Consider the following 437,355-nt stretch of genomic DNA (forward strand, 5'->3'; position numbering starts at 1 on the left):
CGAACCCCGCCACCGCCGGCACCGGGGAGAACGCGAAGCTGCCGTCACCGTTGCTCAGCGCGGTGTAGACACCCGCGTCGCCGAACGCCACGATGTCGGCCCGCCCGTCACCGGTCAGATCCGCGAGCACCCGTACGTGCCGGTCCACCCGCCACCCGGAGTCGTAGCCCAGGTCGGCCAGCACGAACCGGGGGTCGGCGAACGAGCCGCCGGACGTGCTCAACGCCGTCCACACGCCCGCGTCGCCGAACCCGACGATGTCGGTGTGGCCGTCCGCCGTCAGGTCCGCGAGCAGGCGGGGATGCCGGTCCACCCGCCAGCCGCCGGGCGTGTCCCAGTCCGTGCGCTTCCGCACGTCGCGGAGGTTCCGGACGCGCAGCAGCACGGCCAGGTTGTTGGGGAAGCTGGGCTGACCCGGGGAGGAGAAGTTGCCGAAGAAGCGGATGAAGACGTGGTCGTCGGGCTGCGGGGCGTCGCCGGGCAGGTCGAGCACGATCGGGCGGTAGCCGCGGATGACGAACCCGCTGACCGCGTTCCAGAGCGTCGAACCCGGGCGCAGCGGCGGACCCGGGATGATCTGCCGCCGCGCGGTGCCGGTAACGTCCGGAAGCTCACCGTCGGCGGCCCCGTACACGGCCAGGGTGTTCCCCGTGCCGCCGACCGCGACGCCGCCGTCGGTGTTCCACCGTGGCGTGAAGACCAGCATCTGCGACGGCCGCAGCGGGTCGGCGAACGAGCAGTCGTTGTCGCCGCCGCCGTAGTCCTGCGGTCGCCACGTCCGCCCGCCGTCGGGGGACGCGAAGCCGTCGTTGTCGCCGGTGTTCAGCGAGATGACCGGGCCCCGGCCGGGCAGCGCCAGGCCGGCGATGTTCACCACGGAGAGCGTGCTGATGCTGCCGGCGACGTCGACGTGCCGGCCGCCGTCGGTGCTGCGGAAGATGCCGCCGTCACTCGCCATCCAGACGGTGCCGGCGGTCGGCGCGTACGCACCGTCGGAGAAGGTGGCCGCGAAGTCGCCGGAGAGGAAGACGCCGTGCAGGTCGACGTGGGCGTGCTGCCCGTCGTCGAGTTCCTGCCAGTCGGCGGCGGAGGCCGGGTCGAGCGGCGCCGCGAACACCTTCGCGCGTTGCGGCCCGTAGAACAGCACCTCGCCGTGGCCGGGCCGGGTGGCGGCGACGAACACGTTGCCGCTGTACTGCTGGCCCAGCGTCGGCAGCGGCACCGGCGTCCACTGTGCCGCGCCGGTCTGCGCGAACCGGGCGTAGTCGCCGCGCCAGAGCTGGGGCGGCACCAGGTTGGCGTTGCCGGTGGCGAACACCTCAAGCGGTGAGCGCGGGGACACCACCATGACGCGCTCGTTGGGGGCGTTCGCCAGGCCCGTCGCGCCGCCGATGGTCGCGGGGACCGGGCCGGCGTCGCGGACCCAGGTCGTGCCGGCGTCGACGGAGACGAAGACCTGCCCGTTGGCCAGCGCGTACACCGTCGGGGGTTGGAGGCCGCCGACGGGCGTCTCGGCGACCGCCACGTGGTTCACCGGTTGGCGGCGGCCGCCGGGCTGGCGCAGCACGTCGGTGAACGTGGCGCCGCCGTCGGTGCTGACCGCCAGCGAGCTGCCGCCGGCGGCGTACACCAGGTTGGCGGTGCCGGGCGCCCAGACGAGCTGGCCGGCCCCGGGCAGCCGCGCCTCGCCGGCGGCCCGGGGGAACGTGTGCACGCGGGCCCAGGTCGCCCCCCGGTCGCTGGACCGCCAGACGCCGGCGTCCTGTGTCTCCCGGTCGCTCTGCGTCAGGGCGAGCACGGTCGCCTCCGCGCCGAAGGTGGGCAGCACGAAGCGCGGCGGATCGAACCCGGTCCCGTTGGCGAGGCTGACGTAGACACCGGCGTCGCCGAACCCGACCACGTCGGCGCGGCCGTCGCCGGTCACGTCGACCAGGAACCGGGGATGCTTCTCCACCCGCCAGCCCTGGTCGTGGCCGAAGTCGGCGACCGCCAGTCGGCGTGGCGCGAAGGTGCCGTCGCCGTTGTTGCGGGCGAGGTGGACGCCGGCGTTGCCGAAGCCGACCAGGTCGGCGTGCCCGGCGCTGGTCACGTCCGCGACCAGGCGGGGATGCCGCTCGACCCGCCAGCCGCCGGCGGCGTAGCCGAAGTCGGCAAGCGTGGGCGTGGGGATGAACGCGAAGCTGCCGTCGCCGTTGCTGCGGGCGGTGTAGACCCCGGCGTCGCCGAAGGCGACGATGTCGGCCCGCCCGTCACCGGTCAGGTCCGCCAGGAACCGGGGGTGCTTCTCCACCCGCCAGCCGGCCTGATAGCCGAGGTCGGCGAGGACGAACCGCGGCGGCGCGAACGTGCCGTCGCCGTGGTTCAACGCCACCCACACGCCGTCGTCGCCGAACCCGACGATGTCCGCCTTCCCGTCCCCGGTCACGTCCACCGCGAAGCGGGGATGCCGGTCGACGCGCCAACCACCGGCCTGCGCCCCGAAGGCCGCCACCGCCGGCACCGGCGTGAACGCGAACGAGCCGTCCCCCTGGCTGAGCGCCACGTACACCCCGGCATCGCCGAACGCCACGATGTCGGCCGTCCCGTCCCCGGTCAGGTCCGCCAGCACCCGGACGTGCTTCTCCACCCGCCAACCGGAGTGGTAGCCCAGGTCGGCCAGCACGAACCGCGGCGGCGCGAACGTGCCGTCGCCGTGGTTCAACGCCACCCACACCCCGTCGTCGCCGAACCCCACGATGTCGGCCCGACCGTCACCTGTCACGTCCGCCAGGAACCGGGGGTGCCGGTCCACCCGCCAGCCCCCGGCCTGCGTGCCGAAGTCCGCCGACAACAGCCGGGGCGCGGCGAACGTGCCGTCGGATCCGCTCGTCGCCGTCCACACGCCGGTGTCGCCGAAGCCGACGATGCCCGCGCCGGAGGCCGCGGAGATGACCCCTGGCAGGCGGGGGGTGCGCTCCACCGACCAGCGCGCCGCGTCCGGCGCGACGGCGATCGAGGTGACGCAGTAGCCGCCGATCGCGCCCGGCACGCCGAACTGGTCGGCGGCCGGCTCCGGTCGGGCGATCTGCGCCCACGACTCGCCGCCGTCCTCGGATCGCCAGAGGCCGCTGGAGAAGGACCCGGCGAAGACCAGCCGGCCGTCGTCGGAGCTGTCGAGCGAGAGCATCCGCCCGGTGGTGAACTGCCCCGACTTGCGGTGCGGCATGGTGGCGCGGGTGGGGCTGACGTCGTCGATCGTGGTCATGACGGCCTCACCGGGCCGGAGCCGTCCGACGCCACTCCAGCCGGGCCGAGACGGCGCACCCGACGGAGAGCACGAACAGGCCGGCGACCAGCAGCCACTCGACGGTGCCGTCGTGGTTGTCGGGCTCGATGCCGAACGCCTCCAGCCAGTCCCGCCAGAACAGCGTCAGCAGGAAGAGCGCGCCGAAGAGCGACGCCGAGACGACCTCGGCCCAGAACCGGGCCCGGAACCTGCGGTGCGGAGTCTTCATGGGGTGCTCCTCGACGTCGTCCGGCCAGGTCAACCGGGGGTGACGGCGCTCAGCGTAGGCCCGTGCCGGGCCCGGTGCCGTCGCCTGAGCGACAGCGCCGCGGAACGCGGTCGTCGGGTCGGGGTCGTCGGGTTCGTCCCCGTCCGCTTCGGCCCGTCCGTGCCCGGTGATCCTCGACCGGCTCAGCGCATCGGCGCGAGGAGCCGACCGGCCGCCAGGGCCACCTCGGCGCCGGTCCAGCGACGGGGCGTGCCGCCACCGCGGGCGTTCTGCGCCATCCGCGTACGCGGGCACCTCCAGACCCTGGGCGATGTCACACCCGTCGATTAGAATGTATGTACTAAACGAGCTTTTGACCTGGGAGGATGCTCGTGACTGCGCCCACCTCAGCCGCCCCTCTCACCCCCTACGCCACCCTTCTCGGCTTCACCCGCTACGTCGACCGGACCGGCCCCACCAAGGCGACGTTCGTCGGCGGCCTGCGCCGGCAGCGGGCGAGCCGGCACGGCTTCAACCCGCACGGGCAGTTCGTCAAGGCGCTCAAGGCCGACGTCGCGTTCCACACCGGCGGCACCCACCTGGCCCAGGTCGCCGACGTGGTCAAGCCACGCTGGCGCCCGCTCTACGAGGCGCTCGTGCCGGGCGCGACGCGCTGGCTGCACTCGCTCGGCGAGCCGACCGGCGTCGACCTGGCCCAGACCCGGGATGCGCTGGCGATGCTGGGCGACCTCCCCGTGAAGATCAACCCGCAGTTCGGCGTGCGTTTCGCCGACGGCCGGGCCGAGGCGATCCGGCTGCACTTCGACGAGGCGCCGCCGAGCGAGGAGGCGACGCTTGCCACGCTGCACCTGATGGCCCGGCACATGGACGCGGTGCTGCCGCACGCCGAGCCGGTGCTGGTCGACGTGCGGCGAGGCGAGGCGCACCGCATGCCGGCCGACGCCAAGCCCGAGCGGATCGAGCAGTGGCTGGCCGGCGAGGCCGCCGCGTTCCGCGCCATCTGGTCCACCGCCGCCTGACCCTCCCCCCTCCCCTCCCCTCCCCCCTCCCCCGCCCCGCGCCCTCCCCCGCCCCGCCAGCGCGCTGATTCACGGAAAGAGTGGCTATTCGACGTCGAATAGCCACTCTTTCCGTGAAAGCGCAAGGCGGCGGGGAGGGTTGTCCACAGGGGGTTTTGGAAGGGGTGGGAAGGCGGGAGGGTTGGGGGGTGGCTCGTCCTCCTCGTCGGCCGGCCGAACTCGTCGGCAAGATGTTCTTCGCGCGGGAAGCGGTTCATCTCGGACTGCTCACCAGGAACGACCTACGCAGCAGCGCCTGGCGGCAGTTGTTCCACAACGTCTACGCCGATGCGCGACTGGAGATCTCGCACGTCATGCGCGCCCGGGCGGCCGCGTCGTGGCTGTTCCCTCCGGGCTGCGCCATCGCCGGCCGTTCGGCTGTCGCTCTGCTCGGCGGACCCCAGCCCCGTCCCGACGAACCCGTCGAGGTGCTGGTGGAGCCGTCGGCCCGCTTCGGACCGGTGGCCGGCCTGCGCATCCACGTGGCGAACTGGCGGGAGGGTGAGGTGTTCCGGGTCGACCGGGCGCCGGTCACCACACCGGTCCGCACCTGCTGGGACCTCGCCTGCTGGCTGGACGTCGTGGAGGCGGTGGCGCACATCGACGCGCTGCTCCGTCGGGGCGTCACCGATCACGCCGAGCTGGCGGCGTACCAGCGACGACGCGGTGCGGAACGCGGCGTCCGCCGGTTCGCCGAGGCGTTGCCGCTCGTCGACGGCGGCGCGGAGTCGTTACCCGAGTCCCGGCTGCGAGTTCGACTGATCCGTGCCGGCCTCCCCCGACCGGTGACCCAGCACGTCATCTCGCGGCAGGGACGGTTCGTGGCGAGGGTCGATCTGGCGTGGCCCGACCGCAAGGTGGCCGTCGAGTACGACGGGCTCTGGCACCACGACGCCGAACAGTTCCACCGGGACCGCCGTCGCCTGAATCAGATCCTGGGCGACGACTGGCTCGTCCTGCACGTCACCGCGAAACGCATGGCCGAGGACTTCGACGGCGTGCTCACCGAAATCCGTACCGCCCTGGCCACCCGCCGCCCCCGGTGACCGCACCGCCGCTGCGCTTTCCCGGAAAGAGTGGCTGTCCGGCGTCGAACAGCCACTCTTTCCGTGAATCAGCGCCCCCGAAAGGGGGTGGGGGTCAGGCGGGGAGGTGCTTTTCGAGGTCGTCGAGGATCTTGTTGGCGGCGGTGACGCCGATGCCGGTCATCCACGTCTCGTCGGAGACCACGTGCGCCTTGCCCGCCTTGACCGCGGACAGGCCCTGCCAGAGGCTCCCGGCGGTGACCTTCGCCTGCTCGGCGGCGGCCTTCTCGCCGTACGCGGTCACGAACACCACGTCGCCGTCGACCTCGTTCACCCGCTCGGCGCTGACCAGGTCGAACCGCTTGTCCTCCTTGCCGTCCAGGCGCTGCCGCTCGGGGCGGCCCAGGCCGGTGTCACCGACCACGATGCCGGAGAACGAGTCCGGCCCGTACACCCGGATGTTGCCCGGGATGAAGCGCACGATGGAGACCTTCCGCGCGCCCGGGTCGCCGAGCTTCGCGCCGACGTCCTTCGCCCGCTTCTCGTACGTGGCCAGCAGGTCCTTGGCCTCCTGCTCCTTGCCGAGCGCCCGGCCGTCGAGGAGGAAGTTCTCCTTCCAGGTCACGCCCACCTTCTCGGTGAACACGGTGGGCGCGATGGCGGACAGCTCGTCGTAGAACTTCTCCTGGCGGAACTTGCTGCCCAGGATCAGGTCCGGCTTGAGCGCGTTGATCGCCTCCAGGTCCGGCTCGGTGAGCACGCCGACCTCGGTGATGCCGGTGAGCTTCTCCGCGCCGAAGTAGGTGGGCCAGCTCTTCGCCTCGCCCGCGGTGGCCGCGCCGACCGGCGTGACGCCCAGCGACAGCGCAGTGTCGATCTTGTCGGTGTCGAGCACCACCACGCGCTTCGGCGCGGCCGGCACCTTGGTGGCGCCCATCGCGTGGGTGATCTCCCGGGTCTCCCCGGTGCCGGCGTCGGCGACGGGGTCGCTCTCCCCGCAGGCGGTGAGGCCGACGCCGAGGGCGAGAGCGGTGGTGAGTACGGCGGCGAGGCGACGCATCAGGTTCCTTTCCGTGGTGCGGGTGCGGTCGGCACGCTCAGGCGTCGCCGACGGGGGCGCCGGCCGGGGCCGACGTGCCGGCCGGAGCGGCCGAGGTCTGGGTGCGGGCGGCGGGAACGTCCGGGGTCCGGGCAGGGGCGGCCGACGTGCCGGCCGGAGCGGCCGGGGGCCGGGTGCCGGCGGCCGGGGTCTGGGTGCGGGCGGCCGGGGTCTGGGTACGGGCGGGCACCACCAGCGGGGCGCCGGTGACCGGGCAGGGCACGACCACGCAGTCGAGCCCGAACACGTCGCGGACCAGGTCGGCGGTGAGGATCTCGCGCGGCGGGCCGACCGCGACCACCGCGCCGTCGCGCATGGCGACCAGGTGGTCGGCGTACCGGGCGGCCTGGTTGAGGTCGTGCAGCACGGCCACCACGGTCCGGCCCCGTTCGGCGCGCAGCCGGTGCAGCAGGTCCAGCACCTCCACCTGGTGGGCCAGGTCCAGGAACGTGGTGGGCTCGTCCAGCAGCAGCGCGTCGGTGTCCTGGGCGAGCGTCATGGCGATCCACACCCGTTGGCGCTGCCCGCCGGAGAGCGTGTCCACCGGGCGGTCGGCGAGCGCGGTCACGTCGGCCAGCCGCATCGCCTCGTCGACGGCCCGCCCGTCCTCGGTCGACCACTGCCGCCACCAACGCTGGTAGGGCTGCCGGCCGCGCCCGACCAGGTCGGCCACGGTGATCCCCTCGGGCACCAGCGGGCTCTGCGGCAGCACGCCGAGCCGCCGCGCCACGTCCCGGGTGGGCAGGTCGCGGATCTGCGTACCGTCGAGCAGCACCGCGCCGCTTCGCGGGGTGAGCAGCCGGGCCATGGTGCGCAGCAGCGTCGACTTGCCGCAGGCGTTCGGGCCGACGATCACGGTGAACGCGTCGGCCGGCAGGTCGAGTTCCAGCCCGTCCAGCACGGTCCGGCCCTCGTAGCCGACGACCAGGTCGCGGGTGGACAGCAGCGCGGTCACGACCGCCTCCCTCGGGTACGCAGCAGCACGAAGATGAGGTACGGGCCGCCGATGGCCGCGGTCAGCACACCGGCCGGCAACTGGGTGGGCGCGAACAGGCGCCGGCCGGCCAGGTCGGCGAGTACCAGCAACAGCGCGCCCAGCAGCGCGGCGCAGAGCATCGGCGGGCGTTCCGCGCGGACCAGCCGGCGGGCCACCTGCGGCGCGACGAGCGCCACGAAGTCCACGGCGCCGACCTGGGCGGTGACCGCGGCGGCGGCCAGCACGCCGGTGCCGGCCAGGCCGATCCGCCGGGCCACCGGGCGCAGCCCGATCCCCCGCGCGGTGTCGTCGTCCAGGGCGGAGCCGCGCAGCGCCCAGCCGGCCCAGAGCAGCACCGGCAGCAGCACGGCGAGCGTGCCGGCGATCCAGGCCGCCTCGGTCCATCCCTTGCCGGCCAGCGTGCCGATCAGCCAGAGCTGGGCGCGCAGGCCGTCGATCGGGTCGGCGGTGAGCATCACCACCTCGATGAGCGCCCGGAACGCGAACGCCACCGCCACGCCGGCCAGCACGAACCGCTGGGCGGCCAGGGCGTGCCGCGCGCCGAGCGCGAACACCAGCACCGCCGCGGCCAGGCCGCCGAGCAGCGCCGCCGGGGCCACCAGGACGGCCGCCGCCCCGCTGGTCAGCGCCACCGTGGCGGCCAGCCCGGCGCCCTGCGTGACGCCGATGACGTCGGGGCTGGCCAGCGGGTTGCGGGCGACGCTCTGGATCAGCGTGCCGGCCACCCCGAAGGCCGCCCCGGCCAGCGCCGCGAGCACCGCGCGGGGCAGTCGCAGGTCACGCACCACGAGGTCGTACGGCGTGCCCGCCCCGGACAGCGACCGCAGCACGTCACCCGGTGCCACGTACGGCGTCCCGAGCGAGAGGCTGACCACCATCGCCCCGAGAAGCAGCCCCAGAAGCACCGCCGCCACGACCACCGCCCGCCACCGGAACGGCACCGCCACCGGCCCCACGCGCAGCAGCGCCTTTCCGGCCAGCGCCCCACCCCGCCCTCGGCGATCTTGCGGTTGCGGCCCGTCCGGCGCGGCACTTGTCCGCTTTGCCGGGGCAGCAACTGCAAGATCGCGGGCGGGAGGAGGGGGAAGGGTGGGGGTGGGGGTGGGGGTGGGGGTGGGGGTGGGGGTGGGGGTGGGGGTGGGGGTGGGGGTGGGGGTGGGGGTGGTCATGAGGTGACGACCTTGGCGCGGCGGACCAGGATGGCCAGCAAGGGGGCGCCCAGGAGGGCGGTGATGATGCCGGCGGGGATCTCGCCGGGCGGGGCGACCAGTCGGCCGGCCACGTCGGCGGCCAGCACCAGCGCGGGGCCGAGCAGCGCGGCGACCAGCAGCGTCCAGCGGTGGTCGGCGCCGACCAGGGCCCGGGCCAGGTGCGGCACGGCCAGCCCGACGAACGCGATCGGGCCGGCGGCGGCCACCGCGGCGCCGGTGAGCAGCACCCCGCCGCCGCCGGCGGCCAGCCGGACCAGGGCCACCCGGTGCCCCAGCCCGCGGGCGACGTCGTCGCCGAGGGCGAGCGCGTCCAGGCCCCGGGCGGCCAGCGCGGCCAGCAGCACGCCGGCCAGCACGAACGGGAGCACCTGCCCGGCGACGCCCACGTCCCGGCCGGTGAGCCCGCCGACCACCCAGAAGCGGTACTCCTCGAACGTGCGGGCGTCGATGCTGAGCAGCGCGTACACGATGGCGCCGAGACCGGCGTCGAGCGCGGCGCCGACCAGCGCGAGCGTGACCGGGCTGGCGCCGTCGCGGGTGCGGTTGGCGATGGCGAACACCAGCAGCCCGGCGAGCAGCGCGCCGGCGATGCCGAACCAGACGTAGCCGGCCAGCGTGCCGACCCCGAACACGGCGATGGCCAGCACCACGCCGAAGGACGCGCCGGCGCTGACGCCGAGGATGCGCGGCTCGGCGAGCGGGTTGCGGGTGACGGCCTGGAACAGCACCCCGGCCAGCGCGAGCGCGAGCCCGACGACCAGCCCGAGTGCGGTACGCGGCACCCGCAGCTCGCGGACCACGGTGGTGGCGTCGCCGTCGTCCGGCGCCACCAGCGCGTGCCACACCTGGTCGACCGGCAGGTGGCGGCTGCCGAGCGCCAGGCTGGCCAGCAGCGCGGCGACGAGCAGGAGCGCCGCTGCGAACGTGACCGCGACGCGGCGGGACGCGCCGGGGCGGGCGGGGGCGTCGGCCCGGGCGGGCCGGACGGCGACGGTGGTCACGGGGGGTGTTCGCCTTCCGATTAGGTACGCCTTACCTTAACTGACCAGGTAAGGCACGCCTAACTCGGCGTTGTCGATGGGCTTGCGCCTCCACCGGGGGGAGGCGGCAGGGTGGGCGACATGGACGGTGGAGAGCGCTACTCGATCGGCGACCGGCCGAGAGCCTGGCGCCGGTGCTGGACTGGACGATCCGGGCACTACGCGCCCGAGCGGGCGACGGCTGACGCGGCGGGCCTACTCCGCGCCCATCACCAGTCCTTCGATGGTGTGCTTCTGGCGGATCGGGACGAGCGTGTCCACCACCGGGCAGCGCAGGTGGTCACGGACCAGGTCGGGCAGCGCGTCCCGGTAGGGGCGGGTGACGGCCAGGTCGTGGTAAGCCGCGTTGCCCGCGCCCGGGGCGTCGACACCGAGCACCAGCACCGGGCGGGCCCGGTCGCTGACGTTCGGCGTGCCCCGGTGGAGGGTGAGCGCGGAGCGCGCCGAGAGGTCGCCGCGCTTCGGGTACTTGCGCACCGCGCGGGCCTCGTAGCGCGGGTACCGGTCCTTCGACGGGAACATCTCGTGGTCGAACGCGCGGCCGTCGTCCCACTGGGTGCCCGGGGCGATCTCGAACGGGCCCACCTCCTCGACCGTGTCGACGGTGGTGAGGTTGAACGCCAGCGAGGTGAGCCGGCGGCGCAGCCGCAAGCGCGGAACTCAGTCCTCCGCGGACTGGCGACTCACCGGCACCACCGGCTGCGGCCACACCCCGGTACGCGGAGCGGCCGGCACCTCGACCTGGTGGTCCGACCAGACGTACGTCTCGGGCAGCAGCTCGGCCACCGGCACCGCGCGCAGCCCGTCCAGCGGCCCGACGATCACCCGGATCGACGGGAAGTAGTCGAGCAGCACCTGCCGGCAACGCCCGCACGGCGGAATGACGCCCCGTCCCCGGTCCCCCACCGCGACGATCGTCTCCAACTCGCCGGCCCCCTGGGTGGCCGCCGCGCCGAGCGCCACCACCTCGGCGCACGGGCCACCGGTGAAGTGGTAGACGTTCACGCCGCTGAACACCCGCCCGTCGGCGCTGCGCACGGCCGCCGCGACGGTGTGGTTCTCGCTGCGGCAACGGAGCTTCGCGACGGCGGTGGCGGCCTGCACGAGCGCCCGGTCGGTGTCCCGCATGATCATCCCCGCCCCCTCGTCGACCTCGTCGGCGGCAACCCTATCCGGGCCGGGGCGTCGCGCCCGGACGGCACGCCCACGCGCGGGTAACCCGGGAGCGGTCCGCCGCGCGGCTGCCTATCCTTGGCGACGACATGCAGAATCCAGCCGTACCCGCCGCTCCCGAGACCACCCGCGACCTGCACCGCCGCCTCGGCCCCCTGATGTTCCGCGACCAGCGCCGGCTCCAGCGGCGGCTCGACGGCGCGCGGAAGCTGCGGGACCCGCAGCGGCGGGAGGCGGCGCTGGCCGAGATCGGGGCCGAGGTGGCCCGCGCCGAGACGCGCCTGGCGGCCCGGCGGGCCGCGGTGCCGACCGTCACCTACCCGGCGCAGCTTCCGGTCAGCGAGCGCAAGGACGACATCGCCGCCGCCATCCGGGACCACCAGGTGGTGATCGTGGCCGGCGAGACCGGGTCCGGCAAGACCACCCAGCTCCCGAAGATCTGTCTGGAGCTGGGACGCGGTGTCACCGGCCTGATCGGGCACACCCAGCCGCGGCGGCTGGCCGCCCGGACGGTCGCCGACCGGATCGCCGAGGAACTCGGCACCGAGCTGGGCGGCGTGGTCGGCTACAAGGTCCGCTTCTCCGACCAGGTGGGCGAGAACAGCCTGGTCAAGCTCATGACCGACGGCATCCTGCTGGCCGAGTTGCAGACCGACCGGATGCTCCGGCAGTACGACACGTTGATCATCGACGAGGCGCACGAGCGCAGCCTCAACATCGACTTCATCCTGGGCTACCTGCGCCAGCTCCTTCCCCGCCGGCCCGACCTCAAGGTGGTCATCACCTCGGCGACCATCGAGACCGACCGGTTCGCCAGGCACTTCGCCGACGCCGACGGCAACCCGGCGCCGGTGGTGGAGGTCTCCGGTCGCACCTACCCGGTGGAGGTGCGGTACCGGCCGCTGGTCGAGGTCACCGAGGCCGACGGCGAGGACGAGGCCGACGAGGAGAACGTCCGGGACCAGATCCAGGCCATCGGCGACGCGGTCGAGGAACTGGCCGCCGAGGGGCCGGGCGACATCCTGGTCTTCCTCAGCGGCGAGCGGGAGATCCGGGACACCGCCGACGCGCTCGGCAAACTGGTGCAGTCCCGACGCTCGTTGCTCGGCACCGAGATCCTGCCGCTGTTCGCCCGGCTCTCCACCGCCGAGCAGCACCGGGTCTTCGCCGCGCACAGCAACCGCCGGGTGGTGCTGGCCACCAACGTCGCGGAGACCTCGCTGACCGTCCCCGGCATCAAGTACGTGGTGGACCCGGGCACCGCCCGGATCTCCCGCTACTCCAGCCGGCTCAAGGTGCAGCGGCTGCCGATCGAGCCGGTCTCCCAGGCCAGCGCCAACCAGCGCAAGGGGCGCTGCGGGCGCACCTCCGACGGCATCTGCGTCCGCCTCTACGACGAGTCGGACTTCGACTCCCGCCCGGAGTTCACCGACCCGGAGATCCTGCGCACCAACCTCGCCTCGGTCATCCTCCAGATGACCGCGATCGGGCTCGGCGACGTCGCCGCGTTCCCGTTCATCGACCCGCCGGACCGGCGCAACGTGACCGACGGCGTCAACCTGCTGCACGAGCTGGGCGCGCTCGACCCGACCGAGGCCGACCCGGCGAAGCGGCTGACCGCGCTGGGCCGGCGGCTGGCCCAGCTCCCGGTCGACCCGCGGCTGGCCCGGATGGTGATCGAGGGCGAACGCAACGGCTGCGCCACCGAGGTGGTGGTGATCGCCGCCGCGCTCTCCATCCAGGACCCGCGCGAACGCCCGGCCGACAGGCAGGCCCAGGCCGACCAGGCGCACGCCCGGTTCGCCGACAAGGAGTCGGACTTCGTCGCGTACCTCAACCTGTGGCGGCACCTGCGGGAGAAGCAGCGGGAGCTGTCCTCCAGCGCGTTCCGCCGGATGTGCAAGGCGGAATACCTCAACTACCTGCGGGTGCGCGAGTGGCAGGACATCGTCAGCCAGGTGCGCCAGGTGCTGCGTACCTCGGAGAAGGGTGAGGGTCGGCGCGGCGCCGGCGCGGACCTGCCGGAGGAGATCGACACCCCGAAGGTGCACCAGTCGCTGCTGCCCGGCCTGCTGTCCCACCTCGGGCTCAAGGACGCGCAGAAGCACGAGTACCTCGGCGCGCGCGGGGCGAAGTTCGTGATCTTCCCCGGCTCGGCGCTGTTCCGGAAGCCGCCGCGGTGGGTGATGGCCGCCGAGCTGGTCGAGACGTCCCGGCTGTTCGGCCGGGTCGCCGGGCGGGTCGAGCCGGAGTGGGTCGAACCGCTGGCCCAGCACCTGGTGAAGCGCAGCTACAGCGAGCCGCACTGGGAGAAGAAGCAGGCCGCGGTGGTGGCCTACGAGAAGGTCACGCTCTACGGCATCCCGCTGGTCACCTCCCGCAAGGTCACCTTCGGCCGGATCGACCCGGCGCTGAGCCGGGAGCTGTTCATCCGGCACGCGCTGGTGGAGGGCGACTGGCAGACCCACCACCAGTTCTGGCGGGACAACCAGAAGCTCCTGACCGAGGTCGAGGAGCTGGAGAACCGGGCCCGACGACGCGACATCCTGGTCGACGACGAGACCATCTTCGCCTTCTACGACCAGCGGATCCCCGCCGAGGTGGTCTCCGGCCGGCACTTCGACACCTGGTGGAAGAAGACCCGCCGGGAGCAGCCGGACCTGCTCACGTTCACCCGCGAGCTGCTGGTCAACGCCGGCCGCGGCGGCGTCGACGAGGAGGACTACCCGGACGAGTGGCGGGCCGACGGCGTCACGCTGCCGCTGACGTACACGTTCGACCCGACCGCGCCCACCGACGGCGTCACCGTGGACATCCCGCTGCCGCTGCTCAACCAGGTGCCGGCGGAGAGCTTCGACTGGCAGGTGCCGGGGTTACGCGAGGAACTGGTCATCGCGTTGATCCGCTCGCTGCCCAAGCCGGTCCGGCGCAACTTCGTGCCGGTGCCCGACTACGCGCGGGCGGCGCTGGCCGCCATCACGCCCGGCGAGGAGCCGCTGCTCGCCGCGCTGACCCGGCAACTGCGCCGGATGACCGGGGTGACCGTGCCGCCGGACGCGTGGGACGTGGGCAAGCTGCCGTCGCACCTGCGGGTCACGTTCCGGGTGCTCGGCGACGACGACAAGCCGGTCGCCGAGGGCAAGGACCTGCCGGCGCTGCAACGCCGGCTCCGCCAGGAGGTACGCCAGGTCGTCGCCGCCGCCGCGCCGGACGTGGCCCGCAGCGGGCTCACCGAGTGGTCGATCGGCAGCCTGCCCCGCACCATCGAGCAGGTGCGCGCCGGTTTCGCGGTGACCGCGTACCCGGCGCTTGTGGACGAGGGCACGACCGTCGGGGTGAAGGTGTTCGACTCCGCCGGCGAGCAGGAGGCCGCGCACTGGGCCGGCACCCGTCGACTGCTGCGGCTGACGCTGCCGTCGCCGGCGCGGTTCCTCCAGGGTCGGCTGAGCAACGAGGCGAAGCTGGCGCTGTCCCGCAACCCGCACGGCGGGGTGCCGGCGCTGATCGAGGACGCCACCGGCGCCGCCATCGACAAGCTGATGGCGGACGCGGGCGGCCCGGCCTGGGACGCCGACGGCTTCGCCGCGCTGCGTGAGCGGGTCCGCGCCGACCTGGTCGACACCGTGGTCGAGGTGATGGCCCGGGCCCGGCAGGTGCTGGCCGCCTCGTACGCGGTGGAGCAGCGGCTCGGCGCCACCCGCAACCTGGCCGTGGTGGCCGCGCTCGCCGACATCCGCGTCCAGCTCACCGGCCTGGTGCACGCCGGCTTCCTCACCGAGGCCGGCTACGCCCGCCTGCCCGACCTGCTGCGCTACCTGACCGCGATCGAACGCCGGCTGGACCGGTTGCCCGGCAACCCGCAGCGCGACAAGCAGCAGCAGGACCGCATCGCGGTGGTGCGGAAGGAGTACCAGGACATGCTGGCCGCGTTGCCGCCGGCCCGGCGCGGCTCGACGGCGGCCCGCCAGATCCGCTGGATGATCGAGGAGTTGCGGGTGAACGTGTTCGCCCAGGCGCTCGGCACCCCGTACCCGGTCTCCGAGCAGCGCATCTACCGCGCCATGGACGACGCCGAAGCCCGCTGACCCGCCCGTCCGGCCGGGAGGGGCGGGGGTCAGGTGGTGACGCGGGTGATGAAGGCGGTGAGGTGCGACACGGTGCGGTCGATCTTCTCCGCCAGGGTCAGTGACTCGGGCAGGCGGGCGCCGGGGCCGGCGTCCTTGCGACCGCGCAGGTAGAGCGAGCAGGCGAGGTCGTCGCAGAGGTAGATGCCCACCGAGTTGCCCTGCTGCCCGGCCTTGCCCGCCTTACGCGCGACCATCAGGCTGACGCCGCCGACCGGGTTGGTCAGGCACACCGAGCACATGTTGCGGCGCTGCTGGCGAGGGCCGGGGCTGGGGCGGCGCAGCGCGAGGCCGGTCGGTCGGCCGTCCACGGTGGCGACCAGGTAGGCCCGGTCGGGCGCCTGGGGATCGCGCCAGCCGAGGTAGTCGAGGTCGGCCCAGGGGCGGGCGTCGAGGTCGCGGGGCACGTGCATGCGCTTCGCCTCACCCTTGGTGCAGTTCACGAACGCGGCCCGGATCTCGGGTTCGGTCAGCGGGGTCATACACCCGAGGGTAATTTTCCTAAGGGTATTAGGCAAAGGCATAATGGGCCGTGGTGAGGGGAGGCACATGGGCCGCGTGGGACTCAGTCAGGAGCGTCTGATCCGGGCCGGGGCGGAGCTGGCCGACGAGGTGGGCTTCGACCAGGTGACCGTGTCGGCGCTGGCCAGACGGTTCGGCGTCACGGTCGCCAGCCTCTACTCGCACGTCCGCAACTCCCAGGACCTGCGGACCGGGATCGCGCTGCTCGCGCTCGGCGAACTCGCCGACCGGGCCGCCGACGCGCTCGCCGGGCGGGCCGGCAAGGACGCGTTGACCGCCTTCGCGAACGCCTACCGCGACTACGCCCACGAGCACCCGGGCCGCTGGGCGGCGGCCCAGTTGCGGCTCGACCCGGCGACCGCCGCCGGCAGCGCCGGCGTCCGGCACGCCCAGATGATGCGGGCGATCCTGCGCGGCTACCACCTGCCCGAGCCGGACCAGACGCACGCCGTCCGCCTGCTCGGCAGCGTCTTCCAAGGCTTCGTCGGGCTGGAGATGGGGGGCGGCTTCGACCACAGCCCGCCGGCTCCGCCGGAGAGCTGGGCGCGGGTCCTGGACGCCGTCGACGCCCTGCTGCGCACCTGGCCCACGGCTGCCGCCAGCTAGGCCAGCGGCTCCACCCCGGCCGGGAGCCGGTCGGTGGCGGTCGCGTCGTGCACGTACTCCAGGAGGATGCGGCGCAGCTCGCGGCCGGCGTGGGTGGGCACCACGTCCCGGCGGCGGGCCACCGCGATGGTGCGGCGTACGCCGGGCGGCGCGAGCCGGGTGACCCGGATGCCGGGCCGGCGGGCCACCACGATGCCGGGCACCAGCGCGACGCCGAGCCCGGCCTCGACGAAGCTGAGCACGGCGTCCATCTCCCCGCCGTCCACCGACAGGGCCGGTTCGAAGCCGGCCGCCCGGCACGCCTGGAGCGTGGCGTCGCGCAGGTCGTAGCCCTCGCGGAACATGACGAGCGGCTGGTCCCGCAGGTCGGTGATGCGCAGCTCGCCGCCGGCCGAGACGCCCGGCAACGGGTCGACCGAGGCGACCACCAGGCTCTCCCGCAGGATCGGGTCGACGCGCAACCCCGGATCGGCGCCGCCGGACGGCATGATGATCAGCGCGAGGTCGAGGTCGCCGCGGAGCATGTCGCGGACGAGATCCTGCGAGCCGCCCTCCTCGACGCGCAGGTCGACGGTGGGGTGGGCGTCGCGGAACCGGCGGAGCACCGGCGGCGCCAGCGAGGTGGCCAGGCTGGGCGTGGCCCCGAGCCGGACCCGCCCCCGGCGCAGCCCGACCAGCTCCTGCACCTCACGGGTCGCGGTGTCCACGTCGGCGAGGATCCGCTTGGCCAGCGGCAGCAGCACCTCGCCGGCCGTGGTGAGCGAGATGTTGCCCCTTACCCGCTCGAAGAGGGGCGCCCCGAGGTCGGCCTCCAGGGCGTGAATTTGCTTACTCAACGAGGGCTGCGTTATGCCGACGACATCGGCCGCCTGGGTGAAATGTCGTACTTCTGCGACCGCAACGAAGTACCGGAGCTGATGGAGCTGCATCTCTATAGCTTACGGCTATCAAGACTGTGATTTCGATGCATTGGACGCCTGATCGAAGTGCTCCTAGCGTCGGTCGTGTGGTAATCACGAAAACTCGGTCGCCCATCCGTTCCAACGTCGGCCTGAAGGCCGTCATGGCGGTGACGGGCATCCTCCTGGTGCTGTTCCTGATCGTGCACATGCTCGGGAACCTGAAGATCTTCACAGGCGAGACGTCGTTCGACCACTACGCGCACTGGCTGCGGGACCTCGGCACGCCGCTGCTGCCCACCACCTGGTACCTGTGGATCCAGCGCACGATCCTCACCGTGGCGGTGCTGGCCCACATCGGCGCGGCCACCGTGCTCGCGATGCGCGCCCGGGCCGCCCGCCCGGTGGCGTACGCGCACCGGCGGAAGATCCACGTGAACTACGCGGCCCGCACCATGCGCTGGGGTGGTGTGATCATCCTGCTCTTCGTGATCTACCACATCCTGGACCTGACCACCGGTCACCTGAACCCGCAGGGCGACCCGGCCAACCCGTACGGCAACGTGGTCGCCGACTTCGCCCCGGAGCGCTGGTACGTCACCCTCTTCTACACGCTCGCCATCGTGACCCTCGGCTTCCACCTGCGGCACGGCGCGTTCAGCGCGTTCCGCAGCCTCGGCCAGCAGACGCCGCGGGTCGAGCGCCGGGCCCGCGCCGCCGCGCTCGTGTTCGCCGTCGTGCTCTGCGCCGGCTACCTGGTGGTCCCGTTCGCCGTACTCACCGGATTGGTGGCCTGACATGGATCTGTACACCGAGGGCGACCCGATCGCCGACACCCGGGCCCCGGACGGCCCGGTCGAGACCCGGTGGGACCGGCACCGCTTCGAGATGAAGCTGGTGAACCCGGCCAACCGCCGGAAGCTGACCGTGATCGTGGTCGGCACCGGCCTGGCCGGCGGCTCCGCCGCGGCGACGCTGGCCGAGCAGGGCTACCACGTCAAGTCCTACTGCTACCAGGACAGCCCGCGCCGGGCCCACTCGATCGCCGCCCAGGGCGGCATCAACGCCGCCAAGAACTACCGCAACGACGGCGACTCGGTGCACCGCCTCTTCTACGACACCGTCAAGGGCGGCGACTTCCGCTCCCGGGAGTCGAACGTGCACCGGCTGGCCGAGGTCTCGGTCAACATCATCGACCAGTGCGTCGCCCAGGGCGTCCCGTTCGCCCGCGAGTACGGCGGCCTGCTCGACACCCGCTCGTTCGGCGGCGCCCAGGTGCAGCGCACCTTCTACGCCCGGGGCCAGACCGGCCAGCAGCTCCTGCTCGGCGCGTACCAGGCCCTCGAACGGCAGATCGGCCTGGGCAACGTGGAGATGAACGCCCGCCACGAGATGCTCGAACTGGTGGTCGTCGACGGCCGGGCGCGCGGCATCGTGGTCCGCGACATGGTCACCGGCGAGATCAGCACCGAGATGGCCGACGCGGTGGTGCTGGCCTCCGGCGGCTACGGCAACGTCTTCTACCTCTCCACCAACGCCAAGGGCTGCAACGTCACCGCCTCCTGGCGGGCGCACCGCAAGGGCGCGTACTTCGCCAACCCCTGCTACACCCAGATCCACCCGACCTGCATCCCGGTCTCCGGCGACCACCAGTCGAAGCTGACCCTGATGAGCGAGTCGCTGCGCAACGACGGCCGGGTGTGGGTGCCGAAGGCCAAGGGCGACGACCGCGGCCCGCGGGACATCCCCGAGGACGAGCGGGACTACTACCTGGAGCGGATCTACCCGTCCTTCGGCAACCTGGTCCCCCGCGACATCGCCTCCCGCGCCGCGAAGAACGTGTGCGACGAGGGACGCGGCGTCGGCCCCACCGGCCTCGGCGTCTACCTCGACTTCGCCGACGCCATCGACCGGCTCGGCCGCAAGGCCATCGAGGCCAAGTACGGCAACCTCTTCGAGATGTACGAGCGGATCACCGGCGAGGACCCGTACGAGGTGCCGATGCGGATCTACCCCGCCGTGCACTACACGATGGGCGGCCTCTGGGTCGACTACGACCTCCAGTCGACCATCCCCGGCCTGTTCGTGATCGGCGAGGCGAACTTCTCCGACCACGGCGCGAACCGGCTCGGCGCCTCGGCGCTGATGCAGGGCCTGGCCGACGGCTACTTCGTGCTGCCGAGCACCCTCGCGAACTACCTGGCCGCCAACCCGATGGAGAAGGTCGACGCCAGCCACCCGGAGGCGGTCGCGGCGCGTACCGACGTCGAGGACCGGATCACGCGGCTGCTCGCGGTCAACGGCGACCGCACGGTGGACTCGTTCCACCGCGAGCTGGGCCAGATCATGTGGGAGCACTGCGGCATGGAGCGCTCCGACGCCGGGCTGCGCAAGGCGATCGCCGAGATCCGGGCGCTGCGCGAGCAGTTCTGGCAGCGGGTCCGCGTCCCGGGCGACGGTGAGGGCCTCAACCAGTCGCTGGAGAAGGCCGGCCGGGTGGCCGACTTCTTCGAGCTGGCCGAGCTGATGTGCATCGACGCCCTGCACCGCGAGGAGTCCTGCGGCGGCCACTTCCGGGCCGAGTACCAGACGCCGGACGGCGAGGCGCAGCGCGACGACGACCGGTTCGCGTACGTGGCCGCCTGGGAGTACACCGGCACCGGCGAGCCCGTGCTGCACAAGGAAGACCTGACCTTCGAATACGTCCACCCCTCGCAGCGGAGCTACAAGTGAACCTGACCCTGCGCATCTGGCGCCAGACCGGCCCCGAGGACAAGGGTCGGATGGTGACCTACCCGGTGCCGGACGTGTCCCCGGACATGTCCTTCCTGGAGATGCTCGACGTGCTCAACGAGCGGCTGATCCTCGACGGCGAGGAGCCGGTCGCGTTCGACCACGACTGCCGTGAGGGCATCTGCGGCATGTGCAGCCTCATGATCAACGGTGAGGCGCACGGCCCGCAGCGCGGCACCACCGCCTGCCAGCTGCACATGCGGCAGTTCTCCGACGGCGACACGATCGACATCGAGCCCTGGCGGGCCCGGGCCTTCCCGGTCATCAAGGACCTGGTGGTGGACCGGAACGCGTTCGACAAGATCATCGCCGCCGGTGGCTACGTCACCGCGCCGACCGGCAGCGCCCCGGAGGCGCACTCCACCCCGGTGGCGAAGGACAACGCGGACGCCGCGTTCTCCTCGGCCGCCTGCATCGGCTGCGGCGCCTGCGTCGCGGCCTGCCCGAACGGCTCCGGCATGCTGTTCACCGCCGCCAAGGTCACCCAGCTCTCGCTGCTGCCCCAGGGGCAGCCCGAGCGCTACACCCGGGTGATCGGCATGGTGGACGCACACGACGAGGCCGGCTTCGGCGGCTGCACCAACATCGGCGAGTGCGCCTCGGCCTGCCCGAAGGGCATCCCGCTGAACACCATCGGCCGCCTCAACCGGGACTACCTCAAGGCGACCACGAAGCGGGCCGGCACCCCCGGCTCCTGACCCTTCGCCACCGCACCACCCGACCGCCGCACCCCGCAGCCAGGGGCGCGGCGGTCGGCCCGTTTCCGGGGCACGCAGCCCCCCGGCCCCGGAGATCTTGGTACGGAATGGCCCCCGGAGGGGCACTTTCCTACCAAGATCTGCGCGCTTCCCACGCCCGCGCGGGGCACCCGTCGGGCTGGCCCGCACCAGCACGCCGGGCCCGAGCGGGACGGCCGCGAGGCAGGGCGGTGGACAGCGACGGGACGCCGCCGGTTCAAGCCACTCCGCGCGGGTAGCAGTCCCATGGACGGCACCGAGGAGGGACATTCAGGCATGAAGGCACTGACCTGGCAAGGCAAGCGTGACGTCCGGGTCGAGGACGTCCCGGACCCCCGGATCGAGGAGCCGACCGACGCGATCGTCCGGATCACCTCGACCGCCATCTGCGGTTCCGACCTGCACCTGTACGAGGTGCTCGGGCCGTACCTGAAGCCCGGCGACATCCTCGGCCACGAGCCGATGGGCATCGTCGAGGAGGTCGGCTCCGGGGTGACCCGGCTGAAGAAGGGCGACCGGGTGGTCGTCCCGTTCAACATCTCCTGCGGGCACTGCTGGATGTGTGAGCGGCAGCTCTACGCCCAGTGCGAGACCACCCAGGTGACGGCCGAGGGCAAGGGCGCGTCGCTGTTCGGCTACACCTCGCTCTACGGCTCGGTCCCGGGCGGCCAGGCCGAGTACCTGCGCGTCCCGCAGGCCCAGTTCGGCCCGATCAAGATCCCCGACACCGGGCCGGACGAGCGTTGGCTCTACCTCTCCGACATCCTGCCCACCGCCTGGCAGGCGGTGAAGTACGCGGACACCCCGCCCGGCGGCACGCTCGCCGTGTTCGGCCTCGGCCCGGTCGGGCAGTTCTCCGCCCGGATCGGCCGGCACCTCGGCGCCGGCCGGGTGATCGGCCTGGACCTGGTGCCGGAGCGGCTGGAGATGGCCCGCCGGCACGGCATCGAGGTGCTCGACGTCAGCCAGCTCGACGACGTGCCGGGCGCGCTCATCGACCTGGTCGACGGGCGCGGCCCGGACGCGGTGATCGACGCGGTCGGCATGGAGGCGCACGGCGCGCCGGTCGGCAAGATCGCGCAGGCCGCCGCCGGCCTGCTCCCGGACAAGCTGGCCCGGCCGATGATCGACGCGGCCGGGGTGGACCGGCTGGTGGTGCTGCACGCCGCGCTCAAGGCGGTCCGGCGCGGCGGCACCGTCTCGATCTCCGGGGTGTACGGCGGCGAGCAGGACCCGATGCCGCTGATGGAGATGTTCGACCGGGGCATCCAGTTGCGGATGGGCCAGTGTCACGTGCGCCGCTGGGTGGACGAGATCATTCCGCTGCTGGCGGGCGACGACGACCCGCTGGGCGTCGAGGACCTGCGGACCCACCGGCTGCCGCTGGCGCAGGCGCCGCAGGCGTACGAGATGTTCCAGAAGAAGGAGGACGGCTGCGTCAAGGTCGTGCTCGCGCCGTGACCCGGACGGTGGTCGTCACCGGCGCGACCAGCGGGATCGGCCGGGCGGCGGCCCGGGAGTTCGCGGGCCGCGGGGACCGGTTGGTCCTCGCGGCCCGCGCGCCCGAAACCCTGGAGCAGGTACGCCGGGAGTGCGCCGACGCCGGCGCGGCGGACGTGCGCGTCGTGCCCACCGACGTCACCGAACCGGGGGCGCTCGACGCGCTGACGGCGACCGCGGTCGCCGGGTTCGGCCGGATCGACGTCTGGGTGCACACCGCCGCCGTGATGGCGTACGGACGCTTCGAGGAGATCCCGGCGGAGGTCTTCGAGCAGGTGGTCCGCACCGACCTGCTGGGCTCCGCCGGGGTGGCGCGGGTGGCGCTGCGGCACTTCAAGGAGGCCGGTGCGGGCACGCTGATCCTCACCGGTTCCGTGCTCGGTCACATCACCGCGCCCTACATGAGCGGGTACGTCACCAGCAAGTGGGGCCTGCACGGGCTGGCCCGGGCGTTGCAGCAGGAGTCCCGGGACCTGCCCGGCGTCAACGTCTGCCTGGTCACCCCCGGCAGCGTGGACACCCCGGTCTACCAGCAGGCGGCGAACTACGTGGGACGGATCGGGCGGCCACCGCTGCCGATCACCACCCCGGAGCGGGTGGCCCGGGCCATCGCGCACTGCGCCGACAAGCCCCGCCGGGAGATCTCGGTGGGCCGGGTCAACCTGGTCATGCGGGTCGGTTTCACCGCGCTGCCGGCCGTCTACGACGTGCTGGTCGGCCCGCTGATGCGGCTCGGCGGGCTCACCGGCCGGCCGGTGCCGCCGACCGAGGGCGTGGTGTTCACGCCCAACCCGGCCGGCGAGGCGGTCCGGGGCGGCTGGCTGCCCGACCTGTCGCGGGTGGTCCGGACCGTGGGCGGGGCGACCGCGACGGTCGGGTCGGCGGTACGGCGGCGGTTGAGCTGAGTCAGCGTCTCCCCAGACCCGTCGTTCCACGGATGGGGACGGTGGTGGCTACCGTGTACTGCGGGACACGGCGGAGGGGACGAGCATGCGGGCACCGACGGAACGCGAACCGGGCACGGCAGGCGGCGGGCGGGGGTGGCGGCTCGCCGGGCTGGCCGCCGTGGCCGGGCTGGCCTGGGCGGCGCGTGACGTGCCGGCCCAGCTCGGCGGCCGGCTCACCGGCGCCCGGGCGGAACGCGCCGCCCGGTCACCGCGGTTCCGCGACGGCACGTTCCACAACCCGACCGGCACGAACGCCACCATGGTCGCCGACCCGGGCCGCAACCTGGTCCGGGAGCTGATCTTCGGTAAGCAGAAGCGGCGGCCGGGCAGCGCCGTGCCGCTGCTGCGCCCGACCGACGCCGCGCCCGCCGACCCGGCCGACGAGCTGAACGTGATCTGGTACGGCCACGCCTCCACGCTGGTGGAGATCGAGGGCCACCGGGTGCTGCTCGACCCGGTGTGGAGCGACAGGTGCTCACCGTCGGCGCTGGTCGGCCCGCGACGCATCCACGAGCCGCCGGTCCGCCTCGACGAGCTGCCCCGGCTCGACGCCGTCCTGATCTCGCACGACCACTACGACCACCTGGACATGGCGACGGTCCGGGGGCTGCTGACCCACCAGTCCGCGCCGTTCCTGGTGCCGCTCGGCGTCGGCGCCCACCTGGAACGCTGGGGCGTGCCGGCGGACCGCATCGTCGAGCTGGACTGGTCGGAGCGCCACCGGGTCGGCGGCCTGACGCTCACCGCCACCGCCGCGCAGCACTTCTCCGGGCGCGGGCTGCGCCGCGACGGCACGCTCTGGAGTTCCTGGGTGGTGGCCGGCGCGCGGCGGAAGCTGTTCTACACCGGCGACTCCGGCTACTTCGACGGCTACGCCGCGATCGGCGCCGAGCACGGCCCGTTCGACGTCACGCTCATGCAGATCGGCGCGTACGACCGGGCGTGGCCGAACATCCACATGTTCCCGGAGGAGGCGGTCGCCGCCCACCTCGACGTCCGGGGCGAACTGCTGGTGCCGGTGCACTGGGGCACGTTCAACCTGGCCCTGCACGACTGGTCGGAGCCGGTGGACCGGCTCTGGGCCGAGGCGAAGGCGCGGGGCGTCCGGCTGGCGGTGCCGCGCCCCGGCGAGCGGGTCGTGGTGGACGAGCCGCCGGCGGTGGACGGCTGGTGGCAGGCGATCGCCTGACTTGGCGGAAAAAGACAGACAAGGCACTCTTCGGCCTATTTTTGCGTACTCTGTTCGCTGACGAGTCAGCGGCCGGAGGACAGCATGCAGGTTCGCCTCTCCCCAGGCGTGGTAGATCCCGCGACACCCACCTCGTCCCGGGGCGGCGTCGCGGCCGTCAAGCGGGTCGTCGACGTCGTCGTCGCCTCGACCGCCCTGCTGGTCATGGCCCCGGTGCTGGCCGCGGTGGCGGTCGCCGTGCTGCTCGGCCTGGGCCGCCCGGTGCTCTTCCGGCAACGGCGGATCGGCTGGCGGGGCCGCGAGTTCACCATCGTGAAGTTTCGTTCCATGGCCGGCGGCGGCCACGCCTTCTCGCCCGGCGACGACCAGCTCCGGCTGACCCCGTTGGGGCGGTGGCTGCGGTCCACCAGCCTGGACGAACTGCCCAGCCTCTGGAACATCCTGCGCGGGGACATGAGCCTCGTGGGTCCTCGCCCGTTCCCGACCAGCTACCGCGATCGCTACACACCGGAGCAGTTCCGGCGCCACGCCGTCCGACCGGGGCTGACCGGCTTGGCGCAGGTCAATGGCCGCAACGAGCTCGACTGGGAGAAGCGGTTCGCCTACGACCTGCGGTATGTGGACCACTGGAGCCTCAGCCTCGATGCCCGCATCCTGGCCCGGACGGCGGTGGCCGTGCTCCGCCGGCGAGGAATCAACGCACCCGGCACCGCCACCGCGCACGAGTTCCGCGGCACCGCGCCGGAGCGGCCCGAACCGGCGACGGCGGGACGGTAGCGGCGGTGGGTCTCGACCTCGTCATCGTCGGATGCGGCGGCCACGGTCGGGAGATCGCGCAGGTCGTGGCCGCGGTCAACGCCGCGTCGAACCGGCCGCCCTGGCGGCTGGTCGGCTTCGTCGACGACGACCCGTCGGAGCGGAACCGTAAGCGCGTCGAGTCGACAGGCGTCCCCTACCTCGGGACCGTGGCCACGCTCGGGCACCTGTCGCCGGCGACCCACGTCGTCCTCGGCCTCGGCGACCCACGGATCCGGCGGGTCGTCGGCACGCGGGTCGAACTGTTCGGCCTGCCCGCGGCCAGTCTCGTACACCCGGACGCGACCGTCGGCCCGGACCTGGTGTCGGCCGAGGGTCTGGTGGTTTTCGCCGGCGGCCGGATCACCACCGGAGTCACCGTCGGACGGCACCTGCACGTCAACCAGAACGCCACCCTCGCCCACGACTGCGTGGTCGGTGACTACGTCTCCCTGCACCCGCTCGCGGCCGTCTCGGGCGACTGTCGCCTCGACACCGCAGCGCTGGTCGGAGCGGGTGCCGTGGTGCTGCCGGGCCTTCGGGTGGGGGCCGGCGCGACAGTCGGCGCCGGCGCCTGCGTGGTGCGCGACGTGGCGCCGGGCCTCGTGGTCAAGGGAGTGCCGGCGCGCTGAGCGAGCCTCAGAGCACGAACGCGTCGGTCCACAACGCGCCGGAACGCCCGGAGAGCGCGTCCAGCATCGCCACCGCCTGACCGTCGGTGAGCTGCGCGACGAAGTCGACGATGGCCCGGCCCCGGGCCCGACCGATCCGGTCCGGGGTACGCGGATGCAGCTCGGCCTCGGCCAGCTCCACCAGGTCGTGCAGCCGGCGGGGTAGTCGGGACTCCTCCTCCGGGTCCAGCAGCCACTCCCAGAGCGCCTCCACCAGCGTGTCCAGCAGCCGCGCCTGGCCGCGCTGGTGCAGCGCCAGGTCGGGGCGGGCCAGCACGAACCGGTGGTGGACGAACTTGAGCACCTGCACCTCGTGCCACTGCGCCTTGCCCAGCAGCACGTACCCGGAGCGGACGTCCGGCTCCGGGGTCACCGTGATGGCCTCCACGAAGCGGGTGGACCAGCGGGCGGAGAAGCGGGCGACGTACTGCTCCGCCTCGATCGAGCCGTCGAACGGCAACGCCAGCAGCCCCTCCACCAGCTCCTCGCGGACGTGCTCGACGGCCGCGGCGAACGCCTCGTCGTCGGCGATCCAGCCGTCCTTGCGGTGCAGTTGGCGGCGCAGCCGCTCGATCGCCGCGCCGGGTCGCCGGCCCGCGGTGTCCAGCGCCGAGGCGGTGATCGACCGCAGGTGCCCGCACTCGCGTTGCCAGGCCATCAGCTCGGCGGCCACCGCGCCCTGCTGGAGCACCCCGACGCGGTAGAAGTCCTCCACGTCGTGGATGGCGTACGCGATGTCGTCGGCGGTGTCCATCACGGACGCCTCCGGCGTCTGCTGCCAGTCCGGGATCCGCCCGGCGAACGGCTCCCGGGCCGCCCGCAGGTCGTCCAGCTCGGTGCGGTACGCGCCGAACTTCAACGACCCGCTCTCCGGGTCGTCCGGCGGCGGCGCGGCGCCCCGGGGCGCCGGGTCGAGGTGTCGCGGATGCGGGTCGGGGTGGTCCAGCCGGGTCCATGGATACTTCAGCATCGCCGCCCGGACCGCGGCGGTCAGGTCCAGCCCGGTGGTCGCCGCGCCGCGGATCTCGGTGCTGGTGACGATCCGGTACGACTGGGCGTTGCCCTCGAAGCCGTCCGGCAGCCCCAGCCGCTGCCGGGCCAGCCGGTCGAGAACCCGCTCCCCCAGGTGCCCGAACGGCGGATGTCCGAGGTCGTGGGCGAGCGCGGCGGCCTCGACCACGTCCGGGTCGCAGCCGCCCAGCTTCTCCAGCAGGTCCCGGTGCGCCGGGTCGGCGGTCAGCCGTTCGGCGATCGCGCGGGCCACCTGGGCCACCTTCAGGCTGTGCGTGAGCCGGTTGTGCACCAGCAGCCCGGAGCCGCCCGGACTGATCACCTGGGTGACGCCGTTCAGCCGGGCGAAGAACGGCGAGCCGACGATCCGGTCCCGGTCGGCCCGGAACGGCCCGGCGGCCAGGTCGCCGAGCGCCCGGGCGCTGCCCCCGAAGAGTCGCCGGGCCCGTGGATCCGCAGGTGCCTCCATGATCGCCACGCTAGCGCAGCCGTCGACGGTCGGGGCGGGGTGCTCCTAGAGCCGCTCCACTGTCGGTCCCGAACACCGGTTCCGCGCGTCGAAGACGTAACGGGCCCGGCCGGCCACCATCTCGTAGTCGAAGACGTCGTGGTCGGTCGCGACGATCACCGCGTCGGCGGCGTCGACCTCGTGTTCGGTAAGCGGCACGACCAGCACGCCGGCGGGGATCTGGTGCGGCTCGGCGTACGGCTCGGCGGCCCGCACGTCCGCGCCGAGGTCGCACAGCCGGCGCGCGACGTCGACCGCCGGCGAGTCACGCATGTCGCCGGTGTTCTTCTTGTACGCCAGGCCGAGCATCAGCAGCCGGGCGCCGCTGACCGCCCGGCCGGCCCGGTTGAGGCCGGCCATGATCCGCTGGGTGACGTGCTCGGGCATCTCGTGGTTGACGTCGTTGGCCAGCTCGATGAACCGGAACTGCCGGCCCAGCCGCCGCTTGACCTGCCAGGACAGGTAGCAGGGGTCGATCGGGAGGCAGTGGCCGCCGACGCCGGGCCCGGGCCGGAACGGCATGAAGCCGAACGGCTTCGTCTCGGCGGCGTCGATCGCCTGCCAGACGTCGATGCCGAGGTGGTGGGAGAGGATCGTGAGCTCGTTGATCAACCCGAGGTTCACCTGGCGGAACGTGTTCTCGATCAGCTTGGTCAGCTCCGCGACCCGGGTGGACGGCACCGGCACCGTCCGGGCCACGATCCGACGGTAGAAGCCGTCCACCCGCTCCAGCGCGGCGGCGTCCACGCCGGAGACCACCTTGGGGGTGTTCTCCAGCCGCCAGGTCGGGTTGCCCGGGTCGATGCGTTCCGGGCTGTAGCCGAGGTGGAAGTCCCCGGGCGCCTGCAGTCCGCTGGCCGTCTCCAGGAGCGGGCGCAGCAGCTCCTCGGTGGTGCCCGGGTACGTCGTCGACTCCAGCACCACCGTGGCGCCGGGCCGCACGTACGGGCCGACGTGGTGGCCGGCCTGTTCGACGAAGCTCAGGTCCGGGGTGCCGTCCCGGAGCGGGGTCGGCACCGTGATCACGCAGACGTCGAAGCCCTCGGCGTCGGCGTACTCGGCGCTCGGGCGGTAACGGCCGCTGCCGAGGGCCCGGCCGAGGCGCTCGGCCGGGATGTCCTCCACGTAGGACTCCCCCGAGGCGAGCCGCTTGACCCGGTCGGCGTCCACATCCAGGCCCACCACGTCGAAGCCGGCCTCGACGGCGCGTACGGCCAGGGGAAGACCGACGTAGCCCTGACCGATGACGACCACTTTCTCCGTGCTCACCCGGTTCTCCAGACAGGAGTAGAAATTCCTGGTTGGAGGCTAGAGGCGCGGTTGGCAGCCCAGGGGCGCTTTCATATTATTCGTCGGCTTTGCCATCGGGCGGCTGCGCGGCTGTCGGCGCCGGCGGGCAGAATGCACGACGAACTCACCGGGAAGAGGCGGAGCAAGATCGTGACTCAGTCTGTGCACCAGCGGATCGCCGAGGAACTCGGCGTCGCCGAGCGTCAGGTGCGGGCGGCCGTGGAGCTGCTCGACGGCGGCGCCACCGTGCCGTTCATCGCCCGCTACCGCAAGGAGGCCACCGGCACCCTCGACGACGCGCAGCTGCGCACGCTCGAGGAGCGGCTGCGCTACCTGCGGGAGCTGGACGAGCGGCGCGCCGCGGTGCTGGAGTCGATCCGCGGTCAGGGCAAGCTCGACGACGCGCTGGAAGCCCAGATCCTGGCGGCGGACTCGAAGTCCCGGCTGGAGGACATCTACCTGCCGTACAAGCCGAAGCGGCGGACCCGCGCGCAGATCGCCCGCGAGGCCGGGCTGGAGCCCCTGGCCGACACGCTCCTCACCGACCCGGCGCAGGACCCGCGCGCCACCGCGGCCGGCTTCGTCGACGCGGAGAAGGGCGTGGCCGACGCCGCCGCCGCGTTGGACGGGGCGCGGGCCATCCTGATCGAGCGCTTCGCCGAGGACGCCGACCTGATCGGCACGCTGCGCGAGCAGATGTGGTCGCGGGGCCGGCTGGTCTCCCTGGTACGCGAGGGCCAGGAGGCGGCCGGCGCCAAGTTCGCCGACTACTTCGACTTCGCCGAGCCGTACCCGAAACTGCCGTCGCACCGGATCCTCGCCATGTTCCGCGGCGAGAAGGAGGGCGTGCTGGAGCTGACCATGGCCCCGGACGCCGAGGACGACACCGACACCGTCACCGGGCCCAGCCGCTACGAGGCCGCCGTGGCCGGCCGGTTCGGCGTCAGCGACCGGGGCCGGCCGGCCGACCGGTGGCTGGCCGACACGGTGCGCTGGGCCTGGCGTACCCGGATCCTCATCCACCTCGCCGCCGACCTGCGGACCCGGCTCTGGCAGGTGGCCGAGGAAGAGGCCGTCCGGGTCTTCGCCACCAACCTGCGTGACCTGCTGCTCGCCGCGCCCGCCGGCGCGCGGCCCACCATGGGTCTCGACCCGGGCCTGCGCACCGGCGTCAAGGTGGCGGTGGTCGACGCGACCGGCAAGGTGGTCGCCACCGACACGATCTACCCGCACGAGCCGCGCCGGCAGTGGGACGCGTCGCTGCACACGCTCGCCACGCTGGCCGCGACGCACGGCGTCGAGCTGGTGGCGATCGGCAACGGCACCGCCAGCCGGGAGACCGACAAGCTGGCCGGTGACCTGATCAAGCAACACCCCGAGCTGACGCTGACCAAGGTGGTGGTCTCCGAGGCGGGCGCGTCGGTCTACTCCGCCTCCGCGTACGCCTCGCAGGAGCTGCCGGGGCTCGACGTGTCGCTGCGCGGGGCGGTCTCCATCGCCCGGCGTCTCCAGGACCCGCTCGCCGAACTCGTGAAGATCGACCCGCGTTCGATCGGCGTCGGGCAGTACCAGCACGACCTGTCCGAGGTGAAACTGTCCCGCTCCCTCGACGCCGTCGTCGAGGACTGCGTCAACGCGGTCGGCGTGGACGTCAACACCGCCTCCGCGCCGCTGCTCACCCGGGTCTCCGGCATCGGTGCCGGGCTGGCGGAGAACATCGTGCTGCACCGGGACGCGAACGGGCCGTTCCGCACCCGGACCGAGCTGAAGAAGGTGGCCCGGCTCGGCCCGAAGGCGTTCGAGCAGTGCGCCGGCTTCCTGCGCATCCCGGGCGGCGACGACCCGCTCGACTCGTCAAGCGTGCACCCCGAGTCGTACCCGGTGGTGCGCCGCATCCTCGCCTCCACCGGGCAGGACCTGCGCGCGCTGATCGGCAGGTCCGCGATCCTGCGCGGCCTGCGGGCGACCGACTTCGTGGACGACACGTTCGGCCTGCCCACCGTCACCGACATCCTGGCCGAGCTGGAGAAGCCCGGTCGCGACCCGCGGCCGGAGTTCCGCACCGCGACGTTCGTCGAGGGCGTCGAGAAGATCGGCGACCTGACGCCCGGGATGGTGCTGGAGGGTGTGGTCACCAACGTGGCCGCGTTCGGCGCGTTCGTCGACGTGGGCGTGCACCAGGATGGTCTGGTGCACGTCTCCGCCATGTCGCACACGTTCGTCAAGGACCCGCGCGACGTGGTGAAGTCCGGCGACGTGGTCCGGGTGCGGGTGCTCGACGTGGACGTGCCGCGCAAGCGGATCTCGTTGACGCTGCGCCTGGACGACGAGGCGCCGACCGGCGGCGGACGCCCGGCCGGCGGCGAGGGCCGGCGGGACCGCGACGGCCGAGGCGGTGCGGACGGCAGCCGAGGTGGTGCGGGCGGTGGCCGTCCGGGCCGCGGGCAGGCCGGCGGCCAGCGGGGCGGACAGGCCGGCGGGCAGGACCGTGGGCAGGGCGGCGGCGGCCAGCGCGGCGGGCAGGGCGGCCAGGACCGTGGGCAGGGCGGCGGGCAAGGCGGAGGCGGCGGCCGTCAGCGTGCGGACCGGGGCGGCTCGCAGCCGCGTCAGGGGCGCGGCGGTGGCGCCTCCGCGCCGGTCAACGACGCCATGGCGGAGGCGTTGCGCCGCGCCGGACTGGCCTGACCGTCGCCGGTCGCGGCGCTGTCGAGCTGAGGTCACGAACGACTCAGCTCGACAGCGCCGCGAGACGGGTGGCGCCGCCCATCCCCGCGGGCAGGCGGCGCGGGCGTACCCTCGCGGGCGTGGGTGTGGACGACGACGCGCAGTGGCGGGAGCGGCAGCGCCGGGCGATGGTGGCCCACGCGGCGGCCGACGCCCGGGAACGCGCCGCGGAGCAGGCGGAGGCCGCGAAGCTGGTGGCCGCGTTCGCCGCCGAGGCGCGGCGGCGCGGCCTGGCGACCGACCGGCTGGTCGCGACCGCCCACGACGGCCGCGGTCGCTACCGCACCCGGATCACCGGCTGGTACGTGGACCGGGCGCGCAGCCGGGCCGTGGACACCGACGGGCGTTTCTACCTGCTCAGCGTGCCGCCGAGCCTGGGGTCGCGGCTGTTCGGGGCCGAGCCGCCGCCGAGCGCGCCCCCGCTGGTCGTCGGGCGGGGCGGCCGGGACGGCGAGTCCGTTCCGCTGGCGACGCTGCTCAGCCGGCGTCTCGAGGCGGGCGACGACTGGCGGTGACCGGCGTCGGCCGGTCGGCCCGCTGCCGCGGCACCCCCCGCCCGGCCCGCCGTGCCACCCGCCGCCACCAGCACAACTGCACGACCAGCGTGAGCAGCCCGGCCAGCACGATGGCGGCCAGGTTGATCACCAGTTGGAGGGCGGAACCGGCCGCCTCGTGCCACACCCCGTAGCCGGCCGCGACCGCCACGTTCGCGGCCGCCGGGACGGTGGTCACCGAGATCAGCACGCCGACGAGCGAGCCGGACTTCTTCGAGGTCAGGGACAGCATGCCGGCGACCCCGGCGAGCAGCCCGACCACCCAGGAGAGCGCGTCCGGCCGCCAGATGAAGTCGGTGAGCGGGCGCTCGTCGAGCAGCATGTCCCGGCTGACCAGACCGGCCGCGGTGAGCGCCCAGGTGCTCAACACGGTGGCCACCATGGCGACGAGGAAGCCGACGGTCAGGGCCTGCACCGAGCGGCCGACGACGCCGGGCTGACGGCGCAGCAGCGCCACGCAGAGCGCGGCGAGCGGGCCGAACTCGGGGCCGACCACCATCGCGCCGACGATCAGGATGGGCTGGTCGAGCAGCACGCCGATGCCGGCGATCATGGTGGCCACGGTGATCAGGGCGAGGAAGGTGCCGGTGAGCACCGTCTGCTCGCCGGTCTTCGCCGCGATCTCGTCCCAGACCACCGCGTCCTCGCCGTGCCCCGGCGCCTCGTCGGCGGCCCGGTCGGCCGCCGCGGAGAGCGTCAGCTCCACGTCCTCGGCGGCGATCGCCCCGTGCGCCTCGACGCCGAGTTCCCGCAGCTTGTGCAGCACCCCGTCCGCGCTCTCCCGGACCACGTCGCAGGTGACGTAGTCGCCGGCCGGTTCGCGGGCGGCGCCGGGGAGCACCACGAGGTGCGTCACGCCGGGGTCGGCGGCCAACAGGTCGACGACGGCCGACGACCGGTCGCCGGGCGCGATCACCCTCAGGTGCAGCACGGGCAAACTCCAGGACGGCCGGTCGGGATACAGGTCGTCGCACCTTACACCGGGCCGCCGGACATCACCCGACCCCGAGTTCCCGCAGGATCAGCCGGACGTGGAAGTCGACCACGGACTGCCGTTCCCAGTTCCGCAGCACCTGGGCCGGAACCACCACCCGCTTGGCCCGTAGCTGGTCCAGCAGCGCAACCGCCACCGCCTCGGCGCGGGCCGGCACCAACGTGAACCCCGCCTCCACCTGCTCGGCCAGCGCGCGGCTGCCCCGGTTCCGCACGGCCACCACCGGGGTGCCGAGGCTGAGCGCCTCCACCTGGGTCATCGGCAGACCCTCCCGGCCACTGGTGGAGAGCAGCACGTCGGCCCGGGCGAGCTCCGTACCCGGCCGGGAGGTCCACGGACCGACGCTCACCCCCGGCTCGGCCGGTGGTGTCCACGCCCTCTCGCCGGGCGGCGACGACCCCACGATGCGCAGTTCGAGACCGGGCAGGTGGGACCGGGCCCGGCGCCACGCCGCGACCGCCAGGTCGAGGTTCTTGTCCGGGGTGAGGCGGCCGAGCACCAGCACCCGGGGTGGGCGGTCCCTCGGCGCCGCGTCCCCGGCGTCATCGAGGCGCAGTTGCGTCGGGTCCACACCGGCCGCGCCGCACGGCGCCCGGTGGACCCGGCTCCAGGGCGCGAGACGACGGTAGCTGCGCTCGTCCTCCGGGTTCAGCGTGACGTAGGTGGGCGTGCACCACGCGGACGCCGCCTCGGCCACGGTGAAGACGCGGCCGGACAACCCCGGGACGCCGAAGAGGGTACCGCTCACCACCGCCAGGTGGCGGGTCCGGCTGCTGCGGGCGACGAGCCGGCCCACCGCGATGCCGAACGGCGAGTGCAGGTGCAGCAGGGCCGCCCGTTCCTCGCGGACGATGCGACGCAGGTCCCCGGCCGCCCGTACGATCTCCGACGGTCGCCCCCGGCGGAACGGCGTCACCTCGCGGACGTCGTCGAAGGAAGCCAGCAGTTCGGGGCCGACGGAACCACGCCCGGCCACCGCCACCCGCCGGATGCCACGGTCGGCGAGCGACCGCGCGACGGGCGCGACGATGTTGGTGAGCGTCATGCCGACGCCCGCCACGAAGACGACCGTGGGAGTGGCGGGTCGGCCGGCGGTCGGGGGCGTCGCCGCCGCGGCCCCGGTCGGGATGACGGTGGCCATCTCGGCCCTCCCTGCTGATCGTCACGTACGACTCGATCTGGCTGGAGGGTAGAGGGAGAGGTGCGGGCACAAGGCCCTTTTCACGATTTCAGTTCGTCGCAGATTCCCTCACAACTTTCCACGCCTGGTTCCGTTAGCCATACGGCAGGCCGCGTCTGCGATCACGGTCGTCGGTGCGGGAAGGCGGCAGGACGCATACGGGGATGGCGCTGATGATCGGCAACAACGGCATGGAGAGGACCACCAGGGGCGGTGACCCGTGGCTCTTCGCCGTCATCCTGCCCACCCTGATCAGCCTGGTCCTCATGGCATTCGATGCACGACTCCTGCACTGGTACATGATTCCGGTCACCATCTGCGGCATGCTGATCGCGCCGGACGTGGTGGACTGGGCGGCGCGGCGCCTGGACACGTTCGACCCTCGGGCGCTGGTCGGCCTGTTCGGATTCCACTTCTTCTATCTGGCGCCGATCCTGCACGTCATGCTCGATTACTGGCCCAGGTTCCTGGAACCGCTTACCGACTGGAAGGCCGGGCTCGGCGCGATGGCGACGCTGAACGTGTTGGGCCTGTGTGTCTACCGCGTGGTCCTGAACCTCCGGGTGCCGTCGACACGGAGCCCGCGCATCGCACGGAAGCTGAACGATCGGGTGTTCGTCCAGCTCGGGTGGCTGGCGTTCGCGGTCGGCCTGGCCGGCTTCATCGCCGTCATCATCCATTTCGGCGGCCTGAGCGGCTACGTGTCGGCAGCAGCCGACGATCGCGATTCCTTCATCGGCTACGGGTGGTTGCTCCTCATCGGCGAGTCGTTCCCGCTTGTCGGATTCGTCGTGGCGGTGGTGCGCTTCCGGGTGGCACTGACCGGGCGGCCGGCCACCTTGTCCGCACTGTTCCTGGTGTTCGCGATCACGCAGTTCGCCGTCGGCGGCCTGCGGGGCTCACGCAGTAACACGATCTGGCCCCTGCTCATCGGACTGATCGTCGTACACCTGGCGGTGCGGCCGGTCACTCGACGCGCACTTGCCGCGATGGGCATCTCGTTCCTGGTCTTCATGTACGCCTATGGCGTCTACAAGAGCGCCGGTAGCGAGATCCTGTTCGCCACCAGAGGAACCACCTCGGTCACCGAACTCGGCGACGAGACGGGGCGGACCATGCCGACCATGCTGCTCGGCGACCTCGGCCGGTCCGATATCCAAGCGGTACTTCTGCACCATGAACGGGCCGGATACGCGCCGCTGAGCTACGGCGTCACCTACGTCGGCGCCGCGGCGTTCATGATTCCCGATGCCTCGCGTCCGGAGTGGATGCGCGACAAGGTGCAGGCCGGGACCGACATGCTGATGGGCACAGGCGCCTTCGACTCCGGCTGGCGATCGTCCCGCATCTACGGCCTTGCCGGGGAGGCGCTGCTGAACTTCGGTCCGGCCGGCTCGGTAGCTTCGTTCGCCGTGCTGGCCGCCGTGGTCCGGACAGCCCGCCGCCGTTACCTCGGCGCCCGGTTGAGCAGGGAATCCGGGGTGGCGGTCATGAGTGGGATCGCCGGGGTGATCGTGATCCTTGCCCTCGGCAGCGACCTCGACAATCTGCTCTGGTACCTCGTGAAGACCGCGCTGCCGTTGGTCACCGTCGTCTTCTTCTCCCGCCGAACCCACCACACCTCTCCCCACGATCTCGCTCACCTCTCGCCATCTCTACCGGGTCCTGTTCGCGACGAACTGGCGGGCCGGCACCGGCGAGCACCGGTCACGTCGGTCGTCTAGCCGCAGGGCCTGATGCCGTCGCGAGTGTCGGGCCACCACGGGAAGTGAGCCGATTCTTTTCGGTTACCCGTTGAGGGCATTATGAACCTTTTCAAGGTATATGTCGGATAAGATCTGTTCATCCTTCCCATGAACCCCCCGAGGGTGTCCACCACTGTGACGGGAGACTGCATGAGCGGCCGGGTCCATCTGTCCCCGCCCGACGTGGGGCAGCTCGAGGAGTCCTATCTCATCAACGCCCTGCGGTCCGGCTGGATCGCGCCGGTAGGTCCCGAGGTGACCGCTTTCGAGCGGGACATCGCGGAGCGAGCCGGGTGCGCCCACGCCGTGGCCGTCAGCTCGGGCACCGCGGCGCTGCATCTCGCGCTGCTCGCCCTGGGCGTCCGCCCGGGCCAGGTCGTCGTCGTACCCACCATGACGTTCGTGGCCAGCGCGAACGCGGTGGTCTACACAGGCGCCGAGCCCGTCTTCGTCGACAGTGAGCCCAACACCGGCAACATCGATCCCGCGCTTCTCGCCGCGCTGCTGGAGACGCTGCGGGCTGAGGGCCGAAGCGTCGCGGCGGTCATGGCGGTCGATCTCTTCGGCGCCTGCGCCGACTACACCCGCCTGCTCCCGGTGTGCGATGCGGCCGGCGTTCCGTTGCTGGAGGATGCCGCCGAGTCGTTGGGTGCGGCCCACGGCGGGCGCCCGGCCGGTTCGTTCGGACGTGCCGGAGTCTTCTCCTTCAACGGCAACAAGATAATCACCACCTCCGGTGGCGGGATGCTGGTCTCCGACGACGGCGAGTTGGTGGAGCGGTGCCGGCATCTGGCCACCCAGTCCCGGCAGCCGGTCGTGCACTACGAGCACCACGAGGTCGGTTACAACTACCGGCTGAGCAACCTGCTGGCCGCTCTCGGCCGGGCCCAACTGACCCGGCTCGACGAGATGAGGTCACGCCGCCGGCAACTGCGCGAGCGGTACGCCAAGTTCTTCGCGGCCATACCCGGAGTGCGACTGCTCGGCGAAGGCGACGTCGAGAGCAACTGTTGGCTGACCTGTGTCGTGGTCGATCCCGAACGGTCGAGTTGGCCCGCCGCCGACCTCGCGGCGGCGCTCTCCCGCGCCGACATCGAGACTCGCCCGCTGTGGAAGCCGATGCACCGCCAGCCGGTCTACGCAGGCGCCCGAGCAGCGTTGAACGGGGTGTCGGACCGACTCTTCGCCCACGGTCTCGCGCTACCGAGCGGCTCGGCCATGGACGACTCACAGGAGGCACACGTCTTCCGGACCATCGAGCGGTTCCTGGAGCGCGGGTGAACTACGCCATGAGCGGTCTGCGCATCGCCATCATCGTCAAGACCAATGTGGGCGGCGCCTGGGTCGCCACGCAGGCAGCGACCCTGCGCGACCGTGGGCACGAGCCCATCGTCGTCCTTCCGGCCGGCCCCGGTCGACTCACCGAACGCCTGCACGAGATCGGCGTACGGACCGTGCCGTCCCCCTTCAGCTTCCGCTTCCGTCCGACCCCCGCCACGGTGCGCCAACTGTGGCAGCTCCGCCGGCTCCTGCGTGAGCTGCGGCCCGACGTGGTGAACCATCACCTGTACGCCGCCGCCCTCGCCGCCCGGATCGCCTCCCTGGGGCTCGGGTTCTGCCGGGTGCACACGGTGGTCGGCCCGCTGTTCCTCGAGTCGCCCGTGATCCGCGCGGTGGAACGGGTGCTCTGCCGCCTGGACCATCTCGTGATCTGCGGCACCGCCTACACCTCCCGACTGTACGGAGAACTCGGCCTGTCGAGCGAGCGCCGCCCCGCGGTGACGGTGGGGGTCGACATCTCCCGCTACCGGCCCCCGTCACACCGGGACCGGGAGCGGGCAAAGGCCCGGGCCGACCTCGGCCTGCCGCTGTCGGGCTTCGTGGTCATCATGGTCGCCTTCGTCTATCCACCACGGTGGTTGGGCACGAGTCGGCGCGGCATCAAGGGCCACGACGTGCTGCTGGCGGCATGGCGGTCGTTCCGGGCCCGCCGGCCCGACGCGCACCTCCTGCTGGTCGGCGGCGGCACCAACCGGATCGGGGTGGCGCATCGGGACGAGCTGATCCGGCGGTTCGACGTCATCGCCGATCCGAGCGTGACGTGGCTGAACTCGGTCGAGGACGTGCGCCCGGCCTACCGAGCGGCGAACCTCAGCGTCAGCCCGTCCCTGTCCGAGGGGCACGGGGCCCCGGTGGAGGCCAGCGCCATGTCGGTGCCGAGTGTGGTCAGCGATGCGGGTGGACTGCCGGAGACCGTGGACGGGCGGTCCGGCTGGGTGGTGCCACGAGACGACGTCGACGCACTGGCCGAAGGCCTGGAGGTGGCGTACCGCGAGTACGCGGCCGGGCGGCTGGACACCCGTGGCGACCATGCCCGCCGATACGCCGAGCAGCATTTCGACAGGCAGCGGGCGGAACACCGGATGGTCGACCTCATCGAGGAGGCCGTCGAGCGACATGCGCCCGATCGCCCGCGACGCCCGGTAGCCGGCACTCGACGTTCTTCCTTGGAGACCGCCGAGTGAGGGTCGTGGTCACCACGGAGAGCAGGCTCATCCGGACCCCGGACGGCCGTGTGTGGACGTCCACCACAGCCGACCACCGCTTCTGGCGACGCTACCTCAGCGCCTTCGACCAGGTCCGTGTCGTGGCCCGGGTCCTGGACCAGCGGGAGCCTCCGGCCGACCTACGACGGGTCGACGGCGAGGGCGTCGAGGTCCACGCGGTGCCCTACTACCTCGGTCCCTGGCAGTATCTCCGTCAACGTCACCTGGTACGCCGCGCCGTCGGTGCCGCCGCCACCGCGGACGACGCCGTGATCCTCCGGGTCCCGTCCGTCCTCGGAACGCTGCTGTGCGCGGCCCGCGTCCGGCAGGGACTGCCGTTCGCCGTGGAGGTCGTGGGTGATCCCTGGGACGTCTTCGCCAAGGGCGTCATCCGGCATCCTCTCCGCCCGCTGTTGCGGAGCCGGGCAACAAGGCGGCTGCGGCGGGAGTGCCGCGCCGCGGCAGCCGTGTCGTACGTGACGGAGTCGCACCTCCAGGCCCGGTATCCCGGCGCGCCGGGCGTGCCGACCGTCGCCGTGTCCAGCATCGATCTGCCGGCCGAGGCATTCGTGGCTCGTCCTCGACGGTTCGCCAGGCAGGTCGGTGTCGTACCCACCATCGTCGCGGTGGGCACGCTCGAGCAGATGTACAAGGGGGTCGACACGCTCGTCCTCGCGGTGGCGCAGCTCGCCGCCCGGGGGGTGCGGGTGCGACTCGTGCACCTCGGTGACGGTCAGTACCGGAACCGGCTGCATCGGCTGATCACCGAGCACGGCGTGGCCGACCGGGTGACGCTCGCCGGATGGGTCGCCCCCGGCACCCCGCTGCGGGAACAGCTCGACCGCGCGGACCTGTTCGTGATGCCGTCGCGGACGGAAGGGTTGCCGCGCGCGCTGATCGAGGCCATGGCACGCGCCCTGCCGGCCATCGGCACGCGGGTCGGTGGCATCCCCGAACTCCTGCCCGCGGCTGACACGGTGCTTCCGGGGGACCCTTCGGCCCTGGCCACGGCCATTGCCCTGATGCTCGACGATCCCGCTCGCATGGATGCGGCCTCAGCACGGAACCTGGCCCGGGCCCGTCAGTTCTCCCGGGAGACCCTGGAGCCTCGACGCAACGGCTTCTACCAGATGGTGCGGGACGCGATGGCCCGGCCGTCCTCAGGCGCGGATCCGTCCCCGCCGATGCTGCGGGCCGACGTGCCGGGTCCCACCAGGATTCAGACCTGACCGTCGGCCGGCACCCGGAGCCCTCTCCCCGGGGCGGATCGAGAGCGACCGGATCAGCATCACGACCTTGATCAGGGTCTCGACGCCGAGGGCGACCACCACCGTCCACGCGGCGCCGACGAGGCCGTACGCCGGAACCAGCAGGACGCTGACGGCCATGTTGAGCCCCAGCATCGCGACACTCGCCGTCAGTTGGTTGCCGAATCGTCGGGCGGCGAGCAACGCGGTGTTGATGAAGAACAGCGTCCCGCTGAACGCGACCGCGACGGTGAGGACGACGAGGACGCCGGTGTAGCCGGCATACTCGGCTCCGTACAGCAACCTCAGCGCCGGCCCACCGACCACCGCGGCGACGAGACAGGCGCAGGCGCCGAGAACCAGGCAGGCGAGAACCAGCCGCCCGGTCAGCGCCGCCAGCCGGCGGTGGTGACCGCCCTGGTGGAGCTGAGCCATCCGGGGCAACACCGTCTGCGAGACCGCCGAGAAGAACGTGTTGGCGGCCAGCACCACGTAGCTGAGCGCGGCGAAGATGCCGAGCGCGGCGGTACCCTGCTGCCGCTCCAGAATATATCGAGGAATGTTTGTGGTGAACGAGTTGAGCCCCACGGACAGCCCCACCGGAAAGGCGATCACCAGGAGCAGCCGAGAGTGTCGCCATGCCTTTCCGCCGGTGCCCGGCACCGAGGGTCCGGTCAGTCGACGGGCCGCCCGGCGGGAGTAGGCGATCGACCCGATGGTCGACCCGATGACCGAGCCGAGCGTCGCCCACGCCGCATTGCCGGTGAGTAGCAGCAGGCCTCCCATCAACAGCAGCGTAAGAACGCTGTTGACCATCATCGCGACACTGATCGTTCGAATGAGCAGCCGCCGCTGGAAGAACCCGAAATAGATCTCACCGATCCCGTCGATCGCCTTGGCGAGCCCGACGAGCATGATGATCACGCCGTCGGCGGACCCTCGCACACCGGCGATGAGGGTCAGCGGCACGAGCCCGACCAGCGCCGCGACGACACCCAGCCGCAGGTAGTCGTCGAAGTCGAAGCGCCCCTGCGTCTCGGTGACCAGGACGGTACGCAGGCCGAGGCCGGCCACCAGCATCACCGGCGCGCTGACCGCGAGGCCGAACGCGTACTGCCCCACCATGTGCGGGGTGCCGAAGCGGGCGAGCAACGTGATGACCGCCCACTGGGCCACCGACGCCACGGCCAGGCCGAGCATGGCCCAGAGCACCTTGCCCGGGTCAGCTATCCGGGCTCCGTCGGCCCGCCGAGCGGCGCGGTCCCGCCGCGTGGCCGCCTCCGCGGCGGCGTGCGCGCCGACATAGCCCCGGTTCACGGCCTTCCTGGCAGTCCGACGAACGAGAACACCGATTCCCCCTTGAGCCCCCGAATTGGAATGTCGGCCACGCCCAGCCTGCCGCACCGTCCGGTGCAACGATCTTGTCGCGTGGAAAGTGACGGGCAGAACCGCAGGAATCGTCGAGGTGCACGGATATCTGTCCTGTTTCGAGGACGCGACAGCAAGCGTCTGACTATTCTGATGGAACGCTGATGCACCCGGGGTAAGCCTGTCCGACTCTCGACGGGAGAACTGATGTCCAAAGTCGTCGTCACGTCGGAGCACCGGCTGCTGCGAACGCCCGACGGCCGCACCTGGATCGAGGCCGGACCCGACCATTCGATCTGGTCCCGTTATCTGGCCGCCTTCGACGAGGTCCGGCTGGTGTCCCGGGTACGCCATGTCGACGCCGCGCCGTCCGACGCCGGCCGGGTGGACGGACCTGGCGTCGAGGTGTGGGCGGTTCCGTACTACGAGGGTCCGGCACAGTTCACCCGGCACAACGTGGCGATCCGGCAGTCGATCGCCCGGGCGGTGGTGGACGCCGACTCGGTCATCCTCCGGGTGCCCTCACCGATCGCCACGATCGCCAGCGGTCGGTTGCGACGGCGGGGTCGGCCATACGCCGTCGAGGTCATCGGGGATCCGTACGACCTGTTCGCCCCCGGCGGGGTGCAGCACCCGGCGCGGCCCGCCCTGCGCTACTGGGCCACCACCACCATGCAGCAGCAGTGCCGCTCCGCCGCCGCCGTCTCCTACGAGACCGAGCACACGCTCCAACGGCGGTATCCGGCCGCCGCCGGCGCGCCCTCGGTCAGCATCTCGTCGGTGGACCTGCCCGCGGAGGCGTACGTCGACGAACCGCGGGCGCACACCGCGGCCCTGCCGGCGGCCCGGCTGCTCTGCGTCGGCTCGCTCGACCAGATGTACAAGGGCGTCGACACGCTGATCGACGCGCTCGTCGAACTGAACCGCACCGGCGAACGGCACGAACTGACCCATGTCGGCGTGGGGCGGTTCGCCGACCGGCTGCGCCGGTACGCCGACGAACGAGGAGTGGCCGGGCAGGTCACGTTCGCCGGTTGGGTGTCCTCCCCCACGGCCCTGCGCGAGGTGCTGGACCGGGCGGACGTGTTCGTGATGCCGTCGCGCACCGAGGGGCTGCCCCGGGCGTTGATCGAGGCGATGGCGCGGGGCCTGCCGGCGATCGGCTCGACCGCCGGGGGCATCCCGGAGCTGCTGGCCGAGGACGTCCTGGTCCGGCCGGACGACCCGGCGGCGCTGGCGGAGCGCATCCGGGCGCTGGTGGCCGATCCGGCGCGGCTGACCGAGGCGTCGCGGCGGAACCTGCGGCGCGCCCAGGACTACCGCGCCGACGTGCTCGACACCCGCCGGTCCGACTTCTACCGCACGGTACGCGCGCTGAGCGAGCCGCTGGGGGCCACCTCGCCGTGAACCCGGGCGGTGAGCGGGCCGAGCCGGGACCGCAGCCAGTCCACCGTGTGGCGCAGGCCGTCGGCGAAGGGCGCCGGGCGGATGCCGGGGAACAGCTCTCGCAGCAGCAGGTTGTCGGCCTGGGAGTGCCGCACGTCCCCGGGCCGGGGCGGCTCGTGCCGGACGGTGAGCGGCCGGTCCACGAGCAGGCGGAGCTCGTCCAGCACGGTGCGCAGGTCGGTGCGGGTGCCGAAGGCGAGGTTCACCGGCTGCGGGTGCGCGACGCGACGGAGCACCGCGTCGATCAGCACCTGGCAGACGGTCTCCACGTAGGTGAAGTCCCGGGACTGGCCGCCGTCACCGTGCACGGTGAGCGGCTCACCGACGAGTGCCGCGTACGCGAACCGGGGGATCACCGCGGCGTAGGCGTGGTCGTGACGTTGGCCGGGGCCGTAGATGTTGAAGAAGCGGAAGGCCAGGGCCGGCAGGCCGAAGCTGGACTGGAACGCCAACGCGTACGCCTCGGTGGCGAGCTTGCTGGCGCTGTACGGGCTCAGCGGTCGGGTCCAGTCCGTCTCGCTCTTGGGCAGCGCCGGATTGCTGCCGTACACCGACGACGAGGAGGCGACGATCACGTGGCCCACCTCGGCGTGCCGGGCGGCGTCGAGGACCGCCAACGTGCCGGTGGCGTTGGCGGCGTGCGAGGCCATCGGGTCGCGCAGCGAGCGCGGCACGCTCGGCAGGGCGGCCAGGTGCACGACGGCGTCCCGGTCGGCCATCGCCAGGTGCAGCGCCGACGGGTCGAGGATCGAGCCGCGGATGACCTCCACGTCGCAACCGTCCAGGTTGCTCTCCAGGCCGACGGAGAAGTCGTCGATCACCCGGATGTCGGCGAACGCGCCCCGGGCCAGGGCGGCCCGGACGAGGTTGCTGCCGACGAAGCCACCGCCGCCGGTGACCAGTACGCGGGTCGTACTCAACAATGTCCTCCTTCGTCGAGGTGGAAGTCGGTGTCAGGAGGTGACCGACTCGAACGCGAGGGTGTCGTTCGGCGCGGCCGGGGCACCCAGCCGGCCGGCCCACAGTCCGGCCAGGGAGTCGGCCAGCGAGTGCCGGGGAGACCACCCCAGCGCGTCGGCGGCCCGGCTGATGTCGGCGCGGGTCCAGGGCACCGCCGCGGACCGCTCGGCGGCCGGTGATCGCAGCCCGTCGACGATGTGCCCGGTGAACCCGGCCTGGCGGGCGAGCATCTCGACGGCCTCCCGGACGGCGACCGCCCGGCCGCTGCCCACGTTGAAGACGGGCGCCGGCAGACGATCGGCCCGCAGCGCCGCCAGCACCGCGCCCGCCACGTCGCGGACGTCGACGAAATCGCGGTGTGCGTCGCTGAGCCCCAGCTCGATCTGTCCGGCTCCGCTGGCCGACGCGGCTTTCAGCAGGTCGGCGGCGCGCCCCAGCACCGTGCCGTGGGGCGAACCCGGTCCGACGGGGTTGAAGACCCGCAGCACCACGGCGTCGACCTGGGGACGACCGGCGGCCAGCCGCACCAGGTCGGTCGCGGCGAGCTGACTGATCCCGTACTCGCTCACCGGGTGGGCCGGATCCGTCTCGGCCGCGTCACCGCCGTACGGGATGGTCCCGTACTCCGCCGCCGAGCCGATCCGGACCAGCCGGGTCCGCGGCGAGACCGCCTCGACCCCCTCGATCAGCTTGGCGGTGACCAGCGTGTGCGCCTCGATGAACTGGGCGGCGGTACCGACGATCCGCCCGGCGCAGTTGACCACCGCGTCGGGTCGCACCCGTCGCAGGAACGCGATCAGGTCCGCCCGGTCCAGCGCGACGAGGTCGCATTCCCGCCGGCTCGGCGCGACGACCGTGAAGTGCTCCGCGAGGACGACCCGGACCGCACGGCCGATGAAGCCGGACGCGCCGAAGAGCAGGATCCTGACCATGGGGCTCCCGTCGTGTCGAGATCAGCCGGACGAACGTGCCGATGTCGCCGCCGGGGACGAGCGACGGTCACTGGCGTCACGCTCGCTCGGGGTGCCCATGAACTCGTGCCAGGTGACGGTGCCGGGTGCCGAGATGCCCTCCCGACGCAGCACCACCTTGACGGTCTCGGCGAGGATCCGCAGGTCCAGGGCGAGGGACCGCCGGTCGACGTACTCCAGGTCGTACTCGAACTTCTTCTCCCAGCTCAACGCGTTGCGCCCGCGCACCTGCGCGAGACCGGTCAGACCGGGGCGGACCTCGTGGCGGCGGGCCTGTTCCGGGGTGTAACGCTCCAGGTAGCTGACCAGGTGCGGGCGGGGGCCCACCAGGCTCATCTCGCCGCGGAGCACGTTCCACAGCTCCGGCAGCTCGTCCAGGCTGCTGGCGCGGAGCCAGGCCCCGAGCCGGGTCAGCCGGTCGGCGTCGGTGACCAGGCCACGGCGGGGATCCAACGGCAGCATGGTGCGGAACTTGACGACGTCGAACAACGCACCGTCCAAGCCCGGCCGGGTGTGCCGGAACAGCACCGGACGCCCGTGCGTCGCCAGGATCACGCCCGCCACCAGCAGCATGAGCGGGGCCGCCAGGACGAGCAGGACGACGGCCAGCACGACGTCCATCACCCGCTTGACCGTGTCGTACGGGCGGGACCGCCGCTCCGGGGGGCGAGCGTGCGCAGTCATCGGCCGCGTCGGCGGCTGATCCCGCAGCGACCCACCGTCACCTGGCACGTGGACTCTCCTTGTCGTCTCCGGCGATGCACACCGTGGGCATTCTGCGTGATTGAACGCCACCAAGTGGGGCAAAGCGGGAGTTTTGGTCCCCAGCACGCTCATCCGCTCCCACCCGACCCACCACCTAACGACCACCGCGGCAGGAGGTCACGTCCGTCGGCGCGAGCGGCCGAGGCGACGCAACCGCGCTAAAGGGACAAATCCTCCGGTCGCCCATCACCGGACCGGACGACGACCGTTGATACGACGACAGGAGCGGGTCGAACGCCACCCGCAGGTCGGACGGTGATCCACGCTCCGCATCGCGATCACCCGGAAGGAGCACGATGAGCGCGCGCACCCTCGCCAGGACCGTCACCAAGGCCGTCCGGCGCCCCGTGCGTACCACCCGGGTCCTGCTGGACCGCCGGGCCTGGGCCGGCCTGGCCTGGTTCGTCCGCGACGCGCGGTCCTGGCAACCAGCGGACGCCGACCAGCTCGTGACCAGTCGCCGCTACCGCTCGTACAAGTCGTACGTGGCCCACCAACGCAGCAAGCTCGCGCTGCTGGACCTGTCGGAGTACGACCGGAGGTTCCGCGCCGCGTTGGCCGCCAGGCTGGCCGGGGAGGACTGGACGGGCCGATCGGTGCTCTGCCTCGCCGCCCGGCTCGGCACCGAGGTCAAGGCGTTCCACGACGTGGGCGCCTTCGCCGTCGGCATCGACCTGAACCCCGGCGCGGAGAACCCGTGGGTGCTGCACGGCGACTTCCACCATCTGGTCTTCCCCAACCGGTGCGTGGACGCCGTCTATTGCAACGCCCTCGACCACGCGCTCGACCTGGACCGCACGGTCGACGAGATTCGGCGGGTGCTCCGGCCCGACGGTCGGTTGATCGTGGACGCGCAGCAGGGCGTCGCCGACGCGGCCTTCGACGCGTGGGCCGCCACCGCCTGGAAAGAGACCGACGACCTGGTGAAGGCGATCGAGGCCCGCGGCATGACGCTCCTGGACCGCCACGGCATCACCGAGCCCTGGCCCGGTGAGCAGCTCGTCTTCGTCACCTCCCGCTGAGCCGCGCGGTCGCGGCCGTACACCCGGCGGGCCGCCCTCCGATGTGGTGAGCTGTATCGGTGGCGGGGTATGTGTTCGGGCTGGTGCTGCACCCGACTCGGGACGTCTCCGAGGTGGTGGAGATGATCGTGGGCTGGGCCACCCGGCACGGCAAGACGCTTGCCGTACGCGTCGAGGACCGGCACCGCGTGCCACCCTCGGTGACGGCGGTGCCCGCCCACGCGCTGGCCGCGCAGAGCGACGCGCTGATCAGCATCGGCGGGGACGGCACCATGCTCGGCGCGTTGCGGCTGGCCGTGCGGGACCCGAAGCCGGTGCTCGGGGTGCACCTGGGCCGGGTCGGTTTCCTGGTCGAGGTGCAGCCACCCGATCTGCCCCGGGCGCTGGAACGGCTGGTGGCGCACGACTTCACCATCGAGTCGCACGCCTGCCTGGCCTGTGACGTGTGCGGCGACGACGTGGTGGCGTTCAACGACATCGCGCTGGTCCGGCAGCCGGGGGCCGGCTTCGTCACCGCCACGCTCGCGGTGGACGGTCAGCGGTACGGCTACTACCGGTGCGACGCGATCGTGGTGAGCACGCCGACCGGATCGACCGCGTACAGCTACGCCGCCGGCGGCCCGCTGGTCTCGCCGGCCACGGAGGCGCTGGTGGTGACGCCGTCGGCGCCGATGGCCGGGATCTCCCGGTCGGTGCTGCTCTCCCCGCACGAGAGCGTCCACCTGGAGCTGCGCCCGGACTCGGCGCCGGTGGCGGTGGAGATGGACGGGCTGCTGATCCGCGAGGCGGCGACCGGCGGGTCGGTGCACGTCCGGTACGTCCGCGACGCCGGCCGGGTGGTCCGCCTCGACCCGCGCCGCTACCAGGAACGCAACCAGCTCAAGCTGAGCCTGCTGGACCTGCCGCTGCTGCCCGACCAGCTCCGCGAGCTGCTGCCGGACGGGCTGCGGGAGCAGCTCAACCGCCGTGAGCTGCCCCCGGACCGCTGACCGTCAGGCCGTGCCGAGCACGCCGTCGACCAGTGACTTCGCCTCGTCCTGGATGCGGGCCAGGTGCTCCGGCCCCTGGAACGACTCGGCATAGATCTTGTAGACGTCCTCGGTGCCCGACGGCCGGGCCGCGAACCAGCCCGACCCGGTGGTCACCTTCAGCCCGCCGATCGACGCGCCGTTGCCCGGGGCGCTGGTGAGCGTGGCGGTGATCGGCTCGCCGGCCAGTTCGGTGGCGGTCACCTGCTCCGGCGAGAGCTTGCCGAGGACGGCCTTCTGCTCCCGGCTGGCCGGGGCGTCGATCCGGGCGTAGGCGGGCGCGCCGAACCGCTCGGCCAGCTCGGCCCAGTGTTCGCTGGGCGTGCGCCCGGTCACCGCGATGATCTCGGCGGCCAGCAGGCAGAGCAGGATGCCGTCCTTGTCGGTGGTCCAGGTGCTGCCGTCGCGGCGCAGGAAGGACGCGCCGGCGCTCTCCTCGCCGCCGAAGCCGACCGTGCCGTCGAGCAGGCCGGGCACGAACCACTTGAAGCCGACCGGCACCTCCAGCAGCGGCCGGCCCAGGTCGGCCGCGACCCGGTCGATCATCGAGGAGGAGACAAGCGTCTTGCCCACCGCCGCGGCCGGGCTCCACCGCTCCCGGGTACGGAACAGGTGGCCGATCGCCACCGCCAGGTAGTGGTTGGGGTTCATCAGCCCGCCGTCGGGCGTGACGATGCCGTGGCGGTCGGCGTCGGCGTCGTTGCCGGTGGAGACCGCGAAGCGGTCCCGGGCGGCGATCAGCGAGGCCATCGCGTTCGGCGAGGAGCAGTCCATCCGGATCTTGCCGTCGCCGTCGAGCGTCATGAACCGCCAGGTCGGGTCCACCTCCGGGTTGATCACCGTGAGGTCGAGGCGGTGCCGCTCGGCGATCTCCCCCCAGTACGCCACGCTCGCCCCGCCCATCGGGTCGGCCCCGACGCGCACCCCGGCGTCCCGGATCGCGTCGATGTCCAGCACGGCGGGCAGGTCGTCGACGTACCGGGCGAGGAAGTCGTACTCCCCGGTGGTGTCGGCGGCGCGGGCCCGCGCGTACGGGATGCGCTTCACCTCCTTGAGCCCGGTGGCGAGGATGGCGTTCGCGCGGTCCTGGATCCACTTCGTGACGTCGGTGTCGGCCGGCCCGCCGTTGGTGGGGTTGTACTTGAACCCGCCGTCGGACGGCGGGTTGTGCGACGGCGTGATCACGATGCCGTCGGCGAGCCCGCCGGTGCGGCCCCGGTTGTGGGTGAGGATGGCGTGCGACGCCGCCGGGGTCGGGGTGTAGCCGTCCCGGCTGTCGCGCAGCACGGTGACGTCGTTCGCGGCCAGCACCTCCAGCGCGTCCGCCTCGGCCGGGGCGGAGAGCGCGTGGGTGTCCCGGGCCAGGAACAGCGGCCCGTCCACGCCGTGCTCCCGCCGGTAGTCGCAGAGCGCCTGGGTCACGGCGAGGATGTGGTCGGAGTTGAACGCGTTGCGCAGGCTCGACCCGCGGTGCCCGGAGGTGCCGAAGGAGACCTGCTGCGCCGGGTCGTCCGGGTCCGGGTGCTCGGCGTAGTAGGCGGTGACCAGCCGGGGCACGTCGACCAGGTCGGCGGGCTCGGCGGGCTGCCCGGCACGGGGGTGGGCCACTGCGGGATCCTCCTCGGGTTGGATGGGGCCGGTCAGGGCTCGACGCGCTGGCCCTTGCCGATGACGACGATGCCGTTGTCGGAGACGGTGTAGCGCTGGCGGTCCTTCTCCAGGTCGACACCGATCTCGGCGCCCTCCGGAACGTAGACGTTCTTGTCCAGGATCGCGCGGCGGACGACCGCGTGCCGGCCGATCTCCACGCCCTCCATCAGCACCGCGCCGTCGACGTGCGCCCAGGAGTGCACCTTGACCTTCGGCGAGACGACCGAGTTCTCCACCAGCGAGCCGGAGATCACCGCGCCGGGCGAGACCATCGAGCCGACCGCCCGGCCGACCCGCTCGCCCCACTGGTGGACGAACTTGGCCGGCGGGTACGGCGGCTGGTCGGTGTAGATCGGCCAGTCGAAGTTGTAGAGGTTGAACACCGGGTGCACGTTGATCAGATCCATGTGCGCGTCGTAGAACGAGTCGAGCGTCCCCACGTCGCGCCAGTAGCCGCGGTCCCGGTCGGTGCTGCCCGGCACCTCGTTGTCCTTGAAGTCGTAGACGTTGGCCTCGCCGCGCTCGACAAGCATCGGGATGATGCTGCCGCCCATGTCGTGCTTGCTCGTCTTGTCCTCCGCGTCGCGCTCGACCGCCTCGCAGAGCGCGCCCGTGGAGAACACGTAGTTGCCCATCGAGGCGTAGATCTGGTCGGGCGCGTCGGGCAGCCCCACCGCGTCGGTGGGCTTCTCCCGGAACGCCCGGATCCGCTTGCCGTCCTCGCCGACCTCGATCACGCCGAACTGGTCGGCCATGCTCAGCGGCTGGCGGATGCCGGCCACGGTCACCCCGGCGCCGGAGGCGATGTGGTCCTCCACCATCTGCCGGGGGTCCATCCGGTAGATGTGGTCGGCGCCGAAGACGATCACGTAGTCGGGCTGCTCGTCGTTGATCAGGTTGAAGCTCTGGTAGATCGCGTCGGCCGAGCCGGCGAACCACCACGGGCCGCGGCGCTGCTGCGCCGGCACCGGCGTGACGTAGTTGCCGAGCAGCGTCGACATCCGCCAGGTCTTGGTGATGTGACGGTCCAGGGAGTGGGACTTGTACTGGGTCAGCACGACGATCTTGAGAAAGCCGGCGTTCGCCAGGTTGGAGAGGACGAAGTCGACCATGCGGTACATCCCGCCGAAGGGGACGGCCGGCTTCGCCCGGTCGGTGGTCAGGGGCATCAGGCGCTTGCCCTCCCCGCCGGCCAGGACGATCGCGAGCACCTTGGCAGCCATGGTCAGACGCTATCCACCCGGACGCGACTTCACCACTCGGACGGCCACACTTGCGTACCCGGTGCGATCCGGCGGTCTGCACTAGGGTGCGGGCATGGCACCGATGCGCGTCGACCTGCTCACCCGTGAATACCCGCCGGAGGTCTACGGCGGGGCCGGGGTGCACGTGGAGTACCTGGCCCGCGAGCTGCGCCGCCTCGCCGACGTGCGGGTGCACTGCTTCGGCGCGCCGCGCGACGAGCCGGGCGTCACCGCGTACGCCGAGCCGGCCGGGCTGGCCGGCGCGAACGCCGCGCTGCGCGTCATGGGCGTCGACCTGGAGATGGCCGCCGGCACCGCCGGCACCGACGTGGTGCACAGCCACACCTGGTACGCCAACCTGGCCGGGCACACCGCGAAGCTGCTGCACGGGGTGCCGCACGTGGTGAGCGCGCACAGCCTGGAGCCGCTGCGCCCGTGGAAGGCCGAACAGCTCGGCGGCGGGTACGCGCTCTCCTCCTGGTGCGAGCGGACCGCGTACGAGAGCGCCGACGCGATCATCGCGGTGAGCGAGGGCATGCGGCGCGACGTGCTCACCGCGTACCCGGCGGTGGACCCGGACCGGGTACGGGTGGTCTACAACGGCATCGACACCGCGCAGTACGCCCCGGACCGGAACACCGACGTGCTCGACCGGCTCGGCATCGACCCGGCCCGACCCAGCGTGGTCTACGTCGGGCGGATCACCCGGCAGAAGGGCCTGCCGTACCTGCTACGCGCGGCCCGGGAGCTGCCCGCCGACACCCAGCTCGTGCTGCTGGCCGGCGCGCCGGACACCCCCGAGATCGGCGCCGAGGTCCAGGAGCTGGCCGCCGAGCTGCGGGCGAAGCGCTCGGGCGTGGTCTGGGTGGCGGCGATGCTGCCCAAGCACGAGGTGATCCAGGTGCTCACGCACGCCACGATCTTCGTCTGCCCGTCCGTCTACGAGCCGATGGGCATCGTCAACCTGGAGGCGATGGCCTGCGAGACGGCCGTGGTGGCCACCGCCACCGGCGGCATCCCGGAGGTCGTCGCCGACGGCGAGACCGGGCTGCTGGTGCCGATCGAGCAGGCCACCGACGGCTCCGGCACGCCACGTGACCCGGAACGCTTCGTGGCCGACCTGGCCGCCCGGATGAACGAACTGCTGGCCGACCCGGCGCGGATCGCGGCATTCGGCGCGGCCGGCCGACAGCGCGCCGTCGACCACTTCTCCTGGCCCGCAATCGCCACCCAAACCCTCGCCCTCTATCACTCCGTGAAAGGCGGGGCCCCTTCCTAACGCCTCCGGTAGAGGCGGGGCCCCTTGTTGACAGGTGTCGACCGGCCGGCAAACTCCGGCGACATCGGCGGCCGTCCCCGCCAGGATGGCCGACATGGCAGAGCCCGCCGGGACGTCCGGCACGCAGGACGTCGAGGTCGTCGTCGCCCACCGCCAGCGCGTGACGCTGCGCGTCGGCGACGTGTTCCTGAAGATCGACGGTGACCCGTCGCACGCCGACATCGAGGTGCGGGCGATGGCCCTGGCCCCGATACCGACCCCGGCGGTCCGCTGGCACGAGCCGCCCGTACTCGCGATCGCCGCCGTGCCCGGCACGGCGCTCGGCCTCCTCGGCGAACCGTCGGCCGCGTCGCCAGCGGCGTGGGCCGCCACGGGCGCCGCCGTCCGGCGGCTGCACGACGCGCCGTTACCGCCGTGGCCGGGCCGCCGGCTCGACGACGTGGCGGCGGAACTCGACCGCGAGTGCGCGTGGCTGCTCGCCAACGCCGTCCTGCCCGCCGAGGTGATCCGGCGTAACCGGGAGATCGCCGGGGCCGCGCTCCGGCCGCGGAAACCGGTGTTCGTCCACGGCGACCTCCAGATCACCCACGTGTTCGTCGACGGCGACGAGGTCACCGGCGTCATCGACTGGTCCGAGGCCGCTCCCGGGGACGCCATGGCCGACCTCGCGACGCTGACGCTCGGGCACGAGGAACGCCTGGATGACCTGCTCGCGGGCTACGGCGCCGACGCGGACCGGGAGGCGATCCGCGCCTGGTGGTCGCTGCGCAGCCTGCTGGCGTCGCGCTGGCTGATCGAGCACGGCTTCGACCCGGACGCGCCGGGGTGCGAGTTCGACGTGCTCCGGGCCCGGATGCGGGAACCCTAGGCGGGCCGGGCGGTGGCGAGACGGGGCAGGCCGGGCGGGGCGGCCGGCGACCGCGCCACCACGGCGATCAGATCCCGCGCGGCCGGCCGGTCGTGGACCTCGCCGCGCGCGGTGCGTTCGGCCTCCAGCAGCGCCCGACCGGCGCGGAGCCCGTCGCCCACCGAGGCGTGCAGCCGCGCCACGTCGAGCAGGTACGCGGCCCGGTGCTCGGCCGGCAGCCACCGCCACTCGTCGCCGGCGGTCAGCCGCTCGTGGCGTACCGTCGCCGCCGTGACCTCGCCGAGCGCCGCCTAGGCGACCACCCGCGCAGCCTCGATCGCCGCCCGGCTGATTTCCTTGTCGCCGGCCCGCTCCGCGCGGTCGAGCAGTTCGCGGGCGGCGGGCCCGTCCCCCTGAGCGGCGGCGGCGAGCGCGGCCTGCGACAGCAGCGCGCCGCGTAGGCCGGGGTCGTCGGCGCGGCGGGCGGCGACGAGTGCGGCGTCCCGCGCGGACCGTCGCCGGCCGACCGCCCGCAGTGCCTGGACCAGCGGCACGGTCGCAATGGCGGTGAGTCGCACGTCGGTGGCGGACCGGGCGACGGCGATCGCCCGGTCGGCGGCCAGCCAGGCAAGCTCCGCCCGGTCGAGCTTCACCAGTGTCAGGGCGACCAGCCCGTACGCCGGCACCAGCAGCGCGTCGGCCGTCGGGCCCGCGGGGACGGCGCGGGCGTCGTCCATCAGGTCGGGCAGCAGGGCGAGCAGCGCCGGATAGCGGGCATGCCGGTAGCTCTGCTCCGCGTGTTCCAGCCGGGCACGCAGCCGCGTCGGGTCGGGCGGTGGAGTGGCGGTCGGGAGGTGGTAGCGGGCGAGCGCGGCACGCAGGCGCTCCACGTCGACGACGGGGGCAGGCGACCGGTCCGGCGACTCGACGAGCAGGACCTCCAGGTCGATCCGGAGCGCGTCGGCGATCTCGCGGAGGTTGGACACCCGTTCCAGCCGGCGTACCCCGCGTTCGACCTTGTCCACCCAGCTTTTCGACTTGCCGAGGCGGTCGGCGAACTGCTGCTGCGTCAGGTTGCGCCGCACCCGCCACTGGGCGACGCGGCGACCCACCGGCAGCTCGTTCACCGCCGGCCCGTCCCGCTCACCGGAGCAACCCCAACAGCAACAGAGCGAGTACGAGCAACGCGACCGTCCCGCCGTAGGCGTACTGCCGCCGGGTCAGCGCCGCGCGTTCGGGTCGGGGTGGGCCGGGCACCCGGTCACCGTCCGGCACCCGCCCCTCATGCGGTAGCTCACGCATCCACGCCTCCTGAACGGTCGACCGGGAACTGAAGAATCGGGAGGATCCGTTGCTGACGAGAACACCCGACCACTCCAACCTAGAAGGCATAGCCTGCACAGTCGACAGAGCATGCACGGCGCGTCACTCCGAGTGCGAAGATCGGATCGCTGACGAGAGGTGGTGCCCCCATGCCGCAGACCCCGCTGTATGAGCAGATCATCGCCGATGTCACGGCCTCGATCCGTGCGGGCACCCTGCATCCCGGCGACAAGTTGCCGTCCATCGCCGAACTGCGTGAGCAGTACCAGTCGAGTGCCTGGCCGGTCCGATACGCACTGCGCATCCTGGACGAGCGGGGCTGGATCATCACGCACCAGGGCAAGGGCTCGTTCGTGGCCCCGAAACCACCCGCCTGAGCCGGGCGCGAGACGCCGTAGCGGCGCAGTGGGTGTGCGCGCAGCGCTACGAACTTGATGGCGTGGACGAGTCACGAGGCGAACCGTTTACGCCATCAAGTTGGTAGGGCCGGCACGCGACAGGTGCCTGCGCACGCCGGAGACGCCCTTCGCGCGGCAGTAGGGCACCGACGGGGGCATCGGGGACGCTGCCGAGCGCGAGACGATCTCGCGCAGTAGGTTGGGCGGGTGACTGGACGGTTCCCGATCGAAGACGTCTCCCCCGTCGTCGCCTGCGGTCGCTACCCGGCCAAGGCGGTGGTCGGCGAGGTCGTGCCGGTGTCCGCCCGCGCCTACCGCGAGGGCCACGACGCGCTCGGCTGCAACGTGGTCTGGCTCGGCCCGGACGGCGCGGCCCGCCCGTTCACCCGGATGCGTCCCGGCGAGCCGGGACAGGACCGCTGGCACGCCACCATCTGCCCGGACGCGGTCGGCGAGTGGCGGTTCGCCGTCGAGGCGTTCGGAGATCCATACCTCACCTGGCAGAACGCGGTGACCAAGAAACTGGCCGCCGGGCAGGGGCCGGCCGAGCTGGCCAACGACCTGGCCGAGGGCGCGCGGGTGCTGACCGCCGCGCTCGACCTGGTGCCGAAGACCGACCGCGATCGGGTACGCGAAGCCGCAGAGGCGCTGACCGACGACGCCAGAAGCCTGCCCCACCGGGTGAGCGCGGCGCTGGACCTCGCGCCGCTGCTCTGGGCGTACCCGGTCCGTGAGCTGGTCACCACCGGCGACGAGCGGACGCTGTGGGTGGACCGGCCGCGCGCGTTGTTCTCCGCCTGGTACGAGTTCTTCCCCCGTTCCGAGGGCGCGATCCCGGCCACCGTGGACGCGCCGGCCCGCTCCGGCACGTTCGTCACCGCGCTCGACCGGCTGCCCGGCGTGGCCGCGATGGGCTTCGACGTGCTCTACCTGCCGCCGATCCACCCGATCGGCCGGGTCAACCGCAAGGGCCGCAACAACGCGCTCACCGCCGGGCCGGACGACGTGGGCTCGCCGTGGGCGATCGGCGCGGCCGAGGGCGGCCACGACGCCATCCACCCCGACCTGGGTACGCCGGAGGACTTCCGCGACTTCGTCGCCGCCGCCGCCGAGCAGGGCCTGGAGGTGGCGATGGACCTGGCGTTGCAGTGCGCGCCGGACCACCCGTGGGTCACCGAGCACCCGGAGTGGTTCACCACCCGCGCCGACGGCAGCATCGCGTACGCGGAGAACCCGCCGAAGAAGTACCAGGACATCTACCCGGTGAACTTCGACAACGACCCGGAGGGCATCCGGGCCGAGGTGCTGCGGGTGGTCCGGCACTGGGTCGGCGAGGGCGTGAAGATCTTCCGGGTCGACAACCCGCACACCAAGCCGTTCGACTTCTGGCACTGGCTGATCGCCGAGGTGAAGCGCGTCGACCCGGACGTGTTGTTCCTGGCCGAGGCGTTCACCCGCCCGGCGATCATGCACGGGCTGGGCAAGATCGGCTTCACCCAGTCGTACACCTATTTCACCTGGCGCACGACGGCGGCCGAGATGCGGGAGTACTGCGAGGAGCTGGTCGCCTCGGCGGACTGGATGCGGCCGAACTTCTGGCCCAACACGCCCGACATCCTGCACGAGTCGTTGCAGCACGGCGGGCCGCCGATGTTCAAGATCCGGGCGGTGCTGGCCGCGCTGCTCAGCCCCTCCTGGGGCATGTACGCCGGCTTCGAGCTGTTCGAGCACGTCGCGCGTCCGGGCGCCGAGGAGTACCTGGACAACGAGAAGTACGAGCTGCGGCCCCGCGACTGGGCCGGCGCGCTGGCGCGCGGGCGGTCGCTGGCGCCGTTCATCACCACGCTCAACCGGGTCCGGCGCGACAACCCGGCCCTGCACCAGCTCCGCAACCTGCGTTTCCACGACATCGACAACCCGGCGCTGCTGTGCTGGTCGAAGCACGACCCGGCGACCGGCAACACGGTGATCGTGGTCTGCTCGTTCGACTCCCGCACGGTGCAGTGGGGCAACACCACGCTCGACATGCCGGCGCTCGGGTTCGACTGGCACGAGCGGTTCACCGTGCGCGACGAGCTGACCGGCGCGGAGTACGACTGGGGGCAGCGCAACGCGGTGCGCCTCGACCCGTACCTGCAACCGGCGCACGTGTTGACCGTGCGTCAGCCCGCGCCACCGGCCGACGCCGAGCCGGCGCACCAGGCGACGCCCGACCTGACCGTCGAAGACGTACCCGCCGACCTCTCCGGCGGCACCGCACCGACCGCACCGGCCGAGAAGGACGACGCACGATGGACCAGCTGATCGCCGGCGAGGCGCACGACCCGCACGCCGTGCTCGGCGCGCACCCGGCCGACGGGAGCACCACGATCCGCACGCTGCGCCGGGGCGCGGGTGAGGTGACGCTGCTCGTCGACGGGGAACGGCACCCGATGAAGCGGGTGCACGACGTCGGCGTCTTCGAGTCGGTGGTGCCCGGCGAGGTGCTCGACTACCGGGTCGAGGTGGACGGCGCGACACTCGACGACCCGTACCGTTACCCGCCCACGCTCGGCGACCTGGACCTGCACCTGATCGGCGAGGGGCGGCACGAGCGGCTCTGGTCGGCGCTCGGCGCCCGGGCCTTCGACGAGGGCGTGGCGTTCACGGTCTGGGCGCCCAACGCGCGCGGCGTGCGGGTGGTCGGCGACTTCACCGGCTGGGGGCCGGACGACGGCTGGCCGATGCGCTCGCTCGGGTCCAGCGGCGTGTGGGAGGTCTTCCTGCCCGGCGTGCCGGCCGGCAGCCGCTACAAGTACCGCATTCTCGGCGCCGACGGCCGGTGGCGGGACAAGGCCGACCCGATGGCCACCCGCACCGAGGTGCCGCCGGCCACCGCGTCGGTGGTGCACCATTCGGCGTACGCGTGGGGCGACGCGGAGTGGCTGGAGCGCCGGGCGACGCGGCGACCGCACGAGGAGCCGATGAGCGTGTACGAGGTGCACCTGGGCTCGTGGCGGCCCGGCCTCGGCTACCGCGAGCTGGCCGAGCAGTTGACCGCGTACGTCACCGAGATGGGCTTCACGCACGTGGAGCTGCTGCCGGTGATGGAGCACCCGTACGGCGGCTCGTGGGGTTACCAGGTCACCGGCTTCTACGCGCCCACCGCCCGCTTCGGCGACCCGGACGACTTCCGCCACCTGGTCGACCGGCTGCACGCCGCCGGCATCGGGGTCATCCTCGACTGGGTGCCGGGGCACTTCGCCACCGACGAGTGGGCCCTCGCGCGCTTCGACGGCGCCCCGCTCTACGAGCACCCCGACCCGCGCCGCGGCGAGCAGCCCGACTGGGGCACGTACGTCTTCGACTTCGGGCGCAACGAGGTGCGCAACTTCCTGGTCGCCAACGCGCTCTACTGGCTGGACGAGTTCCACGTCGACGGGCTGCGGGTCGACGCGGTCGCCTCGATGCTGTACCTCGACTACTCCCGGCCGGAGGGGCAGTGGGCCCCGAACGTGCACGGCGGCCGGGAGAACCTGGAGGCCATCGCGCTGCTCCAGGAGGTCAACGCGACCGCCTACCGGCACCATCCGGGCGTGCTGATGGTCGCCGAGGAGTCCACCGCCTGGCCGGGCGTGACGCGGCCGACCTCGGACGGCGGGCTCGGCTTCGGGTTCAAGTGGAACATGGGCTGGATGCACGACACCCTGCTCTACACCTCGAAGGACCCGATCTACCGCCAGCACCACCACCACCAGCTCACGTTCTCCCTGGCGTACGCGTGGAGCGAGAACTACGTGCTGCCGATCAGCCACGACGAGGTGGTGCACGGCAAGGGCTCGCTCGCGGGCAAGATGCCGGGCGACACCTGGCAGCGGCTGGCGAACGTGCGGGCGCTGCTGGCGTACATGTGGGCGCACCCGGGCAAGCAGTTGCTCTTCATGGGCTGCGAGCTGGCCGACGACCGGGAGTGGAGCGAGGAACGCGGCCTCGACTGGTACCTGACCCACGACCCGGCCCGCGCCGGCGTGCAGCGCCTGGTCGCCGACCTGAACCGCGCCTACCGGGCCACGCCGGCGCTCTGGGCGCAGGACACCGACCCGGCCGGGTTCCGCTGGATCGCCGGGGACGACGTCGCCAACAACGCGGTCTCGTTCATCCGGATCGCCCCGGACGGCGGGACGCTGGTGTGCGTGGCGAACTTCTCCGCGACGCCGCTGGCGGACTACCGGATCGGCCTGCCGGCGGGCGGCACCTGGACCGAGGCGCTGAACACCGACGCCCACCACTACGGCGGGTCGGGGGTGGGCAACCTGGGCGAGGTGCACGCGGAGAACGTCCCGTGGCACGGCCTGCCCGCCTCGGCGGCCCTCCAGGTCCCCCCGCTCGGCGTCCTCTGGCTCCGCCAGAACTGACCCCGGAGCCCGGCGGTCAGACCAGGTCGGCTTCGCGGAGGAGTTTCCACAGGCCGGCGCCGTCGGGGGCGCTGAGCCACTTCTGGCCGATCGGGCCGGAGGAGGACCGTCCCTGCGGCGCGGGGAGGCTGCCGGCGAGCACGGACTGCGTCGGCGAGAGTCGCCGGATCGCCACGCCGGCCACATTGTCCGGATGGGCGGCCGCGAACTCCCGGTAGATCTCCGGGTCGTGCTGCCCGTCGTCGCCGATCAGCAGCCAGCGCACCTCGGGGAACTCCCGGGACAGCCGGGCCAGCGTGGCCCGCTTGTGCTCCCGCCCGCTGCGGAACCAGCGGTCGGCGGTCGGCCCCCAGTCGGTGAGCAGCAGCGGCCCGGCCGGGTACAGGTGCCGGGACAGGAACCGGGTCAGCGTCGGCGCGACGTTCCAGGCGCCGGTGGAGAGGTAGAAGACCGGCGCGCCCGGGTGGGCGGTGGCCAGGCGCTCGTAGAGCACCGCCATGCCGGGCACGGCGTTGCGGGCGTGCTCGTCGAGCACGAACGTGTTCCACGCGGCGAGCATCGGCCGGGGCAGCGCGGTCACCATGACCGTGTCGTCGATGTCGGAGAGGATGCCGAACCGGACGTTCGGGTCGAGGACGCGCACCAGCGCCTCCACCGGCTCGGCGTCCGCCACGCTCAGGCGTACGCAGCCCCAGCCGGGCGTGAAGTCACCCTCGACGACGGTGTCGACGAAACCGCTGCGGTCCGCGGTGACCTCGTGGCGCACGCCGTTGACCTCGATGGTCACCCGGGCGTGCTTGGCCGGCAGCGTGGCGAAGCTGCGCCAGCCGCGCACCTTGTCCAGCCGGCCCCGGCGGCGGGTGTCCGGTCGGCCCAGCAGCACGCGGCAGAGCACCCGCGCCCAGCCCGGCGCGCCGTAGCCGGCGTACGCGATGATGTTGGGCTGCCACCCGGTGCGCCGCAACCGGCGCTCCACCAGGCCGTGCAGCGCGTCCTCGATGCGCGCGGCGCGGTGCAGTTGGGGCACGGCGAGCTGGTCCGGTGGTGTGGGCGGCACGTGCCAACCCTGCCACAACCGGCCGGGCCCGGCCACGCGAGTGATCTCCGCCGATCCGCCCCGGCACCGGGTGAGCAGCGTGTCAGACTGCGGTCGAGGGCGACGACGGGGGCCTGGGTCGTGTCGACAGCGAAGCGCAACCCGGACGCGCCGGCGCTGGTGGCGTTGCTGCTCGGCGCGGCCGGGGTCGGCTACCGACTGGTGCTGACCCTGTTCACGGTGCCCGCCTCGAACAGCGACGAGGCCACGTTCGGCCTGGCCGCGCTGCACATCGCCGACGGCCACGAACGGCCGGTCTTCCTCTACGGCCAGCGCTACATGGGGATGCTGGAGTCGTACCTGGCCGCGCCGCTGGTGGGCTGGGCCGGGGCGAGCTGGCCGGTGCTGCGGCTGCCACTGCTCGCGCTCTACGCGGTCTTCCTGTGGCTGGCGTACCGGTTGACACGCCGGCTCTTCTCCCCCGGGCTGGCGGTGGCCGTGGTGGGCCTGCTGGCGCTCGGCTCGGAGCGGGTGGTCCGGGACCAGCTCACCGTGGTCGGCGGCCGGCCCGAGGTCAAACCGGCGGTCCTGGCGTTGCTGCTGCTCGCGGTCGCGCTCGGCGAGCGGCGGGTCCGGCACCGCTGGCTCGCCACCGGCGCGTTCGGCCTGCTCACCGGGCTGGCGCTCTGGTCGGACTGGCTGATCACGCCCTACCTGCTGGCGGCCGGCGTGGTGCTGGTGCTGGCCGCGCCCCGGGACCTGATCGGCTGGCCGGGCGTGCTGCTGGTCGTCGGTTTCCTGGCCGGCGTCGCACCGATGATCAAGGACAACGTGGTGGCGCCGCCCGGGCAGGACTCCCTGTCGGTGTTCCGGGAGATCAGCACGAAGGAGGGCGTCGCCCCGTCGCTCACGGCGCGGCTGCACGGCGGGCTGCTGGAGGGGGTGCCGCTGGCGTCCGGGCTCTGCCCGATGGACGGCTGCGCGCGCTGGGCGCAGTGGTTCGGCGTGCTCTACCCGGTGCTGCTGGTGACCGCCGCCGGGCTCGGCGTGGTCGCGTACCGCCGGGCCGGGGACCCGGCCGCGCGGGTCCGGGCCACGACGATCCTCGCGCTGGTCGCCGGCGCCGCGTTGACGCTGCTGGCGTACGTGCGCAGCCCGCTCGCCGCCACCGACCCGCTGGGCGACGCGCGTTACCTGTCGGTGCTCCAGGTGTCGCTGCCGGCGGTGCTCTGGCCGCTCTGGCGGGCCGCCGCGCCCGCGCTGCGGGCCACCGCCGGTCGGGCGGACCGGCTGCGCGGCGGGCCGGCCGCCGTGCTGCTGGCCGGGCTGACCGCCGCCACGCTGGCCGGCACCGCGACGTTCCTGGTCGGCCTGCCCGGGATCCGCGCCGACGAGCGGGACGCCCGCCGGCTGGCCGGCGCGGTGCGGCGCGCCGGGCTGCACGAGGTGTACGGCGACTACTGGACCTGCAACCGGCTGATCTTCAACACCGGCGAGGCGGTGGCCTGCGGCGTGCTGGACGGCAACCTGACCCCGGGGCAGAACCGCTACCCGGCGTACTGGCAGCGGGTGGCCCGGGCGGCCCGCCCCGGGTACGTGGTGGCGGTCGGGTCGCCGGCCGAACGCGCCCTGCGGCGGCTGCTGGGCGGGCGGGCCGACGCGGCGGTGGTGGCCGAGGTGGGGCGCAGTCGCGTGTACCACCCGGAGCGTGCCGTGCGACCGTGGCGCTGACGCCCGCCCGTACGCTGTGCCGATGCTCATCCTGCTGCCCCCGTCCGAGGGCAAGGCCGACGCCGGCACCGGCCGCCGGCTGGACCTGTCCCGGCTCTCCCTGCCCGAGCTGAACCCGGCCCGGGACGCGGTGCTGGACGCGCTCGTCGCGCTGTGCGCCGGGCCGGACGAGACCGCCGCCCGGGACGCGCTGGGGCTGAGCGAGGGACAGCGCGGCGAGCTGCGCCGCAACGCGCGCCTGCGGGTGGCGGCGACCGCACCGGCCGGGCGGCTCTACACCGGGGTGCTCTACGAGGCGCTCGACCTGGCCACGCTTGCCCCGGCGGCGCAGCGGGCCGCCCGCCGGTCGGTGCTGATCAGCTCCGGCCTGTGGGGCGCGGTGCGGCTCACCGACCGGGTGCCGCCGTACCGCTGCCCGGTCGGGGCACGGCTGCCGGGGATCGGGGCGCTGTCGGCGTACTGGCGGGCCGCGCTGGACCCGGCCGTGACGGCGGCGGCGGGTCGCGGCCCGGTGCTGGACCTGCGCTCCGGCGCGTACGCGGCCACCTGGACGCCGTCGGGCCCGCTCGCCGACCGGACGGTGACGGTGCGGGTGCTGCACGAACGGCTGGTGGACGGCACCCCGTCCCGGTCCGTGGTGAGCCACTTCAACAAGGCCACCAAGGGCCGGCTGGTCCGGGACCTGCTCGTCGCCGACGCCCGCCCGCGCAGCGCCGCCGCGCTGGTGGGGGCGTTGCGCGAGCTGGGGCACACGGTCGAGGAGGGCCCCCGCACGCCCGGCCGGCCCCGGTTGCTCGACGTGGTCGTCACCGAACTCTGAGCGCGGCTTCGCGCAAGTTTTGCTCAAGGCTCGGGCGCAGCGGTTCCCCGGCCCGGCGGTGCGGGCCACGGTAGAGGGGCCACGACGCCGACCAAGGAGCTGTGCCGATGCTCTCCGAGCCCACCACGCTGCTCGACCGGCCGCGCCCGTCGTCGCCCCCACCGCTGGACTGGCCGACCCTGACCGACGCCTTCGAACTCGCCTGCCTGGTGCGCTGCACGACGCCGCCGGCCGCGCACGTCCGCCGGCTCGACGTCGACCCGTACCGGGGCGGGATCGCCGAGTTCAACCGGGAGGACGCGGCGCACCGGATGCGGCACCTGCTGCGCCGGCTCGACGTGCCGGTCGCGCACGAGCTGACCACCGGTGGGCTGCGCCGCCGGTACGAGCTGCACCGGCTGTCGGTGCTCCCGGAGCACCGGTCGACATACGCGAACCTGCTGGCGGCAGGCTGGCGGCAGGGCCGTCGCGAGCTGCTCGGCGGGCCGTTCCCGGGCGCGTCGACGGCCCGCCGCGTCTGGCGTCCCCGGCTGGCCACCGCGGTCTGGCGGGCCGCGCTGCTCGCCGGCGGCCGGCACGTACGCCGGCACTGCCTCGGCATCCGGCTCACCGACCGGGACCTGGCGGCGGTGCTGGTGCGCGGCGCGGCGCTGCTGGAGGTGCCGGCGGCGTTGCGACCGGGTTCGGGCTGTTTCCTGGTGAGCGTCGCCAACGGCGAGCACCGGGCCCGGATCACCGAGAGCGCCGCCCTGGGCTGACCGGTCCCGGCGGCGGGCTTGCGCGGCGGCGGGTGCACGGCGCAGAGTGCAGCGCGTGAACCGACACTGGTCTGCGCGCGGCCGGCGCCGGATCGCGGCCCCGCTGGCGTTGCTGCTGCTCGTCGCCGGGGTGGCCGGTTGCCGGGACGAGCCCACCGAACCGGTGCGGATCCGGATCGCCACCGGCAGCCCGACCGCCGTCTACCATGCCTTCGGCCAGTCGCTCGCCGCGCTGCTCAACCGGGAGCTGCCCGGGGTGCGGGCGGACGTGGTGGTGACCGCCGCCTCCGCGCAGAACGTCCGGCTGGTCGGCGCCGGTGACGCGGAGCTGGGCTTCACCCAGGCCGACGTGCTGCCGCCCCGGGAGCCGGCCCACCCGGCCGTGCTCGCCGTGGCCCGCGTCTACGACGACCTGCTGCACCTGGTGACCACCGCCGGCGGCCCGGTTCGCACGCTGGCCGACCTGCGGGGCCGGCGGGTCTCGGTGGGCGCCGACGGCTCCGGCACCGAGGTGACCGCCACCCGGCTGCTGGAGGTGGCGCAGCTCGGCGGCGCCCGGATCCGCCAGGAGCACCTGGGGCTGGACGACTCGGTGGCCGCGCTGCGCGAGGGGCGGATCGACGCGTTCTTCTTCTCCGGCGGCCTGCCGGTGCGGGGCGTCGCCGAGCTGGCCCACCGCACCGCACTGCGGATGGTGGACCTGGGCGACTGGACCGAGCCGCTGCGGCGCGCGTACGGGCAGGTCTACGTCACCCGGGACATTCCCCGCTCGGTCTACCAGGCGGAGCCGGTCAGCACGGTGGCCAACCCGAACTACCTGATCGTCCGCGCCAGCCTCCCCGCCGACCTGGTGCGCGAGGTGACCCGGCTGCTGATGGAACGCCGGGAGGAGCTGGCCGCGGCGCATCCGGCGGCCGGCCGGATGAGCCCCCGGTCGGCGATCGTGACCACCCCGCTGCCGCTGCACCCGGGCGCGGCCCGGTGGTACCGCGACGCCAAGCCCTGACCGGGGTCAGCGGCCGACCGGCTCGTCGTGGCGCTGCGGCGCGGCCGGCCCGTCGGCCGGGTCGAGGGCGCCGGCGTCGGCGGGCGGCGCCGGGAACCACAGCTCGGCGACCAGTCCCAGGGGCTCGCCCTGGCGCATGGTCAGCCGGCCGTCGGACGCGTCGACGAGCACCGCGGCGATGGTCAGCCCCAGCCCCGCGCCGTCCACGTTCTGCGCGTCCGGCGCCCGCCAGAACCGCTCGGTGGCCTGGTCGAGCTGGCTGGCCGTCATGCCGGGACCGGTGTCGGCCACGGTCAGCGCCGTCCCGCCGTCGGCCGGGCGGACGGTCACCGTCACCTCTCCCCCGGCGCCGCTGAACTTGACCGCGTTGTCGATCAACGCGTCGAGCGCCTGGTCGATCGCGGTCGGCACGGTCCGGGCGTACGCCGGCGTGTCGACCGGGTCGAGCCGGAGCGTGACCGCCCGGTGCCGGGCCAGCGGCAGCCACGCCGCGACCCGGGACGCGGCGGCCGCGCCCGCGTCCACGGTGACCCGCTGGTTCTCCTCCCGCTCGGCCCGGGCCAGCGTCAGCAGCGCGTCGAGCACGGTGGCCAGCCGGTCGGTCTCCTCCAGCGCCAGCCGGTGCTCGGCCCGGCCGTCCGGGTCGGTGAGGCTGGGGCCCAGCTCCTCCACCCGCAGCCGCAGCGCGGTCAACGGGTTGCGGAGCTGGTGGCTGGCGTGCGCGACGAAGGCCCGCTGCCGGTCCATCACGTCGGAGACCGCGTCGACCATGTGGTTGAAGCTGGTCGCCAACCGGCGCAGCTCCGGCGGGCCGAGGCGGGGCCGGACCCGGGCGGTGCGGCGCCCCTCGGCGATCTCGTGGGTCGCCGCGTCCAGCTCGGTGACCGGGCGCAGCACCCAGCCGGCCAGCCCGAACGCGGTGGAGACACAGGCCAGCACCGCGAGCAGGCCGATGCCGGCCAGCATCAGCCACCACACCGTGACGGTGCGGCGCACCCCGTCGGCCGGGGTGGTGGTGACCACCGCGCCGAGCACCTCACCGCCGTCGTTGATCGGCACGGCCGTCACCAGCGGCCCGTCCACCCAGGGCCAGACCGACTCCGGGCCGCTGAACTGCTGCCCGGACAGCGCGGTGTCGACCGCCGGGCCGGTGCCCGCGCCCGGCTCCCACCGGGACGACGCGGCGACGGTCCGGCGGTCCCGGTCCAGCACCGCCGCGCCGATGCGGTAGAGGTCGTCGTAGGCGGCCAGTTCCCCGTCCAGCGGGCCGGGGCTGCCGCCGCGCAACGCCGGACCGGCCAGCGACGCGAAGCGGGTGGCGTCGGCGAGCCGGTCGGCCCGGACCCGGTCGGTCTCCCGGGAGGCCAGCGTCACCGCCAGCGGGGTCTCCAGCGCGAGCAGCACCAGCACCATCAGCAGCAGGTAGCTGATCACCAACCGGCGGCGCACCGCGGCCTCCTCACGTGGTGCGGAGCCGGTAGCCGACCCCGCGTACGGTCTCCACCAGCGTCGGGTCGCCGAGCTTGCCGCGCAACGAACCGACGTGCACCTCGACGGTGTGCCGGTCGGCCCAGGTGGTGCCCCACACGTCGAGCAGGATGCGGTCCCGGGGCACCGCCACCCCCGGCTGGCGGGCCAGCGACAGCAGGATGTCGAACTCCTTACGGGTCAGCGTCACCGCCCGCCCGGCCACGCTGACCGTCCGGCCGCCCACGTCGATGCGGACCTCGCCCGCCTCGATCAGGTGGCGTTCCGGCACGGTGTGCGCGGCGCGGCGCAGCACCGCCTCGATCCGGGCCTGCAACTCCACCATCGAGAACGGCTTGACCACGTAGTCGTCGGCGCCCAGCCGCAGGCCCAGCACCCGGTCGCGTTCCTCGCCCCGGGCGGTCACCGCGATGATGCCGAGCTGGCTGCTGCGCCGGCGCAGCTCGCGACACAGGTCGGTGCCGTCGCCGTCGGGCAGCGTCAGGTCGAGCAGCACCAGGTCGCAGGGGGCGGCGGAGAGCGCGGCGGCCACCGTGGCGGCGTGCTCCACCTGGTACCCCCGGCGGGTCAGCGCGGACGACAGCGCCGCGGCGACCCGTCGGTCGTCCTCGACCAGGAGGATCCGCACCCGTGTCTCTCCGTCCGCTCGACCTGTTGCCCCCGGAATGGTGGCAGACGCGTCGCCCGGACGCGAGGGCCGTTCTAGGCTGCGGTGGTGATCTACAAGATTCTCGCCGACGACGAGTGGCGGGCGGCGCGGGCGGCCGGGAGCTTCGCCGGCACCGCCCTGGACCGGCAGGACGGCTACCTCCACCTCTCCGCCGCCGGGCAGGTGGTGGAGACCGCGCGCCGGCACTTCGCCGGCGTCACCGGCCTCACGCTGCTCGCGGTGGACGAGGCGCGGCTCGGCGACGCGTTGCGCTGGGAGGAGTCCCGCGACGGCGCGCTCTTCCCGCACCTGTACGCCGCGCTGCCGGTCGACGCGGTGGTCGCCGCGCACGCGCTGCCGGCGGACCGGCCGGCCGCCGACGCGGTGGCCGAACTGATCACCTGAGGCGCTCGTTATGCTGCGTCGAGCCCCGCCCGACGGCGCGACGCGCCCCGCAACGATGCGAGTGGAAATGACTGACAGCAACGACCGGTCCGCCTCCGTCTTCGTCCACCCGACGGCCGACGTCGAGGACGGCGCCCAGGTCGGCGACGGCACCAAGGTCTGGCACCTGGCCCACATCCGGTCGAGCGCCCAGGTCGGTGCCGGCTGCGTGATCGGCCGCAACGTGTACGTCGACGCGAGCGTCACGGTCGGTGACCGGGTGAAGATCCAGAACAACGTCTCCGTCTACCAGGGCGTGACCATCGAGGACGAGGTCTTCGTCGGGCCGTGCGCGGTGTTCACCAACGACTTCCGGCCGCGTGCCCAGAATCCGGACTGGACGATCACCCCGACGCTGGTCCGCCGCGGCGCGTCGATCGGCGCCAACGCCACGCTGGTGTGCGGCATCGAGGTCGGCGAGTACGCGATGATCGCGGCCGGTTCGGTGGTCACCCGGGACGTCCAGCCGTACCAGCTCGTCGCCGGCAACCCGGCCCGCCCCAAGGGCTGGGTCGACGCGAAGGGCGAGGTGGTCTCCCGGGACGTCGACAACCCGCCGCGGCAGGGCTGAACGCGCGACGGGGGCGGCGACGAGATCCGGTCGTCGCCCCCGCGCGTCGGTGCGCCGGTCAGCCGCAGAGCCGGCCGATCTCGTCCCGGAAGCGGTCCATCGGATTGGACCCGGCCGGGCCGAGCAGGTATTCCTTCAGCTCCCGCCGCGCCTCGGTCATCGGGTCGTCGCCGACCCGGGTCACGTCCAGGATCTTGGTCAGCTCGCCGCAGTCCGCCGAGAGCAGGTACGCCGCCCGCGCGGTGGGGAACTGCCGGCGGAACTCGTCCTCGGACAGCCCGGCCGGGTTCGCCACCACGTACGGCCGCTCGCTCTGCACGAAGTCGGAGACCACGCTGGACACGTCGCTGACCAGCAGGTCGGTGACGTTGAAGCAGTCGAACAGCGCCGGCGTGCGGCCGGTGACCACCAGGTGCGCGGCGCCGTCGAGCGAGGTCGGGTCGGTGTCGCCGCCGGCGGCCCGGATCCGGGCCACGATCCGCTCGTGCGCCGCCCTGGCCTTCGGCGAGCGGGTGCCGGTCAACGGGTGCGGCTTGTAGACCACCCGCAGGTTCCCGGCGGCCAGCAGCCCGGCCACGATCCGCTCCCCCATCAGCACCAGCGAGGTGTGGTAGGGGTCGTCGTCCAGCCAGCCCTCCCAGGTCGGCGCGTAGAGCACGGTGAACGCGTGGTCGGTGGCGCCGGAGCCGAACGTGTGCACGCCGGCGAGCTGCGGGCGGCCCACCTCCACGATGTCGCGGTCCAGCACGCCGACGCCGGCCCGGGCGTACCGCTCCCGGCCGGCGGGACCGGCCACCCACACCTCGTCGTACACCTTGCTGTACGGGTTGACGCTGGCCGCCTTGTCGCTGTCGCCGTGGCCGACGAAGACGTGCTTCACGCCCGGCTCGCGCAGCAGGTGGATGTTGGCGCCGACGTTCGCCGCGTACAGCGCGACCCGCAGCGAGCCCAGGTCGAGGTTCATGAAGTCGACGCCGGCCGGCACGCAGATCACCGGCAGCCGGGTGTCGGCGAGCTGGCCGAACGCGTCCGCGGCGCGCAGCAGCACCACCGCGCGGCGACCGGTCGCCTCCAGCGGCGCGAGCCACATGTTGGCCTGGTAGACGTCCTTGGCCGGGCCGGCGAAGTAGAGCGCCACCTCGGGCTGTTCCCGGGCCAGCCAGTCGTGCACGGCGGGCAGCACGCCCGGCGTCCCGCCCCGGCCGCGCAGCGCGGTCAGCGCCAGCACCACGGCGGTGACCAGACCGGCGACCAGCGTGACCAGGCCGGTGAGCACCACGGGGGCGACCCGGTCCAGCGCGGCGGCCACCACCGCCGCCGGCACCAGCAGCACGTTGAGCAGCGGCATCCGCAGCCCGGCCAGCCCGCGCGCCCAGGCCGGCGGCACCGGGACGCGGCGCAGCGCGCCGAGGTCGATGTTGCGGGTGTACGCCGGCGGGTCGACCCGCCCGTCGATCGTCTTCGTCACGGCGGTGGTGAGCACGGCGAGGGTCCACAGCGCGGCGGGCAGCAGCACCGCGACCGTGCCGGCCACGCCCGGACGCACGGCGGCGAGCACCAGCAGGACCACCGACAGGTCCCGCAGCAGCCGCCGGAACGTGGCGCCCACACCGGCCTTGGCGAGCAGCTCGGCCGTTTCGGCGTACCGGGTGGCGAGCGCCAGTTCACCGGCGAGGGCGACCACCGCGGCCACCGCGTACGGGATAACCAGGCCGAGCGACCCGGCGAGGATCATGACGCCGTACCCGAGGAGCGTCGCGCCCACCGCGGCGAGGCCCTGCTGGCTGCGTACTCTGCTGAACAACGACACGCTCCCTGTCTGCCCGCCGAATGTCGGCAAGGCCCGATACCGGACGGCTGCGACCCTAAACGGGTCAAGTGACGCAAGTATTACCGGGGTGTCCGAGAGGTGAACATCGGACGACGACTTTCCCGCCCGGTACCCGACCGGGCACAGCACGAAGCGGGCCCCGGCCGGCCCGGCCGGGGCCCGCCGCGCAGCCTGATCAACCGCCGATGACCACCCGGCGCACGCCCGCCCAGCGGGCCGGGTCGGTGACCCGACGGCCGTCCACCAGCACCGTCACGCCCGGCAGGTCGGCCGGGGTGAGGTTGCGGTACTCCGCGTGGTCGGCCTGGATCACCGCCGCGCCGACCGGCTCACCGTCGTAGCCGGGCAGGCCGTGCGCGGCCAGCTCCTCGTTCGAGTACATCGGGTCGGCGACGTACGGGGTCGCGCCCCGGCGGCGCAGCGCCTCCACGGTCGGGAAGACACCCGAGAAGGCGGTTTCCTTCACGCCGCCCCGGTAGGCGGCGCCCAGCACCAGCACGCCCACCCCGGTCAGGTCGCCGTACGCGGCGGCGAGCAGGTCGACCGCGTAGTCCGGCATCGCGGCGTTGGCCTCGCGCGCCGAGCGGACCACGGTGGCCGCCGGGTCGTTCCACAGGTACATCCGCGGGTAGATCGGGATGCAGTGGCCGCCGACCGCGATGCCCGGCGAGTGGATGTGGCTGTACGGCTGGGTGTTGCACGCCTCGATCACCTTGGTGACGTCCACGCCGACCGTGTCCGCGAAGCGGGCGAACTGGTTCGCCAGGCCGATGTTCACGTCCCGGTAGGTCGTCTCGGCGAGCTTGGCCAGCTCGGACGCCTCCGCCGAACCGAGGTCCCACACGCCGTTGGGCTTGTCCAGGTCGGCCCGCTCGTCGAAGTCGAGCACCGCCTCGTAGAACCGCACGCCGTGCGCGGCGGACGCCTCGTCGATGCCGCCGACCAGCTTCGGGTAGCGGCGCAGGTCGGCGAAGACCCGGCCGGTGAGCACCCGCTCGGGGCTGAACACCAGGTGGAAGTCGGTGCCCGCGGTGAGGCCGGAGCCCTCGGACAGCATCGGCGCCCAGCGGCTGCGGGTGGTGCCGACCGGCAGCGTGGTCTCGTAGCTGACCAGCGTGCCCGGCTTGAGGCCACGGGCGATGGCCCGGGTGGCGTCGTCCATCCAGCCGAAGTCCGGCACGCCCTCGGCGTCCACGAACAGCGGCACGACCACGACGACCGCCTCCGACTCGGCGACCGCGGCGGCGGTGTCGGTGGTGGCCGACAGCAGCCCGGCGGCGACCGCCTCCTTCAGCTTGACGTCCAGGTCGGCCTCACCCGGGAAGGGCACGGCACCGTCGTTGACCAGCTGGACGACCCGCTCGGAGACGTCGGCACCGAGCACCCGGTGCCCCTTCGAGGCGAACTGCACGGCGAGCGGCAGGCCGATCTTTCCGAGCGCGACGACGCAGATGTTCATGAACTACTTTCCTCCAGAGGGCCAGATGCGGCGCAGGCGGGCAAGGAACCGACCGGGGGTCACCGGCGTGATCGCGACGATCACGTGGCCCTTGTGGTTCGTGGTGGGTGTGACGAGGTGCAACCGGGCGCCGTGGCGGGCCAGCAGCTTGGGCGCGGCGACGGGTCGGTCGGTGCGCATCGGCGCCGAGCCGGCCCCGCCCAGCGCGGACACCTCGGCGCGTACCGTCCGCCGTTCCCCGTTCGGCGCGACGACCGCCAACAGCCGGTCCACCGCGAAGTCGGTCCGTACGACGGTACCGGGCCCGTCCGGCGTCACCGACGTGGCACCCGTGAGATCGCCCACGCTGACCCGCAGCGCCTCGGCGCTCAGCTCGGCCAGCTCCGCCCACCGGCTCCGGGCGGTGACCACCAGGGCCCGCGCGCCGGCCGCGTCCCGCCCCCAGGCCAGCTCGGTCGCGGTCAGCTTCGCGAGCTGCGCGGCGGCCCGGTCGGTGACGTCGTACCAGTCGTCCGGGTAGCCGAACGCGGGGTCGCGGAACCCGACGTGGTGCGCGTACCAGCGACCGTCGTCCACGGTGACCTCGGGCAGCGTCTTGTCGGCCTGCTGCCCGATCAGCTCGCGCAGCGCGTCGAGCCCGCCGTCGCGCGCCACCGCCAGCCGCACCCGCAGGGCCGGCTCCATCCGGGCGAGCACCCCGTCGGTGAGGTACGCCCCGGCCAGCTTCCGGACCCGGTCGTGGACGTGCTGCTGCACGTCCGGGGAGAGGGTGAGGAACTCCTCGCGGAGCAGCTTCGCCACCTCCCAGCTGAAGTGGCGCACCAGCACCGCGTCCCGCTTCGGGCCGGGCCCGATCAGGCCGGCCACGAACGCGACCAGCTCCTCGGCGCAGCGCAGTCGCTCCTCGAAGCGGCTGGCGTAGGTGATGTTCTGGGCGTTGTCCCGCTTGACGGCGAAGTAGTAGTCGTAGTCGCCGAGGACCGAGACCTTCTTCGCCCGGAAGCACGCCTCCAGCGTGAACGGCTGGTCGCTGCCCATCGGCATGTCGGTGCGGAAGCGCAGCCCGTGCTGCTCGACGAGGTCCCGCCGGAACAGCTTGGTGTTCGACAGCGACCAGGGCAGCGCGCTGTCGAACAGGTCGAGCCGCTCCGCGGTGCAGGCGTACGCCGCCTGGTGCACGTAGCGCTTGTTGGTGCCGACCATCCGGCCGAGCACCACGTCGGAGTCCCACCGGTCGGCGGCGGCGACCAGGCGCTCCAGGGCCTCCGGCCCGAGGTGGTCGTCGGAGCCGACGAAGAAGACGTATCGGCCCCGGGCGTGGTCCAGCGCCAGGTTGCTCGGCGCCGCCGGGCCACCGGAGTTGGCCTGGTGCAGCACCCGGACCGTCCCCGGGTAGCGGGTGGCGTAACGGTCCAGCTCCGCGCCGCTGCCGTCGGTGGAACCGTCGTCGACCGCGACGACCTCCAGCCGGTCCCGGCCGATGGTCTGGCCGACAAGCGAGTCCAGGCAGGCGGTGAGGTACGGCATGGTGTTGTAGACGGCCACCACCACCGTCACGTCCGGCTGGCTCACGCGCCCACCTCCACCGAAGCCGGAACCGCCGCCGGAGCCGGCGCGGACGCCGACGTGGCCGGGCGGGGCGGCGCGTCGGGCAGCAGCCGGGCGTAGACGTCGTCGAGCACCCGCGCCTGCGCCTCCCAGGTCCAGTCGGCCAGCAGGCCCGGCCGGTCGTACGCGGCGCGGTACCGCGCCGGATCGGCGAGCACCGCGGTGACCGCCCGGACGAAGTCGGCCACGTCCTCGGCGCGGAACACCTCGCCCTGGCCGGTCTCCCGGACAGTGTCGGCCATGGTCCGCACGTCGGAGACGACGAGCGGCAGGCGGGCGTGTGAATACTCGAAGAACTTGGTGATCAGCGCGATCTCGTGGTTCGGCCAGTGCTGGATCGGGATGACGCCGACCTGCGCGCCGGCCAGGAAGCGGACCACCTGGTGGTGCGGCACGTACGGCAGCACGTGCAGCCGGTCCGCCACGTCCAGCTCGCCGGCCCGGGTGACCAGACCCCTGACGTACGCCGAGGTGGGCTTGTTGACCACCAGGGCGACGTGCGCGCCGGGCAGTCGGGGCAGCGCCTCGACCAGCACGCCCAGCCCGCGCTTGGCGGCGGCCACCCCGCTGTAGACCAGCAGCGGGGCGTCCGGCCCGAGCCCGCACAGCGCGCGGATGTCCGGCACCGGCCCGGTCGGGTCGGCCGGCAACTCGTCGACGGCGGGGGCGTTGAGCACGACGGCCGGGCGCTCGGCCAGCCGGTGCTCCTCGCGCAGCAGGTCGGCCAGGCCGCCGGAGACGGTGGTGGTGGCGTCCGCGTACGGCACGTACTCCCGCTCGTGCGCCACGTTGCCGGGCAGCCAGCGGGCGTTGTCCCGCCACGGCTGCACACCGGGCAGGTACTCGTGGGCGTCCCACACCAGCGCGATCCGCCGGCCCCGGGCGGCGGCCCGGATCTTCGCGCGCGCGCCGACGCCGAGCATCCGGAAGTCGTTGGCGTGGATCAGGTCCGGCGCCAACTCGTCGACGACCGGGCCGTAGGCCAGCTCGTAGTCCCACAGGCCGGGCTCCAGCCGGCGCCACGCGCCGTCGCCGCGCAGCCCGCGCCAGAACGCCGTGTACGCGCGGTCCCAGGGGCCGTCCAGCTTGCGGCCCTTGCGGGCGCGGGTGAGCTGGCGGTTGCGGAAGCCGACCCACCGGCGGGTCAGGCCGGCCAGCTTCTCCTCGGCGCGCAGCGTGGCCCAGGGCAGCCCGCCGGGGCGGCCGGCGCCGGAGTCGCGGGCCGCGGTGGTCAGCGCCGCCCGGCGGACGGCCAGGTCCGCGCGCCACGCCCGGACCGTCTGGGTGCGGTGCGCGGCGACGCCGCTCGGCGGGTACGCCAGCGGATGCCGCAGCCAGGCGCGGCGGAACTCGTGCCGGCGACGGGACAGCGGCTCGGCCATCGGGATCAGGCGCACCTCGGCGGCGCCGAGCCGCCAGCTCTGCGGCTGACCCACCGGCGCGCGCCCGAGCAGGACGACGTCCCAGCCGGCGTCGGCGGCGGACCGCGCCGCCTTCTGCACCCGGGAGTCCCCGATGACCCCGTTGTCCACCAGCATGACCACCCGTCCCCGGGGGCCCGCCGCTGCGGTCGTGCCGTCAGATCCCATCCCTGCCCGTTTCGTCGTCGCCAGCACCGCGCCCGCGGACCCGAGCGAGTCTACGACAACGGTTCCGGCCGCCACGCCCGCCGCCGTCGGCGATCCGTGACCTGTCGCGCCGATTGCTACCCTCCATGCTGTTCAACGACCGGCGCTCGCCCCGGGTCGTCGCCGGGCCGGCGGTAGGCCGCCCGCCCGCGGCCCGCGTGCCGCCGGATCACTCCAGGTCAGCGCGGATGGATCAGACAATGGACGTGGTGACGACCGAGGAACCGAGCCGCCCGGCGTCGGCAGCGCCCGACCCGCCCCGGCCCATGCCCGCCGGGCGGCTGCGCCACGCCGCCCGCGCCGCGCTGCCTGCGCTGGCGGTCTACGCCGTGATCCGCCTCATCGGGCTGCTGACCGTCTGGATCTGGGCCGGCAACGTGGGGAGCAACCCGGTCGAGCAGCTCACCCGGGCCGACGGTGGCTGGTACCTCGCGATCGCGCGGCACGGGTACGACGGGTACGAGAAGACGCAGAGCAACATGGCGTTCTTCCCGCTCTACCCGGGCCTGACCGGGGCCCTGGACCGGATCTCCCCGCTCAGCCCACGCGAGTCGGCGCTGCTGGTGGCGTGGCTGGCCGGGCTGGCCGCCGCGTGGGGGCTGTTCGCGATCGGCGCGTACCTGCACGACCGGCGCACCGGCGTCCTGCTCGCCGCGCTCTGGGCGGCGATGCCGCACGCGGTGGTGGAGTCGATGGGCTACAGCGAGAGCCTGTTCACCGCGCTCGCCGCGTGGACGCTGTACGCGCTGCTGCGCCGGCACTGGGTCACCGCCGGGGTGGTCTGCCTGTTCGCCGGCCTGACCCGGCCCACCGCCTCGTCCCTGATCCCGGTGGTCGGGCTGGCCGCGCTGCTGGCGGTGGTCCGGCGGCGGGACGGCTGGCGGCCGTACGCGGCGCTGCTGCTCGCGCCCGCCGGCTGGCTGGCGTACCTGGCCTGGGTGGGGGCGCGGACCGGACGGCCGGACGGCTGGTTCCACATCCAGTCGGCCGGTTGGGGCACCTCGTTCGACTTCGGCGTCTACACCGTCGACCGGGGGCAGCAGGCGCTGGTGCAGGTGGCCGCGCTGCCGCTGCTGGTGGTCACCGTGGTGGCGCTGGTGTCGCTGATGTTCTTCGTGTTGAGCGTGCTCGACCGGCAGCCCTGGCAACTGCTGCTCTACAGCGGCCTGCTGCTGGTGACCACGCTCGGCGCGGCCGGCTACTACCACTCCAAGGCGCGGTTCCTGCTGCCGGCGTTCCCGCTGCTGCTGCCGGCGGCCGTGGGCCTGGCCCGGGCCGGTCGGGCCCGGGCCGGCACGGTGCTGGTGACGCTCGTCGTGTTCTCCAGCTACTTCGGCGGGTACCTGCTGCTGATCTGGACGAAGTCGCCCTGACCGGCCCGCCGCCGGACGGTCAGCGGGTGACCGGCCGGACGTCCCAGAGCCACACGTCGTCGACCCGCCGGCCGGGCCCGTACAGCGCGTCGAGCACGACCTTCAGGTCGTCGTGCCGGCGCGCCCCCCGGTCCGGCAGCACCACCGCGTCGGCCTTCCAGTACCGCACGTCGGTGCGGGCCTGGGCGATGTCGGCCGGTCCGACCGCGGTGTCCCGTTCGCCCCGGGACACGGCGGTGAGCAGCTTGGCGGTGGGCTGCGGGTCGACGCCCCACCGCCCGGTCGCGTCGGTGGCCGAGACCGGCCCGAGGAAGTAGCCCTCGGGCACCGCGAAGCCGGCCACCGCGGCCGAACTCCAGTACAGCGACGTCATGCCGTTGACCGGCACCGGCACCAGGGTGCGACCGGGCGCCACGTGGTCGCGCCAGGCCCCACCGGTGACGAACTCCGGCACCGGCGTCCGGCCCCGCGCCTCCAGCGGCACCGGCAGCACCGGCAGCAGCGCGGCGGCCACCGCGACGGCGCCGACCCGGGCGGCCAGTCGCCCGGACGGCTCGTCCCGCCGGGCGGCGAGCCGGTCGCCGGCCACGGCCAGCAGGACGCCGAGCGCCACGGTGGTGATCAGCGCGAACCGGGCCACCACCACGGAGTCGAACACGGGCAGGTCCTGCACCAGCGCGAACGGCGCCGGGATGTCGGTGCGGCGGGTGCCGGACGTCCAGGTGGTGCCGATCGAGAACAGCGCCGAGACCAGGCCGACGACGCCGAGCACCCGGGCCGTCACGTCCCGCCGCAGCCACCACAGCACGCCGGCCGCGAGCACCAGCAGCGACCAGCCGTAGAAGCTGGCCTGCTCGGTGGTGTTCGGCGCCCAGCCGACCGCGCTGGTCGGGCCGCCGGCCACCGACTGGGTGGCGTATTTGACGTACGAGCCGAGCTTCAGGGCGTAGATGTCCGGGGTGCCCGGGTGGCCCACCCGGTGCTGCGGCCCGGCGAACTGCATCCAGAGCGGGTACGCCGCCGCGGCCCCCACCAGCACGGCGGTGATCGCCAGCCCGGGCAGCATCGGGCGGGCCCGGCGCAGCGCGTCGCGGGGTCGCACCGCCAGGTGGGCCAGGACCAGCATCAGGCAGCCGAGCGCGGTGAGGAAGAGGATCTCCAGGCTCACGAAGAACTGGGCCACCACCAGCCCGCCCAGCACCAGGCCGTCGCGGACCACGTGCCCGCCCCGGGACAGCGCGACCACCCGCCAGACGATGAACGGCACCAGCCACTGCGCGGTGATGTGCGGGTGGCCGTTGCTGTGCGAGACCAGCGCCGGGGCGAAGGCGCAGAACAGCCCGCCGACGAACGCGGCGGCCCGGGAGTCGACCAGGTGCCGGGAGAGCACGTGGTACCAGGCGTATCCGGTGCCGGCCAGGTTCAGCGTGATGAACAGCAGATAGGAGAAGGACGCGCCGAACAGCAGGGTGACCGGGGCGAGCACCAGCCCGGGGAGCTGGAGCCCGACGTTGGTCATCAGGTTCACCCCGGCCGGGGCGTTCTGGAGCGTGGTGAAGAACGGGTTCTCCAGGTGGCTGACCGCGTGCGCCGCGTACGCCAGCATCCACTCGTTGAAGCCCTGGTCGTTGGGGCGGCTGCCGAGCAGTCGCCCGCCCGGGTCCCGCCAGCCCCGAGCGGTGACCCAGACCGCGCCGAGCAGGAACACCAGCGCGACCACCGCGTCGACCCGGGACCACCGCCGGCGAGCCGGACGACCCTCGGCCGCCGGTGCCGGACCGGGGGTGTCGCCACCGGCCACCTCGGCGTCCCCGGCGGGGACGGGCTCACGATCGCGGGTGTCGGGCGCGGGCGAGGTCATGGCGTAGCAGTCTACGAAAGCGGTGACCCCCACCCCTCGGTGGCACGTCCGGCGCGCGGGACGGCGTTATTGTAGGGTCCGCAGGCTGTCCGAGGGCCGTTCCGCTCTCCCCCACCCTCCCAGGATCGGAATCGATGAACAACGGGCGAAATCTCTGGGACTCGTTGAAGCTCCCCCGGCCGCGACGGTCCGGGTCCCGACCGCACATGATCTATCTGGCCATCGGCTTTCCGCCGGCCGCCAAGAGCTGCGCCTACCGGATGCGGGAGACCGCGAACCAGTTCGCCGCGGCGGGCTGGGACGTGACCGCGGTCACCATCGCGGACGAGGCGTGGGAGCGCGAGTACGGGCTGGACCACACGTTGTCCCAGGGGGTGGACCCGCACGTCCGGGTGGTGAAGCTGCCGCTGTTCCGGGACGACCTGGAGACCGACATCCGCGCGTTCACCGAGCAGCGCGCGCTGGCTCACCTGGACTACCTGGCCGACCTGCGCAAGCAGAACCTGAAGATCTTCCCGGAGCCGGTCTTCGGCGGCTGGCGTCCCGCGCTGGAGAAGGCGCTGCTCCAGATCCACCGGGAGCGGCCGGTCGACCTGCTGGTCACCACCTGCGCCCCGTACGTGAACCTGTCCGCCACCTGGAAGCTGTGGGAGACCCACCAGGTCCCCTACGTGGTGGACTTCCGCGACGGCTGGTCGGTCGACGTGATCAACAACGGCGAGGCGTTCACCCGGGAGTCGGTCTCCGGGCAGTGGGAGATCAAGCTGCTCACCAACGCCATCGCCATCTGGAACGTCAACGAGCCGATCTCCCGCTGGTACCGCGAACGTTATCCGGAGCTGGCGCACAAGATGCGGGTCGTGCGCAACGGCTACGACGCGGCCAGCATCCCGGCCGAGACGCTCCCCGCCCCCGCCGACCGGCCGCTCACCTTCGGCTACCTCGGCGCGCTCAACCTGCCGGTGCCGCTGCTGAGCGCCGTGCTGGAGGGCTGGCGGACGGCGCGCGCGGAGGACCCGGCGCTGGCCGACGCCCGCTTCGAGGTCCGTGGCCACATCGGCGCGGCCTGGGCGCGCGGCGACAACGCCCACGCCGAGCTGCTCCGGGCCGCCGCCGTCGACGGGGTGGTGGTCGGCGGTTCGGTGCCCAAGGCCGAGGTGGTGGACCTCTACTCCCGGTGGGACGCGGTGGTGCTGATGGTGACCGGTGGCCGGTTCATGACCTCCGGCAAGGTCTACGAGTACATGGCCACCGGGATGCCGGTGGTCTCCGCCCACGAGGCGGACCACGACGCCTCCACCGTGCTGTCGACGTACCCGCTCTGGACCGGCGCGGTCGGGTTGGACCCGGCCGAGCTGGCCGGCGCGTTCCGGCGGGCCGCCGCGATGGCCCGCGAGGCCGGCCCCCAGGAGCGGGCGAAGGCCCGCGCCGAGGCGCGGCAGTACGCCCGCGAGGAGCAGCTCATTCCCGCCGTCCGCGAGGTCACCGAGCTGGTCCTCGGCACCGGCGCCCCGCGGACGTCCCCGGCCGGCGCGCGCGTCCTGGCCCGAGAAGGTAGGTCATGATCGAGGTCCTGATGGTGATGGGCACCGTCCCCGGGCGGGTGGCGGTCCTCACCGACGCGTTGACGCAGTTCCGCGCCCTGGGCGTCACCGTACGGGTGGCCACCACGTTCGACCCGGCGGAGCGGATCCCGGCAGCCACCGAGCTGGCCGAGCTGCACCTGCTGCCGACCGCCAAGGAGCTGGGCCCGCGGTTCGGCCGGATGGTCAAGCGGGCCAGCCCGGCCCGGCGGCCCTGGCTGCGCGCCCAGCGCGACCCGTGGGTCCGCCGGCACGCCAAGCGCGCCGACGTCCTGGTCGCGCTGGACGCGCAGGCGCTGCACACGGTCTGGCAGTTGGCCCAGCGGTACCGGCGCGCGGACGCGGTCTACGGCATCGCCCCGGCGCTGCGCGCGGTGGAGAAGCGGTCGGCCGACCCGGCGCGCTACCGCCGTCCCCGGCTGCACACCGTCGGCCCCGCCCCGTCCGTGCTGACGAGCGCGACCCGCACCCAGACCGTCGACCTGGCGAAGCGGATGTTCGAGCTGAGCACCGGCAAGCGGGCCATGAAGCTCAGCCCGGTGCGCTGGTTCTGGCAGGGGGCGGTCACCGCGCCCGGCCTGCCGGAACGGCACCGCGGCAAGATCGCCCAGCGGGTCACCGGCACCATGCTCAAGTCCGGGCACGGCGCCAGCGCGAAGCGGGTGGCGTTGGCGGCGCAGGGCCGCCTGAAGAGCCCGACGACCCGGGGGCAGCTCCTCGGCCCGATCGTCGACGCGGAGCTGAGCCAGGGCCGGGTGCCCGAGCATCTGATGACCGTGGTGCGGGGCCAGCTCAAACTGGCCGACGGCTTCCTCCGGAAGCGCAACCCGGGCAAGGCCGCGCCGCACGTGCTGCGCGCGTTCAACCTGCTGTTCCACCGGATCGTGCAGTTCGACGGCACCACCTCGCCGCTGGCCGAGGACCCGGAGAAGTTCCTCGCGCCGCTGCACGACAGCGACGCCGGCCGGGCGCTGGCGACCCCGCGCGGCCGGCAGCAGCCGGCGGCGTTCCCGCCGGCCGACCGGCCGCACCGGATGCTCTTCTTCACCGGCCTGAACGACAACTTCCTCGGGCCGATCCTGGACCGCTACGAGGCGATGCCCGGGGTGGAGGTCCGCCGGCTGAACCTGATGGAGGAGTCGATCCTCCCGGTGCTCAGCAACGGCCGCACGAACGTGACGCTCCACATGCTCGCCGGCGCCTCCAAGCGGGCCGGCGAGGTCCAGGAGGCGTGGGGTCCGCACCTCGACTGGGCCGACACGGTCTTCGTGGACTGGTGCAACCTGGGCGCCGCGATGCTGTCGATGATCGACCCGGGCACCACCCGGGTGGTCGTCCGGCTGCACAGCTTCGAGGCGTTCAGCTGGTGGCCGCACGTGACCGACTGGTCCCGGGTGGACGACGTGGTCTTCGTCTCCGAGCACCTCCGCGACCTGGCGCTGGCCGCGGTGCCGCGGCTGCGTGCCCCGCAGGGGCCCCGGACGCACATGATCTTCAACGCCATGGACCTGCACCGGTACGTGGCGCCGAAGGTCTCCGCCGACAGCCGGTTCACGCTCGGGCTGGTCGGGTTGAGTTCGCTGGCGAAGGATCCGCGCTGGGCCCTCGCCGTGCTGCGGGAGCTGCGCCGCCGCGACGACAGGTACCGCCTCAAGCTGGTCGGCGACCCGCTCAACCCGGAGCTCAGCCCGGCGGTCGCGGCGTACGTCCGGGACCTCGACGCCGAGCTGGCCGAGCTGGAGGCGGCCGGCGCGGTGGTGCGGGCCGGCCGCACCGACGACGTGCCCGGCGCGCTCACCGACGTCGGCGTCATCCTCAGCACCTCGCTGCGGGAGAGCTTCCACTGCGCGCTCGTCGAGGGCGCGGCCAGCGGCGCCGTGCCGGTGGTCCGCGACTGGCCGTTCTTCGCCGGCCGCCAGCACAGCGCCCGCTCGCTCTTCCCGAGCGACTGGGTGGTGGGCACGCCGGAGGAGGCCGCCGATCGGATCCTGGCGCTCACCGCGTCGGAGGAGGTCTGGCGCGAGGCGGGCCGGGCGGCGGCGTCGCACGTGTTGAGCACCTGGGACTGGTCGGTCACCCAGAAGGACTTCGACCGGCTGCTGCTGGAGCCGCCGAGCAGCGCGGACTGACCGGCGGAAACAGATTCGGCCGGCTCCCCCTCGGGGGAGCCGGCCGAACTCGTTCGTCGGGTCAGCGCGAGGTGCCCGCGAGCTGCTGCTCGTCCTCGGCGGACCGGGACGCCGGCGGGCGGGCCCCGCCGGCGCGGGACACGCCCCGCAGCGAGGTGTAGACCTCGTCGAGGATGCGGGCCTGCGCCTCCCACGTCCAGCCGTCCAGCAGGCCCGGCTTGTCGTAGGCGGCCCGGTAGCGCTGCGGGTCGGCGAGCACGGCCCGCACGGCGCGCGCGTAGTCGGCCAGGTCCTCGGCGGTGAACACCTCACCCTGACCGGTGGCCCGCGCGGTCTGCGCCATCGTCTTCACGTCGCTCACCACGATGGGCAGGCGGGCGTGCGAGTATTCCAGGAACTTCGTGATCAGCGCCAGCTCGTGGTTGGGCTTGTGGTGGATCGGGATGACCCCGGCGTCCGCGGCGGACAGGAACGGCACCACCTGCCAGTGCGCCACGTACGGCAGCAGGTGCACCCGGTCCGCGACGCCCAGCTCGACGGCCCGCTCCCGCAGCCGCTCGGAGAACGTGTTGTCGCCGTTCGGGTTCATGGTCACGAACGCGACGTGCACGTCGGGCAGTTCCGGCAGCGCCTCCACCATGATCTGGCAGCCCCGGCTCGGGTTCACCGCGCCGGAGTAGACGAGCACCGGCGTGCGGTCGTCCACGCCGCACAGCGCCCGCAGGTCCGGCACCTCGCCCTCGGCCTCGGCCGGCGGGGCCATCGGCGCGTTGAGCACCACGGCCGGCCGCTCGGGCAGGGCGTGGGTCTCCTGGAGCAGGTCGGCGAGCGTGTCGGAGACCGTCACCACCGCGTCCGGGTAGGCCGCGTACTCGGCCGTGTAGGCGATCTGGGCCGGCAGCCAGCGCGGGTTGTCGGCCCGGCCGGTGATGCCGCCCACGAACTCGTGGGCGTCCCAGACCAGCTTGGTGTGCCGGCCGGCGGCCCGGGCCCGCAGCGTCGCCCGCGCCCCGATGCCGAGCATCCGGAAGTCGTTGGCGTGGATGATGTCCGGCTTCAGCTCGTCGAGCGCGGTCCGGAACGCCAGCTCGAAGTCCCACAGCCCGGGGTCCAGCCGACGCCAGGCGCGGTTGCCCAGCACGCTCTGCCAGAGCCGGATGGGCAGCCGGGTGAGCGGCGCCTCCGGGTCGAGCTGGGCCTTGCGCAGCCGGTGGGTCTCCCCGTTGCGGAACCGCACCCAGCGGGCCAGCGCCGTGGCGGCGGCACGGGACGGCAACTGGGCCGCCTGCCGCACGGCGGCGGGTGGCCCGCCGTCGAGCGCCCGGGCGCGGATCCGGCGCTCGTAGAGGTCGGCCTGCCAGGCCTTGATCTCCTGGACCCGGTAGGCGGCCCGGCTGGTCGACGCGTACGCCAGCGGCCGGCGCAGCGAGCGACGGTACTCCCGGGGCAGCCGGTGCAGCGGCTTGGGCACGCGCAGCAGACGCACCTCCGCGCCGCCGATCCGCCAGGTGTCCACCTCGGAGCGGGCGTTGCGGATGCCGAGCAGGACGACCTCCCAGCCGGCGTCCGCCGCGGACCGGGCGGCCTTCTGCACCCGGGAGTCGCCGTGGACCCCGTTGTCGACCAGCATCACCACCCGTCCCCGGGTCGGTCGGGCATCGGTGTTCGAGCCAGCTTGCATCGGGTGCTTCTCCTCGTTGACGGGGGCGGGCACGGGCGGGGCTATCGGAGGAAGGCGTCGAAGACCTCGGCGGTCCGTCGCCCGTCGTGGTGGTCACGGACGTAACGCGTGCCCTCCGCGGCGAGGGCGACCGCGGCGGGCCGGTCGTCGAGCAGCGACTCGATGGCCTTGACGAGGGTGTCGGGCGTGGCGTTGGCGATCGGCGGGCGGACGCCGGCGGCCCGGTGCGGGCCCTCGCTGACGTACGCCACGACGACCCTGCCGGCGGCCATCCCCTCGCAGGAGAAGGTGCCGTAGCTGCCCATCACGAGCTGGTCGACCACGATGTCGCAGTCCTGCACCTGGCGGCGCATCTCGTGGTGCGGCAGCCCCTCCACCAGGCGCAGTTCGATGACGTGGCGGTCGTGCAGCTCCTGCAACCGGGGCAGGAGCCGGTCGGTGCCCTTGGTCCACCGCTTCGACGGCGCGTGCAGCACCACCGGCCGGGCGCGTTCCAGCACCGGACGGTCGCAGGCCCAGTCGTCCACGTCGACGATCAGCGGCGCCCAGGTGGCGAACGGCACGTCGTCCAGCAGGTCGGGAGTGGTCACGAAGAACGGCAGGCCGCTCTCCTCGGCGGTGCGCCGGTTGCGTTCGGCCACCGTGGTGAGCCGCTCGCGCAGCTCGGGGTCGGCGTCCCGGAACGCGGACTCGGCGTGCCGTTCCAGGTGCGCGCCCGGATGGCGGATCTCGCTGCCGTGCGCCAGCAGCGCGACCTTGAGCCGGGCCCGGCGCAGCGCGGGCAGGTCGGCGGCGATGTCGTCGCCGTTGGCCCGGCCGAGCACCGGGCGGAACGCGTCCACGATCAGGTGCGTGTACCAGCCGAGCACCCGGCGTGCCTGCTCCGTCTGCACGTCGAGCCGGTGCTCGCCCGGGTAGTTGAGGTAACGGTCGGCCGGGTAGCGGTAGGTCTCCGGCGGCTTGGCCATCACCAGCTCGACGCCGACGTCCGTCCGGGCGGTGGTGAGCGCCACGGCCAGGGCGGAGAGCTGCCCGGCGTAGTTGGCGGTGCCCAGCCCCAACCGGACCGGACCGGTGCCGAGCGCCCGCCAGGGGCCCGGGGTGCCGGCCTCGATCGGCGCGACCGTGGGCCCGTCCGGCGCGGGTGGCCCGTCGTCGTGCTGCCGGGCCCGCTGCACCGCCTTCGCGAAGGAGGGCAGCGAGCCGGGTGCGAAGAGTTCGCCGGTCCCGTGTCGGGCCAGGTGCTCGCGGACCACCCGGCTGTCCGCCGCGACGATCCGCAGCCCGGCGGCGAGGTAGGTGTCCAGCAGCGCCAGGCCGGCGTCCGGGTCGAAGCCGAACACGGCCACGTCCGCCGAGGCGAGGAACGCGGCGGTCACCGCGCGTGGGCGTGGCACCTGGTGGATCCGGCGACGGGCCTTGCCGGCGCGGTCGACCAGGGCCCGGGCCGCCGTCCGCTCCGCCTCGTCGCAGACCAGCGCGAGGTGGAACTCGGGCAACCGGTCGAGCGTACGGAGCACCCCGTCCAGCGCCCGGTCCGCCGTGATCCCGCCGGCGTGCACCAGGAGCGGCGTGCCGGCGGGCAGCTCACACAGCTCGCGTACCGACGGGGTCTGGAAGGGCCGCGTGCCGGCGGCGGCCCGGCGGAGCGCGATGCGCCACCGCCGGGGGATCCGCCGCCGTACCGCCGAGACCGTCCGCCGCACCGGCGCGGGGCTCATCGCAGCGCCGGCTCCGCGTCGCTGCCGCTCGACACGACCGACACGACCTTGCCGTCGGACGCGGACTCCAGCAGCGCCGCCGCCACCTGCACGGTACGCAGACCCTGCCGCAGCGTGACGATGTCGCTCTGCTTGCCCTCGACCGCGTCGCGGAAGCGCTCGTGCTCGACCAGCAGCGGTTCCCGCTTCGGGATGGCGTAGCGGACCATGTCGCCCTCGGCCACGCCGCGGAACGCGCGCAGCGCCTCCCACTCGGTGTCGATGGCGGCGTTGGCGTAGAAGGTGAGGTCCGCGGTGAGCGTGTCGGCGACGAAGCAGCCCTTGTCGCCGGTGACCACGGTGGACCGCTCCTTGAGCGGGCTCAGCCAGTTGACCAGGTGGTTGACCATGGTGCCGTCGGCGAGCGTGCCGACCACGGCGACCATGTCCTCGTGCAGCCGGCCGCTGCGGGAGACCGTGCGGGCGGCGACCGAGGTGTATTCCTGGCCGGTCACCCAGGCGGTCAGGTCGATGTCGTGGGTGGCCAGGTCCATCACCACGCCGACGTCGGCGATGCGGTGCGGGAACGGGCCCTGCCGGCGGGTGACCACCTGGAAGACCTCGCCCAGCTCACCGGCCTCCAGCCGGGTACGCAGGCTCTGCAACGCCGGGTTGTAGCGCTCGATGTGGCCGACGCCGGCGACCAGCCCGGCCGTCTCGAACGCGTCGACCAGCTTGGTGGCCGCCTCGACGGACTGCGCGAGCGGCTTCTCGATCAGCGCGCAGACGCCGTTGGCGGCCAACTCCAGGCCGATCGACTCGTGCAGCGCGGTCGGGCAGGCGACCACCGCGTAGTCGACGCCCAGCGCCAGCAGGTCGCTCAGCTCGGCCACGACGGGCGCGCGCAGCGTGCCGGTCGTGTCACCGGCCGGGTCGACGATGCCGACCAGCTCGACGCCGTCCAGGTTGGACAGCACCCGGGCGTGGTTGCGGCCCATGGCGCCGAGGCCGATCAGCCCGGCGCGCAGCTTGCGTCCCCCGCTCATCGGGCACCGCCCGCGACGTTCGCGGCGTCGGCGATCCGCTCCAGCTCGGCCTGGCTCAGCGACGGGTGCACCGGCAGCGAGACCACCTCGGCGGCGGCCCGCTCGGTCTCCGGCAGCTCCCACGGGCCGGGCTGGCCGTCGGCGTTCAGGTAGGGCTTGAGCCGGTGGATCGGGGTCGGGTAGTAGACCGCGTTGCCGATGCCCAGCTCGGTGAGGCGGGCCTGGGCGGCGTCGCGGTCGCCGGTCACCCGCACCGTGTACTGGTGGTAGACGTGCTTCGCACCGTCGGCGACCGGCGGGGTGACCATGCCGGTGATCGCGGAGTCGAGGAACTTGGCGTTCGCGCGACGCTGCTCGGTCCACCCGGCGAGCTGGCCGAGCTGCACCCGGCCGATGGCGGCGGCCACGTCGGTCATCCGCATGTTGGCGCCGACGATCTCGTTGGCGTACCGCTGCTCCATGCCCTGGTTGCGCAGCAGCCGCAGCGTGCGGGCGAGCCCGGCGTCGGCGGTGGTGATCATGCCGCCCTCGAGGGAGTGCATGTTCTTGGTCGGGTAGAAGCTGAAACAGCCGGCGGTGCCGAACGCGCCGACCGGGGTGCCGTTCAGCTCGGCGCCGTGCGCCTGGGCGGCGTCCTCGACGACGGCCAGGCCGTGCTGCTGCGCGATCGCCATGATCCGGTCCATCGCGGCGGGGTGGCCGTAGAGGTGCACCGGCATGATGGCGACCGTCTTCGGGGTGATCGCGGCGGCGACCGCCTCCGGGTCGACGCAGAAGCTGCCCGGCTCGATGTCCACGAAGACCGGCTCGGCGCCGACCAGCCGGACCGCGTTGCCGCTGGCGGCGAACGAGAACGAGGGCACGATGATCTCGTCGCCCGGGCCGAAGCCGAGCGCCATCAGGGTGAGCTGGAGCGCGGACGTGCCGGAGTTGACGGCGACGCAGTGCCGGCCGGCGACCAGGTCGCCGAACTCCTCCTCGAACGCGGCGACCTCGGGGCCCTGCACCACCCGGCCGCTCCGCAGCACCCGGACAGCCGCCTCGATCTCGGCCTCGCCGATGATCGGTCGTGCTGGGGGAATGAACTCTGGATGCGGCCCGGCCATGGGGCTTCCTCCTGTCGACGCGTGACTGTGGGGGACGTTCGGGGGGATGGTAGCGGTCTGGACGGAAAACGCTGCGTTCGCGCTCAGTGTCCGACCGGATGTTCCGCGCTGTTCATGATCGACGGGTGACTCACACTTCCACCTCGTCGCGGGCAGGCCCCAAGCATGCTACCCGCAGCGCCGCGACGATCGCGGCGGCCATCCGGGGCACCTCGGCCGCTTCCAGCGGGGCCCGGGAGATGGCCATCCGCCAGTAGACCGGCCCGACGATCAGGTCGACCGCGGCCCGCCGGTCGGTGTCCGGGGACAGTTCGCCGCGCTCCACCGCCCGGCCGATCAGGATCCGGCCGACGGCCTGCTGGTAGTCGTCCAGCGCGGTCTGCAGCTTCTCGGCGATCTGGGGGTTGCGCGCCGCCTCGGCCAGCAGGTCCGGGATGATCTGCGCGGCCAGTCGGTGACGCAACGCACGCGCCATCACGTGCAGCAGGATCTCCAGGTCGCCCAGCAGGCTCCCGGTGTCCAGCAGCGGGATGTTCCGCCCGGCCACCGCGGAGACCATGTCCAGCACCAGGTCGAGCTTGGAACGCCACCGTCGGTAGATCGCGGTCTTGCTCACGCCGGCCCGGCGGGCCACCGCCTCGATCGAGAGGCGACCGTAGCCGACCTGGGCCAACTCCTGCATCACGGCGGTGCGGATGGCGCTGGTGATCTCGCCGCGCAGCACCGCCGCGCCGGCCGGGGCACGCCTCTTCTCGGTCGTCACGTGGGACAATGTAGCGCAACGACGGTACGGTTGCGTCCCGACGTTCGGTGGACTACCTTCCATGCAGCAGCGAGGCGGCTCCTCCCCGCCCGGCCACGCTGGATGTCTTCACCGCACTGCTCCCCATCGGCACGAAAAGATCGGAGCGCCTGACCATGGCCAACACCGCGGTGGCCGACCCCGAATCCGGACTGACCCGGGCCCAACTGGCCGGGCGGTACGGACTGCGGGTCGCCGGGGAACGACCGCCCCTGGGCGAGTACGCCCGCCGGCTCTGGGCGTACCGGCACTTCATGACCGCGTACTCGCGGGCGAAGGTCGCGTCCTCGCTGAGCAACACCCAGCTCGGCCAGCTCTGGCAGGTGCTGACCCCGCTGACCAACGCGGCGGTCTACTTCCTGATCTTCGGGCTGATCCTGGCCCAGCACCGGAACGTGAACAACTTCATCGCGTACCTGTGCACCGGTGTGTTCATCTTCATCTTCACCCAGACCGCGGCCACGAACGGCACCAGCGCCATCACCGGCAACCTGGGGCTGATCCGGGCGTTGCAGTTCCCGCGCGCCGCGCTGCCGATCACGGTCACCCTGGTGCAGCTCCAGCAGCTCCTCATGTCGATGGTGGTGCTGGCCGCGATCGTGCTGCTCACCGGCGAGCCGGTCACGTTCCGCTGGCTGCTGCTGCCCCCGATGCTGCTGCTCCAGACGATCTTCAACGTCGGGCTGAGCATGGTGATGGCCCGCCTCGGCTCCAAGGTCGCCGACCTCAAGCAGATCATGCCGTTCGTGATGCGCACCTGGCTGTACGCCTCCGGCGTGCTCTACCCGGTGGCGCTGCTGCGCGAGCACCTGCCGTCCTGGGCGGCCAGCATCCTGGAGTGGAACCCGCCGCTGGTCTTCATCGAGCTGGCCCGCTACGCGCTGCTCGACTCGCACCAGCCCAACATGGTGAGCTCCCCGCCGAAGCTCTGGGCGCTCGGCGTGTTCTGGGCGGTCGTCATGGGCGTCGGCGGGTTCGTCTACTTCTGGCGCGGAGAGAAGGAGTACGGCCGTGGCTGAGCAGACCCTGCCGGTGAACGCCGGCACCGTGACCGACTCGGGCCGCGTCCCCACCGTGGTGGTGGACGACGTGCACGTGATCTACCGGATCCACAAGGGCGCGGCCGGCGGCACCACCCCGGTCTCCGCGCTCAAGCGGATCGTCTCCCGCACCAAGGCGCCGAATATCCGCGAGGTGCACGCCGTCAAGGGGGTGAGCTTCACCGCGTACGAGGGTGAGGCCATCGGCCTGATCGGCAGCAACGGCTCCGGCAAGTCGACCCTGCTGCGGGCCATCGCCGGCCTGCTCCCGCCGGCCCGGGGCGCGGTCTACACGCAGGGCCAGCCGTCCCTGCTCGGCGTGAACGCCGCGCTGCTCAACGACCTCTCCGGCGAGCGGAACGTGGTGCTCGGCTGCCTGGCCATGGGCATGCCGCCGGAGGAGGTCAAGCGCATCGCCCCGGAGATCATCGAGTTCTCCGGGATCAACGAGCGCGGCGACTTCGCCTCGCTGCCGATGCGCACCTACTCCTCCGGCATGGGCGCCCGGCTGCGCTTCGCGATCTCGTCGGCGAAGAAGCACGACGTGCTGCTCATCGACGAGGCGCTGGCCACCGGCGACCGCAAGTTCCGGGTCCGCAGCGAGCAGCGGGTCCGGGAGCTGCGCGACAGTGCCGGCACCGTGTTCCTGGTCAGCCACTCGATCGGCTCGATCCGGGACACCTGCGAGCGGACCATCTGGCTGGAGAGCGGCGTCCTGCGGATGGACGGCCCCACCCAGGAGGTCTGCGACGCCTACGAGAACCAGAAGTAACCCGCCGGAGCGCACCGACCCGGGATCGGTCCGGGCGGTGCGCTCCGTCGTACGCGTTAAGGTTTCCGGACCCATCCCCTTCACCCAGAGTGAGGTACGGCAATGACGCAGGACCACACCACCGCACCGGACGCCGCGCCGGCGAGCCCGGCACCCTGGCGCCCCACGCGTACGGTGGCCGTGATCCTCGCCGGGGGCACCGGGACCCGCCTCGGTCTGGGCATCCCGAAGCAGCTCCTGAAGATCGCCGGCAAGCCGATCATCGAGCACACGCTTGCCGTCTTCGAGGCCGCGCCGGAGATCGACGAGATCATCGTGCTGATGGCCACCGGCCACGTGCCGGACGCCGAACGGATCGTCGCCGGCGCCGGCTTCCGCAAGGTCACCAAGGTGATCGAGGGCGGCGAGACGCGCAACGACACCACCCGGATCGCGCTCGACGCGGTCGGCGAGGGCGACGTCAACATCCTCTTCCATGACGCGGTCCGCCCGCTGGTCAGCGCGCGGATCGTGCGCGAGTGTGTGAACGCGCTCTGGAGCTACTCGGCGGTCGACGTGGCCATCCCGTCCGCCGACACGATCGTCCAGGTCGACGCGGACGACTGCATCACCGACATCCCGGTCCGGTCCCGGCTGCGCCGCGGCCAGACCCCGCAGGCGTTCCGCTCCGGCACCATCCGGGAGGCGTACCGGCGGGCCGAGGGCGACCCCGACTTCGCCGCCACCGACGACTGCGGTGTGGTGCTGCGCTACCTGCCCGGCACGCCGATCAAGGTGATCGACGGCTCGGACGAGAACATCAAGGTCACCCACCCGGTGGACGTGCACCTGGCCGACAAGCTGTTCCAACTCGCCGCCGCCCAGGCGCCCCGGCTCAGCCACCGCGGCTACGCCGAGGAGCTGACCGGCCGGACCATCGTGGTCTTCGGCGGCAGCTACGGCATCGGGCACGACCTCACCGAGCTGGCCCGCCGCTACGGCGCCCAGGTCTTCCCGTTCAGCCGGTCCAGCACCGGCACGCACGTGGAGCGCGCCGAGGACGTGGCCGCCGCGCTGAAGACCGCGTTCGAGGCGACCGGCCGGATCGACCACGTGGTGGTCACCGCCGGCATCCTGGAGAAGGGCGCGCTCGCCGAGATGGACGACGAGACGATGGACCGGCTCCTGCACGTCAACTTCGTCGGCCCGGTCACCATCGCCCGCCAGTCGCTGCCGTACCTCCAGCAGACCAAGGGGCAGTTGCTGCTCTACACGTCCAGCTCCTACACCCGGGGCCGGGCCCGGTACGCGCTCTACTCGGCCACCAAGGCCGCGCTGGTCAACCTCACCCAGGCGCTCGCCGACGAGTGGGCGGAGTTCGGCGTACGGGTCAACTGCGTCAACCCGGAACGCACCGCCACCCCGATGCGGACCAAGGCGTTCGGCGAGGAGCCGGAGCACACGCTGCTCGCCTCCGAGGCGGTCGCCCAGGCCTCCCTGGACGTGCTGATCTCCGAACTGACCGGTCAGGTGGTCGACGTCCGCCGGGCACCCGGCGAGCCGGTGGCCGACGTGCCGGCGCAGCCCGGCGCGCAGCGGTCCGAACTGTCCACCCGCGCCTGACCCGAGGGACGTGCAGATGCGTGGTGACCTGGTCCGGAAGCTGCTCGCCCGGGTACTGACCAGCGGGCTGGCGGTGCTGGCGTTCCTCGTCGTGGCGCTCACCGGCGCCACCGGCGCCGGCCTGGCGCTGGCGGTCGCCGCGCTGGCCGCCGCCGCCTGGGAGCGCCGGGTCCGGCCCAGCGCCGACGGGCTCGTCGAGACGGTGCTGGTGGCCGCCGGGATCCTGGTCGGCTACGCCCGCCGGGCCGACGACGGGTTCGATCCGGCGCTGGCCGCCACCGCGCTGGTCCTGCTCGGCCTGGTGCTGCTGGTCGGCCCGCTGCGGCAGGCCGGCGCGCTGGAGATCCGGGCGGCGAACCTGCCGGTCCGCTCCTGGACGCCGCTGGTCGCCGCTCGGCTCGGCGACGCCCTGCTGGTGCTGCTCGCCCTTGTGGCGCTCGCCGCCGCGTGGCCGCTGCCGGCCTGGCTGCCGCTGGCCGCCACGCTGCTGGTCGGCGCCGGCTGCGCCGCGATCGCGTTCGACCTCGCCCGGCGCCGGTTCCGGCCGCCGGCCGGGGGCGGTCCGGTCGGCCGGGCGCTGCGTCGGCAGCAGCCGGAGTTCGTGCTGCACTTCTCCGCCCCGCCCGGGTCGGAGTACCAGGTCACCATGTGGCTGCCCTACCTGGAGCGGATCGGCCGGCCGTTCCTGGTGGTGGTGCGCGAGCCGGAGTTCCTGTCCACCGTGGCCGCCGCCACCCGCGCGCCGGTGGTCCTCTGCCCCACCCTGAAGGCGCTCGACGAGGCGCTGGTGCCCAGCCTGCGGGCGGCGTTCTACGTCAACCACGGCGCGAAGAACGCCCACGTGATCCGGTTCCACCAGCTCACCCACGTGCAGTTGCACCACGGCGACAGCGACAAGGCGCCCAGCGCCAACCCGGTGTCGGCGATCTTCGACAAGATCTTCGTGGCCGGCCAGGCCGCGATCGACAGGTACGCCCGCGCCGGCGTGGAGATCCCCGCCGAGAAGTTCGTCGTGGTCGGCCGCCCCCAGGTCGAGGCCATCGAGGTACGCGGGGAGCCGAGGCCGGCGTCGGCGCACCCGACCGTCCTCTACACCCCGACCTGGACCGGGCACCACGCCGACGCCAACTACTGTTCGCTGCCGGTGGCCGAGACGCTGATCCGCCGGCTGATCGACCGCGGCGCGGCGGTGATCCTGCGCGCCCACCCGTACACCGACCGGAACCCGGCCTCGGCGCGACAGCTCGCCCGGCTCACCGAACTGCTCGCCGCCGACAAGGCGAAGACCGGCCGGCCGCACCTGTGGGGCGCGGCGGCGGCCCGGGAGCTGACGCTCACCGAGTGCGTCAACCGCGCCGACGCGCTGGTCTCCGACGTCTCCGGGGTCATCTCCGACTGGCTCTACTCCGGCAAGCCGTACGCGGTCACCGACACCGGCGCCGACGGTGCGCACTTCGTCGAGCGGTTCCCGCTCGCGGCCTCCGGCTACGTGCTGCGCCGCGACATGTCCAACGTGGACGACGTGCTCACCGCGCTGCTCGACACCGACCCGAAGGCCCCCGAGCGCTGGACGGCCCGGACCCGCTACCTGGGCGACTTCCCCGCCGACGGCTACGCCGAGGCGTTCCTCACCGCCGCCCGCCGCGAGCTGGAACCGGACTGGGCCGTCCCGGCGCCGCGTCCGGCCTAGAGATAGGGGTCGAGCAGGGCGAGCACCGCAGCCGGGTCCTCGACGTGGGCATGGTGGCCCAACCCGGGCAGGGTGGCCACCGGCACGCCGCACGCCGTGAGCTGCGCGTCCGTCACCATCGGATCCGTCTCGCCGCGCGCCAGCAGCACCGGCGCGTCGGCGGCGGCCAGCAGGGCGGGCATGTCGGGCTCACCCACCGCGAACGCGGCCGGATCCATGGCCAGCCGCCACCGTCCACCGCCCCGCTCGTCGCCGCCGGGGTGGCTCCGGTGCCCGCGGCCGTCCTCCCGCCGCAGCCCCGCGTCGACCACCGGGTGGCCGGGGGCGAACAGGCCGGCCAGCCCGGAGACCCGCAGGTAGCGGCGGGCCGCCTCGTCCCGGGTGGCGAACCAGGTCACCGGCCGGGCCGCCAACTCGTCCGCCTTGGCCAGTTCGGCCGGTGACCAGACCACCTTGATGCCCAGCCCGACCACCGCGTCGACCGGCAGGCCCCGCTGCCGCGCGGCGAGCGACAGCGCCACCACGCCACCGAGCGAGTGCCCGAGCAGCACCAGCCGGTCGTGCGGGCCGAGCCGGAGCGCGTCGAGCCCGTCCGCCACGCGCTGCGCCAGGGCCGCGAACGAGTACCCGGCCCCCGGCAACGGCGGTGACCAGCCGTGGCCGGCCAGGTCGGGGGCGAGCCAACGCCCCTGCCAGCGACGCTCCAGCAGCGGCGCCCAGGGCAACCACACCTCGCCGGTGGCGCCCATGCCGTGCAGGAGCACCAGGTGGCGGGTCCCCGTCGTATCGCCCATACGCCGCAGTCTGCCACCGCACAGACACCCCGCGCGAGACCACGCATGCCGGCACCGCCCGGGCGAATGGAACGCGGTGATTGCCCTCGGCGGTGTCGACGCGTCGGGCAGCCGGACGTTGCCTGCGCTCGCAGCGCTACAAACTTGATGGCGTGGACGGGTCGCCGTCCTGACCCGTCCACGCCATCAAGTTCGCAGGCTCTGGAGCACTGACTGTCCGCACCGACATGCACAGCGTTCCAGGGCCTCACTGGGTGGGTTGTCCGGTTCGGCGGTGATGGGCGGCATGCTGGCGGCGGAATCGTCGACGGGGTCGCGGCGTTGTAGACGGGTGCACGGCCGAGGAAGGCAAGCGCCCGCCAGCCCCTGGGAATGACGGTGGGACCCCGGTCGTTACACACACTCCCGGCGCCGCGACGAGGCCCCCGCCCCGCGAGCAGCCATTCTTCTTGAGCGCCTGACGGTGCCCGCACCCCCCGGTGCGTTGACCCCCGAATGGAGCCCCCTCATGAACACGATGCTGCGTAAGAGCGTTCTGGGTATTGCTGGTCTGGCTTTCACCGGTGGTGTGTTCGCCGGTCCGATCGCCGGTCACGTCGAGTCCGCGCACGCCGCCACGGCCGCGAAGCCGGTTGCGGTCGCCAGCGTGCAGGGTGAGCAGTCCACGATCAGCCTGAACGACGAGCAGACCGCCAACGTCAAGGCGATCATCGCCGCGACGAAGAAGGCCGGCCTGCCGGAGCGGGCTGCGGTGGTTTCGATCGCGACGGCGTTGCAGGAGTCGAAGCTGGAGAACCTGGGCCACCTCGGCGACCGCAATGACCACGACTCGCTGGGCCTGTTCCAGCAGCGCCCGTCCTCGGGCTGGGGCACCCCGGAGCAGATCACCGACCCCGAGTACTCGACCCTCGCCTTCCTGAAGGGGTTGAAGCAGGTTGACGGCTGGCAGGACATGCCGGTGACCAAGGCCGCGCAGACCGTGCAGGTGTCCGCCTACCCGGACGCGTACGCGCAGTGGGAGAAGCAGGCCACCGACCTCGTCGGCAAGCACTGGAACAGCTGAGACAGCGCGAAGGCCGGCACCCCGCACGGGGTGCCGGCCTTCGACGCGTACTCCTCAGGCGGAGTAGCCGCGCGTGGCCATCCAGTTCGCCAGGTCGATGGTGCTGATCCAGTACGACGGCAGCGACGGGTCGGCCGAGTCGGCGATCCGTACGGTCCGGCCGTCGTTCTGGTAGCCGACCACGGCGATGTAGTGGCCGCCCGGGAACGAGTGCCAGCCGCCGTTGGTGTCGGTGGCGTCCCCGACGATGTTCGAGACCACCGCCCGGCCGTTGCGGACCGCGTTGACCACGTCGGCCTGGAGCCGGTCGATCTGCGCCTTGGTGGCCGTGCCGGGGATCGTGCGGGTCCGGTACGGGTCGCCCTTGACCTGCTGGTTGAGCACCCGGGTGGTGTCCTCGGCCGAGTTGGTGCCCATCTCGGTGGTACCGAGCGCGACGGCGAGCGTGTCCTGGCTGCGCTCGATGCCGGCGGCGCTGAGCGCGTTCCGCACCGCGGCCGGGCCACAGTAGTAGTAGGTGGTCTGCGCCTGGTAGTCGTAGTCGAGCACCTTGCTCGACGGCGGCTTCGGCGTGGCCTTGCGGGTGGTGTCCGGGTCGGCGACCTTCGCCGACGGCGAGGCCGTGGGCGAGGTGCTGGGCGAGCGGCGGGGCGACGCGCTGGACGACGCGCTCGGCGAGGCGCTCGGCGACGGGACGGCGAGGCGCGCCTCGCTGCGGCTGGCGGTGTCGCCGAGGCGGGAGCCGAGTTCCGCCACCGCGGCGGTGTTCTCCTGCCGGGTCGGCGCGTCGTCGGTGGCGGTCAGCGCGGCGCCGGTGCCGCCGGCCAGCACGAGGGCCGCCGCCGAACCGGCGATGATCTGGTACGGACGCTCGGTCGCGAGGCGACGCAGGTGGCGCTTCAGGTGGTACTTCACGGGTTTCCTCCACGGGGTGGGCGGCACGAGCCGACCCCGCGCGTGGAGGAACTCACACGCGCTGGCGGGCGGGACGGCCGCGGGAAGTCGCCCGGATGCCGGGCGGGACGGGGTCGGAAGCGCGTCGCGTCAGGCGAGCGCCGGCACCCCGGGGCCGTGGAGGCGGGGAGACGTTCGGGGGGTGGTGGGCACGGGAATGGAACTCCTTCCGTGGCCGCCGACCGGGTTAGCTGACGGATTCGGGCGGGAAGTACGCCCTACCGCGGCCGTGGGCTCGCGGATTCACCCCGGTGTTGCGTTGGGTCCCCGGTTCGTATGCACGATTAGGCGGGTCGGCGCGGCGTCGCCATCTGCGATCGGGAACCGCACCGGACGCGCCGACACTACCGGCGGGTACACGCCCTGCCAAGCGCTCTCACCTGCTTAAACGTCCTCGACGACTACGGATTCGGAACAGCCGGTCACCGACCTCCCTCAATGGGACAAGCGGCCACGTCGGCGCCGTGCGGCAGGAAGCGGACATCCGACCGACGGAGAATCGGGCAGCGGGCGCAGCAGGGGCCATCGATCCGGCCGGTCGCCGGCGGTCGGCACCGGTGACCGGCCTCACCGGTTTCGGGTAACGATTCGGTCGACGTGCTTCCCGGGGCCGCTCAGCCGACGCGGGCCGGACGCCACCGGGCCCCCCGCACCGCCGACGGGACCGGGACGCGGCTCACCGTCGAGACGCGGGACGTGGGCACCGGCCGCAGCGCCGTGGCCGCCGCGTACGCCTCGGCGGCGAGCGTCCGGGCCGCCTCGGCGGCCAGTTCGGCGTCCCGCCACGCCAGGCGTTCCCGCTCGGCGGCCGTCTCCCAGCCGGCCCGCCGCCCGTCGCGGACGGTCCGGGCCAGCACGATCTCCTGCTCGGCCGGGTGCCGGCGCGGGTCCCACCCGTTGCGGCGGGCCAGCACGTCGGCGAGCTGGCGGGCGGTCAACTCCCCCCGCCAGTGCGCCGTCATGGCGGCGTGGTGCAGCCAGCGTTCGCGCGCCGCGTACTCGGCGGGGGTGCGGGGGGTGTGCGGGGCGGGCAGCGCGCCGGCGCCGGCCAGGCGGCGGGCGGCGGCGTCCGCCTCGTCGTAGGCGGTCCAGGCCCGGTCGGCCTCGCTCTGGGCGGCCAGCCACTGCTCGCGACGGCGACGGGCGGTCTGCGCGGCCCCGGCGGCGGCCACCGCCACCTCGTCGGCGTACCGGGCCAGGTCGGCGCGGTGGAGCACCTCCGCGTCGACCGGTTCGGGTGCCGGCTCACCCGCGCCGTCGCGTTCCGGTCGGGCGACCAGCACGGCGAGCAGGACGAGGGCGAGCACGGTCAGCGCCGACCAGATGGCGGCGGCCTCGGGGACGGCGGTGAGGAAATTGAGGAGAACGGTCTGCGACATGGTCGGCACCTCACGGGAGACAGTGGCGGGTAACTCCGCACGGCCGGTCGGAGGCGGGGCGCGGCCGGAGTTCGGGCGCCGCCGGGCCGCCGAGGGGCGGTGCGGGTGAGGTTCGGTGGGCGCGGTCACGGGCCGGGCCCGTGGCGGGTCAGCGGGCGGGCGGGGCCCGCGGACCGGCCGGGGCCGGCGGCTGGCCGACCGGGAACGGGTGCCGCCCGGTCGGGGGCGGGACATCGCCCACCGGCTGCGGCTCGGGAACGCCGACGCGGCTCCGCTGCCGATCGACGACGGGGACGCCCTGCCGCTCGACGACAGTGTCGCCCTGCCGCTCGACGACAGTGTCGCCCTGCCGCTCGGTGACACGGCCGTTCGGCCGTTCGGCGGCGGCGTCGGCCCGCAACCCGGCGACCGGGCCGGCCGCCGCGGGTGCGATCGGGGACACGCCGGTCGGCAGCGTGGCGGCGCCCAGCGAACAGGCGACGACCACGGCCAGGCTGGCCAGCATCCGTGCGACCCAGCGCGCCACCCACCACACGGGACAGGTGAGCGCGATCGGAGCCACGGGAACAAATTACCGCCGATCCGGGCACGGCGCATCGCCGCCCGGCGTGTCGCGACGCCGTTGACCAGGGTGGACCGCTCAGTCCGGCCGGCGCCGCCCGGCGTACTCGATCGACGGGTCCGGCTCACCGGCGGACGCCGCGCCGGTGTCGTCGGCGGCCGCGCGCGGCGCGGGCACGCCCGGTGCCGGCGCGGCGGCGGCCGGACCGCCGCGGGCCCGGCGCGACGGGCCGAGGCGGCGCATCATCGGCTCCTCCACCCAGCGGTGCAGCACGGCGGCGAGCGCCAGGGTGAGCAGCAGGAAGCCGAGCACCGCGAGCGGGCCCCGCCACCCGGGCAGCCCGGTCCCCCAGTCCCCGGTGAGCCGCAGCACGGTCACCATGACCAGCACGTGGACCAGGTAGAACGCGAACGAGACCTCACCGAGCCAGAGCATCGGCCGGGACCGCCACGGGGTCCGCCGGCCCCGCACGTCGGCGTCCGCCGCCGCGGTGATGACCAGCAGGTACGCGACGGCGAGCAACGCCGCCCAGAACTCGGCCCGGATCCACAGCGCGGCGGCCACCCAGGTGGCGACGAAGGCCAGGCTGGCCGTGGTCAGCCCGGGGCCACGCCAGCGGTGGCGGCGCATCAGCTCGGCCGCCGCCGCCCCCATCCAGAACTCGAACGAGCGGGTGACCGGGAAGATCTGCGTGAACCACCACCGCTGCTCCTCGGGCACCAGGTGCTGCCCCGGCCAGAGCGCCAGGATGAGCAGCGGCGCGGCGACCAGCACGGCCCGGAGCACGCCGGTACGCGCCCGGCGCAGCCACGGCACCACCAGCGGCAGGCACAGGTAGAAGGCCAGCTCGCAGGAGAGCGACCAGCTCACGTTGTTGATGCTGTAGAAGTAGCCGTTGAGCGGGATCCACGCCTGGACCAGGAACAGGTTCCCGATCGCGGCCCACGGCAGCACCGGGTCGGCGAACCAGGCCGCCACGGCCAGCGCCGCCAGGAACGTCACCACGTGGTTCGGGTAGATCTTGGCCGCCCGGCGGCGCAGGAACGTCCACCCCGACTCGCCGTCCCGGTACGACCAGACGAGCACGAAGCCACTGAGGATGAAGAAGAACTCGACGCCGGAGAGCCCGAGGCTGAAGACCTTGCCCATCACCGCCTGCCACTGCGGCTCGGCGATGATCCGCATGGTGCCCGCGTGGAAGCCGAAGACCAGCAGGGCCCCGATCCACCGCAGCCCGGTCAGCGACGGCAGACGCGGAGCACGGGTGGTGGTCGGGGCGCTGGTCATCCCGGGCACCTTACCGGGTGGCCGGGGGCGCGTTCCGGCACGGCGACGTCCGGGCCGGTCCCGGCGGGCGGCGGATAGGATTTCCGTTCCCGCGCGGCGGGGCCCACCGGGCCCGCCGGGCCCGTACGGAAGGTGAGCAACCGGATGCACCAGCGGATCCTCCTCCGCGCCCGCAAGGGCCCGTTCGACGTCCTGACGCCCGAGGAGACCTTCGCCGGCAACTGGATCAGCGACAACACCGGCAACCTGGTCTTCAGCCACGCCGCGAACAAGCTGCTGGCCACCTCCACGGCGGAGGTCACGTCGACCCGGAAGCTCGCCGACCCGCGCGACGCCGACGAGATCAACGAACGGTACGACGTCTTCGTCGTACCGCTGGCCAACGCGTTCCGGCGCAGCTTCATCAACCGCCTCGAACCGATGACCCGGCTGATCGAGCGGCTGAAGATCCCGGTGGTGGTCCTCGGCGTCGGCGTGCAGACGAACGTCGACGGCGACCGGGAGTACCTCCGCCAGATCGACGAGCCGGTGAGCGCGTTCTGCCGGGCCGTGCTCGACCGGTCGCACAGCATCGGGGTGCGCGGCGAGATCACCGAGAGCTACCTGCGTACGCTCGGTTTCTCCGCGGTGGAGCAGATCGGCTGCCCGTCGATGTTCCTGCACGGGGACACGTTCACGCTGGAGAAGACCCGGCCGGAGCTGACCACCGACGACCGGATCGCGCTGACCATCTCCCCGTACGTCTCGTCGATGGCCCCGGTCGTCCGCCGCCACCGGGAGCGCTACCCGAACCTGTGCTACGTGCCGCAGGACCTGCGCACGCTCGGCACGCTGCTCTACGGCGACGCGCCCGAGCACCGGGGCAAGCACAGCGAGATGCCACTGCACACCTCGCACCCGCTCTTCGTCGAGGACAAGGTGCGGATGTTCGTCGACCCGTGGACCTGGATGGCGCACCTGTCCGGCTTCGACTTCAACTTCGGCACCCGCATCCACGGCACCATCACGGCGCTGATCGCCGGCACGCCCGGCTACCTGTTCGCGCACGACTCGCGCACCCTGGAGCTGGCCCGGTACTTCGGCATCCCGCACCGGATCATGCGGGACGTGCCGGCCGACGTCGACGCCGCCGACCTCTACGCCGAGGCCGACTACACCGCGCTGACCGAGGGCCACAAGGCCCGCTTCGACACCATCACCGCGTTCCTGGCCAAGCACGACCTCGGCACCTCGTTCGCCGACGGCGACAGCGCCGCGGCGTTCGACAGGCGGGTCGCGGAGACCGAGTTCCCGCCGGCGGTCCGCCCGGCCGCCGCCACGCCGCCGGCCGAGCTGCTGACCCGCATCCAGCGGCTCCACGACGAGAACCGCCGGCTCGCCGACACCGTGCGCACGCTGCGCGCGCAGGGGCTGCGCGAGCGGATCAAGCAGGCCGTCCCGGACCCGGTCCGCCGGATGCTGCGACGCTGATCCGTCGTACGCCTGTTCGACCGCCGGGGTACGATCGCCTGCGTGTCCGACGTCGCGTACCAGCCCTCGATGCTCGACCTGGCCGAGCACGGGCCGACTCTCGGTCCGCTCGCCCGGCCGGCTCGGCACGAGCTGAGCCGGGGCGCCTGGGTCGACCACCTGCCCGGCTGGGTGCGGGGCTCCGACGCGGTGCTCGACACGCTCCGGCACGACGTGCCGTGGCGGGCCGAGCGTCGCACCATGTACGACACCGAGGTCGACGTGCCGCGCCTGCTCTGCTGGTACGCCGGCGGCCGACCGCTGCCGCACCCGGTGCTCACCGCCGCCCGCGACGCGCTCAGCCGGCACTACGCGCCCGAGCTGGGGGAACCGTTCGTCACCGCCGGCCTGTGCCTCTACCGCGACGGCCGGGACAGCGTCGCCTGGCACGGCGACACCAAGGGCCGCTCCGCGCACACCGACACCATGGTGGCGATCGTCTCGTTCGGCTCGCCCCGCCCGCTGCTGCTGCGCCCGCGCGGCGGGGGCGGCCCCGGCGTGCGCTTCTCGCTCGGCCACGGCGACCTGGTGGTGATGGGCGGCTCCTGCCAACGCACCTGGGAACACGCCGTGCCGAAGACCACCCGCCCGGTCGGCCCCCGGGTCAGCGTCCAGTTCCGCCCCGCCGGGGTGGCCTGACCCGGCCCCGTGCTAGAAACAACTCCCAGGGTCGATCACGCCCCCGTCACCCGAGACAAAGGGCGAGGCGATGATCCAGTTCCCCACGTGGGCCGTGCACGGCGACGGCCGGTCGGTACGCCCCGGCGACGTGGTCCATCCCGACGAACGGCTCTCCTGGCCGCGCACCGTCGGGGTGGGCGTGCAGCACGTGGTCGCCATGTTCGGCGCCACCTTCACCGTGCCGCTGATCACCGGCTTCCCGCCGGCCACCACGCTGTTCTTCTCCGGCCTGGGCACGCTGCTGTTCCTGCTGATCACCGGTAACCGGCTGCCGTCGTACCTCGGTTCGTCGTTCGCGTTCATCGCCCCGGTGATCGCCGCCAAGACCGACGGCGGCATCGGCGCGGCTCTCGGCGGCATCGTGGTCGCGGGCGCCGCGCTGGCGCTGGTCGGCGTCGTGGTGCACGTGGCCGGCGCCCGGTGGATCGACGCCCTGATGCCGCCGGTGGTCACCGGCGCGATCGTCGCGCTGATCGGGCTCAACCTCGCGCCGGTCGCCTGGGACGGCGGCGGCGCCGGCACCGGCGTCAAGGCGCAACCGCTGATCGCCGTGGTCACGCTGCTGGCGATCCTGGTCGCCACCGTGCTGTTCCGCGGTTTCCTGGCCCGGCTGTCGATCCTGCTCGGTGTGGTGGTCGGCTGGCTGGTCGCGGCGCTGACCGGCCAGCTCGACCAGCAGGCGGTCACCGGGCTGCGGCAGGCCGCCTGGGTGGGGCTGCCGGAGTTCCACACGCCCAGCTTCAGCCTGCGCGCCGTCGTGCTGGTCATCCCGGTCATCCTGGTGCTGATCGCGGAGAACGCCGGGCACGTCAAGGCGGTCGCGGCGATGACCGGCCGCAACCTCGACCGGCAGATGGGCCGCGCGTTCCTCGGCGACGGCCTCGCCACCGTGCTGGCCGGCTCCGGCGGCGGTTCCGGCACCACCACGTACGCGGAGAACATCGGCGTCATGGCCGCGACCCGCGTCTACTCCACCGCCGCGTACTGGGTGGCCGGCGGCACGGCGATCCTGCTCGGGCTATGCCCGAAGTTCGGCGCGCTGATCCTCACCGTGCCGGCCGGTGTGCTCGGCGGCGTCACCACCGCGTTGTACGGCCTGATCGCGGTGCTCGGCGCCCGCATCTGGATCGAGAACCGGGTCGACTTCCACGACCCGGTCAACCTGTTCACCGCCGCGGTCGCGGTGATCGTCGGCGCCGCCAACTACACGCTGACCGCCGGTGACCTCTCCTTCAACGGCATCGCGCTGGGCACCGCCGCCGCCCTGGCGATCTACCACGGCATGCGCCTGATCGCCCGCCTGCGCGGCACCACCCCCTGACACCCCCACCCCCGGGCCCTCTTTCACGGAAAGAGTGGCTGTCCGGGGCGGAATAGCCACTCTTTCCGTGAATCAGCGCGCGCCGGGCGGGGTGGGGGGTGGGCGTGGGGTGGGGGTGGGGTCAGTCGCGGTCGATGTGGTGGCCGATGACGGTGGGGCCGAGCATCACGGCGAAGCCGGAACCGTCGCGGCGCGGGTCGGCCGGGGGCAGGTCCACCGGGTCACCGTTGGCCGTCGCGCCCACCGGCCGCGGGCCGATCCAGGCCACCGACAGCTCCACCTCGCCCTTGAGGAGCCGCTGCGCGCGCACGCCGCCGGTCGCCCGGCCCTTCGCCGGGTACGCCGTCATCGGCGTCACCTTGACCGTGGCGCCCGTCGAGGTGACCACCATCGGCTCGCCGTGCCGCGGGTCGTCGGTGCGGACCGCGCCGAAGAAGACCACCCGCGCCCCCGCCGGGAGGTTGATGCCGGCCATCCCGCCGCCCTTGACGCCCTGCGGACGGACCAGGGACGCCGGGAAGCGCAGCAACGACGCCTCCGAGGAGACGAACGCCAGCGCCTCGGTGCCGTCGGTCAGCCAGGACGCGCCGACCACCTCGTCGCCCTCCCGCAACGAGATCACCTCGAACTCGTCCGAGCGGACCGGCCAGTCGGGCGCGCACACCTTCACCACGCCCTGCCGGGTGCCCAGCGCCAGACCGGGCGACCCCTCGGCGGACGGGCCCAGCGGCGCCAACCCGACCACGGTCTCCCCCGGCGCCAACGGGGCCAGCTCGGCGGCCGACATGCCGCCGCGCAGCGACACCGTGCCGGACTGCTCCGGCAGCACCGGCAACGGCAGGACGTCGATCTTGAACGCCCGGCCGGCGCTGGTGACCAGCAGCACCCGCCCCCGGGCGGTGGAGTGCACCACCGCGCGTACCGCGTCGTGCTTGACCCGGCCGCTGCGGCGACGCGCCTCGGCCGCCTCCTCCGACTCGGCCGCGGTGCGGGCGACCAGCCCGGTCGCGGAGAGGATCACCTGGCACGGGTCGTCGGCGACCTCCAGCGGGCCGGCCGGCACCGAGGCGGCGAGGACCTCCTTGAGGTCGCCGTCGACGAGCGTGGTGCGCCGCTGCACGCCGAACTGCTTCACCACCGCGGCCAGCTCGTCGGAGACCAGCTTCCGCAGCACCTTCTCATCGTCCAGGATCGTCGACAGCTCGGCGATCTCCCCGCGCAGCGTCTCCTGCTCGGCCTCCAGCTCCAGCCGGTCGTACCTCGTCAGCCGACGCAGCGGGGTGTCCAGGATGTAGCTGGCCTGGATCTCGGAGAGCGTGAACTTCTGCATCAGGCCGTCCTTGGCGGCCTGGGCGTCCTCGCTGGCCCGGATCAGCTTCACGACCTTGTCGATGTCGAGCAGCGCGATCAGCAGCCCGTCGACCAGGTGCAGCCGCTCCTCCCGCTTGCGCTTGCGGTACGCGGTGCGCCGGGTCACCACCTCGTAGCGGTGGGACAGGAACACCTCCAGCAGCTCCTTGAGCCCGAGCGTGCGCGGCTGACCGTCCACCAGCACCAGGTTGTTCACGCCGAAGGACTGCTCCAGCGGGGTCAGCCGGTAGAGGTCGGCCAGCAGCGCCTGCGGGTTGACGCCGACCTTGCACTCGACCACCAGGCGGGTGCCGTTCTCCCGGTCGGTGAGGTCCTTGACGTCGGCGATGCCGGTCAGCCGCTTGGTCTTGTTGACCTCGTTGGTGATGGCCGCGATGACCTTCTCGGCGCCGACGCCGTACGGCAGCTCGGTGACGGTGATGGCCTGCCGGCCCCGGCTGCCCTCCAGCGGGCCGATCTCCACCCGGCCACGCATCCGCACCACGCCGCGCCCGGTCTCGTACGCCCGGCGCACCTCGTCCAGGCCGAGCAGCAGCCCGCCGGTGGGCAGGTCGGGGCCGGGCACGAACTCCATGAGCTTGTCGAGCGTGGCGTCCGGGTGGTTGATCAGCCAGCGGGCGGCCTGGACCACCTCGCCGAGGTTGTGCGGGATCATGTTGGTCGCCATCCCGACCGCGATCCCGGACGCGCCGTTGACCAGCAGGTTCGGGAAGGCGGCCGGCAGCACGGTGGGCTGGGTCAGCGAGCCGTCGTAGTTGGGCTCGACGTCGACGGTGTCCTCACCCAGCTCGCCGACGAGCAGCATGGCCTCCCGCGACATCCGGGCCTCGGTGTAGCGCGCCGCGGCCGGGCCGTCGTCCGGGCTGCCGAAGTTGCCGTGCCCGTCGATGAGCGGGACGTTGAGCGAGAAGTCCTGCGCGAGTCGGACCATCGCGTCGTAGATCGCGGTGTCGCCGTGCGGGTGGTAGCGACCCATCACGTCACCGACCACGCGGGCCGACTTGACGTGTGACCGGTCCGGCCGGAACCCCGACTCGTGCATCGACCACAGGATGCGCCGGTGCACGGGCTTGAGCCCGTCCCGGGCGTCCGGCAGGGCGCGGGAGTGGATGACCGAGAACGCGTACTCCAGGTAGGAGTCGGAAACCTCGGTGACCAGCGGGTTGTCGAAGACCCGGGCGCCGGCCTGGTCGAAGGCGGAGAGATCGGCCTTCGCGCGGTCGTCCTTGCGGCGTGCCATGGTGCAGCTTCCTTCCGAAACGAACGCGGTGGTCAGGCGTCGATGGCGTCGCGGTCGACGCGGTCGGCGGAGTCGATGAGCCAGTTGCGGCGGGGCTCGACCTTCTCCCCCATGAGCAGTTCGAGGATCCGCTCGGCGGCGTCGACGTCGTCGAGCGTGATCCGGCGAACCGCCCTGGTGGCCGGGTTCATGGTGGTCTCCCACAGCTCGTCGGCGTCCATCTCACCGAGGCCCTTGAAGCGCGGGATCGGGGTGACGATCTGCTTGCCGGCCTTCTCCAGCTTGCGGACCGTCGCCTCCATCTCGGCCTGGGTGTAGGTGTAGACGGTCTGCGGGTTGCGCCCCCTGGTGGTGATCTTGTGCAGGGGCGGCATCGCGGCGTAGAGCCGGCCGGCCTCGATCAGCGGTCGCATGTAGCGGGCGAAGAGCGTGATCAGCAGCGTCCGGATGTGCGCGCCGTCGACGTCCGCGTCCGCCATGATCAGGACGCGGCCGTAGCGCAGCGTGGACAGGTCGAACGTCCGCCCGGAGCCGGCGCCCAGCACCTGCACGATCGCCGCGCACTCGGCATTGTCCAGCACCTGCTGGAGGTTGGCCTTCTGCACGTTGAGGATCTTGCCGCGGATGGGCAGCAGGGCCTGGTATTCGGAGGATCGGGCGAGGCGCCCTGTCCCGAGGGCGCTGTCCCCCTCGACGATGAACAATTCGCTTCTGTCGATGCCTGACGCGCGGCAGTCGACCAGCTTGGCCGGCATGGCCGCGCCCTCCAGCGCGGTCTTGCGGCGGGCGGCGTCCTTCTGCTGCTTCTGGGTGAGCCGGACCCGGGCCGCGTCGACGATCTTCTGGAGCACCGTGCGGGCCTCGGCCTTGGTGCGGCGGTCGTCCAGCCAGCTCTTGAGGTGCGCCTCGACCAGACCCTGGAGCACCTTGGTGATGCCGGCGGTGGAGAGCTCGTCCTTGGTCTGCGAGGTGAACTGCGGCTCCGGGATCCGCACGTGCACCACCGCGGTCATGCCCTCCAGGACGTCGTCCAGGGTGGGCGCGTCCTCCTTGGGCTTGAGCAGGCCCCGGGTGGTGCGGGCGGCCTCGGCGAGGGTGCGGGCCAGCGCGCGCTCGAAGCCCTTGCGGTGGGTGCCGCCGTGGGCGTTGCGGATGGTGTTGGTGAAGCACTCGACGGTGCGGTCGTAGCCGGTGCCCCAGCGGAACGCGATCTCGACCTCGGCGCGACGCTGCACGTTGGACTGCATGACGCCGTTGGCGTCGGCGGCGTTCTCGCGGTAGGTGCCCTCGCCGGTGACCAGCAGCGTGCCGGAGACCGGGCGGTCACCGGCCGGGGCGAGGAACTCCACCATGTCGGTCAGGCCGTCGGGGTAGTGGAAGCGCTCCTCGACCGCCTGCTCGCCGGTCTCGTCGCGCAGCCGGTAGGCCACCCCGGGGACCAGGAAGGCGGTGTTGCGCAGCTTGAGCCGGACCGCCTCGGTGTCCAGCGCGGCGCCGGTCTCGAAGTAGCGCGGGTCGTGCCACCAGCGGATCGAGGTTCCGGTGCGCTGGCCGCGCTTCACCGCGCCGACGACCTGGAGACCGGGACCGGGGGTGAACGGCGCGTCCGGGCCGTCGCCGTCGAAGATCCCCGGTACGCCGTGGCGGAACGACATGGCGTGCACCTTGCCGGCGCGGCGGACCGTGACGTCGAAGCGGCGGGAGAGCGCGTTGACGGCGGAGGCGCCGACGCCGTGCAGGCCGCCGGAGGTCTTGTAGCCGGAGCCGCCGAACTTGCCTCCGGCGTGCAGCCGGGTGAGCACCAGCTCGACGCCGGAGATGCCGGACTTGGCGTGCACGTCGGTGGGGATGCCGCGGCCGTCGTCGTCGACCTGGACCGAACCGTCGGCGTGCAGGATCACGTCGACGGCGGTGGCGTGACCCGCGACACCCTCGTCGGTGGAGTTGTCGAGGATCTCGTTGACGAGGTGACCCACGCCACGGCTGTCGGTGGAGCCGATGTACATGCCGGGGCGCTTGCGGACGGCGTCGAGGCCCTCCAGGTGGGTCAGGTCGTCGGCCCCGTAGAGCATCTCAGGCTGTGCGGTCAACTGGTCGTACTCCCAGGTCTCGGCGGTGTGGTGCCGTTCACCGTGAGCGGTCCCCACGGCGATCGCCGGGCGCGGCGCGCCGCAGCGAGCCTAGCCCGGCGCTCCGACAGGTCCGATGCACCCGGGTGCGGTGTTGCCCGGTCGACCTGCGGGCCACCCCCGGCGGCGGTGTCCGACGACGACGGAAAGGCGTCCGTGCCCGACAACGACCGGGCCGCCGCTCGTCTTCCCGGTCGCTCGCGGGCGGATTGTGAACACCGGTCGTGACCACGTGTCCGGGCATTGACGCCCGTCACACGCCCGTGATGTGATCGCCACCTCAGAGGATCTTTCACGTTTCTATGTGTGAGGGTGAGGTGGGGCATGTCCGTGTTCCGTCGTTCCGTGCTCGTGGCGGCGCTGGCGCTCGCCACGGCAGCGCTGCCGGCCGCCGTGGCGCCCGCCGCGCCCGCCGCCGCGGCGCTGCCCACCGCCGCGGTGGCGTTGGGTGACAGCTTCATCAGTGGCGAGGGCGCCGGCGGGTACTCCCCGGTGGTCGACGTCAACGGCGTCGCGCAGGGCTTCCCCGGATGGTCGGCGGCGAACGCCAACGCCTACTTCTGCCACCGTTCACCGAACGCCTCGCTGTTCCGGGCCGAGCTGCCGGGCATCTCCGCGCGGTTCAACCTGGCCTGCTCGGGCGGGCAGCCGTACGACATCGCCAACGCCTCGGCCAGCCGGACCAAGGGCCGGCAGGTGGCCGCCCAGCTCGACCAGCTCCGCTCGGTGGCCCGGACCCACGACATCGACCTGGTGCTCGTCGGGCTCGGCTCGAACAACAGCTCCTTCACGTTCGGCAGCGTGGCGGAGAAGTGCGCCAACCGGTTCATCGCGGACGCGTGGACGGGCTGGTGGGAGTTCTGGGCGTACCTGGGCGGGCCGGTGGAGCAGAAGCCGTGCACCGACGCCGACCTGGGCACCGCCGCGCAGTTCTCGGCCGCCACCGCGGAGACCACGGCGGCGCTGCGGCAACTGCTCACCACGCTCGACGAGGTCGACGCGGACGGCCAGCACCGGGTGGTGTTCCAGGACTACACCAACCCGCTGCCGTACGAGCTGGACCAGAGCTACTGGAGCGAGGACAGCCGGGACGACACCCGGGACAAGTTCCGCGCGCTGGGCGCGGAGCGGTACGCGGCCGGCTGCCCCATCCACCGCGCCAGCCTGGCCCCGGGCCAGCGCTTCTCCCAGGGCCTCGGCACGCTGGTCAGCTCCGTTCGCGGCACGCTGGCCGCCGAGTTCCCGGCCGACGACCTGGTCTACCTGAACGTGCAGCGGGCGTTCGACGGCGCCCGGCTCTGCGAGTCGGCGGGCAGCCCGGCCAACGCGCTGGCCACCCCGATCCGGCTGATGGACGGCCCGAGCGGCACCTTCGTGACCAGCCTCTCCGGCTACGACAAGCTGGACATCCAGCGGATCGCGAACGCCTGCGGCACCTACTTCCAGACCTGCCAGGAGTCGTGGCACCCGAGCGCCGCCGGCCACCAGGTGCTCGGCCGCTGCCTGAGCGGAGCGGCGGTGACCGGCGCCCGCGCCGTGTCCTGCGTCCGCGCCCCGGACGGCACGATCAGCGTGAGCTGACGCCACCCGACCCGCGGGCGCTGGGGACGCCGGCCGGCAGTCAACGGCCGGCGTCCCCGCGCGTGGGCACCCGGACGCTCAGGCGCGGGTCGCGGTGCCGAGCACGTGCGGCGAGGCGGGCGCCGGGATCCCGGAGGCGGGGAAACGGAACCGGTCCAGCGCGGTCACGGTGAAGCCGGCGGCCCGGATCGCGCCCACGGTGTCGCGGGCGGTGTGGCAGCCGGCGCAGAGCAGCGGCCAGAGCGTCGCGTCGGCGAGACGCTGGGCCCGGCGCAGGCCCGGTGTCGACGCGACCACGTGCTCGTAGAAGCGCAGCTCGCCGCCGGGCCGGAGCACCCGGCGCGCCTCGCGCAGCGCCACCGCCTGGTCGGGCACCGAGCAGAGCACCAGCGACAGCACCACCGCGTCGGCGGCGCCGTCGGCGACCGGGAGCGCCTCGGCCACGCCGGCGGTGACCGTCACCGGGACCGGGGCGGTGGCCGCGGCGGCCCGGGCGAGGGCGCGCAGCCGGGGTTCCGGCTCCACGGCGAGCACCCGGGTCACGGTCGGCGGGTAGTGCGGCAGGTTGCGTCCGTTGCCGGCGCCGACCTCGACCACCCGGCCGTACAGCCCGGTGACCAGGCGGCCCCGGTGCGTGGCCGCGCCGGCGGCGTCCATCGCGACGCTGGCCCGGGCGAAGAGCCGGGCGAAGACCGGGTGCGAGACGCCCATCAGGGGATGGCCGGCCGGGCGCCGAGGCTGAGCAGGAGCGGGCCGGCCGGGCCGTCGACCAGGTCGCCGAGGCGTACGCCGTCGAGCACGGCGAGGAACGCGGCCTGGGCCCGGCGCAGCTCGCCGCGCAGCCGGCAGCCGGTGACCAGCGGGCAGGCCGGTTCGGCGCAGTTGACCACCTCGTCGTCGCCCTCGAAGGCGCGCACCACCGCCGCGACGGTCACGTCGCCGGCGTGCTCGGCGAAGGCCACCCCGCCGGAGCGGCCCCGGATGGTGACCAGGACGCCGAGCCGCTGGAGCCGTTGCACCACCTTGGCCACGTGGCTGCGGGGCAGGGCGAGCCGGGTGGCCAACTCGTCCACCGTGGCCCGGACCGGGGATGCCGCGGTCAGCATGGCGATCCGTAGCGCCATGTCGGTCGACCGGTTGAGCCTCACACCACGACAGTAGTCACTGGACGCCGTACGTGACACGGGCCGATCGACGGTGATCCGCGCCACGCCCGTTCCGGGACCTTGGACCCTGAAGAGGAATCTCCGATGCCTGTTTCGTGGTGGTCGACCCGTCCGACGCCAGAAGGAGACACGCCGTGCTCTCGGAATCCTCCGCCGCCGTGGTGACCGCGACCCTGCCCGCCGTCCGGGCCCACGGCGAGGCGATCACCGGCCGGTTCTACCGGCGGATGTTCGACGCCCACCCGGAGCTGCTCGACCTGTTCAACCGGGGCAACCAGGCGACCGGCCAGCAGCAGGCCGCGCTCGCCGCGGCGGTGGTCGCGTACGCCGGGCACCTGACCGGGGACGCCGCCGGCCTGCCGTGGGGGCCGGTCCTGGACCGGATCGCGCACAAACACGCCTCGCTCGGCATCACCGCCACCCAGTACCCGATCGTCGGCCGGCATCTGCTCGCCGCGGTCGCCGAGGTGCTCGGCGACGCCGTCACGCCGGCGGTCGCCGCCGCCTGGGACGAGGTCTACTGGCTGCTCGCCTGCGAACTGATCGCCCGGGAGGCGCGACTGTACGCCGGCGCGGGCGTGCCGGAGGGCGGCCCGGTGTGGCGGGACTGGCGGGTGACCGGCCGGGCCCGGGAGACCGCCGACGTCGTCTCGTTCACGCTCGTGCCGGCCGACGGCGGCGCGGCCCCCGACTTCACGCCCGGCCGGTACGTCTCGGTCGCGGTCGACCTGGACGACGGTCGGGGACGGCAGATCCGGCAGTACAGCCTCTCCGGCCGACCGGGCGCCGCCGAGTGGCGGATCACCGTGAAACGGGTCCGTGGTCAGGCCGGCGCGCCGGACGGCCTGGTCTCCGGTTATCTGCACGACCGGGTGTCGGTGGGCGACACGCTCCGGCTGAGCCCGGCGTTCGGCGAGGTCGACGCGACCGGTGACGGCGGGCCGCTGCTGCTGGTCAGCGCCGGCATCGGGCTCACCCCGGCGATGGCGGCGCTGGCGCACCTGGCCGAGCGGGACCCGCACCGCGAGGTGACGGTGGTGCACGCCGATCGCACCGCCGCCGCCCACGCGCTGCGGCACGAGCTGCCCGCGATGCAGGAGCGGCTGCCGAACCTGGCGGTCCACCTCTGGTACGAGGACATCGCCGACGCCGAGCTGCCCCCGCTGAAGGCGGAGGTACGCGCCGGCCTGGTCGAGCCGGACCGGATCCCGGTCGCCGCCGGGGCGACGGCCCACCTGTGCGGCCCGATCGCGTTCATGAACCTGGTCCGGGGTGACCTGCTGCGCCGGGGCGTGCCGGCCCGGCGGATCGCCTACGAGGTGTTCGGCCCCGGGATGCTGCCCGGCTGACCGGCCGGGGTCGGCGCGACGGGTCCACCCGCCGCTTGCTACCCGCCGGTAGCTAGGCTGGGCCGGTGAGTGGCGAGTACGCGCAGGAGTACGTGGACGTCGACGGTGCCCGGCTCGGCGTCCAGGTCTATCCGGAGCCGGCCGGGCCACCCGGCGCGCCGGTGGTGGTGATCTGGCCGGCGATGGGCGTCCGGGCGCGCTACTACCGTCCGTTCGCCGCCGCGCTGCGCGACGCCGGGCTCGCGGTGATCGTGGCGGACCTGCGCGGCACCGGGGAGAGCACCCCCGCGCCGGCGCGTACCTGCCGGTACGGCTACGCCGAGCTGGCCACCGACGTCGGCGCGGTGCTGGACGCGCTCAAGCCCCGGCTGGACGGCCGCGTCCGGGTGCTGCTCGGGCACTCCCTCGGCGGGCAGGTGGCCGTGCTGCACCAGGCGCTGCACGACGCCGGCCGGGTGGACGGGCTGGCGCTGGTGGCGGTGGGCCTGCCGTGGTGGCGCCGCTACCCGGGCCGGCGCGGCTGGGGCGTGCTGCCGTACACCCAGGGCATCGCGGCGGTGGCCCGGCTGCTGGGGGTCTGGCCCGGCTGGGGGTTCGGCGGCCGGCAGGCGAGCGGCGTGATCCGCGACTGGGCGCACACCGCCCGTACCGGCCGGTTCCCGGCGCTCGACGGCGTCGACGCGGAGGCCGCCGTGCGGCGGATCCGCACGCCGGTGCTCGCGGTCAGCGTCGACGACGACCAGTACACGCCGCACGAGACGCTGGACCACCTCTGCGCCAAGCTGACCGGCGCGCCGGTGACCCGGCACCGCTACACCGTGGCCGAGGCGGGCGCCGCGCTGGACCATTTCACCTGGGTCCGCGCGGCGGCGCCGCTGGCCGCCCGGGTGGCCGCGTTCGCCGGCGCGCTGCCGGGACGAATCCCGGGGGCGTGAGCCGGCCGAGGACGGGTATGCCGCACCGCCCGAACACGGCGGAGGGGGATCAGATGTCCGAACGGCACACCGCGTTGCGCTCGATGCACGACCTGGGCCTGGCGGCCTGGTTCGGCGGCTCACTGATGGGGGCGCTCGGCGTCAACGGCGCGGCGGCACGAATCGACGACACGACTCAGCGACTCCCGGTGGCTTCGGCCGGCTGGGCGCGGTGGACCCCGGTGAACGCGGCGGCGATCGGCGCCCACCTGGCCGGCGCGGTCGGTGAACTGGTCACCGAGACCCCGCGGATGGCCCGGCAGTCCGGGGTGGGGAAGGCCAGCGCGGTGAAGACCGTGCTGACCGTCGGCGCGCTGGCGGTGACCGGCTACAGCCGGCTGGTCGGCATGCGACTGGAGAAGGCGGGCGGGCCGCCCGTCGAAGGGATCACCGAACCGAACCACCACACGCCGGCCACCGTCGCCGCCAGCCAGCGGCAGATGAAGCTGCTCCAGTGGGCGGTGCCGGCGCTGACCGGCGCGCTCGTCGTGATGACCGCCTACATGAGCGAGCAGCAGAAGCCCGGTCAGGTGTTCCGCGGCATGCTGGACCGCGCCGGCGGGCTGATGTCCGCGCCGAAGAACCTCGGCAAGATGGCCGCCGTGGGCGCGGCCGGCCGCCAGTTGGTCGCGTCCGGCCGCTGAGCCCACCGCGCGGCCGGCGACCCACATCGGGGTGGGTCGCCGGCCGCGCGGTGCCCGGTCAGGAGCCGGTGCCGTCCTCCCCCGGCGCGCCGGGCGCGGACGGTTCGTTGTCCGGCACCGGCGACCCGGTCACCGGTCGCCCGGTGTCGTCCACCAGGTCCGGGGCCATGCTGCCGCCGTGCGCCTCCTCGGCCTCCCGGGTCGCCCGGGGATCCCGGCCGTCCGGGGTCGTCTCGTCCCGCCGTTCGTGCATCTGTTCGCCCCCCCTCGCTGTCGTCCCTGGCCGGTACCCGTGCGGCAGCCGGAAAAACCCGGGGTGGGCCGGTGGGCGCGGTGGGCCGGTCGGGGCGCTAGGCGCGCACGGCGGCGGGCACCACCCCGAGCAGCTCGGCGAGGCGGGCGGCGTCCCGTTGGGCCTGGTCGCCGCAGCAGTTGTTGGTCAGCACGTGCAGCTCGGCGCACTGGTCGGCCAGCTCGCGCAGCAGCACGGACCAGTGCCGCAGCTCCGACTCGCCGTAGGCGTAACGGAACCGCTCCTGCTTGTCGCCGCTGGACCAGGCGTCGCTGTGCCCGTGGAACCGGACCACCGCCAGGTCGGTGGTGGCGACCAGGATCGGCGGCACCGAGGAGACGTGCCCCTGCGGCATGTCCACACAGCCGTAGCCGAGGCCGTGCTCGCGCAGGAACGTCACGGTGTCGACCACGGCGTCCTCGGTGAACCAGGAGGAGTGGCGCAGCTCGACGGTGACCGGAAAGGGCCGGCACCGCCCGGCGGCGGCCAGGATCCGCCGCCGGGCCACGTCGCCGCGGGCCAGCCACGGCGGGAACTGCAACAGCACCGCGCCGAGCCGGTCGGCCGCCGCGAGCGGCGCCAGCGCCGCGTGGAACCGGTCCCAGAGCTGGTCGTACGCCCCGGCGGACAGGTCGCGCCACCGGATCCGGCTCGGGCCCCCGGTCGGCCGCAGGTCCTTCGGCAGCGCGTCGACAGGCGTGTGGTGGCCGGTGAAGAGCCGGAACGCCTTGACGTCGAAGGTGAAGCCGGGCGGGGTGGCGTCCGCCCACGCCGTCGTGGTCTCCGGCGCCGGCACGGCGTAGTACGAGGTGTCCACCTCGACCAGACCGAAGTGCTCGGCGTACCAGCGCAGCCGGCCGGCGGGGGTGTTGGCCCCGCGCGGATACCAACCGGAACGGACCAGCATCTGATCGGCCCACGAGGACGTGCCCACCTTGATGACACCCATGTCGTTCAGTTCACCGCGAACCGGACGGACCGGCAACCGGAGGCTCCGGTGTGGATCGCCGGAGTTGTCGGTGCCGGGTCGTACCGTGACCCGGGAACGATCGAAGGGACGAACCGCATGGCTGTCACGAACGGCATGGCTGTCACCGACCGGGTGCCCACCGGCGAGCGGGCCGATCTGCTCGCCGCCCTGGGCCGGCACCGCGGCTTCCTGCGCCAGACCGTGGCCGGGCTCGACGACGCGCAGGCCGCGCGCCGCAGCACAGCCAGCGAGCTGTGCCTCGGGGGGATCGTCAAGCACGTGGCGATCACGGAGCGGAGCTGGGCGCGCTTCGCGGAGGGCGGCGCCGAGGCGATGCGCAGCGAGCCGGTCGACTGGGCCGGCCAGTTCCGGATGGACGAGGGCGACACCCTGGTCGCGCTGCTCGCCGAGTTCGACCGGGTGGCCGCCGCGACGGACGCGCTGGTCACCACGCTCGACCTGGACGCCGCGCATCCGCTGCCCGACGAGCCGTGGTTCGAGCCGGGCGCCGCCTGGACGGTCCGTCGGGTGCTGCTGCACCTGATCGCCGAGATCGCCCAGCACGCCGGCCACGCCGACATCATCCGCGAGTCGATCGACGGCGCGAAGACCATGGGCTGACCCCCCAGCCGTCCCCGAGGCGGGGCGGCGGCGCAGGTGAGGGTGACCGGTCTCACGCCGCCCGCCGGGTCCGGCGTGTGACGCCCCCACAGGTGGCGGCGCTGAGGGTCACGAGATGGACGCATCCCGCCTGGACCAGGAAACCGTCGAGCGACTGCTCGCCGGCTCCGCCGACGGTGCGCGGACCGCTCCCCCCGCGCTGGTCAGGTTCCTCGACGCCGTCCGGGCGGGGCCCGACGCCGGGGAGCTCGACGGCGAGGCCGCCGCCGTCGCGGCGTTCCGGGCGAACGTCCCGGCCATCGGTCGGGCGGCCGGCATCCCGGAGCTGCGGCCGGCGGCCGGCGCCCCCGGTCGACGGCCGGCGGCGGGACGCCCCGCCACGGGCGGCCGTCCGGCCCGCCGGTTCGCCGGGCTGCTGGGTGTCAAGCTCGCCGTCGCCACGCTTGCCGCGTCGCTCACCGGTGGCGTCGCGCTGGCCGCGGTTACCGGCAACCTGCCCGGCACCACCCGCGACGAGGCGCCACCGGTCGGCACCAGCACCGGCACCCGACCCACGGCCGCGTCCAGGCCCCCGGGCCGCCCGAGCCGTCCGGTCCCCGGTCCCACCGTCGGCGCCCCCGATGCGTCCGCCCCGGCCGGGCTCTGCGCCGCGTACCGGGCCGTCGCCGGGACCGAGCGACGGCGTGCGCTGGGCACCCCGGCCTTCGCCGGGCTGGTCGCCGCCGCCGGCGGCCCGGACCGGGTGGCCCGCTACTGCGCCGCCCTGCTCGACGGCACCGGTGCGCCGAGCGGCTCCGGCTCCCCGGCACCGGGTGACCCGAGCGGGCCGGCGGAGCATCCGACGGGCGGGCCACCGACCGGTGTCGTTCCCACCTCGGTGCCGTCCGGCCCTCCGGCCGGCACCGTACGGCCACCGACCGCCCCCGCCACCGCCGAACCGCCGGTCAGCCCCACCGCCGACACCGCGCGGACGCCGGGCGGTCCCGGCTCCGACACCGCGCGGACACCGGGCGGCCCCGGCTCCGGCGCCGACCGGACACCTGACGACGCCGCACCCGACCCGACCGGCCGGCGCGCCGGTTGACGACCGGCTGGTAACTTGCCCCGGTGACCCCGCGGCGTCGCCGACCGGCGATCCTCCTCCGCCTGGCCGTGGTCCTCGGCGTGGTGGCCGGCATCGTGCTCACCGCGCTCGGCCCGGCCACGGTGACCGGCCTGCTGCCGTACTTCACCATCCAGAGCAACGTGGCGGTCGGCGTCCTCGCCGGCTACGCCGCCTGGTGCGCGGCGCGCGACCGGCCGGAGCCGCCGAGCGTGCTCAAGGGCGCGGTGACGCTCTACATCACCATCACCGGCACGGTCTACCACCTGGTGCTGGCCAATCCGGCGAGCCCGTTCGCGATGGCCCAGCCGCACCGCGAGCCGGGCGAGTGGTGGGGCAACCAACTCCTGCACACCGTGGTGCCGCTGCTCGCGATCGCCGACTGGGCGCTGTTCGACAGGCGCGGCCGGCTGCGCCCCCGGTACGCGGCCTGGTGGCTGGTGTTCCCGCTGGCGTACCTGGGGTTCGCGCTGGTGCGCGGGCTCGTCGTGCACCGCTACCCGTACCCGTTCCTCGACGCCGGGCAGCTCGGCTACGACGGTGTCGGGCTCAGCGCGCTCGGGTTCGCCGCGATGTTCTGGCTGCTGGGCCTCCTGTTCGTGGGCGTCGACCGGCTGCTCGCCCGGGCGGGTGCGGCACCGGCGGCGCCGGTGAGCGGGCCGCCGCCCCCGGCCACCGAGCCGACGACACCGGCGGGCCGCGGCGCCGGCTGACGCTGGCGGCTGACAGCGGCGTCAGGCCGCCTGCCGGGTGCCGGTCCGCAGCCGGCGGCGGCTGTCCCGTTCCCGGCCGTACGAGTCGGCCCGCCCCCACCGGCCCGGCACGTCGAGCAGCTCGATCCGGCCGTAGCCGGCCGGGATGGCGGGGTCCACCAGCAGGTTGTCCCCGCACGGCCGCAATCCCAGCATGACCGCGACCAGCATCAGCAGGCCGCCGGAGGCCCACGACTGCGGCCGGCCGGCGGCCGGGAGCTGCACCGGGTACTTGGTGACCCGGCGCGGGTAGCCGGCGATCACCTCCGGCACCGACCCGCCGAGCGTCTCCGCCACCTCGAGCACGCCGGCGGCGATCCGGGCCGCCTCCGCGTCGTACCCGTAGCGGCGCAGACCGGCCGCGACGAGCGCGTTGTCCGACGGCCAGACCGCGCCGAGGTGCGCGCCGACCGGGTTGTACGGCCGCTGCCCCTCGGCGTACGTGCGCACGCCCCAGCCGGAGAAGAGGTCCGGCCCGCACAGGTGGGCGGCGAGCGAGCCGGCCCGTTCGGGTTCCACGATGCCGCTCCAGAGCAGGTGCCCGAGGGCGGAGGTGAGCGCGTCGACCGGCTCCCCGTCGGGGGTGAGGGCCAGCGCGTAGTAGCCCCGCTGCGGGAGCCAGAAGTCCCGGTTGAACCGTTCCCGCAGCCGCGCCGCGTCGGCCTCCAGCCGCTCGGCGTACTCCGGGTCGTGCCAGCACTCCCGGGCCAACCGGGCGCCCCGGATCCGCGCGTCGTACGCGTACCCCTGGAGTTCGGCGGTGGCGCGCGGGAACGGCGGCTCGACGCCGTGCCGGTCGACGATCGCCTCCGGCGAGTTGCGCCAGGTCTGGTTGGCCAGCCCGTTGACCGTGTTGCGCGGCTGGTAGCGCAGGTAGCCGTCGCCGTACGGGTCGCCGTACTCGGTCAGCCAGTCCAGCGCCATCCGGGCCGGGTGACGCAGTTGCCGGACCAGGTCCGCGTCGCCGCTCCAGCGCTCGTACTCGTCGAGCAGGACGACGAAGAGCGGCGTGGTGTCGGCCGCCCCGTAGTAGAGCGCGGTCGGCTCCTCGTCGAACGCGGCCGCCTCGCCGTACCGCAGCTCGCCGAGGATCTTGCCGGGTTCCTCGTCGTGGTAGTCGTCGAGCTGGCCGCCCTGCAACAGCGCGAGCATCCGCAGCGTCGGCGGCGTCAGTTCGGGCGTGAACGGCAGCGTCTCCAGGCAGGTGATCAGCGCATCGCGGCCGTACAGCGTCATCGCCCAGGGCAGCCCGCCGACCGGCACCCGCTCGGCGTACGCCAGGGGGGTGTACCGCAGCGCGGCCAGGTCGGTCAGCGCCTGCCGGTACGCGGCGGCCAGGGGTTGGCGTTCGGCGACGAGTTGCGGCGCCTGGTCGCGCCAACGGGCCAGGTCGTCGTGCATGCCCTGCCGGACCCGCTTGCGGTGCGCCTCGATGTCGGCCCGCAGGTCCCGTTCCCCGGCGCCCTGGATGATCATTCGGACGTGCAGGTCGGTGTGCCACGCGCCGTTCGGGTCGACCCGGATGCGGAACGTCATCCCCCGCTGGTCGACCTCGACCGGGGCGGTGCTGGAGACGCGGGTCTCCCGGGTGAACCGTCCGCGCTGGTAGCGGATCCGCAGCTCCCGGTGCTCCGGGTCGGCGGTGGCCGCCGGCCGGCGCGGGGCGGGATGGCGGATCTCGGCGGTGTCGGCGAAGTCGCTGGCGATCTCCATCCGTACGACGAAGTCGACCGGCTCGGCGGCGTGGTTCAGCACCATGATCCGCTCGTGGAACGTCTCCCCGAGCGAGCGGTAACGGATCACCGAGACGTCCGCGTCCACGTAGTGGCTGGCGGCGCCGGGCACCAGCACGAAGCGGGTCTCGAAGTAGGTCAGGTCGTCACGGGACAACGACTGCAACCGCTCGCCGTCGACCGTCAGCACCCAGCGGGACAGGAACCGGGTGTCGAAGGAGAACAGGCCGATCGGCGCGCACGGGTGGGCCTCCATGTCGCCCTGCGCGTCGCCCATGGCGAACGTGTTGCCGGTGAGGACGGAGACCAGTTCCTGCTTCATCGGGCCACCGGCCGGTGGAGGGAGCCGGCCACGTCCCGGGGATGCCGGGCGTCCGGCGGGCCGGGGAAGATCCGGCGCAACGTCATCAGCAGTCTCAGGTTGCCCTGCACGGTGATGGCGTTGCTCAGGAGCGCCGCGGCGATGTGCAGGCGGCCCGCGGCGATCCGGTCGAACACCTCCCGGTCGGCGTGGACGATCAGCTCCGCCTCCTCGGCCGAGCGGGCCACCCGGACGTCCTGCCGGTCGATGCTCAGGTACCAGTGTTCGGTCCGGCCGCCCTCCCGCAGGTCCAGGCGGACCGTGCCGGACGTGGTCTCCGGCAGCTCGGGGTGCCGGCCGGCCGCCCCCCGGGCCAGGTGCTCCGCGGCGGAGGTGCTCATCGGTCCTCCCTCGTGCGTCGTCGCGGCGGCCCGACGTGCGGCTCCGCCCGTGGGCGCAGCGTTCCCGCCGCCCGGGTGAGTCCAACTCACCCGCTCCGGGTGAGACCGGTCGCCGGACCGGGTACCGGACGGCCATGTCGACGACCACTGACGCCACCGACCGGGTGCTGCTCGCGCTGCTGACCATGCAGCGGGAGTCCTGGGAGCAGGGGATCACCGGGCAGGCGTTGCTCGACCTGGGCCGTCTCGACGCGGCGACGCTCGTCGCGGACGCCGCGGTGACCCGGCAACGGCCCGACGGCCGGCTCGGTGAGCTGGCCGGGTCGGTGGGCGCGGTGAACGGTGCCGCCTGCGGCGAGGTGGTCCGGCACGCCGCGGTCACCACCGGCGATCCGAGGTACGCCGCCGCGCTGGACGCCCAGCTCGACTGGCTGACGCGCCGGGCCCCCCGGGACGCCGACGGCACGCTGTTCCACCTGCTCGACGGCCGCCAGGTGTGGGCCGACACGGTCTACATGGTGGTGCCGCTGCTCGCGCTGTGCGGCCGGACGGAGCTGGCCGCCGCCCAGGTGACGGGGCACCGGCGCCGGCTGCACGACGCGCGTACCGGCCTCTACGCGGCCCGCTGGGACGCCGACCGGGGCGAGCTGGACCGCCCGCAGCCGTGGGGCACCGGCAACGGCTGGGTGGTGGCCGGGATCGCCCGGGCGCTGCGCCTGGCGTCGGGCTGGCCGGCGGGGACGCGCGCCGAGCTGGCCGGGCACGCCGCGGAGGTGCTGACCGCCTGCCTGCGGTACCGCACCGACGACGGCCTCTTCCCCGACGTGCTGGACGACCCGGGCACGTTCCGCGAGGCGAACACCGCCCAACTGCTCGGCTACGCGGCGTTGACCGGGGTGGCCGACGGCTGGCTGCCGCCGTCGTGGTTCGACACCGGCGCGGAACTGCTGGCCGCCGCCGCCCGGCGGGTGGACCGGTACGGGCGGGTGACCGGCGTCAGCGGCGCGCCGGACTTCGCCGGCCCGGGCACCTCACCCGAGGCGCAGGCGTGCTTCCTGCTCGGGCAGGCCGCGCTGGGTCGCGCGCGGGCGGTGGTCAGCGCCGCCGGATGAGCCCGCGCACGTAGGCGGCCTGCCCGGCGTGCTGGAGGTCGTCGTCGAGCACGCTCACCAGCCGGACGCCGAGCGTGACCGGCGGGTCCCAGTTCTCGTCCACGACCCGGTCCAGGTCGGCCGGACGCAGCCCGCGCAGGTACGCCACGCTCCGCTGCACCACCGCCCGGTGGTAGTCGAGCAGCACGTCGCCGTTCTCCGGCTGCACGGCGGCGATCTGCTCGGGTCCGTGGCCGTAGCCGGTGTCGTCCGGATCGGGCCGCAGGCCGCACCGGCCCGCCCAGCCGCCGGTGACCCAGAGCTGCCGCTCGCCGAGCAGGTCGGCGACGTGGTGGTCCTGGATCCGGGTCAGGTGCCAGACGAGCCAGCCCACCGGGTTCGCCCCGTCCGCCGGGGCCTGCCGTAGCTGATCCGGGTCGAGCCCGTCGAGGGCCCCGGCGACCAGGTCCGGCAGTCGCCCGTACGCCTCGGTCAGCAGGTCGTTCACGTCCACGTGTGCCTCACTCCCCCACCGTCTCGTGCCGTCCCCGGGGCAGTACCGCCCAGCGGGGGCGGCAAACCTCGCCGCCTAGGGTGGTCGGGTGGTCGCGGCGCTGAAGCTGTATCTGGACACCGACGCCTCCCGGCGGATCCGGGTGTTGTGGGACCTGCTGGAGTCCGAGGGGGTGCCGAGCATGCGGTCGCTGCTGGCGCAGCGGCACCGCCCGCACGTCTCGCTGGCCGTCGCGCCCCGCCTCGACCCGGAACGGGTGGCCGCGGCGCTCGCCGGGACGGTGGTGGGCCTGCGACATCGCCCGACCCCTTCCCTGATCCCGCGCTCCCCCGGCTCCCGCGGGCGGTGGACGGCCGGCCCGGAGGCCCGGTTTCGCGCCATCTGCGCCCACCCGTGGCGATTCGCGCCGAACCGGGGCAAGCTGAAGAAAGCGCAGGTCAGAGCCATTCTGGCCACCCGAGGACGTGCGGCCGGAGCGCAGACGAGCCCACCGAAGGAGACCGCGATGGCCGCACCCGTGATCCGTTCCGTCACCGCCACCCGGACCGTTCTGCTGCCCGGGCAGTCGACCACCGTACGGGTCGACGCCTACCACCCCGACTCGCGGCTGCTCACCGTCGCCGGCCGGGTCAGCGACCCCACCGGCGCCGCCTGGGACGCTCCGGTCCGGGTGGACCTGAGCGTCCCGCTGACCATCCAGCTCACCAGCACGTCGCCCGGCGTGACGGTCACCCCGAGCGGGACCGAGCCGACCAGCTTCACGGTCACCGTCCTGGCCGGCCGGGGCCCGGTCACGGTGACCGCGACGGCGCGGGACGCCGCCGGCCGCACCGGCGCCGGCACCCTCACGCTGACGGTGCCGCTGCTGGTCGGGATGAGCGCCGAGAAGGGGGCCCGGACCCGGCAGGTGGTCGCCGACTATCCGGACATCCGCTACATGCGCGACTACGGCACCGACGGCCCGGACGCGGACGCGTTGCCGGAGCTGCCCGCGTTGGACGCCGGCAAGTTCGTCGACGCGCCGTCGGCCGTCATGCACGTCTCCTGGAAGGACGACGTCGAGCAGCTGGCGGGCTGGCTCGACGGCCTGCGCCGGCCGATCTACCTGACCTGGTACCACGAACCGATGGGCGACGTGACGCCGGCGACTTACCGGGCCACCGCGGGCCGGGTGACCCAGCTCGTGGCCGGGCACCCCAACCGGCGCTGGGTGCTCGGGCACGGCCCGATCGTCACCCGCTACTGGCTGGACGAGGGCGGCGGCAACCCGGCCGACTGGGCCTATCCGGGCATGACGCACTACGGCGTGGACTGCTTCTCGCGGGACACCGCCGCGTACTGGCCCGCCTCCCGGATGTTCGGGGTGGCCTTCGGCAAGGTGCGCGCCGCCTGTCCCGGCGTCCGGCTGCTGGTGCCCGAGTACGGGCTGAGCCGGACCACCGCCGACACCACCGGCGCCGGCCGGGCGCAGGCGGTCCGGGACCACGTGGGCTGGCTGCGTCAGCAGACCGACGTGGACGCGATCGCGTACTGGAACAACTGGGCCGACTTCGCGCTGGGTGACCCGCCGCTCGACGCCACCGCCTGGCGCGATCTCCAGTTCGTCGCGGCATAGAATGGGTCGATGAGGTGGAGCCGGTGACCGACGGGGGCCTGACGGACCCGGGTCACGGCCATGCCTGCCTCGCCTACGACGACCCGGCGGTGTTCCACGCCTGGGCGGTCGAGCAGGTCACCACCGGTCTCGCCGCGGGCGAGCAGGTCTGGCTCGTCGGCCCGGAGGAGGCCGACACCGTGGCCCGGCGACTGGGGTCGGTGCCCGGCTTCGAGGCCGCGCGGCGACGCGGCGCGGTGCGGCTGTTCCCGATCGGCCACGCCTACCGACACGACGAGGTCGTCGACCCGGAGCGGCAGGTGCAGGCGTACGTGCGGGCCACCACCGAGGCCCTGGCCGCCGGCCACACCGGCCTGCGGGTGCTGGCCGAGGCGACCAGCCTGGTCCGCACCGTCGCGCAGCGCGACGCCTTCGCCCGCTACGAGCACCGCATCGACCACTGGCTGCGGCACCGGCCGATGTCGGCGGTCTGCGCCTACGACCGGCGGGTGCTCGGCGACGCGGCGATCGCGGAGCTGGCCTGCATGCATCCGGAGACCAACACCGACGTGCCGTTCCGGTTGTACGCCGGCGGCGGTGACGCGGTGGTGGCGCTCGGCGGCGAGCTGGACCCGACCGCCCACCGGCTCTTCGCCGCCGCGCTGGAGCGGGCCGATCCGCGTCCGACAGCCGGGCGGCTGGTGTTCGACGCGACCCGGCTGCGCTTCGTCGACCACCGCAGCCTGCTGCACCTGCGCGACCACGCCCGTCGGCACGACGCGGTCGCGGTGCTGCGCACCCGCCGGCCGGCCGCGGCCCGGCTGGTCGAGCTGCTGGGCCTGGCCGAGGTACGGGTGGAGGTGGTCCGGTGAGGACCGGCGCGGCGGCCGGCCACGTGGGCTACTTCCACGAGGCGCTCCTCTACGACTCCGACGAGGAGTTGCTGGCCGTGGCGCTGCCGTTCCTGTTGGGCGGCATCGAGGCCGGCGAACGCGTCGCGGTGAGCCTGGACGCGCCGCACGCCGAGCTGGTGCGCCGGGCGTTGCCCGTCGGCGCGGACGTCACCTTCCTGCCCGGCGGGGGCGTCTACGCCCGGCCCGCCGCGGCGATCCGGGCCTACCGGGAGTGGCTCGGTTCGGCCACGCTGGGCCGGGCGCAGCTCCGGATGGTCGGCGAGCTGCCGCCGGCGCTGCTCGGCGCCACCTGGGAGGCGTGGGCCCGCTACGAGTCGGCGATCAACCACGCCTACGACGGTTTCCCGCTCTGGGGCATCTGCGCCTACGACCGGCGGGTGGCGTCGCCGCGCGTGCTGGCCGACGTGATGCGCACCCATCCGCGGATCGCCCGGCCGGACGGCGGTCACGAGGCGACCGGCGCCTACACCGAGCCGTCGACCTATCTGGCCGAGTGCCCGCCGGCCCCGCTGGACCCGGTTCAGCACACCACGCCGCTGGTCGAGCTGACCGACCCGACGCCGGCTGACGCCCGCGAGGCGGTACGCGCCGCCGACCCCGGGCACCTTCCGCCCGACGGCGTCGAGGACCTGGTGATGGCCGTCAGCGAGGTGGTGTGCAACGCGACGCGGCACGGGACGCCGCCGGTGCGCCTGCGGTTGTGGTGCGCGGCGGACCGGCTGGTGGTGAGCGTCCACGACCGGGGCGCCGGCCCCAAGGACCCGTACGCCGGGCTGCTGCCGGCCGGTGACGGCACCGAGGGCGGCCTGGGGTTGTGGATCAGCCACCAGAGTTGCGACCACGTGACGCACCACCGGGACGCCGACGGTTTCACCATCCGCCTGACGGCGGGGAATCCGCACTTCCCGGTCTGACCGTCGGACCGACCGGCGGGCGCGGGGCGGGGCGGGGCGAGCGCCGCGCGCGCACACGGTACCGTTGCGCCTCATCGTGCCCCGCGGCCTGGCGCTGGCGAACCGACGGAGGATGGCGCATGTCCAACGGTGAGGAACCGTTCGCACCCCACGACGACGTGTCCGCGCGACCGCGGTTCGACCCGGCGCTGCGCGGCTACGACAAACGGCAGGTCGACCGGTACGTCGAGCAGATGGATGGCGAGATCGGCGCGTTGACCGCCGCCCGGGACCGGGCGTACGCCCAGATCCGTGACCTGACCACGCAGGTGCAGCGGGCGCAGGCCGAGACGGTCGAGCTGCGGGACCGTCCGACGGCGGTGGACCGGGCGTCGTTCCGCGACCTCGGTCCGATGGTCGACCAGATCCTCGACCTGGCCGAGAAGCAGGCCGGCCAGATCACCGAGATGGCCACCAAGCGCGCCGACGACTTCCAGGCCCAGGCCGAGCGGGTGCTGACCGCGGCCCAGGAGCAGGCCGCCCGGGACCGGCGCGAGCTGGAGGAGGAGCTGTCCGGCCGCCGGGCCGAGCAGGAGCGGGCCGACGAGGAGCGCCGCGTCGCCGCGCAGGCGGAGCTGGCCGCGGTCCGGGAGCTGGCGGAGAAGCTGCGCGCCGAGGGTCAGGCCGTGCACGACCGGGCCCAGCAGGAGGCGAAGCGGATCAGCGAGCAGACCACGCAGCAGGTCGAGCAGGCCCGGTCCGCGTCCGAGGCGCTGGTGAAGGCCGCCCGCACCCAGATCCAGCAGGAGGTGCAGGCCAACCGGAGCAAGGCCCAGCAGGAGCTGGCCCAGTGGCAGGCGACCATGGCCCGCGAGCTGGACGAGCGGCGGGCCGCGGCCGAGCAGGAGTTGGCCGACCGGGCGACGGCCGCCGAGCGGGACATCGCCGCGCTGGTCGCCGAGGCCCAGCAGTACGCCACCGAGGTGCGTGAGCGGGCCGACGAGGAGACCGCGGCGCACCAGGTGCAGCTCACCGCCGTGCAGCGGGAGATCCAGCAGCGGCAGGAGGCGTTGACCCAGCTCAAGAGCGAGCTGGAGACCGTCGGCAAGCAGTTGGAGCAGGCCCGTGGGGAGATCACCACGATCGAGCGCGCCGGCGCCGAGCTGGAGGAACGGCTGGTCGGCGTACGCCGGGACCTGACCGCCGAGACCAGGCGGCTGGACGAGGCGCGGCGCGCGGCGGAGCTGGCCGAGCAGCACGCCAAGGAGACGCGGGCCCGGGTGCAGCGGGAGGCCAAGCGGGTGGCGGACCTGGCCGCGGCGGCGGTGATGGCGGCTGCCGCGGGTGGTGGCGAGACCGCCGAGTATCCGCAGGTGGCGGCGCGACTGATGGGGACCGTCGCGGCGGCGACCGAGTCGGTGCCGGTCGAGCGGACCGACACCGACCGGGCGGACGTCGACCGGGCGGAGGTCGAGCGGGACGAGAACGACCGGCCCCGGGCCGGGCGCGCGGAGGCCGAGCGGGACGACGTCGACCGGCCGCGCGCCGAGCCGTTCATCGAGCGGCTGGACGGGCCGAGCTTCGACGCGTTCGCGGTGCGGGCGTCGGCGCCCCGCGCGGTGCCCGAGGCGGAGACCACCGGGCCGGACACCGGCGTCCGCGCCCCGGCCTGACGGTCGGGGCCACCGGCCGGCGCCCTTGCCACCCGCGTTTGCGATATGCAAATATGTGGATCAATTTGCCGCCTCGACTTCGGGGGTTCGACATGCGGAAGGCATCCTCGATCGGCGCGGCGGCGCTCCTGACCGTCGCCGCGGCGGGGGTCGCGGTGGTGGGCGCGGCAGCGCCGGCCAGCGCGACCTGCAGCCACTCCCACTCCAACGTGGACACCAAGTTCGGCCAGCTCTTCAACGCCACCAACGTCAACATCCGCAGCGGCCCGCACACCACCTGCGGTTCCCTGGGCTACGGCCAGCTCAGCCACAACGTGGACTTCCACTGCTTCGCCAGCGGCGACCGGGTCAGCGCGAACGGGCACACCACCTACACCTGGACCTACCTGCGGGACACCACCACCGGTGTCTCGGGCTGGGTCGCCGACGCGCTGCTCGACAACCTCGGCGGCAACGTCGCCTGCTGAGCGGGCCCACGCGACGCGGGTCGGGCGGGCAGAATCACCGGGCATGACCGGAGTCGCCCTCCACCCGCCCGTCGAGCCGTACGCCACCCACCGGGTCCCGGTCGGTGACGGCCACGTCCTGCACGTGGAGGAGGTCGGCCGGACGGACGGCGTACCCGTGGTGTTCCTGCACGGTGGGCCCGGCGGTGGTCTGGTGCCGGCGGCGCGGCGGTTCTTCGATCCCGGGCGCTACCGCGCGGTGCTGTTCGACCAGCGCGGCGCGGGCCGCAGCACCCCGTTCGGCGAGTTGCGGGCCAACACCACCGGGCACCTGGTGGCCGACCTGGAGACCATCCGGCAGCGGCTCGGCATCGACAGGTGGCTGGTGTTCGGCGGCTCGTGGGGTGTCACGCTCGGCCTGGCGTACGCGCAGGCGCACCCGGACCGGGTGACCGGCCTGGTGCTGCGCGGCGTGCTGCTGCTGCGGCGCAGCGAGCGGGACTGGTTCTACCAGGGCGGCCTGCGGCACCTCCAGCCCGAGGAGTGGGCGCGGTTCGTCGCCCCGATCCCGCCGACCGAACGCGACGACGTGCTGGCCGCCTACCACCGGCGGTTGCACGGCCCGGACGCCGACGTGGCGCGGGCCTGCGCGCGCTCCTGGGGGCGGTGGGAGGCGGTGAACTCCTCGCTGCGACCCGACCCGGCGGTGCTCGAACACTTCACCGCCGACGAGCAGGCGTTGCCGATCGCCCGGATCCTGTCGCACTACGCGCTGCACGGCGGTTTCCTCGCCGAGGGGCAACTGCTCGACGGCGTGGACCGCATCCGCCACCTGCCGGCCGTGATCGTCAACGGCCGCTACGACCTGTGCTGCCCGCCGGTGTCCGCGTACGACCTGGCCCGCCGCTGGCCGGAGGCGGAGCTGCGGATCGTGCCGGACGCGGGCCACTCGGCGGCCGAGCCGGGCATCGCGCGGGAGCTGCTGCGCGCCGTCGACCGGGTCGCCGACCTGATCGGCTGAACACCGCCGTCCCGCGCCTGGCCATTCGGGACCGTCGCTGGCAAGATCGGCCGAATGACGGGTGCGCTGTACGCGGTCAGTGATCTCCACGTGTCGTACCCGGAGAACCGGGCGGTGGTGGACGGCCTGCGACCGGAGTCGGCGGACGACTGGCTGATCGTGGCCGGCGACGTCGGTGAGCTGTTCGCCGACATCGAGCGGACGTTGGCGCAGCTCCGCGACCGGTTCGCCCGGGTGGTCTGGGTGCCCGGCAACCACGAGCTGTGGACCCATCCCACCGACCCGGTGACGCTGCGCGGGGTGGCGCGCTACGAGGCGCTCGTCGCCATGTGCCGGGGGCTGGGCGTGCTCACCCCGGAGGACGACTATCCGGTGTGGCGGGGCGCGGGCGGGCCGGTCACCGTGGCCCCGCTGTTCCTGCTCTACGACTACTCGTTCCGCGCCCCGGGCACGTCCACCAAGGAGGAGTCGCTGCGGGTGGCGTACGAGTCCGGGGTGGTGTGCACCGACGAGATGCTGCTGCATCCCGACCCGTACCCGGACCGGGAGTCGTGGTGCTGGGCGCGGCTGGCGGCGACCGAGCGGCGGCTGGCGGCGACCGACCCGGCGCTGCCGACCGTGTTGATCAACCACTGGCCGCTGGTCCGCCAGCCCACCGACGTGCTCTGGTTCCCGGAGTTCGCGCAGTGGTGCGGCACCGTGCGCAGCGCCGACTGGCACGTGCGGCACCGGGCCGCCGTCGCGGTCTACGGTCACCTGCACATCCCCCGCACCACCCACTACGACGGGGTGCGGTTCGAGGAGGTGTCGCTGGGCTACCCGCGGGAGTGGGGCCGCCGGGGCGACGAGCCGCGCCCGATGCGGCGGATCCTCGGCGGCACCCCGTGATCGAGGCGTTGCTGCCGCCGGCGGCGGTGGCCGTCGAGGCGTTCGCCGACCGGGCCGGCGACGAGCCGTACCCCGGGGAGGAGGACCTGGTGGCCCGCGCGGTGGCCAGCCGCCGTCAGGAGTTCGTCACCGCCCGGCGCTGCGCGCGGGAGGCGCTGGCCCGGCTCGGGTACCCGCCGGCCCCGATCCGCCCCGGCCCCCGGCGGGAGCCGCTCTGGCCGGCCGGCGTGGTGGGCAGCATCACCCACTGCGCCGGGTACCGGGCGGCGGTGGTGGCCCCGGCCGCCGCGCTGGCCGGGCTGGGCATCGACGCCGAGCCGCACGGGCCGCTGCCCGAGGGGGTGGCCGACGCGGTCACCGTCGCCGGCGAGCCGGCGCACCTGGCCGGGCTACGCGCCGCCGACGCCGGCGTGCACTGGGACCGGCTGCTGTTCAGCGCGAAGGAGTCCGTCTACAAGGCGTGGTACCCGTTGACCAGCCGGTGGCTCGGCTTCGAGGAGGCGGAGCTGACGCTGGACCCGGCCGGCCGGTTCACCGCCCGGGTGCTGGTCGACGGCGCGCGGACCGACGGCGGGCCGCCGTTGGAGGTGCTCGACGGCCGTTGGCTGGTGGAGCGCGGGCTGGTGGTGACCGCGGTGGTCGTGCCGCACCGCTGACCACTCCGTCCGGGTGATCCTTGTTTGTCCTCCCCTGCCCAGGGTAGGGCCCTGAGGGCTAGGTCAACACGCCGCAGGGAGGACAGAGCCTGATGGAATCCAGCAAGCCCGCCCAGGTCGTCAAGGGTGTCGTCGAGGCCGCTGTCGAGAAGGTCGGCGAGGCGCTGACGCCGGACGTACCGGGTGCGCCGGGCAGCGCCCCACCATCGCTCGATGAGCCGACCGCGCCGCACGGCCCGCTGCCGCCCAAGGACGAGCAGGGCGCGCCGGACACGCGTACCCCGACCGGCGCGGAGACCGGCGTGCCGAAGATCGCCAAGGGGCAGCAGGGGGCGTACCTCACCACCGCCAACGGCGCCCGGCTGCGCGACACCGACCACTCGCTCAAGGCCGGCCCGCGCGGCCCGGTGCTGCTCCAGGACCATCACCTGCGCGAGAAGATCATGCACTTCGACCACGAGCGGATCCCGGAGCGGGTGGTGCACGCCCGCGGCGCCGGCGCGCACGGTGTCTTCGTCGCCAACGGCGCGGCCGAGCAGGTCACCCGCGCCGGCTTCCTGAAGAAGGGGCGCGAGACGCCGGTCTTCGTCCGCTTCTCGACCGTGCTGGGCTCGCGCGGGTCGGCGGACACGGTCCGCGACACCCGGGGCTTCGCCACCAAGTTCTACACCGACGAGGGCACGTTCGACCTGGTCGGCAACAACATGCCGGTCTTCTTCATCCAGGACGCGATCAAGTTCCCGGACATCATCCACGCCGCCAAGCCGCACCCGGACCGGGAGATCCCGCAGGCACAGAGCGCGCACGACACGTTCTGGGACTTCGTCTCGCTGCACACCGAGGCGCAGCACCACACCATCTGGAACATGTCCGACCGGGGCATCCCGAGGTCCTACCGGACCATGGAGGGCTTCGGCGTGCACACGTTCCGCCTGGTCGACGACGCCGGCGCGACGGTGCTTGTCAAGTTCCACTGGAAGCCGAAGCTCGGGGTGCACTCGTTGGAGTGGGAGGAGGCGCAGCTGATCAACGGCATCGACCCGGACTTCCACCGCCGCGACCTGTACGACGCCATCGAGGCCGGCGCGTACCCGCAGTGGGAGCTGGGCATCCAGGTCTTCCCGGACACGCCGGAGGAGACGTTCGCCGGGATCGACCTGCTCGACCCGACGAAGATCGTGCCGGAGGAGCTGGCGCCGGTGCAGGCGATCGGCACGCTGACCCTCAACCGGACGCCGCGCAACTTCTTCGCCGAGACCGAGCAGGTGGCGTTCCACCTGGGGCACCTGCCGCCGGGCATCGACGTCACCAACGACCCGCTGTTGCAGGGTCGGCTCTTCTCGTACCTGGACACCCAGCTCACCCGGCTGGCCGGGCCGAACTTCACCCAGATCCCGATCAACCGGCCGCACGCCGACGTCAACGACATGCTCCGGGACGGCTTCCACCAGCAGGCGGTGCACGCCGGGGTGGCGCCCTACCGGCCGAACTCGCTCGACGGCGGCAACCCGTTCCCGGCCGGTGACCGGGAGCACGCGTTCGTCGACGTGCCGGTGACGGTGGCGGAGGCGCCGAAGGTCCGGGCCGCGCCGGCCTCCTTCGACGACCACTACAGCCAGGCCCGGCTCTTCTGGGCGAGCATGTCGCCGGTGGAGAAGGAGCACATCGTCCGGGCGTACACGTTCGAGCTGGGCAAGTGCTACCACCAGGCGATCAAGGAGCGGCAGCTCCAGTGCCTGGCCAACATCGACCCGGTGCTCTGCGAGCAGGTCGCCACCGGCCTGGGGCTGCCCGCGCCGCAGCCGACCGTGCCGCTGGCCGAGGTGCAGCCCAGCCCGGCGCTGTCCCAGGTCGGCCGGGAGTGGCCGGCCGACGGCCGGATGGTGGGCATCGTGGTCGACGCCGACGGTGACCTCGACGACGTCGCGCAGGTCCAGCGCGCGGTGTTCTCGGCCGGCATGGTGCCGCTGCTGATCGCCGCGCACGGCGGCACGGTGGGCGGGCTGCCGGTGCAGCGTACGTTCGCCACCGCCCGTTCCGTCGAGTTCGACGCGGTCCTGCTGGCCGGCGCCCCGGCGCCGGCGCCGGACGCGTTGCCGGCGCGGGACGCCAAGGCCGGCGCGCCGGGTGCGACCGCCGTCGACCCGCGGGTGTCGCTGCTGGTCGAGGAGGCGTGGCGGCACGCCAAGGCGATCGGCGCGTGGGGCGCCGGCGCCGAGGTGCTGCGACTGACCGGGGTGGCCGGTTCGCCGGGCGTGGTGACCGGGGGCTCCGGTGCCGAGGCGCTGGAGTCGGTGCGGCGACTGATGGCGGCGCACCGGGTCTGGGAGCGGTTCCCGGCCTCGGTCGCCTGACCGACGCACGATCGAGGGGCGGTCCGCCACCGGCGGGCCGCCCTTCACGCTGTTTGTTTCATCGATCTGTCTGAGTATTGCAGTTCCATGTCGTGCGCTGCCATGATGACCGTCAATTTCTTCCTACCCTCGAAGGAGCGGTCCACATGGCGCCCACCCGCCGTACCCTGATCCGGTCCGTGGTGGCCGGGTCCGCGCTCGCCGCGCTGCCCGACCTCGCGCTCTCCCCCACCCCCGCGGCCGCCGCCAGTCCCCCCGGCGACGTGGTCGGCAAGGTCTCCGTCGGCTACCAGGGCTGGTTCAGTTGCCCCGGCGACGGCGCCCCGATCGGCGGCTGGTGGCACTGGAGTCGGGACCGGTTCCAGTCCCCCTCGCCGGCGAACACCACGATCGTGTCCTGGCCGGACATGCGGGAGTACGACCGCGGCTACCCCACCGCCTACCCGAACCTCGGGGACGGCCGGCCGGCCACGCTCTTCTCCTCCTACGACCAGCAGACCGTGGACACCCACTTCCGCTGGATGCGGGAGTACGGCTGCGACACCGCGGCGCTACAACGGTTCAACCCGTTCGGTGACGAGGGGCCGACCCGCGACGCGATGGCGGTGAAGGTCCGCTCGGCGGCGGAGCGGTTCGGCCGCAAGTTCTACGTGATGTACGACGTGACCGGCTGGACGGCGATGCAGTCGCAGATCAAGGAGGACTGGGCGACGAAGATGTCGGCGCACACCGCCTCACCGGCGTACGCCCGGCAGAACGGCAAGCCGGTGGTCTGCGTGTGGGGGTTCGGCTTCGCCGACGACGGCCGGCCGTTCGCGCCCGCCGCCTGCCTGGACGTGGTGCGGTGGCTCAAGGCCCAGGGCTGCTACGTCATCGGCGGCGTGCCGACGTACTGGCGGCAGGGGATCAACGACTCCCGCCCCGGTTTCGCCGACGTCTACCACGCGTTCGACATGCTGTCGCCGTGGATGGTCGGGCGCACCGGCACGCTCGACGGGCTGGACTGGTTCCACGCCAACGTCAACGTGCCCGACCTGGCCGACTGCGCCGCGCACGGCATCGACTACCAGCCCTGCGTGATGCCGGGCGACCTGTCCGCCGGCCACCGGCGGCACGGCGACTTCTACTGGCGGCACCTCTACAACATGGTGCGACTCGGCGCGCAGGGCCTCTACGTGTCCATGTTCGACGAGTTCAACGAGGGCAACCAGATCGCCAAGACCAGCGAGACGGCGGCGGCCACCCCGGCCGGGACCGGGATCCGGGCGCTCGACGAGGACGGCACCGCCTGCTCGGCGGACTACTACCTGCGGATCACCGCCGACGGTGGCCGGATGCTCAAGGGCCAGTTGGCGCTCACCGCGGTGCGGCCCACGCCGCCGGTGACCGGGGGCGGGCAGCCGCCCGGCGGCGACCTGGCGGCCGGTCGGCCGGCGTCGGCGAGCAGCCAGCAGAACGGGCCGTTCGGCGCCGGCAACGCGGTCGACGGCGACCGGGGCACGTACTGGGAGTCGGCCAACGGCGCGTTTCCGCAGTGGTGGCAGGTCGACCTCGGCGCGACCGGGTCGGTGGCCCGCCTGGTGCTCGCGCTGCCGGCCGGCTGGGAGGCGCGGACCCAGACGCTCTCGGTGCAGGGCGGCACGGACGGCACGACGTTCACCACGCTGACCGGGCCGGTCGGCGTCCGGTTCGACCCGGCCACCGGCAACCAGGCGACGCTGACGTTCACCGCCACCCCGGTCCGGTACCTGCGGGTGCGGTTCACCGGCAACACCGGCTGGCCGGCCGGACAGCTCGCGCAACTCTCCGCGTACGCCGCCTGACTCATCGAAGTCCATCGTTGACGGCTTAGTTAATAGTCTTTAATATTTGGTCCACCTCGAGGAACACCCCCCTGTCCGCCCCCGTCCCCCGGGAAGGCCCTCGATGCCCACACCCCACCTCCGGCGCCGCCTCGCCGCCGGTGCGCTCGCGCTGGCCACCGCCGCCGCGACGCTCGTTCTCACCCCGTCCGCCGCCGAGGCGGTGGTGCTGCCCAACGGCTTCAAGAGCGTCGGCTACCTGCCGTCGTGGAGCGGCAGCGTCACCAGCATCCAGTACGGCAAACTCACCCACGTCAACTACGCCTTCGTGCTGCCCAACGGCGACGGCAGCCTGCGCGCGGTGGAGAACCCGAGCAAACTCTCCTCGCTGGTCTCGCTCGGGCACGCCAACAACGTCAAGGTCTCCATCGCCATCGGCGGCTGGAACGACGGCGACGACTCCGCGTTCGAGGCGCTCGCCGCCAACTCCGGCGCCCGCGGCGCGTTCGTGAACAACGTGGTCGCCTTCGTCAACCAGTACAACCTCGACGGGGTCGACATCGACTGGGAATACCCCGACCCGGGCGCGTCCGCCAGCAACTACACGCTGCTGATGCAGCAGCTCGGCAGCGCCCTGCACAGCCGCGGCAAGCTGCTCACCGCCGCCGTCGTCGCCGAGGGGTACTACGTCAACGGCGTACCCACCGCGGTCTTCGGCTCGGTCGACTGGCTCAACATCATGGCGTACGACGGCGGCAGCCCGCACGCCAACTACGACTGGTCGATCGCCGCCGTGAACGGGTGGAAGGCGCGCGGCCTGCCCGCCGCCAAGGCGGTGCTCGGCGTGCCGTTCTACAGCCGGCCCGGCTACTACACGTACGCCGCGCTGGTCGGCATGGACCCGGCCAACGCCAACCGGGACTGCACCACGGCCGGCGGCGCGCAGCAGTGCTACAACGGCATCCCGACGGTCAAGCGCAAGACGCAGTGGGCCCTGGCGAACGCCGGCGGCATGATGAACTGGGAGCTGTCCCAGGACACCACCGGCGCGACGTCGCTGGTCAGCGCCATCTACGACACGGTCACCGGCGGCACCACCCCACCGCCGTCCGGGCGGACCGGGCCGATCACCGGCATCGGCGGCAAGTGCGTCGACGTCGCCGCCGCCGGCACCGCCAACGGCACCGCGATCCAGCTCTACACCTGCAACGGCACCGCCGCGCAGAGCTGGACCGTGGGCGGCGACGGCACGCTGCGGTCACTGGGCAAGTGCCTCGACGTGACCAGCGCCGGCACCGCGAACGGCACGAAGATCCAGCTCTGGGACTGCAACGGCACCGGCGCGCAGGTCTGGCAGGCGCAGAGCAACGGCACGCTGCGCAACCCGGTGTCGAACCGGTGCCTGGACGCCACCGACAACAGCTCCGCCGACGGCACCCGGTTGCAGATCTGGGACTGCTTCGCCGGCGCCAACCAGGTCTGGCGGCTGCCGGCCTGACCGCCCGGACACGCGTCCCCGCCGGCCCCGGTGGGGACGCGTGTCACCAGCGGTTACGTGCCTCCTCGGCCCAGCCGACCAGGCCGTCGAGGTCCACCCGCGCACCGTCGTCGGTGGCGGCCCAGCCGGTGAAGTGCCCGAAGCACTGGTGGGTCTCGCCGGCCAGCACCAGCAGGTTGGTGCGCCCCACCCGCTCGTGGAACGGGTGGAAGGTGACGTCCACCCGGTCGCCGGTGATCCGCCACGGCCGCAGCCAGTCGGCCCGGTCGTACCGCCAGGCGAGGTCCGCGCCGATCTTGTGCAGCCGCCCGTCGACGAAGACCGCGTTCTCGGTCGAGCCGGTCCCGTCGGTCCACTTCCCGCCGAGCTGGATCGCCCGGCCGGGCGCGCTGCCCGCCGCCCAGTTCCACCGCACCGCGTACCGCCACTTGCCGCGACCGTGGTCCAGCGCCGCGAACGACTCCGCGCCCACCGGGTACGTGGTGCCGTCCACCCGCAGCGTGCCGTGCACCGGGCGGCCCACGTCCTTGACCGTGTACTGGAACCGGCGGGTGCTCCACGGCACCACCACGCCGAGCGACTCGTGCCCCGGTGGCAGCGGCACCGTGAGGTCGACCTCGACGCCGGGCGCGGTGGCCCGGATGGCGCTGCCGTCGGGTCCCTGGTCCACCTCGATGACCAGTCCGCCACCGCGGGCCCGGACCGCCCCCGCGCCGCTGACCGGCGGCAACACCGCACCCCGGGCGAACGGGACCACCGCCTCGGTGACGGTCTCCCGGCCGGTCCGCCGGTCGAGCAGGTAGAGGCTCTGCACGCCGGCATAGTCCAGGGAGGACGCGACCAGGCCGAGGATGTGCGTCGGAGTGACCACGCCCCAGTGCTCCCACCGCTTGGCCCGACCCCAGCCGCGCAGGTTCGACCGGTGCAGTGGACGGCGGCTCCACCCGACCGCCGCCGGGTTCAGCCGCCCGTCCGGCCGGCACAGGTCGACCGGCTCGGTGATCTCCCGCTCGTGCGTCATCGCCGCAGGCTACCGGGCGACCCGGCGGGACGACGACAGCCGCCCGGCGGCCCGGCGGGACGTCCGCCGTCCCGCCGGGACGGCGTCGTCAGCGGCCCCGGGTGGCCCGGCAGATCTCCACCGGCTGGGCCGGCGCGCCGTCCACCGGCGCCGGGTCCTCCGGCGTGGCGGCGATGCCGCCGGCCGCGATCCGGTCCAGCGTGGCCAGCCCGGCCGCGTCGACCCGCCCGAAGACGGTGTAGTTCGGGCGCAGCGCCGAGTCGGCCTGGACCAGGAAGAACTGGCTGCCGTTGGTGTCCGGGCCGGCGTTCGCCATGGCCAGCGTGCCGCGGGCGTAGAGGCGGCGTACGCCGGTCGGGTCGGTCGGCGCGGGCGGCAGGTCGGTGGGCAGCTCGTCGCGGTACCGGTAACCCGGGCCGCCCTCGCCGGTGCCGGACGGGTCACCGCACTGGAGCACCGTCAGCGTCGGGTACGCGGTGAGCCGGTGGCAGGGCGTCCGGTCGTAGAACCGGTGCCGGGCCAGGTGCAGGAAGCTCTGCACGGTGCACGGCGCCTGCTCGCGGTCGAGGGTCAGCCCGATCGGCCCCTGGTTGGTGTGCAGCGTGACCCGAACCGTGCCCCGGTCCGGCGTACGGCGCGGGTCCGGCGGCAGCGGCACCGGCCGGGCCGCCGGCTCGTCCGGCGTCGGCGTGTACGCGCACGGCCCCTTGGTCGGTGCGGGGTCGGCGGCCGGGGCCGCGGTCGCGGCGACGGCGGAGCCGGCGACCAGTGCGACGGCGGCCACCGTCACCCCGGCGAGGCGGGCCAGCAGCGGGGCGGCGTGCGGTCGGGTTTCGCTCGACACGTGGGTCCTCCCTGGACTCGTGGTACCAGAACGACCGGAGTCTATGGAGCCGGTGACCCGATGTCGACGAAAGTCGGTTGCCGGGCGCGGCGGGGTCCGGGAGGGTGACGGTCCGTGCCTGCCTCCGTCTCCGTCTTCTCCTCCCCCGGCAGTTGGATCGAGTCCGCCGCACTCGACCAGTGCCACCAGGTCGCCGCGCTGGACGGCATGACGCACGTCGCCGCCATGCCCGACCTGCACCCCGGCAAGGGCGCCCCGATCGGCGCCGCCATGGCCTCGACGGTGCTCTACCCGTTCCTGGTCGGCTCCGACATCGGCTGCGGCATCGCGGTGTTCCCGATCGCGCTGCGCCGGGCCGTACCGGAACGGCTCGCCGCCCGCTTCCCCGACCTGGACCGTGCGCTGCACCCCGAACGGGACGCCGACGACCCGGCCTGGTCGGTGCTGACCGGCGACGTGCCCGCCGGCCACCTCGACGGCCTCGGCACGGTCGGCCGGGGCAACCACTTCGTCGAGCTGGCCCGCGTCGGCGCGCTCGACGCGCCGGAGCACGCCGAGCGGCTCGGGCTGGCCACCGGCGACCTGGTGCTGGTGGTGCACTCCGGGTCGCGTGGGCTGGGCGAACGCATCCTGCGCGAGCACACCGAGGCGCACGGCGCCGGCCCCGCGCCCGATCCGGACGCCTACCTGGCCCGGCACGACGACGCCGTCCGGTGGGGCTCGCTCAACCGGCGGCTGCTGGCCGCCCGGGTCGCGTACGCGCTGGGCGCCGAGCCCACCGAGCCGGTCGTCGACCAGTGCCACAACCTGGTGGAGATCCGTGACGGGCACTACCTGCACCGCAAGGGCGCGGCCCCCGGCGACGGCCGGGACGTGCTGGTCGCCGGCACCCGGGGCACCCCGTCCCACCTGGTGGCCGCGCATGCCGGCGCGGACGCCAACCACTCGGTGGCGCACGGCGCCGGCCGGAAGATGTCCCGCGCCGACGCGCTGCGCCGGGGCAAGGCCAAGCACACCGTCGAGGAGCTGCGCCGCACGCCGGTCGGCTCGATCGTGGTGTGCGGCGACCGGCAACTGCTGTTCGAGGAGGCGCCCACCGCGTACAAGCGGATCGAGCAGGTGATCGGCGACCTGGTGGCCCACCGTCTGGCCACGCCGGTCACCACCACGGTCCCGCTGGTCACCTACAAGACGCCTGATGTCGCGCCGGGTCGCCGCCGGGGGCGGCGGTGACGGAGCTGCTCCTGTCCGCCGGGCGCGGGCCGGCGGAGTGCGCGTGGGCGCTGGCCCGGCTGCTGTCCCGTCTGGAGGCCGACGCCGCCCGGCACGGCCTGGGCACGACCCGGGTGGAGAGCGTGCCGGGTGACCGGCCGGGCACCTGGCGGTCGGTGCGGCTGCGGATCACCGGCGCCGGCGCGGAGGCGTTCGCCGCCGGCTGGACCGGCACGCTCTGCTGGCAGGGGCCCAGCCCCTACCGGCCGGGTCACGGGCGCAAGAACTGGTACGTCACCGCCCGCCCGTACCGGGCCGACGCCGAGGCCACGCCGTTCCACGAGCGCGATGTCGCGTTCGTGCCCTGCCGCACCGGCGGGCCCGGCGGGCAGCACCGGAACAAGGCCAGCACCGCCGTCCGGGCCACGCACCTCCCGTCCGGCCACGCGGTGGTGGTGGACACCGAACGGCACCTGCACCTCAACCGCCGGATCGCGGTCGAGCTGCTGCGCCGGCGGGTCGCCGCGGACGACGAGGCCGCCCGGCGCGACGGCGCGACGGCCCGCTGGCGGACCCACGACGAGCTGGTCCGGGGCGACCCGACGCGGGTGGAACGGCCGTGACGCGCGCCGGTCCGGGCCCGGCGCGAACCACTGGACCGCTCCCGGCGGGTCGGGGCCGGCGGCATCGCAGAGCGTGAAGCGTTATACCTGAGAGTCATAAATATGACGCTCAGGTATAACGGCTCGGACCCGATTGTTTCTCCGCCGAGGTCACGCACGGTGACCGGTGCCGAGATACGGCCCGATGTCCCAGCCGGATACGGTGGGCACCGGCTCGGGCGGTCCCCGTCCGACGCGGCGCGGGAGGAGGCCGGATGCGGCTGCACGTCGGGTGTGCCATGTGGACGCACCGGTCCTGGGCAGGCCGGTTCCTGCCGCACCCGCTGCCGGCCGGTGAGCGGCTGCGCGCGTACGCCGGCTGGTGCGACGCGGTCGAGGGCAACACCACGTTCTACGCCACCCCGGCCCGGGAGACGGTGGCGTCCTGGGCGGAACAGACCGACCCGGAGTTCCGCTTCCTGGCGAAGCTGCCGAAGGTGGTCACGCACGAGCGCCGGCTCACCGGCGGCGAGGCCGAGCTGCGGGCGTTCCTGGACGCGATGGAACCGCTCGGCCCGCGGGCACACCTGCTCTGGGTGCAACTGCCCGGCTCGTTCGGCCCGACCGACGTGCCCGACCTCGACCGGTTCCTGCGCACCCTGCCCGCCACCCACCGCTACGCGGTCGAGGTCCGACACCCCGCCTTCTTCACCGACCCCGACGCGGTCCGGCTGCTGGAGCGGATGCTCGGCCGGGCCGACGCGGAGTGGGTCCCGTTCGACACCACCGCGTTCTTCCGGACGCCGCCGACCAGCGACGCGGAGCGGGAAGCGTGGACGCGCAAGCCGCGCCTGCCGCTGCGCACCGGGGCGCTGACCGACCGGCCGGTGGTGCGCTATCTCGGCCGGGACGACCCGGCCGAGACGGTCGAGGGCTGGCAGCCGTGGCTGGACGTGGTCGTCGGCTGGCTGCGCGAGGGCCGCTCGCCGACCGTGTTCGTGCACACGCCGGACAACGCGGACGCCCCCGAGCTGGCCCGGCGCTTCCACGACCAGGTCCGCGCCCGCCTGCCCGAGCTGGCGTCGCCGCCCGAGCCGGCCCCGGTCGGCCCGGCCACGCTGTTCTGACCCTCGCCGCCCGGCCGACGTCGGCCGGACACCCGCGCCCGGTCAGGCCGGCGTGAGCGGCAGCAGCACCGTGAACCGGGTGTCGCCGGGCTCCGACCGGACCCGGATGTCGCCGTGGTGCTTGTTGACCACGATCCGGTACGAGATGTCCAGCCCGAGACCGGTGCCCTCGCCGACCGCCTTGGTGGTGAAGAACGGCTCGAAGATGCGCGGCCGGACCGCCGGTGGGATACCCGGACCGGTGTCGGCGATCTCCACCGTCAGCCGCTCGTCGGTGCGGCCGGTGCGCACCGTCAACGTGCCCTCGCCGGCCATCGCGCCCAGCGCGTTGTCGATGAGGTTCGTCCAGACCTGGTTGAGTTCGGCCGCGTACGCCGACACCGTGGGCAGACTCCGGTCGTACTCCCGGACCACCCGCACGCCCGCCGGGATCTTCGCCTGGAGCATCACCAGCGTGGCGTCCAGCAGCTCGTGCACGTCCACCGTCTGGAAGGGCGCGCGGTCGAGCTGGGAGTACTGCTTCGCGGCGCCGACCAGCCCGGAGACCCGGGTGACCGCGTCGTCGATCTCGCCCATCAGCAGCTCGGTGTCGATGGTGTAGGTGATCCAGTGCACCGCCGACTCCAGGTCGTCGCCGCCGACCGCGGCGTCGACCTGGGCCAGCCAGCCGGTGTCGAGCCCGCCGGCCACCAGCGTCGGGGCCAGCTCCCAGGCCCCGCGTACGCCGTGCTCGTCGAGCCAGTCGGCCAGCTCGTCCTCGGCGTCGCTGGCCGCCAGCGGCGACAGCGCGGGCGCGGCGGCGGCCCGCTTCACCGCCTCCTCCTGCAACGCGACCAGGTCGTGCAGGCGCCGCCCGTCGAGCCGACCGTCGGCGATCATGGCGAGCTTGTGCCGCATCTTCGCCACCCGGCCGCGCAGCGCCGACGTGGCCCGGACCGCCGCCGCCGCCGGGTTGTTCAGCTCGTGGGTGAGCCCGGCGGAGAGCGCGCCCAGCGCCAGCAGCCGTTCCCGCTCGCCGACGATGGTCTGCGTGTTGCGCATCCCGATGAACAGCCCCTCCAGCAGGTGGGTGGCCATCGGGAACCAGCCGCGCATGGCGTCCGCGATGATCGCCGCGGGCAGCGCGAACACCGCGCAGTCGGTGACCGCGCGCAGGCTGTTGCGGTAGCGCTGCTCGGCCGGGTCGCCGACGTACGCCTGCATGGCGCCGCCGTAGACGCCGCGCTGGCTGGTGCGGTTCACCTCCACCTCGTCGCCCTGGACCCGCTGGTGCATCGCCACGGTGCCGTCCAGCAGCACGTAGAAGCAGCTCGCCGGCTCGCCCTCGACGTAGACCGCCTCGCCGGCGCGGCGCCGTTCCACCCGGCCGTGCTCGGCCAGGTGGGCGAGCTGCTCCGGGGTCAGCGACTCGAACAGGAACAGCCCGCGCAGCTCGTCGGTGGTGAGTCGATCAGCACTCATTGCGCCTCCAGATACCGGTGCACCAGCGAGACCGCCATCGCGCCCTCCCCCACCGCCGACGCGACCCGCTTCACCGAGTCGGCCCGCACGTCCCCGGCGGCGAACACGCCCGGCATGCTGGACTCCAGGTGGTAGGGGTCGCGCGGCAGGGACCAACCGGCCGGCCGGTGGCCGCCCCGGGTGAGGTCCGGCCCGGTCAGCACGAAGCCCCGACGGTCCCGGACCACCGCGCCGTCGAGCCAGTCGGTGTGCGGCTCCGCGCCGATGAAGACGAACAGCCACGAGGTGTCGACCTCGCGCGTCTCCCCGGTGCGCATGTCCCGCAGCGTCACCCGCTCCAGGTGCTCCTGCCCGGCGCCGCCGACCACCTCGGTGCACGGGTGCACCTCGATGGCGTCGATCCGGGCGATCTGGTCGATCAGGTAGCTGGACATCGACCGGGACAGGTCGTCGCCGCGGATGAGCAGGTGCACCCGGCGGGCGTACCGGGAGAAGTGCACCGCGGCCTGGCCGGCCGAGTTCGCCCCGCCGACGATGTAGACGTCCTCCCCGGAGCAGCTCGGCGCCTCGCTCGCCACCGAGCCGTAGAAGCAGCCGCGCCCGGTCAGCTCGGCCAGCCCGGGCGCCGGCAGCATCCGGTAGGAGACGCCGGTGGCCAGCACCACGGTGTGCGCGGCGACGCTGCTGCCGTCGCTGAACCGCAGCACCCGCGCGCCGCCCGCGTTCTCCAACGACACCACCTCGCGCGCGCTCAGCAGCTCCGCGCCGAACCGCAGCGCCTGCCGGCGGGCCCGGTCGGTGAGCTGGGCGCCGGAGACGCCGTCCGGGAAGCCGAGGTAGTTCTCGATCCGACTGCTCTGCCCGGCCTGCCCGCCGGTCGCCCGCCGCTCGATCAGCACGGTCCGCAACCCCTCCGAGGCGCCGTAGACCGCCGCGCCCAGCCCGGCCGGGCCGGCGCCGACCACCACCAGGTCGTAGAACTCGGCGGCCGGCGTGGTGGCGAGGCCGACCCGCGCGGCCAGGTCGGCCGTCGTCGGCCGCACCAGCGACGTGCCGTCCGCGGTCACCACCAGGGGTACGTCGTCAGCGGTCACGCCCGCGGCGCTGAGCAGCCCGGCGCCCTCCGGCTCGTCGGCGAGCACCCAGCGGAACGGCACCAGGTTGCGGGCCAGGAAGTCGCGCGCCGTGAACGACGGCGCCGACCAGCGGTGCCCGACCACCCGCAGCTCGGGCGTGGTCGTGGCGCCCTCCGCGGTCCACGCCGCCAGGAGCTGGTCCAGCACCGGGTAGAGCTTCTCCTCCGGCGGGTGCCACGGCTTGAGCAGGTAGTGGTCGAGGTCCACCACGTTGATCGCGTTGATCGCGGCGTCGGTGTCGGCGTACGCGGTGAGCAGGACCCGGCGCGCGGCGGGGAACAGGTCCATCGCCGCCTCGAGGAACTCGATGCCGTTCATCTGCGGCATCCGGTAGTCGGCGAGCAGCACCGCCACCTGCTCGCCGCGCAGCTTCAACTCGCGCAGCGCGTCCAGCGCCGCCTCGGCGGAGTCGGCCCGGACCACCCGGTAACGGTCGCCGTAGCGACGCCGGATGTCGCGGGCGACCGCCCGGGAGACGGCCGGGTCGTCGTCGACGGTGAGGATCGCGGGGTTGGGCATGCCGTCCATCCAAGCACCCGCCGAGGCCGACCCGCACCACCAGACCGGGTGGCGCCGGCCTCGGCGGGGAGCCCGCTGCGCCGAGGCCCGCGCGTCACCGCCGTACCGGACCCGGACGCCGGCCCCGGCTGGACACGAACTGGTACGACATCGCCGCGAACCCGGGGTCGCGCAGCAGCCGGCGGAACGCGTCGAGCTGGCCCGGCGACAGCCCGGCGTCGAGCAGTTCCGGTTCGAGCTGACGGGAGTTCGTGCCGTAGAGCGAGATGCCGAGCGAGCCGCCCGCCCAGCTCTGCGCGTGGCTGACGGTGTCGACGTCGACCAGGCCGGCGGCGGCCAGTTCGGCGTGCACGTCCTGCGCCCAGGCCAGGTCCGCGCCGTGGCTCTGGAGGATGCTCAGCATCGCGTCCGTGACCTGGGCGAAGAGTTTCGCCGCGTCGTCGCTCGGCGCGGTGAGCACCCGCAGTGGCGCGGTGCAGTCGAACTCCTCGACCACCAGCCACCCGCCCGGGGCGAGCGCGCCGGCCAGCGTGCGCAGGACCCGGCGCCGCTCCGGCAGGTGCAGCAGCACCAGCCGGGCGTGGATCACGTCGAACCCGTCCCCCGGCGGCGGCTCCCGGCGCACGTCGTGCCGGCGGACGTCGAGGTTGCCGGCCGGCCGCAGGTGCGTCAGGTCGAGGTCGGTGGCGAGCACCCGGCCGGTCGGGCCGACGGCGGCGGCCATGGCGCGGGCCATCGAGCCGCCGCCGGCGCCGACCTCCCAGCACCGGACGCCGGGGGCGAGCAGCGGCGCGGCGAGCCGGCCGGTGGTGATCGGGTCGAGGAAGGCTTCGAGCGCGTGCAGCTGGGGCACCGCGTCGGCGGCGCCGGTGTCGAAGGCGTAGTCGGTCCCGGGGGCGGACGCGGTCTCGGGGACGTCGGTCGGCATCGTTCCTCATTCCTGTGTTCGCGGTCGGTCGGTTCACGGGCCCGAGGGCGTGGGCAGCCCGGGCCGGGGCCGGGGAGCCGGTGGCTCCGCGACCGCGGCGACGCTGAGCAGCGCCGCCACCGCGCCCGGGTCGGCCCGGGCCTCGTCGGCCGGCCGGTCGTAGACCACCCGGCCGTACTCCAGCACCGCGACCCGGTCGGCGACCTCGACCGCGTGCCGGATCTGCTGCTCCACCAGGAGCACGGTCAGCCCGGCCCCGGCCAGCGACCGGACCAGGTCGCGGACCCGCAGCGCCAGGTCCGGTGCGAGCCCTTCGCACGGCTCGTCGAGCAGCAGCACGCGGGGCTGGCCGAGCAGCGCCCGGGCGATCGCCAGCATCTGCTGTTCGCCGCCGGAGAGCTGGTCGCCGCGGTGTCGCAGCCGGTCGGCGAGCCGGGGCAGCAGCTCCAGCACCCGGGCGACCGTCCAGCCCTCGCCGCCCGGCGTCGCCGCCCGCCACGGCGCGGCGGCCAGGACCAGGTGCTCGGCCACGGTCAGCCGGGAGAAGACCCGCCGGCCCTGCGGCACCAGCCCCACCCCGGCGCGGGCGATCCGGTGCGGCTGCCGGCCGGTGACCGGTACGCCGCCCAGCTCGATCCGCCCGGCGTGCGGCCGGACCAGGCCGGCCACGCAGTGCACGAGCGTGCTCTTGCCGGCGCCGTTGCGGCCCACCACCACCTGCACCGTGCCGGGCCGCACGTCGAGGCTCACCTCGTGCAGCACGGTGCCACCGGCGTAGCCGGCGCAGAGCCGGTCGATGCGCAGCATCACGTCACTCCCTCCGCGTACGCCTCCCGGACCGGGCCGGACGCGCGGATCTCGGCGGGCGACCCGGTGGCGAGCGTCCGGCCGTCGCGCAGCACGGTCACCGTGTCGCAGAGCGCGTAGACCAGGTCCAGCCGGTGCTCGACCAGCAGCACCGCGACCGCGCGGGGCAGCCCGCGCAGGAACTCCACCAGCCAGCCGACCTCCGCCGCGGACAGCCCGGCGGCCGGCTCGTCGAGCAGCAGCAGCCGGGGCCGCCCGGCCAGCGCCACCGCGATCTCCAGTTGCCGGCGCTGCCCGTGGGCGAACTGCCCGGCCGGCGTCGCGGCGAGGTCGCCGAGGCCGACCCGGTCCAGCAGCGCGTCCGCGGTACGCCCGGCCGCCCGCCGCCGCGCCGCCGGCTGCCACCGGCCGGCCCGCCGGGGCAGCGCGGCGACCAGCACGTTCTCCCGGGCGGTCAGCGAACCCCAGACGGCGGGACGCTGGTGGATCCGGCCGAGGCCGCGCCGGGCCCGGGCGGCCGGCCCGAGCCCTGTGACGTCGTGCCCGCCCAGCCTGATCCGGCCGGCGGCCGGCCGGGTGGCGCCGGCCACCACGTCGAGCAGCGTGGTCTTGCCCGCGCCGTTCGGCCCGATCAGCGCGTGCCGCTGCCCCAGCGGCAGCCGCAGGTCGACGCCGTCCAGCGCGGTCAACGACCCGTACCGCACGGTGACCGCCTCGGCGGTGAGCAGCGGCGTCATGCGCGTACCCCGGTCACGGCGGGTGGCCGGCGGGCGTCGCCGGGACGCGCGTCGTCCGGGGCGGACGGCGGCCGTGCACGCCCGGCCCGCCGGGTGCGACGGGCGGTGGGCAGCAGGTGCGCGACCACGACGAAGGCCAGGCCCAGCACCAGCGGCGCCTGCCCGGGCAACGCGCCGAACAGCCAGTCCCGGGCGGCGACCACCAGCACGGCGCCGACCAGCGCGCCGCCGACCGAGGCGGTCCCGCCGACGACCACGCCGAGCAGCAGCAACGCGGAGGTGTCGAACCCGAAGTCGGCCGGCGAGACGTACTGCTGCGCGGTGACCAGCAGCGAGCCGGCGGCACCGGCGATCGCGCCGGCGGCGACGTGGACGCCGGCCACGTGCGCCGCCACCCGGTGTCCGCTGGCCCGCAGCCGCGCCTCGTCGTCCCGGCCGGCCCGCAGCAGCAGCCCGACCCGGCCGCGCAGCACCAGCAGCACCAGGCCGGCCAGCACCGCCACCACCACCAGCGTGTAGAGGTAGCGGGCCCGGTCGGTGGCCAGCACCGGCAGCCCCCACAGCGGCCGGGTCGCGGCGATGCCGGCGAGACCGTCCGTGCCGCCGGTCACCGACGTCCACCGGCCGGCGAGGACCACCGCCAGCTCGCCGACCGCCAGCGTGATCATCAGGAGCACCACGCCACGGGCCGGGAGCACCAGCGGCAGCGCCACCACGGCCAACGCCGCCCCCGCCCCGGCCGCGACGAGCAGGTGCACCGGCCCGACGTCGGAAAGCTGGCCGCCGACCACCGCGCCGGCGTACGCGCCGGCCGCGTAGGGCGCGGTCTGGCCGAGCGTGGGCAGCCCGGCGACGCCGGTCAGCAGCGCGACGCTCACCGCGACCAGGCCCAACGCCAGCGTGCGGGCCAGCAACGCCACGGTGTAGTCGTCCACCGTCCAGGGCGCGGCGACCAGGCCGACCAGCACCGCCACGGCGACGGCCACGCGCAGCGCCCGCACGGCCCGGTCCCTCATGTCGCCCGCCGGGCGGTGGCCAGGCCGCGCGCCCGGACCGCGAGCACCACCGCCATGGCGGCGAAGAGCAGGAACGGGGCGGCCGACGGGACGAGCGCCACGCCGAGCGTCTGGATCTGGCCGACCGCCAGCGCCGCGAGCAGCGTGCCGCTCATCGAGCCGAGGCCACCGAGCACCACCACGACCAGGGAGAGCAGCAGCACCGCGTCGGCGGTGCCCGGCCCCGGACCGATGATCGGCGCGCCGAGCACGCCCGCGGCCCCGGCCAGCGCACCGGCCGCGGCCAGCACGCCGACCCGCACCACGGCCGGGCTCACCCCGAGCATGGCGACCATCTCGGCGTCGTCGACCGCGGCCCGCACCAGCATGCCGGCCCGGGTGCGACGCACCACCAGGTGCAGCAGGCCGGCGAGCAACGCGGCCACCAGGATGAAGACCAGCCGGTACGCGGCGTAGCGGTGCCCCGCCACCGCCACCGACCCGTCCAGCGCGGCCGGTACCCGGACCGGCGGGTCGTCCGGGCCGAACGCGGCCACCAGCAGGCTGCCGCCGGCCAGCGCGACGCCGAAGGTGACGAGCGCCTGGCTGAGGTGCCCGGCCGCCGCGACGCGGGTGAGCAGCACCGCGACCAGCGCACCGGCGGCGGTGGCGGCGAGCACACCGACCGCTAGCGCGAGCGCCAGGCTGGCCCAGCCACCGTCCAGCAGCGCGGCGGCGGTGTAGCCGCCGACCGCGAACAGCGTGCCGTGGGCCAGGTTCAGGATGCCGGCCACGCCGAAGCAGAGCACCAGCCCGGACGCGGCGACGAACACCAGCAGCCCGTAGGCGACCCCGTCCACGGCCGGGACGACGTACGGGTCGACCGGCACGTCTCAGCCGCCCACGGTGGCGAGGTCGCCGACCACGGTGTTGGACAGCGCCCGGCCGTCCGGGCGGACCTGACGCAGGTACCACTTCTGCACCGGGGCGTGGGTGGTCGGCGAGAACTGCCAGGTGCCGCGCGGGCTGGCGATCTGCCCGAGCTGACCGATGGCCGCGTTGATCCGGTCCGGGGTGGCGTCGTCGCCGGCCGCCGCGATCGCCCGGTCCAGCACCGCCGCCGCGTCGTAGGAGGCCATCGCGTACGTCGTCGGGGAGCCGTCGTGCTCGGCCTTCCAGGCGGCCACGAAGGCCCGGTTCTCCGCGTTGTCCAGGTCCGGTGAGTAGTTCAGCACCGAGTAGATGTCCCGCGCGGCGTCGCCCTGCGCGTCGAGCACACCGCCCTCGGTCAGGAAGCCGGCGGCGTAGAGCGGCACGTCCCTGATCTCCGAGCGGGCGTACTGCTTGACGAAGTCGACGGCGGCGCTGCCGGCGTAGAACGTGTAGACCGCGTCCGCGCCGGAGGCCTTGATCCGGGCGAAGTACGGGGTGAAGTTGGTGGTCGCCGGGAACGGCGTGAACGTGGTCCTGCCGTCCGGGTTGGCGAGCTTCCCGCCGGCCTTGGCGTACGCCTCGGTGAAGCCCCGCAGCTCGTCCCAGCCGCCCTGGTAGTCCGGGCCGATCGCGTAGACGCTGCCCTTGACGTCCTCGCGCACGTGCGCCGCGATCGCCTCGCCGGGCTCGTCGGAGAGGTAGGAGGTGTGCCAGACCCGGGACACGTCCTTGAGTTCCGGCCGTCCGTTGGAGCCGACGAACGGCACCTTCGTCTCGGTGAGCAGCGGTTGGACCGCGGCCACCGAGCCGCCGCCGACGATGCCGGTGAGCGCCGCCACCCGGTCCTGTTTGAGCAGCTTGGTGGCGGCGGGCACGGCGGTGGCCGCGCCGTTGCCCTCGTCGGCGACGACCAGCTCGACGGTCCGCCCGCCGAGCTTGCCGTCGTGCGCGGACAGGTAGAGCTGGAAACCGTCGCGGATGTCCTTGCCGACCGACTGGTAGGTGCCGGAGAGCGAGGCGAGCAGGCCGATCTTGACGGTGCCGCCGGGACCGGCGGCCGGGCCGTCGTCGGCGCAGGCGGGCGCCGCGAGCAGGACGAGCGCGAGCAGCGCCGCGGTGCGGACACGGCTGCGCCGGGTCAGGGTCAGGGACATGGTGTCTCTCCTGGTGTCAGGGGTGCGGAGTCCGGCGGGACGCCGGCGGTCAGCGGCTGCGGCTCAGGGCCGCCCGGGCCGCGGGGGTGAGCGCGTCGCCGATGCGGTTCGCCAACTCGGCCATCTCGTAGGAGACCTTGCCGACGTCGCACCGCGGATCGGCGAGCACGAGCAGGGAGGCGCCGTCGTTGAACGCCATGGAGAACATGAAGCCGCCCTCCAGCTGGGTGACGTTGGAGATCACCGCGCCGGCGTCGAAGAACGCCGCCGCCCCGCGCAGCAGGCTGACCAGCCCGCTGCCGGTGGCCGCCAACTGGTCGGCCCGGTCCGGTGGGAGGCCGCGGGTGGCGGCCACCATCAGACCGTCGCTGGAGATGGCGATCGCGTGGGTGACCTCGGCGGCGCGCTCGGCGAACGCGTCCAGCAGCCAGCCGAGATCCTGGTGGTCGGTCACGTGCACTCCCTGTCGGGTCAGTTGGTGATCAGGTTGGTCCGGCGGCCGGCGACCCCGCGGGCGTACGCCGCCATGGCGGTGGCCACCCGCGCCGGGTCCCGGTGCTCGGTGGCCTGCCGGGGCGCCGGGACACCGCCGGGCACCAGGTGCTCCTGCGGCTGCCGGCGCGGCAGCCCGGACGTGGTGGTGCCGGCGACCCGGGGCTCGTCGGCGCGCGCCGCGGTGCGCCAGGCGTCGTCCGCCGGGCCGGCCCAGGACGCGGCGTCGCCCGGCCGGTCGGCCTGGAACCAGTGGTTGACCTGGTCGAAGATGATCAGCTCCTCGGTGGGGGCGTCGGCGGCGGCCGACGACGCCGGCTGGAACACCGGAGCGACCGGGAGCGCCCGGTCGGCGGCCGGGCCACCGGCCCAGGGCTGCGGGGCGGGCCGCGCGCCGGCGGGCACCACAGCGGGCCGCGCGCCGGCGGGCACGACGGTGGCCGGCACGACCGGGGACGCGACCGTGGCGCGGGCCGCCCGGCGGGACGGTCGCTCGGGGGTGAGCAGGAACTCCTCGGGCGGCAGCGGCCGGAGCAGCGCGGCCGGCAGGGCCACCTCGGCGATGGTGCCGCGCCGCGGCCCGGACCGGAGCTGCACGGCGGCGCCCAGCCGGGTGGCGAGCTGCCCCACCACGACCAGTCCCATCGCCCGCACGGTGGCCACGTCGATGGCGGGCGGCTGGGCGAGCAGGTCGTTGAGCTGCTGCCGCCGGTGCGGGGGCAGGCCGACGCCCTCGTCGCTGATCTGCACGATCACCCGGTCGCCGAGGCTCCGGCCGGTCACCCACGCCTCGGTCGCCGGCGGCGAGTAGCCGGTGGCGTTCTCCATCAGCTCGGCCAGCAGGTGCACCACCTCGTCGACCGACTCGGCGGCCACCGCGACGTCGCCGTCGACCAGGCCGAGACGGATGCGGGCGTAGTGCTCGATCTGGCTCTGCGCGGCCTGGAGCACCTGCGGCAGCGGCACGTCGTGGTGGCGGACCCGTCCGACGCCCACCCCGCCCAGCACGAGCAGGCTGGCGTTGATCCGGCCCATCCGGGTGGCGAGGTTGTCCAGCGCGTAGAGCTGGTGCAGCCGGTCCGGGTCGGTCTCGTCCCGTTCGACGCGGTCCACCTGGGCCAGCACGGCGTCGACCAGGCGCTGTTCCCGCCGGCTCAGGTGGATGAAGATCTCCGCCGTGTTGGCCCGCATCACGGCCTGCTCCGCGGCGGTCCGCACGGCGGCCCGGTGCACCGCGTTGAACGCCTGCCCGACCTCGCCGATCTCGTCGTCGCCGGAGACCTCCAGCGCGTCGACGGCCTGGCGACGGGCCAGGTCGTCCGGGTCGACCGAGGCGCTGTCCGGCTCCTGGAGCCGGGCCACCACCTGGGGCAGCCGCTCGAACGCGACCGCGTTGGCCGCGTCCCGCAGCCGGCGCAGCCGCCGGGTGATCTGGCGGGCCACCGCCCAGGTGACCAGCGCGGTGAGCAGCAGGGCCAGCAGGGCCGCCGCCGCCTCCACCACGGTACGGCGACGTTGGTCCGCGTGCGCGGCCCGGATGTCGTCGAGCACCGCCCCGTCGACCCGCAGGCGCAGCTCGGCCAGGCGGACCGCCCACTGCTGGGTGGCGGTGAGCCAGGTGCCGAGATCCAGTTCGAGGCGGTCGCCGGCTGCCGTCCGGGCCACCTGGTCGAGGAGCCGTTGCAGCCGCAGCGCGTTCTCGCCGCTGCCGGCCTGCTCCCACCAGCCCTGCCAGGCCGGCCGGGCGAGCGCCAGGAAGGTCAGCGACGCCTCGGTGACGCCGGTCCGGGCGGCGGTGATGTCCTGCTGGAGCGCGGGCGTCACCTGGCCGGCGGTGACCGCGCGCAGCACGGCCACCTGCTGCTGACCGACCGCCTCGGCCACTTTGGACAGCGCGGCGGAGGCGCGGATGCCGTCCGCGATCCGCGGCTCGACCACGCCGAGCGTGACGCTCTCCCGGAGACCGAGCAGGTCGGCGATGACGATGCGGTAGCTGAACGTCATCGCCGAGACGGAGGCGCGTTCGGCGGTGCGGACCTGCGCGCGCAGCGGGGCGAGGTTGGCCAGCGCCGCGTCGATCCGCGGCAGGATGGCCTGTTCGGCGGCGGCGCCGGCGGGCATCCGGGCCCGCTGCCGGCGGTATCCGGCGACCGCCGCGTCGGTGGCGGTGGTGGCGTCCGCGAACGCGTCCTGCTGGTCGGGGGCGCCCCGGGTGAGCAGGTCGGCGGCGACGATCCGCTCGTGCTGCAACCGGTGGGCCAGGCCACCCGCCTCGGCGCCGAGCTGGGCGAGCTGGCCGAGATCGCTGGCGCGGGCGGTCTGTCGGGCGCTCTCGGTCAGCGCCAGTCCGGCGAAGCCCATCACGGCGACGAGCGGGGCCGCCACGATGAGGCGCATCCGGCCGCCGATGCGCCACCGACGGCGACGGGGCGGGTAGGGTCGGGCCGCGTGGGACCTCGTGCTCGACGCCACTGCTGACTCCCCGCGCTGATCGGCAAACTTCTATCTGCACTTGCGGATTGCACGTCTCATTCCGCCGGAAGCCGCGCGCCGAGGCCAGACCCGACCGTGGTACAAACAGGCCGTACCAGCATCTGTACCCAGAGGCGGCGACGCCGACGGCAACCCCCGACCGAGGCATCGACCCCGGTCAGCGCCGGTTGGCCGCCGGCGGCGGCGGGCCCTCCGGTTCGGGCTGCGCGAGCACCTGACCGATCAGTTCCCGTAGCTCGTCGATCGCCGCCACCACCGCCTGCGGATCGCGCGGATCGCGCCGCGCGGCCGGTGGGCCGGCCGGGTCCACCTCGCCGAGCCGGGGCCCCCGCCGGCCGTCCGCCGCCAACTGCTCGGCGGCGACCTGCGGCCACAGCTCGGCGAGCCGCCCGCCGGTGGCGAGCACCTCGTCACACCGGACGGCGAACTCCGGGCTGCCGAACCGCCGGCCGGACTCGACCGCGGCGACCGTCTCCCGGCTGAACCGCACCCGCTCGGCCAGCGCCCGCTGGGTCAGGCCACGCCGGGTCCGCCAGCGGCGCAGCTCGGCACGGAACTGGCGGCTGGCGGCGGAGGGAGCGGCGCTCGACGCGGGCGTGCGATCCATGTGCTCACCTTCGCGACGCCGGACCGGCATCGGCAGCAGATCGAGGACGGGCGATGACTGGGCGTTCGCAGGGGGTCATTCTTAACCCACCGGCGTACGGGTGTGAAGACGTGACTGCGCTGCGTGTCCGCTGACCTCGCCCGGTCACGCCACCGGCCGCGCGACCGGACGGCGGTCGGTCGGCACCGGCGGCGCGACGGTCACCGGCAGCCCGCGGTGCGCGCGGAACGCCAGGTTGGGCCGGAAGACGCGGGGATGCCCCGGGGCCGGCCGCAGGTCCGGCAGGGCCGCGGCGAGCCGGGTGAGCGCGGTGCCCGCCTCCAGCCGGGCCAACGCCGCGCCGATGCAGAAATGCGGGCCGTGACCGAAGGAGAGGTGGTCGTGCGCGTCCGGCCGGTCCGGGTCGAACCGGTCCGGGTGGCCGAACACCGCCGGGTCCCGGTTGGCGGCGCCGATCAGCAACAGGCAGCGCGCCCCGGCCGGGATGGCCACGCCGCCCAGCGTGACCGGGTGGTTGGTGACCCGCAGCCAGCCGTCGATGGCGGGCGCGAAGCGCAGCGTCTCGGTGACGAACGCCGGGACCCGCTCCGGGCGCTCGGCGAGCGAGCGCCACCGGCCCGGTTCGGACAGCGCCCGGTCCACCGCGTGGGCGAGCAGCCCGGCCGTGGTCTCGTGCCCGGCCACCAGCAGGTTGAACACGATGCTCGACGCCTCGGCGACGGTCAGCACCTCGTCGTCGCCGCCCCGGTACGCCAGCAGCTCGGCGACGTAGTCGTCACCGCCGCCGTCCAGCCGGCGCCACACCAGGTGCTGGCAGTAGTGCCAGAACTCCAGCAGCCCGCCGGCCAGCCGGACCTGCTCGGCCGGGTCGGGGCTGCCCCAGATCAGGGCGATCTGCCCGTCCGCCCAGGCCCGGATGCGCGGCACGTCGCCCGCCGGCACGCCGAGGATGTCGAGCAGCACCAGCAGCGGCAGCTCGGCGGTGAACGCCGGGACCAGGTCGACCTCGTCGCCGGCCCGGGCGGCCAGCCGCGCCACCAGCTCGTCCACCCGGCGACGCACGATCCGGCCGTAGCGCTGCTCCACCCGTTCCGGGGTGTTGGCGAACGTGACCCGCAGCGCCCGGCGGGTACGGGGGTGCACCGGCGGGTCGGCCGCGGCGGTGGTGGGTGGCGCGTCGATGCCGGCGACCAGGGCGAGCGCCTCGGGGCAGATGTCGTACACCGGGGCGAGCGTGAGCGCGTTGCCGAACGTCCGCGCGTCGGCCAGCACCCGCCGGACATCGGCGTGCCGGGTGATCAGCCACAACCCGAGTTCCTCGTCGTGGTGCACGCCGCCGTCGGCGGCCAGCAGGCGGGCCCAGACGCCGGCCGGGTCGGTGAGATACGCTCCCGCGAACGGATTCAACCGCATGACCGCCTCCTGCACTACCGGCCGCTTTCCTTACCGTGCGCCACCACACGAACACGCGTCAAGATTTGCCGGCATCAATATATTTCTGCCGCTTTCCCGCAACATGCGCCCTGCCCCTTGCCCTCCGCACATCAGGCGCGGGGGAGGATGGTGGGATGCGGGCGGTGGTGTTCGAGGAGTTCAACGCGTGGCCCGAGGTGCGGGAAGTGGCCGACCCCGCCCCGGCGCGCGACGGGGTGGTCGTCCGGGTCGGCGCGACCGGGCTGTGCCGCAGCGACTGGCACGGCTGGCAGGGCCACGACCCGGACATCCGGCTCCCGCACGTGCCCGGGCACGAGTTCGCCGGTGTCGTCGCCGCGGTCGGCGCCGACGTACGCGGCTGGCGGCCGGGCGACCGGGTCACCGCGCCGTTCGTCTGCGCCTGCGGGCGGTGCCCCACCTGCCTCGTCGGTGACCAGCAGGTCTGCGAGCGGCAGACCCAGCCGGGCTTCACCGACTGGGGCTCGTTCGCGGAGTACGTGGCGGTGCGGCACGCCGACGTCAACCTGGTCCGGCTGCCGGACGAGGTGGACGACGGGACCGCCGCCGCGCTCGGCTGCCGGTTCGCCACCGCGTTCCGGGCCGTGGTCGCGCAGGGCCGGGTGGCCGCGGGCGAGTGGGTGGCCGTACACGGGTGCGGCGGGGTGGGCCTGTCCGCCGTGATGATCGCGGCGGCGAGCGGCGCCCGGGTGGTGGCCGTGGACGTCGTGCCCGCCGCGCTGGCGCTGGCCCGGCGCAGCGGCGCCGCGGTCTGCCTGGACGGGTCCGCGCTCGGCGGACCCGGCGAGGTGGCCGCCGCGGTCCGGGACGCGACCGGCGGCGGCGCCCACCTCTCGCTCGACGCGTTGGGCAGCCACGCGACCTGCGTCGCCTCGATCGAGGGCCTGCGCCGGCGCGGCCGGCACGTGCAGGTCGGGCTGCTGCCCGCCGCGCAGGGCCGGCCGGCGCTGCCGATGGACCTGGTGATCGCCCACGAGCTGGAGTTGCGGGGCAGCCACGGGATGCCCGCCCACGCCTATCCCGAGCTGCTGCGGCTGGTCACCGCCGGGGTGCTGCGCCCCGGCGAGCTGGTCACCGGCGTCATCGGGCTGGCCGACGCGCCCGCGGCGCTGGCCACCATGGACCGGCCGGGCACCGCCGGGATGCGGCTCGTCCGCCCCTGACGGCGACGGGCCGGCCCGGCGTCGGGAGGACCCGACGCGGACCGGCCCGCGGCCGACCGGGATCAGTCGGTGACGGTCACCGAGACGGTACGGACCGGCTGCTGGTACTGCCCGTAGTTGTCCATGCCCCGGATCGTCACCGTGTACGTGCCGGCCGGCACGACCGGCGACGTGTACGCGAAGTTCGACCCCGGCGAACCCGGGCTGGTGAGGAACGCCGCGATCCAGGTGCCCGCCCGGCCGAACGTGCCGGCCGCGTTCATGCCCTGCCCGGCGGCGTTGGTGATCTGCAATTCCACCTTCTGCATGCCGACGTCGTCGACCGCCCGGCCGGTCACCACGATCCGGCCACCGGGGTAGACCTCGCCCTCGACCGGCGTGATGCTCGGCTCCAGCGTCGGGTCGGCGTCACCCGGGTAGACCAGGTACTTCGCGGTGGCGCCACTGGTCGAGCCGTCCTGCTGGCCGGCCGTGTCCACCGCCCACGCCTCGACGCTGTAGGTGCCCTTCGTGGGCAGGTCGACCGGGAGCGTGAACGTGGTGCTGGTGGCGTTCGGGGCGGCGAGCGTCGCGTCGAGCGTGGCGAACGCGGCGGCCATCGTGCCGTTCGGCTGGACGTACCGGCCGGTGTCCAGGTCGCGCAGCGCCACCCGGACGGCCTTGACGCCCTTGTCGTCGGTCGCCGTGCCGGCCAGGTCGAGGTGCAGCCGGTCGACGTTCTGGTCGGTCCCGGTGAAGCTGAGCAGCCCGTTCGGGAACGCGTCGCCGGGCACCTGCGCGGTGACGGTGAGCCGGCCCAGGTTGGTGTTGGACGTGGTCAGGCCGAGCCTGTCGGTGGCGCGTACCCGGAAGTCGTAGACGCCGGGGGTGAGCGGAACCGTGGTGAAGGACCAGTCGAACGTGGCGGCGTCGAGGTTGGTCGGCGAGATCCGGTGGTACGCGGCGACCGAGTCGGCGCCCCAGGTGCCGTCCGCGGCCAGCGCCTCGCGGGTGGTGTTGTTGCGCAGGTAGATCTCGACCGACTTCAGCGCGTCCTCGTCGGCGGCGGTGCCGGCGAACGTGACGGTGGCGCCCGGCGCCACGGTCAGCGGCGCGGCGGCGGTGGGCGGGGTCATCGCCACCGGCGCGGTGATCGCCACGGTCGGCGGGACACCGGTCGCCGAGACGGTCCAGTCCCGGGTGTCGCCGCGCAGGTCGCTCTGTCCGGCCGTGTCGACCGCGGTGGCGGTCATCCGCCACTGCCCCTCGGTCGGCAGCGTCACCTCGTACTGCCAGGTGGCGGACGTCGCGCCGAGCACGTCCGGCTCGCCCCGGAACGTGTTGTAGACCGCCGCGACGCTGCCGTCGTCCTGCAGGTACCGGTTGTCCGGCGTGCGGAACGAGTAGATCATCGAGCTGACGCCCTTGTCGTCGGTCGCGGTGCCGGTGGCGACGAAGCTCTGGGTGGCGATCAGGCCGGCGGTCGGCGCGGTGATCCGGGTGGCCGGCGGCAGGTCGTCGAAGCGGAACGCCTCGATCTTCTTGATCGCCTTGGTGGTGTCGCCGGCCCCGTCGCGGCCGACCGTCCTCGCCTGGATCTGGTAGACGCCGGCCGGCAGCGACACCGGGAGCTTCCAGGTGGTGGACGTGGCGTTCGGCGCGGCGACCGTGGCGTTCAGCGACTTGAACGCACCCCAGGTCGTCAGGTCGGCCTGGAGGTACTTGCCGCTGTTGCGGTCCATGACCTCGACCTGGACCTTGGACACGCCGGCCGGGGCGAGCGCCTGGCCACCCAGGTCGAACGACTCGCCGGCCTGCTTCACCGCGCCCTCGATCGGCGTGGTGACCGTGGTGTCCAGCGCCGACGGCGCCGGCTCCTTGGACAGGTCGAAGAACGCGACCCGACCGGTCGTCTTGCCGCCCTTGACGTTGCCGTCGCCGCCGACCAGCAGGCCGCGCGCGGTGGCCAGCATCGCCTTCTCCCCCTCGTACGAGTTGGAGCCGGGGTTCCACTCCAGCGCGGTGCCGGTGAGCGGGTCCAGCGCGCCGAGGTGGTCGCGGCGGACCACCTGGTCGCCGAGGCCGTAGCCGCTCAGGCCCTGGCCGGTGCCGTAGCCGACGTTGTCCAGCCCGGGCCACGGCACGTTCGAGGTGGGCGACTCCTGCCAGCTGAAGTGACCGCCGACGTAGACGGCGGTTTCGGTGATCGCGACCGAGTAGATGCTGTCGAAGTGCCGGGAGATCCAGAGCGGCTCGACGTGGTCGTTTCCGGTCAGCGAGTACGCGATGGCGGTGTCGTTGATCGGCGGCCGGTCGCCGCCCGAGCCGCTGGTGACCACGAAGTACGAGTCGTCCGGCGCGATGTCACCGGCGAAGACGCGCTGGATGCCGCCGACGAAGGAGAGGTTGTCCTCCCACAGTCGGGTCCGCCACGGCAGCAGCGCCTTGCTGGCCGTACCGATCAGGGCCACGCCGTAGCGGTCCTGCCCGGCGATCTGGCGGCCGGTGTGCACGACCAGCAGCTTGCTGCGGTCGTGGGTGAGCTTGAGCTGCTGCACGGTGAGCATGCCGCCGACGCCGATGCCGCCGGTGACCGGCAGGTCGAACGCGGTGTCGACGGCGCCGGTGGTCGGGTTCAGCGCGGCCAGGCCGCTGCGGGCGACGCCGTTGACGGTGGCGAACTGGCCGCCGACGTAGACGGCGGTGGGGCTCACGGCCAGCGCGGTCGCCCGCGCGTTGGCGGTCGCGGTGAACGCGGCCACCGGCGCGCCGGTGGTCGGGTTGAGCCGGGCGATCTTGCGCTTGGTGACGCCGTTGATCGTGTTGAACGAGCCGGCGATGTAGAGCGACGTGCCGTCCGGCGACGCCTCGACGGCCGCCACCGCGCCGTCGATGGTCGGCTTGAAGCCGGTGTCCACCTTGCCGGTGTCCAGGTTGTACGAGGCCAGCGACTTCTGCGCGATCGCCGTGCCGCCGACGTTCGCGATCGAGGTGAACGTGCCGGCGATGAAGACCCGGTTGCCGATCACCTCGATGTCGGTGATCTCGCCGTTGGTGATCCGCGGCGTGTCGGTGCGGGGCGTGCTCGGCATCAGCCGGGTGTCCCCCGGCGTGACCTGCGCCCTGGTGGCGACCGTCCGGGCGGCGCCGAGCGCGGCGCTGCCCCCCGTCGCCTGGGCGCCGGTGCGCCCGGTGACACCGGCGTCGGTGACGGTGACGACGCCGGCCAGTGCCGGCACCCCCGCCACCACGACCGCGCCGGCGGCGAGCACCGCTACCGCGCGACTCCAAACTCGCATCGAGACAACTCTCCCTGTCCGCCCGGACGGCGCCCCTCGGGTGGCTCCCGACTTCCCTCCGTCCGCGTGCCGGACGTCACCGTAGGAGGCAAGGAGTTCTCGCGATACGCCGCCGCACCGGTAATCGACCGCTCGTCATCAATTCCGGCCACACGGCGGCCCCGCTCCACCGATCGGCCGGCCGGACGCCTACCGCCCGGGCCCCCGCCGCGCCTTTCGGCCGTCCCGCGCCGTCCGGTGCGTCCGCCATGATCGATTCCACCCTCGGCGCGGCGGCGGAGAGCGGAGTGGTGACCGGTGGGCGACCGTCGGGGCGTCAAATGCCGACACAAAGCGCCGAGCGGGGGAAGCGTTTTCGGCGAACCGTGAACATCCGACAGCGGCGGGGTCGCCGGAGCAATTGCCGAATTGATCGCGAGAAATCGGCGGGCTGGTGCCGGAACGCGCACACTGATTGTCGGCGACCGGAAACCTCGCCAGCCTCGCCACGAACCGTATTCCATTGAAGATCACGCTGTCAACGCGGCCGCGAACAGCCGAGATGACCAGTTGGCACGACCCGGCCGTGGCCCGTGTCCCGCATCCGGCATATCCCTCCACAGTGGTGTCGAGGTGGCGGAAGCTCCCGATGACCGATACGAGCGACATCACCCCGGAGACCGGCCCCGAGTGCGCGCCCAGCCGGCGCAATCACATTTCTTACCGCCCTTCAGGAACTGGCCGAACGTGCAGCGCTCGACACCGAAAGAATCGACCGGCGGCACGATTCGGGGATCGGCGGACGAAGATCGCCGGTGACATGATGAGCCCGGTTCCCCATCGAGGAATCCTGATCTTCCATCATCCCGGCCGGACGGTCCGGCGCGGCGACCGCCCGCGTCCGGATGCGGTCCACTCGACGGCCGGCAGCGACGAAGGCGGAGGCGATGACCGACGTCCTGCGGCCCCGGCGAACGGTTCCCGCCCCACCGGCGAGAGACAGCTCCGACCGTCCCGCGCCGGCGACCGCCGCGCAGCGCCAGATGTGGCAGTTGGACCGCCTCGACCCGGACTCGGCCGGCTACCTGGTGCCGCTGGCCTACCGGCTGCACGGCCCGCTCGACGTGGCGGCGCTGTCCGTGACGCTCGACGACCTGGTGGCCCGCCACGCCGCGCTGCGGACCACGCTCGCGCCCGAGCCGCCCCGCGCCGCCTCCGGCGCCGGAGTCCCGGAGCCGGGCGGCGACGGCACGGACACCCGGCTCGTCCAGGTGGTCCACGAACCGCGCCCGGGACTGCTGCGCGTGCACGACCTCAGCGGACTGCCGAGCTGGCAACGGGACCGGGAGGTGGACGCCCGACTGCGCGCGGCCGCCCGGGACCCGCTCGACCTGGCCCGCGGGCCGGTCCTCCGGGCCGATCTGGTGCGCTGCGCGCCGGAGGAGCACGTGCTCCTGCTGACGTTCCACCACGTCGCCGTCGACGAGTGGTCGCTGGGCCTGCTGCACGAGGAGTGGGAACGGCTCTACGCGGCCCACCGGGCCGGGCGACCGGCCGCGCTCGACCCGGTCGAGGGCGACTGCCGCGACCACGCCCGCCGGCAGCGGGAGTGGCTCGCCGGCGCGGAGGCGTCCGCCCAGCTCGACTACTGGCGGGAGCAGCTCGCGGGCGCGCCCGCCGCGCTGGACCTGCCCACCCGGGGCCCCCGGCCGGCGGTTCCGTCCAGGGCCGGCGCCACGCTGTCGGTGCCGCTGGACGTGCCCACCGAGGACCTGGCCGCGTACTGCCGGCAGGCGCGGGTGTCGCCGTACATGGTGCTGCTGGCGGTGCTGCACGTGCTGCTGGCCCGGTGGACCGGCGCGCGGGACGTCGTGGTCGGCACACCGGTGTCCGGCCGCCGCGGCCCGGAGACGCGGCAGCTCGTCGGCCTGCTGCTCAACACCGTCGCGATCCGGGCCCGACTGGACGACGACCCGTCCTTCGGCACGCTGCTGGAGCGGGTGCGCGTCGCCGTCCTCGACGCGCTGAGCCGGGAGGAACTGCCCTTCTCGACGGTGCTGGAGACGCTGCGCCCGGCCCGCCGGGCCGGCTTCAGCCCGCTGTTCCAGGTGATGTTCGTGTACGGCCGGGAGACCGCCCCGCCCTGCCTGGAGGGTCTCCAGGTGAGCACCGTCGAGGTGCCGGTCGGGACCGCCAAGTTCGACCTCACGGTGGCCGTCCGGGAGGACGACAGGGGTCTGCGGACCGTGCTGGAGTACCGCACCGACCTGTTCGACGCCGACCTGATGACCCGCCTCGCCGGCCACTTCCGGACGCTGCTGGTGGCGCTGCTGACCGACCCGGACACGCCGGTCGGCTCGGCCGCGATGCTGACCCCCGCCGAGCACCGGCGGCTGGTCGGCGAGTGGAACCGGACCGCCACGCCGGCCGAGCCGGACGAGCTGGTGCACGCGTTGATCGAGGAGCAGTCCCGGCGTACCCCCGACGGGGTGGCGGTGACCGACGGCGACGCCGCGCTGAGCTACCGGGAGCTGCACGCGCGGGCCGAGGCGCTGGCGGAGACGCTGCGCGCGCGGGGCGTCGGCGTCGGTGGCCTGGTCGGCGTGCTGCTGCCCCGCGCGGTCGAATTCACCGTGGCGGTGCTGGCGGTGCTCCGGGCCGGCGCGGCCTACGTGCCGATGGACCCGGCGAACCCGCCCGCCCGGCTGCGGCACCTGATGGACGACACCGCCGCGTCGGTGGTGCTCACCTGCGCCGAACTGGCGCACCTGGTGCCCGGCGACGTGGCACTGCTGGTGCCGGGGCCGGACGCGCCGATGCCCGGGGCCGGCGCGGAGCGCGTCGGCGGTGGACCCCGGCGTCGGCCGCGTCGCCGGCCCGCGCCGACCGGGGACGACCTGGCGTACGTCATCCACACGTCCGGCTCGACCGGCCGGCCGAAGGGCGTGATGGTCACCCACCGGGGGGTGGCCAACTACGTGCGCTGGGCCGCCCAGGCGTACCGGCTGCGCCCCGGCGACGTGGTCCCGCTGCACTCCTCGGTCGGGTTCGACCTGACCGTGACCAGCCTGCTGGTGCCGCTGGCCGCCGGCGCCACGGTCCGGATGATCGGCGAGCACCTCGGCCCGGCCGCGCTGGGCGAGGCGCTGCGCGACACCAGCACGCCGTTCGGCCTGGTCAAGATCACACCTGCCCAGCTCGAACTGGTCACCCACCAGCTCCGCCCGGACGAGCTGGCCGGTCGCACCCGGTGCTTCGTCATCGGCGGCGAGAACCTGCGGGCCGACCAGGTCGCGCCGTGGCGGACCCACGCGCCAGGGACCGCGCTGGTCAACGAGTACGGGCCGACCGAGACGGTGGTCGGCTGCGCCGCGTACGAGGTGGCGCCGGACACGCCGACCGACGGCTCGGTGCCGATCGGCCGGCCGATCGCGAACACCGCGCTGTACGTGCTCGACGGCTGGGGCAACCCGGCGCCGGTGGGCGTGGTCGGCGAGCTGTACGTCGGCGGGGCCGGGGTGGCCCGCGGCTACCTGGGCCAGCCCGACCGCACCACCGGGCGGTTCCTGCCCGATCCGTTCTCCGGGGTGCCCGGCGCGCGCCTCTACCGCACCGGCGACCTGGCCCGCCGCCGCCCGGACGGCGTCCTGGAATACCTGGGCCGCACCGACCGGCAGGTCAAGGTGCGCGGCTACCGGGTGGAGTGCGGCGAGATCGAGGCCGCGGTCCGGCGACACCGGCCGGCCGCCGACGTCACCGTCCACCTGCGCCACGACGACCCGACCGACCCGCGGCTGGTCGCGTACCTGGCCGGCGACGCCGGAGACCCGGCGGAGCTGCGCGCCGCGCTCGCCGCCGAACTGCCGTCCTGGCTGGTGCCGGCCGCGTTCGTACGGCTGGACGCGCTGCCGCTGACCGGCAACGGCAAGGTGGACGCCGACGCGCTGCCCGCGCCGGCCGACACCCCGGCCACCCGTCGCCCTGTCGGACCGGCCACGCCGGCCGGTCCCGCCGCCCCGGGCAGCGCCGGCAGTGCCGCCCCGGACGACCGCCGGATCGGCACGAGCACCGCGACGGCGGGGACGCCCGACCGGTGGGATGCCGACCGGGTACGCCTGGAGCGGCTGGTCGCCGACGTGTGGCGCGAGGTGCTGGGCGTCGAGCAGGTCGGGACCCGGGACAGCTTCTTCGACCTGGGCGGCCACTCGATGCGGCTGCTGGCCGTGCTGGACCGGCTGCGTGCCCGGCTCGGTGACGTGCTGACCGCCACCGACCTGTTCCGCCACCCCACCGTGGAGTCGCTGGCCGCGTACCTGGTCACGGTCACCACGACCGGCGTGACGCCGCAGGCCCCGCCGGTGCGCGCGGCGACCGCGTCCGCCGCCCCGGCGGACGGGCCGATCGCGGTGGTGGGCATGGCCGGCCGGTTCCCGGGCGCCCGGACCGTCGAGGAGTTCTGGGCGAACATCCGCGACGGGGTGGAGTCGGTCCAGGAGTTCACCGTCGAGGAGATGCTCGCCGACGGCGCGGACCCGGCCCGGATCGACGACCCGGCGTACGTCCGGACCGGCACCTTCCTGCCCGGCGTCGACGAGTTCGACGCGGCGTTCTTCGGCTTCACCCCGCGGGAGGCGGAGACGCTGGACCCGCAGCACCGGCTGCTGCTGGAGTGCGCCTGGCACGCGCTGGAGCACGCCGGCCACGACCCGTCCCGCCACCCGGGGCGGGTCGGCCTGTTCGCCGGCTCCGGCCGCAGCTCCTACCTGCTCGACCACCTCAGCGGCCACCCGGAGCTGACCGGCGGGCTCAGCGAGCACCAGCTCTCGCTCGGCAACGACAAGGACTTCCTACTCAGCCGCGTCGCGTACCAGCTCGACCTGACCGGGCCGGCGGTCACCGTGGCCACCGCCTGCTCCACGTCGCTGGTGGCCGTGCACCTGGGCCGGCAGAGCCTGCTGGCCGGCGAGTCCGACGTGGTGCTGGCCGGCGGCGTGAGTGTCTTCCCGGCCCAGCGGCGCGGCTACCTCTGGCACGACGGCGGCATCTACTCCCCCGACGGGCACTGCCGCCCGTTCAGCGCCGACGCGCGCGGCAGCATCGAGTCCAGCGGCGTGGGCGTCGTCGTGCTGAAGCGACTGGCCGACGCCGTCGCCGCCGGCGACACGGTCTACGCGGTGATCCGCGGCTCGGCGATCAACAACGACGGGGCCCGCCGCACCGGCTACACCGCGCCGGGCGTCGCCGGCCAGGTCGAGGTGATCAGCCGCGCGCTGGCCACGGCCGGCGTGCACCCCCGCTCGGTGGGCTACGTGGAGGCGCACGGCACCGGCACCAGCCTGGGCGACCCGATCGAGGTGGCCGCGCTGACCGAGGCGTTCCGGCGCGGCACCGACGAGCGCGGCTTCTGCGCGCTCGGCTCGGTGAAGGCCAACATCGGGCACACCGACGCGGCGGCCGGCGTGGCCGGTCTGATCAAGACCGTGCTGGCGCTCTGGACGCGGACGCTGCCGCCGGCCGTGAACCTGGACCGGCCGCACCCGGCGATCGACGTCGGGACCGGCCCGTTCCGCTTCGAGCCTGCCGCCCGGCCATGGGTCGCCGAGGGTCCGCGCCGGGCCGGGGTCAGCTCGTTCGGCATGGGTGGCACGAACGCGCACGTGGTGCTGGAGGAACCGCCGGCGCCGCCCGGCCCGGCGGCCCCGCCCGCGCCGGGGCCGCGCCTGCTGACGCTGTCCGCGCGCACCCCGGCCGCGCTGGAGACCGCCACCCGACAGCTCCGCGACCACCTCGACGCCCATCCCGGGGTGCGGCTCGCGGACGTCGCGGCGACGCTGGGCCGCCGGGCGGCGCTGACCCACCGCCGGTACGTGGTGGCGGCGGACCGGGCCGACGCGGTGTCCGCCCTGGACACGCCGGCCCGCCGGTTCACCGGAGCCCGCCCGGAGGGCCGGCGGACGCTGGTGTTCGCGTTCCCCGGGCACGGCGCCCAGCACGTGGCGATGGGCGCGGGGCTCTACCGGGCCGAGCCGACCTACCGGGCCGAGGTGGACGCGTGCGCCGAACTGCTCGGCGACGACCTCGGCCGGGACCTGCGCGCCGTGCTCGACCCGCCGCCCGGCGGGCACCCGGCGGCGGAGGAGCTGCTGGCCCGCCCGGAGCTGGTGCAGCCCGCGCTGTTCGTCACCGAGTACGCGCTGGCCCGCACGCTGCTGGCCCGGGGCGTCACCCCGGACCTGATGGTCGGGCACAGCCTCGGCGAGTACGTGGCCGCCTGCCTGGCCGGCGTCTTCCCGCTCGCCGACGCGCTGCGCCTGGTGCGGATACGCGGCGAACTGGTGGCGCGTACGCCGGCCGGGGCGATGCTCGCGGTGGGCCGGCCCGAGGCCACGGTGACCGGGCTGCTCGACGAGGGACTCTCGCTGGCCGCGGTGAACGCCCCGGAGCTGTGCGTGGTCTCCGGCGACCCGGCGGCGGTCGGGCGGCTGCGCGAGCGGCTGACCTCGGCGGGCGTGGACTGCCGCCCGCTGCGGGTGACACGTGGCTACCACTCGGCGCTGCTCGACCCGGTGCTTGACGAGTTCGCCGCGCACGCCGCCCGGGTCGCGTACGCCGAACCGCAGCGCCCCTACCTCAGCAACCTGACCGGCGGGCCGGTCACCCCCGGGCTGGTCACCGATCCGGCGTACTGGGTGCGGCACCTGCGCGAGCCGGTCCGGTTCGCCGAATCGGCCGCGTTCCTCGCCGAGCAGGACGCGGTAGTGGTCGAGGTGGGCCCCGGGCACGCGCTCGGTGGCCTCGCCCGGCTGGCCGGACTGCCGCCGACCCGGGCGGTCGCGGCGATGCGGCATCCCCGCGCCGAGTCCGACGACGTGGCGACGCTGCTCGACGCGGTGGGGCGGCTCTGGCTGGCCGGCGTGCCGGTCGACCCGGACCGCTTCCACGGCACCGGCACCCGGCGGGTCCCGCTGCCCGGCTACCCGTTCGAGCGGCACCGCTACTGGATCGCCCCCGCCTCCCGCACCCCCACCGACGCCGGAGCCTGTTTCACGGAAAGAGTGGCTATTCCGGGCGCCATGGCCACTCTTTCCGTGAATCAGCGCGCGGAGGAGATGGGCAACCGGCCGGCGTTGAGCACCTCGTATGTCGCGCCGGAGGGGGCGGGGCAGGAGGCGGTGGCGGCGGTGTGGGGGGAGCTGCTCGGCATCGCGCCGATCGGCGCGTTCGACGACTTCTTCGAGTTGGGCGGGCACTCGCTGCTCGCCACCCAGGTGGTGGTGCGGCTGCGCGCCCGCCTCGGCGTGGCGGTGCCGCTGGAGACCGTCTTCGCCCGGCCGACCGTCGCGGCGCTCGCGGCGGCACTGCCGGCGACCGTGGCCGCCGTGCCGACGACGCCGCCCGTGGCGGTCCCGGTCGACGCCGCGACCGCCGCCGCCGACGAGCCGACCGCTGTCGCGCCGGCGACGCCGCCTGTGGCGGGCCCACCCGACCCGAGCGTCGCGTCCGACGCCGGAGGGCGGATTCCCCGGGCCGAGCCGGACGCCGGCCCGGCGCCGCTCTCCTCCGGCCAACACCGGCTGTGGTTCCTGGACCAGGCGTACGCGCAGAACGTCTACACGGTCGGCACCACGCTGCTGCTCGACGGCGTGCTCGACCTGGACGCGCTGCGGACCGCGCTGGCCGGGCTGGTGCGCCGGCACGAGGCGTTGCGGACCGTGTTCCCGCTCGGGCCGGACGGCGACCCGGTGCAGCGGGTGCTCCCGGCCGGGCCGGTGGACCTGCCGGTCTGGACCGCGCCGACCGACCCGGACCCGGCGGCGCCGGTGAGCATCGTCGAGCCCGCGGTGGCCGCCGCGGTGCCCGGCTGGGTGCACGCCGCTCTCGCCGCCGACGTGCGGCGACCGTTCGACCTGGCCACCGGGCCGCTGTTCCGGGCCGTGCTGCTGCGCGTCGCCGACGACCGGCACGTGCTGTCGCTGACCATGCACCACGCCGTCTCCGACGGCTGGTCGCTCGGCGTGGTGGCCCACGAGGTGGCCACCCGCTACGCCGCCGCCCGCGCCGGCGACGGCGACCCGCTGCCCGAACTGGCCGTCCAGTACGGCGACTACGCGCGCTGGCAGCGCGGCCGACTGGCCGATCCGGACCACCCGGACCTGCGGTACTGGCGGCAGCAACTCGCCGGCGCGGCCACCGTCCTGGACCTGCCCACCGACCGGCCGCGTCCGCCGGTGCAGACGTTCGACGGCGCGGTCCGCACGCTGGTGCTTCCCCCGTCGACCGCCGACGCGCTGCGCCGGTTCAGCCAGCGGCACGGCGTCACGCTGGCGATGACGTTGCTGGCCGCGTGGCAGACGCTGCTCTGGCGCTGGACCGGCCAGCGCGACGTCTGCGTCGGCACGCCGGTGGCCGGCCGGGTCCGGGCCGAGCTGGAGCCGATGGTCGGCTTCTTCGTCAACATGCTGCCGATGCGGACCGTGCTGGACGGCGACTGGACGTTCGCCGAGCTGCTCGGGCAGGTCCGCGGCACCGCGCTGGGCGCGTACGACCACCAGGAGGTGCCGTTCGAGCGGCTGGTGGACCTGGTCGACGCGCCCCGCGACCTGAGCCGCAACCCGCTGTTCCAGGTGATGTTCAACCTGCTCAACGTGCCGGAGCAGCGGGACGTGGCGGCGGCCGGGCTGCGGATGACGCCGTTCGCGGTCGAGCCGGGCATCGCCCAGCAGGACCTGGCGCTGTACGCGTACGAGGTGGCCGAGGGGCTGCGGTTCCGGCTGGAGTACAACACCGCGCTGTTCGACCCGACGACCGCCGACCGGATGGTCGGGCACCTGGAGACACTGCTCGCCGCCGCGGTCGCCGACCCGGGCACCCGGCTGGCAGCGCTGCCGCTGCTCACCGCCGCCGAGCGCGACCGGTTCGCCGAGTGGAACGACACCGCCGCGCCGGCCGGCTGGGACACGCCGCCCGGCCGGGTGCCGACGCTGGTCGACCTGTTCGCGCACCAGGTGGCGGCCGGCCCCGACCGGCCGGCCGTGACGTTCGGCGGGACCACGCTCGACTACGCCACGCTGGACGCCCGCGCCAACCGGCTCGCGCACCGGCTGCGCCGGGCCGGGGTCGGTCCGGACGTGCCGGTCGCGGTCTGCCTGCCCCGCTCGGCCGAGCTGCCGGTGGCGCTGCTCGGCGTGCTCAAGGCCGGCGGCGCGTACGTGCCGGTGGATCCGGAGTACCCGGTGGAGCGACAGCGGTACGTGTTGACGCACAGCGGCGCCACGGTGCTGGTCACCGAGCCGGCCCTGGCCGACCGGCTCGACTTCGCCGGCACGGTGGTGACCGGCGTGGACCCGACCGGGGAGCCGGACACCGCCGTCCCGTCGTCGGCCGGGCCGGACCACCTGGCGTACCTGATCTACACGTCCGGCTCGACCGGCCGGCCCAAGGGCGTCCGGGTGAGCCACCGCGCGGTGGTCAACACGCTGGCCACCATGCGCGAGCGGCCCGGCCTGACCCGCGACGGCACCATGCTGGCGATGGCGAGCTTCGCGTTCGACATGTCCGTGCCGGAGCTGTTCCTGCCGCTGGTGGTCGGCGCGCGGATGCTGCTGGTGGACCGCGACGTCGCGTACGACGCGCCCCGGCTGGCGGCGCTGCTCGCCGTCGAACGCGTCACGCTGGCCCAGGGCACGCCGACGACCTGGCGGCTGCTGATCGAGTCGGGCTGGACCGGCACGCCGGGGCTGACCGCGGTCTGCGGCGGCGAGGCGGTGCCCGCGCCGCTGGCCCGGCAGTTGGCCGAGCGGGTGGACGCGCTGTGGAACCTGTACGGCCCGACCGAGGCCGCGGTCTGGGCCACCATGGACCGGATCACCCCGGACGGGTCCCGGCCCACCATCGGCCGCCCGATCGCCAACATGCGGGTCCACGTGCTCGACGCCGGACTGGATCCGGTCCCGGTCGGCGTGCCGGGTGAGATCTTCCTCGGCGGGCCGGGGCTGGCCCGGGACTACCACGCCGATCCGGCGCTGACCGCCGCGCGGTTCGTGCCGGACCCGGCCGGCGGCGGGCGGCTGTACCGCACCGGGGACCTGGGCCGCCGGTTGGCCGACGGCCGGATCGAGTTCCTCGGCCGGGGCGACTCGCAGGTGAAGGTGCGCGGGTTCCGGATCGAGCTGGGCGAGATCGAGGCGGTGCTGCGCCGGCACGACGCGGTCCGCGACGCCGCCGTGGTGGTCCGCGAGGACGCCGGCGAGAAGGCCGTGGTGGCGTACCTGACGCTCACCGACGGGCCGGAGCCGGACGCCGGGCGGGACGTGACCGCCGACTTCGCCGCCGACCCGGCGCCGTGGCGGGCGTACGCGCGCACCTGGCTGCCGGACTACATGGTGCCGTCGGCGTTCGTGCCGCTGGACCGGATGCCGCTCAACGCCAACGGCAAGGTCGACCGGGCGGCGCTGCCCGCGCCCCGCCGTGACCGTGCCGCGGCCGGCGCCGGTGAGCCGGACACGCCGCTGCGCGCGGCGCTGGCGCGGCGCTGGGCCGAGGTGCTCGGCTACGACCGGGTCGGCATCGACGACGACTTCTTCGACCTGGGCGGCGACTCGTTCCGGGCGATCAAGGCGCTGGCCGGCAGCGACCCGGCGATCAGCGTGCTCGACCTGTTCCGGCACCCGACCATCCGGGCGCTGACCGAGCACCTGACCGCCACCGGCGGTTCGGCCGGGAAGCTGCTGCACGAGCTGACCCCGGCCCGGCCGGGCACCCCGACCACGCTGACGCTGCTCTGCGTGCCGTTCGGCGGCGGCTCCGCGATCACGTTCCAGCCGCTGGCGGACGCCCTGCCGGCCGGCGTGTCGCTGTACGCGCTGGAACGCCCCGGCCACGACCTGAACCGCCCGGACGAGCCGATGCTCGACCTGGACGAGCTGGTGGACCGGTGCGTGGCCGAGGCGGTCGAGCAGATCACCGGCCCGGTGGCGGTGTACGGGCACTGCGTCGGCGGCGCGGAGGCGGTGGAGCTGGCCCGCCGGCTGGAGGCGGCCGGCGTCGAGGTGACCGGCGTGGTGATCGGCGCGCACTTCCCCGCGCCCCGGCTGCCCGGCCGGGTGTTCGGCTGGCTGCGCCGGTGGTTCCCGGTGGAGCGCTGGGCGTCGAAGCGGCGGACGCTGGAGTCGCTGCGCGCGATGGGCTTCTTCACCGAGGTCTTCGACGAGTCCGAGAAGGACTTCGTGATGCGCGTGGTGCTGGCGGACTCGGCCCGGGGCGAGGACTACTACACCGACGTCTACGCCACCGGGCTGCCCCGGAAGCTGTCCGCGCCGCTGGTCTGCGTGGTGGGCAGCGGCGACCGGGCCACCGAGCTGTACCAGGAGCGCTACCTGGAGTGGGAGTTCTTCGCCGACCGGGTGTCGCTGGCGGTGATCGACGGGGCCGGGCACTACTTCGCCAAGCACCAACCGGCCGATCTGGCCGCGATCATCCTGGCGCACTGCGCCCCCGCGCCGGACCGGGCCGCCGCCGCGCCCGCGGAAGCCGACCGGCCCACCGGCGTACCCGTCGAGGCGCGGCGGACGGCGACGCCCAGCCTGGCGGTGTTCTACCTGGTCGCGATCGGCCAGCTCGTCTCGCTGATCGGCAGCGGGCTGACCGCGTTCGGCATGGGGCTCTGGGTCTACCAGCGCACCGGATCGGTCTCGCTGTTCGCCACCGCCACCGTGCTGGCGCTGCTGCCGGCCGTGGTGCTCTCCCCGATCGCCGGCACGCTCGCCGACCGCTGGGACCGCCGACGGATCATGGTGCTCGCCGACTGCCTGGCCGCCACCGGCACGGTGAGCCTGGCGCTGCTGCTCTGGCTCGGCCAGCTCCACCTCTGGCACATCCTCACCGCGATCACCGTCACCGCCGTGGCCACCGCGTTCCAGCAACCCGCCTACCAGGCGGCGGTCACCCAGCTCGTGCCGAAGCGTTACTACGGCCGGGCCAACGGCATCGTCGCGCTCGGCACCGCCACCAGCACCGTGCTGGCCCCGCTGGTCGGCGGCGCGCTGGTGCTCGCCGTCGGGCTGCGCGGCGTCGTGGTGATCGACCTGGTCACGTTCGCGGTGGCGGTGACCGTCACGCTGTCGGTCCGCTTCCCGGACACGCTCTTCGTACGCCGGGAGGAGCCGTTCCGGCGCGAGGTGCTGGGCGGTTGGCGGTTCATCGTCCGCCGGCACGGGCTGGTCGCCCTGGTCGTGCTGGTGGCGTCCCTGAACTACTTCTTCGCCATGGTGGAGGTGCTGGTCACGCCGCTCACGCTCTCCTTCGGCGACCCGGCGGTGCTGGGCCGGGTGCTGGCCGCCAGCGGCGTCGGCATGGTGGTCGGGTCGGTGCTGATGGGCGTCTGGGGCGGCACCGCCCGGCGGACCACCGGCATCCTGGCCAGCGTCGTGCTGCTCGGCGTCTCGCTGCTCACCGTCGGGCTGCGGCCGGACCCGCTGTTCCCGACGCTCGGCCTGTTCGGCATGGGCCTGGCCACCGCGCTGGTGAACACGCACTGGCTGGCGATCGTGCAGGCCAAGGTGGGCCTGGAGTTGCAGGGCCGGGTGCTCGCCATGGCACAGATGCTGTCCTGGCTGATGGTGCCGGCCGGGTTCCTCAGCGCCGGGCCGCTCGCCGAACACGTGCTCGCCCCGCTGGCCCGGCCGGACGGTCCGTTCGCCGGGCTGGTCGGCACCGGGCCGGGCCGGGGCATGGCGCTGGCCGCGATCCTGGCCGGGCTCTGCGCGTTGGCGCTGGCCGCCGCCGGCATCGCGTACCGCCGGATCCGGCGGCTGGAGGACGAACTGCCGGACAACGACCCGGGCAGCGTGGTGCTCGCCGACAAGGACCGCATCCAGGAGGAGGCGGACCGCCGGCTCGCGGCGGCGATCGGGGGTGGTGCCCGGTGAGCGCGCCCGCCCGGCCCACCGGCCCGACCCGGCGCGCCGCCGCCCGGCGTAAGGGCAGCGGTCCGGCCCCGGTGGACTGCCTGCACCGGATGGTCGCCGCGCAGGCCGCCCGCACCCCGGACGCGGAGGCGGTCCGGCACGGCGACGCCACGCTCTCCTACCGCGACCTCGACGAGGCGGCGAACCGGCTGGCGCGGATGCTGCTCGCCGCCGGCGTCGAGCGCGCCGACCGGGTCGGCGTCTGCCTTCCGCGTACGCCGGAACTGGTGGTCGCGCTGCTCGCCGTGCTCAAGGCCGGCGCGGCGTACGTGCCGCTGGACCCGGCGTACCCGGCGGCCCGGGTGGCGTTCATGACCGCCGACTCGCGGGCCCGGCTGGTGCTGACCCGCACCGACCTCGCCGGCCGGTTCACCGGCCCGACCGTGCTGACCGACCGGCTCGACCCGGCGGCGGACGGCACCGACCCGGCGACCCCGGTGACGCCGGCCGACCTGGCGTACGTGATCTACACGTCCGGCTCCACCGGGCGGCCCAAGGGCGTGGCGATCGAGCACCGCTCGGCGTCGGTGCTGCTGCACTGGGTCCGGCAGACGTTCGACGACACCGAGCTGGGCGGCATGCTCGCCGCCACCTCGGTCTGCTTCGACCTGTCCGTGTTCGAGATCTTCGGGCCGCTGGCCTGGGGTGGGCGGGTGCTGCTTGTCGACGACGTGCTGGCGCTGGCCGCGCCCGGCGCGGACCGGCTGCCGGTGACGCTCGTCAACACCGTGCCGGCGGCGATGGGCGAGCTGCTCACCGCCGGGGCGCTGCCACCGGGTGTCCGCACGGTCTGCCTGGCCGGCGAGCCGCTCACCGCCGCGCTGACCGCCCGGGTGTGGGCCCGCCCGCACGTGCGCCGGCTGTGCAACCTGTACGGCCCGTCCGAGGACACCACGTACTCGACCTGGGCCGAGGTGCCGCGCGACGACGGCGACCCGCCGATCGGCCGGCCGCTGCCGGGCACCCGGGCGTACGTGCTCGATCCGGACGGCCGACCGGTGCCGCCCGGCGAGACCGGCGAGTTGTACCTGGCCGGCGCCGGGTTGGCCCGCGGCTACCTGGACCGGCCGGCGGAGACGCGGGACCGGTTCCGGCCGGACCCGTTCCGTCCCGGCGAGCGGATGTACCGCACCGGCGACCGGGTCCGGCTGCGCCCGGACGGGCAACTGGCCTACCTGGGCCGGCTCGACGACCAGGTGAAGCTGCGCGGCTACCGGATCGAGCTGGGCGAGGTGGCCGCCCGGCTCGCCGCGCTGCCCGGCGTACGCGGGGCGACCGCCGCCGTCCGGCCCGGCCCGAGCGGGGACCCGCTGCTGGTCGGCTATCTGACCGGCGAGCGGCGCGACGACGTACGGGCCCGGCTGGCCGAGGTGCTGCCGGCGCCGCTGGTGCCGGCGGCCGTGGTCTGGCTGGACCGGCTGCCCACGCTGCCCAACGGCAAGGTGGACCGGTCCGCGCTGCCCGCGCCGACGTTCGGCTCCGCCGCCGACACCGGTGCGCTCGGCCCGACCGGTGCGCTCGGCCCGACCGGCGCGCTGGTCGCGGCGGTCTGGCGGGAACTGCTCGGCGTGCCGGTGACCGGCCCGGACGACGACTTCCTCGCACTCGGCGGCGACTCGCTGCTGGCGGTCCGCTGCGCCACCCGCCTGACCGCCGGCACCGGCCGCCGGGTCCACCCCGGCGACCTGTTCGCCCACCCGACCGTCGCCGCGCTGGCCGCGCACCTCGACGCGCCCTCCGATCCGGACGGCACGCCGGTGCACCCCGCGTGGCGTGGCCCGGCGGCCACCGACACGCCGACGGCCACCGGGCCGGTCGGTGACGGGGACGCGACCGGTGAGCCCGCGCCGCTCTCCGCGGCGCAGCGGCGGTTCTGGTTCCTGCACCGGCTCGACCCGGCCGACACGTCCTACCTGCTGGCGTTCGCGATCCGGTTCGCCGCGCCGCTGGATCCGGAGCGGCTGGGGCGGGCGCTGCACCGGGTGGTCGACCGGCATCCCGCGCTGCGCACCGTCCTGCCCGCCGGGCCGGACGGACCGGTGCAGGTGGTACGCCCCGACGCCCGGCCGGACCTCGTGGTCGCACCGGCCGACCCGGGCGAACCGCTCGACGCCAGGCTGGCCCGGCTGGCCGCCGAGGACACGCGTACCCCGATGGACCTGGCCACCGGGCCGCTGCTGCGCGCGTACCTGCTGCCCGACGGCGACGGTCGCGCGGAGGCGCTGCTGCTGGTCGTGCACCACGCGGTCGCCGACGACTGGTCCTTCGGGGTGCTGGTCCGGGACCTGGCGGTGGCCTACGACGACCCGGACGCGCCCACCGAGGCGGCGCCCGGCCCGGCCGTCCTCGCCGCCGCGCAGCGCGCCTGGCTGGCGGCACCGGCCGGTCGGCGCGCGACCGACGAGCTGCTGGCCGAGCTGCGCGGCGCCCCCACTCTGCTGGAGGTAAGGAAGGGCCCCCTCTTAACGCCTGCGGTAGAGCAGGGGGCCCCGGTTAACGCCCGCCCCTCGGCGGCGGCCCGGCCCGGGGCCGCGCTGCGGACCACCGTGGACCCGGCGACCGCCACGGCGGTGCGGGACCTCGCCCGCGCCCACCGGGCCAGCCTGCACATGGTCGGGCTGGCCGGGTTCGCGGCGCTGCTCGGCGCCGCCACCGGCCGGGACGACCTGCTGGTCGGCGTGGCTTTCGCCGGCCGCACCAGCGTCGCCGCCGAGCGCAGCGTCGGCTGCCACGTGAACACGCTGCCGCTGCGGCTGCGCCCGGCCCCGGACCGGACGTTCGCCGAACTGCTGGCCGAGGCACGGCGGGTCACGCTGTTCGCCGCCGCCCGCCAGGACGTCCCGTTCGACCTGCTGGTGGAGCGGCTCAACCCGGCCCGCCGACCGGGCCGCAACCCGCTCGTCCAGGTCGCGTTCGGGGTGCAGAACGCCCCGCCGGCCCGGCACCGCAGCGCCGTCGGCGGCGAGTTCACCGGCGTGGAGTTGACCCCCGACGCGGCCCGTCTCGACCTGACGCTCTGGCTGGACGACCGGCGGGACGCGCTGGACGCGCTCTGGACGTACCGCACCGACCTGCTTGACCACGACGGAGTGATGACGTGGCACCGCCGCCTCACCGCGCTGCTGCGTACCGCCGCCGCCGACCCCCGGCGCAGTCTGGCCGACTGCGCCGACACCGCTGGGAGTGAGAGATGACCGATCAGATCCGGGTCGCGCGGCCCGTCCCCCGCCGCGGCCGGGAACGGAACATGGTGGACGTACGGACCGACTGGCCGGACGGCCCGTTGCCGGCGCTGGTGCACGCCAACGTGCCCGACGTCGACCTGGCCGGCTGGCTGGCCGGGCACCGCGACGAGGTGGACGGGCTGGCCCGTCGCGCCGGCGCGGTGCTGTTCCGCGGCTTCGCGGTGGCCGGCGCGGACGACTTCCGCACCGTGATGGCGGCGCTCTCCGACGACGTGCTGGCGTACGGCGAACGGTCCTCGCCGCGCAGCCGGGTCACCGAGGGCGTCTACACCTCCACCGAGCACCCCGCCGACCAGCCGATCGTGCTGCACAACGAGCAGTCCTACACGGTGACCTGGCCGCTGCGCATCGTGTTCCACTGCGAGGTGGCCCCGGCCGCCGGTGGGCGTACGCCGCTGGCGGACAGCCGCCGGGTGCTGGCCCGGCTGCGCCCGGAGACGGTCGCGGAGTTCGAGGAGCGCGGCGTGCTCTACCGGCGCAACTACCTGCCCGGCATCAGCCTGCCCTGGCAGATCGCGTTCCAGACCGACTCCCGTGCCGAGGTCGAGGCGTACTGCGCGCGGGCGCTGATCGACGTGGAGTGGGTGGGCGACACGCAACTGCGCACCCGGCAGGTGCGACCGGCGGTCCGGCGGCACCCGGTCACCGGGGAACGCACCTGGTTCAACCACGCGTTGTTCTTCCACGTCACGTCGCTGCCGACGGACGTGAGCGCCGGGTTGCGGGCCGCGCTGGCCGAGGAGGACCTGCCCTACCAGACCGCGTACGGGGACGGCACGCCCATCCCGGACGGGGTGCTGGCCGAGCTGCGCGCCGCGTACGCGGCGGAGACCCGCTCGTTCGACTGGCGGGTCGGTGACGTGCTGCTGGTGGAGAACATGCTGGCCGCGCACGCGCGGGAGCCGTTCACCCCGCCCCGGCGGATCCTCACCGCGATGGCCGACCCGGTCGCCGCGCCCGAACTGATCGACGCGCGCACCGAGGACGGTGCGTCATGAGCGCCCCCGGTCCCCGCCGCCGCGCCGCCGGTGGCACCGTCACCGCGCCGGTGACCCGCCGCACCACGCTCGGCGCGGACGGCTTCGTGCTGCTGGTCGAGGCCGCCGTGCCGGACCTCGACCTGGCCGGCTGGCTCACCGGGCGACGGGCCGAGCTGCTGGCCGACCTGGACCGGCACGCCGCGGTGTTCTTCCGCGGCTTCGACGTGCGCAGCGCCGAAGACTTCGGCCGGGCCGCCCGGGCGGTGGGTCCGGAGCTGCTCGGCTACCTGGAGCGGGCCGCGCCCCGGCACGAGGTGGCCGACCGGGTGTTCACCTCCACCGAGTTCAACGCGGCCCAGTGGATCCCGCTGCACCACGAGATGTCGTACTCGCACAACTGGCCGACGCACCTGTTCTTCCACTGCGCGCAGCCGGCCACCGGGGACGGCGGCGCGACGCCGCTGGCCGCCGAACGGGTGATCACCCCGCTGATCCCGGCCGAGGTGCGGGAGCGGTTCGGCCGGGACGGCGTGCGCTACGTGCGCAACTACGGCCCGCACCTGGACCTGCCGTGGCAGGAGGCGTTCCAGACCACCGACCGGGCGGAGGTGGAGGCGTACTGCGTCGCGTCGGCCACGGAGTTCACCTGGCTGGGCGACGACGGGCTGCGGACCGTGGCGCGGCGGCAGGCGACGGCCACCCATCCGCGGACCGGGGAGACGGTGTGGTTCAACCACGCCCACCTGTTCCACGTGTCGAACATGCCGCCCGAGGTGGCCGACGCGCTGCTGCGCGAGTACGGCCCGGAGGGGCTGCCGCGCAACGCGTACCACGGCGACGGTGAGCCGATCCCCGACGAGGTGGTCACCGGCATCCGTGAGCTGTACCGGCAGCACGCCCTCTCCGTGCCGTGGCGGCGCGGCGACGTGCTGGTGGTGGACAACTTCCTGGCCACCCACGGCCGGGAACCCTTCACCGGCGACCGGCAGATCCTGGTCGCCATGTCCGACCTCTACGTCAACCGGAGTGTGTGGTGAACGGATACCGTCTGTCCCCGGTCCAGCGACTGGCCTGGTCCGGCAAGCAGGATCTGGTGCGGGCCCGGGTCCGGCTCGACCGGCCGCTCGACCGGGCCCGGTTGCAGGCCGCCGTCGACGAGGTGGTGGCCCGGCACGAGGCGCTGCGGCTGACGCTCGTGCACCACCCCGGGCTGCGGGTGCCGTTGCAGGACGTGGACGACGACCGGACCGTCCCGGTCGGCGCGCAGGGCGAGCTGTCGGTCACGCTCACCGACGACGCGTTGGAGCTGGCCGCCACCCCGCTGATCGCCGACCCGGCCAGCCTGCGCCTGCTGCTCACCGACCTGGCCCACGCGTACGCCGGCGACCTGCCGCCGGCCGACCCGGAGGCGTTGCAGTTCCTCGACGTCACCGAGTGGCAGGTCGAGGAGCGCGACCAGGCGCCCGCGCCCGCCCCGGGCGCACCGGCCGCACGGCTGGTCGAGCCGCACGGCGACGACCCGGGCGCGACGGTCACCACCGCGTTGCCGGCCGCCGAGCTGGCCGCGACGGCCCGCGCCGCGAACGGCGACGTCGGGACGCTGCTGCTCGCCGCGTGGGCGCTCGCGGTGGCCCGGCGGGCCGAGGCGCCGGACGGGGCCGAGGAGACGGATCTGGTGCTGGCCCGCTGGCACGACGGCCGGCAGGCCGAGGGCACCGGCGGCGTGGTCGGCCCGCTGGGCGGCTACGGGCCGCTGCGGCTGGCGTTGCCGCTGCCGACCGACCCGGCCGAACTGCTGACCACGGTACGCGCCGCCGAGGTCACCGCCGACGAGACGTTCCACCTGGTCGACCCGGTCGACGACAGCACCGGCGCGGTGGCCGGCTTCGCGGTCCAGCCGACCGTCGCGCCGGCCGGTGTCGCCGCGCTCGGCGGGACGGCGGTGGAGGTGCCGGTCCCGCCCCCGCCCGCCGGGCCGCGACTCACCGTGCTTCCCGGGGACGAGGACGTCACGCTGCGGGTGACCGGCGGGCAGTGGCTGCTCGACTCGCTGGTGGCGGTGCTGCGCAGCCTGCCGGCCGCGCTGGCCGGGGACGCTCCGCTGGCCGTTCTCGGCGCCGGGGAGGCCGGCTGGCTGGCCGGGGCCGGTGGCACGGCGGGGACCGCGCCGACGCGTACCCTCGTCGACCTGCTCGACGCCGGGCTGGCCGGGATGGCCGCCGACGCCCCGGCGGTGGTGGCCGCCGACGGCGCGTACCCGGCCGGGGAACTGGACGCGCGGGCCGCGCGGCTGGCCGCGGCGCTGGCGGCGCGCGGCCTGGCCGGCCGGCCGGTGGGCGTGCTGGCCGTCCGCTCCCGGGAGACCGTGGTGGCGTTCCTCGGCGTGCTGCGGGCCGGCGCGGTGTTCGTGCCGCTCGACCCGGACGCCCCGGCGCCGCGCCTGGCCGCGCAGCTCGCGGCGGTCGGCGCGGAGTGCGTGGTCGGCGACCGGGGCCCGGCGACCGTGTCGGTGGCCGAGCTGGTCGCGGGCGGCGGCCCGCCGCCCGCGACCGCGCCGACCCCGACCGATCCGGCGTACGTCATCTTCACCTCCGGCTCGACCGGCACGCCCCGGCCGGTCCGGGTGTCGCACGCCGCCGCCGCGCACCTGACCGGCGCGCTGGAGTCCACCGTGTACGCGGACCGCGCGCCGGGCCTGCGGGTGGCGGTCAACGCGCCGCTGACGTTCGACGCCTCGGTGAAGCAGCTCGTGCAGCTCGCCCACGGCCGGGCCCTGTTCCTGGTGCCGGACGACGTGCGCCGCGACGGCGCCGCGCTCGCCGCCACGCTGGCCGAGCAGCGGGTGGACGTGCTCGACCTGACCCCCGCCCAGCTCCGCATCCTGCTCGCCGGCGCGGGCGACATCCGGCTGCCCGGCCTGCTGCTGCTCGGCGGCGAGGCGGTGCCCGAGGACCTGTGGGTCGAGGTGGCGGCGCGGCCGGGCGTGCGCGCGGTCAACCTGTACGGCCCGACCGAGTGCACGGTGGACTCCACAGCGGCGGAGATCCGCGCCGGGGACCCGCCGACGATCGGCCGGCCGCTGCCCGGCGTCGCGGTGCGGGTGCTGGACGAGCGGCTGCGTCCGGTGCCGCCGGGGGTGGCCGGGGAGCTGTGCGTCGTCGGTCCGCAGCTCGCCGACGGCTACCTCGGTGACGCGGCGGCGACCGCCCGCCGGTTCGTGGAGCTGCCGCTGCCCGACGGCGGCGTCGAGCGGGTCTACCGCACCGGCGACCGGGTGCGCTTCGACGCCGACCGGCGGCTGCGCTACCTGGGCCGGCTCGACGACCAGGTGAAGATCCACGGTTTCCGGGTGGAGCCGGGCGAGGTGGCCGCCGTGCTGCGCGGCCATCCGGAGGTGGCCGACGCCGCGGTGGTCGCCCGCGACGACGACGGGTACGGCGATCGCCTGGTCGCCTACGTCCGGCCACGGGCCGGCGTCGCGCTCGACCTCGACCGGGTCGCCGGCATCAACCCGCACGAGACCCGCTACCTGTACGACGAGATCTTCGTGCAGCGGGTCTACCTGCGGGACGGGATCGTGCTGCGGCCCGGCGCGACGGTGCTCGACGTGGGCGCCAACATCGGCATGTTCTCGCTCTTCGTGCACCAGGTCTGCCCGGACGCGACGATCCACGCGTTCGAGCCGGTGCCGGCCGTGGCCGAGGTCCTGCGCCGCAACGTCGACGGGTTCGGCGTGCCGGCCACCGTGCACGCGTACGGGCTGTCGCGGGCGGCCGGCGAGGTCTCGTTCACCTACTACCCGGGCTACTCGATGATGTCCGGCCACGCCGCGTACGCCGACCCGGACGCCGAGGTCGGGGTGATCAAGCGGTACCTGGCCAACGAGCGGGACGCCGGTGCGGGTGAGCGGGACCTGCTGCTCGACCGCGCGGACGAGCTGCTCGCCGAGCGCTTCGCCGGCCGGGAGCTGACCGTGCCGGTCCGGCCGCTGTCGGCGGTGCTGGACGAGCTGGCGCCGGCCCGGATCGACCTGTTGAAGATCGACGTGCAGCGCGCCGAGGCGGACGTGCTGGCCGGCCTGGACGACCGGCACTGGCCGCTTGTCGCGCAGGTCGCCATGGAGGTGCACGACGCCCCGGGCACGGCGACCGCCGGCCGGCTGGCCGAGCTGGTGGCGCTGCTGGAGGCGCGGGGCTTCACCGTGGTCACCCGCCAGGACGACCTGCTGACCGGCACCGACCGGCACACGCTGCACGCGGTCCGCCCCGACTACGCCGCCGCGCCCGGTGAGGTGATTGGCGGGGGCCCCGCCACAGCAGAATCCGATAACGCGGGCCCCCGCCTAACACTTCGGGAGTGGCTCGCGGAGCGGCTTCCGGCGCACCTGGTGCCGGCCGCGGTGGTGGTCCTCGACGAGCTGCCGTTGACCCGCAACGGCAAGCTGGACCGGGCCGCGCTGCCCGCGCCCCGGCTGGACCGGCCGGCCGGCGACCCGGCGGAGACACCTGCCAACCGGGCCGAGGAGATCCTGGTCGAGGCGTGGCGCGAGGTGCTCGGGGTGGCGTCGTTCGGCGTCACGGACAGCTTCTTCGCGCTCGGCGGCGACTCCATCCGCAGCATCCAGATGCAGGTCGCGGCGCAGAAGCGCGGGCTGTCGTTCCAGCTCAACGACATCTTCACGCACCAGACGATCCGGGACCTCGTCGCGCACGGCCGGATCACGCTGGACGGAGTCGCGCCCGAGCCGGCCGCCCACGACGGCCGCTTCACGCTTGTCACCGCCGCCGACCGGGACCGGCTGCCGGACGGGCTGGCCGACGCGTACCCGATGACCGCGCTCCAGCTCGGCATGGTCTACCACGGTGAGCTGACCGGCGACCCGGCCGTCTATCACAACGTCACCGCGCACCGGGTCGCCGGGCCGCTGGACGTGGCGGCGCTGCGCCGGGCGCTGGCCGCGCTGGTGGATGCCCACCCGGTGCTGCGGACCGGCTTCGCGCTCGGCACGTACGCCGAGCCGTTGCAGCTCGTGCACGCGCGGGTGCCGGTGGAGCTGCCGGTGACGGACCTGACCGGGGTGGACGCGCCGGCCCGGCAGGCCCGGGTCGACGCGCTGGTCGCCGAGGAGCGCCGCCGCCCGTTCGACTGGGCCCGGCCGCCGTTGCTGCGGCTGCACGCGGTCCGCACCGGTGCCGACGGTTTCACGCTGCTGGTCGCCGAGCACCACAGCGTCCTGGACGGCTGGAGCCTGCACCTGTTCCTGACCGACCTGCTCGACGCGTACGACCGGGAGCGGGCCGGGGTGACCGCCGCCGCCGATCCGGGGCTGCCGTTCCGGGAGTACGTGGCCGCCGAGCGGGCAGCCCTGGCCGACGCGGCGACCCGACGGTTCTGGTTGGACGGCGCCGGCGCCGCGCCGCCGCTGCTGCTCGGCGGCGCGCAGCCGCGGACCACCACCACCCAGCGGGTGCCGCTGCGGGCCGGCGCCACCGAACGGGTCACCGAGGTCGCCCGGACGGCCGGGGTGCCGGTCAAGTCCTGGCTGTTCGCCGTGCACCTGCGCCTGATCGGCGAGCTGGCCGAACGGGACGACGTGGTCAGCGGCCTGGTGGTCGGCGGCCGGCCGGAGGGCGAGGGCAGCGCCGCCACGCTCGGACTGTTCCTCAACACGCTGCCGGTGCGCCTGGCGCTGGGCACCCGGTCGGTGGCCGAGCTGGCCGCCGAGGCGTGGCGGGCCGAACGGGACCTGATGGGGCACCACCGCTTCCCGCTCGCCGAGATCGTCCGGGCCGGCGGCGCGGGGCCGCGCTTCGACCACTTCTTCAACTGGACGCACTTCCCGCCGCGGCCGGTCGACGCCGGCAGTCGCGTCGTGGACAGCCGGGGCGTCACCGTGGACGTGGCGTTCAGTCTCGCCGTCGACGCCGAACTGGCCGACGGGCGGCTCGGGCTGATGGTGCAGTACGACCACCGGCACGTCCCGGCCGACCGGGTGGACGCGCTGGCCGACGGCTTCCGCCGGCTGCTGGCCGCCGACCCGGACGCGCCGCTGCCACCGGTGGCCGGGGGCACGCCGGCGCCCGGCGGCGACGCCCGGCAGGAGTGGGCCGACCGGGTGGCGGTGGCCTGGCAGGAGGTGCTCGGCACCGCGCCACGCGACCCGGCGACCGGCTTCCTGGCCGCCGGTGGCGACTCGCTGCGCGCGCTGCGGCTGGTCACGCTGCTGCGGCAGCGCCACGGCAGCGACCTCACGCTGCCGGAGTTCACCGCGCTGGGCAGCTACCGGGCGCTGGTGGAGCGGGTGGCGCGCGGATGAGCGGCTTCGGCACCGCCGCGGTGCACGGCGACGACGGCCTGGTTCCCGGCGGGGCGGTCGCGCCGCCGATCGTGCAGAGCGCCACGTTCAGCGCCGAGTCCGACGAGCGGTTCACCGAGATCGCCACCGAGACGCGGGGCAGCGCGTTCTACACCCGCTACGGCAACCCGAACCACGCGCAGGTGGCCGCCGTGGTGGCCGAGCTGGAGGGCGCGGAGACCGGGCTGGTCACCGCGTCCGGGATGGGCGCGATCAGCACTGTCGCGCTGGCCCTGCTCGCCGCCGGCGACCACGTGGTGGTGCAACGCAGCACGTACGGCGGCACCACCTCGCTGGCCACCGGGCTGCTGCCGCGCTTCGGCGTCGCGTACACCCAGGTGGACCAGACCGACGCGGACGCGTTCGTCCGGGCGCTGCGGCCGGAGACGCGGTTGGTGCTGGTGGAGACGCCGAGCAACCCGCTGTTGGAGCTGACCGACCTGGCCGCCGTGGTGGCGTCCGCGCACGCGGCCGGCGCGCTGGTGGTGGTGGACAACACGTTCGCCACGCCGGTCAACCAGCGCCCGCTGGCCGCCGGCGCGGACCTGGTCTGGCACAGCGCCACGAAGTTCCTCGGCGGGCACTCCGACGTGTCCGCCGGGGTGGTGGTCGGCGGCGCGGACCTGGTCGAGCGGGTGTGGCGGACGGCGATCGTCACCGGCGCCACGCTCGGCCCGGTCGACGCCTGGCTGCTGCTGCGCGGCCTGCGGACGCTGCCGCTGCGGGTGCAGCGGCACAACGCCAACGCGCTCGCGTTGGCCGAGGCGTTGGCGGGTCACCCGGCGGTGGCCCGGGTCCGCTACCCGGGGCTGCCCTCGCACCCGCAGCACGCGCTGGCCCGCCGGCAGATGACCGGTTTCGGCGGCGTGCTCGGCGTCGAGCTGGCCGCCGGCCGGGCCGGGGCGGCGGCGCTGCTGGCCGGGCTGCGGTTGGCGAAGCGGGCGGCCAGCCTCGGCAGCGTCAGCACGCTGGTGGTGCACCCGCGTTCGATGTGGGCCGGCATCGTGGACGCCGAGCAGCTCGCCGCCGCCGGGATCGCGGACGGTCTGGTACGCGTCTCCACCGGCATCGAGGACACCGCCGACCTGGTGGCCGACTTCCTGGCGGCGCTCGACGGGGCGCCGGCCTGACGGCTCAGGGCGCCTCGTCGGCGCGTTTCTCCTCCTGGGCCAGCACCGCGTCGCGCCGCTGCGGGTCGGTGCGCGCGGCCAGGTCGGCGGCGAGCCGCGGGTCACCGGCGAGCCGTTCCCGGTTGCGGTGCAGGAACGCCTCGAACCCACCGGTGTACGGGCACGCGTCGTCGCCGAGCACCTGCTTCGGCACGTACCGGCAGCCGCCGCAGTGGTCGCCGATCCGGTTCAGGTGACCGCCGTCGAACACCCACGGTTTGGTGTCGATGCGGGCCAGGTCGGCGTACTGGCTCATGCCGATGACGGTGGCGTTCATGACCCAGTCGGTGCCGTCGACGAAGCTGCGCCGGAACCAGTCGGCCAGCTCGGCGGCGCGCCAGCCGCGTTGCAGGCCGTAGTTGGCCAGCACGGTCAGCCGCGCGGTCTGGTGCGCCCAGCCGGTGTCCCGGACGCCGGCCAGCACGTCGGCCAGGCAGCGGGCCTCCACCGCGTCCGCGTCGAGCCGGTCGAACCACTCCGGCAACGGCCGGGTGGCGGCGAGCCAGTCGGCGCCCCGGAAGCGCGGATCGAAGTACCAGTAGAGCTGCCACAGGAACTCCCGCCAGCCGAACAGGCCGCGCACGAAGCGGTGCACCGCCGCCGGCGGCGCGGTCCCGGCGCGGCCGGCGCGCTCGGCGGCGCGGATCGCCGGTTCCGGGTCGAGCAGGCCGAGGTTGAACGAGGACGACAGCACGCTGTGCGCGAGCAGCCCGTCGGCGTCGCTCAGCACGCCCTCGCTGTCGGCGTACGCGGACAGCCGGTGGTCGAGGAAGTGCGCGAGCCGGGCCTGCGCCTCGGCGTGCGTGGCCGGGTAACGGCGCGGGGCGTCCCGACCGACGAAGCGGATCCCCTCGGCCTGCCAACGGTCGAGGTCCCGGCGCACCGCCGCGTCGATGTCGTCCTCGACGATCGGCGGCGGTGGCGGCACGTCGGTCGGCGGCCGGCGACGGGACCGGCCGGCCGGGGCGGGCAGGTCCCGCAGCACGTCGTGCCGGTCCCGCGCGTACCGGTAGAAGTCGGCCATCCGCAGCCGGCCCCGCCGGGTGTCGGCCCAGGCCGCGAAGTCGGCGCGGTCGGTCACGAAGCCGCGCGGCGGCAGCACGGCCAACCCGTCGACGGTACGCGCGAACGCGAGCGCCGCCCGCGACGACGGGTGCACCACCTCGGCCGGTTCGCCCAGGTCGGTGAGGGCCGTCCGGAACGTGTCGGCGCGCACCAGCCGGGCCCGGTCGCCGAGTTCGGCGGCCCGGTGCCGCAGCGCCGACAGGATCAGGTGCGCCTTCTGCCGGTGCATCGGGCGGGCGGCGAACAGGGTTCGGCTCTCCACCAGCAGGACGCGTTGCGCGTCGTCGTCGAGGAAGTGGGGACCGAGCTGGTCCGCCAGGAGCCAACGCCAGCGTGCCATCTCCCGATACTGCCCTTTCTCGCCAGATGGAATCCTGTGTGGACGGTCATCGCGTCATCCGCCCCGCACCCGGGGGCCACGGTGGTCGGTGAGCCGCAGCCCGACGCCGCGCACCGCGACGATGGTGACGCCGGTGCCCAGCTCGCCGAGCTTACGGCGCAACCGCTTGACCAAGGACTGCACGTCGGCGCGGCGCTGGGTCGGCGCGTCGTGCCAGACCGCGTGACGCAGCTCCGGGTAGCTCCACACGCGTACCGGCTCGGTGGTCAGGCAGGCCAGCAGGTCGCGCTCCAGCCGGGTCAGGGCGACCTCCCGGCCGGCCCAGCGGGCGGTGGACCGGGCCACGTCGATCACCAGCGCGCCGTCGGGCGGGGACCCCGCCGCCTCCGGATGCGTGGACGCCGGCCGCCGCCTACCATCCTCCTCGGGAGCAATCACCTCGCGCAGCTCGTCCAGGTCGGCGACCAGCAGCAGCGGCGCCACACCGCCCAGCAGCTCGGTGAGCCGGAGCCGTTCGGCGGGCGACGGTGTCACGCCGATGACAAGCGAGAAGTGGTGCCCCGCCGGGTCGGTGCCGGGGGACGTCGCGTCCGGGTCGTCCGTCGTCACGCCGCCCCCCACCGTGACAGTGACTGTCAACCGGGTCACCGAGTCGGGGACCTGTTGGTGACAAGTTGCTTACGTACGGTCATTGATCGCCCGTTGGTGTCGATCATAGTGTCCACTCGGGTGGCCGGCGTAGACCCGCACGGCGCCCAGGGGGCCTGGGGGGTTCGTTTCAAACCGGTGTGACCAGTCGGGAGCGCAGTCTCCTGGCCCTTCTGTCGTGGCTCGATCAAGCGCGGGTCATCGGAGGAGGCAGCACCGATGCTGAGACGTCCACACCGAACGGGACTGGCCGGGCGGCTGGTGAGCGCGGGCACCGCCCTGCTGCTCGCCGCGACCGCGCTGGCCGCCACCGGCGCCCCGGCGCAGGCGCAGACCGGCGCCGGCGCGACGGCCGGCGACAAGATCCGTCCCGAACTGACCCGGCAGCTCCAGGGCAAGAGCGAGGGCGACTTCTGGATCCACTTCGGCGACCAGGCCGACCTGGGCAAGGCCGGCGCGGTCAAGGACTGGAACCAGCGGGGCGCGGCGGTCGCCGCGGCCCTCAAGAAGACCGCCGCCGAGAGCCAGGCGAAGATCCGCGCCGAGCTGGACCGCTCGGGCACGAAGTACCAGACGTTCTGGGCCACCAACGCCATCAAGGTGACCGGCGGGTCGCTGACCATGGCGCAGAACTTCGCCGCCCACACCGAGGTGGACGGCATCTACGCGCCGGTGGAGTACAAGCTGCCGGAGACCACCCCGGGCACCGACCAGAAGTCGACGAACGCCCTGGAGTGGGGCATCGCCAACATCAACGCCGACGACGTCTGGTCCCAGTACGGCGTCAAGGGCGCCGGCATCACCGTGGCCAGCATCGACAGCGGTGTCCAGTTCGACCACCCGGCGCTGGTGAACGCGTACCGGGGCAACAACGGCGACGGCACGTTCGACCACAACTACAACTGGTACGACGCGGCCGGCGAGTGCGACGACGGGCCGTGCGACTCCGACGGGCACGGCACCCACACCATGGGCACCATGGCCGGCTCGGACGGCGCCAACCAGATCGGCGTCGCCCCCGAGGTCAAGTGGATCGCCGCGAACGGGTGCTGCCCGACCGACGCCGCGCTGATCTCCTCCGGCCAGTGGATGCTGGAGCCCACCGACCTGGCCGGCGAGAACCCGGACGCCAGCAAGCGGCCCAACATCATCAACAACTCGTGGGGCACCACGCAGCCGTCCAACGAGCCGTTCATGGAGGACGTCACCGACGCGTGGACCGCGTCCGGCATCTTCGGTGTCTGGTCCAACGGCAACAACGGTCCGGCCTGCCAGACCAGCGGCTCGCCGGGCAGCCTGGCCAGCAACTACTCGGCCGGCGCGTACGACATCAACAACAACATCGCCAGCTTCTCGTCCCGGGGCACCGGGCAGAACGGCGAGATCAAGCCGAACATCTCCGCCCCCGGCGTCAACGTCCGCTCCAGCGTGCCGGACAACTCGTACGCCAGCATCAGCGGCACCTCGATGGCGGCGCCGCACCTGGCCGGCGCGATCGCGCTGCTCTGGTCCGCGGCGCCCACGCTTGTCGGTGACGTCGCCGGGACGCGCGCGCTGCTCGACGGCGCGGCGGTCGACAAGGCCGACACGCAGTGCGGCGGCACCGCGGACGACAACAACGTCTACGGCGAGGGCCGCCTGGACGCGCTCGCGCTGCTCGCCGCCGCCCCGATCGGCGACAACGGCACGCTGGCCGGCAAGGTCACCGACGCGGCCGGCGCCGCGGTCGCCGGCGCGACGGTCACCCTGACCGGCGCGGCGGACCGGACGCTGACCACCGGCGCCGACGGCACCTACTCCTCGCTGCTGCCCGCCGGCGACTACCAGGTGGTGGTCTCCGCGTTCGGGTACGCGAGCCGCACGCTGACCGCGACCGTCACCAAGAACACCACCACCACGCTCGACGTGGTGCTCACCGCGGTGCCGAGCGTCACGGTCAGCGGGCAGGTCACCGACGGGTCGGGGCACGGCTGGCCGCTCTACGCGAAGGTGAGCGTGGCGGGCACGCCGATCTCGGACTACACCACGCCGGCCACCGGTCGCTACAGCCTGAAGGTGCCGGCCGGGTCGACCTACCGGCTCACGATCGAGCCGCAGTACGCCGGCTACCTCACGGTCACCAAGGAGGTCACGGTCGGCACCGGCAACCTGACCGCGAACGTCGCGGTGCCGGCAGACCCGGAGAAGTGCGCCACCGCCCCCGGCTACACGGTCAGCTCGGACGGCGAGTACGAGACGTTCGACGGCACCGGCGTGCCGGACGGCTGGTCGGTGGTGGACAACGCCGGCTCCGGCCAGGTCTGGGAGTTCACCGACGCCGGTGAACGCGGCAACCTGACCGGCGGCAGCGGCCGTTTCGCCATCATCGACAGCGACAACTACGGCAACGGCGGGAAGCAGGACACCTCGCTGGTCAGCCCGGTGGTCGACCTGACCGGGGTGAGCACGCCGGTGATCCGGTTCAACCAGGACTACAACTGGCTGAACAGCGACCGCGCGGACGTCGACCTGAGCCTCGACGGCGGCACCACCTGGAGCAACGTGCTCCGGCAGGCGGCCGACGTACGCGGCAAGGTGACCGAGGTGCCGATCCCGCAGGCGGCGAACCAGTCGCAGGTGCGGGTCCGCTTCCACTACTACGACGCGAGTTGGGAGTGGTGGTGGGAGGTCGACAACGTGCTGATCGGCAGCAAGCTCGTCTGCAAGCCGGTCGACGGCGGCCTGGTGCTCGGCCACGTGCGCGACAAGAACGACAACAGCTACGTCAACGGCGCCACGGTGACCAGCCAGGACCGCCCGGCGGAGAAGGCCACCACGGTCGCCACCCCGGACGACACCGAGCTGCCCGACGGCTTCTACTGGATGTTCTCGTCGCTGACCGGCACGCACCCGTTCACCGCCAGCGCCGGCAACTACGTGAGCCAGACCAAGCAGGTCACGGTCGAGACGGACTGGGCCACCACTGCGACGTTCCAACTGGCCGCCGGCCGGCTGTCGGTGCAGCCGACGTCGCTGACCGGGACGGCCCGGATGCCCAGCGGCAAGGTCAGCAAGACGTTCACCGTCACCAACACCGGCGGCGCGCCGGTCGACGTCGAGTTCAGCGAGCGTGACGGCGGGTTCGTGCTGCAACGCGCCGACGGGTCCCGGCTCTCCGAGCAGGCGCTGCTCGGCTCGACCGGCGCACCGGCGCAGCGGTTGACCGCGGCGACGTCGTTCGCGGCCCGCTCGTCCGGCAGGTCCTCGACGTCGGTCGCGCCGGCCGGTCCCCAGGCCGACCCGTGGACCGCCATCCCGGGCTACCCGGCGAACGTGATGGACAACCGGGTCGTCACCGTCGACGGCAAGGTCTACTCCATCGGTGGCGGCGACGGCACCACGTCCAGCGCGAAGAACTACCGGTACGACCCGATCGCGCAGACCTGGACCGCCATCGCCGACCTGCCCGGCGCCCGTACCGCGATGACGGTCGGCGTGATCGACGGCAAGATCGTCGCCACCGGCGGCTGGGGCGCCTCCGGCCCGGACGGCGCCACCTGGTCGTACGACCCGGCGGCGAACACCTGGACCGCGAAGGCGAGCAACCCGGCGCCCCGGTCGGCCGCCGGCCAGGCCGTCGCGGGCGGCAAGCTGTACGCGATCGGTGGCTGCACCACGGCGAGCTGCCTGCCGATGTCCAACTCGGTCGTCCGGTACGACCCGGGCGCCAACACCTGGGAGACTCTGCCCGCCTACCCGAAGTCGGTGGCGTTCCTGTCCTGCGGCGGGATCGACGGCACCGTCTACTGCACCGGCGGCAACGACGGCACGAACTCGCAGAAGGCCGGCTACGCGTTCGACCCGGGCGCCAACGCCTGGACCGCCATCGCCGACGCGCCGGCCGACAACTGGGCCTCCTCGTACGCGGTGGCGAACGGCAAGTTGCTGGTCGTCGGCGGGTCGCAGGGCGGCGCCATCACCAACGCCGGTTTCGCGTACGACCCGGCGACCAGCTCCTGGGCCAACCTGCCCAACGCCAACGCGCCCCGCTACCGGGGCGGCGCGGCCTGCGGGTTCTACAAGGTCGGCGGCTCGTCGGGCGGCTTCACGGCCACCAAGGACAGCGAGGTCCTGCCCGGCTTCTCCGAGTGCGCCGAGGTGGCGGCCGACGTGAGCTGGTTGACCGTCGACAAGTCGAAGGTGACGCTGGCACCTGGCGCGAAGGTCACGGTCACGGTCGGCATGACCGCGAACGTGGACCAGCCGGGCACGTACTCGGCGTCCATCGTGATCAAGGAGAACACCCCGTACACGGTGGCGCCGGTGGCGGTCACCATGGTCGCGCAGCCGCCGACCACCTGGGGCAAGCTGTCCGGCACGGTCTCCGGCAAGAGCTGCCAGGGCGTCACCGCCCCGCTGCCGGGCGCGACCGTGCAGGTCGACTCCTGGGCGAGCTCCTACACGTTCACCACCGACGCCGACGGCCGGTACGCCTACTGGATGGACCGGCGCAACAACCCGCTCACGCTGATCGTCGCCAAGGACGGCTGGAAGCCCCAGACCCGTCCGACGAAGATCAACTCCACCACCCCCACGGTCGAGGACTTCACCCTCTCCCCCACCCGCTGCTGACCCAGCCATGAAGGGACGGCCCGCCCGGCGCTCCGCGCCGGGCGGGCCGTCCCTCGTCCACCTCGATCTTGCACTTCCGGCCCAGGCAAGACGCGCGAAAGGGGCAACTCGGGGACCACAAGTGCAAGATCGCGGGAAGAGTCAGGGGGTCAGGGGGTCAGGGGGTCAGGCGGAAGCCGACGCCTCGGACGGCGTGGATCGTGGTCGGGGCGTTCAGGCGGGCCAGCTTGTGCCGGATGCGGCGGACCACGGAGTGCATGTCGGAGCCCCGGCCGAGGTGGTCGTTGCCCCAGACGGCACGGTGCAGGCGGGCGTACGTCCACACCTGGCCCGGGATGCCGGCGAGGCAGACCAACAGGTCGTGCTCCAGCGGCGTCAGCCCGACCTCCCGCTCCCGCCAGCGCAGCACCCGCCGGTCGGAGTCCACGGCCAACTCCGGCCCGGACGAGTCGACCGGCGACCGGTCCGCCCCCTCGGCCGACGACGCGGCCGGGGAACCGACGGGCGGGTCGGCCGATGAATCGAGCGGAGATCCGGTCGGGGGAACGACGGGCAGCCCGGCCGACGGATCGAGCGGGTACCTGGCCGGGGAACCGGCCGACGGGTCGACCGATCTGGCCGACGGGTCGACCGACGGGGCCGGCGTCCCGGTCCGGGAATCAGCCCGTGGGGCCGGCGTCCCGGTGCGGGGGTCGGCCGGCACGTCGCCGTCAGGGGCGGGGCTGACGGCCGGCCGCGGGACCGCCGGGCGGCGGACCAGGTCGAGGAACCGGCGCGCCTGATGGGCACTGGAGACGATCAGGAACGTCTCGGTGCCGCCCAGCAGTTGGGCGAGTTGCCGGCGTTCGGCCGCCGTGGACGCGATGCCGATGACCAAGGACGGGATCACGGTCATCCGTTCCCACCTTTCCGGCAGGCTGGGGCGCAGCGCCGGCAATTACCGCGACATTTTCGACGCGGCCGGATCGAGCCGACCACCGGGCGTGGAGCGTTGCGGCGCACCTGGTGCGGAGACGGCCTGAAGCGTGCTGGAGCTGCGGGTTCGTGAGGCTACGGGGCGAGCTACCGGGGATCATATAGCCGCCCAACGATGATTGGTATAGCAGTTAACGTCGATGTAACTGCGTTCGGCGAGATGACCGGCGGAAATTGCGGCCGGTCGGCACGCGTCCGAGAAGGACTCGGGTCGGCGTACGCCGCCGGGCCGGTGGATCCGGCCGGAGCCGATGAGAATCCGGGCGTACGCCGGTCTGATCCGCGTGACCACCCTCGTGTTCCGCCTGCCCGGCACGACGCCGACCCGCGCGGACGTCGCGGTCCGCTGCGCCGAGTTGGCGGAGACGTTACGGGGCCGCGACCGGGGCGTGGTGATCTGCGACGTGGCCGCGGTGACCCGACCCGACCTGGTCACCATCGAGACGCTGGCCCGGCTCCGGCTGACCGCCAAGCGGTTCGGGTGGCGGTGGGAGACCCGCGGGGCCGGTCCGGCCCTACGCGACCTGGCCGGCCTGCTGGGGCTCGCCGACACCCTCGTCGAGGCGGTCCGGCAGGCCGAAGAGCGGGAACAGTCGCTCGGTGTCGAGGAAGTGGTTGAGCGAGGTGATCCGGCCGCCGGAGAGCCCCACCACGATCAGCGACCAGGGCACGTGCCCTGAGCCGGGGCCGGGCCGGTACTGCCCGAACGCCGGCATGCCGTTGGCCGCCACCGGCACCAGCCGGGATCCCCGGCAGCCGTGACCCGTGCCGGTCATCCACGCCGTGATGTGGTCGGGGCCGCGCAGCCACAACGGCACCGGCGGCATGGACAGCGTCGCGTCCTCGTGCAGCAGCTCGGTGAGCGCCGTGAGGTCGTACGACTCGAACGCGCGCACGTAGCGGGCCAGCAGCGCCTGCTGCTCCTCGTCCAGCGGCCGGCGCACGTCGGTGTCGGCGCCGGTCGACGCGAGCGTGGCCCGCGCCCGTTGCAGCGCGCTGTTGACGCTCGCCGCCGACGTGTCGAGCAGGTCCGCGACCTCCTGGGCCGACCAGGCCAGCACCTCGCGCAGGATGAGCACGGCCCGCTGCTTCGGCGGGAGGTGCTGCAACGCCGCGACAAGCGCCAGCCGGACCGACTCCCGTCCGGCGATCACGTCGGCCGGGTCGCCGGACTCGGCGAGGACCCGGTCGTCCGGCACCGGGCCCATCCAGATCTGCTCCGGGCGCGGTTCGCCGGGATGGGCGGCGGTGCCGCTGCCGGCGGGACCGAGATCCATCGGCCGGATCCGGCGCTGCGCGCTGGCGGTCATGTTCAGGCAGACGTTCGTGGCGATCCGGTACAGCCAGGTCCGTAACGCGGAGCGCCCCTCGAACCGGTCGAAGTTGCGCCAGGCCCGGACGAAGGTGTCCTGCACCGCGTCCTCGGCCTCGAAGGCCGAGCCCAGCATCCGGTAGCAGTAGCCGGTCAGCTCCGACCGGTACGCCTCGAGTTGCGCCTCGACGGGGACGCTCGCCACTTCGCTCACACGTTCGAAACTAGCCCACTCGCTGCGCGAACGCGAACACGCACGACGCGAGTTGACATCCGGACGGCCGTCACCGTTCCCCGATCGTCGGTAGGTGCAGGTGGTCGGCGGGCACCCCCGCGATGGTGAGCCAGCGACGGGCTGCCGTGTTCATGGCGGGTGGGCCGCAGACGTGGACGTGGTGGCCGGGCCGGTGGTGGTGGATGGCCAGCGCGATGGCGGTGCCCTGCTCGGCGGGGGCGGCCTCGGGGTCGTCGGAGAAGGCGGGCACGATGGTCAGCCAGTCGTGGGCCTGTTGGAGCTTGTCCAGGGCGATGGCGTCGTAGACGTCGGCGAACGTGCGCGCGCCGAGGACGAGCGTCACTCGCCTGCGGTGCGGCTGCTCGGCGACCTGCTCGGTGAGGGCGCGCAGCGGTGCCAGGCCGGTGCCACCGGCCACCAGCAGCACATCATCGGTGCCGTCGGTCAGTTCCAGGCCGGTGTCGGCGGGTGCGCCAAGGTGCAGCAGGTCCCCGGGGCGCACCTCCTCGACGAGGCTACGTGAGACAGCCCCGCCGGGGACGGCACGGACGTGGAACTCCAGCGTGCCGTCCGGGCGGGGCGCGTTGGCCGGCGACAGCCACCGCCACCGTCCCGGGTGGCCTGACGTGCACACCGGCACCGCCTGACCGGGCCGGAACGGCAGCCGCCGCCACGGTCGTACCGTCAACACCGCGACGCCATCGACGGCGCGGTCGTGGTCGACCACCTCGGCCGGCCACCAGGCCGGGCCGTCGCCCACCCGCGCCGCGGTCCGCTCGACCAGCCGCCACACCCGCCACCACCGCACACCGGGCAACGCGCCGCCGATCACCGCCGCGTGCCAGGGTCGCAAACCAAGACTGCGGTACGCGCAGCCGAGCACCCGCAGCGACGCCAGGCGTGCCGACCGGTCGTCGCCACCGTCGAGCAGTCGCAGCAGCGAGGCGTGCAGCAGTGGCGCATCCGCCTCCGGCAGCAACCCGGGACAGCGGTTCTCGACCGCCGCCCAGAACCGGCCGGCCCCGTCGGTCACGGCAGCAGCCCGACGTCGACACCCGCCGCCTGATCCCACCCGGCGGCGCGGACGTGGTGCGGGAGCAGACGGTTCGCGGTCATGTGGATCATCACGTCTCCTCTGTCGACTGGGGACCGACATCGGGGCGGGCACCGGGATGAGGTTCCGGAACAGGTGCCCGCCCCGGGCGGGCGCCGCCGCGTCACGACAGGCGCCCCACGATGGTCAATTCGGTGCTGGCCGGAGGCAATGTTTTGCCGCAGAATGCGAACCAAGGGATGAGGTGCCTTACGCGACAACAGCAAAGGAGATGACGTGGACGACTCGGGAAGCACCGTCCCGCGTAGGCAACTCGGCAGATATTTGAGAGAAATTCGCGAAGGCGCGCACATCACGGTGAGCGCGGCGGCCAAGGAACTGGAATGGTCGACGCCCCGGATCTGGCGTTACGAAACAGGCCAGGTCCCCATGCATCCGAATGACGTGGAGGCGATGTGCCGGGTGTACGGCGCGTCCCGCGAAACGATCGAGACGATGCGGGCGCTGGCCCGCGAGACCAAGGCCCACGGCTGGTGGCACAGCTACGGCGAGGCGGTCAAGGACTGGTTCAAGCTGTACGTCGGGCTGGAATCCGCCGCCACCAAGATTCGGAAGTACGAGGCCAATCTGGTGCCGGGCCTGTTGCAGACCGTCGAGTACATGAACGAGGTGATCGCCACCGACAATCCACAGCTGAGTGAGGCCGAGCGACAGGCAAAGGCAGACGTGCGGTTACGCCGACAGCGACTGCTGGCACGCGCGGTGCCCCGAGCGCCCTACCTCGACGTCATCCTTGGCGAGCCGGTGCTGCGTCGGCCCCTACGCGATCCGGCCGCGATGGTCCGACAGCTCGATTCTCTGGTGGTGGCCGGTCAGCGGCACAACATCGGCATTCGCGTGCTTCCGCTCAGCGCCGGCCTTTATCGCTGGGCGGCGGCGGGGACGTTCACCATGCTCGACTTCCCGACCGACGTGCGGAAGCAGGAACCGACCACCATCTACATGGACGGGCCGTGCGGTGCCGTCTACCTTGACAAGCCGTACGAGATCCAGACCTACGAGGACGCGTGGCGTTCACTCGGTGAGCGGGCGCTCGACGCGGACGAGTCCCGTGAGCTGATCACGGAGATCGCGAAGGAGATGACCCATGGGACGTGACGGGATCTGGCGCAAGTCCTCCCGGTCCGGCGGCGAGGGCGACTGCGTCGAGGTGGCGGGGTTCGCCGACTCGGTGGGCGTGCGCGACACCAAGGATCGACGAGGGCCGGCGTTGAGCTTCGACCCGGCGAGCTGGACCCGGTTCGTGGCGGCCACCCGCACCGGCCGGTTCGACAACCTGCCGTGAAGCGGTGACGGCGAGTCGGGCGGGCAGATTCTCTGCCCGCCCGCACCGGCGAACGGCCCACCGCACGGTGGATCAGCGACACGTCGCCGTTGAACAGCGAGCCGACTCCCATCCCACGAGATTGCCGTTCCACATCATCGGATTCGTATAGATCTTGGAAGAAAACGGCCCCGATGGGGGCCCAAACGTTCCAAGATCTCCCGTCCGGCGAGCGGGCCGCCGCCACTACGATGCGAGCGTGGCTCAGGTTCGGGGTCCGTACCCGTTGGTCGCCGCCGTCGTGGTGGTGCTGCTGCTCGGCGCGGGCGTGGCCTGGGGCGTCGACGGCGCGCTGGGGTTGAGCCACACCCCCGCCGATGTGCCACCCGAGACGGCCGTGGCCGCGCCGCCCCGAGCGCCGGCTCCGGTGCCACCGCTGGCCTCGATCGTCGTGGCGGACCAGCTCCGCACGACCAAGGCCGCCACGGCGGTCGCCGCCGCGCTCGCCGCCCGGGGCCGCTCCCGCCCCAAGATCACCCTGACCACGCCGGACGGCACGACTCCGGACGGCACGCCCTCGGGCGGCACGACTCCGGACGGCACGACGCCGGACGGCACGACGCCGGACGGCACGGCCTCGGGCGGCACGGCCCCGGGCGCGGGGGCGGCACCGCCGCCGGACCTGTCGGCGGTGACGACGCTGCGGGCGGAGCTGCGGGCCGGCGACGCGCCGGAGGCGTACCGGATCGACGCCCGCGCGACGGAGCTGACCGTCACCGGGGACCTGGCGGGCGTCACGGCCGGGCTCTACCGGCTGGCCGACCGCATCCGCTCCGGCGCCGAGGTGCTGCCGGCGGCGGAGGCCGGCCGGCCGGTGACGCCCCGGTTGGGGCTGCGACTGACCGACGCGGGCTCGGTGGGGCGCGAACCGGACCGGGCGGCGTTCGCGGCCGGCGACGACTACCGCCTCAACACCGACATCGTCTCGCCCGCGGTGCTGCCCCGGGCGCCGTGGGTGGACGCCGCGGCGGTGGCCCGCATCGACGCGCAGTTCCGGCAGTTCGTCGACCACGCGGTGGCGCAGGGCTACAACGGCGTGGTGGTGCCCGGCTTCCTGGAGTACGTGACGTTCGCCGGTGTCGGCGACGGGCACGCGGTCTACCCGGCCGGCGACCCGCACGTCGACCGGGCCCGCGCGATGGTCGCGGCGTTCGGGCCGATCCTCCGGTACGCCGACCAGATGGGCCTGCGCGTCTTCCTGCTCACCGACATGCTCGCGGTGTCGCCGCCGCTGGAGGCGTACCTGGACCGGACCGTGGGCGGGCTGGACACCACCGACCCCCGGCTCTGGGCGGTCTACCGGGCCGGGCTGGCCGAGCTGTTCGCGAGCATGCCGTTCGTCGCCGGCCTGATGGTCCGCGTCGGCGAGGGCGGCGAGGTGTACGCGGGCAGCGGCTGGGACTACGGCTCGAAGCTCGCGGTCACCACCGCCGAGGGTGTGCGCGCGATGCTTCGGGCGCTGCTCGACACCGCGGCCACGGTCGACAAGGAGGTCATCTTCCGCACCTGGACGGTGGGCGTGGGCGCGGTCGGTGACCTGCACACCAACCCCGACGCGTACGCCGAGGTGCTGGGCGGGTTCGACGATCCGCACCTGATCGTGTCCACCAAGTACACGCTCGGCGACTTCTACAGCCACCTGCCGTTGAACACCACGCTGCGCGTCGGCGCGCACCGGCGGATCGTGGAGTTCCAGGCGCGGCGCGAGTTCGAGGGGTTCGGCGCGCTGCCCAACGACCTCGGCCCGCTGCACCGGGCGGCGCTGCGCGCGTTCCTCGCCGCGAACCCGCACGTCGAGGGCGTGTGGAACTGGACCCAGGACGGCGGGCCGCTGCGCGCCGGGCCGATGTCGCTCTACCTGCGCGCCGGCTTCTGGCAGCTCTACGACCTGAACACGTACGCGGTGGCGCGGCTGGCCTGGGACCCGGACGCCGATCCGGCGCAGGTGACGGCGGACTGGGCGTACCGGACGTTCTCCGCCGACCCGGCCACGGTCGCGGCGATCGGGCGGGCCATGGCGCTGTCCCGGGCCGCGGTCACCACCGGCCTCTACATCGGCCCGTACGCGGACACGTCGGTGCGGGCGCTCGGGCTGGAACCGCCGCCGATGATGTGGATCTTCGAGTGGGACATCCCGACCGGTGACTCCGCGGCGCTGGACAGCATCTACGCGGTCACCGGCGACCGGGTCGACGCGGCGGTCGCCGAGGGCGGCGCGGCGGTCGCCACCGCCCGGCGGATGCGGGAGCTGGTGGCCGGCACCGACCCGGCCACGTGGCGCGACGCCGCGCTGCGCGCGCGCTTCGTCGACACGCTCGACTACCAGGTGGACCTGTTCGTGACGCTGGCCGCCTACCGGACCATGGTGCTGCGGCACGCGCAGTGGCTGGACACCGGTTCCGGCACCGCGTACGCGCAGTGGCGGTCGGCCGCCGGCGACTACCGCGAGGCGCGGGACCGGCACCGGCAGCGCTACGGCGGGGACGTCGACCTGCCGGCGTACCGCTTCACGGCGGCCGACCTCGGCGCGCAGCGGGCGGACCGCGACCCGGCGATGGCCTGGGCGGCGCGGACGCTGCTGGTCCTGGTCGTGGCCGTGGTGGCGCTCGGGCTGCGCGGGCGCGGGCCGGGCGGCGCGGCGGCGCGGGCGCTGCTGGTCGGCGCGTTGCGGCCGTGGCGGGTGGCGGCGCTGCCGGTGCCGTCGGCCCGGCTGGACCGGGTGCTGGTCTGGTTGGTCCCGGCCGGAGTGCTGGTGGCGAGCCGGCTGGTGTTCACCTGGTTCGCCGCCCCCGCGCACCTGCTGGTCACGCTCGGCGGGTGGGCGTTGTTCGCGCTGGTGGCACGCCTGGCGGTGGGTCGGCGGGACCCGTTCGGGCTGTGGGCGGTCCTCGGCGGCGTGGCGCTGCTGCGCAGCGTGCTGCTGCTGGCGGTGCTGGCCGGGCGCGGGCCGGGCGGCTACTGGTTCGTGTTCTGGGCCGAGCCGGCCCGCCGGTCGGTCTACCTCACCGTGGCGGTGGCGGCGTTCTGCTGGCTGTTCGTGGCGACCGCGCTGGTGCTGCGCGACAGGTACGGCATGCGCCGCCGGCGGGCCGCCGGGCTGACGCTCACCGCCGCCGGGGTGCCGCTCGCGGTGCTGGCCGGGCTGGTCGCGTGGATCGGCCCGGAGCGGGCGCTGACCGTCTGGAACGACCAGATGGCGTTGCTGCCGTGGGGGCTGTCCCGGATCCTCGGCATCACCGTCTACCTGGGCATCCCGACGGGCCTGGCCGGCTGGGCCGCCGGGGTCGGCGCGGTGCTGGCCGCCGCCGGGCTGCTGCTGTCGGTTCGTCGGCGCGCTTACGGGTCACCGGTGGGTCAGGAGCACCGGTGAGGCCCCGACAGCGGCGCAATCCCGTCGCGTCCCCGGTGTGCCCGGTGCGACCATGTCGACATGCGTAAGATCCCCACGCTGTTCCGCCGTGACCCCGAGGACCGCCGACGCGTCCTCGACGAGGTCGACCCCGAGTGCCGGTGGGTGCTCGACGGCGAGGGCGTCGCCACCCGCAAGTACGACGGCACCTGCGTGCTGCTCGACACCGACGGCACGTGGTGGGCGCGGCGCGAGGTGAAGCCCGGCAAGGCCCAGCCGCCCGGCTACCGACCGGTCATGACCGACGGGACCACCGGCAAGACCGCCGGTTGGGAGCCGATCGCCCGGTCGTCGTTCGCGAAGTACCACGCCGAGGCCCTGGCCGCGCACGCGGGCGAGCCCCGCCCCGGCACCTTCGAGCTGATCGGCCCCAAGATCAACGGCAACCCCGAGGGGGTACGCGGACACGCGCTCGTCGCGCACGCCGACGCCGACCGGCTGGACGTTCCGCGCGACGCGGCCGGCCTGCGCGAGTGGCTGCTGGCGCACCCCGCGTACGAGGGCGTCGTCTGGCACCATCCGGACGGTCGCCGCGCCAAGCTCAAGCGCCGCGACGTCACCGGACCGGAACAACCCGCATGATCGAGGCGGTCTTCTTCGACGTCGGGGGGACGATCCTCGACGAGTCGCGCGAGTTCGCGGACTGGGCGGACTGGCTCGGCGTGCCCCGGCACACGTTCTCCGCCGTCCTCGGCGCGGTGATCGCCCGAGGGCAGGACTGGCAGGAGGCGTTCCGGACCTTCCGGCCCGACTTCGACCTGGCGACCGAGTTGGCGCGTCGGGCCGCCGCCGGCCGGCCGGAGTCGTTCGACGAGGAGGATCTGTACCCGGACGCGCGACCCTGCCTGACCGCGCTGAAGGATCAGGGACTGCGCGTCGGCCTGGCCGGCAACCAGCCGGCCCACGCCGAGGCGAGCCTGCGCGCGCTCGACCTTCCGGTGGACGTGATCGGCACGTCGCACGGCTGGGGCGTGGCGAAGCCGGCGCCGGCGTTCTTCGCGCGGCTCGTCCGCGAGGCCAACCATGACCCGTCGTCCATCCTGTACGTCGGCGACCGGCCCGACAACGACGCGGGCGCGGCCATGGCGGCGGGCATGCCGGCGTGCCTGATCCGGCGCGGCCCGTGGGGTCACATCCTCGACCTGCCGGCCGTGGCGCAGCGCTGCCTGTTCCGGATCGGGTCGCTCGACGAACTGCCGGGCCTGGTCGCGGCACACAACGCCGGCCGTCGGTCCGACGTTCTACCCTCGGGGACATGACGATTCAGCGCATGGACAACGTCGGCATCGTCGTCGACGACCTCGACGCCGCCGTCGCGTTCTTCACCGCACTCGGCATGGAGCTGGAAGGCCGGATGCCGATCGAGGGAAGCTGGGCGGGGAAGGTCGTCGGGCTCGACGACATGCGCAGCGAGATCGCGATGATGCGGATCCCGGGCGCGCCGGGCCGGCTCGAACTGGCGACGTACCACTCGCCGCGGGCGATCGTGCCCGAGCCCAGCGTCACCCCGGCCAACACGCGGGGCCTGCACCGCGTCATGTTCGCCGTCGACGACATCGAGGACACGCTCGCCCGGCTCCGCCCGCACGGCGCGGAACTCGTCGGCGAGGTGACGCGCTTCGAGGACAGTTTCCTGCTCTGCTACCTGCGTGGGCCGAGCGGCATCATCGTCGCGCTGGCCGAGCACCTGAACTGAGTCGCTTACGCTCTCAGGTCGACAGGGCGCCGAGGGGCTCCTCAGTCGCCGGCCAACTCCGGGAAGGTCCGCGCCCCACGCAGCGGCCGGAGCGTCAGCCCGCCAGGGCCAGGTCGGCGACCTCGGCCGCGCAGCCCCAGGACAGCGTCACCCCGGCCCCGCCGTGCCCGTACGCGTGCACCAGCCGCCCACCGCCGGGATCCCGCTCGACCCGGGGCCCGCCGTGCCGGACCGGTCGCAACCCGATCCGCTCCCCCAGCACCGGCGCGTCCGCCAACCGTGGCACCAGGGCGACGCAGCGACGCCGGATCGCCGCCGCCGTCTCCGGGTCCGGCCGGGTGTGCCCCACCCCGGGCTGGTAGGTGCCGCCGAGCACCACGTCGTGCCGGCGCGGGTGCACGTACGTGACGCCGGCCGGGTCGTCCTCGTCGCGTACCGAGACGGTCAGGCCGGGGTTCGCCACCAGCACGATGTGCCCGCGCGCCGGGTGCACGGCCGGGTCGGCGGCGAGCCGGCCGGCGGCCAGGCCGGTCGCGTTGACCACGGTCGGCGCGATCTCGTACGCCTCGGCGAGCGTGTCCAGCGCACGCCTGACGATCCGGCCGCCACCGGCCGCCACCTGCCGGTGCAGCCAGGTCAGGTAGCGGTTCATCTCCACCGTCGGCGCGGTGAACCGCAGCAGCGCGGTGTACGGCGGCCGGGCCGGCTCGACCACCAGGTCACCGCAGGCGTCGGCCCACCAGGGCGGCCCGGCGTACGGGCGGCGCAACCACATCCGGGTCGGCCGGTCCACCACCCCGGGCACCCCGTCGGCGGCCTGGCGGCGCAGCTCGGCGTGAGTGTCCCGGGCCCAGCGCAGCACCCGCGGGTCCGCCTCCGTGTGGCTCGGGTACCAGACCGCCGCGGCCACCGTGGACACCGTGTCCGCCGGGTCGTCGGCGGTCAGCACGGTGACCCGCGCGCCGCGCCGCTGAAGCGTGACCGCCGCGGTCATCCCGATCACCCCGCCGCCGACCACCACCACGTCCGCTGTCGCCATGGTCCGCTCCCCTCGCCCGTACCGTCGATGTGTTGCCGATGGTGACCCCCGGGAGACGGTGCCGTCCAAGACGGATCGGACCGGCGGCGATAAGCGGCGCTTATGATGGGTGGCATGGTCGAGGCCCCGGGCGCCTGGTCGGACCTGCGCCGGCTGCGCTCGTTCGTGGTGCTCGCCGACGAGCTGCACTTCACCCGCGCGGCGGCCCGGCTGCGCATCGCCCAGCCCGCGCTCAGCCAGCAGATCCGCGCCCTGGAACGGCAGCTCGGCGTGCCGCTGGTGCACCGCACCAGCCGGGGCTGCACGCTGACCGAGGTCGGCGCCCGGGTCGCCGACGAGGCCGCCCGGCTGCTCGCCGAGGTGGACGCCGCCACCGCCCGCATCCGCGACCTGGCGCGCGGCCGGGGTGGTCGGCTGCGGTTGGCGTACACCCGGTCGGCGCGCGGCGGCCGGGTCGACACGCTGATCGCCCGGTTCCGGGCCGCCCACCCCGGCGTCGAGGTGGTGTCCGAGACGGCGTGGACCGCGCCGAACGTGGCCGGCCTGCTCGCCGGCCGGCTGGACGCGGCGTTCGTCCGGCCACCGGTGGACGAGCCGGCGCTGGCCTGCCGCACGGTCGACACCGAGGAGCTGCTGCTGGCGTTGCCGGCGGGCCACCCGCTGGCCGCCGGCCGCCGCCGGATCGGCCGGGCCGAGGTGGTCGACCTGCCGGCGGTGATGTGGCCACGGGAGAACGGGCCCGGCATGTTCGACCGGACCATCGCCCAGGTGTGGCCGCGCGGCGGCTTCCGGCTGGTCCGGCACGAACCGGACGACGAGCAGTTGCTGCGCGCGGTGGCGGAGGGCGACGTGGTCGCGGCCGTGCCGGCCGGTCGGGCGCGGGCGTTGCGCCTGCCCGGCGTACGGCTGCGCCGGTTCGCCGCCCCGACGCCCACCGTGGACGTCGGGCTGGCCTGGCCGGTGGACAGCACCAACCCGGCGCTGCACGCGCTGCTGGCGCTGCTCGACTGAACCGGACCGCCGCGCTCACCGGCCAGGGGAACCGATGGTCACCACCCGCGCCCAGTCCGGCGGCGAGACCGGCACGTGATCCGGGTCCTGCTCGCTCCACCGCACCGGCCGGGGAAACAGGCCCACCACGGTCCGGCAGGAGGGCCGGGTGGCGGGCCAGGGCGTCTGCCCGTCGGTCAGCACGACGACGACGTCCGGGCGCCGGGCGTCCCGCAGCGCCCGCGCGAATCCGGTACGCAGGTCCGTCCCGCCGCCGCCGACCAGTGGGAGGTCCTCGGCCCGGCACAGCGTCAGCACCCGGTGCGCGGCGGCGTCGCAGGGCAGCACGGTGACCAGGTCACGGCGTCCGCCCACGGCCCGGGCGATCGCGGCGACCTCCAGCAGCGCGCTGCCCAGTTCGGTGTCGCTGACCGAGCCGGAGGTGTCGACGACCACGCAGACGCGCGGTGGCCGGCGGCGCAGCGCCGGCAGGACCACACCGGGTACCCCGGCCGAGCGCCGCGACGGCCGACCGTAGGTGTAGTCGTCGCCCGCCCCGGAGGCCGAGACCGCGGAACGGACGGCGGCGCCCAGCAGCTCCCGCCACGGCTGCGGCGGATGGAACACCTCCTCCGCCCACCGCCGCCAGCCCCTCGGCGCGGTCCCGGGCCGGCCGGTGATCCCCTCGGCCACCCGGAACCGCACCGCGTCCCGTTCCTGCTCGGTGAGCCCGTGCGCGCCGTCCGGTCCCAGGTCCCACGCCCGGTCCAGGCCGTCGGCGCCGCTGCCGCAGTCCAGCCAGGCCAGATGCTGGGTGAGCGGTCCGAGCCGGAACTGGCGCAGGTACTCCTCCATCAACTGCCCCTCGGGCAGGCGCAGGCAGCCGGGCTCGACGACGTCCGCCGGCCGGACCAGCCCGTCGCCGTACGCGTCGTCGTTGATCTCGCAGTCCGCGGCGATGTTGACCCGCAGCCGTTCCGCGGCCCCGGTCAGCCCGTGCTCCCGGAGAAACCGGTCACCCCGGCCGTGGTGGTCCCGCAGCAGGTGGGACACCTCGTGCACCCACACGGCGGCGAGGTCCGCCACCGGCGTACGGGCCACGAACAGCGGCGAGACGTAGCAGCGCCAGTGCCGGTCCACGGCCATCGTGGGCACCCGGCGGGACTCGACCACGTGCAGCGCGAACAGCGCGGTGGCCAGATAGGGGCGGACCCGCGCCGCGTACAGGCGGGCGGTGAGCAGCTTGTCCCGGTCGAGGACGACGGTGGCGCTCATCGGCCGGCCGCGACCCGGGCCGCCGTCGCGTCGGCGGCCCGGGACAGCGACGCCACCGGGGTGAGGCGGTCGATCACCGGCGGGACGTCCCAGTCCTCGCGGCGGAGCCGGGCCAGCGTGGCGGCGGGCACGACCACCAGGTCCGGGGCGCCGGTCTCCGCCGCCCGGCCGAGCAGCGTCCAGGCCGCGTCCCACCGGGCGCGTTCCGGGCGTCGACGGACCGCCTCCACCACCGCGTCCAGCACGGCCTGGCGCAGGTCACCCCGCTCGGGCAGGGCGGCGGCGAGCGGATCGGCCAACACCTCCTCCGGGTCGGGCAGGTCCATCCGGTCCAGGCTGGCCAGCAGCTCCAGCCCCGGTCCGTCGCCCACCGCGCCGCGGACCAGCGCGGACAGCACGTCCCGGGAGGTGTCCGCGGCGGCGGCGAACGCGATCAGCCGCAGCGCCATCTCCCAGCTACGCGGCGAGGGCCACGCGCCGCCCCGGCCGGCCTCGCTGGTCGGCAACCGGTGCACAAGCGTCGGGCGGGCCGACAGCAGCGTGCACACCGCGCGGCGGGCGTGTTCGACGGCACCGGCCAGCCGCGCCGGGTCGAGCCGGGGCAGGGCCGCCCGGGGCCAGGTGCCGCCGAGACCGCGGACGACGACCTCGTGGTCGTGGCTCCACTGGAGATGGACGAACCGGTTGGCCAACGGCGGGCTCAGCTCCCAGCCGTCGGCGGCCGAGGTACGCGGGTTGGCGGCGGCCACGATCCGGACCCCGGGCGGCAGGCGCAGGCTGCCGACGCGTCGTTCCAGCACGAGGCGGAGCAGTGCCGCCTGCACCGCGGGCGGGGCGGTCGACAGTTCGTCCAGGAACAGCAGTCCCCGGCCGGCGTGGACCAGGCGCACCGCCCAGTCCGGCGGCGCCATCGGCACGCCCTGGTTGGCCGGGTCGTCGCCGACGACCGGCAGACCGGCGAAGTCGGACGGTTCGTGCACACTGGCGATCACCGTGGTCAGCGGCAGATCCAGGGAGGCGGCGAGCTGGGTCAACGCGGCCGTCTTGCCGATCCCCGGCGCGCCCCAGAGCAGCACCGGCAGGTCGGCGGCCACGGCCAGCGTCAGCGCCTCCAGTTGCGGGTCGGGCCGCAGCTCGGTGGCGCTGGTCCCGAGCAGGGCGATCAGGTCGGCGGCGACATCGAGCTGCGCCGGCGGGTGGGTGTCGGTCCGGATGACGGCAGGGGGCATGGGAGATCACCTTGGGGGGGGTTCGTGACGGGCTGCGGCCCGGTCAGCGGAAAAGGGCGTGACGAGGGTGGGAACGCCGGTCCGAGGCGGATCGCGGGTCCCGGGTGGACGGCACCGGGCAGCGGCCGGCCAGCCCGGCCCGGAACAGCCCGTGGCTGATCCGCCGCAGCGCGGCGTCCTCCAGCTCCGCGCGCAACTCACCGTGGCGCAGCAGCGCGTCCGGCCCGAGCAGCGCCTCGACCGCCGCCACCGCGCCGGGCAGGTCGCCGTGGTCGAGGCGGGCGCGGATGTCGGGCAGGGACTCGGGCCGGCGGTGCGCCTCGTCGATCGCGCGCAGGCACGGCAGCGGCGTACCGGTGAGCGTGGCGAGCAGCTCCTCCCGGCGTACCTCCGCCGGGTCGTGGTCCAGCGGCGCGAGCACACCGTCGACGAGGCCGATCCGGTGCCGGGCGCCACGGCAGTCGACCAGGCGGGGCCGGTCTCCCGGCCGGTCGTCGCGGGCCCGGACGGTGGCCGGAGCGCCCGGGGCGAGCGCCGACGCCACAAGCGGGTGCAGCCGGTCCAGCTCGATCATCCGATGGCGCAGCAGTTCCACGTCCGGCGGTGTCCGGGTCGCCGCGTCCGGCAGCACCGGCAGCGCGGTCGACCGGCCCGGCCGGGCCGTCCACCCGCCGCCCCGGCGTTGCAGGATCAGGCGGCGACGCGACCCGAGCCGCACCGCCACCGCCTCGCCTGTCGAGTCCTCGGCCCGGAGCAGCAACGCCGCCTCGGCCGGCCACCGGTGTGCCGGATATCCGCGGGCCGGACCCGCCGGGTCGACCGCCGGCAGGTCGGCGCCGGAGCGGACCCGCAGCTCACCTGCCCGGCGCGCGTCCCACAGGTGGCGGTGCAGGTCGAGTCGGAAGCGACGGTCGGGACGGGGATGCGGGTGGGCCGCCACGTCGTCGCCGGGGCCGGCCCACACCGCCAGGCTGATCCGCTGCCCGGCGTCGGCCCACGCCGGCGGCGTCCGTGCCACGAGCTGTGCCGCCCCGGTGCCGCCCCGGCCGGGCGGGCCGTACCGGGCCAGCGTGACGGTCAGCCCGGGACGCAGCAGCCCGTCCGGGGCGGTCCTCGGCAGGTGCCAGCGCAACAGGTCGGGCGCCAGGTGCCGGAGATCGTCGCGGAGCCGCGCGGCCAGCTCGCGGCCGTGCCGGTGGACGACCGCGCGCAGGCTCAGATCGACGTCGACGCGGGTGACCGCACAGGCGCCGGCCCAGTCGCCCACCGAACGGCGGGCGGTCGCGGCCTGGATCATGTCGGGCGGGACGGCGTACTCACGCACCCGCTGCCAGAGGGAGAGGCGGGAATCCGCGTTCGCGGCCGGGGAGCGCATCAGCACTCACCTTGCGCGAACCGGGCCCCCAATCTGCACGAGAGAGTCATCGCCGAGGATCGTAGCGGCGCGCCCGGCGGACCGCCAGCGGTTACCCCGGACCGGCCACCGGCGCGGGCGCCGCGGGCGCGCCGCGGCCGGCTCCGGCGAGGCCGGCGACGAGCAGCAGGTACGCGGTCAGCTCGACCAGCACGGCGAGCGCCGGCACCGGCTGCGGCAGTGTCGCCGTGGGCGTGACGGCGTACAGCACCCCGGCCTCGGTGAACGTCGGGACGGGCAGCCGCACCACGTCGATGCTGGTGTCGATCAGTGGCCACGCCACCAGCGACAGCAGGACAGCGCCGGCCGCGGCGAGCCGGCGCCCCCGGCCGACCAGGAGCACGGCGAGCGCCAGCGCGGTCAGCGCGAGGGCGAGCGCCGGAAGGACCGCCAGGATCAGCGCGCCCACCGCGTCCGCCACGTCCGGACCACCCGGCCGCGACCGCTGCTCGGCCAGCAGGTCCCGCCGGAGCTCGACGACCCGGACCAGCGCGTACCCGAGGAGCGGCACCGCCACCAGCGCGGCGGCCACCACCGGGCCACGCGTGACGCGGGCGCGCCACCCGACCAACAGCAGCACGGTCGCGGCCAGCGCCGCCCCGCAGGCGGTGAGGCCCGCCTCGAAGCCGGCTGTGACGTCGACGTGCTCGATCCGGCCGTACACCGTCCAGCCGAACTCCTGCGTGCCGGGCGCTGCCGGCATGGTGCGGACCGCGTCCACCAGCAGCACCGCCAGCGCCACCGGCACCGGCCAGCGCGGGGTCGGCAGGCCACGGGCCAGCGCGTAGGCGAGCAGCAACGCCAGGCTCAGCACCTCGGCGCCGCGCCAGACCGGGTGCGCCGCCAGGACGCCGACGGCGTGCAGCACGGCGCATGCCGCCGCACCGGTCAGGAGCAACGGGCTGCGGCGCACGCCGCGGATCTTGCCACGGCATGCGGGCCCGCCGCTGCCCCGCGCGGTCAGCTTCCGGTGGCCAACTGCTCCTTCGCGTCGTCGTAACCGGCCTGGCCCGGTGCCTCGGCCGGCGCGTAGATGACCCGGATGACGCCCGTCGGGTATGCCTCCGTCGCGGTCACCCGGAGGTGGTACGGGCGGTCGCCCTCGTCGAACAGCTTGCGTCCCTTGCGGGCCGCCACCGGGTGCACCAGCAGCCGCAGCTCGTCGACCAGCCCGGCGGCGAGCAACTGCTGCACCACCGAGATCGAGCCGGGGATGAGGATGCCCTTGACGCCGGCGTCGGCCTTGAGCGCCGCCACCGCGTCGACCAGGTCGCCCTGGACCAGCTCGGAGTTGCGCCAGGAGAACTCCAGCGGCTGGCGGGAGACGACCACCTTGCGCATGTCGCCGAGCTGCTTGGCGAACGGCGCGTCGTCGCCGCCTTCGGCCTCCCGGCCCGGCCACGCGCCGGCGAAGCTGTCGTAGGTCTCACGGCCGATCAGCAGGACGTCGGAGGTGTCGTAGTCCTCGGTGACGGCGCGGCCCATGTTGTCGTCGAAGTAGGGGAAGTGCCAGTCCGGGTCGATCTCGGCGACGCCGTCGGCCGAGATGAACAACGTGGAGACGACCTTCGCCATCGTGGTGCTCCTTCATGTTCCAGGTGATGTCGACGGGTGGACCGCCGTCGCATGCCAAACTCATCGGCTCGTCGGCGGGTCACGCCTCAGATCGTGAAGTCCGGCGGCGCGCCCTCGCCGACCCGCCCGTCCACCGCCTCGCGGAGCAGGTCGGCGTGTCCGGTGTGACGCGCGTACTCCTCGATCATGTCATCGTGACGCGTGAGAAGGGGCCCCTCCTGTACCGGAGGCGTTAAGCGGGGGCCCGGCCTTGCTCCCGGAAGCGATCAGGAATCGAGAAGCGGGGTGGGTAGGGGCGGTCGTAGCGTTTCTGCTGAGCGGGGCGGCGTCACGTCGACCGCCGGGGAACGAGGGGGAACCGAGATGAGCGAGGGCTTCAGCGCCGAGGAACGCGCCGCGATGAAGGAGCGCGCGGCCGAGCTGCGCGCCGAGGGGAAGAAGGGCGGGAAGAAGGCCGACGAGTTGCAGGCGGTCCTCGACCGGATCGCACAGATGGCGCCGGCCGACCGCGAGCTGGCCGAGCGCGTGCACGTGACGATCACCGCCGCCGCTCCCGAGCTGTCGCCGAAGACCTGGTACGGCATGCCCGCGTACGCGAACGCGGCCGGCAAGATCGTGGTCTTCTTCCAGGACTCGGGGAAGTTCAACTACCGCTACTCGACGGTGGGCTTCCAGGACGCGGCCAACCTCGACGACGGTGACATGTGGCCGGCGTCGTTCGCGCTGCTGCGGTGGAGCCCGATGGTGGAGAAGCGGCTCACCGAGCTGGTGCGGACCGCGGTCTCCTGACGTGCGCGTCGACGGGTGGTCGGTCCGCCACCCCGCCGCCCATTCGCAAACAGATGGTTGCGAAAGCGATCGTTTTCGTTAGGGTGGGGGCGTGTCCGACCTCGACCTCGCGTTCGCCGCGCTCGGCGACCCCGTCCGCCGCGCCCTGGTGACCCGCCTCGCCCACGGTGACGCCACGGTGGGCGAGCTGGCCGAGCCGTTCGACCTGACCCCGCAGGCGATCTCCCACCACGTGGGCGTGCTGCGCCGCTGCGGCCTGGTCGAGCAACGCCGCGAGGGCACCCGGCGGCCCTGCCGGCTCCGGGCCGACCGGCTCGCGCCGCTCGGCGCCTGGCTCGACGAGCAGCGCCGGGCCTGGGACGACCGACTTGACGCGCTCGACCGCCACCTCGACGACGGGGCGGGCAGCCGGTGACCGCCCGCGCCGAGCGGCACGGCGACGAACTGATCGCCCGTCGACACCTCCGTGCCGGGGCGGCCCGGGTCTGGGCCGCCTTCACCACGCCGGCGGGCCTCGCGGCGTTCTGGGGCGGCTCGCACGCCGAGGTGCCACCCGGGTCGGTGACCGTGGACGCGCGGCCCGGCGGCGAGTTCGCGCTCGACACCCGCGCCCCGGACGGCGCGACCCGCCGACTCCGCTTCGTCTACGTGCGCCTCGACCCGCCACGTGAACTCGTCTTCGACGAACCGGTGACCGGCCTGCGCACGACCGTGACGCTCCGGCCCGCCGGCGAGGGCACCGAACTGACCGTCCACCAGCGCCGGCTCCCGCCGGAGCTGCGGACCGCCCGGGCCGCGGACGGGCTCGCCTCGATCCTCGACGCGCTCGCCGCCCACCTTTCCGCCGAAGGAGCCGACAGTGCCGCAGATCAGCCAGCGTGACCTGGTCGACGAATACTTCGCCGGCTTCCGGGCCAGCGACCACCCGCGCATCCTGGCGACGCTCACCGACGACGTGGAATGGGTCATCCACGGTCACCGCACCACCCGGGGTCGGGCGGAGTTCGACGGCGAGATCGAGAACCCGGCGTTCGCCGGCAGCCCGCGGCTCGACGTCGAGCGGGTGCACGAGGACGGCCCCGTCGTCGTGGTGACCGGCGAGGGGCGCGGGGTCAGCGTGGCGCACGGGCCGTTCCGCTTCGCCTTCAACGACCTGTTCACGTTCCGCGACGGGCTCATCGCCCGCGTCGACTCCTACGTGGTCCCGCTGCTCTGACACCGGCCCGGCCCGATGCGCGGCGTGTCGTTTCCGTACAAGACAGTGGGCGGCCCGGATTCCTAGCATTCCCCCATGCGTGATCTTGTCTATACCGGTTTCCTGTCCCTCGACGGCGTGGTGGACTCCCCCGGCGGCGGGCCGGGCGAGGAGCATCGCAGCGGTGGCTGGGTGGTGCGGGACATCGAGTTCGTGCCGGAGGCCTTCTCGCTCAAGGGCGAGGAGCTGGCCGACACCACGGCGTTGATGTTCGGTCGCCGCAGCTACCAGGCGTTCGCACCGGTCTGGCGGGACTCCGACGACCACGCCGACTACCGGGAGCTGCCGAAGTACGTGGTCTCGTCCGGCCTGCCCGACGACGCGCTCGTCGACGGCTGGGGCCCGACGACGATCCTGCGCTCGACCGACGACGTGGCCGCGCTCAAACGGGGCGAGGGCGGGGCGGTCTTCATCCACGGCAGCGCGGAACTCGCCCGCCGCCTGTCGGACGCCGGTCTGATCGACCGGTACCACCTGCTCGTCTTCCCGGTGCTGCTCGGTGCCGGGAAGCGCCTGTTCAGCACCGCCGACAAGGACAAGCAGACGGTGCGGCTGCGGGAGTCCGAGACCTACTCCAACGGCGTGCTGAAGCTGATCTACGACGTGGTCCGCTGACCCAGGTCCAGCGCGATCGGTCGGCCGCCGCCCGCGCGCAACTGCCCCGCCGTCCGCCCGACGTACCGGCGCAGCGCGCGGGCCAGGTGCGGCTCGTCGACGTACCCGAGCCGGGTGACCGCCTCGGCCACCGCGACGCCGGCGGCCAGCAGCGCCGCGGCCTGCCGGGCGCGTTCGATCTGCCGCACGGCGCCCTGGGTCAGCCCGGTCGCCGCCCGGAAGCGACGTTCCACGGTGCGCGGCGACGCGTAGGGGCGGTGGCCACGGCGAAGCTCGGCGACGAACGGGTCACGGACCACCGCGCCGGCGCGGACCAGCCGCTCGACAAGCGCCTCGGCGTCGTCCGGGCCCGGTGTCTCCCACCGGTCGCCGGCCAGCCGGAACGTCCGGCGGGTGACGTCGGGCAGCGTGGCGCCGCGGTCGACCAGGGCCGGGGCGGGGAGGACGCGCAGCGACGTCCCCACCGCGAACTCGATGCCGACGAAGGCGGCGCCCGCCGGCACCGGCGCGACGCCCGCGCCGGTCTCGGGCCCGGAGACGCTCGCGTACGGCCGGCCGTCGTACTGCCAGAACACCAGGCCCCAGCACGCGGTGGCCACCGACGTCATCTCCGTGACCGGCCCGCTGGCGCAGGTCCACACCGTGTCGACCCACCCGGAGTCGGACGCGCGCGTGGTGAACCGCAGTGCCACGGCGGCAGGATACGGCGCTCGGCCGACAACCCCTACCGGGCCGCCGGGTCCGACCCGTCGGGCCGGGCGGCGACCGCGTCGCGGGCGGGGTAGCCCAGCACCTCGGCCAGGTCACCGGCCGCCGCGGTGTAGGCGGCGTAGATGTCGTCGTCGAAATGGTTGCGCCAGTCGCCGGCCGCGCCCTTGCGGTAGTGGGAGATCCGGCCCGGCGTCTCCTTGTCCTTCTTCATCTTCGTGAAGCTGTAACGGGCCAGGAGCGCGGCCAGGTCGGACGGCGGCAGCGTGATGCCGCAGTGCCGCATCAGCCGGTCCACCTCTTCGGCCTGCCGGTCGCCGGTCAGGTCCTCGTAGCGGAACAGGCGGAACGTCTCCGCGGGCGGGGCCACCGCCCACGAGCGCATCTGCCCGAACTGCTTCTTGTCGCGGAGGCGGGCGATGACGTAGAGCATCCCCTCCTTCTTCGACTTCTCCTGGAGGGCCTTGCGGGCCTGCGGGATGTCACCCATCGGGGCGTGCGAGTTCCGCAGCGAGAAGTAGCTCGACACCACCACGTCGCGCGGGTCGCGGATCACGAAGAAGGCGCGGTACGTGCCGGCCTTCGGCACCGCCTCGAACCGACGGTGGGACAGGAAGATCGCGAGGCCGACCCGGCCGCGCGGGACGGGCGCGGTCGCGCCGCCGGAGTAGAAGCGCGGGTCGTACGGCAGCAGCCCGGAATGACGGTAGACGGTCGGATCGCTGAACAACGCCTTGATCCACTGGCTGCCCGTCTTGCGGACGGTGCAGTGGAAGATGTTGTCGAATTCGCTGCGGGAAACGACCGGCACGGTGAGCCGCATCCGGGTGTTGCGCGTTTCCATCTGCGCCCGCCGGGCCGCGACGCGCATGGAGTTCGGCGTATTGTGCTTGGCGAATTCGACGGCGCGATTGATCATTCTTCCAAACCTATCCGCGCCCCGCGGAGCAGGGCATACCGACACCTACGCGCATGTCGCACAGCCGGAATCCGCAGACTCCATCCGCTCGCCCCGCGCCCCGATGCGCCGCTAGGAATATCCCCGACGGTCCCATTAATGTCAATCGGAGCAGACCTGAGAGTAAGCTGAAAATCCGCAATTTACATAGGAATTGCAGGAATGGCGGGCGCGCGGGATTCCGCTCCGCCCGGCGTCGGGCCGGCACCCCGGGGCGCGACACCCACCGGCACAATGTGCGTCGTGCTCACCGCCACCCGCGCGCTGCTGACGTCGCTCGACCCACTCCCCCACCGGGCCCGGATGCGCCACCTCGCCGACTGGGCACGCACCGCGCCCGACCGCGCCCGGGTCTGCGCCGACCTCCGCGGAGGGGACGCCTACGCCCGGCGGCTCGCGTTGATCGCCGCCCTGGTGGTCCGGGACGACGCCGCCGTCGCCGCCGCGACCCACGACCCGCTGCCGTCGATCCGGGCCACCGCGCTCGCCGGGGCGCTGCGCGCCGGCACGCCCGCCGGCGACCTCACCGACCGGGCCGCTGTCGACCGGCGGCGGGTCTACCGCACGCTGCGCCGCCGGCCGGTGCCGGCCGTCGCCGACGCGCTGATCACCGAGGTACGCGACCGGTTCGGCGACGAGGAGGCCGCCGCGTTGCTGCCGGCCTGCGGCACCGACACGGTACGGGCGTTGCTGCCCGACCTGGAACACGCGCTCAGCCTGGAGCGGCTGGTCCGGCGGCACGCCGGCACGCTGCTGGCCCGGACCCGCGAGCGGCTGGCCGCGGCCCCGCCCGAGCAACGCGCCCGGATCTGGGGCGAGGTCGCCGGCGCGGTGCTGCGATGCGACCCGGCGGAAGCGCTCGACCTGCTCGAGCGGTACGCGCCGGAGCGGTCGCTGCCCGGCCCGCCGGTCGCGTACGGGCGGCTCGCCGGGTACGACGCGGCCCGCGTCGTACGCCTGCTCACCACGCCGGGACGCGCGGCCTGGGTGGCCCGCACCGCGCCGCCGCCGGCGCTGCTGCGACGCCTCGCGGTGCTGTCCACCGACGAGCTGGCGCCGCTCGCCGCCCGGTTCCGGGATCACGGCCGGAGCCTGGCGGCGCTGCTCGACGCCGTCGCGCCGCACCGGCGCGGCGAGCTGTACGACCTGGCGTTCGCCGGCACCGACACCACGCTGCTGGTGCCGGCCGCCGAGGTCATGGACGTGCTGCCGGCGACGGTCCGGGTCCGGGAGGCGACCCGGGTGCTCGGCCTGCCCCGGATCCGGGAACGGGAGGCCGACGTCCGCGCGTGGAGCGCGTACCTGCTCTGGCCGGACGCGTCCGCCGCGCTGGACGGCGCGGTGCGCTCCGGTGACGCGGACGAGCGGGCCACCGGCTGGGCGCTGCTGGTGGCCGCCGCCCGCCGCTCCCGCGACCCGCGCGTGGTGGCCGAGCTGGTCGCCCGGCTCGCCCGGCTGCGCAACGAGCAGGATCCGGTACGCGCCTCCGCGCTCACCGCGCTGTCCCGGGTCGCGCCGCTGCTCACCGCCGACACGGCCGACGGGCTGACGCGGGTGACCACCGACGCGGTCGACGCGCGGGACGCCTCGGCCGCCACCACGTCGGCGCTGAGCCACCTCGCCGTCGACGTGCTGGCGCACCACGTCGACGTGGCGCCGTTGCGCGGCTGGGCGCTGCTCACCGTCGACCTGGTGAGCAGCGGCGCGACCGCGCCGGTGCTGCGCCGCTTCGACCAGGTGCTGCGGCGCGGGCAGGAGACCATGGTCTTCGAGCGGCTGCGCGGCTGGGTCGAGGCCGGCATGAGGCGCGGCAACTACGCTCCGCTCTTCGCGCTCACGTACGCGCTGGGCAGGCGGGCCTGGCGACTGCCCGCGCTCCAGGGGCTGCTGCGCCGGGCGCTCGCCCGGGACACGCTGCCCGCGGTGGCGCGGACGGCGATCGGGCTGTGGCTCGCCGACCCGGAAACCCGCGCCGAGCGGGTGGCCGAGGTGCTCGGCGTCGACGCGTCGGCGGTGACGCTGCACGTGGTCTGGGAGACGGTCGGACGCGTCCGCACCGACCTGCTCGACCGGGCGCTGGGCCGCCGCCCACGCGGCCGGTTCGTCGAGTCCGGGATCCGGTGGGTGCCCGGCCACGCGCCGGGGGCCGCCCGCTGGCTGCCCCGCCAGCAGGCCCGCTTCGTGGAGTTGCAGGAGCTGGTCGTCGCCGACACCGGCCACGTCGTGTGGCAACGCGCGGCGGCGATCCGGGCCGCCGCCGGCCTCGGCGACGCCGGGCGGACGCTGGTGCGGCGCCACCTCGACGCGCCCGAGGTGCCGATTGCCGAGACGGCGCTGGGCGCGCTGGTCCGGACCGACCGCCCGGACGAGGCGCTGCCGGTGCTGCTCCGCCACGCCGACGGCGACCGGGCCCGGGTCGCGCTGTACGCGGCGGCCCGCGCCGCCCGGCACGTCCCGCCGTCCCGGCTGGTCGACCTGCTCGGCGCGCTGCTGCGGACCGGACCCGCGAAGCTCACCAGCCGGAAGGAGGCCGCCCGGCTGCTGGCCCGCTACGGGCCGCCCACGGCGATGGCGACGCTGCGCGACGCGTACCTCGATGCGGGAACGCACCGGGACCTGCGGGCGGCGATCGTCTCCGCCGCCCGGCAGCGACTGACCCCGGAGGCGAGCTGGACCGTCCTGCGGGCCGCGGTCGACGGCAGCCGCGAGGAACGACGCGCGGTCCTCGGCGCGTACCCGTACTGGATTCCGGAACGCCACCGACCCCGCTACGCCGCGCTCGTCGTCGAGGCGTGTCGCGCCCCCGACCGGGAGGTCCGGCGCGCCGCGTTCGATCGGCTCGGGGAATGGGCGCCCTGGTTGGCCGACGTCACCGACCTGATCGTCGACCGGCTCACCGACCTGGACGAGACGCTTGTCGACGTGGCGGTGGCCGACCTGCTGCGGGCCGGCGGCGACGAGGTGCTCGGTGTCGCGCTGGCGCGGCTGGTCGACCGGGACGCCGCCGACGACCGGCCCGGCGACCCGGCCGCCGACCGACCCGCCCGGCGGCGCGTCGACGTGCTCGCCCGCGGCGCTGCCGTCCGGGTCGCGCACCGGCCGGCCGACGCCGCCCGGACCGCGCTCGTCGACGCCGCCCGGTGGCTCGCCGGCCGGCCCGGTTTCGTCGGCACGGCCGCCGGCCTGCTGGTCGACCTCGGCCGGCTGGACAACCTGGACGAGGTCGCCGCGCTCTGCGCGGGCCGGCCCGTCCTCGCGGTACGCGCCGCCGGACGGGTCGGCGCGCGGCTGCGCGCCCTCCCGAACTGGCCGGACCTGACCGGGCTCGACGACATGGTGGCGCGGCTGGCCGGGCGGGGTGACCTGGCCGGCGGGCTGTTCGCGGTGGCGCTGGTCCGGCACGGGGCGGTCTCCGGGTGGCCGGAGCCGTGGCGGGGCCTGCTGACCGGGCTGCGCCGGCACCCCGACGCCGACGTGCGGGAGGAGGCGTACGGGGTCGAGATGAGCTGACCGCCGGCGCTCCCGCCCAACCCGGGTCGGTGGGTTCAGACCAGCCCGTCGAAGGCCCGCCGGACCCACAGGTCGTAGTCGTTCCTGATCTCCGACTCCATCGCCGCGCGGAAGATCGTCTGATATCCGCTCGCCTTCTCGACCGCCCGTCGCTGGCCGGCCGCGATCGCCTCCTGCGCGGTCTGGCGGATCTCCGCGCAGAGTTCCGCGCGCCCGTCGGAGGAGTTTCTCGGGTGTTGACGCGTGTAGGTGATCGCCAACTGGTCCAACTGCGACTGAAGCTCGGTGCGATACTTCGACCCACCCAGACCGAACGGCATCGGATTCCCCCTCCCGGCTGGCCGAGCCGGCACGGAACGGCCCGGCCGGCGTCGACGACGTGAGCCGAGTCTGCCGTAGCGGGCCTGCGGCGCCCCGCCCCTGAACGGTCGGCATCACTGTCGAGATGACGACGGTTCCGTCCCCGGTCGGTCCACTTCGGTGCCACGCCTGCTGTCCGCCGCGCGGACGGAGGCCCGGCGCGAGGACGTCCAGCCCTGCCGGTGCAGCCGTTCGACGCCGTCCAGCAGCAGGTCCAGCGCGAACTCGAACTCGAACTGGTCGTCGCAGCCCGAACCGACCACCGATCCGTCCTCGTGGGACGCCGCCCCGGCGACCTCCGCGAGGTACGGGAACCGCGCGGCGGCCTCCGGCGGGAACGCGGCCGACGGCTCGGGCCCGGACGTGCCGGACCGGCCGGCGCGCCGGGACGCGTCGAACAGTTCCTGGCTGAAGCCGAGGATCCGGCTGCCCATCGCGTGCATCACGTGGTGCGCCAGGTCGACGGAGAACCCGCCGGCCCGGAACGCCCCGACCATGGAGTCGAGGTACGCCAGGACGCCGGGCGTCGCGGTGTCGCGCGTCTCGATCGCCAGCGACGCCCAGGGGTGGCGCCGGAGCATCTGTCGCGCGGAGAGCACGCGTCGGCGGATCGTGTGTTTCCAGTCGCCGTCGGCGGCCGGTGGGTCGATCTCGGCGACGACCGCGTCGATCATGCCGTCGAGCAGTTCGTCCTTGTTGGCCACGTGCTTGTAGAGGGCCATCGGCACGACGTCCAACTCCTGGGCGAGGTTGCGCATGCTGAGGGCGGCGATGCCGGCCTCGTCGGCGAGCGCGACGGCGGTCCGCAGGATCCGTGCCCTGCTCAGTGGCGCCCGGCGCGCCACGTCGGCCTGCTCAGCCATCTCGTCCTCGCTCCCGGCGGCGGTGGTTGAACCCTAACCGTCTTGACAGGTGTACGCCGTACACCGACCATAGGTGTACGGCGTACACCAAGGAGGCTCGATGAAGGCGATCGTCCAGGACCGGTACGGCCCGCCGGAGACACTCACGCTGGCGGACGTTCCGGTGCCCCAACCCACCGCCGACCAGGTGCGCGTGCGGGTCGAGGCCGCCGCGCTCAACGCGTACGACTGGCACGCCACGCGCGGCGACCCGTGGCTGGCGCGACTGGCGATGGGGCGCACGCGGCCCCGGGCCCGCATCCGCGGACGGGACTTCGCCGGCCGGGTCGAGGCCGTCGGCGCCGACGTCCGGCAGGTGCGCGTGGGCGACCCGGTCTACGGCGACCTCGGCGACGCCAACGGCGCGTTCGCGGAGTACGTGTGCGTACCCGAGGACCTGGTCGCGGCGGCGCCGGCGAACCTGACACCGCAGCAGGCGGCGGCGCTACCGCTGGCCGGCACCACCGCGCTGCTGGGGCTGCGCGACGCCGGGCGGGTCCAACCCGGGCAGCGCGTCCTGGTCAACGGCGCCTCCGGCGGCGTCGGCACCCTGGCCGTCCAACTGGCCAAGGCGTTCGGCGCGACAGTGACCGCGGTCTGCAGCACCCGCAACGTCGACCTGGTCCGCACACTCGGCGCCGATCACGTGATCGACTACACCCGCGACGACTTCACCCGCGACCCCCGCCGCCACGACGTCGTGTTCGACCTGGTCGGCAACCGCTCGCTCACCGCGCTGCGGCGCGCGCTGACCCCGACCGGGACGCTCGTGCTCTCCGGCGGCGGCGTCTACCGCGGCGGCCACCTCGTCGGACCGGTCTGGCTGCTCACGCGTGGCCGGCTGGTGGCGCCGCTCGTCCGGCACCGCATCGTCGTCCTCGCCACGACACCCGGCCGGCGACACCTCGACGCGCTGCGCGCCCACGCCGAAGCCGGCCACCTCACGCCGGTCGTCGACCGCACCTACCCGCTCGCGGAGGTGCCCGCCGCCATCCGCTACCTGGAAGGCGGGCACGCCCGCGCGAAGGTCGTCATCACCGGCTGACCCGCGAACGAGTGCCGGACGAAGCCCGTCCGGGCCCCGACCGGCACTCCTCCGCCGTCAGCAGGACTTCTTCGCCGCGCGGCGGAACGCGTCCTCGGTGACCGCCTTCCGCTTGCCGCCGGGCTCGCCGACCAGGACCTGACCCGGCGGGAGCGCGGCCAGTTCCGCCAGCGTGAAGCGGACCGGCACGGTGCCCTGCCCGCTGTCGAAGGCGGAGGCGGTGTACTCCGTACCGGGCTGGAACGCGGTGAGCGTCTGCCCGTCGACCGTCCACCCCGACGGCGACTGCAACAACCGGACCTCGTCGACGGCCCCGCCGGTGCCGCGGTCGGCGTCCCACTGCGCCGGCGGGGAGACGCCCTCGGTGGAGACGCTCACCCGGTCCGCGTCGAACGTGTCGCAGCCGACGATCAGCATCGTGGGTTGCCCGTCCACCTGGCGCACCGCGGTCACCCGCTTGGCGGCCGGCGAGCACGCGGAGACGGTGGCCACGGTGGCGAGCGTCGCGAGGACGCCCGCCACCCGGATCAGCCGGGACGGCCTCAGCATCGGCTCACCAGCAGAGACCCAGCATGCACTTGGCCACTGGTTCGAGCCAGCTGGGCTGCGCCGGTTCCTTGCCATGCTCCCAGTATCCGCCCTTCCAGGGATTGGCCCCGATCTCCCACGGGTTGGCGTCGCCGTCGGTGCCGGTGAGCAGGTACGACAGGGCGGTGCCGGAGAAGTAGAGCGCCAGGAAGCTCGGCGGGCTGAAGTGCTGCCACTGATCGGAATGTCGTGCCTCGTGTTCGAGCAGGTCCGGGCCGTACGTCCCAGCGTCCACCCCGGCCCGGCGCAGCGCCTCCCGCTCGGCGGCCTCGGCGTTGACGGTCTGGAGCAGCTCACTCGACGAGTCCGGGTAGAGCAGGTAGTCGCCGATCGTGATCGGCCGCCCGTTCGGGGTCTGCACGCCGTAGCAGATCATCTGCTTCTGGCCGGCGAAGCACTGGCCGCCCCACAACTTGACGGCCGCCTGGGCCAGCAGGTTGTTGCCGAGCAGTTGGTTGCCCAGTCGGAACGGCGGGTCCCGTGGCGGGTCCTGGCCCGGGACCGGCACCTCCCAGGGGCTCTGCTCGGGGCCGCCACGGGACTGCTCCTCCCGCTGCAACCGCACCGCGGCGTCGAGCGCCGCCAGGGCGTCCGCCGCCGCCTCCTGCGCGCTCTTGCCGGCGGCCAGCGCCGAGGCGCGGGCCTGCGCGGCAGCCCGCTGGGCGGCGTCGGCGTAGGAGGCGGCCCGGGCCGCGGCGGCGTCGGCCGTCGCGGCGGACCGCGCCGCCGCCTGGGCGTCCCGCTGCGCGGCGGCCGCCGCGTCGCGGGCCACCTGCGCCGACGCCGCGGCCTGCACCGCGGACGCCGCCGCCTGCTGCGCCGAGGTGCGGGCCTGGTCGGCGTAACCGGCGGCCTGGCTGGCCGCGGTGGCGGCCTGCTCGGCGTAGCGCGCCGCGTCCTGGGCCGCCTTGCGGGCGACCGCCGCCACCCGCTGCGCCTCCGCGGCGTCCCGGCGGGCGTCGGCGGCGTACCGCAGCGCCTCGGAGACCAGACCACGGACCCGGGCGATGTGGGTGGCCGCCTCGGCGTCCCGACGCTGCGCGCGGAACTGCCCGTCGGTGAGGAAGTCCTTCAGGTACGACCGGGGGCCGGTGAGCGCGATCTGGGCCATCGACTTCACCTCCGGACCACCAGCGGTCATGATCTGGCCGACCCGGACCCGGTCGTCCAGCTCGGCCGCGGCGTACTGCCCGGTGGTCAGGAACTCGTGCCGGTCGGCGGGGGTGCCGTTGAGCGCGGCCTGCCCCGCCGCCTTCATCTGGGTGCCGCCGGCGGTCATCAACTGACCGATCCTGATCCGGTCGTCGGTGTCCTTGCCCGGGTACTCCCGGGTCTCCAGGAAGGTGACCACGGTGTCGTGCGAGCCGGTCAGCGCCGTCTCCGCCGCCGTCTTGAGCGCCGGCTTGTCGGCGGTGGCGGCGATGTGCCGGACCTTCATCCGGTCGTCCTCCTCGGCGGCGGCCTCCCGCCCGGTGGCGAGGAAGCTGCGGAGATCGGCCTCGGAGCCGGCGAGCGCGGCGCCCGCCGCCGCCCGGGTCCAGTCGCCGCCGGTGGTCATCAGACGCGCGGCAGCCCGACGCCCGCTGGACAGGACGACCTCCGACGAGGCGCCGGGGGCGCTGGCCTCGGCCAGCCACTGCCGGGTCTGCTCGTCCAGCCGCGCCTCCTCCGCGGCGTCCGCCGCGGCCCGGTCCAGTCGCTCCTGCTCGGCGACGCGCGCCTCGGCCGCGTCCGCCTTGCCCTCCTCGGTCTGGTCGGCCAGGCGTTCGGCGTCCGCCAGGCGGGCGTCCTCCTCCACCTGCACGGCCTGGTTGGCCGCCTCGGTCGCGGTGTTCGCGGCGGTGGTCGCGGCGGTGGCGGCCGCCGTCGCCCGAGCCGCCGCGGTGGCGGCCTCGCCGGCGTGCGCCGCGGCGTCGTCCGCGGCCACCGCGGCTGCCTCCGCGTGCTTCGCCGCGTCCAACGCCGCCTGGTACGCCTGCCGGGCGGCCTGCGCCGACTTCAGCGCGAACCGCTCGGCGGCGTTCGCGGCGCGGGTCGCCGCCGCGGCGTTGCGTTGGGCCGCCGCGGCGGCGGCCCGGGCCCGCGCGGCCTCCGCCGCCGCCACGTTGGAGTAGTTGCCGGCGGCCGCGGCCGCCGTCGCCGCGGCGGCGGCGTTGTTGCCGGCGCTGGCCGCGGCGGATGCCGCGCCGCTGGCGGCCTGGGCCGCGTTGCCGGCGGCGAGCGAGGCGTCGGCCGCCTTGCGGGCGTTGACCGCCACCTGGCGTGCCTCGGCGGCGGCCGTGCGGGCCGCCGCGGCCTTGGTCGCGTCGGTCGCCGCGTTGGCGGCGGCGCCGAACGCGCGGGACGCCGCCTGCCCGGCGAGCGTGGCCGCCGAGGCGGCGCGCGCGGCGGCGTTCGACGCCAGCCGGGCGGCGTTGTTGGCCGCCCGCGCGGCGCCGACCGCGGTGCGGGCCGCGTCGGCCGCGCGGGCCGCCGCGTCCGCCGCCCGGGCGGCGGCGCTGGACGCGCGCTTGGCCGACTCGCGGGCCGCCTCGGTCTCCGCCTTGGCGCGCTCGGCGGCGGCCTTGGCCAGCCGGGCCGCCTCCACCGCCTGCGCGGACGCGTTCTTGGCGGCCTCGGTCTCCTCGGCCGCCATCTCGCCGGCCTCCTTGGCCTGGCTGACCAACTGGGTGAGCGTGCTCACCTCCTGGTCCCGGGCCCGTGCCACGTGCTGCCCCCGGACCAGGAAGTCGCGCAGGTCCCGGTCGGTGCCGGCGAGCGCCTGCTGCGCGGCCTCGCGGACGGCGGGACCACCGGCGGTCATGATCTGGCCGATCCGCACCCGGTCGTCGAGCATCCGCGCGTTGCCCAGCTCCAGGAAGAAGAACCGCTCCAGGTCCTCCGGGGTGCCGGTCAGCGCGCGCTGGGTCGCGGCCTTCACCTGGGGGCCGCCCACGGTCATCACCTGGGCGGCGCGGACCCGCAGGTCGAGGGCGAGCGGCGCCTCGTAGCCGCTCTCCAGGAACCGCTGCACGTCGGCCGGGGTGCCGGCCAACGCCGCCTCGGCCGCCTGCCTCGTGTTGGACCCGCCGATCTCCTGGTACTGCTCCACCACGTCCCGGCTGTCGTGCGCCACCGCTTCGGAATAGCCGGTGTCGAGGAACTCGCGGAGGTCCGCGTCCGAGCCGGTCAACGCGACCTCGGCCGCCCGCGAGACGGCGGGGCCGCCGGTGCGCATCAGCTCCACGCAGCGGGCCCGGTCCGCCGGCGTCAGCGGATCCGCCGCGCTGGCCGGTGACGCGAACGTCGTCGCTGTCACGATCATGGTGGTGGTCATGGCGATGACGGCACGTAGTGTCGTCCCGCCCGGGCGCCTTCGGCGACCTCTCACGGCCTGTTCCCCCGTTCGTCCACTGGCAACGCCGGCACAGAAGTTCCGGCGCGGCCAGGCTATGTTCGCCGGGAGCAGCGTGATGTCCCGTATGGACGAACCACCACAATCGTCGATACCCGCCGGTCCGAGGGCGCACCGCGGCGGCGCGCCCCCGGGCCGGATCCGGGTCAGTTCGCGTGCACGCTGACGTTCGTCGCCCGCAGCAGGCCCACCACGGTCCGCACCGTCGCCAGGCCCTCCTGGTGGCTACCGGCCTTGATCCGGCCGGACCAGTAGGCGTACCGCTCGGCCAGGCTGTCGACGCCCACCGTCCCGGCCCGCAGCACGCAGGAGCCGAGCGGGTCGTCGGGCGCCTCGGTCGCCGGAGCGGCGGCGCACCCGGCGGTGAACCGTTCCTGTCCCCGCATCGGCTCGAGCCCGGAGACGTCGCCCTGACAGGGGTCCCAGTCGAGGACCTGGGCGCAGGTGGCGTAGTTCGCCAGCGCCCGCTGGTAGGCGTTGAACAGGTGCAGCGATCCGGTGTTGTAGCTGTCCTGGCTGCGCGGCAGGCGGTAGTCCGCCGGCAGGGACCGGTCGCCGAAGAGTTGACCGTGCAGCACGTCGTCCCGGTCCAACGCCGAGGACCAGCCCAGCTCGGAGAAGATCTGGAGCATCCGGACCGTGTCGGAGACCCTCTTCCCGGCGTCCCACAGTTGCTGGGAGACCGACCAGGTGCCGGCCGCCGGCCGGTCGACGCCGGTGCCGAGCGCCGCCACCCGGTAGAAGTAGCGCTGCTTACCGGTGAGCATGGCCCGCGTCTTGGTACGCGCCAGCGCCACCGCGGCGGGGTTCTCCACCACCGTCCCGCTGTTGTCCAACGCCGGCCGGTACGTCGAGTCCCACTTCTGGTTGATGTAGTAGTCGGGCTCCCGGCAGTAGCCGGTCGGCGGGTTGGCCCGCTGGTCCCACAGGCAGACGTCGATCAGGTGCGTCTTCCACGTCACGGTCCGCACGTCCTGCCAGTCGCCGCCCAGCCACTTGGCCTGCTGCCGCACCACCAGTTGCAGGTCGGCGTTGGTCCGCTGGGTGCGCGGCCCGTCGATCACCTCCACGTTGACGAAGTCGGCGTCCAGGCAGGAGCGCAGCTCCGGCCGGTGCGCGGGGGCCATCGCGTAGTTGGCGAGGTGGTAGACGTTCGGCAGCGCCGACCGGTTGACCCGGCTCGGCGTGGTGACGCCCCCGGCCTGTCCGCAGAACGACATCCTGGCCACGTCCGCGATCCGGCCCGCCGCCGGGACGTCCTGGTCGACGCTGCCCCACATGTCGTAGTCGCGGTCGGTCTCCACCCAGCGCACCGCCCGGCCGACCTCGTCGAGGGCCGCCTTCCACTGGCCCGTGGCCGACCGGTAGTCGGCCATGAGGCGCTGGAACAGCGCGTTGGTGCCGCCGTCCGCGGCCGGGGCGCTGAACTGCCGCACCCGACGGTTCACCGCGTCACCGGCGGCGATCGTGCTCTGCGTCTCGGCCGCGCCGACCTGGGCGGCGTACTGCGGGTTCTGCAGTTGCAGGATCAGGTTCGCGCGCGCGCCAAGCAGCCACGTCGACGGGTTCGCCACGCCACCGGCGGGCGCGTCGCCGGGGGCGGGGGTCAGCGCGATGCCCCGGGCGCCCGCCCACTGGGCCAGGTAGTCGATCGCGCCGGCCGGCAGGTGGAGACCGACCGTCGACACCGGGTCGGCCAGCGACGTGCCGACCGGGACGACGTGGGGCGCCTGCCGCGCCGAGTCGACCGCGAACGTCCGGGTCGGCGAGTCACCCTGGTCGAAGTACGTCGCGAAGGAGTCGATCGCCGAGCCGGTGCGCGCCTCGCGGTGCACGTACCGGTCGACGCTGGTCCGCAGCGGCTGCTGGGCGATCTGCTCGAACGCCGCCTGGCTGGCCAGCGCGAGCCCGTCGACCCGCTGGTCGAGCACGATGAGCTGCCCGGCGATGACGGTCAACTGGGCGCGTACCTCGGCGAGGTCCCGGGCGAGTGCGGTGAGCTGGGCGCTCAGCGCGTCGTACATCACGCCGAGCATCTTCTCGATCCGGTCGAACCGCTTGTCCATGCCCGCCGCGAGCCGGTTGATCTGGTCCCGCAGCGCCGCGATCTGCGCACCGGTGGCGTCGTCGGCCCCGCCGCCGGAGGTGAACAGCGGAAGCAGGATCATCGCGGCCCCCACCAGGCCACCGACCAGCGTGAACGTGGACATGGCCAGCGCCGCGGTGGTGATCCCGGCGGCCGAGATGGCCGCGGTGTAGGTGGTGATGGCCGAGATGGCGCCGACCACGGCCTTGGCGATGGTCTCGATCTGCCGGCCGAACTGCTTGTCCACCATGCCGGCGAGCTTGCCGAGCACGGTGACGGCCTGACCGAGCTTCTCGTTGAGCTTGCGGTCGGCCTCCGCCTTGGCCTTGGCGGCGGCCTCGTCGGTGGCTGTCGGCCTGTCCGGGCCGCCGATCGGGAAGCGGTCGGACTGGGCCACCGCGTCGGTCACCGCGGCCGCCGACCGCGCCCGCAGCGCGGCGAGCGCGGCGTCGAGCTGCGTCTGGATCTCCGCCCGGTAGGCGTCCTTGTCGTACCGCTTCGCGGTGATCGCCGCAAGGTCGAGGTGGCCGGACAGGTCGGGCAGTTGCGCCAGCTCGTCCGCCGGGGTGTCCAGGCGTACGCCGAGCCGGGCGCCGACCGCGGTGTTCCAGACCTCGGCGAGGACGGCGTCGGAGGCGGCCCGGGTGTGCAGCCCGGCCCAGACCTGGCCGATCGCGCTCCGCGACAGCATCTCCCACATGTGGTCCTGCGTGCCGCTGCGGATCTGCTCGATCGGCGGCACGATCCCGCCGAGTTCCTCACCTGTCGTGCTGCGCAGCAGCCCTCGGACCGCCGGGCCGCCGAGCCGCGCCTCACCGCTGCCGGCGAGTTTCTCCACGGCCGCGCCGAGCAGGTGGAGCTTGCCGGGTGACTCGTCGGACCCGGTGACGGCCTGCCCGACGAGGGCGGTGACGGTGGTCAGGTGGGCGCCGACGGCGGCAGCGTCGGCGGTCGGGTGGGTGGCGCGCCAGTCGCTGAGTTCGGCGGCGAGCACGGCGTCGGTCAGGCCCGGGGTGCCGCCCTCGCGGACCTGGACGACGGCCGCGAAGAGGGCGTGGTGCACGGCCTGCTCGTCGTAGGTGACCGGGTCGGCGGCGACCGCCGGCCCGGCCAGCCCGACGACCAGGCCGACACCGGTCACCGCGGCGAGCCACCGGTGTGGGCGGCCCTTCTGGGTTCTCATGGATGTCCCTTCTCCGACGCCCCGCGGTCGCGGGGCGCGATGCGGCCTCCATCGAGCCGGACCGGAGTTGGCGGGTGCTTAACGCGCGCTTGGCGTACCGGTCGGGACCGTCGGATGGACGATCTCCACGGTGGACCGGTCCGGTTAGGGTCACGGCGTGACGACGATCGGCGTGCTCGGCCCGGTGCGGGCCCTCCACGACGGCGCCGCGATCGACCTCGGCGCGCCTCGGCAGCGCGCGGTGCTGGCCCGGCTCGTCGCCGGCGGCGGTCACGCGGTGTCGGTCGACCGGCTGGTGGACGACCTGTGGTCCGCGGACCCGCCGCCACGGGCCCAGGCGGCGCTTCAGGTGTACGTGTCGAACCTGCGCCGGGCGCTGGAACCGGGCCGTCCGTCCCGCGCCCCGGCCCGGATCCTGGTCACCGTCGCCCCCGGCTACGCCCTGCGGCTGCCGGTGACCGACGTGGACGCCTGGCGCTTCGAGGCGCGGCTCCGGGCGGCGACCCCGGCCGCCGTCGACCGGCCCGCCGCGGCGGTCGCCGACCTGGAGACGGCACTCGCCTGCTGGGACGGCGGCACGCCGTACGCCGAGTTCGCCGGCGAGCCGTGGGCGGACCGGGAACGCGAGCGGCTGGGCCGGCTGCGGCTGAACGCCGTCGAGCAGCGGGCGAAACTGCTGCTCGACCTGGGCCGCCCGGGTGAGGTGGTGCTCGACCTCGATCCGCACGTACGGGAGCACCCGCTGCGGGAACGGGCCGCCATGCTGCTCGCGGTCGCGCTGTACCGCCTCGGCCGGCAGGCGGACGCGCTGGAGGTGCTGCGCGCGGTCCGCGCCGTGTTGGCCGAGCAGTTGGGCATCGATCCCAGCCGTGAGCTGCGGGACCTGGAGACGGACCTGCTACGGCAGAGTCCCCGGCTGGAGGCGCCCGCCGCCGTCGCCACCCGGCCCGCCGCCGGCGCCGGGCCGGCGGCCGTCACCGAACCGAGGGCCGGCGCCGGGCCGGAGGCAGTTGCCGGGGCAGCCGCGACGTCCGCTCCCGCCGCGAGCGCCGGGGCACGCCCCGAGCGACCGCTGGGCCGGGCGGCCGAGTTGGCCCGGTTGCGCGCCGCGGCGGCCCGCGCCGCCCGGACCGGCCTCGGCATCTGCTGGGTGGGCGCCGAGGCGGGCGCGGGGAAGTCGACGCTGGCGCAGCACCTCGCCGACACGCTCGCCGGGAACGGCTGGCGTCCGGTGACCGGGACCTGCCCGCAGGTGGAGGGCGCACCGCCGGCCTGGGCCTGGCACGAGGTGGTCACCGCCGCCCGCCGCCATCTCCCGCTCGACGAGGCGGAGGCCCACGGGCTGCGCCTGCTGTTGGAGACCGGCACGTCGGCCGGGGCCCGTGGGGAGTACGACGAGTTCCACCTCCGGCAGGCGCTGGCCGCCTACCTGTCCCGGTTGGCCGGTCACGGCCCGCTGCTCCTGCTGGTCGAGGACGTCCACCGCGCCGACGGCGAGACGCTGCGCATCCTCCGCCACCTCGCCGCCGCGCTCGCCGGGGCGCCGGTCCTGGTGGTGGCGACGTACCGGCCGGACGAGGTGACCGACGACCTCACCGTGGCGCGGGCCGCGCTGGCCGGCGTACCGGCCGTCGACTGCGAGCTGGGCGGCCTCGACGCGGACGCCGTCGGCGAACTGCTGCGCCGCTACGGCGTGGACAGCACCGACACCGAGCTGCTGCGTACCGTCCGGGACCGTGCGGCGGGCAATCCGCTGTTCACCATCGAGCTGGCCAAGCTGATCGCGGCCGAAGGGCCGGCGGCGGCGCTGGACGGCGTCCCCGCCGGCCTGGGTCACGTGCTGGCGCGGCGGCTGGCACGGTTGCCGGCCGGCGCGCGGACGGTGCTGCGGCAGGCCGCGGTCCTCGGCGAGACCGCCGACATCGACACCCTGCTCGCGGTCGACGGCGGCCCGGAGGACCAGGTCCTCGACGGGCTGGAGGCCGGGGTGACCGCCGGCCTGCTCGTCGAGCCCGCGCCGGGCCGGGTGCGGTTCGCGCACGCCCTGATGCGGGACGCGCTCTACCACAGCGTCCCGCTGCTGCGGCGCACCCGCATCCACAGCCGCGTCCTCGACGTGCTGCGGGAGCGGCATGTCGACGACGTGGCCGCGATGGGGCGACACGCGCTCGCGGCCCTCACCCCGGCCACCGCGGCCGACGCGATCGGCCACCTCGCCGCCGCGGCCCGCCGCGCCGGCGACCTGGGCGCGCCGCGGGAGGCCGCCGCGCTCTGGGCCGGCGCGTTGCGCGCGGTCGACCTGGCGCCGGCGACCACGGTCCGGACCCGCCTCGACCTGCACCGCAGTCTGGCCACCGCCGGCGCGCTCGCCGGTGACGTGCTCACCGCCCGCGCCGCCCGCGCCGAGGCGGTACGGCTGGCCACCGGCACCGGCGATCCGGCGGCCGTCCACGCGGCGCTCACCTGTTTCGACGCCCCGGTCACCTGGACCATCCGGCCGGACCGCCTGGTGGACGAAGCCCTGGTCCGGCTGTTGGAGCAGGAACTGTCCCGGGTCGGCGACGACCGTCCGGCGCTGCGGTCCCGGCTGCTGAGCGTGCTGGCGTTCGAGATCGAGGGCGCCGACCAGGAGCGCGCCGACGAGGTCACCCGGGAGGGCCTCGCGCTGGCCCGCCGGCAGGACGACCCGGCCGTGCTCTGCCGCGCGCTCAACGCCCGCTACTTCGTCACCGTCGCTCCCGCGCACCGCGCCGAGCTGCCCGAGGTGGGCCGCGAGCTGTTGGCGACGGCCGAGGCCGCCGGCCTCACCGCGTACCGCTGCGAGGCCCACCACATCCTCTATCAGGCCGCGCTCGCCGAGGCCGACTTCGACCGGGCCCGGCACCACGTCGACCGGGCGGTCGAGCAGGCCACCACCGGCCAGCTCGGCCTGATCCTGGCCGTGATGGGCTGGTTCACCGGCCTCTGCGCGCTGTTCCGGGGCGACCTCGACGAGGCGTCGCGCCGCTACGCGGAGATCAGCGACCGGATGAGCCGGGTCGGCGGCCCGAACGCGGCGGCGATGGGGCTGATGGGCCGGTTCACCGCGCTGACCGTCGCCGGGCGCGGGCACGAGGTGGTCGACGAGCTGCGGCAGGTGCACGCGCGGGTGCCGGACGACGCCCACGACGTGCTGGCCCACGCGCTGCTCTCCGCCGGGGACCACGCCGGGGCGCGGGCGGTCTGGCGGCCCCGGGCCCCGATCCGTCCGGACTACCTCTGGCTGTACTGGATGACGGTGCGCGGTCAGGTCGCCGCCCGGCTCGGCGACATGCCGGCCGCCCGGCGCTGCTACCGGGAGCTGTCGCCGTGGGCCGGCCGCTTCGCCGGGTTGGAGTGCGGGTCGATCTCGCTCGGGCCGGTGGACCAGACGCTCGCCGAGCTGGCCGCCGCGCTCGGCGACCCGGTGGCGGCCGCCGCGCACCGGGACGCCGGGCTCCGGCTGGCCCGCGCGGTCGGCGCCGTGCCGTGGAGCGACGAATCGGCGTACGTGCCGGTGGCGGCGTGAGCCGGCCGCTCACCCGCCGAAGACCCGCGCCTCCCGTCGCCGGAAGCCCGGTCGCACCGCCGCGAGCGTCAGCCGCAGCACCGGTCCGGCGATCCGCTTCAGCTCGTCCAGCTCGGCGGGCTCGGCGTACCGCTCGATGCGGGGCAGCTCGAAACGCAGCGCGCCGCCCTTGCGGACGGCCCGTTCCACGGTGTCCCAGTCGGCCACGCTGACGTACCGGCGGATCACCGGGAAGATCAGCCGTTCCTCCTCCTCGATGTGCTCGTCGAGGGCGTCGCGCAGCTGGGCGAGGGCCGTGGCGAGCCGCCGCGCGGCGGTGCGTACCCGGTGCTCCGCCGGCCCACCGGGGGCGAACACGGAGACCAGGTCGTCCACGGCCGCGCGTACCTCGTCCAGCACCGGGTCCAACGAGGCGTGGTCGTCGCTCAGCTCGCGCAGGTCGATCTCGGCGGCGGCCGAGCGTTCCAGCACCGGCCAGAGGACCTCGTCCTCCATCCGATGGTGGTGGTGGATGCCGGCGCAGAGCAGCCACACGTACGTCCGCAGCGCCCGCGCCCGACGGCGGTCGTAGGTGATCAGGCCGGCGGCCACCCGGTCCGACAGGTCGGCGAGTCGCCGGGTGTCGGCGCGCATCGTACGGTGGTTGATCCGGAAGCCGACGAGGTTCGGTCCGGTCTCGGAATCGGTCGTGTCCATGGTCTCCTCCGGCCGCTGCGGTCAGCGGCCCGCTCGGCGGGATGTCGTGCGTCGAGCCTCGATCGCCGCACCTGGCGCTCACTTGGTGGCGGCTTGGCCGTCGGGCGCCGCCGCGACGGCGTGCGGAATTCGGCGCTTTCCCGGCCTCCGGCGACGCCCGCGTGCGAGCGTGGAAGCCACCCGGACACGGGTCGGCAGCCGAGGAGGGGCGGTGGCGTCGTGAACTACCACCTGTTCCAGATGATCAACGCCGGGGCGGGGCGGGTCGACGCCGTCGACGACGCGTTCGAGTGGGCGGCGGTGTGGTTGATCTACGTCCTGGGGGCGTTGGCGGTGGTGCCGGTGGTCCGCGCCGGCCGGCCGGCCGCCGGCGCCGTGGCGCGCGTGCTCGCCGCGCTCGCGCTCGCGTTCGCGCTGGGCCGGGTGACCGCCGCGCTCAGCACCGAGGTACGGCCGTTCCAGACCCATCACGTGCACCAGTTGATCCCGCACGCGACCGGTCCGTCGCTGCCCAGCGACCACGCCACCGCCGCGTTCACCCTGGCCCTCGCGGTCGGCGTCTTCCTGTCCCGGCGCTGGGGCGCGGTGCTCACGATCCTGGCGGTGGTCATCGGCTTCGCCCGGGTCTGGACCGGCGTGCACTACCCCGGCGACATCGCCGCCGGCGCCCTCGTCGCCGCCGTCGCCGTCGTCACGGTCGCGGTCGCGACCCGCCGCTTCGCGCGCCGGTTCCGGCCGCACCCCGACCCGACCGCCTGAGGTCCGGCCCGGCCTCGGAGCGTGAGCCGGCGCACCGGTCCGGTGGTGTTCACTGTCAACCGTGGATCGTCAACGACTCAGCGACATCGCGCACTCGCACCACCCGATCGCGGCGCCGGTCTCCGGCGTCAACGTCAACCGGCTCCTGCGCCGGGCGGACCGGCGGCCGGCGGCGCGCATCCTCGACCTCGGCTGCGGGCGGGCGGCCTGGGCCATGCAGGCCCTCGCCCACTATCCGGACGGCCACGCGGACGGCGTCGACGTCAGCCACCACGCGCTCGAACACGCCGCCGCGGCGGCCGAGACGCGCGGCCTCGCCGACCGGCTGACGCTGCACGAACGCGACGCCCGCGGCTACGTGCCGGACGGCGACTACGACCTGGTGCTGTGCGTGGGTTCGACGCACATCTTCGACGGCTTCGCCGGGACGCTGCGGGCCGCCGGCCGGCACGTGAACCCGGACGGGATCCTGCTGGTGGGTGAGGGCTTCTGGCAGGCGCCGCCGACGCCGGAGGCGCTGGCCGCGCTGGACGCGAAACCGGAGGACCACACCGACCTCGCCGGCCTGGTGGACGCCGCCGAGGAGGCCGGCTGGACCCCGGTGTACGCGCACCTCAGCGACGCCGCCGAGTGGGACAACTACGAATGGTCGTGGGTCGGCTCGCTCACCGAGTGGGCGCTCGACAACCCCGGCCATCCCGACGCCGCCGAGGCGCTCACGGTCGCCCGGGCGCACCGGGACGGATGGTTGCGCGGTTACCGCAACCTGCTGGGTTTCGCGACCCTGGTGCTGCGCCGCGCCTGACCGCCGGTCGCCGCCGCGGGGACGGACCGACAGTCAACGCGGGGCCCGGCCGCGCTGGTCCCCGGCGGGGAGACGGCCGTCGCAGCGAACGTCCTTCACGGTGACCGGCCGCCGGAGCATCATCCAGTCGAGCACGGTCTCCTCCACCGGCCAGCCGTGCACCGTCACCACGCTGTACGGCACCGGTCGGGCCTGCGGGCAGAGAACCTGCGAACGCACGTGGTCGTTGGGCAGGAACCGGACGACGGCGGCCCGGTCCAGCATGATCGTCGAGGTGTCGGTGACGGTGATCAACGCGCCGAGCACCACCTCCGGGGCGACCTCGCCGTCCCCCGTCGCGGTCTCGGATGCCGGTGGGGCGACCTCGACCGCGGTGGTGGGCAGCACCGGCGCCGCCAGGAAGACCGCGCCGGTCACCAGCGGCAGCACGGCCGCGACCGCGTACGCCAGGCCGTGGGTGACCGCCGGCGCGATCCACCCGGGGATCGCGCCGGTGAGCAGCACGGTGGCGACGGGTGGCACCACCAGCAGCACGGCGGTGGTCGGCTCACCGACGTGCAGCGCCGTCCACGCGGCCGGGGCCAGCGCGGCGTACTCCAGCACCGCCACGGCCAGCGGGATCGCCACGCCGACCAGGAGGATCCGGTTCGGCCGGTCGGGATACAGGTAGCGGGTACGCAGCGCGAGCAGGCAGAGCGCCAGCATCAGCAGGGTCGGCAGGAAGCGGAGCTGCCAGGTGAGCGCGCCGAGCGCGACCGCCGCGGTGGCCACCCAGCCGGGGGTACGCGCCGTCCAGGAGGCGAGCAGCGACCGGTCCGGGTCGAAGCGCTCCGGGGCGCTGAGCCGCAGCAGCCGCCCGAGCACCCCGAACATCAGCACGACCAGTGGGAAGGCCCAGACCAACGCGATCAGCAGCGCGCTGAGCAGGCCCAGCGGGCTGACGTACTGCACCAGCAGCAGCATCGTCGACATGTCCTGGCGGCTGAGTTGCCACAGCCGCAGCACCAGGAGCAGGACGGGGAACGCGGGGAGGAGCGTCAGCAGCCACTGCTGCGCCTGCCGGGCCCCGGCCATCCGGCGGGGCCGGCCGCTCTTGCCCGGGCCGCCGGTGATCCGGAGGATGCCGGGGCCGGCAGTGCGATCCTCTCCCACGGCCACTGCCGTACCTCCACCTTCCTGGGGTCGGGCTGCTGCTGTACCGCGACCGGCTGCGGGAGGTTGAAACGCTGCTGCCAGCGGAAGTTGGCGTCGTACGCCTGCTCCCAGGCCGAGTTCCGCGGGTTCGTGGCCGAGTCGTCGAGCGCGAGATCCACCAGGTCGCGGAGCGCCTCGTTCGGGCCGGTGTTGACGCCCCACTTCTCCGCGGCCGACTCGCCGATGTCCCAGTGCCGCAGCGGCTTGGCGTTGCGGAGCAGGCTCGGGAAGCGCTGACCCTCGTCGCCCGACCGGTCGCCGGTGACGAAGCCGGCGAGGATCGCCGCGTCGCTGCTGACCGCGTTCACCTTGCCGTCGTACAGCTCCTGGACGCACTCACTGATCTTGTTCCGGCCGATCGGCCGGGCCCGGGCCTCCCGCAGGCGCGGAATGGCGGTCGAGGTGGTCAGCGTGCAGACGGTCCGGCCGGCCAAGTCCTCCAGGCTGCTCACCGGGCCCTTGTCGCTGGCCAACGTCACGACCGACTGCTCGGTCTGGAGGTAGGCCGCGGAGAAGACCGCCCCCTCCTCCTCTTCCCGCTTCTTGGTGATGCTGTAAGAGGCGATCACCATGTCGACGGTGACGAAGCCGTCGCGGTCCCGGGCCTGGCGGCGGGCCCGGTCCTCGCTCTCCATCGGCAGGAACCGCACCTGGGACCGGTCGAACCCGAGATAGCCGGCGATCAGGTAGGCGATGTCGACGTCGAAGCCCTTCCAGACGTCGTTCGGCAGTCGCTGGGAGACGCCGGGTTGGTCGTCCTTCACGCCGACGAGCAGTTGCGCCTTGCCCTTGAGGCCGGCCCGCTCCATCAGGTCGTCGCGGGTCGGTGGGCCCAACTGGAGCACGATGGGGATCAACGCCGCCGCGAGGAGTGCCAGCACGACCACCAGCCCCACCAGCCGGAGCTGACGGATCCGGGTGACCCGCGACGCGCCCGGCACCGGCCCGGACGGGGCCGGCTCGCCTGCCTGATTCACCTGTGCCCTCCCCCGCTGCGCCCGGTGAGCGTCAGTCGTTCCATTGTCGGGTCCGTGGCAAGGCGGGGACGAGCCGCCCCGAGGGTCGGGATGCCGGCCGGCCAGGAGCACCAGATGTCGGAGCGTGTTCATCGGCCGGTGTGGAAGGCCGAGACTAGGTCATCGGATCTTCGGATGGGGTCCCGTCCGGCGCTCCGCCCGACCCACGGAGATTCACCGCCGGTGATGGTCGGCGGTTTTGCCGTCCCATTGATGGTGTCGGTGCGACTATGGAGGGCGTGGGAACTGCGAAAACAGCGATGCCGTCCATCTCGCCGCTGACCGGCGAGCCGATCAAGCGTGCCGACGCCGAGCGCCTCGCGGGCGTCCTGAAGGCGTTCGCCGACCCGGCTCGGCTGCGGCTGATCAGTCTGATCCAGTCCGCCCCGGAGGGTGAGGCGTCGGTGAGTGACCTGACCGCCCCGCTCGGGCTGTCCCAGCCGACGGTGAGCCATCACCTGCGCATCCTCACCGAGGCCGGGCTGCTCGAACGCGAGAAGCGCGGGGTCTGGGCGTACTACCGGGTGGTGCCGTCCGCGATCGCCGCCATCGCCGACCTGCTGACCCCGCCGCGCAAGCGGGCGACGAAGCGGACGCGCTGAGCGCCGTCACGCCCCCCGGCGGAGTCGCCGCGCACGCCGGGTGACAGGCACGCCGAGCCTGATGCGGACCGGGGCGGAGAACCGGTCCGCCCTGCCTCCCGGCGGGTCGCCCTGCCTCCCGGCGGGTCGCTCGGCCGGTCCGGGTGACGGCTCGGGCCGTGGCCTGCCCGAGCCGTGCCGAGCCGTGCCCGAAGCGCCGGCCCGAATGCCCGGCCCGCTCTCGCCGCGCCGGGTCGACATCGATGTGTTCTAATTACTCACGTCGATGTTCGCGATAACATCAGCGACCGGTATGCCACCACCGAGGCACCTCCGGGAGCGCCGCCTCGTGCCGGGCCGGACACCTCGCGCGGCGCACGGGCGGCCGAGTGCGCGCAGCGGGTGTTAGCGCTTCACCGACGGTCACCACCCGTGAGGCTCCGTGCCGGTACGGACGGCCCCGGAGCCTGCGCACCCGAGGAGCCGTCATGGCCATCCCCCGTCCCCGATCCCTCCGATCCGGACGACCACGACTGCTGGTCGCCACCCTCGCCCTCGTCCTGGCCGCCGGCGGCGCCGTCCTGACCACCCAGGCCCGGACGGCGGTCGCCGCCCCCGGGCCGGGCGCCGTCGTGGGCGTGCAGTCCGGACGCTGCGTGGACGTACCGAACGGCAGCACCACCAACGGCACCCAGGTCCAGCTGTACGACTGCACCGGAGCGGCGGCACAGAACTGGACCTACACGTCGGCGCGGCAGTTCACGGTCTACGGGACCAAGTGCCTGGACGCCAACGGCCGGGGCACCAGCCCGGGCACCACCGTGATCATCTGGGACTGCAACGGCCAGGCCAACCAGCAGTGGACCGTCAACGGCGACGGCACCATCACCGGTCAGCAGTCCGGGCTCTGCCTGGACGCCAACGCCGCCGGCACCGCCAACGGCACCAAGCTGATCCTCTGGACCTGCAACGGCCAGGCCAACCAGCGGTGGACCACGTCCACCACACCGTCGTCCCCGCCGCCCACCTCGCCGCCGCCGACCGGTGGCCGGCCGTGTGACATCTACGCCGCCGGCGGCACGCCCTGCGTGGCGGCGCACAGCACCACCCGCGCGCTGTTCTCGGCGTACGGCGGCAACCTCTACCAGGTCCGTCGCTCGTCGGACAGCGCCACCCGCAACATCGGCGCGCTGGGCGCCGGCGGCTACGCCGACGCCGCCGGCCAGGACGCGTTCTGCGGCGGCACGACCTGCGTGATCACTGTCGTCTACGACCAGTCGGGACGCGGCAACGACCTGTGGTACCAGGGCTCGGCGCAGGTCCCCGGCTCCTCCTCCAGCCGGCCCGCCACCGCGACCAGCGAGGCGCTGACCGTCGGCGGCGCGAAGGCGTACTCGCTCTACATCAACCCCGGCAACAGCTACTGGCGCGACGGTCACCTGACCGGCGTCCCGACCGGCAGCGCGCCCGAGGGCATGTACATGGTCACCAGCGGCACGCACGTCAACAGCGGCTGCTGCTTCGACTACGGCAACAGCGAGACCACCCGCAGCGCGGACGCCGCCGGCGCGATGGACGCGATCAACTTCAGCACCAGTTGCTGGTTCGGCGGCTGCTCCGGCAGCGGCCCCTGGGTCCAGGCCGACCTGGAGTGGGGCCTCTACCCCGGCGGCAGCCAGACCTGGAACCCCAACCAGCGCGCCTTCACCAGCAAGTTCGTCACCGCCACGCTGAAGAACAACGGCACCTCACGGTTCGCCATCAAGGGCAGCAACGCCCAGTCCGGCAACCTCTACACGCTCTACGACGGGTCGCTGCCCCCCGGCTACAGCCCGATGAAGAAGCAGGGCGCGATCATCCTGGGCAGCGGCGGCGACTGCTGCAAGCCCGGCGGTGGCGCCAACCTGAGCGCCGGCACGTTCTACGAGGGCGCCATGGTCGCCGGCTATCCGTCCGACGCGACGGAGAACGCGGTCCAGGCCAACGTCGTGGCCGCCGGCTACCGCTGAGACCACCCGCACCCCCACCGGAAGGACACTCATGTTAGCGCTATCAACGAGACCTGCTCGCCGTGGTCGGCGCAGGCTCGCGTTGCTCGCCAGCCTGCTCGCGATGATCGGGCTGTTCCCGGCGATCGCCCGGGCGGACAACCCGATCGTGCAGACGATCTACACGGCCGACCCGGCGCCACTTGTCTACAACGGCCGGGTCTACCTCTACACCGGCCACGACGAGGACAACTCGACCTGGTTCACCATGAAGGAGTGGCGGGTCTACTCGTCCGACGACATGGTCAACTGGACCGACCACGGTTCCCCGCTCAGCCTCGCGACCTTCAGCTGGGCCAAGCAGGACGCGTGGGCCGGCCAGGCGGTCTACCGCAACGGCAAGTTCTACTGGTACGTACCCATGGTCGTGCGGGCGACCGGCCAGATGGGCATCGGGGTGGCGGTCGCCGACAGCCCGACCGGCCCGTTCCGGGACGCCATCGGCCGTCCGCTGGTGAGCAACGGCGAGATCGACCCCACCGTGTTCATCGACGACGACGGCCAGGCGTACCTCTACTGGGGCAACCCGCGGCTGTGGTACGTCAAGCTCAACGCGGACATGACCTCGTACTCGGGCAGCCCGACGCAGATCCCGCTGACCACCGCGGGTTTCGGCACCCGGACCGGGGACGCGAACCGGCCCACCCTCTACGAGGAGGGGCCGTGGGTCTACAAGCGCAACAACCTCTACTACAACGTGTTCGCCGCCAAGTGCTGCTCGGAGTTCCTCGCCTACTCGACGGCGCCCGGCCCGCTCGGGCCGTGGACCTACCGCGGCACGGTCATGCCCACCCAGGGCAGCAGCTTCACCAACCACCCCGGGATCGTCGACTTCAAGGGCAACTCCTACCTCTTCTACCACAACGGCGCGTTGCCGGGCGGCGGCGGTTTCACCCGGTCGGTGGCGGTGGAGAAGTTCACCTACGGTGCGGACGGCTCGATCCCGACCATGTCCATGACCACCACCGGGCCCCCGCAGGTCGGCACGCTGAACCCGTACGTCCGGCAGGAGGCCGAGACGATCGCCTGGGGGCAGGGCGTCGAGACCGAGCCGGCCAGCGGCGGCGGCATGAACGTCGGCTACATCGACAACGGGGACTACATCAAGGTCAAGGGCGTGGCGTTCGGCACCGGCGCGACCTCGTACACCGCCCGGGTGGCCTCGGCCGGTAGCGGGGGCAGCATCGAGCTGCGCCTGGACGGCACCAGCGGCCCGCTCGTGGGCACCTGTCGGGTGTCCGGCACCGGCGGGTGGCAGACCTGGGCCGACACGACCTGCGGGGTCAGCGGCGCCACCGGCACCCACGACCTGTACCTGCGGTTCACCGGCGGCAGCGGCTCGCTGTTCAACCTCGACCACTGGCGGTTCAGCTCCGGCACCAGCACCCCGCCGACCGACCCGCCGCCCACCACCCCGCCGCCGACGACCCCGCCGCCCACCACTGCACCGCCGACCACGCCGCCGCCGACCAACGGCCCCTGCACCGCCAGCTACCGCACCACCAGCACCTGGTCCGGTGGCTTCCAGGGCGAGGTGACGGTCACCGCCGGCACCTCGGCGATCAACGGCTGGACGGTGGGCTGGAGCCTGGCCGGCGGCCAGAGCATCAGCCAGATCTGGGGCGGGACGCTGAGCACCAGCGGCTCCACGGCGACGGTCCGCAACGTGTCGTACAACGGCTCGGTGCCGGCCGCCGGCTCGACCACGTTCGGCTTCCTCGCGAACGGCTCGCCGTCGACCCCGTCCCTCACCTGCACCAGCCCCTGAGAGGAACAGTCATGCGTACCAGGAGAGGATGGCTCGCCGCGGTCGCGGCGCTGGCCATGGCCGTCGCCGGCGTGCTGGTCCCGGCCGGGCCGGCCGGGGCCGAGTCCAACGGCGGGGTCCGGGTGATGCCGCTCGGTGACTCGATCACCGAGGGCACCCAGGTCCCGGGCGGCTCCCGGATCGGGCTGTGGCAACGGCTCGCCGCCGGTGGCTACCGGATCGACTTCGTCGGCTCCCAGTTCAACGGGCCGGGCAACCTCGGCGACCACGACCACGAGGGCCACCCGGGCTGGCGGATCGACCAGATCGACGCCAACATCACCGGCTGGCTCAACACCTACCAGCCGCGCACCGTGCTGCTGCACATCGGCACCAACGACATCCTGCAGAACTACAACGTCTCCACCGCGCCGAACCGGCTCTCCACGCTGATCGACCGGATCACCACGACGGCGCCCAACGCCGACGTGTTCGTGGCGCAGATCATCCCGTTGGCCAACGCCGGCCAGGAGTCGGCGGTGCGGACGTTCAACGCCGCCCTGCCCGGCATCGTGCAGTCCAAGGTGAACGCCGGCAAGCGCGTGCACCTGGTCGACCAGCACGCGGCGCTGACCACCGCCGACCTGATCGACGGCATCCACCCGACGGCCACCGGCTACGACAAGATGGCCGCCGTCTGGTACGCCGCGTTGCAGTCGGTGTCCGGCAGCATCGGCACCCCGGGCACCGGCGGCGGCACCTACCAGAACGTGCAACTGGTCGGCACCGGCTCGGGGCGGTGCCTGGACGTGCCGAACGGCAGCACCACCAACGGCACCCAGGTGCAGTTGTACGACTGCTGGGGCGGCACCATGCAGCGCTGGACGTACACCGCCAGCAAGCAGTTGCAGGTGCTCGGCAACAAGTGCCTGGACGCGAACGGGCGCGGGACCGCGAACGGCACCGCGGTCATCATCTGGGACTGCAACGGGCAGGCCAACCAGCAGTGGAACGTGAACGCCAACGGCACGATCAGCGGCGTGCAGTCCGGCCGCTGCCTGGACGCGGCCGGCTACGGCACCGCCAACGGCACGCGGATCAACCTGTGGGACTGCCACAACGGCTCCAACCAGCTCTGGACCACCCGCAGCTGACCTGAAAGGCGGGGCCCCTTCTTAACGCCTCCGGTAGAGGAAGGGGCCCCGCTTAACTCTTGCGAAGGAAGGAGCACGCCATGCCGAGACATCGACTCGTCGTGGGTGTCGTCGCCGGGGTGGCGGGGCTGGTCCTCGCCATGGGCGGCGTCGCGCTCGCCGCCGGGCAGAGCACCACCGGCATCGCCCCGCTGGCGGCGACCGCCGGCTGCGGCAAGGCGCCGGCGCTGACCAGCGGCTCGCACACGATCTCCAGCGGCGGCCAGAACCGCTCGTACATCCTGCGGATCCCCGACAACTACGACAACAACCGGCCGTACAAGCTGATCTTCGGCTTCCACTGGAACGGCGGCACCGCGGGTGACGTCGACTCCGGCGGGACCAGCGGCTATCCCTGGTCCTACTACGGGGTCCGGGCGCTGGCGAACAACAGCGCCATCTTCGTGGCGCCGCAGGGCAACGGCAACGGCTGGGCCAACCCGAACGGTCAGGACCTGACCTTCGTCGACGACATGGTCCGCACGTTCGAAGCCGGTCTCTGCGTCGACACCACGCAGCGGTACGCGATGGGCTTCAGCTACGGCGGCGGCATGAGCTACGCCCTCGCGTGCGCCCGGGCGAACGTGTTCCGCGCGGTCGCGGTCTACTCGGGCGCGAACCTCAGCGGGTGCAACGGCGGCACCCAGCCCATCGCGTACCTGGGAATTCACGGGCTGCGGGACGGCACGCTGCCGATCTCGGCGGGGCGTTCGCTGCGCGACCAGTTCGTCCGGAACAACGGCTGCACCCCGCAGAATCCGCCCGAGCCGGCGCAGGGCAGCCTGACGCACGTCGTCACCTACTACTCGGGCTGCCGGGCCGGCTACCCGGTCGCCTGGGCCGCGTTCGACGGGCCGCACGCCCCCAATGCCGTGGACGGCACCGCCGACCCGTTCGCACCCGGCGAGCGGTCCTGGACCCAGGCGGTGGTCTGGCGGTTCTTCACCCAGTTCGACGGCACCACGCCGACGAACCCGCCGACCACCCCGCCGCCGGCGTCCGCCCGGCAGCTCGCCGGCGGGCAGTCCGGCCGCTGCGTCACCGCGCCCATCCAGACCTCCGGTACGCAGGTGCAGTTGCAGGACTGCGCCGGGCAGTCCGGGCAGCTCTGGACCGCCACCTCCGGCCGGCAGTTGCAGTTGGCCGGCAACCTGTGCCTGGACGCGAACGGGGCCGGCACCACCAACGGCACCGCGGTGATCGTGTGGACCTGCAACGGCCAGGCCAACCAGCAGTGGAACGTCAATGCGAACGGCACCGTCACCGGCGCGCAGTCCGGGCTCTGCCTGGACGCCAACGCCGCCGGCACCGCCAACGGCACGCGGCTCATCCTCTGGGCCTGCAACGGCGGCGCCAACCAACAGTGGAGCTGGCGCTGACGTGTTAAGCGGGGCCCCTTCCTATACCGCAAGCGTTAAGAAGGGGCCCCGCCTTGCATGTCAGCTTCGGAGGGTCCAGCGCTGGTTGGCGCCGTTGAGGCACTGCCAGAGCTGGACCTTGGTGCCGTTGGTGGTGCCGAACGCGCTGGCGTCCAGGCACAGCCCGGACTGCACGCCGGTGATCGAGCCGTCGGCGTTGAGGTTCCACTGCTGGTTGGCCTGGCCGTTGCAGTCCCAGACGACCACCGCGGTGCCGTTGGCGGTGCCCTGACCGGACGCGTCCAGGCACTTGGTGCCGTACACCGTGAGCTGTTTGCCCGAGGTGTAGCTGAAGCGCTGGTTGGCGCCGCCGTTGCAGTCCCAGAGCTGGGCCTGGGCGCCGTTGGTGGTGGTGGAGCCGGGCACGTCCACGCACCGGCCGGACTGGCCGCCGACGATCTGGACGTTCTGGTTGGTGGGTCCGCCGCCGCCGGGCGGCAGCAGGGTGACGGTGGACGTGTCGTTGATGTTCGCGTGCGACACGGTGACCGTGGTGCCGTTGTTGGCCAGGGTCACCACGCTGTCCCGGACCGTGACCGGGCCGGCCACGGCGCCGCCGTTGTTGTACGGGATGTTCTGCACCACCACCCGGACCTGGTTGTTCACCACCAGGCCGCTGGTGGCGTCGAGCCGCTGGAGGTTGACCGCCACGTTGCCGGTGGTCGAGTTGCCGCCGACGAGGATCTTCGCCGAGCCGGCGTCCCGGGTGGCGAACGCGTCGTAGGAGGCGCTCGGCGTGACCGCGACGACCTGGCCGGTCATCGAGCCGTAGAACTGGTAGGCCCACCATTCGCCCCTGGGCTGGTACTGCCCGCTGGAGTTGCGGGTGAGCAGGCTGGCCAGGTCGTTGTGCAGGTTCTGACCGCCGGCCCAGTTGGCCCGTAGCCCGTCCGCGCCGGCGCGTTCCAGCCGGGCCAGGTACCACGCCCCGCCGGCCGGGTTCTGCTGGTTGGACGCGCCGTACTCGTTGATCTGGTGCGCTCGCGGGTGCGGGATGCCCCGGGAGTCGAGAGTCTGGTTGGCGGTGGCCACGTTCGCCACCGGGTCGCCGGGCAGCGAGTGCCAGCTGAAGATGTCCGGCACCACGTTGTTGGCCTTGACGTAGTCGAGGTACTGCGTCCACCACCCGCTGGTGGACGGTACGCAGGCGCAGCTCGGCCCGACGATCAGCATGCCCGGGAACGTGGCGCGGATGCGTTGGTAGGTGCGTCGCCACAGCTCGAAGTACTGCGACTGGGGCCGGTTCCAGAACAGGCTGATGTTCGGCTCGTTCCAGATGTCCCACTGCACCGTGATGCCGGCCGCGCGCACGTCGGCGAAGAGCCGGTCCAGGAAGCGGTCGTAGTCGCTCCAGTCGCCGTTGTCGCCGGGGAAACGGCTGATCGCGGCGCCGTCGGCGCCCCACAGGTCGTGGTCGAGCAGCACGAACGTGCCGCCCAGGGCCGCGGTGCGTCGGGCCTGCGCCACGGTGGCGTTCCACCGGCGGTCGTAGCCACCGCCGACCCAGCCCTGGCCCGGCAGTTGGGCGCCCCCGGCGCGCATGGCCCGGAACCGCACGTCCCGGAAGTAGTTGTCCGGCGGGTTCTGACCGTTCTCGGTCATCCCGTAGATCCAGCCCGAGCCACGGTAGGTCGGCGTACCGAGCGCGGTGGAGAAGGTGACGGTGAGCGACTCGTCGGCGGCCCGGGCAGGGGCCGCGACGACCGCGAGCGAGCAGACGACGGCGACGGCGCCGGCCGCGATCCGGGCGGCGAGGCCACGGATCCGGGGTGCCCGGGGGCGGGGGAGGTCCACTGGTGACTCCTTCGGCAGGGCGGGGATGCTGCGGAGGACGTCCTGGCGAATCGATTCGCCGCGCAGCTTAGGCGTTGACATCGATAAATGTCAACGCGATGACCCGGCCGTGACATCGATGTTTCCTGAGCAGGCATCGAACATCTTGACCGTCTCGCCGGAGCGGCCTATCTTCGGTCGAACCGATTCGCCCACCGCGTGCCGAGGGGGCACACCATGACGACATCCGCGTGGCGGCGGGGCGTGGCCGGCGCCACCCTGACCGCTCTCGTCCTCGCCGGCAGCGCCTGCGCCGCGACGGACGGCCCGGACCGCGGCTCCGGCGGGGCCGCGTACACGGTCTGGGACCCGTATCCGCAGTTCGCCGCCGGATCCGACTGGGAGAAGCTGCTCCAGAGCTGCGGCAGCGCCGCGGGCGTGACGGTGCGCCGCACCGGTTACGACACCACCGACCTGACCAACAAGGCGCTGCTCGCGGCCCAGCAGAGCAACTCACCCGACGTGCTGATCATCGACAACCCGGTGATCTCGACGCTGGCCCAGGCCGGCGCGCTGACCTCGGCGGACGAGACCGGGCTGGACACCTCCGCCTCCGCGCCCAACCTGCTCGGCGCCGGCCGGCTCGACGGCAGGGCGTACGGCGTCCCGATCGGGGCCAACACGCTCGCGCTCTGGTACAACAAGGATCTGCTGGGTCGGGCCGGCGTGGACGTGGCGTCGGTGCGGGACTGGCCCTCGCTGACCGCCGCGCTGGCGAAGGTCACGGCCGCCGGAAAGAAGGGCATCACGTTCTCGGCGATCGGCACCGAGGAGGGCAGCTTCCAGTTCCTGCCCTGGTTCTGGGGTTCCGGCGCCCGACTCACCGCGCTGGACTCGCCGCCGGCGGTGTCCGCGCTGTCGCTGTGGAAGGACTGGCTGACCCGGGGGTACGCGCCGAACTCCGTCATCAACAACACCCAGACGACCAGTTGGCAGGAGTTCGCCGGTGGTGACTTCGCGTTCGCCGAGAACGGCACCTGGCAGCGCGCCAACGCCGAGAAGCTCGACTTCGCGTACGGGATCATCCCGGTGCCGGCCAGCGCCGGCGGCACCGCACCGGCCCCGACCGGCGGCGAGTTCGTCTCCATCCCGGTGCAGCGCGACACCGGCCGGTACGACGTCTCGCGCCGACTGGTGTCCTGCCTGACCAACCCGGACAACCTGCTGACCACCGACACCACGCTGTCGTACGTCGCGCCGGTGGCGGCCGTGCAACGCGAACAGGTCGCGGCCGACCCCGCGCTGAAGGTGTGGGTCGACGCGGTGAACGCCGCCAAGGGCCGCACCGGCGACGACCTCGGCACGCGGTACCCGAAGATCTCCGAGCAGCTCTGGACCGCCGTGCAGGGCGCGCTCAGCGGCGCGAAGACGCCACGGGCGGCGCTGTCCGCCGCCCAGGGCGCGGTCGCCAAGTAGCTCCATGAGCCGAAACCGCACCGACAGGTGGACGGCGTGGGCGTTCCTGGCCCCGGTCACGATCTATCTGCTGGCCTTCTACGCGTACCCGCTCTACCGCAACGTCGAGCTGAGCCTGCGGCGTTACACGGTCCGGTCGTTCGTCTCCGGCGGTGCCCCGTTCGCCGGGCTGGACAACTACCGGGACGTGCTGACCCACCCGACGTTCGGGCCGGCGCTCGCGCACACGGCGGTGTTCACGGCGGTGTCGCTGCTGTTCCAGTTCGCCATCGGGCTGGCGCTGGCGGTCTTCTTCCACCGGCACTTCCCGCTGTCGGCGACGCTGCGGGCGTTGTTCCTCGTACCCTGGCTGCTGCCGCTGATCGTCTCGGCCTCCACCTGGTCGTGGATGCTCAACAGCGACGCCGGCGTGGTCAACGCCGCGCTCGGCGCGCTCGGCGTCGACCCGGTCAACTGGCTGACGTCGCCGCGGTGGTCGCTGGTCTCGGTGATCATCGCGAACATCTGGATCGGCGTGCCGTTCAACCTGGTGGTCCTCTACAGCGGCCTCCAGGCGATCCCGACCGATGTGTACGAGGCCGCGGCGCTGGACGGGGCGAGCGGCACGCAGCGGTTCTGGCGGATCACGTTCCCGCTGCTGCGGCCGGTGTCGGCGATCACCCTGCTGCTCGGGCTGATCTACACGCTGAAGGTCTTCGACATCATCTGGATCATGACGCGGGGTGGTCCGACCGACTCGTCCACGACGTTCGCCACCTGGTCCTACCGGCTCGGCTTCGGCAGCCTGCTGCCCGAGTTCGGGCCGGGGGCGGCGGTCGGCAACCTGCTGATCGTGGTCGCCCTCGGGTTCGGGTTGGCCTACGTCCGGGCCCAGCGGAGGCAGCGGTGGTGAGCAGCGGGCGGGGCCGGGGCGGCTGGTGGCGTACCGGCCTGGGGGTGGTGTTCACCGCGTTGATGCTGTTCCCCGTCTACTGGATGGTCAACGTGTCCCTCACCCGGGACACCGACCTGCGCGCCGACCCGCCGCACCTGTTCCCGACGCACGGCACCGTCGAGGGCTACCAGGTGGTGCTGCGGGACCAGTTGCCGTACCTCGGCACCAGCCTGCTGATCGGGCTCGGCACGGTGGCGCTGACCGTGGCCCTCGCCGCGCCCGCCGGCTACGCCCTGGCCACGTTGCGCCCGGTCGGCGGCGGCGTGCTCCGTTTCGTGCTGCTGATCGCGCAGATGATTCCCGGGATCATCATGGCGATGGGGTGCTACGCCATCTATCTCCGGCTCGGCATGCTCAACTCGGCGGCCGGTCTGGTGCTGGCCGACTCCACCATCGCCGTGCCGTTCGGCGTGCTGATCTTCACGGCGTTCATGTCCGGCATCCCGGGCGAGGTGCTCCAGGCCGCCGTGATGGACGGCGCGAGCCGGTGGCGGACGTTCCGCTCCGTGGTGCTGCCACTGAGCCGCAGCTCGATCATCACCGTGTCCCTGTTCGCCTTCCTCTGGGCCTGGTCGGACTTCCTGTTCGCGTCCACGCTGGACGCCGGAGGCGCCGCGCGGCCGGTGACCCTCGGCATCTACCGCTACATCGGCAACAACAACCAGCAGTGGAACGCCATCATGGCGACCGCCGTGATCGCCTCCGTCCCCGCCACCGTCCTGCTGATCGTGGCCCAGCGGTACGTCGCCGCGGGCGTGACAGCCGGCGCGGTCAAGGACTGAGCGAGCCGTCCGCACCACAGAAAGGCAGTCACCGCAGATGACCGTCGTCCCCTCCGGCCCGACGTTCTCCGTCCGGGAGATCCCGTTCAGCCACTACGGGTCCTGGCTCAGCGTCTCCCCCGTGGTCGCCGAGCACACCTGGGCCGACGACCTGCACCTGGTCTCGCACCGCAACGGCATGCACCCGGTGCTCCGGTTCACCCCGCCGACCGACGCCGAGGTGACAGCCCGACCGGCGCTGCTGAGCTGGCACGACCGGCACGGCCGGGTCGAGGTGACCTACGCGGGCCCGGACACGCTCCGGCTCCGGGGCCGCGGGGCCGGGCTGCGGATCAGCGCCGCCGCCACCACCCTCACCCCGTTCAGCGGGACGTACCTCTACGACGACCCGGTGGACGCCGCGTTCGTGTTCACCTCGTACGAGACCGGCCGCCGGTACCGGCTCACCGTGCTCACCGGCGCCGCCGAGGCGGTCGGCACGCAGGCGCTCGGCACCGCGGCCCGCGGCCTGGTCCTGCCGGCCGACCGGCCGTGGGAGGTGGCGATCGAGGAGTACGCGACGGCCCGCCGACCGTACGCGGCCGACGTGGACTTCGACGACCTGGTCGCCGCCGCCGACGCGGACTTCACCGAGTTCGTCGAGGCGGTCGCCCCGTGGCGCGGTCCGGCGACCCCGGCCGCCGAGCTGGCCGGGTACGTGTTGTGGTCGGCCACGGTGGCGCCGGCCGGCTTCGTCACCCGGCCCGCCACGCTGATGTCGAAGCACTGGATGAACAAGGTGTGGAGCTGGGACCACTGCTTCAACGCGCTCGCGCTGGCGGCCGGCCGGACCGACCTCGCCCGGCACCAGTTCCACCTGCCGTTCGACCATCAGGATCCGGCCGGCGCGCTGCCCGACTCGGTGACGCACTCGGAGGTCCTGCACAACTTCGTCAAGCCGCCCGTGCACGGCTGGGCGTGGCGGCAGTTGCGGCGACGGTCCGGTCGGGCGGTGCCGCGCGCGGAGCTGGTCGAGGTCTACGAGCGGCTGACCCGGTGGACCACGTTCTGGCTGGACCACCGGCGGGCGCCCGGCCGGCGGCTGCCGCACTACCAGCACGGCAACGACAGCGGCTGGGACAACGCCACGACCTTCGACGACGACCGGGTGGTCGAGGCGCCCGATCTCGCCGCCCTGCTGGTGACGCAGGTGGAGTGCCTCGCGGAGCTGGCCGCCGAGCTGGACCGTCCGGCGGAGGCGGCGCGGTGGGCCGACGTCGCCGGCGAGGTCCGCGACGCGCTACTGGACGAGCTGTGGACCGGGGAGCGGTTCACCGCGCGCAGCGCGCGGACCGGGTGGACCAGGTCCAGCACCAGCCTGCTCGACCTGATGCCGATCGTGCTCGGCGAGACGCTCCCGGCCGGTGTCGCCGCCACGCTCGCCCGCCGGATCGAGGCCCACCTCACCGAGCACGGGTTGGCCACCGAGCCACTCGACTCACCGCACCACGTGGCCGACGGGTACTGGCGCGGTCCGATCTGGGCCCCGGCCACCGTCCTGATCGAGGACGGCCTGCGCCGGGCCGGGCACGTCGCGCTCGCCGACGAGGTCAGCCGGCGGTTCCGGCTGCTGTGCGAACGGTCCGGCTTCGCCGAGAACTTCGACGCCAAGACCGGCGCGGGCCTGCGGGACCGGGCGTACACCTGGACCGCGAGCGGCTATCTGCTGCTCGCCGGCGACGACCGGCGGCGGCGGGGGTGAGCGGACGGCCCGGGGTGCGGTCAGGACGCGGCGCGGCGCGCCGGCGCCGGGCCGGTGCTGGCGCGCAGCGAGACCGGCGGGCGGTAGAGCCGGTGCCGCGGCGCGGTTCCGGGCGCGGCGATCCGCTCCAGCAGGAGCGACACCGCCTCCGCGCCCATGTCGACGATCGGCACGTCCGCGGCGGTCAGCGGCGGACGGAGGTTCTCCGCCCAGTGCCGCGCGGCGACCCCGGTGAGCGAGAAGTCGCGCGGCACCACGAGCCCGGCGGACTCCAGCGCCCGCTGCATGCCGGGCAGCGCCGCCTCGTTGACGGTGGCCACGGCGGTGACCTCGGGACGGGTCGCCAGCAGCTCCTCGATGCACGCCTCACCGGCGGCGACGTCGTCGCCGCAGCAGACGTCGACGCCGGTCAGGCCGCGTTCCGCGACCGCCGCGGCGAAGCCGGTCAGCGCCCGGCAGCCGGGGCCGTAGCCGGCGGCGACGAGTTCCGCCGAGCGGTTGACCAGGGCGACGTGCCGGTGCCCCAGGTCCGCCAGGTGGTGCACGCAACTGGCGATGAGGCCGTCGTAGTCCACGTCCACCCAGCTCGTGCCCGCCGGTCGGGCGGTGCGGCCGATGGTGACGAACGGCAGGCCGGTCTGCTCCAGCCGGGTCACCCGCTCGTCGGTGAGCCGGATCTCCATCAGCACGACGCCGTCGACGCGGCGGCCGGTCACGATCCGTTCGAACGACCGGTCGTGGTCACCGCCGGACGGCGACAGCAGCACGTCGAGGTCGGCCCGCGCGGCGGCCTCGACCACGCTGGCGACGAAGCCGAGCTGCATGTCGGTGAGGCGTCGGCTGGCGGGCGGGATGACCAGGCCGAGGGTCCGGGTCCGGCCCTCCTTGAGGGCGCGCGCGCTGGCGTTGGGGCGGTAGTCCAGCTCGTCGATGACCGCCTGGATGCGCTGGCGGGTGGCCGCCGAGACCGGCCGCTTGCCGCTCAGCACGTACGACACGGTGCTGCGGGACACCCCGGCCCGCCGGGCGATCTCACCGATGTTCATCCCGCTCCCGGCAACGGTCGTCGAATCGGTTCACTGGTGGGACGACCCTAGGTCGGGGCGGTGACGGGTGTCAACGCGCGTCTCCGCCAATCAATCGACTTGTTTCGATATTGACACCCGCTTAACATGAGACGTCATACCTATAAGCGCCGCTGGAGGTTCCGTGAACGCATCCGCCCTGCGACGGTCGGCCGTGACCGGCCTCGCGCTGGCCACGGCGATCGCCGGCGTCGCCGTCGCGGCCTTCGCCACGTCCGCCTCGGCCGCCGCCACCACCGTGTACGCGTCCCCCGGCGGCACCGGCAGCGGCTGCACCGCCGCCCAGCCCTGCTCGTTGTCCACCGCCCAGGCCACCGTGCGCTCGCTGGTCGGCGGCATGTCGGACGACATCGTGGTGCAGCTCTCCGACGGCGTCTACCGGGTGACGTCGCCGCTGACGTTCGGCGCGGCCGACTCCGGCACCAACGGTCACACCGTGCGCTGGCAGGCCGCCTCCGGGGCGCATCCGGTGATCAGCGGCGCGAAGCAGGTGACCGGCTGGTCCGTCGCCGACTCCGGCCGCAACATCTGGCGGGCGAGCGTCGGCGCCGGGCAGAACACCCGGCAGCTCTACGTCGACGGGCAACTGGCCACCCGGGCCCGGACGGCGGTGAGCCGGTCGGACTTCAGCGCCTCGGCCACCGGCCTGCGGATCACCAACGGCAACCTGAACTACCTGAACAACCTGGCCAACGCCAACCGGGTCGAGGTGGAGGGCATCAACTCGTTCACCGACCGGTACTCGCCGGTGCAGAGCATCAGCGGCGGCCTGCTCACCATGGCGCAGCCGGCCTGGAACAACAACAACTTCGGCTACGACACCCTGATGAACCCGTTCCGGGCCGGCCCGTTCTACCTGGTGAACGCGTACGAGTTCCTCGACTCCCCCGGCGAGTGGTACGTCGACACCGGCACCGGCACGCTCTACTACATCCCGCGCTCCGGGCAGAACATGTCCACCGTGGACGTCGAGTTCCCGGTGACGCAGTCGCTGGTCACCGTGGGCGGCAGCTACGCCAGCCCGGCGCACCACATCGCGTTCTCCGGCCTCACCTTCACCGGCACGAGCTGGCTGGGCCCCAGCAGCAACCAGGGCTGGGTCGACCAGCAGACCGGCTCGTACATCGCCGGCACCTGGTCCTGGCCCGCGTGGGGCTCCTGCACCTCCGGCTGCCAGCAGTTCGAGGCGGCCCGACCGAGCTGGTCCCAGATGCCCGCCGCGGTGCAGATCTCGGCCGCCAACACCATCACGTTCAGCGACTCGCAGTTCGTCAACCTGGGCCAGACCGCCGTGGGCATCGGCAACGACGCCAACGCGCACGCCACCGGCGTCGGGCTGGGCGCCAGCAACATCACCGTCACCCGGTCCGAGATCGCCCGCAACGCGGCCGGCGGCTTCGTCATCGGCGGCGTGCGCGCCGACGCGCACCACCCGAGCGACTCCCGGATGACCAACCGGGACATCACCGTCAGCAACAACCGGATCCACGACCTCGGCCTGGACTACCGCGGCATCAGCTCGGTGCTGCCCACGTACGTCACCAACGCCACGATCAGCCACAACGAGATCTACAACCTGCCGTACTCCGGCCTGACCATCGGGTACGGCTGGGGCGCCAACGACGCCGGCGGCAACAACGAGTACGCCCGCCGCGGCCTGTACAACTACCAGCCGCGCTACAGCACCCCGACCACCGCGTCGAACAACCGCGTGGTCGGCAACTACGTCCACGACGTGATGCAGCAGATGAACGACGGCGGGTGCATCTACACGCTGGGCTGGGACCCGAACGCGTCGATCAGCGAGAACTACTGCCTGCGGACCAACGGCTACTTCGGCGTCTACTTCGACGAGGGCTCCAAGTACCACACCGTCACCAACAACGTCTTCTCGAACACCGGCACCTGGGCCACCGCCAACTACTGGGGCGGCGAGAACATGGGCAACTGGACGCTCACCAACAACTGGTCGACGAACAACAGCACCAACGTCACCAACGGCGACCGGGGCAACGTGGTCTACGGCAACACGACGGTCAGCAACGGCAACTGGCCGGCCGGCGCGCAGACCGTGATGAACGCCGCCGGCCCGCAGGGCTCCGGCGGCCCGACCACGCCGCCGCCGAGCGGCACCGCCCAGCAGATCGTCGGTGGGCAGTCCGGCCGTTGCGTGGACGTGCCCAACTCGTCCACCACGAACGGCACCCAGGTCCAGCTCTGGGACTGCGGCAGCGCCACCGGGCAACGCTGGACCGTCACCGCCGGCCGGCAGCTCCAGGTGTACGGCAGCAAGTGCCTGGACGCCAACGGCCAGGGCACCAGCAACGGCACCGCAGTGATCATCTGGGACTGCAACGGCCAGCCCAACCAGCAGTGGACCGTCAACGCCAACGGCACCATCACCGGCCAGCAGTCCGGGCTCTGCCTGGACGCCAACGCCGCCGGCACCGCCAACGGCACCAAACTGATCCTGTGGGCCTGCACCGGCGGGGCCAACCAGCAGTGGAGCCTGCGGGGCTGACCGGGGCGGCGGCGAGGAGACGAGCGTGAAGGTCACCGGCTACCGCAGCCGCACCACCGCGCACGACTGGGGACGGCTGATCGGCGACGCCAACGGGGTGATGCCGCGGACGCGTACCGACGTGCCCGTGCTGATCCTGGAGACCGACGTCGGTCTGGAAGGCGTCGGTCTCGGCCCGCACGGGGACGTCGAGCGGGTCTTCGGCGCGGTCGACGGCGCGGATCCCCGCGCCGCCCCGGCGCTCTACGACCGGATGCTGAACCAGGTCTTCAAGACCGGCCACGCGGGCGCGACGTTCGGCACCGTCGGCGCGCTCGACATGGCGCTGTGGGACCTCAAGGCGAAGGCGGCCGACGAGCCGCTCTGGCGCACCGTCGGCGCCGCCGACCGGTTCGTCCCCGGCTACGCCTCCGGGCTCGACATCGCCCTCGACGACGACGCGCTCGCGCGACTGTACGAGCGCTTCGCCGAACGCGGCTTCACCGCCGCCAAGCTCAAGGGCGGCCACGACGTCGAGCGGGACCGACGCCGGCTGGAGACGGTCCGGGAGATCCTCGGCCGCAACACCAACCGCCCGGCGCTGATGGTCGACGCCAACGAGGCGTGGAACCGCGCCCAGGCCGTCCGGTTCGTCACCGCGCTGGAGCGCACCGTCGACCTGACCTGGGTCGAGGAACCGGTCCGCCGGTGGGACGCGGCCGGTCTCGCGGCGGTGCGGCACGGCGTCCGGGCGGCGGTCGCCACCGGCGAGAACCTCACCGGCCTGGAACAGTTCCGGCCCCTGCTGGACGCGGACGCCGTCGACGTCGTCCAGGTGGGCAGCGTCTGGGGCATCACCCACTTCCTGCGGACCGCCGCGGTCGCGCACGGGCGGGACCTGCCGGTGAGCCCGGTGGCCTACCATGCCAACCCGCTGGCCGCCGCCGCCGCGGCGGCGCCCAACCACCTGTCGTGCGAGGTCCAGGACTTCACCTGGCCGATCGGGCTGACCGTGGACCAGGAGATCGCGGACGGCGGCATCGTCCTCGGCGACCGGCCGGGGCTGGGCATCGAGGTCGACGAGCAGCGCCTCGCGCCCACCCGCGCGCCCCACTCGGCGACCGGCCCGCACGTCCGGCCCGATCGCGCCGGCCTGCGGCTCGTCCCCGAGCCCTGAGCTACCCCGCCGGGCCGCCGCCCGGCCCCGCCAACCGGCGCCGCTGCCACGAGGTGACGATGTGGTCCCGCATGGCGCGTTCGGCGGCGGCCACGTCCTGCCGGGCGATGGCGTCGACCACCCGCGCGTGCTCGTCGAGCGTCGACTCGAACGCACTCTCGTACGTCATGCCGTGGAAGCGGCTGCTCTCCATCGCCCGCCGGTAGAGGCGCTTGCAGATGTTCTCCGCCAGGCGGTTCCCGGACAGCTCCATGACGGTGAAGTGGAAGACCACGTCCGCCTGCCGGAACGAGTCGCTCTCGTGCCGGATCTCGCGCATCACGGCGAGCGCGTGCTCGACCCGGGTCAGCTCCTCCGGCGTACGCCGGCTCGCCAGCGTGCCCGCCATGGCCGCCTCCAGGCTGCCCCGGACGATCGTCAGCTCGTCCAGGACGCCCAACGACTCGTCGTTGTCGATGAGCGCGGAGAGCACCACCGGATCCAGCATGTTCCACGAGCCGACCCGGGCCACCTGGGTGCCCCGGCCCTGCGAGACCACCACCAGGCCCTTCTCCTCGAGCCGCTTCACCGACTCCCGGATGACCGTCCGGCTCACGCCGAAGTGCTCGCTGAGCGGCCCTTCCGGCGGGAGGAGCTGCCCCGCGTCGAGCTGCCCGGTGACGATCAGCTCGACCAGCTCACTCACCACCGCCACCCCCAGTCGTTCGGCCGGGCGGCGGGGTGGAAAGGCGAACCCGTCCAGGCGAGCCGTCATGGGCACACCCTAGTGCAGCGCCACGGCCGCCCTGCGGCGTCGCGACCGGGTCACGCGCCGACCGCGTCCAGCTCGGCGAGGGCGTCGGCGGGCAGTTCCAGGGCCGCGCCGGCGACGTTCTCGCGCAGGTGCGTGACCGCGGACGTGCCGGGGATGAGCAGGATGTTCGGTGCGCGGTGCAGCAGCCAGGCGAGCGCGACGGCCATCGGCGTGACCGCCAGCCGGGCCGCGACCCGGTCCAGGACGTCGGACTGCATCGGCGAGAAGCCGCCCAGCGGGAAGTACGGCACGTACGCGACGCCCTCCCGGGCGGTGCGGTCGACCAGCTCGTCGTCACCCCGGTTGGCGAGGTTGTAGAAGTTCTGCACGCACACCACCGGGGCGATCGACTGCGCCTCGGTGAGCTGTTCCGAGGTGACAGTGCTCAGCCCCAGGTGCCGGATCAACCCCTGCTCCCGCAGGCCGGCGAGCGCGCCGAACGGCTCGGCGATCGAACCCGGCACGGGTGCGTCCATGCCGCCGACCCGCAGGTTCACCACGTCGAGCGCGTCCAGACCCAGGCGTCGCAGGTTGTCGTGCACCTGCTCGGTCAGCTCGGCCGGGGTGCGGGCGGGCGGCCAGCCGCCCTGCGCGTCACGGCGGTTGCCGACCTTGGTGACGATGTGCAGGTCGTCCGGGTACGGCGCGAGCGCCTCGCGGATGATCTCGTTGGTGACGTGCGGACCGTAGAAGTCCGCCGTGTCGATGTGCCGGATGCCCAGCTCCACCGCGGTGCGCAGCACGGCGACCGCGGCGGCCCGGTCCCGGGGCGGCCCGAACACGCCCGGACCGGCCAACTGCATGGCGCCGTAGCCGACCCGGGTGAGGGTCAGGTCGCCCACCGGGTAGGTGCCGCCGGGAAGTGCGTGGTCCGTCATGGTTCCCTTCCGCGCGCCGGAGTCTCCGGCCCACGACCCGTACGATGCCCGCCGCCGGCCGGCGCGACCAGGGTCCGCCGGTCCCGGGATCGGCGGACCCTGGCCGGGTGCCGTCACACGCTGAGCAGGCGCTCGATCCGCGCGTACTCGGCGGCCATCTCGGGGCCGGCCAGGAAGTCGTCGAGATCGGCCGGGACCCGGTGGTCGACCTGCTCGACGGCGCGGACGGCAAGCTCGTGGATCTCGTCGCGGCGGCCGGTCTCCAGATAGGTCGTCCAGTGCTCGAGCGCCGAGACGGCGATGAGCAGCTCCGGATCCATGTCCCCGTCGCTGAGGACGCCGTCGTCGATGCGGGTGAGCAACGCGCGCAGTTCGGCCGCGCCGGCCGTCGCGGCGTTCGCCCGCGCGACGGTGAACGCCGCCGTCGCGTCGTCGTCGAGCTCACCCGCGGCGGCGATCCCGGTCAGTTCGTCGTCCCGGACGACCCGGGCCACCGTCTCGGCGCCGAAGGCGCGCACGGCCTCGTCGCGGGCACCGGCGACCAACCGGCGGACGGCCGCCTCGAATTCCTGGTATCTCACGGCCCGCAGTCTAGGGACGGCCGGTGACAGGCTCACCGGGACCGGAGCAGGCCGCGTCCGGTCAGGAACGCGCGCAGCGTCTCGGCATCCCCGGCGGACATCAACCGGCGCGGGATCACGGTGGCCGGCATCCGGCCGACGTACACGATCCAGAACTCCGGGGTGTCCGTCACCCGGCTCACCCCGTCCCACGCGATGCCGGCGGACTCCGAGCCGCTGCGCATCATGATGTTGTCGTCGGTGATCTCGTAGCCGCCCTCGACGGCGTAGTCACCGGAGCGGCGGCGGGCCCGCCACTGGACCCACGGCGCGTACAGCATCGACAGCAGGCCGGCCACGAGCAGCGAGGTCCACAGCGGCGCGGCCCGACCGCCCCACCCGAACGCCCACGCGGCGGCCAGACCGACCGCCCCGACCGCGGCCAGCGCCGCGCCGAGACGGCCGAACGGGCGCAGCCGCACGCCGCTGAGCGCGGCGGCCACCCGCCCCGGGTAGGTGGGATCGGCGGGTACGTCGAAACGGATGTGCACGCCTCGCACCCTAGTGGCCGGGTCCGATGTTGTGATCGCTCACAGTGGAGGACCACACCTCCGGGGCAGAAGTTTCGGGGGATCGGGCGAGAGTTTCGGGCCGAGGCGGCGTTTTTACCGGAACGCTTCCGGTTGAAGATGTTATCGATAACCTGCTATCTTTCGGCACGGGAGCGCAGGGCACGCTTCCACGATCCGGTCGACCGGCACGGCGCTGCACCGGCCTTCTTCCGCCGCCCGACCGGCCGGTGACCGGTCCGGGCCGTTCCGCCGACGCCAGCCGACCGCAGGTCGCTGCCGGATCCCGTTCCGGCCCGGCCGCACCGCTCTCCCCCGCCACCTCGCAGGCGACCCGGCACGGCTTCCGCTTCCGGCGGCACGTCGGCGGTCGCCGGGTGCCCACGCGCACACACCACCGCCACCAGACATCGACGGCACGGAGGCAAGCAATCGTGAAACGTACCCCGCTTCTCTCATCCCTGGCCGCCGCGGCCCTGCTGTTCGCGGCGGCCGCGGGCGGCGTGCTGAGCGGCGGCCTCGGCCCCGCGGCGCAGGCCGCGACCAACGGCACGCTCGCGGCGACCGCCGGCTGCGGCAAGGCCCCCACGCTCAGCAACGGGACGCGCACCATCTCCAGCGGCGGACAGAACCGCAGCTACATCCTGCGGATCCCGGACGGGTACGACCGGAACCACCCCTACCGGCTCGTCTTCGGCTTCCACTGGCTGAACGGCTCCGCGAACAACGTCGCCTCGGCCGGCTACTACGGACTCCTGCCGCTGTCGAACAACAGCACGATCTTCGTCGCGCCGCAGGGCATCGACAACGGCTGGGCCAACACCAACGGCCGGGACCTCACCCTCTTCGACGACATCTCCCGGCAGGTCGAGAACGACCTCTGCGTGGACACCACCCAGCGGTTCGCGCTCGGCTGGAGCTACGGCGGCGCCATGAGCTACGCGGTGGCCTGCGCCCGGCCCACCGTCATCCACGCGGTGGCGGTGCTGTCCGGCGCCAACCTGAGCGGCTGCAACGGCGGCACCCAGCCGGTCCCCTACTTCGGCATCCACGGCACCCACGACAGCGTGCTGAACATCTCCATGGGCCGGTCGCTGCGGGACACGTTCGTCCGCAACAACGGCTGCACCGCGCAGACCCCTCGTGAGCCGGCCCTGAACAGCTTCACCCACATCACCACCGTCTACTCCGGCTGCCGGGCGGGTTACCCGGTGCAGTGGGCCGCCTTCGACGGTGACCACACGCCGAGCCCGGTGGACGGGTCGGGCAGCCCGAACGACTCGCGGACCTGGACCTCCGGGGAGATCTGGCGGTTCTTCAGCCAGTTCGCGTCGACCACGCCGCCCACCACCACGCCGCCGACCAGCACGCCGCCCACGAGCACGCCGCCCACCTCGACCCCGCCCACCACCACGCCGCCGACGACTCCCCCGCCGACCGGCTGCGCGGCCAGCTACCGCACGATCAACACCTGGCCGGGCGGCTTCCAGGGTGAGGTCACCGTGGCCAACAACACCACCGCCACGATCAACGGCTGGACGGCCCGCCTGACCCTGGCCAACGGCCAGGCCATCAGCAGCCTCTGGGGCGGCGTCAACACCGGCACCACCGGCACCGTCCAGGTCCGGAACGCCCCCTACAACGGCACGTTGGCCCCGAACGCGTCGACCACCTTCGGGTTCACCGCCACCGGTGACGGCGGCACCGCGCCCGGCAACGTCGGCTGCACCGCTTCCTGACGGCGCGGAACCGGGTCCGGAGCCGTCCGGCTCCGGGCCCGGTTCCCCTGCACGGGACACGGCCGGTACGTACAGTGCGGAGACAGCGCTGCCGCGAAGAGGAGAGCCATGTCGAAGCCACCGCTGCCCGAGCCCGCCGTCGCCATGCTCGGCAAGCCGAACCCCGCCGTGATCGCCACGCTGCGCCCCGACGGCCAGCCGGTCTCCGCGGCCACCTGGTACCTGTGGGACGACGGCCGGATCCTGGTGAACATGGACGAGGGGCGGCGCCGGCTGGGCCACCTGCGCAACGATCCCCGGGTCACCCTCACCGTGCTGGACGAGCAGGGCTGGTACACCCACCTCAGCATCGTCGGCCACGTGGTGGAGCTGCGCGACGACACGGACCTGGCGGACATCGACCGACTCGCCCGGCACTACACCGGAAAGCCGTACCCGCGGCGGGAGCGCGGTCGGGTCAGCGCGTCGATCGAAATCGACCGCTGGCACGGGTGGGGCGCGCTCAAGGACAACAGTCAGGTCGGCTGAGCCGGCCGGGCGAGGAGTGCGCATGCCCGCTCGACCGGGCCGGTGGCGGCGCTGGCGCTGGGTGGTGGCCGCCGTGGTCGTCCTGACGGTGACCGCGACGGCCGCGCTGGCGCTGGCGTACCCGTCGGTGGCCGCCACCACCTGCCCCCGCTGCTACGGGTTGGTGCCGGTGCGCGGCGGTCTCTACGCCGAACCCGACCTGTCGGACGCCGACCGGCGGCGGCTGGTCGAGGTGTACCGCGACGCGAGCCGGCGGGTCGACGACTTCTACCAGGGGCGCAAGAGCGACCCGACGGTGCTCGCCTGCCTCACGTCCGACTGTTACCGGCGGATCGGTGGCGGCGGCGAACGCGGGATCGCGATCCGCAACCGGGCGCTGATGCTCTCGCCCCGCGGCATCTCCCCGGAGATCGCCGCGCACGAACTCTCGCACGTGGAGTTCCACGCGCGCCTCGGTTCCCGCCGCGACGAGGTTCCCCAGTGGTTCGACGAGGGGCTCGCCGTGCTGGTCTCCGACGACCGGCGGTACCTCGCGCCGCCGACCGCGCCGGACCGCTGCCGGGACACCGCGCCGGGGCCGCTACCGGAGACGCTGGCCGACTGGTTGCGTGCCGCCGGCGCGGACGAGCAGGTGTACGCCAGGGCCGCCTGCCGGGTCCACCGGTGGGTGGTGGCCCACGGCGGACGGGCGGCCGTGCTCGACCTCGTCGATCAGCTCCGCCGCGGCGAGTCCTTCGCCGCGCTCGTCGACGACTGAACCGTCCAGACGAATGAACCGTCCACCGGGAAGAAAACAACAAAGGCAAGGAGCAGGACTCCTCGCCACTATTAACGTATACCGCACCCTCGGGCTTGCGGCAAGGCCCCGATCGTGACGCACAATCGTCGGCCGGACGCAGAAATCGGCCCACCATGGGGGAATGACATGTTCGATGTGATCGTCGTCGGCGGCGGCCCGACCGGGATGATGCTGGCGAGTGAGCTGCGCCTGTACGGCGTCGACGTGCTCGTGCTGGAGAAGGAGGCCGAGCCGCCGCCGTACGTGCGGTCGCTCGGGCTGCACGTCCGCAGCATCGAGATCCTGGACCAACGGGGACTGCTGGAGCGTTTCCTCGACCACGGCAGGACGTATCCGATCCGTCCCGGTGAGATCCGGGGATTCTTCGCGGGAATCGAGAAACCGGCGCCTGCCGGGTTGGACACCGCGCACGGATATGTGCTCGGCATTCCGCAGCCGCTCACCGACCGGCTGCTCGCCGAGCACGCGGCCGAGGTCGGCGCCGAGATCCGGCGCGGCGACGCCGTGGTCGCGCTGGACCAGGACGACGACGGGGTGACCGTCGGCCTCGACGGCGCGACCGCGACGCCGCTGCGGGCGCGCTTCGTCGTCGGCTGCGACGGTGGGCGCAGCACGGTCCGGAAGCTGCTCGGGGTCGGCTTCCCCGGTGAGCCGTCGACGGTCGACACGTTGCTGGGCGAGATGGAGGTGACCGCGTCCCCGGAGCACATCGTCGAGGTGATGACCGAGGTACGCCGGACGGAGAAGCGGTTCGGGCTGGGCCCGTCCGGCCGGCCGGGCGTGTTCCGGGTGGTGGTGCCGGCGGCGGGCGTGGCCGAGGACCGGGCGACGCCGCCGACGATCGAGGAGTTCCGCAGCCAGCTCCACCGGTACGCCGGCACCGACTTCGGCGTGCACTCCCCCCGGTGGCTGTCGCGCTTCGGTGACGCCACCCGCCAGGCCGACCGCTACCGCGTCGGGCGGGTGTTCCTGGCCGGGGACGCCGCCCACGTCCACCCGCCGATGGGTGGACAGGGGCTCAACCTCGGCCTCCAGGACGCGTTCAACCTGGGCTGGAAGCTGGCCTCCGTGGTCACCGGCCGGGCGCCCGACGACCTGCTGGACACCTACCACGCCGAACGGCATCCGGTGGCCGCCGCCGTGCTGGACAACACCCGCGCGCAGATGCACCTGACGAGCACCGAACCCGGGCCGCAGGCGGTCCGGCGGTTGCTGGCGCGGTTGATGGACATCGACGCCGTCAACCGGCTCCTGATCGAGAAGATCACCGCGATCAGCGTCCGGTACGACCTCGGCCCGGGCCACGAACTGCTCGGGCGGCGGCTGCGCGACGTCCGGCTCCGGTCCGGTCGCCTGTTCGAGGTGATGCGCACCGGCCAGGGCCTGCTGCTCGACCGGACGGGGCGGCTGTCCGCGGCCGGCTGGGCCGACCGGGTCGGCCACCTCACCGACCCCGACGCCGACCTGGACGTGCCGGCGCTCCTGCTCCGGCCGGACGGGCACGTGGCGTGGGTCGGCGACGACCAGCGGACGCTCGACGCGGCGCTGGCCCGGTGGTTCGGCGGCAGCCGCGTCGGCGTCGGCCGGGACGCGCCCGCCCGTCAGCCGTCCGGCCCGGCAGGGCTTCGACGCGGGTGACGGGGTGGTCCGGGGTGTGGTCGCGCGGTCGGACCACACCCCGGACGCCTCCAGCGATTCCCGACGGGTCAGCAGCCGATCCGGCTGGAGGAGACCGCGACGTCGTCGTACCAGAGCGTGTCGGACCCGCCGCCGTAGCTCTCCCAGCCCAGCTTCAGGTCGGTGAGCTGGGGCCGCCAGGTGCGGTTGTACCACTGGCCGTCGATGTCGTGCGTCGGTACGCCGTCCGCGGTCAGCCCGGGCACGGCGACGCCGTCCAGCCAGGTACGGAGCTGACCGGCGGAGCCGTCCACCATGAACTCCAGGCAGGCCCACCGGTTGGTGGGCAGCGGCAGGCTCTGCGCCACCCCGGCCGGGCTCTGCTCGGGCAGCGTGGCGTCGTCCGAGGCGCGGTTCCACTGCATCGCGCCGTTCTGGCCGCCCATCCGCAGGTCCTTGTTGCCGTCGGCGGCGTCGGTCATGGCCATCATCGTGGTGTGGTCGGTGGGCTGGGCGGTGGTGTGCCGCACCCAGATCCGGCCGTACCGGAGGCTGCCCAGGCTGCCGAGGTTCTTCGTGGACCGGATGAACACGTGGTTGCAGTAGCCGGCGGCGCCGTTGATCCGGACCGCCCGGCTGCCGCTGTGCGTGGTGCTGGTGTCGACGGTGGCCGTGCCGGCGCCTGAGCAGTCCGGGTTCACCACGGTCCAGTCGCCGGACGGCGTCGAGCCGGTCTGGTTCTCGAAGCCGTCACAGAGCGCCGCCCCGGCGCAGCCGGCCGGCGGCGGCGCGGTGGTCGGCGGGGCCGTCGTCGGCGGCGTCGACGTCGGCGGTGTGCTGGTGGGCGGCGTCGAGGTGGGCGGCGCGGTGGTCGGCACCATCGTGGTGGGCACGCCGGTCGGCCCGGCGCCGTTGCACGGCACACCGTTCAGGGTGAACCCGGTCGGCGCGCCGCCGCCGGCCGAGAACGTGCCCTGCACGCCGAACTCGGTGGCGCCGCCGGCCGGGATGCTGCCGTTGTACGACACGTTGCGGGCGGTCACCGTCGATCCGGACTGGGTGACCGTGGCGTTCCAGCCGTTCGTGACGCGCTGGTCGCCGGGGTACGTCCAGGTGACCGTCCAGCCGGAGACGGCGGTGTCCCCGGGGGAGACCTTGACGTTGGCGGTGAACCCGCCGGACCACTGGTTGGGCGTGTAGTCGACCCGGCACCCCTGGGCGGCGGCGGCCGGGCCGGCGAGCAGGGCCGTGCCGGTCGCGGCCAGGGTGGCGGCCAGCGCGGCGACGGCCGCCAGGATCGGGGCGGGGCGGGCGCGGAGAATCGTCATGGAGGGTCCTTCTGCCATCGAGCGGGGCGGAGGCGACGCGGCGACGCGCGTCCCGGACGGACGCGGCGCGGCAACGTGCCCTGGATGTGGCGCGGCGGTGCGCCACGGCGACCGGTCGGCGCGTACGGCCGACGTGCCCGGCTCGGGGTGGAGCTGTCAGCCGCCGACGGCCCGGTCGGAGGACCTCGGCGACGCCCATCCCCAATCTATTGACAGATCCCTATTCAATCAAGCGTTGGCGGTCCACCCTCCGGACAGCTGATCGACAACGGCCAGCGCATCGCAGACCATCTATCCCATGGAAGCCCCATCCACCGACGCTCGGGACCGCACCGAGAGCGCACCCCCCGAACAGCCCTCCGCCGACCCGTCCCCGGGCAGGCCGTGGTGGCGTCGCTCCCGAACCGAATGGGTCCTCGCGGCGCTGGCCAGCCTGCTGGTGTCGGTGGCGCTCACCTGGCCGACGCTGCGGCACCCGGCGAGCACCATCCCCGGCGACCTCGGCGATCCCACGTTGCAGGCCTGGCAGGTGGCCTGGGCGGGGCACGCGCTGTTGACCAACCCGCTCGACCTCTGGCACTCGAACACGTTCTATCCCGAGCGGTACACCTACGCCTACAGCGACACCCTGCTCGGCTACGCCCCGGTCGGGATGCTCGGCACCGGCTTCGAGGCGGCCGTGATCCGGTACAACGTGCTCTACGTGCTGCTGCACGCGCTGGCCTGCTTCGGGGCGTACGCGCTGGCCCGGCAGCTCGGCGCGAACCGGTGGGGCGGGGCGGTCGCCGGGGTCGCCTGGGCGTTCGCGCCGTGGCGGCTGGCGCACTCCGGGCACCTGAACATCCTGTCCAGCGGCGGCATCGCGCTGTCCCTGGCGATGCTGGCCCGGGGCCACGGGTGGTCGCTGCGCCACGGCTACCGGCCGGAGCGGCGGCGGCCCGGCTGGGCGCTCGCCGGATGGCTCGTCGCCGCCTGGCAGGTCAGCCTCGGCTTCGGCATCGGGCTGCCGCTTGTGTACTTCCTGCTGGCCGCCGTGCTGGTGGCGGCCGGCTGCTACGGCTGGTCCTGGTGGCGCCGACGGGAACGCCCGCCGTTCGGCCGCCGGCTGCTGCTGGCGGACCTGGCCGGTGGCGCCGTGTTCGGCGCGGTGACGCTCCTGCTCGGCCTGGTCTTCCTGCGCGTCGTCGACCTCAACCCGCAGGCCCAACGCACGCTGGACTGGACGAAGATGTTCTCCCCGCCGCTGATGGGGTTCCTCACCGCGCCCGGGGACTCGTGGCTGTGGGGCGAGCGGCACGCCGCCGCCCGCGAGCAGCTCTCCTGGCCGCCGGAGATGGCGCTACTGCCGGGCATGACGCTGATCGGGCTGGCCGCGGCGGGGCTGGTGGTCTCGGCGTACCCGCTGCGGCGCCGGGTGGCGCTGGGGGTGGGGGTGCTCGGCACGGTGCTGCTGGGGCTGGGCGCCACGCTCGGCGGGGACGGCGATCCCGGCTACCTGACGTTGTCCACGCACCTGCCGGGCTGGGACGCGTTGCGCACGCCCGGCCGGATGATGCACTGGACCAGCCTGCTGCTGGCGCTGCTGGCCGCCGGGCTGGTGACCGCGTTGGCCGAGTCGCCGGGACGGTCCACCGGTCGCCGCTGGTCACGGTTCCTCATGCCGCTGGTCCTGCTGGCGCCGCTCGCCCTGGTCGTCACGGAGGGCGTCAACACCACGCCCCACCCGGAGGTGCCCCGACCACCGGCGGCGATGCGGGCGGCCCGGGATCCGATCCTGGTGCTGCCGGCCGGCGGCGTGGGCGACCTGACGTACATGCTGTGGACGACCGACGGCTTCCCCCGGGTGACGAACGGGCTGGCCGGCTTCGAGCCGGTCAGCCAGGCGCAGACCAAGGCGGCGATCGCGTCCTTCCCCGACCCGGGCAGCGTGGCGTACCTGCGCGGGATCGGCGTGCGGTCGGTGGTGGCCGTCCCCAGCCGCGCCGCCGGCACGCCCTGGGAGGGCATCGAGGCCCGGCCCGTCGACGGGCTCGGCATCACCCGGGAGGATCTCGATGGCACGCTCGTCTTCCACCTCTGACCGGGGCGGGCCGAGGTGACGCGGGTGCGGCTGTCCGTGGTGGTGCCCTGCTTCAACGAGGAGGCGTCGGTGGAGCGGCTGCACGGGACCGTGCGCGCCGCGCTGGCCGAACTGCCCGACGTGGACGTCGAGGTGGTGTACGTCGACGACGGCAGCACCGACGGCACCCTCGCGGCGCTGCGCCGGCTCGCCGCCGCCGACACCGACGTCCGCTACACGTCGCTGAGCCGCAACTTCGGCAAGGAGGCGGCGATGCTCGCCGGGCTGCGGCGGACCACCGGCGACGCGGTCGTGATCATGGACGCCGACCTGCAACACCCGCCGCGGCTGCTGCCCGAGATGCTGACGCTCTACCGGCAGGGCTTCGACCAGGTGATCGCCCGCCGGGACCGGCGTGGTGACCGCTTCGTCCGGACGCTCGCGTCCCGGTCGTTCTACCGGGCCATCAACTGGTGGATCGACGTCCGCCTGCTGGACGGCGCCGGCGACTTCCGGCTGCTGTCCCGGCTCGCGGTGAACGCGATCCTGACCATGCCGGAGTACAACCGGTTCTCCAAGGGCCTGTTCTCCTGGATCGGCTTCCGGACCGCGGTGGTGACCCACCGCAACGAGATCCGGCAGGCGGGGCGGAGCCGGTGGACGTTCGGCAAGCTCTTCAACTACGCGTTCGACGGCCTGCTGTCGTTCAACAACCGGCCGCTGCGACTCGCGATCTACGGCGGCCTGTTCCTCACCCTGATCGCGGTCGCGTACATGGCCTGGGTGGTCGCGGACGCCGTCGAGAAGGGCATCGACGTCCCCGGCTACACCACCATCATCGTCAGCGTGATCGGGCTCGGCGGCATCCAGATGATGCTTCTCGGGGTGATCGGGGAGTACATCGGCCGGATCTACTACGAGACCAAACGCCGACCGCACTACCTGGTGCAGGAGACCGAGCGCCCGGCCGGCCCGGACGAGCGTCCCGGGAGGTGACCGCGCAATTCGGTGGACCGGCCGCGCCGGCTCTGCCAGCCTGACGCGGAGACGGACCGAACCGACCGACGGGAGCACGACGATGCGAGGACTCGAAACCTTCCCGCCCATCCGGACGCGAGCTTTCGAGGACCCGTCGACCCATGCAGACCGTCAACCTCGGCATCGTCGCCCACGTCGACGCCGGTAAGACCAGCCTGACCGAACGCCTGCTGCACGCCACCGGCGCCATCGAACGGCTCGGCAGCGTCGACGCGGGCACCACCCGCACCGACAGCGGCGAGATCGAGCGTCGGCGGGGCATCACCATCCGCAGCGCCGTCGCCGCGTTCGACGTCCGCGACCGCCAGGTCAACCTGCTCGACACGCCCGGGCACAGCGACTTCGTGGCCGAGGTCGAACGCGCGCTCGGGGTGCTCGACGCGGCCGTCCTGGTGCTGTCCGCGGTCGAGGGCGTCCAGCCGCACAGCCGGCGGCTCATGCGGATCCTCCGGTCGCTGCGGCTGCCCACCCTGATCTTCGTCAACAAGATCGACCGGGTGGGCGCCCGCGTCGACGAGCTGGTCGCGGACGTGCGCCGACTGCTCACTCCGGCCGTCGCCCCGCTGGGCACGGTCCGCGCGCCCGGCACCCCCGGGGCCACGTTCCGGACCGACCAGCCACGGTACGACGCCAGCGCCGCCCACCGGCTCGCCGAGGTCCTCGCCGAACACGACGACGAGTTGCTGGCCGCCCTGGTCGACGACCTGCCGCCGGACCCGCACCGGATCGACCTGGCGCTCCGCGCGCAGACCGCGGCCGGGCAGGTCCACCCGCTGCTGTTCGGTTCGGCGCTGTCCGGGGTCGGCGTGCCGGAACTGCTGGACGCCGTCGCGACCCTGCTCCCGGCATCGCCGCCGGCCGAGCCCGAGCCACGGGCCCGCGTCTTCGCCCTGGAACGCGACCCGACCGGCGAGCGGGTGGCGTACCTGCGGTCGTACGGCGGACGGCTGCGCGCCCGGCAGCCGGTCACCGCGTACCGCCGGGAGCCGGACGGTCGGATCACCGCGACGCGCGCCCGGATCGTCCGGCTCGACGTGGTCGGCGCGACCACCGACCGCCCGCAGCCGGCCGCGCTGACCGCCGGGTCCATCGCGCGGGTCACCGGCCTGACCGGGGTACGCCTCGGCGACCAGCTCGGCAGCCCGGCCGGCCTCGACGGACGCGCGCACTTCCCGGCGCCGACGCTGGAGGCGGTGGTGCGTCCCCGCGACCCGGACCGGGCCTTGGCGCTGCACGCCGCACTGCTGGACCTCGCGGACGCCGACCCGTTCATCCGGACCCGGGTGGCCCCGGACGGCGGCACGAGCGTGCTGCTCTACGGCGAGGTGCAACGCGAGGTGCTGGCCGCGACACTGGCCGAGACGTACGGGATCGAGGTGGACTTCGGGCCGGGCCGGCTGATGCACGTCGAGCGACCGGTCGGCGCCGGCAGCGCCGTGGAGATCATCGGGCACGGCTTCTCCGGCACGGTCGGGTTCCGGGTCGAGCCCGGGTCCGGGGTGGACTACCGGCTGGCGGTCGAGCTCGGTTCGCTGCCGCTGTCGTTCCACCGGGCCATCGAGGAGGCCACCCGCGCCGCGCTCGACCAGGGACGCCACGGCTGGCCGGTGACCGACATCCGGGTCACGCTCACCCACAGCGGCTACTGGTCGCCGATCACCACCGCCGGGCACTTCCGGGACCTCGCGCCCCACGTCCTCATGCGGGCGCTCGCCGAGGCCGGCACCCGGGTCTTCGAGCCGTGCCGCCGGTTCGAGGCGGAGGTGCCGGCCGACCGGCTCGGCCCGGTCACGGCGTACCTGGGCCGGCTCGGCGCCCGGATCGACAGCGCCGACGAGATCGCGGCCGGCTGGCGGATCGGCGGCGTCCTGCCGACCCGGCTGGAACCGGAGGCACAGCGGCGGTTGCCGGACCTGTCCAGCGGCGAGGGGCTGTGGTCGTCGGCGCCCGGCGGGGACCGGCCGGTGGTCGGCGACCCGCCCGGCCGGCCCCGCACCGACGGCAACCCGTTCGACCGGGTGGAATACCTGCGCTTCCTCGCCCAGCGCCGGTGACCGGCCCGGCAGGCGCCGCCGTCCGCACCTCCTGAGTACGCCGACTCATGCCCGCCACATCGACCTCGGCCACGCTGGACCGCATGACGTCTGCCACCACCGCCACCGCCCGCCGGGGCGGACCGATCGTCGGACTGCTTGTCGTGCTCTGGGTCTGCGGGCTGATCGCGACGGCCACCTGGTGGATGGGCATCGGCCTGCGGCAGTGGTCGGTCAGCTACGGCGACGCCTCGGGTGAGGTCGCCGACCTGCGCCGCCGGGCGACGCTGGCCCTGCTGACCTTCGTCCTGGTGGCGGTCGCCGGGCCCGTTCTCGTCGCGCTGGTGGCGTACCACCTGCGACTGGTCCGTACCGCGATCGTCTTCCTGGTGCTTGCCGTCGGGCTCGCCGTGCCCGCCCTGCCGATCGCCGTGCACGCCGGCCGGGACCTCGACCCGGCGCCGGCCCCGACCGCGCCCGGCCCGCCGGGACACTGCATGGAGCACAGTGGCGGCGACACCCGCTGCCCGGGCGGCTGACCGAACCAACAGATCCAGGAATCTCGATCTATGGAAGTGGGTAGAGGCGGGGTCCCGGGCGGTGCGCCCGGGACCGATCGGAGGTTCGATGCGCAGACCCCGCACGCTCCTGCTGCCGGCCGCCACCATGGTGATCACCCTGGGCACCGGGCTGCTGCCCGCCCTGGCCCAGCCGGCCGTGGACCACACCCCCGCCGACGCCGTCGACGAGCGCACCTGCATCCGCACCATCGAGGGGGTGGACTGGTTCTTCGATCCGTGCGTCGTACCGGACGAGCCGTTGCCGCCCGACGTGCGGACCGGCATCGAGGAGGACCGCCAGGCCCGGTGCGGGCCGACCAGCGCCCCCTCGACGACGCCACCCGCGGTCGCCCTGACGGCGACGCCCTCGGCTTCCTCGACCGCGACCGTCGCCCCGACCAGCATCCCGACCTCCACCGGCAGCGCGGGCCCGGGTCCGAGCGGATCGGTCGACCCGTCCGCCTCGGCGGTGTCGCCGAGCCCGTGCCCGGTCACCCCGAGCCCCACCGTGCCGGCGTCCGGCCCGCCGTCGTCACCCGGCACGACCACGTCCGCCACGCCACCGACCACCGCCGCGCCATCCAGCAGCACCGTGCCGCCCAGCGCCACCGTGCCGCCCAGCGCCTCGGTCCCACCCAGCGCCACCGTGCCACCCAGCAGCAGCGCACCGCCCAGCACCGCGCCGCCCAGCAGCACCGTCCCACCCAGCGCCACCGTGCCGCCCTCGGGGAGTCCGTCACCGCCCGCCGGCGGGTGCGCGGCGACCGGCGGCACCGCGCCCACCGACAGCCGACTCACCGAAGCGGAGAAGGACCGGCTCTGCCCACCGAACCGGAATCCGGCCGCGCCCGCGGTGCTGGTCGCGACCGGCGACTCCGTCACCTCGGCGCACATCCAGGCGAAGCACCACCACGAACCCAAGAAGTGCGCCGTCAACCAGAACACCCAGGCGGACCAGCGCGGCCTGCCCGGCAACGACATGACGTCGAGCTACGCGGGCCGGTACGTGACCACGCTCAACCAGGACGTGGTGGAGTACTACAACTTCGCGCGCACCGGTATGGGCACCGGTGACATCCTCGGCGCGCCGGCGACCTATCGGGACGCCTGCGAGAACCTCTGGTCGCGCACGTCGCCGCCGATAGCGCTGGCCGAGGCGGCCGTGGCCAAGGCCAAACAGGACCGGCGCAAGGCGTACTTCGTCACCACCGGCGGGATCAACAACACCAACTGGACCCAGGTGGCCCAGGGCATCGCGATGTGCGGCATGGCCGAGCTGATGCGGACCGAGATGGTCAAGTACTTCATCCGGAACAACCTCCCGCTCAACGCGGTGATGCGCTGGTACGACACGACCGGCAAGCAGATCGGCCGGGACGACGTCATCAAGGGCGGGGCGTGCCAGGTGGTGCTCCAGGAGAACGTCAACGCCGGCAACGAGAAGGAGGTGACGGTCGACCGGCTCCGGTTCGTGGTGCCCGCCTTCGACGGACCGGCCAACTACGCGAAGATCACCGCGGACGCCAACGCGATCACGACCCGGATGGTCCGCGCCGGGGCGGACAAGGTCGTCTGGATGGGCTACTACGACATCACGCCGGCGAAGGTGGCGCTGGGTTCGTTCGCCCAGACGTACGTGCAGAACACGAAGTTGCCCGACCCGGTCAAGGGCGCGCTGCCGAACATCCCCGACGTCGAGGTGGACCTCGTGACGCAGCCGGCGTGGAAGACACAGGTCCAGACCTGGACGAAGGACGTCAACAACGCCATCCGGGCGAGCATCCTGCCCGCCGACCCGATCGTCCGTTTCCAGCCGGCCCCGGCCCTGACCTCCGACAAGATCCAGAAGAAGTTGATCGGTGGGTGCCCGCACCCCAACCTGCCCGGGCACGACGAGCTGGCCAAGGCACTGGACGCCGCGATCAAGGCGTAGGCCACGGATCCGGGCCGGTACGCGGTTCGCGTACCGGCCCGGGTACCGACTGGACACCGCACCGGCGGCCGGATCCCGCTCCTCGGGAGGGGAACTGTCGTACATCAGCGTGGGTCTATGGCCATCCGTGAGCGCGGCCCTAACCTCACCCCCGGGGTGGCCGGGGTGGGCCAGGGGGGAGGCCGGATGTCCGACCAGATGGAGCGTCGCGGTGCCCGGAGAACGACACCGGGCGTCACGCTCGACCGCTCCGCGCACCCGTTGGTCCGCCCCGCCGACGCGGCTCGGACCGTGCCGGAGCTGGCCGGCCTGCTGCGTCAACTGCGCCGCCGGGAGGCCCGGCAGCAGGGTGAGACGCCGCTGACCTACCGGCAGCTCGCCGCGAAGACCGGCTGGTCGCGAGGCGTGATCGGGGAGTACTTCGCGGGAAACATCCTGCCGCCGACGGAGCGGTTCGACACCCTGATCCGACTGCTCGGGGCCACCCTGGTGGAGCAGGGCGCCCTGGCCACCGCGCGGGACCGGGTGGAGGAGGCCCGACGGCAGCCCGGCCCGGACGGGACCCCCGCCGTCCGGCCCGGTGGCGGGCGGGTCCGTACCCGGGCGGCACGGCTGCCCGTACCGCGGCAGCTTCCGCCGGCCCTGCCCGGCTTCGTCGGCCGGCAGACGCAGTTGGCGCAACTGGACGACGTGGGTGACCGCGGCGGGCCGGCGACCGGCGACCCCGCCTCGACGATCGTGGTCCTGTCCGGTACCGCCGGGGTGGGCAAGACGACGCTGGCGGTGCACTGGGCACACCATGCCGCCGACCGGTTCCCGGACGGCCAGCTCTACGTGGACCTGCGGGGCTTCGACTCCACCGGGGCGGTGGTGACACCGGCGGACGCGGTACGCGGCTTCCTGGAGGCACTGGAGGTGCCACCGGAACTGCTGCCCCACCACCTGTCCGCGCAGGTCGGCCTCTACCGCAGCCTGCTCGCCGACCGTCGGATGCTGGTGCTGCTGGACAATGCCCGCGACGTCGAGCAGGTCCGGCTCCTGCTGCCGGGCAGCCCCGGCTGCCTGGTGGTGGTCACCAGTCGCAACCGGCTCGCCGGCCTGATCGCCGCCGAGGGCGCCCGGTCGATCGACGTCGGGCTGCTCAGCACCGGCGAGTCCTGGCAGTTGCTGGCCCGGCGTCTCGGCGCGGAACGGTTGGCGGTCGAGCCGCAGGTCGTGGACGAGATGGTCGAGCGGTGCGCGCGGCTGCCGCTGGCGCTGGCAGTGCTCGCCGCCCGGGGCGCGGCGCACCCCACCTTCCCCCTGGCCACGCTCGCCGCCGAGTTGCGCGAGACGGCACGGCTGCTGGACGCGTTCGACACCGGCGACGCCGGCACCGACGTGCAGGCGGTCTTCTCCTGGTCTTACCAGAGCCTGACCCCGCCGGCGGCGCGGCTGTTCCGGCTGGTCGGCTGCCATCCGGGCCCCGAGTTCGGGATCCCGGCAGTCGCCAGCCTGGCCGGCCTGCCCCGGGACCAGATGCCCCGGCTGCTGGGAGAGCTGGCCCATGCCCACCTGGTCACCGAGCACGCCCCCGGCCGGTTCGGCATGCACGACCTGCTGCGTGCGTACGCGGCCGAACTCACCGAGCGGCTCGACCCCGACGAACAGCGGCAGGCGGCGATCCGTCGGGGGCTCGACCACTACCTGCACTCCGCGCACGCCGCCGCGGTGCTGTTGCAGCCGGGCTGGGATCCGGTCGCACCGGCCGACGCGCTGCCCGGCGTGGTGCCCGAGGAGATCACCGGCCCGGGGTCGGCGCTGGCCTGGTTCACCGCCGAGCACCGGGTGCTCCTGGCGGCGGTGGCGCACGCCGGGCGCACCCGGTGCGACGGTCACGCCTGGCGGCTGGCCCGGACCCTGGTCGACTTCCTGCAACGCCAGGGCCGCTGGTCGGACCTGGCCGACGCCCAGCAAGCCGCCCTGACCGCCGCGCGGCGGACGGGCGAGCGCGCCGGCCAGGCCAACGCCCACCGCGACCTCGCCCGCGCCCTGGTCCGGCTGGACCGGAAGGAGGAGGCCGCCGGCCACTACCGTCACGCGTTGGCGCTCTTCGCGGAGCTGGGTGACCACAGCGGGCAGGCCCGCACCCACCGCGCGTTCGGCGCGATGCTGGACGGGATGGGCCGGTACGAGGAGTCACTGCACCAGGCGACGCGGGCGCTGGCGCTCTACGAGCACACCGGTCACCCGGCGGGGCAGGCCAGCGCCCGCAACGCGATGGGCTGGGCGTACGCCCGCCTCGGCCGGTACGCTGCCGCCCGCGGGCACTGCGAGCAGGCGCTGGCGCTGCTGCGCCGGACCGAAGACCGCCACGGTGAGGCGAACACCTGGGACAGCCTCGGCCTCATCCACGACCGGCTCGGCCACCACCGTCGGGCGGTCCGGTGCTACGGCCGGGCGCTGACGCTCTACCAGCGCATCGGTGACCGGTACGACGAGGCGGACACCCTGACCCGGCTCGGCGACTGCCGGCACTCCTCCGGTGACCGGGCCGGCGCGCTCCGCACCTGGCGCCGGGCCCTGGTCATCCTCGAAGGTCTCGGCCACTCGGACGTCGACCGGGTCCGCGAGCGGCTGGCCCGGGCGGCGCCGGGCGAGCCGGGGTGATCAGTCGCCCTGGTGGCGGCGGAGCATCTTCTCCGTCTCCGGGTCGTAGTGGAGTTCCCGCACCTCCTGCGGGCACCGGCAGGCGTCGGCGATCCGGGCCGCCCAGGCCAGCCCCTCCTCGCGGGTCTCCGCGTCGACGATCACGAACCCGCCGAGGAACCTCTGGGCGTCCGGGTCGGGGCCGTCGGTGACCGTCCCGTCCGCGGCCACGACGCTCGCCCGCTGGCGTTCGACGCCGATGCCGAACACGTACGCGCCGGCCTTCACGGCATCCTCCATCACCGCGTGCGAGGCCTTGTCCACGTCGGCCATCTCCTCGGTGGGGATGTGGTCCATCGCGCCGTCTTCGAACGAGATCAGGTACCGCTTCATGCCATGACTCCCTTGTCCCGGGCGACTCTCTCCGGTCACCCCTCACCTGTCTCTACCCAAACAGGACGATCAGATATCGACGCCCGTACCGGAAGATTCTCCATCAGGTCTCCCCTTCCCGCTCACCGACCGTGGTGCCAGCACCACCCGAACGTGGGTGTCGGCACCGCCGACCCGACGGCGGGAAAAGGGCTGGACCGGGCGACGCCCGGGCTAGTAACTTGCGGCTGACCGTGACTCGGCCCGAGGAGGTGAGACCCATGAACCGTATCGATGTGGGTGCTCCCCCTCCGGTCCCGGTCGGGCGATCGACGTAGGTGTCGCCGGGAGCGCCCGCGCCACCACGGCGCTTCCCGAAAGGCAACACCATGTTCGATGTGATCATCGCCGGCTGCGGGCCGGTCGGCGCGATACTGGCCGCCGAACTACGGCTGCACGACGTCCGGGTGCTCGTCCTCGACAAGGAGACCGAGCCCGCCTCGTTCGCCCGCATCGTCGGCCTGCACATCCGCAGCATCGAGCTGCTGGCCATGCGCGGGCTGCTGGCGCGCGTGCTGGAACGCGGGCGGCGGCGTCCGGTCCGCGGTTTCTTCGCCGCCATCGACAAGCCCGCGCCGGCGGGCCTGGACTCCGCGTACGCCTATCTGCTGGGAATCCCGCAGCCGGTCGTCGTCCGACTGTTCGAAGAGCACGCGGTCGCGCGGGGCGCGCAGGTCCGGCGGGGTTGTGCGGTGACCGGCCTCGCGCAGGACGACGACGGGGTGACCGTCGAGCTGGCCGACGGGCAACGGCTGCGCACGCGCTATCTCGTCGGCTGCGACGGCGGGCGCAGCACGGTACGCAAGCTGCTCGGCGTCGGCTTCCCCGGCGAGCCCGCGCGGAGCGAGACGCTGTTCGGCGAGATGGCCGTGGGCGTGCCGCCGGAGGAGGTCGCCGCCCGGGTGGCGGAGATCCGGGAGACCGACAAGCGGTTCCTCGTGGCACCCGTCGACGTCGGGATCTACCGCGTCATCGTGCCCGTCCCGGGCGTCAGCGACCGCGCGAGGCCGCCGACGCTGGAGGACTTCCGCCGCCAGCTCCGCATCGCCGCCGGCACCGACTTCGGGGTGCACTCACCGCGCTGGATGTCCCGCTTCGGGGACGCCACCCGGCTCGCCGAACGGTACCGCGTCGGTCGGGTGCTGCTGGCCGGCGACGCGGCCCACATCCATCCGCCGATCGGCGGGCAGGGCCTCAACCTCGGCCTCCAGGACGCGTTCAACCTCGGGTGGAAGGTGGCCGCACAGGTCCGGGGCTGGGCGCCGGACACCCTGCTCGACACCTACCAGGCCGAACGCCGCCCGGTCGCGGAGGACGTGCTGGACAACACGCGCGCCCAGATGGAACTGCTGTCCACCGAGGCGGGCCCGCGAGCGGTCCGCCGGCTGCTCACCGAACTGATGGACATCGACGAGGTGAACCGCCGCCTGGTCGAGAAGATCACCGCGATCGACGTCCGCTACGACCTCGGCGAAGGACCCGACCTGCTCGGCCGCCGCCTGCCCGACGTCGACGTGCGGCCGGGCCGCCTCTACGACCGGCTGCGCCACGGTCGTGGCCTGCTGCTGGACCGTACCGGCCGGCTGACCGTCGGCGGCTGGTCGGACCGGGTCGACCACCTCGGGGATCCCACCGCGGCACTGGACGTCCCGGGCGTGCTGCTCCGCCCGGACGGTCACGTCGCCTGGGTCGGCGACGACCAGCGGGACCTGGACGCGCACCTGTCCCGCTGGTTCGGTGAGCCACGCGCGCACGCCCCGAGCGGCATCCCGACGGAACACTCGTCGACCTGACGGTCGGCCGCTCCCGCGCCAGACCTGACCCGGGGACCGGACGTGACCGACGTCCGGTCCCCGGGCCGCCCGCGTACCGGCGAATGCGCTTGCCGGGCGGACGGCGAGCTGCCACGCTCCGGGCGTGATCGACAGACCCGGCGTCGACGAGCGGCGACTGGCGGCGGAGGTGGCCGCCGCCTGGGCGCTGGACGTCTCCGCTCTCGTGTTCCTGCCGGTCGGTCTCGACGGGCGGGCCTGGGCCTACCGGGTGGACACGGTCGACGGCGGGCGCTGGTTCCTGAAGCTCCGGCTCGGCGGGTTCACGCCGGCGGCCGTCCGGCTGCCCGGCTTTCTCCGGGCCCGGGGCATCCGGCAGGTGGTCGCGCCGATCGACCGGCCCGACGGCGACACCGGTCACCCGTTCGGGGACCACCAGGTGCTGCTCTACCCGTTCCACGACGGCGGGAGCCGGTGGGAGCGCGGCCTCACCGACAAGCAGTGGATCGAGTACGGCGAGTTCCTGGGCCACCTGCACACGATCACGCCGACCGCCGGGATCGCCGACCTCCTGCCGGCCGAGACCTACCGGTCGAGCGCCGGCGAACGGCTGCGGACGCTGGGCCGGCAGGCGGCGGCGAGCGCGGCCCTCGGCGCGTTCTGGCACCGGTACGGCGACGCGCTGCACCGGTTGTCGGCGACCGTCGACGAGCTGGCCGCCCTGATGACGCCGGCCCGGCACGTCATCTGCCACGCCGACATCCACCCCGGCAACCTGATCGCCGACGGCGACGGCCCGCTGCACGTCGTGGACTGGGACGCGCCGGTGCTCGCGCCGCGCGAGCGGGACCTGATGTTCGTCCTCAGCGGTGACTTCGGGGACCACCCGATCGACGCGCACCGCGCGGAGCTGTTCCGCCGGGGCTACGGGCCGTGGGAACCGGACCGGACCAGGCTGAGCTACTACCGCGCCGAACGGCACCTCGACGACGTCGCCGCGTTCCTCGCCGGCATTCTCGCCCCCGGGGCCGGCGCCGAGTCCCGCGCCAACGACCTGCACTGGCTCACCCGCATCGCCGAGACGGTCGCCGACCCCGGCTACGCGCCCTGATCCGCCCGGGACGGACCAGAACTCCCGGGACGGATCAGACGATCTTGAGGTTGGCCATCATGCCCATCGCGCTGTGGTCGACCATGTGGCAGTGGTAGGGGTAGACGCCCCGCCAGGTGTCGAACGTCGCCTGCAACCGCACGCTCTGCCCGGGCCAGACGATCACGGTGTCCTTCAGCCCGGACTCGGTGGGATCGGCCGGCGCGCCGTTGCGGTCGAGCACCCGGAACTGCACCAGGTGCATGTGGAAGTTGTGCGGCATGACCGCGTTGGCGTTGGTCACCGTCCACTCCTCGGTGCTGCCCCAGGCGATGGTGGTGTCGATCCGGGCCGGGTCGAAGACCTTCCCGTCGATGTACGCCTGGTGCCCACCGGAACCCGCCTCGTCCATCCGCAGCTCGATGCTGCGGCGCACGGTCGGCGTGGGCAGCGGCGGCAGCGTACGCAGCCGCTGCGGCACCGACGTGCGGTCCGGGCCCTTCGCCGGTACGACGTCGAAGCGCATCACCTGGCCCACCTGCTCGGCCGGGCCGGGCCCCATCAGGTTCTGCAGCACCACCGAGGTGCCCGGCTGGTAGCGGGCGAAGTCGACCACCACGTCGAGCCGCTCACCCGGGGAGAGCAGCACGTACGGCATGGTGACCGGCGCCTCCAGCAGGCCGCCGTCGGAGCCGATCACCGTGATGTCCCCGCCGTCGGCGAGCCGCAGCAGGTAGAACCGCAGGTTGCTGGCGTTGACCAGGCGCAGGCGGTAGCGGCGGGCCTGCACCTCGAAGCGCGGCCACGGCCGTCCGTTGACCAGCAGGGTGGTGCGGTTGTCGGCGTCGTCCATGGTCCAGACCAACTGGGCGTTGGCGTCCAGGTGCGCGTCGCGCAGCACCAGCGGGACGTCGAACCGGCCCCGGGGCAGCGGCAGCGCCGCCTCGGTGCGGTCGGTGAGCAGGTAGAGGCTGGACAGGCCCCGGTAGAGGTGCTCGGCCTCCATGTGGTGGGTGTGGTCGTGCATCCAGAGCGTGGCGTGCGGCTGCCGGTTCGGGTAGGTGTAGACCCGCTCGCCGCCCGGCGGAATCGAGGCGTCGCCCGAGCCGTCGTCCTCGGGGGCGGTGGCGCCGCCGTGCAGGTGCACCGCCGTGGGCATGGTCAGCCGGTTCCGCTGGCGGACCACCACCCGCCGACCCGAGGTGGCGTGGATCGTGGGGCCGGGCAGGTCGCCGTTGTAGGTGTACACCTCGGTGCGCGTGCCGGGCAGGATCTCCAGTCGCCGCCGGTGCATGGTGACCGAGTAGTAGTCGGTGGTGGCGGTCCGCAGCACCGGGCGCAGCGTCTGCGGCACCGTCAACGGCACGGTGAACGGCGTCACGGGCGTGGCCGTCGGCGCGGCGGTCCCGGCCGTGGCGGGAGCCGCGCCCCACTGCCCGGCCAGACCGGCCAGGCCACCGGTCGCCCCGACGATGCCCGACGCCGCGCCGAGGCGCAGCAGTTGACGACGAGTGGACAAGGCAGTTCCTTCCCCGAAGGTGCGCGAGAGGTTCCGGCAGCCGCGGTCGGCCGGTGGGCCGGGCGGTCGTCGCAGGCACGATGATCCCGGTGAATCCGTCGGGAGGAGACCCCTATCGACCGCACATCCGCAACCGGTCGCCCCCTTAGCGCGTAGCGGGCGAAGCCGTGCGGGGCACGGGCCTGACGCCGGGCGCTGGTCCGGACCGGGCAGTGGGGGTCGGTGACGACCCGTACGGCCTCCCGACGACCCCGCTCGACCAGGTCGTGGTCCTCGTCGGGCAACCTGAGCACCACCTGGGAGTTGTGGTCCGACCGCATCGAGGTGGGTGCGGCGGGGTAGGTACGACCGGTATGGCCGACACCGCGCTGCTGGACCTCGCCGCCGACTACCAGGTGCACGACGGATACGACGACGACCCGGTCCTGCTGCTGCCCGACGGCAGCCCGGTGGAGACCTGGCGCGACGGTTACCCGTACGACGAGCGTCTCGACCGGGAGGAGTACGACCACCAGAAGCGGTTGCTCCAGATCGAGCTGCTCAAGTTGCAGGACTGGGTCAAGGACACCGGCGAGCGGTTGGTGATCCTCTTCGAGGGCCGCGACGCCGCCGGCAAGGGCGGCACGATCAAGCGCTTCATGGAGCATCTCAATCCGCGCGGCGCGAGCGTGGTCGCGCTGGAGAAGCCGGACGAGCGTGAGGCCGGCCAGTGGTACTTCCAGCGTTGGCTGGCGCATCTGCCGGCGGCCGGTGAGATCGTGCTGTTCGACCGGTCCTGGTACAACCGGGCCGGCGTGGAGCGGGTGATGGGCTTCTGTTCCCGCAAGGAGTACCTGGAGTTCCTGCGGCAGGCCCCGGACCTGGAACGGATGCTGGTCCGCTCCGGCATCCGCCTGGTCAAGTTCTGGTTCTCGGTGTCCCGCAACGAGCAGCGCACCCGGTTCGTCATCCGCAAGGTCGATCCGGTGCGTCAGTGGAAGCTCTCGCCGATGGATCTCGCCTCACTCGACCGCTGGGACGACTACACCGAGGCCAAGGAGGCGATGTTCTTCTGGACCGACACCGCGGACGCTCCGTGGACGGTGGTGAAGAGCAACGACAAGAAGCGGGCCCGGCTGGAGGCGATGCGCCACGTGCTGCACCGCTTCGACTACGCCGGCAAGGACGAGGCCGTGGTCGGCACGCCGGATCCGCGCATCATCGGGCCGGCCGGGCTCGACCTGGACCCGGAGGACCAGCCGGTGCCGATCTTCCCCCGCCCCTGACCTGCGCGGACGCCGCGTCGGGCGGTCAACGCCAGTCGGGCGGCGCCTGCCCGTAGGCGGGCGGCAGGTGCGGCCAGTTCAGCGCGCGGCCGTCGAGACGACCCGGTGGGCTGATCGCGCTCCACCCGTTGCCCAGCGCGACCCGCCAGGCGTCGGCCCGGGCCGCCGAGTCGTCGCCCGGGCCCCGCCCGACCGGGGCGGTGCCCTGGTCGAGCAGCCACCGCGCCGTCCGGGCCAGGGACACCGAGACGTGGGTGGCGTCGCCGGTGCGGACGCGCCGCCCCAGCGCGGCCAGCGCACCGGCGGCGACCAGATAACCGGTGGCGTGGTCGAGCAGTTGGCAGGGCAGCGCGCCGGGCCGGACGCCGTCCGTGCTGGTGGCCCAGCCGATGCCGGTGGCGATCTGCACCAGGCTGTCGAACCCGCGCCGGGCGCCCCAGACGCCCGGCCGTGCCCCAGGCCGACAGCGTGACGACGACGGTGCCGGGATGCCGGTCGGCGACCTGGTCCGGGTCCAGCCCGAGCCGGCGCAGCGCCCCGGGCCGGTAGCCGGTCACGAGCACGTCGGCCCGGTCGAGCAGACGGTGCAGCGCGCGGCGGCCCTCCGCCGTGCGGGCGTCCAGGGTCGTGCTCGCCTTGCCGATCACCCCGTCGACGGCGTGCAGCGCCAGTTCCGGACGGCGTGGATCGTCGACCCGCAGCACGTCGGCGCCGAGCGCACCCAACATCCGGGTGCCGACCGGACCGGCGATGACCCGGGTCAGGTCGAGCACCCGCAACCCGGACGCCGGCAGCCGGCCCGGTGCGACCGGCGGCACCGGCAGCGGCGCACGGCTCAGCGGCGCCATGCCGACCAGCGGCGACGCCAGCGGGTCCGGGCCGTCCGCTTCCCAGCGGGACCGGGTACGAGCGGCCACGGCCAACCCGCCCGCGGCGTACACCGCACGCTCGATCTCCCCCGCCGGGCGGGCGGCGATCACGTCCGCCACCTTCGTCTGCACCTCGGCGTCCCGGCCGTCGTCGACACCGAGGGACGCCAGCAGCGCCGTCCGATGCCACGGGTAGTTCGCATGGGTGCGCACCCAACCGTCCGCCGCCCGCCACAGTCGGGACAGGGGCGCGAAGCCGTCGATCCCCCGCCCGTCCGCGTCGCGGAGCCAGACCTCGCTCCGCACCGCCGCCGCCACGTGGTCCGTGTCGAGGGCGACCTCAGGCCGCCGACCGGTGCGGGCGGACGCCAGATCGGCGGCGGCCGTGAGACAGGCGGCCACGGACGCGATCGCGCACTCGGCGACGGCAAGGGGTGACGCCAGCGCCGCCGGCTGCGGATCTCCGGCGAGCTGGGGCCCGGTGAGTCCCGCCAGCCCCAGGTCGGCCAGGACGCCGTCCACCAGAGTCATCATGCGGACATCCTCCCCGCCCTCGCCGAACCGTTCCAGGCCATCTCCCCCATGGTCCTCCCCGGGTCCTTGACCCTCGACCCGGTGAAGGGCCCACCCTGCACAGGTGACGCCCGGAGAAGGTGGCAGGCGAGGAGAGTGCCCGATGACCGACCTGGAGCGGCTCCGGCCGGTCCTACGCACGAGCTGGGGTGCGGACACGTGCGATCCGCACGACGTGCGGGACTGGCACCCGGGTAACCCGGCCCGTGGCCAGTGCGGGGTCACCGCCCTGGTCATCCAGGACCTTCTCGGCGGCGAACTCGTTCTCGGTGAGGTCTTCGTCGGGAGCGTCAAGGTCGGTCACCACTACTGGAACCGGCTGCCCGACGGCGACGACGTCGACCTCACCGCCGACCAGTTCCACCCGTGGGAAACCGTCGTCGGCGCCCGGGTGCAGCACCGTCCGCCGGGACCGCCTGGACGATGCCGGCAGCAGTACGAGTTGTTGCGAGGACGGGTGCTGTCCGGTCTTGACCGGGCGCGGCGGGAAGACGCCGGCGCGGCGTGACGAACCGGCCCGGTGACACTCCAGAACCACAGCCGCACGACCCACGGCGGGAACGCTCCCGGCGGGATCGGCCCACGATGACGGACGTCAAGTGGCGGAAGCGGTCGCTCCCCGCACCGGCCGGTCGATCCGGGCCGCCGAACGGCCGTGACCATCCCGCGCAGTGATGACCATCGCTGAGAACGGCTGCCAGAATGACCGGCGTGTCATTGCGCGGTCACTCTGCGACCATGGCCGATGTCACGGGGGAGGGCCGGGCGAACCGGTTCATGCTGGTCCTGCTGGCGCTGCATCGGATCACCTGCCTGGCTCCGGCGGTCGTCACCTGCGCCTACGGCGCGTACCGAAGCACCTGGGCCAACCTCGCCCTGCTGGTCGCGGCGACGGCATGGAACGTGGTGCTGTTCGGGGTGGCCCGGCGGCGGGGCTGGTTCCCGACGGCGCTGGTGCACCTGGACGTCCTGCTGGCCGGCACGGTGCTGGTGGCGGTCACCGCGAACCTGACGACCGACGTCGGGGCCCCGAACTGGGGCAACCTGCTGGTGCAGGCGAGCGGTTCGCTGGTGGGGGCGGCGCTGGCCCGGCCCTGGGCCGTCGCGGGCGACCTGCTGGTGCTGGTGCTCATCCAGTCGCTGGTGATCGTCGCCGTCGGCCCGGGCACGGGCCCCTCGGTACCGGCGCTCGTCCACGCGGTCAACGGCGTGGCCTGCTTCGCGCTGGTCGCCGGCTTCGCCGTGCGCTACCTGCGGCGTACCGGACGCAACCTGGACCGGACCAACGCGCAACGGTTGGCGGCCGAGGCCGACGCCGCCGCCGACCACGCCCGTTTCGTCACCCGGCTCGCCCACCACCGGACGCTGCACGACAGGGTGCTGACCACGCTGACGTTGATCGCCCGCGGCATGGCCGACCCGGGCCGGCCCGAGGTACGCCGGCGCTGCGCCCGCGACGCGGAGGTGGTCCGCGGGCTGCTCGGCGACGGCTCCGACGCGGAGTTCGGCACGCTCGGCGAGGCGCTGCGGGACGTGGTGAGCGAGGCGTCCCTGCTCGGCCTGCGGGTCCGGTACCAGGGGGCGACCGTGCCCGCGGACGTCCCGCCCCAGGTCGTGGCCGCGTTGCGCGCGGCGGCGCAGGAGGCGCTGAACAACGTGGTCAAGCACGCCGGCGTGGAGCACGCCTGGCTGACCGTGACCGTGGAGGGCCGACTGTTGCGGGTGACGATCGTCGACCGCGGGCGCGGCTTCCACCCGGAGGAGGCGCCCCCGGGTTTCGGCTTCCGACACTCGATCGTCGACCGGGTGGCCGAGGTGGGCGGTCGGGCCCGGGTCTCCAGTGAGCCGGGGGCCGGGACGTGCGTGGAGCTGACGTGGGCGGGCTGATCCGGCTGGCGGCCGTCGACGACGACCGGATGCTGCTGGAGGGCCTGGGCGCCTGGCTGGCGGGCATCGGCGACCTGCGGCTGGTCCGCACCGCGGCCACGGTGGAGGGCCTGCTGCGGACGTTGACCGAGCCGATCGACGTGGTCCTGCTGGATCTGGTGCTGCGCGACGGCAGCGACGCGGCGGAGAACGTGCGGCGGCTGGTGACGTCCGGCCGCCGGGTGCTGGTGCTCAGCGTCTGGGCCCGCCCCGACCAGGTGGTGGCGACGTTCGCCGCCGGGTGCAGCGGGTACGTGACGAAGGACCACGACCTGCGGGCGCTGGCCACCGCGGTCCGGGACGTGGCGGCGGGGCGGCCCGCGTTCTCGTCGGAACTGGCGTTCGCCTGCCTGGGCGACGCCCGTCCGACCCGTCCCCGGCTGTCCCCCCGCGAGCGCGGGGTGCTGCTCGCGTACGCCTCCGGCATGACCCTCACGGCCACCGCCCGGCACCTGGGCATCAAGCCGGAGACCGCCCGCACCTACCTGGACCGGGTCAAGGCCAAGTACCACGATCTCGGTCGGCCCAGCCGCACGAAGCTCGACCTCGCCGACCGGGTTCGTGAGGATCGCCTCCAGGCCGGTTGAGACGGCGCCGGCACCCCACGAACGTCCACCCGCCGTCCTCGCGAACGTCCGCTGTCCCCTGCCCGGGGGACAGCGGACGGGTCGGTCCGCCCCCCGAACATCCGGCATGACGAGATCGACACACGTCGCTAGCTTGAGATCGCACAGCGTCGCCGCACCGTCACCCGGGGGCTCGGGGGGACCGGTCCCGTCGGCGCTGACACTCCCCCACCGGTCGTCCGAGGAAAGGCCACCGCATGCCCCACCTGATCGGTATCGACGAGGCGGAACAGCTCGGCACGAAGCAGGTGCACCAGCTGTACCGCGACCATGTCAGTCGCAGCCAGGTCTCCCTGATGACGACGTTCGGCTTCGGCCGGGAACTGGTGGACCACGCCGAAGGGGTGTGGATCCACCTCCGGGACGGCCGCCGGGTGCTGGACTTCTCCGGCGGCGTCGGCGTGCTGAACCACGGGCACAACCATCCGCGGATCCTGGCCGCCCGCCGGCGCTTCGCCGAGGCCCGGCGGATGGAGGTGCACAAGGCGTTCTTCTCGCCGTACACGGCGGCGCTGAGTCACAACCTGGCCGCCCTGCTCCCCGGCGACCTCTCCGTCTCATACTTCCCGAACTCGGGCGCGGAGGCGAACGAGGGCGCGGTGAAGATGGCCTACAAGTACCACGGCGGACGGCGCAACACGGTGCTGCGCGCCGACATCAGCTTCCACGGCAAGACCCTCGGCGCGGGTAGTCTCACCGGCTCGTCGGAGAACGCGTTCCGCTTCCCCGGCCTGCCCGGCATCGTCGTCTACCCGTACGGCGACCTGGCCGCCGTCCGCGCGGCCGTCGACGCGGCACGCGCCCCGGACGGCGGCTGCGACGTGTACGCCCTCCTGGTCGAACCGTTCAGCGCCTCCACGATGCGCCGGTGGAGCGACGACGACCTGCTGGCCCTGCAACGGCTCTGCCGCGAGCGGGACATCATCATGATCTTCGACGAGGTCTACACCGGGTGGGGCAAGACCGGCAGCCTCTTCAACTTCATGCGGTGCGAGGGGCTGCTGCCGGACATCCTCACCTACTCCAAGTCGCTCGGCGGCGGCAAGGCCTCGATCGCCGGCTACACGGCCCGCGAGCCGGTGTTCCGCCGCGCCTACGACCGGCTGACCGACGTCATCCTGCACAGCACGACCTACTACGGCTTCGGCGAGGAGACCGCCACCGCCCTGGAGGCCGTCGCGGTGGTGGTCGACGACGACTACCCCGCCCGGGCCCGGATGCTGGCGGCCGTGCTGCAACCCGGCCTCGACCGGATCGCCAAGGCGTACCCCGAGGTGGTCGGCCGGGTCGACGGCGCCGGCGCGCTGTGGGGCGTCTTCCTCGGCGGTGGTCCCGGCCTGCTCGACCTGGCCGGCCGGCTGATGCCCGGCTTCACCCACGACCCGCAGTTCCGCACCAAGCTCATCACCCTGTCGGTGATCGCGCACCTGTTCCGCGAGCACGGGATCATGACCTACTACAGCCCCAACGCCGACAACCCACTGATGGTCGCGCCGAGCCTGGTGGCCAGTCCCGAGGACGTGGAACACTTCCTCACCGCCCTGGACGCGACGCTGTCCCGGGGGCTGCCCCGGCTGCTGACCGCCTTCGTCCGGGAGCGGGTGACGTCGCGATGGTGACCAGCGGCCACGTCGTGGTGACCGGGGCCAGCGGGATGCTCGGCTCGCACCTGGTCCGCCGGCTGCTCGCCGAGGGACACCGGGTGCACGGGGTGGACCTGCTGCCCGCCGCGCACACCCATCCGGAGCTGGCCCACAGCCAGGGCGACGTCCGCGACGCCGCGCTGCTGGCGCGGGTGTTCGCCGACGCGTCCGCCGTGGTGCACTGCGCCGCCGCGCTGCCCAGCTACCCGGCCGAGATGATCCGGTCGATCATCGTGGACGGCACGCACGCGGTGCTCGGCGCCGCCCGCCGGGTGCAGGTCCCCCGGGTCGTGCACATCTCCTCCACCGCCGTCTACGGCCTGCCCCGGCTGGTGCCCACACCCGAGGACCATCCGCGGGAGCCGGTCGACCCGTACACCCGGGCGAAGGTCGAGGCGGAACTACTCGTGGAACGGTTCCGCGCGGACGGGCTCTGCGTCCCGGTGCTGCGCCCCAAGACGTTCCTCGGGCCGGGCCGGATGGGCCTGTTCGCGATGCTCTTCGAATGGGCCGAGGAGGGCCGGAACTTCCCGGTGCTCGGTCGCGGCGACGTGCGGGTGCAGATGTTCGCCGTCGAGGACCTGGTCGACGCCGTGCTGACCGTGCTGGCCGCCCCGGAGGACGTCGCCGGGGACACGTACAACCTGGGCGCGGCCGAGTTCGGCACGCTGCGCGAGGACTTCCAGGCGGTGCTCGACGCCGCCGGGCACGGCCGGCGGGTGGTCGGGCTGCCGGCCGCGCCGACGCTCGCGGCGCTGCGGGCGTTGGAGCGCAGCGGCCTCTCCCCGGTGTACGGGCGGCTGCTGTACAAGCTGCGCGCGGACTCCTACGTGAGCATCGACAAGGCCCGCGACCGGCTCGGCTTCACGCCCCGCCTCGCCAACCGGGACGCGATCCTCGCCACCTACCGGTGGTGGCGGGCGAACCGGGGCGCGACCGCGACCGGGGCCGGCCGGACCAGCCGGGAACCCTGGCGACAGGGCGCCCTCTCCCTCGCGAAGATCTTCTTCTAGGGCGCCGGCCGATGCCTCTCCTCGACTCCGCTCCCGCCGCCGTGCCGGCCGTGGAGCCGCCCGCCACCCGCCGCCACCGACTGGTCGTCGACCTGGTCCGCCTGGTCCGACCCGGCCACTGGGTGAAGAGCCTGCTGGTCGTCCCGCTCCCCCTGTTGGACCCGCTGTCCTGGCACCTGGCCGGGCTGACCCGGCTGGGCTGGTCCGTCGTCGCGTTCGTGCTCGCCGCCTCGGCCGTGTACGTGGGCAACGACGTGGTCGACCGGCACCGGGACGGGCTCCACCCGGTGAAGCGGCACCGTCCGGTGGCGTCCGGCCGGGTGCCGGTGCCGCTGGCGTACGCCTGCGCCGTCGTGCTCCTGCTCGGCCTCGCGCTGCTGCTGGCCGCCGGCCCGGTCGGACCGGCCTGGCCGGTGCTGACCTACCTCGTGCTGAACGTCTGGTACAGCCGGGGCCTGAAACACGTTCCGCTGGTCGAGGCCGGGGTGGTCGCCACCGGGTTCGTGCTGCGCGCCGTGCAGGGCTACCTGGCCGTCGGCGCGGACGTGTCGGCCTGGCTGCTGGTCACCGTGTTCGCCGGCTGCCTGCTGCTGATCGTCGGCAAGCGCCGTCAGGAACTGCTGGACGCGGGGGTGGCCCACCGGCCCGCCCTGCGCGGCTGGTCGGTGGAGCTGGCCGGGCACCTGCTCCAGCTCAACGGGCTCCTGGCGGTCACCGCCGGGCTGGTCTGGCTGGGCACCGAAGCGCCGTTCGGCCGGTACGGGGACGCCGCGATGCTGCTGTCCACCCCGTTCGTCCTCTACCTGATGTCGCGGTACCTGCAACTGGCGCTGGTCCGGCGGGCCGGCGGCGACCCGGTCCGGCTGCTGTCGCGGGACCGGGCGGTGCTCGCCGCCGCCGTGCTCTGGGCGGCCTGCCTGGGCGCGCTCTACGCCGCCATCCGGTTCCCGGCGCTCGTCGCCGCCCTGTCCTGAACCCGCGCCCCGCCCTTCGCCCGCGCCCCGCCCTTCGCCCGCGCCCTCGTCAAGGAGAGCCATGACCGCGCACACCCCGACGGTCTCCGTCGTCGTCCCCAACTACAACCACGCCGACTCGCTGCCGCTGACGCTGCCGGCGCTGCTGGCGCAGACCCATCCCGCCACCGAGATCATCTTCGTGGACGACCGGAGCACCGACGACTCGGTGGCGGTGGCCGAGTCGCTCGGCGTGCCGGTGGTCCACACGCCGCGCAACGGCGGCCCCGCCCTGGCCCGCAACATCGGCGCCGCCCGGGCCCGCGGCGACGTCCTGCTCTTCGTCGACTCCGACGTGGAACTGCCGCCGGACACGGTGACCCGGGCGGTGCGGCTGCTCGCCGCCGACCCGCGGGCCGGCGCGATCTGCGGCATCCTCGACGAGGTCCCGCTGGTCCGGGACAGCCTCGTGCAGGAGTGCCGGTGCCTCCAGGCGCACTGGTGGCGGATCAGCTCGCTGGGCGACGTCAGCTTCCTGTTCACCGCCATCTGCGCCATGCCGGCCCGGGTGTTCGCCGAGATCGGCCCGTTCCACGAGGGGCTGCGCCAGACCGAGGAGGTCGAGTACGGCGAGCGGCTCACCGGCCGGTACCCGATCCGGCTCACCGACGCGCTGCACGGCCGGCACCGCGACGACGACCGGCTCGGACCGATGCTGCGCAAGGTGTTCCACCGCAGCCGGCTGCGGATGCCGCTGTACGCGTACCGGCGTCGTGCCGCGCAGGGCTTCGAGACCGCGTCCCGGATGTGGGCCGCCGTCAGCGCGCTGCTCGGCACGCTCGCGCTGCCGTTGCCGCTGCTGGCCGGCGCGCTCGGGGTGCTGCCGTCAGTGGCCGCCCTCCTGCTCTTCCTGGCGTGCGACGCCGGCATGTACCGGTTCGTCGCCCGCCGGCGCGGACCGGCGTTGCTCGTCGCGTTCGTCGGGGTGCAGTGGTTGATCAACCTGGCGATCGCCGCCGGGGCCGCCGCCGGCGCGGCGCAGTGGCTCGGCTCCCGCTCCTTCCGTCACCTCTACGAGGGCGGCCCACGCCCCACCGCTCAGGTGCCCTCATGAGTCTTCTTATCCGGGCCGCCGGTCCGGCGACGGCGGCGGGCCGGCCCCGGCGGTGGTGTGCGGCCACCCGGCTGCTCTGGGCGGCGGCGCTCGGCTGGGCGGTGTTCACCGGCCTGCACCGTGCGTTGAGCGGGCGCTGGTGGTTCTGGCTGCTGCCGGACCTGCTGCCGCCGGTGGCGTACCTGCTGGTGCCGGTGGCGCTGGCGGCGGCCGTGCCGGCGGTCCGGGCGCTGCGCCGGCCGCTGCCCGCCCGGGCGGCGACGGTGGTGCTGGCGGCGGCGGCCACCGCGCTGGCGATCGGCCTGCCCGACGCCGGCCTCAACCGGTACGCGTGGGCGGCCCGCCCCGCCCCGCCGTCGGGCGCGCTGACGGTGCTGGCCTGGAACACCGGCTACTGGGACCAGCACGACGACCCGGAGGCGTTCCTGCGGTTCCTGGTCGACCGGCGGGCCGACGTCTACCTGTTGCAGGAGCATCTCTACTGGGACGACGCGGCCGGGCTGGCCGGCGCCCGGCCCGCCCCCGACCCGGAGCGGCTGCGTCGGGCGTTCCCCGGCTACACCGTCGTCGCCCGTGGCGAGTTGCTCACCCTGTCCCGGTTCCCGGTGGTGGCCCGGCCGGCGGTCGGTCCCGACGCGGGCCTCGCGGCCGAGCCGGGCGCCGACTTCGGGCGGGTCTTCGCCGCCGCCAAGGTGCTCCGCGCCGACCTGTTGGTGGACGGCCGGGTGCTGTCCACGTACAACGTGCACCTGCCGGTGCAGGTGAACCTCGCGCCGCGGCGGTTCCTGGGCTACGTGCGGGAACGTGACCGGGCCCGCCGGGCGCAACTCGCCGGGCTGCGGGCCGATCTCGCCGCCAACCCCGGGCCGGTGCTGGTCGCCGGTGACTTCAACACCACGGCCGCGATGGGCGACCTGCGCCCGTTGCGGGACCGGCTGCGCGACGCGGCGGACGCCAACGCCGAGGTGTACCCGGCGAGCTGGCCCGCCGGTCGACTGCCGGCGGCCTGGCGGCTGGACTGGACGCTGACCTCCCGGACGGTACGCGTGCACCGGTACACGCTGGACGACCCGCGCGGGTTGTCCGACCACCGCGCCCAGACCGCCGTGGTCACGCTCGGGGAGGCGTCGTGAGCCGTACGCCGACCGTCTCGGTCGTGATCCCGGTCTGGAACGCCGCGAAGACGCTGCGCCACTGCCTGGACGCGGTGGCGGCGCAGACCCACCCGCCGGTGGAGGTGCTCGTCGTCGACGACGGCAGCACCGACGGGTCGGCGGCGGTGGCCGCGGCGGCCGGTGCGCGGGTGCTGGTGCAGCCGGTCAACGGTGGGGTCTCCGCGGCCCGCAACGCCGGGGTGGCGGCCAGTCGTGGCGAGGTGATCTTCTTCGTCGACTCCGACGTCGCGCTGGACCCGGGCGCGATCGCCAACGCGCTGGCGGTGCTGGCCGCCGACCCCGACTGCGGCTGCGTCCACGGCGTCTACGCCCCGGAGCCGCTGATCGACGACGGGCCGGTCGAGCGGTACCGGGTGCTGCACCTGCACTCCGCGCTGACCCGGGCGGTCGGCCCGATCGACACCGCCGTCTTCGCGCTCGCCGCGGTGCCCCGCGCCGTGCTGCGCGACCTCGGTCCGTTCGACGAGAACCTGCGCAGCGCCGAGGACGACGAGTACAGCGAGCGGTTGCTGACCCGGTACCGGATCCGGCTCACCGACACCGTCGTCGGTCGGCACGACGAGGCGGACCGGCTGCTGCCGCTGCTGGCCGAGCAGTACCGGCGAGCCCAACTGCTCCGCTGGTCGCTGCGCAACCGCTACCGCCGGCGCGGCCTGGCGCTGAACCGCACCCTGGGTGTGCTGGCCGCCGGGCTGGCCGTGCTCACCCTGCCGGCGGCGCTGCTCGGCCCGTACGGGGCCGGCGTGCCGGTGCTCTGCCTGGCGGTCTTCGCCGCCGCCGACCCGCCGCTGGTGGTGGCGCTGCGCCGGGGCGGCGGGGCGTTCCTGGTCCGCGCCCTCGGCATCCACCTGCTGGTGAACGTCGCGCTGATCACCGGGGCCGCGGTCGGCCTGGTCCGGTCCCTGGTGGACCCGTCGTTCGGCCCGTCGTCGCGTGCCGCCCTCCGTCCCCTCGACTCGAAAGGTTGGTGAGGTGGTGGCCGTCTCCGCGCCCCTCGTCTCGGTCATCGTGCCCAACTACAACTACGCCCGCACGCTGCGGCTCTGCCTGGCGGCGCTGCGCCGGCAGACCCACCGGCCGGTGGAGGTGATCGTGGTCGACGACGGCAGCACCGACGACTCGGTGGCGGTCGCCGAGTCCTTCCCCGAGGTGCGGGTGCTGCGTACGCCGGTCAACAGCGGGCCCTCGGTGGCGCGCAACCTCGGCGCGGAGGCCGCCACCGGGGAGGTGCTGATGTTCGTCGACTCGGACGTGGCGCTGGCTCCGGACGCGGTGGCCGTCGCGGTGGCGATCCTGCGCGACGAGCCCGGCGTCGGCGCGGTCTGCGGCAACTACGACACCGTCCCGTTGATCGACGGCACCTTCACCAAGGACTACCGCAACCTGTACCGGCACTGGTATTTCCGCGTCGCCGAGGGCAGCATCGCCGGTTTCCTGTCGACCGCGATCCTGGCCGTGCCGACCAGGATCTGGGCGCAGGTGGGCCCGTTCAACCCGAGGCTGACCCAGAGCGAGGGCGCGGACGTCAGCGAACGGCTCACCGACCGGTACGAGGTGCGGATGACCAGCCGGGTCATCGGCCGGCACGACGACGACGCGACGCTGCGGATCGCGCTGGGCAAGGTGTTCACCCGGACCCGCGTGCACATCCCGTTCTTCCTGCACCGGCGGCGGGTGGTGGGGGTGGTGACCTCCGCCGAGTCCGGCACCGGGCTGGCGTCCTGGCTGGCCGCCGCCACCACGCCGCTGCCGCTGCTGGCCGGCCCGGGGTGGGCCGTGGTGCCGCTGCTGCTGCTGGCGCTCTGGCTGCTCAGCGACGCCCGGATGTACCGCTACGTGCACGCCGTCCGGGGCCTGGGCTACACGCTGCGCTTCGCCGGCCTGCACCTGCTGGTCAGCCTCACCATCGGGGTGGGCGTGGCGGTGGGATTGGTGCAGTGGCTGCTCTCCCGCCGCTTCCGCCGCCTCTACGAGCAGCCGGCGGTGATCGCGTGACCGCCGTGCGGACGCCACCGCGCACCGAACCGGCGGCCGGCCGGGCGGGTCGGGTCGGCCGGCGACCCGGCGCCCGCGCCGGCGCGGTGCTCACCGGCCTGGGCGCGGCGTGGCTGCTCCTGGTGGTGGCGCACCGGCTGTTCAGCGGCCGGTGGTGGCTGTGGCTGGCGCCGGAGCTGATCCCGCCGCTGGCGTTCGTCGCCGTACCGGTGCTGCTGCTCGGGGCGGTGCCGCTGGCCGGCCGGTTCCGGGCCCGGCTGGCGCTGCTCGCGGTGGCCGGGCTGCTGCTCGGCGCGGACCTCGCCGGGCTGAACCCGGCCGTGTGGCGCACCCCGCCGCCGGCGCCGGCGGACGCGCTGCGCCTGGTCTCCTGGAACACGACGGTGTGGAACGCCACCGACGACCCCGACACGTTCTACGCCTCGCTGACCGCCCGGCACGCCGACGTCTACCTCCTCCAGGAGTACAAGCCCGACGACGACCCGGCCCGCCGCGACGCCGACCTGGCCCGGCTGCGCCGCGAGTTCCCCGGCTACCAGGTGGTGCTGCGCGGGGAGTTGGTCACCGTGACCCGGTTCCCGGTCGTCGCGACGACCGCGTTGCCGGCCGACCCGCCGCCCGGTGCGGACTGGCGCACCGACTACTGGGAGGTCAAGTCGCTCCGCACCGACCTGCGGGTGGGCGGCCGCACGGTGTCGGTCTACAACACCCACATCCTGGTGCCGCTGGACCTGAGCAGCCCGCTGCGCGAGCTGTTCTACGACCGCCGGCACGAGTTCTTCCAGCGGCGGGAGACGCAGTACCGGGCGCTCGCCGCCGACCTGGACCGCAACCCGAACCCGGTGCTGGTCGCCGGCGACCTCAACACCAGCCCGGCCATGGGCGACCTGGCCCGGCTCCGCGACCGGCTCACCGACGCGGCCCGGGCCAGCGGGTCGGCGTACCCGACGTCGTGGACGATCGCCGGCCGGCGCTGGTGGCGGCTGGACTGGACGTTCGTCTCCCCCGGATGGACCGTGCACCGGTACCGGCTGCGCGACGCGCGGGGCATGTCCGACCACCGGGTGCAGGACGTCGTGCTCTCCCTCGGCGGGTCCCGGTGAGCCGGGCGCGGGTGTGGGCCGCGCTGCGCGTGGTCGGGTACGCCGCCGTGCTGGCCTTCCTCGGCTGGCAGGTGTGGCGGGTACGGCACGGGATGGCGGACAGCCTGCGGACGGTCGGCTGGGGCGCGGCGCTGACCGCCGGGGTCCTCGCCGCGGTCGGCGGGGTGCCCGGCTTCGTCGGCTGGCGGGTCCTGCTGGCCGGGCTGGGCACGAGACTGTCGCTGCGCGACGCCACCCGGGTCTACTTCCTCGCCGGGCTGACCCGCTACCTGCCGGGCGGGGTGTGGCCGACGGTGGCGCACGCCGCGATGGCCCGGCCGCTGCGCCAGCCACCGGCCCGGCTCGCCGCCGCGTTCCTCGCCAGCCAGGGACTCGCGGCGGTGTCCGGGGTGCTCGTCGGCGTCCTCGCGCTGCCCTGGCTGGTCGGGCAGAGCCGATGGTGGTGGCTGCTGCTGCCGGCCTGCGTGGCCGCCGCCGCGCCGGTGCTCGCCCCGGGCCTGCTGGGCCGGCTGCTGGCCGCCGCCGCGCGGCTGCTGCGCCGGGGCGACACCGGGCCGCTGCTGCCCGGCCGCCCGACGCTGCTGGGCGCCACCGGGCTGATGGTGCTCGGCTGGCTGATCAGCGGCCTGCACATCACCGTCCTGGCGGTCGCCCTCGGCGCCGCGCCGGGCCCGGCGCTGCCGCTGGGCGTCGGCGGTTTCGCCCTCTCCGTGGTCGCCGGGCTCTGCGCCGTGGTGCTGCCGACCGGGCTCGGCGTACGCGAGGTCGCGCTCGCGCTCACCGTCGCCACCCTGGTCGGCGGCCCCGACCTGGTGACCCTCGTCGCGCTGAGCCGGGTGCTGCTGACCGTCGGCGACATCGGCTCGACGGTCGTCGTGCTGGCCCTGCTGGCCGTCACCGGCCGTCGGTCGGGCGGTCCGCCGCAGGCCGCCACCCCGTCCCGTCCCGCCCCTGCCGACCGTCTCGAAGGAGTCTCCTCATGACCACCACCGACCTGCCGTCCGCCGCGCAGCCCGTCACCGGCGGCGGGCTGCGCGGCGGCGTCCGCCGGCTGCGCAGCGCCGTGCGTACCGGCTCCGGGGTGGAGGTGCTCTCCGCCCTGCCGTTCCTCGCCGGCCCGCTGGCGCGGCTGGAGCGCCGCCCTCTGCTGCACGGGCTGGTGCTCTCCGCGTTCGGGCTGCGCCGGCCGATCTTCGTGGACTTCCCGGTGAGCCCGGAGCCACGCTTCGGCTACGGCCGACCCGACCACCCGGGCATCTCCGAGCTGCTCGACCGGCGGCGGGACGCGTACGCCGACACGCTCCGGCGGTTCCTCGGTCACGCCGATCGGCTCGCCGCCGTCCCGCTGCACGGCGACCTCGACTCGGGCGAGCCGTACTGGCGCAACGGCTGGCTGCCGCCGCTGGACGCGCTGGCGCTCTACGGTTTCCTGGTCGAGCACGAACCGGCGCGGTACGTCGAGATCGGCTCCGGCAACTCGACGAAGTTCGCCCGCCGGGCGGTCCGCGACCACGGTCTGCGTACCCGGATCACCTCGATCGACCCGGCGCCCCGGGCCAGTGTCGACGTGCTCTGCGACGACGTGGTCCGCGCGCCGCTGGAGCGGGCCGACCTGGGCCTGTTCGACGAGTTGGACGCCGGTGACGTGGTCTTCTTCGACGGCTCGCACCGCAGCTTCATGGGCTCGGACGTGACGGTCTTCTTCTTCGAGGTGCTGCCCCGGCTGCGGCCCGGCGTGCTGGTGCAGGTGCACGACATCATGCTGCCCCGCGACTACCCGCCGCAGTGGCGCCACCGGCACTACAACGAGCAGTATCTGCTGGCCGCGTTCCTGCTGGCCGCGCCGGAGCGCTGGGAGATCGAGCTGCCCAACGCGTTCGTGGCCGGCGACCCGGAACTGCGCGAGGTCGCGGCCCCGCTGTGGCGGCGTCTCGGGCTGACCGAGCACTTCCTGCCCGCGTCGTTCTGGCTGCGTCCGCGGGCGGACCTCGGCAGCGGTCCCGTCGCCACGATGCCTCGTACCGAATAGCTGGGGTCCGCCCGTGTCGCGCTGACACCGCGCCCGGCCGGCGGGAGGATGGGGGCATGGGTTCCCCGGATCACCGCTACCTGCTCGACAACGCCCGGGCCGAGGCCGGTGAGCGGTTCACCTGGCTGGCCGCGCTGTTCGACGGGGTCACGCGTGGGCACTTCGACCGGCTCGGGGTGGGGCCGGGCTGGCGCTGCTGGGAGGTCGGCGCCGGCGGCCCCAGCATTCCCGAGGCGCTGGCCACGGCCGTCGGGCCGACCGGTCACGTGCTGGCCACCGACCTCGATCCGGCCTGGTTGGACCCGCACGGCCGGTACGAGGTGCGCCGGCACGACATCGTCGCGGACCCGCCGCCGCAGCCCGGCACGTTCGACCTGGTGCACGCGCGGCTCGTGCTCGTCCACCTGCCCGACCGGGCCCGGGCGTTGGCGACGATGACGGCGGCGCTGCGGCCCGGCGGTTGGCTGGTGGTGGAGGACGCCGACACCGAGTTGCAGCCACTGGCCTGCCTCGACGAGGTCGGCCCGGCACAGCAGCGCGCCAACCGGCTGCGCCGGGCCGTCCGGGAGTTGCTGACCCGCCGCGGCGCCGATCTGCGCTACGGCCGTACGCTGCCGCGGGCGTTGCGGGCGGCGGGCCTGGTCGACGTGACGGCCGCCGGTTGCTTCCCGATCGGCGGCGTGGCCTGCGACCGGCTGGAGGCCGCGACGGTGCGCATGGTCCGCGCCGAGCTGCTCGCCGCGGGGCTGGCCGACGACGTCGAGATCGACGCCCACCTGGCCGCCGTCGAGGCCGGCGAACTCGACCTCACCCTCGCGCCGCTGATCTCGGCATGGGGACGCCGCCCCGGCTGAGCGGTCGGCGGGGGCCTCGCCGGCCGGCGCGTGCGGCGAGGCCCTTGCCCTTCGCCGGGAGCGGCCTTAGGTTGCATTGATGATCCTCAGTGGGGAGCCGCGCCCCGGCCCGGCGCGGAATGCCGACCTCGGCGAGCCGGGCCCCGAGGATCTCGACGGCATCGCCTACCTGCGAGGGCTATCGAGGCGGGGGTTCCTCACCGGCGCCGCGCTGGCCGCGTCCGGGGTGTCGGCCGCCTTCGCGCTGCTGCCCGGCGCCGCCCGGGCCGCGGGCAGCTATCAGCGGCCCTGCGGGAACGTCCGGATCTCAAGCTCCTGGCAGGACCACCGGAACCGGACGCCGCCCTCGGCCGAGCCGGGCACCGACTACGCGGTGGCCACCGGCACCCCGGTCGTGGCCGCGGCGAACGGCACGATCCGGCTCGTGAAGACCGACACCTCCACCGCGACCGGACGCGTCGTGGGGATGGCCCACGACGACGGCAACTAGACCCGACACCTGCACCTGTCGAGGATCGCCGTCGCCACCGGGCAACGCGTGTCGCGGGGCCAGACGATCGCCTACTCCGGCGCGTCGGCGAACGGCAGCGACCAGGGTGTCGGGCCGCACGTGCACACGAGTCTCTGGCTGAACACCGGCAGCCCGACGAATTTCGGCGCCACCACGGATTTCGAGAACCACGTCGGAGACGGCGGCGACCCCAACCCGCCGGACCAGGAGGCAGACGAAGTGTTCATCGCGAATGTGAAAGGCAGCTGGTACCTCGTGGTCCCGCAGGGCTCCGGCAAGCCGCGGGCGGTGGTCCTCGGCGGCGACAGCAACGCCGCCGCGTCCGGCCTGCCCGTATTGAACTTCACCTGGGACCCGTCGATCAACGCGCTCCGGGCCGCCGTCGACGGCATCGGCTGACGCCACCCCGGCGCGTCACGCCAACCGGCCGGGGAGGAACGCCGCCCCCGCCGTGCCCGACCGGGCCACTGTGAGGGCGTTGTGGTCACCGTCGATGATGGTGGGGTGACTCGGGTGTTCCGGCGTCGGTTGCGGCGGCGTGTGGTCGGGCTCGCGGTGGTGGCTGCCGGTTGTGCTCTGGTGGCCGTGTCGGCCTGGTGGTTGCCGGCCGATTGGTGGTCGCCCCGCCCGGGGTGGACGGGCACCGAACAGGCCGGCTGGATCGCCGGGATCGCGGGCGCGGTGTTCGCGCTGGCGTCGTTGGTCTTCGACCGTCTCGACGCCCGCGGGGCGCGTGCCGCGGGGTCGGCCCGGGTGGGCGGGGTGGTCCGGATCGGCCGGGTGCCGCAGCAGGCCGCCTGGTTCCAGGACCGCGAGGCCCGCGTCGATCTGATGAGGGCGGCCCGGACCGGGCGGACCGCGGTGTTGACCCAGGTGTTGTCGGGGATGGGTGGTGTCGGCAAGACGCAGTTGGCCGCACAGTTCGCTCGTCACCTCGACACCAATGGCGAGCTGGACGTGCTGGTCTGGGTCACGGCGTCCAGTCGTGACGCGATCATCGCCGCCTACGCGGAGGCCGCACGCGCTGTCGGTGTGGCGACCGCTGATCTGGAGCCGGAGACGGCGGCGGGGCGGTTGCTGGTGTGGTTGGAGCGCGCCAACCGACGGTGGCTGGTGGTGTTGGACAACCTCGACGCACCCGGCGATGCCGCTGGTTGGTGGCCGCCGGCCAACCGTGACGGCCGCACGGTGGTCACCACCCGCCGTCGAGATCCGGTCCTGCACACCGACGGTCGCGTCCTGGTGCCGGTCGACCTGTTCACCCCCGCCGAGGCCGTCGACTATCTCACCCGGGCCACCGGCACCTCCGGCGACCAACAGGGCGATGTCGAGGCGCTGGCCGCCGACCTCGGCTATCTGCCGCTGGCGGTCGCGCAGGCCGCGGCGTTCATCCGCGATCGTGGCATCGACGCGGCGGCCTACCGGGACCGGCTGGCCGGTCAGCGCCTGGCTGATCTCGCGCCACCCGACGACGCCCTGCCCGACGACCACCGGGCCACGGTCGCGGCCACCTGGCTGTTGTCCCTGGACGCCGCCGACAACCACCCGCCCCGGGGGTTGGCCCGACCGGTCCTGGACCTGGCCGCACTGCTCGACCCCAACGGGATCCCGGAAGCGGTCTTCACCACCGACGCGGTCGTGGCGCACCTCGGCGCGGTGACCGGCCAGGACGTGGCAGCACCGATGGTGACCGACGCCATGCGTAACCTGCATCGACTCAACCTCGTCACCCAGGACGCCGCCACCGCCGGCGTACGCGTGCATGCCCTGGTGCAACGCGCCACCCGCGACCACGGCGACACGGCCCGGCTGGGCGCCGCGGCCCGCGCCGCCGCGGACGGGCTGCTCGCCCTCTGGCCGGACATCGACCGGGATCCCAAGTACACGCAGATCCTGCGCGCGAACACCGCCACCCTGCGGGCCGGCAGCGGGGACAGCCTGCTGCTGCCCGATCCCCACGGACTGCTGTTCCGCAGCATCCGAAGCCTCGGCGACACGGGCCAGGTCAGCGCCGCCGCCACCGCCCTCGAACAGCTCCTCACCGACTGCCTGCGGGTCCTGGGACCCGACCACGGCGACACCCTGACCACCCGCCACAACCTCGCCTACTGGCGGGGAGAAGCCGGCGACCCCACCGGCGCCGTGGCCGCCTTCGAACAGCTCCTCACCGACTGCCTGCGGGTCCGGGGACCCGACCACCCCCACACCCTGGACATCCGCCACAACCTCGCCTACTGGCGGGGAGAAGCCGGCGACCCCACCGGCGCCGTCGCCGCCTACGAACAGCTCCTCACCGACCAGCTCCGGGTCCGGGGACCCGACCACCCGCACACCCTGGCCACCCGTGGCCACCTCACCCGGTGGCGGGTGGAGGCCGGCGACACCACCGGCGTCGTCGCCGCCTTCGAACAGCTCCTCACCGACTATCTGCGGGTGCTGGGGCCCGACCACCCGGACACCCTGGCCACCCGGGGCAATCTCTCCTACTGGAGGGGGAAGTCCGGAGACATCGCCGGCGCCGTCGCCGCCTTCGAACAACTTCTCACCGACCAACTCCGGGTGCTGGGGCCCGACCATCCCGACACCCTGATCACCCGCCACGACCTCGCCGGGCGGCGGGGAGAGGCCGGCGACGCCCCCGGCGCCGTCACCGCCTACCGGCAGCTCCTCAGCGACCAGCTCCGGGTGCTGGGACCCGACCACCCCGCCACGCTGATCACCCGCCACAACCTCGCCCGGTGGCGGGGAGAGGCCGGCGACCCCGCCGGAGCCGTCACCGCCTACCGGCAGCTCCTCACCGACCGGCTCCGCGTCCTGGGACCCGACCACCCGCACACGCTGACGACCCGGCACAATCTCGCCCACTGGCGGGGAGAAGCCGGCGATCCCACCGGCGCCATCGCCGCCTACGAGCAGCTCCTCACCGACCGGCTCCGGGTCCTGGGACCGGACCACCCCGACACCATGAACACCCGCCACAACCTCGCCGGATGGCGGAAGCGAGCCGGCGACCCCACCACCGATGCGTCCCAGGACGACGGGCGCTAAGCCCTGCGACCGCCTCCGTGCAGGCCGGGACGCGCACGTCCCATCCCCCGGCCCGCCCGGTCGAGGGCGGGCCGGGGGCGCGGCGGAGCGTCCGTCAGCGCGGAGCTATGCGGAGTTGCGCCATCTGCGGCCGTGCCGGCCGATGAGCCGGTCGGCGTCGGTCGGCCCCCAGGAGGCGGCCTCGTAGGTGGGGATCGGCGTGTCGTCCTTCTCCCAGTTCTCGATGATCGGATCGACGATCCGCCAGCACTGCTGCACCTCGTCGCTGCGGATGAAGAGCGACGCGTCACCGATCAACGCGTCCAGGAGCAGCCGCTCGTACGCCTCCGGGGACTCCTCGACGAACGTCTGGTCGTACGAGAACTCCATGGTGGCGGTGCGGACCCGGAACGAGTGGCCCGGCACCTTCGCGCCGAAGCGCAGCGAGATGCCCTCGTTCGGCTGGATCCGCAGGATCAGCGCGTCGGCTTCGAGGCCGGTGAGCTGGTCGGTCGGGATCGGCAGGTGCGGCGGGCGCTGGAACTGCAACGCCACCTCGGTGAGCCGGGCCGGTAGGCGCTTGCCGGTGCGCACGTAGAACGGCACCCCGGCCCACCGCCAGTTGTCCACGTTGAGTCGCAGCGCGGCATAGGTCTCGGTCCGCGAAAGCGGGTCGACGCCCGCCTCCTCGCGGTAGCCGGCCATGAGTTCCTCGCGGGTGCCGCCCCGGGTGTACTGCCCGCGGACCGCGGCCTCGGCGATGTCCCGGTCGGTGGGGAGCCGGATCGCCTGCAGCAGCTTCACCTTCTCGTTGCGCAGGCCCTCGGCCTCGAACGAGGCCGGCGGCTCCATCAGGGCCAGCGCGAGGACCTGGAGCACGTGGTTCTGCACGATGTCCCGCATCGCGCCGGCCTCCTCGTAGAAGCCGCCGCGGGTGCCGACGCCAAGGGTCTCCGCGACGGTGATCTGCACGTGGTCGACCCAGGAGCGATCCCAGATCGGCTGGAAGATCGAGTTCGCGAAGCGCAGCGCCAGCACGTTCTGGACGGTGTCCTTGCCCAGGTAGTGGTCGATCCGGAAGACCTGGTGCTCGTCGAACGCGCTGTGCACGACGGCGTCCAGTTCCCGGGCCGTGACCAGGTCGCGCCCGTACGGCTTCTCGATGACCAGGCGGGAGAAGGAGCCCTCACGCGGCCGGTTGAGCCCGACCCCGGCCAGCCCGTTGATCACCGGCTCGAAGGCGCCGGCCGGGGTCGACAGGTAGAAGAGCCGGTTGCCGGACGTGCCCCGCTGCGCGTCCAGCTCGTCGAGGGTCTCGACGAGCCGCTTGTAGGTCGCCGGGTCGTCGTAGCCGCCGGCCACGTAGCGTACGCCGCCTCGGAGCTGGCGCTTGCCGGCGAGTTCGCGCCCGCCGAGGGCGCTCTCGGCGAACTGCTCGTCGGTCATCGGCGTACGCGCGACGCCGACCAGCGCGAACTGGTCCGGGAGCCGCTCGTGCCGAGCCAGGCTCTCGACCGCGGGCAGCAGCTTGCGTCGGGTCAGATCACCGGAGGCGCCGAAGATCACCAGCGTGGCCGGCGGGGCACTCCGCTCCTGGATGAGCTGAGATGCGTGGTCCATGGTCTGCGTTCCTCCGGGCACTAGGGGTGTCGGGGTCGGGTGGTGCCGCGCTGCCATGCCTGAGATTGTGCGACTGATGGGGTCGTGCCGGGGCCACGCGACGTTGCTCCCTTGGTCGAGGAACCTGAGCGTCGCATGCCGTCCTGAGGGGCCGGCGGCTCGGTGGCGGGTTCGGTGCGTCGCGGTGGCCCCGCCCGGACGTCCGGCCGCACACCCGCACGCCCGCCAGCGGCTTAACGAAAAAGAAACACCCTGGCCACCAATTTCGAGCAAAAACCGCCTGATCCACCGGTCAGCGAAGTGGTCGATTCGAAGTGGACCGAATGCTGGCGCATCGTCTTTCGTCATTGCATAATGGCTCCGCCGCACCGCCACTCCCGGCGTGCCGACGCCGAGTGGAGGCCATCCTTGAAGCGCGACAAGTCGCCCGTCCTACCCGGGTCCGGCACCACCGACTACGCGCGTTACATGCGCACCGACGTGCTGCTCGGACTGCAACGAAACCCGGACGAGGTCATTCACCGCGACGAGTTGCTGTTCCAGGTGGTGCACCAGTCCAGCGAGCTGTGGTTCAAGCTGGCCGCCGCCGAGGTAACCGAGACGACCGCGCGGGTGGCCGTCGGCGACCTGGCCGGGGCAGCGGCACTGCTGGCCCGGGCCACCCTCGCCGTACGCCTGGTCACCGACCAGTTGGAGATGCTGGACCACCTGTCCCCCGCGGACTTCCAGGCGATGCAGCCCGCGCTGGGCAACGGGTCCGGCGCCGAGTCGCCGGGCTGGCGGCACGTCCAGGCGGCCAGCCGGAAGCTCGACCGCGCCTTCGCCGACCACCTTGCCGCGCACGGGACCACCGCGGTGGACCTGCGACCAGGAGACCGCACGGATCCGACATGCCGGCTCGCCGAGACGATGGCGGAGTGGGACGAGCGGGTGGCGTTGTGGCGGTTCCGGCACTACCAGGTGGCGCTGCGGGTCGGGGGCCACGCTCCGGCGGGCGCGCCGAACAGTTCGGCGACGGTGCTCGCCCGGCTCGTCGAGCACCGGTTCTTCCCGGATCTGTGGCAGGCCCGACTCCACACCCCCGATGCCAGCCCCGGGACCGACCCGCTCTGACGGCCCGCGTCCGACGCAGGGTCTCCGGTGCACCTGCGTGACAGTCGTCCTCACCCCGAAGGGCTGCCCGTGCGCGAATTGACCACCTGGTTGTCCGGAACGACGGACCCCCGCACTTTTCCCTACGCGGCGGTGCTGCGAGAATTCCACCGGGTCGGCAAACACTTCGTCGACCCGCGACTACTCGAACTGCTCGACGGAGCGCGGCAACGCCTCGCCGCCCCCGAGGGGACCGGGAGCGGTGCGGCACCCGGGCTCCTGGACGACTTCCTCGACGCCACTCTCGACAAGTGGGACGGGCGATACGACTACCGCAGTTATCTGGCGCTGCGTCTGCTGCGGTTGCCGGCCGGCGAGGACGAACCGGTCGCGACCGGAGGCGACGACACCACCACGCGGCGCGACCGGGACCGGTTGTTCGTCCGGCTGGTCGCCGACGCGGTGGCGTTCGAGGTCACCGCCGCCCGGGGCGCCGCCGACCTGTTCCCGCTCCGACGTCCCGCGTGGGCGGTGGTGGCCAAGCGCTGCCGGCTGGGCACCCGGGCCGCCGCTCCCGCGCTGCGACGCCTCGGCCACCCGACGTGGCCCGACGACACCGCACCGGCCGATGCGGCAGCCGCCCTGCACACCGTCGCCACCACCCTCGATCCCCCGTCGGACCTGTCGCTGCGGTTGAGCATGCTGCCGGTGCACGTGACACACGACGAGTACCTGTTCATCCGGGTCCTACAGGCCTACGAGTGCCTGTTCGCCGCACTCGTCGACGAACTCGACGCCACCGTCGCCGCGCTTGCCGACCTCCGGCCCACCCCCGCAGCCGACCGACTGGCGTACGCCCGCGACCTGCTCGACGACGCCGGTCCGCTGTTCTCGCTGCTGGCCACCATGCAGCCGGAGTCGTTCCGGACGTTCCGGCAGTACACCGAGGGGGCCAGCGCCATCCAGTCCCGCTCCTACAAGCGGGTGGAGTCGCTCTGCCGGACCCCGCTCCCGGGCCGGCTGGACTCGGTGGCGTACCGGTCGGTTCCGGAGGTGCGGGCCCGGGTCCGGGCCGGCCGGACGACGATCGACGAGGCGTACCGCGCGGCCGTGCGCGACGGTCGACTCGACGGCCCGGACCGGCGGCTGGTGGCGCGGCGGATGGAGGAGTTCGCCGCCGCCCTGCTCCGGTGGCGGCGCACCCACCACCGCATCGCCACCCGGATGCTCGGGCAGCGTTCCGGCACCGGCTACACCGAGGGCACGCCCTACCTGGCGGCGGTCCGGGACGTGCCGGTGTTCACGTCCGTCGACCGCCGGCCCGGCCCGTTCGAACCGGTGGGAGGGCAGCGCGCATGAGCCCACCCGAGTCGGGACCCGGCAGCCCGCCACAGTGCCTCGACGAGGCCACGCACGCCGCGCTGCGGGCCGAGTTCCCGGTGCTGCGCACCTGTGTGTACCTGAACAGCAACTCCACCGGCGCGGTGCCGGCCGGGGCGGAGACCGTGCTGCGCGACTACTGGGAGACGCTGCGCACCTGGCGCGACGACGTCTGGCAGGGCTGGCACGTCGGCCTCGACCGGTACGCCCACTCCGTGGCCCGCCTGCTCGGCGCGCCACCGGGCAGCGTGGTCACCGACGGGAACCTCAGCACGCTGCTGGCCCGGGTGGCCTCCTGCTTCGACTACCGTCCGCCCCGCGACCGCGTCGTCACCACCGACCTGGAGTACCCGACGGTCCCGTTCATCTTCCGGGCGTTCCGCCGCTACGGCGCCCGGCTCGACGTGGTCGGCGACGGCGGCCCTCACCTCGACCAGGACGCCCTGGAAGCCCGTCTCGACGAACGGACGCTGCTGGTGTGCGTGTCGCACGCCAGCTTCACCTCCGGCGCCACGGTCGACCTGGCCCGCCTGGTCGCCCGCGCGCACGACGTCGGCGCGCTCGTCGTCGTCGACGCCTTCCAGACCGTCGGGGTGGTGCCGCTGGACGTCACCGCCCTCGGCGTCGACATCGTGCTCGGCGGCGCGCACAAGTGGCTCTGCGGTGTCGGCACCGCCTTCCTCTACGTCCGGCCGGAACTGGCGTCGACGCTGGAACCGGCGGCCACCGGCTGGCAGGCCGGGGACCGGGCGTTGACGTTCCAGCCGTCCGACGGATGGGCGGCCGGCGCGCAGCGGTTCGCCGGCGGCACGCCGTACCCGCTCACCGCCCTGATCTCGCAGGTCGGCCTCGACCTGCTGGCGGGCATCGGCGCCGACGCCGTCCGGGCGCACTCGCTGGTCCTCACCGGGCGGGTCCTGGACCGGGCCGCGGCGGCCGGGATCCGCGTGGTCAGCCCCACCTCGCCCGAGCGTCGCGGCGGCGTGGTCTGCCTGGACGTCCCCGACGGCGAGGCGGTCAAGCGCCGGCTGGCCGCCCAGGGGCTGATCGGCAGCTGGCGCGGCTACCTGCGGATCGGACCGCACGTCTACAACACCCTCGACGAGGTCGACGCGTTCATGGACGCGCTGACGAAGGAGCTGCCCCGATGACCGTCGCCCTCTCCCCACGGGCGCTGATGAGCCTGCTCGCGAACGGCCCGAAGGCCATGGACGTGCTGGCGACCGCGTTCGACACCGGGCTGCTCGACGCGCTGGAGCCCGGCCCGGCCCGCCTCGACGCGCTCGCCACGCAGTTCCGGATGCGCCCGTTGCGGCTGTACAAGTTCCTCGACTGTCTGGAGAGTCTCGGCCTGCTGACCCGGGAGGCGGCCGGAGACGACATCGGCGCCACCACCTACCGGGCCCTGCCCGGGTTGCGGGACACGGTCGCCGCGGTGGTCGGTCCGGACGCGGTCGAACGGGACCGCGACCGTTACCCGTGGCGGCTGCTGCACGGCCGGCTCACCGAGAGCCTGCGCGGCGAGGTCAGCATCGGCGACGACGACTTCGCCTGGCCGCCCCGGACCGACGCCCAGACCGCCGAGTTCGAGCGCAGCATGGCCGTCGGGCTCGGCCCGGTGCTCGAGAGCGTCGGGCGGCACGCCGACGCGCTCTGGTCGGACCGCCGCCGCCTGCTGGACGTCGGCGGCGGCGACGGCACGCTCGCCGCGCACATCCTGGACAGCGCGCCCCACCTGCGGGCCGACGTCTACAACCTGCCCGCCGTGGCGCCCCTCGTCGCGGCCACCCGCGTCGCCCGCGGCCATCCGGACCGGCTCGGCTTCGTCGGCGGCGACTTCCTGGCCGAACCGCTGCCGCCCGGCTACGACGCGCTGTCCTTCGTGCGCGTCCTGCACGACTGGCCCGACGACGTCGCCCGCCGCCTGCTGGAGCAGGCGTACGCCGCCCTGGAGCCGGGCGGGCTGATCGTGGTCAGCGAGGAGTTCCGCACCCCGGACCGCCTGGCCATGCAGTTCTTCTGGAGCTACTTCCTCATCGGGGTGGACACCTGTGTCAGCCGGCTCCGCGAGACCGACTTCTACACCACGCTGCTCGCCGAGATCGGCTTCGCGCGCACGGCGGTGCTGCCCGGCACCTGGGAGCTGATCATCGCGTACAAACCGTCCACGGCCGGTTGACGGGCCCGTCCCGCCTCACGCCGGCACACCGGAGACGACATCCGCGACGTTGCCCTGGTAGCAGGTCGTGGTGGAGATGGCGGGGGCGGTCACGGCCGGGCCGGAGACGACGTACCGCAGGCCGGTCTGCGCGTTGCGGCACTGGATCTGGACCCGGTAGGTGCCGGTGTCGCACTGGGCGGTGCCGCGACCGTAGTAGTGGTTGCTGCCCTCGTGGACCCACTCCGCCCAGGAGACGCAGCCGGTGACGCCGGTCGTCGGCAGTGGATCGTCGACGGGGTACACGCCCTCGGCGACGTTGCCGCTGTAGCAGGTCGTGGTGGCGGTGCCGGGCGCGTTCACCGCGTACCCGCCGTAGACGACGTATCCCACCCCGGTCTGGAGGTTGCGGCACCGGAGCTTGACCTTGTATCGGCCGCTGGTGCACTGCACGTTGCCCCGGCCGTAGTAGTAGCTGTTGCCGCCCTCCTGCACCCACTCCACCCACGTCGTACAGCCGGAAGCCGCGGCCTGGGCGCTCAGGTCGACCCGGGTGGTCGCGCCGGCAGGGGCCGGCGCGGCCAGGACGGAAAGGCCGAGCATCGTCGTCGCCATCAGCGAACGCGCATACCTCGTCACACACGCCTCCTGAAAGAGTGGACGGACGTCGATACTACAACTGATCGTGACCGCGCGATCAGATCGGCGTGACCGGCGCCGACGGCTGCGGCCCGCGGCGTCGACACCGTCCCGGGTGGACCGGCCCCGCGCGCCGGTCCACCCGGGACGGCACGGCTCAGGGGGTGTACGGGGTGTCGGTGTGGCTCAGCTCGGTGACCGTGACGCCGGAGAGTCGGTAGACGGTGGTCCGCCTCGTGTTGAGCTCGGCCATGCTCGCGTCGTCGGAGCGGGTCAGCCAGACCACTGTGGCCTTCTGCCCGGCGATCCCGATCGAGGTGACCGGGGTCCGGTCGCCGAGGTCGACCACCGTGCGGTAGGCCGGCTTCCCGGCCGCGTTGTGCCAGAAGACGACGCTCCAGAACTGGCCGGTCCCGCCGGTGCGCACCACCACCGCGCGGGCGGCGTCGGCGGCCTTGTCGCCGTCCAGATCGCCGATCGCACAGGGCTTCTGGAGTGCGACGCCGGTGCCGTCCTCACCGTTCCAGATGCCGTCGAGCAACGGAATGTGGTCGGTGTGGTCGTAGAACGGCGCCTTCGGGCTGCCCAGGTCGGCACCGGCGAGCTGACCGCAGGTCAGCGCCGGGACGACCTTCGGCGGGGCCGGTTGCGGGTCGCTCGCCGGCTTCGCCGGCGCGGACGCGGCCGACGTGGGACTGTCGGCGGTCGGCGCGGGCGAGGTGGCGTCCGGGGTCACCTCGTCGGCCGGGGCTGCGGCAGTCGCGGTGACGGCGGTGGTGGCGGTGGAGACGGGGCCGGAGTCGCCGGCACACCCGGTGGAGAATCCGAGCAGGGTGAGGGCGACGACGATCGGCAGGGTCCGGCGCATCAGCGGGCGGTGTCCTCTCTGAGATGGTGCCCGCACCGTACGGAACCGGCGCCACCCCACCGGTTCCGTACGGCGCCCCGCGGCATGCCCCGCCGGGGATCAGGCCGCTGGTCGCTCGTCGTCGGGGACGACCAGGGTCAGCCGGCGACGCCGGGCAGCGAGGAACAACACGCCTCCGGCCGCCAGCGCCGCAACGCCGATGCCGCCGATCAGCCCGGCCTGCGGCCCGGTGACGGGCAACCCGCCGTCACCGCCGCCGACGCCACCACCGCCGTCCGCGTCACCATCGCCGCCGTCACCGTTACCGCCGTTGCCGTTGCCGCCGCTCTTCGCGGCCAGCATCACGGCGAACCCGTCCCGATTGTCGCTGCGGTCCACGTCGGCCACCCGGGCGGCGACGGCGTTCGCGGGCAGCTCGGTCCGTGCAGCCTTGGCGCGGTCGTTCGTCGGCCGCTCGGCGAGGCCCTCCACCCGCACGGTTCCGCCCGGCAACGTCGCCGGCGCGCTGGCGGACGCCGAGGTCGTCACCAGGTTGTACAGCTCGACCGCCGATTGGACCGTGTCGTTCGGGTCGGTGTCCTCGACGGCCGGCACCAGGGTGAGGCCCTGGTAGGTGCAGACCGCCGACCGCCCGGCGTCGGCGAGCACACACTGGGTCGGCGGCCTGGTGAAGGTGACCCCCTCGGGCAGGCGCAGCGTGACCCGCACTCCGCTGACGGCCTTCCGGCCCTGGTTGGCGATGGTGTGCCACACCGCGCCCGTCTCACCGGGGTTCAGCGTGCCGGTGGGCTCGGGCGTGCCGCCAGCGCCGATCCGTACGGACTGCTTCACGTCCCGGGCGACCACCGAGAGGTCGGCGCTGGGCTGGTCGACCAGCTCCAGCGGGAACCATCTGGTGTTGTCGGCCGGATTCGCGTCCTTCTCCGGGCTGATGGTGACCGTGACTTCGAACCTGCCCTGGTAGGGCCCCGCCGCGCCGAAGACGGTGGCGTCGACGGGAACGTCGACGGTCTCCCCCGGCCCCGGGATCAGCTCCGGCACCAGGTCGCAGTAGAACCCCCCGAAATCACCGTCGCACTCGCCCACCCCACCCGAATGCCAGATCAGGGCGACCGGCAGGGGCTCCGGGAGGCCCTCCGGCGGCTGGCGAACTCTGACGACGACACTGCTCGGGGTCTCGTCCCCCCGGTTGCTGATCTTCAGGTGGACGACCTTCTTCTCGACCCCCCGCGTGATCCTCGTCCCGGACGCGTCGACCGCGAGGTCCGGACCCTTCTTCGCCGCCTCGGCGGGACCGGCGGGGACAGCCACCCCGGCGAGGAGGAACAGCGCGGCGGCAGTTCGCGACAGCCGCCGACGACCACAGCTCATGGCACAACCCTTCCGGACGTGCGGACAGTGTGGCTGAGAACACTATCGACAATCGGCTGCCACCAGTGCCCCTCCGGAAGCAGCCACCGGAGAACGCCCGATTCCTCGTGCGACGCCGGCCCGGCGGCTCAGTCCGGGCGATCGGCGTCGGCCGCGGGCGCACCCGGGCCGGGCCGGGTGGCCACCTGGTCGGGGTGGAGTTCGGCGTGGCAGGCGCCGCAGCGGTAGGCGGCCCGTACCGGCCCTCCGCAGCCGTCGTGCACCAGCAGCCGGGGCGGACCGGCCGGCTCGGGATAGTGGCGGTCACCCCACCACATCAGCTGGGCGACGACCGGGGTCAGCTCCCGGCCCTTGGCGGTGAGGTGGTACTCGAAACGCTCGGGTCGCTGCTGGTAGGCGCGACGTTCCAGGACGCCCTCGGCGACGAGGAGGCGGAGCCGCTGGGTGAGCACGGTCCGGGTGACCCCGAGGCTGGCGACGAGTTCGTCGAAGCGGCGCCGGCCGACCAGGACGTCCCGGAGGACGAGCATGGTCCAGCGCTCGCCGACCACCTCCAGGCTGCGGGCGAGCGAGCAGGTCTGGTGCGCGTAGTCCTGGCCCAGCATGAGGCGGCCAACCCTACACCCAGTGAGTTGCGTGAAGCGACTCACCGATCCTACGGTGAGTCGCGTGATGCTACTCGCTCGGTGCCCGGCATCCGGCGAGCCACCTCTGCCGGAAGGGCGACCTCCGCCATGACCACATCCGAGACCCACCCCACCCCTGCCGCCCCCCGCAGCCGCGCCCACCAGCGGTTCCTCGAACGGTACGGTCCCACTGCCCTGGTCACCGGCGCCTCCTCCGGCATCGGCCGGGAGATCGCCCACCGCCTCGCCGAACGCGGTCTCGATCTGGTGCTGGTGGCCCGCCGCGAGTCCGAGCTGCGGGAACTGGCCGCCGACCTCACCGCGCGGCACGGCATCGACGCGCAGGTGCTGCCGCTGGACCTGGCCCGACCGGAAAGCCTCGACGCGCTCGCCGCCGCGACCGCCGGCGCCGACATCGGTCTCTGCGTCGCCGCCGCCGGCTTCGGCACGTCCGGCCCGTTCGTCGCCGCCGAACTGCCCCGCGAACTGGAGATGCTCCAGGTCAACTGCGCCGCGACGCTGGCCCTGAGCTGGCTGTTCGGCCGACGGTTCGCGGACCGGGGCCGCGGTGGGATCATCCTGCTCAGCTCCATCGTCAGCTTCCAGGGCGCGCCCAACGCGGCGAACTACGCCGCCACCAAGGCCTACGTCCAGACGCTGGCGGAAGGGCTGCACGCCGAACTCAGACCCCACGGGGTCGACGTGCTCGCCTCCGCGCCGGGCCCGGTCGCCAGCGGCTTCGCCGACACCGCCGGCATGCGCATGGGCAGGACCCTGACCCCCGAGGACGTCGCGCAACGGTCACTCGACGCGCTCGGCCGTCGGCCCACCACCTTCCCCGGCCTGCTCTCCCGCATCCTCAAGGACAGCCTCGCCCCGCTGCCGCGCCGGGCCCGCGTCCGCGTCATGGGTGGGGTCATGGCCGGCATGACCAAGCACCGCCGCTGACCCTCCACAGCTTCGCGATCGTGGTCGGGCGCGGGGGTCGCGGGCAATCTCGGCGAGGATGTCCCGGGCGACGGGCCGGTGCGTGACCTCGGCCGGTGCCGTGCGCTCGACCTCGGTCACCAGGCGAGCCGCGTTGCCGGCATCTCCGGCATGCAGGTAGGCGCGGGCGGCGTCGAGCAGATGCGCGGCACGGTGCTCGGCGGGCAGCCACCGCCAACCGGGCCGCGCGACGGCCCGCTCATGTCGCACGACCGCCGCCCGAGCCTCGCCGACTTCGACGGCTGCGGCGGCGCGAGCCAGGTCGACGGCGGTGGGACCGAACCCGGTGCGGTGATGGTCGCACCCGTCACCGACCCGCTGCGCCATGCCGTCGGCCTCGTCGAGCAGTTCGCCGGCGCCGGCCCCGTTCCCGTCCTGCGCCGCCGCCAGGCCGGCCTGGACGAGCAGGGTCCCACACAGGGACAGCTCCGCCGGTGCGCCGTGGTCCAGCACGGACGGGGCGATCCGGTACGCGGCACCGAGCAGCACCGCCTTCGCCTCCCGCACCCGACCGAGCGTGCGTAACACCTGGCCGAGCTGCACGGCCGCGACGGCCACCAACTCCCGGTCACCGGTGGCGACCAGCATCGCCCGATCCACCGCCAACCACGCCAGCTCGGCATCGCCGAGCTTGAGCAACAGAGAAGCGGTGATCCGGTACGCCTCGACGAGCGGCACCCGACCCGCCACCGGGACCTCGGCATGGGTGCGTTGTGCCTGGGTGAGCAGGCCCGGCACGAGGTCGACCAACTGCGGGTAGCGGGCGTGCTGGAACGTCGTCCATGCGTACCCCACATCCCGCAGCATCCGGTCCACCGGCACCACCGGGCCACCTCCCGGCCTACCCAACGGGATCTCGTAGCGAGACAGTGCCGCCCTGATCCGCCCGACGCCATCACCACGACTCGCCACCTCGACCGGTGCGACGTCCTGGCCGACCAGAGCGGCGGTGTCGATACGAAGCACGCGGGCGATCTCCTGAAGCGTCGAGAGCTTGTCCAGCGCCCGCACGCCCCGCTCGACCTTGTCCACCCAACTCTTCGACTTGCCGAGCCGGTCGGCGAACACCTGCTGCGACAGCTTCCGCCGACCCCGCCAGTACGCCACCCGCCGTCCGACCGGCAACAGCTCAACGCTGCCCACGACGCCACCGCCGATCCGGTACGGCCCGGGTGGTCTCCTCCACCGGAATGCGAGCCGCCTCCGCCTCGGCCAGCAGCCGACGCTTCGCCGCCTCCCGCTCGGCCGCCTGGATCTGCTCACCCCGGCTCACCGCAGAATCGTCGCCCTTACCCGACATGCCCCACCTCCGCCACACTAGGTGACGGAAAGCTACGGAAGGCTACATGCCGGAAAGGGTAGGTTTCATACCCCCTGGATCACGCGACGAGCCCGACCTTCATCGCGAGGTCACGGGCCTCCTCCCGGGTGGACCGTGGGCCGTCGAGGAGGTCCAGCGTGATCTGACGGGCGTACCCGTTGAAGCGGATCGTCTCCGGCGCCGACTGGTACGCCCGTCCGAGGAAACCTACTGCCGCTTCCATGTCGTTCTTGCCGTGGTGCGCCCGCGCGACCTCGATGAGGTGACGCGCCCGGCGGGGCCTCGACGGAATTGCCGCCGCGTCGTGGCGGCGTGCCTGCCGCACCGCCTCACCAGCCTTCTGCAACTCCACCGACACCGTGACCGCGTGAGCGCCCATGACGACCCGCGAGAACGACGTCTGCGGCTGGTAGAAGTCCGGCGGCAGTCGATGCGCCACCCGGTCGGCGCGGTCCCAGAACCGCCAGGCCCGGCCCTCCTCACCGGCGCGCGCGGCGGTGTAGGCGGCCTCGAAGTTCACCGCACCCCACAACGCCAGCAGATTGGCGTTCGCGTCGGCTGTGTGCGGCTCCAGGACCGACAGGACGTCCAGGGTCACCGCCATCGCGGTGTCCCAATCCCCCGCGTCCCGGTGCACCTGGCACAGGAACCACCCCGCGCACGCCACCGCCTCCGGCTCCCCGGACTCCTGTGCCGCCACCATCGCCCGGTCGGCGACACGCCACAGCAACTCGGCGGCGGGTTGGTAGGCGAGGAACATCTGGGCCAGCCCGAGCGTCTCCGCCAACAGGGCCTGTGACTGCCGGCGCTCGCCGCCCTCGTACCCCAGGGCGGCGCGTTGCACGTCCCGCAGCAGGCCCGGTAGCAGACCGCCCAGCACCGTCCGATGATCCGACGCCTGATGACGTGCCCGCCATGCCGCGTCGAGGCGCGCTCTGAGGGTGGACAACGGCTCGGGAGGCGCGTCGGCGGAGAGCGAGAAGCGGTTCACCGCGTCCCGCACCGATGCCAACGCCGGATGTTCCGGCCCGTTCACCACGGCCGACCGGTCGCTCAACTCCCCGACCAGGGCAGACACGTCGACCTTGAGCGCACGCGCCATGCGGTCCAGCATGTGCACCCGTGGCGGCAGGATCCGATCCGTCTCGACCGCCTTGACCCACTCGGCGCTGCGCCCCACCAACCCGCCGAGCACCGCCCTCGTCTTCCCGGACCGCTCCCGGTAGACCTTCAGTCGCTGCCCGAACGTCAACTCCGGCAAGGAATCCATCCCGGACCTCCTCGTAGCGCGGAACGCACCACCGGCCCACCGGCCGCGTCAGTCCACGCTACCGGTCCTCCGGTCACCTCATCAGTCCCGAAACTCCAGGCAGAGCACTCGGCGGACTGTCAGCGCCCGCGACGGCACAGGAGAACAAGCCAGCCGGACGGTCGGCGACATTACGGCGACATAGCACTACCGTGGTGGTCGTGGCCGTCTCCAACACCGCGTTGCGCGCCGTCCGCACCGAAATGCGGATGAGCCAGGACGACTACGCCCGCGCGCCGGAAGTCGTCACCGGGCTACCCATCTCGCTCCTGGGCTTCGCCGCAGTGCCCAACGGGCACGTCACCGACGACGACCACGGCGGCCACGACCTGACCTCTTCCGTGTCCGACCTGGCCACGCCCACACCGACGGCCAAGCCCACCTCGGCCCACCGGTCGTACGAGGGCGTGTGGCTCAGCCGCTACCAGTTCTACTCCAGCGGGCGGGGAGACTCCTTCGCCGGACAACACTTCGTCGTGCTGCTCCAGCACGGCGACAGGCTGACCGCGCGCAGCCTGCCCGGTTCGGCGTCATCGTCGCTCTCGCTCGACCTGAGCGTGGACGGTGTCGTCGTCACCGGCACCTGGGTCGAGCAGACCGACCCCCCCGGCTACTACCGGGGCGCCCGATACCACGGGGCAATCCAACTCATCGCTGAGCCCACCGGCCGACGGATGGCCGGGAAGTGGATCGGCTTCGGCAAGGACATGGACGTCAACACCGGTCCATGGGAGCTTGTCTTCCAGGACGCGTCGACATCCAAGGCGACGCTCGATCGCTACAACACGCGAGCGATGTAGCGCGGCTCCGTGGGAGGGTCCACACCACACCCGTCCACCCCGGACGTCCGTCCGGCCAGGTGCGCCCCTCGCTGACTTTCTGCTGACCTGTTGCGCGTCGACAGCCTCCCGTGCCCGGTCCTGCCCCGCCGGCGGCGTCGATCGTCCGATCCCGCGTGGCTGCGCGAACGGGGCCCGATGATCCGTCTGGCATTCACCGCCGAGCACAAGGACCACGGAGATGGCACCTGTTCTGCGAGATCGACCCGGGGGACGCCGCGCCATTCGGTCACAGCGGTGACGGGTCGTCGCGCAACCGGCTGTAGAGCCATCCGTCCCGCCAGGCGCCGGCCCGGAACTCGCAGGCCCGCAGGACCCCCTCCAACTGGAAGCCGGCCTTCTCCAGCGAACGCTGCTCGGCGGCGTTCTCGGCATGGGTGCCGGCCTGGATGCGCTGCGCCGGGGTGTGGCTGAACAGGTAGTCGCAGAGCAGCGCCTGGGCCCGCCAGCCGAGCCCTCGACCGCGCCACTCGGGCAGCAGCACGATGCCGATCTCCCAGTACGGCGCCCGCCCGCCGCCCTGGCGCTGCTGGTAGCTGAGGTAACCCGCCGGAACGTCCGGGGGATCGACCTGGACGATCAGGCCGCCGACCTGCTCGCCGAGATAGCCGTCCTCGGCGAAGCGGCGGGCCGGAGCGGCGGCGTCCCGGAAGCCGGCCCAGTCGAGCCCGATCAGCCCGGGTTCGACCGCGAACCGGCGCAGCATCGCCAGATCGTCCTCGGCCACCGGACGCAGTCGTACGGTCGAACCAGGCACCTCGTGCACGACGCCGACCACCGGCGGATGGGAGCTGTCCATCCTCCGCACCGTAGTGACGGCCCGAACCGCCCGCTGCCCCGCGCAGCGATTCCGCGAGGTGACCACGCCGGGGCCGGGGGTACCGCAGTACACGGCGCAGCCGGCGGCGCGGTCGGGAAGGGCGGTCAGCCGGCGGTGCGGTCGAGCAGTTGCAGCAGCTCGTGCGCAGCCAGCTCGACATCCTTGTGGCGCCACTCGGCGGCACGGTAGACGCAGGCGATGAGCCCGGAGCGGTGGACCCGGCGGAAGTCGCCGTAGGCGAAGGCGTAGCGCCCCTTCGTCTCCTCGCTCGCCCCGTCCGTGCAGGCGAGGAACCACTCGCCGTACTCGGTCCACGAGTGCGCGTCGAGGTAGGCGTTCTCGTCGCTCGCCCGGGGTTGCACGGCACCCCAGTCGCTGTCGAGAACGTACTGCCGGGCTTCGATGAGCCGCCGAGCGCGGGCGACGGCCGCGTTGTTCACCGAGTACGACGCCATGGCCGTCAGGATTCCCCGGAACGCGACCTGCTACGCCTCATCGAGCCGACGCGTTCGAGCCCACTGTCCGACCGGGTGGGGCCAACTCCGGCTTGGTGGCGAACTCCAATGGGTGGCCGGCCGTACCCACCGCAGGCCCAGGCGATCGCGGATTGGTGGACCCGACTGCCGCCGCAACTCCTCGCCGCGGCCCGCCGCTGAACGACGGTGGCCCGGCGGTGCCGCCGATCCGCTCTGCCGGACCGACGGGACAACCGGTCGCGGCCCCACCGAAGCCGGGTGCGGTCTCGCGGTACGGCCCGGGTCCGGGCCCCGGAACCGAGCGGCGGGTTACGCTGCCCCGGTGGCGCCGGACAAGTGGGCACAGTGGCTCCTGACCCGCCGGGACGGAGACAGCGTGGGGCTGCGCGCCCGCCACGCGCGGGATCTGGCGGCGTTCCGTGACGGCGTCCTGGACGGAGCCGCCCTGGCGGCCGACGACGTGGTCCTCGACGTGGGCTGCGGGACCGGGCTGATCGGGTTCGGCGCGCTGGATCGACTCGGCCCGGCCGGTCACGTCATCTTCAGCGATGTGTCGCCTGATGTGCTCGACGAGTGCCGGCGCACCGCCGGCGGTGACGGGCGGTGCAGCTTCGTGGTCGCGCCGGCCGATGACCTCACCGGCATCGCGGACGCATCCGTCGACGTCGTGACCACCCGGTCGGTGCTCATCTATACCGACCGCAAGGCCGCCGCCTTCGCGGAGTTCCTCCGGGTCCTGCGGCCGGGCGGACGGATCTCCCTGTTCGAGCCCATCAACCGCTTCGCGGAACGGCTCCGGCCGGATGATCCGTTCGGCACCGGCAACTCGCCCGTGCACGACCTGGTCGCCAAGGTCGGCGACGTCTACCGGAGCGGGGAAGCCACGCGACCGATGATGGACTTCGACGAACGTGACCTGGTCGACTGGGCGACGGCCGCCGGCTTCGAGGCGGTGGAACTGGACTACCGCGCCCGGGTCGACGTGCCCGGCGACCCGATCGAGGACTGGGAGGCACTCAAGCGCGTGGCGCCCAACCCCCTGGTCCCCACGTACGGCGAAGCGATCGCCGCCGCCCTGACCGACGACGAGCGCGCACGTCTCGACACGTACATGACCGCCCTGGTCGCGGCCGGCACGCCCACCCGGCGCACGATGGCGACGGCGTTCCTCCGGGCCCGACGTCCACACCCCGCGACGGCACGGCGTCGAGCAGCACCGGGAGTGGGCACCTAGCAGAGGGGACGACGTGAGCAGCAGGTACGTCATCATTACCGGCGGCCCCGGAGCCGGCAAGACCACGCTGATCGACAGCTTGCGGCGTGCCGGTCACGCCTGCGTCGACGAAGCGGGGCGACAGATCATCCAGGACCAGCTGTCGATCGGCGGCCAGGCGCTGCACACCGGGGACTCACGACTGTTCGCCGAGGTCATGCTCAGCTGGGAGATCCGCTCCTACCGCCAAGCCAGCCGGCATCCCGGACCCGTCTTCTTCGACCGCGGAATCCCGGACCTCGTCGGCTACCACCTCCTGCTCGGCCAGCCCGTCCCCGCGCACGTGACAGCCGCAGCACGGCTGTTCCGCTATCACCAGCGTGTGTTCGTCGCCCCGCCCTGGCCGCGGATCTACACCACCGACAGCGAACGAGACCAAGACTTCGCCGAAGCCGTGCGTACCCATGACGCGGTGGTCGCCGCCTACACCCAACACGGCTACGAACTTCACACCCTGCCCCGGAGCGACGTCGCCTCACGCGTCACGTTCATCCGACGGCACACCGCAGCCATCGATCACGGAGCTACCGGTCGACCCGTCTGAGCTGCCCCGAGTGACGAGACCTCCCGTAGCCTCGGCGAGGATCTCGTGGAGGCTGCGCTCCGCCGGACGACCGGCGCGGCCGCCGCGGCCCCGACCACCCACCTGGTGCACTGCGCGCTGGACACCCCGCCGACGGCGCCGGTCGGCCGGCCGTCCGCGACCGGCGCCGGCCGTCGGCCCGGCAGCCGCCGCTGGTGAGCTTCCGCGGTACGCGCGCCTTCGCGGCGGACGCGGACGCTGACCTCGGAATCGGCGCCTCGCCTCCGGAGCCGTTCACCCTCCGGCGTCGGCGTCGGTGAGCAGTCGGGCTGCCAGCGCCCGCACCTCGTCCTTGAGTGTGTCCGGTCGGTCGATCGTGAAGGACCAGCCGAGCCCGGCGAGCATCTGTGCCGCACCGTCGAGCCGTTCGACCCGGGCGGTGAGGCGTACGCCGTCGGGCACCTCGGTGAGCGTGCCGACCGACGGTGGGATCCGTCGCTGCGCCTGCCCCAGGCTGGTGTGCAGCACCACGGACATGTCGTGCGCGTACGGCACGGCCGCCAGACCGGCGAGGACCCGCGCGGTGGGGTCGAAGCCGGCCGGGATGTCGAACCGGCCCTGGGCGGGGCGGGCCGCCCCGATGCGGTCGAGCCGGAACGTGCGGACGGCCCGGCGGTCGTGGTCGTGACCGGTGACGTACCACCGGCCGGCGTGGAAGACCAGCCCGTACGGGTCGAGCTGCCGCTCACCGGCCCGGCCGCGCCAACTGGTGTAGGTGATGCTCACCGGTTGCTGATGTCGGGCCGCTTCGGCGAGCACCAGCAGCACCTCGATGCCGGGCGGGGCGGGCTTCCGGACCGGTGCGGTGAAGTCCACGGTGTCCAACAGCGAGTCGATCCGCCGGGCGAGGACGGCCGGCAGTACCCGGCGGATCTTCGCGGTCGCGCTCTCGGCGGCCGCGCCTTCGGCGGTGACCAGCCCCGCCCGGGTCGCGGCGACGAGCCCGAGCATGACGGCGACCGCCTCCTCGTCGGTGAGCATGAGTGGTGGCAGCTTGTATCCGGGCGCGAGCCGGTACCCGCCGTAGCGACCGCGCCGGGCCTCGACCGGGATGCCCAGGTCGGCGAGGTGCGCGGCGTAGCGGCGGACCGTGCGCTCGTCGACGCCCAGCCGACCGGCCAGGTCAGCGACGGTGAAGCCGCCGCCGGCCTGGAGGATCTCCAGCAACGCCAGGACACGCGCGGTGGGCCGGGCCAAAAACCTGACTCCTTATCCGGGCGGAATCTGTCCGGTATTGATCGTAGCGTGGACCGCATGACGACCTTCGTACTGGTTCCCGGGTTCTGGCTCGGCGCGTGGGCCTGGCGCCCGGTCACCGCCGCGCTGCGTGGCCACGGCCACGAGGTGTACCCGCTGAGCCTGACCGGCATGGGCGAGCGCGCCCACCTGGCCCGCCCGGACACCGACCTCGACGTCCACGTCACCGACGTGGTCAACCTGCTGCGCTACGAGGACTTGCACGACGTGGTCCTCGTCGGGCACAGCTACGCCGGCGCGGTCGTGACGACCGCCGCCGCCGACCGCATGACCGACCGGATAGCCCAACTGGTCTTCGTCGACACCGGCCCCCTGCCCGACGGGGCGGCGAACGACGACTTCAACCCACCCCGGGAGCGTGCACGCAACGCGGCGGTGGTGGCCGAACACGGCGACGGCTGGCGGCTGCCACCCCCGCCCTGGGCCGACCTGGCGGCGGGCGCAGCAGACGTGGATGAATCGGTCGTCGCGCTGCTCGGCGAGCGGGCGGTGGCCCAACCGTGGGCGACCGCCACCAGCCCGGTGCGGCTCACCGGGGCGTGGGAGAAGCTGCCCCGCCTCGGCGTGCTGTCGAGTTTCACCGTCGAGCAGGCACGCGGGATGGCCGCCACCGTGCCGCTGTGCCGGCACATGGGCGGCGACTCGTGGCGGTACGAGGAACTGCCGACGTGGCACTGGCCGATGCTCAGCCGACCGGCCGAGCTGGCCCGGATCCTGCACCAGGCCAGACCGACGGCATAGCCCGCGGCACCGTCACATTCGCCGAGGTTCTAGACCGGGACGAAGGTGGCGGCCAACACCCGCCAGTTGCCGTCCGCACGCACCCACAGCCGGGTGTAGCGCAGCCGCGCGGACAAAACGACACCGCCCTGGACGGCATCCACCGCGGCGACCGTGCGGGTCACCCCCGTCTCGGCGTCCTCCTGGACGTCGAGCGACTCCTCCACCAGGCTGGTGATGCGCAGGGCCCCCGAGCGGTAACCATCCAGGTCGTCCCCCTTCGTGAAGACCGAGCCGTCCGGCCCGGCACCCACGACCCTGGGGTGCAGAAGCGCGTCGAGGGCCTCGACATCACCGGCGCGCTGAGCGGCTTGGAGCTGCCGTTCCGCAGTATGGAGATCCATCCGCCGATCCTCTCCAGCGCACCACCGCAGGACAAGCGGATTCGCTCGCGGCAGAACCGCGGTCGCCGTGCCCGAATACCCAGGGGGGGTATATGGTGATGGTGAGGAGGCGACACGATGTCCCACGACACGCATCAACACGGTGACCACCCGGCGACTGCGGGCCACGCGGCGCACGGCACGTCCGGGCACGACAAGCACGCCGGGCACGATCCGGAGGCGTTCCGTCGTAAGTTCTGGCTGAGCCTTGCGTTGACCGTGCCGATCGTGGCGACCAGTCACATGGTGATGGACTGGTTCGGCTACCGGCTCGACTTTCCCGGCATTGCCCTGGTCGGGCCGGTGCTGGGCACGGTGGTGTTCGGCTACGGCGGTTGGCCGTTCCTGCAGGGCGCGGTGCGGGAGGTACGGGACCGGGCGCCGGGGATGATGCTGCTGATCGCGATGGCGATCACGGTGGCCTACGTGGCGTCGCTGGCCACCGCGCTGGGCGCGTTCGACCTGGACTTCTGGTGGGAGTTGGCCGCCCTGGTGACCATCATGCTGCTCGGTCACTGGCAGGAGATGAAGGCGATCGGTCAGGCGCAGGGGGCGCTGGCGGCCCTTGCCGCGCTGTTGCCCGACGACGCCGAACGCATCGGCGATGACGGAGAGCCACGCCAGGTGTCGGTGTCCGACCTGCGACTGGGCGACGTGGTGCTGGTCCGGCCGGGCGGGCGGGTGCCGGCCGACGGGCAGGTGGTCGACGGCGGCGCCGAACTGGACGAGTCGATGATCACCGGAGAGTCCCGGCCGGTCACCCGGGGCGTCGGGGACCGGGTGGTGGCCGGCACGGTGGCCACCGACGCGGCGATCCGGGTCCGGGTGGACGCGGTCGGCGAGGACACCGCGCTGGCGGGAATCCAGCGGCTGGTCGCCCAGGCGCAGCAGTCCAGCGGGCGGGCACAGGTGCTCGCCGACCGGTTCGCCGCCTGGCTGTTCTACATCGCCACCGCCGTCGCCGTGGTCACTCTCGTCGTGTGGACCCTGATCGGGAACCTCGACGAGGCGGTGGTCCGCACTGTGACGGTGCTGGTGATCGCGTGCCCGCACGCGCTCGGCCTGGCGATCCCGCTGGTCATCGCCCTGTCCACCGCCGTGGCGGCCAAGGGCGGCATCCTGGTCAAGGACCGGCTCGCCCTGGAGCGGATGCGCACCGTGGACGCGGTGCTGTTCGACAAGACCGGCACCCTGACCCGCGGCGAGCACGCGGTGACCGGGGTCGCCGGAGCCTGCGGCGCCACCGACGACGACGTGCTCGCCATCTCCGCCGCGGTCGAGGCCGACAGCGAGCACCCCCTGGCGCGGGCCATCGTCGCCGCCGCGCAGCAACGGAAGCTGTCCCGGCGCGCGTCGGGATTCCGGTCCCTGACCGGTCGGGGGGTGCGGGCTGAGGTCGACGGCGTCGAGTACGCGGTCGGCGGTCCGGCGCTGCTGCGGGAACTGGACCCGGCGGTGCCCGACGATCTGACCCGCCGCCAGCGGGAGTGGTCCGACCGGGGGGCGGCGGTGCTGCACCTGCTGCGCCTCGACGACGGTCGGGCCGCCGCGGTCGGCGCTCTCGCGTTGGAGGACGAGGTCCGCCCGGAGGCCCGGCAGGCGATCGCCGACCTGCGCGAGCAGGGGGTACGGAAGATCGTGATGATCACCGGGGATGCGCGGCCGGTCGCCGACGCGGTCGCCGCCGATCTCGGCTTCCGAGCCGGTGAGGACGAGGTGTACGCCGAGGTGCTGCCCGCCGACAAGGACGACGCGGTGGCGGACCTACAGCGGCGGGGCCTGCGGGTGGCGATGGTCGGTGACGGGGTGAACGACGCCCCGGCGCTGGCCCGGGCGGACGTCGGCATCGCCATCGGTGCCGGCACCGATGTGGCCATCGAGTCCGCCGGGGTGGTGCTGGCCTCGTCCGACCCGCGTGGGGTGACCGGGGTGATCGCTCTGTCCCGGGCCTCGTACCGCAAGATGACCCAGAACCTGGCCTGGGCCGCCGGCTACAACGTCGTCGCGCTTCCTCTCGCGGCGGGCGCGCTGGCGTGGGCCGGGGTGACGCTCAGTCCGGCCGTCGGCGCGGTGCTGATGTCGGCCTCGACGATCGTGGTGGCGCTCAACGCCCAGTTGCTGCGCCGGGTGCGGCTACGACCGCAGGACCAGGGGTGACCCGTTGTCGCGGTACGCGAGACCGGGTGACGGTAACGTGATGGCCGTGACCGGTGTGTCGGCGCCGCGGGGCGGATGGGTCGTCCGCTTCCTGCTGCTGGCCGCCACCCTGATCGGGCTCGCGGCGATGCACAGCCTGGGTCACCAGTTGGCGATGACCGGCGGCCACGCCGGGCACGGCATGCGCCCGGGCGCGCATCCCGCGACGGTACCGGCAGCGGACCAGACGGGCGGCGCTGCCGCGATGAGCATCGCCGTCCCGAGCGGGTGCGCCGGCGACGGGTGCCCCAGGCTGGCCGCCGCGCCGAACGGTACGCCGGGACACCTGCCGGGCTGGGCCGTGTGCCTCGCGGTGATCGGCGCGTTCGGGACGGCGCTGGCGCTCGCCGCGGCGCTGTTGGTGATGCGGACAATTTCCGCGCCCGGCCGTCTGCGCTGGTCGTCGCCGGCCGCCTCCCGGGGACCGCCCGCGCTGCCCCGGCTGGGTCAACGCGTCGCCGCGGTGTCGGTGCTGCGCGTATAGGAGCGATTCCGCCGCGACATCCCCAGGGGTGTCCGCGCGATCGCTTCCGCGCACGTTCACCGACTCCGAAAGGCTCACCTCGTCATGACCCGCACCATCCTGCGCCGTGCCCTCGTGGCCGGCGTCAGCCTCACCACCGCCGCCGTCGTCCTGACCGGCTGCGGCAGCGACGACCACAGTGCGGCCGGCGGCGGCCACAGCTCGCCCACCGCCACCGTCGCGTCCGATGCCGCGTCCGCCTCGGCGCACAACGCGGCGGACGTGATGTTCGCGCAGATGATGATCCCGCACCACCAGCAGGCCGTGGCCATGGCCGACCTGGCCGCCACCCGAGCCACCGACCCGCAGGTCAAGCAGCTCGCCGCCCAGATCAAGGACGCCCAGGCGCCGGAGATCGCCACGATGAGCGGCTGGCTGCGCGCCTGGGGCGCGCCCGTGCCGCCCGGAAGCGGCAGCGCCGCCCCCGGCAGTGGCATGCCCGGCACGGATCACGGCAACAGCGGCATGCCGGGCATGGGCCACGGTGACAGCGCCAGCCCGACCAGCTCCGGGATGCCGGGAATGGATCACGGCATGCCGGGGATGATGTCCGACGTCGACATGGCCCGGCTGGCGGCGGCCTCGGGGCGGGATTTCGACAAGCAGTTCCTCACCATGATGATCGCCCACCACGAGGGCGCGATCACCATGGCCCGGACCGGGGCCGCCCAGGGCGCCAACAGCGACGCGAAGGCCCTCGCCGAGCGGATCAGCACCACCCAGCGGGCCGAGATCGACACGATGAAGTCCATCCTGGCCCGGATCTGACCGGGAGCGCGGTGGCCGGGTCCGCGTGGGCGCCCGGTCACCGCGCCGGTTCAGGCCAGGTACCCGAGGTTGATCATCATGCCGGTCTCGGCGTGGTACGGGTTGTGGCAGTGGGTCATCAGCCGCCCGCCTCCTGATCCATTTTGGATGACCTGCATCAATGCGATAACTGCGACGGACGCCGCCGCACTTCACAAGCCGAGGTGGCGGTTGGATCAAGCGCATAAGTGATCTACCATGACTTCAGCCAAGCGCTGACCGAGGCCAACTCTGATAAAAATTGATGACATCGATATTAATTCACACTGCTTGCTTGGCGTAATGTCGGGAGTAACACCGCTTTACCCATCTCAGTCAAGCAGGTCAATGTTTGCTCGCTTGGCGACATCTTCCTCCAACTGTCATCCGGCGCATTTTGATGACTGCTTTCCCGCTTCTCCGTCGTATCTTTCTGTCTCCCCCACACCCCACCCGGAGAGGCAGGGAGAATGTCCCGGAGACTGCTGAGCAGCCTCGCGCTGGTCACCGCGTTGTCCGCGGTGACGCTCACCACCGCGGGCGCCGCCCAGGCGAAGCCCGACACGTCCCACCAGGGCGTCGTCGGCGTCGTCGCGCAACTGAGCCCCGAGGTCGCCCGCACCGCCCACGGCACCGGCGTCGACGCCCGCGCCGCCGCGCTGGCCGCCTACTGGACCCCGGATCGGATGCGCGCGGCGCTGCCGGAAAGCGAGATCCCGGCGGTGAAGAACGCCCGCCTCGGCCAGGTCACCGGCGCTGCGAGCCGTCCGCAGGGCGCGGCGGGCCGCGTGGCGCCGGCTCCGCCCGTGACCAAGCCCCGAGCTGACCTGCCCGAGATGGGCACCAACGCCTACGATCCGGCATACCCGGTCGGACACCCGACCGCCCGGACCACCGGCAAGGTCTTCTTCACGCTCAGCGGCCTCAACTACGTCTGCTCGGCCGCGGTCGTGAACACCGAGGGCAAGTCCTCGGTGTGGAGCGCCGGGCACTGCATGACCGGCAACCTCCAGTGGGCCACGAACTGGGCCTTCGTCCCGAACTACGTCAACGGCTCGGCGCCGTACGGCTACTGGTACGCCACCGGGCTCTGGACCACCAGCGCCTGGTACAACAACAACGCCGACTTCGCCAACGACGTCGGCTCGGCGGTCATCGGACGGGTCAACGGCTGGCGGATCACCGACTACCTCGGTGGCCAGGGCATCGCCTGGAACCAGGCGGTCGGCCAGTACGACTACGCCTTCGGATACCCGCAGGCCTCCCCGTTCAACGGGCAGACCCTCTGGGCCGAGAACGGCCCGACCTACGACGGTGGCGGCGGCACCATCTACATGACGAACTACATGACCGGTGGCTCCTCGGGTGGCCCCTGGCTCATGGCGTTCGACGGCAACTGGGGCCTCATCAACGGGCACAACGACTTCAAGTACAACAACCTTCCGCAGTACATGTACTCGCCGTACTACGGCAACCAGGTGGCGGGCCTCTACAACACCGTTCGCAACATCTCTTCCTGATCCTGCCGGAACTGCCCGCCGGGTGCGTCGTCACGCGCCCGGCGGGCTGCCGTCACCACCAGGCGAAACACTCCTCGATCGCGGTGGCACAGGTGGTCGCGTGGGCCGGGCCGGCTATCCGGGCCAGCCGCGATGCCGCGACGTCGAGCATTTCCATGAACGCGGCCCGGTTGTTCTCCGGCAGCATCCGGCGCAGAAACGCGAGCAGCTCGACGTCGCCGACGCCGGGTGCGGCAGCGGCCAGCCCGACCATCACCGGCGCCACCTTCGTCTGCTCGTCCGGCTGGAACTGTCGCATGGCCTCCTCGAGCGCCTCTGGCCGTAGTCCGGGCCCGACTGCCGCCACGGCGGAGGGCCTGAGCCACCATGCCGTGCGGGCAAGGACGGCGGCCCGGTCAAGGATCTTTCCGGCGTCCAGTCCGGGCGCTTCGTCGGTCAGCCGGGCGATGACGGCGAGGTCCGGTTCGTCGTAGCTGGACGGCTGGGGGGTGTCGGTCGTGGGCGGCGGCGAGTTCCGGAACGCGGCCAGCGAGACCGGGCTGGGCTTCTGCGGCTCCATCACCCGGTTGATCGCGTCGGACAGCAAGGTACGGCGCCGCACCGGGTCGGTGATCCGGGGAACGACAGCCGCCGCCACAGCCGGATCGTCATGCGCCTGCCGCAGCACGGCATCGAGATGTTTCTCCGGTACGGCCGACGCGAGTACGGCCAGCTCGACCGGGCCAGCCGAAGCGATCAGGACCGGCAGGTGCCGGTCCGGCAGGACCGCCGCAGCCTGCGCGAGACGGGGCAGGGGCAGCGGGAAGTGATGGGAACCCCCGCGGGTCGAGGCGGCGACCCGGCTGACCGCCTCGTCGAGGATGTCGTCCGGCAGCAGGTCCGCGACGCAGACCAGGCGTTCGGCAAGTATCTGCTGGCGGGCCATGACGTCGTTCCAGTCCGCGGTGTGCCCGGACGCCATGGCCATTTCCTCTTCCACGGCTTCGGTGATATCCATGCTCCCTCGGTCGTTGCGGATCCGATCGAACAACGCCGGGTGCAGGGCGGGTGGCACCAGCCGGAGCAGATCCGGCGCGATCTTGAGGCTTGCTTCCTCATTCCCGTACGCCGTCAGCAATTTTCGGCACCGTTGGGAACGCTCGTTCTCGTTCAACAGAACGGTCAGCGTGGCGCGCGCCGTGCTCCGGGCCGGCTCGGAGAGGTTTCCCGTGCGGTGATACGCCGCCAGCACCTCGGGCCGTGCCGCGGCCGGCAGAAGCTCCTTCAGTTCGCGTAACGCGTCGATCGACAGTTCGGCCAGGTTGAGCCGTGGACGGAGTAGTCGCGCCGGGTCCGGGGCAGCCTCCACGAGGATCGGTATCAGGGCGCCGAGATAGCCGAAGTCGCTGCCGAGCGCCTCTGCGGTGGCCGTTCGGCGCTCGGGCAGTGGCAGGTGCGGCAGCACGACGGCACGTATCCAGGGACCGAAGTCGTGGTCCCTGATCCGGCACGCGGCCTCCCAGACGCGGTCCAGCAGCGCGGGTGGTGCGACCGCGGCGATCTGGCCCAGCGCCGCCGCGATGTCCCAGGCGTTCGCGTAGGTCACCGGGATGGCGTTCGCCGACACCAGGGCTTCGGCGACCAGGCTGGGACGATCAGGCTCCGGGACGTATGGGCAGAGCCCGGCGAGGGCGCGGGCGCGGTCGGTCGGCTGCGTCATCCAGCGCACCAGCGTGGCCGCCCGGAACAGTCCCCACAGACCTTCGCCGACGAGCGCGCCGGGCAGTGCGGCGGGGATGCGGTTGGCGATGTCGTGCACGCTGACCTGGATGAGCCGGTAGCGCAGTTCCTCGGGCAGGCGCTGCGGCGGCTGGCCGGCGGCGAGCGCGGTGTCGACGGCCCGGACGGCATCGTCCAGCGCCGAGCCCACGTCGAGAAGGTAGGTGTCGCCGGACGCCGCTGCCAGGTGCGTGGCGTACCAGAGGTTCGCCGGCCGGCCGTCCGCATCGGTGCTGCCGCGGGCGAGAAGGTCGTGGACTTCGGACATCCGGCCGGACGCTGCCAGGTGCCGGACCAGATGCCGGGTCACATAGCCGTCGCCGAACGAGACAGGTGCCACCTGACAGGCGTCGGCACACCGGCTGTGCGCCTGCCGGACCGCGTCGGTCAGCTCCGCCGCGACGACCTCCCGGTCGTCCGGCGTGGGACCGGCGGGCAGGCGCCCGTTGAGGAACTGTCGGAGGCTGACGTGATAGATGCGGTAGGCCCGGGGCCGGCCGGCAACAGTGAGGAACGGGCGGAGCGGGCCGTCGCAGAACCGTCGGACGGCAGCCACATCGCCGTCCGTCAGATCCGCGACGGCCTGGGCGGTGATCGGCTCGTCGACGGCGGTGAGCACGCCGAGGATCGGGAGACGGTGCTCCCAGGGGCGTCCTGCCCGCCAACGGTGAAGCTGACGCAGATAGTAATCCCATAGGGTGCCGGGCAGATCATCGATATCGTCGAAGCCACGCAGCCCGAGCTTGATCTCGGCCAGCAGGTAGCGCAGATATATCCAGATGCCCTGGCAGGCGACGGCCAGGCGGTCGATGAACTGCTGACGGTCCACACCGGCGGCGTCGAGGGCGTGCCGAAGCGGTGGCTCCCGCACCGCCCGGTCGAGGAAGGTTCGTAGGTCAGCACGGTTACGCTCGTCCTGAGCCGCGATGGTCAAGGTGGTGTGCGCGCTGTCGGCAACGGCGGGTGGGTATCCCGTGCGGTAGGTGCCGATGACGAAGACGCCTTCAGGTAACACCGCGGGCAGGCCCAGCGGGAGTTGGTCGGCGTCCCCGTCCAGTTCGTCGAGCCCGTCGATCACCAGGACGATCCGCTCACCGGTGGCGGCCAGGCGGCTCGCGGCCGAGGCCAGGAACACACCGAAACCCTCCGGCGTCGTCGCCCAGGCCGGGACAATGCCGGCGGCCGCGAGGCCGGTGTGCGGAAACCGCCGGAGTACCTGCGCGGCCAGGTTCTGCCGCGCCACGGCGCTACGGCCGGAGCTCTGCCGCGCGAAGTGACACAGCCAGCCTCGGTCCGACACGAGCCGGGCTGCCAGCGCCGACTTACCCACCCCGGCATCGGCCTCGAGCCAGAAGTAGCCGCAGGCATGGCGCCGCAGGAAGTCATCGAGTTCGACGACCAGCCACTCCCGCCCGACAAACCGATCGGTCTCCAGGTCGGCGAAGATCGGGGCGGGATCGAGAAAGGCGACCTCGATCGGCAGGTCGGGAACGGTCGTCGCGTAGGTGGTGATGGTGCTGTTGACGACATCTCCGGCGACGGCGACCGAACCGGCACCGGACGCGTGGGCGATACGCGCTGGTTCGGTCACGACCCCTCATCGACGATCTTGCCGGTTGCCTGAATCTCGCCTGCGGCGTCGCGGCCGATCGCCACCGCGCCCGGCCCACGCGCGGTGGTGCCGTCGTGCGGCGTCGGTTCCGGTGGCGCCACCGGACCGGAACCGTTGGTGACGATGCGAGCGCCGCGGGTCAGCGAACCGCCGACCGACACCGCGGCCGGGCCGGACGCCACCACCGGCCCGGTGGCCGACTCGGACACCTCGGGCGGCTCGTCCGTGGCGTGTTCACCTGAGGTGAGCCACATCTGCAGTCCGGCGGCGGACGCCACCGCGACACCCAGAGCGACGCCCCACGCCCAACCGCCGCTGTCGGTCACCACATTCGTCGCCACCCCGGCCACCGCGGTGACCACCACCAACAGCCCTGCGGAGCCGATCCGTCGCTGTGCGAGTGCCATGGAAACCCCTTTCCCACCCACAATCACATCTCGAGCTGGCCCGTCCTTCGCCACGACACCACTGTGCAGGGTTCTCGCCAGTCGATGCCGTGGAAACCGCCCGCACCAATTCTGCCGCCCCCAGCGACCCGGCCAGATCATCGGGCGCCTTCGGGGCATGCGCCGAAGGTGATCGTGGCGAACTGATGCGGCGCGCTGCTTTCTCGCCTAAGCTGCGTCACGTAAACATCGATGTTTATCAATGAGATGCGTCGGCGGCCGAGGCCAGCTCACTGGCGACCACGGGCCTCGCATTCACCAACCCCGATGGGAGTACCCGATGACCTGGCGTCCAACCATCGCCGCACTCACCGGCCTGTGCCTCGCTCTCACCACCGCACCAGGCCCCGCCGGTGCCGCACTCCCGGCACCTCGGCGTGCCACTGATGTGAACGCTCACATCAACCTGCTCGCCGGTCCACCCGGCGCGCCCCCCGGGGTCTGCCCGGGCGGCACCGGGTACGGCCCACCCCTGCCGGCCAACTCCGTGTCCGCGACGAAGATCCAGAGCGGGTTCTCGTTCCTCGAAGGACCGGTCTGGATCGCCGACCGCGGCTACCTGCTGATGTCCGACATGGCCGCGGGCACCGGGCCGAACAACGTGCAGCCCTCCACGATCCGCCGGTTCACCCCGCCGGCGACCTTCGACACCTTCATCGCCAACGCCGGCAGCAACGGCCTGGCGCTCAGCCCCGACGCCCAGCAGATCATCGCCGCCACCCACGACCAGCGGAACGTCTCCGCATACCGGCTCAGCGACCAGGCCCGCAGCACCGTCGCCGCCGACTACCAGGGCCGGGCGTTCAACTCACCCAACGACGTCGCGGTCCGTTCCGACGGCGTCGTCTACTTCACCGACCCCACTTTCCAGCGCGGCAACCGGCCCGACCAGATGAGCGGACGTACCAGTGTCTTCCGCGTCTCCGGCGGCCAGGTGTCGCTGGTGGACGACCGGCTGCGGCAACCCAACGGCATCGCGCTCTCCCCGGACGGCAGCACGCTCTACGTGGGCGCCTACTCCGAGAACAAGATCTACAAGTACGTCGTCCAGCCCGACGGCAGCACCGGCGCCCGCAGCGTCTTCGTGACCTACCTCGGCGGTCCCGACGGGGTCACCATCGACTGCGCCGGCAACGTCTACTGGGCCTCCGGCTCGGACGGGCTGATCCACGTCTACTCGCCCGCCGGCGCGCAGCTCGGCACGATCCGCTCCGGCGGCGCCGGCACCACCAACGCGGCGTTCGGCGGACCCGACCGGCAGACCCTCTACATCACCTCCGGCCGAACGAACGACTCCGGCCTGTACAGCGTGCGACTCAACGTCCCCGGCTACCCGTACTGACCAAGAACCCCGGGAAGGAAAAGCACCCGTGCGGATTATTCCTCGCCAGCTCCCACACCGCGTCCCGCTCGCCCTGCTGATCTGCGCCGGCACCATCCTGACCGGCGTACCCGCCAACGCCGCGCCGGCCGCGCCGGCGACCGGGAGCCGGCCAGCGGCCCGGCTCGCCGCCGACACCAGCCCGCCCACCCGGCCGACCGGCCTGCGCAGCACCCGGCTGACCTGCCAGTCCGTCACGCTCTCCTGGTACGCCTCCCGGGACAACGTCGGCGTCGCCTTCTACGACATCTACCACGACGGCCAGCTCGTCACCTCGGTCTCGGGACGGACGCTGACCGCCACGCTCAGCGTCGTGCAGGGTGTCACCTGGGGCTGGTACGTCAACGCCCGCGACGCCGCCGGCAACGTCTCGCAGGCCAGCTCCACGCTCTCGGTCACGCCGCCGTTCTGCCAGCAGGACACGTCTCCGCCCAGCACGCCGACCAACCTGGCCGCGACGGTCAACGGCACGGACGTGACCCTCACCTGGTCGGCCTCCACCGACAACGTCGCGGTCACCGGATACACCATCCTGCGCAACGGTACGGCGGTCGGCTCCACCACCGGCACCGCCGGCAACCCGCCGGCGACCACGTTCACCGACACCGGGCTGACGTCCGACACCGACTACCGGTACACCGTGACCGCCCGGGACGCCCAGGGCAATGTCTCGGGGGCGAGCGCCGCGGTCACCGCGCACACCGGCTCGGGATGCACGAGCCCGATCTGCGGCGCCACCGTGATCACCACCGAGAAGGACCTGCCCTGGGGCCTGGTGCAACTGCCCGACGGCACGGTCCTCTACGGCCGGCGCGACCTGTTCGACATCGTCGCCATGAACCCGGACGGCACCGACAAGCACAGCATCGGCACCGTGCCGAACGTGGCCGGCACCAACGGCGAGGGCGGCGTACTCGGGCTGGCCGTCTCGGCCACCTTCACCACCGACCACTGGCTGTACATCTACCACACCACCACGACCGACAACCGGATCGTGCGCATCCGCTACGACGGCACGCTGCAAACCAACACCGAGCAGGTGCTCGTCACGGGAATCCCGCGCAACAAGTACCACAACGGCGGCCGGCTGCGCTTCGGCCCCGACGGCAAGCTCTACGCCGCCGCCGGTGACGGACAGGACCCGGACGTGGCCCAGGACACCAACAACCTGGGCGGCAAGGTGCTGCGGCTCAACCCCGACGGCACCGTGCCGGCGGACAACCCCTTCGGCAACCACGTGTGGAGCTACGGCCACCGCAACCCGCAGGGACTCGCCTTCGACTCCCAGGGCCGGCTCTTCGAGCAGGAGTTCGGCAACAACGTCATGGACGAGACCAACATCATCGTCAAGGGCGGCAACTACGGCTGGCCCGCCTGCGAGGGCACCTCCGGCGACTGCGCCAACCCGAGCTTCAGGGCCCCGGTCCGGACGTACCCGGTGGCCGACGCCTCGTGCAGCGGCATCGCGATCGTCCGGGACGTGCTCTACATCGCCTGCCTGCGTGGCAACCGGATGTACCGCGCGGAGATCAGCGGCAACACGCTCACCAACGTCCAGCAGTACTTCGTCGGGACGTACTTCCGGCTGCGCACCGTCGAACCGACGGTCGACGGCAACCTGTGGCTGACCACGAGCACCGGCGGGGACAAGGACAGCACTCCGAACAACAGCAACGAGAAGATCCTCAAGGTGACTCTCGGTGGGGCGGCGTCCGGCCCCACGAGCTGAGGGCGAGCCGGGAACCCGGCACCGCCAGCCCTCGGAGGGTGTCCGCGTCGCGCGGGCACCCTCCGAACGGTCCCCGCAGCATCCGATCCACCGGCACCACCGGGCCGCCTGCCGGCTTGCCCAACGGGATCTCGCTCTGATGTCGACCCGCCACCGGCCGACTGGCCGAAGACCGTCACCCGGTCGGGTTCGCCGCCGAAGGCCCGGATGTTGTCGCGTACCCATTCGAGAGCGGCGATCTGATCGAGCAACCCGCGATTGGCGGGAGCGCCCTCGATCTGCGCGAAGCCCTCGACACCCACACGGTAGTTGAACGTCACGACGACGACGCCGTCGTCCCGCGCGAGCCGGCAACCGTCGTACTCGGGAAGGCCGGACATGCCGACGCGTGCGTCCAGATCACCGGCTCCGACCGCACACCCGCGGCGGCGAACCGGCAGCCGTACCCGACTCTCACGGTGTGCACGTCGCCGCGCCGGGACCGGGTCGGCCGGTGGAGTCGGTCAAGCTGTACGAGGCCCGCAAGCGGACAGGACCCTTGCATGACCTTGATCTCGGCGTTCGTACCGATCTGGATCCTCACCGCGGTCGGCTACGCGGCTTGTCGCCAGGGCCTGCTGGGTGAGGCGGCGGCGGCGGTGCTCGGCCGGTTCGTGTTCCACCTCGCGATGCCGTCCGCCCTGTTCCTGACGCTGTCCCGAATGCCGCTGTCCGGCTTCGCCGGTCGCTCGATGCTCGCTTTCGGGGTGAGCACGGCCGCGGTCGTCGGGGCCGGGTGGCTCGGCGCGAGCCGGCTGTTCGGTCGCGGGCGCGGCGAGCGGCCGGTCTGGGGCATGGTCGCCGGGTACGTGAACTCGGCGAACCTCGGCATCCCGATCGCCACGCAGGTTCTCGGCGACGTGTCGTTCCTGGCGGAGGTGGTGCTGTGGCAGGTGTTGGTGGTGACGCCGATGGTCCTGGTCGCCCTGGACCGGCACCGCAACCCGGCCGGGCGGGTACGGATCCGCCGGATCGCCTCCCTACCGGCGCGCAACCCGGTGATCCTGGCGTCGCTGCTCGGTGTCGCGTGCTCGGCTGCCGGCCTGCGCCTGCCGTCGGCGGCCGACGCGTCGCTCACCCTGCTGGCGGGCGCCGCGGTTCCGACCGCCCTGGTCGCGCTCGGCGCGTCGCTGCACCACGCATCGCCGTCAGGGGCCGAGCCGGCCGCGCTGGCCGCGATCACCGCGCTGAAGCTCGTCGCACAGCCGGTCATCGCGTACGCGGCCGGGCTGGTCCTGCACCTGTCCGCGCCGCAGTTGCTCGCCGTGGTGGTGTGCGCGGGCCTGCCGACCGCGCAGAACACGTTCATCATTGCCCAGGAGTACGGCGTCGGCGAGGCGGTGGCCAATCGGGCGGTGGTGATGACCACGACGCTGTCCCTGGCCACCCTGGCCGCGGCGGTGGCACTGCTCGGGTAGGCCGTCAGCCGGCGCACCCAGGTTCACGAGCAGGCCCAGCGGACCGGGCGCGGACCGGCACCGCGCGACCCGGGGGCCACCGTGGTCAGAAGACGCGCGTTCGGCGTGGCCCGGACCGAAGGCGCGCGAGCGGGCCGACGGCACCGTCTCGTCCAGGTTGCCGGGGGGCGCCCGACAGGTCGATGTCCATGACGGCGGGGCTGCCGTCGACCTCCTCGAACTCCGCGTCGGCGCACCGGACCCGTTCCAGCTCCCGGCCGGTGACCACACCGACTCGGGCCTCGTCGAACGCCTCGGGGAGATCCGTGACGAGCCAGACCGCGTCGTCCTCGTCGACAACTGTGGCTGTCGCGGCGCCCAGCACCCACGGCTCGCGCTCACCCTCGAACGGCCGGGCGCCCGCGGTGTAGGCGTTCGCGCGGGCGTACACCGGTTGTTTCACGTCGAGGTACTTCTGCTGGTCGCTGGGCGGCTGGTCGGCGAGGCGGGCCAGGTACTCCTCGAACGACGCGGGATGGCCGTCGTATCCGGCGGTGCCGGCCAGCGGTGGCCCGTCGCCCTCCGCGCCCGCCCCGTAGGCCGCGCCCGGGTCGCCGCCCAGGAAGAGGTTCCCGACGTACCTGTCGTCGCCGCCGTAGATCACCGCGTACCCGGCGACCTGGGTGCTGTGCGGCAGGTGATAGGGCGTGGCGCGGTCCAGCACCGGCTCCAGCCGCACGGTGCCACAGATCAGGTTGTGGACGAAGGCGCCTCCCTGACTGAACAGCTCCAGCGAGGCGGGCGAGCCGAAGATGTTGTGCTCGACCAGGTAGGGGCCATGGCTGACCTCGACGAAGAGGTCCCGGCAGTTGTCGTGGTAGACGTTGCGGGACAGCCGGGTGCCCTGCGCCTGCCAGTCCAGCCAGGTGCCCAGCGAGCAGTCGTGGATCCGGTTGTGCCGGATCACCACGTCGATGGCGGCGTGCAGCTTGATGCCGGCGATCTCGTATCCGTAGAACTCGCGCTTCACGCCGATGCGGTAGATGTGGTTGTCCTCGATCGTGGAGAACACGCACCCGAGGTGACCGACTATCGCGTTCTGGCCGCAGTCGTAGATCGTGTTGCGTCGGATCACGTGCGAGCCGATGTGCTCGCGGTCCCACCCGATCCCGCGGGCCGCGAAGACCGACTCCACCTGGTACTGGTAGCCCGGTTTGTCGCCGCGCAGAGCCGAGTGGTTCTGCCCGGTCGACCCCTCCTTCCCGATCGAGATCGCCGCGCACTTGGCGTCATGGATCACGTTGTCCTCGATGACCCATCCCTTCGCCCAGTTGGGTCCGATCAGGCCCGGCTGGTCGGCGGTCGGCGGCGCCCACGGGCTGGCCGCGTGCGCCAGCTCGAAGCCACGGACCGTGAGGTAGTCCAGGTGCGGCTGCTCCGGGTAGAAGACGCTGCGGCGTACGTTGATCTCCACCAGCTCCGTGTTCGGGTCGGCGCCCTGGAAGTTGGCCCAGATCGTCGTCTGCGCGCCGACCTCGGCATACCAGACGAGCCGGGTCTGGTCGGGGTCGCCGACCGGCCGGGTCACCCTGGTCCAGTCGTCGACGACCTCGGTGCGCCGGGGCGGAGCGTCGACCTCCGCCCGGCTGGCCACCTCGAAGAAGCTCACACCGTTCAGATAGACGTCGCCGAGGTGCCGGCGCGGCGCACCCGTGCCGTACACGATCCAGTCGCCGGCCACCTCCTCGGCGAACGGGTTGAACGCGCCGAACAGCGCGTTGTCGACGACCGCCCGCCACACCGTGCCGCCGAGCGGTTCCCAGCCCGTGACCCGCTCCGATCCCTTGATCACCACGTGTTCGCCGGGCGCGGCCTGGTAGGTGATGCGGCGGGAGTCGCTGAGACCGCCGTGGCGTGGCCTCACCCACTCGCGGTACTCCCCCGCGTGCACCACCACGGTGTCACCGGGCTGCGCGACGCCGGCCGCCCGGTTGATCGTCCGGAACGGCCGCGCGGCGCAGCCGTCGGCGCGATCCGAACCGGTGGTCGCCACATGGAATACGGATGTCATCCGGGGAGCCCCTCCTGACGAGTGGTCACGTAGCTGTCGACACGTTCGCGCCCGGTCACGTCCACACCGGCAGGTCGAGCCGGGACGGGTGGGCGCCGTCGTGCGAGATCTCCTGCCGCGCCCGTACCGTCGTGGTCGCGGTGGCGGCCGGTTCGCCGCTGCCGGGATTGCGGGCGTAGCGCGGATGCGCTCCGGAGCTGACCTGCACGGCGACGCGATGGCCGGCGGCGAAGCGGTGGAACGCCGGCCACAACGGCACCGCCAGCTCGACGAAACCGTCCTCGTCGGGCCGCGGGTCGGTGGCCGAGGTGCCGACGCCGCCGAGGCGGCGGATGCCGTCGCACACGCTCATCGAGCGGCCGTCGGGGTGCACGTCGCAGATCCGGACGAACACGTCCGCGCTGGCCGCCGTCGAGCGGAACCGCACGTGGGCGACCGGCTCCCCGGCGAGGACGACAGCGTGCTCCAGCGGCGGACCGCGGAAGACGACCACGTCGGCGCGGCGTTCGTGGGCGCTGTTGTCGACCGGCCCCGGAGCCGGGCCGGGACCACCGAGCGCGGGCGTGGGCCGGTCCGGATCGTAGGTGTAGCGGGTGCTGCCCCCGGCGGGGACCGCCGCGTCGAGCAACCCGTCCGGATGCAGGTACCACCGCTGCGCGACGGTGCCCGGCGGCGGCCACGCGGGCAGCTCGCGCCACTGATCCGCGCCGGTGAGGAAGGCGCGCACGGGCACCGGGCGGGCCGCGGGCACGCCGGCGAAGTGTTCCTTGAGGAACGCGATCGACTCGGCGAGGAACGGACTCCGGTCGCCGCGGTGGCCCCACGGACCGATGGTGAGCCGCGGCGGGCGACCGGCCGCGACGAGTTGGGCGTAGTTGCGCAACTGCCAGGGAAGGAAGATGTCGTACCAGCCGGTGGCCATGTACACGGGCGCGGTGACGTCGGGCACCGACGCGGTGTGCGACTGCCGGGTCCAGTAGTCGTCCGAGAGCTTTTCGTGGGCCAGCCAGTCCTGGTACCAGGCGATCGGGTGGCCGGCCACGACGGTGTCCGCGCGGGACAGGGGCAGGACGTCGAAGGCTTCGGCCAGCTTCCGGTCCGGCCACCGCGCGAGCCGCGCCCGGACCAGGGCGCCACGCACGCCCCTCAGCGCCATCCGGCGCGACCAGCCGAGCGAGCCGCCCAGCGAGAAGGCGCCGTTGTTCCAGGTGACCGCGCCGAAGTCGGCCATCGTGACGTTCAGGCACAGAGCGTCCGGCGCGTGCCCCGGATCGTCCCGGCACATCCGTCCCGCCACGGCCCACTGGACGTAGCCGAGGTAGCTCTCCCCGTACGTCGCGACCGTGCCGCTGAACCAGGGCTGGCGGCGTACCCACCGGTGGGTGGCCATGCCGTCGCGCTGCTCGTCGAGCTGCGGCCGGAAGCTGCCACCGGAGCCGCCCGTACCGCGGCAGCTCTGCACCAGAACCGTGAACCCCTCGCCCGCCAGCGCCGGCGCGTGGGTGAGCGAGCCGTGCCGGCCGTACGGCGAGCGGACGACGACAGTGGGCAACGGCGGTTCGACCGTGCCGAGCGGCAGGTAGAGGTCGGCGCGCAGCTCGACACCGTCGTCCATCGGCACGCGCAGCCCGCGCCGCACCGTGAAGGCGTACGGCGGCGCTGTGGCCGCGCGGCGACGGGCGCGCCGGAGCCGGCCGGACAGTAGGCGGCGGAGGCTCGTCATCACTCAGCCCCGGTGCTGGCGGCGATCGACGATACGACCGGCTTGCCGAGACGGTTCACGATATCGACACTCATGCCATGTCCGCCGACGGTGAGTCCCTCAGCGACCGCAACCCGATCCTCCCGGGTTTCTGGCCCGATCCGAGCATCTGCCGCGCCGGTGACGACTACTACCTGGTGTGTTCGAGCTTCGAGTACTCGCCCGGTGTGCCGATCTTCCACAGTCGGGACCTGTTCGGCTGGCGGCAGATCGGCAACGTGCTCGACCGCCCCGACCAGCTTCGGCTGCCCCCCGACACGCTGGCCTCGCGGGGCATCTACGCGCCGACGATCCGCTACCACGACGACCGGTTCTGGGTCGTCACGACGAACGTCACGCTCGGTCGGCACCTGATCGTCACCGCGACCGATCCCGCCGGCCCGTGGTCGGATCCGGTCTACCTGGACCTGCCGCACGTGGACCCGTCGCTGGCGTGGGACGACGACGGCACCTGCTGGCTGACGGTGTCCGGGGTCGAGTCGTACCGGATCGACCCGGATACCGGAGAGGTCTTCGAGGGGCCGGTGCCGATGTGGTCGGGAACGGGTGGCCAGTACCCGGAGGCGCCGCACCTGTACCGGGTCGGCGACTGGTGGTACCTGCTCGTCTCGGAGGGCGGCACCCACACCGGCCACGCGGTGAGCGTCGCCCGCGCGCGCTCGCCGCGCGGGCCGTTCCAGCCCGGGCCGGCCAATCCGATCCTGACGCATCGCGGTACCGACCGGCCGGTGCAGGCGACCGGGCATGCCGACATGGTCGAGGCCGCTGACGGCAGCTGGTGGATGGTCCTGCTGGGCATCCGGGCCAAGGGGCACTGGCCGCCCTACCACGTGCTCGGGCGGGAGACGTTCCTGGTGCCGGTGCGCTGGGTCGACGGGTGGCCGGTGGTCGATCCCGTCCGGTCCGGGACCGGCGCGGCGGGGACGAGCGGGGCCGACGACCGGGACGACTTCGACGACGAGCGGCTGGGCGCGCAGTGGATCTCGCCCCGTGACCGGCCCGCCTCGGCCTGGTCGTTGACCGACCGGCCCGGCTGGCTGACCCTGCACGCGACCGGCGACAGCCTCGACCGGAGCGGCGCCACCATCGTCGGCCGTCGCCAGCAGCACCATGACTGCCGGGTCAGCGTCCGCGTCGATCCCGGCGCGGGCCGCTGCGGCCTGACGATCAGGATCGACGAGGCCCACCACTACGACCTGGAACTCGCGCGGGGCCAGGCTCGGGTCATCGGCCGGGTCGGGCCGTTCCGCCAGGTGTTCGGGGAGTGTCAGGTGCCGGCGGAGGCGGTGACCGTGGCGCTGAGCATCCGGAGCACCGACGTGCTGCCTCCGACGGTCACCTCGTCCGACGATCTCGCGCGGGCGGGCCACGTGGGCGTCGTGGCCGCCGGCAGTGACACGATCAGGTTCGAGATCGAGACCGGAGACGGCTGGTCGTACCTGGCGGAGCTGGACGGGCGCTACCTGTCCACCGAAGTCGCCTCCGGCTTCACCGGACGGGTCATCGGCATGTACGTCACCGAGGGAACCGCCGGGTTCGACTGGTTCGACTACCGGCCGACCGGATGACGGGACCGGCACGCTCACCCCTTGAACGCGCCTTCCATGATGCCCTGCACCAGACGTCGTCCGACGAAGACGAACAGCACCAGCAGCGGGATGGTGGCCAGGAAGGAGCCGGACATGGCCAGGCCCAGATCGATGTCGCGGTTCTGTTGCAGTGCCTTGATGGCGATCTGGACGGTGTAGTTCTCCGGCGACTTCAGGACGACGAGCGGCCACAGGAAGTCGTTCCACGCGTAGACGAACGTGAACAACCCCAGCACGTACGCCGCCGGGCGGACCAACGGGAAGGCTATCCGCCAGAAGATCTGCCAGGTGGTCGCGCCGTCCACCCGCGCCGCCTGCATCAGCTCGTCGTCGATGGTGCTGCCGATGTGCTGGCGCATCCAGAAGATGCCGAACGCGCTGACCAACCCCGGAACGATCACCGCCTGAAGGCTGTCGACCCAGTTGAGCTGGGAGATGATCAGGTACTGCGGTACCACGGCCAACTGCGCCGGCACCGTCATGGTCAGCACGACGATGAGGAACAGCGTGTTGCGGCCCGGGAAGGACAGCTTGGCGAAGGCGAAGCCGGCCAACGCGCAGAGCAGCGCCTGGCCCACGGCGATCGTGGTGGCGACGACGAGGCTGTTGAGCAGGGACTGCACGAACGGCACGATGGTGAGGACCAGCTCCGCCAGGTGCAGGAAGTTGCCGCCGGGCGTGACCGTCGGGGGCAGAGTCGTCGCGGTGGCGGAGTCCGTGGTCGCCACCACGAACATCCAGTAGAGCGGAAAGACGCTGCCGAGCGCCATGAGGGTGAGCAGCGCGTACACCGGGATCGAGACGCGGTTGGCCGAGCGACGCCTGGCCCGCCCGGGCGCGGCGGTCGAGCGTGTGAGCTTCATCGGCGCTCCGAACGGATGCGGGTGGCCAACAGGTAGTTGAGTCCGGAGAAGGCCACCACGATGACGAAGAGCGCGACGCCGACCGCCGCGCCGTAGCCGAAGTGGAACTGCCCGAAGGACTGCTCGTAGAGGTAGAGGGTGACGGTCTGGCACTGCCGTGCCGCTCCGCACGTGAGTCCGCCCACCGGGTTGGCCAGCAGCGGCTCGGTGAAGACCTGCAACCCGCCGATGGTCGACGTCACGACGGTGAACGCGATGATCGGCCGCAACGAGGGGATGCTGATGTGCAGGAACTGTTTCCACCCGTTCGCACCGTCGGCGGCGGCGGCCTCGTACAGCTCCCGGGGGACCGCCTGGAGCGCGGCGAGGTACAGCAGGGTGTTGTAACCGGTCCAGCGCCAGGCGATCATCGTGGCGATCATGATGTGGCTGCCCCACAGCGACGCCGTGAAGTCGATGTGGTCGAAGCCCAGCAACCCGAGGAACCAGTTGATCATGCCGTAGTCCCGGTCGAACATCTGGGCGAAGACGATGGTCGTGGCCGCCACCGAGGTGACGTAGGGAACGAGCACCGACATCCGGAACAACGCGGCCAGCCGCAGCCGCGCGTGGTTGAGCAGGTGCGCCAGGCCGAGCGCCAGGAGCAACTGCGGCACCGTCGACAGCACCCAGATGCTGAACGTGTTCCGCAGCGCCCCCCAGAAGCGCGGGTCGTGCAGAAGTTCGGAGAAGTTGTCCAACCCGACGAAACGGTGCTCGCCGATGGGGTCCCAGTCGAACAGGGAGATGTAGAAGGTGAACAGCAACGGGAAGAGGCCGAAGATCAGGAAGAGCACGAAGAACGGTGAGATGTACGCGTACGGCGCCAGGGACTCCCGTACGCCCTGCCGGATCCGCCGCTTGCGATCGGGCCGCCGGACGTCCGGTGCGGCGGTGGCCGGGGTGAGCATGGTGGTCAAGGCGTCACCTTCCCGATGGGCGGCAGCCGGGCCGTGCCCGGCCGCCGCGCGTCAGCCCTCCGTCATTCGCGTACGGCGTTCTTGACGTTTGTCAACGCGGTGTTCCAGGCGTTCGCCGGGTTCACCTTGCCCTGCTCGACGCTGGTGAGCGTGTTGAGGAACTCGGTGCCGACGGGGCCGTCCTGCGGACCGAAGTAGAAGGGCTTGATCCCCACCACCGACTGGGTGTAGATCTTGCCGATCGGCGCGTTGCTGAAGAACGGGTCGGTCTTACCGACCAACTGCGGGTCCGTGTAGACCGACGGCGTGGTGGGCAGCGACCCCTGCATCAGGAAGTGGTCCAGTTGCCCCTTCGGCGACTGCATCTCGGAGATGTAGTTCCACGCCGCCTTCGCGTTCTTGGCGCGCTTGGGGATGGCGAGGAAGCTGCCACCCCAGTTCCCCGAGCCACCGGGAATGGTGGCGATGTCCCACTTGCCGTTCGTCTCGGGGGCGTTCGTCTTCATCTGGCTGAGCATCCAGGACGGTGAGCACACCACCGCGTAGTCGCCCTTCTTCATGGCCGCGGTCCAGCCGGACGAGAACGACCCCTGCTTGGCGGAGATGCCCGCGCCGAAGGCCTTCAGCGTCACGTCGAACGCCGCCTTGACCTGCTCGTTGTCGTAGTCCAGCTTGCGGTCGGCGGTGTAGTAGCGCTGGCTGCCCTGGTTGACCGCCTGGAAGAAGACGCTTGTCGGCGTGTTGTCCACGAACGGCTTCCCGGTCTGCTGGACGTATGTCCTGCCGACGTCGATGAACTTGTCCCAGGTCGGCCAGAGCTTGGCGACCTCGTCCCGGTCGGTGGGCAGGCCCGCCGCCTTGAACAGATCGGTACGGTAGGCCACCGCCAAGCCGCCCACGTCGGTCGGCACGCCGACGATCTTGGCGTCCTTGGTCGTCGCCTGCGACATCACCCAGTCGAGGTAGTTGCCCTTGATGTCGCCGGCGCCCAGCGTGGTGAGGTCGACGAAGTTGTCCGGGGACTGCATGAACTTCGGCAGGTCGTCGGCCTGGATCAGCACCAGGTCGGGCACCTTGCCACCGGCCAGCGCGGCGGTCAGCGCCTGCGCGGTCTCGGTCGTGGTGCCCACCTCGGTGACCTTGACGCGCACATCCGGGTGCGCCTTGGTGTAGACGTCGACGTCGGCCTTCTGGTTGATGTTGGCGAACGACCAGAACTCGAAGGTCTTCGAGTCGGACGTGCCGTCTGATCCCCCACAGCCGGCAAGGAGGAGCGCGACGGTGGCGATGACGGCTGCGGTGCTCCGGACGCGTTTCAACGGCCCTCCATCGATGATCGTGAGCGGCGGTGGTCGGGTCACCGCGGCGAGTCAGGGAGACGGGTTCCCACCAGCGGGCACGCGGGCGGAAGCCGACGGACGGGCTCACCGACGGTCAGCCGCGGCCATGTCGTCGCCTCGGAAAATTATCGAGATATTTACATCTGATGATTTGTTTGCTGAGGCTACTCAGTGCCCCGGTCATCCGTCAATGACCTCGCTGCCAGCGGGAGCGCCGGACGGCAGGCCAGCATCCCGACCGGCACAGCGCCGAAAGTTTCGGAGCAGGTAACGCGACTCGCCGCGAAAAAGCCACCACGAGGAGCCGCCGCCCCTCCTGCTCGACCTGGAAGACGCCGCTGCGCCCCGTCAGGGTCCCGGAGCGGATGGGGCGGCTGCGCCAGACGCTGGGCAGGCGCGCAGCCGCTGGTCGCGGGCCCTGGGCCGGTGCCGGGAGCAGCGGTTGGCCGCCGAGGCCGAGCGCATCGCCGTGGCCCTCGGCGGCTGGAACCCCGCGGACGCCGTCGCGCTCCCCGGCGGGGCAAGCGGCGGTGGCCGGCACCCCGGAGGCGGGGGCCGGCCACCGCCGTGCTCACCGGGTCAGCGCGATCCGCACGGCGAGGACGATCAGGATCACTCCGGTCAGCCGCTCGATGACCAGGAGCACCGCCGGGCGGGTCAACCAGGCGTGCAACCGGTCGATGAGCAGGATGTAGCACGCCCACCAGAGCACGGCGAGGCCGATGAACGTCGCGGCGAGCACCGCCGTGCGGGCCGCCGCGCCGTCGCCGGACTTGACGAACTGCGGGACGAACGAGACGTAGAAGATGACCACCTTGACGTTCAGCAGCTGGCTGGTGATGCCCATGACGAACGAGTGGCGGGCCACGTGCGGCTCGTCGGCCGCCGGGGCCGGCTCGGGCGGCGCGCTCGGGGTGTCGCCGCCCCCGCCGGCGCCCACCGGGACCGGCTGCGCGACCGGCGCGGGGCGACGGGGCCGGGTGGCCCAGAGGATGCTGCCCCCCAGGTAGACCAGGTAGAGGGCGCCGGCGATGCGCAGCACGGTGTACAGCCGCGGCGAGGACACCAGCAGGGCCGAGAGCCCGGCCGTGGCGAGCGTGGCGTGCACCAGGGCGGCCACGAAGAGCCCGGCCAGCACCACGAACCCGGCTCGCCGCCCGTACCGCACGGTCTGCCGGGTGACCAGGGCGAAGTCCACCCCGGGCACGACGATGATCAGGATACTCGCGGCGACGAAGCTGACGAGCTGGATGTCAGACATGCTGGTGGATCTCTTCCTGTGCGACGAGGGCCGGGACGGCCTCCTCGATGACCGACACGCCGCTGTCTCGGCGTGGCCCGTGCCGGCGCCACTGCTCGCGCAGGCGGATCCGCCCGTCCGGCAGCCGCTCGGGACGGGAGACGCACTCGCCGACGACGATGGTGCCGTCGGTGAGCACCTCCAGGTAGGCGAAGCGCACCACCCCCTCGGCGTCGCAGGTCCCGGCCAGCGAGCCGTGCCGTACCGCGCCGCCGGTGATCTCGGCCCAGACCAGGTCGCCGCGCTGGTGGTAGTGCCCGGTCAGCGGCCCGGCGTCGCCGGTCGTGCCGTGGTCGGTGCCGGCCTGGTCGGCGGCGACGAAGACCCGGCCGTCGTAGTCGAAGGAGGCCATCGGGGTCACGCCCACCGGGTGCTGAGGAACTCGTCGCGGAACGGGCAGACCACCCGACCGGCGATCGAGTTGAGCACCATGGCGCTGCGCACCGGCAGGATGCTCAGGTTGGAGTCGACCAGCCCCTGCACGTAACGCCCCCGGTTCAGCACGAAGATCTTGTGCTGGTCGGCGTGCTTCCACCGGATCGAGTAGTCCGACTCGATGACGGGCTGACCCCGCTCGTCGACGTCGACCAGCGCGGTCAGCTCCTCGTCGAAGGGCAGCGGGGCCTGCTGCCGCCCCGCCGCGACCACCAGGTGCACCGCCCGGTGCCGTTCCTCGCCGCTGCCGGCGGTGAGGCACTCCAGCTCGATCTCCCCGTCGAGCTGCCGGGCCGCGGTGACGGTGCGGCTCGGCATGATGGTCACCGGGAACCGGCCCGTGCGCAGCCGCTCCTCGTAGTTGTGCTGGTAGATGCCGCGCAACGTGCCGGGGGAGATGCCGTCGCTGGTGAGGATCTGCCCCGAGACCAGGCGTTCCCGCACGTCACGGGAGAGGTTGAGGAACGCCTCCTGGTAGGCCGGCCGGTACAGGTCGTTGGCCGAGGGGGAGTCCTCCAGCGGCGCGAACCACGACCGGCGGCCGATCCAGCGAATGTCCCGGACCCCGCGGGCCAGCAACGCCGCCACGCACTCCGCGCTGGTCTGCCCGCTGCCCATCACGATCCACGGCGCGTCCGGCTCGTCGGCCACGGTCGCCAGGCGGTGGTGCAACTCGTCGGCGACGAAGACGTGCCGGGGATCCAGGGCGGCGAGGAAGTCCGGCAGGAACGGCACGGTGCCGGTGCCGAGCACCAGGTGCCGGGAGCGGGCGACGGCCATGTCACCGCTGCGGCTGACCAGCGCGCCGTCGAAGTCGACCCGGTCGATCCGGGTGCCGTAGACGATGTTCGGCAACTGGCCCGCCGCCCAGCTCAGGTACTGCTGGTACTCGATCCGGGGGATCGTGTCGAAACCGGCGCCCAGCAGGGCGTAGACCCGCCCGGTGGTGACCAGGTAGTTGAGGAACGACAGGGGGTGGGTCGGGTCGTAGAGCGACACCAGGTCCTTGACCCAGCCGGTCTGCATCCGCACGCCGCTGTGCAGCATCCCGTCGTGCCAGCCCGGCTGGTCCCGGGACTCGAACAGCGCGATCTCGTGCGGCGCGAGCACGTCGTACATCGCCGCGAGGCTCAGGTTCGCGGGCCCCGCGCCGATCCCCACGGTGTGGTATGTCTGCGTCATCTCTCTGCCTTCGGCTAACCCGTCGGAACCCCGACGGACGATGGGTGGTCCAGCAGAGCGCTGGCTGCGCGTCGGCTGGCGGCCAGGGCGGTCTTGGCGGCGCCCCCGCTCCCGCCGGTGAAGGTGTGCACGGTCCCGGAGACGGCCCGCAGCGCGAGGCCGGGGGGCTCGCTGTAGCAGTCGGCCGCGCTGACCGGCGGGCCCACCGGTCGCGGGTCCAGGCCGGGCAGCCGCAACGCGGCCACCGCTCGGACCCGCGCCGCGAGTTCGGCGTCGGGCGCGGGGGCGGCCGGGTCGACGTCCCAGCGGGAGCTGGGCAGGCCGAGCAGGAGGCGCCCGGGGCCGGCGGGCCGGCCGTAGAGGCCACTGGTCTCGTCCACGAACGACGGCAGGTCGGCGCGGCGCACGGCGTGGTGGGCGTACTGGATGTGCTTGGTACGCAGGCAGGTGGCCAGCCCGGCGGCGCGCAGCAGTCCCGGGGTCCACGCCCCGGCGGCCACGACCACCAGGTCACCGGCGAGTCGCCGACCGTCGCGCAACTCCACCGTGTCGCCGTCGAGCCGGGCCATCGGCACGGCCTCGGTCCGGGTCAGCCCGGCCAGCACGGCCCGCCGCAGCCGGTCCGGCACCACGTGGCCGGCCCGGCGCTCCCAGACCCCCACGGCGTGCTCGGGCAGCCCGTCGACGCCGAAGCGGCGGGCGACCTCCGCGGCGGTGAGCACCTCGGCGTCGACCGCGGCGGCCCCGGCCCCGACCCCGCCCCCGGCGACGGTGTCCGGATCGAGCAGGTAGAGCGAACCGGTGCGCCGCCAGCCGGCCTCCGCCGCCAGGCCGGGGTCGCCCCGCAGCTCGGCGAGGCTGGCGGCGGCCAGGGCGCGGGCGGCCGGCTCCGGCTCGAAGGCCCGGACCAGGCCGCCCGACGCGGCGGTGGCGTCCCGGTACCCGCCGGTCGGGCTGTCGGGCGCCGTACCGATGAGCACCGCCTCGGCGCCCGCGTCCTGCAATCGCCGGGCCAGCAGGGCCCCGGCCAGTCCGGCGCCGACGACGAGTACCCGCGGCTCAGTCACCCGCGCCCGCCGGGAGGGTGCCGCCGACGAGGCCCAGCAGCCGGGCCGCCCGTTCGGGTCGGCTGCCGGCGGCGGCCAGCGCCGCGCGGACCGCGGCGGCCGGGTCGAAGGCGTCCGGGCGCAACGCCCGCTCGCCCCGGGTCAGCTCGATGTCCGCCAGCGCCGCGTCGAGGTGAGGACCGACGCCGTCGAGCGCCGCGGTGTAACAGGCCTTGAACGCCTCGTACGCCGCCGGCAGGAAGTCGGACTCGTAGCTGTCCGGCCGGTCCCAGCTCACGAACGCCCGGACCACCGCCGGGTCCTCGGTGGCCAGGAACTCGTGCGCCCAGATGGCGTGTCCCCGGCTGGTGGAGAACTTGGCGCCGGTGAGCCGGTAGAACTCGTTGACCACCAGCCCGGTCGGCCGCTCGGGCAGCCCGGCGGCCAGGTGCAGGGCGGGGATGAGCACCGCGTAGTAGAAGGCGTTGTCGATGCCGAGGAACAGCCACTGTTCGTCGACGTCGGCCCAGGCGTCGAGGTAGCCGCTCAGCGTGTCCGCCCCCGGACGCAGGTGGCGGGCCGGCAGCACCAGGTTGGCCAGGGCCATCTCGGCCCAGACGTCCACCCGCAGGCCGTCGCCCCACTCGATGCCCCAGTCGCTCGGGTAGGCCAGCGCGACATCCGGCAGCCCCGTGTCGAGGTACGCCGCGACCAGCCGGCGCAGCCGGGGCGGCAGGACCGCCCGGGACCAGAACTCGCACAGCCGCTCCCGGTGCTCCTCCAGCCGGAGGACAGGCACCGGGTGGGTCACCGGCTCCGGGGCGGCCGAGCAGCAGGTCGAGCGGGCGTCGACCAGGTCCGCCGCGGCGAGGAAGCTGCCGCACCCCTCACAGGTACCGCCGGCCGCCCCGGCCCCGCAGCGCGGGCAGGCCCCGACGACCCGGGCGTGGTGCAGGATCCGGTGACAGCCGGCGCAGGCGCGCAGCGACATCGGGGCCAGCTCGACGACCTTCGCCTCGACCAGCTCGGTGAGCAACCGGGCCACGGCGTCGCGGTAGCCCGCGTCGGCCAGCGGGTCGACCATCACGTCGTACCCGATGCGCGCCGCGCGCAGCGCCTCGCCCACCAGCGCGCCGTAGTGCGCGGCGGTGTCCGCGGGTGCCTCGCCGCGCGCCTCGGCCCGGGTCGGCACGTAGTTCTGGTGGGCGTCCAGGCCGCACTGGGTCAGGACCCGGCGGCCGTCGGCGCGTAGCGCGCGGGCCGCGATGTCCCCGGCGACGTACGGGCCGGAGAGGTGCCCGACGTGCAGCGGCCCGTTCGGCGTCGGCGGCGGCGTCACCACGAGGACCACCCCGGCGGGGGCGGCGCCGTCAGTCACGGCCCGCCCCGGCGTCCCGGCCGCCCTCGGCGTCGGCGTCGGCGGTCCGGGGCATCCAGTAGATGCTCAGGATGGTCAGCGGGACCTCCGGGGAGGGGTTGTGGATCACGTGGGACCGCTCCGGGTCGAGCAGGATCACCCCGCCGGTCGGCACCTCCACCTTCTCCCCGGCCGCCTCGTAGATGGCGGTGCCCCGGGTCACCACCGCGAACTCGACCTCCGGGTGCACGTCCTCGGCGCTGCTGGCACCGGGCGGGATCACGCACCACATCGCGTCGAACGGCAGCGGCCCCAGGTCGCGGTACTGCTTCCAGCGGCCGATCTGGATGCCGTACTCGTCGGTGAGCTGCGCGGTGTCGCTGACGTACTTCCGCATGGTTGTCCTCCTGATCGCGGGTGACCTGAGCGGCAGGGCCGTGGGTCGGCGCCGACGGCCCGCCGGGGGCGGCGGTCGTCGGCGTGACGGCGGGTTCGCGTCCCGCCGGCGTCGTGGCGCGGGCCGGTCGACGGCGTGCCACCGCCCGGGGCGGGGCCCGCGCCGGGCGGCACGGCGGTGAGGGCGGCACGGGCGTCCCCCACCGGGGGCGGGGACCGGCCCCGGGCCCGGCGCGCGCCGGGCGGCGCGGTGCGGTGCGTGACCAAGCCACGATGGGTCACGGCGGACCGCTGCTCGAAACACCGCCTCCCCGGCTCCGATTGATTCGCCGCGGCGAATGGCGGCACTGCCACTGTCGGCGTAGGGTCGTCCTGCGAACAGGCAGACCACCGGCAGTTCAACGGCAACATCGCTGCCGACTCCCGGATCAGTGGCCTCGGCTACGGCGTACCGTCGGCACGAATCGGCCAGACCCGCACGGAGCAGGCGAGTGGGGATGGCATGGTGATCGACTACCAGGTTACCCTGAGTGATGAGATCGTCGCGGCCCGGCAGCGGGCCCACCTCACCCAGGAGGAGTTGGCGGCCCGGACGGGGCTGAGCGTGCGCAGCATCCGCAACCTGGAGTCGGCGCGGGTGCTGCGGCCCCGGCCCGCCACCGTCCGGCTGATCCGCGACGCGCTCGGCCTGCCCGGCCCGTCATCGCCACCGCCCCGGCCGCGGCCGATGCAACTGCCGCTGGACGTGCCCGGCTTCACCGGCCGCGTCGCCCAGCTCGCCCAGCTCGACCGAATCTTCGATGGCGACCCCTGGCAAATGTCCACAGTGGTCGTCTGCGCCCTCGTCGGTCGCCCCGGGATCGGCAAGACCGCGCTGGCGCTGCACTGGGCGCACCGGTTCGCGACCCGCTTCGCCGACGGGGTGCTCCACATCGACCTGAGCGGCAACCGGACACAGAGGTCACCGGCGTCGCCCTCCGACGCGCTGGGCTGCCTCATCGAGGCGCTCGCCGTGCCGGCCGGCGGCATCCCGGGTGGCCTCGACGCCCGGGTCGGGCTCTACCGCAGCCTGCTCGCCGGGCGGCGGATGCTCATCGTGCTCGACGACGCGCGGGACGCCGACCAGGTCCGGCCACTCCTGCCCGGCGCGGCGGGGTGCATGGTGCTGGTGACCAGCCGGGACCGGCTCACCGGGCTGGTCGCCGGGGAGGTCGCGCACCCCGTCGTGCTCGACCGCCTCGCCCCGGAGGAGGCGTACGAGCTGCTGCGGGCCCGCCTCGGCGCGCACCGCCTCGCGGCGGAACCCGAGGCGGTGCGCGGGATAGTGGCCCACTGCCAGGGCGTGCCCCGGGCGCTGGCGGTGGTGGCGGCCTGCGCGGCCGTCCAGCCCGGGGTGTCGCTCACCGAGCTGGCGCGGCAACTGCGCTAGCGGCGCCGGTCGGCCGCCCGGCCCACGCCGGTGCGTTCAGGACCGGTCGGCGCGGGTCCCGGCGCGGGCGGCCACGTGCGCCGGCACCGCCACGGTCGCGGGCAGCGCGGGATCGGTCAGCGGCTGCTGCCACGTCGCGACCAGGGGAAGCTCGCCGGCCCAGAGGCCGAGCGCGGCGTCCGGGCCGGCGCCGTCGTCGGGCGGGCCGCTGCGGGTCTTGACCGACGCCTCGGCCAGTGGCAGCGCCAGCAGGACCGTGGCCGCGAGTTCCTTGCCGTTCGGCCCGCGGGTGTAGTCCCACTGGCCCGGCGCGACGTGCTCGGTCAGCAACCGTAGGCCGTACCGCTTCTCCTCGGCGTCGACGACCCTGCGCGGGGTCCCGTAGACCATCGCGCTGCGGTAGTTGACCCCGTGCTCGAAGACCGAACGTGCCAGGACCAGCCCGTCGACGACCGTGACCGTGGCGCAGACCTCGGCGTCGGTGGTGAGGCTCCGGCTGGCCACCGAGCCGTGCAGGAAGAGGTGCGTGGTGTCGAAGCCGTAGACGGTCGGCACCACCATCGGACAGCCGTCCACCAGCGCGCCGAGGTGGCAGACGAGACCGGCCCGCAGCACCTCGAACAGGGCGGCGCGGTCGCCGCGTCCCTTCTGGCTCATGCGGCGCAGCCGGGTGCGGGGGGTTGCGGACAACGGCGCGTCGGCGTCGCTCATGACTCGTCTCCCGTCGGTCGGAACGGACCAGGGCGCGAGCGTACTCACCGGCCGGTGCCCTCCGCCTCCTCGACCGGCGCCTGGCGGCTCAGCGGTGGTCCTCGGTGGGGTCCGGTCCGGCCAGCTGCGTGGCGGCGGGGTTGGCTGAGGTTCTGGTTGCGGTCAGAAGCCGAGCAGAAACAGCACCCCGGCGGCGATCAGACCGACCTCCACGAGGGCGACGAACAACCGGTCACTGATCCGCCCCACGGTCCTCCTGCCCGCCCAGGCGCCCAGCAGGGTCGCGGGTGCCAGCGCCACCCCGAACAGCAGCACGGTGCGGTCGAGCAGCGCACCGGCGCCGTACGCGGCGATCTTCGAGACGTGCATGACCAGCGCGCCGGCGGCTTCGGTGCCGATGTACGCGGCGCGGGTCAACCCGTACGCGAGGAAGAACGGCGCGGTCAGCGGCCCCACCGACCCGAGCAGCGCCGAACCGAGTCCCGAGCCCGCGCCCACGCCGGCGAACGCCGGGGCGGACGGCCGACGCGGATGCGGATTGCGTCGCCGCCAGACGACCACCGCGATGAGGAACACCCCGAGCAGCCGCTTCAGTGGCCCCGGCGGGGCGTGGGCCAGCAGCAGTCCGCCCAGGACAGCGGTGGGTACCACGCCCAGGGCGAACCAGCGCACCAGTCGCCAGTTCACGTCCCGCCGGTTGAACCACACCCGCGCGCCGTTGCCCCACACCTGGGTCAAGGTCAGCATCGGCACCGCCATCCGCAGCCCGAACAGCGCGGTGAACACGGGCAGCAGCAGCACGCCGCCGCCGAAACCGGCCACCGCCGACAGCCAGGCCAACGCGAACGCGGCCGACGACGCCACCGCGAGGACGCCGACCAGATCCGTCGCCATGCCCGGCCTCCACCTGTCGACACGAGCACGAAACGCTGCCAGACAAGCACTCTCTGTGTATCCGTCGGTCACATTCGTGGCCGCCCGCAGCACAGCATGCTTCTGCTTTGGAGGCCACCCTGCCAACGACACCCCCGCCGCATCGTGTCACGAGGCGGCACGCTGGGCGACTGCTAGGCCGTCCGTGACCGACATCGTCAGCGTGGGGCGGGACGACGCCCGGATCTGGCCGGTCACGGGCCACCAGGTGACCACGTCGAGCAACGCCCCGACCAGTTCGTCGATGGCATCGTTCCCGCCCTGACGCCGTATCCACCAGGCGGACGCGGCGAGCAACCCGCACAGGGTCCTCCGGTCCACCCCGGGCGGCCAGGTGCGGGGCAGGTCGCCGCCGCCCGGGGCGGTCGTCCCCGGCCATTCGTCACCGAGTCGCCGCAGGATCGTGGCCTGGGCGACGGCACGCGAGGCAGGGCCACGGGCCCGGGTGACCCGCGCGTACAACTCGACGAGTTCGTCACGCTCCAGCACGCCGACGGCGGAGGCGAAGCCGGCATCCGGCGCCCAGGAGGTCGAGGCGTCCGGCGTATGACAGTTGATCAGCCGCTCCGTCAGAGTCCGGAACCGAACGGGGTCGTCCCGACGCATCCGGGCCAGGAACGGGATGATGCCCCGCTCACTCGCCAGCTCCACCTCCGTCATCCGGAGGGCGTGCGCGAACATCTCGGGTGACAGGACGCCTGCGGCGTCCGGCGCCAGCCGCCTGGCGAATGCGGTGAACACCCCGAGGCGGAACGCATCATCTGGCTCGTCCTCCGTCATCGCCCGGAGCGCTCTCTGGAGCTGATTCCCGTCGAGGCTGGGAGCCAGGACGACGAGCACCTGATAGTTGCGCCGCCCGGGCGCGTCCGCGAGCGTCATCGCCAGGGCCTCCTCGACGACGGACGCCGGCAGCGGAGCACCGAACGCCTCAAGGACGACCGCGTCCCACTCACCGCTGGCAGCCAGTAACGCACGCAGCGCCGTGGTTGCCGCTTCGGTGGCTCCCGCCTGGTACAGGTACCCGAGTGTGCGAGCGTCCGCCGAATGGGACCGGTCGGTGGTCCGAGCCTTCCACCGGGCGCCCGCCAGCAGCGTCAGTACCGTTCCGGTCAGGGAACTCCGCTCGGCATCGGGGAGATGACGGCTCAGGCCCGCGAGGGCCTGCGCGCGCAGCGGACCGTCGCGGCGGGCAAGCAGGAGGTCACACGCGCGTCGTACCTGTTCGACCGGCACCAGTTCCGCGAAACGGAGCAGCGGCGGCACCTCGTCCTCGTCGATCAGTGGCAGGTGCTCGGCGGCGTACGTGAGGACACCGTCGAGGAGCTCGTCCTGGCCGGTGGAGCGGAGTCGCGACACCAGACCGGGCGCCCAGAGCGCCACCTGCGCGGCGCTCTCCTGGTCATCGCCCACCGCGGCGGCCCAGGCCCGTGGCAGAGCCTGATCCGGCAGCGTCCCGCTGAGCGCCTCCACGGCCCGCGCGACGCCCCCGAGACCGTACACCCGCTCTGCGCTGATCATCGCCGTGCTCATGCCAGGGTCCGCCGAGGCCATGGTCAACGGCCGCCACAACGACCGTTTCCGCGCCCAGAGAGGCACGGAGCGTGCCCCGGACTCCAGCAGCGCCAGCGCGTCCACGGCGACCTCCGAGGACAGCACGGGGGCGAGCCTCGCCACCGCGTCGGCCAGTGTCCGCGACTCCGGGATCCCGCGGACGAAGGTCAGGACGCGCCTGCCGGTCCGGCCACGTGCCTCGGGGGGAAGACCCCGTCCGATCTCGGCTAGGGCGGACAGGTCGTCCAGCCGTACCGGGCTCGACGTGCTGTCGACGACGACTTGTCGCAGCACGTCCTCGGGAAGGTAGGGAGCGAGCACGTTGAGTGCCGTCACCCGGGCGCCTGACGCGACGGCGTCCTCCGTGTTCACCGCGCGCAGCGCCGCCCCGAGCTCCTCCTCGCCCAGCTGCGGCGCGATGATCGCGAGCGTCTGCCCGTACCTGGGGTCGTCTTCCCATGCCTCAACGGCTTCCGCGACGTACCGGCGACGCGTCTCCGGAGAGAGATACCTGACCAGGTGTGGCCGGGCGTCCAAGACGAGTGGGTGGTCAATCCGGACCGGTAGCCGTTCGACTTTCGGTGTCGCTGACATCTCCCGCTCGGCGTAGCCGCGCGCCTCCTCCGGCGGCAGCCGGTCGAGCATCGCGCCGAGCAGAATGTGTCGGACCGCGACATGCAGCAGGCGACCCGGCTCTCCGTCGGACGGGAACAACTCGCCCAGCCAGCCTCGCACCTCGGTGGTGGACAGTTGTCCGCAGAGCGCGTACAGCAGACCCGGCGAGCGGTAGTCCAACCTGAACCGCAGCGCCAACTCCAGCAGGGTGGGCACTTCCGCCCTGCCCCAGTCGAGGTGTGCGGCCACCTGGAGCATGCGGGCGGCCACGACCATGTCCACGCCCTGCTCCAGCACCCACCGCAGTCGCTCGATGCCGCCCGTGGGCCGGGGACCATGCGCGGAAGGCCTGTCGCCCCGTACGTCAGGCCGGTTCCCGATCAGGGTCAGCACGTCGTCGAAGACCGCCTCGGTGACGGGCAGGTGCGGGAGCAGGGCGAACAGCTGATCCCGGCCCGGCTCGTACTTTCCCGAGCCGAGGATCCGTAACGCCTTGCGCGCCCCGGCCCTCCGGTCCGGGTTCAGAAACAGGGCGACGACAGCCCGGACGAACTTCCTGTTGCCGTACCGGTCCTGCAACAGATGATGGTGAAGCAGGTCCTTCAGCGCGTCGTGCGGCAGCCGGGCGGCCGCGGTGGTCAGTGGCCCGGGCAGCAGTTGACCGTTGTCGGTGTCGAGGGCCAGTTCGACCACGACCGGAACCAGTTCGTCGGCCAGGAGCGGCAGGATCGCCTCCAGCACGGCGGAGCGTTCCTGGCTGCCGTACGAGGCGGCGAGGCTGAGCACGTCCGGATGCGTCCGCTCCGGCAGGTCCGGTACGAGAAGTCGGACCCCCACCGCCTGATGATCCGGATTGCTCATGATCGCGACACGCTGGAAGCCCTGCTCGACGGTCCAGTGCCCCCGAGTGACCATCTCCCGCACCAGCCCGGGCGGGATGGCCGTCACCGCCGAGGTCACGCTCGCCTGGATGAGGCGGTAACGCAATTGGAGCGTGAGCCGCCCGGTCGCCGCCTCCGCCAACTCGACGTCACGCAGATAGCTGCCGACATCCCCGGCCTGCGCGTGCACCGCGTACCACAGATTCTCCCGACCCCGGCTCAGCGCGAGCAGGCGGTGCAAGTCCGCTTCCCGGCCCGTCGCCAGCAGGTGCGACGCCAGATGCCGGACGGGATACCCACCGTCCACGCCGGCCAGCTCCGGCTGGGCCGCCAGGGTCCCGAGCCCGGACTCCAGGCCACCCCACGCCGCCAGGTAGCGGTCGCAGACACGGGCATGAGCGGCCCGGGCCGCCTGCCGGAGAGTCCCGTCGGACGCGCCCGACAGGTACTCCCGGAGACTCGGGTGGTGGGGCGTGAAGCGGACCGGCTCGTCCACCTCCGCACCGGGGCCGACGACCGTGCAGAAGGGCCGCAGCCCGTCGCGCATGAGAGCGTCCACGAGGGACGGCTCGTCCAGCCCGGCGAGCGAGCAGAGCGTGTGGGCGTCCACCGGCTCGCCGGCCACGCCGAGCGCCGCGAGCAGTCGGACGCGTCGCTCGTCGTACTGCCTGTCCCCGCCGAGGCAGAGCGACAGGACGCGGTGCTGGTAGTAGGCCTCCAAGCCTTCCGGCAAACCGGGAAGATCCCGAATCCTCCGCGGATCCTGACCGATGGACTCGATCACGTAGTGGGCGTAGACCCACGACCCCCGACTGCGTTCCAGGATCCTCTGGGCGAAGGCCTCGTCGGTGACGCCGTGTCCGTCGAGCGCCCGGGCGATTCGGGGGTCGTGCCGCGCACGGTCACGGAGGAAACCCTCCAGAGCCGCACCATTCCCCGGCGATTCCGGCAACAACGCCACACGACGTGTCTGGTCCCACGGAAGGTTCCTCAATCGCCCGGTCCGCGCGGTCACGACGACGTACACGCGCTCCGGAAGCCACTGCGGCAGCCCGAACGGCAACTCGGTGGCGGGATACTCGTGGGCGGCGTCGAGCGCGTCGACGACCACGACGATGGGCCGTGTCGACCCCTGCTCGTTCCGCCGTCGCGCCGCCTGCTCGATGACGTCGGCCAGCCATCCGGCCTCTCCGCTGGAGTCGGAGAGCCAACCACCGGGGGCGAGATCGTCCAACTTCCACGCGGTGATGAGTTGAGCGCTCAGGCTGCGCACGACAGTCGCCGTCAGTCCCGCCCCGGCACCGTTCTGCACGAAGTGCGCGGCGTCCGTCTCCGGTCGCGCCTCGACCCAGGCCGCGAAGGCCGACTTCCCCATGCCGGGCTCGGCCTCCACCGCGAAGTATCCACGATCCTGTTCTTCCATGAACCGACGGAAGTCCGCGACCAAGGGATTGTCCGGGTAGTAGGCCCGGGTCAGCGAATCGACGTATGCCCCGTACGCCTGGGGAGCACCCCGGAGCGGATGGGCCCCGGCGGAGGCGGCCATGACCGTGATGTTGATGGTGCCGCTGTTGTGGTCCGCGTTGATGACGGGGCTGTCGTTCCCGTACGTTTTCGACGTACGGCGCTGGGGGAACGGCCGCCATCTCCTCATCAGGTCGGATCGCCGTTGTCGCCGGACGACCTGTCGGATCTCGGCGGCGCGTGAAAGGTGATGTGTCCGCTGTTGTAGTCCGCGTTGATGATGGGGCTGTTGTCCCCGTGCGTCTCGGATGTCGGGGCCGCGGGCGGCGGTGATCCGGGGCGCTGAAGCGCGGTCAGCCCGGCCCAGAGCAAGGCGACCACGATGAGCGCCACGACGAGCGGCGGCGTGAAACCTGCGGTGACCAGATTGGTCAGGACACCGGCGACGATTGCCAGCACCACCGAAAGAGCGGCAATGAGTCTTTGGTTCATCTGTCCCCACCCGTGCGACGGCGACCCAGATTCGCTGACTGCCGCTCCCATCCTGCCATCGGTCGCGACAGTCACACCAGCTTGTCCACTCGCTCGCCGGCCGGAATCGGTGAAGGTAGCTGCCCGAGCACGGGCCGGACACGGTCAGACCGTCCGGCGCCCAACACGGGTGCAGACATCGGTGCCGGACGGCGTGTCCGTCGGGGTGGGCCGGCTGGACCGACGAACAGGACGAGCATCCTACGAGTCGGGACCTTCGAGGCCGCCGAAGAGGTCATCGTTCAGGACGCCCCACTTAAAGGTTCGTAGAGATCCATCATCGAGGGACCTGCGTTGAGCATGACCGGCCCGTCAGCGATGATGAGGTGTGCGCAGCGTGCGGGTACGCCGACTGTTTGCGGTCGTCGCGGTCGGCGTAACCGTGGCCCTGCTCGCACGAGCCGGCTGGTCAGTGCGTGAAAACGACCTCGACTGGGGCGACAAGGCTGCCAGTGTCGCCGGATTCGTGCTCCTGGCCGCCGGCACACTTACGGCGATCCTGCGCCGGCTACTGGGGTGGACCCGCGACGCGAAGCCCCTATCCAACGCGGATCTCGAGCAGGCCACCGAGGACCTTGCCGTAGCCCTCACCCGCATCTGGGCCAACGAGGAACGGCTACGGCGGATCAACGACCCGTGGCCGCTGCCCGTGCGATGGGCGACCGCCAACAGCCCCAGCAGTGACACAGGTGAACCGAACGACGCGCCAGGCACCAGCGCCGGCGTGTTCACCGACGTCGCGGCGTTCTTCACGGCTTTGGCCACACCACGGCTGGTCATCCTCGGCACTGCCGGGTCGGGAAAGAGCGTGCTGGTAGCCCGCCTGGTCCGCGACCTCCTGGCCGCACGATCGGCCGGAGATCCCCTGCCCGTTCTCGTGCCGCTGGGCAACTGGCACACCGGAGCCACCCTGAGCCGGTGGCTGGCGGACGAACTGGTGAACCTCAGCCCCGCGCTCGCCGCGCGGGTACGCGCCGACGACCACGCACCCGTCACCGTTGCTCAAGCGCTGGTCGACGCCGCGAGGATCCTGCCCGTCCTGGACGGATTGGATGAGCTGCCCGCACCAGAGCGCGCCTGGGTGATTGAGCAGATCAACGCCTACGGCTCGGACCGACCGCTGGTGATGACCAGCCGCCCGGATGAATACCGAGGCGCCGAGCATCGGGCGGGACGCCCGATAGCACTCGCCACAGCGGTGCACCTGCGTCCGCTATCCACCGACGAGGTGCGCGACTACCTCCTCGCCGCCACCGCGGGCGCGCGAACGGGCCGCTGGCAGGCCATCTTCGACAACGTCACCGCCGCGCCGACCGGCGTGGCGGCGCAGGTGCTGACGAACCCGCTGATGCTGTGGTTGGCCCGCACCGTGTACGAGCGCCAAACCAACGATCCGGCGGAGCTTCTTACCTTCTCCGATGCGCACGCCATGGAACAGCACCTGCTGGAAGCCCTGATACCTGCGGTCTACGGTGACCGGTCCGCTCCGACGCCGTTTCGCTGCCGCCCGAAGCAGGCACGGCGGTGGCTGGCCGCTCTGGCCGCCGACCTGGCCCGCGCGGACAGCCGAGACCTCGCCTGGTGGCGGATGAGCGACCCCAGCCGGTTCTGGGCGTCGCTTGTCGTTGCGGTGCGCTGCGCCGTCGGCGCGGCGCTGCTCTGGGGTGCCGTCGCCCTCGCCATCGCACTGGACGCACCCGACCCGGGACGAAACCTCTTCGCCGAGTGGGGTCGACTGGCCTCGTCAGGACCGATCGGTGTCCACCTCCCGCCGTCGGTCACGGAGACGATAGACGCCCTACAGGTCTCTGATCTGCCACCGGAGATCGACGTCGACGTGATGGCCGACCCGCGGGTATTCGCCTCGTGGGTGGCGGTGTGGGCGATCTTGGGCACCGGTCTTGTCGCCCTGGGACGCTCCGTCGAAGTGCCGCCGCTGCCCTCGGCCCTTGGGCGGCGCCCCGTCACCTGGCGGTGGACGCTCGTGCGACTCTGGGTCGGCGTCTCGCTGACCGGGCTGACCGCCCTGGGCGTCGCGCGAACCTGGTATCCGCATCTGGCGGTGCCGAAGATCAACGGCTTCCTGCTGACAGCAGCGGTGGTTGGCGTGGTCATAGCCAACGCGCCGGGCTGGCTCGTGCAGCCGGTGGACGTTTCCCGCGCCGTCGGGCCGGCGCAGCTGGTGCGTCTGGACAGACGCGCCGGACTGATCTCGATGCTCGGCCAACGCGGCACCTTCGCGCTGCTCATCTGGCTGTTCGCCGGCCCCGTCACACTCGTCGGCTACCTCGCCTACGCCGTGGCTCACACCGCCGTGACCGCGCTGATCGGCGACTTCGGTCCGGCGTCCAGTCGCTTCGCGGCCACGCGGTTGTCCTACGCGCTCCGGCGCCGCCTGCCCTGGCGGATCATGCCGTTTCTGATCGACGCCCACCGGCGTGGCGTGTTACGCCAGATCGGCGCTGTCTACCAGTTCCGCCATCTCCGACTGCAGAACCACCTCGCAGAAGCCGACGCCAACGGACGTGTGCAACAGCGCTTGGAACAGCTCGTCACCTGGATCGAGCGGCACCGCACTGCGCCGAGCCGTGACGCGTTGGTCCTGCAACGGCTGCCGTGGTCCCGTCAGCGCTGGCGCGATCCCACCCTGGCCACGAAACTCGCTGCCCGTGCACCCGCCGCCGAGAATCTCACCGATCCGAACGACGATTGGAGCACCGGTTGGGAGGCAGCCCACACATGGCAGTTGGGTCCGTGGCGTCAGCTGGCCAAGCAGGGCACGTTACTGCCCGGCGAGCACGTGCGTGTTCACCTGACTATGCATCCCGTAGCGGTGCTGCCCGCCGTGACGGTCCTCGTCGCGAGTATCGCTCCATGTCTCTTCCTGTTCCCGAGCCTGCTGTGCCTTGCGATCGGACTGATCATTACCGCCGCCGTGCCGTTCTTCATCGCCTCCAGCGAGCAGGTGACCGTCACGAACCTCCGCATGCGAGTGGCGACAATGTCACGATACGTCGAGCTGCCGTTGCGGCACATCACCGACCTGCGATACGAGCAGTCCCTACCCGGCAGAGTGCTCGGATACGGCCAACTGAAGGTCACCACCGTCGACGTCGCTCAAGGCGACACCACCAGTCGGCGCACGAAGCGTGTGTCGGTCGGCTGGCACAGCATGGAGGCAACCGCTGAGGGAACAGTGATCGCCCACCTGACGGGCCTGCGAGACGTGCCCCGCGCCTACGAGCTGATACGTCACCTGCTTCCGCCGGACCGCGCCTCCAACCGACCGCACGATCTACCTCCAGTCGGATCCGACACCACCACCAGAGCCTCAACCGGACGCGCCGCCACCCAGATGGCCGCGCCGGACGCCAACGACGCCCTCCATCCGGGAAAACCGTCGCTGAGCCACCAGGAACCTCAGCCAGATGAGTAGAGGCCATCCCCTCGCGCAGGTCCCTGGTCGCGACACGTATGAAGCCCCGCCGCCCGCTTCGCCCACGGTTATCAGACCACCCGTAGACGCTCACGCTGCGGCCGATCGCGGGACGGCTGCCTCTCACGCGATCCTGCGCTCCCGTGGAGCCGCAAGCCGAGCAGACCGACAAGAAGCCGGTGCGGGTCCGGAAGCGTCGCGCCGGTGCTGACGACGCTGGGCCGGTCAGCGTCATCGCCGGCACAACACCCGCGCTTCGCTCGCGATGTGAGCACATGTCCGCAGCCCACGTCTAGGGTGTTGCCGTGATCCTCTCGGACTGGTCGGATGTACCCGATCGCCTGGCCAGATTGTCGACGCACCCGTCTGCCGGCACGGTCTTCGGAGCCAATGGCCATCAGTGGCGACGCGAGCCGCCGCTGACCACGAATGAGCTGGCCGAGCTGGAGTCACAGCTGGCTGTCGAGCTACCCGTCGAGTACCGTTCCTTTCTTCTACAGGTCGGTCGTGGGGGCGCGGGCCCGGCGTACGGGCTCTTTTCCGTTCAACGGGTCGGCGGCCGTTGGCACTGGGCAGGCGACGGCGCCGAACTCACCGACCTGGAAACGTTGGGCCAGCCGTTCCCGCACACCGACGCATTCAACCCCGCAGCCGACCTGCCGGATCCCCCCGATGAGGCGGACTTCGGCTCCGAGGGCAAGTTCAACGAGGCTGAAGACGCTTACTGGCAGCAGCACGATGCCGTCGCCTTCTCACCCGAACACTCCATCGGGCTGCTCTATCTCTGTCACCTTGGCTGCGCCTACCGCGAAGCCCTCGTCATCAGCGGACCAGCCCGCGGTCAGATGTGGGCGGACGACACCGCCAGCGACGGCGGGTTCTGGCCGCTGCACGAGCCCGACGGAACCCCGACGGGCTTCACGCGCTGGTACCGAGGCTGGCTCGAACAGGCCGAAGAGCAAACCCAGTAGTCACCGACGTCGCGAGGCGGCACGCTGGGTGACCTGCATCGGCCACCTCGCCGACATCTGGGACAACAACACCGTCGGCCTGAGCTTCGACACCCTGCACTTGAGCATCGCCGCGCCACCTGTCACCCCCGACCTAGCCCTGCAGGTGACCGCCGAACATTTCGCCTTCTGCCCGGACAACATTTGGCAGAGCCACACCGAGACCTTCCGCAGGTACGCCGACGCAATCATGGGCTTGAACTGCTGGACCTTCTGGTGGGACTGACCCTGCTGAGGTAGCGCGCTCATGAGCGCCCCTGCGGATCGACTGGAATAGCGGGCACGGTGCAGCCTCGAAGACGACTGTCAGGGGCCGCGACAGCGGGCGTGGACCAGCTCGACCTGACCACCATGCGACCGGTCGCTGAGGTTGGAGGCCATCCAGGCCTGCCGTTGCCGGAAAGGCATCCACAGCTTGAGCCGGGATGCTCTCAACGGCGCCACCGGCCAGCTGGCGGAAATTGTTGACCGCGGGCCCGGGCCTCACCGCCGTACGCGCTCCGGTCGACTGACCGCCGGCCGCCGGCGCTCGTCTGTGACGGCGCGGAAAGCCGGAAACGCGTTTCTCCGACTGGCGTTCCCTCCGTAGGATCACCGGCGATCAAGGGGGATGAAGCGGTGGGCGATTTCGAGCGTTTCGCGACGGATGTGACTTCACGTCTGTCCACCATGGCCAAGGGTGAGTTGTACCTCGTGGGTGACGGTCTCGACCGGGACTCGCTCTGGCTCACCTTTCTCGATTCCTTCCCCGCCGGCACCAATCTGCGCTTCCGTGAGCGATCCGAGTACGACTGTTCGACCTGCCGCGGTTTCGTCAAGCACTTCGGCAACGTCGTCGAGATCCACGACGGGCGGGTCCGTACCGTCTGGTCCGGGGTGTCGGGCTCCGACCCGGTCTTCTCCGTCGTCGCCGCCGCCTTGGACGAGTTCGTTCTGTCGCTGCCGTTGTCCACCGTCTTCCGGTCCGCTCAGGCGCAGTACGGAACGAAGACCACCCGAACGCTGCGCGACGGCCAGGTCGAGGTGTGGCACCACCTGCACGGCCGGGTGGAGCGGCGGCACCGCACCGAGGACGTCGGCGCGGCGCAGGGCACCTTTGACGCCGCGGTGCAGGTCTTCCAGCGTGGCCTGACCGAGCTGACCCGGCACGCTCTGGACACCGTCGTCGACCTTGTCGACGGCAACGCCCTCTACCGCGGCGCGGAGCATCGCCGGGCGGTGACCGAGTTCCGCTCGCTGCAGAGCCGGTGGACCCAGGCCGCCGACCGGCGTGCCTTTGTCTTCGCCAACGCCATGAACCCGGCGGCCCGGTTCCGCAACACGGTGATCGGCACCCTCGTCCAGGATCTCTCCGCGGGCGTCGACCTGGAGCAGGCGGTCCGGTCGTTCGAGGCGAAGGTGGCGCCGCAGAATTACCAGCGCCCCACGGCGTTGATCACCCCGGGCATGGTCAAGGCCGCCATGAAGACCATTGCCGAGTTGGGCATCGAGGAGTCGTTGCAGCGACGGTTCGCCCGGCTGTCCGACGTGTCGGTCACCAACGTGCTGTGGGTCAACAACGACACGCAGGCACGGATGAAGGACGGCATCGAAGGGCTGCTGATGCAGGCGGCCACCTCCAGGTCGTCGAGTGCGCTCCTTCGCGACGCCGAGCCGGAGGCGATCCCCGTGGTCTCCTTCCTGAAGGACATCCTGCCCGGTGCCGCCGCCATCGACCTGTGGGTCGCCAACTCCTACGAGCCGCACTTCGTCAGCCTCACCGTCGGCCGGCATCCGGCTGCTCCGCGGTTGTTCACGTGGGACAACGATTTCGGCTGGTCGTACGGCGGCAACGTCACCGACTCGATCAGGGAGAGGGTCAAGCGGGCCGGCGGCAACGTCACCGGCAAGCTGCGGGTGAGTCTGTCCTGGTTCAACCACGACGACCTCGACCTGCACGTGTACGAACCCAACGGTGACCACATCTGGTACCAGGAGAAGCGCAACAAGCTGGATGTCGACATGAACGCCGGCGGGACGCTCTCCCGCGAGCCGGTGGAGAACGTCACCTGGACCGACCGGGTGCCCGACGGTGAGTACCGGATCGAGGTGAACCAGTACCGCAGGCGGGACAGCACCCAGGTCGGCTTCGTGGTCGAGACCGAGAGCAACGGGAAGATCGAGCATTACCGCCACGAGCGCGCGGTCGGCCACAAGGAGACCGTCGAAGTGGGCCGGATGACGGTCACCGGCGGGGTGATCACCGCTTTCCGACCGGGTGAGGACGTGCAGCCGGGCAGTGCGAGCAAGGAGTTGTGGGGCATCACCACCGAACAGTTCGTACCGGTGTCCACCATCATGTACTCGCCGAACTACTTCGACGACAACGAGGTCGGCAACCGGCACTACTTCTTCATGCTGAAGGGGTGTGTGAACGATCAGCCGACACGGGGGATCTACAACGAGTTCCTCCGCGGCGACCTGCAACCACATCGCAAGGTTTTCGAGGTGCTCGGCGACCGCACCAAGTGTGAACCGTCTCCGGACCAGCTTTCCGGCCTCGGCTTCAGCTCCACCGTCCGCAACTCCGTGGTCGCCAAGGTCACCATGACCGGCGGCCGGCGCCGCCTCATCAGCATCCAGTTCTGAACCCCCACACAGATACTTCAGAGAGGCCACCGTGACCATTTTCGAGAAGGCCACGCGGGAGAAGTTCCGCTATCCGTCGGCCAAGGGACTGCTGACCACGGAGCAGCTGTGGGAGCTTCCGCTGACCGCCAAGTCCGGCTTCAGCCTCGATGATGTGGCCAGGGCGGTCAACGCCGAACTCAAGGCCGTCGACACCGAGTCGTTCGTGGCCACCGAGGCCAATCCGGCCAAGGCGACCCTGGAGACCAAGCTGGAGGTCGTCAAGCACGTCATCGCCGTCCGCCTCGCGGAGGACCAGGCGGCGAAGGCGGCGGCGGCCAAGAAGCTGGAGAAGGAGAAGCTGCTGGCGGTCCTGGGCCGCAAGCAGGACGCGGTCCTGGAGAACCTGACCGAGGCAGAGCTGCTGGCCCGGATCAACAACTTGTAGCCCGCCGAACAGCGGCTCCAGCGGTCATTCCGGCCCCGACCGTGCGCCGACGCGGAGAGCGAGGAGTCTTCGCCCAACGGTGGGCAGCCGGCCGATGGCCACCGCACTTCAGCCGCACGTGGCCATCGATTGTCGGTCGGTAGCGGCGGGTGAAGCGGGCGGTGGCGCCGCAACCACCTGTAGCCGACGGCCCGGGATCACGCCATCGTCACACGGAGATCGTCCACGGCCCAGAACCAGTTGTTGCTGGCGTTGTAGTAGCGGAACTTGACCCGCACCGAGGTCGCATTCGCCGGTACGGGCACGGTCAACGACTCCACGCGCGCGCGGGCATCGGTGGTGTACCGCTTCACCACCTGGTCGCGCCTGCCGTTGAACGACACGAGCACGTCGCCGGTCTGGCCGCCCTCCTGCACGTAGTGGGTGACGTAGCGGATCGAGAGTGATCCGCCCGCGGTGACCGGACAGGTGGGGCTCACCAGAGTGGAGTCGAAGGTCGATCCACCCGGCAGGTCGTCGAACTCGTCGGAATCGGCCACGGCGAAGACCCCCCGGAGGCGGAGTCCGTTCTCCCGTTCCTGATCCGACTGGGCGCGGGTCCAGAACTCCTCGTTGGTGAAGGACCAGCCGCGCCACTCGGTGACGCCACCGCTCGGCACGGCGGAGCGGTCGACGCTCCAGCCGGCCGGGCCGGTGGGGGTCCAGCCCCGCACGGAGTCCGGGATGCCGGTCTCGTCGACCCGGGGTCGCAGCGTCAGGGCGTCGAACGGTTCACCGGCGCGCACCGCGAGCGGCCGGCCGTCGAGGTTCCACGACGGCTGCACCGCGATGCCGAGGTGGGTGAGGACGGTGGGGGCGACGTCGACGAGCCTGGTGTCGACCGGGCGGGCGCCGGCCGCGTGGCCGGTGCCCTTGGCGAGGATCCAGGTACGTCGCTCGTCGTCGGTTCCGCAGCCGCCGTGGCCCCCGGAGGGCACCTGGTGGCCGTGATCCGTGGTCACGATGATCAGCCATTCCTCGGACGCGTACGTGGGCCGGGAGGCGACCGCGTCGAGCAGTTGCGCGAGCTGCGCGTCCTGGGTCTCGATCGCGGCGCCGTAGGCGTCCCCGGTGCCGCCGGCGTGGGCCACCGCGTCGGTATTGCCGAGGTAGACGAACGCGGCGTCGACGTCGGAGCCGCGCAGCTGGGAGACGGCGTCGGCGGTCACCTTGGCATCCTCGGCGGCATAGCCGCCGGTGTCGCCGTCGTAGGTCACCCGGGTGTCGATGGCGGGCCCGAAGACCGACTGCGTGTGCAATGCCGGCCAGTCCACGATCGACAGGGTGCGGCGGGCCGGAGTTACCTGCTCGACGCGGGTGAGGAAGTCCGGATAGGCGCCGAACCGGGCGCCGGAGAAGCTGTTGTCCCGCACGCCGTGGCGGTCCGGCCAGACGCCGGTGCTCACGGTCGACCAGCCCGGGCCGCTCAACGACGCGGCGACCGATCCGCAGTAGAGCAGGCTGGCGCCGAGCGTGCCGGCTGCGGACAGACCGTTCAGGGTGGGGGCGTCGGCCTGCCCCACCTTCGACCAGTTGACGCCGTCCATTCCGACGACGAGCACCTTGCGCACCGGCGCGGCCCCCTGGGCGGCGGGGCCGGTGACGGTGAGGGTCGTCAGCACGACCGCCACCAGCGCGGCCGTCGTGCGTGTTCTCGTACCCATCGAAGCTCCTCGGCGGTGAAGGGGCGGGGACCGGGGCTAGTGCTCGGTGTGCCCGAGGGCGGGTCGCCCGAGGAGGCGGACGCTCGGGCGCGCGGCGTGCAGCTCCAGCACGACGATCTCGTTGTGTCGCGTTCGCAGCAGGGGTGCGGGGACGTAGAGGGTGCGCTGGGGTCCGCGGCTCCAGTACCGGCCGAGGCAGAACCCGTTGATCCAGGCGACGCCCTTGCCCCAGGACGAGGTGTCGAGGAACAGGTCCCGGCCAGGGTCCGTGACGGCGAACTCGGCACGGCAGAACACCGGACCGGACAGCGACGACTCGACCGGGTGGCCGTCGCGCACTGCCCGCGCCACCGTGTCGATGTCGTCGAGCCGTAGCGGGCGCACGGTCCAGGTGTCGATCGTCGCGCCGTCCAGCCCGGCGGGGCCGATCAGTCCCTTGGGCTCACCGGTGCGCGGCCCGTAGTTGACCCGGCCGAGGTCCTCGACGAGCAGCTCCACGAGGTCGCCGTCGTCGGCCCGGATGCCGATCATCCGCTCGCCGTGGTCACGGCTGAGGACGCCCCGGCTGCGTCGGTCGACGAACACCTGCGCCCGGTCGCGGACCTCGGCGACACTCAGCACCCCGTGGCCGGACGGCGGCAGGTGCGGGGTGTAGAGGGTGAATCCGGTGTACTGGCCGATGTCGTCGGCGGTGGGCAGGTACGGGTAGGTCGATGGTTGGCCGAGCAGGTCGAGCACGTCCCACAGGGCCAGCGAACGGGTGAACCTGGCCTCGACCGGTGGAGCGGGCGCGGTGGGCGCGGCGGGCGGTGCCGGCGGGACGTCGGCGTGGCGCGCGATCACCTCCCGGAAGGCCCAGTACTTGGCGGTGGGGGTGCCGGCCTCGTCCAGCGGCGCGTCGTAGTCGTAGCTGGTCACGACGGGCTGGTAGGTGCCCTTGTCGTTCGCGCCGTTGGTGAACCCGAAGTTGGTGCCGCCGTGGAACATGTAGATGTTGACCGACGCGCCGCTGGACAGCAGCGCGTCGAGGTCGGCGGCGGCCTGGTCGACGTCGGTGGTGTGGTGGTGGCCGCCCCAGTGGTCGAACCAGCCGTCCCAGAACTCCGCGCACATCAGCGGCCCGGTGGGCTGGTGTGCCCGGAGCGTGGCCAGCCGCTCCCCGGGGCGCGAGCCGAACGAGGCGGTCCGGTGCAGCTCGGGCAGTCCGCCGTCGCGCAGCATGTGATCGACCGGCTGGTCGACGGTGGTCAGCGGCACCGTGACACCGGCACGGCGGGTCAGCTCGGTGAGCGTCCGCAGGTAGGCGCGATCGTCGCCGTATGCGCCGTACTCGTTCTCGACCTGCACGAGGATGAGCGGTCCGCCGGCGTCGATCTGCCGTGGGACCAGGATCGGGGCGAGTGCCTCGTAGTACTCGGTGACGGCGTCGAGGTACCGGGGCTCGGTGCGCCGGATGCCGGTCGTCGCGTCGCGGAACAGCCAGGCGGGCAGTCCTCCGTTGTCCCACTCCGCACAGATGTAGGGGCCGGGGCGGACGAAGGCGTACATGCCCTCCTCGGCGACGAGATCGAGGAACCGACCCAGGTCGAGACCGCCGTCGGTGCGGAAGACGCCACGCTGTGGGCTGTGGGCCTGCCAGCAGACGTACGTCTCGATGGTGTTGAGTCCCATCTGGCGTGCCTTGCGGATCCGGTCGCGCCACAGCTCGGGATGGACACGGAAGTAGTGCAGGGCCCCGCTGAGGACGCGGAAGGGCCTGCCGTCGAGGAGAAAGTCCGTCGCACCGATGTCGAAGGTCGTCACCCGCGGTCGCCTTCCCGGGCGTCGACCGCCCCGCCGGCGGTGATGCGGTGCAGTCGTCCGGGCTCGGTGCCGGTGGCCTCGAGGAGCAGGTCGAGTCCGTCGCGCAGCCAGGCGGTGGGGACGATGAGCAGATCGCCCCGCCCACCCCGGAGGGTGGCACCGGGCGGCGGCGCGCCGATCCAGACGCGGCCGAGGTGGTGGCCACCGGCGAGCGCGGTGGCCAACAGCGCCTCACCGGCGAACCGGACGATGACGTTCGCCTCGTCGGCGACCACCAGGTCCGCCGTGCCCAGGTGCAGCCACCGGGCCTGTCCGGCGGGGACGGTGAGCGGCAGTTCAGCGTCGCCGAGCCGGGCGTCCCGGCGGCCGGCGAGGAGTTCGGCGGTGGCCTGCCGGGCGATCTCCCAGCGGTCGATGAGGTGTCCCCGCAGCAGGCCGAGTCGGCCGACGGGCTCGCCCCACATGCGGCGGGCCTCGATGGTCAGCTCGTCGCCGTCGTGCAGGTCACCGAGGTACAGCACCGGTGCGAGCGGGGTGATCGCGCCGCGTGGCATGCCGTTGACCGCGACGTCCAGCCGGGCCTGGCACCCGGTGGCCCGCAGCGCGGCCGGACCGGGACGATACAGGGTGCGCCGGTGGCGCAGGGTCTGCGGGAACCGGCCGGACATCCAACCTCCGATGTCACCGCGCGGTGGTGGGGTGGTCCCGACCGCCGGCGGCACACCGGCGTCCAGGAACCATCCGGAGGACAGGTCGGCGACGTCGGTGACGGCGAGCACGCCGGCGACACCGCGCAGCGCGCCGAGGCGCAGCGACGGCAGGCGGCCGTCGTCAAAGTTCGAGTGGCCCCAGACCCGGGTCGTCACCCGTAGCTCGGTGTCCGGGTCGGTGACGATGTCGGTGAAGGGGATCCACAGGTCGGTGCCGCCGTTGGCGACCCAGCCACCGGAGGTGCCGGCGACCTGGACGTCGATGACGTCGGCGGCGCCCCGCAGCACGAGTCCGGTGACGCCACGGAGGTCCGTGACGGTGCGGTAGCTGCCGGCGCCACGGTGGACGCCGAGCCGTTCCAGGGGCACCGCCTCGCTGTCCCGCGCGACGGTCCGCCAGGTGGCGGGGGCGCTGTCGGTGGTCGACGACCGGGCGGTGGTGACCTCCCGGCTGGTGGCCGGTGGAGGCGGGGGCGGCGGCTCGGCCGGCTCGACCACAAGCGTGACGACGCCGGCAGCGGTGCCCACCACCACCGACCCCTCCGACCCGGTCACCCGGAGCAGGTCGGGGCGGCCGGTGGCCGGCTCGACCCGTACGTCGCCCTCCGGGGTCGCCGACCAGTCGCCGGTGACGCGCAGCAGCAGTTGCGCGTCGGGACGGCCGGCGAACCTGGCGGTGACCTGTCCCGGCCGCTCGACCAGGCCGGTCAGCTCGGCGCTCGCCTCGACCAGCCGGCCGGCGACACCGGGCAGCGGCAGGTCGCGTACCAGGAGCAGGCAGGTGGCCGCGGGCACGGTCACGGCCGTCGCGCCGACCGTGCCGGTGGTGTCGGCGTCGGTGAGGTTGGTCAGGGACAGCAGTTGGCCGCCGCCGTGCAGGTCGAGGGCGTACGGCGCGACGGTGAGGTCGCCGTGCACGTCGTCGGCGACTCCCGCGGGCACGGCGGCGGCGAGGCGTGGGCCGAGCGCGTCGATGAGCGCGGCGAGACGGCGGGCCTCCGCCGCGTCGGCCCGCTCGGCCCCGGTGGGGTCGAGAACGCCACCGAAGTCGTAGTCGTGGGTCATGAAGGCGAGCAGGTCGCCCCAGTTGTTGACTGAGGTGCCGTACTCGCCGTTCCAGCCCGAGGCCTGAAGGTACGGGCCGAGCAGACGCGCACCGCTGGTCAGCAGGCGTTTGAGCGTGCGGTGCAGCCGGTTGGTCTCGGTGACCAGCAGCGGCAGGTCCTGCTTGCGCAGCGCGGCCTCGAAGTAGGCGGCGTGGGCCTCGATGTCGGTCGCCTCGTCGTCGGGGTACAGGTTCACCGCCGGGACGGCATGGGTTGCGCCGCCGGCGGCACGCTCGATGTCGCCCTGGCCGGCGCAGGCGACGAGCGGGACGGTGACGCCGTGCCGGCGGGCGGAGCGCACGAGCGCGTCAAGGTATTCGGCCGGGTCGTCGCAGTCGAAGAAGTCCAGCTCGTTCTCGACCTGCACGAGCAGCACGGCGCCGCCGTCGGGGTACTGGTGCCGCGCGAGGATCGGCATGATCTGCCCGTACCAGCGGTCCACCTCGGCGAGGTAGCGCGGCTCGTGTTGCCGCACGCGTAGCCCATCGGTCAGCGTCAGCCAGGCGGGCAGGCCACCACCGTCCCATTCCGAGCAGATGTAGGGGCCGGGGCGGGCCAGCACCAGCAGCCCGGCATCGCGGGCCAGGTCGAGGAAGTGCGCGATGTCGCGCTGCCCGGTGAAGTCCCACTCCCCCGGTTCGGGTTCGTGCAGGTTCCAGGGTACGTACACGTCGACCGCGTGGTAACCGAGCCGGGCGACGGCGGCCAGCCGGTCGCGCCACTGCTCCCGGGGCACCCGGAAGGGAAACAGCGAGGCGCACAGCAGCACCCGGGGCACGCCGTCGACCCGCAGTTCGGTGCCGGCAAGTTCGATGCTTCTCATTTCAGACCCGCGCTTCCACTGACGACACCGGCCTCGTAGAGGTATTTCTGGCCGAAGTAGTAGACGGCCACCATCGGCAGGATCAGGATCAGCGCGCCTACCATGACCATGTTCCAGGGCGGGGTCTGGGCGCCGGAGCTGGTGGCCGAGAGCACCTGGATGCCCAGGGCGAGCGGCATCTTCTCCTCGCTGTTCAGGTAGATGAGCGGGCCGAAGAAATAGCCCCAGTTGAAGGTGAACGTGAAGATCGCGACGGCGACGAGGACGGGCTTCATCAGCGGCATGATGATCCGGCGGAACAGCCCGAAGTGGCCCAGGCCGTCGAGCATGGCCGCCTCGTCGAGTTCGGCGGGGATACGGGTGATGAACTGCCGGATGAGGAAGACGTTGTACGCGTTGGCGAAGAAGTTGGGCACGATGATCGGCAGCAGGGTGTCGATCCAGCCGAGGTGGCGGAACAGAATGAACTGGGGAATCAGCAGCACCTCGGCCGGGATCATCATCGTCGACAGCAGCACGCCGAAGAGGACGTTCTTTCCGGGCGCCCGCAGCCGGGCGAAGCCGTAGGCGACCAGCGCGCTGGAGAGGGTCATGCCGACGCAGGACACGACGACGATCACGGTGCTGTTGAGCAGGAACCGTCCGATGGGGATGTCGGCGGTGAAGGCCCGGACGAAGTTGCCGAACTCGAACTCGGTGGGCAGGAACCGGAAGGACATCTCGCGGGTGGTCTGATCGCTGGACAACGCGATCGACACCATGAAGACCAGCGGCGCCAGCAGGAACGCCGAGACGACGGTGAGGATGGCATACCGGGTCGCGGCGCGGCTCGCCCGAACTGCTCGTACGCTCACGAGCGAACCTCCGACTCGTAGAAGACCCAGGCCCGGGACGAGCGGAGGATTCCGGCACTGAAGATCATGATGATGAGGAACAGCACCCACGCCAGCGCGGACGCGTAGCCCATGTGGTAGAAGCGGAAGGCGTTGTCGTAGACGTAGGGCACGAGCATGAGGCTGGCGTTCGACGGCCCGGACTTGCCGTCGGTGAGCACGTACACCTGCGAGAAGACCTGGAACGCGGCGATCATGCCGGTGATCAGGTTGAAGAACAGGACCGGCGTGACCAGCGGCACCGAGATGCGCCAGAACCGTTGGGTGCCGCCGGCCCCGTCGAGGCGGGCGGCCTCGTACAGTTCCGGCGGCACGCTCTGCAGGGCGGCGATCAGCAGGATGGTGCCGGCACCGACCTGCCACAGCGACAGCAGCACGATCGCGGGGATGACCCAGTCCTCGTCGAGCAACCACGCCGGCCCGTCGATACCGAACCAGGAGAGGAAGCCGTTGACCGGTCCGGTCTCCGGCGCCAGCAGCCAGCGGAAGATCATCGCCGAGGCCACCAGCGGCACCAGGGCCGGAAGGTAGACGACGGTGCGGAAGAAGCGCGCTCCGGGCATCGGCCGGCTCAGCAGATTCGCCAGGGCAAGCGCGATGAGCAGCGACAGCGGCACGGACGCCACGGCAAAGTAGAGGGTGTGCCGCAGCGCCGGCCAGAACAGCGGATCTTCGGTGAACAGTTGGGTGTAGTTGGCCAGTCCGACGAACGTCGGAGTGGAGAACGAGTCCCAGTCGGTGAAGGACAGCCACAGCGACGCGAGCATCGGTACGGCGGTGAACACCACGAACCCGAGAAGCCATGGTGACACGAAGGCGTAGAAGATCCACTTCTCGCGACGTCGCCGCAGTCGTACGGGCCGGCGCGAGGGGGGTGCGGCGACGATCGCCATGATGGTCCCTTCTCGGTCCGGGGGCGGGCAGGGACGCTGCCCGACCCCCGATCGATGGCGATGTCAGCGGATGATGCGTTCCAGGGACTTCTGGACGCGGTCCAGGCCGGCCTGCACCGAGTCCTCGCCCTTCCAGACCGGCGTCATGCCGTCGGTGAACGCCTTCTGCATCTCCTTCCATTCGGGCACCAACGGCGGGCTGTAGATCACCGGAGCGGACTCGGCGAACGCCGCCAGGTTCACGCCCCGGGTGTTCCAGGTCGGCTTCTTGAACGCCTCAGAGGCGACCGCCTCCAGATTCGCCGGCACGTCGAGACCGCTGGTGACGATGGGCAACTGCCCCTCGGCGGAGGTCAGGTAGGCCACCAGGCGCGCCGCCTCGTCCTTGTGCCTGCTGCGGCTCGACACCGCCAGGCCGCTGCCGAAGGCGGGCACCGCGCTCTTCCGGCCATGCCACAGGGGGGCGATGTCCCACTTGACCCTGGATTCCTTGAGCGACGCGATGTTCCAGAACCCGGTCGTCACCATGGCCAGCTTGCCCTGCTCGAACAGCGCGTCGGGCTTGCCGTTGTCCAGACCGGCGTTGGCGTAGTCGACCGGCGACGGCGCGGAGTGGTCCTTGAGCACCACGTCGTTGTAGAACTGCAGCGCCTCGACGTTCGCCGACGAGTTCACCACCGGGACGCCGGAGGCGTCGAGCACGCTTCCGCCGTTCTGGTACATCCAGGTCATCGTCCAGGGCCACCAGTCGCCGGCCGCGTACCCCCAGGACTTCACCTTGCCACCGTCGCGGACGGTGAGCTTCGCCGCGGCCTCGCGGAACCGCGTCCAGTCCCAGGTGCTGTCGGGGTAGGCGACGCCCTGGGCGTCGAAGATGTCCTTGTTGTAGTAGACGACCATCGCGCCACCACGGTCGGGCGCCGCCCACAGCTTGCCGTCGGTGGAGTAGGTGTCCAGGGCGCCCTGCCCGAAGCGGCCGACCGGGTCGACACCCGCGCTGGCCAGCCGGGGCTTCAGATCCTCCAGTTGGCCCTTGCTGGAGTAGACGTTGACCGCCTCGTCGATCATCAACACGTCTGGCGCCTGGGCGCCGGCGAACATCGTCTGCACCTTGGTGTCGTAGTTGTCGTTGTCGATCTGCACGAGCTTGACGTCGATTCCGGGTAGCGCCTTCTTCGCCTGGGCCAGACGCTGTTCGAAGACGGCCTTGTCATTCTCGTTGCCGCGGATGGTCAGGGTCAGGGTGGTGCCGCTGGCGGCGGGCTCGTCTGAGCCGCAGGCGGTGAGGCCGGCGGCGGCCAGGCTGGCGGCCAGCAACGCCGCGACGACCCGGCGGAGGGCAGTCGGTGGTGCGAACATCGGCGGATTCCTTTGTGGTGGGAGGTGGCTCAGCCGGCCGGTTGCCGGCGGGAGGAGGTCGGGGTGTCCGTCGCGCCGTCGGGCATCGATTCGAGGTAGCCCTCCAGAGCGAACGCGGCGGCGCCGAGGCTGACCGAGTTGCCGCGCGGGTGTTGCAGGTCGAGGGCGAGTCCCGTCATCGGAACGGCGAGGGCGTGGGCCCGCAGGTGAACGCGGGCCCGTTCGAGCAGTTGCTTGCCGAGCAGGCCGGCCACCCAGCCGCCGAGCAGCACGATGTCCGGGTTGAGCAGGTTGACGATCGAGGCGGCACCGACGCCGAGGTAGCGGCTGGTGCGCTCGACGACCTCGAGCGCCGTCGGGTCACCCTGGTCGGCGGCCTCGGCGATCGCGGTGACCGTGGCGGTCTGGTCGTCGCCGTGCAGCAGCGGGCTGTCCGGGGACGTCTCCCGCAGGGACTGCAGGATGCCCGGGGCTCCGACGTACGCTTCGACGCAGCCGCGTGAGCCGCACCGGCAGGCCCGGCCATCGGCGACGACGACCGTGTGCCCCCACTCTCCGGCGCTGTTCATGCGCCCGCGCAGCACCCGGCCACCGAGCGCGATGCCCGCGCCGACCCCGGTGCCCAGGTTGAGCACGACGAAGTCCTGTTCCCGGCGTTCCGGGTGGGACCACATCTCGGCGATGGCCAGGGACTTCAGGGGGTTGTCGAGGAACAGGGGCGCATCGACGGAGTCGGCCAACAGGGCGCGGAGCGGCACGTCGTGCCAGTCCCAGTTCGGGGCGAACACCGAGGTGCCGCCGACCGGGTCGACCTGACCGGGTGCGGAGACGCCGACCCCGAGCAGCGGGCGCCCCTCGTGCCGGGCGCGCTCGGCGGCGATCACCTGCTTGACCCGCTCCACGACGTGGTCGGGGCTGCGCTCGTGCACGTCGATGTCGCACTCGGTCGACGAGATCGGTTCGAGGGCGGCGTCGAACGCCTCGGCGTGCACGTAGGTCTCGGCGATGTCGATGCCCAGCAGGAGCCCGTGTTCACCGTTGAGGGACAGCTTCGCCGTCGGGCGGCCCGCCGGGGCCCGCTCCCGGGCCACCTCGGCGATGACCCCGTGCTCCAGCAGGGCGGAGCAGATGGTGGCCACGGTGGCGAAGCTCAGGCCGGTCAGTTCGGCCAGTTCGCGACGACTGGCGTCGCCGTGGGCGTGGATCGACCGGACGACGGCGAACGAGTTGCGTCGACGGATGTCTGCGGCAGTGCGCACGGTGGCTCCCGGTTGATCGATGTTCGGCTGCTTATTCTGAGTACCGGAAATACTACTGTCAAGACTAGTTATTTGAGTCGTAATAATGCACCCTGCTTCGTACCGCCCCGGCGCGCACCGCAGCGCCCACCACCCACCCGGGCGGTCGTCCGATCCCCCGACCACCGGCTCCGTAGCCCTCGGGCATCCGTGGATCGGACGCAGAACTCCTGACGGAGGCATGGATGAGACGCACCACGACCCCATCACTACTCGGCGCCCTGCTCCTGACCGTCACCACGGGCGCCGTCGCCCTCACCCCGTCCCCCGCGATGGCGTCGACGGCGATCACCTCCCCGGTCAACCCCAACCTGGTCCTGCAGGACGAATTCCAGGGCTTCGGCACCTCGCTGGCCTGGTGGAGCGACGTCGTCGGCGGGTGGAGCGAGCCCGCCCGCTCCCAGCTGATGGACTACCTGTTCACCGACTCGTTCACCAGGGACGGGCAGACCGTGCAGGGCATCGACCTCAGCATCGCCCGCTACAACGCCGGCGCGAGCGAGCCAGGGGCGAGCTACCCGGTGGTCGACCCCCACCTGCCCACACGCAACGGCGCCTGGATCGACAGCCTTGTGCAGGCCGACGGCAGCTACAACTGGAACGTCGACGCCAACCAGCGGTGGGTGCTGGCGCAGGCCGCACAGCGCGGCGTCGGCACCTTCGAACTGTTCGCCAACTCCGCGCCCTGGTGGATGACCTACAGCGGACACCCGGCCGGCCGGTACTCGTACAACTCCCCCGAGGGCTGCTCGCACAGCAACCTGCGACCGGAGTACCAGGACGACTTCGCCGCCTACCTGGCCACCGTGGCGGACCGCTTCGCGACCGTCGGCGTCAACGGCTCCGGCAGCCCCAAGATCAATTTTCGGACCATCGAGCCGTTCAACGAACCGTCAAACGGTTGGTGGTGCTGGGGCAACAACCAGGAAGGCACCTATCTGACCGCCGCCGAGCAAAGCTCGATCATCACCAACCTCCGGTCGGCGCTGCGCACCCGCGGCATGAACACCGACATCGCCGCCACCGACAGCAACAACTACGCCGGCATGGTGTCGGAGTACGACGCGCTGTCCGACGCCGCCCGCGCCGAACTCGGCCAGATCAACGCCCACGGGTACGCCGGCTCCGACGCCGCCCCGATCCGCGACCGGGTCCGCGCCCGCGACCTGCGCTTCTGGCAGTCCGAGTGGGGCCCCGCCGGCTGGGGCGGCTACGACATCACCTCAGAACTCGACGCCGGGCTGGAACTGGCCACCCGGGTCACCAACGACCTGTCGTACGTCGGCGCCAACGGCTGGCTCTACTGGCAGGCCGTCGAGGACAGCTCCCGGGGCAGCGGCCCCGGCTACTGGGGTCTGATCCAGGCGCCGCTGGACGGGTCCGCGCAGAGCTACGCCATCCAGAAGCAGTTCTACACCCTCGGCCAGTACAGCAAGTTCATCAAGCCCGGCTACCAGATCATCGACGCCGGCAACGGCAAGTCCGTGGCCGCGTACGACCCGGCGAGCCGCAAGCTGGTGCTGGTCACCTACAACGACACCGCCGAGACGCTGCCGGTGAACTTCCAGCTCAACCGGTTCGCCACCAGCGGCGCCACCGCACAGGTGTGGCGCACCTCCGCCACCGAGAACCTCGCCCAGCTCGCCCCGGTCACCGTCAACTCCGGCACGCTGGCCGCCTCCGTACCCGCCAACTCCGTGGTGTCGTACGTGCTGAGCAACGTCGGCTACAACGCCGCCGGCAGCACAGCGGAGATCGTCAACGACTCGGCCGCCGCCTACTCCGGCTCGTGGCAGGACGCCGGCTACAGCGGCGGCGCGGTCGGCGCGTACGGGCTGTGGGACCAGGACGAGCACTCGTCGCAGAGTGCCGGCGCCACCGCGACGTACACGTTCCAGGGCACGAAGGCGTCGCTGTTCGGCACGCTCGCCCCGTCCAGCGGCCGGGTCGGTGTCTCGGTGGACGGCGGCGCGGAGACCACGCTCAACCTGTACAACACCGTGCGGCTCGACGGCGTGCAGGTGTGGAGCAGTCCCGCCCTCGCCGCGGGACGGCACACCGTGCGGGTCCGGGTCCTCGGCCAGCCGGGCACGTCCGGCGGCGGGGTGTGGGGCAACGTCGACCGGCTCGTGGTGGAGGACTCCGCCTGGACCGACTGCGCCGCCGACGGTCAGACCTGCGCGTTCACCGGCACGTCCGAGGTCCGCTACGGCGCGGACGGCGACTACGTGCGCGGCGTGCACACCGGCGGTGTCGCCTGCACCGGCACGGTGTTCGGGCACACCACGCCGGGCGCGGAACGCTGCTGGCGCCGGGACGTGTCCAGCACGCAGCTCGTGGCGATGCACAGCCAGCAGTGCGCCGGGGTCAGCGGCAGCGGCACGGCCGCCGGCACCGACGTCGTGCAGTGGACCTGCACCGGCGGCAGCGAGCAGCGGTGGTCGCTGGAGAAGACCACCGGCGGCTACCGGCTGCGGCCCTCGCACGCGAGCACCATGTGTCTGGACGTGGCCGGTGGCGCCACCTCCGCCGGCGCGAACGTGCTGCAGTGGACCTGCGGCAGCGCCGCCAACCAGGTCTGGAACCTGACGTACGCGCGGGACGGCTACTACCGGGTGACCCCGAGTCACGCCACCGGCATGTGCCTGGACGTGGCCGGTGCCGCCACCGGTCCCGGCGGCGACATCGTCCAGTACACCTGCAACGGCTACCCCAACCAGCTGTGGAAGCTGGCCCGGTCGTAACCCACCTGAGCACGGGGCCGTCGCGGCGGTGACCCCGCCGCCGCGACGGCCCCGACCTCCCGGCACCGCACCCAGCCCCGGGCAGCCCGCCCAGGAGGAGTCACCATGAACCCGCACCTGAACCGTCGGCAACTGCTCAGAGGCACCGCGCTGACCGTCGCGGCTGCCACCACCGCACCGGCACTAGGTGGCCCGCAGCCGGCCTCGGCATACTCCGTGCCGTCCCGGATGGCCTGGTGGTACGCCGCCCGCTTCGGCATGTTCATCCACTTCGGCAGCTACTCCTACCTCGGCCGGGGAGAGTGGGTCTTCAACAACGAGTACTGGAGCAAGGCCGACTACCAGACCCAGGTGTCGGCGAGATTCACCCCGTCGGCGTTCAACGCCGCCACCATCGTCGGCCTGGCCAAGTCCGCCGGGATGAAGTACCTGGTCATCACCGCCAAACACCACGAGGGCTTCGCGATGTGGAACTCCACCGTCGCCGGCTTCACCGACGTCACCGGCAGCACCGACTACGACCTGCGCGACTACGCCGGATACCAGCCCGACCTGCTGGCCGCGCTCAAGGCCGAGTGCGATCGGCAGGGCATCCGATTCGGGCTCTACTACTCGATCCTGGACTGGAACCATCCCTCGCAGACGATCCGCCGCACCGACACCGTCTTCTCCACCATGGCCTCACCCGAGGCGCGAACCGCGTACCTCGCCGACATGAAGGCCCACCTCCAGGAACTGCTCGACCGCTACGACCCGGCGATCATGTGGTTCGACGGGGACTGGTGCAACAACCCCGCCTCCCCCACGGCCGACGACTGGTGGACCGAAGCCGACGGCCGTGACCTCTACAACTGGTTGCTGGCCCGAAAGCCCAACCTGATCGTCAACGAGCGGGTCAAGCGCGACCTCGGCCTCGGCGACTTCGCATGCCCGGAGGAGCAGGTCCCAGCCCGGCCGCTGGCCCGCCCGTGGGAGACCAACTGCACCATGAACGGCGCCTGGGGCTACACCGAGAGCCGCGAGAACTCCTACCGCTCCCCCACCACGATCATCCAGGAACTCGTCACCGTCGTCAGCCGCGACGGCAACTACCTGCTCAACATCGGCCCCCGCGGCGACGGCACGGTCACCACCGGCTCCACCGCGATCCTGACCGCCGTCGGCACCTGGATGGGCGCCCACGGCGACAGCATCTACGCCACCACCGGCAACCCGTTCACCTTCGAACCATGGTGGGGCCGGTTCACCGCCAAGCCCGGCAGGCTCTACGCCCACGTGTTCACCTGGCCCACCGACGGCAGACTGAACATTCCCCGGCTGCAGAACACCATCCGCCGCGTCTACCTGCTCAACGCCCCGACCACCCCGCTGGGCTACACCGTCAGCGGCAACTACCTGACCGTCACCGTTCCCGCCACCGCCCCCAACGCCCACGCCGGTGTCGTGGTGGTCGAGGTCGACGGGGCACCGGCGCCCGCCGCCACCCCGGCCATCGTCTCCGGCGCCCCCTACAAGCTGATCTGCCAGCGCAGCGGCAAGGTCCTCGACAACGGCAACACCGCCGGCGAGGGCGCACCGGTGATGCAGTGGGCCGACAACGGTGGAGCACCACAACGGTGGACCATCACCGACGTCGGCGGCGGCTACCACAAGCTCACCTGCCAGCACAGCGGCAAGGTGCTCGACAACGGCAACACCGACGGCGAGGGCGGCACCGTCGTGCAGTGGTCCGACAACGGCGGCCGGCCGCAGCACTGGAGCATCACCGGCGTCGGCGGCGGCTACCACAAGCTCGTCTGCCAGCGCAGCGGCAAGGCCCTCGACAACGGCAACACCGACCGTGACGGCAGCTGGGCCGTCCAGTGGACCGACAACGGCGGCCCGCAACAGCACTGGCAGCTCGTCCGGGTCGGCTGAGGCCGTACCCACCGTCCGATCCTTCACCCACCGTGTCCGACGGGAGATGAACCAGCGCCACCGACCACCACCCACCACCACCGTTCGAAGGGAAACCGTCCATGGCAGGAACACGACGATGGGCAGCGGCGGTCACCGCCGTACTCGTCTCGCTCGTCACCGTGCTCACCGCGAGCCCGGCACTCGCCGCGCCCGCCACCCTCACCCCCGGGGCGATCTGGTACGACACCAGCGGCGCCCGCCTCCAGGCGCACGGCGCCGGCATCTTCAAGGTCGGGTCGCTGTACTACCTGGTCGGCGAGGACAAGACGGCCGGCTCCACGTTCACGGCCGTCGCCTGCTACTCCTCGACCGACCTGGTCACCTGGACCCGCAGGTCAAACGCCCTGGTCAGAGGTCAGGCGGACAACGGCACCGGCGATCTGGCCGCCGGGCGGATCGTCGAGCGACCCAAGGTGATCTACAACAGCGGCACCGGCAAGTACGTCATGTGGATGCACATCGACAACAGCAGCTACGGCGACGCCCGCGCCGGGGTGGCCGTCAGCGACACCCCGTGCGGCCCCTACACCTACCTCGGGTCATCCCGCCCACTCGGCTACCAGAGCCGGGACCTGGGACTGTTCAAGGACGACGACGGCACCGCCTACCTGCTCACCGAGGACCGCGCCAACGGGCTACGCATCGACCGCCTGTCGACCGACTACACCAAGGCCGTCGCCGCGACAGCGCTGCTGCCGACGCTCGAATCCCCGGCCATGGTCAAGGTCGCCGGACGGTACTTCATCTTCGGCTCACACCTGACCGGCTGGTCCAGCAACGACAACAGCTACGCCTCGGCCACCTCGCTCAGCGGGCCGTGGAGCAGCTACGCCACCTTCGCGCCCGCCGGGAGCAAGACGTTCAACTCGCAGACGTCGTTCATCCTGCCGGTCGCCGGCAGCACCCGAACCAGCTACGTCTACCTCGGCGACCGGTGGAACGCCGGTGACCTGAACAGTTCCCTGCCGATCTGGTTGCCGATCACCTTCACCGCCGGCAGCGCCGCCATGCCGTCGTTCTACGAGAGTTGGAGCATCGACACGGCCACCGGCGACTGGGCGCCGGTCAGCTTCTCGCTCGTCGGCAGCCAGTCCGGCCGGTGCCTGGACGTCACCGACAACACGTCGACCTGGGGTGCGCAGGCCGAACTCTGGGACTGCAACGGCGGCGAGAACCAGCAGTGGCTGCCGACCTCTGCCGGTGAGCTGCGCGCGTTCGGCAGGTCCGTCTGTCTCGACGTCCTCAACCAGGGCACCACGCCCGGCTCCACGGTCGGCATCTGGGGCTGCAACGGCCAGACCAACCAGCGCTGGACCCTCAAGCAGGACGGCACGATCGTCTCCGCCCGGTCCGGGCTGTGCCTCGACGCGTCCGGCGGGGGAACCGGCAACGGCACCGCGCTGATCGTGTGGACCTGCAACGGCCAACCGAACCAGAAGTGGACCAGGAGGTAACACCTTCACCGCGTCCCGTCGTGGCGGTCGACGGACAGGCCCCGCCTCGACCTGAGATCGCGGCCCTGACCAGCGGAGACGTTGGTCAGGGCCGCTTCTGGAGCAGGCAGCGCAGGGCGCCCCAGCGTTTCGGGGCGGGTGTTGGCCCTCTCGACGATCAACTGCGGCCGGCCGGCTGCCGTGCCCGGTCAACATCGCCTGCGCTGCGGGCCCACAGCTGTAGGGCGTCCGTAATGCGAGATGTGGGCACGGACCTCGGCCGTACGGGGATCCTCCAGCTTCTCGAGTACGGAGAGCGCATCCTGCCAGCACTCGTCCGCCTCGGCGTACTGGCCGGCACCGGCCAGGGACTTGCCAAGCAAGAACAGCGTGTCGCCCACACCCTGTCGGTCGCCCAGGTGCCGTCGTAGCCGGAGGGCCTCGCGGCAGGCCCGGACGCTGTCGTCGAGGCGGCCGAGGCCCTGCGAGGCGGCAGCGAGGTTATGCAGGGCGGCGGCCTTACCGAACGGCCGATCTACCTCGCCGAAGATCGTTACTGCCTCCTCGCAGCAGCGGATGGCGTCGCGGAACCGGCCCAGTTCAATGTCGAAATGACCGAGATTGGACAGGGTTTGCGCGATACCGTGTCGATCGTCGAGGGCCCTTCGTACGGCCAACGCCTGCTGGAACGTGTCTCCGGCCTCAGCGAAGCGCCGCAGCCCGGCTTGGGCAGCGCCGAGGTTGTTCAGCGTCGTGGCCTCGCCCCAGCGATTGCCGATCGCCCGCCAGTGCATGAGTGCCTCACGATGGAACTCGACCGCCTCGGTAAAGCGGTGCAGATCCCAGTGGGCCACCCCGAGGCCATTGAGCAGCCAGGCCTGGCCGTACCCGTCGGCGGACCGCCGAGCCGAACCGAGCGCCACTCGATAGGTGGTGATCCAGTCTGTCCACGGCTTACGAAGGTAGAAGTAGCCCCACAGCGATGCGGCCAGTCGCCAGGCGGTGTCGTCCTCGCCGAGGTCGTGGGCTTGGTGCACGGCCGCGACGAGGTTGGCGTGCTCGGTCTCACACCAGCGCATCGCCCGGTCCTGGTCCGCCCCGTCCAGGATGGACCAGTGCAGGCCGTCACCCGGGTCTCCCCGGCCGTCCGCCAGGTTCGGTGGCGGGTGCAGCTTGCGGGGCAGCAGGACGCGGTCGGCGGCCGCGGTCGTGTGGCAGTACCAGCGCAGGACCCGGCGAACTGCGGCAGCGCGGTACTCGGCGGGCTCGCCGATCCGGGCGAGGTCGGCGGCGTAGCAGCGCAGCAGGTCGTGCAGCCGGTACCGCTCACCGGGAGTCTCCTGGACGACAAGGTGCGCGGCAGCCAGCAACTCCAGTTGCCGGCGGGTGTCGGACACAGACCTGCCGACCAACTCCGCAGCCGTGGGAAGCCCGAAGTCGGGCCCTGCGAGCAGGCCGAGCGTCCGGTACGTGATCGCCGCGTCGGCGGGCAGAGACCGGTATGACCACGAGAAGGCGGTCCGCACCGCCGTGGTCGGATCCCCGTCGACCGTGGCCAGTGCGTCCAGCCGGCGGTGCGGGTCGGCCAGTGAGTCAACGAGGTCGGCCAGGCCTGCCCCGGGCAGGGCGGCCACCTTCTCCGCCACGATCCGCAGCGCCAGCGGTAGACCGGCGGTCAGCTCGACGAGCTTGGCCGCGGCCTGCGGCTCAGCCAGTGTCCGGGGATCGCCGCCGATGTGGCGCAGCAGTGACAGTGCCTCGCCGGCGGCGAGCGGTCCGACCGCGACTCTCCGTGCCCCGTCGCGGGCGACGAGCGAGGACAGACGGTGGCGGCTGGTCACCACCGCGAGGCAGGTGGCGGTACAGGGCAGCAGGGGGCGGACCTGGTCGGCATCGACCGCATTGTCCAGGACCACGAGCACGCGGCGTCCGGCGATCAAGGACCGGTACGTCGCGGCTGCCTCGTCCGGGTCGGCCGGGATCGCCGCCGGTTGCACCCCGAGCGCGCGCAGGCAGCGGGCCAGTGCCTCGGCCACCGGCATGGCGGTACCCGGATCGTGGCCCCGCAGGTCCAGGAAGAGCTGTCCGTCCGGGAAGCGGTCGGCGACCCGCTGGCCGAACCGGACCGCCAGCGCCGTCTTGCCGACACCCGCCATGCCGACGATGGCCACGACGGCGGCCGGGGCGACGTCGTCGACGCGCTCGTCGCGCGCGAACTTCTCGAGCAGTTCGAGCTCGACGGAACGTCCGGTGAACGCCGAAGCGCCGGCCGGTAGTTGCCGGGGCACCGTGATGGCTGGCGTCGACGCCGGCCCGGCGGGCGGGGCGGTGATCCCGACGAGGCCAGCGACGACCTGCGTGACCGGGACACCGGCCAGGATCTCCGCGTGGGTACGGTCGAGCGATTCGCCGGGATCCACGCCGTGATCGTCGGCGAGTAGCCGTGACCCGGCGCGGTATGCCGCCAGCGCCTCGGCTGTACGACCGGCGCCGTAGAGCGCGGCCATCACGCGGCACCGCAGTCCTTCGTGCAGCGGGTGGGCCTGCACCAGCGCGGTCAGTTCCGCGACCAGATCCGCGTACCGGCCGAGGCGCAGTTCGAGGTCCAGCCGGCGCAGCAGGACAGCCATTCGGCTCTCCTCCAGCACTGCGGCCTGCTCGGCGGCGAACAGTCCCCGCAGGCCGTCGAGCGCGGGCCCCCGCCAGCACTCCAACGCGCGCCGATAGGCCGCAGCGGCCTCGGTCAGGCGGCCTGCGGCGGCCGTCCGGTCAGCCGCTTCGACCTGTCGCTGCCAGGACACGAGGTCGACCGCCACCGGTGGCGTGCGTAGCCGGTAGCCGAGGTTGGCGCGCGTCTCCAGCGCGTCACTGGCCGCTCCGTCGAGGGCCAGTCTCCGCAGCGTACGAATGTGCACCTGGATCTGGTTCTCGAAGGTGACCGGCGGTTCCCCCTCCCAGAGCACGTCAGTGATCCGACCGACCGACACCACCTCGTTGGCGTGGATGGCCAGCAGGGCCGCGAGCAACCGCGCCTGCCGTCGTGGCACCGACACGAGGGATCCGGCCACGCGCACCTCGAACGGGCCCAGGATTCTGATCTCCACGGCTCCCTTTCCGCGTCCGTCTTGCCACCAGTCACTCGATCACTGTGGGCGATGCCTCAACTACGATAGTCATCCACCGGTGTTCAGTCAGATGTTCAGGTGAGCGTTCAGGCGTTGCTGAAACGCTGATCAGCGAAAACGCAACCGGTCAACTACCTGGAGGCAATGTGACTCACCTACGAGCGAAACTGGCGCGTCGCGGGGGTGTCGCGGCCGCGTCGCTGGCCGCCGCACTGGCGACGGTCATGGTCGTCGATGTGCAGCCCGCCGCGGCTGCTTGGGCGAACCTCACCGGCGTCCACACGGTGTGCGCCAACAGCCTGACCCTGCACACTTCCGGTGGCGACTACTCGATGGGCCGCGGCACGCACCTGAACATCGACCACTTCGCGGACAGCGGCAACCACGCGTGGGGGGTCTTCATGGAGCGCGGCCTCTACGGGTGGACGTACAACGGCTGGTTCTGCTGATGCGCGACGACCGGTGCCGGCTGACGGCCGGCACCGGTCGCCCGTGCGGGGCCTCAGCACCGGGGCTGGTAGCGGTTCTGATCCCCTCCGACGTCGATGAACCTGACGGTCATGCCGCCGCCTGGCGCGGGGTTGGCTCCGGTGCCAGCGGGCACACAACGGATACGACGACCGAGGCACCAGCAGAACCCCCGCGGGGGCGGGCAGCGCTGCCCGTATGCGCGTTGTAGCGTGCGCTGTCATGACGTCAACGTCGGTGCTCGGTCCCAGGCGGAGGCCCCTGTGACACGTCGTCGACGGCTCCTCGTCGCCGCGGCGCTGGCCGTCGCGTTGTGCGCCGCGTATCTGTCAGCCACCACCGGCCATCGCCTCGATCATGGCAGCTCCTGGTGGCATGGAGCTGATGCGGAGTCCCGCACGGAGGGGCCGACGACGGAGGTGCGGTTCGCCTTCAATCCCGGAGGCCAGGTCACGTTCGGCGCGTCCATCCGCAATCCCGGGCCGTGGCCGGTGACGATCACCGGCGTCGCGGGCGAGGGCGGTCCGGGTGATCGGCATGTGTTCAAGATTGCGCGCCTGGCGGTAAACCCTGCCGACGAGGCCACCGCCGTCGTCTTCGACCCGGCTGCGGCAGCACCGTTCCGCTCGATCAGGATCGCCGCAGGCACGGAGCTGCCAGTCTTCGTCACGATCACGATCCCGGACGTGGAGATGGCCCCGGGATCAGCGCTCTTCTTCGATGACCTCTCGGTCGACTACGAAGTACTCGGCCTACGTCGTCACCAGCGGGTGCCGATGGGATTCCGTTTGTTGGTCCAGTCTGCAAACGGCTATGTCCCACTCTGACCGCCGACGACCAGGAGCGGCCGTGGTATCAGCATACGATCGAATCCGCGGTCGCTTCGGCATGTCGCCCGAGGGCGCCGGCGCCGGGCACATGGCCGAGCGTCTGGTTGCCTGGCGGGAGGTGGGAGACGGCGAGCACTGACCGATCTGGCGGGCCGCTGGTGTCGGAGCGGGTGCTGCGTGACCTCGTCCGGACTGGCTTCGCGTCTGCCCGGGCTGCCTCGGTCAGTTGCCGAACAATCTCGGCGAACCCGACGTCGGCCACGATTGAAGCCGGCCACCCGCGCCATGGCGCCCCGGAGCCATTGATATGTGGCCAGGCCCTCGGACGGCGGCAGATCAGTGCGGCTCCGTCTGGCGGCTGTGCCAGGCGGTTCGTAAATCGTTCGAGCTGAGGTAGCCCAGTTCCTTCGACGTATGTCACGCTCCGGCGGTGACGATCACCAGGCCGATGGTTGCCGGAGCGGTCGTTGCCCTCGCTGGGCACGGCCTTGCTGTTGGGTTCACGATTGCCCTGGCCACCGCCGCTGGTGGTGGCCCGAATGCGGACGTGGATGCCGGTGGGAGGTTCGCGGCGCTCTTCTTCGGCGTACTCACGTACGGCATTGCGCAGCTGGTGTTGCTGGGCAGCTGCTTCGCGCTGTCCGGACGGCTCGGCCGTGGGTCATCGTCTGGCCTCGTGGCTGGCTGGATACTGGGACTGGCCACGAGCCTGTACTACCTGTGCGGCGGGTTCGGCACCTAATGAATGCCCGGCCAGCTGCACGCCATCACGTATACGGTAGGCGCGACCGAACGTTGCGCCCGGTCGGCGGCAGAAGAACGAAGGGATCCCTCGGCACAGTCAGATCCCGAGGCGTTCGATCAGCATCTCGATGTTGGGCGCAACCTCGATCCAGTCCGCCGCTGTGCTGAGGTAGATCACCGACGGTGCGGCCGACGAAGGTCTGTAGTCCAACGCAAACGGCTGGTCAGGTCCGAGATCACCGATCAGGAGAGACCGGTCGGGATCCACGTCGCCGGGCGGGCTCTGCCGGTCCGGTTGACCGAGGTAGAACCCGCGATAGTCCTCAGGGATGTCATCGAGCCAGCGCCTGTTGGCCGTCATCCGGCTCATGGCAGGGAACTGCGGGGCTACGGCGTCATCACCGAAGACTTCCCGGTACGTCGGCGACGAGCGGTCTGGAGCTACCCACCGACCCTGCTGCAGCACCCGGAGGAGCGCAGACGGGACCGGCAAGCCGTCGATGATCATGTAACTATCGTCGGTGCTCCGAGCGGTCCCCCACAAGACTTCGACGCAGACCACCAGCGGCAGATCCGCGCATGAGCGGATCTACGCTTACAGCCATGGACGGCCGCTTCTATCGTCGTCGCTGGGGCGAATCGCGCGGCGACGATTTCGACGCTTGGGGACACTCAGTCTGGTACTTCGAGGTGAATGACGACGGTTGGCCGGTCCGGCAGGTCGAGGTGTACGACCACGGCCCGGTCCTCCGGTACGGGCCCGGACATGAGACAGATCGGTACGGCGGCCTCGGGCAGGCGAGCCTGGATGATCCTGAAGAAGACTGGAGCCCGTTCGTCGTCACACGCGACGCGTTCGAGCGCGTCTGGGACTCCGCTTACACGTAGCCGAGCCTCAAGACCCGCGCCTCGCGGCAAATCCGTATGACTTAGGCGAGGAGTCCGCAGTGTCGACCACGACGGCTGCCGGCCGAGTCGGATAGTGTCGATCAGCAGTTGTCCACATCCGGTGCTGTTAGATCGTTGTGCTGTAACCGCTCGCGTAGCCGCCGCGCTTCGCGACCGCGGTAAGCCCGCAGGACGCTCTCCAGGGTGTCGCGTACGTCCGGATCGGGATGATCGGCTAGGTATGCCAACTCCTCGGCGCCGCCGCGCCGGCCTTGGCCCAGCTCGCATAGCACGTCGATGATCTCGTCGGCGGTGCTCGCCGTCCGCAACCGACGCATCAGCTCAAGCTTCTGCTTGGGCGGATCGTCGTAAGGGAATCGACGGCGCAACTTGGCCACCTTGTACCCTCCGCGCGGGAGACAGGATGGACACGGGCAGGGCCGCCGGCCGTGGGCTGCCGGCAGGTACCGCCAACCGACTCCCTGCGGAACATCTCGGGTCCGTCGCACCTCGGCGCTCAGGATCGCGCGGGGCACGAACACCTCGTAGCCGCGCGGATCATCGAGTTCACGCACCGCCGCGACTGCTGCTGCAGCGGTGGTCTCGCGCGGTGCGGCACCGTAGCGTCCGACGGTCACCGGCTCGTCGTCGGGCAGCCGCAGATGCACCCCTACCAGCACGCCCGAGTGCCAACGCCGCAGCTCGCGAACCCACTGGTAGGTGAGAGTGAACGATGGCAGCACTGGCATGCAATACACGCCCGGTCCGCCGGTCCACCCGTGGCTACGCGCGGCGATTCCCGAGCGCTCGATGCGTCGAGCCGACCCCGCCACGGTGATGTGCACGAACTCCGCCATTGCCAGGATGCTAGCCGGCCAGCGGGTGGTGATGGTCACGAGTTCTCGGGCGCCCCACACGACCGGATCGAGGAACAACGCACTCATCTCGGCATGGACGGACGCCGTCCGACCGGCAATCGGGGAACATCAAGGCCGACACCTTCGGAGGCCACAGGACGCCGCACCGACCCTGACCTGCGGAAACGAGAATTTGCGGGTCGCGGTGGGTTCAGTTGGATGCCGTTCAGGGCCGTAAAGCGCTGTTGAACGCCGTTCAGTGCACCCGTCTGCTCCCATCCCGCTCCCCCAATCTCGGCACGACACGGCCGGCGGCTGACGGACGGATGCGGTCTGCTTGCCGCCCAGGCCGAGACCGGTGTGTCTGCGGGATGTGCGGTGTGAGGCCATCAGATGCGATGCGATCGCTGCCTCTTCCCACCGCATCCAGCGGCTCCCATACCCCCTCCCGGAGGGCGGCTGTCGCCAACTCCTCGACCTGACCCCAACCGCCGGGTCGTGGTGGTGTCTAAAGTGAGCCCGCCGAGGGACGGAGGAAATGAGGCAGATGAACGCCGTAAGGTCGCGTGCGCGTGCGCTGCGTATGGTCACCTTGCCGGTTGTCGTGCTGGCCGTGGTCATGCTCGGCGGGTGTGGTCGGATCATGGGGCTCGTGGAGCCGGTCTCCGTGTTCAATCCCGTCTGGGCCGCCGATGGTTGGGTCTACTACCTGCGAGAGGTGTCCTCGGACTGGGCCGAATTGTGGCGGCAGCGGCCTGATCAGGGGAAGGCAGAACGCGTCCTTAAGGGTCCCCCACAGGAGGCTGACTGCGATGAGGGGACTGGGTTCAGCTTTCTCTTCGCCGGCTCCAACGGCGATGTCGGGGTGGCACTCGAGTGCGGCTGGAGCCGCACCGAGCTGCTCAGCTACTCCCCGGACGACAAGACGTTCGCGCCTCTGGCGCTGACGCGCTTCCTTGCCGGCGCCGCACTCGTGAACGGTGACGGCAGGGGATACGTAGAGGCGCCCCGGGAGTGCGGCCCGGGGGGCATTCAGATACTCGCTGACGGGACGGCATCTGAGTTCCCCGCTCCGGTAACGATCGACGGGAGAACCTTCAACCTCAGTGGCAGTGATACGGGCTGCGAGTCCATCGTGCTGGTGCGGTCACCGGCAGCAGTGGGCGACCGGCTGTTCTTCATCACCGCACCCGACTCCCTCGGCAGGTTGCCGCTACCTCCCGAGGTGAGTCCGGACGACTTCACCTGGCACCTGACCGAGTGGGATGGGAAATCGGTCACAGCCAGGTTCCTCACCGAACTTCCGAGCCTCGCCGATCTCGCAGTGTCACCGGACGGCCAGTCGGTGATCGCTGCCGTCTCGTCGGATGACGGAGGCGGGGTCTGGTCGGTCGACGTCGGCACCGGGAAGAAGACGAGGATCGCCGCCGGCGGGAACGCGTATGCCCCTAGCTTCTCGCCTGACGGCAAGCGGCTCGTCTACGTCGAGGACTTCGACCGATTGAAGTTCGCCGCAGCGCCGTAGACGCCTAGCGTGTTACCTGCTCGTGAGCCCGTGGCTCCACGAAGTTCGCGGGCGCCGAGGTGTCCGCGGCTTGCTGGCGTCTCCGCTTGGAACGGGTGCTTAGAGGGCATCTGATCCGTGTAGCGGTTGATTCACGTTCGGTCGTGGCTGCGGTGGGCTCGGCTCGTTGATCACGTCGTGGGTGTGAATCGGCGCGGGTATCGGTCGGACTTGTTGGATGAGCGGTGGGCGTTGATTGAGCCGGTGCTGGCCGCGTGGCGGGCGGCTCGGGTGGGTTTGGGGATCAGCCGGCCGGCGCATGACCTGCGGGAGATCGTCAACGCGATCCTGTATGTGGCCAGGACGGGGATCGCGTGGGAGTACCTGCCGCATGACTTCCCGCCGGCGAAGACGGTGTACGACTATTACGCCAAGTGGGAGGCGGACGGGACCACGCAGCGGATCCACGATCTGCTGCGGGAACGGGTCCGGGTCGCTCGGGGTCGTCGGGGGAGCCCGTCGGCGGTGGTGTTGGACTCGCAGAGCGTGAAGACCTCCTGCAACGTCGCCGAGTCCAGCCAGGGCATTGACGCGGCGAAGAAGATCAAGGGACGCAAGCGGCACATCGCCACCGACACCCTCGGTCTGCTCCTGGCGGTGATCGTCACCGCCGCGTCGGTCCAGGACTCCGCCGGCGGCCGGCACCTGCTCGACACCGTTTCGGCCGACCATCCGACTGTGTCCAAGGCGTGGGTTGACGGCGGCTACAACACCGCGGTCCGGGCGCACGGCGCCCGGCTGGGCGTCGACGTCGAGGTGGTGCCCCGCCCGGCAGGCAAGGGCTTCCACGTCCAGCCACGACGGTGGGTCGTCGAACGCACCTTCGGCTGGCTTATGCAGCACCGACGACTCGTCCGCGACTACGAGACCCTCCCGCAACGCACCCGAGCGATGATCCACTGGGCGATGGCTAACACAATGAGCCGCTACCTCACCGGAGAATCCACCCCAACCTGGCGAAACGAAACCAGCTAAACGGACTAAACTCGCCAACCGAGATCAGATGCCCTCTTAGAGGTCCTAACTTAATGATGTTGGGCGTAACCGACTGGATGTGAGGGTCGTTTCGTCTGCATGTGAGGAGGGGTGAGCAGCCGCCGTGGATCGTCTCGGACGAGTTGTGGGCCGAGATCGCACCGCTGCTGCCACCCCGCCCACCACGGCGGAGCCGCTATCCAGGGCGTAAACCGCTGGATGACCGCAGGGTGTTCTGTGGGATCTTGTTCGTGCTCTACACCGCGATCCCGTGGGAGTTCCTGCCCCAAGAACTCGGGTTCGGGTCGGGGATGACCTGCTGGCGCAGGTTGCGGGACTGGAATGACGCCGGGGTGTGGCAGCGGTTGCACGAGATTCTGCTGGCCCGCCTACGCGGCGCGGGGCAGTTGGACCTGTCGAGGGCGGTGATCGACGGCTCCCACATCAGGGCGCTCAAGGGCGGCCCAAAACTGGCCCGAGCCCGGTCGACCGCCGCAAGCCGGGCTCGAAACACCACGTCATCACCGACGCCGGCGGGATCCCCCTCGCCGTCACGCTGACCGGCGGCAACCGTCACGACTCCACCCAGACCACCGTCCTACTCGACGCCATCCCACCCATCGGCGGACGCCCAGGCCCACCACGGCGGCGCCCCGACCGGCTGTACGCCGATCGGGGCTACGACTACGACAGCCACCGCCAACAGATCCAGGCCCGCGGCGTCACCCCCGTCATCGCCCGACGCGGCACACCCCACGGCTCCGGCCTCGGCACCACACGCTGGGTCGTGGAACGCACCATCGCCTGGCTGCACTGGTTCCGCCGCCTACGCATCCGCTGGGAAATCCGCGACGACATCCACGAAGCCTTCCTCAGCCTCGCCTGCTCCCTCATCTGCTGGCGCCAACTCCAACGCCCCCAGAGTTAGGAGTTCTTAGCAGCGGATTGCCGAAGCCGTCAACAGCGTCGCCTACCCCATTGCTGAAACGGCGTGCGCCCGTCGACCGGACCCGGAACGGGATGAGCACACCGTCAACATCGACAAAGATCAACGGTCGCGTAGCGCCGACAAGCACCTTGAAACCGTATCCGTAGGCCACCGACGGGCCCGGACGCGCTCCGACCCCATCGACGGTAACGCTCCGCAACGCGCGAGGAGCGGCAGAAGAGTGAGCCGCCCGAGGTCGGCTCGTTGAGGCAATCTCGTGTATCGACACTGGGCGGCGATCGCAGCGATGGCCCGCCTACCGGCGGCGTCGTGGCGTTCGCTGTTAGCCTCCGCGAGTGATGACACGACGATTCGGTGATCGGGCCATCTTCGCCGTGGAGGTCGGCGAGGGTATCTCTTCCGAGCTCCGCGTCGTTGATCTTTGGGCCGCGGGCAAATGGTTGACCACCGATGACAACGTGGCCTTCCTCCCTTCGTTCCTTCGGTCCTTGCGGTCGAGTGCGGCGCAGGTGCGCCGGCGCGACGTGCAGGCTTGCCCCTACCCGGAGCGAACGCCGGAGGAGATCTTCGGGCTTCTCAAAGCGGACGAGACGGAGTTTCGCGAGCAGTTCTGGTTCATGACCTGGGGTGAAACCGTCGACAACGTGTCACGGTACGCCTGGCTGGACGATGATCTCGTGATCGTCTTCGCGTTCTGGCGGCCGACCCATCCCTTCCCGGAAGACCTCGGGAGGGTCTTCGTCGCCAGGATCCCGCCAGACGCATTCGCAACCACACTCGAGGAAGCGGCCGACCTACTCGACGCCAAAGTCACCTGACAAGCGTGGTCGCGGGGCCCAGGTTGCACCCATCCGCCGCTACCGTCCACGCCGGCCATCAGGCAACACACTGCCCTTCCCAATAACAAGATCAGGTGCGCTCTCATCGGCACGTGCGTGCACGGGAATCGAGCCAATGCAAACGCCAGACGTCTACGGAGAGTGACGGGAGCTCCTGTTTCCGGCGCGCCCACGCGGAGCCATGCACTGGACGCTCTTGATAGCCGGGCCGCCTACTCTGATTGCTGGTGAAGGTCCGACAGCGCAAGAAGCTCACCGGCCGCGTGGACGGCCCAGACGGGGCGCACTACACCGTGCTCGCTACTTGGTATGCAGTGTGGCCTGGTGCTTGCCGGCCACGCCCTCCCGAAGCAGCATGAGCGTGGACGTCGCCTGAGGTAGCTTCTGCGGATGCCTCATGATCCGTTGCAGGACATGCCCGCCGAATCTCGCGCGGAGCTGACGGCAGCTGTCTGCGCTGCCATCGACATCGATCCGGCTACTGCGGAGGACATCATCCGCTCGACTGAGCCGTTTTGGGATGCGATGGAACGAGCCGGTGGCCTCGTGGACTCGTGGGGTGGCGGCGAGTTCTGTTACGTCCTGCCGAGGGTCTTGTCGTTCATCCGGCAGACCGCCAATCCGTAGCACAATCGGCGATCCCTTCGCCCCGTCACCGGCGCGACCGGACGGCACCTGACTCACGCGATCGTGACGCTGCGCGGCGCACGGTCCGCGGCATGAGCGTGCATCCGGCTGCCTCGGTTGTGCGTCACGATGCGTCATGGCTCGCCATTGGCCGCCGTGCAGTTGGCGGGGAGATCACGGAGTGCAGCCGAGCCGAGACTGGCTTGTCGGTGTGCGGCCCTAATGTGTGGGGCATGACGCGATATGTGGACGAGGATCTGCACGGTGCGGAGTTCCGCGAGTGTGATCTGACCGGGGCGCGCCTGATCGGTGTCGTCATGCAAGATGTCGTGATCGACGGGTTGGTCACCAACCTCGTGGTGAACGGTGTCGACGTCACGCAGTACGTCGAAGCAGAGCTCGACCGGCGTCATCCGGTACGGGCGCTGATCCGCTCCGAGGACCCTGCCGACCTGCGCGAGGCAGCACGTCAGCTCCATACCGGCTGGGCCGCCACGATCGAGCGGATCCGCCAGACGCCCGGCACCGAGCGCTGCAGCGTGAACGACGAGTGGTCAGCGCTGCAGACCTTGCGCCACCTAGTCTTCGTCCACGACTCGTGGTTCCGCCGCTGCTGCCTGGGCTCGACACAGCTGTTCACGCCGATGGGCATCGGGACGAGCGTCGAGCCCTACGGCGGAGCGCACGGGCTTGACCTCTCGTCCGACCCGGCCCTGGACGAGATAGTGAGCGTGCGTGACGCACAGGCCGCCGAGCTGGAGGCCTGGCTCGACAAGGTCACCGCTGTACAACTAGCCGCGCGAGCGCCGGTGCCCGACGACGATGTCTGGCCGCCGTACGCCCGGGGCCGCTCGGTGCGGCAGTGCCTCCGCACGGTGCTCAACGAGACCTTCGAGCACCACGGCTTCTGCGTCCGCGACCTCGACCTGATTTCGGCACAGGACCGCTGAGTAGGGCCGGCCGTTGACCCGGCCTCTTGCCCATGCGGGTATCGCTGATCGTCTGCGCGCTGCTGACGCCGGAGCTGGACGCGGCACTTCTGGAGTATCCGGCGGCTCTGGCTTACGTGTTCTCCGGGCGGGCGGCCGTGGAGGGTCGGCGAGATCTGTCGGGGGCCGAACGCGCGCTCTTCGGCATGAGCGGACGTCGCCGGCCCGCGAACTCGATCCACGGGTGCTGAAGCTTTCGGGCAAGTCGATGAGGTCACCGAGGCAGAAGCCCCACTCCGAGGGCTGCTGATGGGACTCGAGTCTCAGCATGTGGGGTCCGTCGTGTGGGGAACGCATGCTACTCATTTGGCCTCTGGACTACGGGGGCGACTTCCTCTTTGCCATCGGCACACCTCTCGCCTTCGGTTAGGTCCGGCATACTCGCGGGCGTGAACTCGCCGTTGGAAGCCTTCGCGGGACTGCTGAATCGTTCCGTTCGGGAGATTGCCACCCTGGCGTCGGACGCCCGCAGCTTCGACGCGACCCGCATCGGTCGCCTCGCCGACATCTGGGACAACAACACCGTGCCGCTGGTGGGCGCGGCTTGCGCTCCTTGGCCGCTTCGATCCAGGAGCGCCAGCGCCGGGCTGCGGTGGATGGCTGAATTCGGGGCAGACCGACGCAGGCTGATGGTCGACCTGGACCCAAGTTTGGACACGGTACTTCCCCCCGCGAGGCCGCAGCGCTCCATACATCGGGACTACCAGGGGCAAGTCTTCCCGGGCGCGATCCCGCTTACCGCAGAGATCGTTGCTGCGCTGGACCAGGACTACGACCTCGCCAGCGGGACCGTGCGCTCCCTCACGGTGCGGCCGGCGGACCAGGGCTTGAAGGTGCATGACCTTGGCCGCTCCGCGGCGATTCACTCCCAGTATCGGACGTGTCGCGCGGGACGGGTCGAGGAAACCCTGGCCGGCCGCACCGTTGAAGTTCACCTTCGACGGCGTCGCCGACCTGCAGTTCAACGCCGACGATCGGCTCGGGATGACCGTAAGCCGCACCAGCGTCGGGTCAGCCGTGACGATCGGGCGGACCGGACGCCTCCTGGCGATCAAGGCCACGGTCTGGCCCGACGACCCCCGATGGCACGAGTCGACAGCGGGAAAGGCGGCCGACCTCACCACGCCGCACGAACGGCCGCAACGGCGGAAGCCGGCCCGGACGTCGACCCTGACCGCACCGCAGCAGGCAGCCGCCCGAGCGCTCGTCATGTTGATGAGCCACGCTCGGCTCGTCCACCACTATCCGAATCTGGCCGCCGGCGTTCCGATCCTCGACATCTGCCGTGTCGCGGCCGACGCCGGCAGTGCAATCCTGGCCGCGAGCGCCCGCCACGGAGCAGCGCGCCAGAATGCCTTCGCGGAGCTTGACCAACGGTGGCGTCACGTACCACCCACGATGGCACCTGACCCGGTCCGATCCGGCCCGGCCCTGCTGCGCCATGCGCAGTACGACGAGCCCCACGACGACCACGACGTCCCTCGCCACGGCTGTGCCGTCCTGCTCGCCGCGGCGCCGGGCGCAGACCCCGCAGCACCATGGGCCCTCGTCAGCGAGGAGATCACGCAACCCTCGCGGTTCCAGATCACCAGCGCCGCGTTCGACGGTGTGCAGCCCATCCATCACGATGGCAGGACCCTGCGCATCGCCGACGATCTCGTCGTCCGTTGAATCGCACGGTCGGGCTGCGCGTGGGCGTCGAATCGCCGCCCTCTCGCCAGCAGACCGGCTGACTAGTACCTGCCGACAAGCGCTCGGCCCGTCATGGCCCGTGGCTGGGCTCGCCCGCCTCTGCGAGCCGGGACTGACCCGACGAGCCTTGTGCGCACCATCGGCACCGAGCCAGGTGCCCGCTGGCTCGCGAGGCGCTTGCCGCGACCGGGTCATGATCTTTTGTCGGCTTGAGTTGGGTGACCTCTTGTCAGTCGCGGCGGCCGTCGGTCAGGTGGAGGTGCCGTAGACCCGGGCCGAAGGCGGCGATATGGTGCGCGCTGCCGTGGCGCGCCTTCGACGGTGTGAAACGGCCCTCACTGACGGCGATGTCGTAGGCGCCCCCGATGCCGTACTCGGCCAGGACCCCGGTCACCTGGTGCTCGGCTGCCCAGGCGAGTCCGGCGTCGAGGGTGTCGAAAACCCCGGAGGCGTATCGGGCGCGGTCGCCGTGGAACACCCAGACCGCAGACCTGAGCGGGCTTCGCTGGTCGGCGGTCGGCCTGCGGCGTAGGCCCTCCGGCGTGAACGACAACGAGTCGGGAAAGCTGCCTGAGCGATGACGTACGGCCAGGACCAGCGGTTCAGGGTGCACCCCTTCAAGCCCTGTCCCGGCTGGGGTGTTCGCGAAGGCGTTCCACAGGTGGAAGCAGATCAGGCCGTGGGCGGGATCAGCCGTGGTGTAAACGAGGGTCTTGGGGAAGAAGGGGTTGGTTCCGCCGATCCACAGCGACGGGGGCCCGAACGTCTCGATGAGCTCGGACAGCGTCCGATCCTGCGTCACCCACTCCCCGACATCCGTACGCAACTGCTGAAACTCGGCCTCCGACAGCGCCCGGTCCAGCTCGAGCCAGCCGAGGCGATCAGCGATCTCGGCATAGACGGAGGCCGTGGCATCCCGTAGGGCATCCGCCGGAAGGACCTTGCTGTAGGCGCCCACGACACCCGTCGGGGCGAACGCGTTGCGCTCACGGAGCCCATCGCACTCCGCCCGCCATCGCGTCAGGCTGCCATCCACCGCGGCCATCGCCTCCAACAGCAGCCGTTCGGCCATCTCGTCCCTGCCGTACATACCAGGGCGACGGAGGACACCGTTCACCTGCGCCAGATGGTGCCGGCGTACCTCACTAAGGCCGGCCTCGGATGGTTCACCGCTACTCATCGCCGCCGATCATGACACCTCAACGACCTTCGGGCACGCGGTCATTGGCAACAGGGGCGCCGCCAGCACGCGAAGCGGAAGCGCCGATGCTTTCGGGCAGGCCAAAGAGTCACCACCCAGGAAGCCCTGGTCTGCGATTCGCTGGTGGGATTCGAGTCTCAGGTGCCGGAATCCACACCGACAGCAGAACGGTCCATCCCAGAGCCATACGTCGATGCAACATGGCCGTCTTGACCGGCATCAGCGGCCTCTACGACGACCGCCGGCACCGGCCAGGCGGGGAATAGCGAAGGCTGACCTCTTCGGTCTTCTCTGGGAGGTCACACCAGACCGCTCCCCCACGCCTCCGCAGGTCAAGCCCTTTCGCCCCGCCCAGGTTCGGTGAGCTCTTCGTGCGCGGTGACCTCTTCGCCGAGGTGCGCCCAATCTGCTCCCACCTGCAAGGCCAGACTATCCAGCAGCCCCTTACCGCTGTGACCTGCGCATACTTCCCAGCCAGAGAAGATAGGAAGCGGTCGACTTTGTCAACGCCGCCTCAAACGGGGCCCCTGGTCGGGGCGCACGGTTTGGCGAGCCGCCCCGGATCGTGAACAGACGACGACCGTGCCGACGAAGCGACCAGAGGCAGTTGGGCGGCGACTGTCCAGCGTGGGCCGGCGGCGATACCGCGGCCGGCCCCGCAGGGCGGGGCGCGCGCCGGTACAGATCGCCAACCGATGGTAGACAGCCGCGGTCAACGGGGCGGCGGTTAGTTCGCGGGAGACAACCGACCTGTCTCCGTTCCCTGGGCGTCGAGGAGCACTAGGGTCTGACCGTCGAAACCTGCTCGTCTGGTCGTCTCGAGCCATCCTCCGATCGACACACTGTCGGCGCAAAACACCAGGGTGGTTCCTCTTGTGGTCGTGAGTAGTGTGCCGCTGGCAGCGGTGATCCACCGACCGCTCTCGTCGTTGCAGCCGTCGGATCCGCGCCATTCACCGTCGGCCGTGAACGTCACGTATGCGGCCTTGTGTCCCGTCAGGGGTACCCAGCGACCCGCCAGCCGGTGTCGGTCCACCGGAACCAGCTTCGCCGGTAGGGCGACCGCGGGTGTCAGGGCCCGGCGGGCCTCGTCGGTGATCACCGGCGGTTCCAGTAGGTCGTCGGCCTTGTCGGGCTCGGGGGTCGGTGTCGCCCCGGGGATCAGCCGGGCGACCGGTTGCGCTCGTGCGTCCAGGAGCACGGGTAGTCCTGCGCGGTCGAATTGGTAGGCGGTGACGCGGCGCAGCCATTCGGGGGTTTCTTGACTGGCCTTCGCGCAGCCGGGGATGCCTTCGACCGCGGTGGTGGTAGCGGTGTAGATGTCCGCGAGGAAGGTGCCGTCGTTGCTGGCCCGCCAGGATCCGCCCAGAGTGCCGCAGCGGCTGCCGATCAGGTCCAGATCGGGGTCCGCGAGGCGCAGGATCGTGCCCGCGCCGGGGTCGGCGACGTCGACGATCGTCCAAGAACCGATCAGTGACGCCGGCGCCAACGGCGCCACAGGCCCGCTGGTTCCCGAGATCGGCTGCGGATTCGCGCGCTCCGGGTGACTGCATCCGGCGAGCAGCGCACCCATCACGGCCAGCGTCGCGAGGTAACCCTGCCGTACCACCTCGGCTCCTCCGGTCGGGCTCTGGCCAGGCTCTGGGTCTCGTGTAGCGAGTTACCAGACCGCCTGCTCCTGTTTAACGGCCGGGAGGGACGTCGGGTGCGCCCGGAGTTCGCAAAGCTGAATGTGATGCGAAGGCGGCTGCCGGTCGGTGTGGCACGGCTCGGGGTTTGACCGATAGTGACGTTGAGCTGCGTCGTCGGGGACCCGACTCTGTCGACTTGCTGGGACGTCGACGGTGGTCAACAGCGACTACCGTCGCGGCCATGGGAGCAATCAAGCCTTGGCACCTGGCCATTCTCACCCTTTGCTGCCTCCTGCCGACGGCAGCGGCCATCGTTGGGGGAGTCTGGGCGGTTCGGCGAAGCCGCACCCGTCGTTGAGTCTGGGTCTATTCGACCTCGAAGCTGGCAGGGCACGCGAAACTCCGACGCTACGGCCCTATTGCTGTCAACAGCAACGGTGACAGCAGCCGGGATGGACGGGGGCGAACCGATATCAACCGACGACGGGCGGCCCGCTGGTCAAAGCGTATCGAGTCACCGCCGCCCTCCTGGTCAAGCTCGGTGACGTTGAGCTGGCGTGGCTGGCCGTGGATCAGGCGATGCCCGCCGCCAACGGCGTCCGGGAGCTGGTGGCCATCGCAGCCATCCAGCTCGGCCCCAGGTGTTGAGAGCTCACCGAGCCTGAGCGGGGTGGAAAGGCTTTGGCCTGCGAAGATGTGGGAGAGAGGCCTGGTTTGACCTCCCAGAAGGCCGAAGTGGTCAGGGTTGCTGCTCCCCGCCTGGCTGGTGCCGGTTGTCGGCTTGAGCTTGTCGACGCCGACAACGAGGCATGCCGCATCGATGTACGGCTTTGGGTGCCGTCGTGATGGCGTCCGTATGGATCCCGCGAGTCGAGGGCCGAATCCCATCGCCAAGCCTCTGAGTGGGCTTTCTGAGCGGTGACCAATTCGGCGTTCCCGAAGGAGTCGGCCGCGCTGTGCTGCCGCTTGTCGGGAGGGCGAACTCCGCCCAGGTTGATGACAAGACATCGTTGGATCGTCGAAAGTCGATGAGATACAAGCAGGAGGCCGAATGGGGTTGGTGTGTGGGTCGTCGTGATGGATGATGCCGGATGTGATCACCAGGGAGCGCGCTGTGGCGCTCGTCGAGGCCTTGTTGATCAGGCAGCGACGCGAGGGGCGGCTGGCCGATGTGCCCGAGGTTGCGGTCTGCGGTGTGGAGGAGCACGCACTCGGGTGGTTGGTCGCCTGGCAGTCTGTTGAGTACCTGCGCTCCGGTGACTTCGGAAGGATGCTGGTAGGGCAAGGCCCTGCGGCATGTCCGCCGGCAGGCGCCGCGGATGGGCCTGAGGGATGCCAAGGCGTACGTCGACGCGCTATGTGAGGGAGATGAACCCTCGGACTGCTTGGTGAGCCTCACGCGGGAGGAGCAAGGGCCGCTGCCGTTAGCGATCGAGACGCTTGCGGGCCCGTGTGACGAGGCTGGGGCATGGGCCAACAACTGCGGGTTGGGGATGCCGCCAGCTCAAGCAGGAGGGACAGCTGTCGAGGGTAACCTGGAGTCAAGCCGAGTTCCAAAGAGGATCGCCGGCATGGACCGCTTCGAGGGCCGCTGCTGGCTGGACTGGTGGGCCAACGCCTCAACCCTGCTCGGCAGTGTCGAGGTGGCCGTCGTGATCACCGTCAGCGACGCCGAATGGGTCGCCCATGGCCACCTCGTCAGCGACACCGACGAGGATCGCGACGGCTTCGCGTTCCTCTGCGACCAAGATCCCGTCTTCACGCTCCGCTTCGATGACCAAAGCATCATCGCCGTCACTGCCCACCCCACTGACGACCAGCGCCGGTTCACCCTCACCGAATACGCTGGGCCCGGACGTCGCTCAGTCGAGCACCACAGCGATCTGATCCACCAAGCCGTCTAGGATGAGCCCTCCGACTCTTTCCTAGGCAACTCCGTCAACCATCAGCTGGGACGGAAATATCAAGCGTCAGTCGGGACTCAGAGCGGTGTTGCTCAGATCCACGACCGGCGGGGCGTCCCACCACGTCAGCGACGAGACAATAGGGCGGTCTGTCAACGCGCGGCGAGGCCACGATCCGGACCGGCTCACGCCAATTCCGTGTAGCGGGGCAGCTGATCGAGGGCGGACCATCGCCGTTCAAAACACCCGAGCCATCCGAGGCTAACCCGGAAGCTGCAGGCCTACCTGCGCTGGCTCAACGCCAGCGCCCGCCACCCCGAGGACCTGGCCGCTAGTTGCAGAGGACGCGCCTCATCCGCAGCAAACACCAACGACGTTGGGGCCAGCCTGCCGCCCGCGCAGCCTGGCCCCAACACCGCGATTCTTCGCGGTCAAGGCACTAGGGGGTCTTGCCGGGTTCTGTGGATGGGCTCTGTCGTATCACCGCCGAGCTGGTAGTGCCAAGGAACGCGAACGAGATGGAGTCGAAAACCAGTGCTTCACTACCTCCAGCTGAGACGCCGATGCCCTGCCGCCCTGCGCCGTCTTGAACGTCGCGCGCCGCCTCAACACCTTCGAGCTGTGCCAGAGCCTTGAAGATCGCGCTTCGCTGGCCAGGAAGTAAGTATGTTCCTTGCATAAGGAGGCTGCTCGCCCGTTCAAAGGCCAGAGCTTCCAGACCTTCGATCGGACTACCAATGGACGGGCGTGGGCTAGGCGCGCCAGTCGGAACGTTTCCCCTGAGCCAGACCAACACAGCGGAGGGGTCGGTGGGAAAGTCCGCCGGTAGAACACCCCGCGTGCACTCCGAGAAGCTGCTGCCATTCTTGCCCGAAGACTTGCCCTGCTTCTGCTGGCATGCAGGCAGCGGTATCCAAGGTCCCCACTCGGCGTTACCGTCCTTGGGCCGTTGCCGCTGTTGGCCGGCCTTCGCAGGGTCCACGGGAAGCCAGACCTGTGTCAGAGTCGGTGCATCACGGATGACCTCGAAGGAGCCGTCAGACTGTTGGACCTGCGCCGGGTAACTGCTGACCGTCTCGGTGAAGACGTAGGCGTTTTGTTGAGGTCGCAAGATGGGGGTTTCTTGGCTGACGGCGGCGGCGTTGTCGAGGACAGTCGCGGCCCGCGGAGTAGCTCTTGATTCACTTGGATCATGAAGATTAAGCCAACTACCCGCCGCCACCGCAGTGACGCCCAGCGCGGCAATCGCCGCCACCCCGGCTTGCCAGGGCCGAACTGGTCGCCTGCGCGGTAGGTCGCGGAAAGCATTAGCGGGTAAATCGGCAAGCGACTCACCCTCATTGGGGTCAAGGCCCTCCCCGAGTCGCTTGATTAACTCCAAGTCCTTCACTTCTTCTCCAAGGCGATGTCGTCGGGTAGATATTTACGGATCTTCTGACGGGCCCGGTTTAGCCGCGATCGGACCGTGCCAAGGGGTATCTCAAGCGCTCGCGCGATCTCTTCGTAGGTCAGGTCAGCCCATGCGACCATGAGCAGCACATCCCGCTCCCGGCGGGTGAGCCGCATCAGCGCTTCGATCAGCGGCCTACGCCAGATCTGAGCTGAGGCGGCATCAGCTACTCGATCGGCATGACACTCTTCACGCTGGTCGTCAGCAGACCGCAGGAGAACGCGATACCTGGCCTGCTCAATGCGGTGATGACGGGCGATCTCCCTGATCGCGATGGCGAAGAACCAAGGCCGAGCATCCTGGCGGCTGAGGTCATACGTCCGTCTGGCACGAAATGCCTTCATGAACGTCTCAGCCACGACGTCCTCGGCAGCTTCCCGTCCCAGCCGCCGGTACGCGTAGGTGTGCAGCACCTTGGCATGCCGCTCGTACAGCAGGCCGAACCGCGCAGGTTCCGTCAGTGAGCCCCTGACGACCTCAGCGTCAGTGCTTTCCTCTACCCCAGACAGGGGACGCTGGACGCAGCCATCCGTGTCAATCACCCTCAGCCGCCTCCTAGAAAATTTTGCTTGACGTTCGTTCTATGCGCCCGCCAGCTGGTGAGTTCGCCCGTTCGATGCTCGCGACGATAGCGTTATGGATTTGTTATGATCACCGTAAGCAACCTTGATCAGCATGAGCAGGGCTGTGGCCTGCTCAACGGCGAGATCTCCCATACTCTCCGCATCGCTGGAGACGCGAGGGCGCGGATGCCGATTTGCCAACAGTTTTCGGGGCTGCGCTAGCGGTCCGGCCGCTGCTAGCTTGAACCAACATTCGGGGCGGAAAAGCGGAAGCCGTCCCGGTAATGCCTGCTATCCGCAACGTTGTGTTGCAATATAAAACAGCGGGCGGAAACTCACGGGGAAGGATCGCATGTTAATCTCCAGAAAACTGGCCAGCTTCTTGATGGCCACCTCGATCGCAGCGACCACTGTTGCCATGGCCGGCGCGCCCGCCCATGCCAACCCCTCAGCGGCGCCTGCGGCTTCGAACGTGTCAGTAGCTATGCAATCGATGATGGAGCTCTACCCGGGTTCGCAGGTGGTCAGCGAAGACACGCTGCGGATCGCGCCCGGAATCGAGATCAGCATGCCGGCCGATCAGCCCCGGGATCAGCGTGTCCTGTCGAAGCAGGAAGTCGCGGCAGAACTTGCGGCCCCCCGGCCTGTACGGCCTGCCCCCGCCGCTCCGCCTCAGGGATCGACCAAGATGCTGGGCGAGCGCGCGAGCGTCGCGGCTGGAAGTACTCTGTGGGACTGCGCGTACCAGTATCTGTGCCTTTACCAGAATGCCAGCTTCGGCGGTTACAAAATCAGATTTCTCCAGTGTGGCTTCATGGATTTGGGGACGATCAGCTTCCCCACCGGCGGCAAATGGAATGACAAGGTTACGAGCTACATCAACAATCAAACGACTAACACCACCAGTATTTTCTACAACTGGAACGGCGTTGAGCGCTCATGGGATTATCTCTTCAGCAGCAGTGCAACAAACTACGACTACAACATTGGCACGTCGCGCGGCTACAACGACATCATTGACGGCGTTCACGTCTGCTAGCCACCAATGTAAGGGATGAGGCCCGGGAGCTTCTATTTCCGCCCTCTTGATCGACGGTGCGGGTCGACTGCGGTCGGCTCGCACCGTCTATTCGACACCGGGAACTCGCGTCGCCCGACCCATTGAAACGATCGGGAGTGGACGGGAACACGTCGGCGACCTGGAGATCAGTAATCATTGATCATCTTGCTAGTCAGGATGGGTGCGGCAGGCCCGGTCATCGATGGGCGCGAGGCTCAGGGTAGGACAGGACCCGCCCCTGCGACCTCAGTCCGAGTGCCCTCGGCCCGGCGGATTACCGCCTGGATCATGCGACCCCTGTGACAAACTCACCGCCGACGACTGCTGCGCCAACCTGCTGCCCGGTCGACCGCCCAACGCCACCGCTACGGCCTCCAAGTCACCATCTGCCACGACGGTGTGACGAGCATGCCGACGAGTCAGGCGCAGACCTGCTCGACGAAGGTCCGCCGCCCGCATTCGCCGTTCACGCAGGTGAATCGGCGGACCGTCAACGCGACCAGCACCTCGTGACCGCCCAACCTGACATCGGCCAGCCGCCGCACATAGCGACCATGCCTTGTGGTCGACCAGGTGCTGCAGGTGCCACACCGAGCTGAAGGAGCGCGTCGGGCGCATGCTGCACTCCTTCCTGCGCTGGAAGCAGCGGCAGGGCCACGGCGACGGCCCCGCGAGCTGTAAGGCCAGCCGCCGCTGCTGGACGCTGAGCTACCCCGACGACGGCTTCCACCTCGACGTGCTGCCCACCATCCCCGACCCGGCGGTCCCGCCGACCGGCATCCTGCTCACCGACAAGCAGCTGCGCGCGTGGCAGCACAGCAACCCCATTGGCTACGCCACCTGGTTCCAGCTGCGCTCGCAGCTGGACCGCCACCTGGTCGAGGCGAAGCGGCACGCGAACGTCGCCGACGTGCCGGACTGGGCCATCGGCCCGCCCTCCTGGGGAGCGGGCCGCCGCCCGGCCCGCCATGTCAGGCGGACCTTGACGCTCGTACGGACGCTGGCGGGTCGGGCGGTGGTCTGCTCGGCTTGCCCGGGTCGGTGGCAGGCGGGATGGCCTACCGCAACCACCCACGAACCGCGACCCGCCGACGATCTTCGGCCATCCTGGAGCCGGAGCGCCCCCGCCGGAGGCGCCCTAACCGCAACCCCGCGACCGCCTGCAGCTCGCCGACGCGGCCGGCGTGCGCTCCCCTACGCCGCGCGGGCTCGTGGCCGCGTGGCCCGGCCGGCTGCTGGCCCATCACGTCACCCCGTCGGCCGGCTGTCGTTCTGTGGCGGCCCTCCGGGCTTCCCGCTCTCCGCGCCAGCCGCCAGGCATCAGGCGGGACGGCCGCAGAGCGACAGCGGCAGCGGCCGGCGCGCGCCCAGGCGGCGGCGCGTGCGGCCCGTCAAGGGCCGCCTTGATAGACGTACAGAAAGTCCTCCCACACCGGCCGGCAGCCGGCCGTCCCGCCCCCGCGCGAGGGGTCACGGCGGGTTGACGTGTCGGTACCCGATGCTACTCTGGCGCTCGTCGACCACGCCAGCGCGGCCTTCCTGCCGGATCGCTGGACTCGACGTCGGAGATGCTGAGCGGCCTTCTGCCGCTGATGCGGGCCACGTCCCGTCGGCTCTCGATCGCACCGGCCGCTATGCCGGTCTCCCGAATCCGCTGAGCGGCCCAGCACGGTCTTCCCTGCCGTCCACGATGGCCTCGGATTCACACATCTCCACGGGTGGGGGCAGCCTGCGGCAACCCGCCGGATGCCGAGATCCCAGGCTCCCCACTCGTGCTGGCCCACTCATCAGGTCCACGAGCGTGAAAGGACATGACCCATCGGCGGGAAGTGGCGCGACCACGACTCCGCCCTCCGGCGTCAGCCGCCCTCTCGGCGGTGCCAGGAGACACGACGAACACCACCAGCGGACCCAAGTCCACGGCTGGTGGTGCTTCGTCTCCCCTCCCTGCCACCACCTGAAGAGGAGACAGCCATCTTCACCACCTACCGCCCCGGCCTCACCGCCGGTCGTGACGCCCAGGTTTTGCACCGCGCCGCCTCTCCGGAGTTCTCCGGCTGGCTGGAGCACACCCGCCCCGCCAGTGGCTGCGCCCGCCCGATCCGCCTCACCGGCACCATCGCCGCCGTGGACCGAGACACCGGCCGCATCACCGGCCAGATGCACACCGACGAGCTGCCCGACCGGACGCTCTACAAGGCGTGCGGCAACCGCCGCGAATCGCAGTGCCCGGACTGCGCCTGGGTCTACCAGGGCGACGCCTACCAGGTCGTCTGTCGTGGCCTGACCGGCGGTAAGGGCGTCCCCACCTCGGTCGGCCGGCACCCGGTCGTCTTCGCCACCTTCACCGCCCCGTCCTTCGGTCCGGTCCACCACCGGCACGTCCCCCGCCACACCTGCCGCCACCGGCAGCGCTGCGACTGCCGCCCATCCCCGTGCCGTGCCCGCAGCAACGCAGGCACCTGCCGGCACGGGCAGCCGGCGGCGTGCTTCGCCCGCCACGACGCCGACGATCCGCGGCTCGGACAGCCGTTGTGCCTCGACTGCTACGACCACGCCCACCAGGTCGTCTGGAACTACTTCGCCGGAGAGCTGTGGCGGCGCACCAAGCAGGCCATCGAACGTCACCTCGCCGCCCTGTGCCGCCGACGCGGGATCCCCTTCGTCCAGGTGATCACCGACTCCGGCAAGGCGCGCCGGCTGCCGCCGGTCCGGGTGTCACACGGCAAGGTCGCCGAGATGCAACGCCGCGCCGCCGTGCACTTCCACGTCCTGCTGCGCCTCGACGGCGTCGACCCCAACGACCCGGACACCCTCGTGCCGCCGCCAGCCGGCATCACCGTCGACGACCTAGAGGAAGCGGTCGAGGTCGCCACTCGGCAGATCACCGTCACCACACCCGCGCACCCCGACCAGCCGCAGGGTTGGCTGGTCGCCTGGGGCGAGCAGGTCGACGTCCGACGCATCAACACCGCCGACGGCGAGCTGACGGACGGCAAGGTGGCCGCTTACCTGGCCAAGTACGCCACCAAGGCCACAGAAGCCACGGGCCACTCGTCCGCCCGGCTCACCCCGGCCACCATCGACGGCTACGCCGACCCCCAAGGCGTCCACACCGCCCGCCTCGTCGACGCCTGCTGGCACCTAGGCCGCCCCACCCACAGCGACACCGCCAGCGGCGCCGCAACCGCCGACGATTGTCAAGACAGCCTTGACGCCAAACCGCGCCCCTACTCCGGGCTGCGCCGATGGGCTCACATGCTCGGCTTCGGCGGCCACTTCCTCACCAAAGCCCGCCGCTACTCCGTCACCTTCGGCCTGCTCCGAGATACCCGCACCACCTACCGGCGCGAAGAGGACGACGAGCCAGCCGACACGATCACCGTCGGCACCCTCACCTACATCGGGTCCGGCTGGCTCAGCGAAGGTGATGCCCTGCTCGCCAACACCGCCGCGCGACAGCGGCGCGAGAGCAGACGCATCGGCCGAGAAGAACTCACCCACGAAGCCTGGCTCACCGGAGCCGCCGCATGACCCACGACCTCCGCCCCCGCTGGTACTCGCCCGCCGAGGTCGCCGTCCTGCTCGGCTTCGGCATCTCCAAGGTCAAGATGAAGATCGCCACCGGCGAACTGCGCTCCATCAAGGACGGCAAGTACCGCCGCATCCTCCCTGAATGGGTCGACGACTACATCCGCGAACAGGTCGAACGCCAGGAGGCTGCCTGATGCCCGGACGCGCACGAGCCAACGGCGAAGGCTCCATCTTCCCGTACCGGAACGGCTTCGCCGCCTACGTCTGGGTCACCAAGCCCGACGGCAGGCGCACCCGCAAGTACGTCTACGGCAAGACCCGCGAAGCCGTCCACGACAAGTGGATCAAGCTGCACCAGCAGGCGAAGCAGGGGCCGGTGGCGACGAGCGTTCCCACGGTCGGCAGCTTCCTAACGTACTGGCTGGCCGAGATCATCCAGCCGAACCGGGCACCGTTGACCTACGCCACCTACGAGACGTTCGTCCGCCGCTACATCGCGCCGGGCCTCGGGTCCAAGCGGCTCGACCGGCTCCAATCCCGCGACGTGCAGACATGGATCAACCGGGTGGCCCGGACCTGCCAGTGCTGCGCCCAGGGCAAGGACGTCGCCCGCCCGAAGCACAAGCGACGCTGCTGCGCGGTCGGCCGCTGCTGCCACGCGGTCCCGTCGACGCGCACTGTCAGCGACATCCGGGCCGCGCTGCGGGCCGCCCTGACCCACGCCCAAGCCGAAGACCTCATCACCAAGAACCCGGCCGTCGCGGTCACCCTGGCCACCGTCCGCCGACGGCGGGGCAAGTCCTGGTCGAGCGACGAGGCCCGCAAGTTCCTGGAGTCCGCCCGCGCCGACGAGGACCCGCTCTACGCCGCCTACGCCCTGGTCCTCGTCACCGGTCTGCGCAAGGGCGAGGCTCTGGGACTGACATGGGAGGACGTCGACTTCGACGCCGGAGAGCTGACCATCGGCCGCCAACTCCAACGCGTCCGCAGGCAGCTCCTGCACCGCGATACCAAGACCCAGGCGTCCGACGCCACGCTCCCCCTGCCCGACATCTGCCTGACCGCCCTCAAGCTCAGACAGCAGCAACGCGACGAGGCCGAAGCAGCCGCCGGCAAGGCATGGCACGAAACCGGACTCGTCTTCACCACCCGCTTCGGCACACCCATCGAGCCGCGCAACTTCCAGCGCTCCTGGCAGACGAGGTGCGAGAAAGCCGGCGTCACGCCGATCACGGTCCACGACGCCAGGCGAACCTGCGCCACCCTCCTGGCCGACCTCGACGTCCACCCCAGAGTCGCCATGCAGGTGCTGAGACACGCCCGCTTTGCCGTAACGATGGAGATCTACACGCAGGTCACATCGACAAAGACCAGAGAAGCACTCAAGCGCCTCGGCGACTCCCTGAAACACTGACGAGAACTGCTGTACAAAGCTGCTGTACGCAAGCAGAAAGGCCACCTCCCGCACCCGGGAAGTGGCCTTTGACCTGCGTGGGCGATACTGGGATCGAACCAGTGACCTCTTCGGTGTGAACGAAGCGCTCTCCCGCTGAGCTAATCGCCCTCAGCGCGCATGACTCTACCTGATCGACGGCCCGGACCAAAAACCGGGCCTCAGTGCGTCGCGAGGTAGTGCAGCGCCCGCGCGACCACGTCGATGCCGAGGCTGTACTTCAGCGACAGCCACACCACCACCGACACGAAGACCAGCCCGACCAGGCCGAGCACGAAGCGCACCGGCAGCGATCGGCTGGTCACCCAACGGGTCCAGGCGTTGACGTGCCGGCGGGTGAACGCGAGCAGCCGGCGGGCCCAGTGGAACTCGACCGCCCAGACGCCGAGGCCGGCGATGACCAGCAGCCAGCCGGGGCCGGGCAGCGGGATGAGCGCGATGCCGACGGTGACCACGACGGCGCCGAGGATGCCGATGAAGATCTTCAGCGCGACGCGGCCGGTGGGGTTGGCGCGGATGAGGTCGAGCGTGGTGTGCAGGCGACCTCGCCAGCCCCGCCGACGCGGCGCGGTGGGCGCGGCTGGGGAACGCCCGTCGACCGGCACTTCGTACCCCCGATTTCTGGCCGTTCGGGCCGCATCCTCCGGCGGATCGCCCGGGGCCCGCGATGCCACCGGGGTTTCCCTCGTGACCATTTCCACCCCCAGTGTCGCGCGGGACCGTCACCCCTGCTGAGGACTGGACGTTACCGGAGTAAGTCGACGACTGAACCACCCGTTGCCGGGCGGGACGACGGAGTGGGCGGAACCGGAAATCCTACTCGGGGTCTCCCGGCCCCGAAGGCTTTCCGATCCCCTTCCCACCACTGGGTGAAGTCAGCGTATGGCGGAGCGTAGCCAGGAGCAGCACCTGAGTATGGGAAAAGCGGGACACGCGCGTTCCGCAGCGGTGCCGGGGGGAGAACGTCCATGAGTGTCATCCGACCGACGACCGTAGAGGTCGAGACGTCGCTAAGGCTCGTCGCGCCTGACGCCACCGCCTTGCCGGTGCGTGCCAGTCTGCGTTACGACCCTGCTGACCCGTATGCGGTCCATGTCCTGTTCCATGCCGAGTCCGCCGGCGGCGAGGCGGTGAGCTGGTCGTTCGCGCGCGAACTGCTGGTCACCGGGCTCGACGAGCCGGCCGGCATCGGTGATGTGCGGGTCTGGCCGTGGGCCACCCCGCGCGGCGACTTCGTCGCGCTGGCGCTGTCGTCCCCGGACGGCAACGCCCTGTTCGAGGTTCCGCGCAGCGTGTTGGTGCGTTTCCTGCGCCGGACCTACGTCGTCGTTCCGCGCGGCCGGGAGGCCGAGCACCTGGACGTCGACACCGCGGTGAACCGGCTGCTCGCCGGTCGCTGAGCACGACCACACCCGGGGCCGCGCGGATCTGCCGAGTCCGCGCGGCCCCGGGCCGTCTCACCACCGGGGGTACGCGGTCAGCCGCGTGTGGTGATCCCGCCGTCGACCGGGATGACCGCCCCGGTCAGGTACGCGCCGGCGCGGGACGCGAGGTAGATCGCGGTGCCGGCCATGTCGTCGGGGTGGCCGATGCGGCCGAGCGGCACCTGCTGTTCGATGGCGGCGCGCGACTCGGGGTCGTCGAGCGCGAACGCCATCATCTTGCTCTCGAACGGCCCGGGCGCGATCGCGTTGACCGTGATCGCCTCGCCGGCGAGCTGGTGGGCGAGGCCGCGGGTGAGCATGTGCACGGCGGCCTTGGTGGCGGAGTAGGCGTACACCTCCATCCACGGCACCCGGAGCCCGTCGATCGAGCCGATGTTGATCACGCGGGCCGGGTCGTCGGCATCGGCGGCGGCGCGCAGCGCCGGCAGCAGCGCGGTGGTGAGCCGGAACACGGCCTTGACGTTGACGGCCCAGAGCTTGTCGAACGCGCTCTCCGGGTACTCCTCCAGCGGCGCACCCCAGGTGGCGCCCGCGTTGTTGACCAGCACGTGCAGCCGGTCGTGGCGTTGCCGGACGGCTTCGGCCAGCGCCAGCGCGCCGGCGTCGCTGCCGAGGTCCGCCGGGATCGCCTCGCAGTGTCCCTCGGCGGAGAGTTCCTCGGCCACCGCCTCGCACACGTCGGCCTTGCGCGAGGAGATGATCACCTGGGCGCCGGCCCGCACGAAGCCGCGCGCGATCATCAGCCCGATCCCCCGCGAGCCGCCGGTGACCAGGACCGTCTTGCCGTCGACCGAGAACAGATCCGTCATGCCCATCCCATCGCCGTCGCCGCCGGGCCGTGGGCCGGTCACCCGGCCCGAGCCTTACCGATCGGTAACCTAACCGTCCGTGGTGTGCCCCGACAAGGCGTCGGAGCGGGGTGAAACCGTCGAGATGCAACGTGCGTCCGGGCCGGTTACCGTCAAGGATGATGGTCACTACCGGTCAGCCCTCCCCGGCCACCCGCACCGGCCTCTCGGACACCCGCCTCGACCCCGACGAGATCGTCACCGGCGCGCTCGACGACCTCACCGCCGCACCCGGCTGGCCCCGGCCGATCCTGCTCGACCGTGACCTGCTGGTCCTGGTCACTCACGGCCACGGCACCGCCGAGCTGGACTTCCGGGCCGTGCCGTGCCGGCCCGGCACGCTGCTGCGCGCCCGCCCCGGCCAGGCGCTGCGCTGCCTCGGTCAGCAGCTCGACGCCACGGTGGTGAGCTGGGGGCCGGACGCGCTGCGCGGCCTCGACGTCGACCCGGACGCGGTGCCCGCCCACCGCCAGCTCACCGGCGAGGACGCCGACGCGGTGATCAGCGAGGTGAGTCAGCTCGCCGTGGACGCCGACCGGCACGCGCTGGTGCCCGCCGCCGCGGCGTTGCTGCGTCACCAGCTCGCCGTGCTGCTGCTGCGGCTGAGCCTGCTGCCGCGGGGCGAGGAGGGGCCACCGCCGGGCGCCGAGGCGGTGACGTTCCGGCGGCTGTGCCGCGAGGTGGAACGCGGCTACCGGCACACCCGCCGGGTGGAGGACTACGCCGCCCAGCTCGGCTGCTCCGTGCGTACCCTGACCCGGGCCTGCCTGGCGGTGACCGGTCGCAGCGCCAAGCAGGTCATCGACGAGCGGGTGGCGTTGCAGGCCTGCCGGCTGCTGGCCGCCACCGACGACCCGATCGCCCGGATCGGCCGGCTGCTCGGTTTTCCCGAGCCGACCAACTTCGGCCGCTTCTTCACCCGGGAGGTCGGGGTGAGCCCGGGGGCGTTCCGGGCCGCCCGGGAGCAGCCGCTGCCCGTCCGTCTGGTGCGTCCGCGCCCGCCCGCCGACTCCCCCGCGCCGGCCGGCCGGGCATGATGGCAGTGTGCAGATCTCCGCGCGCGGCGACTACGCGGTCCGGGCAGCCCTGAGCCTGGCCACCGCGTACCCCACCCTGCTGTCCACCCAGGCCATCGCGGCGGAGCAGGACATGCCCCGCAAGTTCCTCGAGGCGGTCCTGGCCGACCTGCGCCGGTCCGGGATCGTCCGGGCCCAGCGCGGCGCCGAGGGCGGTTACACGCTGTCCCGACCGCCGCGCGACGTCACCATCGGGCAGGTGTTGCGCGCCGTCGACGGTCCGCTCGCCGGGGTACGCGGGCTGCGTCCCGAGGAGACCCGCTACGAGGGCGCGGCGGAGAACCTGCCCCGGCTCTGGGTCGCGGTGCGCGCCTCGGTGCGGCGGGTGGTCGACGAGGTGAGCCTGGACGAGCTGGTCAGCGGCCGGCTGCCGGCGCACGTGCGCAAGCTCACCACCCAGCCGGACGCGTGGGAGCCCCGCTGATCACAGCGTGGTGACGACCTCCTCGTACGGCAGCCGGGGCAGCCGTTCCCGCCAGGCGTCCGGGGCCGGGCGGCCGATGTTCATCAGCAGCAGCACCCGGTGCCGCCCGTCGGGGAAGAACTCGCGTTCCACGCCGGTCGCGTCGAACCCGGCCATCGGGCCGGCGGCCAGCCCGGCGGCGCGTACCCCGACCACCAGGTAGCCGATCTGGAGCGCGGCGTTGAAGCGGGCCTGCGCCTCCCGGCCGGCCGGGTCGCCGGTGAACCAGTCCCGCGCGCCGGGGCGGTGCGGGAACAGTTCGGGCAGCCGGTCGTGCCAGTCGACGTCGGCGGCGAGCACCGCGGTCAGCGGCGCGCCGGCCGTCTTGTCCCGGTTGCCGGCGCTGACGTACGGCAGCAGCCGCGCCCGGGCCGCCGGCGAGCGCAGCAGCAGCACCCGCAGCGGCTGCGCGTTCAGCGCGGTCGGTCCGTTGCGGACCAGGTCGTGCACGGCCCGGACCTGCGCGTCGTCGACCGGCTCGTCGGTGAACGCGTTGGCCGTGCGGGCCGCCCGGAACAGCAGGTCCTGGGCGGCCCGGTCGAGCGCGAGCAGTTCGTCGGCGGGCGCGGTCACCACGACTCGGACCAGTCTTCGAGGGTGGTGGTGTAGCGGCCCCGGTGGTGCAGCAGCGGGTCGCCGTCCTCGCCGGCGCCGAGCGCGAGCGGCTCACCGAGCACGATGGTGTGGTCGCCGGCCTCGATCCGCCGGACCACCCGGCACAGCAGCACCGCCAGCGCGTCGCCGATCAGCGGCACCCCGAACGGGCCGGTGGTCCAACCGGGGTGGGCGGTGAACCTGTCGATGCCGCTGGTGGCGAAGATCTGCGCGATCTCCTGCTGGCCGGAGGCGAGCAGGTGCACCGCCACGTGCTCGGCGTGCGCGACGGTCGGCCAGCTCGACGACGCGCGGCCGAGGCAGACCGAGACCAGCGGTGGGTCCAGTGACACCGAGGTGAACGAGGTGGCGGTGAAGCCGGCCGGCGGCAGCGTCGGCAGGAGCCGGTCGCCGCGCAGGCCGGGCGTGGTGACCACGGTGACCGTGGACGCCTGCCGGCGCAGCAGGCCGCGGAACGAGTCGACGTCGACCGGGCGCAGCTCGACGGTGCCGGTGCCGGGCCGGTCCACGGTGGTCACGACGCCACCAGCTCTCGGGCGGCGTGGACGCTGGCCGGCCGGGGCAGGCCGTAGTGTTCGCGCAGGGTGCGCCCGGTGTACTCGGACCGGAACAGCCCGCGTCGGCGCAGCAGGGGTACGACGTGGTCCACGAAGGCCTCCAGTCCGTGGGGTAGCAGTGGTGGCATGATGTTGAAGCCGTCGGCGGCGCCCCGGGTGAACCAGAGTTCGATCTGGTCGGCGATCTGCTCCGGGGTGCCGACCACGACGCGGTGCCCGCGCCCGCCGCCGAGCCGGCCGATGAGCTGCCGGAGGGTGAGCCGTTCCCGCCGGGCCAGGTCGACGACGAGCTGGTAGCGGCTCTGGTGGGACTGGACGGTGGTGGCGTCGGGCAGGTCCGGCAGCGGCCCGTCGAGCGGTCGACCGGTGAGGTCCAGCCCGGTCATGCCGGAGAGCTGGGCGAGCGCGTGCTCGGGCACGATCAGCGCCTCCAGTTCGTCGGCGAGGGCACGGGCCTCCCTCTCGGTACCCCCGATGACAGGTGCGATACCGGGCAGCACCTTGATCAGTTCCGGGTCGCGGCCGGCGTCGGCGGTGGCCCGTTTGAGCGCGGCGTAGAACGCCTGGCCGTCGGCGAGTGTCTGCTGGGCGGTGAAGACGGCCTCGGCGTAGCGGGCGGCGAACGCGATGCCGTCGGCGGACGAGCCGGCCTGCACCAGCAGCGGGCGGCCCTGCGGCGGGCGGGGCGTGTTGAGCGGCCCGGCCACCCGGAACCGTTCGCCGGTGTGCGCGATCTCGTGCACCCGGTCGGTGTCGGCGAAGACGCCGCCGGCGGTGTCGAGCACCAGCGCGTCGTCCTCCCAGCTGTCCCAGAGCTTGATCGCCACGTCGACGTGTTCGGCGGCGCGGCGGTACCGGTCGGCGTGCGCGGGGTGGTCGTCGAGGTTGAAGTTGCGGGCCTCGCGGGCCTGGGCGGAGGTGACGATGTTCCAGCCGGCCCGGCCGCCGCTGAGGTGGTCGAGCGAGGCGAACGCGCGGGCCAGGTTGAACGGTTCGGTGTAGGTGGTCGAGGCGGTGGCGATCAGGCCGATGCGCTCGGTGACGGTGGCCAGTGCGGCGAGCAGCGTGAGCGGCTCGAAGACGGCCTGGATGTTGTGCCGGACGGCCGGGCCGACGGCCAGCCCGTCGGCGAGGAAGACCGAGTCGAGGGTGCCCCGCTCGGCGATGCGGGCCAGCTCCTGGAAGTGGCGTACGTCGGCGAGACGGCCGGGGTCGGTGCGTGGGTGCCGCCAGGCGGCCTCGTGGTGGCCGACGCCCATCAGGAAGGCGTTCAGGTGCAGGGTGCGGGTCATGGCGGTTCCTCTCAGGCGGTGGTGACGTCGACGCGCCAGGTGGAGAAGCGACGTTCCCCGGCGACGAGGAGCTGGTTGACCACCAGCCCGATGGCGGAGATGGTGATGATCCCGGCGTACATGTCGGGGATCGCGAAGTTGTACTGCGCGTAGTTGACGAGGTAGCCGAGGCCGGCCTTGGCGCCGACCATCTCGGCGGCGACCAGCACCAGGATCGAGTACGCCCCGGCCAGCCGGACGCCGGTGAAGATGGTCGGCACGGACGCCGGCAGGATCACCTTCTGGAACAGCCGCAGGTGGTCCAGGCCCATCGAGCGGGCCGAGCGCACCAGCAGCGGGTCGACGCCCTTCACGCCGGCGATGGTGTTCAGCAGGATCGGCCAGGAGCAGGCGTAGACCACCAGGGCGATCTTGGAGGTCTCACCGAGGCCGAGGATGAGCACGAAGACCGGCAGCAGCGCCAGCGCGGCGGTGTTGCGGAACACCTCCAGCAGCGGGCTGAGCAGGTCGGCGAGGGGGCGGTACCAGCCGATCAGCAGGCCGAGCGGGATGGCGGTGGCCACCGCGAGGGCCAGGCCGGTGAGCGAGCGGGTGAGGCTGGCGCCGACGTGGTCGGCGAGCTGCCCGCTGCGCAGCAGCTCCCACCAGGCGAGGAGCACCTCGGAGAGCGGGGGCAGGAAGACCCGGTCGACCAGGCCGGTGCGGGGCACCACCTCCCAGATCGCGGCCAGCGCCAGCAGCGCGACGCTGCGGTGCAGGGCCCGGCCGCCGAGCGCGAGCAGCCGGCCGGTCCGGGCGGGGGCGACGGCCGCCGGGGGCACGGTGGGCCGGGCCGCCGCGGCGGCGGGTCGTTCGGCGATGTCAACCAACGCGGGCCTCCTCGCGGACGGCGGACTGCGCGGCGCGTACCTCGTCGCGCAGCAGCGTCCAGATCTGGTGCCGGTGGTGCCGGAACGCGTCGGTGGAGCGGACGTCCTCGGCCGCCTCCCGATCTCCCAGTTCGATGTCGATGACCTGCTTGATCCGGCCGGGGCGCGACGTCATCACGGCGACCCGCTGGCCCAGGTGCACGGCCTCGTCGATGCCGTGCGTGATGAACACGATGGTCTTGCCGGTGGCCTGCCAGATCCGGACCAGCTCGTCCTGGAGCAGGTCGCGGGTCTGGGCGTCGAGCGCGGCGAACGGCTCGTCCATGAGCAGCACGTCCGGGTCGTACGCGAGGCTGCGGGCGATGGCGACGCGTTGCTTCATGCCGCCGGACAGTTCGTGCGGGTAGCGGTCGGCGAAGCCGGTGAGGCCGACCAGGTCGAGGTGGTGGGCGACCAGCTCGGCGCGCTCGGCGCGGGGCAGGCCCTTGGCCTCCAGTCCGAACGCGACGTTGCCGGCGGCGGTGCGCCAGGGCAGCAGCGCGTACTGCTGGAAGACGATGCCCCGGTCCAGGCCGGGCCCGGTGACCGGGCGGCCGTCGACGAGCACCTGCCCGGAGGTGGGGGTGGCCAGCCCGCCGAGCAGGTCGAGCAGGGTGGACTTGCCGCAGCCGCTGGGGCCGACGACGACCAGGAACTCGCCGGGGCGTACGCCGAGGGTGAGGTCGTCGAGCGCGGTGACCGCGCCGCCGTGACCACGCCGGCCCGGGAAGACCTTGCGCACCCGGTCGAAGCGGATCTTGTCGGTGCTCATGCGCCACCGCCGGGGTTGGCGAACGCGTTGAACCGGTTGGTGTAGAGGTCGGCGGGCTTGGGACGCGGGCCCTTCAGCTCACCGGCGTCGGCCAGCCAGTCGATCCAGGTGGCGAACTCCCGGTCGGTGATGACGCCGCCGGTCTCGGCGACGCCGCTGGACTTCCAGTAGTCGACAAGGGTGGCGTCCTCGTTGCGGCCCCGCTTGCCGATGATCTCCCGAAGTCGGGCCACCACGGTCTCCCTGGGCTGGGTGCGCGCCCACTCGATGGCCTTGCCCACACCGGTGACGAACGCGCGGACGGTGTCCGGGTTGCGGGCGATGAAGTCGTCGCGGAAGACGTAGCTGCCGGCGCTGAACGCCCCGAGCAGTTCGTAGTCGGTGAACACGGTGCGGATGCCGCCGGCCGCGACCGCCTTGTCGCGGATCACGCCGCCGAGCACCGCCACGTCGATCTGCTTGGCGCGCAGCGACTGTTCGGTGTTGACCGGGGGCAGCGCGACCAGTTCGACGCGGCCGATCTCGTCGGCGGTCAGGCCGCCCCGGGCCAGCCAGGTGCGCAGCACGGCCTCGGCGTGCGCGCCGAGCGTGTTCATGCCGACCCGCTTGCCGATCAGGTCGCGCGGGCCGCGGATCGGGCTGTCGTCGCGCACGTAGTAGCCCTGGAAGGTCTGCGCGTCGGAGCCGTAGTAGCTGACCACGGCCGTGATCGGCGCGTTGGCGGTCTGGAGTTTGACGATCGCGCCGTTGAACGCGCCGCCGAAGTCGCTCTGGCCGGTGGCGGTGGCCTGGATGTCGGCCGGGCCGCCGGTGACGTTGCCGATCCAGTTGAGTTTCACGTCGCCGAGGTAGCCGAGGTCGGCGGCGAGTTCGGGGAGCGTCACCTGACCGACCGAGCCCTGGTAGCGCAGTTCGGTGGTCTGGTCGCCGGCGGCGGCGTCGGTGCCGCAGCCGGTGGCGGCGGTGAGGGTGAGCAGGGCGACGGCGGCGGCGAGGGCACGCCGGGGTGATCGGGTCGAGGGCATGGTGGTGTCTCCTGATCTGTCCACGATGCGGTGGAGGGGGCCCACGTGGGGGCGGAGCGCACGCCGTGCCGCGCCGGGCCACGATGCGCCGGCGACGGGAACGGACGGGCGGAGGAGGGGGAACGACGAGCGTTCGGCTCAACAGAGCGCGCTCGCGTGCCGGACCAGGTCGACGTGCACGCGAGCGGTGAGGAGAAGCTCGTCCCGCTGCGACATGCCCTCATGCTGCCGACCGTTGTCCCCGCCGGTCAACGCCCTTCCAGTCAGTGAGACTTTCATCGCTGGCTTTGTTACGACCCGTCTCCACCAGCATTTACCACCCCTTAACACCTACCCATTGGATAGAGATTGTGCCGGGCGCGACGCCCACCGTCCAGACCGGACCGCACCAGGTTTCGCGTTTCGTCGATCCGGGCATGTTCCTCCTCGCAGAGGCAGGGAGATCGAAGGAGGCACCCCCGATGGGCGTTCAGTTCCGCAAGCGCAAGAAGTACGGGCCGCTGATCCTCCACTTCACCCAGAACGGGTTCTCGTCGTGGAGCATCAAGATCGGCCGCTGGTCCTGGAACTCGAACACCCGCGCCCACCGCGTGGACCTTCCGGGGCCGCTCTCCTGGAAGCAGGACAAGGCCTGACCCCGGGCGAGGAACTCCGGGGAAATCCGGTGCCGACGAACCGTCGGCACCGGATTTCGTCGTCCGGTCCGGTGTTCCGCCGCCGCGCCCCGGTCCGAGGCGGACAATCGCGACATGGTGCACCTGACCCTGCGGCGGATGCGGCGGCGGGCCGTGGCGGCCTGCGCGCTGATGCTGGTCGGCTACTTCCTGGTGCCGGTCGAGGCGGACCCGAACGGGTGGCGACTGGCCCTGCGCTCGGTCGCCACGGTGCTGCTGGTGGCGGCGGTCGCGTTCCTGGTGACCGGCCAGGTCCGCCGCCAGCTCACCCGCGACCAGCCGACCGGCGACGCGGAGGACCGCGCGCTCACCCGGCTCGCGATCGCGTTGATCGCCGGCCTGCTGGTCTTCGCGCTCGCCGACTACGTGGTGGCGGACACCCGCCCCGGTGAGTTCGTCGGGTTGCGCACCCGGATCGACGCGCTCTACTTCGCGTTGGCCACGCTGACCACGATCGGCTACGGCGACGTGCACGCGCAGGGCCAGATCGCCCGGGTGGCGGTCTGCGCCCAGATGGTGTTCAGCATCGGCGTGGTGGCCACCGGCGCGTCGGTGGTGGTCAGGCAGATGACCCAGCGGTCGTCCCGGCGCTGATCACCACGTCGCCACCGAGCCGGCCGGGCTCCGGGTCACGGGTCACCGCGCCGGCGGTGAGCAGCGAGGTGAGCGCGCGGTTGGCGTCGGCGGCCCGGTAGACCGTGGCGGTGGCCGCGAACCGGCGCAGCTCGGTCACCGTACGCGGGCCGGACCGGGCCAGCTCGGCCAGCAGCTCGCGGCGCAGCGGGCCGGGCTCCGGGTCGAGCGTGATCTCCAGCAGCCGCCCCGCCGGATCGGCCGGGTCGCGGTAGCGCACGCCCGCGTACTCGTCGACGGCCCAGAGTGCGTCCTTCATCGTCTCCAGGCCGCGGTCGGAGCCGGTGGCGTAGCCGAGCCGTCGGGCCGGCCCGTCCTCGGGCACCAGCTCGACCTCGGTGACCAGCGGGAAACCGGCAGCGGTGAGCGCCGGCCGCAGCGACCGGCCGGGCGCGGTGACCAGCAGCAGCTCGGCCGGGCGGCCGGACGCCACGGCGGTCAGCAGGGCCGGGTCGGGCGCGCCGCCGTCGACCACGGCGAGCAGCGGCGCGCCGGCCGCGCCGGCCGCCTTGAGCGCCACCGGCAGCCGGTCCGGTCGGCCGGGCACCAGGTGCACGGCGACGTCGGCCGGCAGGGTGGCCTCGACCGCGCCGAGCCGCGCCGGCAGCTCCGCGTCGCCGTCGGCGAGCACCAGCACGGTCAGCCGCCGCCCGCGCAGCCGGTCGGCGAACTCGGCCACCACACGCAGCGCCGCCTCCGCGCCACCGGCCTCTCCCCCGGCGTACGCCAGGGCGAGCGTGGCCCGCCGCGCCCGGTGCAGCGCGGCGGGGAGCCAGTGGTCGAGCTGGCGGACGAGCAGCTCGCGCAGGACGGCGTCGGTCGACATGGTGCCGTTTCTACCGCACCCGACCACGCGCCCGGCCGGGAACCCCGGTCAGGCCGGGACGGAGATTCCCACGCCGCCCCGGGTCTGGCCGCCGTAGCGCTGCCGCTCGCGGTCGAGGTCGAGCCGGCCGATCCGCTTGCGGGCGGCGAGCGCGTCGTCGTCCAGCAGGTTCGCCGGGACGATCCAGACGATCTCGAACTCCAGCCCGTCCGGGTCGCGGCCGTAGAGGCTCTTGGTGGTGCCGTGGTCGGACGCGCCGCCCAGCGCGCCGGCGGCGGCCAGCCGCTCGGCGGTGGCGGCCAGCTCGTCGAGCGTGTCCAGCTCCCAGGCGAGGTGGTAGAGGCCGACGGTGCCCCGGCCGGCCGGGGACGGCCCGGCCGCCGCGCCGACCTCGAACAGCCCGAGGTCGTGGTCGTTGGTGGAGTCGGGCGCCTGGAGGAAGGCGGCGCCGCGGAAGCCGTCCGGCGTCATCGGGACCCGGCGGAAGCCCAGCACGTCGCGGTAGAAGGCGACGCTGCGCTCCAGGTCACTGACGTAGAGGACGGCGTGGTTGAGCCGGTGGATTCCCATGCCCTCGACGGTACCCCGCTTTAATTGAGCGTTCAACCATTGGCGCTATGATGGGCGTCATGACCCGGTGGCTGGACCCCGACGAGCAGCGGACCTGGCGGGCCTTCCTCGCCGCCTCCCGCGCGCTGATGGACACGCTCGACCGCGACCTGCAACGCGACGCCGGCATGCCGCACGCGTACTACGAGATCCTGGTCCGACTCTCCGAGGCCCCCGGCCGGCGGCTGCGGATGAGCGAGCTGGCCGACGCCACCGGCTCCTCGCGCAGCCGGCTCTCGCACGCCGCCGCCCGGCTGGAGGCCGCCGGCTGGATCCGCCGGGAGGACTGCCCCACCGACCGGCGCGGCCAGCTCGCCGTGCTCACCGACGACGGCTTCGCCACGCTGACCGCCGCCGCGCCCGGCCACGTCGAAGGGGTACGCCGGCATCTGTTCGACGCGCTCAGCCCGGCCCAGGTCGACCAGCTCCGCCGGATCAGCGAGACACTCGCCGAGCACTTGACCCAATCGGCACCAAACTGATCCACTCCAGGGGTTGTACTTACCGTCGCCGGATGAGCACGATGGGGCGTGTCCTCCGGCTTCGCTGACCTGACCGTCCAGGCGCACCATCTGGTGTCCGAAGGCGACCTCGACGGCGCGCAACGGCTGCTCGCCGACGCGCTCAGCGACGCCGACCCGCGTCCCGGCAACGCCTCCCCCGAGCTGGCCGAGGCCGCCGGCCTCCAGGCGCGGCTGCTCGTCGCGCTCGGCGAACCGCACTCCGCGCGCGGCTGGGCCGCGTTCGCGTACGCGGCGACCACCCGCCTGTTCGGCCGCTCCGACGAGCGCACCGTCACCGCCGCCGCGACGCTGGCCGCGGTGCTGCACCGGGTCGGCAGCGACGCCCGCGCCGCGCGGCTCTACTCCGACGTCATCATCGAGCTGACCGCCCGCGACGGGCCCGAGTCGCAGCGGGTGCTGGCCGCGCACGCCGACCTGGCCACCGTGGAGTACGCCCGCGGCCAGTGCGAGGTGGCCCGCGACCGCCTCGCCGACGCCTGGGAGCTGCACCGCGAGGTCTACGGCGACGACCACCCCAGCGGCATCAAGATGCTGGCCAAGCTCGGCGCGATGGAACGCGACTGCGGCCGGTACGCCGAGGCGCACGAGCACCTGGCGCTCGCCGAGGACCTGTGCCGCCAGCACCTCGCCGTGGACGACCCGCTCGCCGTCCAGGTGGCCGGCCTGGCCCGGGCCGCCGCCGACCCGGACCATGTCTGCGCCGCGCCCGAACCACAGGCGCCCACGACGCCGGTGGTGCCCGCCGCCCGGGTCGCCCCGCCCGTCGAGGGTCCACCCGACCTGCCGCCCTACACCCCGCCCGCGCTCGACGAGCCGGTGCGCACACCGCTCTACCACCCGCCGGGCCGGGCCACCGACGCCGGGCACGTGCCCACGCCCCGCACCGCGCCCGAGGCCGACGCCGAGCCGTTCGACGACTACCCGTGGCCGCCGGAGCACGAGCAGCCCTGGCGACCGGACGAGCCGGCCGACCAGCCCTGGCAGGTCGGCGAGCCCGCGGAACAGCCCTGGCGGGTCGGCGAGCCGGCCGAGCAGCCCTGGCCGCCGGCCGAGGACGCGGTGCCGCCGACCGTGGTCGGGCTCACCGCCGACGCGCCGCCCGGCGTACGCCGGGTGCCGCCGGCCCCCGAGCCGTCGTCGCGCTACCTGCCGGTGCACGTGCCCCGGCCACCCGCCACGCCCCGGCGCGAACGGCCCTGGCTGCCGCTGGCGGTGCTCGGCGTGGTGGTGGCGCTGCTGCTGGGCACCATCGCGGTGATCGCCGGCGTGTCCCGGGTGGACGGTGACCGCGACACCCCGGCCGCCCCGTCGGGCGGGCCACCGTCGAGCGGGCCGCCGCCGGCCTCCGCACGGCCCACTGCCAGCGCCCGGCCGGCCGCCTCCCCGGGCACCCCACCGGGCCGGTTCGCGCTCACCGACCGACGTGACAGCATCGTGCTGAGCTGGACGTACCCGGCCGGCGCGGAAGGGCCGGTGGTGGTCGCCGGGGGCCGCGCCGGCCAGCCGCAGCACACCTTCGCGACGCTGCCCGCCGGCTCCGGCGACTACATCGCCTACGGGCTCGACCGCACCACCGACTACTGCTTCACCGTGGCGCTGGTCTGGTCCACCGACACGGTGGCCCGCGCCGCCCCGGTCTGCACCAAGCGACGCCGCTGACCTGTCACTCCGGGTCCGGCTCGGCCAGCGCGGGCAGCCGTACCGTCGCCCGCAGCCCCGGCGCGGCGGCGCCCGGCGTCGCGTCCGCCAGCTCCACCGTGCCACCGGCCCGGCGCACCAGCTCCCGCACGATGGCCAGGCCGAGGCCCGCCCCGCCGGCGTCGCGGGCCCGCGCGTCGTCCAGCCGGGTGAACCGGGCGAACACCCGCTCCCGGTCCGCCGCCGGGACGCCCGGCCCGTCGTCGGTCACCGTGACCAGGTGGTACGCGCCCGCCGGCCCGGCGGCGACCGCCAGCCGCACCTCGGCGGACGCGTGCCGGATCGCGTTCTCCACCAGGTTGACCAGCACCCGGCGCAGCTCCCCCGGGTCCCCCTCGGTCCACCACGCCCCGGCCGGCACCGCCAGCCGCACCGGCGGCGACGGGTAGCGGGCCGCCACGGCGCGCAGCAGCTCACCCAGTTCCACCGGACCCACCGCCGCCGGCCGTGCGGGGCGCGCGTCGTCCTCGTCGAGGCGGGCCAGCAGCAGCAGGTCGTCGACGAGACGGCTCAGCCGCTCGGTGTCGGCGAGCAGGTCGTCGGCGACCGCCGGCCAGTCGGTGCCGTCCCCGAGCCGCCGGGCCACCTCCAGCTCGGTCCGCATGTTCGTCAGCGGGCTGCGCAGCTCGTGCGCGGCGTCGGCCACGAACGCCCGCTGCCGGTCCCGGGACGCGGCCAGCCGGTCCAGCATGTCGTTGAGCGTGACCGCGAGCCGGTGGATCTCGTCCTGCCCGGCCGGCACCGGCAGCCGCTCCGCCCCGGCCCGCCCGGTGATCTCGGCGGCGCCGCTGCGCAGCTCCTCCACCGGGCGCAGCGTCGCGCCCACCACCCGCCAGGCCACCACCGCCAGGCCCGCCACCAGCAGCGGGAAGCCGACCAGCAGCAGGTTGCGCACCACGTGCAGGCTGTGCCGCACGTCGGACAGCGACTTGGCCACCAGCACCGTACGCGGCTCGGCCGGGGTGCCGGCCGGCACCGTCACCACCCGGACCGGCCCGGACAGGCCGACCCGCTGCCCGTCCACCACCAGCCGCTGCCGCTGCCCGGGCCGCAGCTCGTCGGGGCCGAGCATCGGCACCAGCCGGTCCGCGTCGATCGAGGCGGCCCGGATCCGGCTCTGCGCGTCCACCACCTGCACGCGCAACTGGCCGCCGGCCACCGGCAGCGGGTCCGGCAGCGCGTCCTCGGCGGTGAGCAACGCGACCGCGTCCGCGGTCCGCAACGCCTCCGCGTCGGCCGAGCGTTGCAGCGTCCAGCCGAGCGCGCCGAGCAGCAGCGCGCCACCGAGCGCGAACCCGAGCGCCAGCCCGAGCACGCCCAACGCCAGCAGCCGGGCCCGCAGGCCGAGACGGGGTCGCCGGCGGCTCACGTGGCCAGCCGGTAGCCGGCGCCGCGGACCGTCTCCAACCGCTCCCGGCCGATCTTGCGGCGCAGGTAGCCGACGTAGACCTCCACCGCGTTCGGGGCGGTGTCCACCGAGGCGTCCCAGACGTGGTCCAGCAGCTCGGTCTTGGACACCACCTCGCCGGGGCGGCGCATCAGGTAGTCGAGCAGCGCGTACTCGCGGCTGGTAAGCGCCACCTCGGCGTCGGCCCGGGTGACCCGCCGCCGGGCCGGGTCCAGCCGCAGGTCACCGACCGTGAGCACGGCCGGCCGGCGGGGCGCTCCCCGGCGCAGCAGCGCCCGCAGCCGGGCCAGCAGGACCACGTACGAGAAGGGCTTGGTCAGGTAGTCGTCGGCGCCGCAGTCCAGGCCGTCGGCCTGGTCGTACTCGCCGTCCTTGGCGGACAGCATCAGCACCGGCAGCCAGCGCTGCTCGGCGCGTAACCGGCGCACCACCTCGTAGCCGGAGAGGCCGGGCAGCATCACGTCGAGGATCATCGCGTCGTAGTCGCCGTGCCGGGCCGCGTCCAGCCCGGCCGGGCCGGTGGCCGCCACGTCCACCACGAAGCCCTCCGCCGACAGGCCCCGCCGCAACGCCGCGGCGAGCCGCGTCTCGTCCTCCACCACCAGCAACCGCACCGGTCCAGGGTGCCACCACCGGGTCACCCGTAGGGGATCGGCTCAGCGTCCTCACAGCGACGATCCCGCAGCATGGAGCGCAAGGAGGTGCACACTGATGTCTGTGATGAAGAACCGCGCCGTGCTGCGCTGGCTGGTCCCGGTGACCGCGGGGGTCGCCGTGATCGGGGGCGGTGCCGCCGTCGGCACGTTCGCCGCCGGCGCCGACCCGGCCCTGCCCCCGCGCAGCGCCGCCCAACTGCTCGACGACCTGCGGACGTCCCGCCTGGACGGGCTCTCCGGCACCGTCGTGCAGCGCGCCGACCTGGGCCTGCCGCCGATCGCCGCGCTCGCCGGCCAGGCCAGCGGCAACCAGCTCGCCGGGCTGGTCTCCGGCACGCACACGCTGCGTGTCTGGTACGGCGGCGAGGACCGGCAGCGGCTCGCCCTTGTCGACACGCTCGGCGAGCAGGACGTGCTGCGCAACGGCCGCGACGTCTGGACCTGGAACAGCCGGGAGAACACCGCCGTCCACCGGAAGCTGCCGGCCGACGGCAAGGACCTGCCGTCCGCGCCGGCCACCCCGGCCGACGCCGCCCAGCAGGCGCTGGCCGCGATCGACCCGACCACCGCGGTGACCGTCGGCCGGTCCGCCACCGTGGCCGGGCGGGACGCGTACGAGTTGGTGCTCACGCCGCGCGACAAGGCGTCGCTGGTGCACCAGGTGCGCATCGCGCTGGACGCGAAGGAGCACGTGCCGCTGCGCTTCGAGGTGCTCGCCGACGGTCAGGACGAGCCGGCGTTCGAGGTGGCGTTCACCCAGGTCGACTTCCGCACCCCGGACGCCGACCAGTTCCGGTTCAACCCGCCGCCCGGGGTGAAGGTCACCGAGGAGACGACCGAGGCGCGTCCCGGCCCGGCCACCGACCGGAAGCCCGGCGCGGCGGACGCTGAGCGGCCGGACGTGCGTACCGTCGGCACCGGCTGGACCACGGTGGTGGTCGCCAAGCTCGGCGACCCGGCCGGGCTCGACGGCGCGGCCAAGGCCGGCGGCACGAAGGCCGGCGCGGGCGCGCCGGACGCCGACATGCTGGCGAAGGTGCTCGGTGACCTGCCGAAGGTCAGCGGCGACTGGGGCAGCGGGCGGCTGCTGAGCGGCAAGCTGTTCAGCGTGCTGCTCACCGACGACGGCCGGGTGGTGGCCGGTCTGGTCACGCCGGAGCGGCTCTACCAGGCCGCGAAGGGCTGATCGAACGTCGGGCCCGGGGCCCGGTCGGCGTGCGCCGGCCGGGCCCCGAGCCGTGTCCGGGCTTGGTCGAATGGCGGGCGACGCGCTATCTTTCTCAGTTCAGGCACAAAAAAGGAATGGCTTATGAATGCCATTCCTGCGGCAATTTTAGTCAATGAGGAGCCCGCTTGTCAACGCACTCCGACGTGTCGGGTGAGCTGCACCAGGACGACGACGAGATCGGTCGCGAGCAGGAGTACGTCTCGATGCTCTACGACCGGCTGGACGGGCTGCGCGAGCAGGCCGCCCGCCGGCTCGACGAGGAGTTGCGCCACACCGGCGGCACCCAGCAGGCCCGCTCGCAGCGCGACTCCACCGTGGCGATGTACGCCGACCAGGTCGAGCAGTACTCCGCCGTCGAGTCCGGCCTCTGCTTCGGCCGCCTCGACGGGGACGACGGCGCCGCCCGCTACATCGGCCGGATCGGCATCTTCGACACCTCGGGCGAGTACGACCCGCTGCTGATGGACTGGCGTGCCCCGGCCGCCCGCCCGTTCTACCTGGCCACCGCCGCCAACCCGCAGGGCGTACGCCGGCGTCGGCACCTGCGTACCCGCGACCGGAAGGTCACCGGCCTCAACGACGAGGTGCTGGACATCACCGCCGCCTCCCCCACCGCGCACGAGGAGGTCACCGGCGAGGCGTCGCTGCTCGCCGCGCTCAACGCCGGACGCACCGGCCGGATGCGCGACATCGTCGAGACGATCCAGGTCGAGCAGGACCGCATCATCCGCGCCGACCTGCCCGGCGTGATGGTGGTGCAGGGCGGGCCCGGCACCGGCAAGACCGCTGTCGCGTTGCACCGGGCCGCGTACCTGCTCTACACCCACCGCCAGCAGCTCTCCACCCGGGGCGTGCTGCTGGTCGGCCCGAACGCCACGTTCCTGCGCTACATCTCCCAGGTGCTGCCGGCGCTGGCCGAGACCGGCGTGCTGCTGCGCACCCAGGCCGACCTGTTCCCGGGCGTGCACGCCCGGCGCACCGAGCCGGCCACCACCGCGGCGCTGAAGGGCCGCGCGGTCCTGACCGAGGTGCTCGCCGGCGCGGTCCGGGACCGGCAGTGGGTGCCGGCCGAGCCGATCACCGTCGAGCTGCCGCAGCGGGAGGTGCTCACGCTCGACCCGGAGACGGTCCGCCAGGCCCGCGACCGGGTCCGGCGCACCGGCCGACCGCACAACCTGGCCCGCGCGCTGTTCGACGTGGAGATCGTGCACGCGCTCGCCGACCAGGTGGCCGAGCGGATCGGCGCCGACCCGCTCGGCGGGGAGAACCTGCTCTCCGAGGCGGACCGGGCGGAGATCCGCCGCGAGCTGCGCGAGGAGCCGGAGATCGTGGCCGCGCTCGACGAGCTGTGGCCGGTGCTCACCCCGCAGCGGCTGCTCGCCGACCTGTTCGCGTCGCCGGAGCGGATCGCCACCGCCGCGCCGATGCTCACCGACGCCGAGCGGGCCGCGCTGCACCGGGAGCCCGGCGGCTGGACACCGGCCGACGTGCCGCTGCTCGACGAGGCCGCCGAGCTGCTCGGCGAGGACGAACGCGCCGCCGCCGCCCGCCGGGACCGGATCCGCGCGATGGAACGCGAGTACGCCGAGGGCGTGCTGGAGATCTGGCGGGGCTCCCGCTCGATCGACGTGGAGGACGAGGCCGACGGTGGTGAGATCCTCGGCGTGACCGACCTGATCGACGCCGCCCGGCTCTCCGAACGGCAGGAGGAGTCCGACCGGCTCACCACCGCCCAGCGGGCCGCCGCGGACCGCACCTGGGCGTTCGGGCACGTCATCGTGGACGAGGCGCAGGAGCTGTCGCCGATGGCGTGGCGGCTGCTGATGCGCCGCTGCCCGAGCCGGTCGATGACCATCGTCGGGGACGTGGCGCAGACCGGCGCGCTGGCCGGCACGCCGTCCTGGGGCGAGGCGCTCGCGCCGTACGTGGCGGACCGGTGGCGGCTGGAGGAGCTGACCGTCAGCTACCGCACCCCGGCCGAGATCATGGCGGTCGCCGCCGACGTGCTCGCCGAGATCGATCCGGCGCTGCGCCCACCCCGCTCGGTACGCGCCACCGGCGTACCGCCGCAGGACCGGACCGTTCCGGCGGACCGGCTCGCCGTCGAGCTGGTCGAGGCGAGCGCCCGCGAGGCCGCCGTCCTGGGCGACGGCCGGCTCGGCGTGATCGTGCCGGCCGGGCGGGTGGCCGACCTGGGCGCCGCCGTGGTCGCGGCGCTGCCCGAGGCGACCGTCGGCGAGCAGCCGGAGCTGGCGAACCGGGTGGTGGTGCTGACCACCGAGCAGGCCAAGGGCCTGGAGTTCGACTCGGTGCTGGTGGTGGACCCGGACCGGATCGTCGCCGAGTCCCCCCGAGGCCACAGCGACCTGTACGTCGCCCTGACCCGAGCCACCCAGCGCCTCACCATCCTCAGGACGTAAGGAGGGGCCCCTGCTTAACGCATTCGGTAGCGGAGGGGCCCCTGCCTAACAATCCGCTCAGCCGGGGTTGGCGCCCTCGTCGGTGACGTTGCCGACCTGGGCGCCGGGGGCCGAGGCGTCACTCGTCGACCCGCCGGCCGGGGTGCTCAGCCCGCCGGTGGTGGCGTCCCCGGTGGTGGTCGGCGCCACCTTCCCCGGATGCCGCTCCGGCTGCCGGGCCACTCGGCGCACGCTGGCCGGGCCGGCCGTGCCGCCGGTCGTGGTCACCGCGCCCTGGCCGCGGGTCGGCCCGCCGTCGCGCAGCACGTCCGGGTCGATCGCCACGTGCGCCGGGTCGTCCGGATCCGACTCCTGGATCACCCGCTGTTCGTCGGTCGGCGGCACGGTGACCTCGTCCAGCGCGCCCTCGCCGTACACGCCGCCGGCGACCCGCTGTTCGGCCTGCCGGGCGGCGTCCTGCCGGATGTCGTCCTCACGCACGTCAACCACCTCGCAGCTCGTGGTGTGGGTATCCGTGCTGCGTGCCCGGGGTCGGGGGGCTGAAACCGGCCGGGAGGCGCGTCGGTCGCGCACCCGGAGCGCCGGATGTCCGGTTCGGGGCGCGGCCGGCACACCGGCGGCACCCGCCGGTTAGCTTGTCTCGGGGGGCGGGTAGTCGGAGGGTGCCCCCGCCACAGTGTGCGAACCGTGCCGTGGCCGAACTGCGGCAGCGGGGCGAGGGGTGCCGTACGACTCATCAAATCCTGAGGAGGACCAGATGAGCACGCAGGCCGCATCCACCAGGCCGATGAACCGGCCCATGTCGGACGTCCAGAACCGGTCGAGCATGATGGAGTCGCCGACCCGTCCGATGCCGTCGATGCACGACGGCCACCGGGAGGAGATGCCCGCCCCCGGCACCGAGACGAAGCAGGCGTTCCTCACCACCGAGTTCTGGGTGTACGCCGCAGCCGCCGCGGTCGTCGTGATCGCCGCGTTCTGGAAGGGCACCACCGCCAACGGCCTGAACATCAACAACCCGAACCAGGCCTGGTGGTACCTGACCGCGCTGACCGGCGCGTACCTGATCAGCCGTGGTCTGTCGAAGGCGGGCAGCGCGCGCCGCTCCGGCAAGGAGCGTCGCGGTCGGCGCTGACCCGCGCCGCGTGACCGGCGACGCCCCCGGGATCCGTCCCGGGGGCGTCGTCGCGTGCCGTCACTCCTCGCCGAAGTCCCCGCCGTCGTCGCCCTCGAAGGCGTCCTCCAGCATCTCGCCGGCCACCAGACCGCCGGCGACGCCCAGCGCCGCGCCCGCCACCATGCCGCCCATGCCGCCGCCACGACGACCGTGGTGGCCCTGCGGGCCGTAGTGACCGGGGGCGCCGTAGTGGCCCTGCGGGGCGCCGAAGCCCTGGGCGCGCAGGCCGCCGTACCGGGACGTGGTCTCCCGCAGCCACCCGTCGACCACCTGCGGCCAGTCGGCACGCGAGGCGTCGCTGTGCGGGACGGAGTACCGCCCGTAGACGTCGTGCCCGGCGCTGAGGAAGCCGCCGCGCTTGTCGCACTCCAGGATCACCTCGACGCCCTGCTGGCTGGTCACGAACGTCAGCTCGACCTCGGTGACGGTCTGCGCGTACTGCGGCGCGGCGTAGAACTCGATCTCCTGGTAGAACGGCAGCGTCTGCGGCACGCCGTAGATGTGGCCGCGCTCCAGGTCCGCGTGCTTGAAGCGGAAACCCAGCGCCTGGAACGCGTCGAGGATCCGCTCGTGGACCGGCAGCGGGTGCACCGACACCTGGTCCAGGTCGGACTTGTCGACCGCCCGCGCCACCGCCAGCTCGGTACGCAGGCCCATGGTCATGCCGTGCAGCCGCTGCCCGAAGACGTCGGTGACCGGGGTCTCCCACGGCACCGGCATCTGGAACGGGATGGCGAGCTGCTGCTTCGGCGCCAGCTCGAACGCGTCGCTGACCGGCATCCGGTGGAACTCCATGACGCCGGCGTACTCGGTGTCGCCGCCCTCGATCTCGACCCGGGTGACCAGGCCGACGGTGATCCGCTCGATGCGCGCCGGCGCGTCGCCGCCGACCAGGTTGACGTGCCCGTCCAGGGCCAGCCCGGGCCGGGTGTTCGGGTTGGTCAGCACGGTGTCGACGCTGGGGCCGCCCACGCCGAACGCGCTCAACATCTTCTTGAAGACCATCGCCACTCCGCCTCCGCCATCCGCGGGCTCCACCGTGGAGCCCACGGGCCGTGCAGGGCACCCTAACCGCAATGGCTGGGAAATGCCTGAAAGGTCAGGCCACCGGTACGACGATCAGCTCGCCCACCTGCTCGCCGAGTTCCCGGCGGGCCGCCGCGGGCAGGCCCTCGTCGGTGATCAGCACGTCGGCCTCGTCCAGCGGCGCGATGGTGGCGATGCCGATCGTCTCCCACTTGGTGTGGTCGGCGAGCACGACCAGCCGGCGGGCGGCGCCGATCAGCCGCCGGTTCACCGCCGCCTCCAGCAGGTTGGGGGTGGTGAAGCCGGTACGCCGGCTCATCCCGTGCACGCCGAGGAAGAGCAGGTCCACGTTGAGCGCGGCGATGGCCGCCTCGGCGACCGGGCCGGTCAACGCGTCCGACGGGGTACGGATACCGCCGGTGAGCACCACGCTCTGGTCGGTGCGGGGGTTCTGGTAGAGCGCGTCGGCGACCGGGATCGAGTTGGTGACCACGGTCAGTCCGCGTACCCCGGCGAGCCGGGCGGCCAACGCGGCGGTGGTGGTCCCGGCGGAGAGCGCCACCGCCATGCCCGGCTCGACCAGCCCGGCGGCCCGCTCGACGATGGCCTGCTTCTCGGCCCGCTGCCGCACCGACTTGGCGGCGAAGCCCGGTTCCTCGGTGGAGCCGGGGCCGGCCAGCGTCGCGCCGCCGTGCACCTTGTCGATCAGCCCGCGCTCGGCCAGCACCTCCAGGTCCCGCCGGATGGTCATGTCCGACACGCCGAACCGGTCGACCAGGTGGCTGACCCGGACGCCGCCGCGCTGGCGGATCAGCTCCAGGATGGCGCTCTGCCGTTGCTGGGCGAGCATCAGACCGGCTCCTCGCGGACCACCGCCACCTCCCCCGCCGGCACCACCAGGTCGCCGTCGCACCGTTCGCCGGTGAGCAGTTCGACGCCGGTGACCGGCAGCCGGGCCGCGTCGTCGGTGTGGTTGACCACGAACAGCCAGCTCCGCTCCGCCGAGCGACGCCGGACCACCTCCACGCCGGCCGGCGCGGGCACCGGCGGGCGCACGCCGGCCTCGGTGAGCAGTCGGGCCACCAGCCGGTCGGTCGCCGCGTCGTCGAGCCGGGTGCCGACGTACCAGGCGGCGCCCGCGCCGACCGCGTTGCGGGTCAGCGCCGGCACGCCGGGCAGGGGCCCGTCGGCGTACGCGGCGAGCACCTCGGCGCCCTCGGCGTGCAGCCACTCGGTCCACACGTCGGCGTGGGCGCCGTCGTCGAGGCGGACCGTCTCGCCGGCGCGCAGCGGGAAGAACTCCTCCACGCGTACGCCGAGCAGGTCCCGGAACGCGCCCGGGTAGCCGCCGAGCCGGATGTGGTCGTGCTCGTCGACGATGCCGCTGAAGTAGGTGACCAGCGCGGTGCCGCCGGCGTCGACGAAGCGGCGCAGCGCGTCGGTGTCCGCGTCGCGGGTCAGGTAGAGCGTGGGCACCAGGACCAGCCGGTAGCCGGACAGGTCCGTCGACGGGTGCACCACGTCGGCGGTGACGCCGGCCCGCCAGAGCGCGGCGTGCAGCGCGGTCACCCGGTCGGGGTAGGTGACGTCGACGCTGGGGTGGGAGTCGAGTTCCGCGCCCCACCACGCCTCGTAGTCGAACAGCACGGCGACGTCGGCGTCGACCCGGCTGCCGCGTACCTCGGCCAGCGCGCGCAGGTCGGCGCCGAGCTGGCTGACCTCGCGGAACACCTTGGTCTCCGGGCCGGCGTGCGGCACCAGCGCGGAGTGGAACTTCTCCGCGCCGGCCCGGGACGCCCGCCACTGGAAGAAGAGCACCCCGTCGGCGCCGCGCGCGACGTGCGCCAGGCTGTTGCGGCGTAGTTGGCCGGGCGTCTTGGCCACGTTGCGGGGCTGCCAGTTGACCGCGCTGGTGGAGTGCTCCATCAGCAGCCAGGGCGCGCCGCCGGCCACGCCGCGCGTCTGGTCGGCGGCGAGCGCGAGGTTCACCTGCGGCTGCGGGTCGGCGGCGGTGAGGTAGTGGTCGTTGGCGACCACGTCCACGTCGGCGGCCCAGGAGTGGTAGTCCAGGTACTTGATGCCGGTGCCGATCATGAAGTTGGTGGTGACCGGCTGGGGGACGAGCCGGTTCAGCAGCTCCCGTTCGGCGCGGAGCTGGGCGCGCTGCTCGTCGGAGGAGAAGCGCAGGAAGTCGAGCTGCTGGGTCGGGTTGGCGAACGTCGGCGCGGCGCGCGGCGGGTTCACCTCGGCCCAGTCGTGGTAGCGCTGACTCCAGAACGCGGTGCCCCAGGCGGCGTTGAGCGCGTCCAGGTCGCCGTAGCGCTCGCGCAGCCAGCGGCGGTACGCCTCGGCGCTGACGTCGCAGTAGCAGTGCACGTTGTGGCAGCCCAGCTCGTTGGAGACGTGCCAGAGCACGACCGCCGGGTGGGCGGCGTACCGCGTCGCGACCGCCTCGACCAGGGCGAGCGAGCGGTCCCGGAAGATCGGCGAGCTGGGGCAGTACGCCTGCCGGCCGCCGGGCCACAGCACGGCGCCGTCGGCGCGGCGGGGCAGCGTCTCCGGGTGCCGGTGGGCCAGCCACGGCGGCGGGCTGGCCGTGGCGGTGGCCAGGTCGACGCGGATGCCGCCGTCGTGCAGCAGGTCGAGCGCGCGGTCGAGCCAGCCGAACTCGTACCGGCCGGGGGCCGGCTCCAGCAGGGCCCAGGAGAAGATGCCGACCGAGACCAGGTTGACCCCGGCGCGGCGCATCAGCGTGACGTCCTCGGGCCACATCTCCTCGGGCCACTGCTCCGGGTTGTAGTCGGCGCCGTACCAGATGCCCTCGCCGTGCCAGTTCCGCATGAGAGCTGAGGGTGCCCGCGAACGACAGCCAAGTCAACACTTTCCAACATCGACAGCGATTACAACGTTTACCATGTCTTTTCGCTGCCACAGCACGGTTATCGCCGGCCTTTCGCCCTCTTGACAGCGCCGAGCCAACGGGTAGCTTCAACCGCCACCGACTATTTCTGTTCGGACGTGTGGATTCTCGGTGGATCTCGTAGCCACCTCGTCCCCGCAGGAGGCACCATGTCCCGTCCCCGCTCACAGGCCGAGTACCTCGCCCGGCTCGTCCCCCCGTCCGTCGCCGGCCTGCGCCGGCGCTCGCTGCTGGCCGGCGCGGCGGGCGCGGGCGCGTTGCTCGGCACCGGCGCGCTCGCCGGCTGCGGCGACTCCGACTCCGACTCCGGCGGCGACGCGAAGAGCGTCTCGCTCGGCTCGAACCAGTCGGACCCGAAGCCCAAGGACGTCATCGCCAAGGTGATGGACGGCTTCAAGACGTCGTCCGGGGTGACCGTCAACATCAACACGGTCGACCACAACACGTTCCAGGAGAACATCAACAACTACCTGCAGGGCAAGCCGGACGACGTGTTCACCTGGTTCGCCGGCTACCGGATGCGGTTCTTCGCGGCCAAGGGCCTGGCCGGTGACGTCAGCGACGTGTGGGGCAAGCTCGACGGCTACTCCGACGCGTTCAAGAAGGCGTCCACCGGCGACGACGGCAAGCAGTACTTCGTGCCGGCGTCGTACTACCCGTGGGCGGTCTTCTACCGCAAGTCGGTCTGGCAGCAGCGCGGCTACCAGGTGCCGACCACGCTGGACCAGCTCACCACGCTCGGCGCGCAGATGAAGAAGGACGGCCTCACCCCGATCGCCTTCGCCGACAAGGACGGCTGGCCGGCGATGGGCACGTTCGACGTCCTCAACCTGCGGATCAACGGCTACCAGTTCCACATCGACCTGATGGCCGGCAAGGAGTCGTGGACCTCCGACAAGGTGAAGAAGGTCTTCGACACCTGGGCCGGGCTGCTCCCCCTGCATCAGCCGGACGCGCTGGGCCGCACCTGGCAGGAGGCCGCCCAGTCGTTGCAGCAGAAGAAGAGCGGCATGTACCTGCTCGGCCTCTTCGTCGGCCAGCAGTTCAGCGGCGCCGACCTGGAGGACCTGGACTTCTTCACGTTCCCTGAGGTCGACTCCACGATCGGCGCGAAGGCCCTGGACGCGCCGATCGACGGTTACATGATGGCCCGCAAGCCGAAGTCCAAGGACGCCGCCACCAAGCTGCTGACGTACCTGGGCTCGAAGGACGCCGCGAACATCACGGTCAAGAACGACCCGAGCACGCTGGTCGCGAACAGCGGCGCGGACACCGCCAGCTACACGGCGCTCCAGAAGAAGGCCGCCGAGCTGGTCGGCTCCGCCACCGAGATCGCGCAGTTCCTGGACCGGGACACCCGGCCGGACTTCGCCTCCACCGTGATCATCCCGGCCCTTCAGCAGTTCATCAAGAACCCGAAGGACATCAGCGGGATGCTCACCAGCGTCGAGAACCAGAAGAAGTCGATCTTCACAAGCTGACGGCGGAAGGGGGAAGGACACCATGTCCGACCTGCCCCTGATCCAAGCGGATCGCGCCGTGCCGCCGCCGGCCGCGACCACCACCACCGGTGGTCGCGGTCGCCGGCTACGGCTCCTGTCCGGCACCGACCGCGTGGTGATCACGCTGATGGTGCTGGTGCCCCTGCTGCTCGTCCTCGCCCTGGTCTGGCTGCCGGCGGCGGCGACCGTGCTGCTCTCCGGCACGGACTGGGACGGCATCGGCCCGCTCGGCGAGATCGACTGGGTCGGGCTGAAGAACTACGACGACGTGGTGAACAACTACCCGCCGTTCGTCCCCGCGGTGCAGAACAACCTGCTCTGGCTGGCCGCGCTCTTCGTGGTGGCCACCCCGATCGGGATGTTCCTCGCCGTGCTGCTCGACAAGGAGCTGCGCGGCAGCCGGTTCTACCAGACCGCGCTCTACCTGCCGGTGGTGCTCTCGCTGGCGCTCGTCGGCTTCATCTGGCAGCTCATCTACAGCCGGGACCAGGGCCTGCTCAACGGCGTGTTCGGCGGCGACACCGACTGGTACGGCGACCCGAACGTGAACATCTGGGCGGTGCTGGTCGCCGCCGGCTGGCGGCACGTCGGCTACATCATGCTGCTCTACCTGGCCGGCCTCAAGGGCGTCGACCCGTCGTTGCGGGAGGCCGCCGCCGTGGACGGCTCCTCGGAGACCAGCACGTTCTTCCGGGTCGTCTTCCCGGTGATGCGCCCGATCAACATCATCGTGCTGGTGGTCACCGTGATCGAGTCGCTGCGCGCGTTCGACCTGGTCTGGGTCATCAACAAGGGCCGCAACGGGTTGGAGCTGATCTCGGCGCTGGTCACCCAGAACGTGGTCGGCGAGGCGAGCCGGATCGGCTTCGGCTCGGCGCTGGCCACCATCATGCTGGCCGTCTCCCTGATCTTCATCACCGTCTACCTCTGGACCGTCATGCGGGAGGACAAGCGATGACCGCCGCCGTCTCCCCGGGCCGCCGCCGGCCGCTGCGGCCGGCCCGGGTGGTGCTGCACCTCTTCCTGGGTACGATCGCCGTCGGCTGGCTGTTCCCACTGTTCTGGGCGGTGCTCACCTCGTTCCGCTCCTACCAGTACACCGCCGTGCACGGCTACGTCTCGTTCGGCGGCTGGACGATCGACAACTACGTCACCGCGTGGCGGACCGCCGAGTTCGGCAAGCACTTCCTCAACTCGCTCTACATCACCGTGCCGGCGGTGCTGCTCACGCTCTTCCTCGCGTCCTGTGTGGCGTTCGTGATCGCCCGGTTCAGCTGGAAGCTCAACATCGCGTTGCTGGGCCTGTTCACCGCCGCGAACCTGCTGCCGCAGCAGGCCCTGCTGATCCCGCTGTTCCGGATGTTCACGCAGATCCCGCTGCCGGCCTGGATGAGCGACTCGGAGCTGCTCTACGACAGCTACTGGGGGCTGATCCTGGTCAACGTCGCGTTCCAGTGCGGCTTCTGTGTCTTCGTGCTGAGCAACTACATGAAGGCGCTGCCGCACGAGCTGTACGAGGCCGCGATGGTCGACGGGGCAAGCGTGTGGCGGCAGTACTGGCAGGTGACCCTGCCGCTGTGCCGACCGGCCCTGGCCGCGTTGGCCACGCTGGAGGTGACCTGGATCTACAACGAGTTCTTCTGGGCGACGGTGCTGATGCGTACCGGCGACAAGTTCCCGGTGACCAGCTCGCTGAACAACCTGCGCGGCCAGTTCTTCACCGACAACAACCTCGTCTCGGCCGGCTCGGTGCTGGTCGCGATCCCCACCCTGGTGATCTTCTTCCTGCTCCAGAAGCAGTTCGTCCGGGGCCTGACGCTGGGAGCCTCCAAGGGATGACGGCTCCGGGCTCCGGGCTCCGGGCTCCGGGCGACTATGCCCAAGGAGCGATATGACCAGGGGGAATAATTATGCCTCGTAGTCATAGCGCTCATGACTCTTGCCCTCTCCGCTCGCGTCGCTCTGCGTGACGAGCGCGGGGGCACTCATCGGGAATCGAGCGGTCATGACGCCTTCGGTCATCGTTCATCTGCGCCGGGCGGGGACCAGCCTGGTGCTCGACGCGCGCGGCTCGGGGCTGCCCCGGGTCGTGCACTGGGGTGCCGACCTCGGGCCGCTGTCGACCGCGGACCTCTCCGCGCTGGTCGACGCCACCGTCGCGCCGGTGGTACCGAGCAGCTTCGACGAACCCACCGTGCTGTCGCTGCTGCCCGAGGGGAGCGCGGGCTGGAGTGGCCGGCCCGGGCTTGCCGGCCACCGCGACGGCCGGGACTGGTCCACGGCGTTTCGCCTGGTCGGCCTCGACGTGATCGACCCGCCGAGCGACAACGGACCCGAGGCGGGGGCCGCGCGGGTCACCGTGCGGGCGGCGGACCCGGGGGCGGGGTTGAGTCTGTCGATCGAGATCACGCTGGACCCGGCGGGGTTGCTGACGCTGCGGCACCGGCTGCGCAACGACGGCGACGGCCGCTACGAGCTGCGCGAGCTGACCCCCGTGCTGCCGGTGCCGGCGGTCGCCACCGAGCTGCTCGACCTGACCGGGCGCTGGTGCCGGGAACGCGAGCCGCAGCGGCACCCGTGGCCGATGGGCGCCTGGGTCCGCGAGGGGCGGCACGGCCGCACCGGACACGACGCCACGTTGCTGCTGGTGGCCGGCACGCCCGGCTTCGGCTTCGGGCACGGCGAGGTGTGGGCGGTGCACACCGCGTGGAGCGGCGACCACGTCACGGTGGCCGAGCGCCGCCCCACCGGCGAGGCCACGCTCGGCGGCGGGGAGCTGCTCGCGCCCGGCGAGATCGTGCTCGGGCCCGGCGAGGAGTACGCCACGCCGCTGCTGTACGCGGTCCGGTCGGCGGGCGGGCTGGACGGGCTCAGCCACGTGCTGCACACCCACCTGCGGGCCCGGCCGGGTCATCCGCGCACGCCGCGCCCGGTGACGCTGAACGTGTGGGAGGCGGTCTACTTCGACCACGACCTGGACCGGCTGCGGGCGCTCGCCGACCGGGCCGCCGAGGTGGGCGTGGAACGCTTCGTGCTCGACGACGGCTGGTTCCGCGGCCGGCGGCACGACCTGGCCGGGCTCGGCGACTGGTGGGTCGACGAGCAGGTCTGGCCAAATGGGCTGCAACCCCTCATCGACCACGTACGCGGGCACGGCATGCAGTTCGGGCTCTGGGTCGAACCGGAGATGGTCAACCCCGACTCCGACCTGTTCCGCGCCCACCCCGACTGGGTGCTCCAGGCGCCCGGCCGGCTGCCGCCGGCGTGGCGGCACCAGCAGGTGCTCGACCTGGCCCACCCGGACGCGTACGCGTACCTGCGCGACCGGCTCGACGCGGTGCTCGGCGGGCACGACGGGATCGCGTACCTCAAGTGGGACCACAACCGTGACCTCACCGAGGCCGGGCACGGCGGCCGGCCCGGCGTGCACGGGCAGACCGTGGCGGCCTACCGCCTGCTGGACGAGCTGCGCGCCCGGCACCCCGGCCTGGAGATCGAGAGCTGCTCGTCCGGCGGCGCCCGGGTGGACCTGGAGATCCTGCGCCACACCGACCGGGTCTGGGCCAGCGACTGCAACGACGCGCTGGAACGGCTGGCCGTGCAGCGCTGGACCGGGCTGCTGCTGCCGCCGGAGCTGATCGGCACGCACATCGGGCCGGACCGCTCGCACACCACGCACCGCGTGCACGACCTGGGCTTCCGGGCGGTCACCGCGCTCTTCGGCCACCACGGCATCGAGTGGGACATCACCGCGATCGACGCGTCCACCCGGGCCGAACTGGCCGCCTGGGTGGCACTGCACAAGCGGCTGCGCCCGCTGCTGCACGGCGGCCGGGTGGTCCGGGTCGACCACCCGGACCCGGCCGTGCAGGCCCACGGCGTGGTCGCCCACGACCGCTCCCGGGCGGTGTACGCGGTCAGCCGCGTCGCCACCTCCGTCGCCCAGGTGCCCGGCGCGGTGCGGCTGCCGGGGCTGGACCCGACGCGGCGTTATCTGGTGCGCCCGCCGGCCGGGGTGCCGGAGCCGGCGCTGTTGGAGCTGACCCCGCCGGGTTGGCTGGCGTCCGCCGCCGGGGTGACGCTGCCCGGGTCGGTGCTCGGCACGGTCGGTCTGCAACTGCCCGCACTGCACCCGGAGCAGGCGCTGCTACTGGAGGTCACCGAAAGCTCCTGAGAAACTTCGCCGACGGATGTCGAGAACCGGGGTGGTGGCTTCTACCCGAGGGTGGAAGCACCGACAATCGGTGCTCGGCGTGAGGAGCGAATCGTGAAGTACATGCTGCTGATGCAGTTCAGCGCCGCCGGGACCGACATCCCGTCGGTGGACACCTGGACGCCGGAGGAGTTCCGGGCGCACCTCGACTTCATGGGCGAGGTCAACGCGAAGCTCATGGCCGACGGCGAGTTCGTGCAGGGTGAGGGGCTGGGCGGCCCACAGCAGGCCCGGATCGTCCGGGCCGGCGCCGACGGCGCGCCGGTGGTCACCGAGGGGCCGTTCGCGGAGACCAAGGAGTTCCTGGCCGGCTTCTGGATCGTCGACTGCGAGACGCCGCAGCGGGCGGTCGAGATCGCCGCGTTCATCTCCACCGCGCCCGGCCCCGGCGGCCGGCCGCTGCGCATGCCGATCGAGGTGCACCCGGTGATGTCCGGCCCGCCGCAGGAGATGTGACCCTGGCCGAGCCCACCGTCGAGGACCTGCTGCGCGAACTGGCGCCGCAGGTCCTCGGCGTGCTCGCCCGCCGCTTCGGTGACTTCGCCACCGCCGAGGACGCGGTGCAGGAGGCGCTGCTCACGGCCAGCCGGCAGTGGCCGGTCGACGGACTGCCGGCGCATCCGCGTGGCTGGCTCACGCAGGTCGCGTACCGGCGGATGATCGAGCTGGTGCGGGCCGAGACGGCCCGACGGGACCGGGAGGACCGCGCGGCCCGGCGCTCCGGCGACGACCGGCGGACCGCGCCGGCCGCCGACGAACCGTTCACCGGCGACCGGGACGACACGCTGGTGCTGCTCTTCCTCTGCGGCCACCCGTCGCTGACCACGCCGTCGGCGATCGCGCTGACGCTGCGGGCGGTGGGTGGGCTGAGCACCGCCGAGATCGCCCGCGCGTTCCTGGTGCCCGAGGCCACCATGGCGCAGCGGATCAGCCGCGCCAAGCAGCGCATCCGCGACTCCGGCCTGCCGTTCCGGCTGCCCGAGCCGGCCGATCGGCAGGCCCGGCTCGCCGCCGTGCTGCACGTCCTCTACCTGATCTTCACCGAGGGGCACACCGCGAGCCTCGGCGACGACCTGCGGCGGGTCGACCTCTCCGACGAGGCGATCCGGCTGGCCCGGGAGATGCACCGGCTGCTGCCCGGCGACAGCGAGGTGGCCGGGCTGCTCGCCCTGATGCTGCTCACCGACGCCCGCGCCGCCGCCCGGAGCGGCCCGTCCGGGGAGCTGATCCCGCTGGCCGAGCAGGACCGGTCCCGCTGGGACGCCGCCGCCATCGCCGAGGGCACCGCGCTGGTCACCGACGCGATGACCCGGGGGCCGGTCGGGCCGTACCAGCTCCAGGCCGCCGTCGCCGCGCTGCACGACGAGGCGCCGACCGCGGCGGCCACCGACTGGCCGCAGATCCTCGCGTTGTACGCCGTGCTGGAGCGGCTCACCGGCAGCCCGGTGGTGGCGTTGAACCGCGCGGTGGCGAGCGCCATGGTGCACGGCCCGACCGCCGGGCTGGACGCGCTCGCCGGCCTGGCCGACGATCCCCGGTTGGCCGGCTCACACCGGCTCGACGCGGCCCGCGCCCACCTGCACGAGATGGCCGGCGACCACGACGCCGCCGCAACCCACTACCGCGCCGCCGCCGCGAGAACCACCAGCCGCCCCGAACAGGAGTACCTGCTGACCCGAGCCGCCCGCCTGGCCACCTCGCCGTCCGGTTGACCCCGCCCTGTTCCCGGTGATCAAGGAGTTCGCGTCAGGGGGCGGAGGTCAGTGGGTGGCCGGGAGACGGGTGGTGGTGTCGCGGAGGGCCAGCGCGACGGTGGCGAACAGGGCCGCGCCGCAGCCGACGCCGGCGATCAGGGCCACCGTGGCGGCGGTGGCGCCCAAGGCGTGAGCGAGGAAGCCGGCCACGCCGAGCGCGGTCATCACCGCGCCGAGCCAGTGGTAGCGCGGCATCCGCCAGACGGCCGCCAGGCCGAAGAAGTGCACGCCCACCACCACCGCGACCCAGGCCACCGACACGGCGGGCCGGTCGAACACGTTGTTGATCACGGCGAGGCCGCCGAAGAGCGCGACCGCCTCCAACGCCACCACGATCCAGTAGCGGCGGTCCATGAACCCCGCCGCCTCCGGTCCCTGCGCGCCGGGCGGGGCCTGCCGGGCCACCCGGAACAGACCGACCAGGAGCAGCGCGGCCACCAGCAGGCCGGCGATCCGCAGCACGAGCGGCCAGGGCGCGGGCAGGCCGCCGCTGTTCAGCATGACGAAGACGGTCCCGAACGAGATCGCCACCAGCGAGCCGATCACCAGTCCCGACGGTCGTCCCCTGGTCCCCGGCGTGCTCATCGCGTCCCCTCCCGACGATCGCGCGCCGCCCGGTCGGCCCGACGCGCGCCAGATCGTACGGCAGGCCGACCAGTCCACTCACACCTCGCCCCGTGATCACGGAGCGGGATCGGCGCCGTTCCTGACCATCGTCATCGGGTGCCTACGACTCGGCGACGTACGTTCCCGACCCCGGTACGCCCACCACGATGCCGTGCGCCTTGAGGGTGTCCACGGCGCGTGCGACCGTGCGCCGGGCCGAACCGTACTCAGCGGCAAGTGCGTCGTACGTCGGCAGGCGGGACCCGCGTGGAAACTCTCCGGCGCCGATGCGGCGGGTCAGATCATCGGCGATCTCTTTCGCCGTGTGCGGGATGGGCACGGGCGTCATCGTGCCGCCTACCCGGATCGGCACCGTTGACACGCCTGGCACTGCTTGCCTTACTTACACTTCTGGCACTAAATTCTCGCCAAAGGCACGGCCCGTGGTGGACGTGACGTCGGTGCGAGCCGTCGGCCATCGGAGGCGTCCTGACCCCGGCACGGATCAGGACGCCTCACCGGCTTGTCTCGGAGGTGAAGCGGTGTTGTCGGAGGAAGAACCGATGCGCGTGCCGGTCAACATCAACGCTTGGCGGTGGCCTACCCGGATTGACCGGTTGGAGTGCGCCGAGTGCGGCTCGGCGCTGCCGGTTCACCGACTCACGGCGCTGTCCGAGCTGGCCGAGGCCATCGAGGATCACGCCGGAGCGTGCGTCGGCTTCTGAACGGACCGGAACGGCCGCATCGAGATGCAGGAAGTGGGTGTGCGCCGGCCCAGCGCTCAGGGTGCGTGGGCCTACGAGGTTGCGGGTATGAGCGGGTCGCCAACGGTGACTCATCTACGCCATCAGGTCTGTAGGCACCGTCCGGCCCGGGTCGAGAGCAGGCGACGACTGAGCGGCGAGGCTGACCGCGTACGCGAAGAAGGGTGGCCGGGTCCGTGCGGACCCGGCCACCCGATGCGCGGTCGGTCAGCTCGCGGAGCAGGTCACCGCCGGGGTGGCGGCGCTGCCGTTGCCGATGAAGCCGAACGTGGTGCTGGCGCCGGCGCCGAGCCGGCCGTTGTAGTCGACGTTGCGGGCGGTCCACGCCGACCCGCTGCCGCTGACCGTGGCGTTCCACGCCTGGCTGACGGTCTGGCCGTTGGCGAACGTCCACGTCGCCGTCCAGCCGCTGATCGCGGCGGAACCGGCGGTCACCTTGACGTCGCCCTGGAAGCCGCCCTGCCACGAGTTGACGACGGTGAGGGTGGCGGTGCAGCCACCGGCCGGCGGGGGCGTGGTGGTCGGCGGCGGGGTCGGGGTCGGGCTGCTGGTGGGGCTGGGGCTCGTCGTGGGGCTCGGGCTGGTGGTCGGGCTCGGCGAGCTGCCGGCGTAGACCGAGGCCTCACGCGAGGTGGCGGCGATGCCGTTGGCGCCGTTGAAGATGCGCTGGCCCCAGCTGGTGAGCTGGGCCGGGTTGAAGCCGGTGGTCATGTCCAGGTATTCCACGCCGCCGCCGTTGCCGCTCCAGGACCAGCCGAGGTAGCCGATCCGGTTGGTCTGGGCGTAGGACATGATGGCGTCCTCGTCGGGGTTGCCGTCGGAGTGGTTGAAGCCGAACTCACCGACCACGATGGGCAGCCCGGCGGTGCGGAACCGGCCCAGGTAGTCGCTGATCTCGGCGGCGGTGTCGAACACGCCGTACATGTGGATGGAGAAGACGGTGTTGCGCTGCGGGTCGGCGTTGAAGACGGTGCCGGCGTTGTCGCGCATGGTGAACGACCAGTCCTGGCCCCAGTTCGGCGCGTCCACCATGATGGTGTGGGTGAGGCCACCGGCGCGCAGCCGCTTGATCGCGTTCGAGGTGTCGGTGGTCCAGGCGCTGTAGCCCTGGTTGCCGAACGGCTCGTTGCCGATGTTGACGATGACGTACTTCTCCTGGCCCTTGAGCACGTCGGCGATGCTCAGCCAGTAGTCGGTCGCCTTGGCCAGCGTGGTGGCGACGCCGTCCTCGCCGTAACCGGTGGTGTCGTGCACCTCCAGCACGCAGATGAGCCGGTTGGCCTTGCACAGTGAGATCACGTTGGCCACGTCGGCGGCGCTGTTCTTCGTCCAGCGGTCACCGCTGGCCAGCACCACCCGGACGGTGTTGGCGCCGAGGGCCTTGATGTTGGCGAACGAGCTGGTCTGCTGCGGGTACCAGGTGTGCGCGTGGTTGACGCCGCGCATCACGAACTCGGTGCCGTTGGCGTCGTAGAGCCGACCATTCGAGACGGAGAACCCGGTCGCGGCCTGCGCCGGCTGCCCGAAGGCGAAGACGGCGGTGAGCGCCGTCAGCAGGGCGACGCCCGCGGCGGAGAGCATTTTCTTCATGGCTGTCCTCTGAAGGGAGATCTCCCCCGTGCCCGTGTGGGGGTGCGGTGATGGTGATGACGGTCCCGGACGCCGGCATCAGCGTAGGCCGATGAACCTCTTAAGGCAACCGGTTAAGTCCTGTGGCGGCCCGCGTCGTCACGGGCCGCCACAGGGGCGGTCATCCCCACCACAGGATGGTGCGCCTCTCCGGTCTGAACCGGTTAAGCGGACTGTAGGCAGCATCAAACCACGCGTCAAGGTTGACGCGCGCCCGGTGGGGTATCCGGGGACGATCCACCCGGGAGGAGAGGTGCCATGGTCAACGTCGGCTACACCCTGATGTGCGAGCAGGCCGGTCCGAAGGAGTTGGTCGACCACGCGGTGCGCGCCGAAGCCGCCGGGTTCGACCACCTGGTCATGTCCGACCACTACTACCCGTGGCTGGAGTCGCAGGGCCACTCGCCGTACGCCTGGTCGGTGCTCGGCGCGGTCGCCCACGCCACCACCCGGCCGGAGCTGCTGTCGTTCGTCACCTGCCCGATCCGCCGCTACCACCCGGCGGTGGTGGCGCAGAAGGCCAGCACCATCGGGGTGCTGTCGGACGGGCGGTTCACGCTCGGCCTCGGCGCCGGGGAGAACCTCAACGAACACGTGGTCGGCGGTTGGCCGCACGTGCAGCAGCGGCACGAGATGTTCGAGGAGGCGTTGCAGATCATCCGGCCGCTGCTCAACGGCGAGACGCTGACGTTCTCCGGCAACCACTTCGACGTGCCCGACGCGTACGTCTGGGACCGGCCCGAACGGCCGGTGCCGATGGCGGTGGCGGCGTCCGGCCGGCAGTCCGCCACGCTCGCCGCCGAGTACGCGGACGCCATGATCGCCACCGACCCGCTGTCCCACCTCGTCGACATGTACGAGGAGGCCGGCGGCGCGGGTCGCCCCCGCTACGGCCAGGTGGCCATCTGCTACGGCCCCGACGAGGACGAGTGCCGCAAGATCGTGCACGACCAGTTCCGCTGGTTCGGCATGGGCTGGAAGGTCAACGCGGACCTGCCCAACCCGGACGCGTTCGACGCGGCCACCCAGTTCGTCCGCGAGGAGGACGTGGCCGAGGGCATCTCCTGCGGCCCGGACGTCGAGCGGCACGTCGAGGCGTTCAAGAAGTTCGTCGACGCCGGCTTCACCCACGTGGCGCTGGTCCAGGTCGGCGGCGACCGTCAGCCGATGTTCCTCGACTGGGCCCAGGAGGAACTGCTGCCCCGGCTGCGCGAGCTGTGACCGGGCCGGGGGGGGGGGGGGGGGGGCCGCCCCCCCCCCCCCCCGCGCGGCCGCCGGGCGGCGGGGGGGGGGGGGGGGGTGAAAA

The 437,355-nt window shown here is 72.9% G+C and carries 350 protein-coding genes, 1 tRNA gene, 6 pseudogenes and 1 riboswitch; of the genes and pseudogenes, 195 read left to right on the forward strand and 162 right to left on the reverse strand.

What is annotated here, in order from left to right; all coding sequences use genetic code 11:
- Window positions 1-3,244: FG-GAP-like repeat-containing protein (locus tag ACLQ2W_RS16145; protein ID WP_425787125.1), on the reverse strand; the 3,244-nt coding region annotated here is incomplete at its 3' end.
- 7 nt (window positions 3,245-3,251) lie between these two features.
- The gene (locus tag ACLQ2W_RS16150) at window positions 3,252-3,494 is read right to left on the reverse strand and encodes an ABC transporter permease (protein WP_425787126.1); all 243 of its coding nucleotides are present in this window, start codon (window positions 3,492-3,494) and stop codon (window positions 3,252-3,254) included.
- Between the two features lie 371 nt (window positions 3,495-3,865).
- Here ACLQ2W_RS16150 and ACLQ2W_RS16155 point away from each other — a divergent pair, with 371 nt between their 5' ends.
- Complete coding sequence (locus ACLQ2W_RS16155; protein ID WP_107160752.1) at window positions 3,866-4,513, forward strand: hypothetical protein; 648 nt, start codon at window positions 3,866-3,868, stop codon at window positions 4,511-4,513.
- Between the two features lie 188 nt (window positions 4,514-4,701).
- Window positions 4,702-5,598 carry an endonuclease domain-containing protein gene (locus tag ACLQ2W_RS16160; protein ID WP_425787127.1) on the forward strand — a complete coding sequence of 299 codons (897 nt, stop codon included), beginning with the start codon at window positions 4,702-4,704 and terminating at the stop codon, window positions 5,596-5,598.
- 94 nt (window positions 5,599-5,692) lie between these two features.
- On the opposite strand, the gene ACLQ2W_RS16165 is transcribed toward ACLQ2W_RS16160, so the two are convergent.
- The 6 genes from ACLQ2W_RS16165 to ACLQ2W_RS16190 form a co-directional block, all read right to left on the reverse strand.
- A complete protein-coding gene (locus ACLQ2W_RS16165; RefSeq protein ID WP_281939437.1) occupies window positions 5,693-6,637 on the reverse strand; it encodes an ABC transporter substrate-binding protein in 945 nt (314 codons plus the stop codon).
- Between the two features lie 37 nt (window positions 6,638-6,674).
- On the reverse strand, window positions 6,675-7,631 hold the full coding sequence (locus tag ACLQ2W_RS16170; protein ID WP_425787128.1) for an ATP-binding cassette domain-containing protein: 957 nt from the start codon (window positions 7,629-7,631) through the stop codon (window positions 6,675-6,677).
- Window positions 7,628-8,842, reverse strand: coding sequence for a FecCD family ABC transporter permease (locus ACLQ2W_RS16175; protein WP_425787129.1), 1,215 nt, complete (start codon window positions 8,840-8,842; stop codon window positions 7,628-7,630). Before ACLQ2W_RS16175 ends, ACLQ2W_RS16170 begins: the two co-directional genes overlap by 4 nt.
- Window positions 8,839-9,885: a FecCD family ABC transporter permease gene (locus ACLQ2W_RS16180; protein ID WP_405093469.1), complete on the reverse strand. Its 1,047-nt coding sequence runs from the start codon at window positions 9,883-9,885 to the stop codon at window positions 8,839-8,841. Before ACLQ2W_RS16180 ends, ACLQ2W_RS16175 begins: the two co-directional genes overlap by 4 nt.
- Window positions 9,886-10,119: 234 nt before the next feature.
- Window positions 10,120-10,575: a hypothetical protein gene (locus tag ACLQ2W_RS16185; protein WP_425787130.1), complete on the reverse strand. Its 456-nt coding sequence runs from the start codon at window positions 10,573-10,575 to the stop codon at window positions 10,120-10,122.
- Between the two features lie 9 nt (window positions 10,576-10,584).
- Window positions 10,585-11,058 carry a cytidine deaminase family protein gene (locus ACLQ2W_RS16190; RefSeq protein WP_425787131.1) on the reverse strand — a complete coding sequence of 158 codons (474 nt, stop codon included), beginning with the start codon at window positions 11,056-11,058 and terminating at the stop codon, window positions 10,585-10,587.
- A gap of 128 nt (window positions 11,059-11,186) precedes the next feature.
- Here ACLQ2W_RS16190 and hrpA point away from each other — a divergent pair, with 128 nt between their 5' ends.
- Entirely contained in the window at window positions 11,187-15,182 is a 3,996-nt protein-coding gene (hrpA, locus tag ACLQ2W_RS16195) for an ATP-dependent RNA helicase HrpA (RefSeq protein ID WP_425787132.1), read from the forward strand.
- A 29-nt stretch (window positions 15,183-15,211) separates the two neighbouring features.
- Here the strand turns inward: hrpA and ACLQ2W_RS16200 are convergent, their stop codons facing one another.
- Window positions 15,212-15,703 (reverse strand): FBP domain-containing protein, encoded by a 492-nt coding sequence (locus ACLQ2W_RS16200; protein ID WP_425787133.1) that lies wholly within the window; start codon window positions 15,701-15,703, stop codon window positions 15,212-15,214.
- A gap of 67 nt (window positions 15,704-15,770) precedes the next feature.
- Here ACLQ2W_RS16200 and ACLQ2W_RS16205 point away from each other — a divergent pair, with 67 nt between their 5' ends.
- Window positions 15,771-16,349: a TetR/AcrR family transcriptional regulator gene (locus tag ACLQ2W_RS16205; RefSeq protein ID WP_425787134.1), complete on the forward strand. Its 579-nt coding sequence runs from the start codon at window positions 15,771-15,773 to the stop codon at window positions 16,347-16,349.
- Here the strand turns inward: ACLQ2W_RS16205 and ACLQ2W_RS16210 are convergent.
- On the reverse strand, window positions 16,346-17,284 hold the full coding sequence (locus tag ACLQ2W_RS16210; protein ID WP_425787427.1) for a LysR family transcriptional regulator: 939 nt from the start codon (window positions 17,282-17,284) through the stop codon (window positions 16,346-16,348). The two genes, ACLQ2W_RS16205 and ACLQ2W_RS16210, sit on opposite strands and share 4 nt — an antisense overlap.
- Window positions 17,285-17,313: 29 nt before the next feature.
- Between ACLQ2W_RS16210 and ACLQ2W_RS16215 the strand changes: the two genes are divergently transcribed.
- The 8 genes from ACLQ2W_RS16215 (at window position 17,314) to ACLQ2W_RS16250 (ending at window position 25,841) form a co-directional block, all read left to right on the forward strand.
- Window positions 17,314-18,045, forward strand: coding sequence for a succinate dehydrogenase cytochrome b subunit (locus ACLQ2W_RS16215; RefSeq protein ID WP_405093463.1), 732 nt, complete (start codon window positions 17,314-17,316; stop codon window positions 18,043-18,045).
- Between the two features lies 1 nt (window position 18,046).
- Window positions 18,047-19,981 carry a fumarate reductase/succinate dehydrogenase flavoprotein subunit gene (locus ACLQ2W_RS16220; protein ID WP_405093462.1) on the forward strand — a complete coding sequence of 645 codons (1,935 nt, stop codon included), beginning with the start codon at window positions 18,047-18,049 and terminating at the stop codon, window positions 19,979-19,981.
- Complete coding sequence (locus ACLQ2W_RS16225) at window positions 19,978-20,739, forward strand: succinate dehydrogenase/fumarate reductase iron-sulfur subunit (protein ID WP_281939416.1); 762 nt, start codon at window positions 19,978-19,980, stop codon at window positions 20,737-20,739. Before ACLQ2W_RS16220 ends, ACLQ2W_RS16225 begins: the two co-directional genes overlap by 4 nt.
- A 315-nt stretch (window positions 20,740-21,054) precedes the next feature.
- Entirely contained in the window at window positions 21,055-22,239 is a 1,185-nt protein-coding gene (locus tag ACLQ2W_RS16230) for a zinc-dependent alcohol dehydrogenase (protein ID WP_281939415.1), read from the forward strand.
- A complete protein-coding gene (locus ACLQ2W_RS16235) occupies window positions 22,236-23,183 on the forward strand; it encodes an SDR family NAD(P)-dependent oxidoreductase (protein ID WP_425787135.1) in 948 nt (315 codons plus the stop codon). The genes ACLQ2W_RS16230 and ACLQ2W_RS16235 overlap by 4 nt, the downstream gene beginning before the upstream one ends.
- Window positions 23,184-23,268: 85 nt before the next feature.
- Complete coding sequence (locus ACLQ2W_RS16240; RefSeq protein ID WP_425787136.1) at window positions 23,269-24,414, forward strand: MBL fold metallo-hydrolase; 1,146 nt, start codon at window positions 23,269-23,271, stop codon at window positions 24,412-24,414.
- Between the two features lie 84 nt (window positions 24,415-24,498).
- On the forward strand, window positions 24,499-25,191 hold the full coding sequence (locus ACLQ2W_RS16245) for a sugar transferase (protein ID WP_425787137.1): 693 nt from the start codon (window positions 24,499-24,501) through the stop codon (window positions 25,189-25,191).
- 5 nt (window positions 25,192-25,196) lie between these two features.
- On the forward strand, window positions 25,197-25,841 hold the full coding sequence (locus ACLQ2W_RS16250) for a NeuD/PglB/VioB family sugar acetyltransferase (protein WP_281939407.1): 645 nt from the start codon (window positions 25,197-25,199) through the stop codon (window positions 25,839-25,841).
- 7 nt (window positions 25,842-25,848) lie between these two features.
- Here ACLQ2W_RS16250 and ACLQ2W_RS16255 read toward each other — a convergent pair whose 3' ends face one another.
- Entirely contained in the window at window positions 25,849-27,360 is a 1,512-nt protein-coding gene (locus ACLQ2W_RS16255) for a deoxyguanosinetriphosphate triphosphohydrolase family protein (protein WP_425787138.1), read from the reverse strand.
- 45 nt (window positions 27,361-27,405) lie between these two features.
- The gene (locus tag ACLQ2W_RS16260) at window positions 27,406-28,668 is read right to left on the reverse strand and encodes a nucleotide sugar dehydrogenase (protein ID WP_425787139.1); all 1,263 of its coding nucleotides are present in this window, start codon (window positions 28,666-28,668) and stop codon (window positions 27,406-27,408) included.
- 171 nt (window positions 28,669-28,839) lie between these two features.
- On the opposite strand from ACLQ2W_RS16260, the gene ACLQ2W_RS16265 reads away from it, so the two are divergent.
- Both ACLQ2W_RS16265 and ACLQ2W_RS16270 read left to right on the forward strand, forming a co-directional pair.
- Window positions 28,840-31,374, forward strand: coding sequence for a Tex family protein (locus tag ACLQ2W_RS16265; RefSeq protein ID WP_425787140.1), 2,535 nt, complete (start codon window positions 28,840-28,842; stop codon window positions 31,372-31,374).
- Window positions 31,375-31,541: 167 nt separating this feature from the next.
- A complete protein-coding gene (locus ACLQ2W_RS16270) occupies window positions 31,542-31,928 on the forward strand; it encodes a hypothetical protein (protein WP_425787428.1) in 387 nt (128 codons plus the stop codon).
- Here the strand turns inward: ACLQ2W_RS16270 and ACLQ2W_RS16275 are convergent.
- Window positions 31,891-32,898: a DUF389 domain-containing protein gene (locus ACLQ2W_RS16275; protein ID WP_405093454.1), complete on the reverse strand. Its 1,008-nt coding sequence runs from the start codon at window positions 32,896-32,898 to the stop codon at window positions 31,891-31,893. The genes ACLQ2W_RS16270 and ACLQ2W_RS16275 overlap by 38 nt on opposite strands.
- A 64-nt stretch (window positions 32,899-32,962) precedes the next feature.
- Window positions 32,963-34,102, reverse strand: coding sequence for a glycosyltransferase (locus ACLQ2W_RS16280; RefSeq protein WP_425787141.1), 1,140 nt, complete (start codon window positions 34,100-34,102; stop codon window positions 32,963-32,965).
- Window positions 34,103-34,305: 203 nt separating this feature from the next.
- Between ACLQ2W_RS16280 and ACLQ2W_RS16285 the strand changes: the two genes are divergently transcribed.
- The 4 genes from ACLQ2W_RS16285 (at window position 34,306) to ACLQ2W_RS16300 (ending at window position 39,661) form a co-directional block, all read left to right on the forward strand.
- Window positions 34,306-35,865, forward strand: coding sequence for a hypothetical protein (locus tag ACLQ2W_RS16285; RefSeq protein ID WP_425787142.1), 1,560 nt, complete (start codon window positions 34,306-34,308; stop codon window positions 35,863-35,865).
- 171 nt (window positions 35,866-36,036) lie between these two features.
- Window positions 36,037-37,167, forward strand: coding sequence for a DegT/DnrJ/EryC1/StrS family aminotransferase (locus ACLQ2W_RS16290; RefSeq protein ID WP_425787143.1), 1,131 nt, complete (start codon window positions 36,037-36,039; stop codon window positions 37,165-37,167).
- Window positions 37,164-38,411: a glycosyltransferase family 4 protein gene (locus ACLQ2W_RS16295; protein ID WP_425787144.1), complete on the forward strand. Its 1,248-nt coding sequence runs from the start codon at window positions 37,164-37,166 to the stop codon at window positions 38,409-38,411. Before ACLQ2W_RS16290 ends, ACLQ2W_RS16295 begins: the two co-directional genes overlap by 4 nt.
- The gene (locus ACLQ2W_RS16300; RefSeq protein WP_425787145.1) at window positions 38,408-39,661 is read left to right on the forward strand and encodes a glycosyltransferase; all 1,254 of its coding nucleotides are present in this window, start codon (window positions 38,408-38,410) and stop codon (window positions 39,659-39,661) included. Before ACLQ2W_RS16295 ends, ACLQ2W_RS16300 begins: the two co-directional genes overlap by 4 nt.
- Here ACLQ2W_RS16300 and ACLQ2W_RS16305 read toward each other — a convergent pair.
- Entirely contained in the window at window positions 39,593-40,996 is a 1,404-nt protein-coding gene (locus ACLQ2W_RS16305) for a lipopolysaccharide biosynthesis protein (RefSeq protein ID WP_425787146.1), read from the reverse strand. The genes ACLQ2W_RS16300 and ACLQ2W_RS16305 overlap by 69 nt on opposite strands.
- A 258-nt stretch (window positions 40,997-41,254) precedes the next feature.
- Between ACLQ2W_RS16305 and ACLQ2W_RS16310 the strand changes: the two genes are divergently transcribed.
- Window positions 41,255-42,454 (forward strand): glycosyltransferase, encoded by a 1,200-nt coding sequence (locus ACLQ2W_RS16310; RefSeq protein WP_425787147.1) that lies wholly within the window; start codon window positions 41,255-41,257, stop codon window positions 42,452-42,454.
- On the opposite strand, the gene ACLQ2W_RS16315 is transcribed toward ACLQ2W_RS16310, so the two are convergent.
- The 3 genes from ACLQ2W_RS16315 to ACLQ2W_RS16325 are packed head-to-tail and all read right to left on the reverse strand — an operon-like array spanning window position 42,403 to window position 45,108.
- Entirely contained in the window at window positions 42,403-43,413 is a 1,011-nt protein-coding gene (locus ACLQ2W_RS16315) for an NAD-dependent epimerase/dehydratase family protein (protein ID WP_425787148.1), read from the reverse strand. The genes ACLQ2W_RS16310 and ACLQ2W_RS16315 overlap by 52 nt on opposite strands.
- 33 nt (window positions 43,414-43,446) lie before the next feature.
- Window positions 43,447-44,385: an NAD-dependent epimerase/dehydratase family protein gene (locus tag ACLQ2W_RS16320; protein ID WP_425787149.1), complete on the reverse strand. Its 939-nt coding sequence runs from the start codon at window positions 44,383-44,385 to the stop codon at window positions 43,447-43,449.
- Window positions 44,386-44,406: 21 nt separating this feature from the next.
- Window positions 44,407-45,108 (reverse strand): sugar transferase, encoded by a 702-nt coding sequence (locus ACLQ2W_RS16325; protein ID WP_425787150.1) that lies wholly within the window; start codon window positions 45,106-45,108, stop codon window positions 44,407-44,409.
- Between the two features lie 377 nt (window positions 45,109-45,485).
- Between ACLQ2W_RS16325 and ACLQ2W_RS16330 the strand changes: the two genes are divergently transcribed.
- Together ACLQ2W_RS16330 and ACLQ2W_RS16335 are read left to right on the forward strand one after the other, a co-directional pair.
- A complete protein-coding gene (locus ACLQ2W_RS16330) occupies window positions 45,486-46,211 on the forward strand; it encodes a class I SAM-dependent methyltransferase (RefSeq protein WP_425787151.1) in 726 nt (241 codons plus the stop codon).
- A gap of 122 nt (window positions 46,212-46,333) precedes the next feature.
- Window positions 46,334-47,200 carry an NAD(+)/NADH kinase gene (locus ACLQ2W_RS16335; protein WP_425787429.1) on the forward strand — a complete coding sequence of 289 codons (867 nt, stop codon included), beginning with the start codon at window positions 46,334-46,336 and terminating at the stop codon, window positions 47,198-47,200.
- A gap of 3 nt (window positions 47,201-47,203) precedes the next feature.
- Here the strand turns inward: ACLQ2W_RS16335 and pgm are convergent, their stop codons facing one another.
- The gene (pgm, locus tag ACLQ2W_RS16340; RefSeq protein ID WP_425787152.1) at window positions 47,204-48,847 is read right to left on the reverse strand and encodes a phosphoglucomutase (alpha-D-glucose-1,6-bisphosphate-dependent); all 1,644 of its coding nucleotides are present in this window, start codon (window positions 48,845-48,847) and stop codon (window positions 47,204-47,206) included.
- Between the two features lie 32 nt (window positions 48,848-48,879).
- Window positions 48,880-50,112 (reverse strand): glucose-1-phosphate adenylyltransferase, encoded by a 1,233-nt coding sequence (glgC, locus tag ACLQ2W_RS16345; protein WP_425787153.1) that lies wholly within the window; start codon window positions 50,110-50,112, stop codon window positions 48,880-48,882.
- A gap of 94 nt (window positions 50,113-50,206) precedes the next feature.
- Between glgC and glgA the strand changes: the two genes are divergently transcribed.
- Entirely contained in the window at window positions 50,207-51,412 is a 1,206-nt protein-coding gene (glgA, locus tag ACLQ2W_RS16350) for a glycogen synthase (RefSeq protein ID WP_425787154.1), read from the forward strand.
- 94 nt (window positions 51,413-51,506) lie between these two features.
- Window positions 51,507-52,280: a phosphotransferase family protein gene (locus ACLQ2W_RS16355; protein ID WP_425787155.1), complete on the forward strand. Its 774-nt coding sequence runs from the start codon at window positions 51,507-51,509 to the stop codon at window positions 52,278-52,280.
- Here ACLQ2W_RS16355 and ACLQ2W_RS16360 read toward each other — a convergent pair.
- The 3 genes from ACLQ2W_RS16360 to ACLQ2W_RS16370 all read right to left on the reverse strand — a co-directional run bounded on the left by ACLQ2W_RS16360 (window position 52,277) and on the right by ACLQ2W_RS16370 (window position 53,561).
- On the reverse strand, window positions 52,277-52,462 hold the full coding sequence (locus ACLQ2W_RS16360) for a hypothetical protein (protein ID WP_425787156.1): 186 nt from the start codon (window positions 52,460-52,462) through the stop codon (window positions 52,277-52,279). The two genes, ACLQ2W_RS16355 and ACLQ2W_RS16360, sit on opposite strands and share 4 nt — an antisense overlap.
- A 108-nt stretch (window positions 52,463-52,570) precedes the next feature.
- Complete coding sequence (locus tag ACLQ2W_RS16365) at window positions 52,571-53,386, reverse strand: helix-turn-helix domain-containing protein (protein WP_425787157.1); 816 nt, start codon at window positions 53,384-53,386, stop codon at window positions 52,571-52,573.
- A gap of 16 nt (window positions 53,387-53,402) precedes the next feature.
- The gene (locus ACLQ2W_RS16370; protein ID WP_425787158.1) at window positions 53,403-53,561 is read right to left on the reverse strand and encodes a hypothetical protein; all 159 of its coding nucleotides are present in this window, start codon (window positions 53,559-53,561) and stop codon (window positions 53,403-53,405) included.
- A gap of 170 nt (window positions 53,562-53,731) precedes the next feature.
- On the opposite strand from ACLQ2W_RS16370, the gene ACLQ2W_RS16375 reads away from it, so the two are divergent.
- The 3 genes from ACLQ2W_RS16375 (at window position 53,732) to glgB (ending at window position 58,374) form a co-directional block, all read left to right on the forward strand.
- Window positions 53,732-53,959 carry a winged helix-turn-helix domain-containing protein gene (locus ACLQ2W_RS16375; RefSeq protein WP_425787159.1) on the forward strand — a complete coding sequence of 76 codons (228 nt, stop codon included), beginning with the start codon at window positions 53,732-53,734 and terminating at the stop codon, window positions 53,957-53,959.
- A gap of 228 nt (window positions 53,960-54,187) precedes the next feature.
- Entirely contained in the window at window positions 54,188-56,284 is a 2,097-nt protein-coding gene (locus tag ACLQ2W_RS16380) for a maltotransferase domain-containing protein (protein ID WP_425787160.1), read from the forward strand.
- Window positions 56,272-58,374, forward strand: a complete 2,103-nt coding sequence (gene glgB / locus ACLQ2W_RS16385; RefSeq protein ID WP_425787161.1) for a 1,4-alpha-glucan branching protein GlgB — start codon at window positions 56,272-56,274, stop codon at window positions 58,372-58,374. Before ACLQ2W_RS16380 ends, glgB begins: the two co-directional genes overlap by 13 nt.
- 16 nt (window positions 58,375-58,390) lie before the next feature.
- On the opposite strand, the gene ACLQ2W_RS16390 is transcribed toward glgB, so the two are convergent.
- Window positions 58,391-59,431, reverse strand: a complete 1,041-nt coding sequence (locus ACLQ2W_RS16390) for an App1 family protein (RefSeq protein WP_425787162.1) — start codon at window positions 59,429-59,431, stop codon at window positions 58,391-58,393.
- 120 nt (window positions 59,432-59,551) lie between these two features.
- Here ACLQ2W_RS16390 and ACLQ2W_RS16395 point away from each other — a divergent pair, with 120 nt between their 5' ends.
- From ACLQ2W_RS16395 to ACLQ2W_RS16410, 4 genes are all read left to right on the forward strand, one after another.
- Entirely contained in the window at window positions 59,552-61,141 is a 1,590-nt protein-coding gene (locus ACLQ2W_RS16395; protein ID WP_425787163.1) for a hypothetical protein, read from the forward strand.
- A gap of 22 nt (window positions 61,142-61,163) precedes the next feature.
- Window positions 61,164-61,961 carry a peroxide stress protein YaaA gene (gene yaaA, locus ACLQ2W_RS16400; protein ID WP_425787164.1) on the forward strand — a complete coding sequence of 266 codons (798 nt, stop codon included), beginning with the start codon at window positions 61,164-61,166 and terminating at the stop codon, window positions 61,959-61,961.
- Between the two features lie 107 nt (window positions 61,962-62,068).
- On the forward strand, window positions 62,069-62,719 hold the full coding sequence (locus tag ACLQ2W_RS16405; protein ID WP_405093432.1) for a hypothetical protein: 651 nt from the start codon (window positions 62,069-62,071) through the stop codon (window positions 62,717-62,719).
- 55 nt (window positions 62,720-62,774) lie between these two features.
- Window positions 62,775-63,725 carry a TAXI family TRAP transporter solute-binding subunit gene (locus ACLQ2W_RS16410; protein WP_425787165.1) on the forward strand — a complete coding sequence of 317 codons (951 nt, stop codon included), beginning with the start codon at window positions 62,775-62,777 and terminating at the stop codon, window positions 63,723-63,725.
- A 6-nt stretch (window positions 63,726-63,731) separates the two neighbouring features.
- Here the strand turns inward: ACLQ2W_RS16410 and ACLQ2W_RS16415 are convergent, their stop codons facing one another.
- Entirely contained in the window at window positions 63,732-65,174 is a 1,443-nt protein-coding gene (locus ACLQ2W_RS16415) for a sensor histidine kinase (RefSeq protein WP_425787166.1), read from the reverse strand.
- A 10-nt stretch (window positions 65,175-65,184) separates the two neighbouring features.
- On the reverse strand, window positions 65,185-65,841 hold the full coding sequence (locus ACLQ2W_RS16420) for a response regulator transcription factor (protein ID WP_107156668.1): 657 nt from the start codon (window positions 65,839-65,841) through the stop codon (window positions 65,185-65,187).
- 87 nt (window positions 65,842-65,928) lie between these two features.
- Between ACLQ2W_RS16420 and ACLQ2W_RS16425 the strand changes: the two genes are divergently transcribed.
- Window positions 65,929-66,267: a DUF952 domain-containing protein gene (locus ACLQ2W_RS16425; protein WP_425787167.1), complete on the forward strand. Its 339-nt coding sequence runs from the start codon at window positions 65,929-65,931 to the stop codon at window positions 66,265-66,267.
- A gap of 67 nt (window positions 66,268-66,334) precedes the next feature.
- The gene (locus tag ACLQ2W_RS16430) at window positions 66,335-66,877 is read left to right on the forward strand and encodes an acyltransferase (RefSeq protein ID WP_425787168.1); all 543 of its coding nucleotides are present in this window, start codon (window positions 66,335-66,337) and stop codon (window positions 66,875-66,877) included.
- A gap of 58 nt (window positions 66,878-66,935) precedes the next feature.
- On the opposite strand, the gene ACLQ2W_RS16435 is transcribed toward ACLQ2W_RS16430, so the two are convergent.
- The 4 genes from ACLQ2W_RS16435 to ACLQ2W_RS16450 form a co-directional block, all read right to left on the reverse strand.
- Window positions 66,936-68,681 carry a CDP-glycerol glycerophosphotransferase family protein gene (locus tag ACLQ2W_RS16435; protein WP_425787169.1) on the reverse strand — a complete coding sequence of 582 codons (1,746 nt, stop codon included), beginning with the start codon at window positions 68,679-68,681 and terminating at the stop codon, window positions 66,936-66,938.
- Window positions 68,682-68,883: 202 nt separating this feature from the next.
- Window positions 68,884-70,167, reverse strand: coding sequence for a nucleotide sugar dehydrogenase (locus ACLQ2W_RS16440; RefSeq protein WP_425787170.1), 1,284 nt, complete (start codon window positions 70,165-70,167; stop codon window positions 68,884-68,886).
- Between the two features lie 3 nt (window positions 70,168-70,170).
- Window positions 70,171-71,739 (reverse strand): glycosyltransferase, encoded by a 1,569-nt coding sequence (locus tag ACLQ2W_RS16445; RefSeq protein ID WP_425787171.1) that lies wholly within the window; start codon window positions 71,737-71,739, stop codon window positions 70,171-70,173.
- On the reverse strand, window positions 71,736-73,313 hold the full coding sequence (locus ACLQ2W_RS16450) for a glycosyltransferase family 4 protein (protein ID WP_425787172.1): 1,578 nt from the start codon (window positions 73,311-73,313) through the stop codon (window positions 71,736-71,738). Before ACLQ2W_RS16450 ends, ACLQ2W_RS16445 begins: the two co-directional genes overlap by 4 nt.
- A 278-nt stretch (window positions 73,314-73,591) precedes the next feature.
- Between ACLQ2W_RS16450 and ACLQ2W_RS16455 the strand changes: the two genes are divergently transcribed.
- Window positions 73,592-74,776 (forward strand): hypothetical protein, encoded by a 1,185-nt coding sequence (locus ACLQ2W_RS16455; protein ID WP_425787173.1) that lies wholly within the window; start codon window positions 73,592-73,594, stop codon window positions 74,774-74,776.
- 19 nt (window positions 74,777-74,795) lie between these two features.
- On the opposite strand, the gene ACLQ2W_RS16460 is transcribed toward ACLQ2W_RS16455, so the two are convergent.
- The gene (locus ACLQ2W_RS16460) at window positions 74,796-76,637 is read right to left on the reverse strand and encodes a hypothetical protein (RefSeq protein WP_425787174.1); all 1,842 of its coding nucleotides are present in this window, start codon (window positions 76,635-76,637) and stop codon (window positions 74,796-74,798) included.
- A 206-nt stretch (window positions 76,638-76,843) separates the two neighbouring features.
- On the opposite strand from ACLQ2W_RS16460, the gene ACLQ2W_RS16465 reads away from it, so the two are divergent.
- Both ACLQ2W_RS16465 and ACLQ2W_RS16470 read left to right on the forward strand, forming a co-directional pair.
- On the forward strand, window positions 76,844-78,202 hold the full coding sequence (locus ACLQ2W_RS16465) for a glycosyltransferase (protein WP_281934693.1): 1,359 nt from the start codon (window positions 76,844-76,846) through the stop codon (window positions 78,200-78,202).
- Complete coding sequence (locus ACLQ2W_RS16470) at window positions 78,199-80,349, forward strand: glycosyltransferase family 1 protein (protein ID WP_425787175.1); 2,151 nt, start codon at window positions 78,199-78,201, stop codon at window positions 80,347-80,349. Before ACLQ2W_RS16465 ends, ACLQ2W_RS16470 begins: the two co-directional genes overlap by 4 nt.
- Before the next feature lie 61 nt (window positions 80,350-80,410).
- On the opposite strand, the gene ACLQ2W_RS16475 is transcribed toward ACLQ2W_RS16470, so the two are convergent.
- From ACLQ2W_RS16475 to ACLQ2W_RS16495, 5 genes are all read right to left on the reverse strand, one after another.
- The gene (locus tag ACLQ2W_RS16475; RefSeq protein WP_425787176.1) at window positions 80,411-82,030 is read right to left on the reverse strand and encodes a glycosyltransferase family 4 protein; all 1,620 of its coding nucleotides are present in this window, start codon (window positions 82,028-82,030) and stop codon (window positions 80,411-80,413) included.
- Between the two features lie 41 nt (window positions 82,031-82,071).
- Window positions 82,072-83,751 (reverse strand): glycosyl transferase family 1, encoded by a 1,680-nt coding sequence (locus ACLQ2W_RS16480; RefSeq protein WP_425787177.1) that lies wholly within the window; start codon window positions 83,749-83,751, stop codon window positions 82,072-82,074.
- Window positions 83,748-84,776, reverse strand: coding sequence for a Gfo/Idh/MocA family protein (locus ACLQ2W_RS16485; RefSeq protein WP_396770713.1), 1,029 nt, complete (start codon window positions 84,774-84,776; stop codon window positions 83,748-83,750). The genes ACLQ2W_RS16480 and ACLQ2W_RS16485 overlap by 4 nt, the downstream gene beginning before the upstream one ends.
- Entirely contained in the window at window positions 84,773-85,882 is a 1,110-nt protein-coding gene (locus ACLQ2W_RS16490; RefSeq protein ID WP_107156659.1) for a DegT/DnrJ/EryC1/StrS family aminotransferase, read from the reverse strand. The genes ACLQ2W_RS16485 and ACLQ2W_RS16490 overlap by 4 nt, the downstream gene beginning before the upstream one ends.
- Window positions 85,883-86,012: 130 nt before the next feature.
- Window positions 86,013-86,645 carry a TetR/AcrR family transcriptional regulator gene (locus tag ACLQ2W_RS16495; RefSeq protein ID WP_281934705.1) on the reverse strand — a complete coding sequence of 211 codons (633 nt, stop codon included), beginning with the start codon at window positions 86,643-86,645 and terminating at the stop codon, window positions 86,013-86,015.
- Between the two features lie 155 nt (window positions 86,646-86,800).
- On the opposite strand from ACLQ2W_RS16495, the gene ACLQ2W_RS16500 reads away from it, so the two are divergent.
- The 4 genes from ACLQ2W_RS16500 to ACLQ2W_RS16515 all read left to right on the forward strand — a co-directional run bounded on the left by ACLQ2W_RS16500 (window position 86,801) and on the right by ACLQ2W_RS16515 (window position 91,788).
- Window positions 86,801-87,703, forward strand: coding sequence for an ABC transporter permease (locus ACLQ2W_RS16500; RefSeq protein ID WP_107156657.1), 903 nt, complete (start codon window positions 86,801-86,803; stop codon window positions 87,701-87,703).
- Window positions 87,696-88,496, forward strand: coding sequence for an ABC transporter ATP-binding protein (locus tag ACLQ2W_RS16505; protein ID WP_107156656.1), 801 nt, complete (start codon window positions 87,696-87,698; stop codon window positions 88,494-88,496). Before ACLQ2W_RS16500 ends, ACLQ2W_RS16505 begins: the two co-directional genes overlap by 8 nt.
- A 102-nt stretch (window positions 88,497-88,598) precedes the next feature.
- A complete protein-coding gene (locus tag ACLQ2W_RS16510) occupies window positions 88,599-90,098 on the forward strand; it encodes a D-ribitol-5-phosphate cytidylyltransferase (RefSeq protein ID WP_405093419.1) in 1,500 nt (499 codons plus the stop codon).
- A 16-nt stretch (window positions 90,099-90,114) separates the two neighbouring features.
- A complete protein-coding gene (locus ACLQ2W_RS16515) occupies window positions 90,115-91,788 on the forward strand; it encodes a CDP-glycerol glycerophosphotransferase family protein (RefSeq protein WP_425787178.1) in 1,674 nt (557 codons plus the stop codon).
- Here the strand turns inward: ACLQ2W_RS16515 and ACLQ2W_RS16520 are convergent.
- Window positions 91,785-92,582, reverse strand: coding sequence for an alpha/beta fold hydrolase (locus ACLQ2W_RS16520; RefSeq protein WP_425787179.1), 798 nt, complete (start codon window positions 92,580-92,582; stop codon window positions 91,785-91,787). The genes ACLQ2W_RS16515 and ACLQ2W_RS16520 overlap by 4 nt on opposite strands.
- Window positions 92,583-93,090: 508 nt before the next feature.
- On the opposite strand from ACLQ2W_RS16520, the gene ACLQ2W_RS16525 reads away from it, so the two are divergent.
- Window positions 93,091-93,645 carry a hypothetical protein gene (locus ACLQ2W_RS16525; RefSeq protein WP_425787180.1) on the forward strand — a complete coding sequence of 185 codons (555 nt, stop codon included), beginning with the start codon at window positions 93,091-93,093 and terminating at the stop codon, window positions 93,643-93,645.
- Between the two features lie 54 nt (window positions 93,646-93,699).
- On the opposite strand, the gene ACLQ2W_RS16530 is transcribed toward ACLQ2W_RS16525, so the two are convergent.
- The 4 genes from ACLQ2W_RS16530 to ACLQ2W_RS16545 all read right to left on the reverse strand — a co-directional run bounded on the left by ACLQ2W_RS16530 (window position 93,700) and on the right by ACLQ2W_RS16545 (window position 97,827).
- Window positions 93,700-94,560 carry a C39 family peptidase gene (locus ACLQ2W_RS16530; protein ID WP_425787181.1) on the reverse strand — a complete coding sequence of 287 codons (861 nt, stop codon included), beginning with the start codon at window positions 94,558-94,560 and terminating at the stop codon, window positions 93,700-93,702.
- A 200-nt stretch (window positions 94,561-94,760) separates the two neighbouring features.
- Window positions 94,761-94,900, reverse strand: a riboswitch (cyclic di-AMP (ydaO/yuaA leader).
- 313 nt (window positions 94,901-95,213) lie between these two features.
- Complete coding sequence (locus ACLQ2W_RS16535; protein ID WP_425787182.1) at window positions 95,214-95,978, reverse strand: hypothetical protein; 765 nt, start codon at window positions 95,976-95,978, stop codon at window positions 95,214-95,216.
- A gap of 148 nt (window positions 95,979-96,126) precedes the next feature.
- Complete coding sequence (locus tag ACLQ2W_RS16540) at window positions 96,127-96,540, reverse strand: hypothetical protein (protein ID WP_425787183.1); 414 nt, start codon at window positions 96,538-96,540, stop codon at window positions 96,127-96,129.
- A gap of 78 nt (window positions 96,541-96,618) precedes the next feature.
- Complete coding sequence (locus ACLQ2W_RS16545) at window positions 96,619-97,827, reverse strand: acyltransferase family protein (protein WP_425787184.1); 1,209 nt, start codon at window positions 97,825-97,827, stop codon at window positions 96,619-96,621.
- A 144-nt stretch (window positions 97,828-97,971) separates the two neighbouring features.
- Between ACLQ2W_RS16545 and ACLQ2W_RS16550 the strand changes: the two genes are divergently transcribed.
- The 3 genes from ACLQ2W_RS16550 (at window position 97,972) to ACLQ2W_RS16560 (ending at window position 101,338) form a co-directional block, all read left to right on the forward strand.
- Window positions 97,972-99,297 (forward strand): polysaccharide pyruvyl transferase family protein, encoded by a 1,326-nt coding sequence (locus tag ACLQ2W_RS16550; RefSeq protein ID WP_425787185.1) that lies wholly within the window; start codon window positions 97,972-97,974, stop codon window positions 99,295-99,297.
- A 42-nt stretch (window positions 99,298-99,339) separates the two neighbouring features.
- Complete coding sequence (locus tag ACLQ2W_RS16555; RefSeq protein ID WP_425787186.1) at window positions 99,340-99,975, forward strand: alpha-ketoglutarate-dependent dioxygenase AlkB; 636 nt, start codon at window positions 99,340-99,342, stop codon at window positions 99,973-99,975.
- Between the two features lie 70 nt (window positions 99,976-100,045).
- Complete coding sequence (locus ACLQ2W_RS16560) at window positions 100,046-101,338, forward strand: uracil-xanthine permease family protein (protein ID WP_425787187.1); 1,293 nt, start codon at window positions 100,046-100,048, stop codon at window positions 101,336-101,338.
- A gap of 121 nt (window positions 101,339-101,459) precedes the next feature.
- Here the strand turns inward: ACLQ2W_RS16560 and ACLQ2W_RS16565 are convergent, their stop codons facing one another.
- Window positions 101,460-103,949: a DNA gyrase/topoisomerase IV subunit A gene (locus ACLQ2W_RS16565; protein ID WP_425787188.1), complete on the reverse strand. Its 2,490-nt coding sequence runs from the start codon at window positions 103,947-103,949 to the stop codon at window positions 101,460-101,462.
- 32 nt (window positions 103,950-103,981) lie between these two features.
- The gene (locus ACLQ2W_RS16570; RefSeq protein WP_425787430.1) at window positions 103,982-106,021 is read right to left on the reverse strand and encodes a DNA gyrase/topoisomerase IV subunit B; all 2,040 of its coding nucleotides are present in this window, start codon (window positions 106,019-106,021) and stop codon (window positions 103,982-103,984) included.
- A gap of 381 nt (window positions 106,022-106,402) precedes the next feature.
- Here ACLQ2W_RS16570 and ACLQ2W_RS16575 point away from each other — a divergent pair, with 381 nt between their 5' ends.
- The gene (locus tag ACLQ2W_RS16575) at window positions 106,403-107,659 is read left to right on the forward strand and encodes a hypothetical protein (RefSeq protein WP_425787189.1); all 1,257 of its coding nucleotides are present in this window, start codon (window positions 106,403-106,405) and stop codon (window positions 107,657-107,659) included.
- 78 nt (window positions 107,660-107,737) lie between these two features.
- Here ACLQ2W_RS16575 and ACLQ2W_RS16580 read toward each other — a convergent pair whose 3' ends face one another.
- Together ACLQ2W_RS16580 and ACLQ2W_RS16585 are read right to left on the reverse strand one after the other, a co-directional pair.
- Window positions 107,738-108,370 (reverse strand): class I SAM-dependent methyltransferase, encoded by a 633-nt coding sequence (locus ACLQ2W_RS16580; RefSeq protein WP_425787190.1) that lies wholly within the window; start codon window positions 108,368-108,370, stop codon window positions 107,738-107,740.
- Window positions 108,370-108,807, reverse strand: coding sequence for an RrF2 family transcriptional regulator (locus tag ACLQ2W_RS16585; RefSeq protein ID WP_405093405.1), 438 nt, complete (start codon window positions 108,805-108,807; stop codon window positions 108,370-108,372). Before ACLQ2W_RS16585 ends, ACLQ2W_RS16580 begins: the two co-directional genes overlap by 1 nt.
- A gap of 152 nt (window positions 108,808-108,959) precedes the next feature.
- Here ACLQ2W_RS16585 and ACLQ2W_RS16590 point away from each other — a divergent pair, with 152 nt between their 5' ends.
- From ACLQ2W_RS16590 to ACLQ2W_RS16600, 3 genes are all read left to right on the forward strand, one after another.
- Complete coding sequence (locus tag ACLQ2W_RS16590; protein WP_425787191.1) at window positions 108,960-110,174, forward strand: globin domain-containing protein; 1,215 nt, start codon at window positions 108,960-108,962, stop codon at window positions 110,172-110,174.
- A gap of 65 nt (window positions 110,175-110,239) precedes the next feature.
- Window positions 110,240-111,109, forward strand: a complete 870-nt coding sequence (locus ACLQ2W_RS16595) for an alpha/beta fold hydrolase (protein ID WP_425787192.1) — start codon at window positions 110,240-110,242, stop codon at window positions 111,107-111,109.
- Between the two features lie 53 nt (window positions 111,110-111,162).
- A complete protein-coding gene (locus ACLQ2W_RS16600) occupies window positions 111,163-111,792 on the forward strand; it encodes a hypothetical protein (protein ID WP_425787193.1) in 630 nt (209 codons plus the stop codon).
- Window positions 111,793-111,850: 58 nt separating this feature from the next.
- Here the strand turns inward: ACLQ2W_RS16600 and ACLQ2W_RS16605 are convergent, their stop codons facing one another.
- Window positions 111,851-112,045 carry a GTPase activator gene (locus ACLQ2W_RS16605; protein ID WP_425787194.1) on the reverse strand — a complete coding sequence of 65 codons (195 nt, stop codon included), beginning with the start codon at window positions 112,043-112,045 and terminating at the stop codon, window positions 111,851-111,853.
- Between the two features lie 97 nt (window positions 112,046-112,142).
- On the reverse strand, window positions 112,143-113,033 hold the full coding sequence (locus ACLQ2W_RS16610; protein WP_425787195.1) for a DUF72 domain-containing protein: 891 nt from the start codon (window positions 113,031-113,033) through the stop codon (window positions 112,143-112,145).
- Window positions 113,034-113,150: 117 nt separating this feature from the next.
- Between ACLQ2W_RS16610 and ACLQ2W_RS16615 the strand changes: the two genes are divergently transcribed.
- The 3 genes from ACLQ2W_RS16615 to ACLQ2W_RS16625 all read left to right on the forward strand — a co-directional run bounded on the left by ACLQ2W_RS16615 (window position 113,151) and on the right by ACLQ2W_RS16625 (window position 115,490).
- Window positions 113,151-113,675, forward strand: a complete 525-nt coding sequence (locus ACLQ2W_RS16615; RefSeq protein WP_425787196.1) for a DinB family protein — start codon at window positions 113,151-113,153, stop codon at window positions 113,673-113,675.
- Between the two features lie 115 nt (window positions 113,676-113,790).
- The gene (locus ACLQ2W_RS16620) at window positions 113,791-114,759 is read left to right on the forward strand and encodes a hypothetical protein (protein ID WP_425787197.1); all 969 of its coding nucleotides are present in this window, start codon (window positions 113,791-113,793) and stop codon (window positions 114,757-114,759) included.
- 23 nt (window positions 114,760-114,782) lie between these two features.
- Window positions 114,783-115,490 carry a Pr6Pr family membrane protein gene (locus ACLQ2W_RS16625; RefSeq protein ID WP_425787198.1) on the forward strand — a complete coding sequence of 236 codons (708 nt, stop codon included), beginning with the start codon at window positions 114,783-114,785 and terminating at the stop codon, window positions 115,488-115,490.
- Between the two features lie 21 nt (window positions 115,491-115,511).
- On the opposite strand, the gene ACLQ2W_RS16630 is transcribed toward ACLQ2W_RS16625, so the two are convergent.
- Window positions 115,512-117,584, reverse strand: a complete 2,073-nt coding sequence (locus tag ACLQ2W_RS16630) for a glycogen debranching N-terminal domain-containing protein (RefSeq protein ID WP_425787199.1) — start codon at window positions 117,582-117,584, stop codon at window positions 115,512-115,514.
- A complete protein-coding gene (locus tag ACLQ2W_RS16635) occupies window positions 117,581-117,964 on the reverse strand; it encodes an SCP2 sterol-binding domain-containing protein (protein WP_425787200.1) in 384 nt (127 codons plus the stop codon). Before ACLQ2W_RS16635 ends, ACLQ2W_RS16630 begins: the two co-directional genes overlap by 4 nt.
- Before the next feature lie 134 nt (window positions 117,965-118,098).
- On the opposite strand from ACLQ2W_RS16635, the gene ACLQ2W_RS16640 reads away from it, so the two are divergent.
- A complete protein-coding gene (locus tag ACLQ2W_RS16640; RefSeq protein ID WP_425787201.1) occupies window positions 118,099-119,076 on the forward strand; it encodes a glycoside hydrolase family 88 protein in 978 nt (325 codons plus the stop codon).
- Here the strand turns inward: ACLQ2W_RS16640 and ACLQ2W_RS16645 are convergent.
- Complete coding sequence (locus ACLQ2W_RS16645; RefSeq protein ID WP_425787202.1) at window positions 119,060-119,569, reverse strand: mycothiol transferase; 510 nt, start codon at window positions 119,567-119,569, stop codon at window positions 119,060-119,062. The genes ACLQ2W_RS16640 and ACLQ2W_RS16645 overlap by 17 nt on opposite strands.
- 88 nt (window positions 119,570-119,657) lie before the next feature.
- On the opposite strand from ACLQ2W_RS16645, the pseudogene ACLQ2W_RS16650 reads away from it, so the two are divergent.
- The 11 genes and pseudogenes from ACLQ2W_RS16650 to ACLQ2W_RS16700 all read left to right on the forward strand — a co-directional run.
- Window positions 119,658-119,855: pseudogene (locus ACLQ2W_RS16650) on the forward strand (2'-5' RNA ligase family protein); the annotation flags it as partial.
- Between the two features lie 1,352 nt (window positions 119,856-121,207).
- Complete coding sequence (locus ACLQ2W_RS16655; RefSeq protein ID WP_425787203.1) at window positions 121,208-122,035, forward strand: MEDS domain-containing protein; 828 nt, start codon at window positions 121,208-121,210, stop codon at window positions 122,033-122,035.
- Entirely contained in the window at window positions 122,032-122,991 is a 960-nt protein-coding gene (locus tag ACLQ2W_RS16660; RefSeq protein ID WP_425787204.1) for an anti-sigma factor RsbA family regulatory protein, read from the forward strand. Before ACLQ2W_RS16655 ends, ACLQ2W_RS16660 begins: the two co-directional genes overlap by 4 nt.
- Window positions 122,992-123,110: 119 nt before the next feature.
- On the forward strand, window positions 123,111-124,643 hold the full coding sequence (locus tag ACLQ2W_RS16665) for a hypothetical protein (protein ID WP_425787205.1): 1,533 nt from the start codon (window positions 123,111-123,113) through the stop codon (window positions 124,641-124,643).
- A 92-nt stretch (window positions 124,644-124,735) separates the two neighbouring features.
- Window positions 124,736-125,110, forward strand: coding sequence for a hypothetical protein (locus ACLQ2W_RS16670; protein ID WP_425787206.1), 375 nt, complete (start codon window positions 124,736-124,738; stop codon window positions 125,108-125,110).
- Between the two features lie 43 nt (window positions 125,111-125,153).
- A complete protein-coding gene (gene pip / locus ACLQ2W_RS16675; RefSeq protein WP_425787207.1) occupies window positions 125,154-126,110 on the forward strand; it encodes a prolyl aminopeptidase in 957 nt (318 codons plus the stop codon).
- 54 nt (window positions 126,111-126,164) lie between these two features.
- Window positions 126,165-126,998, forward strand: coding sequence for a metallophosphoesterase family protein (locus tag ACLQ2W_RS16680; RefSeq protein WP_425787208.1), 834 nt, complete (start codon window positions 126,165-126,167; stop codon window positions 126,996-126,998).
- A complete protein-coding gene (locus ACLQ2W_RS16685) occupies window positions 126,995-127,654 on the forward strand; it encodes a 4'-phosphopantetheinyl transferase family protein (protein WP_425787209.1) in 660 nt (219 codons plus the stop codon). Before ACLQ2W_RS16680 ends, ACLQ2W_RS16685 begins: the two co-directional genes overlap by 4 nt.
- A 92-nt stretch (window positions 127,655-127,746) precedes the next feature.
- Window positions 127,747-130,008, forward strand: coding sequence for a catalase (locus ACLQ2W_RS16690; protein ID WP_425787210.1), 2,262 nt, complete (start codon window positions 127,747-127,749; stop codon window positions 130,006-130,008).
- 146 nt (window positions 130,009-130,154) lie between these two features.
- A complete protein-coding gene (locus ACLQ2W_RS16695; protein WP_425787211.1) occupies window positions 130,155-131,831 on the forward strand; it encodes a discoidin domain-containing protein in 1,677 nt (558 codons plus the stop codon).
- A gap of 103 nt (window positions 131,832-131,934) precedes the next feature.
- A complete protein-coding gene (locus ACLQ2W_RS16700) occupies window positions 131,935-133,308 on the forward strand; it encodes a glycosyl hydrolase family 18 protein (protein WP_425787212.1) in 1,374 nt (457 codons plus the stop codon).
- 43 nt (window positions 133,309-133,351) lie between these two features.
- On the opposite strand, the gene ACLQ2W_RS16705 is transcribed toward ACLQ2W_RS16700, so the two are convergent.
- Window positions 133,352-134,329, reverse strand: a complete 978-nt coding sequence (locus ACLQ2W_RS16705; protein WP_425787213.1) for a DUF2804 domain-containing protein — start codon at window positions 134,327-134,329, stop codon at window positions 133,352-133,354.
- Between the two features lie 88 nt (window positions 134,330-134,417).
- Window positions 134,418-135,173 carry a peptidylprolyl isomerase gene (locus ACLQ2W_RS16710; RefSeq protein WP_425787214.1) on the reverse strand — a complete coding sequence of 252 codons (756 nt, stop codon included), beginning with the start codon at window positions 135,171-135,173 and terminating at the stop codon, window positions 134,418-134,420.
- 114 nt (window positions 135,174-135,287) lie between these two features.
- On the opposite strand from ACLQ2W_RS16710, the gene ACLQ2W_RS16715 reads away from it, so the two are divergent.
- The 3 genes from ACLQ2W_RS16715 (at window position 135,288) to ACLQ2W_RS16725 (ending at window position 138,114) form a co-directional block, all read left to right on the forward strand.
- Complete coding sequence (locus tag ACLQ2W_RS16715; protein WP_425787215.1) at window positions 135,288-136,406, forward strand: RNA ligase RtcB family protein; 1,119 nt, start codon at window positions 135,288-135,290, stop codon at window positions 136,404-136,406.
- Window positions 136,403-137,008, forward strand: a complete 606-nt coding sequence (gene prfH, locus ACLQ2W_RS16720) for a peptide chain release factor H (protein WP_425787216.1) — start codon at window positions 136,403-136,405, stop codon at window positions 137,006-137,008. Before ACLQ2W_RS16715 ends, prfH begins: the two co-directional genes overlap by 4 nt.
- Before the next feature lie 278 nt (window positions 137,009-137,286).
- Complete coding sequence (locus ACLQ2W_RS16725) at window positions 137,287-138,114, forward strand: DUF72 domain-containing protein (protein ID WP_425787431.1); 828 nt, start codon at window positions 137,287-137,289, stop codon at window positions 138,112-138,114.
- A gap of 42 nt (window positions 138,115-138,156) precedes the next feature.
- Here the strand turns inward: ACLQ2W_RS16725 and ACLQ2W_RS16730 are convergent, their stop codons facing one another.
- The 12 genes from ACLQ2W_RS16730 to ACLQ2W_RS16785 all read right to left on the reverse strand — a co-directional run bounded on the left by ACLQ2W_RS16730 (window position 138,157) and on the right by ACLQ2W_RS16785 (window position 151,789).
- On the reverse strand, window positions 138,157-139,575 hold the full coding sequence (locus ACLQ2W_RS16730; RefSeq protein WP_425787217.1) for an ATP-binding protein: 1,419 nt from the start codon (window positions 139,573-139,575) through the stop codon (window positions 138,157-138,159).
- Entirely contained in the window at window positions 139,572-141,230 is a 1,659-nt protein-coding gene (locus ACLQ2W_RS16735) for an FAD-dependent oxidoreductase (protein ID WP_425787218.1), read from the reverse strand. The genes ACLQ2W_RS16730 and ACLQ2W_RS16735 overlap by 4 nt, the downstream gene beginning before the upstream one ends.
- Window positions 141,231-141,324: 94 nt before the next feature.
- Window positions 141,325-142,158, reverse strand: coding sequence for a class I SAM-dependent methyltransferase (locus ACLQ2W_RS16740; RefSeq protein ID WP_425787219.1), 834 nt, complete (start codon window positions 142,156-142,158; stop codon window positions 141,325-141,327).
- 33 nt (window positions 142,159-142,191) lie between these two features.
- Window positions 142,192-142,965, reverse strand: coding sequence for an ABC transporter ATP-binding protein (locus tag ACLQ2W_RS16745; RefSeq protein WP_396770618.1), 774 nt, complete (start codon window positions 142,963-142,965; stop codon window positions 142,192-142,194).
- Window positions 142,965-143,702, reverse strand: coding sequence for an ABC transporter ATP-binding protein (locus ACLQ2W_RS16750; RefSeq protein WP_425787220.1), 738 nt, complete (start codon window positions 143,700-143,702; stop codon window positions 142,965-142,967). The genes ACLQ2W_RS16745 and ACLQ2W_RS16750 overlap by 1 nt, the downstream gene beginning before the upstream one ends.
- Complete coding sequence (locus ACLQ2W_RS16755) at window positions 143,699-144,703, reverse strand: branched-chain amino acid ABC transporter permease (protein ID WP_425787221.1); 1,005 nt, start codon at window positions 144,701-144,703, stop codon at window positions 143,699-143,701. Before ACLQ2W_RS16755 ends, ACLQ2W_RS16750 begins: the two co-directional genes overlap by 4 nt.
- Before the next feature lie 11 nt (window positions 144,704-144,714).
- Window positions 144,715-145,587 carry a branched-chain amino acid ABC transporter permease gene (locus ACLQ2W_RS16760; protein WP_425787222.1) on the reverse strand — a complete coding sequence of 291 codons (873 nt, stop codon included), beginning with the start codon at window positions 145,585-145,587 and terminating at the stop codon, window positions 144,715-144,717.
- A 3-nt stretch (window positions 145,588-145,590) separates the two neighbouring features.
- Complete coding sequence (locus tag ACLQ2W_RS16765) at window positions 145,591-146,784, reverse strand: ABC transporter substrate-binding protein (protein WP_425787223.1); 1,194 nt, start codon at window positions 146,782-146,784, stop codon at window positions 145,591-145,593.
- A gap of 49 nt (window positions 146,785-146,833) precedes the next feature.
- Window positions 146,834-147,238, reverse strand: a complete 405-nt coding sequence (locus ACLQ2W_RS16770; protein ID WP_107156703.1) for a roadblock/LC7 domain-containing protein — start codon at window positions 147,236-147,238, stop codon at window positions 146,834-146,836.
- Window positions 147,239-147,255: 17 nt separating this feature from the next.
- Window positions 147,256-149,673 carry a nitrate- and nitrite sensing domain-containing protein gene (locus tag ACLQ2W_RS16775; protein ID WP_425787224.1) on the reverse strand — a complete coding sequence of 806 codons (2,418 nt, stop codon included), beginning with the start codon at window positions 149,671-149,673 and terminating at the stop codon, window positions 147,256-147,258.
- Window positions 149,674-149,926: 253 nt separating this feature from the next.
- Entirely contained in the window at window positions 149,927-150,376 is a 450-nt protein-coding gene (locus ACLQ2W_RS16780; RefSeq protein ID WP_425787225.1) for a helix-turn-helix transcriptional regulator, read from the reverse strand.
- Window positions 150,377-150,520: 144 nt separating this feature from the next.
- Entirely contained in the window at window positions 150,521-151,789 is a 1,269-nt protein-coding gene (locus ACLQ2W_RS16785) for a cytochrome P450 (RefSeq protein WP_425787226.1), read from the reverse strand.
- Between the two features lie 155 nt (window positions 151,790-151,944).
- Between ACLQ2W_RS16785 and ACLQ2W_RS16790 the strand changes: the two genes are divergently transcribed.
- Window positions 151,945-152,991 carry a zinc-dependent alcohol dehydrogenase family protein gene (locus ACLQ2W_RS16790; RefSeq protein WP_425787227.1) on the forward strand — a complete coding sequence of 349 codons (1,047 nt, stop codon included), beginning with the start codon at window positions 151,945-151,947 and terminating at the stop codon, window positions 152,989-152,991.
- Window positions 152,992-153,053: 62 nt separating this feature from the next.
- Here the strand turns inward: ACLQ2W_RS16790 and ACLQ2W_RS16795 are convergent, their stop codons facing one another.
- Window positions 153,054-156,269, reverse strand: a complete 3,216-nt coding sequence (locus tag ACLQ2W_RS16795; protein ID WP_425787228.1) for an Ig-like domain-containing protein — start codon at window positions 156,267-156,269, stop codon at window positions 153,054-153,056.
- A 926-nt stretch (window positions 156,270-157,195) separates the two neighbouring features.
- Here ACLQ2W_RS16795 and ACLQ2W_RS16800 point away from each other — a divergent pair.
- The 6 genes from ACLQ2W_RS16800 to ACLQ2W_RS16825 are packed head-to-tail and all read left to right on the forward strand — an operon-like array spanning window position 157,196 to window position 180,923.
- A complete protein-coding gene (locus tag ACLQ2W_RS16800) occupies window positions 157,196-169,174 on the forward strand; it encodes an amino acid adenylation domain-containing protein (protein WP_425787229.1) in 11,979 nt (3,992 codons plus the stop codon).
- Window positions 169,171-172,407 carry an amino acid adenylation domain-containing protein gene (locus ACLQ2W_RS16805; RefSeq protein ID WP_425787230.1) on the forward strand — a complete coding sequence of 1,079 codons (3,237 nt, stop codon included), beginning with the start codon at window positions 169,171-169,173 and terminating at the stop codon, window positions 172,405-172,407. Before ACLQ2W_RS16800 ends, ACLQ2W_RS16805 begins: the two co-directional genes overlap by 4 nt.
- Window positions 172,408-172,460: 53 nt before the next feature.
- Entirely contained in the window at window positions 172,461-173,456 is a 996-nt protein-coding gene (locus ACLQ2W_RS16810; RefSeq protein WP_425787432.1) for a TauD/TfdA family dioxygenase, read from the forward strand.
- Window positions 173,453-174,475 (forward strand): TauD/TfdA family dioxygenase, encoded by a 1,023-nt coding sequence (locus ACLQ2W_RS16815; protein ID WP_425787231.1) that lies wholly within the window; start codon window positions 173,453-173,455, stop codon window positions 174,473-174,475. The genes ACLQ2W_RS16810 and ACLQ2W_RS16815 overlap by 4 nt, the downstream gene beginning before the upstream one ends.
- Window positions 174,472-179,754: an amino acid adenylation domain-containing protein gene (locus ACLQ2W_RS16820; RefSeq protein ID WP_425787232.1), complete on the forward strand. Its 5,283-nt coding sequence runs from the start codon at window positions 174,472-174,474 to the stop codon at window positions 179,752-179,754. Before ACLQ2W_RS16815 ends, ACLQ2W_RS16820 begins: the two co-directional genes overlap by 4 nt.
- Complete coding sequence (locus ACLQ2W_RS16825; RefSeq protein WP_425787233.1) at window positions 179,751-180,923, forward strand: trans-sulfuration enzyme family protein; 1,173 nt, start codon at window positions 179,751-179,753, stop codon at window positions 180,921-180,923. The genes ACLQ2W_RS16820 and ACLQ2W_RS16825 overlap by 4 nt, the downstream gene beginning before the upstream one ends.
- A gap of 4 nt (window positions 180,924-180,927) precedes the next feature.
- On the opposite strand, the gene ACLQ2W_RS16830 is transcribed toward ACLQ2W_RS16825, so the two are convergent.
- Both ACLQ2W_RS16830 and ACLQ2W_RS16835 read right to left on the reverse strand, forming a co-directional pair.
- Complete coding sequence (locus ACLQ2W_RS16830) at window positions 180,928-182,367, reverse strand: cryptochrome/photolyase family protein (protein ID WP_425787234.1); 1,440 nt, start codon at window positions 182,365-182,367, stop codon at window positions 180,928-180,930.
- A gap of 54 nt (window positions 182,368-182,421) precedes the next feature.
- Window positions 182,422-182,976 (reverse strand): winged helix-turn-helix domain-containing protein, encoded by a 555-nt coding sequence (locus ACLQ2W_RS16835; protein ID WP_425787235.1) that lies wholly within the window; start codon window positions 182,974-182,976, stop codon window positions 182,422-182,424.
- Between the two features lie 258 nt (window positions 182,977-183,234).
- Here ACLQ2W_RS16835 and ACLQ2W_RS16840 point away from each other — a divergent pair, with 258 nt between their 5' ends.
- Entirely contained in the window at window positions 183,235-187,626 is a 4,392-nt protein-coding gene (locus ACLQ2W_RS16840) for a S8 family serine peptidase (RefSeq protein WP_425787236.1), read from the forward strand.
- Between the two features lie 157 nt (window positions 187,627-187,783).
- Here the strand turns inward: ACLQ2W_RS16840 and ACLQ2W_RS16845 are convergent, their stop codons facing one another.
- The gene (locus tag ACLQ2W_RS16845; RefSeq protein ID WP_425787237.1) at window positions 187,784-188,521 is read right to left on the reverse strand and encodes a winged helix-turn-helix domain-containing protein; all 738 of its coding nucleotides are present in this window, start codon (window positions 188,519-188,521) and stop codon (window positions 187,784-187,786) included.
- A 331-nt stretch (window positions 188,522-188,852) separates the two neighbouring features.
- Between ACLQ2W_RS16845 and ACLQ2W_RS16850 the strand changes: the two are divergent.
- Window positions 188,853-189,086 (forward strand): annotated as a pseudogene (locus ACLQ2W_RS16850) (hypothetical protein); the annotation flags it as partial.
- 30 nt (window positions 189,087-189,116) lie between these two features.
- Here ACLQ2W_RS16850 and ACLQ2W_RS16855 read toward each other — a convergent pair.
- Both ACLQ2W_RS16855 and ACLQ2W_RS16860 read right to left on the reverse strand, forming a co-directional pair.
- Entirely contained in the window at window positions 189,117-190,127 is a 1,011-nt protein-coding gene (locus tag ACLQ2W_RS16855; protein ID WP_425787238.1) for a sigma-70 family RNA polymerase sigma factor, read from the reverse strand.
- A gap of 70 nt (window positions 190,128-190,197) precedes the next feature.
- Window positions 190,198-191,181 carry an FAD-binding oxidoreductase gene (locus tag ACLQ2W_RS16860; protein WP_425787239.1) on the reverse strand — a complete coding sequence of 328 codons (984 nt, stop codon included), beginning with the start codon at window positions 191,179-191,181 and terminating at the stop codon, window positions 190,198-190,200.
- Between the two features lie 297 nt (window positions 191,182-191,478).
- On the opposite strand from ACLQ2W_RS16860, the gene ACLQ2W_RS16865 reads away from it, so the two are divergent.
- From ACLQ2W_RS16865 to ACLQ2W_RS16890, 6 genes are all read left to right on the forward strand, one after another.
- On the forward strand, window positions 191,479-192,360 hold the full coding sequence (locus ACLQ2W_RS16865; RefSeq protein ID WP_425787240.1) for a helix-turn-helix domain-containing protein: 882 nt from the start codon (window positions 191,479-191,481) through the stop codon (window positions 192,358-192,360).
- A 4-nt stretch (window positions 192,361-192,364) separates the two neighbouring features.
- Window positions 192,365-192,547 carry a DUF397 domain-containing protein gene (locus ACLQ2W_RS16870; protein ID WP_425787433.1) on the forward strand — a complete coding sequence of 61 codons (183 nt, stop codon included), beginning with the start codon at window positions 192,365-192,367 and terminating at the stop codon, window positions 192,545-192,547.
- Between the two features lie 238 nt (window positions 192,548-192,785).
- Window positions 192,786-195,956, forward strand: a complete 3,171-nt coding sequence (locus ACLQ2W_RS16875) for a hypothetical protein (protein WP_425787241.1) — start codon at window positions 192,786-192,788, stop codon at window positions 195,954-195,956.
- 60 nt (window positions 195,957-196,016) lie between these two features.
- The gene (locus ACLQ2W_RS16880; protein ID WP_425787242.1) at window positions 196,017-196,577 is read left to right on the forward strand and encodes a hypothetical protein; all 561 of its coding nucleotides are present in this window, start codon (window positions 196,017-196,019) and stop codon (window positions 196,575-196,577) included.
- Window positions 196,574-197,254: an HAD family hydrolase gene (locus ACLQ2W_RS16885; RefSeq protein WP_425787243.1), complete on the forward strand. Its 681-nt coding sequence runs from the start codon at window positions 196,574-196,576 to the stop codon at window positions 197,252-197,254. Before ACLQ2W_RS16880 ends, ACLQ2W_RS16885 begins: the two co-directional genes overlap by 4 nt.
- Window positions 197,251-197,691 (forward strand): VOC family protein, encoded by a 441-nt coding sequence (locus tag ACLQ2W_RS16890; protein WP_425787244.1) that lies wholly within the window; start codon window positions 197,251-197,253, stop codon window positions 197,689-197,691. The genes ACLQ2W_RS16885 and ACLQ2W_RS16890 overlap by 4 nt, the downstream gene beginning before the upstream one ends.
- Before the next feature lie 94 nt (window positions 197,692-197,785).
- On the opposite strand, the gene ACLQ2W_RS16895 is transcribed toward ACLQ2W_RS16890, so the two are convergent.
- A complete protein-coding gene (locus tag ACLQ2W_RS16895; protein ID WP_425787245.1) occupies window positions 197,786-198,730 on the reverse strand; it encodes an FAD-dependent oxidoreductase in 945 nt (314 codons plus the stop codon).
- A 114-nt stretch (window positions 198,731-198,844) separates the two neighbouring features.
- Between ACLQ2W_RS16895 and ACLQ2W_RS16900 the strand changes: the two genes are divergently transcribed.
- Entirely contained in the window at window positions 198,845-199,741 is an 897-nt protein-coding gene (locus ACLQ2W_RS16900; RefSeq protein WP_405093348.1) for a LysR family transcriptional regulator, read from the forward strand.
- Window positions 199,742-199,756: 15 nt separating this feature from the next.
- Here ACLQ2W_RS16900 and ACLQ2W_RS16905 read toward each other — a convergent pair whose 3' ends face one another.
- The 6 genes and pseudogenes from ACLQ2W_RS16905 to ACLQ2W_RS16930 all read right to left on the reverse strand — a co-directional run.
- Window positions 199,757-200,995: a DUF2201 family putative metallopeptidase gene (locus ACLQ2W_RS16905; protein ID WP_425787246.1), complete on the reverse strand. Its 1,239-nt coding sequence runs from the start codon at window positions 200,993-200,995 to the stop codon at window positions 199,757-199,759.
- Entirely contained in the window at window positions 200,992-202,224 is a 1,233-nt protein-coding gene (locus ACLQ2W_RS16910) for an AAA family ATPase (RefSeq protein ID WP_425787247.1), read from the reverse strand. Before ACLQ2W_RS16910 ends, ACLQ2W_RS16905 begins: the two co-directional genes overlap by 4 nt.
- A gap of 43 nt (window positions 202,225-202,267) precedes the next feature.
- Window positions 202,268-203,599 carry a hypothetical protein gene (locus tag ACLQ2W_RS16915; protein ID WP_425787248.1) on the reverse strand — a complete coding sequence of 444 codons (1,332 nt, stop codon included), beginning with the start codon at window positions 203,597-203,599 and terminating at the stop codon, window positions 202,268-202,270.
- 91 nt (window positions 203,600-203,690) lie between these two features.
- Entirely contained in the window at window positions 203,691-204,551 is an 861-nt protein-coding gene (locus ACLQ2W_RS16920) for a hypothetical protein (protein ID WP_425787249.1), read from the reverse strand.
- Window positions 204,552-204,598: 47 nt separating this feature from the next.
- Window positions 204,599-205,213, reverse strand: a complete 615-nt coding sequence (locus ACLQ2W_RS16925; protein ID WP_425787250.1) for a dihydrofolate reductase family protein — start codon at window positions 205,211-205,213, stop codon at window positions 204,599-204,601.
- Between the two features lie 86 nt (window positions 205,214-205,299).
- Window positions 205,300-205,404 (reverse strand): annotated as a pseudogene (locus tag ACLQ2W_RS16930) (DUF664 domain-containing protein); the annotation flags it as partial.
- Between the two features lie 172 nt (window positions 205,405-205,576).
- Between ACLQ2W_RS16930 and ACLQ2W_RS16935 the strand changes: the two are divergent.
- The 5 genes from ACLQ2W_RS16935 (at window position 205,577) to ACLQ2W_RS16955 (ending at window position 207,872) form a co-directional block, all read left to right on the forward strand.
- Entirely contained in the window at window positions 205,577-206,002 is a 426-nt protein-coding gene (locus ACLQ2W_RS16935) for an iron chaperone (protein WP_281934865.1), read from the forward strand.
- Between the two features lie 91 nt (window positions 206,003-206,093).
- On the forward strand, window positions 206,094-206,417 hold the full coding sequence (locus ACLQ2W_RS16940) for an ArsR/SmtB family transcription factor (RefSeq protein ID WP_405093340.1): 324 nt from the start codon (window positions 206,094-206,096) through the stop codon (window positions 206,415-206,417).
- Window positions 206,414-206,884: an SRPBCC family protein gene (locus ACLQ2W_RS16945; protein ID WP_425787251.1), complete on the forward strand. Its 471-nt coding sequence runs from the start codon at window positions 206,414-206,416 to the stop codon at window positions 206,882-206,884. Before ACLQ2W_RS16940 ends, ACLQ2W_RS16945 begins: the two co-directional genes overlap by 4 nt.
- On the forward strand, window positions 206,862-207,218 hold the full coding sequence (locus ACLQ2W_RS16950) for a nuclear transport factor 2 family protein (RefSeq protein ID WP_425787252.1): 357 nt from the start codon (window positions 206,862-206,864) through the stop codon (window positions 207,216-207,218). The genes ACLQ2W_RS16945 and ACLQ2W_RS16950 overlap by 23 nt, the downstream gene beginning before the upstream one ends.
- A gap of 75 nt (window positions 207,219-207,293) precedes the next feature.
- A complete protein-coding gene (locus tag ACLQ2W_RS16955) occupies window positions 207,294-207,872 on the forward strand; it encodes a dihydrofolate reductase family protein (protein WP_405093337.1) in 579 nt (192 codons plus the stop codon).
- Here ACLQ2W_RS16955 and ACLQ2W_RS16960 read toward each other — a convergent pair.
- Window positions 207,854-208,564: a helix-turn-helix domain-containing protein gene (locus ACLQ2W_RS16960; protein ID WP_425787253.1), complete on the reverse strand. Its 711-nt coding sequence runs from the start codon at window positions 208,562-208,564 to the stop codon at window positions 207,854-207,856. The two genes, ACLQ2W_RS16955 and ACLQ2W_RS16960, sit on opposite strands and share 19 nt — an antisense overlap.
- 32 nt (window positions 208,565-208,596) lie before the next feature.
- A complete protein-coding gene (locus ACLQ2W_RS16965) occupies window positions 208,597-209,499 on the reverse strand; it encodes a sulfotransferase domain-containing protein (protein ID WP_425787254.1) in 903 nt (300 codons plus the stop codon).
- A gap of 273 nt (window positions 209,500-209,772) precedes the next feature.
- Between ACLQ2W_RS16965 and ACLQ2W_RS16970 the strand changes: the two genes are divergently transcribed.
- On the forward strand, window positions 209,773-213,048 hold the full coding sequence (locus ACLQ2W_RS16970) for a hypothetical protein (RefSeq protein WP_425787255.1): 3,276 nt from the start codon (window positions 209,773-209,775) through the stop codon (window positions 213,046-213,048).
- 35 nt (window positions 213,049-213,083) lie between these two features.
- On the opposite strand, the gene ACLQ2W_RS16975 is transcribed toward ACLQ2W_RS16970, so the two are convergent.
- Window positions 213,084-213,368: a hypothetical protein gene (locus ACLQ2W_RS16975; RefSeq protein WP_425787256.1), complete on the reverse strand. Its 285-nt coding sequence runs from the start codon at window positions 213,366-213,368 to the stop codon at window positions 213,084-213,086.
- Window positions 213,369-213,482: 114 nt separating this feature from the next.
- Entirely contained in the window at window positions 213,483-214,271 is a 789-nt protein-coding gene (locus tag ACLQ2W_RS16980) for a TetR/AcrR family transcriptional regulator (RefSeq protein WP_425787257.1), read from the reverse strand.
- A gap of 100 nt (window positions 214,272-214,371) precedes the next feature.
- Here ACLQ2W_RS16980 and ACLQ2W_RS16985 point away from each other — a divergent pair, with 100 nt between their 5' ends.
- The gene (locus tag ACLQ2W_RS16985) at window positions 214,372-215,355 is read left to right on the forward strand and encodes an NAD(P)-dependent alcohol dehydrogenase (protein WP_425787258.1); all 984 of its coding nucleotides are present in this window, start codon (window positions 214,372-214,374) and stop codon (window positions 215,353-215,355) included.
- A gap of 57 nt (window positions 215,356-215,412) precedes the next feature.
- Here the strand turns inward: ACLQ2W_RS16985 and ACLQ2W_RS16990 are convergent, their stop codons facing one another.
- The 3 genes from ACLQ2W_RS16990 to ACLQ2W_RS17000 all read right to left on the reverse strand — a co-directional run bounded on the left by ACLQ2W_RS16990 (window position 215,413) and on the right by ACLQ2W_RS17000 (window position 222,606).
- Window positions 215,413-215,904 (reverse strand): hypothetical protein, encoded by a 492-nt coding sequence (locus tag ACLQ2W_RS16990; RefSeq protein ID WP_425787259.1) that lies wholly within the window; start codon window positions 215,902-215,904, stop codon window positions 215,413-215,415.
- A 4-nt stretch (window positions 215,905-215,908) separates the two neighbouring features.
- On the reverse strand, window positions 215,909-219,259 hold the full coding sequence (locus ACLQ2W_RS16995; protein WP_425787260.1) for an ALF repeat-containing protein: 3,351 nt from the start codon (window positions 219,257-219,259) through the stop codon (window positions 215,909-215,911).
- A gap of 224 nt (window positions 219,260-219,483) precedes the next feature.
- Window positions 219,484-222,606, reverse strand: coding sequence for a hypothetical protein (locus tag ACLQ2W_RS17000; protein WP_425787261.1), 3,123 nt, complete (start codon window positions 222,604-222,606; stop codon window positions 219,484-219,486).
- 157 nt (window positions 222,607-222,763) lie between these two features.
- Here ACLQ2W_RS17000 and ACLQ2W_RS17005 point away from each other — a divergent pair, with 157 nt between their 5' ends.
- The gene (locus tag ACLQ2W_RS17005) at window positions 222,764-226,153 is read left to right on the forward strand and encodes a BTAD domain-containing putative transcriptional regulator (protein ID WP_425787262.1); all 3,390 of its coding nucleotides are present in this window, start codon (window positions 222,764-222,766) and stop codon (window positions 226,151-226,153) included.
- Between the two features lie 9 nt (window positions 226,154-226,162).
- Here ACLQ2W_RS17005 and ACLQ2W_RS17010 read toward each other — a convergent pair whose 3' ends face one another.
- Window positions 226,163-226,849 (reverse strand): hemerythrin domain-containing protein, encoded by a 687-nt coding sequence (locus ACLQ2W_RS17010; RefSeq protein ID WP_425787263.1) that lies wholly within the window; start codon window positions 226,847-226,849, stop codon window positions 226,163-226,165.
- Between the two features lie 219 nt (window positions 226,850-227,068).
- Here ACLQ2W_RS17010 and ACLQ2W_RS17015 point away from each other — a divergent pair, with 219 nt between their 5' ends.
- Window positions 227,069-227,608 (forward strand): phosphatase PAP2 family protein, encoded by a 540-nt coding sequence (locus ACLQ2W_RS17015; RefSeq protein WP_425787264.1) that lies wholly within the window; start codon window positions 227,069-227,071, stop codon window positions 227,606-227,608.
- 61 nt (window positions 227,609-227,669) lie between these two features.
- Window positions 227,670-228,413 carry an SAM-dependent methyltransferase gene (locus tag ACLQ2W_RS17020; RefSeq protein ID WP_425787265.1) on the forward strand — a complete coding sequence of 248 codons (744 nt, stop codon included), beginning with the start codon at window positions 227,670-227,672 and terminating at the stop codon, window positions 228,411-228,413.
- 33 nt (window positions 228,414-228,446) lie between these two features.
- Here the strand turns inward: ACLQ2W_RS17020 and ACLQ2W_RS17025 are convergent, their stop codons facing one another.
- Together ACLQ2W_RS17025 and ACLQ2W_RS17030 are read right to left on the reverse strand one after the other, a co-directional pair.
- The gene (locus ACLQ2W_RS17025) at window positions 228,447-229,487 is read right to left on the reverse strand and encodes a hypothetical protein (protein WP_425787266.1); all 1,041 of its coding nucleotides are present in this window, start codon (window positions 229,485-229,487) and stop codon (window positions 228,447-228,449) included.
- Window positions 229,451-230,584, reverse strand: a complete 1,134-nt coding sequence (locus ACLQ2W_RS17030) for a transporter substrate-binding domain-containing protein (protein ID WP_425787267.1) — start codon at window positions 230,582-230,584, stop codon at window positions 229,451-229,453. The genes ACLQ2W_RS17025 and ACLQ2W_RS17030 overlap by 37 nt, the downstream gene beginning before the upstream one ends.
- Window positions 230,585-230,853: 269 nt before the next feature.
- On the opposite strand from ACLQ2W_RS17030, the gene ACLQ2W_RS17035 reads away from it, so the two are divergent.
- The 5 genes from ACLQ2W_RS17035 to ACLQ2W_RS17055 all read left to right on the forward strand — a co-directional run bounded on the left by ACLQ2W_RS17035 (window position 230,854) and on the right by ACLQ2W_RS17055 (window position 237,571).
- Window positions 230,854-231,225, forward strand: coding sequence for an ArsR/SmtB family transcription factor (locus tag ACLQ2W_RS17035; protein WP_107156381.1), 372 nt, complete (start codon window positions 230,854-230,856; stop codon window positions 231,223-231,225).
- Between the two features lie 467 nt (window positions 231,226-231,692).
- The gene (locus ACLQ2W_RS17040; RefSeq protein WP_425787268.1) at window positions 231,693-233,213 is read left to right on the forward strand and encodes an arabinofuranosidase catalytic domain-containing protein; all 1,521 of its coding nucleotides are present in this window, start codon (window positions 231,693-231,695) and stop codon (window positions 233,211-233,213) included.
- Window positions 233,214-233,316: 103 nt separating this feature from the next.
- Window positions 233,317-235,020, forward strand: coding sequence for a family 43 glycosylhydrolase (locus ACLQ2W_RS17045; protein ID WP_425787269.1), 1,704 nt, complete (start codon window positions 233,317-233,319; stop codon window positions 235,018-235,020).
- 11 nt (window positions 235,021-235,031) lie between these two features.
- On the forward strand, window positions 235,032-236,153 hold the full coding sequence (locus tag ACLQ2W_RS17050; RefSeq protein WP_425787270.1) for an RICIN domain-containing protein: 1,122 nt from the start codon (window positions 235,032-235,034) through the stop codon (window positions 236,151-236,153).
- 80 nt (window positions 236,154-236,233) lie between these two features.
- On the forward strand, window positions 236,234-237,571 hold the full coding sequence (locus tag ACLQ2W_RS17055) for a ricin-type beta-trefoil lectin domain protein (protein ID WP_425787271.1): 1,338 nt from the start codon (window positions 236,234-236,236) through the stop codon (window positions 237,569-237,571).
- A 60-nt stretch (window positions 237,572-237,631) separates the two neighbouring features.
- Here the strand turns inward: ACLQ2W_RS17055 and ACLQ2W_RS17060 are convergent, their stop codons facing one another.
- Window positions 237,632-239,404, reverse strand: coding sequence for a ricin-type beta-trefoil lectin domain protein (locus ACLQ2W_RS17060; protein ID WP_425787272.1), 1,773 nt, complete (start codon window positions 239,402-239,404; stop codon window positions 237,632-237,634).
- A 216-nt stretch (window positions 239,405-239,620) separates the two neighbouring features.
- On the opposite strand from ACLQ2W_RS17060, the gene ACLQ2W_RS17065 reads away from it, so the two are divergent.
- The 4 genes from ACLQ2W_RS17065 (at window position 239,621) to ACLQ2W_RS17080 (ending at window position 244,316) form a co-directional block, all read left to right on the forward strand.
- The gene (locus tag ACLQ2W_RS17065; protein WP_425787273.1) at window positions 239,621-240,859 is read left to right on the forward strand and encodes a sugar ABC transporter substrate-binding protein; all 1,239 of its coding nucleotides are present in this window, start codon (window positions 239,621-239,623) and stop codon (window positions 240,857-240,859) included.
- Between the two features lie 4 nt (window positions 240,860-240,863).
- Window positions 240,864-241,751 carry a carbohydrate ABC transporter permease gene (locus ACLQ2W_RS17070; protein WP_425787274.1) on the forward strand — a complete coding sequence of 296 codons (888 nt, stop codon included), beginning with the start codon at window positions 240,864-240,866 and terminating at the stop codon, window positions 241,749-241,751.
- 62 nt (window positions 241,752-241,813) lie between these two features.
- Window positions 241,814-242,575, forward strand: a complete 762-nt coding sequence (locus ACLQ2W_RS17075) for a carbohydrate ABC transporter permease (RefSeq protein ID WP_425787434.1) — start codon at window positions 241,814-241,816, stop codon at window positions 242,573-242,575.
- A 37-nt stretch (window positions 242,576-242,612) separates the two neighbouring features.
- Window positions 242,613-244,316, forward strand: coding sequence for an amylo-alpha-1,6-glucosidase (locus ACLQ2W_RS17080; protein ID WP_425787275.1), 1,704 nt, complete (start codon window positions 242,613-242,615; stop codon window positions 244,314-244,316).
- A gap of 20 nt (window positions 244,317-244,336) precedes the next feature.
- Here the strand turns inward: ACLQ2W_RS17080 and ACLQ2W_RS17085 are convergent, their stop codons facing one another.
- On the reverse strand, window positions 244,337-245,362 hold the full coding sequence (locus ACLQ2W_RS17085) for a LacI family DNA-binding transcriptional regulator (protein WP_405093314.1): 1,026 nt from the start codon (window positions 245,360-245,362) through the stop codon (window positions 244,337-244,339).
- Window positions 245,363-245,525: 163 nt separating this feature from the next.
- Between ACLQ2W_RS17085 and ACLQ2W_RS17090 the strand changes: the two genes are divergently transcribed.
- Window positions 245,526-247,922 (forward strand): RICIN domain-containing protein, encoded by a 2,397-nt coding sequence (locus ACLQ2W_RS17090; RefSeq protein WP_425787276.1) that lies wholly within the window; start codon window positions 245,526-245,528, stop codon window positions 247,920-247,922.
- 25 nt (window positions 247,923-247,947) lie between these two features.
- Entirely contained in the window at window positions 247,948-249,078 is a 1,131-nt protein-coding gene (locus ACLQ2W_RS17095; protein ID WP_425787277.1) for a mandelate racemase/muconate lactonizing enzyme family protein, read from the forward strand.
- A gap of 1 nt (window position 249,079) precedes the next feature.
- On the opposite strand, the gene ACLQ2W_RS17100 is transcribed toward ACLQ2W_RS17095, so the two are convergent.
- The 4 genes from ACLQ2W_RS17100 to ACLQ2W_RS17115 all read right to left on the reverse strand — a co-directional run bounded on the left by ACLQ2W_RS17100 (window position 249,080) and on the right by ACLQ2W_RS17115 (window position 251,860).
- Complete coding sequence (locus ACLQ2W_RS17100) at window positions 249,080-249,832, reverse strand: FadR/GntR family transcriptional regulator (protein ID WP_425787278.1); 753 nt, start codon at window positions 249,830-249,832, stop codon at window positions 249,080-249,082.
- A 50-nt stretch (window positions 249,833-249,882) separates the two neighbouring features.
- Entirely contained in the window at window positions 249,883-250,749 is an 867-nt protein-coding gene (locus tag ACLQ2W_RS17105) for an oxidoreductase (protein WP_425787279.1), read from the reverse strand.
- Between the two features lie 113 nt (window positions 250,750-250,862).
- A complete protein-coding gene (locus tag ACLQ2W_RS17110; protein WP_425787280.1) occupies window positions 250,863-251,330 on the reverse strand; it encodes a hypothetical protein in 468 nt (155 codons plus the stop codon).
- 32 nt (window positions 251,331-251,362) lie between these two features.
- Window positions 251,363-251,860 (reverse strand): YcxB family protein, encoded by a 498-nt coding sequence (locus tag ACLQ2W_RS17115; protein WP_425787281.1) that lies wholly within the window; start codon window positions 251,858-251,860, stop codon window positions 251,363-251,365.
- A gap of 449 nt (window positions 251,861-252,309) precedes the next feature.
- Here ACLQ2W_RS17115 and ACLQ2W_RS17120 point away from each other — a divergent pair, with 449 nt between their 5' ends.
- The 4 genes from ACLQ2W_RS17120 to rox (ACLQ2W_RS17135) all read left to right on the forward strand — a co-directional run bounded on the left by ACLQ2W_RS17120 (window position 252,310) and on the right by rox (ACLQ2W_RS17135) (window position 256,582).
- Window positions 252,310-253,617 carry a cellulose binding domain-containing protein gene (locus ACLQ2W_RS17120; protein WP_425787435.1) on the forward strand — a complete coding sequence of 436 codons (1,308 nt, stop codon included), beginning with the start codon at window positions 252,310-252,312 and terminating at the stop codon, window positions 253,615-253,617.
- A gap of 108 nt (window positions 253,618-253,725) precedes the next feature.
- Window positions 253,726-254,145: a PPOX class F420-dependent oxidoreductase gene (locus ACLQ2W_RS17125; protein WP_405093308.1), complete on the forward strand. Its 420-nt coding sequence runs from the start codon at window positions 253,726-253,728 to the stop codon at window positions 254,143-254,145.
- A 22-nt stretch (window positions 254,146-254,167) separates the two neighbouring features.
- Entirely contained in the window at window positions 254,168-254,902 is a 735-nt protein-coding gene (locus ACLQ2W_RS17130) for a hypothetical protein (protein WP_425787282.1), read from the forward strand.
- Window positions 254,903-255,070: 168 nt separating this feature from the next.
- Window positions 255,071-256,582, forward strand: a complete 1,512-nt coding sequence (gene rox / locus ACLQ2W_RS17135; RefSeq protein WP_425787283.1) for a rifampin monooxygenase — start codon at window positions 255,071-255,073, stop codon at window positions 256,580-256,582.
- A 68-nt stretch (window positions 256,583-256,650) separates the two neighbouring features.
- Here the strand turns inward: rox (ACLQ2W_RS17135) and ACLQ2W_RS17140 are convergent, their stop codons facing one another.
- Window positions 256,651-257,889 (reverse strand): cellulose-binding domain-containing protein, encoded by a 1,239-nt coding sequence (locus tag ACLQ2W_RS17140; RefSeq protein ID WP_425787284.1) that lies wholly within the window; start codon window positions 257,887-257,889, stop codon window positions 256,651-256,653.
- A gap of 298 nt (window positions 257,890-258,187) precedes the next feature.
- Here ACLQ2W_RS17140 and ACLQ2W_RS17145 point away from each other — a divergent pair, with 298 nt between their 5' ends.
- The 6 genes from ACLQ2W_RS17145 (at window position 258,188) to ACLQ2W_RS17170 (ending at window position 268,161) form a co-directional block, all read left to right on the forward strand.
- Window positions 258,188-259,969: a hypothetical protein gene (locus ACLQ2W_RS17145; RefSeq protein WP_425787285.1), complete on the forward strand. Its 1,782-nt coding sequence runs from the start codon at window positions 258,188-258,190 to the stop codon at window positions 259,967-259,969.
- Between the two features lie 15 nt (window positions 259,970-259,984).
- Entirely contained in the window at window positions 259,985-260,944 is a 960-nt protein-coding gene (locus tag ACLQ2W_RS17150) for a glycosyltransferase family 2 protein (protein ID WP_425787286.1), read from the forward strand.
- Window positions 260,945-261,087: 143 nt separating this feature from the next.
- Window positions 261,088-263,040 carry a GTP-binding protein gene (locus ACLQ2W_RS17155; RefSeq protein WP_425787287.1) on the forward strand — a complete coding sequence of 651 codons (1,953 nt, stop codon included), beginning with the start codon at window positions 261,088-261,090 and terminating at the stop codon, window positions 263,038-263,040.
- Between the two features lie 83 nt (window positions 263,041-263,123).
- Complete coding sequence (locus ACLQ2W_RS17160) at window positions 263,124-263,558, forward strand: hypothetical protein (RefSeq protein WP_425787288.1); 435 nt, start codon at window positions 263,124-263,126, stop codon at window positions 263,556-263,558.
- A gap of 88 nt (window positions 263,559-263,646) precedes the next feature.
- On the forward strand, window positions 263,647-265,512 hold the full coding sequence (locus ACLQ2W_RS17165) for a hypothetical protein (protein ID WP_425787289.1): 1,866 nt from the start codon (window positions 263,647-263,649) through the stop codon (window positions 265,510-265,512).
- Window positions 265,513-265,698: 186 nt separating this feature from the next.
- A complete protein-coding gene (locus ACLQ2W_RS17170; RefSeq protein ID WP_425787290.1) occupies window positions 265,699-268,161 on the forward strand; it encodes an ATP-binding protein in 2,463 nt (820 codons plus the stop codon).
- On the opposite strand, the gene ACLQ2W_RS17175 is transcribed toward ACLQ2W_RS17170, so the two are convergent.
- A complete protein-coding gene (locus ACLQ2W_RS17175) occupies window positions 268,162-268,533 on the reverse strand; it encodes a YciI family protein (RefSeq protein WP_425787291.1) in 372 nt (123 codons plus the stop codon).
- 368 nt (window positions 268,534-268,901) lie between these two features.
- Between ACLQ2W_RS17175 and rox (ACLQ2W_RS17180) the strand changes: the two genes are divergently transcribed.
- Both rox (ACLQ2W_RS17180) and ACLQ2W_RS17185 read left to right on the forward strand, forming a co-directional pair.
- Window positions 268,902-270,365: a rifampin monooxygenase gene (rox, locus tag ACLQ2W_RS17180; RefSeq protein WP_425787292.1), complete on the forward strand. Its 1,464-nt coding sequence runs from the start codon at window positions 268,902-268,904 to the stop codon at window positions 270,363-270,365.
- Between the two features lie 124 nt (window positions 270,366-270,489).
- Entirely contained in the window at window positions 270,490-271,455 is a 966-nt protein-coding gene (locus tag ACLQ2W_RS17185) for a phosphotransferase enzyme family protein (protein WP_425787293.1), read from the forward strand.
- Between the two features lie 34 nt (window positions 271,456-271,489).
- Here ACLQ2W_RS17185 and ACLQ2W_RS17190 read toward each other — a convergent pair whose 3' ends face one another.
- Complete coding sequence (locus ACLQ2W_RS17190) at window positions 271,490-272,953, reverse strand: multicopper oxidase family protein (protein ID WP_425787294.1); 1,464 nt, start codon at window positions 272,951-272,953, stop codon at window positions 271,490-271,492.
- Window positions 272,954-273,306: 353 nt separating this feature from the next.
- On the opposite strand from ACLQ2W_RS17190, the gene ppk2 reads away from it, so the two are divergent.
- The gene (ppk2, locus tag ACLQ2W_RS17195; protein ID WP_425787295.1) at window positions 273,307-274,218 is read left to right on the forward strand and encodes a polyphosphate kinase 2; all 912 of its coding nucleotides are present in this window, start codon (window positions 273,307-273,309) and stop codon (window positions 274,216-274,218) included.
- A gap of 25 nt (window positions 274,219-274,243) precedes the next feature.
- Here ppk2 and ACLQ2W_RS17200 read toward each other — a convergent pair.
- Window positions 274,244-275,621: pseudogene (locus ACLQ2W_RS17200) on the reverse strand (CoA transferase).
- 142 nt (window positions 275,622-275,763) lie between these two features.
- On the opposite strand from ACLQ2W_RS17200, the gene ACLQ2W_RS17205 reads away from it, so the two are divergent.
- From ACLQ2W_RS17205 to ACLQ2W_RS17285, 17 genes are all read left to right on the forward strand, one after another.
- Window positions 275,764-276,168, forward strand: coding sequence for a YunG family protein (locus tag ACLQ2W_RS17205; protein WP_425787296.1), 405 nt, complete (start codon window positions 275,764-275,766; stop codon window positions 276,166-276,168).
- A gap of 230 nt (window positions 276,169-276,398) precedes the next feature.
- A complete protein-coding gene (locus tag ACLQ2W_RS17210; RefSeq protein WP_425787297.1) occupies window positions 276,399-277,547 on the forward strand; it encodes a sensor histidine kinase in 1,149 nt (382 codons plus the stop codon).
- A complete protein-coding gene (locus ACLQ2W_RS17215; RefSeq protein ID WP_425787298.1) occupies window positions 277,535-278,173 on the forward strand; it encodes a response regulator in 639 nt (212 codons plus the stop codon). The genes ACLQ2W_RS17210 and ACLQ2W_RS17215 overlap by 13 nt, the downstream gene beginning before the upstream one ends.
- A gap of 335 nt (window positions 278,174-278,508) precedes the next feature.
- Window positions 278,509-279,831, forward strand: a complete 1,323-nt coding sequence (locus ACLQ2W_RS17220; RefSeq protein ID WP_425787436.1) for an aspartate aminotransferase family protein — start codon at window positions 278,509-278,511, stop codon at window positions 279,829-279,831.
- Window positions 279,825-280,868 carry an NAD-dependent epimerase/dehydratase family protein gene (locus ACLQ2W_RS17225; RefSeq protein WP_405093286.1) on the forward strand — a complete coding sequence of 348 codons (1,044 nt, stop codon included), beginning with the start codon at window positions 279,825-279,827 and terminating at the stop codon, window positions 280,866-280,868. Before ACLQ2W_RS17220 ends, ACLQ2W_RS17225 begins: the two co-directional genes overlap by 7 nt.
- 11 nt (window positions 280,869-280,879) lie before the next feature.
- Entirely contained in the window at window positions 280,880-281,842 is a 963-nt protein-coding gene (locus ACLQ2W_RS17230; RefSeq protein ID WP_405093285.1) for a UbiA prenyltransferase family protein, read from the forward strand.
- A 61-nt stretch (window positions 281,843-281,903) separates the two neighbouring features.
- The gene (locus ACLQ2W_RS17235) at window positions 281,904-282,935 is read left to right on the forward strand and encodes a glycosyltransferase family 2 protein (RefSeq protein ID WP_425787299.1); all 1,032 of its coding nucleotides are present in this window, start codon (window positions 281,904-281,906) and stop codon (window positions 282,933-282,935) included.
- Complete coding sequence (locus ACLQ2W_RS17240) at window positions 282,932-284,068, forward strand: endonuclease/exonuclease/phosphatase family protein (protein WP_425787300.1); 1,137 nt, start codon at window positions 282,932-282,934, stop codon at window positions 284,066-284,068. Before ACLQ2W_RS17235 ends, ACLQ2W_RS17240 begins: the two co-directional genes overlap by 4 nt.
- Window positions 284,065-285,081 carry a glycosyltransferase family 2 protein gene (locus ACLQ2W_RS17245; RefSeq protein WP_425787301.1) on the forward strand — a complete coding sequence of 339 codons (1,017 nt, stop codon included), beginning with the start codon at window positions 284,065-284,067 and terminating at the stop codon, window positions 285,079-285,081. Before ACLQ2W_RS17240 ends, ACLQ2W_RS17245 begins: the two co-directional genes overlap by 4 nt.
- A gap of 1 nt (window position 285,082) precedes the next feature.
- On the forward strand, window positions 285,083-286,105 hold the full coding sequence (locus ACLQ2W_RS17250; RefSeq protein ID WP_425787302.1) for a glycosyltransferase family 2 protein: 1,023 nt from the start codon (window positions 285,083-285,085) through the stop codon (window positions 286,103-286,105).
- On the forward strand, window positions 286,102-287,208 hold the full coding sequence (locus ACLQ2W_RS17255; RefSeq protein WP_425787303.1) for an endonuclease/exonuclease/phosphatase family protein: 1,107 nt from the start codon (window positions 286,102-286,104) through the stop codon (window positions 287,206-287,208). Before ACLQ2W_RS17250 ends, ACLQ2W_RS17255 begins: the two co-directional genes overlap by 4 nt.
- On the forward strand, window positions 287,205-288,191 hold the full coding sequence (locus ACLQ2W_RS17260) for a hypothetical protein (RefSeq protein ID WP_425787304.1): 987 nt from the start codon (window positions 287,205-287,207) through the stop codon (window positions 288,189-288,191). Before ACLQ2W_RS17255 ends, ACLQ2W_RS17260 begins: the two co-directional genes overlap by 4 nt.
- Window positions 288,188-289,237 carry a class I SAM-dependent methyltransferase gene (locus tag ACLQ2W_RS17265; protein WP_425787305.1) on the forward strand — a complete coding sequence of 350 codons (1,050 nt, stop codon included), beginning with the start codon at window positions 288,188-288,190 and terminating at the stop codon, window positions 289,235-289,237. The genes ACLQ2W_RS17260 and ACLQ2W_RS17265 overlap by 4 nt, the downstream gene beginning before the upstream one ends.
- A 56-nt stretch (window positions 289,238-289,293) precedes the next feature.
- The gene (locus ACLQ2W_RS17270) at window positions 289,294-290,091 is read left to right on the forward strand and encodes a methyltransferase (RefSeq protein WP_425787306.1); all 798 of its coding nucleotides are present in this window, start codon (window positions 289,294-289,296) and stop codon (window positions 290,089-290,091) included.
- 79 nt (window positions 290,092-290,170) lie between these two features.
- On the forward strand, window positions 290,171-290,581 hold the full coding sequence (locus tag ACLQ2W_RS17275; protein WP_425787307.1) for a M23 family metallopeptidase: 411 nt from the start codon (window positions 290,171-290,173) through the stop codon (window positions 290,579-290,581).
- A 15-nt stretch (window positions 290,582-290,596) separates the two neighbouring features.
- Complete coding sequence (locus tag ACLQ2W_RS17280) at window positions 290,597-291,001, forward strand: peptidoglycan DD-metalloendopeptidase family protein (protein WP_425787437.1); 405 nt, start codon at window positions 290,597-290,599, stop codon at window positions 290,999-291,001.
- A 105-nt stretch (window positions 291,002-291,106) separates the two neighbouring features.
- Entirely contained in the window at window positions 291,107-293,650 is a 2,544-nt protein-coding gene (locus tag ACLQ2W_RS17285) for a tetratricopeptide repeat protein (protein ID WP_425787308.1), read from the forward strand.
- A gap of 105 nt (window positions 293,651-293,755) precedes the next feature.
- Here ACLQ2W_RS17285 and zwf read toward each other — a convergent pair whose 3' ends face one another.
- Window positions 293,756-295,249, reverse strand: a complete 1,494-nt coding sequence (gene zwf / locus ACLQ2W_RS17290) for a glucose-6-phosphate dehydrogenase (protein ID WP_425787309.1) — start codon at window positions 295,247-295,249, stop codon at window positions 293,756-293,758.
- A gap of 408 nt (window positions 295,250-295,657) precedes the next feature.
- Between zwf and ACLQ2W_RS17295 the strand changes: the two genes are divergently transcribed.
- From ACLQ2W_RS17295 to ACLQ2W_RS17310, 4 genes are all read left to right on the forward strand, one after another.
- Window positions 295,658-296,362: a tryptophan 2,3-dioxygenase family protein gene (locus ACLQ2W_RS17295; RefSeq protein ID WP_425787310.1), complete on the forward strand. Its 705-nt coding sequence runs from the start codon at window positions 295,658-295,660 to the stop codon at window positions 296,360-296,362.
- Between the two features lie 69 nt (window positions 296,363-296,431).
- Window positions 296,432-297,700 (forward strand): tryptophan 2,3-dioxygenase family protein, encoded by a 1,269-nt coding sequence (locus tag ACLQ2W_RS17300; protein WP_425787311.1) that lies wholly within the window; start codon window positions 296,432-296,434, stop codon window positions 297,698-297,700.
- Entirely contained in the window at window positions 297,697-298,872 is a 1,176-nt protein-coding gene (locus ACLQ2W_RS17305; RefSeq protein ID WP_281934968.1) for an aminotransferase class V-fold PLP-dependent enzyme, read from the forward strand. The genes ACLQ2W_RS17300 and ACLQ2W_RS17305 overlap by 4 nt, the downstream gene beginning before the upstream one ends.
- On the forward strand, window positions 298,869-299,900 hold the full coding sequence (locus ACLQ2W_RS17310; protein WP_425787312.1) for a methyltransferase: 1,032 nt from the start codon (window positions 298,869-298,871) through the stop codon (window positions 299,898-299,900). Before ACLQ2W_RS17305 ends, ACLQ2W_RS17310 begins: the two co-directional genes overlap by 4 nt.
- 15 nt (window positions 299,901-299,915) lie before the next feature.
- Here the strand turns inward: ACLQ2W_RS17310 and ACLQ2W_RS17315 are convergent, their stop codons facing one another.
- From ACLQ2W_RS17315 to ACLQ2W_RS17330, 4 genes are all read right to left on the reverse strand, one after another.
- Window positions 299,916-300,518, reverse strand: a complete 603-nt coding sequence (locus ACLQ2W_RS17315) for a hypothetical protein (RefSeq protein ID WP_425787313.1) — start codon at window positions 300,516-300,518, stop codon at window positions 299,916-299,918.
- A gap of 157 nt (window positions 300,519-300,675) precedes the next feature.
- Entirely contained in the window at window positions 300,676-301,386 is a 711-nt protein-coding gene (locus ACLQ2W_RS17320) for a hypothetical protein (protein WP_425787314.1), read from the reverse strand.
- Between the two features lie 99 nt (window positions 301,387-301,485).
- Window positions 301,486-302,757, reverse strand: a complete 1,272-nt coding sequence (locus ACLQ2W_RS17325; RefSeq protein WP_425787315.1) for a hypothetical protein — start codon at window positions 302,755-302,757, stop codon at window positions 301,486-301,488.
- Window positions 302,758-302,885: 128 nt separating this feature from the next.
- Window positions 302,886-303,362, reverse strand: a complete 477-nt coding sequence (locus ACLQ2W_RS17330) for a winged helix-turn-helix transcriptional regulator (protein ID WP_425787316.1) — start codon at window positions 303,360-303,362, stop codon at window positions 302,886-302,888.
- A gap of 129 nt (window positions 303,363-303,491) precedes the next feature.
- Here ACLQ2W_RS17330 and ACLQ2W_RS17335 point away from each other — a divergent pair.
- A pseudogene (locus ACLQ2W_RS17335) lies at window positions 303,492-304,124 on the forward strand (SDR family NAD(P)-dependent oxidoreductase); the annotation flags it as partial.
- Window positions 304,125-304,184: 60 nt separating this feature from the next.
- Here ACLQ2W_RS17335 and ACLQ2W_RS17340 read toward each other — a convergent pair.
- The 3 genes from ACLQ2W_RS17340 to ACLQ2W_RS17350 all read right to left on the reverse strand — a co-directional run bounded on the left by ACLQ2W_RS17340 (window position 304,185) and on the right by ACLQ2W_RS17350 (window position 306,961).
- Window positions 304,185-305,513, reverse strand: coding sequence for a helix-turn-helix domain-containing protein (locus ACLQ2W_RS17340; RefSeq protein WP_425787317.1), 1,329 nt, complete (start codon window positions 305,511-305,513; stop codon window positions 304,185-304,187).
- On the reverse strand, window positions 305,500-305,643 hold the full coding sequence (locus ACLQ2W_RS17345; RefSeq protein WP_425787318.1) for a hypothetical protein: 144 nt from the start codon (window positions 305,641-305,643) through the stop codon (window positions 305,500-305,502). The genes ACLQ2W_RS17340 and ACLQ2W_RS17345 overlap by 14 nt, the downstream gene beginning before the upstream one ends.
- Window positions 305,644-305,749: 106 nt before the next feature.
- Window positions 305,750-306,961, reverse strand: a complete 1,212-nt coding sequence (locus ACLQ2W_RS17350) for a helix-turn-helix domain-containing protein (protein WP_425787319.1) — start codon at window positions 306,959-306,961, stop codon at window positions 305,750-305,752.
- 191 nt (window positions 306,962-307,152) lie between these two features.
- On the opposite strand from ACLQ2W_RS17350, the gene ACLQ2W_RS17355 reads away from it, so the two are divergent.
- The gene (locus ACLQ2W_RS17355) at window positions 307,153-307,800 is read left to right on the forward strand and encodes an XRE family transcriptional regulator (protein ID WP_425787320.1); all 648 of its coding nucleotides are present in this window, start codon (window positions 307,153-307,155) and stop codon (window positions 307,798-307,800) included.
- Between the two features lie 268 nt (window positions 307,801-308,068).
- Here ACLQ2W_RS17355 and ACLQ2W_RS17360 read toward each other — a convergent pair whose 3' ends face one another.
- Window positions 308,069-308,638 (reverse strand): GNAT family N-acetyltransferase, encoded by a 570-nt coding sequence (locus tag ACLQ2W_RS17360; protein WP_425787321.1) that lies wholly within the window; start codon window positions 308,636-308,638, stop codon window positions 308,069-308,071.
- A 125-nt stretch (window positions 308,639-308,763) separates the two neighbouring features.
- Complete coding sequence (locus ACLQ2W_RS17365) at window positions 308,764-309,114, reverse strand: hypothetical protein (protein ID WP_405093262.1); 351 nt, start codon at window positions 309,112-309,114, stop codon at window positions 308,764-308,766.
- 343 nt (window positions 309,115-309,457) lie between these two features.
- Here ACLQ2W_RS17365 and ACLQ2W_RS17370 point away from each other — a divergent pair, with 343 nt between their 5' ends.
- The 3 genes from ACLQ2W_RS17370 to ACLQ2W_RS17380 are packed head-to-tail and all read left to right on the forward strand — an operon-like array spanning window position 309,458 to window position 311,150.
- A complete protein-coding gene (locus ACLQ2W_RS17370) occupies window positions 309,458-310,369 on the forward strand; it encodes a class I SAM-dependent methyltransferase (RefSeq protein WP_425787322.1) in 912 nt (303 codons plus the stop codon).
- Between the two features lie 13 nt (window positions 310,370-310,382).
- Window positions 310,383-310,952, forward strand: coding sequence for an AAA family ATPase (locus tag ACLQ2W_RS17375; RefSeq protein WP_425787323.1), 570 nt, complete (start codon window positions 310,383-310,385; stop codon window positions 310,950-310,952).
- A gap of 45 nt (window positions 310,953-310,997) precedes the next feature.
- The gene (locus ACLQ2W_RS17380) at window positions 310,998-311,150 is read left to right on the forward strand and encodes a hypothetical protein (RefSeq protein WP_425787324.1); all 153 of its coding nucleotides are present in this window, start codon (window positions 310,998-311,000) and stop codon (window positions 311,148-311,150) included.
- 75 nt (window positions 311,151-311,225) lie between these two features.
- Here the strand turns inward: ACLQ2W_RS17380 and ACLQ2W_RS17385 are convergent, their stop codons facing one another.
- Window positions 311,226-312,188 carry a helix-turn-helix transcriptional regulator gene (locus tag ACLQ2W_RS17385; protein ID WP_425787325.1) on the reverse strand — a complete coding sequence of 321 codons (963 nt, stop codon included), beginning with the start codon at window positions 312,186-312,188 and terminating at the stop codon, window positions 311,226-311,228.
- 57 nt (window positions 312,189-312,245) lie between these two features.
- Between ACLQ2W_RS17385 and ACLQ2W_RS17390 the strand changes: the two genes are divergently transcribed.
- The gene (locus tag ACLQ2W_RS17390; RefSeq protein WP_425787326.1) at window positions 312,246-312,989 is read left to right on the forward strand and encodes an alpha/beta fold hydrolase; all 744 of its coding nucleotides are present in this window, start codon (window positions 312,246-312,248) and stop codon (window positions 312,987-312,989) included.
- A 29-nt stretch (window positions 312,990-313,018) separates the two neighbouring features.
- On the opposite strand, the gene ACLQ2W_RS17395 is transcribed toward ACLQ2W_RS17390, so the two are convergent.
- Window positions 313,019-313,372 (reverse strand): nuclear transport factor 2 family protein, encoded by a 354-nt coding sequence (locus ACLQ2W_RS17395; protein WP_425787327.1) that lies wholly within the window; start codon window positions 313,370-313,372, stop codon window positions 313,019-313,021.
- A gap of 117 nt (window positions 313,373-313,489) precedes the next feature.
- On the opposite strand from ACLQ2W_RS17395, the gene ACLQ2W_RS17400 reads away from it, so the two are divergent.
- The 4 genes from ACLQ2W_RS17400 (at window position 313,490) to ACLQ2W_RS17415 (ending at window position 318,436) form a co-directional block, all read left to right on the forward strand.
- Window positions 313,490-315,568: a copper-translocating P-type ATPase gene (locus ACLQ2W_RS17400; protein WP_425787328.1), complete on the forward strand. Its 2,079-nt coding sequence runs from the start codon at window positions 313,490-313,492 to the stop codon at window positions 315,566-315,568.
- Window positions 315,569-315,614: 46 nt separating this feature from the next.
- Window positions 315,615-316,091 carry a hypothetical protein gene (locus ACLQ2W_RS17405; RefSeq protein ID WP_425787329.1) on the forward strand — a complete coding sequence of 159 codons (477 nt, stop codon included), beginning with the start codon at window positions 315,615-315,617 and terminating at the stop codon, window positions 316,089-316,091.
- A gap of 84 nt (window positions 316,092-316,175) precedes the next feature.
- Window positions 316,176-316,898: a DUF305 domain-containing protein gene (locus tag ACLQ2W_RS17410; protein WP_425787330.1), complete on the forward strand. Its 723-nt coding sequence runs from the start codon at window positions 316,176-316,178 to the stop codon at window positions 316,896-316,898.
- A 488-nt stretch (window positions 316,899-317,386) separates the two neighbouring features.
- Entirely contained in the window at window positions 317,387-318,436 is a 1,050-nt protein-coding gene (locus ACLQ2W_RS17415; RefSeq protein ID WP_425787331.1) for a trypsin-like serine peptidase, read from the forward strand.
- Window positions 318,437-318,488: 52 nt separating this feature from the next.
- Here ACLQ2W_RS17415 and ACLQ2W_RS17420 read toward each other — a convergent pair whose 3' ends face one another.
- Both ACLQ2W_RS17420 and ACLQ2W_RS17425 read right to left on the reverse strand, forming a co-directional pair.
- Window positions 318,489-321,785 carry a hypothetical protein gene (locus tag ACLQ2W_RS17420; protein WP_425787332.1) on the reverse strand — a complete coding sequence of 1,099 codons (3,297 nt, stop codon included), beginning with the start codon at window positions 321,783-321,785 and terminating at the stop codon, window positions 318,489-318,491.
- On the reverse strand, window positions 321,782-322,267 hold the full coding sequence (locus tag ACLQ2W_RS17425; protein WP_425787333.1) for a hypothetical protein: 486 nt from the start codon (window positions 322,265-322,267) through the stop codon (window positions 321,782-321,784). The genes ACLQ2W_RS17420 and ACLQ2W_RS17425 overlap by 4 nt, the downstream gene beginning before the upstream one ends.
- A gap of 373 nt (window positions 322,268-322,640) precedes the next feature.
- Here ACLQ2W_RS17425 and ACLQ2W_RS17430 point away from each other — a divergent pair, with 373 nt between their 5' ends.
- Together ACLQ2W_RS17430 and ACLQ2W_RS17435 are read left to right on the forward strand one after the other, a co-directional pair.
- A complete protein-coding gene (locus ACLQ2W_RS17430) occupies window positions 322,641-323,594 on the forward strand; it encodes an SMP-30/gluconolactonase/LRE family protein (protein ID WP_425787334.1) in 954 nt (317 codons plus the stop codon).
- Window positions 323,595-323,622: 28 nt separating this feature from the next.
- Complete coding sequence (locus tag ACLQ2W_RS17435; RefSeq protein WP_425787335.1) at window positions 323,623-325,362, forward strand: PQQ-dependent sugar dehydrogenase; 1,740 nt, start codon at window positions 323,623-323,625, stop codon at window positions 325,360-325,362.
- Window positions 325,363-325,559: 197 nt separating this feature from the next.
- Here the strand turns inward: ACLQ2W_RS17435 and ACLQ2W_RS17440 are convergent.
- Window positions 325,560-325,742, reverse strand: a pseudogene (locus ACLQ2W_RS17440) (carboxylesterase family protein); the annotation flags it as partial.
- Window positions 325,743-325,904: 162 nt separating this feature from the next.
- Between ACLQ2W_RS17440 and ACLQ2W_RS17445 the strand changes: the two are divergent.
- Window positions 325,905-326,819 (forward strand): AEC family transporter, encoded by a 915-nt coding sequence (locus ACLQ2W_RS17445; protein ID WP_425787336.1) that lies wholly within the window; start codon window positions 325,905-325,907, stop codon window positions 326,817-326,819.
- An 85-nt stretch (window positions 326,820-326,904) separates the two neighbouring features.
- On the opposite strand, the gene ACLQ2W_RS17450 is transcribed toward ACLQ2W_RS17445, so the two are convergent.
- Together ACLQ2W_RS17450 and ACLQ2W_RS17455 are read right to left on the reverse strand one after the other, a co-directional pair.
- A complete protein-coding gene (locus ACLQ2W_RS17450; protein ID WP_425787337.1) occupies window positions 326,905-328,869 on the reverse strand; it encodes a right-handed parallel beta-helix repeat-containing protein in 1,965 nt (654 codons plus the stop codon).
- A gap of 55 nt (window positions 328,870-328,924) precedes the next feature.
- Window positions 328,925-330,592: a CocE/NonD family hydrolase gene (locus tag ACLQ2W_RS17455; protein ID WP_425787338.1), complete on the reverse strand. Its 1,668-nt coding sequence runs from the start codon at window positions 330,590-330,592 to the stop codon at window positions 328,925-328,927.
- Window positions 330,593-330,669: 77 nt separating this feature from the next.
- Here ACLQ2W_RS17455 and ACLQ2W_RS17460 point away from each other — a divergent pair, with 77 nt between their 5' ends.
- Complete coding sequence (locus tag ACLQ2W_RS17460) at window positions 330,670-332,199, forward strand: glycoside hydrolase family 43 protein (RefSeq protein WP_425787339.1); 1,530 nt, start codon at window positions 330,670-330,672, stop codon at window positions 332,197-332,199.
- A gap of 14 nt (window positions 332,200-332,213) precedes the next feature.
- Here ACLQ2W_RS17460 and ACLQ2W_RS17465 read toward each other — a convergent pair whose 3' ends face one another.
- From ACLQ2W_RS17465 to ACLQ2W_RS17505, 9 genes are all read right to left on the reverse strand, one after another.
- Window positions 332,214-333,083, reverse strand: coding sequence for a carbohydrate ABC transporter permease (locus tag ACLQ2W_RS17465; protein WP_425787340.1), 870 nt, complete (start codon window positions 333,081-333,083; stop codon window positions 332,214-332,216).
- Window positions 333,080-334,033 (reverse strand): carbohydrate ABC transporter permease, encoded by a 954-nt coding sequence (locus ACLQ2W_RS17470; protein WP_425787438.1) that lies wholly within the window; start codon window positions 334,031-334,033, stop codon window positions 333,080-333,082. The genes ACLQ2W_RS17465 and ACLQ2W_RS17470 overlap by 4 nt, the downstream gene beginning before the upstream one ends.
- Window positions 334,034-334,104: 71 nt before the next feature.
- A complete protein-coding gene (locus tag ACLQ2W_RS17475; protein WP_425787341.1) occupies window positions 334,105-335,361 on the reverse strand; it encodes an ABC transporter substrate-binding protein in 1,257 nt (418 codons plus the stop codon).
- Between the two features lie 592 nt (window positions 335,362-335,953).
- On the reverse strand, window positions 335,954-336,643 hold the full coding sequence (locus ACLQ2W_RS17480; RefSeq protein ID WP_425787342.1) for a LysE family translocator: 690 nt from the start codon (window positions 336,641-336,643) through the stop codon (window positions 335,954-335,956).
- Complete coding sequence (locus ACLQ2W_RS17485) at window positions 336,636-337,034, reverse strand: hypothetical protein (protein ID WP_281935036.1); 399 nt, start codon at window positions 337,032-337,034, stop codon at window positions 336,636-336,638. The genes ACLQ2W_RS17480 and ACLQ2W_RS17485 overlap by 8 nt, the downstream gene beginning before the upstream one ends.
- Before the next feature lie 5 nt (window positions 337,035-337,039).
- Complete coding sequence (locus ACLQ2W_RS17490; RefSeq protein WP_425787343.1) at window positions 337,040-338,299, reverse strand: lysine N(6)-hydroxylase/L-ornithine N(5)-oxygenase family protein; 1,260 nt, start codon at window positions 338,297-338,299, stop codon at window positions 337,040-337,042.
- Between the two features lie 14 nt (window positions 338,300-338,313).
- Window positions 338,314-339,366 (reverse strand): FAD-dependent oxidoreductase, encoded by a 1,053-nt coding sequence (locus ACLQ2W_RS17495; protein WP_425787344.1) that lies wholly within the window; start codon window positions 339,364-339,366, stop codon window positions 338,314-338,316.
- Window positions 339,359-340,723: a class I tRNA ligase family protein gene (locus ACLQ2W_RS17500; protein WP_425787345.1), complete on the reverse strand. Its 1,365-nt coding sequence runs from the start codon at window positions 340,721-340,723 to the stop codon at window positions 339,359-339,361. The genes ACLQ2W_RS17495 and ACLQ2W_RS17500 overlap by 8 nt, the downstream gene beginning before the upstream one ends.
- A complete protein-coding gene (locus ACLQ2W_RS17505; protein ID WP_405093234.1) occupies window positions 340,716-341,099 on the reverse strand; it encodes a cupin domain-containing protein in 384 nt (127 codons plus the stop codon). The genes ACLQ2W_RS17500 and ACLQ2W_RS17505 overlap by 8 nt, the downstream gene beginning before the upstream one ends.
- A 501-nt stretch (window positions 341,100-341,600) precedes the next feature.
- On the opposite strand from ACLQ2W_RS17505, the gene ACLQ2W_RS17510 reads away from it, so the two are divergent.
- Window positions 341,601-342,527: an NB-ARC domain-containing protein gene (locus tag ACLQ2W_RS17510; protein ID WP_425787346.1), complete on the forward strand. Its 927-nt coding sequence runs from the start codon at window positions 341,601-341,603 to the stop codon at window positions 342,525-342,527.
- A gap of 36 nt (window positions 342,528-342,563) precedes the next feature.
- On the opposite strand, the gene ACLQ2W_RS17515 is transcribed toward ACLQ2W_RS17510, so the two are convergent.
- From ACLQ2W_RS17515 to ACLQ2W_RS17525, 3 genes are all read right to left on the reverse strand, one after another.
- Complete coding sequence (locus ACLQ2W_RS17515; RefSeq protein ID WP_281935047.1) at window positions 342,564-343,238, reverse strand: pyridoxamine 5'-phosphate oxidase family protein; 675 nt, start codon at window positions 343,236-343,238, stop codon at window positions 342,564-342,566.
- A 162-nt stretch (window positions 343,239-343,400) separates the two neighbouring features.
- Entirely contained in the window at window positions 343,401-344,132 is a 732-nt protein-coding gene (locus tag ACLQ2W_RS17520; RefSeq protein WP_425787347.1) for a sulfite exporter TauE/SafE family protein, read from the reverse strand.
- Between the two features lie 147 nt (window positions 344,133-344,279).
- Window positions 344,280-349,184 carry a hypothetical protein gene (locus ACLQ2W_RS17525; RefSeq protein ID WP_425787348.1) on the reverse strand — a complete coding sequence of 1,635 codons (4,905 nt, stop codon included), beginning with the start codon at window positions 349,182-349,184 and terminating at the stop codon, window positions 344,280-344,282.
- Between the two features lie 366 nt (window positions 349,185-349,550).
- On the opposite strand from ACLQ2W_RS17525, the gene ACLQ2W_RS17530 reads away from it, so the two are divergent.
- The 5 genes from ACLQ2W_RS17530 (at window position 349,551) to ACLQ2W_RS17550 (ending at window position 356,714) form a co-directional block, all read left to right on the forward strand.
- A complete protein-coding gene (locus ACLQ2W_RS17530; protein WP_425787349.1) occupies window positions 349,551-352,649 on the forward strand; it encodes an NACHT domain-containing protein in 3,099 nt (1,032 codons plus the stop codon).
- A gap of 305 nt (window positions 352,650-352,954) precedes the next feature.
- Window positions 352,955-353,620 (forward strand): SMI1/KNR4 family protein, encoded by a 666-nt coding sequence (locus ACLQ2W_RS17535; RefSeq protein ID WP_425787350.1) that lies wholly within the window; start codon window positions 352,955-352,957, stop codon window positions 353,618-353,620.
- 28 nt (window positions 353,621-353,648) lie between these two features.
- Entirely contained in the window at window positions 353,649-353,885 is a 237-nt protein-coding gene (locus ACLQ2W_RS17540) for a DUF4253 domain-containing protein (RefSeq protein WP_425787351.1), read from the forward strand.
- Window positions 353,886-354,277: 392 nt separating this feature from the next.
- Complete coding sequence (locus ACLQ2W_RS17545) at window positions 354,278-356,287, forward strand: hypothetical protein (protein WP_425787352.1); 2,010 nt, start codon at window positions 354,278-354,280, stop codon at window positions 356,285-356,287.
- A 31-nt stretch (window positions 356,288-356,318) separates the two neighbouring features.
- Window positions 356,319-356,714 (forward strand): hypothetical protein, encoded by a 396-nt coding sequence (locus ACLQ2W_RS17550; RefSeq protein WP_425787353.1) that lies wholly within the window; start codon window positions 356,319-356,321, stop codon window positions 356,712-356,714.
- A gap of 197 nt (window positions 356,715-356,911) precedes the next feature.
- Here ACLQ2W_RS17550 and ACLQ2W_RS17555 read toward each other — a convergent pair whose 3' ends face one another.
- From ACLQ2W_RS17555 to ACLQ2W_RS17585, 7 genes are all read right to left on the reverse strand, one after another.
- Window positions 356,912-358,417, reverse strand: a complete 1,506-nt coding sequence (locus ACLQ2W_RS17555; RefSeq protein WP_425787354.1) for an alkaline phosphatase family protein — start codon at window positions 358,415-358,417, stop codon at window positions 356,912-356,914.
- 36 nt (window positions 358,418-358,453) lie between these two features.
- The gene (locus ACLQ2W_RS17560) at window positions 358,454-360,220 is read right to left on the reverse strand and encodes a glycoside hydrolase family 35 protein (RefSeq protein WP_425787355.1); all 1,767 of its coding nucleotides are present in this window, start codon (window positions 360,218-360,220) and stop codon (window positions 358,454-358,456) included.
- Window positions 360,217-362,859, reverse strand: coding sequence for a beta-galactosidase (locus ACLQ2W_RS17565; protein WP_425787356.1), 2,643 nt, complete (start codon window positions 362,857-362,859; stop codon window positions 360,217-360,219). Before ACLQ2W_RS17565 ends, ACLQ2W_RS17560 begins: the two co-directional genes overlap by 4 nt.
- Entirely contained in the window at window positions 362,856-363,713 is an 858-nt protein-coding gene (locus ACLQ2W_RS17570) for a carbohydrate ABC transporter permease (protein ID WP_425787357.1), read from the reverse strand. Before ACLQ2W_RS17570 ends, ACLQ2W_RS17565 begins: the two co-directional genes overlap by 4 nt.
- Entirely contained in the window at window positions 363,710-364,645 is a 936-nt protein-coding gene (locus ACLQ2W_RS17575) for a carbohydrate ABC transporter permease (protein WP_425787358.1), read from the reverse strand. Before ACLQ2W_RS17575 ends, ACLQ2W_RS17570 begins: the two co-directional genes overlap by 4 nt.
- A gap of 63 nt (window positions 364,646-364,708) precedes the next feature.
- Window positions 364,709-366,004 carry an ABC transporter substrate-binding protein gene (locus ACLQ2W_RS17580; RefSeq protein WP_425787359.1) on the reverse strand — a complete coding sequence of 432 codons (1,296 nt, stop codon included), beginning with the start codon at window positions 366,002-366,004 and terminating at the stop codon, window positions 364,709-364,711.
- A gap of 29 nt (window positions 366,005-366,033) precedes the next feature.
- Window positions 366,034-367,263: an ROK family transcriptional regulator gene (locus ACLQ2W_RS17585; protein WP_425787360.1), complete on the reverse strand. Its 1,230-nt coding sequence runs from the start codon at window positions 367,261-367,263 to the stop codon at window positions 366,034-366,036.
- A 224-nt stretch (window positions 367,264-367,487) separates the two neighbouring features.
- Between ACLQ2W_RS17585 and ACLQ2W_RS17590 the strand changes: the two genes are divergently transcribed.
- The 3 genes from ACLQ2W_RS17590 to ACLQ2W_RS17600 all read left to right on the forward strand — a co-directional run bounded on the left by ACLQ2W_RS17590 (window position 367,488) and on the right by ACLQ2W_RS17600 (window position 373,459).
- Window positions 367,488-370,046, forward strand: a complete 2,559-nt coding sequence (locus ACLQ2W_RS17590) for an RICIN domain-containing protein (RefSeq protein ID WP_425787361.1) — start codon at window positions 367,488-367,490, stop codon at window positions 370,044-370,046.
- A gap of 105 nt (window positions 370,047-370,151) precedes the next feature.
- Window positions 370,152-371,963 (forward strand): alpha-L-fucosidase, encoded by a 1,812-nt coding sequence (locus tag ACLQ2W_RS17595; RefSeq protein ID WP_425787362.1) that lies wholly within the window; start codon window positions 370,152-370,154, stop codon window positions 371,961-371,963.
- A gap of 101 nt (window positions 371,964-372,064) precedes the next feature.
- Window positions 372,065-373,459 (forward strand): RICIN domain-containing protein, encoded by a 1,395-nt coding sequence (locus ACLQ2W_RS17600; protein WP_425787363.1) that lies wholly within the window; start codon window positions 372,065-372,067, stop codon window positions 373,457-373,459.
- 188 nt (window positions 373,460-373,647) lie between these two features.
- Here the strand turns inward: ACLQ2W_RS17600 and ACLQ2W_RS17605 are convergent, their stop codons facing one another.
- Window positions 373,648-376,542 carry an AfsR/SARP family transcriptional regulator gene (locus ACLQ2W_RS17605; protein ID WP_425787364.1) on the reverse strand — a complete coding sequence of 965 codons (2,895 nt, stop codon included), beginning with the start codon at window positions 376,540-376,542 and terminating at the stop codon, window positions 373,648-373,650.
- A gap of 167 nt (window positions 376,543-376,709) precedes the next feature.
- Here ACLQ2W_RS17605 and ACLQ2W_RS17610 point away from each other — a divergent pair, with 167 nt between their 5' ends.
- From ACLQ2W_RS17610 to ACLQ2W_RS17620, 3 genes are all read left to right on the forward strand, one after another.
- Entirely contained in the window at window positions 376,710-377,012 is a 303-nt protein-coding gene (locus tag ACLQ2W_RS17610; RefSeq protein ID WP_425787365.1) for a hypothetical protein, read from the forward strand.
- Between the two features lie 282 nt (window positions 377,013-377,294).
- Window positions 377,295-377,858, forward strand: a complete 564-nt coding sequence (locus tag ACLQ2W_RS17615; protein WP_425787366.1) for a hypothetical protein — start codon at window positions 377,295-377,297, stop codon at window positions 377,856-377,858.
- Between the two features lie 433 nt (window positions 377,859-378,291).
- Window positions 378,292-378,603, forward strand: a complete 312-nt coding sequence (locus ACLQ2W_RS17620; RefSeq protein WP_425787367.1) for a hypothetical protein — start codon at window positions 378,292-378,294, stop codon at window positions 378,601-378,603.
- 99 nt (window positions 378,604-378,702) lie between these two features.
- Here the strand turns inward: ACLQ2W_RS17620 and ACLQ2W_RS17625 are convergent, their stop codons facing one another.
- A complete protein-coding gene (locus ACLQ2W_RS17625) occupies window positions 378,703-379,113 on the reverse strand; it encodes an SMI1/KNR4 family protein (RefSeq protein ID WP_425787368.1) in 411 nt (136 codons plus the stop codon).
- A gap of 95 nt (window positions 379,114-379,208) precedes the next feature.
- On the opposite strand from ACLQ2W_RS17625, the gene ACLQ2W_RS17630 reads away from it, so the two are divergent.
- Window positions 379,209-379,493: a DUF6881 domain-containing protein gene (locus ACLQ2W_RS17630; RefSeq protein WP_425787369.1), complete on the forward strand. Its 285-nt coding sequence runs from the start codon at window positions 379,209-379,211 to the stop codon at window positions 379,491-379,493.
- Between the two features lie 101 nt (window positions 379,494-379,594).
- Here ACLQ2W_RS17630 and ACLQ2W_RS17635 read toward each other — a convergent pair whose 3' ends face one another.
- On the reverse strand, window positions 379,595-380,437 hold the full coding sequence (locus tag ACLQ2W_RS17635; protein ID WP_425787370.1) for a HEAT repeat domain-containing protein: 843 nt from the start codon (window positions 380,435-380,437) through the stop codon (window positions 379,595-379,597).
- Window positions 380,438-380,888: 451 nt separating this feature from the next.
- Between ACLQ2W_RS17635 and ACLQ2W_RS17640 the strand changes: the two genes are divergently transcribed.
- The 8 genes from ACLQ2W_RS17640 to ACLQ2W_RS17675 all read left to right on the forward strand — a co-directional run bounded on the left by ACLQ2W_RS17640 (window position 380,889) and on the right by ACLQ2W_RS17675 (window position 387,964).
- Entirely contained in the window at window positions 380,889-381,875 is a 987-nt protein-coding gene (locus ACLQ2W_RS17640) for a TolB family protein (protein ID WP_425787371.1), read from the forward strand.
- Window positions 381,876-382,058: 183 nt separating this feature from the next.
- On the forward strand, window positions 382,059-382,889 hold the full coding sequence (locus ACLQ2W_RS17645; protein ID WP_425787439.1) for an IS5 family transposase: 831 nt from the start codon (window positions 382,059-382,061) through the stop codon (window positions 382,887-382,889).
- A 128-nt stretch (window positions 382,890-383,017) separates the two neighbouring features.
- Window positions 383,018-383,817 (forward strand): IS5 family transposase gene (locus tag ACLQ2W_RS17650; protein WP_425787440.1). Its coding sequence is split into 2 segments (ribosomal slippage): window positions 383,018-383,354 and window positions 383,354-383,817, totalling 801 coding nucleotides; the frame shifts between segments, so codons are not numbered across the junction.
- A 359-nt stretch (window positions 383,818-384,176) separates the two neighbouring features.
- Window positions 384,177-384,656, forward strand: coding sequence for a hypothetical protein (locus tag ACLQ2W_RS17655; RefSeq protein ID WP_425787441.1), 480 nt, complete (start codon window positions 384,177-384,179; stop codon window positions 384,654-384,656).
- 411 nt (window positions 384,657-385,067) lie between these two features.
- The gene (locus ACLQ2W_RS17660) at window positions 385,068-385,304 is read left to right on the forward strand and encodes a hypothetical protein (RefSeq protein ID WP_107162202.1); all 237 of its coding nucleotides are present in this window, start codon (window positions 385,068-385,070) and stop codon (window positions 385,302-385,304) included.
- Window positions 385,305-385,537: 233 nt separating this feature from the next.
- Window positions 385,538-386,254, forward strand: coding sequence for a DinB family protein (locus ACLQ2W_RS17665; RefSeq protein ID WP_425787372.1), 717 nt, complete (start codon window positions 385,538-385,540; stop codon window positions 386,252-386,254).
- A 32-nt stretch (window positions 386,255-386,286) separates the two neighbouring features.
- Window positions 386,287-386,484, forward strand: a complete 198-nt coding sequence (locus ACLQ2W_RS17670) for a hypothetical protein (protein ID WP_425787373.1) — start codon at window positions 386,287-386,289, stop codon at window positions 386,482-386,484.
- A gap of 733 nt (window positions 386,485-387,217) precedes the next feature.
- Window positions 387,218-387,964: a hypothetical protein gene (locus ACLQ2W_RS17675; protein ID WP_425787374.1), complete on the forward strand. Its 747-nt coding sequence runs from the start codon at window positions 387,218-387,220 to the stop codon at window positions 387,962-387,964.
- A 250-nt stretch (window positions 387,965-388,214) separates the two neighbouring features.
- Here the strand turns inward: ACLQ2W_RS17675 and ACLQ2W_RS17680 are convergent, their stop codons facing one another.
- Both ACLQ2W_RS17680 and ACLQ2W_RS17685 read right to left on the reverse strand, forming a co-directional pair.
- The gene (locus ACLQ2W_RS17680) at window positions 388,215-389,057 is read right to left on the reverse strand and encodes a DUF7710 domain-containing protein (RefSeq protein ID WP_425787375.1); all 843 of its coding nucleotides are present in this window, start codon (window positions 389,055-389,057) and stop codon (window positions 388,215-388,217) included.
- Between the two features lie 856 nt (window positions 389,058-389,913).
- Window positions 389,914-390,795, reverse strand: a complete 882-nt coding sequence (locus ACLQ2W_RS17685; RefSeq protein WP_425787376.1) for an META domain-containing protein — start codon at window positions 390,793-390,795, stop codon at window positions 389,914-389,916.
- A gap of 1,106 nt (window positions 390,796-391,901) precedes the next feature.
- Here ACLQ2W_RS17685 and ACLQ2W_RS17690 point away from each other — a divergent pair.
- Together ACLQ2W_RS17690 and ACLQ2W_RS17695 are read left to right on the forward strand one after the other, a co-directional pair.
- The gene (locus ACLQ2W_RS17690; protein WP_425787377.1) at window positions 391,902-392,180 is read left to right on the forward strand and encodes a YrhB domain-containing protein; all 279 of its coding nucleotides are present in this window, start codon (window positions 391,902-391,904) and stop codon (window positions 392,178-392,180) included.
- 208 nt (window positions 392,181-392,388) lie between these two features.
- Window positions 392,389-392,721: a hypothetical protein gene (locus ACLQ2W_RS17695; RefSeq protein WP_425787378.1), complete on the forward strand. Its 333-nt coding sequence runs from the start codon at window positions 392,389-392,391 to the stop codon at window positions 392,719-392,721.
- A 439-nt stretch (window positions 392,722-393,160) separates the two neighbouring features.
- Here the strand turns inward: ACLQ2W_RS17695 and ACLQ2W_RS17700 are convergent, their stop codons facing one another.
- Together ACLQ2W_RS17700 and ACLQ2W_RS17705 are read right to left on the reverse strand one after the other, a co-directional pair.
- The gene (locus ACLQ2W_RS17700; protein ID WP_425787379.1) at window positions 393,161-394,111 is read right to left on the reverse strand and encodes a CU044_5270 family protein; all 951 of its coding nucleotides are present in this window, start codon (window positions 394,109-394,111) and stop codon (window positions 393,161-393,163) included.
- Window positions 394,108-394,713, reverse strand: a complete 606-nt coding sequence (locus ACLQ2W_RS17705) for an RNA polymerase sigma factor (protein ID WP_425787380.1) — start codon at window positions 394,711-394,713, stop codon at window positions 394,108-394,110. Before ACLQ2W_RS17705 ends, ACLQ2W_RS17700 begins: the two co-directional genes overlap by 4 nt.
- Before the next feature lie 373 nt (window positions 394,714-395,086).
- Here ACLQ2W_RS17705 and ACLQ2W_RS17710 point away from each other — a divergent pair, with 373 nt between their 5' ends.
- On the forward strand, window positions 395,087-395,773 hold the full coding sequence (locus ACLQ2W_RS17710; protein WP_425787381.1) for a peptidase inhibitor family I36 protein: 687 nt from the start codon (window positions 395,087-395,089) through the stop codon (window positions 395,771-395,773).
- A gap of 440 nt (window positions 395,774-396,213) precedes the next feature.
- On the opposite strand, the gene ACLQ2W_RS17715 is transcribed toward ACLQ2W_RS17710, so the two are convergent.
- Complete coding sequence (locus tag ACLQ2W_RS17715) at window positions 396,214-396,339, reverse strand: hypothetical protein (RefSeq protein WP_425787382.1); 126 nt, start codon at window positions 396,337-396,339, stop codon at window positions 396,214-396,216.
- A gap of 1,429 nt (window positions 396,340-397,768) precedes the next feature.
- Here ACLQ2W_RS17715 and ACLQ2W_RS17720 point away from each other — a divergent pair.
- Genes ACLQ2W_RS17720 through ACLQ2W_RS17730 form a run of 3 tightly spaced genes read left to right on the forward strand, consistent with a single transcriptional unit; the run spans window position 397,769 to window position 400,742 of the window.
- Window positions 397,769-399,328 (forward strand): replication initiator, encoded by a 1,560-nt coding sequence (locus ACLQ2W_RS17720; RefSeq protein WP_405094180.1) that lies wholly within the window; start codon window positions 397,769-397,771, stop codon window positions 399,326-399,328.
- Complete coding sequence (locus ACLQ2W_RS17725; protein ID WP_107075187.1) at window positions 399,325-399,522, forward strand: excisionase family DNA-binding protein; 198 nt, start codon at window positions 399,325-399,327, stop codon at window positions 399,520-399,522. The genes ACLQ2W_RS17720 and ACLQ2W_RS17725 overlap by 4 nt, the downstream gene beginning before the upstream one ends.
- Window positions 399,522-400,742, forward strand: a complete 1,221-nt coding sequence (locus ACLQ2W_RS17730; protein WP_425787383.1) for a tyrosine-type recombinase/integrase — start codon at window positions 399,522-399,524, stop codon at window positions 400,740-400,742. The genes ACLQ2W_RS17725 and ACLQ2W_RS17730 overlap by 1 nt, the downstream gene beginning before the upstream one ends.
- Window positions 400,743-400,820: 78 nt before the next feature.
- Here ACLQ2W_RS17730 and ACLQ2W_RS17735 read toward each other — a convergent pair.
- A tRNA-Val gene (locus ACLQ2W_RS17735) sits at window positions 400,821-400,892 on the reverse strand.
- A 50-nt stretch (window positions 400,893-400,942) separates the two neighbouring features.
- A complete protein-coding gene (locus tag ACLQ2W_RS17740; protein ID WP_425787384.1) occupies window positions 400,943-401,476 on the reverse strand; it encodes a TIGR02611 family protein in 534 nt (177 codons plus the stop codon).
- A gap of 273 nt (window positions 401,477-401,749) precedes the next feature.
- Here ACLQ2W_RS17740 and ACLQ2W_RS17745 point away from each other — a divergent pair, with 273 nt between their 5' ends.
- Complete coding sequence (locus ACLQ2W_RS17745; RefSeq protein ID WP_007457244.1) at window positions 401,750-402,181, forward strand: SsgA family sporulation/cell division regulator; 432 nt, start codon at window positions 401,750-401,752, stop codon at window positions 402,179-402,181.
- A gap of 77 nt (window positions 402,182-402,258) precedes the next feature.
- Here ACLQ2W_RS17745 and ACLQ2W_RS17750 read toward each other — a convergent pair whose 3' ends face one another.
- Entirely contained in the window at window positions 402,259-403,035 is a 777-nt protein-coding gene (locus ACLQ2W_RS17750; RefSeq protein WP_425787385.1) for a glucose 1-dehydrogenase, read from the reverse strand.
- A gap of 161 nt (window positions 403,036-403,196) precedes the next feature.
- Between ACLQ2W_RS17750 and ACLQ2W_RS17755 the strand changes: the two genes are divergently transcribed.
- Both ACLQ2W_RS17755 and ACLQ2W_RS17760 read left to right on the forward strand, forming a co-directional pair.
- Window positions 403,197-404,111: a helix-turn-helix transcriptional regulator gene (locus ACLQ2W_RS17755; protein ID WP_425787386.1), complete on the forward strand. Its 915-nt coding sequence runs from the start codon at window positions 403,197-403,199 to the stop codon at window positions 404,109-404,111.
- Between the two features lie 7 nt (window positions 404,112-404,118).
- Complete coding sequence (locus ACLQ2W_RS17760; RefSeq protein ID WP_107159310.1) at window positions 404,119-404,574, forward strand: RrF2 family transcriptional regulator; 456 nt, start codon at window positions 404,119-404,121, stop codon at window positions 404,572-404,574.
- Here ACLQ2W_RS17760 and ACLQ2W_RS17765 read toward each other — a convergent pair whose 3' ends face one another.
- The 7 genes from ACLQ2W_RS17765 to ACLQ2W_RS17795 form a co-directional block, all read right to left on the reverse strand.
- Window positions 404,575-405,186 (reverse strand): malonic semialdehyde reductase, encoded by a 612-nt coding sequence (locus ACLQ2W_RS17765; RefSeq protein WP_425787387.1) that lies wholly within the window; start codon window positions 405,184-405,186, stop codon window positions 404,575-404,577. It lies immediately after the preceding gene.
- Window positions 405,183-405,746: a flavin reductase family protein gene (locus tag ACLQ2W_RS17770; protein WP_425787388.1), complete on the reverse strand. Its 564-nt coding sequence runs from the start codon at window positions 405,744-405,746 to the stop codon at window positions 405,183-405,185. The genes ACLQ2W_RS17765 and ACLQ2W_RS17770 overlap by 4 nt, the downstream gene beginning before the upstream one ends.
- Window positions 405,743-407,077: an LLM class flavin-dependent oxidoreductase gene (locus ACLQ2W_RS17775; RefSeq protein ID WP_425787389.1), complete on the reverse strand. Its 1,335-nt coding sequence runs from the start codon at window positions 407,075-407,077 to the stop codon at window positions 405,743-405,745. The genes ACLQ2W_RS17770 and ACLQ2W_RS17775 overlap by 4 nt, the downstream gene beginning before the upstream one ends.
- An 11-nt stretch (window positions 407,078-407,088) precedes the next feature.
- On the reverse strand, window positions 407,089-407,946 hold the full coding sequence (locus tag ACLQ2W_RS17780; RefSeq protein ID WP_425787390.1) for an ABC transporter permease: 858 nt from the start codon (window positions 407,944-407,946) through the stop codon (window positions 407,089-407,091).
- On the reverse strand, window positions 407,939-408,757 hold the full coding sequence (locus ACLQ2W_RS17785; protein WP_405093123.1) for an ABC transporter ATP-binding protein: 819 nt from the start codon (window positions 408,755-408,757) through the stop codon (window positions 407,939-407,941). Before ACLQ2W_RS17785 ends, ACLQ2W_RS17780 begins: the two co-directional genes overlap by 8 nt.
- Window positions 408,754-409,782, reverse strand: coding sequence for an ABC transporter substrate-binding protein (locus ACLQ2W_RS17790; RefSeq protein ID WP_425787391.1), 1,029 nt, complete (start codon window positions 409,780-409,782; stop codon window positions 408,754-408,756). Before ACLQ2W_RS17790 ends, ACLQ2W_RS17785 begins: the two co-directional genes overlap by 4 nt.
- Window positions 409,783-409,920: 138 nt before the next feature.
- Window positions 409,921-410,061, reverse strand: a complete 141-nt coding sequence (locus ACLQ2W_RS17795) for a putative leader peptide (protein WP_281935085.1) — start codon at window positions 410,059-410,061, stop codon at window positions 409,921-409,923.
- Between the two features lie 182 nt (window positions 410,062-410,243).
- Between ACLQ2W_RS17795 and ACLQ2W_RS17800 the strand changes: the two genes are divergently transcribed.
- Both ACLQ2W_RS17800 and ACLQ2W_RS17805 read left to right on the forward strand, forming a co-directional pair.
- A complete protein-coding gene (locus tag ACLQ2W_RS17800) occupies window positions 410,244-410,417 on the forward strand; it encodes a DUF4236 domain-containing protein (RefSeq protein ID WP_064498970.1) in 174 nt (57 codons plus the stop codon).
- A 114-nt stretch (window positions 410,418-410,531) separates the two neighbouring features.
- A complete protein-coding gene (locus ACLQ2W_RS17805) occupies window positions 410,532-411,050 on the forward strand; it encodes a potassium channel family protein (protein ID WP_425787392.1) in 519 nt (172 codons plus the stop codon).
- Here the strand turns inward: ACLQ2W_RS17805 and ACLQ2W_RS17810 are convergent.
- Together ACLQ2W_RS17810 and ACLQ2W_RS17815 are read right to left on the reverse strand one after the other, a co-directional pair.
- Window positions 411,016-411,915: a hypothetical protein gene (locus tag ACLQ2W_RS17810; RefSeq protein ID WP_425787393.1), complete on the reverse strand. Its 900-nt coding sequence runs from the start codon at window positions 411,913-411,915 to the stop codon at window positions 411,016-411,018. The two genes, ACLQ2W_RS17805 and ACLQ2W_RS17810, sit on opposite strands and share 35 nt — an antisense overlap.
- Window positions 411,916-411,963: 48 nt before the next feature.
- A complete protein-coding gene (locus ACLQ2W_RS17815) occupies window positions 411,964-412,485 on the reverse strand; it encodes a VOC family protein (RefSeq protein WP_425787394.1) in 522 nt (173 codons plus the stop codon).
- A 50-nt stretch (window positions 412,486-412,535) separates the two neighbouring features.
- Between ACLQ2W_RS17815 and ACLQ2W_RS17820 the strand changes: the two genes are divergently transcribed.
- Window positions 412,536-413,006, forward strand: a complete 471-nt coding sequence (locus ACLQ2W_RS17820; protein ID WP_425787442.1) for a MarR family winged helix-turn-helix transcriptional regulator — start codon at window positions 412,536-412,538, stop codon at window positions 413,004-413,006.
- A gap of 48 nt (window positions 413,007-413,054) precedes the next feature.
- Window positions 413,055-414,707 carry a tetratricopeptide repeat protein gene (locus ACLQ2W_RS17825; RefSeq protein ID WP_425787395.1) on the forward strand — a complete coding sequence of 551 codons (1,653 nt, stop codon included), beginning with the start codon at window positions 413,055-413,057 and terminating at the stop codon, window positions 414,705-414,707.
- A gap of 4 nt (window positions 414,708-414,711) precedes the next feature.
- On the opposite strand, the gene ACLQ2W_RS17830 is transcribed toward ACLQ2W_RS17825, so the two are convergent.
- Complete coding sequence (locus ACLQ2W_RS17830) at window positions 414,712-416,073, reverse strand: sensor histidine kinase (RefSeq protein ID WP_425787443.1); 1,362 nt, start codon at window positions 416,071-416,073, stop codon at window positions 414,712-414,714.
- Between the two features lie 38 nt (window positions 416,074-416,111).
- On the reverse strand, window positions 416,112-416,768 hold the full coding sequence (locus ACLQ2W_RS17835; RefSeq protein ID WP_107159334.1) for a response regulator transcription factor: 657 nt from the start codon (window positions 416,766-416,768) through the stop codon (window positions 416,112-416,114).
- Window positions 416,769-416,865: 97 nt separating this feature from the next.
- Between ACLQ2W_RS17835 and ACLQ2W_RS17840 the strand changes: the two genes are divergently transcribed.
- Window positions 416,866-417,996 (forward strand): LolA family protein, encoded by a 1,131-nt coding sequence (locus ACLQ2W_RS17840; RefSeq protein WP_425787396.1) that lies wholly within the window; start codon window positions 416,866-416,868, stop codon window positions 417,994-417,996.
- 245 nt (window positions 417,997-418,241) lie between these two features.
- Window positions 418,242-420,458, forward strand: a complete 2,217-nt coding sequence (locus ACLQ2W_RS17845; RefSeq protein ID WP_425787444.1) for a HelD family protein — start codon at window positions 418,242-418,244, stop codon at window positions 420,456-420,458.
- Between the two features lie 57 nt (window positions 420,459-420,515).
- Here the strand turns inward: ACLQ2W_RS17845 and ACLQ2W_RS17850 are convergent, their stop codons facing one another.
- Window positions 420,516-420,938 (reverse strand): hypothetical protein, encoded by a 423-nt coding sequence (locus ACLQ2W_RS17850; RefSeq protein WP_405093116.1) that lies wholly within the window; start codon window positions 420,936-420,938, stop codon window positions 420,516-420,518.
- 277 nt (window positions 420,939-421,215) lie between these two features.
- Between ACLQ2W_RS17850 and ACLQ2W_RS17855 the strand changes: the two genes are divergently transcribed.
- Window positions 421,216-421,593, forward strand: coding sequence for a hypothetical protein (locus tag ACLQ2W_RS17855; protein ID WP_425787397.1), 378 nt, complete (start codon window positions 421,216-421,218; stop codon window positions 421,591-421,593).
- Window positions 421,594-421,653: 60 nt separating this feature from the next.
- Here ACLQ2W_RS17855 and ACLQ2W_RS17860 read toward each other — a convergent pair whose 3' ends face one another.
- The 3 genes from ACLQ2W_RS17860 to ACLQ2W_RS17870 form a co-directional block, all read right to left on the reverse strand.
- Entirely contained in the window at window positions 421,654-422,640 is a 987-nt protein-coding gene (locus tag ACLQ2W_RS17860) for a sporulation protein (protein WP_425787398.1), read from the reverse strand.
- A 94-nt stretch (window positions 422,641-422,734) separates the two neighbouring features.
- Complete coding sequence (locus ACLQ2W_RS17865; protein WP_425787399.1) at window positions 422,735-423,511, reverse strand: DeoR/GlpR family DNA-binding transcription regulator; 777 nt, start codon at window positions 423,509-423,511, stop codon at window positions 422,735-422,737.
- A complete protein-coding gene (locus ACLQ2W_RS17870) occupies window positions 423,511-425,502 on the reverse strand; it encodes a beta-galactosidase (RefSeq protein ID WP_425787400.1) in 1,992 nt (663 codons plus the stop codon). The genes ACLQ2W_RS17865 and ACLQ2W_RS17870 overlap by 1 nt, the downstream gene beginning before the upstream one ends.
- Window positions 425,503-425,730: 228 nt before the next feature.
- Between ACLQ2W_RS17870 and ACLQ2W_RS17875 the strand changes: the two genes are divergently transcribed.
- The 6 genes from ACLQ2W_RS17875 to ACLQ2W_RS17900 all read left to right on the forward strand — a co-directional run bounded on the left by ACLQ2W_RS17875 (window position 425,731) and on the right by ACLQ2W_RS17900 (window position 433,008).
- Window positions 425,731-427,062 carry an ABC transporter substrate-binding protein gene (locus tag ACLQ2W_RS17875; RefSeq protein ID WP_425787401.1) on the forward strand — a complete coding sequence of 444 codons (1,332 nt, stop codon included), beginning with the start codon at window positions 425,731-425,733 and terminating at the stop codon, window positions 427,060-427,062.
- A gap of 22 nt (window positions 427,063-427,084) precedes the next feature.
- Window positions 427,085-428,041, forward strand: a complete 957-nt coding sequence (locus ACLQ2W_RS17880; RefSeq protein ID WP_281935113.1) for a carbohydrate ABC transporter permease — start codon at window positions 427,085-427,087, stop codon at window positions 428,039-428,041.
- Window positions 428,038-428,922, forward strand: a complete 885-nt coding sequence (locus tag ACLQ2W_RS17885) for a carbohydrate ABC transporter permease (protein WP_107159353.1) — start codon at window positions 428,038-428,040, stop codon at window positions 428,920-428,922. The genes ACLQ2W_RS17880 and ACLQ2W_RS17885 overlap by 4 nt, the downstream gene beginning before the upstream one ends.
- Before the next feature lie 166 nt (window positions 428,923-429,088).
- Window positions 429,089-431,257 (forward strand): alpha-galactosidase, encoded by a 2,169-nt coding sequence (locus ACLQ2W_RS17890; RefSeq protein WP_425787402.1) that lies wholly within the window; start codon window positions 429,089-429,091, stop codon window positions 431,255-431,257.
- 102 nt (window positions 431,258-431,359) lie between these two features.
- Window positions 431,360-431,752, forward strand: a complete 393-nt coding sequence (locus tag ACLQ2W_RS17895) for a YciI family protein (RefSeq protein ID WP_425787445.1) — start codon at window positions 431,360-431,362, stop codon at window positions 431,750-431,752.
- A 2-nt stretch (window positions 431,753-431,754) separates the two neighbouring features.
- Entirely contained in the window at window positions 431,755-433,008 is a 1,254-nt protein-coding gene (locus ACLQ2W_RS17900) for an RNA polymerase sigma factor (RefSeq protein ID WP_425787446.1), read from the forward strand.
- Window positions 433,009-433,056: 48 nt separating this feature from the next.
- Here ACLQ2W_RS17900 and ACLQ2W_RS17905 read toward each other — a convergent pair whose 3' ends face one another.
- Both ACLQ2W_RS17905 and ACLQ2W_RS17910 read right to left on the reverse strand, forming a co-directional pair.
- Window positions 433,057-433,635 carry a hypothetical protein gene (locus ACLQ2W_RS17905; RefSeq protein ID WP_425787403.1) on the reverse strand — a complete coding sequence of 193 codons (579 nt, stop codon included), beginning with the start codon at window positions 433,633-433,635 and terminating at the stop codon, window positions 433,057-433,059.
- Window positions 433,636-433,777: 142 nt separating this feature from the next.
- Window positions 433,778-434,038, reverse strand: coding sequence for a winged helix-turn-helix domain-containing protein (locus tag ACLQ2W_RS17910; protein ID WP_425787404.1), 261 nt, complete (start codon window positions 434,036-434,038; stop codon window positions 433,778-433,780).
- A 181-nt stretch (window positions 434,039-434,219) separates the two neighbouring features.
- On the opposite strand from ACLQ2W_RS17910, the gene ACLQ2W_RS17915 reads away from it, so the two are divergent.
- On the forward strand, window positions 434,220-434,381 hold the full coding sequence (locus ACLQ2W_RS17915; protein ID WP_425787405.1) for a hypothetical protein: 162 nt from the start codon (window positions 434,220-434,222) through the stop codon (window positions 434,379-434,381).
- 246 nt (window positions 434,382-434,627) lie between these two features.
- Here the strand turns inward: ACLQ2W_RS17915 and ACLQ2W_RS17920 are convergent, their stop codons facing one another.
- The gene (locus tag ACLQ2W_RS17920) at window positions 434,628-436,010 is read right to left on the reverse strand and encodes a cellulase family glycosylhydrolase (RefSeq protein ID WP_425787406.1); all 1,383 of its coding nucleotides are present in this window, start codon (window positions 436,008-436,010) and stop codon (window positions 434,628-434,630) included.
- Between the two features lie 297 nt (window positions 436,011-436,307).
- Here ACLQ2W_RS17920 and ACLQ2W_RS17925 point away from each other — a divergent pair, with 297 nt between their 5' ends.
- Window positions 436,308-437,270 carry a TIGR03557 family F420-dependent LLM class oxidoreductase gene (locus ACLQ2W_RS17925; protein ID WP_281935123.1) on the forward strand — a complete coding sequence of 321 codons (963 nt, stop codon included), beginning with the start codon at window positions 436,308-436,310 and terminating at the stop codon, window positions 437,268-437,270.
- Window positions 437,271-437,355 lie beyond the last annotated feature (85 nt).

Source organism: Micromonospora sp. DT227 (assembly GCF_049841835.1).
In the GTDB taxonomy this organism is placed as follows: Bacteria; Actinomycetota; Actinomycetes; order Mycobacteriales; family Micromonosporaceae; genus Micromonospora.

What these genes read in the sequence shown, in the direction of transcription:
- ACLQ2W_RS16150 (WP_425787126.1), bottom strand. Translation starts at nt 3,494, where the DNA reads ATGAAGACTCCGCACCGCAGGTTCCGGGCCCGGTTCTGGGCCGAGGTC.
- ACLQ2W_RS16165 (WP_281939437.1), bottom strand. Translation starts at nt 6,637, where the DNA reads ATGCGTCGCCTCGCCGCCGTACTCACCACCGCTCTCGCCCTCGGCGTC.
- ACLQ2W_RS16175 (WP_425787129.1), bottom strand. Translation starts at nt 8,842, where the DNA reads ATGACCACCCCCACCCCCACCCCCACCCCCACCCCCACCCCCACCCCC.
- ACLQ2W_RS16190 (WP_425787131.1), bottom strand. Translation starts at nt 11,058, where the DNA reads ATGATCATGCGGGACACCGACCGGGCGCTCGTGCAGGCCGCCACCGCC.
- hrpA (WP_425787132.1), top strand. Translation starts at nt 11,187, where the DNA reads ATGCAGAATCCAGCCGTACCCGCCGCTCCCGAGACCACCCGCGACCTG.
- ACLQ2W_RS16200 (WP_425787133.1), bottom strand. Translation starts at nt 15,703, where the DNA reads ATGACCCCGCTGACCGAACCCGAGATCCGGGCCGCGTTCGTGAACTGC.
- ACLQ2W_RS16205 (WP_425787134.1), top strand. Translation starts at nt 15,771, where the DNA reads ATGGGCCGCGTGGGACTCAGTCAGGAGCGTCTGATCCGGGCCGGGGCG.
- ACLQ2W_RS16215 (WP_405093463.1), top strand. Translation starts at nt 17,314, where the DNA reads ATGCATTGGACGCCTGATCGAAGTGCTCCTAGCGTCGGTCGTGTGGTA.
- ACLQ2W_RS16220 (WP_405093462.1), top strand. Translation starts at nt 18,047, where the DNA reads ATGGATCTGTACACCGAGGGCGACCCGATCGCCGACACCCGGGCCCCG.
- ACLQ2W_RS16230 (WP_281939415.1), top strand. Translation starts at nt 21,055, where the DNA reads ATGAAGGCACTGACCTGGCAAGGCAAGCGTGACGTCCGGGTCGAGGAC.
- ACLQ2W_RS16240 (WP_425787136.1), top strand. Translation starts at nt 23,269, where the DNA reads ATGCGGGCACCGACGGAACGCGAACCGGGCACGGCAGGCGGCGGGCGG.
- ACLQ2W_RS16245 (WP_425787137.1), top strand. Translation starts at nt 24,499, where the DNA reads ATGCAGGTTCGCCTCTCCCCAGGCGTGGTAGATCCCGCGACACCCACC.
- ACLQ2W_RS16255 (WP_425787138.1), bottom strand. Translation starts at nt 27,360, where the DNA reads ATGGAGGCACCTGCGGATCCACGGGCCCGGCGACTCTTCGGGGGCAGC.
- ACLQ2W_RS16270 (WP_425787428.1), top strand. Translation starts at nt 31,542, where the DNA reads ATGGTGGCCCACGCGGCGGCCGACGCCCGGGAACGCGCCGCGGAGCAG.
- ACLQ2W_RS16280 (WP_425787141.1), bottom strand. Translation starts at nt 34,102, where the DNA reads ATGGCCACCGTCATCCCGACCGGGGCCGCGGCGGCGACGCCCCCGACC.
- ACLQ2W_RS16285 (WP_425787142.1), top strand. Translation starts at nt 34,306, where the DNA reads ATGGCGCTGATGATCGGCAACAACGGCATGGAGAGGACCACCAGGGGC.
- ACLQ2W_RS16290 (WP_425787143.1), top strand. Translation starts at nt 36,037, where the DNA reads ATGAGCGGCCGGGTCCATCTGTCCCCGCCCGACGTGGGGCAGCTCGAG.
- ACLQ2W_RS16310 (WP_425787147.1), top strand. Translation starts at nt 41,255, where the DNA reads ATGTCCAAAGTCGTCGTCACGTCGGAGCACCGGCTGCTGCGAACGCCC.
- ACLQ2W_RS16320 (WP_425787149.1), bottom strand. Translation starts at nt 44,385, where the DNA reads ATGGTCAGGATCCTGCTCTTCGGCGCGTCCGGCTTCATCGGCCGTGCG.
- ACLQ2W_RS16325 (WP_425787150.1), bottom strand. Translation starts at nt 45,108, where the DNA reads ATGACTGCGCACGCTCGCCCCCCGGAGCGGCGGTCCCGCCCGTACGAC.
- ACLQ2W_RS16330 (WP_425787151.1), top strand. Translation starts at nt 45,486, where the DNA reads ATGAGCGCGCGCACCCTCGCCAGGACCGTCACCAAGGCCGTCCGGCGC.
- ACLQ2W_RS16335 (WP_425787429.1), top strand. Translation starts at nt 46,334, where the DNA reads ATGATCGTGGGCTGGGCCACCCGGCACGGCAAGACGCTTGCCGTACGC.
- glgC (WP_425787153.1), bottom strand. Translation starts at nt 50,112, where the DNA reads ATGGCTGCCAAGGTGCTCGCGATCGTCCTGGCCGGCGGGGAGGGCAAG.
- glgA (WP_425787154.1), top strand. Translation starts at nt 50,207, where the DNA reads ATGGCACCGATGCGCGTCGACCTGCTCACCCGTGAATACCCGCCGGAG.
- ACLQ2W_RS16355 (WP_425787155.1), top strand. Translation starts at nt 51,507, where the DNA reads ATGGCAGAGCCCGCCGGGACGTCCGGCACGCAGGACGTCGAGGTCGTC.
- ACLQ2W_RS16370 (WP_425787158.1), bottom strand. Translation starts at nt 53,561, where the DNA reads ATGCGTGAGCTACCGCATGAGGGGCGGGTGCCGGACGGTGACCGGGTG.
- ACLQ2W_RS16375 (WP_425787159.1), top strand. Translation starts at nt 53,732, where the DNA reads ATGCCGCAGACCCCGCTGTATGAGCAGATCATCGCCGATGTCACGGCC.
- glgB (WP_425787161.1), top strand. Translation starts at nt 56,272, where the DNA reads ATGGACCAGCTGATCGCCGGCGAGGCGCACGACCCGCACGCCGTGCTC.
- yaaA (WP_425787164.1), top strand. Translation starts at nt 61,164, where the DNA reads ATGCTCATCCTGCTGCCCCCGTCCGAGGGCAAGGCCGACGCCGGCACC.
- ACLQ2W_RS16405 (WP_405093432.1), top strand. Translation starts at nt 62,069, where the DNA reads ATGCTCTCCGAGCCCACCACGCTGCTCGACCGGCCGCGCCCGTCGTCG.
- ACLQ2W_RS16430 (WP_425787168.1), top strand. Translation starts at nt 66,335, where the DNA reads ATGACTGACAGCAACGACCGGTCCGCCTCCGTCTTCGTCCACCCGACG.
- ACLQ2W_RS16440 (WP_425787170.1), bottom strand. Translation starts at nt 70,167, where the DNA reads ATGAACATCTGCGTCGTCGCGCTCGGAAAGATCGGCCTGCCGCTCGCC.
- ACLQ2W_RS16450 (WP_425787172.1), bottom strand. Translation starts at nt 73,313, where the DNA reads ATGCTGGTGGACAACGGGGTCATCGGGGACTCCCGGGTGCAGAAGGCG.
- ACLQ2W_RS16455 (WP_425787173.1), top strand. Translation starts at nt 73,592, where the DNA reads ATGGATCAGACAATGGACGTGGTGACGACCGAGGAACCGAGCCGCCCG.
- ACLQ2W_RS16460 (WP_425787174.1), bottom strand. Translation starts at nt 76,637, where the DNA reads ATGACCTCGCCCGCGCCCGACACCCGCGATCGTGAGCCCGTCCCCGCC.
- ACLQ2W_RS16465 (WP_281934693.1), top strand. Translation starts at nt 76,844, where the DNA reads ATGATCTATCTGGCCATCGGCTTTCCGCCGGCCGCCAAGAGCTGCGCC.
- ACLQ2W_RS16470 (WP_425787175.1), top strand. Translation starts at nt 78,199, where the DNA reads ATGATCGAGGTCCTGATGGTGATGGGCACCGTCCCCGGGCGGGTGGCG.
- ACLQ2W_RS16475 (WP_425787176.1), bottom strand. Translation starts at nt 82,030, where the DNA reads ATGCAAGCTGGCTCGAACACCGATGCCCGACCGACCCGGGGACGGGTG.
- ACLQ2W_RS16480 (WP_425787177.1), bottom strand. Translation starts at nt 83,751, where the DNA reads ATGAGCCCCGCGCCGGTGCGGCGGACGGTCTCGGCGGTACGGCGGCGG.
- ACLQ2W_RS16485 (WP_396770713.1), bottom strand. Translation starts at nt 84,776, where the DNA reads ATGAGCGGGGGACGCAAGCTGCGCGCCGGGCTGATCGGCCTCGGCGCC.
- ACLQ2W_RS16490 (WP_107156659.1), bottom strand. Translation starts at nt 85,882, where the DNA reads ATGGCCGGGCCGCATCCAGAGTTCATTCCCCCAGCACGACCGATCATC.
- ACLQ2W_RS16500 (WP_107156657.1), top strand. Translation starts at nt 86,801, where the DNA reads ATGGCCAACACCGCGGTGGCCGACCCCGAATCCGGACTGACCCGGGCC.
- ACLQ2W_RS16510 (WP_405093419.1), top strand. Translation starts at nt 88,599, where the DNA reads ATGACGCAGGACCACACCACCGCACCGGACGCCGCGCCGGCGAGCCCG.
- ACLQ2W_RS16515 (WP_425787178.1), top strand. Translation starts at nt 90,115, where the DNA reads ATGCGTGGTGACCTGGTCCGGAAGCTGCTCGCCCGGGTACTGACCAGC.
- ACLQ2W_RS16520 (WP_425787179.1), bottom strand. Translation starts at nt 92,582, where the DNA reads ATGGGCGATACGACGGGGACCCGCCACCTGGTGCTCCTGCACGGCATG.
- ACLQ2W_RS16525 (WP_425787180.1), top strand. Translation starts at nt 93,091, where the DNA reads ATGAACACGATGCTGCGTAAGAGCGTTCTGGGTATTGCTGGTCTGGCT.
- ACLQ2W_RS16535 (WP_425787182.1), bottom strand. Translation starts at nt 95,978, where the DNA reads ATGTCGCAGACCGTTCTCCTCAATTTCCTCACCGCCGTCCCCGAGGCC.
- ACLQ2W_RS16545 (WP_425787184.1), bottom strand. Translation starts at nt 97,827, where the DNA reads ATGACCAGCGCCCCGACCACCACCCGTGCTCCGCGTCTGCCGTCGCTG.
- ACLQ2W_RS16550 (WP_425787185.1), top strand. Translation starts at nt 97,972, where the DNA reads ATGCACCAGCGGATCCTCCTCCGCGCCCGCAAGGGCCCGTTCGACGTC.
- ACLQ2W_RS16560 (WP_425787187.1), top strand. Translation starts at nt 100,046, where the DNA reads ATGATCCAGTTCCCCACGTGGGCCGTGCACGGCGACGGCCGGTCGGTA.
- ACLQ2W_RS16565 (WP_425787188.1), bottom strand. Translation starts at nt 103,949, where the DNA reads ATGGCACGCCGCAAGGACGACCGCGCGAAGGCCGATCTCTCCGCCTTC.
- ACLQ2W_RS16570 (WP_425787430.1), bottom strand. Translation starts at nt 106,021, where the DNA reads ATGCTCTACGGGGCCGACGACCTGACCCACCTGGAGGGCCTCGACGCC.
- ACLQ2W_RS16575 (WP_425787189.1), top strand. Translation starts at nt 106,403, where the DNA reads ATGTCCGTGTTCCGTCGTTCCGTGCTCGTGGCGGCGCTGGCGCTCGCC.
- ACLQ2W_RS16580 (WP_425787190.1), bottom strand. Translation starts at nt 108,370, where the DNA reads ATGGGCGTCTCGCACCCGGTCTTCGCCCGGCTCTTCGCCCGGGCCAGC.
- ACLQ2W_RS16600 (WP_425787193.1), top strand. Translation starts at nt 111,163, where the DNA reads ATGTCCGAACGGCACACCGCGTTGCGCTCGATGCACGACCTGGGCCTG.
- ACLQ2W_RS16605 (WP_425787194.1), bottom strand. Translation starts at nt 112,045, where the DNA reads ATGCACGAACGGCGGGACGAGACGACCCCGGACGGCCGGGATCCCCGG.
- ACLQ2W_RS16610 (WP_425787195.1), bottom strand. Translation starts at nt 113,033, where the DNA reads ATGGGTGTCATCAAGGTGGGCACGTCCTCGTGGGCCGATCAGATGCTG.
- ACLQ2W_RS16615 (WP_425787196.1), top strand. Translation starts at nt 113,151, where the DNA reads ATGGCTGTCACGAACGGCATGGCTGTCACCGACCGGGTGCCCACCGGC.
- ACLQ2W_RS16620 (WP_425787197.1), top strand. Translation starts at nt 113,791, where the DNA reads ATGGACGCATCCCGCCTGGACCAGGAAACCGTCGAGCGACTGCTCGCC.
- ACLQ2W_RS16630 (WP_425787199.1), bottom strand. Translation starts at nt 117,584, where the DNA reads ATGAAGCAGGAACTGGTCTCCGTCCTCACCGGCAACACGTTCGCCATG.
- ACLQ2W_RS16635 (WP_425787200.1), bottom strand. Translation starts at nt 117,964, where the DNA reads ATGAGCACCTCCGCCGCGGAGCACCTGGCCCGGGGGGCGGCCGGCCGG.
- ACLQ2W_RS16640 (WP_425787201.1), top strand. Translation starts at nt 118,099, where the DNA reads ATGTCGACGACCACTGACGCCACCGACCGGGTGCTGCTCGCGCTGCTG.
- ACLQ2W_RS16665 (WP_425787205.1), top strand. Translation starts at nt 123,111, where the DNA reads ATGTCCAACGGTGAGGAACCGTTCGCACCCCACGACGACGTGTCCGCG.
- ACLQ2W_RS16670 (WP_425787206.1), top strand. Translation starts at nt 124,736, where the DNA reads ATGCGGAAGGCATCCTCGATCGGCGCGGCGGCGCTCCTGACCGTCGCC.
- pip (WP_425787207.1), top strand. Translation starts at nt 125,154, where the DNA reads ATGACCGGAGTCGCCCTCCACCCGCCCGTCGAGCCGTACGCCACCCAC.
- ACLQ2W_RS16680 (WP_425787208.1), top strand. Translation starts at nt 126,165, where the DNA reads ATGACGGGTGCGCTGTACGCGGTCAGTGATCTCCACGTGTCGTACCCG.
- ACLQ2W_RS16690 (WP_425787210.1), top strand. Translation starts at nt 127,747, where the DNA reads ATGGAATCCAGCAAGCCCGCCCAGGTCGTCAAGGGTGTCGTCGAGGCC.
- ACLQ2W_RS16695 (WP_425787211.1), top strand. Translation starts at nt 130,155, where the DNA reads ATGGCGCCCACCCGCCGTACCCTGATCCGGTCCGTGGTGGCCGGGTCC.
- ACLQ2W_RS16700 (WP_425787212.1), top strand. Translation starts at nt 131,935, where the DNA reads ATGCCCACACCCCACCTCCGGCGCCGCCTCGCCGCCGGTGCGCTCGCG.
- ACLQ2W_RS16705 (WP_425787213.1), bottom strand. Translation starts at nt 134,329, where the DNA reads ATGACGCACGAGCGGGAGATCACCGAGCCGGTCGACCTGTGCCGGCCG.
- ACLQ2W_RS16725 (WP_425787431.1), top strand. Translation starts at nt 137,287, where the DNA reads ATGTGGACGCACCGGTCCTGGGCAGGCCGGTTCCTGCCGCACCCGCTG.
- ACLQ2W_RS16730 (WP_425787217.1), bottom strand. Translation starts at nt 139,575, where the DNA reads ATGAGTGCTGATCGACTCACCACCGACGAGCTGCGCGGGCTGTTCCTG.
- ACLQ2W_RS16735 (WP_425787218.1), bottom strand. Translation starts at nt 141,230, where the DNA reads ATGCCCAACCCCGCGATCCTCACCGTCGACGACGACCCGGCCGTCTCC.
- ACLQ2W_RS16740 (WP_425787219.1), bottom strand. Translation starts at nt 142,158, where the DNA reads ATGCCGACCGACGTCCCCGAGACCGCGTCCGCCCCCGGGACCGACTAC.
- ACLQ2W_RS16745 (WP_396770618.1), bottom strand. Translation starts at nt 142,965, where the DNA reads ATGCTGCGCATCGACCGGCTCTGCGCCGGCTACGCCGGTGGCACCGTG.
- ACLQ2W_RS16750 (WP_425787220.1), bottom strand. Translation starts at nt 143,702, where the DNA reads ATGACGCCGCTGCTCACCGCCGAGGCGGTCACCGTGCGGTACGGGTCG.
- ACLQ2W_RS16765 (WP_425787223.1), bottom strand. Translation starts at nt 146,784, where the DNA reads ATGTCCCTGACCCTGACCCGGCGCAGCCGTGTCCGCACCGCGGCGCTG.
- ACLQ2W_RS16775 (WP_425787224.1), bottom strand. Translation starts at nt 149,673, where the DNA reads ATGCGCCTCATCGTGGCGGCCCCGCTCGTCGCCGTGATGGGCTTCGCC.
- ACLQ2W_RS16780 (WP_425787225.1), bottom strand. Translation starts at nt 150,376, where the DNA reads ATGGATCGCACGCCCGCGTCGAGCGCCGCTCCCTCCGCCGCCAGCCGC.
- ACLQ2W_RS16785 (WP_425787226.1), bottom strand. Translation starts at nt 151,789, where the DNA reads ATGCGGTTGAATCCGTTCGCGGGAGCGTATCTCACCGACCCGGCCGGC.
- ACLQ2W_RS16790 (WP_425787227.1), top strand. Translation starts at nt 151,945, where the DNA reads ATGCGGGCGGTGGTGTTCGAGGAGTTCAACGCGTGGCCCGAGGTGCGG.
- ACLQ2W_RS16795 (WP_425787228.1), bottom strand. Translation starts at nt 156,269, where the DNA reads ATGCGAGTTTGGAGTCGCGCGGTAGCGGTGCTCGCCGCCGGCGCGGTC.
- ACLQ2W_RS16800 (WP_425787229.1), top strand. Translation starts at nt 157,196, where the DNA reads ATGACCGACGTCCTGCGGCCCCGGCGAACGGTTCCCGCCCCACCGGCG.
- ACLQ2W_RS16810 (WP_425787432.1), top strand. Translation starts at nt 172,461, where the DNA reads ATGGTGGACGTACGGACCGACTGGCCGGACGGCCCGTTGCCGGCGCTG.
- ACLQ2W_RS16815 (WP_425787231.1), top strand. Translation starts at nt 173,453, where the DNA reads ATGAGCGCCCCCGGTCCCCGCCGCCGCGCCGCCGGTGGCACCGTCACC.
- ACLQ2W_RS16825 (WP_425787233.1), top strand. Translation starts at nt 179,751, where the DNA reads ATGAGCGGCTTCGGCACCGCCGCGGTGCACGGCGACGACGGCCTGGTT.
- ACLQ2W_RS16830 (WP_425787234.1), bottom strand. Translation starts at nt 182,367, where the DNA reads ATGGCACGCTGGCGTTGGCTCCTGGCGGACCAGCTCGGTCCCCACTTC.
- ACLQ2W_RS16840 (WP_425787236.1), top strand. Translation starts at nt 183,235, where the DNA reads ATGCTGAGACGTCCACACCGAACGGGACTGGCCGGGCGGCTGGTGAGC.
- ACLQ2W_RS16845 (WP_425787237.1), bottom strand. Translation starts at nt 188,521, where the DNA reads ATGACCGTGATCCCGTCCTTGGTCATCGGCATCGCGTCCACGGCGGCC.
- ACLQ2W_RS16880 (WP_425787242.1), top strand. Translation starts at nt 196,017, where the DNA reads ATGCGTAAGATCCCCACGCTGTTCCGCCGTGACCCCGAGGACCGCCGA.
- ACLQ2W_RS16885 (WP_425787243.1), top strand. Translation starts at nt 196,574, where the DNA reads ATGATCGAGGCGGTCTTCTTCGACGTCGGGGGGACGATCCTCGACGAG.
- ACLQ2W_RS16890 (WP_425787244.1), top strand. Translation starts at nt 197,251, where the DNA reads ATGACGATTCAGCGCATGGACAACGTCGGCATCGTCGTCGACGACCTC.
- ACLQ2W_RS16895 (WP_425787245.1), bottom strand. Translation starts at nt 198,730, where the DNA reads ATGGCGACAGCGGACGTGGTGGTGGTCGGCGGCGGGGTGATCGGGATG.
- ACLQ2W_RS16900 (WP_405093348.1), top strand. Translation starts at nt 198,845, where the DNA reads ATGGTCGAGGCCCCGGGCGCCTGGTCGGACCTGCGCCGGCTGCGCTCG.
- ACLQ2W_RS16905 (WP_425787246.1), bottom strand. Translation starts at nt 200,995, where the DNA reads ATGAGCGCCACCGTCGTCCTCGACCGGGACAAGCTGCTCACCGCCCGC.
- ACLQ2W_RS16910 (WP_425787247.1), bottom strand. Translation starts at nt 202,224, where the DNA reads ATGCCCCCTGCCGTCATCCGGACCGACACCCACCCGCCGGCGCAGCTC.
- ACLQ2W_RS16915 (WP_425787248.1), bottom strand. Translation starts at nt 203,599, where the DNA reads ATGCGCTCCCCGGCCGCGAACGCGGATTCCCGCCTCTCCCTCTGGCAG.
- ACLQ2W_RS16925 (WP_425787250.1), bottom strand. Translation starts at nt 205,213, where the DNA reads ATGGCGAAGGTCGTCTCCACGTTGTTCATCTCGGCCGACGGCGTCGCC.
- ACLQ2W_RS16935 (WP_281934865.1), top strand. Translation starts at nt 205,577, where the DNA reads ATGAGCGAGGGCTTCAGCGCCGAGGAACGCGCCGCGATGAAGGAGCGC.
- ACLQ2W_RS16955 (WP_405093337.1), top strand. Translation starts at nt 207,294, where the DNA reads ATGCGTGATCTTGTCTATACCGGTTTCCTGTCCCTCGACGGCGTGGTG.
- ACLQ2W_RS16965 (WP_425787254.1), bottom strand. Translation starts at nt 209,499, where the DNA reads ATGATCAATCGCGCCGTCGAATTCGCCAAGCACAATACGCCGAACTCC.
- ACLQ2W_RS16970 (WP_425787255.1), top strand. Translation starts at nt 209,773, where the DNA reads ATGTGCGTCGTGCTCACCGCCACCCGCGCGCTGCTGACGTCGCTCGAC.
- ACLQ2W_RS16975 (WP_425787256.1), bottom strand. Translation starts at nt 213,368, where the DNA reads ATGCCGTTCGGTCTGGGTGGGTCGAAGTATCGCACCGAGCTTCAGTCG.
- ACLQ2W_RS16980 (WP_425787257.1), bottom strand. Translation starts at nt 214,271, where the DNA reads ATGGCTGAGCAGGCCGACGTGGCGCGCCGGGCGCCACTGAGCAGGGCA.
- ACLQ2W_RS16985 (WP_425787258.1), top strand. Translation starts at nt 214,372, where the DNA reads ATGAAGGCGATCGTCCAGGACCGGTACGGCCCGCCGGAGACACTCACG.
- ACLQ2W_RS16990 (WP_425787259.1), bottom strand. Translation starts at nt 215,904, where the DNA reads ATGCTGAGGCCGTCCCGGCTGATCCGGGTGGCGGGCGTCCTCGCGACG.
- ACLQ2W_RS16995 (WP_425787260.1), bottom strand. Translation starts at nt 219,259, where the DNA reads ATGACCACCACCATGATCGTGACAGCGACGACGTTCGCGTCACCGGCC.
- ACLQ2W_RS17000 (WP_425787261.1), bottom strand. Translation starts at nt 222,606, where the DNA reads ATGAGAACCCAGAAGGGCCGCCCACACCGGTGGCTCGCCGCGGTGACC.
- ACLQ2W_RS17010 (WP_425787263.1), bottom strand. Translation starts at nt 226,849, where the DNA reads ATGGACACGACCGATTCCGAGACCGGACCGAACCTCGTCGGCTTCCGG.
- ACLQ2W_RS17025 (WP_425787266.1), bottom strand. Translation starts at nt 229,487, where the DNA reads ATGGCCGGGGCCCGGCAGGCGCAGCAGTGGCTGCTGACGCTCCTCCCC.
- ACLQ2W_RS17035 (WP_107156381.1), top strand. Translation starts at nt 230,854, where the DNA reads ATGGAGGGCGTGGGAACTGCGAAAACAGCGATGCCGTCCATCTCGCCG.
- ACLQ2W_RS17040 (WP_425787268.1), top strand. Translation starts at nt 231,693, where the DNA reads ATGGCCATCCCCCGTCCCCGATCCCTCCGATCCGGACGACCACGACTG.
- ACLQ2W_RS17045 (WP_425787269.1), top strand. Translation starts at nt 233,317, where the DNA reads ATGATCGGGCTGTTCCCGGCGATCGCCCGGGCGGACAACCCGATCGTG.
- ACLQ2W_RS17050 (WP_425787270.1), top strand. Translation starts at nt 235,032, where the DNA reads ATGCGTACCAGGAGAGGATGGCTCGCCGCGGTCGCGGCGCTGGCCATG.
- ACLQ2W_RS17055 (WP_425787271.1), top strand. Translation starts at nt 236,234, where the DNA reads ATGCCGAGACATCGACTCGTCGTGGGTGTCGTCGCCGGGGTGGCGGGG.
- ACLQ2W_RS17065 (WP_425787273.1), top strand. Translation starts at nt 239,621, where the DNA reads ATGACGACATCCGCGTGGCGGCGGGGCGTGGCCGGCGCCACCCTGACC.
- ACLQ2W_RS17070 (WP_425787274.1), top strand. Translation starts at nt 240,864, where the DNA reads ATGAGCCGAAACCGCACCGACAGGTGGACGGCGTGGGCGTTCCTGGCC.
- ACLQ2W_RS17075 (WP_425787434.1), top strand. Translation starts at nt 241,814, where the DNA reads ATGCTGTTCCCCGTCTACTGGATGGTCAACGTGTCCCTCACCCGGGAC.
- ACLQ2W_RS17080 (WP_425787275.1), top strand. Translation starts at nt 242,613, where the DNA reads ATGACCGTCGTCCCCTCCGGCCCGACGTTCTCCGTCCGGGAGATCCCG.
- ACLQ2W_RS17085 (WP_405093314.1), bottom strand. Translation starts at nt 245,362, where the DNA reads ATGAACATCGGTGAGATCGCCCGGCGGGCCGGGGTGTCCCGCAGCACC.
- ACLQ2W_RS17100 (WP_425787278.1), bottom strand. Translation starts at nt 249,832, where the DNA reads ATGACGGCTCGCCTGGACGGGTTCGCCTTTCCACCCCGCCGCCCGGCC.
- ACLQ2W_RS17105 (WP_425787279.1), bottom strand. Translation starts at nt 250,749, where the DNA reads ATGACGGACCACGCACTTCCCGGCGGCACCTACCCGGTGGGCGACCTG.
- ACLQ2W_RS17125 (WP_405093308.1), top strand. Translation starts at nt 253,726, where the DNA reads ATGTCGAAGCCACCGCTGCCCGAGCCCGCCGTCGCCATGCTCGGCAAG.
- ACLQ2W_RS17130 (WP_425787282.1), top strand. Translation starts at nt 254,168, where the DNA reads ATGCCCGCTCGACCGGGCCGGTGGCGGCGCTGGCGCTGGGTGGTGGCC.
- rox (WP_425787283.1), top strand. Translation starts at nt 255,071, where the DNA reads ATGTTCGATGTGATCGTCGTCGGCGGCGGCCCGACCGGGATGATGCTG.
- ACLQ2W_RS17140 (WP_425787284.1), bottom strand. Translation starts at nt 257,889, where the DNA reads ATGACGATTCTCCGCGCCCGCCCCGCCCCGATCCTGGCGGCCGTCGCC.
- ACLQ2W_RS17145 (WP_425787285.1), top strand. Translation starts at nt 258,188, where the DNA reads ATGGAAGCCCCATCCACCGACGCTCGGGACCGCACCGAGAGCGCACCC.
- ACLQ2W_RS17155 (WP_425787287.1), top strand. Translation starts at nt 261,088, where the DNA reads ATGCAGACCGTCAACCTCGGCATCGTCGCCCACGTCGACGCCGGTAAG.
- ACLQ2W_RS17160 (WP_425787288.1), top strand. Translation starts at nt 263,124, where the DNA reads ATGACGTCTGCCACCACCGCCACCGCCCGCCGGGGCGGACCGATCGTC.
- ACLQ2W_RS17165 (WP_425787289.1), top strand. Translation starts at nt 263,647, where the DNA reads ATGCGCAGACCCCGCACGCTCCTGCTGCCGGCCGCCACCATGGTGATC.
- ACLQ2W_RS17170 (WP_425787290.1), top strand. Translation starts at nt 265,699, where the DNA reads ATGTCCGACCAGATGGAGCGTCGCGGTGCCCGGAGAACGACACCGGGC.
- ACLQ2W_RS17175 (WP_425787291.1), bottom strand. Translation starts at nt 268,533, where the DNA reads ATGAAGCGGTACCTGATCTCGTTCGAAGACGGCGCGATGGACCACATC.
- rox (WP_425787292.1), top strand. Translation starts at nt 268,902, where the DNA reads ATGTTCGATGTGATCATCGCCGGCTGCGGGCCGGTCGGCGCGATACTG.
- ppk2 (WP_425787295.1), top strand. Translation starts at nt 273,307, where the DNA reads ATGGCCGACACCGCGCTGCTGGACCTCGCCGCCGACTACCAGGTGCAC.
- ACLQ2W_RS17205 (WP_425787296.1), top strand. Translation starts at nt 275,764, where the DNA reads ATGACCGACCTGGAGCGGCTCCGGCCGGTCCTACGCACGAGCTGGGGT.
- ACLQ2W_RS17210 (WP_425787297.1), top strand. Translation starts at nt 276,399, where the DNA reads ATGGCCGATGTCACGGGGGAGGGCCGGGCGAACCGGTTCATGCTGGTC.
- ACLQ2W_RS17220 (WP_425787436.1), top strand. Translation starts at nt 278,509, where the DNA reads ATGACGACGTTCGGCTTCGGCCGGGAACTGGTGGACCACGCCGAAGGG.
- ACLQ2W_RS17225 (WP_405093286.1), top strand. Translation starts at nt 279,825, where the DNA reads ATGGTGACCAGCGGCCACGTCGTGGTGACCGGGGCCAGCGGGATGCTC.
- ACLQ2W_RS17230 (WP_405093285.1), top strand. Translation starts at nt 280,880, where the DNA reads ATGCCTCTCCTCGACTCCGCTCCCGCCGCCGTGCCGGCCGTGGAGCCG.
- ACLQ2W_RS17235 (WP_425787299.1), top strand. Translation starts at nt 281,904, where the DNA reads ATGACCGCGCACACCCCGACGGTCTCCGTCGTCGTCCCCAACTACAAC.
- ACLQ2W_RS17240 (WP_425787300.1), top strand. Translation starts at nt 282,932, where the DNA reads ATGAGTCTTCTTATCCGGGCCGCCGGTCCGGCGACGGCGGCGGGCCGG.
- ACLQ2W_RS17265 (WP_425787305.1), top strand. Translation starts at nt 288,188, where the DNA reads ATGACCACCACCGACCTGCCGTCCGCCGCGCAGCCCGTCACCGGCGGC.
- ACLQ2W_RS17270 (WP_425787306.1), top strand. Translation starts at nt 289,294, where the DNA reads ATGGGTTCCCCGGATCACCGCTACCTGCTCGACAACGCCCGGGCCGAG.
- ACLQ2W_RS17275 (WP_425787307.1), top strand. Translation starts at nt 290,171, where the DNA reads ATGATCCTCAGTGGGGAGCCGCGCCCCGGCCCGGCGCGGAATGCCGAC.
- zwf (WP_425787309.1), bottom strand. Translation starts at nt 295,249, where the DNA reads ATGGACCACGCATCTCAGCTCATCCAGGAGCGGAGTGCCCCGCCGGCC.
- ACLQ2W_RS17305 (WP_281934968.1), top strand. Translation starts at nt 297,697, where the DNA reads ATGAGCCCACCCGAGTCGGGACCCGGCAGCCCGCCACAGTGCCTCGAC.
- ACLQ2W_RS17310 (WP_425787312.1), top strand. Translation starts at nt 298,869, where the DNA reads ATGACCGTCGCCCTCTCCCCACGGGCGCTGATGAGCCTGCTCGCGAAC.
- ACLQ2W_RS17320 (WP_425787314.1), bottom strand. Translation starts at nt 301,386, where the DNA reads ATGCGCCGGACCCTGCCGATCGTCGTCGCCCTCACCCTGCTCGGATTC.
- ACLQ2W_RS17325 (WP_425787315.1), bottom strand. Translation starts at nt 302,757, where the DNA reads ATGAGCTGTGGTCGTCGGCGGCTGTCGCGAACTGCCGCCGCGCTGTTC.
- ACLQ2W_RS17330 (WP_425787316.1), bottom strand. Translation starts at nt 303,362, where the DNA reads ATGCTGGGCCAGGACTACGCGCACCAGACCTGCTCGCTCGCCCGCAGC.
- ACLQ2W_RS17350 (WP_425787319.1), bottom strand. Translation starts at nt 306,961, where the DNA reads ATGGATTCCTTGCCGGAGTTGACGTTCGGGCAGCGACTGAAGGTCTAC.
- ACLQ2W_RS17360 (WP_425787321.1), bottom strand. Translation starts at nt 308,638, where the DNA reads ATGGACAGCTCCCATCCGCCGGTGGTCGGCGTCGTGCACGAGGTGCCT.
- ACLQ2W_RS17365 (WP_405093262.1), bottom strand. Translation starts at nt 309,114, where the DNA reads ATGGCGTCGTACTCGGTGAACAACGCGGCCGTCGCCCGCGCTCGGCGG.
- ACLQ2W_RS17390 (WP_425787326.1), top strand. Translation starts at nt 312,246, where the DNA reads ATGACGACCTTCGTACTGGTTCCCGGGTTCTGGCTCGGCGCGTGGGCC.
- ACLQ2W_RS17395 (WP_425787327.1), bottom strand. Translation starts at nt 313,372, where the DNA reads ATGGATCTCCATACTGCGGAACGGCAGCTCCAAGCCGCTCAGCGCGCC.
- ACLQ2W_RS17400 (WP_425787328.1), top strand. Translation starts at nt 313,490, where the DNA reads ATGTCCCACGACACGCATCAACACGGTGACCACCCGGCGACTGCGGGC.
- ACLQ2W_RS17410 (WP_425787330.1), top strand. Translation starts at nt 316,176, where the DNA reads ATGACCCGCACCATCCTGCGCCGTGCCCTCGTGGCCGGCGTCAGCCTC.
- ACLQ2W_RS17415 (WP_425787331.1), top strand. Translation starts at nt 317,387, where the DNA reads ATGTCCCGGAGACTGCTGAGCAGCCTCGCGCTGGTCACCGCGTTGTCC.
- ACLQ2W_RS17445 (WP_425787336.1), top strand. Translation starts at nt 325,905, where the DNA reads ATGACCTTGATCTCGGCGTTCGTACCGATCTGGATCCTCACCGCGGTC.
- ACLQ2W_RS17450 (WP_425787337.1), bottom strand. Translation starts at nt 328,869, where the DNA reads ATGACATCCGTATTCCATGTGGCGACCACCGGTTCGGATCGCGCCGAC.
- ACLQ2W_RS17455 (WP_425787338.1), bottom strand. Translation starts at nt 330,592, where the DNA reads ATGACGAGCCTCCGCCGCCTACTGTCCGGCCGGCTCCGGCGCGCCCGT.
- ACLQ2W_RS17460 (WP_425787339.1), top strand. Translation starts at nt 330,670, where the DNA reads ATGTCCGCCGACGGTGAGTCCCTCAGCGACCGCAACCCGATCCTCCCG.
- ACLQ2W_RS17465 (WP_425787340.1), bottom strand. Translation starts at nt 333,083, where the DNA reads ATGAAGCTCACACGCTCGACCGCCGCGCCCGGGCGGGCCAGGCGTCGC.
- ACLQ2W_RS17470 (WP_425787438.1), bottom strand. Translation starts at nt 334,033, where the DNA reads ATGCTCACCCCGGCCACCGCCGCACCGGACGTCCGGCGGCCCGATCGC.
- ACLQ2W_RS17480 (WP_425787342.1), bottom strand. Translation starts at nt 336,643, where the DNA reads ATGTCTGACATCCAGCTCGTCAGCTTCGTCGCCGCGAGTATCCTGATC.
- ACLQ2W_RS17485 (WP_281935036.1), bottom strand. Translation starts at nt 337,034, where the DNA reads ATGGCCTCCTTCGACTACGACGGCCGGGTCTTCGTCGCCGCCGACCAG.
- ACLQ2W_RS17490 (WP_425787343.1), bottom strand. Translation starts at nt 338,299, where the DNA reads ATGACGCAGACATACCACACCGTGGGGATCGGCGCGGGGCCCGCGAAC.
- ACLQ2W_RS17505 (WP_405093234.1), bottom strand. Translation starts at nt 341,099, where the DNA reads ATGCGGAAGTACGTCAGCGACACCGCGCAGCTCACCGACGAGTACGGC.
- ACLQ2W_RS17510 (WP_425787346.1), top strand. Translation starts at nt 341,601, where the DNA reads ATGGTGATCGACTACCAGGTTACCCTGAGTGATGAGATCGTCGCGGCC.
- ACLQ2W_RS17515 (WP_281935047.1), bottom strand. Translation starts at nt 343,238, where the DNA reads ATGAGCGACGCCGACGCGCCGTTGTCCGCAACCCCCCGCACCCGGCTG.
- ACLQ2W_RS17520 (WP_425787347.1), bottom strand. Translation starts at nt 344,132, where the DNA reads ATGGCGACGGATCTGGTCGGCGTCCTCGCGGTGGCGTCGTCGGCCGCG.
- ACLQ2W_RS17555 (WP_425787354.1), bottom strand. Translation starts at nt 358,417, where the DNA reads ATGGGTACGAGAACACGCACGACGGCCGCGCTGGTGGCGGTCGTGCTG.
- ACLQ2W_RS17565 (WP_425787356.1), bottom strand. Translation starts at nt 362,859, where the DNA reads ATGAGAAGCATCGAACTTGCCGGCACCGAACTGCGGGTCGACGGCGTG.
- ACLQ2W_RS17575 (WP_425787358.1), bottom strand. Translation starts at nt 364,645, where the DNA reads ATGGCGATCGTCGCCGCACCCCCCTCGCGCCGGCCCGTACGACTGCGG.
- ACLQ2W_RS17580 (WP_425787359.1), bottom strand. Translation starts at nt 366,004, where the DNA reads ATGTTCGCACCACCGACTGCCCTCCGCCGGGTCGTCGCGGCGTTGCTG.
- ACLQ2W_RS17590 (WP_425787361.1), top strand. Translation starts at nt 367,488, where the DNA reads ATGAGACGCACCACGACCCCATCACTACTCGGCGCCCTGCTCCTGACC.
- ACLQ2W_RS17595 (WP_425787362.1), top strand. Translation starts at nt 370,152, where the DNA reads ATGAACCCGCACCTGAACCGTCGGCAACTGCTCAGAGGCACCGCGCTG.
- ACLQ2W_RS17600 (WP_425787363.1), top strand. Translation starts at nt 372,065, where the DNA reads ATGGCAGGAACACGACGATGGGCAGCGGCGGTCACCGCCGTACTCGTC.
- ACLQ2W_RS17625 (WP_425787368.1), bottom strand. Translation starts at nt 379,113, where the DNA reads ATGATCATCGACGGCTTGCCGGTCCCGTCTGCGCTCCTCCGGGTGCTG.
- ACLQ2W_RS17630 (WP_425787369.1), top strand. Translation starts at nt 379,209, where the DNA reads ATGGACGGCCGCTTCTATCGTCGTCGCTGGGGCGAATCGCGCGGCGAC.
- ACLQ2W_RS17635 (WP_425787370.1), bottom strand. Translation starts at nt 380,437, where the DNA reads ATGAGTGCGTTGTTCCTCGATCCGGTCGTGTGGGGCGCCCGAGAACTC.
- ACLQ2W_RS17640 (WP_425787371.1), top strand. Translation starts at nt 380,889, where the DNA reads ATGAGGCAGATGAACGCCGTAAGGTCGCGTGCGCGTGCGCTGCGTATG.
- ACLQ2W_RS17655 (WP_425787441.1), top strand. Translation starts at nt 384,177, where the DNA reads ATGACACGACGATTCGGTGATCGGGCCATCTTCGCCGTGGAGGTCGGC.
- ACLQ2W_RS17660 (WP_107162202.1), top strand. Translation starts at nt 385,068, where the DNA reads ATGCCTCATGATCCGTTGCAGGACATGCCCGCCGAATCTCGCGCGGAG.
- ACLQ2W_RS17665 (WP_425787372.1), top strand. Translation starts at nt 385,538, where the DNA reads ATGACGCGATATGTGGACGAGGATCTGCACGGTGCGGAGTTCCGCGAG.
- ACLQ2W_RS17670 (WP_425787373.1), top strand. Translation starts at nt 386,287, where the DNA reads ATGCGGGTATCGCTGATCGTCTGCGCGCTGCTGACGCCGGAGCTGGAC.
- ACLQ2W_RS17680 (WP_425787375.1), bottom strand. Translation starts at nt 389,057, where the DNA reads ATGGCCGAACGGCTGCTGTTGGAGGCGATGGCCGCGGTGGATGGCAGC.
- ACLQ2W_RS17690 (WP_425787377.1), top strand. Translation starts at nt 391,902, where the DNA reads ATGCCGGATGTGATCACCAGGGAGCGCGCTGTGGCGCTCGTCGAGGCC.
- ACLQ2W_RS17695 (WP_425787378.1), top strand. Translation starts at nt 392,389, where the DNA reads ATGGACCGCTTCGAGGGCCGCTGCTGGCTGGACTGGTGGGCCAACGCC.
- ACLQ2W_RS17710 (WP_425787381.1), top strand. Translation starts at nt 395,087, where the DNA reads ATGTTAATCTCCAGAAAACTGGCCAGCTTCTTGATGGCCACCTCGATC.
- ACLQ2W_RS17725 (WP_107075187.1), top strand. Translation starts at nt 399,325, where the DNA reads ATGACCCACGACCTCCGCCCCCGCTGGTACTCGCCCGCCGAGGTCGCC.
- ACLQ2W_RS17730 (WP_425787383.1), top strand. Translation starts at nt 399,522, where the DNA reads ATGCCCGGACGCGCACGAGCCAACGGCGAAGGCTCCATCTTCCCGTAC.
- ACLQ2W_RS17740 (WP_425787384.1), bottom strand. Translation starts at nt 401,476, where the DNA reads ATGGTCACGAGGGAAACCCCGGTGGCATCGCGGGCCCCGGGCGATCCG.
- ACLQ2W_RS17745 (WP_007457244.1), top strand. Translation starts at nt 401,750, where the DNA reads ATGAGTGTCATCCGACCGACGACCGTAGAGGTCGAGACGTCGCTAAGG.
- ACLQ2W_RS17750 (WP_425787385.1), bottom strand. Translation starts at nt 403,035, where the DNA reads ATGACGGATCTGTTCTCGGTCGACGGCAAGACGGTCCTGGTCACCGGC.
- ACLQ2W_RS17755 (WP_425787386.1), top strand. Translation starts at nt 403,197, where the DNA reads ATGGTCACTACCGGTCAGCCCTCCCCGGCCACCCGCACCGGCCTCTCG.
- ACLQ2W_RS17775 (WP_425787389.1), bottom strand. Translation starts at nt 407,077, where the DNA reads ATGACCCGCACCCTGCACCTGAACGCCTTCCTGATGGGCGTCGGCCAC.
- ACLQ2W_RS17785 (WP_405093123.1), bottom strand. Translation starts at nt 408,757, where the DNA reads ATGAGCACCGACAAGATCCGCTTCGACCGGGTGCGCAAGGTCTTCCCG.
- ACLQ2W_RS17790 (WP_425787391.1), bottom strand. Translation starts at nt 409,782, where the DNA reads ATGCCCTCGACCCGATCACCCCGGCGTGCCCTCGCCGCCGCCGTCGCC.
- ACLQ2W_RS17795 (WP_281935085.1), bottom strand. Translation starts at nt 410,061, where the DNA reads ATGAAAGTCTCACTGACTGGAAGGGCGTTGACCGGCGGGGACAACGGT.
- ACLQ2W_RS17800 (WP_064498970.1), top strand. Translation starts at nt 410,244, where the DNA reads ATGGGCGTTCAGTTCCGCAAGCGCAAGAAGTACGGGCCGCTGATCCTC.
- ACLQ2W_RS17805 (WP_425787392.1), top strand. Translation starts at nt 410,532, where the DNA reads ATGGTGCACCTGACCCTGCGGCGGATGCGGCGGCGGGCCGTGGCGGCC.
- ACLQ2W_RS17810 (WP_425787393.1), bottom strand. Translation starts at nt 411,915, where the DNA reads ATGTCGACCGACGCCGTCCTGCGCGAGCTGCTCGTCCGCCAGCTCGAC.
- ACLQ2W_RS17815 (WP_425787394.1), bottom strand. Translation starts at nt 412,485, where the DNA reads ATGGGAATCCACCGGCTCAACCACGCCGTCCTCTACGTCAGTGACCTG.
- ACLQ2W_RS17820 (WP_425787442.1), top strand. Translation starts at nt 412,536, where the DNA reads ATGGGCGTCATGACCCGGTGGCTGGACCCCGACGAGCAGCGGACCTGG.
- ACLQ2W_RS17840 (WP_425787396.1), top strand. Translation starts at nt 416,866, where the DNA reads ATGTCTGTGATGAAGAACCGCGCCGTGCTGCGCTGGCTGGTCCCGGTG.
- ACLQ2W_RS17845 (WP_425787444.1), top strand. Translation starts at nt 418,242, where the DNA reads ATGCTCTACGACCGGCTGGACGGGCTGCGCGAGCAGGCCGCCCGCCGG.
- ACLQ2W_RS17855 (WP_425787397.1), top strand. Translation starts at nt 421,216, where the DNA reads ATGAGCACGCAGGCCGCATCCACCAGGCCGATGAACCGGCCCATGTCG.
- ACLQ2W_RS17860 (WP_425787398.1), bottom strand. Translation starts at nt 422,640, where the DNA reads ATGGTCTTCAAGAAGATGTTGAGCGCGTTCGGCGTGGGCGGCCCCAGC.
- ACLQ2W_RS17865 (WP_425787399.1), bottom strand. Translation starts at nt 423,511, where the DNA reads ATGCTCGCCCAGCAACGGCAGAGCGCCATCCTGGAGCTGATCCGCCAG.
- ACLQ2W_RS17870 (WP_425787400.1), bottom strand. Translation starts at nt 425,502, where the DNA reads ATGCGGAACTGGCACGGCGAGGGCATCTGGTACGGCGCCGACTACAAC.
- ACLQ2W_RS17875 (WP_425787401.1), top strand. Translation starts at nt 425,731, where the DNA reads ATGTCCCGTCCCCGCTCACAGGCCGAGTACCTCGCCCGGCTCGTCCCC.
- ACLQ2W_RS17880 (WP_281935113.1), top strand. Translation starts at nt 427,085, where the DNA reads ATGTCCGACCTGCCCCTGATCCAAGCGGATCGCGCCGTGCCGCCGCCG.
- ACLQ2W_RS17885 (WP_107159353.1), top strand. Translation starts at nt 428,038, where the DNA reads ATGACCGCCGCCGTCTCCCCGGGCCGCCGCCGGCCGCTGCGGCCGGCC.
- ACLQ2W_RS17890 (WP_425787402.1), top strand. Translation starts at nt 429,089, where the DNA reads ATGACGCCTTCGGTCATCGTTCATCTGCGCCGGGCGGGGACCAGCCTG.
- ACLQ2W_RS17895 (WP_425787445.1), top strand. Translation starts at nt 431,360, where the DNA reads ATGCTGCTGATGCAGTTCAGCGCCGCCGGGACCGACATCCCGTCGGTG.
- ACLQ2W_RS17905 (WP_425787403.1), bottom strand. Translation starts at nt 433,635, where the DNA reads ATGAGCACGCCGGGGACCAGGGGACGACCGTCGGGACTGGTGATCGGC.
- ACLQ2W_RS17915 (WP_425787405.1), top strand. Translation starts at nt 434,220, where the DNA reads ATGCGCGTGCCGGTCAACATCAACGCTTGGCGGTGGCCTACCCGGATT.
- ACLQ2W_RS17920 (WP_425787406.1), bottom strand. Translation starts at nt 436,010, where the DNA reads ATGAAGAAAATGCTCTCCGCCGCGGGCGTCGCCCTGCTGACGGCGCTC.
- ACLQ2W_RS17925 (WP_281935123.1), top strand. Translation starts at nt 436,308, where the DNA reads ATGGTCAACGTCGGCTACACCCTGATGTGCGAGCAGGCCGGTCCGAAG.